Source organism: Asprobacillus argus, assembly GCF_032248395.1.
In the GTDB taxonomy this organism is placed as follows: Bacteria; Bacteroidota; Bacteroidia; order Flavobacteriales; family Flavobacteriaceae; genus Polaribacter; species Polaribacter argus.
Genome location: NZ_JAVTTO010000002.1, coordinates 173,014 through 634,386, shown reverse-complemented (window position 1 = coordinate 634,386; position 461,373 = coordinate 173,014). Strand labels below are relative to the sequence as shown.

Here is a 461,373-nt window from a genome sequence, read left to right as displayed (position 1 = left end):
ATGTTAATTCAACAATGATTGGCATAACTAATCCTCCTGGTTTCTCAAAAGTTACTTCATACATATAGCTAGGAGCTTCTTTTAAGCTTTTTCTGTCCACTTCAGATAAAGAACTTAAATAGTCTGTTAAGTTCTTTGGATTTACAGCATCTTCCTTCTTATCTGTCATAAAGATCATCGGACCTTGTCTTTTAAAATAAGCAGGATACTGTTCCATTAACTTTTTAGTTCTCTCGTTTGGCTTATCTGTAAGGTATAAAGACTTTACTTCTTTTATTCCTATATCGCTGTAATCTGTTGTATAGAACCATCCTCTCCAAAACCAGTCAAGATCCATCGCAGAAGCATCTTCCATTGATCTAAAGAAATCTGCTGGTGTTGGGTGTTTAAACATCCATCTCTGAGAGTATGTTCTAAATGCATAATCAAATAATTCAGGACCCATAATGGTCTGACGTAGCATATATAACCCTGCAGCAGGTTTTGTATAAGCATTAGGGCCAAACTGTTTTACATAATCTCCTTGTGACATGATAGGAGATAAGTTACTTTGACTTCCGCCCATATATCTTACGATATCTTTTGGTAAGTTTCCAGTGAAGAAATTAGGATCGTAGTCTAGCTCAGCTAATGTTTCTACAAATGAATTTAAACCTTCGTCCATCCATGTCCACTGACGCTCATCAGAATTTACAATCATAGGAAAGAAGTTGTGTCCAACCTCGTGCGTAATTACACCAATCATTCCTCTTTTTGTTCTTTCCGAGTATGTTCCATCAGCATTTGGACGACCATAGTTGAAACAAATCATCGGATATTCCATTCCTTGATTCTTAGCATGTACAGAGATTGCTTTGCTATATGGATAGTCGAATGTCAATTTAGAATACTCTTCTAATGTATTTGCTACAACTCTTGTCGAGTGCTCTTCCCATAATGGGTTTCCTTCTTTAGGATATAATGAAACGGCCATTACCGTTCTCCCATTAATATTTACACCCATTGCATCCCAGATATATTTTCTTGAAGATGCCCATGCAAAATCCCGTACATTCTTAGCATTAAAGTGCCACGTCTTTGTCTTAGTAGAACGTCCTTTTTCAGCTATTTCAGCTTCTTCCTGCGTTACAATAAAAACAGGGTCTTTAAAAGATTTAGCAGCTTGTTGATAGCGCTTCATTTGTTTTCTAGTCAATACTTTTTTAGCATTTTGTAGATCACCTGTAGCATCCAGTATATGATCTGCAGGAACTGTGATCTTTACATCATAATCACCAAACTCTAAAGCCCACTCACTACGTCCCCAGAATTGCATATTTTGCCACCCTTCTACATTATCATATACCGCTAACCTTGGAAAGAATTGTGCAATTGTATAATTGTTATTTCCATCAGGAAATGATTCAAAACCAGAACGACCACCATCTTCTACAGAGTTATTTACTAAATAATTCCACTTAATACTAAATTTGAATGTTGCTCCCGGAGCTAATGGCTTCGGTAAGTTGATTCTCATCATGGTTCTATTTATCATATGAGATAAAGGACTACCATTTGAATTTTTAACCGCTTCGATTTGGAAACCAAACCCTGGCTTATCTTGCATGTATCTTCCAGCAAAGTTTTTAGTTGACACAAATGCACTAGCACCTTGAGAACGCGCTAAAGGTGTTTTAGAATCTGGAGCTCTCATGTTTTGATCCAATTGAACCCATAGATATTCTAAGTGATCTTTAGAATTGTTATGATATGTAATGTCTTCATTACCGTATATACGATTGGTTGCTTCGTCTAAACGAATGTTCATTACATAGTCTACCTTTTGTTGCGTATACTCATTACCAGGTGCACCTGATGCAGTTCTTTGACTGTTAGGTGTTGGCAGCACATCTTTCATCTGCCTAAATTTGTTGGTGTCTGTATGACCACCTTCACGCTTTTTCGGAGCTTCCTGTGCAAAGACAGCAGCACTCACAAAGAGCAATGAAAATAAAAAAGAAGTTATTTTCTTCATGTTATAATTGTTTGGATTTTTTAAAATGTGCGTTAAAGTACTAATTAGAGTCTATATACTTAATGAAATGTTAAAATTTTAACAAAGCTTTATCATTTTTTTTGGTCAATAGCTTGCTTCTATTGACTCCGTTGGCTTTAGCCTTAATTAGATTTTGTTGTTTTGGGAAGTGTTCTATTAAAATGCTTGAAGAAATTTCTAGGCTCTCAAGACTTTTAACCCCTTCAATTTCAAGATAGAAAAAAATATTATCTCCTTCATACTCTTTTCCTAAATAATTGAATGTAAGTTCTTTACTTTTAGTTTTTAAGTGTAAGTTCTTTTTCAGGTATTCTTTAAAGTAAGTGTCACTTTCTTTTAACTCTTTTTTAGTATCAAGTTGTAGATCTATATTGTGAATATCATTTAAAGCAGTTTCCATATCATCGATAAAAATATTTAAGATAATCTGAATAGACTCAGTATCACTTTTATATTCTATCTGAGTCAGACTCAAGTAATATTTATGTGCATTAAAAGCGAATAGTGGAATTAAGAATAATAATAGGATATACTTATTTTTCCTCATTAGGTGTTTCTTTACTTTCTTTTAGAATTTTATGGTAAGCTATGCTTTCCCGTTTTAATATTTTAATGACGTCTAGTTTTTTCTGCTGTAAATATAACTTCTCTATTCCTAATGGATTACAGAATTCCAAAAAATGATGATATTTTTCTCTTGGAATTTTTAAGTCTACATAGAAAAAGGAAGCTCCGAATTCTTCCAACAATAATTCAGGAAACTTTTTCTGATAGCTCACTTGTCTGCGAAGTGCCCAGAGTCTTTCAGAATATTTGAATGGCATCACAAATTTGGTGCCAGCACCCATACCAAAGGCTTGGTTAGGATCTGTCTGTACCGTATGTGGCCGTACATTTTTGTCAATATGATCATCAGCTACCGGAGCGGTCATATCGACTTTTGAAAAATCCATGGTATTCTTTAAAGCAGTCTCTTTTTTGTTTTCAGGTGTTTGTTTTGTGTCTGAGGTTAAAGATCCTATAAGGTTATGTTTCTTTAGAACAATCTCATCCAAAATGTAGGTTTTTCTTTTAAGACGGATGGCAAAATGTTTACTCTCTATATTGTATTTTGTTATAATTGAAATTGCCGTTTCATGCTGAACGGATGAAATTCTTAACGAATCACCGAGCGAAACATACATTCTAAACTCTCCTTGATCATTAGAAGAAGTTCCTTTATTTGTGCTTAGATTCAAGATATTCGCATTTTTTATAAGGGATACAGAATCTAGTACCTTTCCATAAATAAACACCTTCTTTTTCTGGGAATATAGGGCAGAAGATAGTAAGAATAAAATAACAAGACTGTGTAGTTTTTTTTTCACTAATTTTTGGGTTGATTCGGATTACTAAGGTAGTAAACCCTAGATAAAAAACTCTTATATATTTGTGAAGACTAGCGTAATCTTATGTTAAAATTATTTCATAAAGCATCTAATTTAACTGAGAATAAGTTTAGTAATTTAGCAACTGATTATAATCAATTAGAAAAACGTTTATGAAGAAACTGATCATAGCAAGCACATCTACCGTTCACAATAGTGGATATTTAGAATATATTTTACCGAGACTTACTTCGTTTTTCGAAGGAGTTAAAACGATCTTATTTATTCCATATGCTAGGCCCGGAGGAATATCATATGATGCGTATACGGCTATAGCATCAAAAGGATTCGAAACTATTGGAATACAGGTATCTGGAATTCATGAATACAACGACGCTCAAGAAGCCATAGCAAATGCAGAAGGCATTTTTACTGGTGGAGGAAATACTTTTGAATTGGTCAATCAATTGTATAAGAACAATATACTTGAATCATTAAGCAAAGCGGTGCTGACAGGAACACTATACCTTGGAACAAGTGCTGGAAGTAATATCTGTGGTGTTACTATGATGAACACGAATGATATGCCCATTGTATACCCTCCAAGTTTTACAACACTGGGTTTTATTCCATTCAATATTAATGCACACTATTTAGACCCAGATCCAACATCGAAACATATGGGAGAAACTCGAGAAACTAGGATCAAGGAGTATCATGTTTTTAATAATACGCCGGTATTAGGGCTTCGCGAAGGGAGTTGGCTTGAAGTGATGGGAGATACAATTACCTTAAAAGGAAATCTTTCAGCGCGTCTTTTTCAACCGGGAAAAGAAGCGAAAGAGCTAGATTCAGAAAGTGTAATTAATCTTTAGTAGGAAACGTAGTCAACAATCTCCAGGCCGTAACCGATCATTCCAACACGCTTGGTCTGCTGCGTGTTCGTTACCAATCTAAGTTTGCTGATATGAATATCATGCAGAATTTGCGCACCAATCCCAAAATCTTTGTTGTCCATTGAGATTTTTGGAGCTTTCAATATTCCTTTTGTCTGATTCTCTTTTAATAAACGTAACCTATTAAGTAGGTTGAGCGCTTCACTCTGCTGATTTATAAATAAAATGGCTCCCTTACCTTCTTGATTGATCAATTTGAACATTTGATCTAACTTTTTATCAGCATCATTGGTTAAGGTTCCAAGAATATCATTATTAACTTGTGTCGAATTAACTCGCGTAAGAATAGGGTCGTCAAGAGACCATTCGCCTTTGGTTAACGCAAAATGAATTTGGTTATTGGTGGTTTGTTGATAGGCGCGTAATCTGAATTCTCCAAATCGTGTTTTGATATTGAAATCTTCTCTCTTTTCGATCAAAGAATCATGCTCCATTCTATAGGCCACAAGGTCTTCTATAGAAACTATTTTAATATCGAATTTCTTCGCGACCTCTAATAGCTGTGGTAACCTTGCCATAGTACCATCTTCATTCATGATCTCAACAATCACACCTGCTGGTTGTAATCCAGCCAATCGTGCAAAATCTATGGCCGCTTCTGTATGCCCTGTTCTTCTAAGTACACCACCTTCTTTAGCTTTGAGCGGAAAGATATGACCCGGTCTAGCCAAATCAAATGGTTTCGTGTCTTCATCAATAAGTGCCTTAATGGTTTTTGCTCTATCTGAAGCAGAAATCCCCGTGGTAACTCCTTTTCCTTTAAGATCTACAGATATGGTAAAAGCCGTTTCCATAGGATCAGTATTATTACTCACCATCATTCCTAATTCTAACTCCTTACACCTTTTTTCGGTTAAGGGTGCACAAATCAGTCCACGTCCATGGGTAGCCATAAAATTAACCATTTCTGGTGTTACCATTTCTGCAGCAGCTACAAAATCTCCTTCGTTCTCTCTATTCTCATCATCTACTACAATAATGACCTTACCATCTTTAATATCTTCAATTGCTTCAGATATTGTGTGTAAATGAATCTTCTCTTCTAAAATTTGCTTTGAGCCCATATGCTATGACGCCTTTTTTGACGAAAATCGTTTAAATAGTTTCGTAATTGGTTGCAAAAATACATCAATATTAAATATTCCCATACCTTTTGATGCTCTTCTCATTAATAAAAATCCAATAGGTGCCATAATAATGGCAGAAATCCAAGAACCTAATTGGACAGTAACACTACTTTCTTCTGCCAAATTCCTCGAAAAAGTGTTGGAGAAGAAGTAAATAACATAAATACTGATCGCTAATATCATAGGTAATCCGAAACCTCCTTTTCTAATGATGGAGCCTAACGGAGCGCCAATGAAAAACAAGATAAGACAGGCAAGAGATAATGCAATCCTATTGTGATATTCTAAATCGTACAGATTTAAGAATTTTCTCTTGTTCTTTAACGCGGGTTTATTTGCTTTCAGATTATTGACAGAACGTCCTGCTTTTGAAATGGCAGTACTTAGTACGTGAATTTTTTGTTGCAAGTTGAAGTTGTCAAGTACTTCAGGAGCAAGATCTGGCCTCTGAATAGTGTCAATCTCACCTAATTTGGCTCCCTCAACATTTTCGTAAATATTCTTGGCACGAATCCGCATAAATTCGTCAAAACCTATTTTCATATTAGGCAGCGTATCTTTTAATTGTTTTAGAGTAAGCATATTATAACTTCTCTTTAAACTCTCAATTTCTAGATCTCCCTCGGTTAGTGAAGATATATCTATGTTAATGGTGTACTCATCAAAAATAGCACTCGATGCAGGCATTTTATCCACAACTCCGTACTTGGTTTTTTTATTTACGTGATTCTCGTAATACTTTCCGTTATACAATACCATGGTCATATATTTACTTCCATCTTCGGAAATAATTTTTCCATTTTCAGCAGTAATAACCTTTTGATTCCCCTTTCTTGACGTGAGGTCATAGATCATTACATTTTTTAGAAGATCTTCATTTTCGCCATATTTTTCATCAAATTTTATCTGATAGTCTGGAATATCTGAATTAAAACTTCCCGGTATTAAGGCTAGAGCAGGCTTCTTCTTTCTAATATTAATGAGCAAATTCTTTTGCTTTAAAACGGCATAGGGAAATATATTATTATAAAGAATGAAATTTAATGCACTTAAAGAGAATGTTAGAATGATGAGAGGTCTTATAAGCCTCATTAATGATATAGAAGCCGACTTTGCCGCAGCAAACTCATAACGCTCTGCTAAGTTCCCCATTACCATGATAGAGGAGAGGAGAACAGCAATAGGTAATGCTTGAGGTGATACAATTAAGCAAGTATAGTATAAGAATTTTAAGATGAAGTAGATACTGATTCCTTTTCCCGCAATATCATCAAAGGCGAGCCATAGGGCTTGCATTACTAAGACAAAAAGTATAATGAAAAAGGTAGCAAAAAAAGGAACTAAAAAGGACTTTACTAAATACTTGTCTAAAATTTTCATTCTAAAATAAAACTAATCAATAATGTAATCTAATTCTAAATACTTCTCTTTATCAAAAACAAACATCTTTTTAGACAATTCTTGATTACTCTTAAAAGCATTTATTTTAAACGTCGTTTTTGATCCATTTGCACCGATTTGAATCAGTTTATAAATGTGATTGGTCTTATTATCAATCCCTAATTGTACTTCTTTTATTTCTGAAGCACTATCAATAGGTATTAATTTTACATATTGAATTTTCCGACCTTTCTCTGTGGCTAAAGTACCCCAAGAAAAATTGTAACCTTCTTTATAAAATGTTAATAATTTAGATGGGTAAATGAATCCATCACCTTCATCCATATCTCCATCATTTGTAGTAACCTCTTTATCTTCCGTATTGATCACATATAATTTTTTACCATCAAAGATGAACTTGTTACCTAAATAATCTAAATTGTATTTTTCTTTTTGAAGCGTAATCTTTCCTAGAATTGGAGGTTCATCATTTTCGCTGATACCTGCTTCTTCATTTACAAGATTAGAGCTAAATTCTATATACATATTGTCATAGCTCCCCATTTTTTCCGATACTGCATCTAGTAAATCTTTTGCTTTTTGATCATCTTGTGAAAACCCAACAAAACATACTAACAATGCTATTCCCATTAAGACGTTCTTCATGCTATCCATTTTTCTCATTTTCTAATAATTGTTCTAGAGCAACAAAATCTGGAACTAATACTTGTCTTGCTTTACTTCCTTCAAAAGGACCGACAACACCAGCTGCCTCTAATTGGTCTATTAATCTACCTGCTCTGTTATACCCTAATTTTAATTTTCGTTGCAATAAAGATGCTGATCCTTGCTGCGCTGTAACAATAATTTCAGCTGCCTCTTTAAACAGTTTATCTCTATCTGCAATGTCAATATCAAGATTTGTGCCACCCTCTTCACCAACATATTCTGGCAGTTGATATGCCTCAGGATATGCTCTTTGAGATCCAATAAAATCTGTGATTTTTTCTACTTCAGGAGTATCTACAAACGCGCATTGAATTCTGGTTATATCATTACCACCAGAGTATAGCATATCACCACGACCTATAAGTTGATCTGCTCCTGGAGCATCTAATATAGTTCTGGAATCGATTTTTGAAGTTACTCTAAAAGCAATTCGAGAAGGGAAGTTTGCTTTAATAATACCTGTAATGACATTAACAGAAGGACGCTGTGTTGCTACAATTAAATGTATTCCGATGGCCCTTGCTAATTGTGCAAGTCGTGCTATTGGAGTTTCTACCTCTTTACCAGCTGTCATAATTAAATCGGCAAATTCATCTATAACCAACACGATATAGGGAAGGAATCGATGTCCATTCTCTGGGTTTAATTTTCTAGCTTTAAATTTTACGTTATACTCTTTGATGTTTCTTACCATGGCAGTTTTCAACAAGTCATAACGTGTATCCATCTCAATACACAAAGAGTTCAAGGTATTTACAACTTTGGTTGTATCTGTGATAATAGCATCTTCGGTATCCGGTAATTTTGCCAAATAATGACGTTCTATCTTATTAAATAGTGTCAATTCCACTTTTTTCGGGTCAACCAGCACGAATTTCACTTCTGCAGGATGTTTTCTATATAATAGAGAAGTCAGCACTGCGTTTAACCCAACGGACTTCCCTTGACCAGTGGCTCCAGCCATTAGTAGGTGCGGCATCTTAGCAAGATCTACAATAAAGGTTTCATTAGAAATGGTTTTTCCTAAGGCTATAGGTAATTCCATTGTTGATTCTTGAAACTTCTTGGATGAGATTACAGAATGCATGGATACGATTGTTGCCTTTTTGTTTGGCACTTCAATACCAATAGTTCCCTTTCCAGGGATAGGAGCAATGATTCGTATTCCTAATGCTGCTAATGATAAAGCGATATCGTCTTCAAGGTTTTTAATTTTTGAAATCCTGATACCTGCATCTGGAACAATTTCATATAAGGTAATGGTAGGTCCAACAGTAGCTTTTATTTGAGCAATCCCAATTTTATAGTTCTTAAGCGTATCAACAATTTTATTTTTGTTTAACTCAAGTTCTTCAGGATCGACAGAAATACTCTCGTTATATTGCTTTAAGAGGTTAAACGTTGGAAATTTATAATTCCCCAATTCTAATTTTGGATCAAATTCACCAAAATCTTTCACTAATTTATCTGATAAGTTTTCAGAAACATGTTTCTCCTCAGCTACTTCCTCAACATCAATTTCAACTTCTAATTCGGGTTCACTTTTTGGTTTAGGCTCTTCCACAACCTCTTCTATAACTTCCGTACCGTCTACCTCAGAATGGTTTTGAATCGTAGGTTGCAAGTTTTCTACAGATAGCTCAAAATCTGATTTCTTTTCAGAAGGTTCTTCTTTTTCTTCTATTTTAGAGTCGTCAAATTCAACGGTAATCGTTTCTTCTTCATGCGATAAGTTTTCTTCCGATAACACTTCTTCCGTTACAGTGCTTTCTTTTTTACGAGCTCTTATCTTATTAATAATAGCTTCAGGCGTTACCTTGAAGCGAATGACTACATAGGCAATAAAAAAGAAAATAAGAATAATAGCTAAGCCCGGAGTACCGGTAAAAGTTTCTAAATAGTCGTTTAGCTCATAGCCAATAACACCAGATAAAACAGTATACTTTTTCGTTACGAAACCAAATGCCAAAGAAATCCAGAGCATACTGACCAATCCCCAATTCCATGAGATTACAACTTTCGAAAGCTTGGTCCTAAACATCCAGAACAATCCAGAAATAAATAGGAGGTAAGGCATTAAAAATGCACCTACTCCAAAGCCTTCATAAATGGCATAATGACTTAGGGTTGCACCTATTTTTCCCAACCAGTTTTTACTCCTAATGTTTCTGTCTGTAAACTGACTAATGATACTATGATCATCTTGCCAGGTAAAAAAGAAGGAAACAAAGGCGACAAACAGAAAAATGGAAAATAGAATAAAGAAGACACCGATAATAGTTTGTGTCTGTCTACTCTTAAAAAACGCACCAATGGTGCGAAATGCAGTATTCTTTTTTTTAGTAGAAGCTTTGGTTTTCTTAGCCATTAACAAATAAATTACAGATAGTAAATATAGGTATTTACTTAGAAAAGTAGTGCAATCTTTGGCAGGTAAATAAAACCAGCCACAATTAATGAAATAACGGCAGCAAAACTAGCAGCTCCAGCAGAAATATCTTTAATGAAACCAATTTTCTTGTGGTAATCTGGATGCACAAAGTCGGAGACTTTTTCGATGGCGGTATTTAACGATTCTGCAACTAATACTAATCCTATAACGACAATCTGAAACATCCATTCTACAGCCGAAATCTCAAAATAGAATCCAGCACCTGTAACTAAAGTAGCTACAAACAATTGTACTTTAATACTATCTTCTGTTTTCATTAATAAAAACATGCCACGCAGTGCAAAACGAATGCTACGAAGACGTCCCTTTATAAAGCCATCCTTTGGGTTTTTCATTTACTGCAAAGCTTTTAAGGCATTTTCGTAATTAGGTTCGTCTACAATTTCTGGTACTTGCTCTGAATAGAGTATTGTTCCATTTTCGTCCAAAACAATCACAACTCTAGAGTGCAAGTTTGCTAAAGGACCATTGCTAATCTCTAATTCATAATCTTGGCCAAAACTTCCATTGGCGAAATCTGATAGCATTTCAACATTATCTATCCCTTCAGCACCACAAAAACGTGCTTGTGCAAACGGAAGATCTCTAGAAACACAAACCACTTTTGTATTCTCTAAACTTGCTGCTGATTTGTTGAAAACTCTAACAGACGTTGCACAAGTTCCTGTATCAATACTAGGGAAAATGTTCAACACCAATTTAGAGCCTTTATAATCTGATAAATTTTTTTTTGATAGATCGGGTGCCACCATAGAAAAGTCAGGAGCAGTAGTACCAACGGCTGGTATATTTCCTAAAGTTTGTATAGCATTTCCTTTTAAAGTAATGTTAGCCATAATGTGATTTTTGTATTCTCAAAAGTACATTTTTTTGGCGAATAATAATTACTACAATTTGTTAATTATTATGAATATCTTCGCATGATTATTACCTCGGATTGAAATTGAGATTAGCTAGATACACATCAGAATTTAAGTACAATTGGAAGTTGGCAGCACCCGTAATGTTGGGAATGTTGGGGCACACTTTTGTCAGTTTTGTTGATAATATTATGGTAGGTCAATTAGGAACAGCAGAGCTAGCAGCTGTTTCGTTAGGAAACAGTTTTATGTTCATTGCCATGTCTTTAGGTATTGGTTTTTCAACGGCTATAACTCCACTGATTGCGGAAGCCGACTCTTCTAATAATTTTGATCAGGCAAAATCAACATTCAAGCATGGACTGTTTTTATGCACAGTATTGGGAGTTTCATTGTTTCTGATGGTGTTTTTTGCCAAACCATTGATGCATTTAATGAATCAACCCGATGAAGTAGTGCAGTTGGCAATACCTTATTTAGATCTGGTTGCCTTTTCGCTGATTCCGTTAATTGTTTTTCAGGCACTAAAACAGTTTAGTGATGGTATGTCCATTACCAAATATCCAATGTATGCTACTATTATAGCTAATTTGGTCAATGTTGGTTTGAATTATGTATTGATTTTCGGTCATTTTGGTTTCCCAGAATTAGGTATTGTAGGGGCAGCCTATGGAACCTTAGCTTCACGTATAATTATGGTGGGCTATCTATGGTGGTTATTGGCTAAAAGAGAACGAACTAGAAAATTGGTAACCAATATCAAAATATTTGTGCTAGATACATTAATGTTGAAAAAAATTCTAGGACTTGGGATGCCAAGTGCCATGCAAATGTTTTTTGAAGTGGCCATTTTTACAGCGGCTATTTGGCTTAGTGGTTTGTTAGGAAAGAATCCGCAAGCAGCGAACCAAATTGCATTGAACCTTTCGTCTATGACCTTTATGGTAGCTATGGGATTGAGCGTTGCAGCAATGGTGCGTGTTGGAAATCAGAAAGGGTTGATGAAGTTTCGAGAATTGCGCAGAATCGCTGTTTCCATATTTTTATTGGGTACATTATTAGCAACATTTTTTGGAACAATATTCTTTTTATTTCATAAGCAGCTACCAACAATCTATGTAGATATGAACGATACCATAAATTACGCTGATAATATGGAGGTAATTAGTATAGCAGCGAAGTTATTATTTGCCGCAGCTATTTTCCAGATCAGTGATAGCATTCAAGTTATTGTTCTAGGCGCATTAAGGGGATTACAAGATGTAAAGATTCCGACACTAATTACCTTTGTTGCCTATTGGGCAGTAGGGTTTCCTATTAGTTATTTTTTAGGAAAAGAGGATATGTATGGAAGTTTTGGAATTTGGCTTGGTTTATTAGCTGGATTGACTACCGCTGCAATCTTATTGTATATTCGATTTAATTATCTAACTTTAAAACTCATCAGAACAAAAGAACATGAACTTACCTAAATATTTGTTAGCAGATAACAGTAATCACCCGGAAGATATTTTTATATTACATACTGAATTCCCACGTTTTTTAATAAACCTAAAAGATGACGAAATAGAATGGTTTGAGGACCTTTCTGGCGAACGGGAGGATGATATTGCTAGCGAAGTTTCAAATCTCATTGAAGAAGCCAGTCAGTTCTACGATGGAGAAATGGCTAAATATGAATAGTACTTTATAATGCAATACTACTCATTAAATAAAAACCGTTTAGGATTGGTTTCTGCCATCAACCAGAACTCATCATCATCGATATAGCCTCTTACATCCATTCCAAATCTTCGTTCGCTATAATCTTTTTGTAACATATAGAAATCGGATCCGAATAATACACGCTCTTTTGCTTTTGGTGTTTTTAAAACATTGCGAAGCACTGGGTAAAGACGGGCATCATAGACGGTAAAAGAAATATCGGCATATACATTGTCATATGTGAGCATCATTTTCCGAATGATAGAATACCAGTTGCGATCTTTTTTAAAGTTTTCGTCCGAAACATCTAAATACTTATCCCATTCTTCATTTCCTCCAAAATGTGCCAAATTTATTTTCAGCTTGGGGAACTTCTTTAGTATGTACTCATAGTTTTTAGGATGATTTAGATATTTTGCAAAATCATAACTACTTCTAGAATCTTTCGTATCATAAAATTCAGAAAACCGCTCTTTGGCTTTGTTCACCATTTCTTTAGTAGGTTTGTATCTGAAGTGGTTTTTGTTTTTCGGAATACAATGTGTTGTAATGGGAATGTGATTAGCTTCCGCATAAGCGTACACCTCATCTAATCGATAATCATCAGGGAAAAAACCTAGTGCAGGATACAACTTGATCCCAGTAAACTTTTCTTCTTCAATATACTTTTTTACCAATTCTAAAATACCATCCCTTCTTGGATCTACACATATAAAAGGTAAAAAAACATCAAAATTCTTATTTTCATAATAACGTTTAAGATCGGCAACGTCCTCTAATTGCTGTAAAAAATTGTACTGAGCTTTACCAGCATTCATATAATCGAAATCTACCGTCAGCGGACAGAACTTTGTATTCTCTGGATAGTACCCTCGTAATTCATTGAAAATATCCTTTTGATCTTTTTTAAAAGCACTATATACAAAACCAGCAATACGAGGCGCTAATTTTTTTACAAGGCGCATTAATAAGTTGGCAACCCATTTCTTTTTTACTAGGGTAGTAGGAAAGTACCAACCAATAAACTTTTTAGGTAAGTACTTAATAGTAAATATATGACAATGGATATTGTGAATTTTATATTCTAGATTGGGTTGCTCATTTGTAGACATAGGGCACGGATTTAGACTCAAAAGGTAGCAATACCTTTAGGTTAAATCATGTACTTTTCCGCAATCTGAAATGTAGATTTCTGTTATTTAATAGTTCGTGCAAATATGCGTTCTAACCATATATCTGGTCATGGGTTTAAGTGGTATGCCATTTATGGGATGTTTACCGGGAGCTGTAAAAACATCTAAGTCATTTTTTCCTCGTTTCCAGTACCAGGTAATAGATTCTCCTTTTTCATTGAAATATCGTACATCACAATCAAGAGTCGTTATTTTTTTAAATGAACTAAACTTGATTTTATCATATGGTTCTATATCATTATTTAAATATCTTGTAATGTCAAACTTAACCTCAGTATAATGATCTTCTTGCCAGAGCATCCAGCGTTCGCTATTCTTAGATAAAATATTGTTCAATATAAAAGTGCCAACAGTAAGCACAATTACTGTATTTATGATGATGATTACCTTTTTATTTATAGTGGTTTTACCAATAGGCCTGAAAGGAGGCGAAACTCCACGACTATCATAATTCTTGTTTTTATTATAATCTTCGCTATTTTTAGATGCATTACTTTTTGCTTCTTTTTCCTCAGAATGTGTTATGATAATTACAGGAGGTTTATCTTCATCTTTCTTCTTTTTTTGTTCAATATTATAATTGATTAAAAACTCTTCATAGTCCTTATAATTTAAATATCTACTTAAACTATTTACTATTGTAATCTGACTAATATTAATATCTTCATTAGTAATTTCTTTTTCTCTCGCTTCATTATAATAGTCTCGAAGGCTTCGTTCACCAATATTATAATCAATTTCTGAAGCGATGTCTTTAGCTAACTTTCTTGTTGAAGGTTGATTATCTCCAATTTTTCTTCTTTCTTTTCTGGCTTTTTTATAAGCCAATAGGATTAAATGTTTATGCATTTTCTTGGTTTTAGTATCACTTTTTCAAGAAGGAAATTTTTTGGAAAAAAATTGGAAAACCGCTTTCAACTAAGTTTCCAAAATCATTCCATTTCATTTCCTACATCTCAATGACTTTCATCATTTCTTTGCTTCAGAATTGTTCTAGATAGCATTTAAAAACATATAAGCATCACGAGCATTCTACTTCAGGAATCTGTTTGCAGATCCGGTTAAGATCCGGGAAATGCTTTACAGATGTGTAATCGGATTCCTCATTTCCCATAGAAGAGATCCTCTTCGAAATTTTCAGGTGTTCCCTGATAGAAAATTTTATTCGAGAAAATCTCGAACAGGGACTACCTATTCTAAAATTATATAAAATGAAGAAAATTTTTCTGAAAGTCTTTACGGCTTTCCTCATTATGGGAATGATGGCATCATGTACACAAAATGATGACCTAGACGAATTACTAATTGAAACAGAAACACAAGGATGCTGTGGAGAAGGACCTATTGATCCACCACCACCTCCGCCACCAACAGGAGAGGGAGGTTAATTCTCGTTTAAGAATTAGTTAGTACTTTAGAGGGATGAAATTGAAAAAAACGTCCCTCTTTTTTTGTACTTTACTTTTTTGGCAGTATAGTATATTTTCACAACAGAAAATAGATAGCCTCCATTACTATGTTGATTTAGTCAAAACATCTAAAGACTTACCCAACTTAACAAAAGCTTTTCTATATATAGAAAATGATAAGGAAAAAAATCTTATAAACAATAAGTCAAGAGCAGTTTACGATTTGATCTATTTAAGTAGAATAGAACAGTTTTTAGGAGTTTATTATGCAAGCGAAGCATCTGCAATAGAAGGTTTAATATTACTTGATAGTCTTCCTTCTCAAGGTTATAATCTTTTATTAAAAGCACCGTTGTTAAACCATTTAGGAATCCTTAAACGAACATTGAAGCAGTACGAAGAATCACTCGATTATTATTCCCAAACTTTAGAATTGGTAACAAATAAAAAAGATAGTGCTACTGCATATAATAATGTAGGTGTTGCATATAATTATTTAAAAGAGTACGAAAAATCAATTATAGAACTCAAGAGGTCGTATGGACTAAGTTTAGAAACTAATGATAGTGTTTTAATTAGCAGGAGTTTAGATAACTTGGGATATGCTAGAGCAATGTTAGGTCAGGTTTCAGGCGTATCGGACATGAAAACAGCTCTTAGGATACGAGAAAAAATTAACGACAGTGATTTATATAATAGTTACGCTCATCTTATCGAATATTACAAAAGCCAGGGAGAAACAAAAAATGCTTTATTGTATGCTAAAGAAGGATATAATATAGCAAAGAAACTTAAAAATTTACCATACAAAGAAGGTGTTTTAAACTACTTAATAGATTTAGGAGATACCAGTTACCTAAAAGAGTACGCCGAGGTATTGAAAGAGAAGAATAAGCTGAGTCAATTTAACAAAACTCTATATACATCTGCTAGATATAATTTTAAAAGGGAACAGAAAAGAAGGTTAATTGCTGAAAGTAATATGTCGGAAGAAAAGTCAAAGAAAATATTATACCAAGTTATCGGAGGAGCGGTAGTATTAATTTCTATCTTATTATTTTTTGCGTTGCGAGCGAGACATAAAAAAGAAAAACTAAAAACTCAATTCAATACAGAACGACACATCTCTAAAAAACTACATGATGAAGTGGCTAATGATATCTTTTCTATGATGTCCCAATTGCAGAATGATCCAACAACCAAAAAAGAACTGATTGATAGTTTAGAAGAAGTTTATTTAAAGACTAGAGATATTTCGAAAGCCAACGCAGCATTGGATGTCTCTAAGAATTTTGATATACTCTTAAAGGATTTGATTGCTACATATAAAACAACCGATGTAAAAATATTTACAAGAAACATTTCGGAAATGCCCTGGGATACTATTGCTGACTTAAAAAAAGAGACGTTGTATCGGGTTATTCAGGAGTTAATGACCAATATGAAAAAACATAGCAGAGCAAATTTAGTGACACTTCAGTTTGACGTTAGAAAGAATGTTGTTTTAGTTACCTATGTGGATAATGGAGTTGGTTGCGAATTGAACTATGGAAACGGATTGCGAAATACGGAAAACCGTATGGAACTTGCCGGAGGGACTATTACTTTTGAGTCGGAAGTCAATAAAGGTTTTCAAGCAAAAATAATTGTGTAATATGTTTAGAAAAGTATTGATTGTCGATGATCATGCTATGATCAATGACGGTGTTTCCAGTAACCTTTCCAAAATAGGAATCACCGATGTACATACAGCTTTGTACTGTGATGATGCCTATTTAAAAATAAAAAGAGCAGCTCTCGATCACATACCTTTTGATTTGGTCATCACAGACCTAGAATTTAAAAAAGACCACAGAGAATGTGCTATTGCTTCGGGGGAGGCTTTGGTAAAAAAATTAAAGACGGATTATCCAAACCTTTCTATTATTGTCTATTCTCAAGAAGATCATTTTCAGAAAGTACGATCCTTAATGAATGATTGTAGCGCTGATGGGTATGTATGGAAGGGTAGAGAAGGAAACAAAGAGTTGTTGAAGGCCTTAAAAATTGTATTTGAGGGAGCAACCTTTTTATCACAGAAGGTAGCACGTGCTTTACAGCAAAAAGAAGATCATGAAATAACAGATTACGATATAGCACTAGTAAAACTACTTTCTTCTGGAATGTCTCAGACACAGATTAGTCATCATTTTAAATCTCAGAGTATATCGCCTAGTAGTGTGAGTTCTGTTGAAAAAAGACTAAACCGTTTAAAAGATGAATTTTTAGCTAATAACGCAACCCACTTGGTGTCTATCTTTAAGGATCAAAAGCTAATTTAACTTTATTTTACTTTTTCTAGTACAATATGGCTTTCCGTAAGGAAAGCTTTTTTATTGGGATTAGTTTTGAGGTAATATTAATTATAAAACTTAAAATTATGGCAACAATTACATTAGAAGGGTGTTCTGGTAAATCATATGAGTTTATCATTCATGCGAAAGGAACAAATTTTAACTCTGTCGGCGGAGTTTATTACATTACCAAAATAAAAAATAACAAGCATACCCGAATATACTTGGGGATTACTAATGATCTATCTACAAGATTTGATAATCATCATAAAGAAGATTGTTTTGAAGAAAATGGAGCTACTCATATAGCCATTCATAAATCTTCATCAGAAAGCGAAAGAGAAAAAATTGAAAAAGATATTCTTTGCAAATACAATTTTCCTTGTAATGAACAAAACAATTAATAAGCTTTGAATTAAAATAAAAGTTATGATTAAATTAATTTGCGAAGCAATCTTTCAGAAAAAAGTAATTCAATTTTATTATGATGGGGAATTGAGAATTGTAGAACCTCATTGTTATGGAATCACTACAGCAGGAAATCAAGGGCTAAGAGCTTACCAAATTGATGGCTATAGTAGCTCAGGAAATTATGGATGGAAAATGTATGACTTAGGAAAAGCAGTAAATATTGAAATGTTGACAAATCACTTCTTTAATATAAGAGATGGATATAAACGAAGTGATAAAGGAATGTCTCGTATTTATTGTGAAATTTAAAATAACAAATATGAAATACAAAGTAGTCCCTTTTTATAGAGCAAAAGAGGTATCAAAAGAATTACAAAGCATTATAAATACTAATGCCGTTGATGGTTTTAAATATGTAAATCATCAATACTCAGATAAGCTAAAACCTGGAAATATTGGTTGTTTTGGAATTGGAGCGAAACCAGATACAATAATTCATGTAGGTTTCGTCATTTTTCAAAAAGAAAGCTAAATGAAAGTTTTTCTGTTAATATCAATTAGAGTTTATTGGTTGCTCATTCCTAAAGTTAAGCGGCGAAGATGCCTTTTTAAAAAATCATGTTCTCAGTATGTTTATGATATTACGAAAAGAGAAGGACTATTGTTAGGAATGAAAGCTTTAAGATTTAGAATTAAAAATTGCAATTCTAAATACAATATAATTGATGTTGGAAAAGAAAAAATTTTGATAACTAAAACCCACAAAATATTTAAGGAAAAAGATATATCACCTTTTCTTTTAGAATAGAAAGTAATTCTTTGGGAATCCATAGGGTTTCATTATAGGAGAAAGATAGTTTATTGTACTAATTATAAAATAAATATTATGGCAAAAAGTGTACCAGTAAAACCGCACAGAAGATCGAAACCTTCTCCGACTCCAAGACCAAATCCTAATAAACCAAAGCCAGGGCCTAAAACAGTTCCAGTAAAACCACATAGAAGGAAGCCTCCAAAATGATTAAAATATCATGATACTAAAAACAAAACCTTACGGATATCCGTAAGGTTTTGTTTTTAAATGGTGTTAGGTTTGAGTAAATAATTTAAAACCAATAGACTATGGGCTTTATATATACTGTTCCGCAAAATCACGTTTTACTTATCAAAAGATTTGGAAAGCATGCTCGGGTGCAACGAGAAGGATTACGCCTTAAAATTCCTTTCATTGAAGGTTTTAAATATGTAGAAGGTTGGAATAGAGTTGCAAATAAGGAGCGTTGCTATATTGAAATGTCAGAACAACAAACTGATACTCCTCCAAGACAATGCCAAACGCAGGATAATGTTACTATAGATGCAAATGCGTCGGTTTATTGGAGAATCATAAACCCAGTAAAAGCAGTTTATGATGTGGACATCTTACCAAAATCCATTGCAGATGTTGCGTTAAATGCACTAAGAACAAATATTGGAAAACTTCGATTGAATCAAGTTTTATCTGAAAGACAAAACATTAATGAAAGAATTGCATTAGATCTTGCCGAAGTTGCTTTGAAATGGGGAGTTGAATTTACTCGTGTAGAGATTCAAGAAATTACCTATTCAGATGAAACTGCCGAAGCAATGATGCAGGAGATGGCCGCTGAACGCAAGAAAATTGCTTTGATAGCTGAAGCTGAAGGTACAGCACAAGCAGAAGTAACTAAAGCAAATGCCAGAGCAGAGGCAATGATGATTAAAGCTAAAGGGCATGCAGAATCATTGAAAATTATAGCAGAAGGAGAGAAAATATATCTAGCTCAATTGATCGAAAAGGTTACTATAGAATCTGCAACTCAGATTATTCTTGCTCAAAAATATATAGATGGGATGAAAACAATCTCCGATACCCCAAGTGCTAAGGTCTTTTTGCCTTCAGATTTCAAAGGAACTTATGATTTAGGATAATTTTAAATAACAGCCTGAAATGAAAAAAACAATCAGCATTACACAAAAATCCATTTCGATCATTTGCGCTTTAATCCTTTTTGTAGCAGTATTTAATTGGCCTATAGAATATTATACACTTCTTAGATTTATTGTTTTTACAGGGGCTGTTTTAACAATGGTGTTTAATTATAAACTCGTTTTTGTACTGGTTACTTTTTGTTTTATAGCAATACTTTTCAACCCAATATTTCCAATGTATCTGTATATAAAATCATATTGGATACCTCTCGATATACTTGTAGGAATTATGTTTTTGTTGATTGGCTTTTTTGAGATAAATACCCAGCGAGAAAATGAGGAAACAATACAAACAAATAAAGGAAAATCATTTAAAAGAGATAAAATATACTAACCTATGGAACAATCTTTAGAAAAAGGAAACATTGAAGTTTCCACAGAATTGAAAAGTCATTTTTTGAGATTATATCAAATTGCATTATCCGACGAGAATTTTAGTCATTTGGAAATGCAGTTGTTATACCAGTTTGCTGCTGAAAGAGGAGTAGATAACAATGAATTGGATAGAATTTTAACTTCGCATACTGGGGAAATACATATTCCAGAAAAGTTAGAAGATCGAATGGTCTATTTGTATGATTTTGCTCAGATGGCCTGGGCAGACCATGTTATTACAGAAGATGAAAGAACGACCTTAAAAAAGTATGTAAAGAAATTTGAATTCCTCGATGAGAATGTTGAGGCTTTAACAACCTATTTGCTAGAATCTGCTCAACAAGAAAAATCACGTGAAGATATTTTAAAGGAACTTCAAGAATAACATTATGACTACACTACTTAAAAAATTAACAAAGCTAAAGCCATCCAATGATTTAAATGGAGCACAAATAGATTCGAAAGAATCTCTTGATAAAGATGAAAAATCATTATCACCCTTTAGAGAGGGGTATGGGATGTCCAAAAAATGTGCAGGAAATCCACAAAACTTAAAGGCATCTCTAGAGAAAACGTATGAAGCCTTTGAAAAGAAATGCAAAGAAGATGTTGCTGAACAGCATAAATTGAAACATGGTTATGTAACTGAACAAAAAGGAAAAAAGACAACCTTGTTAAATGCTGAAGAAAAACTGAAGAATCTAAACCATAAAGCTGAAGAAACTAAAAAAGAAATAGAAGAATTAAATAAAGATTGTAGGAAAGTTCTTACAGAGCCTGAATTATACTTGCCAAATGTAGATAAAAAAGCAAGTGTGAAATTTTGGATTGGGCTGTTCTTTTTAATGCCTTTAGCGGCTTATATTTTTATTTTTTATATCTCCACTTCGTTCTCTGCTTTTTTTAGAGAGTTTGATCCTGGAATAAGCTTATTCCATGGAATATTTGACCCTCAAGCTTTATCTAAAGCATATGAAGCTGGAGGCTTAGAATTGGGGTTTGTTCTTTTTATTCCTTTTGTGTTTTTTGGTTTGGGATATTTGATCCATATGTTTCAAGAAAATAAAGGGTTAAAAAGTGGTTTAAAAATTGGCGTTTTATTTCTTATTACATTTCTATTTGATGCAATTTTAGCCTACCTGATAGATGAGAAATTATATAATCTGACAAAAACTTATGATAGTGAAGTGTTCAATATTAGTATTGCTTTTCAAAGTATTAGTTTTTGGTTAATCATTTTTGCAGGGTTCGTTTCATATATAGTTTGGGGACTAGTATTTGACTTTGTGATGAAAGAATATGCTGATAGAGATAAAATAAAAGCTTTTATCAAAGAGAGAAAAGAAGAGATAGAAGAGAAAAAACAAAAATTACTAAACTTTAAGGAATTGATTAGTTTTCAAAAAGAAATGATATCAACGATCAAAGTAAGAATAAGCGAACTTCAGAATATCATTGATGGTTTTATTCTCCCAGTGATGAACTATAAAGCCTTATCAACTGAGCTGTTAGAGGGCTGGCAAGGCTATATTTCAGCAGAATTACCTTTAGGAAGAGAAGAGAAGGAAAACCTTTTAACCGATTGTAGAAAAGTATATGACAAACATATACAAGATTTGGATATCGACACAGATACCTATCAAAATAAAGTATATACTAAAAAATTGTAGTTATGAATCCGTTAAAAAATATATTCACCCTTACCTTTTTAAGCCTGTTCATAATGGGTTGCGAAAGTGAAAAGAAAGAAGTGAAAGAATTAGAGAAAGTGACTACTAAAATTCCTACTGATTGCCCTAAGTTTATTTTAAAAAACAAGAAAAACAATCTAAATATTAGCGTGCTTTTAGATCTTTCTGATCGTATTGAGAAAAAAAATACAGTTCAAAAAGACTCCGCATACCTATCAAGTTTGGCAAAAGTATTCGTAAATCATGTAAAAGGAAAAAAATTAATTCTGTTAGAAGATAGAATGCAGCTTTTCTTTAATCCTGTACCGAATGATACTAAAATTAACCAAATAGCAGAAAAGTTAAAGGTTCAATTTACTAAAGATACACATAAAGAAGATTTAGATAGAACAATTTCTTTGTATTCAGAATATCCTTCTCAATTGTATGATTTAGCGCAAAAAGATGCACAATTAGATAAGAAATATCCAGGCTCAGATATATGGGGATTCTTCAAATATCATGTAAACGATTATTGTATAGATGCTTGTCACAGAAATATTTTGGTGATTTTAACAGACGGTTTCATGTATCATGAAAACACGATAATGAAAAAAGAAAATCGAACTTCATATATCACATCGAAGAGTTTAAAGAAGATAAAATTAGACCGTGTAGATTGGAAAGAGGAGATACGGAAAAGAAAGTTAGGATTTCTGTCAGTTGAAAAGGAGTTTAAAGATCTTGAAGTCTTGGTAATTGGAATTTCCGATTATGATAAAAGTACTCCTTATGCTAGAGATATTTTAGAAGTGTACTGGAGTGATTGGTTTGAATCAATGAACATAAAAAACTATAAAATTAAAAGCGCCGATATTCCTTCAAGCATTGAAAAAGTCATTTTTGATTTTATTAAAAACAAATAATTATGAAAATCAGATCTATCATTACTACTTTTCTGGTGTTATTCTACAATATTAGTTTTTCACAAGAACCTATAAATGTCGCTAATCTAAACGTAAGCCTTTCTTTTCAAGAAACCAAAGATTACTTTTTTACTTTTGACAAAGGTGATGAGATCGTTTTCAATTTTGTAATGAAAAAAGGAAAACATATTAGGTCAGTTGAGATCGCTTCTTCTTCTAATGTAAAATTAACTGAGTTTAAAGCAAAAGAAATTACCAATAGAAAAATTCAAGTGCTAAAAAAAGAAATATATAGATTCCGATTTTTTAGTTCTTCACTAACTACTAGAGTAGCTAATGTTCAAATTCAAAGAATTCCTTCCAAAAATGGAAGCCCAAGTTTTAATACTGGTTGGAAGTGGTATACAGTAAGAGATACTATTTATGTTCCATACCAAAAGGATAGTCTAATTGGATATCAAATGATTCCATATCAAGAAACTATCAAAGAAATTGTAAACACAAAAAAAGAAGAAATATTACTATTTCAAAAATCACAAAGAGTGCATTCTTATTACAATCGTAATAAGAGTAGGACATATTTACGTGTTGATTTACCTAGGTTAGAAATAACTGATTTAAAAAAAGAAAAAATTCTCGCATGGGCATATTGGATAGGAGTTGGAGAAGAAGGTAAAGCTGCATATGACAAGAACGTTCGAAATTTTTCAAAGTTCATTGGAAAGGCAGCCAATGCTTATTTCCAAACTCCTTTAGCAGGGTTAGCATTAGGTTTCATTACAGAATTGTTCATTCCAAATAATGGGCATGATGTAGCTTATTATTTTATGGATGAGTTTCGAAATGTGCAATCTTTTTTAGACGGTAATCAGTTTTCCTTTTTTGATTCTGGAAAGGGGAGAGCTGCTTTTGGAAGAAACGACTCCAGATTATGGAGTACATTTTATATTGGTCTTTCCAATGATAATCTAACCAAAGGAATAGATGTTGAAGTTAAGGTTATCGCCATCAAAGAAACACAAACTTTCAAATACAACACATATAACAAAGAAAAGAAAGAGGCTCAATACATGAAATTAAACAAAACAAGAATGCAGGTAAAAGAAAAAAAATACAGAGTGCCTGTTGAATAAAAAAACAAAAATTATGAAAACACTAAAAATTATTTTCTTGATCATAGCTATTGGTTTTAGCAGTAGCTTAACTGCCCAAACCAAAGTCTACAGAACAGCAAAAGGAGAGCGATATCACAAAAAAGAATGTAAGATCATTGTCAAAAGAGAAGCTATTGAATTAACAATCAAAAAGGCAAAATTAAGAGGGTATCAGGCTTGTAAAGTTTGCAAACCTGTAGAGAAAACAAAAGGAAAGACCTCTAAAAAACGAGCAATTCAAAAGAAGAAGTCCAACAAAGTAAAACTAAAAAAAAGCACTTCTAAAAAAGTAACAGCATCTAGATGCACCGCAACTACTAAAAAAGGTACTCGATGTAAAAGAAGAACCAAGAATTCTAGCGGTAGGTGTTGGCAGCATTAAAGACTTCTCGACTGCGCTCGAAGTGACATGGGGGATTACTTGCCTTTCTCTACAAACTCTAGCTTACTCACATCCGCTTCAGTGGTAAAGAGTCCGTAGTTTATAAAGGCTTTTTTCTTTTCAATCTTTTCTATGGTACCCACAGCATTACCATCCAATAGACGAACACGATCATTAACTTTAAAAACATACGCCGCCTTTTCTTTGGCGATCCTTTTTGCTACTTTTTTCTTTTCCTTGCGTACCTCAACTACTTTTTGAAGGACTTCTTTTTCCACTTTTTGAATCGCTACTTTTTTCTTCTCTTCTTGTTCTTTAACAACTTTTTTTTGAGCCTTGGTCTTGGGCTTCGGATTCTTTTTTAAATACTTGGTCTTTTCTGCAGTGACCCATTTATTAAAATCGGTAGTAAGCTCTTTCTTATTATTGGTTTGAAAATATTTGTTAAGTAATTCATTAATCTTTCTACCTAAAGATAACATGCGCTGGTTGCTATCATACAACTCCTGAAATCCCATTAATTTCTCCTGGATCTTTTGCTCTTTCTCTTGCAGGTTTTCAATGTGTTCTTGCCCCCTGGATTTCTGTTTTTCTAAACCTTCAGAAGTACGTTGCAATTTATTTCGTTCTTTCTGTAGTTTCGAGATTGTTTTATCTAAACGAATCTTTTCGCTTTCAACTCTTTTTTTAGCTTGGTTGATCAAACTAAAAGGAATACCATTCTTCTGGGCTACTTCAAAGGTAAAGGAACTTCCGGCCTGACCAACATCTAGTTTATATAACGGTTCCAGCGTTCTTTCATTGAATTGCATATTTGCATTCACAACGTTTTCAAGTTCATCTGCAAGCACCTTCAAGTTGGCATAATGCGTGGTAATGATTCCAAAAGCTTTTTTGGTATAAAACTCTTCTAAAAAAATCTCCGCGAGGGCACCTCCAAGTTCAGGATCTGATCCTGTACCGAACTCATCGATAAGAAATAACGTGTTCTTCGTACATTTCCGTAAAAAGTAGCGCATGTTCTTTAAACGATAACTATAGGTACTTAGCTGATTCTCTATGGATTGATTATCTCCAATGTCTGTTAATATATTATCGAAAATAAAGGTTTCACTACGTTCATCAACGGGAATAAGTAAACCACTTTGTAACATGAGTTGCAACAATCCTACTGTTTTTAGCGTAATACTTTTTCCACCTGCATTCGGACCAGAGATTACAATGATTTGTTGTTGTTCATTAAGTTCTAATGTCTGAGGAACAGTGGTAATGTCTTGTTGTTTATTCTTCACCCAAAGAATAGGATGATAAGCATTTTTAAAATAGATCCTCTTTTTATCAGAAATAGCTGGAAGCAATGCCTGTATGGAATGTGCGTATTTAGCTTTTGATGCAACGACATCTAGATGTGTTAGTAAGAATACATATTCTTTTAGCAGCTCTTTGTAAGGACGTAGTTCATTGGATAGGCTTTTAAGGATACGAATGATCTCCTGCTTTTCTTCATATTCAAGGTTCTGTAACTCTCTGCTAAAATTTAAAGTTGACTGTGGAGCTATGTAGACAATATTTCCCGATTTTGAGGACCCTAGTAAGCTACCTTTTACTTTCCTCCGATACATTGCCTGAACTGCCAATACCCGCTGGTTGTCTACGATGGTCTCTTTGATATCTGCTAAGTATCCTGAAGCAATAGCACTACTTAGTGCCTTACTAAAACTTGCACCTATTTTACCTCTAACACCACCGATATCCTTTCGAATTTGCTTTAACACCGACGATGCATTATTGGCTACTTCGCCATATGGAGTAATAATCTTTTTAACTGAATCAACAATGATATATGTGAACTCGACAGATTCGCTTAAGTCGAATAAAGTAGAGTAGTAGACCTTGAATTTTTTAAGAAATTTCTTTTGCTCATTTACCGTTTCGGATATCGTTGCCAGCTTCAAGTAATTTTTAGGTTCTAAAAAACTATTTTCTATCCCTAGTTTATGAATTTCTGTTTCGATGTTTTCAAAGTAATGATTCGGAATGCGATTTTCGTTCTCAAAAGAAGCTAAATATTCATTGACCAATGCAAGTTCTCTTAACAAAACAGTTTTGCTTGAAATAGGAGTGATACTATTTATGGCTATTTTCCCTAAATCAGAAATAGCAAAATCTGCAACCTGTTGGAGAACGGTCGTAAACTCTAAATCTAGTAGTACTTTTTCTGAGATCTTTTGCTTCAAATCTTTATCTTTGATCGAGGACAAAAATAACAAACAATGAAGGTTAATATTGATGAAAGTTGGAAAAAAATTCTACAGCCCGAATTTGAGAAAGGTTATTTCAAAGAATTGATTCCTTTTATCAAGAAAGAATATGCAACACATCGCTGTTATCCCAGAGGGAAAGATATATTTTCTGCCTTCGATCATTGTCCTTTTGATCAAGTAAAAGTTGTCATTATTGGTCAGGATCCATATCATGGACCAGGCCAGGCGAATGGACTCTGTTTTTCTGTGCATGATAATATTTCTCATCCTCCATCACTTATAAATATTTTTAAAGAATTAAATTCGGACATTGGAAAACCATTGTCACAATCAGGCGATTTATCCGTTTGGGCGAAACAAGGTGTTTTACTTTTAAATGCTACACTCACGGTAAGAGCGCATAGAGCAGGAAGTCATCAAGGAAAGGGCTGGGAGCAGTTTACAGATGCTGTGATCGAAAGCATTTCTTCTCAAAAAGAAAATGTTGTTTTTTTATTATGGGGTGGTTTTGCCAAAAAGAAAGGAAGAAAGATCGATGCGCAAAAACATCATATACTTAGTTCTGGTCACCCTTCGCCTTTAAGCGCTAACAGAGGATATTGGTTTGGAAATAAGCATTTTTCTAAAACGAATGATTATCTAAATAGCATTGGAAGAACTACCATTAATTGGTAACTAACTCATATTGATCTCTCCAATATCATGGATTTCTCCTAATTCAAAGACGTGATTTTCAAATATCAAATCGATAATGTCTGCCGTCATATTTGGATATTCGACGGATACCCGATAGTCATTGCGTATCCAGGTTTTTATCTTGGCAAGATGTTTTAAACTCAATTTTTTTATGACCAATACTCCCATTTCTTCTAAAACTTTGGCATTGCATTTTTGTTCAAACTGAGCTTTCATAGGAATGACCAACAATTTTTTCTTTAAAAAGAGTGCTTCGGCGGGTGTCTCAAAACCTGCACCACACAGAACACCTTTTGCAGCTGCCATCTTTTCTATAAATAGTTCGTTGTTAACTGGGTAAAAGATGATATTATTTGCCAAATACACTTCTGTTGTTTCTTTAGAAAAGACGTGCCATTTTTCATCTTTACATTTAGAGAGTACTTTGATGATCTTTTTATCACTGTATGCGGGGAGGTATACCACATAATAGTTCTTATCAGTTACTTCTTGATTTCTAATTTCATTACGAATTACTGGTGTGAAAATATGCTTGTCGTAAGACATAAAGTGAAAGCCATATTGATATTTTGTAGGAGCGTAATACTTTATAAAAAGCCGTTCCACCCATTTGATTTTTTTCGGTTTAGGGACAAGTTTATTGAGAATGGCTGACTGATGACTCAATGAAATTACGGGAATATTATTTAGTTTTCCCGCCCAAGCAGAAACAGGTTCAAAATCATTGATGATAATATCATATTGTTTGATTGGAATAGATTTGATTTCTCTGTAGAATTTTCGGCTATTCATTTTTTTAAATGTTTTCCAGAAATCAATACCTCCTTTTTTACCAAAGGTAAAGCCTAAGCCATGTAGGAAATAGGTTACTTTGAACGGAACCTTCTTTTCTCGAGTGGCACTGCTCAGTAGTACATCCAAATCCCCTTTTTGTTCTAATAGAGGAATGATATCTCTTGCTCTACTGATATGACCATTCCCTGTACCTTGTATTGCGTATAATATTTTCATGCTATTTTAATTTTGTAATATCGAATTCAGCTAATAGATCCTTAAAAAGATCTTTACTCTTATGCTCGGCTTTCACAAGCTCTGGGTCTTTTACAGTATAGTTTAGATGTAAATTCTGAGTAACTTCATCTTTTGAATATTCATAAAGCGACCACGTTTGGTTTTGATATTCCAGAGCTGTTAAGTTTTCTATCCAGTCTCCTGAGTTTAAGTAGAGTACTTGTTGTCCTAACTTATTCTTGACAATTCTTTTTTGAGGTTGATGTATGTGACCACAGATCACATAATCATATTTATTATCCATAGCTATACTTGCCGCGGTATCTTCAAAATTGTTGATGAATTTGACGGCACTTTTAACGCTGTTCTTTATTCTTTTTGATAATGATAGACGCCCAAAGCCCAACGCGTTACTTATAAAATTTATGAATGTGTTGATCATGATCAGTATATCATATCCTACACCTCCTAATTTAGCCAACCATTTGGCATGCTTCATGCTAACATCGAACACATCTCCATGAAATATCCATGCTTTTTTACCATCCAGATCTAAAACTAGTTTGTTTACGATCTCAAAGGAACCTAATCGAAACCCTTTAAATTTGCGAAGCATCTCATCGTGATTTCCCGTTATATAGTAAACCTTTGTGCCTTTGGTTAAAAGTGAAGTAATATATTTTATCACTTTCATATGCGATTTTGGAAAATATCGTTTGTTGAATTGCCAGATATCAATGATATCCCCATTAAGAATCAATATCTTAGGATTTATCGTTTTAAGGTAGTTGAGGAGTTCTTGGGCCCTACAGCCAAAAGTACCTAAGTGAATATCAGACACAACGACAACATCTAGCTTCCGCTTCTTAAATTTTTTCATCAAGTTTTGTTTGGATTAGAGGGGTTAATTCCGTGTTTAAAGCTTTGGACTTTAAATAAGGTAGGTACTTTTCTATGAAAGCTTTGAAATCTTATCGCTTTGTATAGATTGGTTTATCAAAACTAGAGAAGAAATGTTGATTTATGTTAAAGTCTATGTAAACAGATTGTAACTCAATGTTTATAAAATGATGTGCAAAATGTTAATAAAAGTAGTTATGTATAAAAAAGTCCACTTTAATAGTGGACTTATAGAATTTGAAAAAAGAACAGTAACTATACGTGCTCCGTTACAATAACAAAGCTCGTAGGTTGCTGTGTTTGGTCTGTTTGAATAGTTGATTTTTCAGCTAAACCACATCTTTTAGAAGCACTTCTGCAAGATGATAAACTAATAAGTCCGATAACACAAATAACAATGTATACGATTCTTTTCATGGTTTTCATTTTAATGGCCTAAATGTACATATTTTTTATAACATGATGTACATTTTTCTTCTCTTGGATAACGTTAAAGTGTAGCATTTTATTTTGTATACCCTCAATTAATTTAGGATCAATTGGTTGTCCTGAATTCCAGGTGGTCTTAGATAACCATTTTTGTATGTCCTCTAAGCGTTGCTCATATCGAACAGATAATATGGAGTCTATATCAGGGAGTTGTTTAAACCCTTTGGTTTGATCGTTAATGATATTCAATATATGTCTTACTTCTTCAGGATATTTTGATAGGATTTCATCTCGAACGGCAATAACAAAACAGGGCCATGGGGTAGGGCAATCCCCTAATCTTCTAAATGTGCCATTGTCTACTAAAGGTTTTGTGGTAAAATGTTCCCACATAAAATAATCGGCTTCACCTGCATGTAATGCAGCAATACCACCTTTTAGATCTTTAACAACCTTAAATTGTAGCGAATCTAGATCCCATCCTTGATTATAAGCATTCACGATAGCCATTAAATGAGAGCCCGATCCAAACCTACTAATAGCTACAGTAGCATGTTCTAGTTCAGAAAGGTGTTTAAAAGTAGATTGAGCACCCACATGAATACCCCAGATCAAAGGCGTATCTACATACGTTTGTACAATTTTAGAAGGATTTTCTTCTTGAATGTCTTTGATAATCCCTTCGGTTAGCACAATAGCGACATCTACATTGCCCTCTCGCAATGCTTTGGTCATTTGACCGGTGCCGCCATGAAAATCTTTCCAACGAAGGTTAATACCGTGTTGCGTATATTCCTTATTCTTTAAGGTTAGATACCACGGATAATTAAAATGTTCTGGAACACCACCAATTTTAAGGTGTAGCATTTATTCTACTAATTTATTCAGTGTATATTCAATAAGTTCGGCAACTACCTTTCCTGGATCTGCGCTAAATGTACCATTTGCTCTATTCGCAATGATCGCGTTCATAGAACAAGCTTGATGTCCTAATAACTTGGATAACCCATAGATTGCCGACGTTTCCATTTCTAAATTGGTCACACGTATGCCATTATGATTAAAGCTATCAATTTTTGCATTTAGATCATGATCTTCTAAAGGAAGACGTAATATTCTTCCTTGCGGTCCATAGAACCCACCAGCAGTAGCCGTCATTCCTTTATAAACTATTGAAGTAGCTATTTTTTGATCTAGTATCTCACCATTTGAGATCACAATAGGATACGCTTTTTTGGGATTCCAATTTGTATGTGCTACAAAAGCACGTTCAATATCTACATGTGAAATAGTATCCGCTTGATAAAAATGCAGCATACCATTAATATCTAGGGCATGAGAACTCATTAAGAAGCTATCCACGGGAATATCGGTTTGTAAAGATCCAGATGTCCCTATTCGAACTATATTTAAACTGGTATGTGTGTCTTTTACTTTTCGAGTATTTAGGTCAATGTTGACAAGCGCATCTAGCTCATTCAATACAATATCGATATTATCTGGACCAATACCTGTAGAAATTACACTTAAACGTTTTCCTTTATAAGTACCAGTTGTGGTTTTAAACTCTCTTTTTTGAGTCGAAAATTCAATGGAATCGAAGTGTTTTGTTACTTTATCTACGCGATATTGATCTCCAACAAAGATAATATCATTGGCAATATGTTCTGGCCTCAGATTTAAGTGATAAATACTTCCATCTGGGTTTAATATAAGCTCTGAGCTTTTAATAGACATTTAAAATTGTTTTAATTAATTTGTTCTTTTCTGAATTAAATTGATAATTCAGTCTTTGCACGCCGCCATATATCATATTGTTCTTTACTTCGCGTGCAAAATTGTGCTGACCTAATAAGGCTTCATGGCCATTTCTGTTTAGTTCTAGCTTTTCTGTTGAGGACTTAAAAAAGATGGAAAGCTTTTCAATAATTCGTTCCATTTGTAAATCACCAAAGCCGTAATACCCTTGATAATTCAAAATATAACCTAGCAAATGGTGTTTTGATTTCACGTCCCGATCCTTCACAATGGTCAATATATTTTCTTCCAAAACGCTAAGCCCTGTTTTCTGATTAGGGAAACGCTCTATATGTGCTTTTAGGCAATTACTCATATATTTAAAAGATGAGTTTGAAACGATATAAGGTTTGAATAGATTATGATCCATGCCACAATAAATATTCCAGAGATCAACCGCCAATTCCTGATCTTCTTTTGTTAGCTTTATTCTCGCGTGAAAATGCTCTCTTAATTGATCCGGATTAAGCTCAGGCAATCCTTTTAAACTTTTCTCTCCAGAAATAAAACCACTGGTTACTAAGTAAATAGGTTTATCGATCTTCTTTTGATGTAACAGGCTGATTACGCCCAACATATTAATATGACAAAATAGATCATACTCAAACCATAAAATAATAGCATCATAGTTCTCTGTATGCTCTAATTTTATGAGGTCCCGATTAAAATCGAATTTATTTACTTCGATATCATAATATTCTTTAAGAAAACTACTTCTGATATCGAAGAATTTCTTCGAATTGATGTTGGAAATAACGGGTCCTTCACATAACATTTCCTGCCAGGTAAGAAAATCACCTTGGAAGCCTAATTCATTAAGATAATCTGTAAGACTATCTCCATTTGTAATGTGTAAAACCTTGTTCATATCTAGCCACCCACTCTTTTTACGGAAAATCCCTTTTCTTTAAGCATTTCCATGATCTTATCTCTATAATCGCCTTGAATGATAATCTTATCATCCTTAAAACTACCTCCCACACTGAGAGTTGTTTTAATTTCTTTGGCTAGTTTTTTAAAATCAGAAGTTGCGCCGTTATAACCTTCTAAGATGGTTATAGGTTTCCCTTTTCGCTTTTCATATTTGCAAAGGATAGGGGCTTCCTGCAACCAGATGTCACTTTTCTTTTCAGAAACTTTGGGAGTTTCTGGAACGTGGTCAGGAAACAAATTTTTTAATTGATCTTGTAAATCCATTCTTATTTGGTCAGTCCTAACTCCTGTAATCGCTCATCTAAGAACTCTCCAGCAGTAATATCATCAAATTGTTTTGGATTGTTTTTATCAATACAACTATCTAAAACATCCAATTTCATATCACTAATTGGGTGCATGAAAAATGGAATAGAAAAACGTGAAGTTCCCCATAATTCTCTTGGAGGGTTCGTTACTCTATGGATCGTTGATTTTAGTTTATTATTACTATGTCTAGACAACATATCACCTACATTGATCATTAGTTCGTCTGGCTCCGCCATTGCGTCGATCCAATCTCCTTCATGATTTTGTACTTGTAAACCTTTTCCTTGAGCTCCCATCAATAGTGTGATTAGGTTGATATCTCCATGAGCAGCAGCTCGAACCGCATTATCTGGCTCCTCTAAAATAGGAGGATAGTGGATCGGTCTTAAAATACTATTTCCATTCTTGATATATTCATCAAAATAGGTTTCTTCTAAATCAAGGTGAATCGCAAGAGAACGTAATACATATTTTGCCGTCTCTTCTAGCATTTTATATGTTTTCTTTCCAACTTCATTAAATTCAGGAAGTTCTTTAACTTCCACATTATCGGGATATTCAGCTTCTAAAGCAGGATTATTCTCAACGTATTGACCGAAGTGCCAAAACTCTTTTAGATCTCCTTCTTTTTTACCTTTCGCACTTTCTTTTCCAAAAGATACATATCCTCTTTGACCACCAATACCTGGGATCTCATATTTCTGTTTTATTTCAGTAGGAAGTTCAAAAAACTTTCTAATTTCTTCATATAAATTATCAACTAATGCGTCATCTAAGAAATGTCCTTTTAAAGCAACAAATCCTATGTTCTCATATGCATGACCAATTTCGTTGACAAATTTTTGTTTTCGTTGTTCATCTCCAGATAAAAAATCTGCAAGATTTACGCTAGGAATTTTATTCATTTTAGTAAGATTAAAATAAGTTTAGTATAAAGTTAATAAAATAATCACGTATTCAACAAAGAATTACTTCTTATTGAACGGGATTGTATAGGAAATAGTGTAATTAAATCCGAAACCGGCGTTATTAAGAAATATTCGATTAAAGCCAGGAGCAAATAGGGTTTTAAAATTATCTGGCTCTTTGAGACTGATCATTATTTTATAAGACATGCTTGCCGAGAGATAGAGGTTAGGAAGTGTTTCTACCTTAATTCCTAACATCAATTCGGTCCAATGTGCGTTTAAGCCACTTACTGTTTGAGAGCTCGTAATGGTTGTAGAAGGAAAGTAGGTATTACCAACATTAAGTTCATAACTGTTAAGGGTTTGATCAAAAATGCTCAGCCCATAACGAAATCCAAAAAAGATCTCATTGGTCATATCCAACCAGTTTTTATAGAGGTTGAAATTTCCTCCTATTCGAATATAATTTCCTTTTGAAATAGAGTTTGTAAAATCCTCTTGTGTTGTTTCTTCTTCATATCCTATCTCTGCGGCCAGGTAAAAGGTTTTAGTAAGTCTATAATCTCCAACAATTTCGAACCCTTTAAAAGTATCATCAAATACAGCTTTTATAGGTTTGCTAATGTCAATACCAAGTCGCAAACCATATGGTGTTTTATAGACAGTCGTATCTTTCTTTACAGCCTTCGTATCAACAGGCTTTTGTGCATAAATACTTGTACACACAAGTACCATGAAAAAACTAATGAAATATTTGTACATGGGCTGATGATTCATTATTGATTGTTGTAATGGCAGTCGGTGTAAATGACTGTATCCAGCCCCCACCTGAAGTAATCGTTACATTATTGAAAATTGCTTTAAAACCGCACGATCTAGAAACATAAACAGCTTCCACATCGTAACTTATAGTTAACTGATCTGTTTGATTATTGACTATGTTCCCATCTACATTATTCATCTTAAAATTATAAATAGTCTGAGAAGCTTCTGCATTTAGCGGTATAACAATTGAATCTGTAGTAATTGAAGTATACGCGGATAGTGTATCTTTTCCATCTGCCCAAACCGATAATCGCTCGACAGCTTTTATATCAGTTTGACTAGTATTATTGTAAAAACGAAGTATCAAATTTGGCGTAATAGGCTCTATACAAATATCATCTTTTTCACAAGAAGTTACTAAGAGCACTAAAACTAAAAGAAATCCTATTTTCTTCATTAAATTCAGTTTAATTTCTAGAACCTCAAATGTAAGTAAAAGATTCATTAAATTTTGGGCATTATCTGTTAAAAGAACAGAGATAGCAGAACTATATTGTATTACACTTTTTCAAATAGAGTTACAGTTTCTATATGTGAGGTATGAGGGAATTGATCTACCAAACTTATTTTTTTTAGTTGATATCCGTTATTCATAAGTTCTTCGGTATCTCTTGCTTGAGTGGCTGGATTACAGGACACATATACCATCCGATCTGCATTTAAATGAATGATTTTACGTAACGTTTTTGGAGCAATTCCTGCCCTAGCGGGATCAAGAATTATCGTACGGATCTTGTTCTGATATTCCGGATGTACCTGTAGGAATTTCCCCACATCGGCAGCATAGAATTGTAGTCCTTCGATACCATTTCTTTTTGCATTTTTCTTGGCATCTTCAATGGCAGAAGCAACAATATCTACACCAACAATCTTTGCATTCTCACTTTTAGAAGCAAGTATCTGTCCAATCGTTCCTGTTCCACAAAATAGGTCCATGACAACCGAATTATCAACGGCTTCTCTATTTTCTAATGCGTAATCAATAACTTTTGTATACAGTTTTTCTGCGGATTTTGGATTGGTTTGAAAGAAACTTTTCATGCTGATCTCGAAATTTAAACCTAAAAGCTCTTCTACAATTTTATCCTTTCCAGCTATAAGTTCAATACTCCCTGAGGTAGCAATAGTTCTATCTCCAACCTCATCGTTAATTGTATGTAAAAGACCCGCGAAACGTTCTTTGAAAATATCTTGTAACAGCTGAGAGAATGCATTCAAATCAAATTTCGATAATTCGTACGAAGTTGTTACTAAATTGAACAATAGTTCATTGGTTTTGTAAGATTTTCGGACAACAAAATATCTAAAGAAACCTTCTTTTCTTGGTCCATGCCATGGGGCAAGTCCGGTTTTTTCGCAATATGTCCGGATTACTTTAATATGATCTTCTACCTGCTTGTCGAATAGCCCTGAATCTTTTTCTAAATTATCGCCCATCCACCAAACACCTCGTCTTTTAAAGCCTAAAGTGAAAATATCCACATCAGTTTTTAAGGTTCTATCGTATCCGATTGCAGAAAAGCCATATTCCATTTTGTTTCTGTAATGAAAAACATTAGGAGAGCTTATAAACTCATCAAAAAGGTCATGGATATTTTCAACCTTACCAATTCGTTGAAACAAAGACAAAGTACTTTCCTTTTTATATTGATGTTGTAGTTCAATGGGGAGTTGAATGTACGGAGCTCCTGGAATGTCTTGAAACGGTACTTCAACCTCAGTGTCAGCATGCTCTAATACGTCTATAAGTTTACATTCAGCATACTTTTTACTCGATTTTTTAACCTGTGCCTTGACTTTTTGACCTGGTAATGTATTTGGAACAAATACCACAAATTCTCCCTCTTCAGAACGAATTCTACCAATTCCTTTTCCGCCAAAAGCATAATCTTCTATCCTTAGTTCAAGAATCTGACCTCTCTTTACAAACTTATTTCGTTCTCTACGTGGCATCTATTTGATTTAATTGAGCGCACAAACTTAGGAATTATTTCAGTTATCTTTATAAGGTTTCTACATTTCAAATGAACCTTTTGTTTTTTTGTTCGTCTATGGTGTGATTGTATTCATGAAAAAATTAACCAACATAACAGATGCAGATCTGGTAAAAGCGTATCAATCGGGGGATATAAAGGCCTTGTCTGCTTTAGTCAAGAGATGGCATGTGTCATTTTGTAAATTGGCGTATTGGTATGTTAAGGATGCAGATATAGCAAAAGACATCGCTCAGGAGAGCTGGACGATCATCATTCGAAAATTAAATGATCTCAAAGAGCCTAAGAAATTTAAAAGTTGGGCTATAAGTATTGTAAATAGACGAGCCATAGATTGGATTCGTGCTCAGCGTAACGAAGATAAAAAGTTGCATCGCTTTTACCACGAGCGCTCATCAAAGGTTATTTCAGAGACAAATGAAGACTATAAACAAGAATTGCGTAGTAAATTAATACAATCTATATATGAGCTTTCTGATGATCAGCAAATGGTTGTAAAGTTATTTTATACACAGAATTACTCATTAAAAGAAATAAGTTCTTTATTAAAAATATCTGTAGGAACAACGAAATCCAGATTGTTTCATGCAAGAGAGAAATTAAAAACAATTTTAAAAACATAGAAATTATGAAAAATATGGAAGACATTGACAAGTTGATCAGGGAAACACTCACACAAGAAGAGGCTAAATTTTATGATGACCTTCATGAAGAAGGACTGTTTGATATGGTAAGAAGTTTATTTAAAGGAAAACTACAATGGATTATTCGTTTAATGATCGTTATCAACTTTATCATACTAGGGTTTTGTGTCTATGCAATCATTCAATTCTTTGAAGCTACAGAAATTGCTGAGCTTATTAAATGGGCAGCAGCTACCTTTATTGGTATGATGATGATATCCATGTTGAAGTTATTTTCATGGATGCAAATGAATAAAAATACATTGATGAGGGAGATAAAAAGATTGGAATTATTGATCTCTTCGATAACATCAAAATAGTGGTACTTAGATTTTATAGCATAAGTAATATTTACTAAATTGCAGGCTCTAGGGATGATTTCTTTCCCACGCTGAATTTTCGAACCCTTCGAAAGGATAAAGGTAGATAAGGAATGGTTATTTTATAAATTAAAAATTATTAAAAATGGCTGTTTTAGACCAATTAACTTCGCAACAAGCGATCGATTTAGAAAACAAGTACGGAGCGCATAACTATCACCCATTACCAGTGGTATTGAGTAGAGGAGAAGGTGTGTATGTCTGGGATGTAGAAGGAAAAAAATACTACGACTTTCTATCTGCATATTCTGCAGTAAACCAAGGACACTGCCACCCTAAGATTGTAAATGCTATGACCGCGCAGGCGCAAACGTTAAGTTTGACGTCACGAGCATTTTATAACGATATGTTAGGTAGGTATGAAGAATTTGCAACACAATATTTTGGGTTTGACAAGTTACTTCCTATGAATACAGGAGCAGAAGCGGTAGAGACTGCATTAAAATTATGTAGAAAATGGGCCTATGAGGTAAAAGGAATTTCAGAAAATGACGCGCAAATTATTGTTTGTGAGAATAATTTTCATGGTCGAACTACCACGATCATTTCTTTTTCAAATGACCCTGTAGCGCGTAAAAACTTTGGACCATTTACAAATGGATTTATAAAGATTGAATACGATAATTTGGTTGCTTTAGAGCAAGCCTTGGAAAGTACACCTAATGTGGCCGGATTCTTAGTAGAACCAATTCAAGGTGAAGCGGGCGTTTATGTGCCATCTGATGGGTATTTAACTGCTGCTAAAGCATTGTGCGAAAAACATAATGTTTTGTTTATTGCCGATGAAGTGCAAACTGGTATTGCGAGAACAGGAAAGTTGTTAGCGGTTAATCATGAAGATGTAACTCCAGATATTTTAATTTTAGGGAAAGCATTGAGTGGAGGGGCTTATCCGGTATCTGCCGTATTGGCAAATGATCCCATTATGAATGTAATTCGACCTGGAAATCATGGTTCAACATTTGGAGGGAACCCAATAGCTGCTGCTGTAGCGATGGCAGCATTAGAAGTAGTGTTGGAAGAGCACTTAGCAGAAAACGCAGAACGATTAGGACATATATTTAGAGCTGAATTATCTACGTTTGCAGAAGAAAATGAACTTGTTCACCTAGTAAGAGGAAAAGGATTATTGAATGCAATTGTAATCAATGATTCAGAAGATAGTTCTACTGCCTGGGATATTTGTATACAGTTAAGGGATAATGGTTTATTAGCGAAACCAACGCATGGTAATATTATCCGATTTGCACCACCGTTAGTAATGAATGAAGAGCAATTATTAGATTGTGTAGGCATCATTAAAAAAACTATTACTAACTTTAGCAATTAAACTAACTTAACTATTTTATATTATGGCGATAGATGATATCGGGAGTGATACTCCAAAGGGATTAACATTGAATAATCAAACTCTGGCTTTTTTAAGAGAAATTGCAAAATGGACAAACTTCTTGGCAATTGTTGGATTTATAGGTATTGGACTTGTAGTGCTTATGGCACTATTCGGAGGAGCATTTCTAGCTTCTGCTGCGTCTGAATTCGGCGGAGGTACCGAAGCTGTCGGAGGTGCTTTTTTTACCATTATTTATTTATTGGTTGCACTCTTATATTTCTTTCCTGTGTATTACTTGTTCAAGTTTTCAAGAAACATGAAAGCTTCATTGCAATCGAAAGATGAAAGTGCACTTACAAAGGCTTTTGAGTATATGAAATCTCATTACAAGTTTGTAGGTATTTTGACGATTATTATGTTGTCATTTTACGCTTTAATTTTTCTGTTTGGACTTTTGGGCTTTGCAGCATCAGGATTCTAAAAGGAATATACTTTATAAAAAAAGGAGCCATTTGGCTCCTTTTTTTATTGTAATGATTCTAATCTTTCTCTCATTAAATCTGGATCGCCAAGCGCATCCCAACCAATAAGACTTAATGCCCATAATATCATCAGGATCATTATAAGGTTTAATACAATACCTATAATTCCTAAAATTTTTCCTGCAGTACCATTTCCTGCACTAGTATATGTATCGGGATATTTTCTAAATTCTCTTTCGGCACCACGACCCAAAAAGAAAGCAATAATTCCTAAAGGTAGTCCAAGAATACCATAACAAATACACGTTAAAATTGAAAGTATCCCTAATACTAGAGATGCGGTTCCATTAGACGGAGTTTGATTTTCCATTGCTATATCAAATTAAAATAAATAATTCATTTTTATAAAGTAGCTGATGATAATGATCAGCAAATTAACGGTGACTAAAGTAAGTATAATTTTACGACCTTTTTTAAATTTATATTTCAAATGCAGAAGTCCAAATATCGCCAATATCAATAAGGTATATATTGCTGGATACATTTTGAAAGCTGCGACAAACTCACCTCTTAACAATAACCAAAAAGCACGCTGAATCCCGCAGCCTAAACACTCCACTCCAAAGAGTTGCTTGTTCAAACAAGGAAGCATATAATCTTTGGCTTGTATGAAAAAAGAGATAGGCATTAAGAAAATAGATCCATTCCAGGAATATTGGGCATCCCATCTTTCGCTGCAGCAGCCATTTCCTGATCATTAATGGCACTGGCTTTTTGAATCGCGTTATTCATGGCGACTACTAAGTAATCTTCTAATTCTTCTGCATCTTCTAATAATGAAGGATCAATGTGAATTGATTTAATTTCTCTGTTCGCCGTAATTGTAATCTTTAGTTTTTCAGAAACTTCTTCATCGATAAGAACGGTGTTCAATCGTAATTTAGTTTCTTCAACTTTTTGCTGTGCTTGTTTCAGCTTGTCCATCATACCTGATAAATCTCCAAACATGGTTTTGCGTGTTAAATTCGTTATGACAAAATTACTATTTATATTGCAAGCATAAAATCTTCTTAAAATGAAAAGAATCATGCAACTTACCACGGTATTTAGTATTATTTTTGCGTCCGCATGTAAAAATGAATCCATGAAGAATACGGATGCGAAAGCACCAATTGCAGAAAAACAAGCTAAAGAGTTAACGGTACACGGAGACACAAGAATAGATAACTATTTTTGGATGCGCCTCACTGATGAGCAGAAAACAGCCAAGAATAAAGATGAACAGACCAATAAAGTAGAGACCTACTTAGAGGCAGAGAATACCTATTTTGATAAAGTAACGGCGTATACAAAAGATTTTCAAGAAAATTTATTTCAAGAAATGAAAGGAAGGATCAAAGAAGACGATTCTTCTGTTCCTTATAAAAACAACGGTTATTTCTATATCACCAGATTCGAGAAAGGAAAACAATATCCAATTTACTCAAGAAAGAAAGAACATCTAGAAGCTCCAGAAAATATTTTATTTGATGTAAATGAAGAAGCACAAGGGCATGAATACTTTCAGTTAGGTGGGCTTAATATAAGTCCAAATAACAAATTAGCGGCGTTTGCCGTTGATACAGTCAGCAGAAGACAATATGTTATCAGGATTAAAAATTTAGAAACTGGAGAGGTTTATAAAGACGAAATTAAAAATACAACAGGGGGATCTGTATGGGCAAATGATAATAAAACCTTGTATTATACTTTAAAAGATCCAGTTACCTTAAGGAGCGAGAAAATCTTTAAGCACGTGCTAGGGACGGATGCATCGGAAGATGTTGAGATCTTTCATGAAACAGATGAAACTTTTGGGACGTATGTGTACAAAACAAAATCTAAGAAATATATTGTTATAGGTTGTTATAATACGGTTTCATCGGAGTTCAGAGTGCTTTCTGCTGATAACCCCGATGGAGCGTTCAAAATAATTCAACCTAGAGAACGTGATTTAGAATATAGTATTTCTCATTTTGACAATTCATTCTATATTTTAACAAATAAGGATGATGCAACGAATTTTAAGTTGATGAAAACGCCTGTTGAAAAAACGTCTAAAGAACATTGGGTCGATGTAATTCCTCATAGAGAAAATACGCTACTAGAAGATATTTCAATTTTTAAGGAATACTTAGTGCTAGAAGAACGCACAAATGGATTAAGCAAAATCCGAATCAAAAGATGGGATGGGAGCAAGGATGAATACTTGCCTTTTGATGAAGAAACATATTCCGCAAGTGTATACGCAAACCCAGAGTTTGATACAGATATTATTAGATACTCATATAATTCCTTCACAACACCGAATTCTGTGATTGACTATAACATGAGAGAAAGGTCAAAAGAAATTAAAAAAGAGCAGGAGGTGCTAGGAGGCACATTTGATAAATCTAACTATAAAAGCGAACGTGTATGGGCAACAGCCAGAGATGGTGAGAAGGTTGCCATTTCGTTGGTGTATCATAAGGACACTAAACTTAGTAAAGATACTCCTTTGTTGCAATATGCATATGGCTCTTATGGATACACAATTCCAGATGGGTTTTCAACTACACGTTTAAGCTTATTAGATAGAGGTTTTGTGTATGCCTTGGCACATATTAGAGGGAGTCAATATTTAGGAAGAGAATGGTATGAAGATGGAAAAATGCTGCATAAGAAGAATACATTTAATGACTTTGTAGATTGTTCTAAATTTTTAATTGACAATAACTACACATCTGCAGACCACCTATATGCAATGGGAGGGTCAGCCGGAGGATTGTTAATGGGGGCAATTGTAAATATGAATCCAGAGTTGTACAATGGAATTGTAGCAGCCGTACCTTTTGTAGATGTCGTATCTACTATGTTGGATGAATCTATCCCGTTAACTACCGGTGAGTTTGATGAATGGGGAAACCCAAAGAATAAAAAATACTACGATTATATTTTGTCGTATTCTCCTTATGATCAGGTAGAAGCAAAGGAATACCCTAATATGTTAGTAACAACGGGTTATTTTGATAGCCAAGTACAATATTGGGAACCAGCAAAATGGGTAGCGAAATTGCGGGATGTAAAAACTGGAGATAATGTCTTATTAATGCATACCAATATGGATGCTGGGCATGGCGGTGCATCGGGTAGGTTTGATGCGTTAAAGGAAACGGCGAGAGATTACACCTTTTTCTTAGCATTAGAAAATAAGTTAGAAAAATAAATTAGTTTTGCAGTCGTCGACCAAGCCAAGAATGATAAGAAATAAAGGAATAACCAAGAATTTACTGGACCTAATTGGGCAGACGCCCATAGTTCAGTTGCACAAGATTACAAAAGACTATCCAGGGCAATATTTTGCTAAAATAGAAGCATTCAACCCAGGGCAATCCGCTAAGGATAGAATAGCTTTACATATTGTTGAGAATGCAGAGAAAAAAGGGATCTTAACACCTGGAAGCACTATTGTAGAAACTACTTCTGGTAATACTGGATTCAGTTTAGCTATGATTGCCATGGTAAAGGGATATAGCTGTAAACTAGCGGTAAGTAATAAGTCTTCTAAAGATAAAATAGATGGACTAAGAGCCATGGGAGCCGAAGTATATGTATGCCCGGCTGATGTACCAGCTGATGATCCAAGATCTTATTACGAAGTTGCTAAAAGAATTCATAACGAAACACCGAACTCTGTTTATATCAATCAGTATTTTAATGCGCTTAATATTGAAGCGCATTATGAAACAACCGGACCGGAAATCTGGGAACAAACCGAAGGAAAGATTACGCATTTGGTCGTTGCTAGCGGAACGGGAGGTACTATTTCAGGTACTGGAAAATATTTAAAGGAGCAAAATCCAAATATAAAAATATTGGGAGTAGATGCGTATGGATCTATATTGAAGAAATATCATGAAACAGGTAAGTTTGATAAAAATGAGATCTATTCTTACAAAATAGAAGGGTTAGGTAAAAACTTAATCCCTGATGCTACTGATTTTTCCGTAATTGATGTATATGAGAAAGTTACGGATAAGGATGCAGCATATAAGGCGCGAGAAATTGTGACAAAAGAAGGCTTTTTCCCGGGTTATACTTGTGGTGCTGTAATGCAAGCTACAGAGCAGTATGCGGCTAAAGAGATGTTTGACGAAGATAGTTTTGTTGTGCTTATTTTCCCGGACCATGGATCGCGCTATATGAATAAAATATATAGTGATGAATGGATGAAAGAACAAGGTTTTTATGACTCTGAAATGCCACAAAATTCTCCAGCAATATATATAGAGAAGTAGCAATAACAGGAGTTTCTCGTCTTCTAAAAGGAATGACGATATTTGGAAAAACGATTAAAAATCACCAAATTGTTAAAATCTTGTTAAAGACAAATTTTTAAAATTTGATTAACTGGCAAAAAATAGGTTAATTTGCAAGCTGAAAAAATGAACGATAAATAGTATGACGAAAGATTTATTTGAAAGGATTCGAGAAGATAAAGGACCTTTAGGAAATTGGGCTGAAAAAGCGGAAGGATATTATGTATTTCCAAAATTGGAAGGACCTATTTCTAACAGAATGTCTTTTAATGGGAAGAAGGTAGTTACGTGGAGCATTAATGATTATTTAGGATTGGCAAATCATCCAGAAGTTTTAAAAGTGGATGGAGAGGCTGCTATGGAGCATGGAATGGCGTACCCAATGGGTGCTAGAATGATGTCAGGTCATACAGTATTTCATGAGCAATTAGAAAGAGAATGTGCTGAATTTGTAGGAAAAGAAGCTTCATATTTAGTAAATTTTGGATATCAAGGGATGGTATCTGCCATAGATGCTTTAGTAAACAAAAACGATATTATTGTGTACGATGTAGATACACATGCATGTATTATTGATGGTGTTCGTTTACATCCTGGTAAGCGTTTTGTTTATAAGCACAACGACATGGAGAGCTTTGAGAAGAATATGAAGCGTGCTGTAAGAATGGCTGAAAAGACTGGAGGAGGGATATTAGCGATCTCTGAAGGAGTTTTTGGAATGCGAGGAGAGCAAGGACGTTTAAAGGAAATAGCTGCTTTAAAAAAGAAATATAACTTCCGATTGCTAGTAGATGATGCGCATGGTTTTGGAACCCTAGGAGAAGGAGGAAGAGGAACTGGTTATGAGCAAGGAGTCCAAGATGATATTGATGTGTACTTTGCAACTTTTGCAAAATCAATGGCAGGAATTGGCGCTTTTTTTGCTGGTGATAAAGATATAGTTCAGTACTTACAATACAATATGCGATCTCAAATGTTCGCGAAGTCTTTGCCAATGCCTATGGTAAAGGGAGCTTTAAAGCGTTTGGACATGATCCGTACTATGCCAGAGTTAAAAGATAAACTTTGGGAAAACACACGTGCACTACAATCAGGTTTAAGAGCCGCAGGGTTTGACCTAGGAACCACAAAAACATGTATTACTCCTGTATATTTAAAAGGAGATGTACCTGAGGCGATGGCTTTGGTGCAGGATTTACGAGAAAATTATGGAGTATTCTGTTCTATCGTGGTATATCCAGTAATTCCTAAAGGACTAATTATTTTAAGATTAATTCCGACAACTACACATACACAGGACGATATTGATGAAACAATTAATGCATTTTCAGGGATCCGTAGTAAATTGGAAGAAGGTGTTTACAAGCAAATTGCTGCTGCGAATATGGCGGCTGAATAGAACTTGTATAGATAACATAAAAAACCCAAGCATTTCGCTTGGGTTTTTTATGTTACAAGAGTTTCTTATTAGGCCTGGTTATACCAGCATTGATCTCCAGATTGATCATACCATGTTTCGGTAATGCCATTACTATCAAAAGTAAGGATGGCAAAACCATTTTTAACACGCAACTTATTGTTAGGAGCACCATCATTTAAAGGTGTATTCGTAAAATAGTCAATATTACCATTTTTTAACCACCTTCCAGTTCCAATAGGAATTGCGCCATTTCCAAGACATCGAGATAACGTGTTTCCAGAAGCGGCATTGTCATTATAAACAATACCATTATGAATATGACCCCAATACCACATGTAAGGAGGATTATTTAATCCATTGGTATCATTAACATCAGACCATAAGTCATTTAACGAATCGCCTAGAGTATCAATTGGATTGTGATGTGTCATCAGTACTATTTTCTTTCCTTTGTTAGAAGCATCATTCATAAATTGTATCTGATCACTATTTGTAATTCTACCTTGCATATACATTCCTGTAGCGTCATATGCCGAGTCCATACCAAGAATGATATAATCGCCATATTCAATTGAAAAATAACTAGCTCCTGTTTGATATGGATGAAAGATGTCAGATGCCATGGCTACATTATAGTATCCATTGGCGCCGTCATACATTTCATGATTGGAGTTTAGGGTGAAGTTTCCTAAAGGAGCTTTATATTGCCATACATCAATTAAGTTGTGTTGTTCTTCACCATTAAATATCACACCATTGTCCGTTCCGGCGTAGTATACATCTCCCAAGTGTATAACCATATCTGGAGCTAAGTTCTTTATTGCCGACATTACCTGGGTAGAAGGACTATCTGTAGAAGGACCGTCGGGATAATTACCTGAACCCCAATCTCCCATAACCGCAATACTTAAGCTAGGTTGTGAACTGGAATCTACTGTAACCGTATTTGGAGTCGTAATAAATTTGGCTTTTGTTTTCAATCCAATCTGTAGCTCGAGGAAATCAATAACGGCCAAAGACCATCCAATATCCATGACTGCATATAACTGAGTTGCTACTAATGATCCATCTCCCATAAGAACACCAGAAGTCGACCACGTTTTTTTCCAGTCATTCCATTGTGTTGTACTGATGGTTGTGTTGGGCATACCCAAATTATCATGAAGTTTCTGATATAGCCATTTCCCGATAGAGCCAGTACCTGGTAAAGTAACATTTAAGAAGTATAATGCCCAACCGTATTCAATATTGCCAGGATCTGTAGGAGAAGGGTAAGGACCACTAGTTGGAGGTAAAGAATTCATAAGTTTAATCAGCAAAGTTTCATCTTCTTGAAAACCATTCCAAAGGGAAGAAAAGGCATTTAGTTGTGCTTCTGAAGCTTTTTCTAACAAGGTGCCTAAGCGATGACTTTTGCTTTCTAAAATTTCTAATTGTTGAGGGTTCATAAGTTTAAGTTTAGGATTAGAACTTGTAAGTTATTGCAAATTAATAAGTTAAACGGGTGTATTTGCGCAAACTAAATTGCAGTTTTCTGCAATACAAGAACCCAAGCAAAAGCTTGGGCTCTTTGGTTAGTTGAATCTAATATGTATAAACGGGGGGATACATAATATTATATATGCATCTAAGGTAAGGGTGTATTGCTGTTAGTAGATGACAAAACCCGCAATTAAAATTGCGAATTTCTGTGATAATCTATTGATTATTAGTCAAGTTTAAAAAAGGGAAGGCAAACTATAATATTGGTACCAACTCTGAAAACGTATTTTTTAGCGCTTCAAAAATGTTGTTGATCGCATTTTGTACTGCGATTAAGGTAAGTGTTGAAATAGCTACTAAGACACTTTCTGTAGCGACTACTTGCATCTTTAATAAGATTTTTCCCGTATCCGGAGAGTACCCGTCGTTTGAGTCTATAGCGTATTTAGCCACATTTTTAGCAATGTCCTTTAATTGAGTGGACATCTTTTTAAATTCAACAGGAGCATAATTCTTAATAGAATCCCAACCGTCACCAAAAGCATCGCTGGCTTCATCTAAGATGGTTTTATATATGTTGTTTATTGTGAGTTTCATACTTAATCGGTTTTGCGTTTAGAGCTTCGCTTTGTTGTTTCTACGATCCAAGCAGCATTAATAGATTGATTGCTTATATCTAATGCTGTTTTACTAGTAGTTATTCGAATACAGGACAGTTGTTCGCCATTTCTGCTACGACACTTGTCAGCTGTTTGATGAATCTCTTTTACAAAGAGTAGTTGTTTTTTTATCAGTACTAATAAGCGTTCCGTACAACCGTAAGAATTTCCATTTTCAGTTTGATTATTAGGAGCAATTACAACAGGCATCTGATCGCCCATAATGCGTTCTATTTTACTAGAAATATTGGTAACCAACTTACAACTACCTGTAGATTGCATTCTAGCACGATCTATTAACAAGTCTATTTTGGATTCCAATTGATTGTAGGTTCCTTTGCTACTGTCAAAAGTACCTTGCTCAGTTCCACCTGCATCGCTGGCGTTTTTTATAAAAGTATTAAGCAGCTGTTTGTAGTCTCTAAGTCCATGATCTATAACTTGATCATAATCGCTAACGAGCTGTACTTTACAAGAACTTATTCCTAGTACTAAAAGACATACCAGGAATATGTTCCTGAGAGGTTTGGGGTAGGTAGGTATTTTCATCAAAATGGTTTTCACTTGTGTTCAATTACTTCTTTTAAAGCATAAAAACACCCTTAAAGGTATGAAAATAAATGTATTACAGATGCGTTTTACCGTATTTTTAACGATGATTTACCGCAAAAAAAAACCTACGTTACGTAGGTTTTTTAAAGTTATCTGGCTCTTCGTCTTCTACCGAAACCGCCAGTGTTTTTATCTCTAGATCCTCTATCTGGTCTTTCATTACTTCGAGAACGCTTTCCTCCATTTCCACCACTTCTTCTTCCAGATCCTTCAGTACTTCGTCTTCTTCCAAATCCACCGCCGTCTTTATTTCCAAAAGGTTTTTTACCACGTCTTCTTCCGCCACCTCCAGATCGACCTCCGCGTTCTTTCTTGGTAACCTCGACATTTACACCACGACCTTCGAATTCAGGTTGATTAGCCATAAATGCCTCTAATGTTTTGTCCTCAAATGCCTTGTCAACTTCAAAGAAAGAGAAAGTGTCTAATATATCTATTGAGCCTATAGCTATTTTATCACCAATATTTTGATCGTTAATTAAACCGATTAACTTTGCTGGATTCAATCGATCTTTTCTACCAATATTAATAAAGAAACGGGTCATATTCTCATCAGATCCTCGACCACCTCTGGAATTTTCTCTAGAACCCAAATCGTTTAAATCTGGAGCATTCTCATAGTATGATAAGAAAGAGTTAAACTCTAGTGAAACGAACTTCTGAATTAACTCTTCACGTGATAATCCTTCTAATTTTTCATAAATACTAGGTAAGAACCCAGTAATCTCGTTCTCATTAACTTCAATATTTTGAACTTTATCAATTAAGTGCATTAATTGATTTTGACAAATTTCCTTTCCTGAAGGTACCTGCGTGTGTACAAATTTCTTTTTAATGATACGTTCTATAGCACCAATTCTTCCTTTTTCTTTATTGTTTACCAAAACTAAGGAGATTCCAACATTATTGGCTCTACCAGTTCTACCACTTCTATGTGTATAGTTTTCGATCTGGTCTGGTAATTTATGATTGATAACATGAGTTAAGTTGTTAACATCTAGCCCACGAGCTGCTACGTCAGTAGCAACTAACATCTGAATATTTTTCTTACGGAATTTCTCCATAACAGAATCACGTTGACCTTGAGATAGGTCACCATGAAGTGCATCTGCACTATATCCATCCCTAATTAAATTGTCTGCAACCTCTTGTGTTTCTCTACGGGTTCTACAGAATACAATAGCATAGATGTTAGGATTAACATCAGCAATCCTTTTTAAGGCAGGATAACGTGTTCTTTCTGTTACTAGATAGTATTCATGACTTACATTATCTGATCCTTGATTTTTTTGACCGGATGTAACCTCTATAGGCCTGGTCATATAGTTTTTGGCAATTGCCTCGACCTCGCGCGGAAAAGTTGCAGAGAATAATAAGGTCTGTTTGGTTTCTGGGGTAGCATCTAAGACTTTATCTAATTCATCCTTGAATCCCATATTAAGCATTTCATCAGCTTCATCTAAAACCAACCATTGCACATTCCCTAATTTTAAGGCACGTCTATTGATCAAATCAACCGTTCTTCCTGGTGTACCTACAACAATTTGAGCTCCTTTCTTTAACTTTCTGATTTGCTCTTCAATATTAGCACCACCATATACAGTAACCACCTTCATGTTTGGAATGTACTTGGCAAAATCTTGAATGTTCTTCCCAATTTGTACCGCTAACTCTCTAGTAGGTGATAAAATGATTGCTTGAGTATTGTGATTGTTTTCGTCTGCTAATTCTAAAATAGGCAAACTAAAGGCAGCAGTTTTACCTGTACCAGTTTGTGCAAATGCTTTTAAATCGTCTGTAGAAGATATGATTTGCGGAATTGCTTTTTCTTGTATAACGGTAGGGTTTTCATATCCTAAATCCGTCAATGCTTTGTTGATAGGTTCTTTTAAACCTAATTCTAAAAATGTTGACATACTGTGTTTTTGTAGATCCACAGATGCCCACCTGCAAACCTTATTTATATACGACTTCGATTTTTGGGTGACGATACACCGATAAAATCGTGCAAATGTACTCTAAATAAAATAGATAGGTTAAGAAAAGGTAAATTAGTTTTGAGCTAAGGTAGCTACTTGATTGTAAATGTTTTGAGAAGACAAAGAAGCATAAGCATTTACAACAATTCCTTTTTTATTGATCAGAACTGTTCTTGGCAATTTACTTGTTAAAAATGCATTAGCTTTACTATCAGCATCCACATAATATTGAGATTTGATATCTAGTTTTTTAATGTAATCTTTGTTTTTGCCGTCTATTTGAACACCAATAAATTCAACATTAGGATATTTTTTAGCGAAATAGTTCACTTTAGAATATAAATAATCTTTACTGATATACTTTGTATTCCAAAAATATAAAACAACATCTTTCCCTTTAGTAATGCTCTTAATAGAATGCTTAGAGTTATTTAGGTCAGTAATTTGGAAATCTGTTAACTTCTTCCCTTTGTGCAACGTTCTTATATCATTTAGTAAGCGTTTTACAAGTTTTACATCTTCATTATTAGAAGTTAACTTTAGAAAGGTATTAAAAGCATCATTGTTTACGTCACAACTAGATTTTCTATAAAAATGAGAGATAACGGTTTGTCTTAAAAGTGTATTTCTTGTACTTTCTGATTCAAAGTGCTTATCAATAATATTTAATAACTCTGTTGTAAACTTATCAGAATACATCTTATGTCCTGAGTTATTCGTAATATTATATAAATAGCTTACAATGTAATCTCTGTAAGCACTATAGTACATAATACTATCTTTCTTGTAGTCAATGGTACTTCTATGGTCAAAGAAATCGTCATCTATCTTTTCGTTCATCGTTTCACGCATCATTTCATGATGAACTAAAGGATAATTTTCTAACCTTCTGTATACCGGATAGGTCAGAGATATTTCTAAAAGTGTTTTAAAGTCGTTTGATTCATTTTCGAAACGAGATAATAACTCTTTTAATCGTTGCTTTTTCTGTTTCTCCAAAGCTCTTACCTTATTCTTAAACTGCGTAGGAGACAGGCTATATAAGTTACGGAAGAATTTATCATCTTTCTCTGTATCTAAAAAGCAATCGATCAATAAATTATTTCTTTTAGCTCCTTTACCACTAAAAACAAGAGATTCATCAAAATCCCAAGTGTTTAAGCGAATTAAAATACTGTCGTTGGGTTCTAAGTATAGATATTGATGTTCAGGTCCATGTTTAAAAACAAACAGTCCTTCCTTTAAATTGTTTATTTCTCCTAAAAACTTATTGTGATTGTTTAGATAGAACGTATCTATTGCTTTTTCATTTTCAAACAATACAACATACTTTCCTCGAGGATTAATGATCTTCCCTCCAAAATACGTAGTTGTATCTTCATTTTCAGGTTCACATCCCACAAAAGAGAGGGCTACAAATAGGTATGTAAGTAATTTAAATCTCGCTAACATTTTCATTAAACATAATTACAGCTCAAAAATAGGCATCAATTAAGGTCTTGCTTGTTAATACGGTGTTAAAAGAATTTTTTTTAACAACATCTTATAAACAATAGACTTATACTTTTTAAAGCCGAGCTAAAATATAGAACTAAATCGGTATATCAAAATCTCTTTTTTATTCATAAAACGATGTTAATTTAGTACCAGAAAAAATAAATGATTTTCATACTTTTGCACAAAATTTAAAAGCATAGCACATGTTATCAGTTTCTAATTTATCCGTTCAGTTTGGTAAGAGAATATTGTTTGATGAAGTAAATACTAAATTCGTACAAGGGAATTGTTATGGTATTATTGGAGCAAACGGAGCGGGAAAGTCTACTTTTTTAAAAATACTTTCTGGAAAACAGGAGCCTACTTCTGGCCAGATTCATTTAGAGCCAGGAAAACGCATGTCAGTTTTATCTCAGGATCATTATGCTTTTGATGAGTTTCCAGTATTGGAAACAGTTGTAATGGGGAATAAAGATCTGTTTAAGGTTAAGAAGGAGATTGATGCTCTATATGCTGATTATTCAGATGAGAACGCAGAAAAAATAGGAGAACTTCAGGTTGAATTCGAGGAAATGAATGGTTGGAACGCTGATTCTGATGCTGCTTCGATGCTTTCAAATTTAGGAATTAAGGAAGATTTACATTATACCTTAATGAAAGATTTGGATGGAAAACAAAAAGTACGTGTGCTTATAGCACAGGCGTTGTTTGGAAGTCCAGATGTATTGATCATGGATGAGCCTACCAATGATCTAGATTTTGAAACTATTTCATGGCTAGAAAGTTTTTTAGCGAATTATGATAATACAGTCATTGTAGTATCTCACGACAGACACTTTTTAGATGCTGTATGTACACATATTTCTGATATTGATTTTGGAAAGATCAATCATTACTCAGGGAATTATACATTTTGGTATGAATCTAGTCAGTTAGCTGCAAAGCAACGTGCACAACAGAACAAAAAAGCAGAAGACAAAAAGAAGGAATTAGAAGAGTTTATCAGAAGATTTTCTGCAAATGTTGCAAAATCAAAACAAGCGACTAGTAGAAAGAAAATGATAGAAAAGTTAAATATAGATGAGATCAAACCTTCTAGTAGAAGATATCCTGCTATTATTTTTAAAAGTGAACGAGAGGCAGGAGATCAAATTCTAAATGTAGAAGGCTTAAGTAAAACGTTTGAAGATGAAGTGCTATTTAAAGCTGTTGATATCAATTTAAATAGAGGGGATAAGGTTGCCGTAATTTCTAAAAATTCGAGAGCTGTAACAGCTTTTTATCAAATCATTGCAAATAGTGAAAAGGCAGATGCCGGAAAGTATAATTGGGGTGTAACTACTACACAATCTTATTTGCCATTAGATAATTCAGAATTCTTTCAGAATGGAGATTTAAACCTTGTAGATTGGTTACGTCAATATGCGCAAACAGAAGAGGAACGCGAAGAAGTTTTCTTAAGAGGGTTTTTGGGTAAAATGATCTTTTCGGGAGAGGAAGCTCTAAAGAAAAGTAATGTATTGTCTGGAGGAGAGAAAGTGAGATGTATGCTGTCTAGAATGATGATGAAGAGAGCTAATATCTTAATGTTAGATGAGCCAACAAACCACTTGGATCTAGAATCTATTCAGGCGTTGAATAATTCACTAATAAACTTTAAAGGAACGATCTTGTTCTCAACACATGATCATGAATTTGCGCAAACTGTTGCAAATAGAATTATTGAATTGACTCCAAAAGGGGTGATAGATAGATACAACACATTTGACGAGTATCTAGAAGATCCAAAAATAAAGGAGTTAAGAGAAAAAATGTATGCATAAATAAAAAAGGAAGCTGATTAGCTTCCTTTTTTTATGCCCGTTGTAAAGGGCTTATTATTTTTACATCACTAAAAGAAATTGCACCTCTTACCACGCCATCTATGGTCGTTTTTAAAGCTTCTATAAGCTGCATTTTTAATTGTGATTTATGATAGATCAAACTCACTTCCCTTGCTGGAGGTGGAGCTAAAAACTCTCTCAGGTGTTTTTGGTCTTTATCGTTTAAGTCCAATGTATGTAAGTAGGGTAAGAGTGTCATGCCCAATCCTTCTTTGGATAATTTAATGAGGGTATCAAAACTTCCACTCTCTAACTGAAACCCTTTTGCATTGTCATCCTTATACGTTCTACAAAGATTGATAACACTGTCTTTAAAACAGTGACCATCTTCTAACAATAAAATGTCGTCCATTTCCAATTGATCAACATCGATTTTTTTGGCATTGAAGAGGCGATGCCCTTCAGGAATTAGTCCTACAAAAGGTTCATAATATAGCGGACGCTCTTTAATAGCTTCATTTTCTAGAGGAGTTGCGGCTAAACCAGCGTCAATATGGCCGTCCATAAGTTTTCTAATAATCTCCTCCGTTGTTAACTCCTCAATAATAAGTTTCACTTTAGGGTATTTATGCGTAAAGTTATTAAGGAACATGGGTAATAATGTAGGCATTACGGTGGGAATAATTCCTAACTTGAATTCGCCACCAACAAAGCCTTTATGTTGATGTACAATATCTGTAATCCTGTTACTCTCTCCAACAATGATCTTAGCCTGGTCAACTACCTTTTGGCCAATATCGGTCAGTTCAATGGGCTTTTTTGATCTATTGAATATCTGAACATCGAGTTCGTCTTCCAGCTTTTGAATCTGCATACTCAATGTTGGCTGCGTTACAAAACTATGTTCCGCGGCTACCGTAAAATTCTTGTATTCTGCGACAGAAAGGACATATTTTAATTGTGTAATTGTCATGTATAAAAATTTTTGATAAAGATATTAAAACTATCAATTACATCTATAGTTTATCCATAAAAAGTTTAAATAAATTTGAATAAAATTAAAAAACATGGAGAAAAATATCATAGGAATAGACCAAAAAGACATGCAAAGTTTAGCACAAGAGTTAAACGTTCTATTGGCAAATTTTCAAACGTATTATCAGAGCCTTCGAGGGCTTCATTGGAATATTAAAGGGAAAAACTTTTTTGAACTGCATCTAAAATTTGAAGAACTATATACCGATGCTCAGGAAAAGGTAGATATGATCGCGGAACGAATTTTAACCTTGCAAGCTACACCTTTACATACATTCAATGAATACACGAATCTAGCTAAAGTGCCAGTTGCAAATCATATTTCCAATGATGAGAAAGCGGTAGGATTAATCGTAACCTCTTTATCTGAATTGTTGAAAATTGAACGAAGTATATTGAACCTATCTGACGAAGCCAATGATGAAGGAACCAATGCCATGATGAGTGATTTTATCTCAGAACAAGAGAAAACACTTTGGATGATGAATGCTTGGTTAGGGTAAACAGTAGTAATAAAACTGAGAGAATTTTGGAGCTATAGGTTCCAGAATTCTCTTTTCTTGTTTAGTTCAGCTTCTTGTTTAGCGTATTCTTCTGGACTGATTACCTTAAGAAATGAGGGATGTTGTTCAATGGCATACTCAATTTTGGTAACAATATCGGCAACAGATTCATTTTCATAATCAATTTCCAAAGGCTCTTTAATTACCATGGATTGCAATACATTACGCTTTTTTATGCGTAACCCCTTTTTATCAAAAGAACGTCTAAATCCATCAATTACAATTGGAATAACTATTGGATTGTATGTTTTAATGATGTGAGCAGTTCCTCTTCTAATAGGTTTAAATGGAGTAGTGGTACCCTGTGGAAAGGTAATTACCCACCCATCATCTAAGGCTTTACTAATATTTGATATATCGGACATTTTCACCTGTCTCTTTACATCTTGCCCACCACTTCGCCATGTTCTTTCTATCGAGATAGAACCTGTGTACGCAAATATCTTTGGTAGTAACCCCGAACGCATAGTTTCTCCAGCTGCCACATAGTAAATATTTAATTTTGGATTCCAGATATATCCTACATTTTTAATAGTATCATCTCTACCTTTTAATGCAGCATTGAAAACGTGAAGCATTGCGGCTACATCCGCAAAATAGGTTTGATGATTCGAGATGAATAACACATTATTATCCGGAAGCTGCCTTAAAATCTCTGATCCCTCGATCTGTAGATTGTTAAAACTTCTATACCTACCATGAGAAACGACTCCTAAAATTCTTATGAGCCATTTTTTTATAAATAAAATATGTCCGAAAGGATTCCTTTTAAATAAAGGCATTACCTAAAAAATTTAATACTTGGTTGGCTGCTAAAATACAAAAGTATTGCAGACTAGCACTATTTTAGGAGTTCTTTGATTTCACTCAACATCATGGCTGTTGCACCCCAAACGATGTAATTATTTAATTTAAAGCAAGGTACCTCTATTTTTTCCATATAAGAAGTTGTCATTGTTGTTGATGTAATGTTTGCTTCATTCAAGAGATCTTCTACTAAAACCTCAATAAGGGATTCTACTTCGTAGTTTTTTGTAAAGACAGGTCTTTTATTGGTGTAGGCAATAAAAGGCGTTGCCAAGAAATTACTGGGAGGAATATATACATCCGTCGTTTCTCTAACAATATGAACCTCATTTTTTAAAATACCAACCTCTTCAAAAGCTTCTCTGAGAGCGGCTTCTTTAAGATCTTTGTCACGCTGTTCAATTTTCCCTCCAGGAAAGCTTATTTGACTAGAATGTTTTCCATTATAACTTGCTCTTAGTGTCAGTAAAAAAGTTGCTTTGTTTTCTTTATTTGGGTAAAAAAGTGATAATACAGCGGCTTTCTTAGGATTACTGGCTTCTATCTTTTGTTGATTATAGCGAAGCCTTAGTTTAGGCGCTAATTTAAATTGTGCATCTAAACCACCTAGCTCTCTGAACTGTACTTGATTCAATTTAGATAAGAACTCATCGAAATACATATTATTCAGACTTTTTGAATAAAAAACCTAGTCCCAATTTACTTAAAAACTTCTTTTCAAATTCCCAAAAGAATTTAAACTGACCAAAGATATAACCTACAATGGGTAATGTTAATTGGTACACGGGAAATATAATAAGGATACGAAGTGGCCAATAGATTAAACCATTGGTGGTTTCTTTATAAAGACCAATAAGCTCCATAGCTGGTTTTGCTAACCATGCTGATAACGAACCATTAATAGCAAAAACAATGAGAATAAGTATGATCTGTAAATTAGAGGTAATGCCCCAACGCTCCTTGAGTTTTTCCATATTGAAAATTGTATTGCAAATTTACAACATGAACGGGAAATAGAATCCTTATTGCAAAATTAATTTCTTAAGAAGAATAGAGGAAGAATCTAGTTTACCACAATTTTCTTGGATACAATTCCCTTATTTGTACTGACTTTTACAATGTAAATCCCAGTTGCGTATTTTTCGATAGGTAGGGTAACCTCACCAGTTATAGAAGTTGTATTTTGATAATGATCTATTTCTTGACCTAGGATAGAGTACGTTGTTAAAGATTGAATCTCTATTGTATTACTTTTTACAATCAATTGTTTGTCTTTTGCAAATAGTAATAATTGACTTTCTAATAGTGGATCATCAGTCCCTAAGGTATTATCGAAAGTAATAAAGAAACGATCATTATACGTTCCCGCAGGCATTGTAATTTCTTGGCTAGAATTAGTAATATTATAATAGAAGTTTGTTACGGCGTCTTTTATATAAATATCGGTGGTTAATTGCTCCGTTTCATCTACCATAAAAGTAACTGCTCTTTCTTGATCTAGTTGCAACATTAAAGGAATCTCCAATGAATTATCGAAATCTTCTATTCCTGCTATGGTATGAGGTGTGGCTCTATCATTGATTTTCAATGCCAAATCAGAAGATTTATAATCCCACATTTCTGCTTCATAACCACTTTCATGATTTTGTGTGAGCCCTCTAAATCCAACAGATACGCGTCTATGATAAATTTCGCCATTGAGATCAAATTCAAAGCCTAAACGAAGTATTGGGAAGCTTGGAGTTTCGTTTCTCTGAGTACTATTTCTACCAAAATATACAGTGTTGGCGTCTGTAGGGTCAAAAACTCTAAGGCCATTGTCAAAGGTCACATCACCGCCACTGGATGATGCTTCGATAAAAAAGCCTTGCCCAATACCTATATATTGACCTGGTGTTTTTCCACTCATCCCCAATTCGGAAGCGGGATTACCCATACCAACAACTCTATTGGCATAACCACCTGTATATTCAGAAGTGGTGTGTGAAGTATCATTGCCAGCTTCATAAAAATATAGGGTACCTTCAATGCTAGTCGTCGTTACTGCGTTATCTGTAATAAACTGATCTGCATCAATAGGAGAAGGATATGGATTACCCATTAAACTCCATCTACCACTACCAAAAGCTCCAATAGTAAAAATATAATCACCATCATTAGGTCGACCTAAGAATGTATAATTTTGACCAGCTCCGGCCCCTGTACTTTTTTTGGTAAAACCTTCGCCAGGATTTAAAGTTGCCGTTTCTCCAATTTCTTCTGTCCATATGCCACTATTTAAAAAGCTAGCAAACCATCTTCTACTTAAAGTTACAGGAGTAGTATTTCCATCCAAATCATCTGTATAGGTAATAGTTCCAGGAGTGTTCGAAGCGGTTAAGGCAGTTGTACCATCTCTTAGAACACCAGAAATAGTATAGGTAGATCCATTGGTGGTTACCGGTGAGGTCCAATAACCTATTTGATACACATTACTTAAGGTTCCCATTCTATCCTTATATACATTTCCTGTACCTGATACATTTCTAGTACCAGTATGTTCTTGTATCAATTGAGAGGTGCCTAATAATCGAAGATCTCCTTCTAACTCTAAGGCATTAATTACTTTAGCCTGAACGCCAGTTGCAGTAGATAAAGTAAAGCCTGAATCGACATGTAAACAATCACAATCAAAATTTGCAGTGATAGTCACATCCGCTTCGATTCGAATTCCTGAAGCATCGTCAGTTTCATCGGGAGCACCACCGGCTCCACTACCACCAGACCACGATCCATTGTAGACAATCTCATTACTGGGGCATTCTATAAAATCAAACCCCATTACATTGGTGTGCGCCACAGCTAAAGCTACATCGGCAGCGTTAGAACTTGTAAACGCATCATCGGTAAACGTAAACGACATATTTGCCGCAGCTTCATCACTATCTATATGACTGTCTGCGGTACCTGAAAAAGTGAGTGTTGCTACAGTATCTCCTCCAGTTAATGTGAATATTGGCGTAAGTCCAGGAGGTAAATTTGCAATAGTAAATTCTGTTGTAAGGTCTAACAGGTTATCGGCATCTACATCTGCAAAAGTATCTCCTGTTAGCGTAATCACTAAAGGCGTTGTTACATCGATAGTTCCATTATTAGTGGATGTCTCAGGTAGATTTCCTCTAGTTTGGTATTGGTTCATATCATCTCCATTGGTTCCAACTATAAAAAATTTGGAACCATCTCCATTAAAAGCCACATCGGTAATGGTAGATTCTTCTGAGTTTACACTATAGGTTGCCGTACTTGTAATAGTACCAGAAGACAAGTCATATGCATTTGACAAAGTGATCTCATTAATATCATTTCCTTGATTTCCAGCAATATATAATTTGGTGCCATCGTTGTTAAAGATGCCTCCCAGTGGTGCAGAATCAATCACTAGACCAGAGACATTGTTTAATGGAAAGGCTATGTCCAAATTTGCCGCGATAGCATCAGTCATGTCATAGGCAGGAGATAAAGAGTACTGATTGATATCATCTCCAGTATTTCCCATCACATACAACTTCGTACCATCATTATTAAAGAACAGATCACTCGGATTCGTATCTTCTGTAGCAATACTCCAAGGGCTTCCCGTTGTTGTGGTAATGGTTGATGTCAAGTCATAGGCTGCGGAAAGGTCGTACCCATCTATTTCGTCATTCTGATTACCAATAATATACAAGGTAGTTCCTGTATTATTAAAGGCCAATCCTCTAATTTGTGTCTGTTCACTATTTACATACAATCCTGCTGTAAATCTTGCTGTAGTGATATCATATGGAGTAGAGAGTGCAATCTCGGCAATGGCGTTTGCTTGATCACCAGCTACGAACAATTTGGTGCCATCATCATTAAAAACCATACCATGTGGAGTGATTTCCACAGTTGGGAATCCTGCTGCAGATATATGCGTTATCGTAGAGCTAAAATCAAAAGCAGCACTTAACGTATATTCATTGATTTGATCATTCACAGAACCAGCCACATAAAAAGTGGTTCCGTCATCATTTATGAGTAATGCTTGAGGAGTATTATCTTCTGTTAAAGCTACAGATACCGTTGTACCCGTTAAACTAGATAGATCAAAACCTGTTGTAAGTGTATAAGTAGTTACGTCATCTCCCGCATTACCAATGATGTATATTCTTGTGCCATCCGCATTAAAACTTATGGATCTTGGATTTCCTTCTCCAGTAGTGGGTATATTATCGATCACCGCGCTAACGGTAGAAATATCGTAATTTGTAGATAGATCAAACTCGAAAATATCATCACTTCTTCTATCTATAACAAAAACTTTGGAACCGTCGTCGTTAAATGCCATTCCTGTTAAACGATCTCCATTGGTTGCACCTAAAAGGTTTTCAATAGCAGTTCTAGTATCCCAAACGACTGGAGTACTAGCTGTAGAGACGTCCCAGGCGGTACTTAGCGTATATTGAGTGACATCATCACCGGAGCCTCCTAATACATACATTCGAGTTCCTGTATCATTAAAAGTAACATCTTCAGGAGCAGTTTCTTCACCATTCACTCTATAATATGACTGAATAGTACCTCGTGTAGAAACGTCATAGGCAGTACTTAGTGTAAACTGTACAACAGCATCTCCACTGGTTCCTACTAAATATAACTTAGTACCGCTATCTCCAAAAGTCATTCCAGTAGGAGTCCGCTCTAACATAGGAATATTCACAACGTCTAAATGTGTAGAAGAAGATATGTTAAAAGAGTTCGTGCCAGAATAGCTTAGACTTTGCGCATTCACCCCTATACCTAACAACAATGTTAAGCATAAAATTAAATGCCATGCCCCACTTTTTCTTAACATAATTCGAGGGAATTATAGTCTAAATATAGGAACTTATAGTAAGACTAAAAAGTTAAATCCTACAAAGAATATAAGCCACCTATATTTTTCGCTAGGATATTGCATTTTTTTTTTACCTTTCAAACATTAAAACTTAAACACATTTCATGAAGAAATTAGCACTGCATTGGAAAATATTGATAGGAATGATCTTAGGGTTGATCTTTGGGATTATCATGTTACAAATTGGATCTGGAGGAAAATTTGTAACAGACTGGATAAAACCTTTAGGAGACATTTTTGTGAGAATGTTAAAACTAATCGCAGTTCCGCTGATTTTAGCTTCTTTGATTAAGGGAATCTCTGATTTGAAAGATATTTCAAAGTTTAAAAGAATGGGACTCCGAACCATTGGGATTTATATTGTAACAACTGTAATTGCGATTACCATTGGATTGGCTTTGGTGAATACTTTTAAACCAGGTAATGGGATTTCTCAAGATACAGTGGTTAAACTAAAGGAGAAATATTCTTCGAATGAAAAGATTAAAGAACGAATGGCTGAAGCCGGTGATCAGAAACAAAGTGGTCCGCTACAGTTTGTGGTAGATATGGTTCCCGATAATGCTTTTAAAGCAATGAGTGAAAATAAAGCCATGCTTCAGGTTATTTTCTTTACCATATTGCTAGGAATTAGTTTGCTATTGATTCCTGAAGAAAAGGCCAAGCCCTTAAAGAATGTATTTGACTCTCTTAATGATGTCGTCCTTAAAATCGTCGATATTATTATGCTCTCTGCGCCATACGCAGTGTTTGCATTATTAGCAACTGTGGTGGTAACAGCAGAAGATCCTGATATTTTGTTGGCTTTATTAAAATATGCAGGGGTAGTAGTTTTAGGATTATTCTTAATGATCGTATTCTATTCAACCTTAGTAGGAGTATATGTAAAGAAATCTCCATTTTGGTTTTTAACACAGATTGCACCAGCTCAATTGTTGGCGTTCTCAACAAGTTCTAGTGCAGCTACCTTACCAGTAACTATGGAGCGTGTTGAAGAGCATATAGGTGTGGATAAAGAAGTATCTAGTTTTGTGTTACCCGTAGGTGCGACAATTAATATGGATGGAACCAGTTTGTATCAGGCTGTTGCTGCTGTCTTTATTATGCAAGTTTTATGGCCGGAAGGAATGACGTTTTCTAATCAATTGACCATTGTGCTAACTGCGTTATTAGCGTCGATTGGTTCAGCTGCTGTGCCAGGTGCAGGGATGGTGATGTTAGTAATTGTATTGGATAGTATAGGCTTTCCTGCGGATCTATTACCTATTGGATTGGCGTTGATCTTTGCTGTAGATAGACCTCTAGATATGTGTAGAACCACTGTAAATGTAACAGGAGATGCTACGGTATCTATGATTGTTGCAAAATCTTTTGATAAAATACATGATCCACAACCTAAAGAATGGGATGATCATTACGATCAAGTTAAATAACCAACTTAAACCCTATAAATATGAATGTTTGCTTTTTAATGTATCCATGGGAGGATATCAAATCTCCTGAGAATGATACCTCTTTAACATTAATCCACGAATGTGCTAAAAGAGGTCATGGAGTTGTCATTTGTACTCCTTCAAACCTAACGATTCGTAATAGTGTTACGAGCGCATTTTGTACTATTTTGAATAGGCATGAGAAGGTGCCAGCAAGTATAAAATCATTTTATAAAAGAACAACTACAAGAGAAGAGATGCTTCCTTTGGCAGGGTTTGACGTAATCTTTATGAGAGCTGAGCCGCCATTAGATCCTTTAATGCTGAATTTTTTAGATTCTGTAAAGGATGATGTGTTTATTATCAATTCGGTTCGAGGAATGAGAGAAGCGAATAATAAATTGTACACTGCGGCTTTTGAAGACCCTAATAATGATATTATTCCAGTAACACATGTTTCAAAAAATAAGAACTATTTAATTCAGATGATTGAAGAGTCTGATGCTGATAAAATGATTTTAAAACCTTTAGATGGTTTTGGAGGTTCTGGAGTTATTCTTATTGAAAAGTCGGCAATGGGAAATATTAACTCACTATTGGACTTTTACATCCACAAAAAAGATGGAAGTTCTGAATATGTAATTCTGCAAGAATATATTGAAGGTGCGGATCAGGGAGATGTTCGAATTTTGATGTTGAATGGAACGCCCATTGGAGCTATGCGAAGAATACCAGGAGAAAAGGACCACCGTTCTAATGTATCCGCCGGAGGTACTGTTGCTAAGCATAAGTTAAATCCGCAGGAAAAGAAATTATGTCAAACCATTGGAGCCAAGCTTGTAAAAGATGGACTCTATTTTGTAGGATTGGATGTGATAGGAGGCAAGCTGGTTGAGGTGAATGTAATGAGTCCTGGAGGGATTACATATATGAATAAAGTATACAAAACCAGAATTCAAGAAAAAGTGGTAGATTTCATGGAGAGTAAATTCTTAGAAAGAAATGCAGCATTCCTACGAAAAACAGATTTAAAGAAAAGGGTACGAGAAGCTTAACGGTATTACATTGAGTGAATTACTTAAAATACCAAGCTCACTAGTTTCTGCACATTGGTTGCATACCCATATGAATGCTTCCAATTTAATTGTATTAGATGCCACTTTGCCAAAGGTAACGGTTAAAAAAATACATGAAGACCAGGCGAAAAAGCAAATTCCAAACGCGCGATTCTTTGATATAAAAAATGTGTTTTCGGATGAGAAGGGACAATTCCCAAACACCATGTTATCATCCAATGACTTTGAGAAACAGGTACAGAACTTAGGAATTAATAAAGACAGTTGTATTGTCGTATATGATGACCATGGCATCTATTCATCACCAAGAACTTGGTGGTCTTTTAAAGCGATGGGATTTCAAAATATAGGAGTGCTAGATGGTGGATTGCCAGGATGGAAGTCGGAAGGTTTTGAAGTTGAAGATCCTGATGAAAAAATATATTCACAAGGCAATTTCGAAGCTACCAGTCTTAAGAAAATGTTTGTTGATAAAAAAGCTGTTTTACGATCAATATATGATTCCAATAAACTGTTACTGGATGCCAGATCAACAGGAAGGTTTTATGGAACTGCTAAGGAACCGAGAGAAGGTGTTAGAAGCGGTCATATTCCCAACTCAAAAAGTTTTCCGTACGCAGAAGTTTTGTCTTCAGAGGGTTTAAAATCTAAGGAAGAATTACAGATTTTGTATGAGGGAATTAATCCTAACTCTAACGAAATGATCTTTTCTTGTGGTACTGGAATTACAGCTTGCGTTTTAGCACTTGCAGCTGATGTTTCTGGGTATTCAGGTATGACTATATATGACGGATCATGGACGGAATGGGGAAGTATACTAGATTTACCAATAGAAAAATAAGATTATGTTAAAGCTATCTATAGAAGCTATCATTAAAAAAATTGAAGCTGAAGAGCTTTTTGAAGCTGTTTCAGATGATTATTCTTTTACGATTAAAATAGACGATTACGTACCGTACGCATGTGGTGCTGTTCACGACGGACATCAATTCAGGAAAGAACTTTGGGCGAATTGTAAGCATACCGAGTATGAACGTTGGTTTGAAGAGGATCCTGCCACGAAAGAGATGGTTAATATGCATCCAATAGTGATTGCAGGAATGGACTCGCGATTTGAGTATGATCTAAATAGAGGACCTGGAAATGCCATATATGAAGATGCATGGGGAAAGCAACTTTGGTATAAGCCATTACCCGATGCAATGATCTCTAAAAGCTTAGAAAAACACGCAAACTTCTATAAAGTGGTATATGCTCTTATTTCTAAATTAGAAAGTAAGTTTGGCGTATGTATTGTATATGATATGCATAGTTATAACTGGAAACGTTGGGACAGAGAAGTGCCTACCTGGAATTTAGGGACGGCAAATGTAGATCAGGATCGTTTTAAAGAAGATATTGAATCTTGGAGTACTATCCTTGGGAAAATGGATTTACCGAATGGTATCCCATCTACTTCAAAGATCAATGATACCTTTCAAGGGAATGGGTATTTCCTAAAATTCATCACACAAAACTTTGATAATACATTAGTCTTGGCTACTGAAATAGCGAAAGTCTATTGCGATGAACTTTCACAAATAATGTATCCTGAGGTAGTTGATGCCGTAGAGAAATATTTAAGAACTCAATTAAAAAACCACGCAGAAACTTTTTATACACGACATAAAGTGTAAATTTGTGTTTCTTTAGATTTTTGCAGTATGATGAATGACTCTTCGGTGGCCACCAAAGCACTTTTTGAAATCGATAATTATATAGATGAGCTAGTTAAAAAGATTGAACTTTTAAGCTATGTGAACCCTATAAATATTGAAGAAGAAAAGCAAAAATTCTTTGCATCGAAGTATTTGTCGGATCCGAACTTTTTATATCCATCTATCGACTTTGATAAGTTTAATTTGCATAGAGAATTTTTTTCTCAGTCTATTGAACAAATAGAAGATACAAGGCTTAAAGCATTGTATGAGGAAATTATATACTGTTATTCGGGTTTAATACAATGTATTGAAACCATTGGAGAAGGAAAGAAGTTTTACTATAACAGTTTGCGGTCATTCGGTACACCCACTGAGCAAGATGTAGAGAACGCCAAGTTTATCTTGCATTTTGATTCGGAAGATGAAGATGCTGAAATGTTTACACCTAAATATTCTTGTGAGGAAGCAGAAAAAATATTCAGGGGGTATTCTGAACAGTACGATTTTTCATTTGATATTAAGCATTCATCAACGATGGGTGCTATAGCTATGGTGTTAAATAATATAAAAACACTAGTAATTAACAAGAACCATACGTTTTCTGATAATGAAATGAATGTATTGACAAACCATGAGATTGGGGTGCATATGGTTACCACCATGAATGGATTATTACACCCATTAAAGATTTTTTCTCATGGCTTCCCAAACTATGAAGAAACCCAAGAAGGCCTGGCGGTTTTTAGCGAGTATATGTCGGGAAACTTAACAATTAAAAGATTAAAAGAACTAGCTTATAGGGTGATTGCGGTCGATAGTTTGGCAAAAGGATATCCATTTTCTAAGACATTTAGGTTGTTGCATAACAATTATGATTTAAATCGTGAAGATGCATTTTATATTACCGTAAGAGCTCACAGAGGAGGTGGGTTCACTAAAGATTATTTATATCTAACAGGTTTAAAAAAGATATATAACTATTACAAAGAAGGTAAAGATTTAGGAGTATTGCTAACAGGTAAAGTTTCTTTGGAATTTATTGATGACATTCAATATATGATTGATCAAGGTTTTGCTGTAAAACCTAAGCATTATACAGATTCGTATCTCCAAAATAAGAATACCAATAAGATGGTAGATTTTATTTTAGAAAGCTTGAAGTAATTAGAAGTACTTTATAAGTTCTTCGAAATCGGTAATAATCATATCTGCTTTTTCCAACGTTTGATCTGCAGCTAAAGGATTTCTATAGCCGATTACAAAAATACCAGCATCATTAGCAGCTTTTACACCATTATCTGAATCCTCGATCACAATACAGTTCTCTTTTGGTATTTTTCCTAGTATTGCTGCCTTTTCAAAAATTTCAGGATGCGGTTTTGATTCTTTAAGGTCAGCACCACTAATTTTCGCAGTAAAGTATTGGTTCAGATTGAATCTATTAAAAACACGTTCGATATTTACCATGGCTGAAGATGATGCCAGCACTAAGACGAGTCCTTTGTTATAAAAGTATTTAATAATTTCTTCGACTCCTTTTACCAAATGTAAAGTTGGATCATTCTCGAAGAAACTCACATAACGGTCACGCTTATTAAGCACTAAAGCTTCAGGTTTTTCATCCAAATTAAAATGAGCCACCAATTTTTGAAAGGTATTGATCGTAGAAGAACCTGTCAACGTTTTGTACAGCTCATCAGATACATGAACACCAATAGCATCAAAAGTTTCATAATAAGCCTTTTTGTGCAGTTCTTCTGAGTCTATGATCACACCATCCATGTCAAATATTACACATCCTATGTTTTTCATAAGTTTAATCTAGAAATTTAACTTTTAACTCAGGTGTCGGTATCATACAGCTTTCCTTCCTGCCAAACCATTTGTATCTGTTTTTGGCAATAAATGCGTAGAAAATATTATTAAAGCTATTGGGAAGTAGCGCAAATACTTGAAATAATTTCCAAAACCCATTAAAATGATTTAGAATCTTTAAAGCAGCCTCAGATTTTATATAGTATGCTTTTTTAGGATCGTATAATACTATTGAGTCTACTTTTGTAGTATCTATACCTAAGTATTCTATAATTTTTGAACCAGTTTCAGATTGCAAAGAGGTGAATCTAAAAACATCGTTTTTATCATTTTTAATGATCTTTACGACCGAATCATTACATAGGTTACACACTCCATCAAACAGGACGATCAATTTATTTTTTGGTAAATCAAAATCCATAGTACATCATATTTTACAAAAATAATGCTTAAATATTTAAAATTGATGTAACATTTATTTTCTTTAGGCGTCTTAATAGAAGAAAAGAAAGAACAATTAGTTTGTTGTTTAACAAAAAATTATAATTGTAATCTTTAGTTTTCAATAATTTAGCAAAAAATTAACCAACACAAATGATCCGAATAGAAAAGCTTCATAAATCCTACCCAATAGGAAAAGATTCATTACACGTTTTAAAAGGAATAGACTTGCACATTAGAGAAGGCGAGTTTGTTTCAATTATGGGATCTTCAGGTTCTGGTAAATCTACATTGTTAAATATAGTGGGCTTATTAGATGGTCATGACGATGGGAACTATTACTTGAATGGTCAGTTGATTGAAAACTTAAATGAGAAAAAAGCCGCAATCTTAAGAAATAAGTTTTTAGGATTTGTTTTTCAGTCTTTTAACTTGATATCATATAAAACGGCTCTAGAAAATGTTTCGTTACCACTTTACTATAAAGGGGTTAGTAGAAAAGAAAGATTAAAGACGGCAATGGATTACTTGGATAAAGTAGGTCTTAAAGATTGGGCAAATCATTTACCTAATGAACTTTCTGGTGGACAAAAGCAACGTGTGGCTATCGCCAGAGCATTGGTAACAAAACCAAAAGTGGTATTAGCGGATGAGCCAACAGGAGCATTAGACTCTACTACCACTGATTCGGTAATGGAGTTGTTGCAAGAGATCAATGACGAAGGAATGACAGTTTTTGTGATTACACATGAGGAAGAAGTGGCTGCGCAAACTAATAGGATAGTTCGTTTAAAAGACGGAATTATTATCAGCGATGAGAAAACAGTAAAATTACAAAAAGCTTAGACGTATGTTTGATACTGATAGATGGCAAGAAATTTTTCAATCACTAAGTAAAAATAAACTTAGAACCTTTTTAGGTGCTTTTACAGTAGCCTTGGGTATCTTTATTTTCACAGTACTTTTTGGTATGGGGAATGGTCTAAAGAACACATTTAATGCTTTCTTCACTGATGATGCGACTAACATGATGTTTGTAAATGCTGGTAGAACAACCAAAGCTTATAAAGGGTTTAAAGAGGGAAGAAGAATTCAATTTAGGAATGATGATATAGAACTTCTTAAAGCAGAGTTGGGTGATCGATTAGAATATATTACTGCTAGAATATACAAGGGAGTTACCGCAAGATACGAAAGAGAATCAGGAAGTTATACAGTTAGAGCGGTGCATCCATCTCATCAATACCTAGAAAATACGATTATAGATGAGGGTAAATTCATTAATCAGAGGGATATTGAAGAAAAGAATAGAATTGTTGTAATTGGAAGACTAGTAAAAGAAGATTTATTTAAAAACAAACCCGCTTTAGGTAAGTTTTTAGAAATGAATGGAATTGCATATAAGATTGTCGGAATATTTAGTGATGAAGGAGGAGATAATGAAGAGCGTTTGATTTATGCCCCCGTTTCTACCATTCAATTGATTTATAAAAATACGGATGAAGTTGATCAAATAAATGTATCTTTTAATAAGGCAATTGGTTCTTCTGGTGCTAAGCAAATGGTAAGAGATATTACCAGAATCATGAAAGAGAAGCATGTTGTGTCCAAAGATGATAGAGGCGGTGTGCGTGTGCGTTCTATTTTTGAAAACTACGAACAAAATATGCAGTTTGCGAACATGTTGCAATTTATTGTGTTATGGATAGGAATAGGAACATTATTTGCAGGAGCAATTTCTATAGGAAATATTATGGTTTTTGTTGTTAAGGAACGAACAAAAGAATTAGGAATTAGAAAAGCCTTAGGAGCTACACCAGGTTCTATTGTTGGTCTTATTTTACAAGAATCAGTGTTAATTACAGCAATTGCTGGTTATATTGGGTTGTTAATAGCCGTTTTTGCCCTAAGCAGAATGGGAAATAGTTTAGAAGACTATTTCATTACAGACCCACAAGTAAATATGAGTACAATTATCTCAGCTACAGTAATTTTGGTTTTTGTTGGTGCGGTTGCAGGATTCATCCCTGCAAGAAGAGCAGCAAAGATTAAGCCGGTAGTAGCCATGAGAGAAGAATAAAACCACTGAATTATGAGATTTATTTTTGATAAAGATTCTTGGCAAGAAATATTTGGCTCCATAAAAAAGAGTAAACTTAGAACAGCAATTACGATTATTGGTGTTTTATGGGGTATTTTTTTATTTATTACGCTATTAGGAGCTGCGAGAGGAATGGAAAATGGCTTTGATAGAGAGTTTAAAAACTTAGCAACAAATAGCATTTTTATGTGGGCACAGCGTACAGAAAGGCCCAATAAAGGATTCCAGAGAGGTAGAAGGTTACAATTAAAAGTGCAAGATGCCGAAGCTATAAAAAAACAAGTACCCGAAATTGAATTTGTAGTACCGAGAAATGTACAAGGAGTATTTGGAGGACCACCTGCCCAAGTAAAAAGGAAAACAGATTCTAAGACATATAAGCTTTTTGGGGATTATCCGAGTTTAGACAATGTAAATAAGGTAAAATTGTTAGATGGAAGGTTTTTGAACTCGAAAGATATCAATGATTTCAGAAAAGTTTGTGTCATAGGAGAAAAAATTGTGGATGAACTTTTTGAAAAAGATGAGAAACCGGTTGGAGACTTTTTAGAAATCAACGGAAGTTTCTTCCAAATTGTAGGAACCTATAAGGATAATGGTACTAGTTTTGAAGGAGATGATTCTATATATATTCCATTTTCTACCTACCAAAAGATTAACAATACAGGTGACTTTATTGGTTGGATGGTGATTGCGGCTAATAAAAAAGCAGATATAGAAGTAGTAGAAGAAGAAGTAAAATCTATTTTAAAAAGAAGACATAACGTTCACCCAGATGACAAAAGAGCTTTTGGATCTTTTAATTTTGGAGAAATGTTTGCAAAGATTACAGGTTTTGTAACGGGAATAAAGTTTTTAACCTGGTTTGTAGGTATTTCCACCTTAATAGCGGGAGTAATTGCTATTGGAAGTATTCTTTTAATTACGGTGAAAGAACGTACCAAAGAAATAGGGATTAGAAGGGCTATTGGAGCCACTCCAAGTAAGATCAGAGGTCAAATAGTATTAGAATCAGTATTCTTAACATCATTAGCGGGTATTCTCGGAATTATTTTTGCAGGATTTATACTGATGGCTATTAATGCACTTCTAGTTGATCCTAATGGAGGTGGGTTCCCATTTGTAAACCCAACAGTAAATACTGCCATAGCTTTAGGAGCTGTAGGTGCCTTAGTCACCTTTGGTACGCTTATAGGATTAATTCCAGCGCAACGTGCTGTAATGATTAGACCTATTGAAGCATTAAGAGAAGAATAACAATAACCAACATAAATAAAATTTAAACAACTGAAAATCAATCAACAATGAAGAAGGTAATAATATTTGGAGGTATCGCATTAGTTTTTGTCGCAGTATTAATCTGGTTTGGCAAAATGAATAGCAAGGCTCCTGTTCAATTTGACACCGAAAAAGCATTTAAAGCGACTATTGTTAAAAAAACAGTAGCAACTGGTAAAGTTACGCCGTTAGAAGAAATCGAGATTAAGCCACAAATTACTGGTATAATTGATAAGATCTACCTATTAGAAGGAGCAAAAGTTAAAAAGGGGGACCTTATTGCTACAGTGAGAGTAGTGCCAAATGAACAATCCTTGATAAGTGCAAAAGGTAGAGTAGACAATGCTAAGATTCGAGTGAATAATGCAGAAATCTCATATAACAGAAACAAAAAATTATTTGATAAAGGCGTAATTTCTGCTTCTGCTTATGAAGCTGTTGAATTAACGTACAATCAAGCCAAGCAAGATCTTTTAAATGCTAGAAATGATTATCAAATTATTAGAAGTGGATCCTCTGGAACAGGTGGTATGGCGAATACCAACATTAGAGCACAAATGTCAGGAACTATTTTACAGATCCCAGTAAAAGAAGGTGATCAAGTAATTCAAAGTAATAATTTTAACGCAGGTACTACGATCGCATCGATTGCAGATATGAATAAAATGATCTTTGAAGGTAAAGTAGATGAGGCTGAAGTAGGAAAAATAAAAATGAATATCGACTTAGATATTACATTAGGTGCTGTAGATGATAAGAAATTTCCAGCGAAGTTAAACTTTATTGCTCCTAAAGGAACAGAAGAAAGTGGAGCAGTACAATTTACAATCAAAGCAGATGTAACTTTAGATGACAACTATTTCTTAAGAGCAGGATATAGCGCGAATGCTGAAATTGTATTAGAGCAAAAGGATAGTGTATTATCTATTAAAGAATCTATCTTACAGTTTGATAAGAAAACTGATAAGCCATTTGTTGAAATAAAAACTGGTGAAGATACATTTGAAAGAAGAGATGTTGAGCTAGGTATCTCGGATGGAATTAATGTAGAAATATTGTCAGGTGTTACTGCAGACGATGAAATTAAGATCTGGAACAAGAAAGCGAAGAAGAAAGAGGATGACGAAAATAATTAATTGAACAATTAATAATAGCTAACGAAAAAGGTCTTGATGCTTAATCAAGACCTTTTTATTTTAAAGTATATCTGAACCCTATTTCATACCCTATAATATTATAACCATCATTGGGTTGCTTAAATTCAAAATTTGAAACATGACCAATGTTTCCTCCAAAATATACTGATGTGCGCTCAGATGTGTTATAAGAGATTCCTAATGACCCATTCTCGATAAACGTAAACCCTTTAGCTAATCGTTCTGTTTCAGTATCAATAAATGCAAACCCCAATCCAACTGTAAGCTCAGTCGTGAGCTTCTTAGCAATAGCTCTGTGAATAGAAATACCAAATTCCATTGCATAGAGATTAATGCTTTTAAGCGTTGTAAAAACTGCCCTTTTGATCAAATAATCAGGGATTTCAGGGCCTATAAAGGATGGGTTTAATAATTGATGTTTTATTCTTTGGTATTGCGGTTGTACAATCAAGTTAAACTCAAACTTTTTCCATGCAAACAGCGTATATAAAAGTTGCCCCTTAATAGTTGTTGTTTGATAAAAATAATCATTGTCGTCAAAGAGAAAGTTCTTTTCATCTGCCTTATTTAAGAGAAGACCAACCTCCTTCGGTTTTATCCATGATTTGCTTGTATTTTGACCATATGCTCCACATATAACACAAAATAGAAATAGTAAACAAGTATACTTTTTTCCGGGGGGGAAATTAAGATGCACGTTATAAGTTTAAATTATTTTTAGATCATTAAGAAAACTGTTTTGATACATTTTCTGCTTTTCTGCTTTCCGAATAGTCGTAGAATCCTTCGCCAGATTTCACTCCTAATTTACCAGCCATTACCATATTTACAAGTAAAGGGCAAGGCGCATACTTAGGATTTTTAAATCCATCATACATTACATTTAAAATAGAAAGACAAACATCTAACCCAATAAAATCAGCTAATTGCAATGGTCCCATTGGGTGGGCCATTCCTAACTTCATTACAGTGTCAATTTCTTTGACTCCAGCTACTCCGTTGTATAGTGTTTCAATAGATTCATTGATCATGGGCATCAGTATTCTATTAGCAACAAAACCAGGATAATCATTGACTTCAACTGGAATCTTACGAATTTCCTTAGATAATTCGACAGTAAAATTCATTACTTCATCAGACGTATTATAACCTCTTATGATCTCTACCAATTTCATAATGGGTACCGGATTCATAAAGTGCATTCCGATGACCATATCGGGTCTATTTGTTACTGCTGCTATCTCTGTAATAGAAATAGAAGATGTGTTAGTCGCCAAAATTGTATCATCCGGACAAACCTCATCCAGCTCTCTAAAAATATTTAATTTTAACTCAAGATTTTCAGTAGCCGCTTCAACTACTAAACTTGCATATTGAACCCCTTCTTTTATAGAAGTATAGGTGGTTATATTTCCTAAAGTTCTTGCTTTATCTTCTTCTGTTATTTTCTCTTTTATTACCATTCTATCTAAATTTTTAGAGATGGTAGCCATACCTCTATCTAGAGAAGCTTGAGAGATATCTATCAGTTGTACATTATAATTAAATTGGGCAAATGTATGGGCAATTCCATTACCCATTGTACCTGCTCCGATAACAGCTATGTTTTTCATTTTTTAAATTTGTTTAGTATTTATTGATCAAAGCAATCAATGATTTGTTGTGCTACACGTAATGCATTTGTGCCTTGAGATAATGTAACAATTGGGGTAGTATCATTTTCTATGGCATCTGCGAAACTTTCTAATTCATCTAAAATCGCGTTGTTTTCTGTTATTTCAGGGTTGTCAAAATAAATCTGCTTTTTAACACCTTCAGCATTCTGCAGAATCATAGCAAATTCATCTGGCGTTTCAGGAGCATCCTTCATACGAACAACTTCCGCTTTCTTTTCTAGAAAATCAACAGAAATATACGCATCCTTTTGAAAAAATCTAGATTTTCGCATATTCTTCATTGAAATCCTACTCGCAGTTAAGTTTGCAACACATCCGTTCTCAAACTCTATTCTTGCGTTTGCAATATCTGGAGTATCTGAAATAACTGAAACCCCACTAGCATATACGTTTTTTACCCCAGAGTTTACTACACTTAAAATAATATCTATATCATGAATCATGAGGTCCAGAACTACTGGAACATCTGTACCTCTTGGGTTGAATTCCGCAAGTCTATGCGTTTCAATAAACATGGGCGTACCTATAGCTTCTTTTACACTAGTAAATGCAGGATTAAAACGTTCTACATGCCCAACCTGACCTTTTATGTGTTTCTGACTCGCTAGCGTTCTAATTGCCTCTGCTTCTAAAACAGTATTGGTAATAGGCTTCTCAATAAAAATGTGACAACCTTTATCAATAGCCATCTTAGCACACTCAAAATGAGATAGTGTAGGAGTTACAATATCTATGACGTCTACATTGTCGATCAGTTCTTCCACAGAATCAAAAGAGGTATATCCAAACTCAGCAACTACTTTAGCCGCATTTTCTTTAGATGGGTCATAAAAACCTACAAGCTCATATTTTTCAGATAATTGTAATAATTTTAAATGAATTTTACCTAGATGTCCTGCACCTAATACTCCAGCTTTAAGCATAGTTTTTGATTTGTTTAGATGTTGAAATTTCAACGCGAACAAAGATACAATTTTATAGGAATTTATTTAGATTTATTCTACTTTTAGCTCGCTATAATTTTATATTTTTTGAAAGATACTGCCAAACACCAAGGACTTAGAAATCAATTAGCTACTGTGTTAGAAGCTAAGGGAATTACCGATGCTAATGTCTTAAGAGCCATACGTAAAATCCCAAGGCATTTATTTATTGATAGTGGTTTTGAAGATCATGCTTATCAGGATAAAGCGTTTCCAATAGCAGCAGATCAGACAATTTCACAACCGTATACGGTAGCTTTTCAAACACAAACTTTAGAAGTTACATCCAACGATAAAGTATTGGAAATAGGAACAGGTTCAGGCTATCAAACGGCCGTGTTACTTGAAATTGGAGCAGAAGTATATAGTATAGAACGACAACATGAATTGTTTAAAAGAACATCTATGTTTCTACCTAAGTTAGGGTATAAACCGAAGAAATTCATTTTTGGTGATGGATATAAAGGTCTAAAAGAAAAAGCACCTTTTGATAAGATTATTGTCACCGCAGGAGCTCCTTTTGTCCCGAAAGCATTATTAGCTCAGATAAAAGTGGGAGGTATGCTGTTAATCCCTGTCGGAGATAGAACACAGGTGATGACCTTATTTACTCGAAAATCACCAAAAGAGTTTGAAAAGAAAGAACTAGGAAATTTTGCTTTTGTACCTATGCTGGAAAAGAAGAATTAACTATTTAAGAGTCATCCAGCCAATTATATAATGTTTGTCATCAATTGAGTTAAGTCGTATTCTTATAGCTAATGAAGCTTTTTTATTTTTTATTACTAAAATCGCAGTAGCCTTACCATCTCCATAAGGTTTTTTTAGGTCACCTTGTCTTACTTCGAAAGTAGAGTTTTGAGAATTAAAATTTAGATCCTTTATTTTTTGAATAAGTCCATGCCCTACAATTATATATGCTGAATCTGAACTATAATCACCATTAATTAGTTCTTTACCGGTTTGTACAATTTTTTTTTCGTTATATCTTATTTCTTTATAATCGCACGAAGAGATAATCAAAAGAACGATAGTAACTTTTAAAAAACTTTTCATTCTTTTGCACGTTTCCAAATAGCTGTTCTACCAAACATAGAGAAGCCTATATATCCTCTTATTTTTAACGTATTTTTATCTAGCAACTTAATATAGCATTTGTATTCCTTACCGCTTTTGGGGTCTAAGATTTTACCCCCTGACCATTCATCTCCTTTTTTCTTAAGTCCAGACAAAATATCCATTCCTAAAATGGGTTTGTCTTTTTTCTTACCCTTACATTCTGTGCAAATAGCACCCTGTCTTTCTGTATCCGTTATAGAGAAAATTCTAGCATAAGCTTTACCATCTTTCTTATATATTTCAATAACAGATTCTAACTTCTTCGTTTCTTCATCAAAAGAGTTCCACTTCCCAAAGATAGTCTGAGCATTTACAGAAACAACGATAAAACAAAATATAAATGAAACTATAAACGTTCTCATGTTAGTCATACTTAGCATCAAAGTTTGAGTCCCACTTACCTTGTACTCGCATTACCTGTTCTAATACATCACGTACACAACCTTCGCCGCCGCTTTTATTAGAAATATATTTAGAAACTTCTTTAATTTCGGGAGCAGCATCGTTAGGACAACAAGGCATTCCAATTAGTTTCATTACAGGGTAATCGGGAATGTCATCTCCCATATATAATACATTTTCTGATTGTAAATCATACATGTCAACTAACTCATGATATTGCTCGGTTTTATTATGAGCCCCTAAGTATATATCTGTAATACCTAGATTTTTTAACCTAGTTCTTACACCCTCATTAGTGCCGCCAGAAATGATACAGACTCTGTACCCTTTATCTACTGCTGTTTTTAAAGCATAACCATCTTTGATATTCATTTGACGCACCAATTCTCCATCAGGCATGATCGTAACTATTCCGTTGGTCAATACACCATCAACGTCAAAAATAAAGGTATCTATTTGCGGTAAATATTGCTTATAACTTTTTTCCATATACTTGAATAGATTCTGTAAGTTTTATATAAATTTCTTGCTGTTGTTGATTCAGCAAATCTAAATGTTTTTGAATTGTTTTTATGTCATTTCTTTTTGCAGGTCCTGTTTGTGCTTCAATTGGTCTAATAGTTTTGATTTTATTTACCGTTTCCTCAATTAATGGATGAAGAATCTGAAAGGGTACATTGTGTTCTTTGCAAATAGATTCTGCCATGGTATACATATGATTGACAAAATTATTGACAAAAACGGCAGACACGTGAATACTTTTACGTTGCTCCGAGCTTATATGGAATATCCTGTCAGAGATAAAAGCAACTAATTTTTCTAATAATTTTAAATCTTGATCATTTTCCGCTTCTATGCAAATGGGGATACGATCAAAATCAACAATAGTATCCTTTGTAAAGGTCTGTAATGGGTAAAAAACCCCTTTACGACTCTTGTTTTGTAGTTCCGCCATGCCAGCGCTGCCAGAAGTGTGCACAACCAATGGCGTATTCACTTGTTTAGAGACCTCGGTAATAGCATCGTCAGAAACCGCTATAATTGCTATGTCAAAGTCTGAAGTGTCTTTTAAATGTCTAGAATTAAGCTGCGTAACACTGATGTTACTCACTTTTTTAAAAGCGTTATACAGATGTGACCCTACATTACCAAGACCAATAACAGCTATTGAAATCATAGAACGAAGATATTGAAATTATCAATCATGTACGTATGTTAAAATATTTTTTGCATATTTGCAGCTGATGATTGTTTAAGTCCACCATTCGTTCTGTCGTTTTCTTACGACACCCAAAGTATTCATTGAAGCAACTGCTTTAATGAATGGTATATAGTATATAATACATTTATAAAATGTCATCAAACAATCAAAACATTATAAAAAAATCCTTTTCACTTTTTTTAGAGGCAATAACAGGTAAACAAAAAGACTTTACTTCAGGTAGTATTCGTCGAGCAGTATTTATGTTGTCAATTCCAATGATCTTGGAAATGATGATGGAATCTATTTTTGCAATAGTGGATATATGGTACGTATCTCAAGTAAGTGAAAATGCCGTAGCTACTATTGGACTGACCGAATCTGTTTTAACCCTGGTATATGCTGTAGCTATTGGACTCAGTATGGCAGCCACGGCAGTTGTAGCTAGAAGAACAGGAGAGAAAGATGCAGAAGGAGCAAATAAAGCAGCTGCTCAGGTTATCTTTTTAGGCATATTTATCTCGTTAGTGATAAGCGCTATAGGAATTATATATCCAAAAGAAATACTTTCCTTAATGGGAGGAGAGGCAGATCTTATTGAAGAAGGATTTGGATATACTCAAGTCCTATTAGGAGGGAATATGACCGTGATGTTATTATTCTTGATCAACGCGATATTTAGAGGAGCTGGAAATGCGTCTATTGCAATGTGGACATTAATATTATCAAATGGATTGAACATTATATTGGATCCTATGTTCATCTTCGGATTTGGCCCTATTCCGGCTTATGGCGTCGAAGGAGCAGCTATAGCCACAACTATTGGTAGAGGAACTGCAGTAGTAGCTCAATTAATTATTCTGTTTTTTGGAGCAGGAAAAATTAAATTAGCGCTAAAGCATTTAGTAATTCATGTTTCGGTAATGCTTAACTTAATTAAAGTTTCAATAGGAGGAATTTTCCAGTTTTTTATTGCCACAGCGAGTTGGGTCTTTCTAATGAGAATTATGTCAGAATTTGGTAGTGAAGTCTTAGCAGGGTATACGATTGCCATTCGAATTATGATGTTCACACTAATGCCGGCATGGGGGATGAGTAATGCAGCGGCCACTTTGGTTGGTCAAAATTTAGGCGCTCAAAAACCAGATAGAGCAGAGTCCTCGGTTTGGAAGACAGGGAAGTACTGCGCTATTTTTATGGGAGCGGTGTCATTATTTTATATCTTTTTTGCTCCAACGCTTTTAGGAATATTCAGTAGTAATTCAGTGGTTATAGAAAATGGAGCATTATGTTTACAAATTATTGCTGCAGGTTATATTTTCTATGCTTATGGAATGGTGATTATTCAATCCTTTAACGGATCTGGAGATACAAAAACACCAACTTGGATAAACTTTATTTGTTTTTTCTTATTTCAATTGCCTTTTGCATATCTAATGGCTATGACCTTAGATTTTGGACCAGTCGGTGTATTTTGGGCAATAACATTAGCAGAAGTTATGATCGCGATTATTGGTATTATTTGGTTTAAAAAAGGAAAATGGAAAACGGTGCAAGTTTAATGGCTATTTCGTAAATTAGCTTGAAAATAGTCATAGCATGAAGCACTCAAAAAAAATGGGTATAAACACAATTTGTACACATGTCGGAGAAATCAAAGATGAACAATTTAAAGGAGCGGTTTCTCCGATTTACCTTTCATCATCATACGCGTTTGATAGTGTAGACATTAAACGATATCCTAGGTATTTCAATACACCTAATCAAGAAGCATTGTGTAGAAAAATTGCTGCCTTGGAGAAAACTGAGGACGCATTGATTTTTGGATCGGGTATGGCCGCTGTAAGTACAACGTTGCTTGCTTTTTTGCATAAGGGAGACCATATTATTTTACAGAAATCGTTGTATGGAGGGACGTATAATTTCATTATGGAAGAGTGCGATAAATTTGGTATTGAATATTCTTTTACAAAAGGATTAGATGTAAATGATTTTGAATCTCTTATACAGGAAAATACCAAAGTGCTCTATATAGAAACACCTTCGAATCCTTTATTGACCATTACAGATATGCAAGCGATCTCTGACCTAGCAAGATCTAAGGGATTGACTAGCATTATTGATAATACCTTTGCATCACCGATTAACCAAAATCCAGTTGATTTTGGGATAGATATCATGATTCATTCGGCAACTAAATATATGGGTGGTCACTCAGATATTCTTGCGGGAGCAGTAGCAGGATCTAAGCAGGATGTTCTTAGAATATGGAACATTGCCAAGAACTTGGGAGGTAGCTTAAGTGATTTTACGGTTTGGATGTTAGAACGGAGTTTAAAAACATTGAACTTAAGAGTAAAAGAACAGTGTAAAAATGCGTTAATAATGGCAAAATACCTCGAAGCTAATGTGGATATTGAACATGTTTACTATCCTGGATTAGAAGATCACTCTGATCATGAGCTAGCTAAAAAGCAAATGCGAGGATTTGGTGGTGTGGTATCCTTCGAATTGAAAGATGGAATTGACGCTATGGAATTTCAGAATAATTTAGAATTGATTAAACCTTCGATGAGTTTGGCTGGGATAGAAAGCACTATGCTAAGTCCTACTAAAACATCGCATGCATTATTATCTCCAGAAGAAAGAGAGAATCAAGGAATCAAGGACAGTCTTATTCGTTTTTCAGTAGGAATTGAAGAACCTGAAGATTTAATGTATGATATTGAACAGGCAATTAAAAAAACAGTTAAAGCGTTGGTATGAAATTAGACATTTTGGCCTTTGGGGCACATCCGGATGATGTAGAATTAGGTTGCGCGGCAACGATAGCTAAAGAAATATCTTTGGGTAAAAAAGTAGGGATAGTAGATTTAACCCAAGGAGAATTAGGGACACGAGGTTCTGCTGAATTGCGCAAAGAAGAAGCGGCAAAAGCTGCCGAGATATTGGGAGTTGCCGTGCGTGAAAATTTAGGTTTTGCCGATGGTTTTTTTGTAAATGATAAAGAGCATCAACTGGCTGTTATAAGAATGATCAGAAAATACCAACCAGATGTTGTGCTATGCAATGCCACTGAAGATAGACATATAGATCATGGAAAGGGAAGTCAGTTGGTTTCAGATGCATGCTTCTTAAGTGGTTTGCAAAAAATACAGACCGAGTTAGATGGGGAGTCACAAAGTAAATGGAGACCGAAGTTAGTGTACCATTACATTCAATGGAAAAATATAGAACCGGATTTTGTGGTGGATGTTACAGGTTTTATGGATAAAAAGGTCGATGCGGTAATGGCCTATAGTTCTCAATTCTATGATCCGAAAAGTGATGAACCACAAACACCTATTACAAGTAAGAACTTTACGGATAGTATAGAATACAGGGCCAGAGATTTAGGTCGTTTAATTCATGTAGATTATGCAGAAGGATTTACTACTGAACGTTATGTTGCAATAGATTCTTTGGATAAATTAATCTAGTTTTTCTTTTTCTAGATTTAAAAAAAAATTATATTTGCATCCGCAATTATATGGTGGTTGTAGCTCAGTTGGTTAGAGCATCGGTTTGTGGTACCGAGGGTCGTGGGTTCGAGCCCCATCTTCCACCCAAGAAGCCTTTTCTAAAACGAAAAGGCTTTTTTTGTACTCATATTTTAACCTAAATGGTCTTCATTTTATGTGATTATTTCTTTCTATAATCAACTCGGATAGATGAGAATATTAGGTTATTACAAATTTGGTTCGTAATTTGACGTCTTTAAAAGGGCACAAAAAATGACATTACAGCAAAAAATGATGGCTAAGATCGACGAAAGTGGAGGAATCGAAAACTTGGTCGATTTTCTGAATAAGTTTAGATTGACTATTCATGAATCTGATAAGATATACTTCAACAATATGATAGATTACTTTTCTTTGTTATATCAACAAGAAGTTCCTGTAGAACAGCATGCTGTAGAGTATAAAGAGGCTTCTTTAAAAACTATAGAAATCCTTAATAAGTATAATAAAGACGATACCTTGGAGTTGCTTACTTTTTTAAACAATCTGATAGTGTTTAAATTAGAAGCGGTATCTAATATCAAAAACTTAGCTTCCTAACTGATTCTTTCCTTTTCGGAAGGTTGACTTTAAATTAGAATTGTCTTGATCTATTCTTCTGAATAGATTCGTGGCCCTATCTTTATTGATAGTGGTTTCGATATTAGATATCTTTTGAAGCAGCTCTCCTGATAGCTCTTCAAACCGCTTCCTGACTACATTGTTTATATGAAAAACAAGGGGGGTCGGTCTCACATGTTGGGGGACATAGTCGTTAATGCTTTCTCCGTCTCCGGTAAATAACCATAAAGGATCAACTTCACTTAAGTTGTCGATAATAGCAAAAAGAATTTTCTCATTGGGCTTTTTTGAATACGTAACTACGGTACTTACCAATTGTTGTGATACGCCAATAAGTTCGGCAAACTGCCTCTGATTCAATCCAGTACTTTTAAATACCTGAACTATTCTGTCTGCTCTTTCTGTATCTTTTATGTTCATTTTTATACTCAGGAATATTCAAATATAGTGAAATTATACTATAAATCAATATCATTTTTTTAATGATTTTACAGACATCCCTAATAACAGGGAGCTATAAATTTCACTGTTTTCTGGGATTGTGTAGTTTAAAGTTTAGATATACTTTTGAATAGAATGGTAATCCTTTATCATTCACTCTTTTCATAGCAATTTTGATCCGCTCTACCTCTTTTTTCATGTAGAGCGGATTTTTTATAAACGTTTTATTGCGTCAAACACTTCAGGTCTCTTTCTAACAGAAACGGGAATGGAAGAATTATCTTTTAACATCAAATAGCCACCATCAGATTTTATATATTCTTTAATATACTGCGTATTGATTAAGTGACTTTGGTGCACTCTTAAAAAGTGGTATTCTTTAAGCATATCAGCGTAATACTTTAACGTTTTAGTAACTAATAGCTTGGTTCCATTTTCAAAAAAGAACTGGGTATAGTTATTATCGGATTTGCAACGAATAATTTCATTTAGACCAACCACAATAATTTTGTCTAACGTATTTAACGATATCTTTTTTGGTTTTTGACTTGGATATGCAACTGTATTTTTTAAAACTTCTAATTGCTCTTTTCCAGGAGTGATCTGTCTTTTTGCTTTAGAAATAGCCGTTTCTAGATCTTCTTTAGAATACGGTTTCAGGACGTAATCTATAGCAGCAAACTTGAAGGCTTTTATAGCGTACTCATCACTAGCAGTTACAAATATGATTTTTGAATGTAAATTAGGAACGATCTCCAGGATGTCAAAACCTGTACCATCACCGAGCATAATATCCAGAAAAAGAATATCTGGTTTATGGGTTTGCAACAATTTAGCACCTTCTACAACACTTTTTGCAGTGCCAATGATTTCTATTTCTGGAAAATACAAAAGCAAGTCGCTCTTTAACATTTCTAATGCAGAAAGCATATCATCGATAAGAACAGCTGTAAGTTTTGACATATTAAAATTCTGTTTTTAGAGGTATTTTAAACCAAATCTTAGTCCCCAGAACAGCACCGTTTTGTACAATTTCAGAAATGTAAAATGATTGTGCGCCAGACATACCTTTAATTCGTTCTTCTGTTACTTTCAACGCGATAGATTCATGATTCGTATCTCTTGTTTTCTTTTTAGACTGTTTATACCCAATACCGTTATCAGTAATTATACAAACTAAAGAAGTACCTTTTATTTCAAAGGACAATGTGATCTTTCCGTTTGTATTTGTATTCTCAATACCATGTTTTATGGCATTTTCAATAAAAGGTTGAATCAGCATAGGTGGAATTAGTATTTCATCCAAATCGATAGTTACCTTATCGGTATTTACAGCAAATTGAAAAGATGTTGCTGATATTTGCTGCTCTAAAGCAATATATTTTTTTAAAGTGTCAATTTCTTGTAACAAAGAGATTTCCTCTTGCCGCGAGTTTTGAAGGATGCCTCTTAAGAGTAAAGCAAAATTATTAATGGCCACATTCATTTCTTGCATTTTCTCTTGATTTCCTAATGCTTTTATACTGTTTAGGACATTAAAGATAAAGTGTGGATTCATTTGAAGCTGCAAGGCTTTCTGTTCTAATGTAAGAAGATGGTTCTCGAGCGTAAGTTGCTTAACCTTTTTTGCATTCTTTCTTTTAATATTTCTTATAACCAAAACTATAACCAATATTAATATCAATGTTAGAGTGGTTATAACGCTGTAGATAAACCATTTTTTCTTGTAGATAGGAGTATCGATAAAAAATGAGAACTCAATAGGGTTAGTTGTTTGAAGGGGTTTATTTCTCGAAAGAACTTTGAAAGTATATTCCCCAGAATTCAAATTAGGAAAGTCAACAGTACTTTTAGTCGTCCATGGACCTTTATTTTCGTTGAGTGTCCATTGATATTCCATCTTATCACGTGTATTAATGTCTACAGCCTTAAATGAAAAAGAAATAGTGTTCTGACTAGGACTTAAATATAACGTATTGGAATAGGTATTTAAAGAAATACTATCTATAGGTTGGTAGTCAATTTCTATATTTTCAAAGTATATCTTCGTAGTTTTTTTAGGGATATCTGTTTTTAAGAGACTATACGTATACAGTCCATTTCCAAATGTAGCTAACCAACAATTGTCATCATTATCAACAAAAACCTCTCTGATATTGTTAACCTTAAAACCATTGTACTTGCTTATTCTTTTTTCGAAATCAAAATTACTATTGAATATATAGACACCATTGTTGTCTGTGGAGATCCAATATTCATTATCGAAAACATTGATAGAGGTAATATGCTTCACATTCTGAAATCGAAATTGATTTTTATTGGTTTCAAAAACTTGAACGCCTTCAGAGGTTGTTGTGGCAAACATCTTATCGCCAATAACTCTCAAGGATGTATATTCTCCATCATGAATGCGGACTGTTTTTTTAGGGAAGGTAAGTGTATTCACATACCATAATGCTTTCTGCCCAGCTATATAATATCCGTTATTGAAATACGCAATATCGTTTACTGGGTTTAAATCTATCTGATCATTTAGTTTTATTGGAGTTACTGCCTGTTTCTGATAAAGATATAGACCCTGAGCACTGGTTAATAATACCTTATCTCTAATACTCTTTACGTTTGTTATTTCAAGATTAGGGATGGCTATAAACTGATGGAGATTTGTTTTAATGACTAGACCTTTATCTGTTGCAATAAATAAAGAATCGGTCGCGTAGGTAAGAGCATTTATTTTGTTGGAGAGCAAACCTTCTTCTATGGAAAACCTCAAAAACTCTGAACCATCAAAACGAACAATCCCATTATTTTGAGTAGCAATCCATAGGTAACCTATATCATCTTGTATAAGGTCAGTTATGTTTGATGAAGTCAGACCGTTAGAAAGATTGTAGTTTCTAGGCGTGTTACTTTGAGATGAAGCAACCGTGATGTACAAAAAGAAAGTAAAGAATAGATATCTCATCGAAACAAACTTACATAAAAAAGGTAACTGTATCCTACAACAGTTACCTTTTAAACAACAATTTCTATTCCATATTAATTTGATGCATATAAGCGCAGATTATCTGTATCAGGTTTTATATGTTCAAGATCTCCATATGGTTTGATAAGAGGTTTTAGAATGCACACTACTACCGTTTTTCCTTTAATAGTAAGTGTATTTCCTTTTTTAAGAGCTCTCCATCTAAACTTTTCTAATGGAATGTTGTAAGCGTTCATCTCTTTAGATAATAGCTCATCTTCAGCTATCCAATCCATGATCTCTTCTTTCAGTTTAAAGTTGGGCATTGCGTCGTCAGAGTTTGTATAGTCGAACTCCCATTTTACTGCAACATTAAACTTGAAAGTATATGGATCTCCAATATATCTCTCTGCTTTATTGTTTAACGCATCATACCAATCGATGTCCTTTTCTTCAGAATATGTCCGTGCAAACTCTTTAGACAAATCTACATTGCCTGGTGAATGCGCAGTAGGGTAGAAGCCATAGTATGGTTTTGCTAAATAATGATCGGAGAACTCCCCTCCAAATACATTATAATATGGAGAAGCAATTACATTAGGTACAACATCGGTAACAAAGGCGTCTTTTAATGTTTTCATTAACTCTGTATTCTTTCCTAAACCGCAAGAGTGAAATACGATCTTTGTTTTTGTGCTGATTACATTATTTAACCCTGGTAATGTACCTTGTGTCATCACCTTTCGTAAGGATTCTTTGGTCGTTCTATCTCCTTTGATAATCGTCTCTAAAGAAAGCCCTCTCCAAGGATTACTATGACTCACAATATGAATCTCTCCATACTTGTTTCCGTCATGATTTTTGTTCAACCAGGTGATAATTTCCTGTAAAGAAAAAGCATGATCAACTACTTCATATTTTTTGTTTAAAAAATAACTACGTGCGCTTTTATAAAATTTGTTGGTTCCTTCATCAATGCCGGTAATAAAAACAACTGGCTCTCTTAAGATCTCTTCTTTTACGATCACAGTTTCCTTCACTGTCTTCTCAGCTACTTTTGATGTAATTTCTTTTTTTCCACAACTAGTTAGTTGTGCCGTTAACAGAACAATTCCTAGAATCATTCCTGTTTTTTTGATTGTTCTTTTCATTTTTTATCGTGTTAAGGTTATTACTAATTCTTTATTAATCGTAAGATGTGGTGGTAGTTTTTCAAAAACGCTAATCATGCCAGGATCAACAATCCAAAACCCGTTTTTTTCCTTTTCAATTCTAACAACTTCTCCGCTAGCATTAACATATATTCTAAGCCTTTTATAAACTTTCAGATATGCCTCAATTGTTTTAGAATAACTACCTTTTAACCACATTTTAATACTTCTTTTTCTAGTTTTTTCTATACTTGATTTTATGGATATTTTAAACGATCTCTTATAGATAGATCTACCTTCAACTTTAGCTTCTGCACCCACTGCGGAATTATTTACTTTAGCTGGTAACGGTAAGGGCTGTTTTACTTTTTGTAGCTTACCTTTCTTATTGACAACTTCATTATCTACCGCTACAAAAGATGTGTATTGGGTGGCTAGATTATAGGCGAGCCCTAATTCTATTACTTCATCTTTAATATCTTCTCTAAAGTTTTTCTTATAATCATTCAATCGTTGAATGCTTTTTCTTGCCCATAAATATTTTAATGCCTCATGATCTTTGCTCAGCTTCGCATTCGCAACTTGTAAACTCTTTGTGTATTTTCCATTGGACTGATAGCCTTGTATGGAAATTTGCCCAGTTGGTATTCCTTTCCACTTCCCGTATACCATGATTGGCCTACTAGAGAATACATCAGGAATTGTTTTTGGCTCTATATCATATAGTTCAATTCCATTACTTTTCAACGCAATCTGAGTAAGAAGTGGAGCATTTATGTATTCTTTGAAATCTTTAGCTACTTTAAAGGCATCGGTATGATTGGTAGCAATAAATGCTTCGCTTTTGCCAACTCTTGCCATTCCTTCTAGTAAAAATCGATTAACTCCACTTCCTATTCCAAAAGTGACTACATTCGCTTTGTCTAAATTATTTTCTATCAATTGAAATGCATCTTTTTCAACACTTACATATCCATCGGTAATAACAACCATAGTTCTAGCTGTCTCCTTATATTTTCTTGGTAAAGTATAGGCTCTCTTTAATGCATTTATAAGATACGTTCCGCCGCCATATACACCAGAACCGTCTTTAAGAAACTTATAGGCTTTATCAATGTTTTTTTCACTCGCCGATATAGAGTTTGGACTGAAAACTTGGCTACTTGAAGCAAAGAGAAGGATATTAAAAGAGTCCTTTTCAGTAAGATTGCTAAGCAGGTTTTTCATCAAAGATTTAGTAACCTCTATTGGATATCCCATCATCGAACCGGATACATCAACTACAAAAAGATATTCTCTCGGAGGAATTATTCCTGTATTTATTTTCTTTGGAGGTTCAATCATGAACGAAAAGAAATTTTCATTCTGTCCTTTATATAGTAATAACCCAGTTTGAATATCATCACCACGTAAGGCATAGTTTAGTATGAAATCTCTATTGCCAGGGTTTTTGTTTGAGCTTGACAGTCCAATTTCTGCAGAAGTTAGGTCAGGGTGTCTTACTAATATTTCATGAGAATTTGAATATACCTTTTGTAAGCTAATGCCGCTGTTGATGCACACATTAAGGTCAAAGTCAAATGTACTGTCAACACCTTTTTTTGTATAAGGTAAATTAAATGTTTGCTCACCAGAGTTATTCTCACCAGTAAATCTTGGACCAACAACACCTGGAAATACAAATTGATATTCACTGTTAATAGGGGTGATCATTTCCGTATAGAAAACCTCAATGATCACTTCATCTCCTTGCATAATATTTCCGACCTTCATTTCAAATACATTAGGTCTTTTTTGATCTAACTTAGCAGCTCTTTTTCCTTGTTTAATAGCTTTGTCATATATCTTTTTAGCCTTTTTCTTTTCATATACTTTTGCTCGAATGCTTCGATCTCCAATCTTCATGTGCATATTATGCACTGCAGCTTTTGTAGACAAGGGAAAGATATAAGTTGCTTCTATGGGATTTGATCCTAAGTTTTGATAAACTTGTGTCAATTTAACGTGTGCAATAGTTCCCGTTATTTGAACATCCGCTTTTGTGCTTTTTAAAGGAATAATAGCTTTTGATGAATTAACAAGTAAATAAGGACTTTCTGTTTTTTGAGAGAATCCAAAAAAGGATATACCTAGAAAGAGAAGGATGCAAAAGTTTTTCATGACTACATTGTTTTATGATTATATATCAAATGTAGTTTGTGAAGTACCTGTAATTATGTGCTAATTAGAATTCGTAAGAACCCAATTAGAATTCGTTTAATTTTTAGTTTTTTCTTGGTTATAAACTACCAAAGTTGTCAGGTTTTTTTGAATGGGATCATCAGCAAATGAACGTAAGTAGTCATCAAGAGATTGTATGATCCGATCTTCAGGATAAAACAATACCTTATTAACGTCACCTGCCCATTCATTAACATTTATATAGACCATTTCTTCATGGACTCTATAATATGCCTGAACATGTTTAGGAAGCTTTTCCTCGAGGTCTTCAGATATAAAAACGTTATAATACTTTAGATCAGCAGTAAAGAAATGAAAGGAGAGCAACTTATCATAAAAACCAAATAGATTATTTCCTAAAGGTAATAGACAGGTTATGAACAGTACAATGGCTTTTTGTTTATCAAAAAAGGCAAAGAAGAAATCGTAGAATTTTGTTGTTTTCAAACCCCAAAACAAAACAACAACACTGATCATATTCTGAATGTTCCAGGGGACTACATTATATCCATAGCCCAAAAAGAATAGGAGAAAAGTGATAGTTCCATGCATGATTAGAATAAATGCGATTCCAAACTTTCTAGTTTTATTGAATAATAGTAATACCCCCATAGATGCTTCTAGCCAAGGAACTGCGTAGGTAAATACTTCTAAGAACCATTGTGGTAAAAAACTAAAGTGTTTTTCCAATGCACTTAACCATTGAATATAAAAGGCATCATTTAGTTTTTGAATACCACTCCAGAAATACGTGGCAAAAAATACAAGAATGATAGCGTACAAAATCTTTTTAGGAGCCGTATTCTTTGGAAAAAGTACAATGGCCAGAATCGTTAAAAAAGATTGATAGAAATAGGGTTGAAGCCTATTTTGATCTATAAACGCCAAGTAGATGTATAGAATTAATACAAACGCTCCAATCCATCTTTTGGGTTTGAATATATAGACAATCTGAATTAAGAAAAAACCAATCCCCAGAATATAATCGAAAGGATAGGATGGAATGGGTATCCAGTCAAATAATGGAATGACGGGGAAATCTTTAGTAGTAACCCAAAGTTTTGGTCCGTACAACATCAAAATCAATACGGCTAGGATAGAAATAATCCGAACCCAATTAATTTTCTGTGAATCTGTAAGACGGTTGATCATTACCCTAAAATACTAACTTCTCTTTTAAATATTCTGCCGTGTATGAATTTTTATTTCTTGCTAATTCTTCTGGAGTACCTTGAAAGATTAATTCACCTCCATTTTTGCCGCCCTCTAAACCAAGATCTATAATATAGTCAGCACATTTTATCAATTCAATATTATGTTCGATAACAATAATTGAATGCCCTTTTTCTATCAAAGCATTAAATGAATCTATTAATTTTTTAATATCGTGGAAATGTAACCCAGTAGTTGGTTCATCAAATATAAAAAGTGCTTTATCCTTTGTATTTCCTTTAACTAGAAATGATGCAAGTTTGATCCGTTGTGCTTCTCCGCCTGAAAGCGTAGAAGAAGATTGCCCTAACTGTACATAGCCTAATCCAACATCTTGTAAAGGTTTTAGTTTTTGAGAAATTTTCTTCTCCATATGTTCAGTAAAAAAGGATACAGCATCATCTATGGTAAGGTTTAAAATATCGTCAATTGTTTTATTATGAAAAGCCACTTCTAATACTTCCTTTTTAAAACGCTTACCACTACAGGTTTCACATTCTAAATGAACGTCGGCCATAAACTGCATCTCAATAGTAACTTCTCCTTCTCCCTTACAAACTTCACATCTACCACCTTCTACATTAAATGAGAAATGTTTAGGCTTATAATTTCTAACCTTGGATAATTTTTGATTCGAAAACAATGCTCTAATATCATCATATGCCTTGATGTATGTAACAGGATTAGATCTAGATGACCTTCCAATAGGGTTTTGATCAATAAACTCGACATGTTTAAGTGTGTCAAAACTCCCTGTAACTTCAGTATGTTGTCCTATTTTATCGCCATATCCTATAAGTTTTTTTTGCATGGCAGGATACAATATCTTTTTTACCAATGTACTTTTTCCACTTCCCGAAACACCCGTAATGACACTTAAAGCATTTAAAGGAAATGTGACATCAATATTTTTAAGATTATGCTCTCTAGCTCCTTTTACCTCAATCTTGTTTTTTGATTGTCTCCTAGTGGTAGGGATCTCAATTTTTAGCTCTGAAGAAAGGTATTTAGCCGTTAAGGAATCTGAAGAAATGATATCATCAAAACTACCTTCTGCTACAATATTACCTCCGTAAGTTCCAGCTTCTGGTCCGATGTCGATAATATAATCTGCTTCTTTCATGATATCTTCATCATGTTCTACCACAATCACTGTGTTTCCTAAATCTCGTAAATTTTTTAAAACGTTGATCAACCTTTCAGTATCTTTTGGATGTAAGCCAATACTAGGCTCATCTAAAATATACATGGACCCCACTAAACTACTTCCAAGTGAGGTAGCCAAATTAATTCGCTGACTTTCTCCTCCAGACAATGTATTTGAAGTTCTGTTCAGCGTTAGATAACTTAAACCAACATTACTCAAAAATTCCAATCGACTGTTAATCTCTTTCAGCAGACGCTTCCCAATCTGTTGCTCGTGTGTACCTAAATTGATCTTTTTAAAAAATGATGCTAATTCATCCAGCGGCATAGTAACTAGTTGAGATATGGTCTTACCATCAATTTTTACATAGTCCGTTTCTTTACGAAGACGATTACCATTACATGCTCCACATAAAGTTTTTCCTCTATACCTGGAAAGCATTACCCTGTTTTGGATCTTATAACTTTTTTCTTCTAACGCTTCGAAGAAATGGTTAATTCCCAAGAAACTTTTATTACCAGACCAAACTAATTTTTTCTGTTTCTTACTTAGCTCAAACCACGGCTTATGTATGGGGATATCAAATTGGTAGGCAGCATGTACGAGTTCTTCCTTATAGTGTTTATAGGAATCAGATCTAAAAGGAAAAATAGCATCCTCATAAATAGAAAGTCCTGTATTAGGAATTACAAGGTCTTCGTCAATACCGATCACATTTCCGTAACCTTCGCAATTAGGACATGCTCCATATGGATTGTTGAAACTAAACAAATGTGTATTAGGTTCTAAAAATGTGATCCCATCCAATTCAAATTTGTTGGAAAATTCTGTAATTTTATTTGTACTTAAGTCTTCTATCTGACAAGTCCCCTTTCCCTCAAAGAAAGCTGTTTGGACGGCATCTCCTAATCTATTTAAAAAATTTTCATTGTACTGAACCACAACTCTATCTACAACTAGATAAATAGCATCTTCATTTTTATAGTTTTCAATAGGAAATTCATCAATTCTGTAAATGGTATCTTCATATTTAACTCTTGCATACCCTTGCTGCGCCAGTACTTGTAACGAAGTTTTTAATGGCCTCTTTTCGTCAATAGCAATAGGTGCAAGGAGTAGTAATTTTGTGCGCTCCTCAAACGTTTTTACAAAAGTAACAACGTCAGTTACTGTCTTTTTCTCAACTGGTTTCCCAGAAATAGGAGAGTATGTCTTACCAATTCTCGCATATAATAATTTTATATAATCATAAATCTCTGTGGAAGTACCCACTGTGGACCTCGGATTTGTAGAATTTACTTTTTGCTCTATGGCAATTGCAGGAGCAATTCCTTTAATGTAATCCACTTTTGGTTTATGTAACTTTCCTAAAAACTGTCGTGCATAGGAAGAAAGACTCTCTACATATCGTCTTTGTCCTTCTGCATATAAGGTATCAAACGCTAACGATGATTTTCCAGAGCCTGATAAACCAGTAATAACCACCAATTTATTTCTTGGGATAATAACATCAATATCTTTTAGATTGTGGAGTTTAGCTCCTTTTATCAGTATGTTTTTTTTGGGATCTGCTAGAGCAATATTCTGAGCCATAGTTACATTAAAATCAAGCTATAAAATTACCACTTTTTAGCCTATTTTTATAAGATATCTTAATGAAAGTTGTTAAAAAGTTTGTAATTACAAAAATTATTCTTCATATTTGACACTCTATAAATCAACAGATTAAACGCGTATAGAAAAAAACTACTTTTAAAATTATTGAGTAATAACAGAAAAGTCCCTGATACTTTTCCTAAAAGTAGATTATAATGCGTAAGAATCTAAACCCCGATGGCACATTAGTTAGTGAGTATATAAATGGTAGTGAACATGCTTTAGAAGTTCTTATCAAAAGACATCAACAACGTCTATATAGCTTTATTTACAGTAAAGTACAAGATCGAGATATTACAGAAGATATTTTTCAAGATACTTTTATTAAGGTGATAAGAACCTTAAAAAAAGGTAATTACAACGAGGAAGGTAAATTTCTTCCTTGGGTAATGCGTATTTCTCAAAATTTGATCATAGATCATTTTAGAAAATCCAACAGAATGCCTTCTTTTAAAAATACAGATGAATTTGATATTTTTTCTGTATTGAGTGATGGTAATTTAAATGCAGAGAAGAAACTTATAAAAGAACAAATTTATTCAGATGTAAAGTTACTTGTAGAGGAATTACCAGAAGATCAAAAAGAGGTGTTGATCATGCGAATGTATAAAGACATGAGTTTCAAAGAAATTAGCGAAAATACAGGCGTTAGTATTAATACTGCATTAGGTAGAATGCGATATGCGCTAATTAATTTAAGAAAGATTATAGAAAAAAATAAAATTATTTTAGTGAATTAACAATAAAAAGGTTTTTGCTCCGTTACTTTATTGAAACACAACCTTTAAAACGAATATATGGGGCAACTTTACTTTAAAAAGTCATCCGATTTTCGGATGCAACCTAGAAAAGAAACAGTTCAATTTTTGATTAATTTTTCCAAATCGCTAACAATTGTTAAAACCAAATCAAACAATCTCATTGAATTGAATTTGAATTAAGAGTGGAAAAAGTCTTGACAGGAGTCAAGGCTTTTTTTAATGTCCTTATTTTCCCTTTTTATGATATTCGTCTAATACAGATTTTCTTCCTACGGTTTTAGTGATCTCATCATTTTCTAACTTCCAACCTCTGGCAGGACAATATTCGCGACCATAGTATATGATTTGCAGGTGCAACTTATTCCAAATCTCTTTTGGAAATAATCGTTTGGCATCCCTTTCTGTTTGTGCAACGTTTTTCCCATTGCTTAGATTCCAACGATACATCAACCTATGGATATGTGTATCTACAGGAAATGCTGGTACGCCAAAAGCTTGACTCATAACTACACTAGCCGTTTTATGACCGACAGCGGGAAGTTCTTCTAAGGCTTCAAAACTCTGAGGTACTTTTCCTCCATATTTATCAATTAATATATGTGAGAGTCCATATATACCTTTAGATTTCATAGGTGATAGGCCTACTGGCTTAATGATTTCTCGAATTTCCTCTACCGATAACTTAATCATATCGTATGGGTTATCTGCCTTTGCAAATAGGAGAGGAGTGATGATGTTTACCCTGGCATCCGTACTTTGCGCCGACATTAGAACAGCAATTAAAAGCGTGTACGGATCTTTATGGTCTAATGGAATAGGAGTTTCAGGGTATAATTTTTCTAATGTGTCAATTACGAATTGAACCTTTTCAGATTTGGTCATTTATCAATATCTTTACAAAACAAAAATACAAAATATGACTACACTAAAAGTAGGCGATAAAGCCCCTAATTTCGAAGCAAAAGATAATCAAGGAAATACCATCAAATTAAATGATTATTCAGGAAAAAAACTGGTAGTTTTCTTTTACCCGAAAGCAAGTACACCAGGATGCACCGTAGAAGCTTGTAATCTTCGAGACAATTATCATACATTCTTGGCTAAAGGATATGATATTTTAGGGGTGAGTGCAGATTCTGCTAGAAGACAACAGAATTTTATCAATAAATACGAATTACCATTTCCATTATTAGCAGATGAAGATAAAGCAGTAATCAATGCTTTTGGTGTTTGGGGGCCTAAGAAGTTTATGGGGCGAGAGTTCGATGGTATCCATAGAACTACATTTGTGATTGATGAAAATGGAATTATTGAAGATGTGATCTTAAAGGTAAAAACGAAGGATCATACTGCGCAAATATTGTAAGTAACAAATTTATTGATTCAAAACAGCAATAATCCGTAAAGGACTCCCTGTACCATCTTTGATTTTCATAGGTAACGCGATGATCTGAAAACCTTTTGTAGGTAATTGAGCAACATTAGCGACATTCTCAAATGCAGGAATGTTTTTAGACAGTAGAATTACATGACTTTTAAAGTATTCTGACTGCCCATAATCGATACTTGGTGTATCTATGCCTATAGCGTGAATATTTCTATTATCCACTAACCATTGGGCTGCCTCGGGAGATAAACCAGGAAAATGAAGTTCCTTAACGGCATGCTCTCCTCGTTTATCCGTACCCATATACTTTACCTTATCGGGATAGTATCTGGAGAAGCCTGTTTCCAAAATAACAATGGACCCGTCTGGAATTTTTCCTTCTTTAGCCTCCCAATCTTCAAAGTCTTTAATACTGACTAAATAATCAGGATTATTTAAGGCATTTGTACTCACATCTACTTTAATGGCATTTCCCATTAAACGATTCAAAGGAATTTCCTCAACAGTCTGACCTGTTTTTGAAAAGTGAATAGGAGCATCTATATGTGTTCCCCCATGTTCCGCAGTCGCAAAATTGTTAGCTGCATAAAAATATCCTTTATCTGTATCACCTTTGTAGACTACATCTAGTTCAAATTCTCTGGCAGTTACCCAGTAAATCGTTTCTTTAGAGAAGGTATAGGTAAGGTCTATAATCTTGCTTTTAGAGAGATTATTTTCTTTAGGTTGTTCTTTTACCTTTGGAGTATTACATCCTATAAGTATTAATAATCCAAATACTATAGATACTATTTTTTTCATGGCTTGTAACTCTTAGATTAAAATTGCATACTTACTTTAAGGTTCAAAACCCTACCCGTCATAAAATTTGGAATACCAAATTGCCTTTTGGAATATACATCTCTTACCCATGTATTGGTAATGGAGTTTTGAATATCGAACATATTAAAAAGCTCTAAACCAGCAGTCAACTCTTTAAATCTAGACAGCCAACCGTTAGTATAACTGTTCTTTTTGTTAGCATCAACAAATACGTATGATACACCAAGATCAGCTCTTTTATAGTCACGTAAACGTTCTTGAAAGTTGTAAGGATCGGCATATGCTGGAGCACCACCAGGAACACCTGTATTATAAACCAAATTCAAATAGGCTTTTAAATCTGGAATGTTTGGAACATAGTCTTGAAACAAGATCCCAAACTTTATACGTTGATCTGTAGGCCTGGCAATATATCCTCTTCCTGCAATGTTCTCTTCTGTTTTCAAATATCCTAAACTGATCCAACTCTCGTTACCAGGCACAAACTCACCATTTAAACGAACATCCAAACCATAGGCATATGCTTTAGTATCGTTATTGGCTAAATAACGGATTCTAACATTATCTACCACATATGAATTTACATCAGTTAGATTCTTATAATACAATTCTGTAGTAAGCTTAAAAGGCCTGTCCCACATTTCAAAACTGTAATCATTCCCAAGCACTAGATGAATAGACTTTTGTGCTTTCACGTTTTTATTAATAGTGCCATCAAACCCTCTCAATTCTTTGTAAAAAGGAGGTTGAGAATACCATCCTCCAGATACCCTAAACAACATGTCACTATCCCAATTCGGTTTAATAGCGAATTGAGCTCTTGGGCTTATGATAAATTGACTTTTGGTTGACTGACCTTGTGGTGTAACTGCCCACGTTTGACCTCTAATTCCAACGTTATACCATACATCATGATCTCCCCAAGATGTTTTTTGACTGAATTGGACAAAACCAGAAAGCCTATTGATCTTTATATCATTCTCTGCTCTAACAGCTTGAAACGGTGTTATAGGTCCTTCAAAAGGTTCGTATGGCTCCTCATTACTGACTATATGATCTAATGGACGTACAGAAAATCCCAAAGAATCAATAATTTCCCATTCTCTGATGCGATCTCTAATATCTTCTCGTTGATATTTAACACCGAAATCGATTTGATCACCATCCTTTTTATGTGTCCCTCTGATTTCTGCATTCACAATTAATGCATCCAGGTCATTTCTAGCATGATTTAGCTGTGATCCTATACCTTCAGAAAATTGTACATCACCAAAGGTTTCTGACCCTAAATTAGAATCTACTTGACCTAAATTGTAAGAAGCAGCTATGTCGAAATACTCTTCTTCCTGAGTATTGTATGCTGATAGTGTACCTGTTAATTTTAAATGGTCATTCACCTTATAATCGGCACTAACTGCTCCGAATGAGGTAAGAAACTTATCAATCTCTTGACCTTGATAAAATACAATTAACTCTAAAGGTTCTGCTACGGTTCCGAAACGAGTTTTTCGAGTTAATGGCTTGTAGTTGTAATCATTCAGCGAGAAGTTACCCAGAAAATTCAATGTTAACTTTTCATCGACGCTATACGATAAAAAGGTTTGAACATCTGTAAAACTAGGCCTGAAGTTTGTTTCGACCTGTTTACTATTTACAAATAAGCTATTGTCTCTGTATCGCACTCCTAAAATAGCAGATAGCTTATTGTCTAGTAACGTTCCTTCAATTGTTGCACTGGCACCTAACAAGCTTGCATCTACTTTTACAGCAAATTCTTTAGGAGTTCTATATGTGATATCGAGAACGGATGAAAGTTTATCGCCGTATTTGGCTTGAAATCCTCCTGCAGAGAATTTAATGTTTTGAATCATATGAGTATTCAGAAAACTCAAACCTTCTTGTTGTCCAGATCTTATTAAAAAAGGTCTGTAAATTTGAATTCCGTTAACATATACTAGATTTTCATCAAAATTCCCACCTCGTACATTATACTGTGTACTTAACTCATTGTTATTATTGACACCAGCGAAGGTCATAAGAATGTTTTCTACTGAACCTCCAGGGATCTTATCTAAGAGTGTTTTATCTATGGTCTTTACTCCTTTTGCATCTCCAGTTCTATCTTTAATAATAACTTCGTCTAATTTCTCTGTTTTTAGAGTCATTACAAGTGAAAGGCGATAAGTTGTAACTCTTTTGGCAGTGTACGTTCTTATAAGTGTATGATGAGAAATATGACTAAAAGTGATAGAAACCTCTTCATTTATAGGAATCCGTATTTGATATTTTCCGTTTGTATCCGTGTTGGTTCCTGTTGTACCGAATTTGATATTAACTCCTTGAATAGGCTTATTATTCTTATCTTTTATAGTTCCTTTTAAAATAGCTGTCTTCTGAGCTAGAAGCACCACAGGAAATAAAAGAAAAATGAATATGATTTTTTTCACGTAGTATGTTGTAAATTTAGATGGGCTTTACTTCTTGTAAAACGTTGCAGATAAAGTATTCGTATTTCCTACATTATCTGATACTACAATTTTAAAGGAATGTTTGCTACCAACCAACTTTTTGTCACTAAAGTTGTAAACTAATTTTTTCTTTTTGAGGTCATATTCCATTAAGATCCATTCATCATCTAAAGTAGCTCTATAAGATTTAATACCAGAACCCTTATCAGAAATATAAACTCTAATTTGATCTTTATTCGTAATCCATTGATTATTTCTGAAATTCAAATTATATATTTTAGGTTTTTGATTATCAGAAGCTAAAGTGTATCTACCTAAAGTTTTTGTTGTAGTATAAAACTTATTTTTCTTCTTCTTGGTATTTTGATAATTAACATACTTTTTGTTCACGATCTTAGCTATAAACATACGTTCTTTTTCGGCTTCTGAGTACTTGGTAACGTCGAAAGTTAATGTGAATTTTTTGTCAAGAGGAATCGAAGGTTCATGGATTGTAGCAATACTATCCTTAACATCGAAATCTAAATATACATCTTCATAGAGTGTGTTTTTTGGAAAGGCTATAGTGATACCATCTTTTTGGAATTTATGAAATTGAGTTGCAACGATTTTATACGCTGTGGTATCTTTGGGACGTTTAAAAATACTATTTGAAGATGTTCCTTTTATAGGAATTTTAACGGTAGATCTATTTCCGGTAATATCTGTAGCTATAATTTTTACAGTATAGTTCATGCCATCATCTACGGTTATAGCCCCTTTATCTATGAGATTTTCGTATATACTAAGGTCATTTCCTTTTACAACATGTGTCTTTTGCACTCTATTTTTAAATTTGTAATAGTGCGGATAATCAATAAGTAAATTAATGTACTTACTTTCTCTAAAAGAAAAAGTTTCCACATCGTGATAATAAACTCTTTTATCATTTACCAGCATTTCAATGCTATATACTCCATTCTTATTGTGTGCATTATTCAGCTTGTCATATACGTTAATACCAAAGCCTATTCGTCCACTAGCCAAAATTCTATTGGTTATGTATTCTCCATCTCGTACCCTCTTTATTGCCAATACCTGATTCTTATCGGATTGATTGATTCTTGCAGTATTATCCAATGTATAGGCCATAAGTTTTTGAATTCTAGGCTTGATGGTGTCTTTTACTTTTATACCAAATAATAAAGGGTTAATAATGTGTTCCGTTTTAGAATCTCTTAACTCGTAGTGCAGGTGAGGAGCAACAAAGCCTCCAGTGCTGCCGCTATAAGCAATTATCTGTCCTTTAGTAACATTAATTTCTCCTGGCTTTAAATAAATGTTACCCGTTTCATATTGTTCTTTCTTGTACTGAACAGATTTTACGAACTCTTGTATTCCTTTCCCAAATTTACTTAGGTGAGCATAAACACTTGTATACCCATTATCATGTGTAACATAGATTACTTTGCCATATCCCCAAAGTGCTACTCGTATTCTAGACACATAACCATCTGCAACAGCATATACTTTTAAACCGTTACGTTGTTTTGTTTTAATATCTATACCAGAATGAAAATGATTATTTCTGAGCTCTCCAAATGTTCCAGAAAGCACTAAAGGAATATCTAACGGGCTTCTAAAATAATTTTGCGGATACTTTTGACTAAACGCTTGAAAGCTAGTAATAACAACAAAAAATAAGATTATTTTTTTCAAAAACTCAATTTTAAGCTAAAATAAAAAAAAATGATTTTAATACTGTTAAAGCAAACAAAATATTATGTACTTCGCAATTATGGTGTAGAAAAAATGAGGATTTCATTTTAATATATCAAACCAGAATGCTAACTTTGTAGATATAGTTTATTCTTAAAAAAGTTAATGAGTAATACAATAGAAGCAATTCATTTACTGGAAGATAAGTTAAAAAGCTTGTTATCTAATTATGAATTTTTAATTAAGGAAAATGAAATTTTGCTTCAAAACAACAATAAATTACAGCATCAACTTATCGAGAATCAGCAAATCTTGGAAGAGCAGCAAAAGAAATATGATCTTTTAAAGATTGCAAAAACTATAGAAGGCAGTAGTGATAGTACAAAAAATACAAAATTAAAAATAAACGCTTTAATTCGAGAAATCGATAAATGCATTGTTCAGTTGCATGAATAATAAAGTTCTTTAAAGATATTGGCCAAGTTAAAAATTAATATAGTAATAGCAGGCAGAACGTACCCTTTGAGTGTGAATACCACGCAAGAAGAAGAAGGAATGCGTAAAGCAGCTGCTGTTATTAATCAGTTAATTTCTAAATATGAGCAAAGTTATGCCGTAAGTGATAAACAAGATGTTTTAGCTATGTGTGCATTGCAATTTGCATCTAAATTAGAAATATCCAAACTTAGTGACCAGTCAGAGAATTCAGAAGCGTTAGATAAAATAAATGAATTAACGAAGTTAGTTAATACTCATTTAGAATAAGTTCTTTAAAATATAATAATACACTGCCTACATTAGTAACTGTTTGATAAACTCAACACTAATCTGTTATGAAGGATGAGTCGTAGTTGTTAAAGCAAGCCATTTTAGATGGATCCTTGATCAGCTAGTTAGTCCTATAAATGTCATAATGGAGTTTATATAAGCCAAACTGATGTAGGCTTTTTTTATACACTAAATCAAAATTATGGAAGATATGATACTACCCATTGCAATGGGAGTTATAGGAGGTTTGGCAATTGGATTGTTAATTGCAAAATTTCTTGAGAAATCTAAATCAAATAAATTATTAAATAGTACAAAAAAAGAGGCAAATGCGCTAATTAAAGAAGCAAGGGTAGAAGCAGAGGCTTTAAAAAAAGATAAAATATTACAAGCAAAAGAAAAATTTATTGAATTAAAATCTGAACATGAGAAGGTAATTCTTTCTAGAGAGAAGAAAATCGCTGATGTTGAGAAAAAGGCACGAGATAAAGAATCTCAAGCACATTCAGAGTTAGAAAAAACCAAAAAACTTAACAGATCTTTAGAGCAAAAAGAAGCAGATTATAATTACAAACTGGAGTTCTTAGAAAAAAAAGAAGATGACGTTGATAAATTGCATAAAAGGCATGTAGACATGCTAGAGCAGATATCTGGTCTTTCTGTAGACGAAGCAAAAAAAGAATTAGTGACTTCGTTAAAAGAAGAAGCAAAAACCGATGCGATGGGGTTTGTACAAGAAACCTTAGAAGAAGCCAAACTAACGGCACAGCAAGAAGCAAGAAAGGTGATTTTGAATACCATTCAGAGAGTTGGAGTAGAACAAGCAGTTGAGAATTGTGTCTCTGTTTTTAATCTTGAATCGGATGATGTAAAAGGAAGAATCATTGGTAGAGAAGGGAGAAATATTAGAGCATTAGAGGCTGCTACAGGTGTAGAGATTATTGTTGATGATACACCAGAAGCAATTATACTATCCTGCTTTGATCCAGTTAGAAGAGAAATTGCCAGATTATCTATGCATAAGTTAGTGACTGACGGAAGAATCCATCCAGCACGTATTGAAGAAATTGTTAAAAAGACCGAAAAGCAAATTGAACAAGAGATCATTGAAGTAGGTAAAAGAACTGTTATTGATCTCGGTATTCATGGATTACACCCAGAACTTATTAAAACAGTTGGAAGAATGAAATACCGTTCTTCATATGGGCAAAATTTGTTACAGCACTCAAGAGAAGTAGCAAACCTTTGCGGAATAATGGCATCCGAGCTAGGTTTAAATGCAAAACTTGCTAAGAGGGCAGGATTGTTACATGATATTGGTAAAGTTCCCGAAACGGAGAGTGAACTACCGCATGCACTATTGGGAATGCAATGGGCAGAAAAATATGGTGAGAAAAAAGATGTTTGCAACGCTATTGGAGCGCACCATGATGAAATTGAAATGAAAAGCTTGATTGCACCTATAGTGCAAGTTTGTGATGCAATTTCAGGTGCTAGACCAGGAGCAAGAAGACAAGTCCTAGATTCTTACATTCAACGACTAAAAGACTTGGAAGATATTGCTTTTGGATTCACAGGGGTTCAGAAGGCATATGCTATTCAAGCCGGAAGAGAACTAAGAGTAATGGTAGAAAGCACAAAGGTGAACGATACTAAAGCTGCAGAGTTATCTTTTAGTATCTCACAGAAGATACAGAATGATATGACGTATCCAGGTCAGGTAAAAGTCACGGTTATTAGAGAAACCAGAGCTGTCAACGTAGCGAAATAATTAAAAACGTACATAAATATAAAACCTCGAGGATTAATCTTTGAGGTTTTTTCTTGGATGAAAGTTTTCTACAACATCCTTTAAATAACTTCTGTCTAAGTGGACATATACTTCTGTTGTGGTAATACTTTCGTGCCCTAGCATTTGCTGTATGGCTCTAAGATCAGCTCCATGCTTTAATAATTCAGTAGCAAAAGAATGGCGAAGTGTATGAGGGCTTACTTTCTTATCCAGATTTATCTTTATAGCTAGATTTTTTAGGATGATAAAGACCATTTGACGTGTTAAACCTTTTCCTCGTCGGTTTAAAAATAACGTATCTTCATAACCTTTCTGAGGCTCTATATGAGGTCTTATTTGGTCGATGTAAAAATCTATATACTTCTGTGCCTTCCTATATATTGGAACGTAGCGTTGTTTATTTCCCTTCCCCAATACTCTAATAAATCCTTCATTAAAAAATAAATCCGATAACTTTAAGTTAATTACTTCACTTACTCGTAATCCACAAGCATACATGGTTTCTATAATGGTCCTATTTCGTTCGCCTTGCGGATGACTTAGATCAATAGCAGCGATTAATTTTCCGATTTTTTTATCGGATAAAGTATCAGGTAATTTCCGACCGATTTTAGGTATTTCTAAAAGATCAGTGGGGTTTGTTTTTCTGTAATCTTCAAAAACCATGTAGTCAAAAAAACTTCTAAGCCCTGATATTACTCTTGCTTGACTTCTTGAGCTAATTTTTTTTGCAATTTCATAGACAAACTCCTGAATCGTTGTTTCGCTAATTTTTACCGGACTGATATTTATCTCCTTCTCATCTAAATAAAGTATTAACTTTTTAAGATCTCTACCATAACTATCAATGGTGTTTTTTGACAGTCCTCTTTCTATATTTAAAAATGTAAGATATTCTTTAAGGATAGACTGCCAATTCATATGCCGAAATATACAAAATAATAAGCCATATGGACTTTTAGTTTTAACACTATACTGTTAATTTTTTTGTCTAATATATTCTGATTTCCTAGATGTTACGTCACTTCTTATAAGTCAAAAAAAATTAAAATAAAAATAGAATTTAAAAGAATATAGAAGTAATTTAGCCTCGTTTAATTTAAAAAATTGTATAAAATGAAAAAATTACTTTTTATTGCTATGATGGCATTTGCAAGTATTACCACTGTAAATGCTCAAAAAGAATCAGGACTTGAACTCGGTGGAAGTATTGGTGTTAGTACATCTGTTATTGCAACTTCCGACAGTCAAATTACTTCTGATAATCTAACATCTTTTAACTTGGCAGCGAGTGCTGAATATTACTTCTCAGATCGCTGGGGGTTAAAAGCAAAATTGATTTTAGATAATAAAGGATGGGGAAATGGATTTGTTCAAGGACAAGGGAGCTTTACTACAACAGATATTAAGCTAACCTATTTAACGTTGCCTGTGACAGCGAATTGGCATTTTGGATCAACAAGAAAATGGTACTTACACTTTGGATTGTATGCAGGATTTCTATTGAATGCAGAAGCTAAGGCAACAGGTATGGATGTGTCTGATGCTATTGAAAGTGTTGATATAGGTCTAGCTGCTGGAATTGGGTATAAATTCCCAATAGCGGAAAATACAAATATGTTTATTGAGTATGATGGCCAAGGTGGATTCACCGACGTATTTGCAAATAACACTGGAACTTCTGTAAGAAACTCACGCGCTAGCTTTAACGTAGGAGTTTTGTTTGATTTAGACTAAATGAAACCGAAATAATATAAGTAAAGAAGAGGAGGTGTAGGCTTCCTCTTTTTTTTATTGAATAAGTTGTATTTTCGCTCAATGAAATTGATTATTATAAATGGTCCGAACCTTAATCTACTAGGTAAAAGAGAGCCAGAGGTATATGGAGCTGATTCATTTGATATGTGTTTTGAATCTTTAAAGAATAAGTTTCCGGCTATTGAGTTAGAATACTTTCAATCTAATATTGAAGGAGAACTTATTGACAAGTTACATGAGGTAGGTTTTTCTTATGACGGAATTATCCTTAACGCTGCGGCTTATACACATACATCGATAGGAATTGGTGATGCTGTAAAGGCTATTGAAGCTCCAGTTATAGAAGTGCATATTTCGAACGTGCACTCTAGAGAAGACTTTAGACATACCAGTTATATAGCAGCAAATGCAAAAGGGGTTATTTTTGGGTTTGGATTAAAAAGTTATGAGCTAGCAGTTCAAAGTTTCCTATAACTCTAATATCATTTTAATATCGGCTCTTTCGTAAAGTGCCTCGTTTTCTACAGGCACTTCATAAAACCCAACTTTTCTGTATAAATTGATAGCTGGAGTTAATGATCTGTTAGAATAGAGCATAATTTTTTCCCATCCTTGTTGTTTGGAAAACTCAATGCACTTATCCATAAGCTGCTGCCCAATTTTCATTCCTCTATATTTAGGTGAAACTGCCATCTTACTTAGTTCGTAGCACTCGTCTTCATTGATAAGAGCAACGGTGCCTACAATTTCGTTGTTAAATCGAGCAAAGAAAATATACCCTTTATTGTCTAGAATGTATGATTGAGGGTTTTCCAATACCTCTGTATCATGTGGCTCTACGTAAAAGTAGGTCTCCAGCCACTCTAAGTTTAACTCTAGAAAATCTTTGGCATATTCCGAATCATAATCTATAATTTCTATGGAATTGCGTATACGCTGCATGATTCTTTGGTAGAGCGGTTTATCTCTTTGGTTCTGCTCGGTTAGACGGATATGATTCATCAAAGAAGTATCTGGTCTCTTGATAAATGCCGTTAATTCTTCTTCCATTATCTTCCAAATAGGGTCTAGCTTTAAAACAAGGGCAGACCCTTTTTCGGAGAGAGAAATGTTCTTCTTTCGTTTATCGTTTATATCTGGTGTAATAATAACGAGCTCTCTCTTCATTAGTGAGTTAATGAATTGTGTAACGGCTGGTTGCGTAATTTGTAAATATTCGGATATCTCACCGGTGCTTATTGATTTCTCGTCACTAATAGTCTTAAAAACAGGGAATAGAGTAGGGTCAAAGTCCAGATAGAGACTTTTATATACTTGTTTTACATCTCTCATTAATGTTTCACTAAGTCTTTTCATTCTTGAACCAAAAGCAAGTTCTCTAAATTCTAAAAGTTTATCCATTATAAATTATATAAGTACTTATGCAAATATATGAAACTTGGCATAATAATCAAGTTTTCCCAAAATTTAAATTTTTGAATCTATTAGTTGGATCATTTCCTCCTCAAGAGCTAATGTATCTTTATAGATCTTTTCAGACCTAGAAAGAATGTCGTTAGCAAATGATTTATCCTTAATATCCTTAGCGTTAATTCGAACGTTAAAGTACGCACCTATAACTGCTGTTCTTGCACACAAAGCTCCAACACCTGCATCTGAAAGTGAATTTTGCAAGCCTTCTTTTGCCATAGCCATCATTACTTCCATAGAGTGGTAAGCAGTTTCCATAACCTTAAAAGGGATTTCTGTTGCATATTTCGTTGCTTCTTCAATAGCTGTTTTACGTGCTTCTTTTTCCTCTTCTGTAGATTTAGACATTCTAAACCCGTCAATAATTTTATTAAAAGCATTGGTGTCCTCGTCGACTAAAAACAACAATTCGTTTTTGTATTGTTGTCCTTTTACGGCCCATTTAGAATAGAATTCCCATTTATCATCCCATCCAGCTTTGTGCGCAGAAAGATTTGCTACCATAGTTCCTAGCGAAACACCAAGTGCACCAACATAGGCAGAAATACTTCCACCTCCTGGGGCCATCGACTCTGAAGCTGTTTCTTCTGCAAAGCCTTTTACGGTAAAATCTACAAGCTTCTTATCACTTTTAGCGTTCATTACATACTCTATAATTCTTTCATTATGGTTAAAAGGTTTAAGATCATCTAACCCCAACGACTTTACGGCAATCTTGATTTTTTCAGATTCACTAATACCTACCGAACGTTGCTGCTTTACTAGAAAGAAATCTGCCGCATCTAACATTGCCTGTAAAGGCACCAAACCAACTAGTTCAGAACCTGTTACTCGTAAACCTCTTGCAGTTGCAGCTTTTACTGTTTCATCAAATGCTTCATGCATAGAGGTGATGCTAATATTGGTCAGGTTATACGAAATTTGAGCAATTCCATATTCTTCAATATACCAGCCGATACCTTTCACTGCTTTTAATTTTCCAGGAACCCTAACTGGTTCTCCATGCTCATCTAAAACTTTCTTTCCGGTAATTGGATTCCCTTCTCTTTTAACTCTACCCGCTTCACGAATATCAAACGCAATTGCATTTGCACGACGTGTGGAAGTAGTATTTAAATTGATATTATAAGCAATTAGAAAATCACGAGCCGATATCGCAGTCACTCCATAACTAGCTACACGGTCACTGTATTGAGACGGCCCGAAGTCCGTTTTCCATTCAGGGTTAGATAGTTTTTCCTTTAAACCTTCATATTCTCCGGATCTTATAGTTGCTAGGTTTCTTCTTTCTTCACTGGTAGCAGCATTCTCATAAAAATAACCACTGATCCCTAATTCATCTCCAACCCTTTTACCCAACTTATGCGCAAAAGATGCCGTTTCTTCCATACTAATGTTTGCTATTGGAATTAAAGGACATACGTCTACAGCTCCAAATCTCGGATGCTCTCCAGAATGTTTGCTCATATCTATTAATTCCGATGCTTTCTTAATTAACAAATAAGCAGCCTCTATCACTTTTTCTGGCTCCCCGACGAATGTAATCACGGTTCTGTTTGTTGCTTTTCCTGGATCTATATCTAAAAGCTGTACACCATCCACGGTGGTAACAGTATTTGCTATTGTATTGATTTTCGTAATGTCTCTTCCTTCACTAATATTAGGGACGCATTCGATAAGTTTTGTATTCATGGTTTTTGTTATTGAAAGGTGTAAATGTAACGGATATAAAACTTGATTCAAAATGTTAATTTTTCTTAAAAAAAAGTATATTTGTTACTCAATGATTTATAAATGAAGAGTGAAAAATGGCTTTTCGAGATTACCCCCAAATCCGGATTACTTGATCTAAAACTAAAAGAGGTGTGGCGTTATCGCGACCTCTTAATGCTATTTGTCAAAAGGGATGTTATCACTTTGTACAAACAAACTGTATTAGGACCGCTTTGGTATGTAATCCAACCATTGTTTACAGCTGTTATATTTACACTTGTGTTTAATAAGATTGCAGGAATAGAAACAGAGGGAATACCTCCTTTTCTCTTCAATTTAGCTGGAATCACCATCTGGAATTATTTTAAGGAATGCTTAACCGCTACATCGGATACGTTTAAAAAAAATGAAGCCATTTTTGGAAAAGTATACTTTCCAAGAATAATCATACCCTTGTCCATAGTCATTTCAAATTTATTGAAGTTCGGAATTCAGTTAGTGATCTTCATAGCGTTTTATATATATTACGTTCTAAAAGGCTCCGTAATTACTCCAAATAGCTATTTAATTCTGTATCCACTTATTATTATTTGTATGGGAATTATCGGACTTGGGTTAGGGATGATCATATCTTCTATGGTAACAAAGTACAGGGACCTTACATTTTTGGTTGCTTTTGGTATCCAATTACTGATGTACATGTCTGCTGTCATGTATCCAATTGCCATTATTAAAGAAAATTTGGCAGATTATGCATGGGTTGTAACATATAACCCGTTGGCATACTTAATAGAGTCAAGTCGTTTAGTACTATTAGATTCTGGGGATGTGAGTATACAAGGACTTATTTACACAGGTGTTGTATCTGTGAGTATTTTATTTTTAGGAATTATAGTATTTAATAGAACGGAGAAGACATTTATTGATACGATTTAGATGAAGAACGAGGTTATTTTAAAAGTTGATAACGTTTCCAAGCAATATAGATTGGGACTTAGAGGAACAGGTACCTTGAGTCATGATATCAACAGGTGGTGGGCCTCGATAAGAGGAAAGGAAGATCCGTATCTAAAAATTGGTGATCAAAACACCAGAGATTCAAAAGGGGAGTCTGAATATGTTTGGGCACTAAAAGATGTTTCTTTTGAAGTAAAACAAGGGGAAGTATTAGGAATTATAGGAAAAAACGGTGCGGGTAAGTCTACACTTTTAAAAATACTATCTCAGATTACGAGTCCATCTTTAGGTATTATTAAATCAAAAGGGAGGATTGCTTCGTTATTGGAGGTTGGTACCGGTTTTCATCCTGAAATGACAGGGAGAGAAAACATCTATTTGAATGGAGCTATACTTGGAATGACCAAGAAAGAGATTACATCAAAATTGACAGAAATCATTTCATTCTCTGGTTGTGAACGATATATAGATACTCCTGTTAAGCGTTATTCGAGCGGAATGAAGGTGCGATTAGCATTTGCCGTAGCTGCACATTTGGAACCAGATATTTTAGTGGTTGATGAAGTGCTGGCTGTTGGTGATGCTGAATTTCAGAAGAAAGCGATTGGAAAAATGAAGTCTATTTCAAAAGGAGAGGGAAGAACTGTGCTTTTTGTAAGTCATGATATGAATGCTATTTCTACCATTACGGAAAAGGTATGCATTTTAAAAGATGGAATGCTCCAATATTACGGGGAAACGGATTTAGGAATTAAAACCTATTTATCCGATGCTTCCAATATAAATGATTATAAAGTAGAAGTTCATAATGAAAGACCCCAGATTATCAGAGCTGGCGTAACGACGAGTTTGCCGAATTTTATTCATGAGTTTGGAAAACCATTAGAAATTTCATTTGACGTTAATATTCCAGAAGAAATTGAAAATTTAGCCATATCTTTTCAAATACTGGATGAATTCCTAAATCCGATAACGCACATATGGAATTTTGATGCAGACGCAAATACGACGAGACCTTCGGGTATTTTTACATTTAATTGTCATATGGAAAACCCGTTGTTGTATATGGGGAATTATTCTGTAAGAACGTATCTTTCAGATTCAAAATCTAAAGAACGTTTTGACTATATTGATAGTTCTTGTAGCTTTAGAGTTGAGATGATGAAAAAGGCAAGAAATGACTATCAGTGGTCTTCAGGAGCAGCAAAATACCTGGAGAAATATAAATGGAGTATTAACAAGAGTTAATAAAATACATGTTCAAAAAAGTTAAAAAGAAGATTAAATCTTTAGTAAAAGAAGAAAATAGTAAGCCGCAAATAAAGAATAATGCGGACTTTACAAAAGAAGAACATGTCATTGTTGGAGAAGTTACTCCCTATACATCAACTGGGCCTGATAGAATAGTTAGCCTAATTAACGCAACTAAACATATTGTTGAGCACAATATCGAAGGAGTGATCATAGAATGTGGTGTTTGGAGAGGAGGAAGTATGATGGCTGTATTAAGAACACTAAAGAATTTAGGAGTTGAAGATAGAGAGGTATACCTATATGACACCTTTGAAGGAATGTCTGAACCAACGGAAGAGGACAAATCGATTAGAGGAGAATCCGCTTTAAATGCGTATGCCGAAAAGAAGGAGGGGTGGGATAAAATAATCTATTATTCTTCATTAGATGAAGTGAAAGAGAATATTAGTTCTATTGGTTACGCCGCTGAGAATATTCATTATGTAAAAGGAAAAGTAGAGGACACGATCTCAAACGACTCTATTCCAGATAAGATTGCGCTACTGAGACTTGATACAGATTGGTACGAATCTACCAAACACGAATTGGAATTCCTATTTCCAAGATTGGTTTCTGGGGGCATCTTAATTATTGATGACTACGGCCATTGGGAAGGCTGTAAAAAGGCGGTAGACGAGTATTTTAGTAAAAATAAGATCAACATATTTTTAGCACGTATTGATTATACGGGAAGAATAGGAGTAAAGATGTAACAATGGACGAAAACTTTATCACAAATAAGTTAACCAAAGATAACTTAGATAATTATTTTATCCGCACTTCTATTTTTAAGTGCATACAAAACAATACGCATTTGTTTTCTGGAAAATTATTGGATTCCGGATGTGGCAAAATGCCCTATAAAAGTTATATCCTTACTAATAGTGAAGTCGAAGAGTATATAGGGTTAGATATAGAAAACTCATTAGAGTATGATGCTAAAATAAAACCTGATGCTACTTGGGATGGAATTACTATGCCTTTTGAAGATAACTCATTCGATTGCATTTTATCTACAGAAGTACTAGAGCACTGTTTTGATTTCAAGCATTATATTAAAGAAAACGTAAGAGTATTAAAACCAGGGGGGTATTTCTTTTTCACAGTGCCTTATCTATGGCCACTTCATGAAACCCCTCATGATAATTTTAGATATACTCCATTTGCGTTACGCACCGCTTTTAAAGAATTCAATAAAAGAGAAGTTGAAATATTTGCCTTGGGTGGTTGGAATGCAAGCCTTGCAACAATGTTGGGATTGTGGGTAAGCAGGTATGTTTCCAAAAAAAAATCTAGATATCTAAAACCTTTGTTCTTACATATCATTAAGAAATTGATTAAGAAAGATAAGCCACCAAAAGAATTTAACGATAATACGATGATAACCGGTTTGTATGGTTATGTAAAAAAGGATTTGTGATTGCTCAAAAGAACATAGCGCTCATCTCTCCAAGTAAAGAAGCTTATTCTGAAACCTTTATTCAAATGCATAGAAAAGGAATCTATGGGAATGTGGTTTATTATTTTGGCGGAGAATTACCTATATATAATGATATAAGAGGTAAGCTAGCTACTTTACTTTTGAAAATACGATATAGGTTTTCTAACACAAAAATGCTCTATAAAGAGTATGTTCTTCTAAAGTCACTTAAAAAGGAAAAGATTGATGTTATTGTTGCTGAGTATGGAACAACAGCGACAAGTGTATTAAATGTTTGTAAGAAAGCAAAATTGTCCTTGATTCCTATTTTTCACGGATATGATATCCATATTAATGATGTCGTGGAAAGAAATAAGGATCAATACAAAGCATTGTTCTTATATAGTAAGAAAGTTATTGCCGTTTCGCATTCTATGAAACAGAAACTGGTGTCCTTGGGTTGTGAAGGAGATAAGGTAATGGTTACTCCATGTGCGCCGGATGATTATTTTTTTGAATTGCAGCCTGATTTTTTATTAAAGAACGTAATATCTGTCGGAAGATTTGTTGAAAAGAAAGCTCCACATATTACGATCAAAGCATTTTCTAGAGTGATAGAAAAACATCCTTATTCTAAGTTAATGATGGTAGGTCAAGGACCAATGTTTGATAGATGCAAACGACTTATAAATGAGTTAAATATGGAAGGTAGCGTTTTTCTGCTAGGTGTAAAGAGTAGAGAGGAGATACGCAGGCTGTTTTTGAAATCCTCCATATATGTTCAACATTCAGTAGTTGCCAAAAACGGTGATTCAGAAGGAACACCTGTAAGCATTCTAGAAGCACAAGCAGTAGGATTACCAGTTGTTTCAACTATGCATGAAGGAATTAAAGATGTGATTGTCCATGGTGAAACAGGCTTTCTGGTTGATGAACATGATGAAATTGAAATGGCAGAGAAAATAAATACGTTACTCGATAATCTTTCTATAGCCAAATTAATGGGAAGTAATGGGCGAAAAAAAACATTAGAGAAGTATACTAAAAAAGTGCATTTAGATATTATTAACTCTATTATTTATTCAGAATGAAAGAGGCCGTTGTTTCCATAATCATTCCGCTGTATAATAGAGAAAAACTTATTATTGAAACCATTGAGTCTATTTTAGCACAAACCTTTGAAGAATGGGAATGTATTATTGTTGATGATCATTCTACAGATAATAGCTATGAAGTAGTAGAAATTTATGCTAAGAAAGATCGAAGAATTCAAGTATTTAAAAGACCAGATCGCTTAAAAAAAGGTGCGAACTCTTGTCGTAATTATGGTTTTTCAAAATCCAAAGGAGCTTACATTCAATGGTTTGACAGCGATGATCTAATGTTGCCAGAGATGTTGACGTTGAAATTAAATGCTTTTCAGAGCCATTATGATTTTGTAGCTTGCAAGTTCAGCACTTTTGAACAAGGTACTGATAACATGAGTGTGCCGAATTTCGAACTTAATAAAGGGCTCATTCCGGATTATCTTTGTGGAGATATTCCTATAAATACTCCAATGGTTCTTTGGAAAAGATCAATAGTAGAAAAGGAGAAATTTAATGAAAATCTTACAAGAGCACAGGAACTAGATTTTATATCCAGGGTATTCATATTTAAGAATCCTAATGGAATATTATTGGATAAAAATTTAATAAAGGTTAGAGAACATGATGCTTCCATTACAGGAGAATATAATGCCGGAGGAAAGATACAGATCAGAGATGAGGTGAATGTTAGATTCAACATTCATTATTTATATGAAGGATATAAGAAAGCAACATTGTATGGTTATTATAAAGCTCTTAAGAAGGCATTACAAAACAGATTCTATAGGTTATCTATAGCGCATTTGCTTAAAACATTGTTTAAGATCGAGTACAGATTTAGTAGTATTCAATTGAAGTTATTATTTGTTGCTATATCTTTAGCTATATTTGGAAAAGGTCTGGAAAGATATAAATCTATAATTAAGAAGTATGAGTAAATTGAAGCAAGACACCCCTTTAATATCTGTAATTATTCCTTGCTATAATACGGCAGAATATGTGGAGGATACAATTGCTTCATTATTAGAACAGTCCTATGCAAACTGGGAGGCCATTTTAGTAAACGATGCCTCCCCAGACAATATACTTGCTATTATAGAACCCTATGAAAAAAAAGATAAACGGTTTACCATTATAAATAGTAAAGTCAATTTAGGACTATCCGGCGCTAGAATTGAAGGAATCGCTAGTAGCAATGGGAAGTATATTTTTCCTTTAGACTCCGACGACTATGTTGATGCTAACTATTTTGAGAAAGCTATAAAGATTCTTGAGAATGATGAGTCTATCGAGGTTTTGTACTCAGATACTATGAAATTTGGAGCAGTGAATAAAGTGTTTGAATTAGAAGAATATTCACTTCCTTATTTGTTAAGAAAAAACTGTATCGTCGCTTCTGCTTTTTTTAGAAAGAGCACGTATGATAGGGTCGGTGGCTACTGTGATAAATTGGAGTTTCTTGAAGATTGGGACCTCTGGATATCTATCTTAAAAAATGGTGGAAAAGTGCATAAAATTAATGAACCATTGTTTTTTTATAGAGTTAGAGAAACTGAATCGTTGGTAAATACCATGTTTAATGATATGGAAAAGTACCGTGAGCATCATGATATTATTTTTAAAAGACACACTGAAGCGTATTTAACACATGTTGGTAACCCCATTTTAATCGCTAGAGAGTTAGACAATCTAAAAAGGCAGAATAGCACAAAATCAGTATCTTTTGTTAAGAAGATATATAAAAAATTCTTTAGAAAATAAATGTTGTTATCTGTTGTCATCTTATCAAAAACCAGTTCTGAACACCTGTTTAATACAACGATGAATTGTATTAATTCTTTAATGAGCTCTGAAGATTTCAATAAAAAATACCAACTAGAAATAATTGTAGTTGAAAGTAATAACGAATATGATATATCCTATACGTTTCCTGAAAATGTAAAAGTAATTGTTCCAAAAGAGCCTTTTGGTTTTCATAGGTATTTAAACATTGGAATTCAAAACGCTTCAGGAGACTTTCTAGCACTTTGTAATAATGATCTAATATTTCACCAGTCTTGGTTTTCTGAAATAGTTAAAGTCAGTACGGAAAGACGGGATATTCTTTCTTTTAGTCCAATTGACCCAACCAAGGAACTACATAAGTTTTCGAGTGATTATGTCTTAGGATACAAGGTAACACAGCATATAAAAGGCTGGTGTTTAATTTGTAAAAAAGAAGTATTCCAAAAGATAAAAAGGCTAGACAATCGATTTACATTCTACTATTCGGATAATGACTTTGCGCTAACACTTTTGTATCATGGTATCAAGAACGCTGTAGTTTCAGCCTCTCATGTAGAGCATCTGCATAAAATAGCAACAAAAGAATCTAGTACAGAAAAAGATAGATTTCTAGAACCTGATAGTGCAGGAAAGAAAATACCTAAGTACTTATATCATGATTCTTTAAAATGGATATTACAAGACAAAAGAGTTTTGCATGATCACCTTATCTATTATAATAAATGGGGAAATCCAAACTCAATGTATAGGATAGCCAAATATGCCGAATCCTTAAATAATTTAAATTTGAATGTGCTAACGAGAATTCTTTTAGGAGTTAAAAGAGCTTTCAAAATCTAGTACATAAAGATAATATACTATGTCTGGCAAAAGAAGTAAATTTATTTACAAATCCATAAAAGCTAACCTTAAAATTTGGGTCAAATTTTTATTGGGAAAAAAAGAACATGTTGCTGGTAATAGGTATATAAATGCTACTGAAGAAGACGTATTACAGACCTTGGATAAAGTATTTGAGGGATATAAGAAATATGGAGCGATTAACGAGACAGATATTAAAGGTAAACGAATACTAGAAATAGGACCAGGAGACAGTTTTGGTATTGGCCTTAAGTTTTTGTTTTTGGGAGCTAAATCAGTTGTTTTTTTTGACAAGTTCTATGCAAGGCGTGATGAGGTTCTACTGAAAGAAGTATATCGTAGAATGCTTTTAAGTCAAAACAAATATACATTTGATCACCTTTTTGACAATGCTTTATTACCTAAGAATCATTGGAAATATATTTACGGAAAAGGGATTGAACAAATTAGTGCCACAAAAGACCCATATTTGTACCAAGAACCTTTTGATTATATAATTTCCAATCAGGTAATTCAAGAAGTATATGCCTTAAAACCTGCATTTAAAAGAATGATAGATCTATTGGCAATAGGTGGGAAAATGGTACATCATATAGATTTTGAACCCTATAATTATTTCAGGTATCATTTGGATCAAGAATATGACTTTCTAACCTTTAGTGAGATTACATATAAATGGATGGTAAACAAAAGAGGGATGTCTAATAGGAAGAGAATTAATGAATACATTAGGATTTTAGACAGTTTTAAAAATATTAAGTATCAGTTTTTTGTGTATTCTTGTTTTTTGGACAAGAAAAAAATGGATGAGGAGTATATTATTTATCCTAACTTCCCAAAAAATATAAAAGATTATTACGAGCCAATTATTTCTAAGCAGAAGCCAAATTTCGCAAATAAATACAAAAAATTACCTATTGAGAATTTTATGGTTGGGAATACATATTTGGTGATTGAAAAAATGGATAATTAGTGAAAGTTGTTTATATCATATTTGTATGTATAGTCCTATGGAGCTTTGCCATATTGGTATTAAGATATAGAACAAGAACGCACTCCAATAAATTTATCCTTAAGTTCTTGCAAATACTTCCAAGTTTCTTTGGATTTACTTCCAAGGTAAGGGGCTGGAGCATCGCTACTTTCAGAATCAATAAAGGTATAAGTGAAATTACCATGTTAGATGTTCCTAAACAACGTCAATGGTTTCAGGTAAAAAATAAAGAGTGTGGAGGAGTGGCAGACCCTTTTCTAATCAAACATAATAATCGGTACTACATGTTTTTTGAATATGAATATAAAAAGCCTCTTTATAAGGATGCAGATATCGCTTACGCAACTAGTAAAGATGGTATCAATTGGACATATAAAGAAAAGATATTAGAAGAGTCATTCCACCAATCATTCCCATATGTTTTTAAGATGAAAGGTGATTTTTATATGTTGCCGGAGTCCTATCAATCTAATCAAGTTAGATTATATAAGGCTATAGATTTTCCAAAAAAATGGATTTTGGATACCGTGCTATTTGAAGGCAAGAAGTTGGTAGATACGATCTTTTTAATTAAAGATTCTGTATACTATTGGTTCACAACAAACCTAAATACCAGTGAGCTTTTATTGTTTTATTCTGATTCCTTTAAAGGAACATGGGTACAACACCCATGTTCTCCTATTTCGAAAGACATAAGCAATAACAGAAATGCAGGAGCGATAATTGAAGAAGAAAATCACTATTATAGATTAGCTCAAGATGCTACAGAGGGATATGGATCTGGAGTCAACTTGTTTGGAATAGAGAAAATATCTAAACAAGAATATCAGGAAAAACTGATAAAAAAGCCTTTTCTTTATAAAAATAAAGGAATGATAAAAGATGCCTTGCATCATGTTTCTTTTTTGGAGGAAGATGAACATATTGTGGCTATTGATGGGGCTAATTTTGCTATAAGAGGTATTGAGATAAAATAATAGTATGAGCACGATAAAAACAGTTTTGATGTCTACTGCCTGGTTACCGTTTAATGCTGTTGGTAGTTGGACTACAGAAATGGATTATTTACTGAAGAGAGAGAATCAATTAGATTATGTTATTGGGCCTAGATCTGCAGAGCATATGGAGAAACCCAAGCAGATTTTTATAGACGAGGTTTCCTTCTTTGATAAGATACGATCAAAAAAAGAACCATTGAATAGGTTCAACCCCTATATCAGAGCATTACGACGTGTTGTGAGTAAAGAGGATAGAATCCTCTTACAAGTAAAGGACAATTTTGGAATGCTTAAAGCAGTATTAGCATATATACAGAAAAATGACTTAAGAAAGAAAATCTATGTGCAATACCATTTTCATAGCTTTTATCCATTTACTTCCGACGAACATATTTTATCACAAATAGATGAATTGGTATTACTTACCAAGAGCTCATACCAAAGCTTCCAGCGAGTGTTAAACACTTTTCCTATGAAAGTAACAATATGCCCGGACGGTGTAGATTCTGATACTTTCAAACCCGTTATACCCAAGGAAAAAGAAGCGTTAAGAATAAAACATGGAATAGATAAAGAAGCATTGGTTTTTGTTTGGTGTTCTCAAGATAGGAAAAAGAAAGGATTAGATCTTACATTAGAATTGTGGTCTAAACTTACCAAAGTTCATAGTAATATTCATCTTTGTGTTATTGGTTTAACTCGTGATGTACAACTTAAAAATGTTACTTTTTTTGGAGAATTGCTCAATAACGAATTGATAGAATATTATCAATTGTCAGACTTCTACTTGTTTCCAACACTTTGTCAGGAAGGATTTGGTTTAAGCCTATTAGAAGCACTTAAGTCGGGAGCATACTGTATTGCCGCAAACAATGGAAGTGTGTCAGAGCTTTTAAACGAAGGAGAATATGGAAAGCTTATCGAAAATCCAAATATGATTGATGATTGGATTGAGGGTGTCAATGATGCCATTTCTATATATGAAGAAAACGATCGGATAAATCCACATATAGAAAAAATTCCGAAAAATCTATATGATATTCACGATTGGTATGTGGCGTATAATGATTTAATACAAAGAGCTAAAGAGTCATTTAATTTTAGATTTTACATATAAACTCTATGAAAATCTTATTTGTTTGCCAACAATATATTCATTCGGCCAGATGGATTAATCAACTTAAAGATTCTGGGCACGAAATTTTTGTATTTGATGCTTTGGACAAACCAATACATGAAACATTAAAATGGACCCATTTTTTTACTGATTGGTCAAAAAGAAAAGTAAAGCCAATACGTGGTGAATATACTGTGTATAAAAAGTTTCCAGGAATTTATGATTATATCAGCCCGTTATTAAAAGTAACTGCTAGTGAAAAATTGATAGAAGTTATAAACGAAATACAACCAGATCTTGTACATTCCTTGGAAATGCAATCACAGTCGTATCATCTATTAAAGGCAAAAAAGAAAATTGATTTTAAATGGGCATATTCATCTTGGGGGAGCGATCTTTTCTTGTACAAGGATCACCCATATCATGCAAAGAAGATAAAAAGGGTGTTGAATAGGATAGATTATGCATATGTAGATAATTCAAGAGATGAAGATTATTTAAAAAAATTAGACCTTAGTATGAAGGTCATGCCAATTTTGCCAGGAGGAGGAGGGTATCCTATTGAAACTTATAGACATTATATGCAGCCTGTTTCGAAAAGAAAACTTATTCTAATAAAGGGTTATGATCATTGGGCAGGTAGAGCTTTAAAAATATTAAGCGCTGTAGAAAGTATAGTAGATCAGTTAAGAACGTATCCAATTTATGTGTACTCTGCACACGATAAAGTTATAGATAGAATAGCCTATTTAAACAGAAAGTTTAATCTTCAAATCGAGTACTCCTCACGTTTTGACCAAATATCTCAGGAAGAATTACTGCAAAAATTCGGAAATGCTAAAGTTTCGATAGGTAATAGTATTTCTGATGGTATTCCAAACACGCTTCTCGAGGCTATGCTATTAGGGGCTTTTCCAATTCAATCTAATCCAGGAGGTGTTACAGAAGATTATATTGAAAATGGCGTTAATGGATTATTGATTGATAATCCAGAAAATATCGAAGAAATTGCTGAAATAATACTATTGGCTCTAAAAAATGAAGAACTCATTAAAAAAGCTTTTGAAACAAATCAAGAGAAAGTCAAAGTATTGGAATATACTGATATCCAAAAGAAAGTTTTAGAAACATATACTAAAATTGAGAAAGATGTCGGATAAGAAAGTATTCTTTATGGTAAACGCAGGAGAAATATCTCCTGATAAAAGTGGCGGAGCTTCTGTATATTATAGCCATATACAACTTCTTCATGCAATCGGATATCAAGTTCATTTAATTGTATGCATATGGGATAATATCACGAAATACAACCCGAAAGATTATCAAAAAGTACAAGACCATATTAAGGAAATAACTCCGTTTTACACCGTAGAAACCCCAGGTAATAAAGGATTTAAAAGGCTGTATTATGCATTGGTCGATCCTTTAAGGTTCGAATATGCTTTCTTAAATCGAAAAAATTTGAACAACTTAAGGCAGCTATTACATGCTCAAAAATATGATCTGGTTTGGTGCGAATGGCGTTGGACGGCAATTCTCTATGCTCGATTAAAGGAAAAAGTGAAAGCCATTTATTCGCATCATGATTGGGAATATAAATTAGCAAAACATAAAAACAGAGACACGATAAAGCAAAAGTTTCATCAGTTTCAAAAGAAAAGAGGAGAGTTTTCTTTGGTAAAAAGTTTTACAGCCTCTGTATCCGGATCGTATACAGAATCGATAGAAATTGAAAAAATAACAAAGAAAAAAGCATTGTACTTACCTACTACATATGTCACAAAGAAAACTGTTAAGGAAATAGGTGAGACTTCATTAGTTCATTTGGGCGGGATGAACACCACTGCTAATAGAATAGGTCTAGAGCGATTCTTAGATGTTTGCTGGAAAAGAATAAAGCAATCACACCCAACTATAAAGTTAAAGGTAGTAGGGAGCATGTCTCACGCAACTCCGAGTTTGTTAGAAAAAGTTAAGGACCACGCTATCAAGGTTGAAGGATTTGTTGAAGACTTGAATACTGTAATGTATTCTAGTGATATTCATATCATTCCTTGGGAATATAATACAGGAACACGCACCAGGTTACCGGTAGCTTTGAATTTTGAGCAGGCAGTTGTGGCAACAAAAGCTTCAATAAAAGCATTTCCAGAAATGATAAATGATAAAAATGTGTTACTTTGTGATACGTTGGAGGATATGACGGTCAAAATAAAGTCTTTGTTGGAAAACCCAGAAAAGAGAGCATATTTAGGTAAAGCAGGAAAAGAGACTTTTTTGGACACTTTTACATTAAATGGCCAATTAAAGAAATTCGAAACTTTTATAGAATCAATATAAATGACATTTATAATAGCGGAAATAGCTCAAGCACATAATGGTAGTTTAGGTATGGCACACGCATATGTGGATGCCGTGGCTAAAACAGGTTGTGATGCTATAAAATTTCAAACCCACATTGCTGAAGCGGAAAGTAGTATTCATGAACCTTTCAGAGTTCAATTTTCTACACAAGATAGTACGAGAATGGCCTATTGGAAACGAATGGAATTCTCATTAGATCAATGGAAAGAAATAAAAGCGCATTGCGATGATGTAGGCCTTGAATTTATGAGTTCTCCATTTAGTAATGCAGCAGTAGATTTACTAGAAGAAGTAGGAGTAAAGAGATATAAAGTAGGTTCCGGAGAAGTTAGTAATTTTGTGTTATTAGAAAGAATTGCTCAAACCAAAAAACCAATCATCATCTCTTCAGGAATGAGTTCTCTTTCCGAACTAGATGCCACTATAGATTTTTTGAAAAAAAGGAAAGTTCAATATTCAATATTGCAATGCACAACTGCATATCCTACCATTCCTGAGCAATATGGTCTCAATATGATATCTGAATTAAAGCATAGATACGAAACAACAATTGGTTTTTCAGATCATTCTTCAGAAGTAGCTACATGTATAGCAGCCAGGACATTAGGAGCAGAAATACTAGAATTTCATACTGTTTTTGATAAAGAGATGTTTGGTCCTGATGTTACTTCTTCTTTAACCATGAAGCAAACAAAAGAGCTGGTGCAAAGTATACGGAATTTAGATATTGCCTTTCAGCATCCTGTAAAGAAAGATAATACAGAGAATTTTGACCATTTAAAAGCTATTTTTGAAAAGTCTTTGGCGATAAATAAAGACCTTAAAAAAGGACATATTATTAATTTTTCTGATCTTGAAACAAAAAAACCAAAAGGATATGGTATTTCGGCAAATCAATATGAAACTATTCTTGGCAAAAGATTAAATAAAGACTTGGATAAATGGAGTTTTTTAAATGAAAATGATATAACTAAAGAATAATGAAAGAAAGAAAAATATGTGTTGTAGTAACTGCCAGACCTTCATATAGTAGAGTAAAGACATTGCTTTCTGCAATAGAAGAGCATTCAAATCTAGCATTACAATTAGTTATAGCGGGTTCTGCACTATTGGATCGATATGGAAGTATAGTTGATTTTATAGAAAGAGATGGTTTCGAGATTACAGAAAGAGTTTTTATGGTCTTAGAAGGTGAAAATCCAACTTCCATGGCTAAAACTACAGGTTTAGGAGTTATGGAACTAGCCAACGTATTTCATAAGCTTCAACCAGATGCAGTAGTAACCATAGCCGATAGATTTGAAACCATTGCTACCAGTATAGCGGCTTCTTATCAAAATATACCTCTGATTCATATACAAGGAGGGGAGGTTACAGGTAATATTGATGAAAAGGTACGACATGCGAATACCAAATTGGCGGACTTACATTTTGTCTCTACCGAAGATGCATTGGAGAGGGTGGTACATATGGGGGAGGATCCAGATAAGGTATTTAATACTGGATGTCCATCTATAGATATCGCGGCAAAAATTAGTCAAGAGCCCTTAGGTTTTGACCCTATTGAAAAGTATGGAGGTGTGGGAGAAACCATTAACTGGGAAAAAGGGTATGTTGTTGTAATGCAACATCCTGTAACAACAGAATATGAATCGGCTAGAGAAGATGTTCTCAAGACTTTAGAAGCGGTTCATGAACTTGGTATTCCAACATTTTGGTTTTGGCCTAATGTAGATGCCGGATCAGATGGTACTTCAAACGGAATAAGAACGTTTAGAGAATTGTCAAAACCAAAAAACATTCACTTTTTTAAAAACATGGAATCTGATGATTTCTTAAAATTACTAGTACATAGTAAATGTTTAATAGGAAATTCAAGTGCAGGAATTCGAGAATGTTCTTTTTTAGGTGTTCCCGTGGTTAATATTGGCACAAGACAACATAGACGACAAAGAGGTGGTAATGTTGTAGATGTTTCCTACAATAAAGAAAAAATTAAACAAGCAATACAGGAAAGAATGACCTTGGGTAGATTATCTTCCGAATCCATTTATGGAGACGGCCTTTCTGGAAAAAGGATAGCGGATATTATTGCGAAGACACCACTTACTTTTTATAAAACCATACGATACTAAATGAATATTTTAGGGATCATACCAGCAAGAGGTGGTTCTAAGGGAGTACCAAATAAGAACATTAAACTGCTCGATGGTAGACCTTTACTTGCTTATACTTCAGAAATAGCATTGGCATCTAAACAATTGTCAAAAGTAATTTTAAGTTCCGAAGATCAGCGAATCATAGATGTCGCTAAAGACCTACAAATCGAAGTTCCTTTTGTTCGACCAAAGCATTTAGCTGAAGATAATACGCCAACACTACCAGTATTGCTACATGTCTTAGATTTTTATGAAGCGCAAGACATTCATTTTGATGCTGTTTGTATATTGCAGGTTACTACGCCTTTTAGAACAGTAGCATTTTTAGATCAAGCCCTTAAAAAATTTAAAGAAACATCTATAGATTCATTAGTATCGGTGCTCGAAATTCCGCATGAATATAATCCGCATTGGGCATTTATACATAATGATGATAATATGCTTAAAATAGCAACCGGAGATGAACAAATTATTAGTAGAAGACAGGAATTACCTAAGGCTTTTCATAGAGATGGCAGTATCTATATTACAAGAACAAATATCTTAAAAGAAAGAAAATCCTTGTTTGGCGATACTATCGGGTACATAGAGTCTTCAAAAGATACATATGTAAATATTGATACACTATCAGATTGGGAAAAAGCTGAAGAACTAGCAATACAATTAAATAAGTAGCCTATGTGTGGGATTGCCGGTATTTTAGGAGAAAAAGCCTCAAGAGCTTCGTTAGAAGCAATGCTGGATAAGCAAATGCATCGAGGTCCAGATGATACAGGAATCTATATTGATGATAAAATAGCTTTAGGTCATAATAGACTTTCAATAATAGACCTTTCCCCTGAAGCAAATCAGCCTTTTCATGATGTAACCAAAAGATATTACGTAATATTCAATGGAGAAATCTATAATTATTTAGAGCTACGGAAAGATTTGGAGTATCCTTTTTCTACTTCTTCAGATACTGAGGTTTTACTGGCCGCCTATATAAAATGGGGGAGTGAATGTCTTCATAAACTGAACGGAATGTTTTCGTTTGCTATATGGGATAGTGAGCATAAAAAACTTTTTGCAGCTAGAGATCGTTTCGGTGTAAAACCTTTTTATTACCATCAAGATCGAAATAACTTTGTTTTTGCCTCTGAAATAAAGACTTTACACGCATTAGGTATAAATAAAGAACCTAATAGATCAGTTTGGGCAAATTACTTTTGCTATGGTAGTTATGGAATGCCTACAGAAACTTTTTGGAAAAATATACATCAATTACAAGGTGGGCATTATCTAGAAATAGATAGAGATGAAATTTCCATCAACAGATGGTATTGTTTCGAAGATATTATAAAAGAAAAACAAGCTGTCTTTAAGGATCAGGATGTAAGAAATCAATATGTTGAGCTTTTAAAGGACAGTATCAGGTTACGATTTAGAGCCGACGTAACCGTTGGTTTTAACATAAGTGGAGGCTTAGACAGTTCTACACTATTATCTTTTGTTAATCAGACTCAAGATTCAGAAAGAATTAATGCCTATACATTTTATACAAATAATGAAATGTATGATGAATTACCATGGGCGAGAGAAATGATCGAATATACTGAGCATCCGCTTCACGAGGTGTTATTGTCTGTAAAGGAGGTCAAATCTTTGGCTTTAAAAATACATGATTACCAAGAGGAACCCTATGGTGGAATTCCTACCATAGCATACGCCAAGATATTCGAAAAAGCTCGAAAAGATAATGTTCTTGTGTTGTTAGATGGTCAGGGAATGGATGAGCAATGGGCAGGATATGATTACTACTTCAATACTGATAACCAACAAGTCATTCAAGGAGTTAAAACATCTCCATTTAGAAAAAATGTATTGTCCGATGAACTTTTGACGCGTGCTCAAAAACCGGAATACCCTGAATATTTTGAAGATGAACTTTTAAACAAGCAATATAGAGACCTTTTTTACACAAAAATACCGAGAGCGTTGAGGTTTAATGATCGAATTTCCATGGCATATAGTACGGAGTTAAGGGAGCCTTTTTTAGATCATAGATTGGTTGAATTTGCTTTTGCTTTGCCAAAGAAATATAAGATCAGAGAAGGAGTTCAAAAGTATTTACTTAGGGAGATCGTCTCAGAAACTCTAAGTAGTCATATTTCATATGCTCCTAAGAGACCATTACAAACACCTCAAAGAGAATGGCTTTCTAAAGAATTGAGTAGTTTGGTGGGCGATTCGTTAGAAAGGATCAAAAACTCTGTTTATAGCGATTGGTTCAAGACGGAGGCATTAGAAAAAGAATGGATTTTATACAAACAAGGAAATAACGATTCAAGTTTTCATATATGGCAATGGTTGAGCCTAGCTTTTATAATAGATGGAAATTAAGATGCATATGAAAAGAAAGCTAGTTGTCATATTACCAAGAGGAGAGGCCATCAAGAACTTTGTGTATTCAGGGATATCAGATGCACTTAAGGAAGAATATGAGCTTGTTTTTTTCTCAGTAATTCCAAATGCAGAAATTAAAACATATTTAAAAGGTAAATGCGATTATTTATATGAGCTTGACTCTGAGAGTAAAGATAAAAAGTACGCATCAGAAGTAAAAAAGTGTATACAAATCGCACATGCAAAGAACTTAAATTCTGTTACAGGAAATTTAAAATTGCTAAAAGACGATGTCGATAGCAAAAAGAACTTTTTATCATCTCTATTAAGAAAAATAAGAAAAAAAATTGCGTACAATTATGCATCCGATAAAAAGCTAAAAAACCTTACTTCCTATTATGTGAGGTTACAGTACAAGAAGAATAAGGTAAAGTACTTTGAAAAATTGCTCAATGAAATACAACCTAACCTAGTATTTAATGGATCTCATATTCATAATTACTTTTCTTTGGATCTTTTATACGCGTGCAAAAAATTAAACATTAAAACGGCTGCTTTTTTATTTTCATGGGATAATCTTACTTCCCAAGGAAGAATTATACCAACTTATGATTATTATTTTACCTGGAATGAAAAAATAAAAGGGGACCTTTTAAAATATTATCCATTTCTTAGTAACGATGTAGTTTTTGTTACTGGTAGTCCTCAATTTGACTTTCATTTTATTGATGACTTTATCTATACTAAAGAAGAGCTATACGATTTACTTGAAATAAAGTACGATAAGAAGATCATCTTGTATTCAACAGGGATGGCTTATTACACACCTAAAGAAGACATTATTGTATCAGAATTACATGAAAGGCTTAAAAAGATAGATCCAAACTTACAACTGGTTGTTCGTATATATGCAAAAGATGATAATAGCGTATACTATGCCTTACGAGATCAGGATAGTTCTCTCAAAATTCCTGATCATTATTGGGAGCTGAACCATTTAACCCCTACACTAAAGGATATTAAATTATTTACAAGTTTAGTGAAGTACTCTAGTATTGGAATTAATGTAGCTTCTACTGTAAGTCTAGATCTAGCGATACATAATATACCTGTGCTTAACATTGCATTTAACCCTCCAAATGTGGATGTTTATCCAAATGATTATAGAAAGATCTATGATTTTGACCACTATAAACCTATTGTAGCTAGTGGAGCTGTTTCTTTAGTATATGATCTTGATGATTTCGAAGAACAAGTAAAGGCGTATATGAAAGATCCTCATAAAGATGAGGAGGCCCGGAAAAAATTGATACACGATTTCTTTGGACAAAGCCTTGAAAAGGACAAGAAAACTGTTTTCTTGGAGGTTTTTAATACTATTTTTAGAAAATGAAAGCAATAGGGTTAGTATTATTTAATGGAGATGAGCGTGTCACATGGAGTCATGGACCTGTCTATTCTATAGAATATACTACCAAAGCACTTTTAGAGGTGAGAACCTCTATTCTTAATGAAAATATAGATTATATTTTATTTTGGGACTTTAAGAATAAGTTACCGTCCAACAAAGAATTAGAAGATGTCATAAAAGAGAAAGGAACTTTTTGGCATATAGGCTCCATTTTAGGGTTAAAAGATAAGCCTAGTCTAATAGAAATTGTTCAACCTACAAATATGAACAATGTGAGAGTGGATGCATCTATAAGTCACTCTTCATGGAAAGTTACATTTAAAGGATGTTTACTTGAGAGAAATATATTTGAGTCCGTTGTACTTCAAAATTACAGTAACTCTCTAGACATTATAGGGTTGGATTTTGGGTATAATGCTATGATTCTCGGAGCAATGCCTAGATTTAGTAAAAATCTGGCTATGAATGTGAAACATGAAATAAATACGAAGATAAGGCCTAAAGATGAGTTGGCATTTATAAAGAAAAACTTGGATAAAAAGGCCTTTATATGGTGCTATATGATAAAGGTTTTCAGCATAAGTCCGTATACATTTGTAAGATTGATGTCTTTGAAAAGAAATAAAAAGAACAGTGCTATTAAGAGAAGGTATAATGATAATAACCTTACCACAATAAGTGAAGTACAGGTTTCAGTTGTTATTGCCACATTAAATAGATATAAGGTATTACAAGAAGAGCTTAGAGAACTTAGAGAACTTGTTCCATCGCCTAAAGAAATCGTGATTGTAGATCAAACGCCAGTCAAAGAAAGAAATTCTACGTTTCTCGAAGAGTTTTCAGATCTTTCTATACAATATATTACTACAGAAAAGATAGGTCAATGCTCGGCAAGAAATACAGGAATTAAGGCTGCCGAAGGAAACTATATTTGGTTTTTAGATGATGACATGAAAGAATTTCCTAAAGACTATTTATCAAGACATTTGAAAACATTACAAGAATATAATGCAGATGTATCTTGTGGTATTCCAGATGAAGTAGGAACTGATTTTATGGATAGATCGACCAAACACGTGTTTCTTTCCGATGGATTTCCAACAAACGATGTGGTGGTAAGAAAAGATTTGTTAGAAAATGTAGATGGATTTGACGAAGCTATGGACCAATTGCAGAGTGAAGATCAAGAAATAGGCCTTAGATTGGTTAAGAATGGCGCCTTAAGCGTAAAAAACAATCAGCTACGCCTATTACACTTACGAGCACCTATAGGAGGATTAAGAACACATAAAGTAAGGAAGAGTACGTTTTCCGCTTCTAGAAAGAGTGTGTTTAAAAGAAGACTATTGCACTATTCAGAGATATATTTAAGTAAAAAGCATTTTCCAAGAAAGAATGTTTTTTATCTTTTACTTTTAAACCTCCGAGGAACTTTTATAGTACGAGGCAATGTCTTTAAAAAAATTATAAAAATAATTATAGGCATAATTTTATTGGTACCTACTATATTTGTATTGAGTCGAAAGAATTACTTAGCCAACCAAATGATTAAAAAATGAGACGAATATATCCAGATATTAGCGCACCTAGTTTTAGATCACTTTTCTTCTTTGAATTAAATGGTAAACTCGGTAAAGTTTTTTTCAAGCATAAGAGCAATATTAATAAGAAAAAGAATGTAAGTCCGCTTTTTCTGGATATAGGTGCTGGAAGGCATTATACCGATGGCTGGGTACATGTTGATTTTTACAAAACGAGAATTAGAAAGTTTTGGAAAAAATACCAGGGAAACATTCCTGATATAGAAACTGATCTTAGAGATCCATTAAATTGTGATAGTAATATTGTTGACGGTATTTACTCAGGACATACGCTTGAGCATCTTTTTCCGAATCATGCAAATCAATTATTAGAAGAATGTTTCAGGGTGCTAAAACCTGGTGCTTGGTTGAGAATTAATGTTCCAGATTTGAAAAGGGTTATCGATTTCTATAATAATAAAATAGAGTTACCACATTTTAAATATAAAGCAGAAGCAATTGGTCACCTGACGCAAAACCACGGACATTATTCTGTATGGGATGAAGAATTATTGGTAAATACATTAAAAGAAATAGGTTTCGTTGATGTGAAAGAAGTAGCTTTTGGAGAAGAAGGAACAGATCCTAGATTAATAAAAGAAGAGCCATATAGAAAAGACGAAACATTAGTCGTCGAGGCAAGGAAGCCCAATTCGTAATAACATATTTTGAAAATATTACAAATTATAGATATTCTTGATGTAGGTGGGGCAGAAAGAGTTTTTGTTAACATGTGCAACTTGTTGCATTCTAACAAAATAGATGTTTCTGCTTTGGTGTTTGGGCGTAAAGGAAAGCTAGAAGGTACACTCTCGAAGAAGATTCCAAGAATCGATTTTAAAAGGAAAGCAAAATATGGTATTGGTGAATGGTATGCACTCTCCAAAATACTAAGACAATATGATATTCTGCATGTACATATGCGACACAATTTTGTCTATATAAAGTTAATTGCCACCATATTTAGAGTAAATGTAAAAATAATATTACATGATCATTCTAGTAATTTTGACCATGTAAGCATACCGTTAAAGAGCTTTCTTAGGCCAAACTATTTTATTGGAGTTTCAAAACAGTTAGTAGAATGGTCAAAGAACACATTGGGCGTTCAAAAAAATAAAACATTCTTATTATATAATACCGTACTTAAAGAGCGAATAGATGTATTGGCTAAAGATAAAGAAGGCATTGTTGTTGTAGGTAATATAAAACCTGGAAAGAATCAATTGTTCGTAATAAACCTGATGCCTTCTATACATGAGGATGTTACCTTTATAGGAAAAGTACAGGATTTGTCCTATTTTCAACAATTGAAAGATCGTATCAATACATTGAACTTAGGTAACAGAGTCACATTTATGACAGAGATTGATAATGTTCAATATCAATTACCCAAATTTAAACTAGCATTAATGTCTTCAACTAAAGAAAGCGGTCCATTAGTGCTTATAGAATATTTGGCTCAAGATTTACCATTTGTCTCTTATAAAACAGGAGAGGTTAGTAATCTTTTAGAAAAAGAAATTCCTGAATTTTTCTTATCAAGTTTTGAAGAATCGTTATGGATTAAGAAGATAAAAGAAATATCAAATTATAAAGGATTGGAGTTGAGCACTATTTATGAAAAGCTTTTTTCTCCTTCCAAATACATTCAATTATGTACAGACATATATCAAAAGGTAGTCAGCTCTTAGTGATCTCGGATACAGGTATGCTAATGCATAATGGAAGAAAATATGCATTTGGGCCAGTTGTTCGCGAGTTTGAATACTTGTTAGATATCTTTGATAAGATTATATGGATTGGATATCTAGATGAGAATCCAGATACCCTAAATATCTTTGACGAAATTAGTAGCGCTCGTATAGAAATTGTACCGCTTAAAAAAATAGGAGGTAAGCGGTTTATTGACAAATTGAAAGTGATTCTTAGGTATCCGTACATGTTTTTCTCAATATACAAATACATTAGACGATCAAAATATATACATACTAGATCTCCATCGCACCCGGCATTTGTGTCTATGATTTTTTCGTTTTTTTTCAAAAGAAAAAGATTTTGGCATAAGTATGCCGGAAGCTGGATTGACGATGCTCCTTGGTTCTACAGAGCTCAAAGAAATCTGTTAAAAAAATTAGGGAATAACAGCAAAGTTACCATCAACGGTAATTGGGAATCTAAGGATACCATTTTATCTTTCGAAAACCCTTGTTTAACCGCTAAAGATCGAATACTAGGAAATACATTTTTAAAAGAAAAGGATATAAAGCATAAGATCAACTTTTGCTTTGTAGGTGCGTTAAATGGTCAGAAGGGAGTAGATAAGATTTTAGATGCGTTTTCTTCTTTTTATGATGAAAGAATTGGGGAGATAAACGTTGTTGGAGATGGTGTAAAAAAAGAAGATTATGCAACAAAAGCGAGGAGCTTAAAAAACAAATTTAACTTTTATGGTTTTTTGAACAAAAGTGAATTGATAAAGGTGTATGAAAAATCACATTTCTTATTGTTGCCGTCAAAAAGTGAAGGTTTCCCAAAGGTTATAGGAGAAGCTATGAATTTTTGTTGTATCCCAATTAGTTCTAATGTTTCTTGTATAGATCAATACATTGAACATCGTAAAAATGGCTTTTTAATTGAACCAAATACTGCAGAGAGATTAAAAAGTATTGCAGAAGTATCTACATCCATGACAAATGATGTATTTTTAGGAATAATAAAGGATAATTATAAAGATTCTAATGTTTTTACATATGATAATTATGTGAAGAGAATCCAAACAGAAATCTTTGAATTAGATCAATAACTATTGAGGTTTTTTCTTTTAAATAACAGACTTAATTTAATAGTGCTACATGCGCTTATTGGCGCGGTAGTTGCATTTGTTCCAATATCCAAACTTCTTAGTACAATATTAGTAGTAATAAGTGTTCTTTGGATCATTAAAGCTAGAAGTAGTGAAAAAGCGGCAATCTATGCAGCGGCATATTTAACTGGTGCTGAAGTCTTTTTTAGGATGACTAAAGGTTTCATCTTCTATGAAACAGGTAAGTATGGTGTTTTTCTTTTTTTGCTTCTTGGTAGTATTTATGGTAGAAACACCAATAAACCCAACGCTTTGTTTATCTTATATATACTACTACTGTTATTAGGCGTGGTTTTTTCCAGTGTTCCGGCAGGTGACTCTATAAGGAATTCGATTGTATTTAATTTAAGTGGCCCAGTTATTTTAGGTTTTTGTGCGTTTCATTTTTACGGAAGGAAAATAAGTAAGAAAACGTTGTTCCATGCGATGTTTTTTATGCTTATGCCTATTATTTCAATGACTTCATTTTTATACTTTAGGACTCCAAGCATTGAAGAAATCGTTTTTGGAACTGTTGCAAATTTTGGAACCTCAGGAGGTTTTGGACCAAACCAAGTTGCTACCATTTTAGGCCTAGGAATATTTATTATTGGCGCTTTTTTAATTACAAAAAGAAAGTTAACGGGATATATGCTCTTGGATGGGATATTATTGGTTTATTTGATTTACAGAGGATTATTAACGTTCTCTAGAGGAGGAGTTATTGCAGCAGCCATTTGCTCTGCGTTCTTTTTAATTTTTTATGTATTATCTCAGCAGCAAAGCATCAAACTAACGTTAAAAATATTAGGAGCTTCGTTCTTCGTTTTAGCTGGAGTTTGGCTATATACTTCAAATATTACTGGAGGCATGTTAAATAACAGATATGCAGGAAAAAATGCCCTAGGAGTAGCTAAAAAAGACATTACATCGGGAAGGTTGGATATATTAAAGGAACAGCTTAATAGTTTTTATGAATCACCCATATTTGGTATCGGTGTGGGTAATGGTAAATATAAAAGAATAGAAGGTATCAAGAAAGTAACGGCCGCATCTCATAATGAAATCGGTCGACTTATTGAAGAGCATGGTCTAGTTGGATTGGCAAGTTTATTTTTACTAATTGGTATTCCTGGAATTATGTTTTTTAGGTCTAATAATTATCAAAAAGCTTTTTTGCTTGCGTTCTTCTTGTTTTGGTTTTTAACCATAGGGCATTCCGCCATGCGGATAGCATTTCCTAGTTTTATTTATGGCCTTTGTCTTATTGATATTTATGATGATGAATAAAAAGGTCATTGTATATATAGGAAATGATTTTTCAAAAAGATCAAATTATAATTCGACAATGAATACATTGAGTGGTCTTTTTGAAACAGAAGGGTATCAAGTCGTAAAATCATCCGGGAAAAAGAATAAGTTCTTGAGAATATTAGCTATGTGTAGCACTGTGCTGAAATATTCAAGAACTGCGGATTACATTCTTATTGACACTTTCAGCACACTTAACTTTTATTATGCTTTGGTGGTATCCCAATTAGCCAGAGCCTTAAAAATAAGATATATTCCTATATTGCATGGAGGGAATTTACCCAAACGACTAGATAACAACCGGGCGTTGTGTAAAGCAATTTTTAAAAATTCATATAAGAATATTGCTCCTTCTATGTATTTGAAAACACATTTTGAAAAGAAGCATTATAAAACCGAGTATGTTCCTAATGTAATTACAATAAAGGATTATTTCTATAAAGAAAGAAAAGTAATCACTCCAAACTTATTGTGGGTTAGAGCTTTTGATAAGATATACAATCCACAAATGGCGATTGAAGTACTCTATCATGTGAAGAAACTATACCCTGAGGCCAAACTTTGTATGGTTGGACCAGAAAAGGATCAATCACGAAAACTTTGCGAAAACCTGATATCTATGTACGAGCTGATAGACGCCGTTACGTTCACTGGACTTCTGAGAAAAGAAGAATGGCATCATTTGTCAGAAAACTACGATGTTTTTATTAACACTACGAACATTGATAATACTCCTGTAAGCGTTATTGAAGCAATGGCGCTAGGTTTACCTGTTATTAGTACGAATATAGGAGGGTTGCCTTTTTTAATAGAGGATGGAGTCGATGGTATCTTGGTGAACTGTAATGATGCAGAACAAATGTCTCAAGAAATTTCTAAATTGATAGAAGAAACATCCATTAACATGGCTAGAAAAGCTAGAAAAAAGGTAGAACACTTTGATTGGACATATGTCGCAGAAAAATGGAAATCAATTTTAAGTTAAAAATGATGAACTCATTATACTATAAATCTCCCATTTTTGTTCAGAATATACTGATCACACTTTATGGTTACTACTGGAAGAATAGGCGTTTTGGAAAAGGATTTCAAAAAGAACTTACGTATTGGAAAGAAAGAGAGAGTTATTCGCATGATGAGTGGATAAATTATCAAACAAAAGAACTACAAAAATTACTTATTCATGCTTTTGATACTGTACCTTATTATCATAAGCTATACATAAAAGAAGGTTTCAAAAGAGAGGATTTTGTAAACTTTAGCTTAAAGGACTTAAAATCATTGCCGTATTTAGAGAAAGATGACTTTAGGAAATTTGGAAAAACAGAATTACTATCTCGCTCAAGAAAAAGAGGTCAGTTTTATGCTTCTAGTGGAAGTACAGGAAAGCCTATAAGTGTATTTATGTCTAAAGAGTTTCAAAGAAAATGGAATGCCGCTTATGAAAGTAGAGTCCGTAATTGGGCGGGTGTAGATTATAAGATGTCAAGAGGAATGATTGGCGGAAGAAAAATTTTAAAGGATTCTAGTGCGAAGCCACCTTATCATAGATATAATCATGCAGAAAGACAAACCTATTTTTCGGCTTATCATATTTCTGAGGAGAACGTATTGGCTTATGCAAAAGCGTTTAATGAGCATAAGATCGATTATATGGTTGGATATGCCATGAGCAATTATTTTTTAGCGGATCTATTGGTTAAAAAAGGAATTACTGTGCCAAAACTTAAAGCGATCTTGACCTCCAGTGAAAAGTTGACAAAAGAAATGAGAGATACATTCCAAAAAGCATATGGTTGTCAAACATTTGATGCTTATAGTGGGGTTGAGGCCTGCGGATTGATTTCCCAAGATATTTACGGAGATTTTTTATTTAGTCCAGACTCTGGTATTATGGAAGTTGTAAATGAAAATGGAGTTGATGTTAAAAATGGCGAAATAGGAGAAATTGTCGCAACAGGACTGTTGAACTATGATCAGCCATTGATAAGATATAAAATTGGAGATAAAGTGGAAATCTCTAAAGATCAAACAACTAAAAGTGGAAAGCAAATGTTGAAGATTGATCAAATATGGGGGAGAGTTGAAGATATCTTACAATCGTCGGATGGAAAAAAAATTGTGAGATTCCATTCAATATTTTTAGATATAAATGGATTGATTGCTGGACAAATTGTTCAAGAATCTTTACTTAAAATTAGGTTAAACCTGGTTGTTGATAATGCATATGAAAAATCTTCAGAATTAGTTTTTAGAGAAAGAGTCCAGAATTTACTTGGAGATTCAGTACAAGTAAATATTTGCTACTTAGAAAGTATCCCTAAGAATAATAATGGTAAATTTCAGAGCGTAATTTCCAATCTTAGATGAAAAAAACTATTTGGATTATAAATCAAACAGCTGGTACGCTGAACTCAGGATGGGGAGAGCGACATTTGTTTTTGGCTGCTGAGTGGAAAAAGAAAGGGTATCAGACCTATATTTTTTCTGGCAGTTATAATCATCTATTTAAAGAGCAACCCACAACAAACGGTAAAAGACTTACTATAGAAAAAGTAGATAACGATATTACCTTTTGTTGGGTAAAATGTTCAAAATATAATGATGGAGGATATAGAAAGTTTCTAAGTAATATTGTGTTTACGATAAGATTATTCTTTTTAAACATCAAATCTATTCCAAAGCCTGATATAATTATTGTGTCATCGATGCCAATTTTCCCTATTATAGTAGGTAACTATTTCAAGAAAAAACTGGGTGCTAAAAAATTGATTGTTGAGATTAGAGATCTTTGGCCCCTAACTCCAATATTGTTAAAAGGAATGTCAAAATATAACCCTTTAATAATGATAGTTTCATGGTTTGAAAAATATGCGTATCGTAAATCTGATAACATTGTGAGTCTGCTTCCGAACGCCTATAAATATGTAGACAAAATATCGAAAGACCCTAATAAGTTTGTATATATTCCTAATGGCATTGATCAAAATTTGTTAAAAAAAGAAGGATTATCTAAAGGAATCATAGAGAAGGTAAAACAAAAAAAATTCATCATTGGTTATACCGGAACACTTGGTTTTGCAAATGCCATGAGTTATTTTATTGAAGCAAGCAAGTTGCTAAAAGATGACGATAGGTTTCATTTCGTAATCGTTGGAGATGGTCCGCTAAAACCAACCTTAAAACAAATGATTTCTGATGATCAAAATAATATTACATTTATAGATAAAGTCAAAAAAAGCCAGGTACAAGAGGTTATTTCATACTTCTCTGTTTGTTACTTAAGTCGATATAGTTCCAAACTGTATACCTATGGAGTATCCTACAATAAGTATTTTGATTATATGCTGGCAAAGAAGCCAATTCTAGAATCTTCTGAACATATTAATGATCAAGTAGAACAAGCTAATTGTGGCTTAATAGTGCCTCCAGAAAATTCTGTCGAAATTGTAAATGGAATAAAAAAAATGCATTCTATGGATAAAAACGAAATAGAAAAACTGGGGGCAAATGGCTATGAGTTTTTGCTGAAGCATCATACTTATGAAAAGTTAAGTCGTGATTATTTGAAATTATTTATTGAATGAGTCGACCATTCAGTATTTAAATTTATATTTTTGAATGCTTCTAAGTGTTATAAGGAGGGAACTATGGGGGATAAATCAATACATTTTGCAATATCTGAAAGAAAAGTTTTATTAAGACTTTTTGACGTTGTATTTAGTGTTCTGAGCCTTGGCTTAACTTCATATTTCTTTAGTTTTGACTACTTTAATTATCAGAACCCAAATATTATTATTTGGTTGATGACATTTACCTTTTACTTTATTTTGTTCGGTGAAGTGTTTCAGTTATATAATCTTCAAGTCTCTAGCAATCGTTTTTCTGTAACTAAAAGCCTTTTCTTAACAACTATAGTTACAACACTTTTCTATTTCTTAACGCCCTATATATCACCGTCCTTGCCAGAGAATAGGATACAAATTGTTTACTTTTTTTTAGCAATAACCGTTCCTGTTTTATTGTGGAGATTTTTATACATGACCTTATTATATACACCAAAATATTTTAAGAATATCTTGTTGATCTCTCATTCTTCCAAGATTGAAAACATTGTTGATTTGATCGATAGTAATGGACATTATAATATTTCGGCGTATCTATCCGATAAAGAAATCGAAACTCTTAGTAATTTGCATTGTGTTTCAGAAGCAGAAATATATGATGTTGTTATCAGCAAGAAGATTACAGAAATAATCATATCGCCGATAGGATTTACAAAAGAAGAGATTGTTAATATTAATAAAAAAATGGTTTTACTTTTTGAAGAAGGAGTAACTATTAAAAGTTATGAATCATTCTATGAGGAAATAACTGACAGAATTCCAAAAGAGTATTTGAATTTTGACTTTTACAATAATATCAACTTGATTCGAAATAATGATAATAAATTTTATGTCTTGTTTCATAGATTACTTGACATGATAGTTTCATTTATTGGGATAGTGATCCTTATTGTTTTACTTCCTTTAATCTTTCTTGTTAACTTATTTTTTAACAAGGGACCGTTATTCTATATTCAGGAAAGAGTAGGAGAAAAGGGTAAAACATTTAAGATATATAAACTTCGAACCATGATTGTTAATGCTGAATCAAATGGAGCAGTATGGGCCATAAAAAATGATAAGCGAATTACTCCATTCGGGAAGTTGTTAAGAAATACCCGATTAGATGAATCTCCTCAGTTCTTTAATATTTTAAAAGGAGATATGAGTATTATTGGCCCAAGACCGGAGCGCCCTGAATTTGTTAGAAAATTGGAAGAAGAAATCCCTTATTATGGATTACGGCACGTAATAAAACCTGGAATTACAGGGTGGGCCCAAGTAAAATATCCGTATGCAGGAAGTGTAGAAGAACAAGAGAAAAAACTGCGATACGACCTTTATTATATTAAAGAACAAAGTTTGTTCATTGACTTTAAGATATTGATTAAGACAATAACAACCGTCTTATTCTTTAGAGGTCAATAAATAGTAATACCGTATTCCTAAAAGGAGCAATAGAGGAATCAAAGATATTGCGAATAACTGAACTCCTGTTAGCCAAATAACTACTAGTACTGCTAAAAATATTTGCACTATCCAAATGTATTTTTTAACTAAGCTATTTGGATTTCTTTTCAATAAATAAAAAGCAATTATACTATTAGGGGCGAAAGCCCAAAGAACATTGAAATTATTTGGGGTAATTTTGTGGTCTGTAAAGAACCACAAAAAAACAATTCCTATTCCAATAACACCGGTAATAAAAAACAATGTAAAGTCAAACCACTTTGATCGTCGCTTTCTTTTTAAATCTCTATAGGTAATCAAAATCCCAATAAATAAAAATAAGAAGAGTACTCCTAAAGGACTAAGGAAGGTAAATGAAGATTCGGTCTCTTCAAAAACAAGGATATCGTTTTCTTTTTTTACAATAGGAATCTCTACACCATCCCTGACTATGGTTCCTTTCTTAAAAGCTTCAAAGACATAGTCTGGTAAATATAAGTACTGATCGGCCGTAGCTTTTTTGTCTAAAATCGTTCCTAAAGCAATATTAATGCCTAGGCTTCCCCATGTGTTCCAGTATAATTCATTATTCATTAATTGACGAAGCGTAGTATCATCTCCAGATACATATTCATCTCCTAGTTGAATACTATCCTTTAAAATGATTCTAGAAATATCTCTAAGTTTTGTCGCACAATTATTAAAATAGGGATCATACAAATAATAGGCATTTTCTAGCTTTGCATTATGCTCTAAAAATTCGAAGAACTGTTGTTTCTGCTCTTGTGTAAGGTCTAGAACTTGTTCCTTCACCCAACGCTTATCCTGTTGGTTGCTTCTTATAAAATTGTGGAAAGGATATCTGGCTAATAAGTATTCCAATTTACCCTTTGCAAAATTACTATAGAAACCAGGCTTGCTAAAATCAAAAACGCCGTAGTTATACGCAAGATCAAAATTGAGTACAGGATCTTTAATTCTGACGGTACTATGCCCAAAAACTTCGTATAGGTTTTCACCAGGTCCAACAGTAACAATACTAACTTCTGAATATACAGATAACTTAAGATATTGAGCAAATGTTAGGTGGGCGGAAAAAATAAATAATAAAGTAAGTAAAACTCTTTTCATACTTAACGTCTAAAGAAACTATAGTCAATTTTAACAGAAAAAATATTTGAGAACAATGCATTTCCAACACTACCTATGTTCGTAAGAGCGTAGTCTACTTGAATTCCATTATAGGTAAACCCCACACCAAAATTTGGTTGCAATGAAAGTGATTTGCTACCGTCGAATTCTGTAGTATTTTGAAAATTACCCACGCCGGCTCTTAAAAAGACAAAATTCTCATAATCTAATTGAAAACCAATTGCCGGGTCAATACTTGCAAAACTAGTAGAAATAAGATCATTGGTCTGAGCAAAACGTACGTTCAAATCAACTTCTGATAGTAAGTTGAAATAACGACCAATTTTAAATTTCTTTGCTACACCAAATTGGACTTTAGGCTTTGTAATTTCTGTTGTTTCCGGTAATTCTTGGTTTTGTCCTGGAATAGCATTCTGAATCTTGGCAAATTCGTCTTCATTAATATTCCAAACGTTATAGGTAGTGGTAATATCTCGAATCATTAAACCAACTCTCCAATCATTGCGCTCGAATTGAATTCCGGCATCAAGACCCACACCCCATGAAGAGGCAAAATCTCCAATAATACGTCGTACAATTTTTGCATTCACTCCAAAGTATATGTCTTTAAAAATGAGGTTCCTTGCATAGGCTATGTTGAATGCATAATCTACTGCAGAAAATAGGCTAATTCGATTAAAGTCTATATTTCCTTGACTATCTATTAATTCGGTAGTATTTAATATATCATCTACACCAAAGCGAATAATAGAAAACCCTAAAGCACTTTCACCATCCAATGGCATAGCAAAAGCCGCATAGTTATAATTTGCAATTCCAGCAAAGTAGGAGGCATGCATCAATGAGCCTTGATAATCTTTAATGTTTACCAACCCTGCAGGATTCCAATAGATGGCATTCACATCATTAGAAGTTGCAACCACAGATTTACTCATTCCTAGTGCTGCAGCATCTACACCAATGTTCAAAAATTCATTCGAATAATTTCTAAAAGCCTGTGCACAAATAAGCGCTGGAATTATTATAAAAAGTAGTGTTAATTTATTTCTGATCATACCACAAGAATCAAAACAAATATCTGAATATATATTTGAATAAACTTCTGTTTCCTATAGATATTGCCTTTTTTATACATTCTCTTCTATAAAATCTAACATCCGTTGTTCTAACCACCGATTGTCTTTTTGTTTGAATGAAGAAATATACCCCACATGACCGCCATATCTAGTTGCCTCTAAAAAGAAATACTCGGAAGAATCAGCTTCTTCATAAGGGTAACATTCTTTAGATAAAAAAGGGTCATCCAAAGAAGTTATTAATATCGTTGGCTTCTTGATGAAAGATAAATAAGGCTTAGAACTTGCCTTTTCCCAATAATCTTCTGGACTACTAAACCCGAAAACCGGAGCAGTATATAGCGCATCGAAATCTTTAAATATCTTCGCTTTAAACAACGCTGATTTATCTAATTTATATTCAGGGAACTTATGGGCCTTTTCTAATACCTTTAATCGAAGTGTTTTTAAAAACTCTTCCATGTAAATTTTATTTTTCAAAGTACTCATTTCTCTGCCAGAGGATGCAAGATCAATGGGTACAGAGACCGCAATTGCCGCCTTAACCTTTGCAGGAACCCTGTCTGCATATTCTCCCATATATTTCAACGTTAGATTGCCTCCTAAGCTGTAACCCACAATAACCAATTTCTTATAGGTATAATGGTGTAATAAATGCTTTACCACAAAATCCACATCTTCTGTTTTTCCACTATGATATGTAGAAAGCAATAAGTTGTCTTCTCCACTACAACCTCTTAGATTAAAACAAACAGTATCTAAACCTGCTTTATTAAGTTCAGAAGTCGCAGAAACCATATACTTAGATTCTGAACTTCCTTCTAATCCATGAATTAATAGAACTAACGTATCAGATCCTACAAAAGAAAAGTCAAGATCAATAAAATCTTTATCCCAGGTAGTGATTCTCTGACGTTCATAATCGTGCTTCTCCTTCATAAACAAAGGTCTATATACGGTATTAAAGTGCCCGTTTCTAAAAGGTAATGAAGGATAAAAGTCAGATGTGAGTATTGGCATTTTCTTTAAAATTCAAGCAATTAACAAACAAATATGATTAAAAAATAATGAATTTAAAAGCCTCCTAAAAGGATTTCTTATTTTAGCGATATCAAATCTACCAAATGAATCTTAAAAAACACATTCCCAATCTATTTACATTAGGAAATCTATTTTGCGGTACATTGGCTACAATGGCCGCTGTTGAGCGTAACTATAAGGCAGCAGCTTTACTCGTGGTAATTGGAATTATTTTTGATTTTTTTGATGGATTTTTAGCAAGAATTCTTAAAGTGCAAGGAGAACTGGGAAAACAATTAGACTCTTTAGCGGATATGGTGACTAGTGGAGTGGTTCCTGGAATTCTTATGTTTAGATTTTATGAAGAGACAATCCAGCATGGAGATACAGACTTATCTGCTATGGGAATATTAATGGCTTTTTCATGTTTTCTATTAACGCTTGCCGCTGGTTATCGATTGGCAAAATTTAATATTGATACTAGGCAGTCAGAGTCCTTTATTGGTCTGCCAACGCCGGCAATGAGTTTGTTTGTAATTTCCTTACCAATTATTTATGAATACACGACTATCGAGTTCGTAAAGAATTTGGTATTCAATAATTACTTCTTAATTAGTGTCTCTATAATCCTAAGTGTTTTAATGAATGTAAATATTCGCTTGTTCTCCTTAAAGTTTAAAAAATTTGGGTTCAGGGAAAATATCATGAAGTATATACTTCTTTTTACTTCATTAATACTTATTATTACATTACAATATCTAGCTGTACCTTTGATCATTGTATTATATGTATTGCTTTCAATACTTCAGAATACCTCAAATAAATCCTCCTCATGAAACCGGCAACCCCTCCTAAAAGCGAAGAAAAAAGACTAGAAGCCTTATATAGTTATAATATTTTAGATACAATTCCTGAAGAAGAGTATGATACCATTACCAAGATAGCTTCAGAAATTTGTGATACTCCTATAGCGTTGGTCTCTTTAATCGACCCTACCAGACAATGGTTTAAATCTCACCATGGTTTAGGCGCTTCAGAAACACCTAGAGATTATGCATTTTGTGCGCACAGTATTTTAGAGCCAGATGAACTTTTTATTGTTCCGGATGCAACAAAAGATGAACGCTTCCATGACAATCCCTTAACCACAGGAGAACCTCATGTTATTTTTTATGCTGGGGCTCCTCTAAATACGCCTGAAGGGTACTCTTTGGGAACGTTGTGTGTTATTGATACTAAACCGAGAGAATCCTTAACGGAAGGGCAGAAAACGTCGCTAAAAGCATTGGCACAACAAGTAATGAGCCAACTAGAGTTGAGAAGGAAGAACATTCGGCTTGAAAGGGCTAATAAAGAGATATCCCGTTTAAATGAACAGTTGAATCATTTCGCCTATAGATTGACACATGATTTGAAAACTCCGATAAGGGGAATCAACTCTTTAGTGGATTTCATCAAGCAAGACCATTATGAATTATTTAAGAATACAGAGGTACAGGAATGGATAGATTTAATTTCTTCTAGGGCAGTATATATGGACACATTAATCGAAGAGATATTGGAGTATACAAAAGCTACAAATTCAAGCATTCATTTTGAAGAGTTCAACCTTAAATCTTTACTTAATAACGTACTTAAGAACTGCGATGTCGAGAAATTGATTGCGATGAATTTTAACAATACCGACACGAATATGGCGCACTCTAAAATTGCTTTTGTTCAAATATTTCAAAATCTATTGACGAACTCTAAAAAGTTTAATGATAAAGAGAAGTGCGAAGTGATTGTTTCTTTCAATGAAACTAAAGATGAATATCAATTTATTTATGAAGACAATGGCCCTGGAATATCAAAAAAATACTGGGATAAAGTATTTATCATGTTCGAAACATTGGATGATAGCAGTATTAAAAACACAGGTATTGGTTTGGCAACTGTAAAGTCTATCATTAATCGGTTTGGAGGCGAAATACATTTAAATAAAAGAAGTAATGGGGAAGAGGGAGTGTGTTTCGAATTTTCTTTACCTAAAACCAACATTCACGACATGAATGACTAGAATGTTCTTTTCTCTTTTAATTCAAAATCTTTTCCTAAATAGACTTTTCTAACGAGTTCATCATCTGCTAATTCTCTCGGAGTTCCTTCTTTTAGAATACCTCCTTCAAACATCAAATAAGTTCGGTCGGTAATAGCCAAAGTGGCCTGTACATCATGATCGGTAATAAGAATTCCAATATTTCTATCTTTTAAATGCGCAACAATGCTTTGAATGTCTTCAACGGCAATGGGATCTACACCTGCAAAGGGCTCGTCTAGTAATATAAAATTAGGATCAGAAGCAAGACATCGTGCAATTTCTGTTCTTCTTCGTTCACCTCCCGATAACAAATCTCCTCTATTTTTACGAACATGACCAATATTGAATTCTTCAATTAAAGATTCCAGTTTGATCTTTTGTTCTTTTTTAGACAGTCCTGTAAATTGTAGCACCGACATAATATTGTCTTCTACTGATAATTTTCTAAAAACGGATGCTTCTTGTGCCAAATAACCAATCCCTTTTTTTGCACGTTTGTACATTGGGTATCCAGTAATTTCTTCATCATTCAAATAGATATTACCACCATTTGGTTTGATCATTCCAACGATCATGTAAAACGAAGTAGTCTTTCCAGCTCCGTTAGGACCTAATAGTCCAATGATTTCTCCTTGCTGAACTTCTAAAGAAATGCCTTTTACAACTTTTCTGCTTCCATAAATCTTTTGAATATTATCTGCTCTTAAAATCATAGGTCAAATATAATGATTGATAACTATCAGCTTCTTAAAAAACTTATAAATCGTTTTCTTCTAGAGCCTCCCAGTATTCAACTGCTCTTCTTAAATGTGGTATAACAATGGTTCCACCCACTAAAGTAGCAATGGATAATGTTTCCATCATTTCTTCTTTAGTGACCCCATTTTTATAGGAGGTTTCTAAATGGTAAGCAATACAATCATCACAACGTAAAACAGCCGAAGCTACCAAACCTAACAATTCCTTTGTCTTAACAGGTAAGTGACCTTCTTTAAAAGCGTTTGTATCAAGGTTAAAAATCCTTTTTAGGACCTTGTTATCATCACCTAAAATCTTCTCATTCATCTTTTGACGATAGGCATTGAATTCCTCTACTTTATTTGCCATACTTCTTTTCTTGATTTTTAATTACTCGTTTAGATACTTTAATACTTATTTCGTACAATATCAATATAGGAATAGATACTATTACTTGGCTTGCTACATCGGGTGGAGTTATAATGGCAGCTAATATTAATACCAATACCAATGCATGCTTTCTATATCTTTTCAAAAACGCGGGAGTTACCAATCCTATTTTAGATAAAAAATAAATGATAACAGGAAGTTCAAACATAATTGCTACTCCCAAAAGCGTATTGGTTACTAATCCAATATGTGAATCCATTGTAAATTGATTCTGGATCATATCTGTAATCTCATAGTTATAAAAGAAATACACAGACATTGGTAAGATGACAAAGAAGCTGAATAGCACTCCGACAAAGAATAATAAGGAAGCGATTAGAATAAATCCTCTAGATTTTTTCACCTCTTGTTCATGAAGGCCAGGAGCAATAAATCGCCAAATCTCCCATAAAACATATGGAAATGCAACAATTAGACCCAATATTAAAGAGGTCCAAATAGAATTCATAAATTGTTGTGTAACTTTTAAACTCTGGAGCTCACCACTAAACTCAACATTACAAAAACCACTTTCAACACCAAAAGCAGAAAAGAAATTACAAAACGCTCTATAGGTAAGGAAATTAGGGTCTCTATGTGCCAATAGAAAGTTTTCGTAAATATCCTTTTGAAAAATAAAAACTGCAACGGCCACAAGTACTATTGCAATAAAACTTCGCACTAAATGCCATCGTAGCTCTTCTAAATGTGCCAGAAACGACATTTCTTTTCCTTCACTCTCTGCCATTAAAATATACCTTCTTTAATAAGATCATGTAAATGTACAACACCTACATAGTCCTTGTTACTATTTGTAACTAAAATTTGTGAAATATTATTATTTTCCAATGTTTCTAAAGCTTCAATGGCCATAGCATCAGACGAGATTAATTTCGGATTCTTACCCATAATATCTCTAGCTGCTAACTTAGATATATCAGATTGTGCTGTTAACATTCTTCGTATATCACCATCTGTAATAATTCCTGAGATGTTATTGTCCTCAGATAGAACCGCCGTAACACCAAGTCTCTTTTCTGTCATCTCTACGATTACTTCGGCAATGGTACTATCTTCAGTCACTTTGGGTAATTGATTGTCCTTGATCAAATCAGAAACCCTTAAGTACAAACGTTTTCCTAAGGCTCCTCCTGGATGATATTTTGCAAAATCTGTACTAGAAAACCCTCTTAACTCTAACAGACAAACAGCTAGGGCATCACCTAAAACTAACTGTGCCGTTGTGCTTGTAGTAGGGGCCAGGTTATTAGGGCAAGCTTCCTTTTCTACATAAGAGTTTAAGGTGAAGTCGGCATTTTTACCTAAAAAAGAATCTGCATTTCCAGTAATCGCAATAATTTTATTCTTAGAATTTTTAATCAAAGGAACTAATACCTTTATCTCTGGTGTATTTCCACTTTTAGAAATACAAATCACAACGTCATCTTTTTGTATGATTCCTAAATCTCCATGGATTGCATCAGCAGCATGCATAAATATAGAAGGTGTACCTGTTGAGTTAAAGGTAGCCACAATTTTAGCAGCTATATTAGCACTTTTACCAATACCTGTAACTACTAGTCTACCTTTAGAATTTAAAACACATTCAATAGCATTTTCAAAATCTTCATTAATAAGATTTGTGAGATTGGCAATCGCATTGCTTTCCATTAAAATGGTCTCCTTAGCAATAGCGATACTATTTTTTAAATTTTTCAATAGTTGATTTTTTAGCAGTAAAAAAAAAGTTATATCTTTAATTAATCAAACAAAGCAAAATTACTACAAAAATACTTGACCCCAAACATTTGCCTTTCGTTTGTGTTGTTTCATTTTAATTATCTAAGGATAAAAAAATATATAGATGTAGAATGGATTTACACAGTCCTTTAAAGAAGTTCTTTGGCTTTAATCAATTCAAAGGTCTTCAAGAAGATGTTGTTAAGAGTGTTATAGATAATCATAATACTTTTGTGATCATGCCAACAGGAGGTGGGAAATCTCTTTGTTATCAGTTGCCCGCCTTGATGAAAGAGGGCACAGCAATCGTTATTTCGCCGTTAATCGCTTTGATGAAGAATCAAGTTGATGCTATTCGTGGTATTTCAGAAAATAGAGGAATCGCTCATGTGTTAAACTCTTCTTTAAATAAAACGGAGGTAGCTCAGGTGAAAAGTGATATCGAAGAAGGAATTACTAAATTATTATATGTAGCTCCCGAATCTTTGATAAAAGAAGAATATGTAACTTTTCTGCAATCTCAAAAAATTTCTTTCGTGGCCATAGATGAAGCCCATTGCATTTCAGAATGGGGACACGATTTCAGACCTGAGTACAGAAATCTACGTCACATTATAAAAAAGATAGATAATGTACCTGTTATTGGTTTGACTGCTACCGCTACAGAAAAGGTGCAAGAAGATATTTTAAAGACCTTAGGTATTACAGATGCTAATACGTTTAAAGCGTCATTTAATAGAGCTAATTTGTTTTACGAGGTACGGCCTAAAACCAAAGACGTTGAAAAAGACATTATCCGCTTTGTAAAGCAACGTATAGGGAAATCTGGAATTATTTATTGCCTGAGTAGAAAAAAAGTAGAGGAGATTGCTCAAATTTTACAAGTGAATGGAATAAAAGCAGTTCCGTATCATGCAGGATTGGATGCAAAGACGAGAGTAAAACATCAAGATATGTTCTTAATGGAAGATTGTGATGTTGTTGTAGCTACTATTGCATTCGGGATGGGGATAGATAAGCCAGATGTTCGATATGTTATCCATCATGACATTCCGAAAAGTTTAGAAAGTTACTATCAGGAAACCGGAAGAGCTGGTAGAGATGATGGAGAAGGTTATTGCTTAGCATTTTATGCTTATAAGGATATAGAGAAACTTGAAAAATTTATGGCTAGTAAACCTGTGGCAGAGCAGGAGATAGGTCATGCTTTATTGCAAGAAGTTGTTGGGTACGCAGAAACTTCCATGAATAGGCGTAAGTATTTGTTACACTATTTTGGTGAGGAGTTTGACGAAGTCAATGGTGAAGGGGCTGATATGGATGATAATAGTAGAAATCCAAAGAGTCAGCATGAAGCTAAAGATAATGTTGTAAAACTATTGTCCATTGTAAGAGACACCAAAGAGAAATACAAACCAAAAGAAGTAGTGAACACATTGATTGGGAAAGAAAATGCTATGCTCAACTCCCATAAAACACATTTGCAACCTTTCTTTGGTATAGGAAAAGATAAAACAGGCCCTTACTGGATGGCTTTACTACGGCAAATATTAGTGGTAGATTTCATCAAAAAAGAAATTGAACAGTACGGCGTTGTAAAATTAACACCATTAGGAAGGGAATTTATAGAGAACCCTAAGTCATTTATGATGACGGAAGATCATGTCTATTCGCAAGAAGATAGCTCAGATATTATTACAAATACAAAAGGAGCTAGTATTAGTGCAGATGAGAAATTGATCAAAATGCTAAAGGAGCTTCGAAAGAAAATTGCTGTAAGACAAGGAGTTCCTCCATTTGCAGTTTTTCAGGACCCATCCTTAGATGATATGGCGTTAAAGTACCCAATCACATTAGAAGAACTCTCAACGGTTCATGGAGTAGGAGAAGGGAAGGCTAGAAAATTCGGAAAGGAGTTTATCGGGCTTATTGCGAACTATGTAGATGAGAATGATATCATGCGTCCGGATGATCTTATCGTAAAAAGTACTGGAGTTAATTCTGGTTTAAAGCTATACATCATTCAAAATACGGATAGGAAGCTTCCATTAATGGATATTGCCAAATCTAAAGGCTTAGAAATGAGTGAACTCATTAAAGAAATGGAAGCCATTGTCTATTCTGGAACCAAGCTAAATATTGACTATGCTGTAGAGGATTTGGTTGATGAAGATCAACAAGAAGAGATCTATGATTATTTTATGGAGGCTGAAACTGACAAGATCCAAGAAGCGATGGACGAGTTTGATGGAGATTACGATGATGAGGAATTACGCTTAATGCGTATTAAATTTATTAGCGAGGTTGCGAACTAAAACTGATACTTCTTATCAATTGCATACTTTACCAATTCATTTCCGTTAGTTAGTTGCAATTTTCGAATCATATTTTTGCGATGCGTATCTACCGTAGTTTTGGCGATAAATAAGCTTTCAGAAATTTCTTTGGAGGTTTTACCATTGGCTATTAATTGCAATATTTCTTTCTCTCTATTTGACAACACAACCTTTTCTGTTTTCCCAACATTTACGTTACCCTCTATGTAATCGTTCATAAAGTTGAAGGCTACATTTGGGTCGAAGAATGTTTCGCCTTCGGCAACAACTTGTATGGCTTTAGAAAGCATTTTAATCCCTGAATTCTTCAAAATATACCCTGTTGCTCCAGCATCTAGCATTTGTTTAATCGCTTCTGGTTGATCAAACATCGTCATAGCCAATATCTTTATATGAGGATACTTTTCTTTGATCTTTCGGGTAGCCTGAATACCATCCATAATGGGCATTCGTATATCAGTAATAACTAGTTTAGGTTGTTTTAATAAAGTCAACTTAACTAATTCCTCACCATTATTAACAGTACCAATGATGTTAATATCTTCATCATATTCGAAGAAAGACGTAACTCCATCAATCAGCATTTGATGATCCTCAGCTATTATAATTGTAATCATACTTTTCTTTTAACCAAAGGTATGACCAAAATAAACATTGGGAATACCTTTATATAGGTATTATTCAATTGGAATATTAATGATAATAGTTGTTCCTTTATTTTGCGTAGAATCTATGATCAATTCTCCTTTGATATGTTCTATTCTGGTCCGTATCGAATGTAATCCCATACCAGTTTTAAGATCTATTTCGTTTACATTAAAGCCAATACCATTGTCCTCTACAATAATAGTTAACATAGCATCATGACGCGATACGTTAATAGTAGCATTAGCAGCCTGACCATGTTTTAATATGTTAGTCGTCAACTCTTGAATGATTCTAAAAACAGCGATCTCCAGGCTATTTTCTAAAGGAGTATCCAAACCAAAATGCACTACTTCGATCGAAATCTTATTTGCCGAAGAAATCTTGTCTGCCATCATTTGAACTGCTACTAACAACCCTTCATTCGCAATAACGCCTGAATTCTTGGCATGGGCAATACTTCGTACTTTTAAATAGGCTTCATCAATGAGATTCTCGGTTTTATCAAATAGCAGATCTTGATCTACCTTTTGTCTTTTCTTATTAATTCGTAAGTTTTCAAAATGTAGTTTTAAGGTAGCTAAAACACTTCCCAAATTATCGTGCAGATCTTCAGCAACTCGTTTCCGTTCTTTTTCTTGCCCTTCTACCATGGCATTAATAGTACTAATCTCTTGTTCTTTTAAAAGAGTTAGGTTTTTTTGAGTTTCCAGTTCTTTACCTTGTTCTGCTATTAGCCTTTTTCTTTTGGAGTTTTTCAGCATCAAAAAAGTAATGAAACCACCTAGAACTATAAAGCCCACTGCGCCAATAAACAAGTTTCTGTTTTGCCTTTTCTTTTGTTGTTCTACCAAAATTTGCTTTTCTTTTTCAGCAGTTTGATATTTTACATCTAATTCCGCGATAGCAATATTCTGTGCAGTATTATTAATACTGTCTTTAACTTCATTATACTTATTTGTATAAAAGTAAGCCTGTTTATAGTTGCCAATCTCTTTATAACATTCAGCGAATTTTAAGAAAAGTACTTTGTTTAGATTTAATCGAAATCTATCAGGTGTTATTTTTTCAGCCTTTTTAAGCTGAACAATCGCCTCATTATGCCGCCCTTTTTTCTGAAAAAAATTAGCATAATTTATGTAAGACGAGAATAATTCGTTTGGGTTCTTTTCCGTGTATAGTTGTAGTATTTCTTTGAAGAAGTAGCTTGCCGAATCGGGAGCCGTTTCTGTGTATAGTAAAGCTAAATTTGCATAAACACCAGCTATAGTTTGTTTCCTTCCAATCTTTTTACCTAAAGAAAGTGTTTTATGATAGTAGGCAGCTGATAATTCAGGATCCTTATTAAAATAAAGGCTTGCATAATTATAATTTGCAAAGATTAACCATAGCGTGTCTTTTTTTTCTTTTGCTCTTTTATTATAGGCATCTAAAAAAGACTTACAGTCATATTCTAAATCATTTTGCCCGTCACATTGCCTAAAAAGACGCAAATTACAAATTGCTACACTATCCTTATCATCATAAATACGATAGATATTTTTTGCTTTTATGAAAAGATTGAAAGCTTCCGAATGCTTGTTCAGGTCATTGAGTGCTTCAGCTTTTTTAAAATAAAAACCAGCTGAATCTTTTGGGGCCTTTGTTATTTGTTGTGTAAGCGTATTGCATATCATGTTTGTCGTAAAAAATAACAAACAGATATGCAATAAAATAGTGTTCTTTTTCAATGTATTTCTCATTTGCTTTTATGGTCCTCCAATAATAACTCCTCCTCCAGATTCTTTTGGCTCTTCTTCAAAATTGAAATTGTCCTTATCAAAATGCGTATTTTCTTTTGCTAATTTATCATAGTGCGCTTTTCTGTCTTCGGTATCCATGAATATGGTCATGTCATCATGTATAATTACGACATCTAACTTCTGAGCAACATCATCAATTATTAATGGGTTATGTTCACTGTTTAAAAGGTCATCAAAACCAAAATCAAACTCAAGCATAAATTTTTTTGCTGCACCTGGAACTCTATACCTGTTGGGTGTACCGTCATTTATGATAATGGTAATTTGTTTCCCGTGTGATCCAGATGTATTTAAAGCTGAAAAAACCTTAAATCGTTTATTTGGCATAGGTATTTCCAAATGAATTTCTTTTTTAGAGATATTGTGATAACTCTCTACGGTAATAATGTCGAAATTTTTTGGGTACTTATTTGCTTCACCAGGTTTAAAATTCCGAAACAATGTTTGTCTCATAGTTAATATTGATTTAAAGATTAATAGTTTTCCAAAAGTCAAAAGAAAATTGGGGGTTAGGTATACCTACAAGTAGGTAAATGTTAGTACCTAAATATAAGTAGAAAAAACTATACTAAGAAGATCGTCAGCAAAATACCAGCTAGAATAGCAATAAACTTTTGTAGATTGAATTTGTGATTCTCTGTACTTTCAAAAAGAATAATGGTAGAGATATGCAAAAAGACACCAATAATAACGGCAGTAATCTCCATAATGTATTGTTCGAACAATTGCATATGTTCAGAAAGATATACTCCTAAGGGGCTCATTAAAGCAAAAACGGTAATAAATAAGATGGTGGTTTTAGTCGAGAACTTTGCAGAGATCAAGAAACTTGTCAGTACAATAGCAATAGGTACTTTATGTACAACAATAGCCCACAACAGATTGTCTCCTGCATGATGAATAGGTAAACCTTCAGAGAAGGCATGAATACATAAACTTATAAATAAAAGTTTAGGGAACTTCTTACCGTCACCATGATAATGAATATGTCCATGCTCTGCACCTTTAGAAAAGGACTCTAAAATAGACTGTAATACAATACCTAAGATAATACAAATACCGATCATTTTGGTATTTGTCGTATGTTGATATACTTCAGGAAGTAAATGTAGCACAGTAACCGATAACAGATATGCACCACTAAAGGCCAAGAGAATTCTGGTAATCTTTTCGTTTGGTTTTGCAATTAAAACAAATACGGCACCAACAGCTACCGATAAGATTAGATACAATATCGTCATGAGGCTACTAAAATTAATCTGTTAGAAGTGGTTCCGTCAAATGGGTTTAAGTCATAATCTCCAAAAACATGATCGATCTGCAGTCCAGCTTCACTAAAGTATATTTTCATTTTTTCCAGATCAATGTATTTGACATGTTCTGTATAGGCATGCGATTCTCCATCAACTTCAAAGGAGATGTGTTTTTTAATAAAACCGTTGACAATTTCTCGTTGAATGCTAAAAATGATTCCGTCTACAATTTTCACTTCATTGGTTACGATGGTTTTACGAACTTTTTCAACATTTAAAAAATCCAACACTAACACACCATCTTTTTTTAATCCGTTTTTTAGATTCTTTAAGATCAAAATATCTTCTGCATCATCCTCAATATAACCAAAACTTGTAAATAAGTTAAAGATCGCATCATATTTGTTCTTAAGAGGTTCACGCATATCTTTTACAGCAAAGCGTAATGTCTCATTTTCATATTGTTTGGCATATGCAATACTATTTTCAGAAAGATCTCCTCCTGTAACATTATAGCCTAAAGAATTTAAGTATACTGAATGACGACCCTTACCACAAGGAATGTCTGCAATATGACTTCCCTTTGGCAATTGTAGGAATGAAGTAATATTGCGCATAAATACCTGTGCATCCTTATCATTCCTGTCTTTATACAAAATGTGATAATAAGGAGTGTTAAACCAAGAAGTAAACCAATCTGTTTCTTTCATACTTGTAAGTAGGCAAAAATACGTTTTTCTTACAGATGTTAAAATGATATTGTAAGATACTAGACTACCTCAAATTAAAATGTAATTTTGCATCACAATAGCAAAGGGATGAATAAAGACTTTAAAATGGTGGCTACAACACTCTTCGGACTAGAAGAGGTGTTAGCTGATGAACTTAGAAAACTAGGCGCTAAAGAAGTAAAAGTGGGTATACGAAGTGTTTCCTTTAGAGGAGATAAAGGGTTTATGTATAAAGCCAACATTGCTTTGCGTACCGCAGTTAGGATCTTAAAACCCATAAAAACCTGTAAAGTATACGATGAAGAAGATCTATATGAAGCTATTCAAAAGATAAAATGGGAAAAATATCTAGAGGTAGATGGAACTTTTGCCATTGGAGCGGTTGTGAATTCGAAGAACTTTACCACAAATTCACATTATATTTCTTTAAAATCTAAAGATGCTATTGCAGATTATTTTAGACATAAGTACAGTAAAAGGCCTAATGTAGATCTAAAGTACCCAGATGTAAAAGTACATGTACATATTCAGAAAGATTGGTGTACAATTTCACTGGATTCTTCTGGAGATTCTTTACATAAACGTGGATATAGAAGTGCAACTAATATTGCACCTATTAATGAAGTGTTGGCTGCGGGAATGGTTTTATTATCTGGATATACAGGTGATGAAAATTTTATTGACCCTATGTGTGGTTCTGGTACTATTTTGATTGAAGCAGCGATGATTGCAAATCGTATTCCTGCCAATATTAACCGTAAACATTTTGCTTTTGAAAACTGGAAGGACTATGACGAAGATCTTTATTTTATCATTCAAGACGCTTTATTAAAGAAAATTCAGAGTTCTCATTTTAAAATCATGGGATTTGATAAGGCACCATCAGCCGTTTCAAAAGCAAAACAAAATATTATCAATGCTAATTTAGATGAGTTTGTTGGTGTACATCATGTGAACTTTTTTAACTCTACGAAAGAAGTATTTGGAAATACTACTATCTTATTTAATCCACCGTATGGTGAACGTTTAAATATTGATACTGACGAGTTCTACAAAAAGATAGGAGATACCTTAAAACACAATTATCCTAATTCTACCGCATGGTTGATCACTTCCGATATTCAAGCATTAAAACATGTGGGCCTGCGCACGTCTAAACGTATTCCATTGAAGAATGCAGATCTAGAATGTCGCTTTGTAAAGTACGAATTGTACGAAGGTTCTAGAAAGTTGAAAAAAAACAAGGAAGAAGCGGAGGACTAATCGTTTGCTCTTTTCACTAAAGACAGCATCACACCACTAAAAATCAATAAACTGCCAATAATCTTATTTTGAAGATGTACTTTCTTTGTGTCTTCTAAGTATTGTTTCAGCTTAGATGCAAATTTTACATATATGAATAAGCAAATTCCATCGATGGCTAAATAGGTGCCGCCTAAAATTACAACTTGAGGAACGAAGGCGAATTGTTCATTAATAAATAAAGGGAATAGTGCCGCAAAGAATACAATAGCTTTCGGATTAGAAGCAGACATAAAGAACCCTTCTTGATACAGCTTAAGAAAACTGCGTGATTTCTTTTTTTGTTGAAAATCTCCTGCAACTGGTTTCGAAATAATTTTAGATATCCCCATATAGATCAAATACCCAACCCCAATCCATTTGATAATTCCAAAGACCTCTCCCGATGAAATAACTAGAGAAGCTAACCCTAAAGAGGATAAGATGATCTGCAAGCTATTTGCTGTTAGATCTCCTAAAATGGTTCCTACTGTTTTTTTAGAGCCGTAACTCATACTGTTAGCTGTAGCTAATAACACGCTAGGTCCAGGTGTAATTCCTATAATTAACACAGTTCCTACAAAGGAAAGCCAAAGTTCTAAGCTCATAATTCACAAGTTTTTATAAAAATAATCTATTTATCTAAAATATACCTTTTCCATTCTTCAGGATTCTCCAACATAGGAAAATGCCCTGTATCTTCTATCCAGTGTAAGGCATTATTTGGAATTTCTGTAGCTAATAATGAGGCAATAGCAGCAACCGCTACAGGATCATTCCTTGCCCACACAATTTTTGTAGGTATTTGGGATTCTTTTAATGCTCCAATCCAACGATGCCAGAAATAATAACGTTCGTTAATATAGTTACTCAATAAATGGATTACTTTTCGGCCATTATTATATTCCAGTTGGAACCACATATCTTGCAATTCTACTTCTGAAACTTTCCGCTTGTCAAAAAACACGTTTCGTAGATTCCTTCTGAAAATAGGGTAGTTGGTTAATTTGGCAACCCATTTACCAGTCCATTTATTCTTTAATAATATTTGAATGGTTCTTAATTGAGATAATTCAATATGCATACTGCCATTGCAAAGGATCAGCTGTTTTATTTTTATGGTTAGTTCTTCCATGTTATCCCTTGCTAAAATTTCAGTAGCAACGCTGGTACCGTAATCATGAGCACATAAGGTTACTTTCTTTAAGCCCAACTGTTTCCATAACTGCAAGGCAATATCTGCCTGCTCTATTAACGAATAAGAATAGTCTAAAGGCTTCTCTGAAAAGCCAAAACCTAAGTGATCATGCATGATTACACGGTACTGTTGCGCTAGGTCAGGTAATACTTTATAATAGTCATAGCTCGAAGTTGGATAGCCATGAAGAAGCACTAGAACATCTTTAGTATTATTGGAAGTGTTAGATAGTGTATTTGAATCGATCACAAAAATAGAATGCCCAAAAACATTGATAAACTCTCCTTTTTTCTTCCAATTTAATACAGACATTTTTGTTTATAAATTCTGAATACAATGTACTAAAAATTCTGTAGTTTTGGTGTAATAAAGAGATGGTCAGTTCGAGTGAAATTGCAAAGCAATTTTATATCGAGAACCAATTAACAAAGACTTCTCGATACAATTTTGCAAATAAATTTACAAAATCACTCGAAGTGACAGACTTCATAGACGTCATATTACCCATTCCTATTCAGAAAACCTTTCGTTATAGTGTAACGAAAGCAGAGGCTGATTTTTTACAAGCAGGATGTAGGGTAGCAGTTCCTTTTGGAAGTGCAAAAATATATACGGCGTTGGTTTTGAAAATTCATCAAGATCCACCTACGCTATATGAAGCTAAAGAAATTCATCAAATATTAGATGATGCACCTATTGTAAACGAGGTTCAATTGCAGCATTGGCAATGGATATCCAATTATTATATGTGTCCTTTGGGTGATGTATACAGAGCCGCTTTACCTTCCGCTTTTTTACTAGAGAGTGAAACCATCATATATAAGAATGCAACCTTTACTGAGGAAGCATTGTTGAACGATGATGAATTTTTAATCTTTGAAGCTTTACAGCACCAATCACAACTTACAATTCATCAGATCGCAGATATTCTCGGTAAGAAAAAAGTACTACCTATTATCAATGAATTGATCAATAAATCGGCTGTATATATAAAGGAAGAAATTTACGAGCAATACAAACCAAAATTGGTCAAATATGTTCGATTGCATCCTAATTATGCGAACGAGAATTCTTTAGAATATTTGTTAGAAGTTGTATCACGGGCAAAAAAACAACGAGAAGTATTATTATGTTTCTTTCAGATGAATGCTGCTAAGAAGCCTATTAAGTCAAAAGAACTGGAATTACAATCTGGTGTTTCTTCTGCTATTATCAAGGCTTTAGTGGATAAAAATATTTTGGAGTTTTATCATGTTCAAACGGATAGAGTTTCCTATCAAGGAGAAACCAACCAACTTAAAGAACCTAATGAATTTCAAGAAAAAGCTTTAGAGGAAATTCGGGAATCGTTCGAAGAAAAAGAGATTACGCTTCTGCATGGAATTACAAGTTCTGGAAAAACAGAAGTATATACAAAACTGATCAAAGAAGTATTAGCACAAGGAAAACAAGCATTGTTTCTCTTACCAGAGATTGCGTTAACTACACAAATCATTTCTCGCTTACAAAATTACTTTGGTAATTTTATCACAGTGTTTCATTCAAAATATTCCATGAATGAGCGCGTGGAGGCCTGGAACAATGTTCTAGAAAACAAACCGAAGGCACAGATAGTATTAGGAGCTCGTTCTTCCATATTTTTACCTTTTTCTAATCTAGGCCTTATTGTGGTTGATGAAGAGCATGAAACTTCTTATAAGCAATTTGAGCCATCGCCTCGATATAATGCAAGAGATGCTGCCATTGTTTTGAGTAAAATGCATCAAGCAAAAATACTATTAGGCTCTGCAACTCCATCACTTGAAAGTTACTTTAATGCACAGGAAGGTAAATATGGTTTCGTTGAGTTGAATAGAAGATATGGAGAAGTACAGCTGCCAAAAATAGAATTAATCGATATCAAGGAAAAACATCGAAAGAGGGAAATGAATGGTCATTTTTCGGATAGGCTACTAAAAATGATTTCGGAAGCATTAGAAGAAAAAGAACAAGTTATTTTGTTTCAAAATAGACGTGGTTTTTCACCTGTAGTAGAATGTAAAACCTGTGGTACCTCACCACAATGCCCTAATTGTGATGTAAGCTTAACCTATCACAAGTACAAGCACGAATTAAAATGTCATTACTGCAACTACCAGAGAGCGATGCCTAATAGTTGTGGTGCCTGTGGTAGTGCAGCTCTTGATACCAAAGGTTTTGGTACAGAACAAATAGAATTAGAATTGAAGGAGCTATTTCCTCAGTATACTATTGGACGAATGGATCTAGATACTACTAGAGGGAAATATGGATATCAAAAGATTATAGGTGCTTTTGAGGCTAGAGAAATTGATGTTTTAGTAGGAACTCAAATGTTGTCTAAGGGATTGGATTTTGATAATGTCTCATTGGTTGGAATTCTCAATGCCGACATGATGTTAAACTTTCCAGATTTTAGAGCACATGAAAGGGCTTTCCAATTGATGGTGCAAGTATCGGGTAGGGCAGGGCGTTCAAAAAAACAAGGCAGTGTAGCCATTCAGACCTATAACCCATATCATCAAATATTGCAGCAAGTGTCGATCACAAATTATACTGAAATGTATAAGGAGCAGTTGCAAGACCGTTGGCAGTATCACTACCCTCCTTATTATCGTTTGATTAAAATCACACTAAAACACAAAGATTACCAGAAAGTAGATGCTGGAATTATCTGGTTAGCTAAAGCATTGCAGAATGTTTTTGGAGAACACGTCTTGGGTCCATCCTCTCCTGCAGTTTCTCGAATTCGAAATCAGTACATAAAAAATGTAATGATTAAGATTCCTCCAAAACAATCGTTAGGAAAAACAAAAGGGCATGTTGAAAAGATAAAGAATACTTTCCAAGCTGTCAGTGACTTTAGGCCTATTCGTTTTATTATTGATGTAGATAATTATTAGTTATGAATGCATGGATTATCATATTATCGTTGTTTTCTTTACTAGGGTTTGTACTGTCAACAATATTCTTTTTTAAGAAAGAGGAATTCAATAAGCTGTTTGCTATTTTGATCTTCATGTTCGCTTTTAATGTGTTTTTCAACATCTTATTTTGGTCACAACTAGAAACGAGACTTTATGCATTCTTCCATATGTCTTATTTCGTGCCATTAAGTTTATATGGAGGTCTGTTTTATCTATACCTTAGATCGATCGTAAGTAAAAAACCATTGACTAAAAAAGATGCTGTACATTTTATTCCGTTTCTCTTTGTCATGGTATTACATAGTGGTTTTTACTTTTTAAAGCCATCGATAAAATATCAGGTGTTTTCGGAACGAAGATCTTTAGACTACATCATTCAGGTACCCTATTTAGAACAAGTATTGGTATTACTATTACTAATCTATACTATAGTTATTTACCAAAAATTTAAAGGAGCCTTTAAAAATGATAAAGAATTAAATCTCTGGGTGCATTGGACGATTATCGGTTTTATTGGATTTACCCTCTCATTTATTGTCTATGAAATATTGATGCTAACGGGTATTCTAAAGGTAGAGCATGACTATATGATTACCATATGTTCCGCTATATTTATCGGTATCATTTCTTATTTAGTAAATATATATCCAGCTGTCTTTAATGGTAAATCTATTAAAGACACATTACCTTTTGTTAAGTATAAAAAAACAGGTTTGCGTAAAGAAGAGTCTTCTATTCTAAAAGAAAAACTTGAAGAGATTATAGCTACTGAACGACCTTACTTAAATTGTGATTTACGATTAATGCATCTTGCACAAATGTTGGAAATACCGAGGCATCATGCATCTCAGGTGATTAATGAGCATTATAATACCAATTTCTTTGATTTTATTAATCATTATCGAGTTAAAGAATCTGAAAAGTTACTCAAAACCGAGGTGCAACATTATACCATGGAGAGTATTGCCTATCAATCTGGATTCAACAATAAAGTATCTTTTTACAAAGCGTTTAAGAGATTTAATGGTGTTACTCCGACCGTATATAGAGATCAAAATGCATAGCTGCTTTCGTGTTAAAGGTTGTTAAAACCCGTTAATGCTTATAAAGATTAACAGTTTCATGATGCTGTTTTACGTTATTTGAATACAATTAATAATCAACGAAAAACATATATGAGAACTACTATTTTAATGATACTATTATTAGTATCTACTTCATCAATTAAAGCACAAACTCAAAAAACTAAATGTAACTGCTGTACAGAGAATCACACTAAATTCGATTTCTGGGTAGGCGATTGGGTCGTGAAAGATACTTTAGGGAATACAGTAGGTGAAAATAAGATCTATAAGATTCAGGATAAATGTGCTATCAAAGAAAATTGGACATCTGCCACGGGATCTACGGGAACAAGCTTCAATTATTACGATCGAAAAGATGAAACATGGAATCAATTATGGGTAGATAATCAAGGATCGCAATTAGTTTTAAAAGGTAAGCCTGAAAAAAATAAGATGATTTTAAAGAGTACCTTACAAAAAGGGCAAAAGATTCCTTTTTTCTACCATCAAATTACGTGGACATTAAGAAAAGATGGCACGGTATTGCAGCATTGGGAGATCTATGACAAGGATCATAAAAAGTTAAGATCTCTATTTAAAGGAGTTTATCATAAAAAATAATTGGTTTTAAGACCAGGTTTGGATTGCCCATGCTACACAAGATCAAAGTTGTAAATTTAGATTGGTTATGGTGTTAGTATGGGCTATTTAGTTCTTTGTTAGAGCTTTCCATTTATTCAAGATTTCTTCTTCTCTTGCCAAAACAGTATTGGGATTACCTTCAAATCGCTCACGAATTTCGTCTGTTAAAGCATCAGAGTACCACCAATCATGAGTCTCTTTAATAGATTTTTTTAGGTTTCTATAGGTCAACCCGTTTTTCTTTGCTTTTTCGGTACTTACTCGTGCAGAGCCATAACTATAGGCATCCTGCATAATCCAGGGAACTATATAGTGCACCTTATTTTTCTTCAAAAAGTCATAATCATCTATATATATAAGATGGTTGTTAACATCGAATGTAGATGCTGCCTTTTTAACGAAGTTTTGCATTGTCATAGGCTCAGATGGACCAACAGCGTTAAAAGTTCCGTGAGTCTTATTTTCAGCAAGTCGAATACACCATTCGGCAACATCTCTCACATCAATATATTGTACGGGGTCGTCTTCTTTTCCTGGCACCAAGATGTTGCCTCCTTTAGACAATCGAATTGGCCAATGTATAAATCGATTTGTCAAATCTCCGGGGCCAAACATATATGTAGGCCGCACCACAATCGTTCTGTCGACTCCAAAAGCTTTTTCAGCTTCTAATTCAGAATTTGCTTTCATCACACCATAATCATAGCTCATTTTCAAAACATCATCCGTAACTCCTTTAGGAGTATTTAATAAGACCTTTGCGTCTTCTTTTATACCACCCGATGTATATGGGAAATAGACACCAGTTGATGATATATATAGATAAATCCCTGATTTTTCTTTCAATAAGTTCGCTGTCTTTCTGGTCCAATCAGTTTTTCGTCCAGAATTATCAATTACCACATCCCAATGTCTATTTTCCAAGGCTGAAAGGTCATTCTCTCTATCTCCAATCAATTGTTCAACCTTATCAAAGACATCTCTATGAATTGTTGGTTTTGTCTTACCTCTAGTAAATGTACTTACAGAATGCCCTTTAGAAATGGCATATGCTATTTGATGAGGGCCTAAAAAACTAGTACCACCGAGAATCAAAATACTCAGTTTTTCTGATGTTTTGTTGGCTGTGCAAGCATACAATGACTCACCCAGTAGTGAGATTCCAACTCCTAACAAGACCCCTTTTTTAATAAATGTTCTTCTCGATTTAGATCTACTCATTAGATTGGTATTAAGTTTGTTAGTAATATACATAGCTAAGCTAAACAAAAAATAATTATTGTTTAAGCAACCATTTTTACAAGTATGTAGTCTATATATTTGTAAGGCAATAAAACCAAAAGATCTAGATTGAAAATTATTCCATTACATACTTCTCAAGCTTCCTTATTAAAGAAAGCAAGCAGACAAAGTAGGGACGCTCAACAACAATTGTTCGAGCAGTATGCTCCTAAAATGTTGGGTGTTTGTAGACAGTATGTAAAAGATAATCATCATGCTGAAGATTTGATGCTTACTGGATTTTTAAAGGTTTTTACAAACTTACATAAGTTTAAGAACGAAGGGAGTTTTGAAGGTTGGATTCGAAGAATAATGATTAATACATGTATATCCTACCTACGTAAGAAAAACCCTATACAATTAACGGATGAAGATTTCATGTTTAATGATGAAGCTACAGAAAGTTTAGAAAACACATCTGTAGAAGATATTCAAAAGTTGATTGATGCGTTACCCGAAGGCTATAAAATTGTATTTAACCTTTTTGCAATAGAAGGTTTTAAACATGCAGAAATAGCTGAAAAATTAGGGATAACAGTGAGTACGTCGAAGTCACAATTATTTAAAGCCAGAAAATGGTTACAAGAGAATTATATTAAAATGAACGCGATTAGTAATGGGGATAGATAAGGACATAAAAGATAAATTTGAAGAGAGAGCTATTCAACCTTCAGTATCAGCATGGGAACGATTGTCAGATCAATTAGACATGCATGCTAGAAGAAAAAGAAGAAGGCGGTTTTTTTATATAAGCTCAGCGGCTTCCATTTTATTACTAGTTTCAGTTTTTTTACTATCGACAAAAACGGATACGATTGAAGAACCAATCATACCTGAGAAGATGATTGTAGATAAACCTGTAAAGTTGCCAGAACTTAAAAAGGAATTGAATAATGTTCTGGAAGAAAATGACGCTATTGTGGCTGCAAAAAATATTTCAAAAGAAGAAATTACTCCGCAAAAAGTGTCAATAAAAAAAGGAAACTATCGAAATAAAAAAGTGGTTCCTGCAAAAACAACAAAGACTATTGCACCTCCTAAAGAGGTAATTGCGATAATAAAAAATCCAGTAGCTAAGGAGAATAAAATCAAGACAGATTTAGGCATAGCAGCTAGCAATAAGAAAAGCACCTCTCGAATTTCTGTAAATAGTGATGCACTATTGTATTCCGTTACACATACCGAAAAAGAAGTGATCGCTTATTATAGAGCGCATAAATTGGATAGAGAGGATGTATTAAAATCGATTAAATTACAATTAAAAAAATCGAATTTAAAGATAGATGCAAGAGCTATACTAGCGGATGTAGAGCGAGATATTGATGATGCCAGTTTTAAAGAGAACTTTATGAAAATTATCAAAAAGCGTGTGTCAGATCTAGCAACGGCTATCGCTTCAAGAAACGATTAACATTACAAAAAATTAAAACGAATACCATGAAAAGAATACTACTTATACTAGTGTTGTTAAGTACAACTATGGCTTTTTCTCAGCGCGGAAGCTTTGAGGAAGAAGTAAAAAAAATATCAAAAAGGATTGATAGAATTACAAAACAACAAAAGGATTCTCTTAAAGATAGAGTTCGAGATATAAATCGTAAGGTTGATAGAGGAGACATCACCAGAGAAGAAGGGAAAAAATTAAAAAAAGAAGCCGCTGAGTATCACGCAAAGAATATCGAACGATTGGTGAGTGTGGAGGAGTTAAAACTTCAACAATTAGTCCAGGATAAAATAGACGGAAAGATCTTTTATGATGACGACTATTATGAAGAAAACATTCTGACCATTGGTAAAAACACTTTTAAACTTAGAATAAGCAACGATACCAAAAGAGATATAGAAGATCGATGGCGAAATAGGCGACAACGTAGGTGGAATCGAAGAACAACAACTCAATTCATTTTCGCCATGGGAGCGAATAATGTGCTTCAAGATCATAAAATCTCTTCTTTAAATAATTCTCCATACATGTTCTGGAAATCTAGATTTTATGAAGTTGGTTTAACAGCTAAGTATAGGTTAAGCAGACAAGCTTCTCAGACTTATTTAAAATACGGAATCTCATTTCTGTGGAATAATTTAAGAGCAGAGAACAATCAATATCATGTGGTTAATGGTGATGTTACTGAATTGCAAACCTTTGCAGGAAGTTTATCCGAAAGTAGGTTAAGACATGTGCAAATGATCTTTCCAGTACATTTAGAATTTGATTTTTCTAAAAATAGGGTATATGATGATGGAAGAATACGAGATCGACGAAACAATTCATTTAGAATAGGAATTGGTGGATTTGCAGGGTTTAAGTTAGGCACAAGACAATACTTAGAATATACCGATCTTTCGGGCACTAGAGTAGAAGAGTTGCAGCGTGGGACATTTAATACAAATATTATAAATTATGGTATCAGTACATACTTTGCCTATAGAAGTACAGGATTATATGTGAAATATGATTTGAATCCATTCTTTAAAAATACAGAAACACGGAATATTTCTATCGGAGTCAGATTCGATTTGGATTAATTATGAAAGCCAGCTTTATGCTGGCTTTTTTTACATCTTCTCTTTCCATTTTTTCCTTAAGTCACTAGATAATATACCTGTACCATCATGTTTCCAACCAGGGGGCTTTAAAAGGTATTTAAGCTTGTTAGTAATATTTGTCTTAGATCTAAATAGATCTTTCAATAAGAAATACCATTCATTAAATGCCACTTTTATAGGATTATAAGTATCAATATTTTTAGTAAGCCCATATATTGGTTCTTCCACTTCGGGTTCAAAAGTACCAAACATTCGATCCCAAATAATAAAAATACCTGCATGGTTGCGATCCAAATATTGTGGATTTGTAGCATGATGCACTCGATGATGAGAAGGTGTATTAAAAATAAACTCAAACCACCTTGGCATTTTACCAATCAATTCTGTATGAATCCAATATTGATAAATCAAACTGATAGACATTTGCATCAAAATCATCGCTGGATGAAAGCCCAACAAAGGCAACCATAGATAAAAAATAAATGAGGTGAAACTTCCTGTCCAAGTCTGACGTAATGCTGTACTCAAATTATATTTTTGTGAAGAGTGGTGTACAATATGGCTTGCCCAAAAAAACCGGACGGTATGACCAATTCTATGATTCCAATAGTAGGTAAGATCATCGGCAAATAGAATTAATACCCATGCCCACCAGCTAAATGGAATTGTAAACATTCGTAAATAGTTGTAAACCAGCAATAAAAAGAAAAACACCATTCCTTTTGAGAGCAACCCTATACCTACATTACCCAACCCCATTATAATCGAGGTGATCGCATCTTTATATTCATAATCCTTAGATTTTATACGTACTGTAGCGATTATTTCGATAATCACTGTTAATGCAAAAAAAGGAATAGCATAATGAATTAAATTGGGCATTTCCGGTATATCCATGTATTTGATGGTTTTAGAACACAAAGATGACAATTTTTATATGCAAAAGATGCATGGTTAAAACAAAAAAAGTCACTATATTTGCAGCCTTAAAATAAATTTTAAACAAACATTATGAATCATTACGAAACTGTTTTCATTTTGAATCCCGTTTTATCTGACACTCAGATAAAGGAAACAGTACAAAAGTTTGAGGACTATTTGGTTTCTAAAGGTGCCGAAATGATTTCGAAAGAGGACTGGGGCTTAAAAAAATTAGCATACCCTATCCAAAAGAAAAAAAGTGGTTTTTATCACTTACTAGACTACAAAGTAGCAGGAGAAGCTATTTCTGCTTTTGAATTAGAGTTCAGAAGAGATGATAGCGTTATGCGTTATTTAACTGTAAAGTTAGATACACATGCTGCAGCTTGGGCTGAAAAAAGAAGAGAACGTGTTAAATCTGCAAAAAAATAAGACATGGCATCATCAATAGAACAACAAGCAAAAGGAAACAAGCAAGGTGAAGTACGTTACTTAACCCCGCTTGACATAGACACAAAAAAGGAAGCTAAATACTGTCGTTTTAAAAAGAGTGGTATTAAGTACATCGATTATAAAGATGCAGACTTCTTAATGTATTTAGTAAACGAACAAGGTAAAATCTTACCAAGACGTTTAACAGGAACATCATTAAAATATCAACGTAAAGTTGCACAAGCTATTAAAAGAGCTCGTCATTTAGCATTAATGCCTTACGTTGGAGATATGTTAAAATAATTAAAGAAGTAGAATCATGGAATTGATATTAAAACAAGACGTAGAAAATTTAGGATTTAAAGATGATATCGTAACTGTTAAGAATGGATATGGTAGAAATTTCTTAATTCCTCAAGGTCAAGCAATTTTAGCTACTTCTTCTGCAAAGAAAGTATTAGCTGAAAACGTAAAGCAACGTGCATTTAAAGAAGCTAAATTAATTGAAGATGCTAACAAGTTAGCAGAAGCTATTAAAGGTTTAGAGATTAAAATCGCTTCTAAAGTAGGTACAGGAGACAAATTATTTGGTTCTGTAAACAATATTAATGTTGCCGAAGCTATTGCTAAATCTGGAACAGAAGTTGACAAGAAATACATTAAAGTTATTGGAGGTTCTGTAAAAAGATTAGGTAAGTACAACGCTTCTGTAAGATTACACAGAGAAGTAGTTGCTGACATTACTTTTGAAGTAGTTGCAGAAAAATAAATTACTGTTAACTATCTGTTAATAAATAGTATAACCCATACATAATGTATGGGTTTTTTTATGCTTATATTTAAGGGAATAACTTTTAAATCAAACAAAATGATAAAAAAACTACTTCCTTTTTTGTTGTTATTTGGTGGTATGAGTTTCATAGCTCACGCTCAGGTAACCACATCTAAGATTAAAGGAACCGTAACAGATAGTAAAGGCGAAGTGCTTTTTGGAGCAACCGTAGCCGTACTACACATTCCTACTGGTACCGTATCTGGAACCATTACCCAGGAAAATGGAAAATACACTATCCCTAACCTACGAGTAGGAGGACCATACAAAGTTACGTTTAGCTATGTTGGTTTTACTTCTCAGGATGTAACAGCTATTTTTTTAACCTTAGGTAAAACAACCACTGTAAATGGTACACTTACCGAAGAAGGTACTAAGTTAGATGAAATAGTAATAAAGGCTTCTAGTAGTAAGGTCTTTGGCAAAGACAGAACCGGAGCTCAAACTAATGTAAGCGCTCAACAATTAAAAACCTTGCCAACAATTTCACGTTCGGCTACTGACTTCACAAGGTTAGAGCCTACCGCAAGCGGAAATTCATTCGGCGGGAGAAATGATCAGTTTAATAACTTTTCTTTAGATGGATCTATTTTTAATAATCCATTTGGTTTAGATGCACCAACGCCTGGTGGCCAAACAGATGCACAACCTATTTCGTTAGATGCAATTGAGCAAATTTCTGTTTCTATTGCTCCATACGATGTGACACTTTCAGGTTTTACTGGCGCTTCAGTAAATGCAGTAACAAAGAGTGGTACCAATGAGTTTAAAGGAACGGCCTATAGCTTTTTTAGAGATGAAAGTTTAACCGGCGGGACTATTAAAGGAGATAATGTTACCAAACCCGATTTGAGTCAAACGCAATTCGGTTTCAGTATTGGAGGTCCCATTGTAAAAAATAAAGTATTCTTTTTTGCTAATTTTGAAAAGGATGATCGATCTGACCTTGGAACTAACGGGTGGGTTCCTAATACCGGTTCAGGTGCTATTAATGAATCGAGTGTAGCCCAAGCTGATTTAATTACTGTACAAAATGCGCTAGCTGGCCTAGGTTATAATACTGGAAGATATGATGATTTTACCTATGGTGCAGAATCTACCAAAGGAATTATTAAATTAGACTGGAATCTAAATGAAAAGAACAGGTTAGCCTTAATTTATAATTTTCTGAATGCTTCTAAAGAAAAACCGGCACACCCAACAGCTCTTGGTCTTAGAGGTCCCAGTTTTCAAACGTTACAATTTGAAAATTCAGGATATGAGATCAACAATAATATCAATTCTTTCCAACTAGAATTAAATTCTACCATCACAGATAAGATTACGAATAAATTACAAGTAGGGTATACGCATTTCGATGATTTTAGAGATCCATTATCTACACCTGCACCAGCTATTACCATTAAAGATGGTAATGGAAATAATTACATTATTGCAGGTCACGAACCTTTTTCTATCCACAATAGATTAGATCAAAAAGTATTTCAAGTGACCAATAATGCCAATTTCTTTTCTGGAGATCATACTATAACTGCAGGATTTTCTTTTGAAAAATTCCAATTCGACAATTCTTTTAATTTAGGAGCATATGGATATGATGAAAACGGAGATTTTGTGCAAGAAGTAGGAGCCTTTGCTTCTTATCCTAGCCTTGCAGCCTTCCTTACAGATGTAAACGATGGAACTATGGCAGCCGCATTGGCGAATGCACAAAGTGTTGCAGATGCAAACAACGCGTTACCAGACGGTCAAGGTTGGTCTTTAGCAGAGACCAATGTAGGACAATTATCATTTTATGTCCAGGATGAATGGAATATCAACGATGATTTTAAATTGACCTATGGTATTCGTTTTGACAAACCACTATATTTTGACACGCAAGACAAAATTGATGAGAATATTGCTCGAAAGCCTTTTACATTTCAACCTAATAATGATTATTTTAACCCTAATACCAATCAAATTACGAAACTAGATTCAAGACAGCTTCCAAGTAATAGCTTTTTGATATCTCCAAGAGTCGGATTTAATTGGGATGTAGATGGGGAAGGAGTTACACAAGTACGAGGTGGATCTGGAGTATTTACAGGTCGTTTTCCTTTTGTATGGTTAGGTAATCAAGTTCAAGGGCTGGATTTCTTTTTCTATCAAGTAGTAGATCCTGATTTTAAATGGCCACAAGTTTGGCGAACAAATGTAGGAGTAGACCATCGATTTGAGAGTGGTTTAGTAGCTTCTGCCGATGTTTCTTATACAAAAGACATCAATGGAGCACATGTGCAGAATTGGGGTTTAAGAAACCCTTCAGGAAGACTAAATGCTCCAGGAGATAATAGACCTATTTATTTACCAGGAGATTTTATTAGCAATAATGCCTATGTTTTCACAAACTCTGATAAAGGGAGAATATGGAATACAACGTTCAAACTTCAAAGAACCTATGAGAATGGTTTGTACACGAGTATTGCATATAACTATTTGAATGCCAAAGATGTGAACTCGATTGAAGCTGAAATTACTGGAGATGCATTTGATTTTAACCCAAATACAGGGAATGCAAACAATGATGTACTTTCTTTCTCTAAATACGGAGATACACATAGGTTTGTAGGTGTGTTATCTAAAAAGTTTACATTCTTTGGAGGTAATTCTCCAACAACAATTACGGCTTTCTTTGAATATGCACAGGGTGGTCGATTCAATTATACCTATGCAGGTAATATTAATGGCGATTCTTCTTTTCAGAATAATGACCTGTTATATATACCTACGATCTCAGAAGTAAATTTAATGACATTTTCTGCCTCAGGGCCTAACGGTGAAACTGCTCAACAACAAGCGCAAGCTTTTGAAGCCTATATTCAACAAGATGATTATCTAAGTAATAATCGTGGTAAGTATATGGAACGTTACGGAGCTATAGCACCTTGGAGAAGTAGATGGGATATTAAAATTTTACAGGATTTTAACTTTACAATAAAAGGAGATAAAACAAATACGATTCAGTTAAGTCTAGACATCCTAAATTTTGGAAACTTATTGAGTTCTAACTGGGGAGTGGTAGAAGTTCCTAACAACCTTTCTCCAATATCTGTCGATTTTCCAAGAGACATTAACGGAAACATTACAAACCCAAGTACTCCGATCTATTCTTTTGATGCTACATTAACGGAAACATTCGGAACAGACAGTAGTCTGTTATCTCGTTGGCAAATGCAATTTGGATTACGATATATTTTCTAATTAGCTTAGAAATGATGATCTTTGAACCGCCTTAATACAGGCGGTTTTTTTATTAAAATTTTATGAAGTACAGGCAACTTACCAAAGAACAATTAGAGTCATTACATCATGAGTTTGCTCAATTTTTGGGGACCCAAAAAATTGATGTACAAGAATGGGGTGAGATCAAGAAGAATAAGCCAGAATTAGCCGAAGAAGAATTGAACTTGTTTAGTGATATGGTATGGGAGGATGTTTTAAACAAAGTGAACTACCTGGAACACTTTTCAAAGAATTCTATCAATCTTTTTAAATGTGATGAACATGTGATACAGAGAATTGTGATTACCATTCATAATGATATTGATCTATTTTCAGAAGATGGATACAAGTGGTTATTACAAAATCCCAAAGATGACGCCATAGAGTATTTAACCGGAACAAAAAAGTATGCCTTAGAAAGAAACCATGAATTATTTGATCTCATAGAGAAGGGGAGTAGTATCTCAAAAGGTGAGTTATACGAGTACTTTAACCAATTAACTTCTTAAGGAGTTTACTTGTTCCACCAACAGCAGTATCTTCAATAATGGTAAGGTTTCTATAAGAACCTTCATAGATACTCGGTTTCGGGTCTATAAAATAAATGGGGGTATTTGGTTTACAAAAATCAATTAACCCAGCGGCAGGGTACACCTGCATAGAAGTCCCTATAATGACCAAAACATCTGCCTGTTCGACAATTTCGACTGCTTTTGGAATCTTGGGAACATCCTCGCCGAACCAAACAATATGAGGGCGTAGTTGAGAACCTTTTTCGCATTTGTCTCCTAACACCAAATCTTTTTCCCAATGGTAAATGAGATTAGGATCATAAGTACTTCTCACTTTTCTTAATTGACCATGCAAATGCAATACATTAGAACTTCCTGCTCTTTCATGTAGGTCATCTACATTTTGAGTTACGATAGCTACCTCATAGTGTTTTTCGAGACTAGCTAGATTTTTATGTCCTTCATTAGACGACACCTCATTTAATTGCCTTCTTCGCTGGTTATAAAAATCTAATACTAATTCTGGGTTTCTACGATAACCTTCTGGACTCGCTACTTCCATTACATCATGCCCTTCCCATAAACCATCGGCATCTCTAAAAGTTTTGATACCACTTTCGGCGCTCATTCCTGCGCCCGTTAATACAACTAATTTCTTCATCGTAGTAAAAGTATGAATTTTATTATGTTTGTAAGAGAAGTTCACTTCTATGATGGATGAAAATTTATTGACATATTTAGAGGGGTATCTCACAGAAAAACGCAAAGCACTGTTTAAAAAAGTATTGGACGAGCGAACTCGTCATTTTACAGTTGTGTTAGAAGATATTTACCAGCAGCATAACGCTAGTGCCGTAGTCAGAACGTGTGATATATTTGGGATTCAAGATCTTCATGTTATCGAGAATAAGTATGTAAACAAAGTTTCGCGACATGTGGCAAAAGGTGCACAAAAATGGTTGACGTTTCATAGATATAGGCAAGACATGAACAATACAGATCCATGTTTACAAAATTTAAGAAACCAAGGATATCAGATCATTGCGACCACACCGCATAACGATTCTTGCCTGTTACAAGATTTTGATGTTACTAAGAAATCGGCATTTGTTTTCGGAGTAGAGAAGGAGGGGGTTTCAGACAAAATCATGGAGGAAGCAGATGGTTATTTGAAAATTCCAATGGTCGGTTTTACAGAAAGTCTAAATATTTCTGTAGCTGCTGCAATTATACTACAAGATCTAACCACAAGATTACGCACAAGTACTAGTAACTGGAAACTTTCTCAACATGAACAGGAACATCTATATGTAGAATGGGTGGAAAAGACCATAAAGAACGTTGAAAAAATAAAAGCCCATTATTTTGAAAATATTGCTGAGAAATAAATAACTTTAAACCATTAACCAAAAAAAATAAATTATGAAATGTGATGTATACCTAAACTTTGATGGTAATTGTGAGGAAGCTCTAGATTTTTATAAAAATGTATTTGATGGTGCCTACGAGGTAGTTATGCGCTATTCAGATGGGCCTCCAGAGTATATCGTAAAAGGAAATGAAGATAAGATCATGCATGCAACGCTAAGTATAGGCAATGACTGTGAAATAAAAGCGTCTGATAATTTTCATATGCCTGTGCACAAAGGGAATGCCTATCATGTATCTATTTTAACTGATGATGATGAACAAGGGGCTGATTTCTTTAAAGGGCTTTCTGAAGATGGAGAAGTAACTATGCCCTATAATGATGTTTTCTGGGGCGGTAAGTTTGGAAGCCTAATTGATCAATTTGGAGTTCAATGGATGATTAGTAGTCCACACTAAAACATGTCGTTCATGGAATCAAAAGTTACCGCATATATAGCCAAGCAAACCAACTGGAAGAAAGAATTGGAAAAGCTTCGAAGTATTCTATTAGATCTTCCTTTAGTGGAAACAGTAAAATGGGGAGCTCCATATTACACGGATAAAGGAAAGAATATAGTAGGAATGGCGGCATTTAAGCATCATTTTGGATTGTGGTTTACACAAGGTGCATTGCTACAAGATAAACATGGAAAGCTGATGAATGCGCAAGAAGGAAAGACAAATGCATTACGTCAATGGCGTTGTGTATCCATGGATGATATTGATGAAGAACTTATAAGAGTGTATGTGTTGGAAGCTATTGATAATCAACGTAACGGGAAAGCTATAAAACCGCAAAGAAAGCCATTGGTAATTCCTGACCTACTACAGAATGCTCTTGATAGTAATTCAGAGTTAAAGGAAAAGTATGAAAACTTCTCTTTAAGTCATAAAAGAGAATATGCTGATTACATCTCAGAAGCCAAAAGAGAAGCTACAAAATTGTCTAGATTAGAAAAGATCGTACCTATGATTTTAGAAAGTGTAGGGTTACATGATAAGTACAGGAATTGTTAACCTATTTTAACCAAACCTTATCTATGGTTGAAATAGAATCACAACGGATTACCCAAAAATCTATGTTGCTTTCATTATACTTTCCAGAAATATAATACTCACCACAAGGTTTCTTGCGTTGATCACTCTTACTAAAATTAACATCTCCGTTCAGAAGAATGGACTGTATTGCGGTAGAGTCAAGACTGTTTTTTGAAAGTGTGTTTAACGCATCATTTGAATAAATCATCTTTTTAACACGAATAGATTTAAGCGTTCTAGCATCTGGACCATAATCAAATGACACATCCTTTCCTTTCCATATAAAGAATACAACCACGGAGCCCAAAGACAGTCCTATTAAGTAATATCCAATTCGTTTAATCCAATGCATAAAATCTATTTAAATCGACCATGCAAAAATAATTGAATTAAATAGATTACAATAGTATTAGAACTATTTTCTTTGTAAGGCAAAATAGGAAACATATGTTCTTTGTACTCCCTCGAAAGTATACTCAACTCTAAACCAATAACTACTTGATGGAAGAAGGTTTCCGCTATTAGATAGACCATTCCAACCTTCACCTCCAGGAGTAATTTCCTTTACCAATTTCCCATATCTATCGAAAATTTTTATCGTAGCATCCGTAATATTACTTAGATGCGGAATATTCCATGTATCATTAACCCCATCTCCATTTGGTGTAAAAAACTTTGGATATCCAATAGCTCTAAATGGTATTGTTATATCTCCACAGAAGTTAGAAGTATCTCGAATCGTAATTGTATGATCTCCTGAGGGAATTCCTAAAAAGATATTGCTTGCTTGAAAAGCACCAGTGTTTAAGCGATATTCAAATGCGCCAAGACCAGGATCAATAAAGTCAATTCTAATATTTGCTTCTGGATCAAAAGGTTCTGTTAAAAAAGTAATTTCGGCACGTGGGCTAGAAGCCATAACTTCCACTTGGGTAGGCGCATAATTACAATCACTACCCACATCTGGAATTAATTTAATCGTCTCAACGGTATAAGTTCCAGCTTCAGTAGCTTCATAATTAGTACCTGTGCCCATCAAGGTAGCATTCAAGTACCAATTTACGGTATAAATTGACGGATCTAATCCAGATACTAAGATTGTAGATTGCGTGGTTAAACCAGATTCTGAATCAACACAAATGACTCCATCTTCTATGAGTAATTCTTGTAATGGATACACAGTTACACTAAACACCTCATCTCTAAAACAATCAGGAGCATTATCATTTACCAACCTAACATGTATCGTATATATTCCAGGCTCTGTTAAAGTAAAATCCGCAGGGGCAATTTCATTTACTGCATTGGGTTGTCTATAATAGGTTACTGTAACATCTGGAATATTAAATGTCTCTAAGGTAAAACTTTCACAAACTTCCTGATTTTGAAAGTTCTGAGAACTAGGAAGATTTATAATAGTAACTGTAAACTCATGATTATCAAAGCAAGTAACACGATCTCCACCTTCAGCATAAATAAAAAGGGTTTGTGTACTTGTAATAATATCCCCTGGAAACAATTGAGTTCCCTGACCAAAAGCTTCAGTAAAATACTCACCAACAGTAAGTGGTGGTAATGTATAATTATTGCAAATGCTTACATCTTCTAATTGGTCTACAGTGATCCCTACAATGTTAACGGTAAACACATTTTCTGAACTGCAGGTTGTTAAATCTGGATATTCATTATAAACATAGAGGGTTTGAGTGGTTGATATTATATCACCAGCATTTAACTGAGTCCCTTGGCCATTTGGTGCTGTAAAATAATTCCCATTAGTAAGTACGGGCAAGGTATATGGATCACATACGAAAATATCAGTAAAAGCATCTATCTGAGGTAAAGGCCGAATCTCTACATCAAAACTGTGCTCACTTGAGCAAACTCCATTAGTATCATATACATAAATGGTTTGGCTTGTAGAAATAATATCACCTGCGTTTAATTGTATTCCTTGACCATTGGGCTGTGTATAATAACTGCCAAACTGAATTGTTTCTAATTCATAGGGTTCATCAACACATCTTACGATGTCCGTAAAATGGTCTGAAATTGGAGGTGCTGGCAGAATGGTAACTTCAAAGGATAGGTTTGTTGTACAGTTATTACCATTTGTAGTCTCAACATAATAGTATACTGTTTGAGATGTACTTAAGATAGTGCCAACTGGTAGCTCCATTCCATTACCACCAGGCGCTGTAAAATATCCTCCTTGACCCGTTAATATTTGGGGTAATGTATAACTTCCACATGTAGTAACATCGGGGAAATCTGCTATATCTAAAATAGTAACACGGAATACAGATTGACTTGTACATCTGCCATCATCATTATATATAAAAATAAAGTCAAATATGCTGGTCAATTCATCGCCCGGGAAAAGTGCTAAACCTGTACCATTTTGTCCAGTAAAATAATTCCCATCTGTCAATGGTGGCAATACATAATTATTACAGCTTATTATATTTGGTGAGGTATCGACAGGTGGAGGTGTGTGTATGGTTATATCAAAGGGGATATCTGCACAGGGTACTCCGTTGAACTCAGAAAAATAATAAATTCTTTGATTAGAAGTAATTGTAGTACCTGGAGGTAATTCGATACCCGATCCATTAGGTCCTGTAAAAAAACTCCCTATTGGAGGTGTAGGAAGAACAAATTGCGCACAATGATCTGTTTCTATAGTATAACTTTGAGATACCTGTACATTAAATGAAGTTTCATTTGAACAACCATCAGCGTTAGTGTTATAGATATAAATTAATGAAGAACTGCTGATCACATCTCCTGAGTTATAGGAGGTACCATTTCCTCCTGATTGAGAAAAATAACCTCCATTCGTTAAACTTGGTAACGTGTAGTTATCACATACTGTAACATCTGGTAATGCATCCACAGGAGCAACTGCTGCTATATTGATCATAAAATCTACAATATCATAACAATCTGAGTTTGCATTGCTAACAAGTCTGGCCCAAAGAGGAGTATTAACAGCTGGAACTGGATAATTCGTTTCATTTATAATGGCGTTCATATTACTTGCAGCATCAGCCATACTTTCATAATAAACAATAGAATATTCCGCCATATTTAATCCATTTAAAATTTGGTTTTGAACATTGTTTGGAATATGGATACTTCCAGCATTTTCACAAACATTAAAATCATTTGGGTCCGTCGCGACAACATTTAAAGCGATCAATTCGAATTCAGCTCTTGAAGAACAAACTACATTCGTCAACCTATTTCTAGCCCTAACATAAATGATTTGTCCACCAGAACTTTGATAATTGTTTAAATCGCTATTCGGAATAGGAACGTTATTAATTGCATTTGTCAATGAACTGTAATACATCAATTCAAAAATTGTACTATCAAGGTTTACAGATGCTTCATTGTTTATCGTAAGATCGAAAAATGTATTAGCTCCATTATCACAGGCGGTTAAATTTTGGGGTGTTGTCAACTGTAAATTACTAATAGTTACTTGATCTGTAAGTACACAACCATTCGTAGTAACCGTGACATCGTATATACCAGGTTGATCAGTAATCAATGTTGGATTATTTTCCCCAGTAAGAATAGCCCCATCTCTCCGCCATACAAACAAATAATTTATGGTGTCGTTAATTTCAGTATCTAAAGTAATATTTTCCGAATTACAAATAGTAACATCATCTCCTAGGTTTACTGATGTTTCCAGACTACCTGCTGCTATGAAAATTGCTGAATCAAAATCAGAATCATTATAATCTCCAATCGCTAATTTTATCCTGTAATTGTTTCCAGGTATTACTCCTGTCGAAGCATTCATTAAGATCGTATACCCTCTCATATTCAGAGAAGATGATGTTGGATCATCTACATTGTAGGTGCTAAACAAATCACTATTAACAGAATTACAAGATGAATTATATGTATTGTCTCTAATATCTCGGACAGAAGATATTGAGTTTGTTGTTCCGGGTACAACAGCTAAATTTGTTGTTTCTCCTGTGTCTAAATTCGTTAAGATAAAAGCAAAGACATCACTAAATCCACATTGCCATTCTCCATATTCATTGGAAGCAAACAAAAAATCGAAACCAAAATGATTTCCACTAGGCACAAAATCAAACTCTAAATAGCCCACATCAACAATGGTAGACACTTGTCCTAAATTATTAGAAATTGTTTGTAGATCAGAATCGCTGGCTGTGGTAACTTGACTGCTTAAACCCAGCCCCGTATATGCTCCTTGGGATAAAAGCGCATTTCCATTTCGAATAATAACACCTTCATTAATTGGAAAATTAGAGCTATTATTATTAAAATACCCAACAGATTGGGAAGAAGACACTCTTTGATTGGATCTAGCGTCACATGACGCGTCCATCAATATATCAACGAGCTGGTTAGGAGTATTCGAAATATCCACACTAACTGTCTGAGAATTGACAGAAGAAACAATAAAAAGAAATACAGTTAAAAATGAATACATGACAACATTCATGCAAGTCCATTTATAACTGTTTACAACAGTAAATATAGCCCCCATTTAACTACGCCCAATTAAGTTTTCTTTTTCGATTGTCTAAATATAACAAACCATTGGTTAAAATAAACCTTATACGTTCAATAATTTTAAGTTACTTTGAATTACAAATTATTTGAACGTATATTTCTTTACTTTATGACACTAAAACTTCAATAAAGTCACTATTTATAAAATCATAATTGTTGTCAACAACAATATTGAAGTGCATAAAATGTTATCCTCTTTTTAATGCGAAATAAGAAGCATACGTTTTTTGCACACCTTCAAATACAAAATCTACTTTGAACCAATAGCTATTTGATGGCAACTCATCTCCGCTATTAGACATACCATTCCAACCTTCTCCAGAAGGTGTTATTTCTTTTATGAATTTACCGTAACGATCAAAAATTTTAATAGTAACATCCGACATATTGCTTAAATCAGGAATATTCCATGTGTCATTAATGCCATCTCCATTAGGTGTAAAGAAAGAGGGGTGAGATATCGAGGTAAATGTTAATTGCATATCTCCACACAAATTTGATAGATCTCTAATCGTAACTATATGATCTCCAAATGGGATGTTTAAAAAAATATTACTTGTTTGAAATGGTCCGTTATTTAATTGATATTCATAGTTTCCTAATCCAGGATCAATAAAATCTACACGAATATTCGTTTGTGGATCAAAAGGCTCTGTAAGGAAAGTGATTTTCGCTTGAGGGCTAGATGCTCTAACTTCCACTTGCGTAGGTCCATAATTACAATCACTACCAACATCAGGGACCAACTTTGTTGTTTCAACAGTGTATGTTCCAACTTCTGTTGCATCATAACTCGACCCCGTTCCCATTAAGGTACTGTTTAGATACCAATTGACCTCATAAATTGATGGATCTAAATTTGATTCTAACGTAGCAGATTGTATGGTTAAACCAGAATCTGCATCAACACAAATAATTGCATCTTCAATACGAAGTTCTTGCAATGGATGCACCGTAACACTAAATACTTCATCTACATAACAAGCCCCATTATTAGGGTCTTGCGATCTAGCATGTATTGTATAAATTCCTGGTTCTGTTAGCGTGTAATCAGCAGGATTAATTAAGTTCACACCATCGGGTTGTCTATAATAAGTAACCATCAAATTTGATGTATTTATAGTAGGTAAGGTATAGGTCCCACAACTCTCTTGATTTTGAAAATTTTGTATTAGTGGTGTGCTAGAAACGGTAACGGTAAATTCATGATTATCAAAACACGTAAAACGATCTCCATTCTCTGCATAAATATATAGTGTTTGTGTTGCAGTAATTACATCGCCTTGTACTAATTGTGTTCCTTGCCCAAATGGTTCTGTATAGTAATCCCCAACAGTTAATGTTGGCAACACATAGCTATCACATACATTCACATCCTCTAAGGGATCTACAGTAATTCCTAAAACATTAACGGTAAAGACATTTTCAGATGCGCATGTTGTTAAATCTGAATATTCTTCATAGATATAGATAGTTTGCGTAGTAGTTATAACATCCCCCGAATTTAACTGTGTGCCCTGTGCATTTGGTTCTGTATAATAGCTTCCAACAGATAACTCAGGAAGAATATAAGGCTCACACACAAATATATCGGTAAAGTTATCAATTGGTGGTAATGGACGTATTTCTACTTCAAAACTATGTTCACTTGAACAAAATCCATTACTATTATAAATATAAATAGTTTGGCTGGTTGAAATAGTATCACCAGCATGCAATAAAGTCCCTTGACCGTTAGGTTCCGTGAAATATCTTCCACTTTGAATCGATGGCAACTGATAAGGAGTATTAATACACGTAACAACATCCGTCAGGTTATCTGAAATGGGAGGAATTGGATTAATAGTTACATTAAACGATAAATCCGTGGTGCAATTGTTTGCATCGGTTGTCTCGACATAATAATATATTTCTTGTGATGTATTTAAGATAGTGCCTACGGATAGTTCTGTACCATTCCCTCCTGGTTCGGTAAAGTATCCTCCAACACCACTTGCAATTTGAGGTATTGTATAAGTTCCACATGCATTAACATCAGGAAAATCTGACGGGTCAATAATAACAGTTAAAAAACGTGTTTCACTAGAACACATGCCATCATTATTATAGATATAAACATAACTAAACGAAGAATCTAGCATATCTCCGGCAAAAAGTGCCAACCCAGTACCATTTTGTCCTGTATAATAATTACCGTGTGTCAATGGTGGTAATGTATAGTTGGTACAAGAGGTAATATCAGGGTGTGTATCTACTGGAGGAGGAGTGTGAATAACAATATCAAATGGTTTATCAGTACAAAAATTCCCTGCAAATTCAGCGTAATAATATATTCTCTGATCGGTTGTCAATATGGTCCCTACATCAAGAATTGTACCCGTCCCGTTCGGTCCATTAGAAGCTGTGTAAAAATTCCCAAAAGGTGCTGCAGGCACTACAAATTCTGAACAATAATCAGTTTCTATGGAGTAAGACTGAAGTACTGAAATTCTGAAAGATGATTCAACAGAACACCCATTTGCATTCGTATTATAAATATACATTCTTATAGAACCAGAGATCACATCTCCTGCATTAAAAGATGTTCCAGTTCCTTCCGGTCCTGAAAAATAGTTCCCTTCAGTAAGTGCTGGTAATGCAAAACTGTCGCAAACAGTAATGTCTGGCAAAATATCTATATTAGGTAAAATATTTATATCTACATTAAAATCAACAATATCAAAGCATCCAAGAGCATTGTTAGACATTCTAGCCCAAAATGTTGAATTAATAGATGGGACACTAAAGTTCGAAGGTGATTGAATTTCATTCTCTGCATTAGTAGCATCAACAAGACTATTATAATAAGATACCGTAAACTCAGCAGGATCTAGTCCATTGAGAATTTGGTTTTCAACGGTATTTGGAATATCAATTGTGGCTATATTTTCACAGATTGAAAAATCGTTAGGTTCTCCCACGTCAAAACTTGTAACTCTTAAATTAAAATCCAGTAGAGTAGGGCAAAACACATTAGAATCTCTATCTCGGAATCTAAGGTAAATAGTTTGATTTCCTGAACTTTGATAATTTGATAATTCATCTATTGGAATCGAAATATTATTTGTTACGTTTGATTGCGAGCTGTAAAAAACAGCTTCATACTGATCTCTATTTACTCCTAATGCTCCTTCGTCATTAACCGTTAGGTCAAAAAAAGTGTCTGCTCCATTATCGCATTCATTTAAATCAATAGGAGTCCCTATTTGTAAATCGCTTATAATAATTTCATCCGATAAGACACAACCATTATTTGTGGTAACAAGGACACCATAAACACCTGTTCCATTAACCGTGATTGAAGGATCACTTTCTCCAACAATAGGAGCGCCATCTTTAGACCAAGCGAATGAGTAATTTATCATATCTGAAATGCCAGTGTCTAAGGTAACAGCATCATTTCCACATATAGTTTGATCCTCTCCTAAAGAAACAAACGAACTAAAACTTCCGGCCTCAATAAATACCGCGGAATCAAAATCGGAATCATTATAATCTCCTATTGCTAGTTTAATTCGGTAAGAGTTCCCTGGTGTTACTGCTGCTGAAGCATTCATAACCACAGTATAACCTCTCATATTTAAAACAGATGAAGAAGGATTAGCGGCGTTATAGGTACTAAATAAGTCTTCATTTACTGAATTACAAGAAGAATTGTAGGCACTATCTCTAATATCTTTGACAGATATTGGCGTTTCGGTACCTGGAACTACAGCTAAATTGATAGTTTCTCCGGTAGTAAGATCTGTTAGCAAAAAAGCGAATACATCACTAAAACCACATTGCCATTCTCCATATTCATTAGATGCAAATAAAAAATTGAAGCTAAAATTATTTCCATTTGCCGTAAAATCGAATTCTAAAAATCCTACATCGACAATGGTAGATATTTGTCCCGAATTATTACTGATTTCCTGTAAGTCAGAATCTCCATTATTACTTAATTCACTACTTAATCCCTGACCCGTATAAGGTCCTTGAGACAACAATACGTTTCCATTTCGGATAATAATACCTTCTTGTATAGGGAAATTTGAATTATTACTAGTAAAGTAACCAACAGATTGAGGTGATGATATACGTTGATTGGATCTTATAGAACATGAGCCATCCATAAGCCTATCTACAAGCTGTTCAGGCGTATTAGAGACATCAACGCTCACAGTCTGTGCAAATAAATCATCATGTGTCAATGATAATAGAATCATTGAAATAAGTATCATAAAACTCTTAACACTGGGGGCTTTACTGAAACTTTTAATAATAGGGGGGATAAATTTCATTCTTATAATGTTAAACTAATATTTACTCTTATATATTTTCTATATGCAATTCTTTTAAATAATTAATAAATTAATATCTCTATATGGCAGATCAAACCAATCTGCCACTGTTCTATTCGTTAGTATTCCATGATAAAAATACATACCATTTCGTAAACTTTTATCAAACCTTGCAGCATTTTCAAAACCTCCTTCGTTGGCAATATCCAATAGGTAAGGGGTAAAAATATTGCTTATAGAAAAAGATGCTGTTCTAGCATATCTAGAAGGAATGTTTGGGACACAATAATGTGTTACACCATGTTTCTTGAATGTTGGTTTACTATGGGACGTAACACTTGACGTTTCAAAACATCCGCCTCTATCTATACTTACATCAACAATAATAGCACCTTCTTTCATTTGCTCTACCATGATCTCTGTAACTATGACAGGCGACCTGTTATTTCCCCTAATGGCTCCTATAACAATGTCGCATCTTCTTAACGCCTTTGCTAATGTTTTAGGTTGTACCGTTGACGTGTAAATAGGTGAGTTTAAGCAATGTTGAAGCTTTCTAAGTTTTGTAATGGAATTATCAAACACTTTTATTCTAGCGCCAAAACCTAATGCTGTTCTTGCCGCAAATTCACCAACGGTTCCAGCACCCAATATCACAACATCAGTAGGAGGGACACCTCCTATATTTCCAAGCAATAATCCATTTCCATTATGAACACCGCTCATAAGCTCTCCTGCTATTAATACAGAAGCTGTTCCTGCTATTTCACTTAAAGATTTCACTATTGGGTATACACCATGCTCATCCTTTATGTAATCAAAGGCAACCGCTGTAATTCTTTTTTTAGCAAGTGTTTCAAAAAATATTTTCTTTTGAGTCTTTAATTGTAATGCAGATATTAATACACTTTGTGGATTAATGAGTTCAATTTCTTCTAGCGAAGGTGGAGCTACTTTTAAAATAATAGTACAGGCAAAAGCTTCCTTTACATCATATGATACTTTCGCACCTGCATCCGAATATTCTCGATCACTATAATTAGATCCTTCTCCTGCACCAGTCTCAATAACAATCTTATGACCTTGAGCAGACAAAGCGGCCACTGCATCGGGAGTCAAGCATACCCTCTTTTCTTCAAAATGAGTTTCCTTAGGAAGACCAATAAGAAGTTCTCCTTTTTGTTTTTTAATCTCAAGCATTTCTGCTTGAGGCAAGAGCTCTTCTTTACTGAAAGGGGAATATAAACTCATACGTTATTCTTTAGCTGAATGTTTCTTTTACCACCTTCTAGAAGCGATAAATATACTTCAGTTGACTCTAAAGGTAGTAAATTTTTAATATTTTCCGGCCATTCTATAAAACACCAATTGTCAGAATACAGATAATCCTCTACACCAATATCATACGCTTCTTCCTCTTTTGTGAGTCTGTAAAAATCAAAATGATATACCGCATCACCTGAACTGACATATTCGTTTACGATTGAAAAGGTAGGAGAGTGGGTAATATCTTTAACTCCTAAATGCTTACATATTTCTTTTATTAATGTAGTCTTTCCAACACCCATATCACCATAAAACAAAACTACTTTATGGGTTGCTTCGGTTAAAATTTGTTTTGCGATCTCAGGTATTTCTTTTAGAGCATACTCTTTTTCCATATAATAAAATTATGAAAATATAACTTATCTCGGATTATAGACACCACAAGGAATAATCATTTCCTCTAACGAAACACCACCATGCTGGTAGGTATTTCTATAATATTTTACAAAATGATTAAAGTTATTTGGATATGCAAAGAAAAGATCTTCTTTTGCAAATATAAAAGGACTATTAATAGTAAGACTTGGCAAGAAAATATCTTTTGGATTTCTTACGGCGTATACGTCCTTCTCCTCATATGACAAGCTTTTTCCGGTTTTATATCTTAAATTAGAACTAATATTTTTATCTCCGATGACCTTAGAAGGATGTTTACAGTTAATGGTACCATGATCCGTTGTAATAATTAGTTTTTGCCCCAATTGTTGTGCCTTCTGAATAATTTCGTATAAAGGAGAATTCTTAAACCAGCTCACAGTAAGCGAACGATATGCTTTGTCATCACCAGCTAATTCTTTTATAACTTCCATTTCAGTTTTGGAATGTGATAGCATGTCTACAAAATTATATACAACGACCGTTAGATCATTCTGCTTTGTTCCATTATAATTATCTGCCAGTTCCTTTCCTTTTCTAAGGTTTGATATTTTAAAGTATTGATGCTCAATTTGTAATCCAGACCTTTTTATTTGTTCCGTTAAAAATTCATTTTCAAATAAGTTCATCCCACCTTCATCTGTATCATTCTTCCAATATTGAGGATATCTCTTTTCCATTTCAGAAGGCATCAATCCTGAGAAGAGTGCGTTTCTCGCATATTGGGTTGCCGTAGGTAAAATACTAAAGTAAGCCTGTTCTTCTTCCTTTTTATAATGGTTATTCAATATAGGCTCCAATACTCTGTATTGGTCCAATCTTAAATTATCAATAACTACCCAAAGTAGCCCTTGTTTCTTACTTAAATTGGGTACAACATAATCTTTGAAAAAAGTATGCGAAAATGTAGGTTTATCATCGGAGGTTAACCAATCCTGATAATTCTTCTTAATAAACTTATAAAACAAGTTGTTCGCTTCTGCTTTTTGACTTTCCAAAATACCAAGCATGCCGGTATCATTAATATCTTCTAATTCTAGTTCCCAATGTACCAGTTTGTTATATAACTCTATCCATTCTTCATATGAATTAACCATTGCAAGGTCCATAGATATCTTTCGGAATTCTTGTTGATAGTTTGAGGTAGTCTTCTCTGAAATTAATCTTGAATGATCCAAATTCTTTTTAAGACTTAAGAGTATTTGATTAGGGTTGACAGGCTTTATCAAATAGTCTGCAATTTTAGAACCTATAGCTTCTTCCATAATGTATTCTTCTTCACTCTTAGTAATCATCACTATAGGAAGAGTAGCTTGCTTTTGTTTAATCGCACTCAATGTTTCCAATCCAGAAATCCCAGGCATATTCTCATCTAAAAACACAATGTCAAAACGTTCTTCTGATGCAAGATCAATGGCATCTGCACCATTCGTGCAAGTGGTCACGTTATAGCCTTTGTTTTCTAAAAAAAGAATGTGAGGCTTCAATAAATCAATTTCATCATCTACCCAGAGTATTCGAATATCTATCATTAATATAGTTTTATCTTAAAACGATAAAAGTATTCAATTGTTATCATTTATTTTCAAATAATTTGGAATTATAGAGTAGCATTATTTGGTAGTGTAGCTAATTTGCTTTTAGTTTGTGGTTTATCTATACAAAAAATGCATCCTTGAAAACGCATACCCATAATAAATTGAAAATATTAAATGATCCTATTTATGGTTTTATAAGAATTCCGAATAGCTTGATATTTGACATTATTGAACATCCATATTTTCAACGATTGAGAAGGATCTCACAAATGGGGTTATCTAATCTGGTATATCCTGGAGCAAACCACACAAGGTTTCATCATGCCGTTGGCTGCATGGATTTAATGCAAAAAACAGTACGCGTTTTACGAGTTAAAGGTATTGCAATTTCTGAAGAAGAAGAGGAGGCTTTATGTATAGCAATTCTGTTGCATGATATAGGTCATGGACCGTTCTCTCATGCTCTGGAGCATAGTATTGTTAACGAAATTTCTCACGAAGAGATTTCTTTACTCTTCATGATTAATTTGAATAAAGAATTTGGCGGCAAGTTAAGTTTAGCAATAGAAATTTTTACCAACAAACATTCAAGAAAGTTCTTACATCAATTGATCTCTAGTCAATTAGATATTGACAGACTTGATTATTTAAAGAGAGATAGTTTTTATACAGGAGTTACAGAAGGTAATATTAGTTCGGATAGATTAATTGCGATGATGAATGTTGTTAATGACGAATTAGTGATTGAGAAAAAAGGAATTTATTCTGTTGAGAAATTTTTAATCGCTAGAAGGCTTATGTACTGGCAAGTATATTTACATAAAACGGGATTAGTTGCAGAAAACATGATGGTCAAATTACTACAAAGAGCCAAAGAACTTACAAATAAAAGGTACGATCTTCAGTTGAATGGGACTTTAAACTTTTTTCTAAATACAAAAGTATCGGCTAGTGATTTTTCTGAGAGTATTTTGCATGAGTTTTCCAAACTAGATGATATAGATGTATTGGCAGCAGTAAAGACCTGGATGCATCATTCAGACAAAGTATTATCAACACTATCAAAAATGATTTTCTATAGAAAGTTGTTTAAAATAGAGTTAACGGATAGTCCTGTTGATGATAATGATAAAAAGGATCGAATTAAATCCCTAAGAGAAAAATATCATCTAAGTGAAAATGAGGCGAATTACTTTGTTTTTTCAGGTACTATTTCAAATCAGGCATATGCTAAGGAACAGCCGATCAAAATTTTAAATAAAAAAGGGAAACTAAAAGATATAGCGGAAGCATCAGACCAGTTAAACCTTCAAGCCCTCTCGGAACCTGTGGTGAAACATTTTATATGTTATCCTAAGAAAATGTTACTAGCCTAATCTTAAGTTTTTTCATACTTTTGCTGAACATGAAATTTACAGCTCAACAGATAGCAAATATTTTAGAAGGAGATGTGGTAGGTAATCCTGAGGAAGAAGTCTCAAAACTTTCTAAAATTGAAGAAGGAGAAAAAGGATCGCTAACCTTTTTATCCAACCCAAAATACAACTCTTATTTATATACGACAGAAGCTTCTGTTACAATAGTTAATAAATCATTAGAATTAGAAAAAGATGTTTCTACAACTTTAATAAAAGTTGAGAATGCGTATGAGTCCTTTTCAAAGTTGTTAGCGTTCTATAATGAGGTTAAGAACAATAAAACTGGTAGAGAAAATCCACATTTTGTTTCTGATTCTGCTCAAGTTGGGGAAGACGAATACATAGGAGCCTTTGCATATATTGGAAATAATGTAAAAATAGGTGACCGGGTAAAAATTTACCCCAATGCGTATATAGGGGATAATGTGACTATTGGTAATAATGTGACTATTTTTTCTGGAGCAAAAATATATTCAGAAACTCAAATAGGTAATGATTGTACTATTCATGCGAACTCGGTGATAGGGTCTGATGGTTTTGGTTTTGTTCCAAATGAGCAAGGAGAACTTAATAAAGTTCCTCAAACGGGTAACGTAATCATCGAAGATAATGTTGATATTGGGTCTGGATGTTCAATTGATAGAGCAACGCTGGGATCTACAATTATTAGAAAAGGAGTAAAACTTGATAACCAAATACAGATCGCTCATAATGTAGAGATTGGTAAAAACACTGTTATTGCGGCTCAAACGGGAATCGCGGGGTCTACCAAAGTAGGAGAATACTGTATGATTGGAGGTCAGGTCGGAATTTCAGGACACCTTACTCTTGGTAACAATTTAAAAATACAAGCACAATCTGGTATCTCAAAGAGTTTAAAAGACAACGAAGTTGTTCAGGGCTCTCCTGCATTTGGGTATTCAGATTTTAATAAATCATATGTATACTTTAGGAATTTACCTAAAATTGCATCAGTAGTAAATAAGTTAGAAAAAGAATTTAATGCTCAAAATGAGAAGTTATGAGTAAGCAACAGAAAACAATACAAAAAGAGGTAAGCTTATCTGGTGTAGGATTACACACAGGAAATGAAGTCAAACTAACTTTTAAGCCTGCTCCTGAAAACCATGGTTTTGCTTTTGTAAGAGTGGACTTAGAAGGTGCGCCAACAATAGAAGCAAGAGCAGAATATGTGGTAAATACGCAAAGAGGAACTAATTTGGAAAAGAATGGAGTTCTAATCCAAACCTCAGAACATGTACTTGCAGCTGCTGTAGGATTAGATATAGACAATTTAGTAATTGAAATCAATGCATCCGAACCACCAATTATGGACGGTTCCTCTAAATACTTTGTAGAAGCTTTAGAAAAAGCAGGTATCGATGAGCAAGAAGCAGCTATTGAAGAATACATTGTAAAGGATATTATCTCTTATAGAGATGATGTTACTGGAAGTGAGATTATTTTAATGCCCTCAGATGAGTATAAAGTAACAACCATGGTAGACTTTGGTACAAAAATATTAGGTACACAAAATGCTACTTTGGAAAGAATCTCTGATTTTAAAGAAGAGATAGCTGATGCACGTACGTTTAGTTTTTTGCATGAAATTGAAATGTTGTTAGAAAATGACCTTATTAAAGGAGGAGACCTTAATAATGCTATTGTATATGTAGACAAGGAACTTTCTGAAGGGACAATGCAAAAACTCAAGAAAGCCTTTAAAAAAGAAGATATATCCGTTAAATCAAATGGAATCTTAGATAATTTAAACTTGCATTGGGCTAATGAAGCAGCAAGGCATAAGCTCTTAGATGTTATTGGTGATTTGGCATTGACAGGCATAAGGATACGAGGTAAAGTAATTGCGAACAAACCAGGGCATTTAGTAAATACTCAATTTGCTAAGAAATTAGCGAAGGTTATCAAAGCTGAAAAAAGAAATAAAGTTCCTCAATTTGACTTAAGTGTAGAACCTTTAATGGATATTCATAAGATAATGGATATTCTACCACATAGACCACCTTTCTTATTAGTAGACCGTATTTTAGAGTTATCTGAAAAACATGTGGTTGGGATGAAAAATGTTACTATGAATGAAGATTTCTTTGTAGGTCATTTCCCAGGAGCTCCGGTAATGCCAGGTGTATTGCAGGTAGAAGCAATGGCTCAATGTGGAGGAATACTAGTATTGAGTACAGTTCCCGATCCAGAGAACTACTTAACATACTTTATGAAAATAGATAACGTTAAGTTTAAACAAAAAGTTTTACCTGGTGATACATTAATCTTTAAATGTGAATTATTAACACCTATTAGAAGAGGTATTGCACAAATGCAGTCTTACGGATATGCAAATAACAAATTAGTTGTAGAAGCAGAGTTAATGGCGCAAATCTCTAAAAGAAAGTAATATGAATCAACCTTTAGCATACGTACATCCTCAAGCGAAGATTGCTCGAAATGTTGTTATTGAGCCCTTTACAACAATCCATGCCAATGTACAAATTGGTTCGGGTACTTGGATTGGATCGAATGTAACGATTATGGAAGGGGCACGAATAGGTAAGAATTGTAGAATTTTCCCAGGTGCTGTTATTTCCGCTATTCCTCAAGATTTGAAATTTGAAGGAGAAGATTCTTTGACTGTTATCGGTGACAATACCACAGTTAGAGAATGTGTAACAATAAACAGAGGTACCAATGCCTCTGGAAAAACTAAAATTGGTAAAAATTGCTTGATTATGGCTACTGCCCATATTGCACATGATTGCCTTATAGGAGACAATGCAATTGTCGTAAATGGAGTTGCTTTAGCAGGTCATGTTACTATTGGAGATTATGCCATTATTGGTGGATTGGCTGCTGTGCATCAGTTCATTCATATTGGAGATCATGCCATGGTATCTGGTGGTTCGCTAGTCAGAAAAGATGTGCCTCCATTTACTAAAGCGGCTAAAGAGCCATTGTCTTATGTAGGAATCAATTCTATTGGTTTAAGAAGAAGAGGTTTCAGTACAGAAAAAATTAGAGAAATTCAAAACATTTACAGAATCCTTTATCAAAGGAATTATAATAACTCTCAGGCGGTAGAAAAAATTGAAGCTGAAATGGAAGCTACACCAGAGCGAGACGAAATAATTCTGTTTATCCGTAATTCTCAAAGAGGAATTATGAAGGGATATTCTGGAGGATAACATTAAAATTAAAATATGGCAACAACATCAGATATTAGAAATGGTTTATGTATTCGTTATAACAACGATATTTATAAAATTATAGAGTTTTTACATGTGAAACCAGGAAAGGGTCCTGCATTTGTTAGAACTAAGCTAAAAAGTGTAACAAACGGAAAGGTAGTAGATAATACGTTTCCTGCGGGAAGAAAAATTGAAGATGTACGAGTGGAAACTCACAAATTCCAGTATTTATATAAGGAAGGTGAAACGTATCACTTCATGAATAATCAAGATTATTCTCAAATATCATTGGAAAAAAGTGTATTGGATTCTCCGGAACTTATGAAAGAAGGCGAAGTAGTTACTGTTATCATTAATTCGGAAGATGAAATGCCTTTGTCTGTTGAAATGCCAGCAAGCGTTATTTTAGAAGTTACACATACGGAACCAGGAGTAAAAGGTAATACGGCGACAAATGCTACCAAACCAGCAACCGTAGAAACCGGAGCGAGGATCAATGTACCTTTGTTTATTAATGAAGGAGATAAGATAAAAGTAGAAACAACTAAGGGAACCTATCAAGAACGTATTAAAGAATAAATAGCATAGGGCTTTTTATTGTAAAAAGAACAACTCTCAATGAAATTCAAGTCACCACAAACTCTTTATGAAATTGCTACATTGATTGGTGCAAAATCTGTAGGTGATGACAATTTTAGCATCACAGGTATTAACGAAATTCATGTTGTAGAAAAAGGTGATATTGTTTTTGTTGATCATCCAAAATATTATTCAAAAGCATTAAACTCAGCGGCAACTACAATCTTAATTAACAAAAAAGTGGATTGCCCTGAGGGGAAAGCATTATTAATATCAAACGATCCATTTAGAGACTTTAATAAAATCACAAAACATTTTAATCCGTTTATCCAATCTAAGGATAGTATTTCAAATTCTGCCAAAATAGGAAAAGGAACGGTAATACAACCGAATGTTTTTATTGGCAATCATGTCGAAATAGGTGCAAATTGTCTTATCCATCCAAACGTCACAATATATGATCACTGTATTATAGGTAACGACGTTACGATACATGCCAATACAGTATTAGGAGCTGATGCTTTTTATTACAAAAACAGACCCTCAGGTTTCGATCAACTTATTTCAGGCGGTAGAGTGGTTTTAGAAGATGATGTCGATCTAGGCGCTTCCTGTACAATCGATAAGGGCGTTACAGGTGATACCACTATAAAAGAAGGAACAAAAATTGACAATCAGGTTCATGTTGGCCACGATACAGTAATTGGAAAAAAATGCTTAATTGCTTCACAAACGGGAATCGCTGGTTGTGTGGTTATTGAAGATGAAGTTACTATTTGGGGTCAGGTTGGAACAAATAGTGGAATCACTATTGGAAAAGGAGCTGTAATCCTAGGGCAAACAGGAGTTACTAAATCAATTGAAGGCGGTAAGACCTATTTTGGAACACCAATTTCGGAGTCAAGAGAAAAATTAAAAGAATTAGCAGAAATTAAAAGATTTTTAAAGGATCGAAAGAATGCTTAAAATTCTTTTTTTAAATCATTCAATCAACTATTTTTGCAACATCAAAAAACAATAAATTAATGAGTGTTTTAGTAAATAAAGATTCGAAAATAATCGTACAAGGTTTTACAGGTAGTGAAGGTACTTTTCACGCAGGTCAAATGATTGATTACGGAACGAACGTTGTAGGTGGTGTTACTCCAGGAAAAGGAGGGCAGGAACACCTTGGGAAACCAGTTTTTAATACCGTAAAAGAATCTGTAGATGCTGCAGGCGCTAATACATCTATTATTTTTGTACCACCAGCCTTTGCTGCTGATGCTATTATGGAATCTGCTGATGCCGGTATAGAAGTAATCATTTGTATTACTGAAGGAATTCCAACAGCTGATATGGTAAAAGTAAAAGCCTATATAGAAGATAAGAACTGTACTTTGGTAGGGCCTAATTGTCCAGGAGTTATTACTCCAGATGAGGCTAAAGTTGGAATTATGCCTGGTTTTATTTTCAAAAAAGGAAATGTAGGAATTGTTTCCAAGTCTGGAACTTTAACATATGAAGCTGCTGATCAGGTTGTAAAACAAGGTTTTGGTATTACAACGGCTATTGGAATTGGAGGAGATCCTATTATTGGAACTACGACAAAACAAGCGGTTGAATTGTTAATGAACGATGATGAAACTGAAGCTATCGTAATGATTGGTGAGATTGGTGGTAACCTTGAGGCTGAGGCTGCACAATGGATCAAAGCTGATGGGAATAGAAAACCTGTTGTAGGGTTTATAGCTGGTCAAACAGCTCCTGCAGGAAGAACGATGGGTCATGCTGGAGCTATTGTTGGAGGTGCAGATGACACAGCTCAAGCGAAAATGAAAATCTTAGCTCAAAACGGAATACATGTAGTCGATTCTCCTGCAAAAATTGGAGAAATGGTCGCTAGTGTATTAAACTAATAACTGAACATATTTAAGAACAATTCCCGTCTAGTGCGGGAATTTTCATTTAAAAAAGAAAAATTATATTTGACAAACAACTAACAAACGAATTATGAAATTATTGGAAAATAAAACTGCTATTATTACCGGAGCTACCAGAGGAATTGGTAGAGGAATCGCTTTAGAATATGCAAAGCAAGGAGCTAACGTAGCATTTACCTATAGTTCTTCTGTTGATGCTGCCAAATCTTTGGAAAGTGAACTAGCTGCACTAGGAGTCAAAGCAAAAGGATATCAATCCAATGCTGCAGAGTTTGATGCAGCTCAGGATCTGGCAAAATCTGTATTGGAAGAATTTGGAACCATAGATGTTCTGATTAATAATGCCGGAATTACTAAGGACAATCTATTAATGAGAATCTCTGAAGAAGATTTTGATAAAGTAATTGAAGTTAACTTAAAATCTGTGTTTAACTTAACTAAAGCGATTATTAGACCTATGATGAAGCAAAGAGGAGGATCTATTATAAATATGAGTTCGGTAGTTGGTCTAAAGGGAAATGCTGGTCAAGCTAATTATGCAGCATCGAAAGCTGGTATTGTTGGATTTTCTAAGTCTGTTGCTTTAGAATTAGGATCAAGAAATATTAGAAGTAATGTGATTGCTCCAGGTTTTATAGAAACCGAAATGACGGGAAAATTAGATGAAGCCGTTGTTCAAAGTTGGAGAGATGCCATTCCATTAAAAAGAGGGGGAAGTCCTGAAGATATAGCACATGCATGTGTGTTTCTCGGGTCAGATATGAGCTCATATATAACAGGTCAAACACTAAGTGTAGACGGAGGAATGCTTACTTAAGAAAACATTAACACCATATTTAGAAAACCTGCATCGATTTGAGATGTAGGTTTTTCTTTTTTACAGGAGTTATTTATATCTTTCATTTTTAAATAAACAGGTTGAATTCAAGTAGTTTCTTTTTTGTCATTATTGCTTTAGTACTGGCACTATGTATTGCATACTTTCAGTATTTCTATAAGTCTAAAGATAGACGACCCCTCATTTTTGCATTATTTGGATTACGAAGCGCCTCTATATTTCTGATTCTACTGCTTTTTTTTAATCCAACGATCAAAAAAACTGAATTACAAACGAACAAACCTGTACTGGCTGTTCTTGTAGATAACTCTCAGTCCAGTGAATATTTTAATGAGCAACAAGAAATTTCAAGACTTGTAGGGAAATTCAAATCTGATCAATTATTGAATGATAAGTTTACCCTTTCTTTTTTTTCGTTTGGTAATTCATTTCAAACATTAGATTCTCTAACGTTTCTAGAGCCTCAAACCAATATCAACCAAGCAATAGAGTCTGTAAATACAGTCTATAAAGAAGCTATTTCTCCTATAGTATTAATTACAGATGGAAATCAAACACTAGGGAATGACTATGAGTACTCTTCTACGTCGAAGCAGATCTATCCTCTTATTATTGGAGATACAGTTAAACACAAAGATCTTAGGGTTAGTCAACTTAACGTGAATAAATACAGCTACTTAGGTAATAGTTTCCCTGTTGAGGCTTTATTATATTATGAGGGAAACCAGTCGATTTCCAGTGAATTTGTGATTCATAAAAATGGAAAACGTGTTTTCTCGAAGAAGATCTCTTTCTCAAATGATAAAAGATCGATTACTGTGGAGACATCACTTCCCTCATCGCAAAAAGGAAAGAACTACTATACCGCTTCCATAAAACCGATATCTGACGAAAAAAATATAGCTAACAACACAAAAAATTTTAGTGTTGAAGTTATAGACGAACAGACTAAAATAGGTATTATCACCTCAGTATTACATCCAGATATTGGAGCGATAAAAAAATCCATAGAAACAAACAAACAACGAAAGGTAGCTATAAAAGTAATCAACAATGATATTTTTAAAACAACTGATTATCAATTAGTTATAATGTATCAGCCAAACTCATTGTTTAATAAGTTGATTGCAGAAATAAAAAAGGAAAAAAGCAATTATCTTATAATCACTGGGTCCAAAACAGATTGGAGTTTTGTCAATAGTCTGCAACTAGGAATCTCTAAAAATGCTATTTCAAAAGATGAAAACTACCTAGCTAATTTCAATCAGAACTTTTTGACTTTTGGTCAGAGTGATATCGGGTTTGAGCAATTTTCACCCTTGCAAGACAAGTTTGGAGAAATAACTGTCTCAAAACCCTTTGAGCCCATATTATATCAAAATATTAATGGTATCTCTTTAAATGTTCCTCTGCTTGCTATGTTGGAAGAGAACAATCAGAAATCTGCTTTTCTTTTAGGAGAAGGCATATGGAAATGGAGAGCAACGAGTTATCTGAATTCTAATTCTTTTACTGATTTTGATAGCTTCGTTTCAAATGTAGTTCAATATTTGGCCTCTACAAAAGCGAGAAAAAGGCTAGATGTAACTATGGATCCTATATTTCCCTCGAATGCAACTATAGATATCACTGCTTTTTATGTGGATAGTAATTATAAATTTGATGATCGGGCGACTATTACCATGGAGCTCTCAAGTACCGAAAATACCATTAAAAGAGAACTTCCTTTTTCGGTTATTGGGAACGCCTATCAACTAAATATAGAGGACCTACCGGCTGGAGATTATACGTATAAAGTTTCTGTTAAAGACCAGAATATTTCGTCCAACGGCACCTTTAGAGTTACAACATTTAATGTAGAAGAGCAGTTTACAAGCACCAATACAGAGAAGTTGAACAGGCTGGCAGATAGAACAGGAGGAGAGTCCTTTTACAAAACAAAGTTTCAAGATTTGAAAAAAAGCTTACTCGAGAACACAGATTATTTTACTACTCAAAAAACAATTACAAAGGATAAAAACATCATTGATTGGTATTGGGTATTATTAATAGCCTTATTTTTACTAACAGTAGAGTGGTTTATTAGAAAATATTACGGAAAAATTTAATTATGAATTTTCATACAAGAAAATGGGTAAAGCCAGAAGATCTAAATCCAAATGGAACTTTATTTGGCGGTCGACTTTTACAATGGATAGATGAAGAAGTAGCTTTATATGCTATTATACAATTAGAAATCCCGAGAACTGTAACCAAATTTATGTCTGAAATCGATTTTGTAAGCTCGGCAAAACAAGGAGATATTATTGAAATTGGTATGGAAGTAGTGAGTTTTGGAAATTCTTCTATAACACTTAAATCCGAAGTTCGAAATAAAATTACCCGAAAAACCATTATCTGTATAGACAAAATTGTAATGGTTAGTTTAGACGAATACGGTAAACCATTTAAGCACGGTAAAACTCAAGTAGAATATGTAAAAGATCGGTTAAAGGAGGATTAAGACATCTTTTACGTTAGTGTAACTACTCTATATGATGAACATCCTTTAGAACATATCCATAAAGATTGTACTTATAAAGACTGTAACTAATAAAGTTTAGTTGTAAATTTGATAAAATTTAAAATATAATAAAATGGCAAATCAACAAGTAGAATTTAAATTCCCAAAAGGTGGAATTTTCACTATAATTATCATTGTCCTTGGAATTATTTTCATTTCTAAGTCAGCTGTTACTATTGGACCTGGTGAAGGAGGAGTAATCTTTGAGCGTTTTGGTGATGGTATAAATACAGAAACAACATACGGGGAAGGATTTCACATTGTGGCTCCATGGAATAAAATGATAGTAAGAAAAGTACGTCAACAGTCTATTTCTGACGAGATGAATGTTCTTTCAGTCAACGGATTAGAAGTAAAGGTAAGTGGTACAATTTGGTATGAGCCTGAATTCAGTAATTTAGGAAAACTGATAAAGACCAAAGGAGAGGATTATGAAAGAGAGTTATTAGACCCTGCAATCAATGCAGCCGCTAGAAGTGTGGTAGGACGTTATACACCAGAGCAATTATACTCTAGTAAAAGAGATGTAATTGAGCAAGAGATTTTGGATGAAGTAAGTACCGTTCTAAAAGATCAGTACTTAATAGTAAAAAGGGTTTTGGTAGAGGACGTGAAACTTCCTCCAACTATTAGAACAGCAATTGAAACAAAACTAAAGCAAGAGCAAGAATCTTTAGAATATGAATTTAGATTAGCTAAAGCGAAAAAAGAGGCAGAACGTCAGAAAATTGATGCGGAAGGTAAGGCGACTGCAAATAGAATTTTAAGTGCATCTTTAACAGATAAGATCTTACAGGAAAAAGGAATTGAAGCTACATTAAAATTAGCAGAATCCAATAATAGTAAGGTAGTTGTTATTGGTTCTGGAAAGAATGGAATGCCTATTATTTTAGGGAATCAATAATTCCTAAAACATACTCTATAATATAGAAAGTCAACCATTTGGTTGGCTTTTTTGTTTTTCTTAAATATCTGTTAAACTATCTTAATAATGTAACACAAGCTATTTAATCCAGTCTTATAAGTGTAAGCAAATTAAGAAATTAAAAAATATTTAAGATGATAAATAATAATAAAAAAACAAGAAGATTCCAGGCTGAGACCTTGAATGCAAAAAGGCTAGTTTGGAACACAAGAAGAAATTATGACTATAAGTTTAGAACAGCATACTTTAGTTAAGGAAAGAAATAGTTAGTTAGTTTTTAATAGTGGGAAAGGGTTGAAAAATTGTATAATTTTTTAGCCCTTTTCCTTTTTTCTTTCTGGTAATCTACTACGTTCTATTTTTCCTTTCTTTAGGGCTTTATAGTTTTCATAACAATCTAAAATAGCTTCAATCATCTGAAGATCACTAGCTTTTTTAGTAAAGTAATCGGAATAATTACAATCAGCGATCAACTCCATCAATTCTTGTCTGTCCATTTCTAAATATTCCATCATCACTTCACGATCGAACTTACCTGCCATTATCTTACGAAGATTGTCCTCTTTTTTGATCTTTTGTAGTTTTTTAAGCTGTTTAGGTTTTTTACCAAAATGACTGTACAAAAAATCGACAGGTTGAAACAAGGCGGCTATAGGTGACCTGAAATTCCTTCCCTTAGGTTTTCCAACTTCATACGTCTGTGGCAATCCATTAATTCTAATACGTGTAAATCGGTCTTTAGGAACTTGCTTAACATCAATTTCTAAAACACCAATTAATTTTGTCGATTTAATAATCACCTCTTTTACTTCTTCTGCTTTCTCGTACAATTCGATTAGCAATTCATTCCCTTTTAATAAGTCGTTCGTTATCTTAATCTTAATGGAGGAGTACCCTAAATATGAAACAATTATAGTGTCATTTGCTTTCGCGCTAATATCAAACAAACCAGTATCGTTGGTAATTGTACCCACAACAGAGTTTAAATTTAAAATATGAGCAGCACTCAGCGCTTTTTTGCTTAACGCATCAACAACTTGACCCTTAACTGTTTTTACTTTTAATGAATCAGTTTGGGAAAATACACCTACTGAAAAAAGTATGAATGAATAAATTAGAAGTTTTCGCATACGCAAATGTAACAATTAAGGGTATAAAATAGGTTAATTAAGTGTGAAAAGAGGTTGCTTTTAAAAAGTTCTCGATTTACTTAAGGCCGTTTTGTCAAACTCATCTATGTCTATACTGTAAAGATCATTTGATGGTGTTAAGCGATCATATCTGTTAGAAAACCCTCCCAATATATAGAGCTTATTATTGGCACAGTATAGGTTGGCATCTTCTATAGATAAATCTATGAGATATTGATTTAATTCTTTAGTGGCTATATCAAACGTCATTACTCTTCCCTTCGCGTATATGTAGATAACACCATTATGATTGGTAATGGCTGGTTTTTCTACTGCAGAAAAAAGCTCGCCTTCAATTTTCCAACGCCCATCTTTAATATTAAAAGATTCAATATTTTTTAATTTTTCTCCGTTATATCCTCCAAACAAATAGATGGTGTTTTCTACCAGAACACCTGTTGTTTCTTTCGGTACTGGCATATACGATACGTGGTACCACTTTCCTGTTTTAAGATTGTACACATGTATCTTATTTTCATAATTCTTTTTTCCGTTTTGTTTCTTCTTAATAGAACCACCAAGTACAATTAAATGGTCTCCTGTTAAAAATGAAGCAAAATTTACTGCCTTATGCGGGTTTGCTTCATCAATAGCAATTCTATTTTTAGTGATATTAAACTCTTCTATCTTATTCTCTAAGTACTCAAATCTTCTATTCTTGGACAAAGTTTTTCCTCCAAGAACCATCAATTTTCCATTGTAATAATGCAAATTATGATGTGCCCTTTTAATGAATTTTAAAGCTGATTTCTCCCAAACTCCTGTTATGAGGTTATATGCATATAACTGGTCATTATAATGCTCCCAAGTACTTGCTGTTCCAGCTTCTTGTAAAATTTGACTAAATGGAGTCAATGGTCTGGAGTTATATTTATCCAGGTTCAGTGCATTTAATACAGCATCAAACTTGGCAGATAAATTACCTCCTGATACGTATATTTTATTGTTTGCTAACACAGAGCCAAAAGAGAATAGTCCCTTTTCCATAGGAGCGAGTTTGCTATAATCTAAATATGTCTTAAGTTTTTTTTTGCTTGAACGTATGGAAACTTCATCCAGAGTAAGCAATTTAGATTCTAAAGTAACCACGTAGTTCAGTGCCTCTAGATCCTTTAAAGAAATTCTTCGTGCCTTGAAGCCTACATATGAAAATACAAGAGTATCATTCGCTTGTACCTTATTTTTAATCTTGATCTTAAATTCTCCTTTACTATTAGTAGTTACTCCTTTTTGAAGTTTCTTAATATAAATACTTGCCTTGGATAAAGGGGCCTTCTTTTCATTAAAAACCTTGCCTTTAATACTTTGCGCATAAGACCCAACAAAAAATAACGAAGAACATAGTACGAGTAGAAATCTTTTTTTTGACATAGAGCAGTATAGATTAGTTTATGAAGATACATCAAATTTTATACCAAAATAAAAGCGCACAATTCTATAATTTTAACCGTTAATCTCAAGCTTATCAGCAGTTTGAAATAATTTTTGTATATTTCTATGACTAAGAAAATCTATGAAATCGCTAACTACCCTAAATATACTTTTTTTATTTATTGTTCAAGTTACTTTTGGACAAAAAGACATTTCCGAAATACGCACTGCGTACGCTAACTATTTTCAAGATACTCGAGAAATACCTTTTCTTCACATAAACAAAACATCGTTCTTAAATGGAGAAGAAATCTGGTTTAAAGCCTATGTTGTAGAGCAAAACTCTATGAAATTACATCCTGCAACCACTAACCTCTATGTTTCAGTCTTTGATGAATCTGGTGTATTAAAACAACAACAACTTGTGCATATACAGCAAGGGAAAGGACGTGGAAGTATATTGATCGATTCTACATTCACTCAAAGAAATTATTACTTGAAAGCTTCTACTAAATGGATGAAAAACTTCAAAGAAGATCAATCTTTCTCACAGAAGATCAACATAGTATCATCTCAGGAGGAGGCAAGAAGTGCTCTTAAGTTCGAAAATGATTTTTTTAAACTCAATGTATTTCCTGAAGGAGGTCAGTTAGTTGCTAATTCGATAAACAACGTAGGCATTCTAGTGAAAGATAGTAATAATGAAAGGCAGAAAATTGTAAAGGGATTGATAAAGGATAGAAAAGGAATACTGGTCAAAAGGTTTTTAACCAATGACCTTGGATTAGGAAGCGTACGACTTTTCTTTAAAGAGCAAGAGCAATATACATTTGAAGCAGAATTAGAAAATGGATCCGTCATTACGGAGAAAATAGCTGCAATACCTTCATCAAGAATTGCCCTTAGGGTAGAAAATAAAAAGAAGTACTTGGTTGTGCATTTGCATACTAATAGAACGTATTTAGAGAAGAATACTGATAAACAGTTCAAAGTTTGGGTTCACAACACTAAACAGTTTCTTGAGTATGATCTTACCCTAAATTCGGATATGCAAAATTATGCCCTAATTATAAAAAAGAATGGACTACCATCTGGAATAAATATAGTTACAGTCTTCGATGATGAAAATGCTCCAATAGCGGAACGACTTGTTTTTATTAATCGTGGAAATTTATACAGTTCTGTTGCCATTAAAGCAAAAAAGCAAAGTGATTCTATATCTTTTACCTTTACTAATTCAACCAATGAAAAGCTTTTTTTAAGTGCTTCGTTTTTACCTACGGGCACGAGAGCCTATAACCCTAAGAATTCAATTATCTCATCGGTGCTTCTGAAGCCCTTTGTGATTAGTCAGATAGATCATGAGGTACACTCTTATCTCGGAAAAGATGATTTAAATAATCAAAGCTTAGATCTATCGTTAATTTCAAAAGGATGGAGCAAATATAACTGGAATACTATTTTGACCAATTCACCTGAGCTGAACCATGACTTTGAGCAAGGTATTGACATGACCATTCGTTTAAACAAAAACCTGGCGAAAAAGCAAAAGCTGTTAATTTTCTCCGCAGATAATAACCTGCTGCATGAAGTCACTCAAAAGAGCATTCCTTTCATTATTAGAAACACATCAATTAAAAAAAATACAGAAATCAACTTTGGTATAAAAAGGGGGGATCGAATGTCTGAAATAACACCTCCTATTACTTATTCCAATCACCAATTATATGATTCATTTAAAGATTTTGAAAAATCTGATATTTTGAACGAAATGGAGGTGTCTATTTTTCCAACGCTTACATCAGATGTGGAAAGGTTAGATGAAGTGGTTGTAAAAGCAGAAAAATCTGAAGTGCCCTGGATGTCAAGACGCATGAGAAGAATTGACCCTAAAGACATTACCATACAATCAGGAACACTTTTAGATTATTTAAAACTGAAAATACCACCAAATAGACCCTATTCTTTATTTGTTGATGGCGAGCTACAACGGGGAATTTTTCGTTATGACGCATTAACTTCCACGAATATTGACGAAATTAAAGAAATCTATATGGGTACTTCTTTAGTATTTAGTCCAGATCCATTTGCAATAGATATTCATGTCTATACATTTTCACCACTAGAAATAATGAGGAAAAGAAATAAATATTCTACCCTAAAAATACCTGTTGGATTCTCTTTGGAGAAAGAATATTACTACCTTAAATATCCAAGATCTAATAATAGATATTTCAAGTATTATGCAGCTTTGTTTTGGGAACCTGATATCATTATTGAACCCAATGCGTCGGTAACTTTAACCATGTTATCATGTCTTCAAGACAATATGAATATATGTGTAGAAGGTATTTCAGAATCTGGAAAGTTAGTATCTCAGCGAAAAACGATAAAAATTTTACCTTAAAGAGCTACTTTTATATGTAAGTAGGAATTCGGTGTTAAAAAAAGTGCGTACAACAGGAGTCGAACCTGCACATCCTATTGGACACAAGCCCCTCAAGCTTGCGCGTCTACCAATTCCGCCATGTACGCATTAGAGTCCGCAAATATAATAGCATTGTTTAGGATAATCACCATTTTTGGGGATGATTTTGCGATATTTGTAAAAATTATTTCGATGAAGGTTATTCTTTTAGGTTATATGACAAGTGGAAAAACGGCAGTAGGGAAGAGCTTGTCCAAAAAACTATTTCTACCCTTTATCGATCTTGACAAATATATCTCTGAAAAAGAACAACTTTCTATTTCTGAAATTTTCAAAACAAAGGGTGAAATCTATTTTAGAAAGATTGAGCATATTTACTTAAAAGAATTGCTGAACTCTGATGAGAAATTTGTTTTGTCCTTGGGCGGTGGTACCCCATGCTATGCCGGAAACATGGACCTGATCAAGAATCATCCAAAAACGATCTCCATATACCTAGAAGCCACTATTCCTACATTAGTAGAAAGGTTGCAAAAAGGGAAGGTGAGAAGACCATTAGTTTCCCAGCTTTCTGATGAAAAATTAGTTGAGTTTGTAGCAAAACATTTATTCGAACGAAGGAATTATTATCAACAAGCAACGCATAAAGTTCAGGTAAATGATAAACCTATTTCAACCGTTGTAACCGAAGTTAGAATCCTATTACATTAAATAGGCTTTTGCGCCACCTTTTTCGAATTCAACCGAGATATGTTCTTGAATCGATGTTGATAGCGACAATCCTTTAAAATCAGCCTTTACGGGATACTTCTTATGGTTTCTATTTACCAAAACAGCCGTTTTAAATTGCTTTAAAGGGACTTCTAAAAAATGCTTAATTCCATGTATTAAGGTACTCCCAGAGTTGAGAACATCATCAACCAATACTAGAGATCTATTTTTGTAAGCATTCGGTGCAATACTAGTAGAGATCTCATTCAGTGGGTTTTTCTTATCTATATATACTTCACAAAGCACAAGTTCTACCGAAGAAATTTCTTTCAAAATTGCAGCTAATTTGTTGGCAAACACAAATCCGTTTCCATTAATTCCTGCAATAACCATCTCTTTTTCTTTACTATTACTTTCTAAGATTTGATACGCGATTCTTCTCGTTTTTTGCTCTATTTGTAATGATGATAAGATTACATTCTTTTTTGTAGTCATATTAACTTTCGGATTCGTTAAAGTTATCTATATCTCTTCTGTCTTTTTTGGTAGGTCGACCGGTTCCTTTTTTCCGATAATAATCCTTAGAATACTTTAACAACTCAGTTTTGTTAAATTCTTCTATGGGTGTTTTATCCTTCCTGTACAAATCTACTAATTTAGCGCCAACTCTGCTATCAGGAATATCTAAAACTTCCAGGACATAGTTGATTTGATTTTTTCTTAACACAATTTCCTCATGACCGAATACATCTTTAGACGGTTTTACAATGGCATTGTTTATTCGCACTTGCCCTTTCTTGCAGGCTTCAGTAGCCATATTTCTTGTTTTATAGTAACGAACACACCATAAGTATTTATCTATTCTCATAGAAAAAGTTAAAAATTTAAAAATCCTTTCAAACAAAGGTATAAAAATGGTAAATTGCGCCCTCTAATTTTTGTATTAAATGATAAAATTAAAACATATACTGATCGTTGCTATTTTAGCATTAGTAACATATTCTTGTAATAGAACAGGTACTGGAATTGTCGATAACTTCGATCATGCTGGTCAATCAATTATCGATAACGATTCCTTGGTTAAGTTTTTAACCAATCATTATTTCGATGATGCAATAGATTCTATTAAGCCTATTACTGGGGGTGAGACTGCTCTTATTAACGACAGCAGATTAAGTAGTCAGCAGGTAACTGAAGAAGATGTAGATTATACGTTATATGTTTTTACGAATAGAGTAGGTACCCCTGATCCTGTTAAGGGATTTCCAACGGTTATGGACTCAGTGTTGACTAAATATAAAGGATATTACCTTTCTAGTTCTGCAACGCAAGTATTCTTTGAAGAAAGAAATTCAGTAATCTGGTTTACATTGAACGGTGTTATTAGAGGTTGGACACATGGTTTTACCAATTTTAAAGGAGGTAAGAACATTACTAATAACGGACCTATTACCTATGAAAATGATGGGAAAGGTATTCTTATCATGCCGTCAGGATTAGCCTATAGAAATACTGGAAATTCAGCCATTCCAGCAAATACACCTCTTGTATTTTACATTCGATTATTAGACCTTATAGAAAATACAGATCACGATAATGATGGTATAGCTTCAATTTTAGAAGATCCCGATGGTGATGGCGATCCAAGAAACGATGATACGGATAGCGACGGTATACCAAACTATTTTGATACAGATGATGATGGAGATGGAAGGTTAACTAAAGATGAAGACACTAACGGTAATGGAGATCTTACAGATGATGACACGGATGGAGATGGAACTCCCAATTATTTAGACGAAGATAATTAACAAATAAAAAAGCTCTTGAAAATTTCAAGAGCTTTTTTATTTATAGTTATTTCCGATTACAATCGATAGGAGACTCCCACAATAATCTGATTGACTCTAGTATCAAAATTAACGGAACCACTAGTAATCGTTGAATCCAAAAATGTGGTTTCTATTCCAGACAAACTACGTTCCCAACGAACATCTACTCCTAATCTACCTATATCAACACCTGCTCCAAACTGCAATCCCATAGAGAAATCGGCTATTTGAACGTTTGTAATATCACTTAAGGAGAATTTAGAAGACAATACATATTGAAATGAGGGTCCGATAAAGACATTTGCAAAACCTAATACTTTCTTTCCAAAAAGAACAGGTACATCGATCTTCTTAAAGGTATATGCCGTGGATTTTTGAAGGCTCAGATTCCCAGTATATACCACATCATTCTTTAATTGAGTATATACAAGCTCAGGACGTATATAAATCCCTAATAATTTAGCTTTTGCCCACATTCCAACATGATATCCTGTTTTACTTTTTGCTCCTGAAAAGACATCATCGGTTACATTGGTAAATGAATTAGAATTGTAATTAATTCCTCCTTTAACCCCAAATTGGATCTGTGCACTTGACAATTGACTGCATAACAATACTGCCAGTACGAATAGTGATTTTTTCATAATTATACTGTTTTTTCTATAGACGCTTTAGAAAGAGAAAAGGTTATTTTCTTTTTAAAACTTTTTCTACAGCAGCAACGACAGCAGCATCATTAATATTGTATTTCTCCATCAATTGAGCAGGAGTAGCAGATTCTCCAAAAGAATCATTGACTGCTACAAATTCTTGTGGAGTTGGATTGTTTTGAGTTAAACATCTTGCAACACTTTCCCCTAAACCACCAAACTTATTATGCTCTTCCGCAGTAACAACACAACCTGTCTTTGCTACGGATTGCAAAATAAGGGCTTCATCTAATGGCTTAATCGTATGAATATTAATAACTTCAGCACTAATCCCTTTCGCTTCTAATTGCTCAGCTGCTAATAAAGATTCCCAAACCAAATGCCCCGTAGCCACAATAGTCACATCAGAACCTTCAGATAACAAAATCCCTTTTCCAATCTCGAAAGGTTGATCTGTTGGCATAAATACAGGAACTTTTGGTCTACCAAATCGTAAATAAACAGGTCCATCGTGATCCGCAATAGCAATGGTTGCTGCCTTTGTTTGATTATAATCACATGTATTGATTACAGTCATACCTGGAAGCATTTTCATAAGACCTATATCTTCTAATATTTGGTGTGTAGCTCCATCTTCGCCAAGGGTTAATCCTGCATGAGAAGCACAAATTTTCACATTCTTTCCAGAATATGCTATAGATTGTCTTATTTGATCGTACACTCTACCAGTAGAGAAATTAGCGAATGTTCCCGTAAATGGTATTTTACCACCAATGGTCATTCCGGCTGCAATTCCCATCATATTAGCCTCGGCAATTCCAACTTGAAAGAAACGTTCTGGGTGGTTATTCTCAAAAGCATTCATCTTTAAAGAACCCGTTAAATCTGCACATAGAGCTACAACATTTGGGTTAGTTTTCCCTAATTCAGTTAGTCCATCTCCAAAACCAGATCTAGTATCCTTCTTTTCTGTATACGTGTATTTTTTCATTATATGTTTGTTGTGTTGAATTTGCCTGTAAAAATAAACTTTTCTTCAAGCTTTTTATTTATAATTTCATCAATTCTTTATACAATTTATGAACAGGTAATCCCATAACATTAAAGTAGCTTCCTTCAATCTTATCAATTCCTATTAAACCTATCCAATCCTGTATCCCATAGCTTCCAGCTTTATCAAAAGGTTTGTATTCTTTTAAGTAATAATGTATTTCTTTATCAGATAATTCCTTAAAATAGACCTTTGTGCAGTCGCTTATGACCTTTTCATTATTCTTGGTTTTAATGCAAATAGATGTGTACACATCATGACTCCGACCAGATAAGGATTGTAGCATCAAAAAAGCGTCATTATAATTTTTTGGTTTCCCAAGTGCTCTTTCATTTAACCAAACAATCGTATCTGATGTAATAACAACTTCGTTATCTTGAATCTCTGTAAATTGTTGAGACTTTAATCGAGCTAAGTAATCCGTAATCTCTTCAGCCATCAAATCTTCTGGGTATATTTCTTCTACTTCCTTTAATTGAATTGAAAAGGGAATATCCAAATCTTTAAAGAACTGTTGTCTTCTTGGCGAACCTGAAGCTAGTATTATAGAATATTCTGAAAGTTTTTCTCGTAACATGGTTTAAAATTTAAATATCAGCATCGATAGAATACCAAATAACATGATCCATTTCATATAATTGCTCAGAAACGAAAACTGTTTAGGCGTTTTAGCATTCCATAATACATACATAAAATAGAGCAGAGGTAATACTAAAAACACATAATTATAAATACCTAAGACAAAGAAATCAGTATTACCAACAAAAACTTGACTGATAAGTATAAGACTCATAATAAAGGTAATAGACAAGGTGATGGTTAGATTTCGTGCTCTTCTTATGCCAAAGACAATAGGTAACGTTTTCATTTTCATTTGATGATCCCCATTTATATCCTCTATGTCCTTGATCAATTCCCGTATTAACGTGCTTAAAAAAGAAAAGAACATATAGTAAAGTACAGTAACATACATCCCTATAGAGCTGAATATTCCGCCTAGAAGCTCAAAAAAATTGGCATACTGCGGAGTTTCAATGGTCTCAAAAATGTACATCATAAAAATAGGAAGACTTACCAATACACTTATAAGTATATTCCCTAGTAATAGTATTCTTTTAAAAAATCGAGTATACAAGAATAATAGCATCGCAGTGATACTAAAGAAAAGTGACAATACCACATTCCCAACCATAAATGATAAATACGTTCCGAATGCCATGCCTAATCCAGTTAAAAGAATGTAGTACAATTTTGCACGTTTTTGTGAAACAGAACGTTCAATATAAACCTTGTTTGGTTTATTGATCTTATCGGCTTCAACATCGAGTATATCGTTAATGACATATCCGCCTGCTGTTATACAGATAACGGCAAGTATTAAGTACACAAACCAGGTAATTGATAATTCTGTTTCTTTAAGAAAAAAAGGGAGTACGGCGTAACGTATCAAACACATCGTTAACAAGATCATTAACAGGTTTTGATACCGTATAAGCTTAAAAAAAGATGGCATTAATTATAATTCTTTTTAATCCTTGCGAGATCTCTTTTCGTATCTCTATCTTTCATTGTTTCTCTCTTATCGTGAAGTTTTTTTCCTTTCGCCAGTGCAATTTCTAGTTTTGCATATCCCTTTTCATTAATGAATAAACGAAGAGGAACTATCGTATTTCCTTTAGCTTCCACATCCTTCTTCAAACTTTTGAGTTCTCTTTTATTTAGTAATAATCTTCGCTCACTGGTAGGTTTATGGTTGAACTGATGCCCATACATATATTCTTCTATATACATGTTAATAACAAATAACTCGCCTCTTTCATTGAACTCACAAAAACTCTCAGTTATTCTAGCTTTGCTTAAACGTATCGATTTAATCTCCGTTCCGGTTAACTGAATTCCTGCCACTAATTTGTCGATTATCTCATATTCAAAACGAGCTTTCTTATTCTGTATGTTTATATTTTTCTGCATATGACATGCAAATATAATGATATTTACCCCCCTTTTTATCGAATCAAGTATCCTTAGAATTATTAACAAACAATTATAAGAAAATATACTCCTTTCTTGTAATTTTATACACTTAAAACGACATATGTCAATAAACGAGATGAGGAATCTATATATCCTTCTAAGTATCATCATTATTAGCAGTTGTACGACTCCTAAAAAGGACCTAACCGCGCAAGAAATCATAGATAGATCTATAGTTGCTTCAAACGCCAATTTAATCTCCAATGCTAAAGTTTCTTTCAATTTTAGAGAAAGAACCTATATAGCCAATAGACATCATGGTCTTTTTTCATTAGAAAGAATTACTAGAAAAGGAGATAGTGTTACTAAAGATGTCTTATCTAACGATGGTTTTAAACGTTCTATAAATAATAAGCCTGTTCAAGTCTCAGATTCCATGGCACTAAAGTATAGCGAATCAATAAATTCAGTGCATTATTTTGCCGTATTGCCATATGGTTTAAATGATAAGGCGGTTCAGAAAAAACTGCTCAAAGAGGTAAACATAAAAGGGAAGACATATTATAAAATTGAAATTACATTTAGACAAGAAGGCGGTGGAATAGATTATGAAGATGTATTTGTTTATTGGGTTGAAAAAAAGGATTTTAACATAGACTATATGGCGTATGAGTTTCATGTAAATGGAGGTGGAGTGCGATTTAGAGAGGTAATTAAAGAAACAACAGTTACGGGTATTCGTTTTGTGAACCATGCAAATTACAAATCAAAAAATAGCGCACTTAAGGTTTCAGAGTTAGATCAAGAATTTATTAATGGAGACCTTATTAAGTTATCAGAAATCAATTTAGAGAATATAAATGTTACGTTAAAAAAATAGATTTTATCCTATAAATATTTAGATTTGTAGTTGACTATAACACCCTGGATCAAATGATAAGAAGATTATTCCTGATTTCATTATTTGTTTCAGCTACTATTTTTGGACAAAATACAGTTGGAACAATCTCTGTAACTAATGAGGCTTACGACGGCTTTACATTATTTTCAATACATACAAAATCGTATTTAATAGATAACTGCGGACAAGTGGTTCATGAATGGACAAGTGCCTTTACACCGGGAAATGCAGTCTATTTATTACCAAATGGAAACTTATTAAGAGCAGGAAAGAGAGATGGCCAAAGTCAAATAAATTTTGGGGGAACAGGTGGTATTATAGAACTGTTCGATTGGGATGGTAATTTACTATGGCAATACGAATATAACACGGATCAATATAGGCAACATCATGATGTCTATCCAATGCCGAATGGAAATGTACTAATATTAGCCGCCACAGTGATGTCGCAATCAGAAGCAATTCAAGCAGGACGCGACACCTCCTTACTTCCAGATAATGAAGTGTACAACGAACGTATTTTCGAAGTTGAACCAGTAGGAAGTAATCAGGTAAACGTGGTTTGGGAGTGGAATGCTAAAGATCATTTAATTCAGGACTTTGACAATACTAAAGATAATTATGGAGTGGTGGCTGACCATCCAGAGAAATTAGATTTTAACTTTCTTAATGGAGGAACAGGAGGTGCAAATTGGCTACATGTAAACTCAATTCAATATGATGAAACTTTAGACCAAATTGTTATTAGTTCCAGAAACTTAAGCGAAGTATGGATTATAGATCACTCAACCACAACTGCAGAAGCAGCAACAGGTTCTGGTGGAATCTATGGAAAAGGTGGCGATTTTCTGTATCGATGGGGAAATCCACAGTCATACGATCAAGGGGTTGAAGCTGATAGGCAGTTATTCGGTCAACATTATCCACACTATATTGAAAATGGATTGGTCGATGCAGGAAAGATGATGATATTCAATAATGGAAATGGGCGTATGCCGTTATTTTCGGAAGTATTTATTATCGATCCACCTACTAGCGCACCAGGAGTCTATAGTTATACGACTAACACGGCGTACGGACCTGCTGCACCCGATTATATTTACGCAGATATGACCAATGATCCTTCCGATTTCTACTCAGGGATCGTGAGTGGTGCACAACGGTTACCTAATGGAAATATCTTGATTTGTGAAGGTAGGGAAGGTCACTTCTTTGAAATTAATGCTAGTGAAGAAGTTGTATGGGATTACATTAACCCTGTAGATAACAACTCCGGAATTACGGCAAATCAAACACAAAGTGCTTCTCCAAGTAATATTGTTTTTCGTGCTTTAAAGTATTCAAAATCATATGCTGCTTTTTCTGGCAAAGATGTAAGTCCTGGACAGCCTATAGAAGGTAATCCCGATCTGACTCCTTGTAATGCACTTAGTACAGATCAACATGTATTAAACACTGCTCGTGTATATCCTAATCCATCAGATGATGTTGTTACCATAGAAACTACTCAAAACATTCAAAAAGTAGAAATCTATACGCTTTTAGGTGAAAATGTACTTACCTTTAAGAATTCGAAACAAGTCGATGTCTCTTCTTTAAAGCATGGCATCTATCTGTTAAAAATATTTTCTGATGAAGTAGCTGTCATGAAGAAAATTATTGTTTCGCCGAATTGATTACATTATATCGATAAATAAAACATATGATAAAAAAATTACTCCTGATTTCGTTATTCATTTCGTCAACGGTTTTTGCCCAGAATACAGTTGGAATTATTTCTGCAACTAACGAAGTATATGATGGTTTTACCTTGTTTTCTGTTCATAAAAAATCATTTTTGATCAATAACTGTGGAGAGAAAATTAATGAATGGACCAGTGAATTTCCTCCAGGTAATGCTGTGTATTTGCTTCCAAATGGCAATTTATTGAGAGCAGGTAGGAAAGATGGCCAAAGTACCATCAGCTTTGGAGGTTCTGGAGGAGTTGTTGAATTATTTGATTGGGATGGTAATCTGTTATGGCAATTTGAGTATAATGATAATCAGATGCGACAACATCATGATGTATTTCCAATGCCAAATGGGAATGTATTAATACTAGCGGCTACGGTAATGACCGAAGCAGAAGCATTACAAGCAGGTAGAGACCCAAGTCTATTAACAGATAATGAGCTGTATAACGAGCAGATTATTGAGGTAGAGCCTGTTGGTTCAGATCAAGGAAATATCGTTTGGGAATGGAATATCAAAGACCATTTAATTCAAGATTTTGATAATACAAAGGATAATTTTGGTGTAATTGCCGATCATCCTGAGAAGCTCGATATAAACTTCGTGAATGATGGAGGTGGTGGAGCCAACTGGCTACATATCAATTCCATACAATACAATGATAATCTCAATCAAATTGTATTAAGCTCAAGAAATTTAAGTGAAATGTGGATTATTGATCATTCCACAACAACGGCAGAATCAGCTACAGGTTCTGGAGGAACCTATGGTAAAGGAGGAGATCTTTTATATAGATGGGGGAATCCACAATCTTATGGTCAGGGAACAGAAACAGATAGAAAATTATTTGGTCAGCACTTTCCTCATTTTATTGAAGATGGATTGGTCGATGCTGGTAAAATTATGGTATTCAATAATGGTAATGGTAGAACACCCGTGTTTTCTGAAGTCTTGATCTTTAATCCTCCAACAACAAGTCCTGGAGTATATGAATATTTTGCGAATACAGCTTATGGTCCTATTGCTGAGGATTATTCATATTCTGATCAAACAAATGATCCATCAGATTTTTATTCGCCTATTGTAAGTGGAGCGCAAAGATTACCTAATGGAAATATCCTCGTATGTCAAGGTATTAACGGTCGATTTTTTGAATTAAATGCAACTGATCAAATTGTTTGGGAATATGTAAACCCTATGAGCAATAATACAGGAACTATTTTTAATCAGACGGAAACTGCATCTACAAATCTCACATTTAGAGCAACAAAATATGCGAAGACCTATGGTGCTTTTTCAGGAAGAGATGTTTCTCCAGGGTTACCTATAGAAGGGAACCCGGATCTTACTCCTTGTAGTACGTTAAGCACAGAGACTGTAAGCAACGATTTCGATGTACAAATCTATCCAAATCCCGCAACAGATTTAATCAATATAAAGACTGGAAAAGAGATTCAGCGAACAGAAATTTATTCGCTTTTAGGTAAAAAGTTATCTGTGTATCAACATACAAAACAACTTGATATTGCCAATTTATCATCTGGAATTTACCTCTTAAAGATATTTTCTAATGGAGCAATACTGACAAAAAAAATAGTTATTACCAATGGGTAATAACTATTTTGTATTCTGATCTGACTTAAAGAAATCAGTCAATCTTTAATAACGAATGCGTTTTCTTATCCTTTGTGACAGTAACGATATATAAATTGGAATTGTTGGAATCATCAATTTGCTTGTACACGGCATTACCGATCACCATATTGGCAAAGAAAGGAGTTGTATTGCTATGTCCTACGACTAATACCGTCTTTCCTTTAGTATTTGCTTGAAAAGCCTCATCATACATCTTTCTTGGATTGTATAATAAAACAGGTAAGCCATTAGCATCAGCGGTAGGCTTGGCGGTTTGTTTTGTTCGATTATAATCTGTTGAGTAGACTGCATTGAATTTCACATTAGTAAATACTTCGCTCCATTTTTTTGCTCTTTTTAATCCTTTAATGTTCAAGTCAGGGTTTCTATTAGCCTTGTCAGTTCTCACTTTTTCGGCATGACGAATGAAGTAATACGTCGTTACTTCTTCTTGTGCAAAGGTTGATAAAGAGCTAAGAATAATAATAGCTAAGCATACGATTTTTTTCATAATAAATATATTTAGAGCACTAAGATATATAAAAGAAAGCGATCATAAATACGATCGCTTTCAAAAGAACAAAAATGTAAGTAGTTAACAAGTCAATTTATAGTATGATACATTTTAGCCTTTATATCCTTAATGCGTTCTTCAAATATATTCGTGTTTAATGGAGTGTTTACATTTTCAAATAACTCCATAAGAGTAGCGTTATGATAATCTCTTTTCTGTTTCAATAAGTTGAAATGAACAAAACTTGACCATATGACTGATTTTAATTCTGTCTTGTTTTCATTGTACATTCTCATCTCCACATATAGCTCTGAATCTGTATATCGAATCAATTGAGATTCAATATATACAATTTCCATTGTTAGGGCAGGGCGGAGGTAAGCTATTTGGTTACTTCCGGAAACCCAACTTTTACCTTGTTCCTTAGCCATTTTATATACATCTATTTTATAATCATCTACTAACTTATCTTCTCGATGATTCATAAAATAGTTGATATAGTTCCCATTATTTAAGTGGTTAAAAGGGTCGCAATCCTGAAATCGTATTACTGCTTTGCTCGATAGTGTTTTTGGTAGTTTCATAATATTTATTATACCAATCGGTATATTCTAAGTTAAAAAAATTATTGTATTAATTCATTTGTGATCATTATCGCTATCTGATCCATTGTGTTTTTCATATAAACTTCATTATCCATGGTATAGGTGATGAACGTTGCTCCCTGAATCATAGTGTCAATTCTAACGGCCCAGGCTTTAGGATCTGTAGTAGCTTTAAACTCACCTTTCTGAACTCCTTTCTCTATGATTTTCTCAACATATCCTTGAAGCGTTTTAATTGTTTTCCTAACATTTTCCAACAACAACGTATTTTGATTATTCGCATCTACACCCACATTCAGGACAGGGCAACCACCAAATTTCTTACTGTAACTATAATAATCACGGTAGAAATCTACGATAGCATTCAGTCGTTCTAAAGCAGTACTAGATTGGTTTGTTCTTCTTCGAATTGCACCAATAAGCAACGCCACATTATAATCGAATGCTTTAATTGCTAGCTCTTCTTTATTTTTGAAATTTCCATAAATAGCACCTTTAGTCAACTTTGTAGCTTTGGTAAGTTGACTCATAGTTGTCGCCGCATACCCATGTTTATTAAAAATAGGAGCTGCTACCTCTATAATATATCTTTTTGTGTCTTCTGCCTTGGACATAGTTATACAAATATATAAAAATATACCGATTGGTATAATAACTTTTCAAAAAAAAACCCATCGTACTAACAATGGGCATTTACTTTATACTAACTCGGTTTGATTTCTAAATACTAGTTCCTCATCAAAACAATCTAATAATATAATACTATCCGTAGTAATTTTACCAGAAAGAATCTCTTTAGAAAGAGTATTGAGCACCTCTTTTTGTATTACTCTTTTCACAGGTCTTGCACCATATTCTGGTTGATACCCTTTACGTGCTAAGTACATAATAGCTTCTGACGTAGCATCTAAAGTGATGTCTTGCTCCGCAATCATACGTTTTACATTTCCTAATTGAATCTCAACAACCTTCTCAATGTCATCTTGTGTCAAAGGTGTAAACATGATCACATCGTCAATTCTGTTCAAAAATTCAGGTCGTACAGATTGTTTTAATAAACCTAATACCTCAGATTTGGCCAACTCCATACTTGTAGCGATGTCTCCTTTAAGGTTATCAAATTTTTCTTGAATAATGTGACTTCCCATATTAGAAGTCATTATGATAATTGAATTTCTAAAATCTGCCACTCTTCCTTTATTATCGGTAAGTCTTCCTTCATCCAACACTTGAAGTAATACATTAAACGTATCGGGGTGAGCTTTTTCAATTTCATCTAGAAGTACAACAGAGTAAGGTTTTCTTCTAACTGCTTCAGTTAATTGACCACCTTCATCATAACCCACATAGCCTGGAGGTGCACCAACCAATCTACTCACGGAATGACGTTCTTGATATTCGCTCATGTCGATTCTTGTCATGGCGCTCTCATCATCAAATAAATATGCTGCCAATGTTTTAGCCAATTCTGTTTTACCCACACCGGTGGTACCTAAAAAGAGGAATGATCCAATTGGTTTTTCAGAATTCTGTAAACCAGACTTAGAACGTCTTACAGCATCTGCAACGGCTTCGATAGCCTCGTTTTGTCCAATCACTCTTTTATGCAATTGATCTTCTAAATGCAACAATTTCTCTCGTTCTGACTGCACCATTTTAGTGACAGGGATACCTGTCCATTTGGCAACTACTTCTGCAATATCCTCAAAAGTAACTTCTTCTTTAATCAACGCATTTTCTTGTTGATTTTCTAATTGTTTCTGCTCTTTCTCTAATTGTTCTTGAGCATCTTTAATCTTTCCATAGCGCAACTCCGCTACTTTACCATAATCCCCATCACGTTCCGCTTGATCCGCTTCTCGTTTATAATTTTCTATAGCTGTTTTCAGGTTTTGAATAGCATCAACAATGGTTTTCTCCGATTGCCACTTCGCATTGATTTCGTTTCGTTCTTCTTTAAAATCAGCGAGATCTGCATTCAATGATTTCAGCTTATTTGCATCATTTTCTCTTTTAATTGCTTCTATTTCAATCTCCAGCTGCATGATCTTTCTGTCTAAAACATCTAATTCTTCTGGTTTGGAATTGATTTCCATTCTTAGTTTAGAAGCCGCTTCATCCATTAGATCAATAGCCTTGTCTGGTAAAAATCTATTGGTAATATATCGCTGTGATAATTCAACCGCACCTATAATCGCATTGTCCTTAATGCGAACCTTGTGATGTGTTTCGTATTTTTCTTTTATACCTCTTAAGATAGAAATAGCACTTTCCGTATCGGGTTCATCTACCAATACCTTTTGAAAACGTCTTTCCAATGCTTTATCTTTTTCAAAATATTTCTGATATTCATCTAGGGTAGTGGCTCCAATTGCTCTAAGCTCACCACGAGCAAGTGCTGGTTTTAGAATGTTCGCGGCGTCCATTGCTCCCTGACCTCCTCCAGCACCAACTAGCGTATGTATTTCATCAATAAAGAGAACAATATCTCCGTCAGAAGTGGTCACTTCTTTAATGACAGATTTTAAACGTTCTTCAAATTCACCTTTATACTTCGCTCCTGCAATTAATGCCCCCATATCTAACGAGAAAACTTGTTTTTCTTTTAAATTCTCAGGAACGTCTCCACGTATTATACGATGCGCTAGTCCTTCTGCAATAGCCGTTTTACCAGTTCCTGGCTCACCCACTAGAATAGGATTGTTCTTAGTACGTCTGGACAGTATTTGTAATAACCTACGTATTTCTTCATCTCTACCAATTACGGGATCTAATTTTCCTTCTTTTGCGAGATTGTTCAGATCATTTGCATACTTACTTAAAGCATTGTATGTTTCTTCAGCACTTTGAGAGGTTACATTGTTTCCTTTTCTCAATTCTTGGATTGCATTTTCCAATTCTTTTAATTGGATTCCTTGATCCTTTAAGATTTGTGAAATAGCGCTTTTAGATTTAAAAATGGCAATGATCAAATGCTCAATAGAAACATACTCATCATTCATCTTTTTTGCAATGATAGAAGCTTCATTCAATGTTTTTCCTGCCTCTCTAGAGATCATTAATTCTGAACCTGATACTTTAGAAAAGCTTTCCAATTGCTTATCTAAAAGCTGTTGAACCAATTCAATGCTAATACCTAGTTTCTTTAATAGGAAAGGTAACACGTTCTCATCTACAATAGTAATTGCTTTAAAGATATGCTCATTTTCTATTTGATTATGTCCGAACCCTTGGGCAAGCTGTTGTGCTTGCTGAATGGTCTCTTGTGATTTTGTTGTATAGTTATTAAAATTCATAATTCAATTTATTTACAACCATATACAGTCAAAAGGAATACCATTTGTAATTCAATGACCAAAACCGTCAAAATGTCTGTAAAACCCTTATTAATACTGACTTTATGACTTGTTTTATCAAAGTTCCTGTAAAGACGAGTACCAAAAAGAGAAACTAATTGTCTAAAATAAGAATGTTACCTAGCGCTACTTGTAAATACATTTACACAAACCTTAATTAACAAAAAATATCATGAAAAAATACTACATTCTTATCATCATGGGATTGACAGCATTGACTGTTCTTTCTCAAAATGTCAATATCCCTGATGCCAACTTTAAGGCAGCTTTGGTTGGCGATTCAAATATTAATACGAATAGTGATAGTGAAATACAGGTATCTGAAGCAGCAGCATTTACTGGTACAATCGATGTTATGTCTCAAAGTATATCAAATTACACAGGAATAGAGGCCTTCATAAATATTACTGGCTTTGATGGTAGGTTTAATGATGTAAGCTCTATTGATGTTTCGGCCCTTACTAAATTGGTTACGCTTAATTTAGGCGCAAACACAATCTTAACTTCTTTAGATGTCTCAACGAATGTTTTATTGGAAACGTTATCGTTATCAGAATGTTTTGCCTTAACTACATTGACTTTTGGGAACAATACAGCATTAAAAGTACTTAGTGTTCGTGAGGCCGGATTAAATAGCCTTTCGTTATCAACTTTAATCGCTCTTGAAGATTTGGATGCCAATAGTGTCGGAGTTTCAAATTCAACTCCACTCACAACATTAGATTTTTCTAATAATACAAATCTAAAAGAAGTAGTTGTAAGACATTCAAACGTAACCATACTAGACTTTTCTAATAATGCCAAACTTACTTTTGTAGAAGTCGACTTTAATAGTATGATGACATCCTTAAACATTAAAAATGGAGCAAACACCATCTTAACCACACTTATAGCCACAAATAATACCAACTTAGGTTCTGTTTGTGTTGATGACGTCAATTATGCTCAAAATCAAGCAGGCTGGAATGCTAATGGAACATACACGACATCATGTACCTTATCTGTTAAGGATCATGATTTTGAATCTCAAGTAGTGCTATATCCAAATCCCGTTAAAAACCAGCTTAACTTACAATTAAGTGCACATACGTCTATTAAGAGCATGACCATTTTTAGCTCGACAGGTAAAAGGATCGCTATCACAAAAAATAATATGACTGATGTAAGATCATTGGCCAGTGGACTTTACTTCCTACATATAAAATCCGATTTGGGAGAAATAGCTATAAAGAAATTTATCAAAGAGTAATATATGTTGGGGGGCACTTCATAGTACATTCTATAGTGCAGAATGCATCAAACAAGTTTGGTGCATTTTTTTATTCTTTATCAATAAACTCACTAGGTTTAACTCCAAACCGTTGTTTGAATTTTGAGTTAAAATACGGGGTAGAAGAAATCCCTATATTATATTTTACTTCAGCCAACGTTTTATGCGTTTTATCTTTTAGAAGTTGATATGCCTTTTGAAGTCTTATTTCTAGAATAAATTTGACTGGAGACATTCCAGTATACTGTTTTAATAAGCGAGAAAGCTGTCGTTGACTATAGCCAATCTCTTTAGCTATGACGTCAACTTTAAAATCTTCATTCATAATATTACTTGCCACAATTTTTTGAACTTTTTCTAGTAGCTTAACATCAAAAGAAGCATCTTTTTCAAATAGATCTTGATGCTTAGCATGCCATTCTTTTTTAACTTTATTGTTTTCTATCAAGTTTCGCACTCTAGCCAAGAGTTCATTTTTGTTAAAAGGCTTAATAATGTAATCATTGATACCTAGTTGAAATCCTTTTAGTTTATCGACCTCTAAACTTTTTGCTGTAATTAAAATAAAAGGAATGTCCTTTTTTTCGGGAATTTGATTTAGGAGTTCCCTCAGTTCAAAACCATCAACTCGAGGCATCATCACATCAGAAGTTATCAAATCAAAATCTTCCTTTAAAATTCTGTCATAGGCTTCTTTTCCATCAAAAGCTACTGAGCAATCATACATGTCTTTGAAAATATCCTTCAGAAAATTATTCATTTCAACGTTATCTTCAACAATGAGTATTTTAGCTGCTTTTATAGTTCGATCAACATCTTGCTTGCTTGGATGCGTGATCACGGTAGACTCTTGAGGGTTTGCTTTTGAAGTTGTTTGGATATAAGGCAGCTTGAGAGTGAAGGAACTTCCCTTGTTCAAAGTGCTAGAAACTGTAATATCTCCATTCATAAGTTCAGCAAACTCTTTGCTTAACGCAAGTCCAATACCGATACCTCCCACAGATTTAGAAGTTTTCGACTGATAAAATCGTTCAAACACCTTATTTTTTTCTTCGATAGATATACCAATACCAAAATCTTGTATTGATATTTCCAATTGATCATCAGTTAAGGCTAATGAACAAATGATGCTACTAGTACTTGAACTAAACTTAATAGCATTCGTAATAAGATTGTTTAAAATACGCTCTACCTTATCGGAATCAATTTGCACTTCAACTTCCGATGTTACATTAGTTTTATATTCTAAAGTAATCTCTTTTGCCTTTGCTGCTGATTCAAAGGATAAAAAAATGCGTTTACTAAATTTTACGATGCTCACAGAACGATAATAAACCTCTTGTTTACTTTTGTCGAACTTCAAAATATGTAGGATCTCATTGGCATCATCAATGACCTTTTTACTATTCAAAAGTGCATTATCAAGGTGTTCTTTAAGTTTCTTATTTTCTCCAATTTCTTCAAGAGCCATTTGGATATTTCCTGAGATTAGCGTTAATGGAGTTCGAATTTCGTGAGATATGTTTCCTAAAAACTTAGCACGCATTACATTAATTTCCTGCTCTTTTTCCAGGCTATTTTCTATGATTAGTTTCTGTCTTTTTTGTTTATTAAACCGTTTTTGCAAGTAAATAAATACAACAATGAAAATAATCAAACTGATTATTATATAAAGATTTCGAGTATTCTTCTGTTGCTCAATTTCAAGTTCTTGTTGAGCAATTTCTTTGTCTTTTTGCTCTACCTGATATTTTGATTCAGCTTCTGCAAATTTTGAATCAATGACCTTATTCATATGGGATTCCAAACTATCGCCATATGTTTTATAAAATGTAGCTGCTTTCTTGAAATTTCTTAGCTCTTCATTTTTTTCAGCAATATTTCGAGCTGATTTTGAGATTTCAATAGCTGGCTGGATTCGCAAGGCGATTTCATGGGATTTTTCATAAAATTCTAGTGCTCTTCTAGTTTCTTTCTTTTTAGTAAATACATTTCCTATATTATTATAAACAGAAGCTAAATACCCTTCGTCATTTACGTTTTTAAATACATCAACAGCTTGATTGCAAAAAGAGGTAGCCTCACTTGCTTTTCCTAGCATTACCATAGAATTGCATTTGTGCATGTACGATTCTCCCAGCATTTTATTGTTATTTGCCAATAAGGAGTATTTAATACACTCATTTGCTAAAAAATCTAAGGTTTTCTCATAGCCTTTTACATCATATAGACAGTAGTACTTTATAGAATAGGCCCTTTGTTTGATTCCTGGGCTATTTGTTCTCAAAGCAATGGTAATTGTTGAGTCGGCATATTTTAAACTCAACTCTTGATTTTTCCATAGATAAAGGTTTGTTAAGTTCCAATAGTTTTTTGACAATAAAATATCGGTACTATCAGCATAAATATCTCTGTTTTCTCTTAAGTAGTCTATAAGTTTATACGTAAGGTTACTCCCTTTTTCTAAGTTCTCTTTTCTAATAAAGCCAACGGCTTCTTTGTACTTTTCCTTGTAATTGTCCTGTGAAATTTCTTGAGCAAATAAAGAAGAAGTCATTAAAAAAAAGGAAAGCAACAAGAATAAAGCTGACTTATAAAATGGCTTAGTTTTCATATGGAAGAGTTAAAGGCTTTCTCAAATGTACTAAAATGATTGCATTATCAACTTATTATCAGGAGAATAGCATTTTAACTATTATCATAAAGAAAACCAATAATAGTTTGCTGTACAGATCTTAAGTTTTTACTTTTGAAAGGTGTCATATAGTTTACGACTGAAACAATAAAAACATGGGTATTCTCAAATCATTATTTGGCGGAAATGAACAAAAAGAAGTGAAGAGCAATGTCAATTGGATTTCTTTGAATTCCATGGACCAAATAGATTCCATTAAAGAGCAGTCGAAATCCGAAACTATATTGATCTTCAAGCATTCCACCAGATGTGGTATAAGCAGAATGGTTATCAAACAATTTGAGAAAAAGTTTACGGACGATTTGAAAGACCTAAAAGTATATTACTTAGATCTTTTGAATTATAGAAGTATCTCTGATGAAGTAGGGTATGCGTTTCAAGTACGACATGAATCTCCACAACTTTTGATTATTAAAAATGGAATAGCGGTTGCAAATGCTTCGCATTACGATATTACCACCATCGATTTAATGTAAAAACTCTATTACTTAGCATCTTTGTGATTGATATCACTTAGCGTTCTATTTAAACTGCGTAAAGTAATACCGAGGTAGCTAGCGATGTCTTTTTTTGTGATTACCTTTTCAATCTCAGGGTACATCTCTTTAAGCTTTACTATGTTATCTTCTATAGGGTAGGAATGCTGATAGGAATGCCTTGGAGCTTTATAACTAATCTTTTTCGCCATTCCTTTAAGAACCAACCTATTGAAATGCTTATCTGTTTCTAACAGTCTATTAAAATGGGTGTACGATATCTTGTATATGATTACATTGGTGATAGATTCAATACGGCAGAAACTCGGCTTACCACTAAAAACTTCGAGCTCCCCAAACTCCATTCCTTCACTTAAGAATTCTTGAATAAAGTCTTTTCCGTTTTCATCAGATAGGTACACTTTTGTAATTCCTTTTTTTATAATATATACATAGGAATATCTCTTATTTTCCTCAATGATCACTTGCTTAGGTTCAAAAGTTTCTTCTTTAAAATAATCAAGCCCTTTAGCATTCAATGCTTCTATATATTCCAACAATTCTATATGTGTTCTGATCATTTTTTATGAATTGGGACAAATGTCCTTTTCAACAACTAAAATAAATAAGTCCTTTGTGTTGGTAAAGCTAAAAAATTAATCACAATCGCACTAGAAATGGAAAAACTCTTGAAACAGATCGAGTTCATTAAAGAAATAGATAAACTAAAATACATTCAGCGAAAATCAAAATTATTTAATAGTGACAGAAACGAAAATGATGCAGAACACAGTTGGCATTTAGCAATGATGGTATTAGTTTTAGGAGATCATTCAAATAACAATATCGATATGTTGAAAGTGTTAAAAATGGTATTGATCCATGACATTGTAGAAATAGACGCTGGTGATGTTTTTATTTTTGATACCACAAAAGATCATACTAATACTCTAGAGGAGTTAAAGGCCGCCAAGAGAATCTTTGGTCTGCTTCCAGAAGAACAAGCTCAAGAATTTATAGAAGTTTGGTTGGAGTTCGAAGAAGGTAAGACAAATGAAGCTAGATTCGCTAAAGCAATGGATCGTTTTGAACCCGTTTTACAGAATATTTCTAACAGCGGAGGTACTTGGGCAGAACATCAAGTTAAGCATGAAAAAGTAATAAACAAAACAAAAATAATAGAACAAGGTTCTTCAGTAGTTTGGGAGTATTCCAAAAACCAGATCAACCAGTTCTTTAATGTTTCATAAATGAACCGAAAAAAGTCAATATACACTACAGGTTTCATTTTGGTGTGCATTAGCTCATTACTATTCTCCGCAAGTTATAATATGTTAATTCCCGAACTACCTAACTACTTAAGTAGCCTAGGAGGAGCAGAGTATAAGGGGCTTATCATTTCTTTATTTACATTAACAGCTGGGCTTTCCAGACCTTTTAGCGGGAAACTATCGGATACGATTGGCAGAAAACCAGTAATGATTATTGGAGCCGTTGTTTGCGTTATCTCTGGGATCTTTTATCCCATACTCACTAGTGTTTCTGGTTTTTTATTCATACGACTTGTTCATGGGTTTTCGACAGGTTTTAGCCCGACAGCGATCGCAGCATATGTTTCTGACGTCATTCCGAAAAGTAGACTTGGAGAGGCTATGGGTATTCAAGGAATTTGTTTTAGTACTGGATTAGCTTTAGGCCCGGCTTTAGGGAGTTATATAAAGCTATTTGCATCATATGACGTGCTGTTTTATTGCTCTTCAGCAATGGCATTAATTTCCATTATTCTAGTACTTAGAATACAAGAGACACTAAGTAACCAGGCTTCTTTTAAATGGTCCATTCTCAGAATATCAAAGAATGAAGTGATTGCTAAAGAGGCTATTCCGGCTGCAATCATTACTTTTCTTAGTTATTTAGGGTTTGGAATTATTCTAACATTAATCCCAGATTGGAGTGAACATCTAGGATTCGTAAATAAGGGCACCTTTTTTATAGCATTTACTATTTCTTCAGTATTTATAAGAGTTATAGCTGGAAAAGCTTCTGATATTTACGGTCGAAAAGTAGTGATTAACATAGGGTTACTCATCTTAATTTTTTCTCTACTACTCATTGGTGTTTTCGATACTATGAATGGGTTTTTAGTGGGTGCTGTTTTTTATGGATTTGCTATGGGAATTCTATCACCAACTATTAATGCATGGACCATAGATTTGAGCAATCCTAATACAAAGGGTAAATCGATTGCCACCATGTATATTGCTTTGGAAGCTGGTATTGGCTTAGGGGCTTTATTTTCAGGTTGGTACTATATGAATATTATGTCTCGAATTCCAACAATACTATTTGCTTGTTCCTTATTAGTCCTTATTGGATTGGCATATATGATATTTTGGAAAAGAGCATAAAAAAACCTCGTTATCATAATAACGAGGTTTTAAGCTTTTTGCATACTATTATTTTGCCGGTAAAATTTTGCCAGTACATTCTCCAAACCCTATTCGAATCTCATTGTTTTCACAATAAGCTCTCATGACTACCGTATCATTATCATTGATAAATTTTCTTTCGGTTCCGTCGTTTAACTTTAACGGGTTTTGCCCTCTCCATGTTAGCTCCAACATAGAACCATAGCTATCTTTGGTAGGACCAGAGATGGTTCCACTTCCCATCATATCACCAGAATTCACAGGACAGCCATTCACCGTATGATGTGCCAACTGTTGTGCCATTGTCCAATACATATATTTAAAATTTGAATTGGCTACTACTGTTTCTTTTTCACCTTCTGGTTGTATTCCCACTTGTAAATTAATATCAAAACTACCTTTTCCTTCATATTGCAAGTAGGGTAGTGGTTTAGGATCTTGTTCTGGGTTATCCACTCTAAAAGGCTCCAATGCATCTAATGTAACGATCCATGGCGATATCGTAGAAGCAAAACTTTTTCCTAAAAATGGCCCCAAAGGAACATACTCCCATGCCTGGATGTCTCTAGCCGACCAATCATTAAACTGCACTAATCCGAAAATATACTCTTCCGCCTCTTCAACAGGGATACGTTCTCCTAAGTTATTTGAAGCAGTGGTTATAAATGCCATCTCCAATTCAAAATCTAACAATTTAGAAGGTCCAAAACCTGGCGTATTAGAACCTTCAGCAGGTTTTGTCTGACCAAAAGGTCTTCTTATAGGTGTTCCCGACGGTATAATAGAAGAGCTTCTTCCATGATAACCAATAGGAATATGTACCCAATTTGGCATCAATGCATTCTCAGGGTCTCTAAATAAACTTCCAACATTAGTAGCATGTTCCTTACTCGCATAGAAATCAGTATAGTCACCAACACTAACTGGTAGTAACATTTCAACTTCATCCATTCTAAAAATCACCTTATCCTTATGCTCTGCATTATCTCTTAACTTTCCGTTCTTTACATCAAATATATCTGCAATACGATTTCTAACCAATCGCCATGTTTTTCGACCATCAGCAATAAAATCATTCAAATTATCCTGTAGAAAAATATCATCTGTTAAAGGGATTCCATCAAAATATCCTAATTGATGTAGTGCCCCCAAATCAATGGCGTAATCTCCAATCCTACTTCCAATAGTAATAATATCATCTTTGGTAATAAATACTCCAAAGGGTATGTTTTGAATAGGAAAGTCAGAATCTACATCGGTTTTTAACCATGATTTTCTTTTGGGGTTATTGGCAGTTATTTTCATTGAGAAGTATGTCTTTAATTTTTATCAAATATAGTAGAAAGATATAATTATAAAAATGATTTTTCACTACTTTTGGGTTTCTTAATTAAACTTTAACAATGCAACGAGATTCTCAAATTTTTGATTTAATACAAGACGAAAAAGAAAGACAAACAAATGGGCTTGAGCTAATTGCTTCAGAGAACTATGTAAGTGATCAGGTAATGGAAGCTGCAGGTTCTGTTCTAACCAACAAATATGCTGAAGGCTACCCCAATAAACGTTATTATGGAGGTTGTGAAGTAGTGGATATTGTTGAACAAATTGCCATTGATCGTGCTAAAGAACTATATGGTGCAGCTTATGTAAATGTACAACCTCATTCAGGCTCGCAAGCAAATACTGCTGTCTTTGCTGCTTGTTTGGAACCAGGAGATAAAATTTTAGGTTTCGATCTTTCTCATGGAGGGCATTTAACACATGGATCACCAGTGAATTTTTCTGGTAAATTATATACCCCTAGTTTTTATGGTGTAGAAAAAGAGACAGGTGTATTAAATTATGATAAAATTCAGGAGATCGCAGAAAAGGAACAACCCAAAATGATTATTGCCGGTGCATCTGCTTACTCTAGAGATATCGACTTTAAACGCTTTAGAGCAATAGCAGATAGTGTAAACGCATTATTATTAGCAGATATATCGCACCCATCGGGAATGATTGCTAAAGGTATTTTAAATGATCCTCTACCACATTGCCATATTGTTACGACTACCACACATAAAACATTGAGAGGTCCACGAGGAGGATTGATTATGATGGGGAAAGATTTTGAAAACCCTTTCGGTCAAAAATTGAAGAGTGGAAAGTTAAAGAAAATGTCCACTATTTTAAATGGTGCAGTATTCCCAGGAAACCAGGGTGGACCATTAGAACATATTATTGCAGCAAAAGCAATTGCTTTTGGAGAAGCATTAACCGATGAGTTTTTACATTATCAAGTACAGGTTAAAAAGAATGCTGCAGCCATGGCCGAAGCTTTTGTAGAGAGAGGATATGAATTGATTTCTGGAGGAACTGATAATCATATGATGCTTATTGATCTTAGAAATAAGAACATTACAGGTAAAGAAGCTGAAGCAGCTTTAGGTAAGGCAGAAATCACCGTAAACAAGAATATGGTTCCTTTTGATGATAAATCACCTTTTATTACGTCTGGAATTAGAGTAGGTACTCCCGCCGTTACCACAAGGGGTTTACAAGAAAAGGATATGGTCACTGTAGTAGAATTTATAGATGAAGTGATTCAAAATTTTGAAAATGAAGAAATTTTGTCTAAAATTGCAACAAAGGTTCACGACTTTATGAGTCATCGACCTTTATTCCTGGAATAAAAACTGCTCTGAAAATGTAATTCTAACTAACTAATTACATATTATGAAGAGAGCCTTGTTTGTTTTAGCACTTACCATGTCTACTATTTCATGGGCTCAACTTTCTTTTCTTGATCAGGCCAGTACAATAGGTGTTGGCTATAGTTTTGGCATTAATAGTTTTCACGGCGGAGGCGTTTCTTTTGTTGATTTCGATCAAGATGGCAAAGATGACCTTACTTTTGCAACGGAATCGACCGAAAAAATACATTTTTTCAGGAATGATGGTGTAGTGTTTACCAAAATATCACTTCCAGGTATAGATCAATCTACAGAGTCAAAGCAATTATTATGGGTAGATTATGACAACGATGGGGATCTAGATTTCTTTGTGACTAGTACCAATGGCCCTAACAAACTCTATCAAAACGACGGGAGTCTTAGTTTCACCGATGTTACAAGTAGTAGTGGTCTTTTTACAGAGGATTTGAACACATTCGGGGCATGTTTTGGTGATATCGATAAAGATGGAGATTTAGATCTATTCATTACAAATAGGGGCATTACGGTAGAACAACGGAATTACCTGTATAGAAATGATAACGGAACATTTGTCGATATTACAGTGGCCGCAGGAATCAACATTAGTCCAGAACAATCTTTTTGTGCTGCTTTCTTTGACTATGATAATGATGGTGATCAAGACATTTATGTTGCAAATGACAAATTCACCAATCAAAACAGGTTCTATAAGAACAATAATGATGGAACTTTTGATGACGTTTCCACTGCCAGTGGTACCGACATTAGTATTGATGCCATGTCTACTACAATAGGCGATTATAACAATGATGGGTGGTTCGATATGTATATTACCAATACTCCAAATGGTAATGTGCTTTTTAAAAATAATGGAGACGGTACCTTTACTGATGTGGCTACTTCTTCAGGTACCATTTTTAGTAGCACCGCATGGGGAGCTGTTTTCTTAGATGCGGATCTAGATAGTAGTCTAGACCTGTATGTAAGCGGAAGCATGGACGGGTCTAATATGAGCTTTTTATCTTCTGCTTTTTACCATAACAATGGGAGTAATGTATTTAGTATACCAACAGGTATAGGTTTTGATAGTGAAGGGAATTCTAGTTATAGCAATGCTATTGGTGACTTCAATAATGATGGAGCTCCTGATATTGCGGTTATGAATGAAAACGCTAATTACTATGTTTGGGAGAATCAATCTGTTCATAATAATAATTGGATCAAGATAAAATTGGAAGGTATTACGGGCAACAAAGATGGCGTAGGAAATAGAATTGAAATTACGGCAAACGGAAAGACTCAATATAGATATACATTATGCGGTGAAGGATATTTAGGACAGAATTCAATGTCGGAATTTGTTGGGGTGGGAACAGCCACAATTATTGATGAGATTAAAATAATTTGGAATCACTCAGGACAGACAGAAACTATTACCAATATTCCTGTAAACCAAGGCATTACGATTCAGGAAGGAAATGGGGTATTACGTACTTCAGAAGAACATAAAGTAGATTTCAATGTATATCCTAACCCTAGTAGTACAGGTGTTTTCAACATTAGAATGAATGAAAGTGCTATTATAAAACAGTTAAGAGTGTACGATGTTTCAGGAAGATTATTGCTATCCGAAGACAAGGTAACTGAAATGAATACGATAGATTTAAATAGATTACGTTCAGGAGTTTACTTTGCTAAAATAACAGTTGGAACTGCATCTTCGACTATCAAATTGATTCGAAATTAATCGTCGGAAGCCCTTTCAACAATACTCTCTGGTAAGGATTTCTTGGCTTTAGCTCCCATCTTTTTAAGTTTTTCTATGCTTATAATTAAATTACCTTTTCCATCAACCAATTTATTCATGGCTGCTGAATAATCTTTCTTGGCATCATCCATTTTTTTACCTACCCGCATTAAGTCAGAAATAAATCCTTCAAATTTATCGTATAAAGCACCAGCTTGTCTAGCAATTTCAATCGCATTTTTTTGCTGCTTTTCGTTATTCCACATGGTGTCTATTGTTCGCAGCGTAGCAAGCAATGTTGTTGGAGTTACAATTACTATATTTTTTTCAAAAGCTTTACTGTATAAATTCTCATCTGTATTCAACGCAAGTGCAAATGCAGGTTCTATAGGGACAAATAACAGTACAAAATCTGGAGAATCAATTTCATAGATATCCTCATACTTTTTATCACTCAGGTCCTCTACATGCCTCTTTAATGAAGTTACGTGTTCTTTTATAAATTGGGTCTTTTCAGTTTCATCATCCGAATTAACGTACCTCTCATAAGCTGTTAATGACACCTTAGAATCTACGATCATTTTTTTGTTATCGGGAAGATGAATCACAACATCTGGCAAAATTCTCTTACCTTCTTCATTGGTAAAGCTTTGCTGTACAAAATACTCTCTATCTTTCTCCAAGCCAGACTTTTCTAATACACGTTCCAAAACTAGCTCGCCCCAGTTTCCTTGCGCTTTACTGTCTCCTTTTAACGCCTTTGTTAGGTTTAACGTTTCTTTACTCATTTGAGCATTGATCTCTTTTAATCCTAAGATTTGCTGACGTAAAGCGGCATGATAATCGATACTTTCCTTGTGCGTCGTCTCTACTTTTTTCTCGAACCCTTCGATCTTTTCTTTTAAAGGATTTAAAATAGAAGCCAAGTTCTCTTTATTCTTTTCGGTAAACTTGGTTGATTTCTCTTCTAAGATCTTATTTGCCAGATTTTCGAACTCCTTCGTGAATTTTTCCTGTAGTTTTTCAACGTCTTTTTGATTCTCTTCATATTTCAATCGTAAATTCTGCAACTGGCCATCCTGGCGTGTATTCTCAATAACCAACTCTTCTTTAATCGATTGTATTCCTTTAATCTCATCTTGCAATTCATTAATGGTCCTTTCCGACTTTTCATTGACTTCCTGCAAGGTTCTATTACGTTCTTCTAGTCCTTCAGATTTCACCTTAGAAAGTAAACCACCTATAAATATTCCTAATAAAATGGCTATTACCGTGATTAATAAGTATATGATCAGTTCATTCATCATTAAAAAATAAGTCCTTAAATTTAGAGCTTTTAATATTGACAATGAAAGGAATTTCCAAATTTATCTTTACCACGATTCTAGGCTGGAAAATAGCAAACGATTTCCCTAGAGGTTTAAAGAAATATGTGATCATTGCGGCCCCACATACAAGCTGGAAAGATTTTCCCATTGCCATACTGGCCAGGAACGTAAGTGGAGAAAAAATAAACTTTATAGGGAAGGATTCGCTGTTCAAGCCTCCTTTCGGTTTTTTCTTTAGAGCATTAGGAGGTGCTCCTGTTGACCGTAGTAAAAACAATAATTTGGTAGATGCTATTGTAGATATCTTTAACTCAAAAGAAGAGTTTAGATTAGGACTTTCTCCAGAAGGTACCAGAAAAAAAGTAAACCAGTGGAAAACAGGTTTTTATTATATTGCTAAAGGCGCAAAGGTTCCTATTGTAATGGCTACACTAGACTTTGGTAAAAAACAGGTAGCGATATCCGAACCCTATTATATCACAGATGATATGGAAAAAGACTTTAAACATTTTCACTCCTTTTATGAAGGAGTAGAAGGGAAGCACCCTGAATTATTTTAGTCTTATTTAAATTTTTCTGCTACTTTTTCCGCAATTCCTACAATTACTTCAGTTGCCTTTATCATAGACTCCACCGGCACATATTCATAGCGTCCGTGAAAGTTATGGCCTCCCGCAAAGATATTAGGACAAGGTAATCCTTTATATGATAGCTGAGAACCATCAGTACCTCCACGAATTGGTTTGATCAAAGGTGTAATACCCAAATCGTGCATCACCTCTTCAGCAATATCTACAATATGCATTACAGGCACTACTTTTTCCTTCATATTGTAATATTGATCTGTAATATCTAACTTAATCAGTTCTTGGCCTAGAGAAGCATTCATATCAGCAACGATATTTTTCATTTGCTCTTTTCTCCCCAAAAACAAATCCATATCATGATCCCGAATGATGTATTGCAATATTGTTTGCTCTACCTTACCATCCATCTGATATAAATGGAAGAAACCTTCATATCCTTCTGTCAATTCAGGAACTTCATTCGTTGGTAGCTTATTTATAAACTCACCAGCAATCAACATAGAGTTGATCATTTTTCCTTTCGCATATCCTGGATGTACTATTTTACCAGTAATGGTCACCTTGGCCCCTGCAGCATTAAAATTTTCGTATTCTAATTCTCCTATTTGCGAACCGTCCATGGTATATGCCCAATCGGCTCCAAACTTTTCTACATCAAATAAATGAGCACCTTTTCCTACCTCTTCATCTGGAGTAAAGCAGATTCTGATTTTTCCATGTTTTATTTCGGGATGTTGAATTAGGTACTCCATCGCAGAAACAATCTCTGTAATTCCTGCTTTGTCGTCAGCACCTAATAGGGTAGTACCATCTGTTGTTATAATGGTTTGTCCTTTGTATTGCAAGAGGTCTTCAAAATAATCAGGTGAAAGCACAATATTCTCAGCCGCGTTCAACACAATATCCTTACCGTCGTAATTCTCATGTATCTGAGGATTCACGTTGGCTCCTGTAAAATCTGGGCTTGTATCAATATGAGATACAAAGCCAATTGTTGGTACTTCGTAATCTAAATTACTAGGTAACGTAGCCATAACATAGCAGTTGTCATCGAGATCTACATCTTCCATACCAATTGCTTTTAATTCCTGTACCAAAAGCTTTGCAAGATTCCATTGTGTTTCTGTTGATGGAAATGCTGGGTTATTTGGATCAGATTCTGTATCAATGGTACTATAACTAACAAATCTATTAATGATGTGATCTTTTTGCATGAATATAAAATTGAAATTCAAAAATAATGCTTTCCGTATTATTTAAATCGTATTTTTTCGACTAAGTCTATGCCTTTACATAAACGTTGTTCGACCAGTGAATCGCCATATACCTCGAGCTTTGCATGGATAAAGGTACCATCTCCCATTGTATTGATAAATACATTGCATATGGTATAGGGAAAATTGTTTCGAATCCCTTTAGCGACAGTATAGTAAGATGGATAGTCATTTAGAGAAAACGTCTTGTTCTTTTCTTCCTTCAATGCAGCATTTACATAATTTGTTTGCACATTACTTAAGAAAGCAGCGTCAAAATTTGTTTTCTGTTTGATGAAGGTCACATCGACAATAGTGGTTTCAGTAAGTTGTTTGGTCGTATCCGCAAAATAAATAGAGGATTGTGCACTATCGTAATACAGGTTCACCTTCCAATCTTTAGGAATTGGCATAGAAAACTTGTTTTCAAAATCTGCTACATCTTCCAAATTAGATATAGATCCGCCACATTGAAAATCTAAGCTTAGTTCCGAGCTTCCCTGGCAAGACATGAGTATTACCAAGCTACAAGAAACTATAAGTGCATATCGTTTAAATAGTTTATTCATGGGGCAGCACTAATTTTCCTAATTTTCCATTTCCTGATAACCATGCTGCAGTTCTATCTACAAATTGTATAGTGTAAAACGCCTCTTCGCTGATCTTATTCCAGTTTTTGCCTCCATCCTTAGAATAGGATATACCTGTTTTTCCTACAGCAAAAACCTCTTTTCCTTCAGTATTTGGTACATATTGCACACAACTTTTATACGTTGGTTCCTGACCATCTGCCACTGTTATCCAGGTAACACCACCATCTACGGTAATTGCTTTATTACGTTCGTTTGCTTCAGACTTTAAATAATCACCTCCTATAATAATGCCATGTAATTCATCTGCAAAATCAACAGAATAGATTCCTTGTGGTCCATCACCTTGCACTATAGGTGTATCGTAAACATTCCAACTCAGTCCTTTGTCTGTTGACTTAAACACTCGAGCTTTGGCACCACCAGTTACGATCCATACCGTATCTCCTAAAACCTTAATGTTTGTATTGCTTGCCGCAAAAGCAGCCTCACCAGCTACGATCTTAGGTAGATTATCACATGATATTTTGTTCCAGGTTTTTCCTCCATCATTCGTTAACAAAACAGACAAGCAATCATCCGTTGGGTCTCCCATGGCGATACCATCCAACTCATTAAAGAATTTCATAGAATCATAAAACACTTTTTCATGCTCTTCTTTATATACTAATTCGTGAGCTACGATAGATGTCTTATACAACAGCGCAGGATTTGAAACGCTTAGTATGAAAAAATCTGATCCATTCGTAGCGGCACTCCTAAAACCTGGAGTAAGTGTATCCTTATATCGTACCGTTTTGATTACCGTCTTTTTCCCTTCTACATGATATCCTAATTTTCCATTCGAACCTGCAAACATAACCGTATTACTATCTATAGCAACAATGGTTCTAATGCTAGTACTATCAATTTTAATGCTTTTAATTTCTAAATTTTCAATATTTCTAGGTTGATATTCTCTTGTACATGACGTAATTACAAAAGCACATAAAAAGAGTAGAATGAGTGGTTTCATTTTGATATATTTATAAAACGAAAATACATAAATCATTCGTTCAATAATGAAGAAAGCATTAGTAATTTCTGGAGGTGGAAGCAAAGGCGCATTTGCAGGTGGTGTGGCACAATACCTACTACAAGAAAAAAAGAAGGAATATGATCTTTTTTTAGGAACTTCCACAGGCAGTTTACTAATCTCTCATCTTGCTTTAGGCGAGATAGAGGCACTTCATAAAATATACACTTCTGTAGGTCAGCATTCTATTTTTAACGTAAACCCTTTTAAGATTAAGAGTGTAAACGGTGTTCATGTCGTAAGTATTCGTCATCGTAGTACGTTGTTTAATTTTCTTAATGGTAGCAAAACCTTTGGAGAAAGTAAAAATTTGAGAAAGTTGATTCGGAAAAGTATTACCAAAGATATGTATAAACAATTGTATGATAGTACGAAAGATGTTGTTGTTACTGTCTCTAATCTTACAGCCAACAGAATAGAATACAAATCTCTAAAAGAGTACGCATATGATGATTTCTGCGATTGGGTTTGGAGTTCTTGTAATTATGTGCCTTTTATGAGCTTGTTTGAAAAAGAAGGCCATCAATATGCCGATGGCGGTTTTGGATGCTTAATTCCGATTAGAGAGGCTATAGTACGAGGAGCCAAAGAAATAGATGCGATCATTTTAGAAACAGAAGTAACCCAGATAAATAGACTACCTGCAAAAAACCCATTCTCTTTATTATTCGCTGTGCAAGAGTTCATGATGGAGCATGTAGAAAAACACAATGTTACTATTGGCAAATTATCTGCAAAAAGCAATGATGTAAAGTTAAACCTGTACTATACACCAACCGTATTAACTACCAATTCCTTAGTGTTTGATAAAAAACAAATGAAACAATGGTGGCAATCTGGTTTTTCATATGCTAAAAAAAGAAATGAAGAAAACAGTAGTGAATTTAGACCTAATTTATAATACCTATGAAATTCGGAAAAGTAGACCATCCTGAATTGGTAGATTTCACACTACCGCCAACACATAAAGATACTATTGAGGTACTCTCAAAAGCAGAAAAGAAAGAGAAGCCCTCTATTTACGTGGGATGTGCAAAGTGGAATAGGGCGGACCTAAAAGGTTTTTACCCTAGAGGCACTAAGGATGAATTAGAATATTACTCCAGGCAGTTTAATTGTATTGAATTAAATGCGACTTTCTACAGGCAGTTTCCGGCAACTCAATTTGAAAAATGGTATCACAAAACTCCAGATAATTTTAAATTCTTTCCAAAGTTAGGGCAAGAGATTAGTCATTGGAAACGTTTAGCAGGTGTAGAGGAAGTTGTCAATACATATCTATACAATGCAAGTAATTTACAAGAGAAATTAGGAACTATCTTCTTACAACTACATGCGAACTTTGGCCCTAAAAACTTTGACAGACTGCACAACTTTGTGGAAAGTTGGCCAAAAGAAGTCCCATTGGCTGTTGAGTGTAGGCATCCAGAGTGGTTTGCTGATGAAGTTATCTCTAATGACTTCTATCAGTTATTAGAAAGTAAAGCTATTGCAAATGTGTTAGTGGATACCGCTGGAAGGCGGGATATGATGCATATGAGGTTGACTAATGATGAAGCCTTTGTTAGGTATGTAGGAGCAAATCATCCTTCGGATTATGAACGGTTAGATGCTTGGGTTACACGATTAGAAGAATGGATAGCACTAGGACTTTCTAACATTCATTTTTTTATTCATCAAAATTTGGAAAAAGAATCTCCTTTATTGGCAGCACATTTTATAAAACAGCTAAATACTAAATTAGGCACCCGATTAAAAGTACCTAATGATGATGAAAATTCTCAAATGAGTTTATTGTAAGGTTATTGCTCCAACTCTGTGTACATATTATTACGGGTTGGCGTAAATAGCTTGGATGATGAAATTTCTTCCATTCTTGGTACAAACATTCGGTCACCACTAAATCTGTTTCCCGTTAAAATATAGGTGATCGTTCTATCTAACATAGGTTCGTTCCTGTCGCCAAGAACGCCTAAATTTCCATAATCTTCTTGGAAAGGAACTTCAGGAGTAAATCCTGCGGGTACGGTAACATTATCTCTATTCCTAACTTCAAAGGTAATAGGTTGCATTGCCCAGGTGTGATTCGGGTTTGCGCCAGCTCTACCATAGTTCGCGGAATCATATAAAGTAATAGACCCTACATTCTTTCCTTCCGTTACTGTTCCCACTAAACTTACATCTATATATGGATTTAAGCTATTGATCAATAGTTCGGAAGCAGAAGCAGAACTTCCAGTCACGATAAAATATACTCTTGTCAGGTTTAAGCTGTTTATGTTTTGTGAGATGATGCCATTATTGATTTGAGTACTGAAATTAGTAATAAAGTTACTTTCATTAATATTGGCCTGTACTTTTGTATTCCAAACTTGTCTACTAAATAATTCTCCTGAGAATTGACCCGTAATCATGCTTCCTAAGTAGGATGCCGTTCTTACTGATCCTCCAGGGTTGTATCGCAGATCTATAATTAAATCTGTAATACCTTCCGTCTGTAATGTTGCAAATGCCGTATTTAATTCACCGTCATAATTCGCTACAAACTGATTGTACATAATATATCCGATCTTATTTGCTCCTTCTGTAAATGTCGTTACAATCTTCACTGGGTTTTCTTGTAGTTGACTTTTTAAAAGCGTTATAGTAGTTGCAGTTGCAGTTGGATCTCCAGCATTATAATTAGCCAATGTAATGGTGTACGACGTCACGGTAGAGGCTAATAACGTATTAAAATTGGTTGTGGTTAATTGTACTCCATCAACTTCATTAAAGATCATTCCTCGAATAATTCCTTTTCCTTCAGCATCCGAACCAGGAAGGACGTACCGAACATACCCAAATAGGTTGGTTGGGTTACTAGCATACTGCACCAGTCCAAATTCCATTCCATTCGTCTCATTTATTCCAGCGAAAGAATTTTCCAAAGCCACATAATCGCTTACAATCCAAGAATACTTATCTGTATTCGGATAATCATTTAACAAACTGTAAAACAAATTGTCTGGGGTATCATAGCCTCTTAAAAAATTATTTAGCTGACTTTGAGAAGAGAATTTGGTATCAGAAAGATCAGGGATCTCATTTTGCCAAAAGTAATAGGCATTTAACCCTTTCCAAACAAAGTTATTGATCTCTACATCTCCAGGAATACTTTCCGATTTAGAGCAACCAGAAAAAGATACCATTATACATAGAACTAAAATAGAAGCTAAGGATTTTAAGGATTTCATATATATTGAGATTTGTAATACTTTAACGCAATGTAATCAATAATAGTATTATCTTTTATTCTTGTGTAACAAAATTGTTATAACGTCGTCGTAAAGATGTAATACCGATAAATAAGACGAAAAAAGAATCGGAATTTTACAAAATAATTAAGACTAATGAACCAATCGGACTTTTTAAAAGTTGTTTTACCATTTAAAGACAAGGTCTTTCGTTTAGCCAAAAGACTATTAGTGTCTACTGAAGAAGCAGAAGATGCAACACAAGAATTGTTGTTTAAACTATGGAAGAATAATGAAAAACTGTCTGATTATAAAAATGTTGAGGCCTTTGCCATGACCATGACCAAAAACTATTGTTATGATAGATTAAAGTCTAAACAAGCAAGCAACTTAACATTGGTACATAGTAATTATAAAGAAAAGGATACAAGCTTAGATAAAAGAGTAGAGTATCGAGATAGTGTAAACCAAGTACATCAGCTCATTGAAAATTTACCTGAACAGCAAAAATTGATTATTCAATTAAGAGATGTCGAACAATATGATTTTGATGAAATATGCAAAATGTTAGACATGAAACCAACAGCAGTGAGAGTAGCATTATCAAGAGCGAGAAAAACAATAAGACAAGAACTAATAAAAAAACACAACTATGGAGTTAGCTAGCATAGAAAAATTAGTCGAAAAATACCTAAACGCAGAAACATCTGTACAAGAAGAAACAAGTTTAAGAGACTACTTCTTATCAGACAATGTAGCCCCTCATTTAGAAGAGTACAAATTGATGTTTAGTTATTTTCAATTGAACAAGGACGAAACCTATACCAAAACCATTCAGTTAAAACCTGAGAACACAAAACGTAAGAACTTGAAATGGTTATCAGTAGCAGCGTCAGTAGCCCTATTAGTAAGTGTATATGTAGGTAAAGTTGAGTATGACAAATACGTTATCAAACAAAAGTATGCCCAAGTCGAAAATGCCTTAAAAATGTTATCGACAAACCTTAATAAAGGAAAGAGTGCATTTAACAACCTGTATGCTTACGAGAACACAGTGAATAAAATATTTAAAGCCAAGTAAATTTAAAACCAAGTAAATTTTAAGAATCATGAAAAAAATAATTCTATTAATAGCCCTAGTAGTATCGCCATTGGTAAGCTACGGACAGTCAATGTTTGACACCTTAGAGAATATGGATGGAGTAGATGCGATCATTGTAAACAAAGATATGTTTGAGATCTTATCAAAATTTAAAGTAGACGATAAAGAAGGTAGTGAAGCGATGGAGATCTTTAGTATGATCAAAGATCTAAATGAACTAAAGGTATTCTCAACAGACGATAAATCGATTGCAACAAAAATGGATGCAATGGTTTCTAAAGCAGTAAAAAGCTCAAAATTAACAGAGCTAATGAGAATGAAAGAAGGAAACTCAAGGATTAAGATCTATGTGAAGTCTAGTAGCAATAAAGACTTTGTAAGTGAAGTATTGATGTTTGTGAAGGGAATAGACAAGAAAACAAACGGAGTTTCAGAATCTGTAATTGTATCGTTAACAGGTAATATAGATATCAATAAGCTATCTAAGATTGCGGATACTTTTACCAAAGATGCTAAAATAAAAGTAAGTAAAGACTAAATCAACAACAAGTGCTGCACATGTGGCACTTGTTTAAAAAACATAATAATGAAAAGATTAACAACCGTATTATCACTAGTAATTGTAGCCGTATTAATGACATCGTGTAAAAACAACTCATTACAAGGATACCTAGTAGAAAGTCAGGAAAAACAAGGATTCATCACAGTAGATCTTCCTGTTAGTTTTCTAGAATTAAAAGATCAAGATGTTTCTGATGATGTTAAGGCAACTGTAAAGAGCATTAAGAAGATCAACGTAGTAGCGCTTCCTTATAAAAACAACGAAGATGCCTACGAAGTAGAAAAAGAAAAATTGACCAAGATCTTGGGAGGAGAAGACTATAAAACCTTGATGAAGATGAACGCTAAAGGAATGAAGGTAAGTCTATATTATACTGGAAATAGTGACGCTATAGATGAAGTTATTGCATTCGGATACAGCAAAGAGGCTGGTGTAGGAATTGCAAGATTGTTAGGTGACGACATGAACCCAGCAATGATTATAGAAATGATGCAGAATATTAAGATAGACCCAAGTAATGTGAGTCTGGGCAGTTTAAATGCTGTATTTAAATAGCACATCAATCAACACCAAATATATGGCCGCTTGTACTGAACTTGTTTCAGTATCAAAGCGGCTTTTTCTTTTTAACTAGGCATTAACAACCTGCATATTTTTATTTAGTACTTTTGAAATTCTAGAACAGATATAAAATGAAGTACTCTAAAATTGTTACCCTTATATGTTTCCTATTTGTTGGCGTTAGTTTTTCTCAAACTATAGATCCTTTATCTATTTATAGAGCAGAGAAAGAGAAGAAATTTGATCTGGTACACACAAAATTGAAAGTTGATTTCAATTTTAATAACAAAACGTTAAACGGAGAAGAATGGGTAACAGCAAAACCACATTTCTACGCTTCTAGTGTGTTTGAACTGGATGCGAAAGCCATGATCATTCATGCGATTACGCTAAATAACAAAGATCTGACCTATACATACGACGATTATACATTAAAGATCAATCTTCCTAAAGTGTATAAGAAGAATGAAACCTTCACAATATATATAAGGTACACTGCACAGCCAGAAAAAGTTCGTCAACAAGGTAGTGCTGCGATTACAGATGCTAAAGGTTTATACTTTATTAATGCTGATGGATCTGATAAAAATAAACCAACGCAAATATGGACGCAAGGAGAGACAGAATCTAGCAGTTGTTGGTTTCCTACCATAGACAGTCCAAATCAGAAAACAACGCAAGAAATTTACATCACAGTTCCAAACAAGTATAAAACATTATCGAACGGTACCTTGATGAGTCAGGAGAATAAAGGAAACCAACGTACAGATTATTGGAAGTTAGATCAAAAGCATGCACCATACCTATTCTTTATGGGTGTTGGTGAATATGAGATCGTTAAAGATTCTTATAAGAATATTCCTGTGAACTATTATGTTGAACCAGCCTATAAAGAGGTAGCCAAAGATATCTTTGGTCTCACACCCGAAATGATTGGTTTCTTTGCTAAAATAACTGGAGTAGAGTACCCTTGGAGTAAGTATAGTCAGATTGTAGGAAGAGATTATGTGAGTGGAGCCATGGAAAATACAACTGCCGTAATTCATGGTGAGCGAGCCTACCAAATGCCTGGTCAATTAATTGATGATAATGTACAGGAAAATACCATAGCACACGAAATCTTCCATCATTGGTTCGGAAATCTAGTCACTACAGAAAGCTGGAGTAATCTTACCTTAAATGAATCTTTTGCGAACTACAGTGAGTATTTATGGAGAGAATATAAATATGGGAAAGATAATGCCGATGCGCATTTATTTGAAGACATTACGGGTTATAAGAACAGTCAAAGTGAAGATAAAAAATTAGTGCGTTTTCAGTATGCAGATAAAGAGGATATGTTTGATGCAGTAAGCTACAATAAAGGTGGAGCTATCCTACATATGTTACGAAAGTACCTGGGAGATGAAGCATTCTTTGAAGGCTTGAACGTATATCTTACAGAAAACAAATACAAAGCTGCAGAAGTACACCAACTTAGATTAGCTTTTGAAAAAGTAAGCGGAAAAGACTTGAATTGGTTCTTTAACCAATGGTATTTTGGAAGCGGACATCCAAAAGTGCAAGTTTCTTACGATTATAACACCTTAGAAAAAACGGTTACCATTAATATCTATCAAACGCAACAAAACGAGTTTAAATTTCCACTAGCTATAGATATGTTTCAAGGAGATAAGAGAACGCGTTATAACGTATTCGTAGATGGTAACGACGCATCGTTTACCTTTGGTTTTCAAGGAAAGTCACCTACATTACTATTGGTCAATGCTGACGGTGTGGTCCTGGGAGATTTCCAAGAGAACAAGGTATTAAGCGATTATGTCAATCAATTAAAGTATGCACAGAACTATGTGCACAAAAGAGAAGCGTTGTTAGAAGTTGCAAAGAGTCAGGAAAACAAGGATGCATTTGAAGCTATTGCCAACGCAATGAATGACGATTTTTATAAAATACGTCTATTGGCATTGGAGAACATCAACCTGGTCAATAAGTTTTCTAAGCGAAATGTGATCAATAAAATAAAAAGGATTGCTACTAATGACAAGAAGACATTGGTACAGGCCGCGGCTATAGAAACCTTAGGAAAATTAACCGATCCCGAGTTACGACCTATATTCCTAAAAGCGCTTGAAAGTAAATCCTACACGGTTTTAGGAAAGGCCTTGGTAGCGATGTATTATATTGATAAAGCCTACGCTATTAAAAAATCGAAAGAGATTCCTTCTGAAGTAAAAGAGATCATTAAAACACCTTTAACTCGTATTTATTTAGATGAAAAAGATGAAACTGAAATGGTCTTTATTGCTAAAGATGTGCTGTCAGGAATGTTTTTAAGCAATGATAAGAAGGTGCAAGCGCTTTACAAAAGAGCTTATGATCAAATATCAATAAGCAATAATACCATGGCTATTCAGAATTTAGTAAATGATATTGTAGCCAAAGGGGTAGAGTTCAAACAGTTCAATTTTGATAAAATAGGAATCAACCTAATGCGAGAAATGGTTCAGAAACAAAACAAGGCCAATACAGCTAACAAAATAAAGAATGTAGCTATTATCAAGGAAGCTATAGGTAAATTAGCTAAGTAACGGTCTATTTATTGAACTCTTCGAAAGTACCGTCCTCATAAAAGACCACAATTTTTGTGATTCTCCTTGAACCCGATTCAGAATGAACTACTTTATTCTTATCCACTAAGGGTAGAGGAGAGGTGTTATTTGAAGTCTCTTCAACAATTTTAGGAAAAACTCCCTTCCCATTTAGTAACCAATAAATATCTACCTCAGGGAATTCACTGGTAATTTTTAGAATAAAATCTAAACTCGGCTTATTTCTACCCGATAGAATATGAGATATACTAGAGCGCTGTACACCAATTTTATCAGCAAATAATGACGCCGTTAATTGGTGGTGTTCAAGAATTTTTTTAATCCTTTCCGTAAAATCCTTATTGTTTACCATTGTAAAATCCCTATCGTGTTACAAATGTAAATCAAGGTTTTTTCTAATCCAAACTTTGAGTGTTAAAAAATAATAATACATTTAAATAATTAAACCAAAGCTTCAAGTAATAACTATATAATATTGATTTATAAATACTTATACACAGTAATTAAGATGCAATTATTTTTCATTATGCTACAAATGTAAACAGGTTTACCAAAGTAATAAACGTCAGTTTTAATGTTATTATTGTAATATTTAAGAGTTTACATCTGTAATAAATTAATCATTCACCATCCTAAAAGAATTTCTATTTTTGTGGGTAGCTAAAATGATCATACTTCCACATGCATATATTGGATAAAAAAACAATCGCACAATTTTTTCTTGATTCTAAAGAGTCCAAGCTAAATGGAAGATGGATTAGATTGAATGATATAGCTCCACTACTTCAAGATATTCCGAAAATCATAAAGAATCATATTGGAGACTCTGAAGAAGAACGACCTATTTACAGCTTGGAACTAGGTAATGGTGATAAAAAGGTGCTTATTTGGACGCAAATGCATGGTAATGAAAGTACCGGAACCAAGGCTGTGTTTGATCTCATCAATTTTTTATCCCTGAATAACTCAGTTGCGAAAAGTATCTTATCACAATGTACAGTACGCATTATTCCTATGCTTAATCCAGACGGAGCGCAGAAATATACCAGAGTAAATGCTAATGAAATTGATCTTAATCGCGATGCAGTAGATAGGTTAGCCATGGAAAGTAAGGTATTACGGAGTCAATTAGAGGAGTTCAATCCTGACTTTTGCTTTAATCTACATGATCAGCGAACGATATTTGGCGTTGAAGGGACACAAAACCCTGCAACTCTTTCGTTTCTGGCTCCTTCAGAGGAGGAAACAAGAGCCATTACACCAGGAAGAATCAAAACAATGAACGTAATTGTTGCTATGAATAAGCTCTTGCAACAGATCATACCGGGTCATATAGGTAGGTATACAGATGAATTCTACCCAACAGCGACTGGTGACAACTTTCAAAAATTAGGCTTCAGCACAATCCTTATTGAGTCTGGACATTACTATAATGATTATGATCGAGAAGAAAGTAGAAAATTCACGTTTTTTGCACTATTACAAGGGGTATATCATATAAGTACTGCAAGTGATTTTTCAGAATATCAACCATATTTAGGTATTCCAAACAACAATAAAGGCTTCTTGGATATAGTACAACGAAATGAAAATCAGGAAGATGAAGCATATCAATATGAAGAGAAAATTATAAATGGACAATTTTCCTTAATTCCTCAAAAAGTTCAGCATATCGATTTAAAAACGAAATTATTTCACAATGAAAACGATTTCGTAAGCTAATTTCATTGAATTTTCATCACCTTTTCGCGATTTATTTTGAATTTTTTTTATAATTTTGTATTGTTATTTGAATAATTATCAAAAGAATGAAGAAATTTATACTAGATGAAATAGATCATCAGATTTTAGACATCTTGATTGAAAATGCGAGAACTCCATTTACCGATATTGCAAAAAAATTATTGGTTTCTGCTGGGACAATACATGTTAGAGTAAAGAAAATGGAAGATGAAGGCATCATACAAGGATCTACATTAACATTAAACTATGAAAAAATGGGCTATTCTTTTATTGCTCATGTTGGTGTTTTCTTAGAAAAAACATCGATGACACAAAGTGTTATTACCGACCTAAGAAAGATACCGAACGTTACCGTAGCCTATGTGACTGCAGGAAAATATAATATTTTCTGTAAGGTACGAGCAAAGGGGACCAACGATGCAAAGGAGATTATTTATATGATCGATGAAATTCCTGGTGTAAATAGAACGGAAACTATGATTGCTTTGGAAGAGAGTATCAATGATAAAAAACGAATGATGCACGCTATCTTTAAAGAGCTATAAAATCTACCAATTATATTGCAAGCCTCATCTTAAAAGATGAGGTTTTTTTATACCTGAAAGTAAGTGTCATTTGAAAATTCGAATTACTCTTTTATCAATTGTTTAGAATTTATATACTCAGAAGGAGTTACGTTCATAATTTCCTTAAATCTTCTCGTAAAAGCCGATGCATTTTTATATCCTACTTCTTTACCAATAGCAGCAATGGAGTACTTAGAAAACGATGTGTCTTTTTCCAATTTTCTAATTACGTATTCGATTCTTAGATGGGATAAATATTCACTAAACGTTTGATGCTTATGCTTGTTTATTACTTTAGAAACATAAGTAGTATTTATATTTAAATGTTTAGCCAATACATCAATTGTAAATTGATGTGATAAATATAGCTCCGTATTTTCAAAGTCTTTTAATTTATTTAAAATAGTATTGACCAGCTTCTCATCAATTTCTTTTTTATATATTTTCTTTTTAGATATTTTTCTTTTCAAATTTCTTTTTTTAATGAAGATAATTACAACTAATAAGATTAGGATATTTATTGCATAAATAAGGTTTAAAAAAAAGTTGTTATTTCTTTCAAAGTTAAGGTCTTCATTTATTTTTTCTAAAGCTTCTAATTCTATAGTATATAAATTCTCTGATACCATTTTTTTACTATCCTCTAACTCTTTATATTTTGCAAATGCTAGGTTAGAATAATGTAGAGCACTACCTTTTTGATTTAAAAATGAAAAACTATAGGTTAAATTACTATAAACATGTAAAAGGTTTTGTTGATTGTATGATGGGTTTTCTTTAAATATTTTCAAATATTTTTTCCCATAAGCAATAACGGAATCATGCTTTTTTATCTCTTTATAAACAATTGTTTTATAATAAAATACTTCATGAAGATATTGAGGGAATTTTTTCTTTAACTTATCAAAATCATTTAAGTATAATAATGCAAATTTATACTCTTTTCTTAAGATACTTAACTTTGCTCTTCTAATAAGATATTGAGGTTCTGTGTGGCTATTAGGTAAAACTTTAATACTACTATATGATCTGTTATAATAGACTTCTGCAGAATCTAATAAAGATTCATTTTGTTGATGCTTATATTTCGAGATAAATGTTTTTCCAAGTAGATTAAACATATGAGCTTCAAAAAAAATAATAGAGCGAGCATCTTCTTTGCTTAGTTTTTTCCCTTTTACCCTATATAGCATACTTTTACAGGTTCTTAAAATCTCAAGAGCTTGTTCAAAAAAACCTAAACCTTCCTTTAAACTTGCTAAACTTAAATTAATTTGCAGCTCATTTTTATAAAAATAATAATCTTTAACAGCTAAGTTTTCGATAATTTTTTTCTGCTTCAATAAATATTCTAATGCCTTACCATAATCCTCTCGATTTTTATAAATGTAAAACAATCTCCGATAGGCACTCACTAATCTTTTTTGTAGGCATATTTCTGATGAATCTTCAAAAAATAAAATGGCCAGATGTATGATCCTTTTTGCCTCTTTAAAACTACCTCTTTGATAAAACCCTCTAGCTTCATTTATATAACCATCTGCTTTATAACATTTATTAGTAGATTTTTGCAATTCTTTTCCATAAAAAATAAGGCTGTCATTATTTTTATGGGAAAATTCTAATATTTTTTCATAGTGCAATGAATCAAGATGGGAAGCATCATTTTGTGCAGTAAGCTGCATAACACAGAACAAAATCACAAACAAGCATGTTTTCCTCCTTATATTTTTCATCATAATTTTTCTTAACCACTATGCTATTTACGAATGAGCTACACATTAAACATAGGTAACTTTCTTATTTTTAAGCTTTTACAGAATACAAAGTATGCTATTCCCAAACTGCACATATAGTTAGTTGCACTAACTAACTATCCTACTGTAACTTGCGTAACAATTATAAAGATTAAGATTGAATTCTGGAATAGGTGTAAATACTATATATGTACTTATGGAAATATCACTATTGGAGGGGTTCAAAAAATATTTAACAAATATATAAGAGTATGCACATTTAAAATAAAATTATGAAAACAACAAAATTATTTAGCTTTTTAGTAACAGTATTATTAACGGTTAGTTGTAGTGTAGACGATGAATTAGAATTTGAAAAAGATATTACAGCAAACAGTATTAATGAATGTATTCAAGATTGTGATATTGATGATGGTAACTCAGGAGGAGGATTAGGAGGAGGAACAGGGTCTTCAATATGGCCTAAGTACTTCTATACGCATAAAGGTGAAACAAATAATAATGTCTATTATGCAGAATCTAATAATGGTACAACTTGGTCTGCAAACCAGTTAGGATTAGGAGCACAAACTAGTCAAGGATCTGCATCTGTAATCTTTAACAACAGACAATTTTTGTTTTACAAAGGAAACAATTCTGCTAACATTTTCTATGCTTATAAAACATCACCAACAAGTTCATGGCAAGGAAATGCTTGGATAAATAATAATCGGAATGACTCCAAAACTGATAAATCCTTATCTGTTACAGTTTTTAATAATAAAGTTTTTGTAGCGCATCGAGGCCAAACGAATAAAGCACTTTATTTAAGTTATTCAACGACATCTTCAGGGATAGGAAACTACACACAGGTTCAAGCATTGTCTACAGGAAATAATGTAAGAGATTTTTCTATGGTTGCTAATGGAAACACTATGTATATTTTTTGGACTAAAACAAGTGATAATAATAATGAAGATAGAAGGATATATTACAAAACAAGCACCAATCCAACAAATCCTGGTAGCTGGAGTAGTACAATTAGGTTACAAGATAGTAACAATGCTGCATTTACCACTAGTGCAGAAAACGGATTGTCCGCTGTTGCATTAAATGGGAAAATATTTATTGCTTTCGGTCTTGAATGGAGACATAGAACTTATTGGATTCAAGGAACCATTAGAAGTTTATTTTTAGGTGTTCTACATGAAGACGATAGATGGTCTCATTTTTATTATCCATATGAAACTCAAAGAAGGCCAGGAATCATGGTTACTGAAGATTCTAAGCTTTTAATAAGTTTTGCTGGTAAAAGTACAGATCGAATCAACACTATGAAAGTGGATACGAATGGGAGTATATTAATTCCTCCTTCAGAAACAGCAGGAGAAGCAAAAGTTGGAGGCGTGTTTTCTTACAGTAATTATTAAGCTACTCGGTTTTAAGTACAACAATTAGGCGGAAACGGAAAAGCCTTAAGATCGAGTAGGTGTATTTTTAATTTTTTTATATTATGAAAAACTAATTTTAGTAATGTTAGTAGGTGTTGGATTATCACTAACGGGATGTAATGAACCAGATGAAGAGTATACAGGAACAGGGCAGGTAGGTGATTGTAGAGTATATAATAGCCAAGGAGAACTTATACTCAGGGCGATGTGATATCAGGCAGTAGTCAACCAGTAGCTTTCAAAAAACTTTAATCTAAAAAATAAATTAAAGTTGAAAATCTTCTTAAAATTATTTTAAGAAGATTTTTAATGATTTTAAATTATCGATATTAGCCTGGCTAGTAGTACCAAAATAACCTCATCGATTTGACGAGGTTTTTTATACCTTACCAACATGAATATTATATCAAAACTTCCTAGAGTAGGCACAACTATATTTACCACTATGAGTACGTTAGCAAATGAGCATAATGCCATTAATTTATCGCAAGGGTTTCCAAATTTTCCTAGTGATCCAAAACTAACTGAGTTAGTCTCAAATGCCATGAACAATGGCTATAACCAATATGCTCCAATGTTAGGAGTGTTGCAGTTACGAGAAGCTATCGCTGTAAAGTTTCACAAGCTATACGCTACTTCTTACCTTCCCGAAAGTGAAATTGTCGTCACTTCTGGGGCCACACAGGCCATTTATACGGCTATTTCCGCCTTTATCGGTCCTGATGATGAAGTTATTGTATTTGATCCTGCATATGATTGCTATAAACCTGCAGTTACCGTGAACGGGGGAAAAGCTATTTCTATACAGTTGACACATCCAGATTATCATGTGAACTGGAATGAAGTACAAAATGCTATCAACGAGCGTACAAAAATGATCATTATCAATACGCCTCAAAATCCAAGTGGAAGCACATTCTCTAAAGAAGATATGCAGCAGTTAGAGCGATTGGTTAAAGATTCAAATATCATCGTATTAAGTGATGAGGTCTACGAACATATGGTATATGATGGCGCAACGCATCAAAGCGCATGTCTATTTCCTGGATTAAAAGAGAGAACTCTCATCACAGCTTCATTTGGAAAAACATTTCATAATACAGGTTGGAAAGTAGGCTATTGTTGCGGACCTCAAGAGTTGATGAAGGAATTTATTAAAGTACACCAATTTACCGTCTTTTGTGTGAACCACCCAGTTCAGATTGCACTAGCACAGTATCTAGAGGATGATACGCACTATCTTTATTTACCTGAATTCTTTCAAAAGAAAAGAGATCTGTTTCTAGACGCTATTTCCGGATCAAGGTTTACATTTAAACCAACCAAGGCAACCTATTTTCAAAGTGTATCATACGATGCCATTTCTCAGGATGGAGATCAAGACTTTGCTAAAGAACTAACCACTAAATATGGTGTAGTGTCTATTCCGTTATCTGTGTTCAATGCAAATCAACTTGATTTCAAGGCATTACGTTTCTGCTTTGCTAAAACTGATGAAACCTTATTGAAAGCGGCAGAGATTTTGAATAAAATATAATGCGATGTTCATTTAATATAGTACTTTAGTTTTTCAAATCTGATATTTATTTCATAGAAATGAACACTCAAATAGACTACGGTCAAAGCACAGTTGAAAAAGACCAATTGATCAACTTGTATACAAAAATGCTGAAGCCACGGCTGATCGAAGAGAAAATGTTGGTCTTGTTACGACAAGGAAAGATCTCAAAATGGTTTTCAGGTATTGGTCAAGAAGCCATTGCTGTTGGCGTTACTTCCGCATTAACTAAGGAAGAGTATATTTTACCCATGCACCGAAATCTAGGGGTGTTTACTACTCGAGAAATCCCATTATATAGGTTATTTACACAATGGCAGGGAAAAATGAGTGGTTTCACCAAAGGTAGAGATCGAAGTTTTCATTTTGGAACGCAAGAATTTAATATCGTTGGAATGATCTCCCATCTAGGACCTCAATTAGGTGTCGCAGACGGAATTGCCTTAGCTAATAGACTAAAAGACAACAATCAGGTTTGTGCTGTGTTTACAGGTGAAGGAGGAACTAGTGAAGGTGATTTTCATGAGGCCTTGAATGTCGCTTCCGTATGGAGTTTACCAGTATTATTTTGTATTGAAAATAATGGCTATGGATTATCCACTCCTACAGCCGAACAATATAATTGCGAGCATATTGCAGATCGTGGACTAGGATATGGTATGGAATCGCATATCATTGACGGAAATAATATTGTAGAAGTATTTACAAAAGTATCTGAACTAGCACAAAGCGTTAGAGAAAATCCACGCCCGATCTTATTGGAATTCAAAACCTTTAGAATGCGCGGTCATGAAGAGGCTAGTGGTACCAAATATGTTCCAAAAGAATTAATGGATACCTGGGCTAAAAAGGACCCCGTAAACAATTTTGAAAACTATCTTCTTTCCATTGGTAGTATTGACGAAGCTTTTATTGCTGAAACTAAAAAAGTGATCAAAGGTGAGATTGATGCCCATTTAAAAATGGCTTATGATGAAGAAGCAATTGTTCCAGACCTAAAAACTGAGTTGCAAGATGTGTATGCTCAATATCAACCAGAAATTATAGTACCCTCTCAAAATAAAAAGAAAATACGGCTAATAGATGCCATTTCGGAAGGACTAGAGCAGTCTATGGACAAACATGACGATCTGATCATTATGGGTCAGGATATTGCCGAATACGGCGGTGTTTTTAAGATTACTGACGGATTTGTAAAGAAATTTGGTAACCAACGGGTACGCAATACACCTATTTGTGAATCGGCCATCGTATCTGCAGCCTATGGATTATCTGTGAATGGTATGAAAGCGGTTATGGAAATGCAATTTGCAGATTTTGTAAGTTCTGGATTCAACCCTATTGTGAATTTATTAGCAAAATCTCATTATCGCTGGAATCAAATAGCGGATGTCGTGGTGCGAATGCCATGTGGAGCAGGAGTAGGCGCAGGACCCTTTCATTCACAAACTAATGAAGCCTGGTTTACAAAAACGCCTGGATTAAAAGTAGTGTATCCAGCTTTTCCACAAGATGCGAAAGGTTTATTGGCCGCAGCTATTAACGATCCAAATCCTGTGTTATTCTTTGAACATAAAGCATTATACAGATCTGTATATCAAGAAGTTTCAGAAGAATATTTCACGATTGAACTAGGAAAAGCGAACGTACTGCAGGAAGGAAATAATGTTACCATTATAGCATATGGAGCTTCGGTCCACTGGGCATTGGAAACCTTAGAAAAGAATCCGAACATTCATGCCGATCTTATCGATTTAAGGTCCTTACAACCTTTAGATACTGATACCATTTACAATTCAGTAAAAAAGACTGGTAAAGTGATCATTGTGCAGGAAGATTCTCTATTTGGAGGAATTGCAAGTGACTTGTCAGCAACGATTACCGAAAACTGTTTTGAGCAATTAGATGCTCCCGTAAAAAGGGTGGGTAGTCTGGAAACACCGATCCCATTTCAAGCGGCGTTAGAAAAGCAATATCTGGCAAAGAATATTTTTGAAGAGGAATTGATCAAATTACATCAGTTTTAACTTTTATTTAGAATCATTCTAATATATTTGCGGCTATCAAATTTTTACAAATGAAAGTCACAAATAGAAGTCTTCATAGAGACATCGCCTATTTCTATGTAGGGTTACTCATCGCATTTTCCTTTTCTGGAATCATCTTAAACCATAGACAAGATTGGTATCCAATGAATTACACTTATGACAGTAAAGAGGTTTCATTAACATTACCTGCCACCGAGGTGGAAATAACCAAAGAGTATTTGGTAGATGCCACTAAGGATTTTGAAGCTACATATGATGGCCATAGAATCCGAAACGGCTCGTTGCGTGTATATTTCAAGGGAAATGGAATCTTAGACATGAAATTAGATGAGGATAAAGGGATCTTAGAATTTAAAAGAAAAGTCCCATTTATTGGTCAAACTATGTATTTACATAAGACTACCAACAATTTTTGGATTTGGTATTCCGATATCTTTGGAGCGGCTATGATCGTGATTGCAGTCACAGGAATGTTAATTCCTGCCGGGAAAAAAGGTTTCAAAAAAAGAGGATGGAAATTGGCGCTATTAGGTTTACTATTCCCGCTTTTATTTTTAATCCTTTTCCCATAAAATTTCGATATCTTTAGGTTCATTTTTAAAATTATACAGATCAATGAACAAGCAGCTTATCTTTAAGAAGAGACCTATTGGGTTTCCGGACGAACAAACATGGAATCTAGAAACGACTGAAATACCAATACTTAAAGAAGGGGAGGTGCTTATTCAGCATCATTATATTTCTCTGGATCCGGCAATGCGCGGTTGGATGAATGACAACAAATCGTATATTCCGCCAGTGGGGATCGATGAAGTAATGCGTGCAGGTTCTATTGGAAAGGTAGTTAAAGTAAATAACCACCCTCATTACAAAGTAGGCGACTGCTTAACCGGTTGGGGAGGTGTGCAGCAATATGTGGCTACAGATGGAACTGGTTGGCATAAAGTGGATGACACTATCGCTCCAATGCCTTTATTTATAAGTACATTGGGAATGCCAGGCATGACTGCCTATTTTGGAATCTTAGAGGTTGGAAAATTAAAGGAAGGCGATATCGTATTAGTGTCTGGTGCTGCTGGAGCTGTTGGCTCTGTTGTAGGACAAATAGCCAAAATAAAAGGTTGTACAGTAATTGGAATTGCTGGAGGAAAAGAAAAATGTGATTATTTGGTAAATGAACTTGGCTTTGATGCTGCTATTGATTATAAATCAGAAGATATCTATACTGCCTTAAAAGAAAAGTGCCCGAAAGGGATTGATGTCTATTTTGACAATGTGGGTGGTGAGATCTTAAATGCGGCATTGACCAAACTGAGAATGCATGCTCGAATTGTCATTTGCGGAGCCATATCACAATACAATAATAAGGTAAAGGTACAGGGCCCATCTAACTATTTATCTCTTCTAGTAAAGAGAGCTTCCATGCAAGGTATGGTCGTAATGGATTATGCCAAAGATTACGGAAAAGCAGCTCAAGAAATGGGTATGTGGATTGCGCAGGGAAAATTAAAATCTAAAGAAGCTATTTTCGAAGGCATTGAAAATTTTTATGAGACCTACGGCCGCTTATTTTCAGGCGATAAAAAAGGAAAGCTCATTCTGAAAGTACTAGAAGATTAATGGAGCATTTTTTTCAGTGTCCGTATTGTTGGGAAGAGATCTCAATGATTCTGGATACGAGTATCCCTATACAAACTTATATTGAAGATTGTGAGGTTTGTTGTAATCCTATTGAATTAACTCCAAATTTTCAAGGAAGTGAATTGGTTTCTTTTTCCTGCTCATCCATTGAGCAATAACACTTCAAATTCTAGATGTAAAAAGCAATCTGTCATTCCGCACGAAGGGTATTAACGATAAGGAAGAATCTCAATTCTCAGTACATATTTAGATTGAGATTTCTCAATCGCTTTTAGAAGCTCATGTCGAAATGACCATACTTGTTAATGCGAACTTACACTGTTAAATATTAGTTAATTGGAGTTAATTTTTTGAATCAATGTATAAGAAACCTCTAATTTTATAGAAAACCTAACTATCTAATTATCATGAAAAAAATCATTTCCGGAGTAGCATTTATCGCTACAGTACTTTTAATGATTGCTGCGACGAAAGATAAAAAATCAGAATTAACGAAGAATTTTACCACAGGAGACACGGAGATTGCTTCTATCAATAGTATGAGCTTTGGCCCAGAAGGCATTTTATTTATTGGCGATTCTAAGAATGCCATGATCTATGCCCTAGACACTAAAGACAATACCTTACAAGAAAAGGCAGCGTCTATTGGTATGAATAAATTTGATGAAACTGTTGCTGCTTCTTTAGGAACGACCGCCGACAATATTCGAATTACGGATATGGCTGTAAATCCTGTTTCTAAAGCAGTGTATTTTTCTGTACATACAAAAGATGGTACTCCAGTACTATTAAAATTAGTTGGCAAGAAGCTAGAAAACGTTTCATTGAAAAACATCAGTTATTCCAAAACAAGTTTAAAAGATGCCGTTGCTGCTGATGCCAAAGATCAACGAGGGAGAGCGCTTCGTCATTGGGCTGTAGCTGATCTAAAGTATCATAATGGAAAAATAATGGTTTCAGGACTATCAAACAAAGAATTTGCCTCTACCTTTAGAAGTATTCCTTTTCCTTTTACAAACAAACAAGAGTACGCATCGTTAGAGATCTATCATGCCGCTCATGGTCGTTACGAGACGTATGCGCCTATTAAGGCTTTTGACGTTATTACGATGAATAATGAAGAATACTTGTTAGCGAGCTATACCTGTACGCCATTAGTGTTGTTTCCTATGAAGGATATGCAAAATGGTAAACATTTAAAAGGTAGAACTATTGCCGAATTAGGAGGAGGAAACTCGCCTATAGACATTCTTCATTTCGAAAAAGATGGAAAAATGAAGTTTTACCTATCCAATACCAATAGACCAGTAATGCGTATCTATCTAGATGATATAGTCAATACAAATGCATCATTAACAACACCCGTTACGGAATTTGGAGAAGCTGCAGGAATGACCTATGACAATCTACCTTTTGTAAATGTGATCCAAATGAGCGATCTTGACGAAAGCAATGCTTTATTGTTAAGAAGAAGAAGAAACGGAGATCTATACTTACATAGTAGAAATAAAAAATGGATGTAATTCCAACACACATATCAACAAAAAGGATCAAGGCACTCTTGATCTTTTTTTGTGCAACACTCTTTTTGCTTTCTTGTGGCCAAGAAGCAAAAGTCAGTGATATTTCGGTTCATTACGAGGGCAACAAAGGGCTTAGTGTTCATTTTAAAGGATTTGAAAGCCCAGATTATCAAATTGTGACCAAAGAAAATGATACTGTTCCTATTTTGGGTGAACTGAATACAGAAGATACCGCCATCATCTTTACTCCGGTCATTCCCTTTAACAATGGAGGGCACTATCAGATTTTGAAAGAGCGTGAGGTAGTAGGGGAGTTTCATATAAAAGAAAGTGTTCCCAGTATACCTCCAAAAGTAGTAGCTATATACCCTAAATTGGACACGGTCCCTGAGAATCTCCTAAAAATGTATATTGTTTTTTCCAAGCCAATGCAGGAAGTACGTAGCTCTTTAGAATATATAAAAGTTATCAACTTACATACTCAAAAGGAAGAAGCTATTTTCTTGCCATTGGAGACAGAATTGTGGAATGCAGATCATACTGAGCTCACGCTATGGTTAGACCCAGGGCGTATAAAGAAAGATTTGATCCCTAATAAAAAGCTGGGAATCCCTATAAAAAATGGAAATAGTTATGAGGTTATTCTTAGTAAGGAATGGAATGATGCAGAAGGAAGTGAATTAGCAAAAGAGTATAGAAAAAAGATAGTTGTTGTTGCTAGAGATGCCAAGATGCCTTCCGTAAAACAATGGAAACTGACCGTTCCAAATGCTGACAGTAAAGAAGCTTTGGGTATTGCCTTTGATGAGCTTATGGATGCCATGCTCATCGAGAAGAGTATCGTCATAATGGATGCACAAGATCAATCAGTAGCTGGTGGTTTTTTAACCATGGGTAGTCCAAATAGCACTTTGTTCATTCCAAAAGAGCGTTGGAAAAAAGGAACTTATACAATGGTTGTACAAAGTAGCATGGAAGATCTAGCGGGAAACAATCTGAATCGTTTATTTGATACCGATCTTCAGCAGGAAAAAAAGACAAAAGATTCTAAGACGAAAACAATAACTTTTACGATCCAATAGGGTTTCTCCAACCGAATTTTAGAAAGAGTGCATTCCAATCCTCCGAAAATGGTGCATTGATATGCAATACTTCTTGAGAAAAAGGGTGTGTAAACGATAACGAGCCAGCGTGCAAAAAGAGGTTTTTCCATCCGAATTGCTCAACATACATGGCATCATGACGGTGATCTCCATACTTCCCATCTCCAATAATAGGATGTGAGATCTTTTTCATGTGGATTCGTAATTGGTGCATTCTACCGGTTTTAGGCGCTAGTTTTACCAGACTATATCTAGAGGTATCATACCGTCCTACAGGGATATCTAAGCTTATCGTTTTTAACAAGGTTAATTCCGTGATAGCATCTTTATAGGCCTTGGCATCCTTTCCTTTTACGGGTGAATCAATATATTGCTGTTCGGGAGCGAATCCACGAACAACGGCATAATAGGTCTTCTGAATCTCCTGATCTGTAAACAATTTCTGAAAAGTAGCAACATCCGTTGTTTGTCTCGCTAGTAAAATAACACCCGAAGTTCTTCGGTCTAACCGATGCACAGGATAATATTTCTCTCCGAATTGTTGTTCTAATAATTGTAATAATGAGTTTTCATCTGCATTATTCCTTGAAAATTTTCCGTGGTGCACCAATACATCGTGTGGTTTATTTACACAGATACAATAGTCGTCTTCGTATAGAATATCTATTTTCATTTATGCTCTTTTCACGAATAACAGTAGCACTATGGAGCAAATTCCAGCGATCAGGAAACCAACAAAAAGTGGGAGGGAAGTAGTTAGTACAAAGCTTCCAATAAAAGTAGCTATAGGCACTGCCATTACCGTAGAAACAAATCCATTGATCGCGGCACCAATACCCGCAATATGTCCCAAAGGTTGCATCGCTAATGATCTGAGGTTTCCAAATAGGAATCCAATACAGAAAAATTGTACCGTAAAGAACAATACCAAAACATAAATACTAGGGTTTCCAACACCATAGAATAACACTACATATAGCAGAGATACGAGTGCAAATAACACAGAGAAAATATCCACTAATTTACGCATGCCAAAACGCATAACCAGTGTACCATTAAAAAAAGTAGCTAAGCCTACAGAAAAAGCGAGTCCGCCAAAAATATATGGAAACTCTTCTTTGAGTTGATATTGTTCTTGAAAGATATGTTGTGAGGTACTTAAGAATACCATAAATGCTCCCGTAATTAAGCCAGAGATCAAGGTAAATACAATAGCAGCTCTATGCTTTACAAATTCTTTGGATCCCTCTACAAATAAACTCAATGTAAAGGCTTTTTTATATTCAGGCTTTAATGTTTCAGGTTGTCGTCTCCAAAGCCATATGAGGACTATAACTCCAAATACTAACTGACTGTAAAAAATGGATTCCCAACCAAAGCTATCTAAAAAGAGTTTCCCTAGCGTTGGAGCCACAATAGGCACCAATATAAAAATAGCCACTACAAAAGACATGATCTTGGCCATATAATCGCCACTATACGTATCTCGGATCATCGCAATAGCCAATGTTCTTGGTGCAGAGAGTCCGATTCCTTGTAATATTCTACCTAAGACCATGATCTCTAAACTTTCGGCATACACACAGAGTATACTAGCCGCTACGAAAATGAGAAATCCAACATACACTACAGGCTTTCTTCCTAAACTATCGGAAATAGGACCGAATATCAACTGACCGACACCCAAACCTAAAAAGATCATGGTGATCAGCATCTGGTTTTCGCTAGAATGGTTCGTTCCGATGGAGATACCAATCTGGTCCAATGCCGGTAAAATAGCATCAATAGATAAGGCCACTATAGACATCAAAGATGCCATTAATGCAACAAATTCGAGTTTAGAAGGTTGGGTGTTAGATTGCATCGTGCAAAAGTAAACTATTTGCCACACAACCTTATCGTTTTACAAATGAAATAAAGTGTATAAAAATTATAATTTTAATAAAATACAGCGCTTGGGAAGTGTATCATTGCTATTGAAATTTAAAACACATCGCATCATGAAAAAATTAGTCGCTTGCATTATACTTGTCTTAGTAGCACTGCCTGCTGTATCACAAAACAAAAAAGAGCAGGAAAAAATAGCACAGGAGGTCAATACTCAATTGTGGAAACCTTTTAAACATTCTTTAGAAAATAGAGATGCAAAAACATACAACGATCTGCATACGGATGATATATTAAGGGTGAACAAATGGGGGATCCGTATTGGCAAAGCTTTTAAAGATAGAAATACAGCCAATTATGCCAAGAAGGATGATAGAAAACGAACGATAGACTTTTGGCTAGAGCATCGCATCTATGCTGGAAATACTGGTTATGAAGTAGGATATTATCGTATTACCACAACCTCTCCAGACGGAACGACTCGAGAATCCTATGCTCGTTTTCATATTGTTCTAAAAAAAGTAAAAGGCTCCTGGAAAATTGCACAAGACTGGGACACTGGCGATATTAATGGAGTCAAAATTACTGCTAAAGACTTTGCCAAAGGCACTCCCTTAGATCTGGATTAACTACTATTTTTTGAAACGATTGCGATACTGGGAAGGTGTTTCTTTATACACTTTCTTAAACAAGGTATTGAACGTAGGCTGAGAATTAAACCCTGAATCATAGGCTAAAGAAGAAATCTTTAGTGGCATGTATTTAGGGTCTTTTAATTTTTTGGCAGCTTCTTCCAAACGAAAGGCATTGATATAATCGGCATAACTCTTATGAAACTCTTGGTTAATCACCTGAGATAGGTGATGGGGTTGCACCTGGAGCATCTCTGCCAGTGTTTGTAAGGTTAGTTCCGGGTTTAGGAAAGGTTTCTCTGTCATCATAAGCTCTTCTAGTTGTGACTTATACAGGGAAGCTTTTTTACTTTTTAGGGAAGACGTTTCATATTTGGTGCTAAATAACACGCCATTATTCAATAGAATATATCCCATCGAAATCACGATGACCGTATAGAGAATTGCACCTCCGATATATCCCATGTAGTGAAAAAGGGCAGGGGAATAGGCGAGTAGCATCAGGCTCGTAATGATCAAGATTCCACCTAACCACTTTTTTGTTTTGACTTCTAACATGTTTCTTTTGCTATAAAAGCGTTGAAAAGCGATGATAAAATAGAGGAGTATCGATATATAGGATGCTAATAAACCTCCGTTAGCCCAAAAGTTCCAACGAATAAAAGGGCTAGTCGCGATAATTACAGCATAGGGCAAAAAGTGCCATAGATAGCGGTTTTGAAAGGCAAATTTTTCTTTTATTCTAGATGAAAAATAGAGCATATACAAAGGGCCAATAGCAAATTGATGGGCCAAACCGATATAGATCAACAATCTCCAAATCAAATCGTTAGAGAACAGTTCTGGATTTAGATCTCTAAAATGTACAAAGATATTCTTGGCAATACGAATACTCGTTACAAACAAGAGCAGGGCAAACAGTTTATTAGAAAAGTGCTTGTTCTTTACCCAAAAGACAACAGCAAAGAAAATGCCTTGAAAGGCGCCGAAAAATGCTAATAATGTTAAAATGTCTATGCTAAACATACGTGATGGTCCTTTTCGTAAATATATATGTTATCCGTTCAAATGCGAAAAAATTTACCATATCCGCCTCATTTTTAACACTATATTGGTAGAACGGTACAAATTTTGATGTATATTTATAGTATCTAAATTCATTGAAAATGAGAGTATTAGTTGTTGTATTATGTGGTGTTTTGTTGCTAGGCTGTAAAACATCGAAAGATCTGGAGACTTCAGCGGCCCAAAAAAAGGCCCTGGCTGAAATGATGGAAGATAAGTCTTATGAGATTACATCGAAGTTGGCATTTCCAACGGAGGGTGTTATTACCTTAGCCAATACTGGTTTATTACCAAGAGATAGTAATCCAAGTAGTATCAATCTATTGAATACGTCGAACTATATCAAAAAAAGTGGCGATAGTATTCGTTTAGATTTACCTTATTTTGGTACGCGTAGAATGGGTGGTGCTGGTTACGGAGATGATAACAGTATTATGTTGGAAGGTATTCCAAGTACCTATAAAACTACTTATAACGAAAAAAAGCAGCGTTATAAGATCTTCTTTAGAATGCGTAAAAAGCAAGAAATCTTTAATGTAACAGTGTATTTGTTCTCAAATCTAACGTCAGATGTCCGTGTGGTAAGCACACATCGATCACCGATTAGCTATAGAGGCTCTATAAAGGAGATATAAAAGTTGAATGTTACATACTAACTATATAGAGGGGCCTAAAGGCTCCTTTTTTTGTGAAAATCTATTTATTCTTGTTCTTATGACGTATATAGCGATAAAAATTCCTAAAATTAGTACGGATGAAAAATAACCGTTTAAACGGTTAAAGAACTCTAATTTGTCATAATAGCCGCCAATAGAAGACTTAAGTAGGACAATGCCTGAATTAAACGTTTTGGAAGTTTGATCATATGATTTTAGTACCAATATAAATTCGATACGAAGAAACTCGAAAGATAATTCTTGAGGGTTATAGAATATGTACCTCAAGGGATTGTTTGTTGGAATGGAGTAGTTATTCAAATTTACTATTTAACATAATATAAATTATAATACAAATGTTTATTATTATTGATTATTACTAGTGGTTTCATTTGTAGTTATAATTCTATACTATGCTAAATACCCAAAGCCTGTATAAATTCTTAACGATATTTAAGAACTTGGGTCATGAAACTTTCAAATATTCGATTCTCGCGGATTAGAAACATTCTAACTCATTTGTACTATAATTTGCCGTTATGTAAAATTGCCGCTACCAATCGCTCGATTGTTTTGTAAAACAAAATGCTCAACGCATTTTCTTGTACACACAATTATCCAACGCTTGCCAACACCAAAAAAAAGCTAAACCTTTTGGTTAGTTATAATCACGTATTTGAAAATAGTTCTCGTTTCAAAAATTTCACGAGCTTCTCGCTAGATTCTCACAAGAGTATAAAATTTCTCTGCGAGCAAATTCTATACACTTGTTCACTTGAAAGTTATTATTGAACTGTACATGAGTTTCTTCTCTATCTTTTGTCTTGAAACAAAAGAAACAAAAATTCAAGACTGCATAATCTTTTGGAAACAATCACGGATTACTCGCTATGTTTTAAGAAGCTTTTATATTATGTTAAGTAACTTTTAGTTAAGGAGCTTAAAACACGAACGCTCATTGCTCCTATTGTTTTACCCAAAAGTTTATGATGTCGAAGTTTTTACATAGAACATATCATCATCAATTTCTTTAACAGATGAGTGTTTAAGGACATCATCTATATCTTCTACTTTACCTCCAGCTCTTAAAATAATTTGTTTTATAAAGTCTTTATTAATTGTTTCAATTTGTTCGACCAACATCTCATGCCTGATAAGCATTAAAAAAGTATTTGTTTTTTCGTTTTCCATACTCCTATTGTTTTTATGATATCAACTTATAATGTTGTTTTTTCTAAAATGAAAGGACGACTATACAGCCTTAAAATAGGCCACTCTAAAATATTTTCATAATTAAATTGAGCCATACAATCCTTTATCATTTGCTGTGTAGCAGACCCAAGTAAAAGATTACAACATAAAACAAAAGATGCTGAATCTTTATTCCTTCTTAAAACATCTTTTATATCGTTTATCGCTTCTTCAGAAAAAGACCTTCCTCTATGTCTGGCAATTTGATAAAAATTAACTTTAGCCACATCTTTATTCTCTCCTTCACTTAATTCATGATAATACCTTTCAGCTAGTTCTTTTATTGGTTCCCATTCTGTTTTACCTTCTATGCCCAAATGAATTAAATCTAGTAGTTCTTTATTATTTGAAGAGAATGTACCTATTCCATTTTCCAGTATTTTATTGGTTTCTCTTAATAAAATTCCATCAATTCTTTCTCCATTGCCGAACGACTTAGTTTTTAAGTTCAAACTATCTGAAAGTCCACTTTTCTTAAAACTATTTATATCTCTCTTTAATTGCTGACACCATTCAAAAAAATTATTTACTAACTCTGACTCCATATTCCATCGGTCGGCAAAATTTTCTCTCTCATCTTCAGGCCTTCCATAGTCAACAGGATTTGGAATTAACCATTTACCGTCTATATAATCTAATATGTCATCTCTATTTAAATAGCCATTTTGTATTAAGAATTCATTTCTATTAAGAGCATAATTTACAAACTCATCAATTATCTGAATTATATTACTTTCTCTATTATATACTTGTGTAGTAATGGTTGTAATGATTATTGATATCGGTTTAAAATCTCTATTAACAAAATGTACATCTCTATGCCTCTTCATTATTTGAATTGCTCTTTGTAAGGGAGTTCTAAATAACTGTTTAGGAACATCTTCTTTTCTTTCATATAATTCTCTATTGGCATTGAAAATAGTATCTCTTTGTGTTTCAATAAAGTTAGTTGAAAAAGTGTTTTTTGACTTAAACCACAAATAGTAGCCTTTAGGATTACTTGTAGACCAGCTATAAACATTATTTTCTTTATGTGTAATATCTATGTTATGTAATGTTCCTTCATCGGATTTTAAAGCTGGTAATATATCTATGTGAAATCCTGGTCTACTATTTTCAGTAGCGTATTCTATTGTCCAACACCTTTTACCTTCTTCGTCTAGCATTCTTTCATAATCATTACTCTCTTTTAATCTATCACCAATATCATTTTTTAGAACTTTCGAAGATTTAAACTCATCGTATTTTGTCAATTCACATACCTGGTCAATGTCGAAATTTCCATCTTTATCTTTATGATATGGTCTGACTACAGTTCCAAGCCTGAAAGAACCTTGAAGATAGACATCAGGTAAATAACCAGACCTATATATTCCATTATCTAACCAGTTTTTTACAGCACTAAAACGCTCTTGTGCTATTTTATAATCAGTAGGAGATATATCCAGATACTGCGCTACTTGTAATAATATTTGATTACTCATTAATTCTTTTTTTTATTAATAAAAATGTCTATTTAAAATATCGGTACGTTTATATTGATATTCAATGGCTGCTAATTCAGCAAAATTTGAGATTAACTTTTTATCATACTCGTCCATTTCCATTTGACTATCCTCTGTTAATTCAACATCTACTCTATCGTAGATAAAATTCTCATTTTCTCTTCTATCAATTCCTTTATGTAATAAGCTTATATAATTAGCTACTAATTGTGATTGGCTTTGCATGAATAATTCTATTAGTCTTTTCCTTTTATTCTTTCTCATCCAATAATACAAGCCCCAATTTTTTCTAGAATTAATGTCTGTAAAATTCTTATGACCTGTACCAATAGAAAAAATTTCCAAATTAGAAATATCAACTTCAAATGCTTTTATTGCTTCTAAAAAAGCTATTAGCGTAGGATTATTAGCCATTACACCTCCATCTACTTTATTAATAAACGATTTATTTATATCGTTTAAATCAACATATTTACTCGAATAAGGATTAAAATAAGTAGGTGCAGCAGCAGTTGCCATTGCAGCTTGATATGCGGGTATGTGAAAATCCCTGATAAATGCTTTATGGTAAGGTGTTTTCAAAACACTAGGATTACCTCTGACTAGGTCATAAATTGGAATACAAACATCAGTTTTACAGTCTTTAAGTCTAGGGTCAACACCGTTATTGTATTCCTTAAATTTGTTTCTTATTAGATTCTCTAAAAAATCACTCTCGTGTGAGGAAAAAAATAATTGCTTGAAGAAACTTTTTTTACTGCCAAAGATGCTTTTAGCATTATCTAGGTATAACTCATATATTTCCTTTGCAGGTATACCAAATGAAAGAGCTAAAGCAATTATCCCACCAGTTGATGTTCCAGTTAATAAATCAAAATGTTGGTATATTTTAGTCTTTCCATCTTTTCTTTTTTCCAGCTCAGATTCAATTAACATTAGTAAATATGCAGGAAAAATTCCTTTAATTCCTCCTCCATCAATAGACAAAATCTTGAACTTCTCTTTTTCTTTTTCCATGTGTAAATATTTGCAAGAATACGTCAAGAGTTATACCAATAAATATTTTTCAACAAGAATTGATTTTAATTGACATACTTTCAGTTTTTATATAATTGAATTGTCAATATGACATATTTTAATATGAAACAATATCAATTTGTCATTCCACACACATTGCAACTTCCCTCCTGTTCTACTATTTGATTTAAAGAACGTCGGCAACTCCAAAGAGTGTTCCATTAACTGTAGCAAGAAAAGCTTTTTAGAAAAGAAATTTTTGTGGAAACCCGTAATATTATTTCGCTTTTACCAAAGCAAAATAACATAACGCGAGAACATTATAGTACATTTATAGCAAATTACTGTATACGCAGTATTTTACATAATTACAGTTCTAGAGCTTTAGCTATATAACGCTAGTAATTATGTAAAAAGTAATTTGCGCCAATGCAAAATCCAGCTGTAGCTATAATGATACTATGTAAAATAGAGCTTCTAGTAAACTTGAATATTCTGTACAATGATCAAGAAATTATTTTTTAAACGATTCTCAGCGATTAGCATTTGTAGAAACAATTTCATCTTCTTATTCTATAGTACTATTTTGTTAATCTAATACTGCTGGTAATATATAATCAACGATCATTTTATCTGCATTTGCATGAGCCCCAGGTTTATTATATGCTGAAGATGTAATGACAATAACAAAAGGGATATCTTTAAAAATTAAAATTTTATTACCACCATTTCCTGTGGCAAAAGACACTTCATAATCTTTATCATTGACCGTATATACGCTATTCCAGAAAAGGTAACCGTAATAGCCATCTTTTATACCAGCATAGGCTTGCGATACTTGTTTGGCTAAGCTTTTTTCTACCCATGCTTTCGTGAGAATTTGCTTACCATTCCAAAGTCCGTTGTTTTTATATAATTGTCCATATTTTGCAAAATCGATAGCTCTTAGTTCTATACCACCACCTGTATATGCAATATTTTGAGGAGTGTAAAACCATTTATAATCAGTAATACCCAAGGGTGCAAATAATTTTTTATCGGCATAAGAAACCAATCCATCAGGAACAGATTTATGAATAATATCACCCAGCAAATTAGACCCAGCCGTAAAATAATTATAATCCTTGCCTATTATTTTGTCCTTATGCATCGGTAAATCTAAAGTGAATTTTACCCAGTCATCAGAAGATTGCATCTTATCTTCAGTTCCTGGACTTTCATAGTCTTGATCATCACCTAAAAAACCAGAACTCATGGTCAAAAGTGATTTCAGGGTTACAGCATCTTTTTTGGCACTATAATTTTGATAGGTTTTTAAATTATAAAAATCTTTTAGTAAAGCATTTTCGTCTTTTATGAGTTTTTCTTTAATGGCAATGCCCAGTATTGTAGAGGCAAATGATTTTCCTACAGATCGTGTATTATGTAAACTACCTCTTGATGCACCGTTAAAATATTCTTCTAGTAGGAGTTTACCATCTTTTATGACTACAATTCCGTTAATATCATTAAATCTACCTTCAGCTATTTTTCTATTTAACGCTTTAATTTTAGATTCATTAAAATGATCTTTAGAAACCTCCAGACCACTATTAATTTCTATTTTTTGAATGGCAACCAGACTTTCGTCAATAATTATTTTTGGAACTTCTACAGTAATATTTCCTTTTGCCAAAAGAGAGCCAACTTTTAATCCATTTTCCTTTAAATAAGGTCTTACTTCAATACTAAAAGTATGATTTCCTTCTGTAAATGCATCTTGCCCACCATTAACTTTCATAAATCGTTGCCACATATACCAACCCCAAAAATTTATTCGCTCAGGTGTTACTAATGGTATTACTTGTCTAAGCTTCTCTGTTTTGCGCGTTTTTGGTCCTGCTCCTGTGTTTAAGTTCTCTACATACATTGTTTTTCCATCTATTAAATAAGAAAATTGAAAATTTCCTTTGCTTAATAATTCTTCTTCGGATAGGCTTGGTGCTAATTCTTGAAGACTTTGTATTAATGGTTTATTTAAGGTGAAAACAATACTTAGATAGGCATCGTTATGTAGGTTGAATTTTTTCGAATAATTCTTTGATGTGATTTTAGCTTTTGTAAAGTCAGTTTTTGAAAAATACAAATTCTCCATTTCGTTTGAAGATGTATTATTTGATTTTGATTGACCACTATTTTTACATGATATTAATAGACATATAATAAGGATACATAAATAATTAGATTTCATAATTGTAATTTGATTTCTTGTAAAGAAAACTTTTTTTTGTCACCAAATGTAACTATTGTCGTTACAAGATGTCCTAAACTATAGTATCAGACTATTTTTTAATCTATGCATACGTAAAGATTACATTCTAGCTAAATGAAAGGATAAAAAATAGTAAACTTGTTTTTAAGTTAGATTAAAATACAACAATGTTAAAATTTTAAGTGGATGAGTATATCGCTATACGAGCTTTTTCTGGTATTGGTTATTGGTCAGTGCATTTTTTTGATCTTTGCCATTCAGTATATTCCTAAAAAGCATACAGGAGCAAACAGGATTATACAGTATTTATTGGTGATTTATAGCCTTTTTTTATTCGAAAGAGCTTTGGGTCATCAATTTGAAAGAGCTTTTTTGAGGCAATATGGTAATATCATTAATACTTTTTACCTTTTTATTGGACCTTTCGTTTATACGTATATTAGGCGGTTGCTTTTTTATAAAAATGGAAATTATCAGTTAGCATACTATCATTATTTGCCGGCACTATTGTATTTTTTATACTGCCTTTTTCATGTATATTTTTATAATTCCATAAAAGATCTTAGCAGCTATTTCAACACTTTATTGTTTTGGAATGACGTCATGTTTTTTGTCTTTATTTCTGCTTATTTATTCCAATCTAATAGACTGTTGAATTACTATAAGAAAAATGAAGAACAAGAGCTATCCTTTAATCAAACCATTATAAAGTATATAAAAGTTATGCTCATTTGTTTGTGGGTTTATATGATTTTTTGGTTGCTAGGCATTGTTGAACGCTTTGTTGTTAAATTGCCAGTCGATATTAGAATGATCTGGGATATATCATGTTTAATCTTTGGTATACAAATTTATATAGTCGGTTTTTATAATTTAAAACATCCCGAAATCTTTAAAATCCGTTTCCCTTCTAAGAATGAAAACATTCCTAAAAGAAAGAATAAACTTGATGATGCAGAAATAAGTAAGATTCAAAATCTAGTTAATACCTTTTTAGATGAAGAGAAAGGATATTGTCGACCAGAATTGAGTTTATCAATTCTAGCTAATGAAATTAATACGACAACCAATAAATTATCATGGGTTCTAAACAATGTCTATAAAAAAACTTTTTACGAACTGGTTAACGAATATAGAGTTCAGGATTTTTTACAAAAAATAAACAAAAATCAACATAAAGAGTTTACAGTGGTATCTATAGCGTTCGATGTCGGATTTAATTCTAAATCTACCTTTTACAAGGCGTTTAAAGAAATAACAAACTATACTCCTACAGAGTATATTAAAAAGGTTGAGGATTCGCAAAAACAATGAGTATAGCCCTATATTTTGCGATTGTGCAAAAGCGATTCGTAATGATTAGACTGAAGTAACTTATTGTTTCGGCCTAAGGTTTTCAATTACTTTCGCATCCACCCAGAAAATATCCACATTCTCATAGTTGTCTGAACCCATATTCCTGTTGAAGAACAGGTATTTTCCATCTGGTGTTACCCGGGCACCTGCTTCCCATGCACTTGTGTTTATCTTGTCTCCTAAGTTGATGGCAGCACCCCAAGAACCATCTTGCTGTTTAAAACTAATATAAATATCGGAATTACCATATCCGCTGGCTCTTCTGCCATCCCAAAGAATATAAGACTCATCAGGCGCAATAAAAGGATGGGCATTGAATTTACCTGTGTTGATCTCTTTACCAAATGCTTTTGGCTCTTCTCTTTTTCCATCCACCAAACGTGAATACCGAATAATCCCGTCACCATCTGGCATACCAGCCTCATCAAAAACATAGGTTCCTTTTGATGATACTGTAAGGCGCATAATCTGTATTTCCTGAAAAGAAGGACTTAACTTTTTTATCTCTGACCATTCTCCAGTCTCTGTACGTTCTTTATATCGTTTCCCTAAATGCATAATAGTACCATCTGGTGAGATAAAAGGTTGTCCTACCCTACCCGATATCACCGACTCGTGCCATTCATTATTTTTACGCTGAAAAAGAACAAACTCTTGTTTGAAATTTTCCTTATCGGTAGCAGCTTCTCTGATGAAATAAAACTCTTTTAAATCGGGTGTAAAAACACCACTTACCTCCCAGCCTTTTGTTGAAACCATCCCTGGAGCAAACACTTCAGGCAATAGCCCCGGAGGTTTTTGTCCGAGGTACGGGCTTTTAGTTGATACATCGCTGTCTTTTGATCTTTGTTTAGTCCTGCAGGCATTTAAAAATAATGCCAGTGCAAGTGTTGAAAATAAAAAGGAAATTTTCTTCATTATTTAGGTTTCTATACTGTTTGCTATTGTTTAATAAAAGCTGGTAAAATCTGCTCTGCGGTCATTCTCAGAGTACTAGGGTAGCGATTATTATGACCCGTAGTCACAATAACCAGATCAAGCTCTTCAATTAAAATGATAAACTGTCCTCCTCCTCCTTGTGCATTGGCGGTGAAGTAATTTTTGTTTTCATATTCCAGTTCTGCGTTCCACATTAAATAGCCATATCCTTCATTTGAGACATTTATAGCGCCTCCGAAGTAAATAGCATTCTCACCACTACTAACAACCTTGCTAGTTGCCCTAGCAATAAACGCCTCAGGAATTAGTTGTTCTCCCTTCCACGTCCCTTTGTTCAAGGCCATGATTCCAATTTTGATCATATCCCGTGATGTGATGCTTATCCTCCAGCCTGATTGCGGTAATCCACTAGGTGCTGTCGGCCAATCATAGTTCGTGATACCCATTTTGTCAAGGAATTCATTTTTTATAAAATCTTTAGCCGTCCCTGGTACAACAGCATCGATTACTTGCATCACTAATGCAGGTCCTGCACTATAACGAAACAATTTTGACTCTGGAGTAATAGGATCGCTATACTCAAAAAGTGCTTGAACTTCTCCCTGACCTTTTAATCTTTCTGGATTTTTTCGCATTTTTTCTCGATTCTCCTCGCTAACACGAATACCTGTGGTCATGGTCAATGCCTGATGTAGCGTTGTTTTCCCTACATTTTCAATAAATTTTGACGGATCCAGGTCTTTCAAAAAACTGGTCAAAGGTTTGTCCAAATCGGCCATAGTTAAATACCCTAGCTGAATTGCACGGCCCAGTAATAGACCTGTATACGTTTTTGTTGCTGAGGCTTGGGGATGTGCTAAATTGATGCGACCACGTGTATAATACGATTCAAAAAGAAGCCTTCCTTTATGAGCAATTAAAAAGCTATCGTAAATACCATACTGATTGCCTGCAATACGCCGAGCGAGAGTAAGAATCATCTCTTTATTTCCTCCATCGACGCCTAATTCTCCCACAGAGATACCATCTTTTCTATCCATAGGTGCTGCCTCGATATAGGCTTTTTTGAGTTTAGGAATATCCCTGAATGAGCCTTTAACTTCTACAGTAGTAGCCTCAGGTGCTTCGATATAATTTTGTTGAGTACGAATTTTTAACCATGCTGGACTTGTAGCGTTCGGTATAATTTTTCTTACTGAAGAGCCATCTTTGTTCATCCTATAAATACTTTTTTCTCCATTTCTAAGTGATGAAAAAATGATTTGAGAACCGTCTGGAGACCATGATGGATACCAATCATCAAAACTGTTATTTGTTAATCGTTTTTGATTAGAGCCATCGATGTTCATCACATAAATTTCATGATTTCCATCTCGGTTAGACATAAAAGCAATTTGCTTGCCATCTGGTGAAACTTCTGGGTGCCAGTCTTCAGCCTCATTATGGGTCAATTGAATCTGGTTACTGCCATCCATATTGGTGATGAAAATTTCACTCGGAGTAGGCTGTGAATGAAAAATAATTCTATCATCTGAAGTGAAATAGGGTCCTCCTCCTTCTAGACCCTCGATTTGTTTCTGATTTGTACCATCAGAATTCATAATCCAAATTTCATGCTGCCAATTATTATCCGTGTCTTTATAGGCTCTTGCAAAAACAATTTTTGTTCCATCAGGTGACCAAGCTGGTGAATTATCCCATTTGTATTTTTCATGCGTTAATCGTTTCCTATTAGAACCATCACTATTCATTGTATGAATAGACCATGTCTTTTTTTCATCATATTTATGATAAAAAGCAAACTGTTTTCCGTCTGGAGACCAAGCTAAGTATCCCCCCTTCTTGTTTGTACTTTTAATAGCTGATTTGCCGTCAGTATTTCTTTGATAAATTCCTACATCACCTGATTCGGTTGATGAAAAAGCAATTGTATAGGATGTTGACTCTTTACTACTTTGACAATACCCATTGATAGTTAGTAAAGTCAAAAAAAATGAGACGATTTTTATGTATTTCATATTCTTGTTTTTCATTTTTGTCAGTTTCAATGTGTTTTTTATCATACAAAAGATGTATTTTTCTATCATTAATTCAATCTAAATTTTGTCAACTGCTCTATACGCTAATAAACTGCTCTAAGAAGCCATTTAATAATGGTTAGTTTGTATCTGGAAACCTAACATACATGAAGTTAAGACCTTTGTATTATTTTCTACTCATTTGCCTCATGCAATTGATATCCTCTTGCTCCAAAGAGCCTGCTGTTTTTAAGAAGCACGAGACGGTATTCAAAATAGGTGATCAACAAGAATGGGCAAACAGCGATTTTAATGATCAGAACTGGCAAAGAAGGCTTTGGTTGGTTCCAGATGCTCAAGTTTTCTGGTCCAGAACTAATATTGAGCTTCTAAAATCTTCAGATTCATTGCGTCCGTATGGCATTTATTTACATGCATATGGTGAATATGAAGCTTTTTGGGATGGAGTTTTGATTGGGAAGAATGGAAACCCCGGACAAGAAGCAATACTAGGTCCTGAAGGCAAAACCTGGGTCTACTTTAGCATTCCAACAGGTCTGACGAAAAAAGGAGAACACCTATTAGCCATACGATCGAGTCTTCTTTATTTTCCAGATCATACACGAATCTTTGAACTGAAGATAGATTATTATGACGATTTATTGACCAACCGACTTATTGAGTCTTCCTATATGCATCTTTTTGCAGGAGCTTTCCTTATTGCTTTTTTCTACTTTTTGTTTCTATTTCTAAGTAACAAAAAGGAGTATACAACGCTTATTTTTAGTATTAGCTGTTTTCTATTTTTTGCCTTGATATTGGCGGAGTTCATGAAAGCCTATGCTCCTATCCATTACAGTATGCATGTAGTGCGTTTACAGATTATAGGCGCTTTAATGTTTGGTATTTCTTTTCTCATTCCGTTCTATTTTTCGATGCAATTTCCTTTCCCGAAACGAAAAGTACTACTGACTATTTACGCAGGTGTTTTACTGTACATTTTTCTATCTAGACATGTCTTCGAATTAACAGGTAATAATATGGCCTTAAGCATGTCGATATTTTCATTTGGAGTTGTGATATTTGGAGTTTATAAAAAAAGGAAAGGTGCTCGACTCGTACTATTAACACTCCTATTATCTATACCTATAAGTTATGCCGCTCCTTTTAATAAAAGTCTATTCGCAAGCTTTAGTCTTATTCTTTTGGGGATGTTTTATTTACTTTCGCTTAGGATAAAAGAACAACGATTGGCTTATGAAAACTCTTTAATCCAATCCACGCGCTTACGCCTAGAATTGCTCAAAAAAAATATTCAACCTCATTTTTTAATGAACACCTTAACTTCATTAATAGATTGGGTAGAAGAAACTCCCAAAAAAGGTGTTTTGTTTATAGAAGCCTTAGCCAAAGAATTTGACCTTTTTAATCAGATAGAAAATAAAACATTGATCTCAATTGCTCAAGAAATAGCACTTTGTCGTGCACATCTTGAGATTATGGAATATCGAAAAGAAATAAACTATTCATGGCAAGAAGAAGGCATAGATCCTGAACAGAAAGTACCTCCTGGAATTTTTCATACCTTATTAGAAAATGGAATTACTCATAGCTTGCCTCTGGAAGATAACGGCATTCGATTTAAGCTAGTTTATGAATCGAATAGTGCTTATAGATGTTATACTTTTTTAACCTTTGCTGCTCCTGTAAGACAAGAAAGTAATGATGAAAAAGAAGGTACGGGAATTAAATATATAAAAGCACGACTCACAGAAAGTTATCAAAAGCAATGGGAGTTTACCTCAGAACCCGTAAGTCACGGTTGGAAAAACACTATAAAAATATATTCATAGGAAAATGAACATTTTAATCGTAGAAGATGAATCTAGAATCGCCAAAAGAATCGAGCGGATGCTCCGTGATATTTTTGGAAATTCCTTACAGTCACTTAAGCACATTAATACACTTCATGAGGCGTTGAGATATATTGAATGCAATTCATTAGACATTGTTTTTCTAGATTTAAACCTTAACGGAGAAAGCGGTTTTGACTTACTTAAAACAGCAGTTTCTGAATCTTTCCACACTGTAGTTATTTCAGCTTACAAAGATCAGGCAATCACTGCCTTTGAATATGGAGTTTTAGATTTTGTCCCTAAGCCTTTTAATAGAGATCGATTGAAGCAAGCTATTAATAGAACAGTCACAAAAGAAAAAGAAGTAACTCCTCAAATCAAATTTTTAGCTGTAAAAAAGAGACAAAAGATCCAATTAATACCCATCGAAGATGTTCTTTATATAAAAGGAGCTGGTACCTATACTGAGCTTTTTCTTGCAGATGGCAAAAAGGAGTTACATGATAAATCTCTAGAAAAATTAGAACATTTACTGTCATTCTCTTTTGAACGTATCCACAAATCATATCTAGTGAAGATGTCGGAAGTATCCAAGATTATAGTAGCGTCAGGCAGCAAATATATGGCAGAACTAAAAAATGGAGAATTAATACCTATTGGCAGAACAAGGTATAAAGACATCAAAGCGAAGTGGTTTTAACACAAGTTTAGGTAAGTAATACTATCACTTTTCCAAAAACAGAACAGCTTCATAGTACTAATTATTTTTGCGAACCATTACGAATATTATCTCATTCATAACCTATTGCAATTGATTTAGCCTGCTTTAACGACCATTTTGTCCACTTGGTAATTACTACTTAGAACATATATAGTTATATATGTTAATTTGGCCCTTAAAACAAAACGATGAAAACTATTATTCATATAACTTTTCTATTATTTTCAGCAGTGTTAATTGGACAAACCAAAACCATATTCAGAACCGTTTGTAATGGTACCCAAAAAGAATTGGACTCGCTACTTATAAAACAAAGCGTTCATGTACAGAGCAAGAATAAATCCAATTTACTGCACTTTGCCACCTATTGTAACAAGGAAGGTATATTTAATTTCCTTCTTAAAAAGAACGTAGACATTAACGCTATAAATAACTATGGAGATACACCACTCATGTACGCAGTACTGAGAAGAAATATAGCCATGACAAAGTCCCTCATTGCAAAAGGTGCTAAAGTAAATACAGTTAACAAAGATAGTCTGACACCATTATATAATGCCGTACAATCAGATAATAAAGAGCTCATAGATCTTCTAATAAAGGCCAAGGCCGATGTAAATCTTGGAACCACCCTACTTCATAAAGCAGTGCTCAACAATAGTTTATATGCCTTAAAAAAGATCATAAGTAAAAAAACCGACATTGATCCTGTAAATGATTATGGAAATACGCCATTGGCACTTGCTATTCGAGAAAATAACCCAGAAATTGCAGAATATCTTATCACAAAAGGAGCGGATCTAAAAAAGGTTCCTAAATACACATTTAAGGGTAATTATTTAGGCCAAAAAAGACCAGATAGTATCCCATTGATATTTGCGAAAAGCTTTGTTTCTACAGAAAATTTTGTACATAGTCCTACTTTTTCGTCAGATGGAACTGAACTATACTATACGGTTGAATCCTGGCGCTATCACGGAGGCACCATATTTGTAACCAAACAACAGAATGGCGTTTGGACTACGCCAAAACCGGTAGAAATTGATGGAGATTACCGAGAAATTGACCCTTTCTTATCGCCGGATAACAATACCCTTTATTATTGTACAGATAGACCGTTAACTAAGAGCGATTCTACTCGTAATAATTGCGATATGTGGATGTTAAAAAGAAAGGCGAGTACATGGGGTAAGCCCATACACCTTGGCACGTCTATTAACAATTCCGAACACCATGATTGGTTTCCAACACTCTCTAATGATGGAACTTTATTTTATTCAACAGGACCCAATCGCACAAGTAACATTGTTCTTTCACAAAGTAAAAATGGCACATATCAAAAACCCATAGATTTAGGTCCAAATGTAAATTCGGAAAGCAGAGACTATGATCCTGCCATTGCTCCTGATAAAAGCTTTCTTATTTTTTCTTCAAATAGACCTGGTGGATTTGGCTCTGTAGATCTGTACATCAGTTTTAAAGACAAAAATGGTCATTGGACAAAAGCCCAAAATATGGGGCCACTAATCAATACAAAAACTATTGAATTTGCACCTCGATTATCACCAGATGGAGCCTATTTATTCTTTAATCGCGAAGGGAGTATCTTTTGGGTATCCATCAAAGATATTCAGAAACTAAAACACTAAAATAAATTGTTTAAATTACCGAGTGAAACTCTTGTTTTGTGAATAAAAAGACGAACTACATTTGGCTTATAGTAATTTCAGCAATTATTATTACCCTATTGGCCAATGTTGGGCTGTTCAATCACTTTCATAAACTGTATACGATAAAAGACCCAACACCGGCTAATCAAGAAGAGTATTACTATCTGATTCGTATTGGTTTTGTGGGTGTAGCAACGGAATTATTAATGCTGGTCATTTTTGCCTTCTTTAACTATTCCTGGAAAGAAAAGTTGTTTCATAAAAATAATATTCCTCTAATTGTATTGAGCAACTTGTTACTCGTATTCGCTTTTATTGGAATGGACATGTATATTTTTAAATATGTTACAAAAACACATCCCGATCTGGTGCTCTCCTGGCGCTACTTAAAAGATTATCTTATAAATCATTCGCTGGTATTGACCATTGCCATAGTGGCGCCCTATATGCTATTACGTATGGAGAAGGCAAGAGAAATGGAAATGAATTTAATTAAGATTAAAGAAGAAAAGTCCATTGCCGAATTATCTGCTTTAAAGGAACAAATTAGCCCGCATTTTTTCTTTAATACACTGAGTACCTTAAGTTCAATCGTTAGAAATGACACGAAAACTGCTAGTCTGGAATTTATTGATGATATTTCTAAAACATATCGATATTCATTATCTTCTCGTAAAAATGATCTGGTAAGGCTCAAAGAGGAACTAGATTTTATAGAAGCCTACAGGGATGTGCTACAAAAACGTTTTGGCAAAAAGTTAAAAATTGCCATTAACGTTTCTGAGAGTATTCTTCTCAGCCATATTCCTCCAATGTCTTTACAATTGCTAATCGAGAATGCCATACAACATAATATTATAACGTCAAAAAAACCACTCAGCATAAGCATATCTAACTCAGAAGATTCTATTACGGTAAAAAATAATTTAGAAGAAAGAGATAATGTTGAAAGTTTTGGAATTGGTCTTATGAATTTAAACAATCGCTATAAATTGATTGCGAATACAGAAATTCATATTGAAAAAACGACAAGCGAGTTTATTGTAAAACTTCCAGTACTTATATGAACATTGTAATTATTGAAGACGAAACAAGTGTAGCTCAAAACCTAAGTGATCTGCTATATGAAATAAACCCCGAGATACGTATTTTGGTGGTCTTAGAAACCGTTAAGGCTAGTATTAAATGGTTTGAGCAAAACCAGGCACCAGATATCGCACTATTCGACATTAAGATCGCAGATGGCAGCTCGTTTGAAATACTTGAAAAAGTACCTCTTAATTTTCCTATTATTTTCACCACTGCTTATGATGAATATGCATTAAAGGCATTTAAATATAATAGTATTGATTACTTACTAAAACCTATTAATAAATCTGATTTAGAGAAAGCTATTTCTAAATTCAAAAATTTATACACGAGAGATAAAGCAATCCTGCATAATAATAGTAAGCTTTTAAAAGCTATAACTGAGATTAATTGCTCTGATCAAATAAAGAAATATAAAAAATCGTTTTTGGTAAACTATAGGGATCAATTAATTCCTTTGGAAACATCTGAAATTGCATATTTCTACTTAGAGAACCATATAACCTATTGTGTTACTCTTTATCATAAAATGTATCAAGTATCGAGCTCATTAGAAAAAATTCAAAGTCAATTAGATCCTTCATTTTTCTTTAGAGTTAATAGACAGTTTATAGTATCTAAGCCCGCCATAAAGTCCGTTCAAGTGTGCACCAATAGAAAATTAAAATTGGCTGTTATTCCAGAGCACAGTTCAAACATTACCATCAGTAAATTAAAAGGGTCCACTTTTAAAAAGTGGATGAAACTTTAATCATTCAATTGTTAGAAAAAGAGCCTACACCCTTCTTTAATATTTGAGACTTTGTTAAGCAGTTTTATTTAGATGTACAATGATTCTTTATATTACTCTAGCAATTTTGGCGCTGATTAGATTCGGAGTAACAACGATCATTCTAATAACTCCATAATCGAAGTCCTGTAAACCCGATATCCCATAAGTAGATGGATAAGGTTATCGCTGAAATTGACGTGATCATATAAAGGTATGGCCTGTACATTCTCAAACAAAAAAGGAAAATTAACGCTTAATTTATCGGATGTCTTTGATACACTAGAGGAAAGAACGATGCTGTTAAACGACAGATTACAAACAAGCGCGCGCCAAAAACTGAATTCATAACGTATATACCTTGCGTTTCGTTATACTTTTTGATTCTTACTTCTTTTTTTTAGAAAGAAAAGCCTTGGCTTTTTTAACAAATTCGTCCTTGGTTTCTCCTTCATGCGCGCCATGAGATACATTGGGTAAAATCCAAAGATCTGAATCTTTTAGATTTTTTCGTGCTCTCGCTACTTCTTCTATAGCGATACCATCATCATTGTCCCCCACCATGATCAATACTTCGGGTTGTATACTTTGTAGTTCTTCATTGCTCACGTGTACCGTATAATGCTTAAACTGCTCCATTAATGCCTTGATCTTTTTGTCGGTTTTATGATACTTCTTCAACCAAGAAAAGTTGTCTTTTTTCTCAAAAGTAAAAGCTTCTTGATATTTCTTAAAGTTGTTGACATCCCAACTTCCTACAGCACCAATGGTGATCATAGACTCGATCAGTGTTGGATTCAACAATGCTAGTTGATATAGAATATCACCTCCAAAACTAAATCCGACTGCTTTGATCTTATCTAATTGTAAATACTGGATCAATGCATTCAGGTCTTTTGCCACTTCTTTTATGGATAGCTTTTTTGAAAAGGCGTCGGACTTTCCATGACCATTCAGATCTACCAAATACACTTCGTACTCCTCATAAAAATCTTTTACATATGGTTTCCAGGCCTGAGCAGATAAGGTATAACCATGCAGAAAGAATAACGGTTTCCCTTTTCCATGCTTTTCGTAGTAGATTTTCTTTCCGTTAATCGTTACTAATTCTGATTTCTCTGATATTTGTGCAAGCAAAACACTTGAAAGCATGCATAGCAGTAGCGTCACTATTTTTTTATTCATAAGTTGAATTCTTTCTTTCTAGTTTTTAGTAAAAAATGAATACCAAGCCATAATCCAGTGAGGCTTAAGATACTACCTCCAATACCTATCTGATAATTGATATGGTATTCACTCAATGGTTTCATACTGACATTAACGATCGCTAATAATAACCGAACCAATGCCCAAATGATCAGCAATATAGACCAAATTTTCATAGTAACTCTAAAACTTTTAACCGCTTTTTTACGAACTGCATAAACCAGCAGTATAGTAAAAAAAGTGCTCAGCAATAATGGTAAATAGCTACCAATTAAGGCATACTGAATGCCTTTTCGTACAAAGAATAACAGGCTTACGATCAAAGGAATTAATAGTTTTTTGTGTAGTGGTATTTCTGTATGCATCATTTAGTAGTTACTAGTTCTTGGAGTACTTTATAGGCCAGTTGTGTCGTAGATTGTAAATAATCAAAATTCACAATGTCATAGGTGTCTTCGGGAGTATCTTTCTTTCCTGAGTTGTCGCGCTTGGCATAGGCCTGGCTCACGCCTACTGCGTCAAATCCTTTTTTGATAAAGGCATAATGATCCGTTGAGGTGATTTGAGTGGTATATATTGGAATTCCTAATTGCTGTGCATGCTTTGCATAGATCTTTTCTAAAAATGGAGCGGGCATCTCCAGTTCTACCTCTTTATTATGATCTCCATCCCAGCCCACCATATCAAAGGTATGCACAGAATGCACGTTATAGTCCTTTCTCAATAGCAATCGAGCAAATGCAGAACTCCCGATCAGTTCTTCTTCTTCCTGGTCAAAGAATACTAATATCACATGCTTATTCCGATGTTTCATTTTTGACAATTCTCTGGTAACTGTATAGATCAAGGTCATTCCAGTAGCATTATCAATGGCTCCCGGAACGTTTCTGTTTCCGGTATCGTAATGTGCCCCCAACACAATATATTCGTCACTTTCTACAGTTGCGGGAAGAACGGTATAAATGTTTACACCCTTGTAAGGTTCAAAGACCAAGTCTACACCTGGATTTAGATTAGGCATGTTATAATGCTGATTCTCGGGTATTAAAGTTAACTGTGAAATAATATTGTTTAAATACTTGCAAGTCAATATCTTATCCTCTTTAGACCATCGACTTGCTATTCGATGACCTTGCGGAAATTCTATAGCTCCGGACAAGTGCCCTACCATACTTTTTTGAAGCGATCGTACGCCTTTTGGTAATTCTGTAACTGCTAAGGGTTCAACACAACTGATGCAAATGGTAAACAACAAAAGCACGTAATATTTTATTTTTTGTATTTCCATTGTGCCCAGGTTTTTAAAGTGTTTTGCAATACACGTTTTCCTTCATCTCCATTGGTCATCATAATCATACCGCTCTTTGTTTTAAAATCGATAAAGAAGGCAGATTGCCAACCGGTATTGGAACCAGCATGCCCAATAAATTTCAATCCTCCAAACTTCAGGATACTAAACCCAAGCCCATAATGTCCTTGCGAGACAGCGGTTGGCTGGATCATTTCCTGAATCGTAGCTTCCGACAGAACCTTATGACCATTCAATAGTTCATTCGCAAAGAGAATAAAATCGTCCAATGTGGTATGCAGTCCCGCAGCTCCTTGTGCTGTAAAGAACTCAAAAGGTAATCGTTTTGCCTCTGCATCGTATGGAATGGCGGAATTTTTTAGTATTTTCTGATTGATCTTAAACGAGGTATTTTGCATGCCTAAGGGTTTGAAAATAGTCTTCTTCGCATATTTGTGAAATGGCATCTTAGTTACTTCTTCAACAACTAACTGTAGTAACGTATATCCACCTCCTGAATATCTAAATTTGGTATTGGGCTCTATAATGATCTTCACGGGCTCATTGGCACGTACCGGACCATTTTCACCATTCAATGAAGCTTCTAGGCTAGGAAGGGTGCGCTTCACCTTAAACCCTGGATAACCATGTACCGAGATTCCGCCTGTATGATTTAGCAACCTTCTGATTGTTACTTTGTTCTTGTCGAATTGAGAATTGGGTAACTTCCATCGGGTAAGATAATGCTCTACAGGAGTGTCCAAGGCTATTTTCCCCTCTTCTACTAATTTCATAATCGCTACGGCTGTAAACAGTTTAGAGACAGAACCAATATTAAAACCGGTTTGACCCGTAACTTTTTTATGAGTCCCTACATTAGCCCATCCATACCCCTGTTGAAATATGGCTTCGCCATTATTAAAAACGGCCACGGCCATCCCTGGTACGTTTTTCTGTTTCATAAACTTAGGCACCTTGGTATCTAGTGTTTTGATCAGACTGGTATGGTCATTATCTTGACCGCATAATGTGCTAGTCCATAATAGAAGTAAACTGTATATCCATAATTTTCTCATGATAGTATGTGTTTTTTGCCAAACCTAGCATATATCGATCCCTCTAGAAAATTATCTTGACGAACAGGCCTAAAACCTACATGACTATAGTTATATAGAGGATAACTACTGTTTATCCCTCAAAAGTTGTGTTTATCAATAATCTGAGGGTGTTCGTCAAAAAAAACTGAGTAGTAACGCATATTTACTATTTTTGAGTCATGCTTAGGTTTATACGAACATATGGGGTCCATTTGATAGTGTCTGTTTCCTTGCTCTCTTCCATTTTGGGAATGATAGCCACCAAACAAACCTTAGAATCTACTAAAGGAACGGTAGATGAAAACGAACTATTCTTTTTTCTCTTTCAAATCTGGTTTATTGGCACACTGGTATATATGGTCGGAAGCTGGTTGTTCTATCGTTGGAAAGAATACCAGGAACTAAAGAATGAAAAGTTAAAAGCCGAACTGGTGAATTTAAAGAATCAAGTGAGTCCGCATTTCTTTTTTAATACACTTAACAACTTATACGGACTCATTAAAAAGGATTCCGACAAGGCGCAAGAGTTTGTATTACAGCTCTCAGAATTGATGCGTTATGCAATTTATAGTGGCGATACTGAACAAGTACTCTTAAAAGAAGAGATCACCTATGTACAGAACTTTATCAGTCTGCACCAGATCCGTCATTATAAGAATGTGGATATCCGGTTCGAACAAGAGGTCGAGAATGAAACTGTCCTCCTCTACCCGCTCCTACTGATCATTCTCGTAGAAAATGCCTTTAAACACGGCGTAGAGCAACTGGTAGACAATGCTTATGTGTATTGCAAGTTGGCTGCCAATGACCAGAAACTGGTCTTTACGGTAGAGAATAATTTTGATGTATCGAACCTGGTAGCTACGAATGGTGTGGGATTGGTCAATTTAAAACAACGTTTGACCTTATTGTATCCGGAAAGTCATATCTTAGAAACTGAACAAGCAAAAAATATCTTTACCGCACGTTTAGAACTGACCTTATGATCCGATATATCATTGTAGATGACGAACCTATTGCACACGAGATCATTACCGACTATGCCAGCAACTTTCCGCAGTTAGAGTTTGCGCAGAGTTGCTATAACGCGTTTCAGGCTATGGATTATCTGAATGAGTATGCAGTAGATCTCATCTTCCTAGATATCAATATGCCCAAGATCAGTGGGTTTGAGTTTTTACGATCACTTCGAAATCCACCGAAGATCATTGTGACTACAGCTTATAAGGAGCATGCCATAGAGGGCTATGAATTGAATGTAATAGATTATTTACTAAAACCCTTTAGTCTCCAACGTTTTTTACAGGCGGTATATAAAGTAGCAGATACGAAAACAGAAAACACCAAAGAAGCCCTCTTATCCGAAAAGGTCGTTTTAAAGGATGGGAAAAAATTACACCAGATTGCGTTGGCAGACATTCTTTATATAGAAGCTTATGGAAACTATACCAAGGTTATGACTCCTCAAAAAACTATTCTGACCTTAGAAACCCTGTCTTCCTATCTTAAGAAGTTACCTGACACCGCTTTTATACAGGTCCATCGTTCGTTTATTGTACAGATCGCTAAACTGGAAACGGTGTCGAACAACACCATTAGCATTCACAACAAACAGATCCCCATTGGGCAGACGTTTAAAGGAAAGGTAAAGGCCGTTCTAGAAAACGGCTAAGAGCACTGCTCACTTCCAACCTTTTCAATATCATAAATAACTTGAAGAACGCTCTCTATTAGTAAATGAGAGTTTACAAACCTGTTCTCAACAAAAATTGAATTCACAACGTGTATATCTCGCGTTTCGTTATACTTTTTAGGTTTTAGAGTAATCATTACATTACCTTGGTCATTTGTAATTAATTGGTTTTATTTGATATATGGAACTAAAGTAGCTATTGCATGGATAAAGATTATTTAAAAAGTGTCGGCAAGGTTTGGACTCAAAAAGGGCTTACATCTGATATCATTACAACAGATCAACTACAAGAGCATATAGATTCAATATGCTCACTTTTAACAAAACCCAATCCTAGATCAATATTAGTGACTGGTGATAAGGGAGTTGGTAAATCTACCATGATACAAGCTGTTGCAAAAAAATTATCCTCTGAGAAGTGGTTCATATTTTCCGCGACTGCTGCCAATCTGATGGCCGGTCAGCGATATATAGGAGACCTTGAACTGAGTGTTCAAAGAGTGGTAACTGAATTGACCAGTAAGAAAAAAGTACTTTGGATAGTTCCTAGATTTCATGAATTATACTATGGCGGTAGGCATGAATTTTCGCCTGTAAGTATTCTAGATCACCTTCTTCCCTATCTGGAGCGTGGGGAATTAAAGATGGTCAGCGAAGCAGATCCATTAAGTTTGGAAAAAATTACTCAAAAACGACCACAGGTTCTGAGTGTTTTTGAAACAGTTAGGTTGGAAAATCTTGACCAACAGAACACGTTGAAACTTGCACAAGGTTGGATCGATGTACAAAACAATGCTATTTGGTCGAGTTTTAAAACTAAGAGTCTTCTAGAAACATATGCACTAGCTAATCAATATTTATCATTCAAAGAAAACCCAGGTCAAATGATAGATTTGTTAAAGCAAACACAAATATTCGTTGAAGCAGATCAAAAGAACCTAAGAACTATTGGTATTGGTGATGTTTACGGCACCATCTCTAATATAACTGGTTTGCCCAGTACCATTTTAGATGATAAAGAAAAGTTAGACCTGGATCATGTTAAAGAACATTTTGCTAATAAAGTAATTGGTCAAAAGGATGCTGTTGATACTATTATTGAGCGTATAGCCATGATCAAAGCAGGGCTTACCGATCCTAATAAACCTGCCGGTGTTTTTCTTTTTGTGGGTCCTACGGGTACCGGAAAAACCGAAATTGCCAAAGCTTTTGCCGAATATCTTTTTGGAAGCCCAGAAAGACTGATTCGTCTAGATATGAGTGAGTTTCAAACCTATGAATCGTCATTTAAGATCTTTGGAGATGCCTCGGACACTTCTGAAAACTCTGCGCTTGTAAACGTCATAAGAAGAAAGCCTTTTTCTGTGGTGTTACTGGATGAATTTGAGAAAGCCCATCCGAACATTTGGGATATTTTCTTGCAGGTTTTTGACGATGGTAGGTTGACAGATCAAAAAGGCGCTTTAGCCAATTTTAGGCATTCTATTATCATTCTAACATCTAATATCGGTGCAAGTGTCCCGAGTAGTAAAAATGTTGGGTATAAGGCGTTGATCAATGACGATCTAGATATAGATTCTAATGTAAGTAAATCTATTCACCAAACGTTCAGACCCGAATTCATCAATCGATTGGATAAAATAGTCGTCTTTAATCCATTGACAAAATCTGTGGCTAAAACCATCTTAAAAAAAGAATTAAAAAAGGTGTTAGAACGTCGAGGTTTACGACAACGTGAATGGGAATTAGATTTCGAAGAAAGTGCCATTGAATTTTTATTGGAAAAAGGATTTTCTAGTGCATTTGGTGCACGTCCCCTAAAAAGAGCTATCGAAAAGTATCTACTTGCTCCTTTAGCGATCACTATTGTAAATCATAATTTTCCAAATGGAAATCAGTTCTTATTGGTAAGCGCCAGTAAAGATAAGTTGAAAGTGCAGTTTATAGATCCTGATGAGCCAGATTATGATTGGGAACAGAAAAAAGAGATCCTCAAAAAAGAAGGTAGCAGATCTGAGAATTTGGAGCTTACCAATATACTAATCCTATGCAAGGGCTTATTATCTGAATTTAAGGTGATTCAACGTGAACTGGAAGCATTACAACTTCTAATTTCTCAAGAAGAACTCTCCTCTAAAAAGGATAGATTACTTTCAGAAATGTCTAAGAATGAATTTTGGTCAAGACCGGATCGTTACGAGATTTTAGCCGAAATTGAGTATTTAGATAGGTTTGATAGCGTTTTGGAAAGTGTGAACAAGTTGTTTGAACGACTACATAATCCGGAAAAAGAAAGACTGTCTTACGATGCTAAACTTATAAAGAAGCTTACTCAAAAAGTCTATCTATTAAAAAACTCTCTGGGTTCCTATATAGCTAATGAAACTCAAGACGCTGTACTCTGTGTAAGATACGATAAGGAACATACAGCAATTGGAAAAAAGATTGAAAACATGTATGTAACCTGGGCAAAATCTCGAGGTATGTATATGAACAAATTACATGAACATGGAGATAATAATGAGAAGGAATCTATGTATACATTTAGTGGTTTTGCCGCGTATAAGCTATTGACACCAGAAAGTGGATATCATGTGTTTGAAGAAATAAGGGAAGGTAAGAAAACACCTGTTAAAACAAAGATCAAAGTGCAAGTAGTTCCTATGGAGCTTGATGACCATCGCTCGGAAGACCATGACAAAATCATGACTAAGTTGGATAATGAAACCAATCTGAGCATTATTCGTAGGTACAAACTAGGGAAATCTCCCGTAGTAAAAGATCTTGTAAAAGGTTGGCAAACAGGAAAACTGGATCAAGTGTTATCCGGGGATTTTGATTTGTTTTAACCTCAGATTACCCTTGGTGTTAATGGCGTTGTCTATACGATCTTGTATTTTTTAAACATAACATCAATTTTAAAAGATGCTACGAAATACCGACTTCTAAATTAGAAAACCTATCGAAATGATCATTTCGTTAGTGGGAATGGTGATTTGAATAGGAAAAATTATGCTGTTTGTCCAAAACAGATTCCGATTGGGTTAAAGTTTAAGGAGGAAGGTGTAGGAGATATTTAGGAACTAATCAATCAGATTCTACTTACTTACCTCAAAAAGTCTAACAACTTTTTCTTAGTATCTGCTAATAATCTAACGTCGAATTTAGATTTTATCATTCTTAAAACTTCTAAATGCTTTTGATCTTTCCCTATAGAATTTATATACTTCTCATTTATTAAATTAAGCTGGATAGGGTTTAGCTTTGATGACAAAGTTTCATAAAATGAAAAATTACCTGTGCTAACTAAAAAGTTATGAATTCCATTTAAAATTTGCTGATTATCTTTCACCAAATTACTCATAAAAATAGTAGTAATACCTAATTTACCATTAATGATATTAACAATCTGTATATTATAAGAGTTTAAATTATTAATACGGCTTTTAATAAAATCTTCAGCTCTAGATTTGAGGCTTTTAGTGTCAATATATGATCTTCTATTTTGCAATTGCCTGACTCCGAATTGATGCAAACTAATATTATTATTAAAAATTAAACTTGCAATATGATTGGTGTATTTAGTTGAACGTATCTCTTCTTTGCTAAGGTTAAGTGTGAAAAATATATCTAAGAACTCTTCTTTTTCATTTAAATTACTATTTAGGTTGTTAGCTCTGTCAATTATTCCATTTGCAAGCTTTACCTGGTCTGGAATTTCACTGACGACCGAATTTACAATTTGCTTAGCATAACTTGACCTCTTTAGTATACTAGATTCAACAATAGTTTGTTTTTTATTTACATCAAAAAAAGAATAAAACTCATCTATAAACTCTCTAGAATCTAAACATTTATGGTAGAGTCCATTCAAAAAATCATTAGACAGATTTATAAAATCAATAACTGGAACAGAATTTTCAATAATTCGTTTCAACGCTTTAGAGTCATTGCTCCTTCCTATAAATACCGAAACGTTTGAGATTATATTACTAGAAATGTTATTTTGGAGCTCTGTTTTACCATAAAAGTAAAAATAAAACTTGAACCAGATAGCCGCATTTTTATAATCGTTTGAACGAAACAACTGTAGTAGTTTATTTACCAAATTTTGAAATTTACCCTGGTCATTCATTATTGAATCAATTTTATCTAATGTTCTTTCAAACAAAAAATATATTTGATTTAATTGATCTTTAGCATTTATAATTTCATCTTCAGTCGTTATTTCTTTTTCGATAATTGAGAATACAGAAATCCAAAAAGCCAAAGAGCTTTTGATTACAGGCCTGCTAAAAAACCTATCCTCAAATAAGTTAATCTGTCTTAAAACAAAAAAAATATCGTCTGTCTTTTTATCCAATTTATATTCAAAAGTTTCGGTAGAAATTTCTGTCATTATTTTAAGTAAAAGTTTAGGAGAACTCAATAAAGACCTAGACTCTATAGAGGAATTAATCTTCTCTAATATTTCATAATTGTTGTGATAATAGTCAACAATGACCTCTCTTACGTCCTTAAAATCAGAGCTTTTGTAAAACTTTGGGTTTTCAATAAAGTTGAACAACAATTCTTTTTTTCTTTCCTCTGTTATTACTATCGCCATTGTACTATATATTTTTATGGTGACCTACAAAATCGTCCACATGTCTTTCATTTACTGATTCTCTTAACCCTTTTTTATAAATGTTGTTAGTCAATTTATTATAACATTGGGTAATTAATAGTTTAGGTGTTATATCACTTATATTGCTCCCGCTTTGTTTTAGTTTATCACAAATCATTCTGTAAATTTTAGCCTCCAAATCAATCTCTTTAAATTCAAGTAGATGTAAAAGTCCATCAATAAATTTTGCCAGCAAAATGGGGTTTGTCATTGTTCTCATCTTTTCAATCAAAATTTCACCAAATTCATATTCCTTATCTTTTAGCTGAAAATCATTTATGAATTCCAAATCATTGTTAAATTGTTTATCAGATTCGGTATTAATAATTGGCTTCTCTTTTCCAACAAGCTCTTTAATCCTATTGGTCTCGATTAATTTAATCAGCCTTGAGCCATTTTCAAATTTATTTTCGAAGTCACTTCTTCTTAGCTTAAAAAACAGATCAAGAGAGTCAATCTTTACATGTTCGGTTAGTCTTAAAAAACGATAAAATTCAGATACTACTTTACCGGAAAACTTTCTTACTCCGTTTTTTTCTTCGTTTAAATCATCTGGTAACGCATCCAAATCATAACTCATTGTATTTTTATAAACATTCATAATCTCTGGAAATTTTTGAATCAGCAATAGATACTTTGCCAATTTTGCAATATCGTCTTGCAATGAAAAACCTTCTATACGTCTTTCTTTAATCAATATATAATTTGAAATTAAGATGTTAATAAATTGAATTATTTGTCTAGGGTTTTTATCAAATACCAAAACAATTAGTGCAGATAACTCATCATTTTTAAAATCGATAATTCCAGATTCTTCAAGTTTTTCAATAGCCAATTTTTCCAACTCATTGATATAAAATTCTGGTATCCAAATTATTGTATTGAAAAATTTTCTTAAAAATTCATCAGCATATTGAGTGTCATTTACAGAAAAAGTACTCGCTAGATGTTTTTTAATTGCTATCGAATCACAAGGTATGATAAATACAATATTCCTTACGTTTTTTTTATCAATTGGCTCAAGAAATGTCTTAATTGTTGAAATTATTTCCACAGCTTTCTTTCCATTTACTCTATCCAAATTATCAAAAACTACAACTATCTTATTCACATTACTAGTCAAATTCTCTAGAATATTATGGAATGAATTTTCAAATTCCAACGGGTCTTGAATGCGTGATTTTTTTACCGTGGTTTTTTTTTCTAAAATGAAAGAATTTGAAAATTTTAACCAAAAAACAACAGGAATTGTAAGGCCTCCAATTATTTGAAGAATTTTTTCGGTTAAGTTATCAAATGAGAACTCTTGAATACTAAGAACTTTACCAATACCTAAAAGCCCCGTAAACACAAGAATTAAAGGCACAACCGCAAAAAGTGCAATAACTAAAAAATTCTTAACCAGTTTTTTTCCTTTAAAATCGTAACCATCTTTAGTTTCAATGTTAATATCGCTCTCTAAATTCTTTTCTAATTCGAATCCTTCTTTATAAAACTCTTTACCGAAAGATTTACCAGACAGTTTTTTATCCAGATCTTTTAAAAAAGTTCTCCTTAAAGCATCACCTTCATGTTTCCATACATCAAAAATGACAAGCGGAATATTTCGCTTTTTTAGATTACTCTGTAATGTCTCAGCAATAGAACTTTTTCCTGAGCCCCAATCACCATAGAGTCCAATTGTAAATGATTCTGGGCTTTTAAGAACAATTTTTTCTAAAGCTAATACTATTTCCTTATGCCCAAAAAGTAAGTCTCCACCTTTCGGTTTTTCAGAAATGAAATGAAAATCATCTTTGTAAACCGTTTCGGGTTTTCTCATTTTTTGTAAGCATTTTTTGAACTTCTTCTTTAGTTCCATATAAAGAATACATTTTTAAAGTATTTAAAGAGCGTCAATTTTATTCGAAATAGAATGTTGGTAACACATAAATATATAAACTTAACACTATATATCACTGCGGAACCCCGCATTATAAAATTCGGTTTCCATCCAAAAAAGAGCCTCAGGTTCATTCTACAGCCACCCTCTTCAACTTCCGCACATCTTTTTTATCCTCCAAAGCATGCATCTTTCGATGGCAATTTGGGCATAAGGCAGCTACATTATCAATAGTATCGGTTCCTCCTTTGGATAAATACTGGATATGATGTACTTCTAAAAACGGAGCTCCATTCTTACCTTTGCGGTTGAAAGGCGCCTGCTTATCACATAGTTGGCAATACCCTTTGGCTCTCCGTAAAGCATATTCTACCACCTTTACATCTCGCACGTAACTAGTTGAAACTGTTTGTTTTTTATTGGATTTTCCTCTATTCTCGGTATTCTCTATAGCTTCTTTTAGTTCTTCGTCAGATAACTTTCTAACCTCTTTTAGTTTTTGAGTTTGCACATTCTGAATATCAGTTTCTTTAAAACGAAACGGAGTTCCAGAAAGTAAGGTCACAGGAAACATCCAAGCTAGACGCGGTTTGTTTTCCTTGTCCAATTGGCGTTTTTGATATGGTTCTCCCGACAATATAACTTCACCCTGGTAGACATAATTATTTTGCTTATAGACCTCAAAAAGATGCACACTTATGCCATTGCTCTTTTGTTCGAGCAAAGTTCTATTCTGTTTATAATATTTAGACTGGTTTCCCTTGGGGCCCATTCCTGTATAATGCATCACATTGTCATGCCATACGTCATCGTATAATCCTTTGGTATGATCGGAAACAATAACAAGCGTATTAGTTTTATGGCTACGGCGCATTCCTCCTGTATTTCCACATCCAAATTGTTCTACAATATCGTCATTAGATAAGATGTCGCCTTGGCTGAGTTTTGGGGGGTTCATATGTCAATATTTTTATAAATGGTAGATCCGCAGGTGCGAATACATAGTTCTTAAATTCGGAAGGAAACACCCATTCCACGGCATCATGGTCTGTCAAATACATTTCTCCAGAAAGATATTGAGCCACATAGCCTTTCAATAGGATTTGCTTTTCATCATAGTCAAACTGGGAGTCTCCCATATGCTCATGCACTTCAATGGTAATGCCCAGTTCCTCTTCAATCTCTCGTATCAAAGAAGCTTCAGGGGTTTCACCAGCTTCTATCTTTCCTCCTGGAAATTCCCAATACCCAGCTAAATGCTTTCCTTCTTTGCGTTTGGCAATAAGAATCTTGTCTTCTTTATAAATGATTCCTGCAACGACTTCAATCATGGATAGTCCTTCTTTTTCTCTCTTCCTACAAGGTAGTATATTTTTTTAAAAGGATGTGACCAACCAAAAAATTCCGTGTCAAACTACCAGAAGCCCATCCAAATGGGCGTATAATTAACAAATAAAAAGTTCAAAAATGATTTTAGGAGTATCAGATTGGTTAAGTGGTAAAATAGGTATGGACCCAAAACATATCCGTATTGCATTTGTGGTATTGGTATTGTTAGCAGGAACCGGAATTGGGTTATACCTTATTCTATGGTTGGTAAAGCTATTGTCTAACTAATAGTAGTAAAACCCCTCAGTGATATTGAGGGGTTTGTTGACAACCACCATTAACGGCAACCGCAGCTGTGGTTCTTATAGGCTCTTTTATGACTCTTTACACGGTTACGGCAAGACTTATAATCTTTATAGCGTTGTGAAGTGACTACGCAAGCCGAGTTTCGCAGGGTTCTATGGGATTTATGCATACAGCAAAAGGTCCATGATCGTTTTTCTTCTTTGGTCTTGGTTTTTGTTGTTTCAGAGGGAGCTAATGCCATCAATAGTACACCCAATACGACCAATAGTCCGGTAATCTTTAATGTTTTCATGTTGATTTACGATTTAAAGTTATACCGCTAAACTATAAGACACAGGTTATCAACGCCATACCTAGGAATAGGTATTCTAACTTTTATTGTGAATCTTTATTGAGTATACGCTCTACCAGCATGGTCTCCAAGGCTTTGAATTCCGCTTGGCTGTGATTCCAATCCAAGGGGAAACGGGTATATAAACGTTTGGCCGTATCCATACCTCCAGAAGCACATAATCGATAGTAGGTATCTAGCCAATTCGGAGAAGTCTTAAATCTTAGGCTCGTTTGTAATGCCAAATCCTGGTTTTGAAAATAATCCGCTGCGGTATTGCTCACCGGAATATCAGGTGGTGTCCATTCCTTTTTTTCATTGGGGCTAGCATCTCGCCAATAAATGGATGAAATACGAACCGTCAAGTTAGAATGCGTTAATTGCGTCTTTTTAGAATCTCCATAATGGCTGGGAGAAGCACCTGTAGGTTCTCCTACAAAGATTACATTGGTCCAGGTACTTAGATCATTCACCAAACTCTGAGCCGCAGAGAAGGTTTTACGTCCGATCAAGGTATAAAAACTCCCAACGGTATTGATCCTAGGATTGTTGGTAATTATACGTACGATAGGTACGGTATTGGTATTATCCCCTCCAAAATTATGACGTAGGTCTAGTACTACTCGAGCTACTTTTTTCTTTTTGATCACCCCGTCTATCTGACCTAAAAACTTTACCAGTGAAGGCCCTGTTGGAACATCATTCATTCGATTGATCTGTACATACAAAGCATTCTCATCCGCCAGGTATTCATAACTATAATAGGCTTTTGCTGCTATGGTTGTTGATTTCGCGTGCAATTTTTCTTTGGTAAAACGCCCCAAGGCTGCCACTTCTATTTGCTCGGTTATCGAATCATTTTCAATGGTCAATACTATGGTATTTGCATCCTTTTTAGCAATGTTCAATCCTTGCAAGGTTTCCAATTGACACAACCTAAAAGGGGCAATGAGTTTGTATCCGGATTCATTATCAAAATGGGCAAGTTTTCGAGCATCGGCTAAAGCTGTTGCTATGGGTGTTTTGTTGATAGCCGTTACTTTCTTTCCAATAAGACGTTCGTATCGTTGAGTAGCTTTGGTAATATACAATCCGTCATCAAACCAATAGAATGCTATAGGTAAGGATCTAAACACCAAGCGTTCATTAGATGGATCTGGTGTATTGGAATGTGCCTGACCCAATCCGAAACCTTCCTGTAATGGTAGCGTCAATCGTGTGTGTCCATCACGAGCCAGCGCTACAAAACGGGTAAACTGCACGATCACTTCATGATCGCTTAGCTTTGGGATCTTATGCTTGATCTCTAGAAACAATTGTTCAAATTGCTCCGGTGTTGTTTTATGATAGAGCTCTCGGTGGGTTGTTTTTAACTGGGTATAGAGTTGTTCCAGGTCTTCTGTCCACTGTTGATCTGATAAGATTCGCGCTGCTTGAACGGGAGAGTTCGCATTGAGTTTCTTGTTAGATCTGCCATTATAGCAACTCATCAGGAAAAATAGACTCCCCCAGAACAGGATGTTGGTTAGTTTGGAATTCATCATGATCTCGGGCTATTTTTTAGCTCCTTTTTTTAATAAGTACTTGATTACCTCTTGATGATTTCCTCTTCGTGCCATGCTTAATGGGCTTCGGATCTCAGAGTTTAAAAAGTAACCATCACGAACCGATTTATTCACGTCAGCGCCTTTACCCACCAGGTATTTTACCATGGCTAGACGTCCATGACGCGCTGCATTGATCAGTGGTGTTTCATCACCCTGAATATGTTTGTTCACATCTGCACCTTTGCTTACCAGGTACTTAGCCATGTCCATATTTCCCGCTGCAGCTGCCCAGATCAAGGCATTTCCATCGCCTTTGACTCCTTTATTGACATCAGCACCATTCTCTACCAGGATCTTGATCATCTCTAAATTCCCAGATCGTGCTGCCTGAATCATTGCAGAACCGTCACCTTCTACTCCTTTATTAACATCAGCCTTGTATTGAATCAATAAGCGCATCATTTTTGTATTTCTAGATTTCATGGCATGGATCATAGGGTTTCCGTCACCGTCAGAACCTAAATTAGGATCGGCACCATTCTCTAGTAAGATCTTTGCGACCTCATAATGATCACCCGCTGAAGCCACGATCAAAGCAGTTCCATCTCCTTCTACTTTGGCGTCTACGTTGGCTCCTTTTTTGATCAAATAGGCCACTATTTTGGCATGTCCTCTTCCCGCTGCTTTTAACAACGCTGTTCCGTCTCCATGAAGTTTACGATTGACCTTTGCACCATTTTCGACCAGAAACTTGACCATCTCTAAATGTCCAGCGCTCGATGCGATCATTAAGGCACTGGCATCTCCACGTCCTTTATAGGTGACTTCTGCTCCAGCGTTGAGCAAGAGTTTTGCAACAGCAATGTTTCCTTTGGAAGCCGCTACGCCCATAGGTGAGCGAGGCTCCTCCTCTCCTCTAAAGTAGCAATTGGTATTTTGCTTTTTGACGATCGTCTTAATGCGTTCTACATTATTACTTCGTATAGCATCCAATAATGCCTCGCAGTTTGTTCTTTGTCCAAATGCACATGCACAGGATAGGATTGTGATAAGTATAAATGCGCTAATTTTCATGAGTATTGATTTTAATTCGTTTTTGTTCTGGTCAAAACTACTGGTTATCTCCAAGCGGAAATCAAAAAAGCGACAAACGACCAATACCGACGTATATAGGGTATATCTATCCTTCATTTTCATTTATCATTCGAAAAGATCTTTTTATACGTAAGAAATGAGATTTGGGCGATAGTCTGCCTAAATACTTTGAATTATATGTAATTTAGGGCTGCGAATATGAAGACATCCACCACATTTTTAGATAAAATATTACAAAACAGAAGCATCAGTCATACCCTATTTTGGCTAACACTACTGGGGACTACGACTTTTTTAACCAGTCTCAACTTAGGATTGTTTCGTCATCATCTAATTAATAATCTGGCACTTTTACCCGCGCAGATGGCGGCTGCTTATTTTTTATGTTATTACCAACTACCGAGACAGATCTTTAAAAAGAAATACCTCTCGTTTGTAGCATCTTTACTGGTCAGCGCTTTTGTGTTCTCGGTATTGGCGCGTTTAGCCATCATCTATATTGCAGAACCTTTTATCCGAACTGATTTTGAAGAGGAAACAGTATTGGAGGTATTGAGTGACCCCTATTACTTGCTCACCGTCTATGTTCCTGTAGTCTATTCATTTCCGCTGATTATGTTCGTGATAAAGATCGTCAAAGGACGTCAGAAGGAAAAAAATGAACTCACTGTCTTGCAAAAAGAGAAAGCCACGACGGAACTAAATTTTTTAAAGGCTCAAATTCACCCGCACTTCTTATTCAATACGCTCAACAATCTTTATTCGTTGACGATTGATAAATCCGATTTAGCGCCTGAAGTGGTTATCAAACTCTCGGAGATACTAGATTATATGATCTACGAATGTGCCGACCCTAAAGTGTCTGTAAGTAAAGTACAGACCTTGATTCAGCATTATATCGACCTTGAAAAGTTACGTTATGGTGAACAGTTGGATCTGGTTTTTGATTGTGATATTGATGATCCCACTACGGAAATCGCTCCTTTAATATTGTTACCTCTGGTGGAAAATGCTTTTAAGCATGGCGCTAGTAAGGACTTAGATGCGCCTAAAGTACATATCTCTTTAGAAGTGCAAAAGGAAGCCCTTCATTTTACTATATTTAATACAAAGTCGGTACTAGTTGCACAAAAAGAAACGGATAAAAAGGGTATTGGGTCTTCGAATATCAAACGTCGACTGGATCTTATTTATCCGAATGCACATACATTGAAAATTGATGACAAGGTTGATTCCTATTTCGTAGCTTTAGACATTCATTTATGATAGATACACATACATCCAATCCGTCTGTAAAATGCATCATTATTGATGATGAGCCTTTGGCGATCAAACTGATCAAAGGACATATTGAACAGGTCCCTGGGTTGGAATTGGTGGCGACCTATCAGAATGCAGTAACTGCATTAGATCTGTTGAAAAAAGAGTCGATTGACCTTATCTTTTTAGATATTGAAATGCCAGTGCTTACTGGGATTGATTTTGTAAAATCACTACAAAAACCTCCGGGAATCATTTTTACCACAGCCTACAGAAATTATGCAGCTGAAAGCTATGAGTTGAATGTGATTGATTATTTAATCAAACCGATCACATTTACACGCTTTTTTAAAGCAGTGAACAAGTTCTTTAATCAGCACAATCAGGCACAAACGATTTCTCAAGAACCATCTTCCGTTCCAACTCCTCAGAATTATATCTATGTCAACTCCAATAAAAAGCATATAAAGATTGAGTTTGATCAGATGTTATACATCGAAAGTATAAAGGATTACGTACGTATTCATACTGCGGATAAAAGCATCGTTACCAAAGATAAGATCAGTGATTTTGAACAAAAGGTTCCTTCGCATTTTTTACGGGTACATCGTTCTTTTATTGTGAACACTCATAAGATTACAGCCTTTACGAAGCAAGATATCGAAATTAACGAACGAGAGATCCCAATTGGAAGAAACTACAAGAGCTTGGTACTAAAATTGTTAGAATAGATTTTATTTCCTTAAGAATTGGTTTTCACAAACTTTAGATACGATATGGTATCATCGTGTCTAGAGAAGCCGATCATCTCTCCTGCCTTGTTCGCGATAAATTTCACATAGCCAAAATGTGCTGCTCTAAAGATGCTTTTTGAAACCGGTGTTAACCGTACTAACTCCTGCCCTTCAATAGAAATATGTAATGAATTTTCATCGGATGTTATTTGGTACGTAACCTCTAGTTCGTCATTGTAATAATTCCCCTCGAAAACTTTCAATTGTCGTTCTGTAAATTGCTGAGGACTATATTTAGCAAAGGGAATTGGACTTCCATTCCCAATCGTTAACTTGGCTGATTTAGAAATAGCATTAAATTCGACAACCACCTGTGGTGCTCCTAAAAACACAAAGGAATGGTTTGTTATAGGTACTAGTTTTGTTCCTCGTCCATTGGATCTTTTATATACCAACGTGTCATTTTCAATGATCACCTCGCGCAATTCTCCGTTTATGGCATTTAAATAATTACCTGTGAACTTTTGGAGTTCTTTTGTTGCCAATTGAATGGTTTTTACATCCGAGTTGCTCCTGTTTCTTAGCATATTCCTTCTAGCTTTCGCAATGTCATCTTGTATAAATAAAGAAGTAACCTCGTCTAGCAAACCCCAAACATCAGTACGTGCATTATTACTCAAAATAACCACAGTGAAATCTTGCTTTAAAAATCGACAGTACACCGATCTAAATCCTGCCCAATTACCACTATGTCTTAGTGTTGGTACTCCTGTGATATCATAGTAATCTCCTACAAAAAAACCTCTTCCATAATTCGTTTGGTTTCCGTTTTTTAAGCGTCCCACCATGCGCATTTTATCAACAAAATCTTTTCCTCCTACTGTTCCTTTTTTTAGGTTTTCATTCCATTTAAAAAAATCTTGTATGGTTATATATACGCCGCCATCGCCTGTAGTCGTGCTATTTACATAATGTTCTCTTTTAAAACTATTCCCATCATATTCATAACCAACGGCCTTGTTTTTAATCACCTTACTATGATCTTCATAATAAAAGGTATGTTTCATCCCTAAAGGATTAAAGAATCGTTCTTTGGCAAAGGTTCCAATAGTTTTACCGGTCACTTTTTGAACAATAACCGCCAATAGCATATAATTAGTATTACTATACGCGAATTGTGCAGCAGGGTCAAAATTCAATCCTTTTTGCTTGGAAAGTATCTTTAGTGCTTTGCTATTATTCACGTTGGAGTTCCATGAAATTCCTTTACCATATAACAATGCTAAATAATCACGAAGTCCACTTGTTTGATACAGTAAGTTACCTACAGTAATCGTCTTCCCTTTAAGTTTTGGTATTTCTGGGACATACTTCTGAATGACATCTTCAAGGTTTACCTTCCCTTCATTTTCTAATAAAGTGATACAAGCTGCTGTAAATTGTTTGGAAACAGAGGCCGCTTCAAAGACGGTCTTGTCCGTAACAAGAATATCATATGATAAGTTGGCTAAGCCATATCCCTTTGAAAAGAGTATTTCTCCATTTTGAAAAATTCCAACAGCACAACCAGGTATATTCTTGTAAGATGCAAACAAGCTATCAATAGCACCTGCCTTTTCTGCTGTTGTTAAATTTTGAGATCGTGTTTCTTTTGAATACAAAAGAATACCGAATAGTAAAATGATTATAAGACGCATATCTGTTTTTACACATAAAATTGAAGTTTTTAGTGCAAACAACAGCGAATGAAATGACGTAATTTATTCGGTTTTATAAATTCAAAGGACTTCTAAGGTGCCTTGAAAAGACTACTTCTTTAACGTAACATTTACGGCATCCATACCCCTCATTCCTTTTTTCAATTCGAAGGTAACCTTGTCGTTTTCAGAAATTGTATCCACTAAACCACTGACATGTGTAAAGTATTTCTCCTGGTTTTCGGTATCAATGATAAACCCAAAGCCTTTTGAATGATCAAAAAAGGAAACTTTTCCATTTCTAATAGGATCTGGTTCATCGCCTTCTTCCTTCTTTGGAATTCCCAAAACAATGCTTTCCAATTCAACCTCTACTTTAAGTGAAGGGTCTGGTGGAGTATCTGTTAACTGACCATTATGATCTACATAGGCAAACTCAATTCCTTTTTTTCCACTTTCTTCCTTTTCAAGCTTACGCGCTTCCATTTTTTTTCTCTTCTCTTCACGCTTTTTTAAACGTTTCTTCTCTTTCTCACTTTTGTTAAATGTCTGCTGCGATTTTGCCATATGTTATATAAAGTATATTAGTAATAGTCTGCTACAAAGGTATGTATTAGTTTAGACAAATAAGAATTTATTTGTTAAAGCATTATCGCTCAATTAGTTTATTTCCAATAATAGCCTCATATACATCGTTTCTAAGGGTTCTACTGATGGTTATCCGTTGGTTATTTATATAGAGTAGATTGCCTTCCAATTTGTCAATATGTTTAAAGGCCACCAGATAGTATCGATGTACTCGAATAAATTGTTCTTTTGGGAGTTCTTGTTCTATTTGTTTTAGTGATACCAGCGTTAAGTAGGTATTATCAACAGTATGTATCTTTACATAATCTTTTGCCGTTTCGATATAAGTGATCTCTGCAATTAAGATCTTCACAATCATTCCATCACATTTGATAAAAACATGTTCTCTTGAAGCATTCTTTGCTGCAGGACTAGATTCTTTGGTTTTATAGACCGCTTTCAGAAACCTGCTATAAGAGAATGGTTTTAACAAGAAGTCAGCAACATCTAGCTCAAACCCATCTAGGGCAAACTCCCGATGCGCTGTAGTAAAGATCACTTTTGGAGGATCTGAAAGTACTTGCATCAATTCTATTCCCGTCATATCTGGCATCTGAATATCTAAAAACAAAATATCTACTGAGTATTCTTTTAAGAAAGTTAAGGCCTCTATGGCAGATGAAAATGATTGTACATGCATCAAAAAGGGTGTCTGAGTAATAAAATCCTCTAAACCCTTTCTTGCTAATGGTTCATCATCAATAACAATGCATTTAGTTTTCATCTAACTGAATGTTTAAGTTTACTATAAATGTAGCGTTTTTAGCCACTACCTGAAACAAATGTAGATTTGGATAGATCAATGCCAATCTTCGTTTTACATTGGTAAGCCCTATACCTTGCTCTTTCTTTGAAGTATTTCTAGTTTTTTCTGACACTGAGTTTTCAATGTTAAAATTCAACGTACCTAATGTAACTGAAGCATTTATTCTTACGTGATAGCCTTTGGTGCTTTGGCCATGTTTAAAAGCATTCTCTACTAATGGAAGCAGCAACATTGGTGCGATATTTAGGTTTTCATTGTCTTTTGGAAAATTACACATAACAGTTACAAGATCTTCATGACGAATACGTTCAATATCAATATAATTCTGCAGGTTTTCAAACTCTCGTTCCAATGGAATCTTCTTCTTACTGGTTTCATACAACTGATGGCTCAAGATCTCAGAGAATTGTAACAATAAGTTCTTTCCTTGTTCTAAGTTTTTTCCTAACATCACATAAATACTATTCAATGAATTGAATAAAAAATGAGGGTTGATCTGGTTCTTTAAGAGGTTTAATTCCGTTTCCAATTGTTTTTGTTCTATTTCCTGTATAGAACGCTCTTTTTGGTACCATGCATCAATTAAAAATAGGGTCATAGATAAACATAACGACAAAATTACTTCCGTAACAATAGCTATTTTACCTGGCAGACTGGCAAAGAACCTGGCGGTGGGTAGGTATACATTGATATACTCGAAGTAATAAGCTAAATAGTACGATGAAAAGAGTGTAATAAGAACAATACTCAATAGCAATAATGCCACATAGGAAGCTATTTTCTTTTGCAAGAGATACCTAGGCATTAAAACATATAGGTTGATGTACACAATAATAGCATAAGGAATAAAGGCAAATATATTCGTCTCTATGTTCTCTAAAATATTAGTGTGATAGTTCAAATCATGCACGCTCCACAGGAGCAAAAATAATATCCAAAAAACAACATGTGTAACCCACTTACGAGTTTGCATACCTATACTTTTTGTTTAAAGTTACATTAATTTAACCAATGATCATTTCAGAAGAACTCCTTGTTTTATGAGCATAGTAATGTGCTTGTTGATCTGTTTTATCTCCAAGAGAGGATTCTTATTCAACACCAAAAAACTTGCTTCATATCCTTCTTTGAGTTCCCCAACCTTACGACGAGGAAAAACAGCTTTTGTGGCGTTTCTAGTCCACATATTTAATAATTGCGTGTTGGTAAAAACATCTAAGCCATATAAAAACTGAAACTCTCCCACAGAATTCCCATTGTATTGATCCGAACCAATTGCAATCTCTACTCCTTCTTCTTGAAGTAATTTTAAGTTGAACACTATATTAGCAACTAACTGTTGATAATTGGGTTGTTTTTGTCGTTTCAGTACCAATGAGGCGGTAGTTACCACTCGAATTCCTTTCTTACTGGCTAATGCCGCATCCTTTCTATTTATAGGCTGACCATGTGAGATCTCAGGTAAGTGAGCAACTTCATCTACTCCAGCGGTTACAGCAACATGAAAATCATACGCTGTTTCCACATGAGCACTGACTTTTAAATTTGCAGCATGGGCTTTCTCTACAATTTTTGAAACAAATTTAGGATTCAGGCCCTTTCTCCCAAAGTAAATACTATCATCTTTTCGTTTTTCATATTCTTCGGAATACAACAGATTGATCTTTATAAAGTCGGGTTTAGACTCCAGTACCCGTTCCCATTTTTGCTCTAGATCTTGTTCAGTATCTATACGTACATATCCATGAAATTCGAGTTCTTCCAACGTATTGAACATTCCCCGGTAATATCCACGATATAAATAGCGTTTTCGAACACCGATCGGATGTCCATCTTTTGCTGTTAATGGTGCATGAGTCATGCGTACATCCAGTTTTGAAGGTTCGTTGTAGTTATGCAATACAGGAGTAATTCGTCTTTTTATAGTAGAAAGTAACTTGACATAGAACACACCATTGTCCAAATATGCCGCAATACGTTCTTGCAACTCATACTTGCTTTCGAGATTATGGTTGTGTGCATCCGCAAAAGGTGGAATCACAAATTTTCCGGAGAGATCAATAACCGTATCCGCTTCACCTATGGTATTGAAATGCAACAGCCCTTCTTTCACCCAAACCGTTTTCTTCTCAAATATTTTACCATTAAACCAATGCCCGTTGTTTAATTGTATACGCTTGCTATTTTTGTTTTTTCGTGCATAATTTTGCCCATTGCAAGAAAACGCAAATAGTATAATTACTGTAATAATCAGGTATCTACACATGTTTTATCAGATTTATTTCTGATAAAGTACAGGTATGTAACAGTTATATCAAAACTTAATAGCTGGTTGGTATCTGGTGGTAGCTAGAACGTAATCCTCGGTAGATAAGTATATCTATTTACCAGCAGTTCTTACATAACGCTGACTATAGGCTATAGAGCGCTTCCCTCCTGCCCAACTTCCATAGGGTCTGTACGCTGTTGGGCTATGTGGGTTGTAATCTGTTGCTTTCTTACCATGGGAGTAATAACCACCTCCACGATATCCGTAACCTCCTTCTTCTCGAATTCCTTTGGGCCAATCGATATTAGTTGCTGTACCTTCCTTAGAAATCAGGCCATCCCCATGGGTTCCTGTATAATTTCTTCCTATAGGATGTCCTATGGTGACACATTTCTCCCATAAACTTCCAGCTAAATCCATAACCCAATAGTATGAAGCTCCATACAGGTGTCTATTGTTTTCATTAAGATCCTTCTCTACTACACCATCTGTCAATATCAATTCGTCATTCAGTTCCACTTTACGTTTTAGGTCTTTGGTACTTGCCGTTCCCCATGGGAATTCATGAACCATAGGTTTTCCCGCACCTCTTGCAGCCTTGGTAAACTCAAACTCTGTCATAGGTCGTAATCCTGCCCAATCCGCCAAAGTTGCACCATCGTCCCATGTGATAAAATTGGCAGGTCTATTATATGTATCCGCTTTATAACGATTGTTTGCGAAGCGAATCCCTCCTTTTTCCTTATAATAATTATTTACTGTATGTGGCGATAATGTACTTGCTAAAGCCGGAGAAAGTGCATTAAGAAAATCGGAATAGAATCCCTGTGTGGTTTCATACTTCATCATATAGAAGGCATCATGTCCTTTCGGAAAGGTAGCAGGAATACTTCCTTTACTATCGCCTCTATAAGGTGACCTTCCTATTTTGTAATATAAGTTTCCTTCAGTAGGACTTACATTTATCACTTGATCTTCAGATGAGATCAAAAATGGTTTTACGGGTTCTCCCGTAACGTCAGACTCATAAAACGAAGCATAGTTTACAGCTTCAGGTTCTGTAGCTCCCACATAGAAATCTCCTTTAGGAATATATACCATTTCCAGTGCAAAAACATGTATTTTATAGTTGTTAGATAAACGTTTTGAAGTAGCATCATCTATCTTTAAGTCAACATTCCAAGCAACATCTCCCCGATATGCGTCCGCTAAATGAACAAACACACCTACTCGATCTGAAGGCAGTTCAAAAACGCCTTTTTGAGCTCCTTTTAGGCGGTGTTTCTTTGTGGCTAATTTCCCATGAATGTAATCTCCTTTTGAGTCTATGAACTTTACAAACACCCAAGCTGCATCGAAATTTTTCTGATTCTTCCAGCTATTTTTCCACGATAAGTTGAAGCTTACTTTTTTAGTTTTCTGATTGAAGGATATATTCTTTACTTCAATATCGTTCGCGAAGTTTAATGACGGAGTAACCAGTATGATCACAACGAGCATCTTTTTTAACAAGTTCATAATATGGTCTTTAACTGTTGATATTATAAATGTATGTCAAAAAAATACAGTATGCACGTTCAATACAGTACCACGGTGTTAAAATAGCGTTAAATAGGTATTAACGTACGTAATGATATTTTACATCTTCTTTCATATAGCTTAGTAAAGCTCCTTTGTTATGTAATTGATCCAAAATTCTGTACAAAACTAATAGTAAAGAGATTCCCTCTACTTGCTGTAAAATCTCAAAGCTTGTTTTAGGCCTTTCTTGTAAAACATTAATTACAGATTGTTCTTTTAATGTAAATTCTTCCTGTTTCATTTCGTTTGCTTTTTAGTTACAAATTCTAAATGTTTTCATCGTTTCCAAGCATGAATTTATCAGATTCATCGGTCTTGGGTATATATTTTAGGAGAGTAATGGAGTGCGAAATCACACCCTTCAAAATTATACATATCTCTACATTTTAACGACGGAAATCCGCAGCAGAGATTGCAAAAAACCGCAACGATTCCTTTTTAGTTTCTATGCTCGCGCTTAACCCTTCTATTTTTGGGTATTTACTAGCTCTAATTCTAAAAAGTAGAAGTGTCCTAAGAAAAAAGATCGCAAATACTCCTGAGCAGAGAATAAGCGACCTTTAAATGGATTTCTATCTATAAGAAGAAACTCAGTATCTAACAAATATCTTCTTTGTTCTTCTTTAGCAGTTTTACATATTACTATTTGTTCTCATTCATCTTTAATCCGACATAAGCTGCTGAACTAACTCCCATTAGACCTAGTTCTACATTGCTAAAATTGATAAAAGTTGAGCGATCCGAGGCAAATTCTACGATAAACATCAGCCCAAATATGATATTAAATACCAATGCTTGAAATCGATGCATACTGACACCATTTTCATCCGATAGGATATTGTACAAAAATCCTTTCCCTTTTTTATCCGGTTCATTTTGGTATCTAACAACCTTACTGTTTATCTCGTTATTATCAATAATTCTTGCAGTAGTTGTTGTTCCCAGACTAATTCCTAGTAATACTAGACAAGATGCACTTAGCTCTGGCATTTCTCCTGTAGATCCATAAGAAATAGAAAAACAGCAGATAATGATCAAGGTCCACCAAAATAATTGGGAACGTGCAAAGCTATATGGTTTAGGCGTTAGGTTACTAACATCCTTTAATAGGTTTGTTTTTGCTGCCATATACAGGCCGACAAGGACGATGAGAATGGGTAATAAATATTGAAAGGTTATTTCCCTTAAAGTTTCTATCATGGTGTTGATTTTTGAGGTTACTTACTGAATACAATAACACTAACTTACTAAATTTTAAGAATTTAGCATACATAAATCAACATTTCATTTTTCGGAAAACCGGAAAAAAGCGACCTCGAACGAGACCGCTTTTCTTATTTCTATCAAAGTTTGACAAAATCGTTGGGGTTCTTTGCACCTTCAAATAACTCTTTAATTGTGTATTGTAAAGAATCACAAGACGAAGATCATTAAGCTTCTCAAATACCCTTGTTTACAGTATGTAGATTATTTCTTTTTGGTATTTCTTTTCTTTATGAGTTTCATCCATTTTTCACGATAGCGAATAGCAGCATCTTGGATTGCTTTACGCATTCTTTATGCTGCTATGATGTGTTCTTTATTATTCACGAATATTTTAGCTATTATTTCATGTTATTTAGCTCAAATGAACCACTTAGCAATTTTATCATATGAGGAATGTGTGTGAATCGGGCTCTTTCAGGTAGTGTATGTTCTCTTTTAAAGTGGTTCAATGCCTTATCATAATACCCTCCGATTACATAGGCATCACCCATTCTTAACAATGATGGCAGATGTTTCGGGTTTCTCTTCAGAGCCATTTTGTAGAACTCCAAACCTTCATCCGCATAACCATCTACCATCAATATCCAACCTAAATTTGCTAACACGCTCATCCAATTTGCCTTGGCATACGAAGGGTCTTTTACCAAACTTTCTAGTTTCTTTTTACCACTTTTTAATCCATTAGTCTTTATTTCGGTATAGACAATACCGACCGGATGACCATGTCCTGGAGAAACTTCTTTGACATAACTTGCCTTTAAATAATCAATTGTATAGTTCGAGCATAAGAAGTGAAATTCAATTTTAATCTCATCACCTAATTTTTGTCCCATTGGAGAGTTCGTCCCAAGACTAAAGTCTTTACGGTTCAACTTTAACCAACCTTTCATCATCATTAAATCACGTAAACCCATAGCTTTACGCATCACGGTTGGCTTTTCAATATGTACCGTTACCTCCTTGTTAATATTCTTTATAGACATCTTCCCTGTAAGATCAAAGCCTTTATCCGTTGTAGTAACTTTTGTTCCTTGAAACCACATACCAGGAAAATTACCTGTATCTAAAAATGAGGTTCCATGTAATTGCTTATCTCTCTTATCATGAGCTGTTGTAACAGTTTCAGCTCCAAATCTAATTGTTGCTGATGTTTTATCGATATGTTCTGGGTCATAGAAAATGGTAGCTTGATATGATTTTATAGCTCCCCTGATTAGAGGGAACCCAAAATAACTGGTTTCAAAAGTTACATAAGAGCCATCTTTGTTAATTTGAAATCGATCTTTCATATCGATCTTCTTGCTTTGTGAATGTCCCACGGTTACAATAAATAAACACAGTGTAGCCCAGATAAACAATCTCTTTTTTCTGTCAATGAATGTTATAGTCTTCATGATTTTTCTTTTTAATGGTTTGAATACAGATCCAAACTAGAAAAACCATGTACTAATTATTGCATTTTTTTGTGATGTTTTTATGAAGATTTTCCCCGGTAAGCTACAAAAGGTTTTTAAGTCCTTACTTTTTTTCAAGTAACATAATGTCAGCATCTATATCATCTACCTGAGCGTATAACAACTCTTGTTTCATAGTATTATAGTGTAAGGTAATTCCAAACGACGGTATACGTTTTGGGCGAAACAAAGAGGTGTTCTCTTGAGAAAAAAAGTCTAAATAATCTATGGTACGTGTTTTAGAGTTCAAGTAATAAACACCTTTAGACGATAATGTAAAAGCACCATATTTTTTGGAATCAAAATCTATGGTCACCAGTTGTTCTTTTTTTGTATCTAATTTCATACTCCAAAGTCCTTTCTCTTCTTTTTTTACATAAAACAATGTGGTCATATCCAACAATAATTGCGGAGCATATCCGCCTGCATTTGTTATTTGAGTTCTATCACCTCCTGCTGCGGTCATTCGCCAAACGTTCCATATTCCATTTGTAGAAACACTATAATAAATGTAAGTACCATCACTACTAAAAAAAGGTGTATGTGTATCCTCAGAAGAGTTTGTCAGGTTTTTCGGAATTCCCCCCAGCGCGTCAATACTATAGATATCGGATTTTCCATTTTGATACCCTTGAAATAGAATAGTTTGTCCATCTGATGACCATCTTGGAGTATTGATATACTGTCCTTTAAACGTTGAAATAGAAATAGCTTCACCCCCATCCATGTTGCTTGTCCAAAGCTGAAACGACCCCGACTGATTTGTTGTAAAAACGACCTTATTTCCATTAGGAGAATACGACGGATTAAGATCCAAGACATTGCTAGCTCTCCAAACTTTTCCTTCTTTAGTCTTTAGAGAGTATCTCCAGATATTTACATTATCTTGAAGTTTTGCGTAAACCATTTGGCCGTTACCTCCTACTCTTGGCATCACCATCTGATAATCTGCAACAGGCATTAATGTGCTTTTTAAGTCCTTTAAATTAACTTTCCACAACTTATAGATTCCGGTCTTGTCTGTTCCATATATCAAAGAATTTCCATCGGAAGACCAATCAAACCCGTTAATAGATAGATGCTCTGTTGTTATTTGTTGTGTATCTCCTGTAATTAGGTCCAACACATATAAATACATGCTTACACTATTCTTTTCTCTTATAAATCCAATTTTAGTACCATCTGGCGAATATGTGGGGTGTAAATCACCATTAAAATTAGCAGGCGGGCTTGTCATTATTTTTTTAACTCCTGAATCTAAGTCGGTCAACTCGACTTGCAATGGGCTATTTTTATGGGGTCGGCTATTAAATGCCAGTTCTGTATTATCAGGAGATATATCGAAATTTCCTTTTGTATACTTCGGAGTTGTTAAAATCCTCGTTTCTTTCCCTCCAGTCATTGGTGCTCTATATATTGTAGCTCCAGAAGGTTCATAACGCATAAAATATATATTTGCCCCATCTGCGGACCAGACAGGTCTCATTTCTACGGACGCGTCATTTGTTAATCTAATTTGATTTTCTGTTCCAATTCTCTTAACATAAACATCCCAATTTTTCTCAGGTGATCTATATGTGTACGCCACAAAATTTCCATCTCTTGAAATTGCAGGGTAATATTCGGTCATATCACTATTTGCCAATGCTTTTGGATGATAAACTGCGACTTCTGGTGGAGAAAATACATCTAGTATAGAAAAAGCACCAAATACTATGAGTACTATCAAAGAAATGCCTATGACCAGCGGTCTTCTTCTAATCGTTAGGTGAACCTTATCTTCAGAAACACTATCTTTTGAGGATTCCTTTACTTTGGCTATCAACCTATACCCCGTTTTACTAATTGTTTCTATAAATGTTGGATTTCTAGGGTCATCTCCCAAAACTTTCCTTAGAGAAGAAATAGCTCGTGTCAATACATTATCAGTCACAACAACATCTTTCCAAACTTCCTCCATTAACTCTTCTTTAGAAACTAATTCGCCTTCATTTTTTGCCAAGTAAACCAGCACAGCCATTAATTGGGGTTCGACTCTTCTAATGGTGCCATTCGAATGGATTATTCTATGTAAAGTAATATCTACTTTCCAGTCTTTTATATAAAAAACCTTAGTGCTCATATCTATCTACTTAATTGAGGAGGTTTAAGGTATATATAATATATGGGCAATACAAATTTCTTGATTTCATAAAAAAACATCTAATCAGTAATTACTGATTAGATGTTTTAAATTCTTAAAGGTTACAGAATACAAGAGTTATTTCATAGTTCTGTATGTAAAGGACTTATGAATGATCTTCCATTTCCCTTTTACTTTTAGCAGCATAAGATAATCTGTATATATTCTTTTTATCCCTGGCATCTTAATTTCTATCTTGGCCATAGCTGCATCGTTTTCCATATCTATAGACAGTATTTTACCAATACGATTGCTCTTTTTTCCAGGTTTAATATTATTCGTATACCCTTTTCCTGACCAAACCACAAGTTCTCCTTTTTTTATATGATACAGATTTAGATCTTCGTGAAAAGCATCTTTCACTCTATCTGGCTCTCCGTTGGCCGTTCCTTCGATGTAGTTTAATAACGTTTCTCGGATACTTGCTTTGTCGGATTGCGCTTGCGCTTGCTGTAACCCTATAAAGAGGATTACCATTACCATAAGTTTTTTCATGAGTTTAATGTTTGAATAACACGAATGTATTTTCAAATATTAGTAATTGAAAGAAAACAGCGGTGAAAGAACTACAGATTTATAAATCCGAAGAAAAAACTATAAAGACTTTTTATACTGTGCAGGGGTAACTCCCTTTATTTTTTTAAACGCAGCGTAGAAAGAAGAGTTAGATCTAAAACCACATTCATTCCCAATGGCTGCCAACGTAAGTACATTATTAGATTTGAGCATTTCCTCAGCCGCAGCAATTCTATATTGATTTATAAAGTTTGAAAAACTCATCCCCACATTATCATTCAAATATTGTGACAAGGAATGTGAAGGAACTTCCAATGCATTTGCCACGTCTAATAACTTTAGATCAGGGTTTACATAGATCGCTTCTTGTTCAAAAAGTACTGCTAAGCTTTCTTTCATAGAATGTACTTTGTCATCAGAAATTTTCCGATTCCCATATTTTGTCGGTAAAGAAAGAAAAGACAATGCTTCTTTTCTACGTTTTAAAAACCAAATAATGACCGTTATATAGAATGTGAATGAAAACGAAAGTGCTCCTACTATATAGGAAGTATACATTGTAGTATTATAAGCTAACCAAATTAAAAATCCTCCTGCGACTATATTTAACAACCAAAAATCTAGCGTACTCAATTTCTCAGTTTTAGAAAACAACTTCTTTAAAGTGCCTCTTATCTGGTAGATTGCTGCAACTACGTATGCAGTCCATTGTATCAAAAGAATAGTTCCAAAAATCCTGGGAGGCAATCGCCACCATAAATGCGAATACTGGCGATATGGATAGTAATACCCAATAATGATCATAAAAATTACTATTGGGATTATATGAATCAACCATATCCATTTCCCCATCTTTTCAGGCCTTGTGGTAACTCTTGTATATATGTATAAGAATGGCCCGATTAAAAAGCATGCTGTTAATCCAATATGCACAAATGTTGACGATGTACCTGGGTAAAATGTTAAAAACACGGACTTTGTTACACGAACACTAATTACAAACAACAACCCCGCTAAAAAGTAGGTAGCTCTGCTCTTATTCTTTACAAAAAAGGCAAAATACAAGCTTAGAAAAAGTCCATTAAAAGCACCTAGGGCGCTAAAGAAAAATAAAATTTGAGTATTCAAGATGTAGCTTTGGGAAACTAAAATACTAAAAAAACAAAAGGTTTTGAAGGTATCAGTAGATTATTAGATCAATCGATTCTTTTGAAGTTGCACTCTGAATTCTTTCGGAGAGATTCCACAATATTTTTTAAAGACTCGACTAAAGTAAAGCGGGTCGTTATAACCCTCTTCATATGCAATAACTTTTATTGGAAGATTTGTGCAATACATGGATTATTCAATCAATAAAAAACACTCAACAAAGATTGTTGAGTGTAGTGGCATGTATAAACATCTTATATTTATTCATCAAAATCTACCCTGCTTAACCAAATTAACCCCAGTACATCATCTTCTGCTGCAATAACTCTAGTATGAAAATTAGCAGGTCTCGGTGTTGCTTTTGAATCAAAATATTTCATAAGATCTATCTCTCCAGCAGGTGCATACGTTGAACCTCCATCTGCAACCAGTAAAGGCGTTTGTGTTAACAATGTGGAGCTTCCTTTATGCGTATATGAATAGTTAGGGCTGGCAAACGCCGATAAGATCTCATGACCTATTTCATGAGCAGCAGTAACTAAAAACTCCTTATCTGCATAGGACGGTGGAATATAGGCCCAAAATTTCTTTCCTTTTTTATTTACAAATTGGTTCCATTCAACATTATATGTGATTTCCTCTGGAACAACATTTGCAAAGAAAGAAACTATATCCCTAACACTTCCTGGGTTAGAAGATCTAGAAACACTATCGTTGGTGTTATAATTGACATCTAAATCATCCATATGTTTAGAGGTTGTTTGAATAGCCTTGGTTGTAACTTTATATTTTCCTTTTGGTGTTGTTACATCTCTACTCCAATACTTGCTAACACCTTGTAACACCATTTCTTTTAACTTGTTAAAACTCCTGAGTTGGCTGGGTTTGGTCCCACTCGCTGGAGCACCAGGTACAACAGGTAATCCTGCAGGTAAAGGGTCATCAAGTTCTTCTGCATCACCATTATCTAAATTTAATCGCAACTCGACATCGATAGTCATTGCTTTTCGGTTTACTTTTACATCTACCCAATCTACTTCTTCCTCTTCATTATCAAGATCTGCAGTATCAGAGGCTGAATCATATTTGTTAACCACACTAACAATAACCTTCAATTCAGGGCTCTTAAGGATTTTAGTGTCTAGAATACCATTAGAATCATAGCCATCCCAAATCCAATTATGCTTCCCTAAGGCTACATATTTAGTTGTATGTATTTCTTTATATAAAGTTGTACTACCATTTTTTACTTCAATAGTAGTTTTTTCAGAAGCTGAATCTTCAATTTCAATCTCAAAATGAGCATTCTCTTTTTCTGTATCTGATTTCTTCTTATTATCAATAGCTAATGGAGTTAACAAATCTAAATTTCCTTTTTCCAATAAAGAAATGGAAACATCAATTTCCTTTTCAACCTCATCACTAATCTCGATGGAATCAATTGGTTCCTCCTCTAATTCAATAGGTATTATTGGGGTATCTAATCCGAAAGTTTCTCCAGATTCAAATAGGTCTAAAAAAACGCTTTTAAAATCACGACTCATAATATATTTGTTTAAGGTTAGTAACTACAACTTAACGGGTAGAAATTTAACTTAGGAAAGACATGACGCACAAAAAGTAATTAGTTAAATTTCAATACTTTATATATGCAATTTTACCAAAAAAAGAACAAAATTTGGTGCGGTAACTCGAATTCCACAGTGTGGAAACCCGTAAAAAAAACACCCAATAAACTAATTTACTGAGTGTTATCAACTTTAATCCAAATAATGAACGTTATCTCGCTCCTTTAGATTTTAAATATTTTGTAGTAATGGAGTATTGATTGTTCTCAGCAGCAGAAAGTGCAGTTCTACCATTTACCTCGATATTGACATCAGCTCCTTTAGAAATCAAATACCTTACGGTACTTGTATACCCATTGTTCGCAGCTCCAATTAATGCAGTTCCATGATTTCTAGATACAACATTTACATCCGCTCCTTTGTGTAATAATAGCTTTACCGTTTCTGTATGTCCGTTATTCGCGGCAACAAATAATGCCGTACCACGATTTCTTGAAACTCTATCAATCTTTGCTCCTTCGGATAATAGTAGCGAAATTGTTTCTGCATGTCCGTTATTAGCTGCGACAATCAATGCCGTCCCTCTATTTGCTGCTTCAAAGTCGATTTCCGCTCCTTTAGAGAGTAAAAACCGTACCGTCTCGTCTTGCCCATTATTTGCAGCTGTGATCAAAGCTGTTCCCTGGTTCGGTGAATATTGATCTACATCAACTCCTTGTGAGAGTATATATTTTACCGTTTCTGTGAATCCGTTATTTGCAGCTACAATAAGTGCTGTGCCTCTATTTGCTGATCTACCATTTATATCTGCACCTTTAGATACTAAAAAAGAAACAGTGTCTGTGAATCCATTATTTGCAGCTGCTATTAACGCCGTTCCTTGATTCGGCGTCTTTAGATCGATCTCAGCGCCATTCTCTAAAAGTAACTCAACCGTTTTGGTATGTCCATTGTTAGCCGCCATAATTAGAGCGGTACCTTGATTTGGGAACCTACGATTCACTTTTAACCCTTTCTTCAACAAAAATGAAACTATTTGAGTTCTTCCTTTTCGTGCTGCCGCAATTAATACATCTCCGTGATTGGAATATCCCTTATGAATATCCGCTCCTTTTTCAATAAGGTATTTTACAAGATCCAAATGTCCACATTTGGCAGCTGTCAATAGAGCCGTTCCATCTCCTTCAACATACAAATCAACCGTTGCTCCTGATTCAAAAAGTAACTTCGCTATCTCAACGTTCCCTTTTCTAGCAGCTGCTAACAACGGAGCCACAGCTTTTTCTTTCATAAACGTGTAGTGCTCTACAACGATTTTCTCATATTCGGGGTTATCATCAATACAATTAGGGCTAGTAGTTTTTAACAACTCTTTGACTAAAGAAATGTTCTCGTTTCTAATAGCTTCTAATAAAGCTTTGCAATCGTTTTTTGGTGTTGTATTGTTTGCTAAAGTGCTGAATGGCAATAGTAAACCAACTACTAATAAGAATATATATTTTTTCATGGTAAAAAGATTATAAAGGTTTGTCTTACACCATTGAAGACCAAAACTTTTTAATATGGTTACATTTTCAGAATCTATTTACCTCCTTCAACTAAAAAAAGCGCTGCCAGCATTAAAACTGAACAGCGCCTACTCACGTATTAAGAGCTTGTTTATTATTTGATTCCTGCAATAACTTTATCTAAGTATGAATGTTGATTTTGCGGAGCTTTAGTCCTAGCTTCTTTATAATGTTTTAGTGCTTTCTTCTTATCGCCACTTTTTAAATATGCCTCGCCTAGGCTATCTAAAAATCCCCAAATGAACTGATGATTCTTGTTCTTTTCGACGTTGTAACTAAATACTTCAATTGCTTTTTTAGTTTTTCCCATATTCAAGAGTACATACCCATATTGATTTAGTTGATATGGATTCCCTGTAGGAATGGCTTCTTCCATAATTTTTTCTGCTTCTGTAATTTTACCCTTCTTGGCAAGTAATCCAGCTTTTACCTGAAGGTTACTAAACCCTTTGCTACTTGCTATAGACTTATCAATCCAAACCATAGCTTCCTCTAAGTTTATATTATTCTGTAAACAGAAGTTTGCTGCTTGCATGTGGCCTCTCCATCCAAACCCTGGTATTCCTTTAAGCTCTGCTCTCATATTATCAACAACGATAGCAGTGATGTCAAACTCAATTGTAAAAGGCACTCTTGTTTTTTCCCAGGATAATGCGGCCATTATGTTTTTATTACCTTTATTAATAAAATCATAACTCAACCATTCCTGAAAAGGGATCGCTTCGCTTTTTACAGTTACCTCTAATGCAATATCATTAGGTCCAGGATAAATAGTTCCCCAAGATTTTGAGTATTTAGAGAAAATAATGTCTACTGAATTCTGATTCGGTTTCATAAAAAGTCCATAAGTACCTGCAGCAATTTTCTTACCTTCCACTTTGGCATCATGCGTAAATTGAATGGTAGTGTTTTCATTGGCCCCTGCTCTCCACATTTTATTGTATCTTACAATTCCTCCAAAGACTTTTCTTCCTTTCACTCCGGGACTGTGATACGTTATTGTAACATCTGATAGCCCTGAGCGTTGCGATATTGTAGATAATTGACTTGCTCTTGGCGTAGTCACGTTTTGAGCAACGTTTGTATGGGTCAATAGCATAGTGAATATGCATAATACAAGATTAATTTTTATTGTTTTCATTTTTTAAGTTTTAAATACAGAACAAAATTAAATGCTGCTTTTCATGTATACATTGCATTTGTGTTGACTAGTTAATTTTGTGATAATTGGTTACACCCTTTTTCTTTTAATTTCAAACAGTAGTATGAAATATGTTTAAAATGATTATTTGGCTTTGAATCCCATTAAAAAGCACTTAATTTTGTTGTGCACAGTACTCTTAAAAGCATGGAACTATTATCTACACAACATTTATTGAAAGAAGCCTATGATCCACAAAATTTCAGGGACATAGGACATCAGTTAATCGATTTACTTGCCGATCATTTAGAAGATGCTCAAACTGCTTCTAAAAACGTCGTACTACCATATAAGGCACCAGAAGATGAGTTACTTTTCTGGCAACAACATTTACAATCTAGTGCATCTCCAATAGATACCTTTAAAACCGTTTTAGAGCATTCCATTCACATACAGGATCCTAGGTATATGGGGCATCAAACAGCTACGGTTGCTCCTATTGCTAGTTTGGCTGGCTTGATGTCTGATCTGCTTAACAATGGTACAGGTGTCTTTGAAATGGGGCCTGCTTCTAATGCTTTAGAAAAACTCGTTACAGACCTGTTATCCTCTCATGTTGGATATGATGCGAATGCTTCGGGCATATTAACATCTGGAGGAACATTGGCCAATCTAACGGCTTTATTGGCTGCAAGGAAAGCAAAAAGTAAACATGATGTTTGGCAAGATGGACATAAAAATAAGTTAGCTGTCATTGTTTCAGAAGAATCGCATTACTGTATTGATAGAGCAACAAGAATTATGGGATTTGGAGATGACGGAATCATTAAAGTTCCTGTGGATAAAAACTTTAGAATAAAAACAACGGAGCTAGAGAATCATTATAGAAAAGCTGTTGAGAATGGTCTGGAAGTGATTGCCGTGGTAGGCTGCGCATGCTCTACAGCCACTGGATCGTATGATGATCTTGAAGCATTAGCCGCTTTTAGCAAGAAGCATGATCTATGGTTTCATGTAGATGGAGCACATGGAGGTGCCGCTGTGTTCTCGGAAAAACATCGACATTTGGTCAAAGGAATTGAGCTTGCCGACTCCGTAGTAATTGATTTTCACAAGATGCTGATGACACCAGCCTTAACAACTGCTTTGTTGTTTAAAGAAGGGAAAGACGTGTACAAGACCTTTGCTCAGAAAGCCCAATACCTATGGGATTCACCTCAGTCTGAAGATTGGTTCAATTCTGGAAAGAGGACTTTTGAATGCACAAAATTGATGATGTCTATAAAAGTTTATATCATTCTAAAAACATATGGTATTGAGGTCTTTGAACAGAATGTCAATCAATTATATGATGTTACTAAAGATTTTGCCAATATGATTTCGGAACGTTCCAATTTTGAATTGCTAACGCTTCCTGAAGCCAATATTTTAAATTTCAGATACGTGGATTGCAAATTGGAACAAGACATCAATGAAATAAATACAGCCATTAGACAACAGTTGATTGAGGCTGGTGAGTTTTATATTGTGCAAACTACAGTTGGTGGTCAAAAATATTTAAGGTGTACCGTTATGAACCCTTTTACGAATAAAGATCATTTCAAAGCATTGTTGAATGAAATTGAAAACATTGGGAATCTCTTATAACCCATTTTAACTAGAATTTAACGAGAGATTATATCTTATAAATTAAGTTTGTTTATCTAGTTAATATCTATGTATTTTCAAAAGTACGATCCTAATCCTTTATTCTCAGACTTCATTGACTGTTATTTTGCTATAGACACCAGGCAATTGGAAGGCACTATTGAAGATTTGATTATTCCAGATGGCACTTTTGGATTGATTTTCACAGACGATCACAAAGCTTTAAGTAGAACCTTAAATACAACAAGCTCTTTCGTACCATTAAAAAGAACTTCCATTTTTGGTCAGAAAACACATGCCGTTCAATATACCATGAATCCTTCTAACTCGATCATTTTTGGATTGAAAGTAAAACCTGGAGGTATTTCTTTATTTACCAAAGAAACTTCATATATCAAAAATATCTTTGAAGATATAGATACACTTAATATTGCTGATTTAAAAGAAGTTGAATCGCAAATATTAGAAGCTTCTACAGTACTAAAGAAAATTGAAATCATTGAGCATTACATGATCCAAAAATTAAAAAACGTAGGTCGTAATGCCGATCTGGAGTTATTCCAACTTATGACGAGCTTTGTTTTTTTACATAAGGGAAATGTCCGATTAGATCTATTAACAACCCATTTTAATACTAATTACAAAAGGATAGAGCGCTTATTTCATAAATATGTTGGAATGTCTCCTAAATCGTATTTACGAATTATACGAATCAATGCCTGTATTGACGTTGACAAATTTAAAGATCGATTTAATCTATCAGCTCTCGCGGTAGACAATGGATTCTTTGATCAATCACATCTAACTAAGGAGTTTAAACGAGTAACATCGCTGACTCCCAAACAATTTTTCGGGAGAGACCGAAGTTTTTCAGAAGTTGAAAACCTGCATATTATTCACCGTAGATGGCAGGATAAGCAAGCTGTCTAAAATTTACAATCATTCTTCTTTTTCATTTTTTAAGTTTGATCTTATAAAACAGAAACATGAAGAATAATTTTATAGTACTTATAGCATTTATATCAACTTTAGCGGTTTGTAAAGGACAAAGCAAACATCCCGAAAATAATATTACTGACGCTGCTATTTCTGCTCACATAAAAAAACTAGCTTCCGACGAATTTGTTGGAAGAAAACCCGGTACAAAAGGCGAAGAACTCACTACAAAATATATTGCAAAACATCTTGGTAAGTCAAATATTGACCCTGCTAATGGCAGCAGCTACTTTCAAAATTTTACCATTAAAGAAATAGAATTTCTAAGTAGTAGTAACCTTCAAATATATTCTGATAACGGTAAAAGATCTTATAAGTATGGGAAGGATTTTCACGCCAAAACTACTATGGAGGTCAACCAGAAAGTTACCACTTCCAAAGCCGAGTTAATATTTGTTGGGTTCGGGATCACATCTTCGGGTTATAAATGGGATGACTATAAAAATGTCGATGTGAAAGGTAAGATTGTCGTTGTTTTAAAAGGCGATCCCGGAATGCATACTAAAAACCCCAAATTATTTAACGGAGAACGTCCGAGCTACTATGGAGGCATTAAATATAAAAAGAAAGAAGCCTTAAAAAGGGGTGCAGTGGGGTTGCTAGTTATACAAGGTAAAGATCAAGATTGGACAACCATTAATCAACAAAAGAACCCATTATTTCCTGGAAATCTATCTGACCTAGCTTCTGATGGTTTACATTTCTCTGGCTTTATTTCAAAGACTCTTATGAAGCAGTTAATCATAAATTCAGGTAGTAACTTTGACCCTACTGAAAAAGGACTGAAAAAGGAGTTTACACCTATATCTTTAAAATCTAAAGCGTCTATAACCTTAAAATCTACCGTCAAAAACAAAATCAATACGAAAAATGTTGTAGGTATTTTAAAGGGCTCCAAAAGACCAAATGAATATATTATATATACTGCACACTGGGACCATATTGGAACACGATCTGGTCATCTAGGTAAAGATTCAATTTTTAATGGTGCAATAGATAATGCTTCAGGAACAGCTATGCAATTGGAAGTAGCAAAAGCATTTAGCAAAATGAATAAGAAGCCTGAAAGGTCTATTATATTCCTATTTACCTCTGCTGAAGAAATGGGCTTATTTGGTGCAGAATATTATGCTAACAATCCACTATACCCGTTAAATAAAACGGCTTGTGTTATTAATGCTGATGCCAGCTTTGCAGTAGAAAAAATGCGCATGGTGATCAATGTAGCCAATGGATTTACGGAAATGGATACACTTGTTAGTATCGCAGCGAAAAAAATTGGGAGAGGTATTTACAAAGGTGATCCCAATACACCTCCTCCAGGAAATGTTTTTAAACGATCAGATCATTTTCCTTTTGTAAAGAAAGGAGTGCCAGCTGTGTGGAATGTTGGGAATTTTGATCCTATTAATGGAGATAAATCACAAGAGGCTAAAATTGGTGAGTTTATAAGAAAACACTATCATAAAGTTACGGATGAATATTACGATGGGTTCATTGCATCCAACATTACCTATGATGCACAATTAAACTTTCTTACAGGATTGGAGATAGCAAACTCTAGTTCCTGGCCAAATTGGAAGGAAAACACGTACTTTTCTGAATATAAGGCGGTAAGAGATAAAAGTATGTCTTCAAGAAAATAGCTACTTCCCGTAACTATTTCTTTGGCAAATACTTTTTTGGGATCTTATATTTTTGATTTTCCGCTGCCCAAAACATAGATAATATCCAATAGCGATCACCATCATAGAATATGTCATAACTCGTTATTCCTTGTCCATCTGGTATACTTTTATCCTCTACTCTAAAACGATAAGTGCTAAAAACTTGTGTAACTGAGCTAAAAGAATGCGTAATATTTGATACTTCATGTTCATAGAATCCTTTCTTGTCCAAATATCCGAGCTTAGAAATAAATTCTTCTACGGTTTTAAAAACTAATAAATAGGCTTTATCTGTCTCGTTGCTCCAATTACTATAGATCAATCGTGCCTCAGGATGAAATAAGTTTTTTAATCGTTCAAAATCACGCTTTTCACCTATAGGTCCAGAGATACAATCATAATAGGCATCCAAAATATTCTGAACACTTTTGGTATCGTTTACCAGTGTTTTCAAAGGTTCTTTTTCAGTTTTCTTGGTACCGTTAGTAGCTGACACAAACAATACAATACAAAAAATGGCGATTAGTTTCTTCATAATTTAAGTTTTGATTCTTTAAAAATACTAGTTATTTATGTAGATTCATAATTAGCAGAGGAGCGTGCCATTCGTTTTTTTGACGAACAGCACATATCCCTGAAAATCAACTTGAATATACTCCTTCTGTTTTTAATTCTCTATAATTCGAACGCCCTCTTTATTTGCAAATTTTCCAGTGATCAACCAACCGCCGAAATCCTCTGAAACTGCCATGAGCAATGTGTTCTTTCCTTTTTTCAAATTCAAATAAATACCATCAAAGAGACCTACAGTTCCTAGATAGCGATAATCACGAGACCTCCATCTATTAGATCCTTTGTAAATAGGTGTGCCGTTTAGTATCGCCACTACCCTGTCACTATATCCAAATTGAAATAATTTTGTTTGTCTTTTATCAGAATGGACAACAACTTTAGCAAACACTGTATTTCCAGGTTTACCATTTCGCAATAGTTGAACTCTAGAAATGTTCGCTGCAGTTCCTTCTTCAACCACAATCTTTCTACCCCATTTTCTATTTCTAATAACCGATGCTACTTTATGAGGGTCTGCCAATAACTTTTCTTCAAACATATCAGACACTTCCCATTTCGAAACTAATCCAGGGATTGCTTTTCGCTCTATGGGTTTAAAATTCATAAGTGTCTTGGCATTTTCATCAATTTTGACATTGGCGATATGCATTGCTTTTAATCCACCTCCACGAATAATAACCTCTCCAGGTTTGGTTTCATGGAAAAGGTTCCAGGATAAATTAGGCGTTTCTGAATGATTCAAAAATACTTGTGCTTTGTTTCCATTAACTACGACTTTAACATGCGTCCAATCGTCGTACGTATAGTCATAAGGGAAAGAATATCTAGGACCAAAATATAATTGCCAAGGTGTAATTCCATTTACCGCAGGAGCTGCTTGATTGGCATCTGGCTTACCGGATAAATGAGGTCTTAAAAACCATTGTTCTCCATCTTTATTATCTCGTACTCTAAAATAAAGACCTGGGAAGGCTTGTGTTTCCTTCAGGTATATATCAAACTCTATTGTACCATTTAAAAATGTCTTATTCTTTAGCCTCATAGCTCCAGCTTGAATATAAATGGCATCTTTACCTTTATAGTTCTCAAACACATAAGATCTTGCATTTATTTGCCAGTTTATAGTATCTAAAGGAATCGTATTTTGTGAATTTCCAACAAATGATGCTAAGCCTGTTAGTATGAGACTTATGGTAAGTAGTATTTTTGATTTCATGATTTTGATTTTTATGTCTGATAAATTTCAGAGAAAGGTTTCATCTATAAAAAACAAGTTCGTGCAAAACGATTCAATGTTGTACACGTCATATTTTTTAGGGACTTTTGTTTCTATATGACCGATACAGCAACACATAAATTAATTCAAAAGTGCCTTTTACTTATTGAAAAGAAATTAGATTGGGGGCATTCAGAAAATTGGCATAACGATGTATTTATAGAGCTCAGTGAAAAAATACAGGTTGAAACTACTGTATTGCTGAGCCCTACTACTTTAAAGCGTGTCTGGGGTAAAGTCAACTATAAGAGTGCGCCTAGTATTAGTACTTTGAATACGCTTTCTCAATTTGCTGGTTATGATAATTGGAGAGATTTTAAAACGAAATCAGCTGTTAAAGATCCCAATTGGTTTGAACGAAAGATTCACCCCAATCTTGGTATTATTATTCCGGCTGCGGCAATAATGACGTTAGTTTTTATTTCTATTTATTCCATGACAGGAAATGTTGTCAAGAAAGAATACGATTTTTCTAAAGTTCAATTTAGCAGTCATCCTATTTCAAATGGGCTTCCAAATTCAGTAGTTTTCGATATAGATTTAGACCAGATAACATCAGATAGTATTCATATCCAACAATTTTGGGACGAAACAAAGACTATTCGATTAAAGCCAGGGCAAAAACAAGCTACCGGAATCTATTATTTCCCTGGTTATTTTCGATCGAAATTATTAGTTGATGGTCAGATCATTCGAGAACATGATCTTTTTATTACATCAGATGGTTGGACAGCAACTGTGGATTATGAACCTGTTCCAAAATATGTGATGCAAAGTAATTTTTTAAGAAACGAACTCTCTTTTTCTAATGAAATTCTGAATGAGATACAGCAGTTAAAAGAGCCTTTAGAATCTTCTTTTCATTATATAAAAGATTTTAAGGGTGTATCAGGAGATCATATTACGCTTCAATCATCAATTAAAAGTGTACTTAAAGAAAAATGGGCTGTTTGTCAAAGTATACGTATTGTTATTCTAGGTACTGAAGGGGCTATTCTTATTCCCTTATCACAGTTAGGGTGTGTTTCGGATCTTAATCTGATATTGAATGATGTTTTTCTTAATGGAAAAGAACACGATCTTTCGGCTTTTGGTGTTGATTTGAGTACCGAAAAAGAAGTTATCATTAAAAATGATAATAAGAAAGTTACGTTGTTCATTGATGGTAAGGAGATGTATTCTAACTCATATACCCAGTCTATTGGACGGTTTGTAGGTTTTAGATATCGTTTTATGGGTGCCGGAACAGTAAAAAACATTGTCATTTCTGAAACAACTGACCAAAGCACCATTTTAAAAGCCTTCAATGAGTGATCATTTTTGGTTTTGTAATTTTAAAAAAAGTGCCTGTGATCGTACATCAAAAAAGTTGAGATCCAGCGCAGTTTTTAAATGGGATTCTGCTTTTCCAGAGTCTTCTGTCAGCAAATAAGCCTCGGCTAAACTCCTATGTATTACAGAGCTTTTTGGAAATTTTGCTATTACAAATTTCAAAATTGTTATAGCATCTTTATACCTGTTAGCCTCTTCTAGTCGATGATATAGTTGCGTAAAAGAGTTTTCACTAAAGTCAAATAGATAGTCATTCTTGGCAATATGTTCTGCAGATAATGAATTATACAAATCCATTCCCGCTGTTACTCCATGTAAATTAATTTCTTTGTATATGGTATCAGACATTGAATACATATACGGAACCGGTGGTCTAAATGCAATCTTCCTTTTTATACGAACATCTTCGGTTAATGAATCCTTTAAAAAATCAATGACTCCAGTCATTATCGCATTAGATAGAAGTCCATTATGACCTGTATTTTGGACTGTTATCTTTTTATTGTTTGGAAATCTGGTAGCGATGGTATCAGCAAGTCTCTGAGGAGTCCTTCCATCCAACTCACCATTAATGAATAAAACCTCCGTATTTCCATATACCGGTGCATTCAATCCATCAATTTTGGATGCTTTAAATGTAGTATAGATCTCGGGGTATCTGCCATAAGAGATGCCGAAATGCGAAAAGATCGTAGATGTTTCTTGTTCAAAAGATTCCTTCCATAATTTATCTGTATATCCCGAAGCTCCGTTTGCTGTAAAAAACAAAGCATTTGGCAAACGTCTCCGTTTAAAATTTCGCAAACTGTTCCCTATTTCTCTGTAATTTCCTTGGGACATTTTATAGTATAAACTTGGTAATCTCTCCATAGCATGATCTTGGCCCACTCTATCCGATATCATCATTTGAAGATGGGTTTCTGTTAACGTCATATTAATGGTAGGGCGAAAGATGGAAATAACACTTGCCAAAGCATTTTCTGCTCCAGAAGGATTGTTTCCAAAGGCATCCTTGATAGGTATTTTTACATCTACAGGGCTTTCCTTTATTTGTTCATGCGTTTCCTTTACTAGATCTAAAAAATTCGGAATATACTTAGACAATTTTTTATCCAGTCGCATCAGCGAGTCCATTTTCACATATTGAGATTGTACATCAGATGGTAATTTCAAGCCATGATCTGGAGCTAATGCTCCAACCAATATGGCTTTATGAACAACACCTTCAAAGTACTTTATATAGATTTGTGCTAATTCTGTTCCGTAACTATATCCGTACAACGTAATCTCCTCGTATCCTAGTGCCCTGCGTATAGCATCAATATCCAGAACACTTTCATAGGAGTTATAAGTGCTGAGATCTATACCCATATACGTAAATTCATCTGCACATTCTCTACATTTATCTAATAGATCTTTCATAATCTCTTCTTGCACATTTTCTGTAATATCAACAGGTAGATCAAGAGAGTTTCTACACTCCAAATTTGGAATAGAATTTCCTGTCCCTCTTTGATCTAAAAGCACAACATCTGCGTACTTTGACAACTCCTTAAACAAGAAAAAATAGGATGTTTTACCCACACGAGTTGAGGATGAACCAGGTCCACCAGCGAGAAAGAAGATTGGTGGAAATGGTTTCACAGCAGTTGTTTTAAATCTTTCAAAATACAACTCTATAAGATTTGAATTGACCTTTTCTCTATTCTCTTTGACAACTAGCCTTCCGGTTTCTATAATACCCAAACTATTATTCAAATGGTCATGTAAGGTATCCTTAGAGATTTCTAAGCTATTTAAAGGCTTATGATTTACGTTTGGTTGAGTCTTTGGTATATCCGAAACAAAAACTACCATATACATGGCGATCCCTCCCAGTACTAAAGTTAACACTGTAATTAGGTAAATAATTCTTCTTTTCTTGGATAGTTTCTTCTTAGCGTTCATCTGTATAAAGTCTTTTGTTCAACTTTGTGACGAGCAAATTAACTTTCTGTTTCTTTCGAATCAGCTGAAAGAACACACAATTTATAAATTGAACGATAATTTTTAATTCTTCTCTAGCGCTTTTTTATACTGAGATGGAGTTTGTCCTGTATGTTGTTTAAAGACTCTTGTAAACGCGTTAGCTGAATTAAAACCAGTATATTCGGCTATTCCCGAAAAATTTAAGTGATTTAACTCACCACTTTTTAAGATCTTTTTTGCATGATCAACTCTATAGGAATTAATTAAATGAGAAATATTACAATTGAATTCTTTATTTACAATTTGTGATAAGTAAAGTGAATTTATTTCCAAGCGCTCACAGAAATACTTAGATGAAAGATCATTGTTTAGATAGCACTGTTCATCTTTTAGTAACTCCACTATTTTAATTTTTATATCCAATGCATCGTCTTTTGATTGGAACGTCAATGCCTTCCCCTCCACTCGGATCGTATTCGTTATTCTAGATTGTTTAATTGCCCAATACGCAATAAAATGTATTAATATGGATGACATAAAAACGGTGAACAACATGACATAAAACTGATAGAAATCAGTAAAAATAAAAATGAGCTGCGCAATAGCGAAACACACTAAAAAGAATAGAAAAACCCTTGTATACTTTTCTAACCACAATGACTTAGTCTGCTCTTGTTTAGAGCTTCGTTTATCTAAAAATTTTGCACTCTCTTTAATCAACTGCAATGACCTCCAGTAATAAAAAATAGCCAATAAAAGTATTGGAATATAATAGAGGAGCATTTCACCAGAAATATTAAAGTTGCTAGGAGCGGGTGCGCTATGTAATGTCAACTTTTCTGCACCAGACTTTATATAAAAAGGAAGTAAACTCAATAAACAAATAATAAAAGGAATAAGGTGTTTGGTATCTCTTATTTGTAGTTTTTTTCGCGTGCCTAATGTAAATTTTACATAATAATAAAATAAAGGTCCTAATAAAAAATGTAAAGGTAGAAATAGCTTAATGGAATGTGGAAAAGAAGTATAGTATCCTTCTAACACAATTACGGCCTTCATTTGATATCCTGTTATAATCAGCAATAATGGAATCAAAAAATAATTTGCATTGATCTTCCTTGAGCTATTAAAGAATAATATAAGTCCAAGAAAAATCCCATGAATTACATTCAGCAAAAAAATAATGGACAGTAATCTCATCTTATTTTAACTATAGAGTTCTAATATACAGATGAAATTAAAATTGACCTCAAAAAGAAATCTTAATCTTCTGGTGGATATCCATGAATTTGTTCAAATACTTCGTCAAAATTCTTACGTAGATATGCGTTTAGTTTCTTTTGGTAGTCTTCCTTTAACCAGGTTAAGAAGTTATGTGTACTCTTGCTTATGCATTTTGCATACTTATGTATCCTATGATCAATATCATCGTTCAACAGCTTTGCCAATGCAAGAGCATCATATACATCTTCACTATTTTCTACACAGATCTTTCCATGATGAATCATAGATCTCTCTAATACTACTTTAGAAGATTCTCCTTTTGCTATCGCTTCTTTATAGGTTGCAATAATGTCGAAATATACTTCCTCGGATTTTCCAAATTGACTCCTTATAGCTTCTGGCATCTTATACCTAAAGTTACTTTCCAATTCATCATCATCCAGCAAACGATCCATGTAGAAGTTCGGAGATCTAAAAATGGTTTGCCAATCCAAATTCGCACCCCAAGGTCCAAATCTATGCGTATTGTTTCCTAGATCAATAACTGTAAATTTCGATTTATTCTGTAAAATTCTAGAACCACGCCCTATCATTTGATAGTATAGTGTCAGTGATTTTGTTGCTCTATTTAAAATAATAGCATCAATAGTAGGTTCATCAAAACCAGTAGTTAAAATACTTACAGAAGTTAGTATTGCATCTGGTGTTTCTCTAAACCAATCTAAAATTTGCTTTCGCTGTTTTTTAGTAGCTGTATTATCTAAATGTGCAATCGGATATCCAGCTGCCTTAAATGTGTAATATACCTGAATAGAAGTATTAATTCCGTTATTGAATATTAACGTTTTTTTTCCTTTGGCAATACTTCTGTATGTATTTAAAAGTTGATCCAACATACTATTGGTAGTATAAAGATCTTCAGAAGATTTTACCGTATAATCCCCGTTAGAACCAACTTCCAGTGAAGTTAAGCTCATGTCATATTGGAAAATCTCAGCCTGTGATAAAAATTTATTCTTTATTAAGTCTTCTATTGACTCACCTGTAATCAATTCGTCATAATTATCTTTCATCGGTAAGTTCTTGTTCGAACTTAACGGAGTAGCCGTAACTCCCAAAATAAATGACTTCTCGAAGAATTTAAATAATTTTGTAAATGAATTATAATGTGCCTCATCAATAATAACCAATCCGATATCGGAAATATCTAATTTATCATCATTAAGTCGGTTATTTAATGTCTCCACCATCGCCACAAAACAACTATACTCGGCCTGATCGTCCAAGTTCGCCGTACTGTTTACTACCTTATTACGTACATTAAAACTTGTAAGCATTTCAGAAGTTTGTCTGCATAACTCAACACGATGCGTCATTACCAAAACCTTTTTCGAATGATTCTTTAAGTACTGTCTTACAATCTCAGAAAAGATCACAGTTTTTCCACCACCTGTAGGTAATTGATATAGTAAATGGTAATCGTTAGGTGCGGTTTCAAACTTTTCAAATATCTGATCTATAGCTCCTTTTTGATAACTATAAAGCTCCTTCCCTATCTTTTCGTCTTGCAATTCTAACGTGATTTCAGCCATGAAATTCATTTTTGATGAGTTGCAAAAATACTGCCTTTTTATAGTTTAAAAATCTTTTTTGCCAAGAAATATTAAAAACTCTTCCATAATGATTCGGATTTAATGTTAAAAAAACATTAAATAATACTATTATTCTCTTTTTTAATAGTAATACTATTATATTTGCGATATAAAATTAATGATAATGGAGAGATTACTATCAAATTTTAAAATACAGGTAAATGCAAATACCTATGTTAAAGACCCAGAGACCTCTAATCTGGGCAAGCGGATTATAGAAAACAGTATTCTATTAATAGATGAGATCGGCTTCGAAAGTTTTACTTTTAAAAAGCTTGGCGCCAAAATAGGCTCCAACGAAAGCTCTGTATACAGATATTTTGACAATAAGCATAAACTCCTATTATACTTAACATCTTGGTATTGGAGTTGGGTTGAATATCAATTGGTATTTAGCACCCTAAATATTTCAGATTCAAACGCTAAGCTTATACGTGCAATAGAAATCATCACAAAGCCTATTCGGTTAGATAGCAAATATGCTCACATTAATGAGGTAGTCTTGAACAGGATTATAATAAATGAGTTTTCCAAGTCATATCTGACAAAAGAAGTAGATGAAGAAAATAAAGAAGGCTATTTCGAAGTATATAAAAGACTGAGTTCAAGAATTAAAGATATGATCATCGAATGTGCGCCAAACTATAGCTATCCGTCAAGTCTGGCAAGCACACTTATGGAAGGGTCTTTATATCAACACTTCTTAAAAGATCATTTTAAGTCTATCACGGATTGTACATCAGATACAAAACACACCGATTTTTTTATAAACCTCATCTTCAACTCTATTAAAAACAGTTAGCATGACTAAAAAGTTTATGAGTTCCTGGCAACGCTTTGTGGGTCTTTTAAGGCTAGATAAACGAGACGTGTTGCAGATATTATACTATGCCGTTTTTGCAGGAGTGGTAAGCCTTACTTTACCATTGGGAATACAAGCTATCATCAACCTAATACAGGGCGCTCAAATGAGTACCTCGTGGATATTACTTGTAATTTTAGTGACGCTCGGTGTTGCTTTTTCTGGCCTGCTTCAATTAGCACAAATGCGGATTATCGAAAACGTACAGCAAAAAATATTTACTAGAGCTTCTTTTGAGTTTGCTTACCGATTTCCAAAGATACGTATGAGCGAACTTAGAAATTATTATCCGCCAGAGTTAGCAAATCGATTTTTCGATACCTTAACTATTCAGAAAGGTATTTCAAAGATCTTGATCGATTTTCCAGCGGCATTTTTACAAATAATCTTAGGGTTGCTGCTATTATCGTTCTACCACCCTTTCTTCATTATTTATGGCATCCTATTAATGCTTTTGGTGTATATCGTGTTTAAGTTCACTGCACAAAAAGGATTAGAGACCAGTCTTGAGGAATCCAAGAATAAATATAAAGTAGCACATTGGCTACAAGAAATAGCTAGAACTATCATTAGTTTTAAAATGGCAGGAAAGACCAAACATGCTTTGAATAAAAATGATGAACTGGTTAGTGACTACTTAATTGCAAGAGAAGGTCATTTTAGAATATTGGTCCTTCAATTCATTCAGATGATTGGATTTAAAGTCTTAGTTACCGCTGGCTTGTTAATTATTGGAGGTATTCTTGTAATCAATCAGCAAATGAACATCGGGCAATTTGTAGCCGCAGAGATCATTATTCTTTTGGTCATCAGTTCTGTAGAAAAACTCATCTTAGGTTTAGAGTCCTTTTATGATGTATTGACATCCCTAGAAAAAATGGGGCAAGTAGTAGATAAAGAACTAGAATCTCAAGAAGGGGAAAATCCAGCTTTTAATCATATGAATATAGAACTCTCCAATGTGAGTTATAATCCTGAGGGAGTGAATGAGCATATTCTAAAAGATATTGATTTGCATATCTCTGATAAGGAATCACTATTGATTCAAGGCGAAAATGGTTCTGGGAAAACATCTCTTTTAAAGTTAATTGCCGGCGTTTTGGAACCAACACATGGAAGCATCTATGTAAATGATAAGTCATTAACAGCCATCAATCTAAACCATTATAGATTCAATATTGGTCAGTCACTAACCGAGGATACTCCTTTTGAGGGTACCATTATCGACAATATTACATTTGGAGATTCAGACTTCACCTCCGAAGAGATCGATTGGGCTATTCGGCATACTGGTTTGAATGAATTTATCAAGCAACAACCAAAGGGAATGAAAACCATCTTATATCCCGAAGGAAAGCAAATATCTTACACGATTTCTAAAAAGATCATTCTGGCAAGGAACATCATAAGAAAGCCCAAATTACTGATATTAAAAGAACCTCTAGAATACTTTGACCCTAAAGAAGCGAAGACCATCATGTCCTTCTTAACTTCGAAGGAACGACCCTGGACACTAGTTGTAGTAAGTCATAACAAGGATTGGGCTGTAAAATGTAGCAGGGTAATCACATTGAAAAAAGGAAAACTAAAAGCTTAAAAAGAACTATTATGCTGAACATTTCTCATAATAAACTAAATACAAAAGTAGATATCTCAGGTTTTAAGTCTGGTAAAAAGGTATTCTTCAAAAGGAACTATGTCTATTTCAATAGATTCCTAGTCGTATTTGCATTGATCATATTTATTGTTTTGTTCTTGCCATGGACGCAGAACGTAACTAGTACAGGAAATGTAACTACATTAAAACCAAGTCAAAGGCCACAAACCATCCAATCTCCAATTCCAGGAAAAATAGAAAAGTGGTTTGTGAATGAAGGAGATTTCGTAAAAAAAGGAGATACCATACTCTTTATTTCAGAAGTAAAGAACGACTACTTCGATCCAAAATTAAGGGAGAGAACGCAACAACAAATCGATGCTAAAAGTAGATCTGTTCGTTCCTATGAAGGAAAAGTACAATCATTAGAGAATCAGATTAATGCCTTAAAAAAAGAACGTGTTCTAAAAATGGAACAATCAAGAAATAAATTGGCACAATCCAAATTAAAAGTAGTTAGCGATAGTATTGATTTTGAAGCAGCTAAGATCAACTTTAATATTGCGACAAAGCAATACGACCGTACAGTGTCATTAGAAAAAGAAGGTTTAAAAGCAGTACGCGATGTTGAGAACAAAAAACTAAAGCTTCAAGAAACGGCTGTCAAAAAGGTATCTGCAGAAAACAAACTGCTGGCTAGTAAAAATGAAGTCTTAAATGCTAGGATTGAACTTAATCGTGTTAACGTGTCATATAACGAAAAGATCTCCAAAGTCGAAAGCAATAAGTTTACCGCACAATCCGGTCAGTTTGATACGGAAGCTCAGGTAACTAAACTAGAAAACTCCTATTCTAACTACACGATGCGTAGTGATCTTTATTATATAAGGGCACCGCAAAGTGGCTATATAAACAAGGCGCTTAGAGCGGGAATTGGAGAAACATTTAAAGAAGGTGAGCGTTTGGTAGGCATTATGCCGGCAAATTACGAAGTGGCTGTTGAAACTTTTATTATGCCAATAGATCTTCCATTAATACATGTTGGAGAAAAAGTACAAATCCAATTTGATGGTTGGCCAGCAATCGTATTTAGTGGATGGCCCAATGCCTCATACGGAACATTTACTGGTGTAATTGTAGCTGTGGAGAACTTTATAAGTGATAATGGTAAATATCGGGTATTGATAGCTCCTGATAAACAGAGCACAGCATGGCCCGAGGCTGTTCGGGTAGGATCAGGTGCCAGAACGATGGCATTGCTAAAAGACGTGCCTATTTGGTTTGAACTTTGGAGGAAATTAAATGGCTTCCCTCCTAACTATTATGAATCGAAAAAAACTGCTAAAAATGACACTAAAAAATAAAGCATTCTTAACAACCTGTTTTGTAATCCTTTCATTTTTTGGTACCGCTGTAGGTCAGAACGCAGACACAACGGTATTGAGCTTTAGTGAATACATAGGGTATGTAAAGAAATTTCATCCCATCGTAAAACAGGCAAATTTGATCCTTAATGAAGGAGAAGCAAAATTAATGAAAGCTAGAGGGATGTTTGATCCTAAGCTAGCCATTGATACTGAAAAAAAAGTATTTAAGAATACCGAGTATTATAATAAACTAAATACAACCTTTAAAATACCAACATGGTACGGTGTAGAGCTTAAAGCAAACTTTGAGCAAAATGACGGCTCTTTCCTGAATTCTGAGGCTAATGTCCCAAACGATGGACTCTATAGTGCAGGTATTTCTGTATCACTTGCACAAGGGTTGCTCATTAATAAAAGAATGGCTGCTGTTAAGCAAGCAAAGTTATTTAAAAAACAAGTCAAAGCAGACAGAGATATTCTAGTAAGCTCCATTCTTTCTGAAGCTGCAAAGAGCTATTTAAGCTGGCTAAAAAGATATAATCAAGTAAAGATATACGAGAACTTCCTAAAAAATGCTGAGTTTAGATTTAATAGTATTAAACGCAGTGTTGTAAACGGTGATATGGCGGCTATTGATAGTACAGAAGCAAGGATTACAAAAAATATAAGGAAATTAGATCTGATAAAATCCAGAGTACAATTTACACAAGCAACATTAGAACTTTCCAATTTTTTATGGCTAGATGATCGCACTCCATTAGAGTTACAAGCGGGAGTTACTCCACAAGTGAATATGCAGGATGAAATAGATATTACTTTAGGGACAAGTACACTTAATAGTAATTTATTGAATCTGGACAATCATCCTAAAATACGATCATTAGATTACAAATACCAAATTCTGAAAGTAGATAGAAATCTGAAGATGAATCAATTGTTACCTCAAGTAGACTTTCAATATAACTTTCTTACAGAAAGTCCAAATCTCATTTCCTCCTATTCAACCACTGCATATAAAAGTGGGTTGTTAGTTCGGTTTCCTTTGTTCTTGCGGAAAGAACGCGGTGCATTGCAATTTGCTAAAATTAAATTACAGAACACAAAGTATGAGATAGATGCAACAAGGTTGAGTATTAAAAATAAGCTCTCAGGAATTCAATCAGAATTAGCATCATTTACGGAGCAGAATACTGTGAATAAAACCATTGTAGAAGATTACGAAAAAATGTTGTCTGCTGAAGAGCGTAAATTTAGTATTGGCGAAAGCTCCCTATTCCTGGTTAATTCAAGAGAATCTAAACTAATGGAAGCACGTTTAAAAGCAATATCTTTGGAGAATCAATTTTTCAATACCAAGGTGAAGTTGTTTGTAACACTTTCGAACCCTAATAATTAATTATTTTCTGATTCTATTTTCAGCATTTTTAGTAAGTTTACACCAACTAACTGAACATAATGAAGAAATTTGGACTTATACTGATCCTAGGTTTCCTATTATTCCCTATGAGCGGGAACGCTCAACATAGTGTAGCAAGGGAATGGAACGAAGAGTTACTACAAGCAATTAGAAAAGATTTTGCACGACCTACGGTACATGCAAGGAACTTATTTCATAGCTCCATATTAATGTATGATGCATGGGCAGTTTTTAATAATACTGCCGAAACTTTATTCCTTGGAAAGAACTTTGGAGGGTATGCTGTAAATTTTAACAGTATTGCTACCCCTAGTAACCCAGATGCGGCAACACATGAGATCATGAGTTATGCATTATACAGATTGCTAACACATCGATTTACTAATTCTCCGAATGCAACAACGACATTAGCCTCTTTTACTGCACTATTTGAGTCTTACGGATATGATGTAAATTTCACTTCTACCGATTACTCAAGCGGCTCTTACGCAGCCTTAGGAAATTACTTTGCTGAAAAAATGATTGCTTTCGGAATGCAAGATGGCGCGAATGAAATAGATGAATATGAGAATTTGTACTACAATCCATCCAATGATCCTCTTATTTTAGATTTATATCAGGACAATACAGCTATAGACCCAAATAAATGGCAACCACTGGCTTTTGATGTATACATAGATCAAGCAGGAAATATCATCCCTCAAAATACTCCGGACTTTTTAAGTCCTGAATGGGGTCAGGTAACTCCTTTCTGTTTAGAGTCTAACGACTTAGAAATTATTAATAACGGTTTTGACTGTTATGTTTATAATAACCCGGGCGCTCCTGTGTATATAGAAAACTCAGTTGAAAATGGTATTGACGATCCTTATAAATGGCATTTTGCTTTGGTGGTAGCATGGTCTGCACATTTAGACCCTGCAGATAATACCCTGATTGATATTTCACCTGGAGCAATCGGTAATGTAGATTTTGCGAATTTTCCTGAAACTTTTGAAGAGTATAAATCATTTTACAATTTTACAGCTGGTGGTGATGCTGGAACAGGACATTCGTTAAACCCTTTTACGAATGCTCCTTATGCACCACAGATGATTAAAAGAGCAGATTATTCTAGGGTTTTAGCAGAATTTTGGGCGGATGGTCCAGATTCTGAAACACCTCCTGGGCACTGGTTCACTATCATGAATTACGTAAGTGATCATGCAGAAACTATTAAGAAATTTGGTGGTCAAGGTCCTGTACTAAGCGATTTGGAATGGGATGTGAAAAGCTACTTAACTTTAGGTGGAGCTATGCATGATGCAGCTGTTAATACCTGGGGAATTAAAGGATACTATGACTACATTAGACCAATTTCAGCTATCAGATATATGGCAGGTAAAGGACAAAGTACAAATCCTGATGTCTCCAGTTTTGATCCACATGGACTTCCTTTAGTTCCTGGGTTGATTGAAATTATTAAATCTGGAGATCCTTTAGAAGGTGTCAACGGTGAGAATTTGGGTAAAATTAAAGTTATGTCCTGGAAAGGACCTGATTACATATCGAATCCAGATACTGATATTGCTGGAGTAGATTGGATCTTGGGTACGCAATGGTGGCCGTATCAAAGACCTACATTTGTTACACCTCCTTTTGCGGGATATGTTTCCGGACACTCTACATTTTCGAGAGCTGCTGCTGAAGTGTTGACCTTACTTACAGGGGATGCATTTTTCCCTGGTGGAATGGGAACTTTTGAAGTAACTCAAAATGAATTTTTAGTCTTTGAAGAAGGCCCTTCAGAAAGCTTTACACTGCAATGGGCAACCTACAGAGATGCATCAGATCAAACAAGTCTATCTCGAATTTGGGGTGGTATCCACCCTCCTATTGATGATATTCGCGGAAGGATTATTGGAGATAAGATTGGAAAAGAGGCATTTTCTTTAGCGGAGCAATATTTTACAGGAACTTTAAGTACCGAGGATATTAGTTTAAATGATGCTACACAAGTATATCCTGTTCCTACAGAAAGTATGCTGAACATCAAAACTGTATATCAGGAAAAAATTACACTACAGCTATTTTCACTAACCGGAAAGATGCTGCGTAAAAAACAAGTTTCTAATCACAATGGTCTGTTAGAAATGGATATCCGAAACCTGACAAATGGTATCTACATTTTGAAAGGTATTTCCGAAAACGGTCAAGAAGTATTTCAGAAGAAAATTATCAGATAATTATCAATTGCTTTTTTTGATAATACTATAGAAATAATGTCCATAGATAGATGATGATCATCTGACTTAGAAAGAATAGTACTTTAATCATCGTTTTCTAGTTCAAAAAATTCGTTTACGGATATTTCAAAGACCGCCGAAAGCTTTAACGCTAATACTGTAGACGGAACATATCTATTCTTTTCAATGGAATTAATTGTTTGTCGTGACACACCAATCTTCTTGGCGAGATCATCTTGTGTTAAATCTTTAATTGCTCGCTGAACTTTTAATGTGTTTTTCATTACTTATTATATCTTTTAAGTTGAAAGAAAAACAATAATTGCACCAACAGCATAAAGAACAATACCTGAAAATAACTAAAGCCTTCTAACTTTTCGTTTGCATCAAATAAGATTCCAACTCCATAGTTTATAAATGGTTGTACTAATGAGTACACCACCGCCATAATAAATGCCAGTCTGTATGATTGAGAGCGCAGACTATCAATATATTCATCTTCAATCTTATCCTTAGCTAATGAAATAACAAGCATCCCTATTAGAAGCATCCAACGTAATGCTGGTTTTACCCACTCAGGCTCTTCAAAGAACTTTTTGGCAATCATTAGTCCAAATGTTCCAAAAGCAATATAGTAGCCAATTTTTTTAAATTGATTAGGCAATTGAAATTTATTCATTCGTTCCAATTGACTTCTTTCTCTCTCGCATAATGATTCTTTACTCATAATTAATATTTTACAAATTGTCAAATTTACTTTAATTAATGACAAATATACTTTACATTTTGTAAAGAACAAAATTATTTTTAAAATATTTTACTAACTTGAAATCATTAACCAAAACTTATTATTTAATTATGACAACAGATTCTAACAAACCAGGAGCAGCATTTTGGGTCATTGGTGCAATAGCACTTATATGGAATGGCTTCGGAGTTCTCAATTATATCGGTCAAGCCTATATGACTGATGAAATGAAAGATGCGCTACCAGAATTTCAACGAGAATTAATTGAAAATAGACCAGCTTGGGCAACAGCTGCCTTTGCTATCGCCGTGTTCGGCGGAGCCTTAGGCTCACTATTATTATTAATGAGGAAAAAGCTTTCTTACACTCTGTTTGTACTATCCTTTCTTGGTGTACTTATTCAAATGGTCAACGATGTATTCATGAGTAATTCAATTGGAAATTATGGCCCAGGTGGAGTTGTAATGGTTCTTTTAATACCATCCTTTTGCATATTTCTTATATTCTATGCTAAAAAGGCCAGGTCGAAGGGTTGGCTATCTTAGTCAAAACAACATAAAAAAAGCATCTCTATCGAGGTGCTTTTTTTATTCAAACATTATCCCTAAGAATTCCGCAACACAAGCTGGCTTTTCAACACCTTCTATCACCACTGTACACTGAAAGGTAATTTTAACACCTTGCTGCTGATCTTCTACATTCTTTATGGAAGATTGTATTTGCAACCTGCTGTTTACAGGAACCGGATGTGGAAACCGAACATAGTTCAATCCATAATTCAATCCCATCTTCACACTATCAATAGTAATGAGGTCTTCTAACATTTTAGAAAGTAAGGCCAATGACATAAAACCGTGTGCTATTGTACTTTTGAATGGTGACTCTTTAGCCGCTCTAACTTCATCAACGTGCACCCATTGTTTGTCCAAGGTAGCATTTGCAAAATCATTGATCATTTCTTGAGTTACTGTAAGCCAATTCGAGTGCGGCAACTCCTTGCCTATCATGGTTTTAAACTCCGTAAGATTTTTAAAGTGTACTACTTCCATATTGTATTCGTTTAGGTAGTTTTTCCGAATATATCGTCTTTAATCTTTGGCAATTGTAAATGGAATCTCACTGCTAATAATCGTATAATGATCACGGTAAGTACTGTTGCAAAAAATTGAAGCCACTCTGACAGTCCAAAGTGATTTGTTACTAAATATACGATTCCACCCATTAAACAAGCCGAAGCATAGATCTCTTTTTTGAATATCAGCGGAACTTCATTGGTCAACACATCTCTAACGACACCACCCATAACTGCGGATACCATTCCCATAACCAAAGCTACGAAAGGATGTAATTCAAACGCCAGACCTTTCTGAATTCCTAGCAAGGTAAACACGGCAATTCCTATGGTATCAAAAAGAAACATGGTCTTACTTAATGGTGCTATTTTACTCTTAAATAAAAAAGTAAACACCACAGCCGCTAAGATGGTCCATATATAGTTTAGATCTCCTATCCAGTTAATGGGATGTGCATTGATCAACACATCTCTGAGCATTCCTCCTCCAACAGCAGTTACAAATGCAATGATAATCACTCCAAATAGATCGAATTCTTTTTTAGAAGCTACCAATGCACCACTAATTGCAAATGCAAAGGTTCCGATGATATCTAATGCATAAATGATCGTCATTTAGACAGTGATTTCGTTGAACTTAATATTCAATTCGCGTTGAATTTCATGAATACGCTGTAATTCATTTGGTAAGATAAAAGCCACCGAAGCTCCGGTTTTACCTGCTCTGGCTGTTCTACCACTTCTGTGTGTATAGTAATCTAACTTCTCTGGTAATTGATGATGGATTACAAATTCTAATCCTTTGACATCAATACCACGTGCAGATACATCTGTAGATACCAGGTATTGTAAACTTTGATTTTTAAAAGCCCTCATCACCTTATCTCGCTCCTTCTGCTGCATATCTCCCTCTAAGGCTGCTACCGAAAATCCTTCTTCTGATAACTGTTTTGACAGATTTTGAGCACCAGCTTTTGTTCTACAGAAGATAATACCACGATCGGAAGATCTCTTATCTAAATAACTGATAATGTTCTCTGTCTTTTCCTTAAGCGTTGTTCTTACATACTGATGTCTAATATTTGCATTTACCAGAGACTCTCTATTGATCTCTACACGGGGTGCATTGACATTCATATATGTTTTGATAATTCTTTTGATCTCTTCTGGCATAGTAGCTGAGAACAACCAAGTATTTCGATCTCCAGAAGTATATTTCAAGATTCTGTTTAAATCTTGTTTAAATCCCATACTTAGCATTTCATCGGCTTCATCCAATACTAAGGTTTTAATATTCTTCAGGTTAACATCTCCTCGTTCAATCAAATCAATTAACCTTCCTGGAGTTGCAACTACAATATGTGTAGTTCTTTTCAAGTTGTTAATTTGACGTTCAATTTTTTCACCACCATATACACCTTCTGTAAAAATCTTTTCGTCATGATATTTGGTAAACTTGAACAACTGCTTTTTTATCTGCTGCACCAATTCTCTTGTTGGTGACAAAATTAAGGCTTGGATTGCATCTTTTTTGGAGTCAATTTTTTGCAAAATAGGCAATCCGAAAGCTGCTGTTTTTCCAGTTCCTGTCTGAGCTAACCCAATAAAATCCGTATGCGAATTCAATAAGATTGGAATCGATTTTTCTTGTACCTCAGTTGGTTCCGTGATTCCTAATTCTTTAATAGATTTCACAAACGATTTTTGGATTCCTAAAGATGAAAAGTTTGACATGTCACACGTTTAATTTATGACCGCAAAGATAGGTTATTTAGGTTCTAAAACAGCTAAAATAGTATCTGTTATTCTTGTTGGTCTAAAGGTTTTAGCATCTAATAAACAAAAGGTAGTCTGAGCTTTTACCAATAGCCTACCTTCCTTAAATATTTCGACATGGCGTACCGATTTTACACCTGCTGTTTTTCCCACCCACGTACGAATATCAACCACATCTCCCAATACTGCTTGACGCATATAATCGATTTCATGACGTACAACAACCCAAACATATCCATCTGTATCATGGCCTTGTTTCAATGCTGTCCAATGATCGTTTGCAATATCCTGTATCCAAGATAAGTATACCACATTATTCACATGTTGTAACTCATCAATCTCGCTAGCAATTACTATATGCTTTTTAGAAAAAACTGGATTCATACATTCAATTTATACAAACTTAGGTAAAATGCCTGATATGTTAAGATTCCCCTAAATGTTTTAAATGGCATTCTAAAAACCGATTTAAACATTCATATTTGCACCATCTAGGATGACAGAACTCGCAAATAATTTAGGGACAGAAAAAATCAGTAAGTTATTAATCAAACAAGCTGTTCCAGCCTCCATTGGTATTTTGGTCATGTCTTTAAACATGATCGTGGATACTATTTTTGTAGGTAGATGGATCGGTGTATTGGCTATTGCTGCTATTACGGTGGTGCTACCTATTGTTTTTTTGATTTCTTCTATTGGAATGGGTATTGGAATTGGTGGAAGTTCTATTATCTCAAGAGCTTTAGGTGCCAACAAACCTGGTAAAGCTTTTCGAACTTTTGGAAATCAGATCAGTATGACATTAGGCCTATCAATCTTCTTTGTATTGATTGGTATCTTTATGTGTAATTCTCTATTAGAGTTGTTTGGTGCAAATGGTGAGATATTACTTCCGGCTACAGAGTATTTTCACGTAGTATTATACGGTGTTCCTTTTTTGGCTTTTGCGATGATGGGAAATCCAGTGATTCGTGCAGAAGGAAAACCTAAATATGCTATGTACGCCATGATTCTTCCAGCCATATCTAATATATTATTGGATATCCTTTTTATTAAGGTCATGAATATGGGAATGTATGGTGCTGGGTTAGCAACCTCTATTTCATATGCGGTTTGCGGACTCTTTATCTTTGGATTCTTCTTATCAAAAAAGAGCGAACTGATCATCAATTTGAAACATTTTGCCTTAGATTTTAATATTGTAAAAGAAATCGTCCAGCTCGGAGGTGTTACCATCATTAGGCAGGGAACCATCAGTTTATTAATTATAATATTGAATTATACACTATTTAAATATGGCGGAGAAATATCCATTGCGATCTATGGGATTATTAATAGAGTGATGATGTTTGCCCTCTTCCCTGTATTGGGAGTTACTCAAGGTTTCTTGCCAATTGCAGGGTTTAATTATGGTGCTAATGACGCCAAACGCGTCAAGGAAACCATTAAAACAGCTATTATTTATGGAACATCTGTGGCTACGATTATCTTCCTATTTATAGTAACATTCCCAGAAACTGTTTCTAGTATCTTTACTAAAGATCCCGATCTGATCGCTAAGACACCGCATGCATTATGGATTGCTTTTTTAGCGACACCCGTTATTACCACTCAACTCATTGGCTCTGCATATTTTCAGGCAGCTGGCAAAGCGTTACCTGCATTAATATTAACGTTGTTGAAGCAAGGTATTTTCTTAATTCCATTGGTATATATCATGCCTAAGTTCTTTGGAATTGATGGGGTTTGGTATTCTTTCCCTATTGCAGATGTACTCGCTACTTTAATTACATATATCTACTTACGTAGAGAGATGAAATTACACTTACAATAAATTTTAACAAACTTTTTTATTTCAGTATTAATATTTTAGTTAATTTTGAAACGTTCATTTCAAATAAAATGCCAAAAGTAGAAACCTTTAATAGAGACCTTGTATTAGAAAATGTCATTAAACTTTTCCATGAGAAAGGATACAATGCTACCTCTATGCAAGATTTAGTAGATGCTACCGGTCTTAACCGCTCCAGCATCTATAATTCTTTTGGTAGCAAAAAAGAGTTGTATCAAGAAAGTTTGCGTACATATCGTGCTTCTGCACAAAAATCTATTCAAAAAGTATTGATACATTCAAGCAACCCTAAAGAATCTATTCGTAAGATTTTTGGATCTGGGCCTGAAATTAAAGCAAATGGATGTTTTTTAAGTAACTGCACCTCTGAAATGGCCAATCAAGATCTAGAGATCAGAAGTTTCTTACTAAACAACTTTGAGCATATGCAAGGTCTTTTTGAAGAGTTAATTACCAAAGGACAATCCGAAGGAAGTATAAATAAAGATAGATCTTCAACGGAATATGCGATATATTTATTTACATCGCTACAGGGGTTAAGAATTACTGGTATTTTACTAAGTGAACAAAAAGACTTTGAAAGCATTGTAGAAACAACGCTTTCAGTGTTAGATTAATTTTTTTTAAACAAATATGAAACGAACGTTTCAAATAAAAACAACATGAGTACATTAAAGAACAAAGTCGCAATTATTACAGGCGCAAATAGCGGTATCGGATTAGCTACTGCTAAATTATTTCTAGAACAAGGAGCCAAAGTAGTGGTCACAGGAAGACGGGCTGACGCACTCGCCGAGGCTACGAAAGAGTTTACTGGAGAATACACTTCTTTTGTGGGTGATGTATCCAATAATGAAGATAATATTCGGCTGATTCAAGAAGCTACAGCAAAATACGGGAAGATTGATATTTTGTTTTTAAATGCTGGAATAGCGCCTCCTACCCCAACTGCTGATATTACTGCTGAACATTATCAACACATATTTGATATTAATGTGAAAGCACCCATTTTAACAGTAACGGAAGCATTGCCACATATTAATGATGGCGGAACAATTTTATTTACCAATTCCATTGTACATCAAAAAGGTTTTGATGGATTGGCTATTTATTCGGCAAGTAAAGGCGCATTACGAGCGTATGCTCGCGTATTAACTAGTGAGGTAAAAGATAGAGGTATTCGTGTAAATTCCTTAGCTCCAGGCCCAATCACGACACCTATATATAGTAAAATGGGATTGCCAGAAGAAGTGGTCGAAGAAATGGGGAAAGGTTTTGCTACAGCAAATCCTTTAGGGAGATTTGGTACGCCAGATGAAGTTGCCAATGCAGCCTTATTCTTAGCTTCTGACAAGGCATCTTATATTAACGGAATTGAGCTCGAGATAGATGGCGGTATGAGCCAAATTTAGTAATGGAGCAAGAAATAGATTAAAAGAGCCTTTTGGCTCTTTTTTTATACATCTTATAAAACATTTCTAGTTTTCCTAGTTTGTTTTCTATTATTAATTTCGAGTTTACTGATACACAGTGCAACAAACACTTATGGAATAAAAAACAACTATGAAGATTTTCAGGAAGATTAGATTAATACATTAACAAAAAAGAGCAATCGGATCAGAGGCTATATAATGCTCTCCCCATTCAAATTGGTCGTCAATACATCACTCATATAATCAAAGAAAGGACGCAAGGCTTTGTAAGTCTTGTCTAGCTCCTTCAAAAAGTTTGGGTCGAGTACTTCTGCATCTGTAAAATTACGTACGGCAATGAATCCTTTCTTACGCAATAAATCTACATCTGGGTGTTCCTTATCAAATCCACGAGGTGCAGATTTTAATTCAGCGCCGTCGAAGGTTCCGCCAAAGTATTTTTTATAGTTCTTATCAGCTAAAATGGCGCGCATTTCTGAAGCATCCATTTCTATTTCTTTACGAATTCTTAGTAAATCTTCTTTATTTGGTTCCCAAAAACCGCCTGCTAAGAAGCTTTCCTCTGGACGGATCCGTAAATAATATCCTCCGCGTAGTGCTTTTCCCGATCTTGAAAAGGAACCGGCAAAATGAGGTTGATATGGTGTTTTATCTTTTGAGAAACGAACATCTCTATATATTCGGAACAATTTGAACTTATCAATCTCATCATGTGTTTCTAAATTCTCACGAATTGATGCATACAGTTCCTTAGCATTGTCCTGGGCTTTTTTAAAAGTAGGCTTATGCTCTGCAAACCATTCTCGGTTGTTATTTTTCTTTAAGTCTTTTAGGAATTGTAAACTAGATTTCTCGAATTGCATGACGTTATTTTTTTGGATGTTCAATGTACGAAAAGTATTCGAAAAGATAATTGTATTTTCGACATCAGATGCATCAAAAATCAAAGGACATTCAACTTCATTACGAAGGTTTTTTACAAACACCATGCTTATGGGTGTCTAATTCAATTTATAAACTTCATCAATTCAATATTGAACAAAAAGCCCACTCCTTTGACCAAAGCATTGATATACGGTTACGATTAGGAAAATATGTAGAACGTTTAATATCGTATCAGTTTATGAAAGATACAGGAATAGATATCATTGCAGAGAATATTCAAATCCAAAAAGACAAACGAACTTTAGGTGAGTTAGACTTTATAATATCTCAAAATAACAAGCCTATCCACTTAGAGGTTATTTATAAGTTTTACTTATATGATTCAAAGGAGGGAAATGACGAACTGCTATGCTGGATAGGACCCAATAGAAAAGATAGTCTCATTGAAAAACTAGAGAAATTAAAACAAAAACAGCTTCCATTGCTTTATAGTGAGGAATGCCAGAACTATTTAAAAAGCATATCTCTTGATTCTGTTGCTATAGAGCAACAGATCTATTTTAAAGCGCAACTTTTTATTCCTTTGGATAATGAGGCTATAACATGTACTAAGATCAACAAGGATTGTATTGCTGGATTTTATATACATCGTAATGATTTACATCAATTTAGGAAAAACAAGTTCTACATACCTACCAAAAAAGATTGGTTAACAGTTCCGCATACACATGTAGATTGGATTTCCCATGAATACTTTCTTAAAGAGAGTGATCAATACCTCGAAAGAAAGTTCTCTCCCATGTGTTGGATGAAATCTGACAATGGCGAATTGCAAAAGTTTTTTTTAGTTTGGTGGTATTAATATTTAAAACCCTGCAACAGCAGTTACAGGGTTTAGGGTGATTCACCATCCAATCAACAAAACAAATTTGTTAACTTTCCTTCTCTTTTTCATGATTCTTAATAAATTCTGTATCTCTTGTATTTTTTTGCACAGTGATAGCTCCAAACATGCTTAATACAAAGGCTAACCCATAAAAACCTTTCTCACTAAGTTCTAAATCGGCATTCCACAAACCAATCACTAATAGTACTATGGACGCGACTGTTGTAAACCAACTAATACCGTAATACATTTCTGTAACTTGTATGTTCTCGAGCTTATCTCGTACTGCTTTTTGAACGGAGATTACTGAGAATAGACCAAATAATAGTATAGTAAAATAGTATCCTTTTTCATTCAGTAGCATATCTGCATTCCACAAACCAACACAATAAGATACCATCCCAATAAAAAGCACAGACCATGAGGCGCCAATAAATGCATTTGTCGGTTTCTGATCAAAGACTTCATTTTTTTTCTTTTTTGATTTTGACTTCAGTTCTTCTTTTGTTGAAACTGTTGTTTGATAATTCATAATTTTTGTTTTAATGATTACAGGACAAAAGTGCATACTAACTACAACATCACAAATACAATTTCAATTAAAAACTGACGATATATTTTATATTATTATATATTTAATCTCTATATTTATTAATTTTTTTACATAAAAACAAACGATATAATGACTGAGTTAAATGATATAATTCGCACACTCTCTTCAGATGAGCAGAAACAATTCGTTCTGTTTTTAGAAAAAAAGAACAAGAGGAAAGACACTAAAAACATTCAATTGTTCCAACTAATCTTGCAGGAAGAACTATCTATAAATGAGATGTCACAAAAGATTTATAAGACAACTAACAAAGATGCTTTATACGCCTTAAGAAAGCGTCTGTATCAGTCTGTGATTGATTTTACCGCTAATCATAGCCTCGAAGATGAGGGTTCAATAGATATGCAGATCATAAAGTACTTGTTAGCCGCTAGAAACTACCTAACAAAAGGTCATTATAGAATGGGGTACAGAGTTTTAGATAAGGCAGAGCCTATTGCTAAAGAACATCAACTATATCCACTATTAAATGAAATCTATCATACGAAAATTCAATACGCCTATAAGAGTACCGATTTGGATATTGAAGCACTTATTGATAAGTTTAAAAGAAACCAAGAGCTACATAATCTAGACGAAGAGCTAAACATTGCCTATGCCAAGATTCGAAGAAAAATAAAAGAAATTCTTCACAATGGGGTTATTGTTGATTTTCAGCATTTAGTAGAAAACACCTTCAAAGAGCATCAAATTAATCTGGAAGAAGCACTTTCTTTTAAATCTTTGTACCAATTAATAACAATAAACAGTCTCTCCGCATTTGCAACCAAGGACTATCTTAAAATCGAAAACTTTTTATTAAGCAAATATGAAATAGTAAAAGACCATAAATCAAAAGAAAAACAGCTGTACTATCATATTTATGTATTATATCACATTGCAAATACACTCTTCAGAAATAAAAAATTTTCTGAATCCTCTAAATACCTAGCAGTGATGCATGAGCATATGCTTTTAAAAAAAGGAAAATATTATTCATCCTTTAAGGTAAAGTATTATCTACTATTAGGGCTTAACAAAAATTACAGCAACCAATCCTCAGAGGCTATAAAAATATTTGAGCCTTTTGTCTCAAAAAAACATCCAGATCTTTCAAGTCTTCTTGACATTTATCTTAGTTTGACTATGTGCTACTTTCAACAAGGTGAATTCAAAAAGGCAATGCGTTTGTTTTCAAAATTTTACCATACCGATAAATGGTATATAGAAAAAACTGGAAAGGAATGGACTATGAAAAAGAATCTAATAGAGATTCTTCTTCATCTTGAATTAGAAAACTTAGAGCTGCTCGAGTCTAGGTTATTAAGTTTTAAAAGGTCCTATTATCAACATCTAAAAGCTATTGGTCAGGAACGTGCTATCATCTATTTGTCTTTTATTGAAGCATATTACAAAGACCCTTCAAATGTAACCTCTACACAATTTAAATCCAAAGTAGAGAGTTCCTTTGAATGGATCACCTCTAAAGAGGAAGATATTTTTGTGATGAGTTTTTATGCTTGGCTAAAAAGCAAAATGGAGAAAGCACCGCTTTACGAAACCACACTAAATCTAATTCAGCAATAGTATACTATTTCTCCCTCTCTTTCAACACGGATACAACATGGTTTAAACCATATCCCTTTGCTCTAAGCAACAATAGATAGTGGAATAACAAATCCGCACTTTCTTCTAAAAACAAAATATCATTGGTATCCTTTGCCTCAATAACAACTTCTACCGCCTCCTCTCCTACTTTTTGCGCAATCTTATTGATTCCTTTTTTAAACAAAGAAGCGATATACGAATTAGAAGCGTTTGCATTTTCAACTCTTTCAGAAATCGTACTTTCTAATGTAGAAAGAAACCCATATGACTGCTCATTAGTCCCATTCCAACAGGTATTTGTTCCTTTGTGACAGGTTGGTCCATTTGGGCGTGCCTGTATAAGTAATGTGTCATTATCACAATCAAGTTCAATAGTTTCTAATTGAAGGAAATTTCCACTCTCTTCTCCCTTGGTCCATAAACGATTCTTAGATCGACTAAAAAAAGTAACCTTTCCTATTTCCATGGTTTTTAAGTAAGCTGCTTCATTCATATAGCCAAGCATTAATACATTTTTGGTCATCGCATCCTGAATAATTGCAGGTACCAATCCATCTGAGTTCTTATTAAAATCTATATTCATAATCGTATTTCAATATTGTTCTTTTTGAGTTCTTTCTTTAATTCTGAAATTTCTATTTCTCCAAAATGGAAAATACTAGCTGCCAATGCAGCATCTGATTTTCCTTTGGTAAACGTGTCTACAAAATGATCTTTGGTACCGGCGCCTCCCGAAGCTATAACGGGTATATTGACCAATTCAGATAGCTTGGCTAATGCCTTATTTGCAAATCCTGATTTAGTACCATCATGATCCATCGATGTGAATAAGATCTCTCCTGCCCCTCGTTCTGCAACTTCCTTTGCCCAATCAAATAAATCCAGTTCTGTGGGAATAGTTCCACCAGCTAAATGCACATACCACTTTTCTCCCACCTTCTTAGCATCAATAGCTACCACAATGCATTGACTTCCAAACTTACTTGCCAATTCATTGATCAATTCTGGTCTTTTTATTGCAGCTGAATTCACAGCAATCTTGTCGGCTCCACATCGTAATAATGCATCCACATCTTCGACAGAAGAAACGCCTCCGCCAACGGTAAACGGGATGTTGACCTCCGCTGCGACTTTCAACACCATATCTCTCATTGTTTTTCTTCCTTCTAATGTGGCTGAAATATCAAGAAAAATCAGCTCATCTGCTCCTACAGCTGCGTACTGCTTTGCCAGTACTACTGGATCACCGGCATCTCTTAAATTGACAAAATTGACACCTTTTACTGTGCGTCCATTTTTAATATCTAAACAAGGTATTATTCGTTTTGTTAACATCTTAATTTTGTATTATAAATTGCTCCAGTTCTTTCAAGCGAATTCTATTCTCATAAATGGCCTTTCCAATAATAACGCCTTCACATCCTAAAGAATTTAACTTGGGAAGTTCGTTAAAAGAGGAGATTCCTCCAGAGGCGATCAATCGCATTTTCGGAGTTTCTTTTACTATTCTTTCGTACAATTCAAACGAAGGTCCTTCTAACATACCATCTTTAGCAATATCCGTACAGATCACATAAGAGATTCCTTTATTTTGATACCCTTTGATAAAAGGTATTACTTTTAACCTACTTTCTTCTTGCCAACCATTAATAGCAATATTTTCATTGTGGCAATCTGCTCCTAAAATGATCTTATCGCTACCATATTTTGAAATCCATTTTTCAAAAACGCTTGGATTTTTTACTGCGATACTACCTCCTGTGATTTGATTAGCTCCCGATTCGAATGCAATTCGCAAGTCTTCATCAGATTTTAATCCACCACCAAAATCAATCTTTAATTCCGTCTTTGAAGCTATCTGCTCCAATACCTTGTAATTAACAATGTGACTCGCTTTTGCGCCATCTAAATCGACAACGTGCAAATACTGAATGCCAGCGCCCTGAAACTCTTTTGCTACTTCTAAAGGGCTTTCATTGTATATTTTCTTTGTGTTGTAATCTCCTTTCGTTAATCGCACACATTTTCCCTCTATAATATCTATGGCAGGTATAATTCTCATACTTATAAATTCAAAAAGTTTTGTAATATTCTAGCTCCTGCTTTTCCGCTTTTCTCTGGGTGAAACTGAACTCCATAGAAGTTATCTTTCTTTAGTGCTGAAGCATATGTTGTTATATAATTTGTACTAGCTATGGAAGCAATAGTATTTTCTGCATAATAGCTGTGAACTGAATACATGTATTCATTTTCAGCAACTCCCTTAAACAGTTCGGATTTTAAATTCATAATTCGATTCCATCCCATTTGCGGTACTTTTCTTTCATTAGAAAACCGTTTAACGGTAGTATTAAAAATATTTAGTCCTTGTGTTTTTCCTTCTTCGGTAGCAGTACACATTAATTGCATCCCTAAACAGATGCCTAAAACCGGTTGTGCTAATGTCGGAATTACTTTATCTAGACCAGATTCTTTCAATTTAGCCATGGCTGAACTAGCCTCACCTACTCCAGGAAAAATAACTTTATCTGCACCTCTTATTTCTTCTGGATTACAGGATAATATAGCGTTCACTCCCAGTCTTTTAAAGGCAAACTGAATACTTTTAATATTTCCTGCTCCATAATCTATGATTACTAATTTCATTTCTATTCTTTTTAGTATGCTGTCATTTCGAAATGAGTCTGAAAAACGATTGAGAAATCTTCTTTATGAGATTCCTCGTCGCCTTGCTTTGTCGGAATGACTGTGTGTTTATAACATTCCTTTAGTTGATGGTAAAATCATCTTCTCAACATCACGTTTTACGGCCATCTTAATAGCTTTTGCAAACGCTTTAAAAATAGCTTCGATCTTGTGATGTTCATTAGTTCCCTCTGCTTTGATATTCAAATTACATTTGGCGCCATCTGTAAACGATTTGAAAAAATGCATAAACATTTCTGTAGGCATTTTACCAATCATTTCTCGTTTGAAATCCGCTTCCCAAACGAGCCAGTTTCTTCCTCCAAAGTCAATAGCTACTTGTGCCAGGCAATCATCCATTGGTAAACAAAAGCCATAGCGTTCGATACCTAATTTATTCCCTAAAGTCTGTGCAAACACTTCACCCAAAGCTATGGAGGTATCTTCTATTGTGTGGTGTTCATCCACTTCCAAATCTCCATTCACCTGAATATTTAGATCTAGTTGACCGTGACGTGCTATTTGATCTAACATATGATCGAAAAAAGCAATCCCTGTATTTATCTCGCTTTTCCCAGTTCCATCCAGGTTCAGGTCTATTTTAATTTTTGTTTCATTGGTATCTCTGGCAATATTCCCTGTCCTGTCCTCAGCTTTTAAAAATTGATAAATAGTTTCCCAATCTGTACTTTCTAGGGCAATATAACTTTCCAATGTCTCGCGTCTTACTGTAATTTCTTCATCTCCAACACCTCGTTCTTCATTCATAAAGATTCCTCTAGCTCCTAAGTTCTTTGCTAATTCAATATCCGTAAGACGATCTCCAATCACAAACGAATTAGTTAAATCGTACTCTTCAGAAAAATAATTGGTCAATAACCCTGTATTAGGTTTACGGGTTGGAGCATTTTCTTTAGCAAAAGTCTTGTCAATAATCTGTTCTCTAAAGACAATACTTTCTTGCTCAAAAGCTTTAATAATGAAATTATGTACAGGCCAAAACGTATCCTCAGGAAAACTATCCGTTCCCAAACCATCTTGGTTGGTTACCATCACTAGTTCATAATCTAGTTCTTTAGCAATCTTACTTAGATATTGAAATACTTTCGGATAGAATACCAATTTTTCAAAACTATCTAGTTGATAATCTATAGGTGGTTCTATCACTAATGTCCCATCTCTGTCAATAAATAATACTTTTTTACTCATGATTGTTTTATTGTTGTCACATCGAGCGCAGTCGAGATGTCTTAGTTCTCGACTACGCTCGAACTGACATTATTTTAATTCATTTAACACTTTTATCAATCTGTTATTCTCCTGTTCCGATCCTATTGTTAAGCGCAAGCAATTGGAGCACATTATTTGTTTTGTTCTGTTTCTTACCACAATTCCTTTTTCAAGTAATTCTTGATATCTTTTGTCCGCATCATCGACTTTAACCAATAAAAAATTAGCATCCGATGGATAACTCTTTTCTATCACCTTAACCAAACTTAAGTTGTTTATCATTTTGTTTCTTTCAGAAATAATACGTTGAATTTCAAGATTGGTTTTTTCTTGATTCTTCAATGCGCTCAAAGCAACGTCTTGTGTAAGCTGATTTACATTGTAAGGCGGCTTCACCTTATCTAAGATTGAGATAATTTCTAGAGATGCATAACATATTCCCAATCGAATTCCAGCCAGACCATACGCTTTGGAAAGCGTTTGCGTCACTATTAAATTAGGAAACTCTGCCAGTCGTCCTATCCAACTTTCTTGATCCGAAAAATCAATATAAGCCTCATCAATAACCACAATTCCCTTAAATTCTCTAATCAATTTCTCAACCTTGACCACTTCAAAACTATTGGCTGTTGGATTGTTTGGCGAGCATAATAATAACAACTTTGTACGTTCATCTTGTGCCCTCAAGATCTCATTTACATTGGGTTGAAAGCTTTCTGACAACGGAACTTCCACCGTAGCAACATCATTGGTATTCGCTAACACTTTGTACATTCCATACGTGGGAGGCAATGTAATTACGGCGTCCTGTTTAGGTTCGCAAAACACTCGAAATATTAAATCCAGTACTTCATCACTTCCATTACCTAGCAATATCTGCGAGGAAGGCATTCCTTTCAACTCGGACAACGCTTTTTTTACTAAGCTTTGCTTAGGGTCTGGATACCTGTTTAAACCTGAATCAAAAGGGTTTTCATTTGCATCCATAAATATAGTATCCGAAGAAGCCTCTTTAAACTCATCTCTGGCAGATGAGTAGGGACTCAAGCTCTTAATATTTTCTCTTACTAAATTATTTATATTCATTTCTTATTTTTTTGTCATTTCGAGCCTCTCGAGAAATCTTAGAGATTCCTCCACTTCGGTCGGAATGACACTTCATTTACCTTTTTTTAAACTTTCTAATCGTATGGAAACTGCTTTTTTGTGTGCCTCTAACCCTTCGGCTTCCGCCATTAATTCAATCGACTTTCCGATATTTTTAATCCCTTGTTTGGATATTTTTTGGAAGGTGATACTTTTAGTAAAACTATCCAGGTTTACTCCTGAATAAGCTTTAGAAAAACCGTTTGTTGGTAAGGTGTGATTCGTTCCAGATGCATAATCTCCTGCACTTTCTGGTGTGTAGTTTCCTATAAACACAGAACCTGCATTTGCTATATTGTCTGTGAAATACGCTGTGTTCTTTGTACAAACAATAAAGTGCTCGGGTCCATATTCATTGATCAAATCTAATGCTTCACTAGTACTCTTGACCAAAATAGATGTTGAATTCTCTATCGCTTTGGTAGCAATTACAATACGAGGTAAGGCTTTTACTTGTCTTTTAATTTCTTTGTTAACTGCTTCAACAAGTTTTTTTGACGTAGATACTAGGATGACTTGACTATCAACTCCGTGTTCCGCCTGACTTAGTAAATCGGAAGCAACATAAGCTGGAATTGCCGTATCATCTGCCATCACTAATAATTCACTAGGTCCTGCAGGCATATCAATAGCAACACTATATTTGGTGGCTAATTGTTTGGCCACTGTGACAAATTGATTTCCTGGTCCAAAAATTTTATATACCTCAGGAATAGTAGCCGTTCCAAAAGTTAATCCAGCAATGGCTTGTATACCTCCTACTTTAAAAATCTTTGTAACACCACAAAGCTGAGCTGCGTATAAAATTTCATTTGCTATTTTTCCATTTGCACTGGGTGGCGTGCACAATACAATTTCAGAACAACCTGCAATGTTCGCCGGAATAGCTAACATTAAGACCGTCGAAAATAAAGGTGCGGTTCCTCCTGGAATATATAGCCCCACTTTTTGAATGGGTCTTTTTTCTTGCCAACATGTTACTCCAGACATAGTCTCCACATAAACACGATCGGTTTGTTGCGCTTTGTGGAAGCATGTAATATTTGACTTAGCTACTTCAATGGCTTTTTTTAAGTCTTCAGAAATAGTCTTTATAGCTTCTTCTATCTCTTCAGAACTTACTCGTATTGAATCGAGTACTACTCCATCAAACATTGAGGTATACTTTTGAATAGCCTTGTCTCCATTTCGCTGAACGTCTTCAAATATCTGGTTCACGGTAGTTTCTATATCTTTTACCGTCTTTGTGGGACGTGCTAAGATAGTAGACCAGTCTTCTCTTTTAGGGTATTTTATAACTTTCATTGTTTTAGTATCCTTTTGTCTTTTCGAACTTGCCGAGAAACCTCTTAGATTCCTCCGCTACGGTCGGAATGACATGTTATTTTATAGTACCATTTTTTCGATTGGACATACCAAAATTCCTTCTGCTCCTTTTGCTTTCAATTCGTCAATGATCTCCCAAAACTGATTTTTACTGATCACGGAGTGTACAGAACTCCAACCTTCTTGCGCTAATGGCAATACCGTTGGACTCCGCATTCCTGGAAGTACCGCCAAAATGCTCTCAAGTTTATCATTCGGTGCGTTTAGCAATACGTATTTAGAGTTACGCCCTTTTAAAACAGATTGAATTCGAAATTGCAGCTTGTCTAGTACCTTTTGTGTTTCTACAGATATTCTTGGAGATACAGCCAATACTGCTTCGGATTTTAATAAAACTTCAACTTCTTTTAAATTGTTCTTGAATAAAGTACTCCCGGAAGAAACAATATCGCAAATACCATCAGCCAAACCGATGTTTGGTGCAATCTCTACCGACCCGTTAATAAGGTGAACATTGGTACTGACACTCGCAGCATTTAGATATTTTTGTACTGTATTTGGATAAGAGGTTGCAATTTTTTTCCCTTCAAAGTAGGACATGTCTGTATAGATCTCATTCTTGGGAACCGCCAGAGAGACTTTACATTTTGAAAACCCCAATCGTTCTACAAAGTCGATATCCTGCCCTTTTTCTATTAATACGTTCTCTCCAATGATTGCAACATCCACTACACCATCTCTTAGGTATTGTGGAATGTCTCCATTGCGTAAATAGAATACCTCTAAAGGGAAATTACTTGCTGATGCTTTTAACTGATCCTTTCCATTGTCTATGGAAATGCCGCAATCTTTAATGATTTTAAGAGAGTCTTGATTTAACCTCCCTGATTTTTGAATCGCCATTTTTAATGTACTCATGTTTGTGCCCGATAAAGCGGGTGTCTTATTTGGTTTGAGTACATCTTAAGGAAAACTCCTTGCTTTAAGAGCAAAGAAAAACCCGTTTGATATACTCAAACGGGTTTTTAAATATGTTGATTTTATTCAATACACTTTCACTTCGCTTGAGTCGAAATATGAAAATGATGATGATGGTTTTGAATAAAATTCATGTCTTGTTTTTGTCTGAACAAAGGTTGCGAATAAATTTTTAGTTACGCAAGTACTTCTCCTAAAAAATTATTAGCGATTGGAAATTTTATCATTTTTGATGGATTTGTTTGAAATTATAACAAGTGATCTCATTGTTTATAGGAAAATAAATTGGTAAGTTTGAATACAATACTGTTAGATATTGTTATGCATTGGGAAATAATTAAAGAAAATAAGAGGGAATACGCGGACACTTCATATTATTTAAAAGCTGAAAGAAATTGTTCTGAAGGAAAATTAGTACTAGAAGTTTGTTGGGCTCAAATTATGTATGTTATATCTGTTGAAATTTTCTCAAAAAACACCAGTCATACACGCTTCTTTAAGAAAACAAATCGTCAACTCCTATACGGTGTTTTCGTTTTCTATAATGACAGAATAGAAAAATACGGTCATCAAATAATGAGAATAACCAATGACTCTCCTATAAGTAAACTAGAAAGAATGAATTCTATGCAAAAAGATGGGGTTTTAAACCATGTTATAAGTGAAAAATGCGATATGAGTTTTACAACTGACTTACCTGAAGAAAAAACAGCTAGTCTCAATAACTGTAAAAACCAATTAACAATTGCTCAAAATTCTAAAGTATCAAAATGAAAGGAATCAATAATCAAGCTATACTAGACATCAAAACTTTCAATATCAATGAAAATTATATGGAGTTCAGTGATGAAAAAGGGTATGCTATTGATGGTGGCATCGAATTTCATTTTGTAGAAAAAGTTATTACTATAGGGTGGAATTTCGAAAAGGAATCTTATGAATACGCCGAAATGCCGTACACCGCATCATTTGACTATTACGAGCTTAATTTGGAAAAACTTAATGAATTTATAGGAAAAAGAATTATATCTTTAGAATTGATTGAGACTGAATTTGAAGTTATTGTTGATTACACCATGAAAACTGAGAAGACAAAAGTCATTAGCGGCGTCCAAATCGACTTTGACAATGACCTTGTACTAAGGGTTACTACTTCATTTTTTGAAATCGATATTGAAAACAAACTACCCGTTAATATTTCTCCAGACATTCAAGGAAATTTGTTAATTGATATAGGTAACTCATTTAAGTATAATACTTAAACGCATTAACAGTAAACAAAAAACTGTCACAATTATTAAATTACTGCATCTTTAGAGTTGAATACGTAAACTAACCATCATGAGAAAACTAACGATCATTGTCTTTGTCTTTTTTCAACTAGGTTCCATAAAGGGGCAAACTTCCTTAAAAGAAATAGAGCTACAGTACGGTAAGTATGCGGTAGGTTATACTCATTATACAAAGACTGATAGCACCAGAATGTATCAAATCAAAAATGAGTTTAATAATCAGCGTATCTATCGCCCCATCCCCATTAGTGTTTGGTATCCAGCTGATATTAAAAAAAGTAATGCTCAGCAATTAACTGTTTTAAATTATCTGGAGATTTTAAAGGAAGAAGAAGAATGGAAACACTTGCCCAATGCGTTCTTATTAGATTGGTTTTCCTACTTGTGGAATACACCCCAAAATAAAGCACATCTTTCCGAAAAAGTTGCTGCTTTTGCTAACGCTTCTATGTTAAAAGGCAAATTCCCAGTTATTGTATATGCCCCCAGCTATCAAGCTTCATCTATGGAGAATTTTGCGCTATTTGAATATTTAGCAAGTAATGGTTTTGTCGTGATCTCAAGCCCTTCGCGAGGAACAAATACAAAATGGTTGGAAGGAGGCACAGCAAAAGATATGGAAACACAATCTAGAGATGTAGCATTCCTACTAAAAGAAATTTACACCTATAAAAATATTGACAATACTAAGATAGCATTGATGGGGTTTAGCTTTGGTGGAATATCAAATGCTCTAACAGCTATGAAAAATAAGAACATTAGTGCCATCGTAAGTTTAGATGGAACGGAAAGGTACAACTATAAAGTACTGTCAAAATCACCTTACTTTAACCTAAACAAGTTTACGGTTCCCTACATCCATTTTGCCCAAAAAGATATTCCTGAGGAAGTCCTTACAAAGGATAAAATTCCTGCTGAGTTGAATTATCAATTCCAACTGTACGATTCTTTAAAATATAGCAACGCATATAGCTATAAATTTCACGACCTCACACATTCTTATTTTAGTTCTTTTGGCGTCCTATTTGCCAATCGAGACAAAAGACAAGACAAAAGTGATGATAAGATCATGGCTTCGTATAAGTTACTCTCTGAACACGCATTGCAATTTTTAAATGCCACTTTGAAGGGTGATAAGAAAGCAAAATCATTCATTGAAAACAGTTCTAGTAAAAATGGTTTTTCTGAAAGTTTGATTTCAAAAAAAATGAAAAAAGGGCTAGTGACCGCCTTTAATTACAAAGATTTTAATGATCTAGCTCTGCAACAGGGATATAAAGATTTGATTTCACTATACAAAACAACCAAAGTAAAATATCCAAAACTGCAACTTCAAGAAGGCATGCTAAATACACTAGGCTTGTATTTATCATTTAACCCTTCAAGAATGGAACAAGGTATTAACGTGTTTCAATTGGCGTTGCATATATATCCGAAATCCGCAAATTTATACGATAGCTTAGCTGAAGCGTATCTTTATCAAAAGGATACCAAAAATGCCATTCTTAATTTCAAGAAGTCCTTGGAGCTAAACCCTCAAAATCAGAATGCTATCGATAAGTTGAAGCAATTAGAATAATATATAACAAGTGTCATTATAGACATATAATACAAAAAAGCTCAAGTATAAACTTGAGCCTTTTTTATATATGAGATTCCTCCCCTTCGGTCGGAATGACAAATCATTATGGTCTAAACGAAATTTTACGCATACGCAAGCTTTCTGGAGTAACTTCTAAGTACTCATCTACTTTAATGTATTCCATACACTCTTCTAATGAGAAATCAATCTTTGGAGCAATCTTCACACTATCATCCGTTCCTGAAGAACGAACATTGGTTAGTTTTTTTCCTTTGATTAGATTCACTCCCAAATCGGTATCCTTACTGTTTTCTCCAACCACTTGTCCAATATAGATATCCTGGTTAGGATCTATAAAGAAACGTCCTCTATCTTGCAAACGATCAATTGCATAGGCAGTTGCTTTACCTGCAGCAGAAGAAACGATCGCTCCTTTAATATCTTCCGTGAACTCTCCTTTAAAAGGTCCATATTCACTAAATCTATGGTTGATAATTGCAGTTCCAGCCGTTGCCGTTAAAATCTTATTACGTAAACCAATCAATCCTCTAGAAGGGATGGTAAACTCTAAATGCTGTAAATCTCCTTTTGGTTCCATCACTAGCAAATCTCCTTTTCTTAAGGATACTAAGTTAATTGCTTTAGAAGCAACATCTTCAGGAACATCAATAGACAATGTCTCGTATGGTTCAGATTTTACACCATCAATATCTTTAATAATTACTTGTGGTCTTCCCACTTGTAACTCATACCCTTCTCTTCGCATGGTTTCAATCAGTACCGATAAGTGTAATACTCCACGTCCGAAAACGTTGAATTTATCTTCTGTATCTGTTTCATCAACACGTAAAGCAAGGTTCTTTTCCATTTCTTTGAACAAACGATCACGTAAGTGACGAGACGTTACAAACTTTCCTTCTTTTCCAAAGAATGGTGAATTATTAATCGTAAACAACATACTCATCGTAGGCTGATCTACTTCAATTCTTGGCAATGCTTCTGGGTGTTCCATATCTGCAATCGTATCTCCGATCTCAAATCCTTCAATTCCCGTGATTGCACAGATGTCTCCACTTCTTACTTTAGAAACCTTTGCTTTACCCATTCCTTCAAATACGTGTAATTCTTTGATTCTTACCTTTTTGGTAGAACCATCTCTCTTACACAGCATGTAGTCTTTATTCTCTTCTAAATCACCTCTATAGACACGTCCAATAGCAATTCTTCCTGTAAAAGAAGAAAAATCTAAAGATGTGATCTGCATTTGAGGAGATCCTTCTCTATACGGTGCTTCAGGAATAGATTCGATTACTGCATCTAGTAATGGAATAATATCTGTAGTTGGTTCTTGCCAATCTGTACTCATCCATCCATTCTTAGCAGAACCATAAATAGTCGTAAAATCTAATTGCTCTTCCGTAGCTTCTAAGGCAAACATCAAATCGAACACTTTCTCGTGAACCAAATCAGGAGTACAGTTTTCTTTATCCACTTTATTGACAACTACAATAGGAGTCAATCCTAATTCAATTGCTTTTCCTAATACAAAACGTGTTTGTGGCATCGGTCCTTCAAAAGCATCCACCAACAGTAACACACCATCCGCCATTTTTAATACACGCTCTACTTCTCCTCCGAAATCGGCGTGACCAGGAGTATCAATTACATTGATCTTTACATCTTTGTAATTAACAGATACATTTTTAGAAAGAATCGTAATTCCTCTTTCACGCTCTAAGTCGTTATTATCCAACAATAAATCTGTACGTTCTTTACGATCGTCCAAAATTTTAGCTTGATCAATAATCTTATCTACCAAGGTAGTTTTCCCGTGATCTACGTGGGCGATAATAGCGATGTTTCTTATAGACTGCATACTTGCTTTTTTTGAAGTTGCAAAAGTACTACTTTCTTGTCTATTAATCGAGTATTATGAATGATGAATTTGTAAAAATAAAAAGTTAACCTCGAACATGGCTATTTTGCAGATGCTCTGGATGTTATTTTTCCAGCAATTCTTGAGACTCTTCATCATCTTCACGGAAGGCACTTGGAAGAATATCAGGGATCAATTTCATCAATAAAGGTAGTAGTAAGGCTCCGCCAGGTAGCATAAAAACCGCAAAGGCAGGTACAGCTTTGCAGATATCTAGCAACTGTACTTTTACCTTGTCTTTTTCTTCATCATTTAGACTGGTAGACATCGATTTTTTGATCAATGCTACTGCCTCTTTGCTTTGATCTAGCTCCTTAGCCAAACGCTTTTTGTTCTTTTTTAGGAGTTCTTTTATTTCGTCTACGGAAGTCATTTACAATTTTCGTCTTTTTCTTTCTTGTTTAATCAAGTTTAATTCTCTACTAGTCTGCCCTGCTACTGAAGTGTTTTCTTCAGCTCTTCGTATTAAATAGGGCATCACATCTCTCACGGGACCAAAGGGCAAGTATTTGGCTGAATTATACCCTTCTTTAGCTAAGTTGAAACTCATATGATCGCTCATACCGTATAACTGTCCAAACCACAATCGATGATCATTATTGGAAATCTTATGCTGTTTTGCCAAATCCATCAGCAAATAAGAGCTTTCTTCATTATGCGTTCCTGCAAACAAGGCCATCTTAGCGTGTTCCATCATATAACGGATGGCTTTATTATAATTATCATCTGTAGCTTGTTTATCCTTGCAAATTGGTGAAGGATACCCTTTTTCTGCTGCTCTTTCTCGTTCTTTCTCCATATAAGCGCCTCTTACTACTTTCATTCCAATGTAGTACCCTTTTTGATGTGCCCTTTGATGTAATCCCTTTAGATATTCCATTCTATCATGACGATACATTTGCAGGGTATTAAATACAATTACTTTGTCTTTATTGTATTTCTCCATCATAGCTTCGATTAAATTGTCTGCAGCGTCTTGCATCCAGCTTTCCTCAGCGTCTATTAAAATTGGAACATCACATGCTACTGCCTTCTTACAGATCTGATCAAAACGATCCATGACCAATACCCATTCACTCTTCTCTTCATTGGTCAATGCTTCCTTTTCAGTAATCTTCTGATATAGTCCAAAACGACCCACGCCAGTAGGTTTGAATACAGCAAAAGGCACTGCTTTCTTCTCTTTGGCGAACTCTATACTATCCAGTGTTTTCTTTAATGCATATTCGAACTGCTCTTCCGTTTCTTTTCCTTCAACAGAATAGTCTAGTACTGAAAATACACCTCTACCATGCATTCTCTCTATGTTTGGAATACAATCTTCTTCCGTAACTCCGCCACAAAAATGATCGAATACCGTGGATCGAATTAATCCCTCTACCGGCAAGTGCGCTTTCAAAGCAAAATTAGTAACGGCTGTTCCTATACGCACCATGGGTTGGCTCTGTATCATTTTAAACAAAAAATAAGCACGTTCTAATTCAGAATCAGATTTCAGAGAAAAAGCAATCTCCGTATTGTCAAAAAGTTTCATTCTTTGATTTTAGTCTTATGACAAAGATAATTAGCTAGCGCAAATTATTCAATAATTTCTACTTAATTTGCACTCATATTTCAAAACATATGCAGACTATTCAGGCAAGCACATATCCTGTTCATTTTCAAAAAGATAGCTACAAAGAACTATCGAGTCTTATCAAAGAAAAAGCGTATTCGTCTCTATTTATTTTAGTCGATGAAAACACGATGACCCATTGTTATTCGAAATTTATTCCATTTTTGGATACAGATACTCGTATTGAGGTCATTGAAATTGAGCCTGGTGAAGAATTTAAAAATTTACAAACATCGGCTGGAGTTTGGAATGCATTGAGTGAATTAGATGCTGATAGAAAAAGTTTACTAATTACCTTAGGAGGTGGTGTAATTACAGATCTTGGTGGGTTTATTGCATCCACCTTTAAAAGAGGTATTGACTTTGTGAATATTCCAACGACACTATTAAGTATGGTAGATGCTTCGGTGGGTGGAAAAACGGGTATTGATCTTGGTGTTTTAAAAAACCAAATCGGACTATTTTCCAACCCTAAAATGGTGATTGTAGATACGGATTATTTAACCACATTAAGTGATAGAGAAGTACGGTCTGGCATGGCGGAAATTATAAAATATGGTTTAACATACGATATTAAACTTTTACAAGAGGTAAAAGAATCTAAAAATCATAATTTCAATGACTTAGTGTTTAAATCTATTCAAATTAAGAATACCGTTGTCTTAGAAGACCCTAAGGAAAATGGACTTCGTAAGATTTTGAATTTTGGGCATACTATCGGACATGCAATTGAGTCTTATTTTTTAGAGAATCCAAACAAAGAAAAGCTCACACACGGAGAGGCTATTTCCATAGGTATGATTTGTGAATGTTATATATCGTATCAGCTCTTAAATCTGCAAAACAAAAAGGTAGATAGTGCTAAAGAATTAATACTATCCATCTTTGATAAAGTTCAAATTTTAGCGGAAGATTTTGATCCGATCATAGCTCTTTTAAAGCACGATAAGAAAAACGTAGCTGGACAGGTGAATTTTGTTTTATTAAATGATTTTGAAGATTGTCAGCTGGATTGTAAAGTACCCAACGATCTAATCATTGAGAGCCTAGAGTATTACAATTCTTAAACTTTTACAGCACAAGACTTATAAATATCTTCATATACTGGTAAGATATTTTTTAAAGAGAACTGTTTTGTGTGTTCTTTAGCGTTTGCTTTAAAAGTAGCTAAAGTTTCATCATCTTTTAGAATGGTCAAAGCATTCTTCGCCATATCTTCTACATCACCAATATTACTTAAGAATCCTGTTTTACCTTGCGTATTAACTTCAGGTAACCCTCCGGTATTTGTGGAAATTACAGCTGTATCTGCCGCCATTGCCTCCAAAGCAGCTAATCCGAAGCTCTCGCTTACAGAGGGTAATAAGAAAACGTCTGAATAGCATAAGATCTTTGCAACCTCATTACTATTTCCTAAAAAAATCACTTTATCTGAAATTCCTAGGTCATTAACCAAACCTTCTGCTTTCACTCGGTCTGGTCCATCTCCTACCATTAACAGTTTTGCTGGCATTTCTTTTTGAACAAGGTTAAATACCTTGACCACATCAGAAGTTCTTTTTACAGGTCGGAAATTACTAACATGCGTCAATATTCTTTCATGTGGTTCGGCTAAGGCGATGCGCTTACACTCTTTTTGATGCTCCTTGTCGTATTTATCTGTATCAATAAAGTTGTATACCACCTCAATATCATTTTTGATATTGAACAAACGTTGTGTGTCTCGTTTTAAACTATTGGAAACTGCGGTAACCACATCTGAATTATTGATGCTAAATTCTACTGCCGTTTTATAAGTTGGGTGACTTCCAACAAGCGTGATATCCGTTCCATGCAAGGTAGTAACTACCTTTACATTCATTCCTTTTTCCTTTAACATTTGCTTTGCCATATACGCCGCATATGCATGTGGAATGGCATAATGTACATGTAATACCTCTAATTGATGTTTTTCGACAACCTCAACCATTTTGCTAGATAAAGCTAATTCGTACGGTTGATATTCGAATAATGGATATTCTTCCAGTAGCACTTCATGAAAGTGCAGTTTGTGAGTAATAAAATCTAATCGAACTGGTTGATTGTATGTGATAAAATGTACTTCATGACCTTTATCTGCCAAGGCCATTCCTAACTCGGTAGCCAGTACTCCACTCCCACCAAATGTAGGGTAACAAACGATTCCTATATTCATCTTAGATTTTGGTTTAACTGACGTAAAGATACTTCTTTACTTACATCAATATGTGAAGAAAAGTATAAAAAAAACCTATGGATATAGTAGTTATCTCTATATCAATAGGTTTGTTATGTGTGTTCTTTTGAGATTCCTCCGCGTTGGTCGGAATGACATATGACTACCCTTCATGTCATTTCGAGCACAGTCGAGAAATCTCTCCATACTAGGTTAAATGTTTAAATCATATTGCATAAGTCCTTCCATTCTGGATTCATTTGATTAATAAGATATTCCTTTTTAACTCTCTTCCATTTCTTTAATTGCTTTTCTCTTAAAATAGCAACATTAATATTTTGAAAGTGTTCAAAATAGATTAAATTATTGCACTTATACTTATGTGTAAAGTGCTTTGAATTTGCTTCTGGATTGCGATGATAATACAATCGTGTTTTCAGATCATTTGTTACACCTATGTACAGAACAGTTTTCCTTTTATTAGTTAAAATGTATACAAAGTAATTATGGGTACCTAAAGTTTTGTTCATAGCAAATACAATATACAATCTTTTTGAGATTCCTCCGCGTTGGTCGGAATGACAACCTGTAAACCTTCATGTCATTTCGAGTGGAATCGAGAAATCTGGCTCAATTATTTTCATCCTTAAATTACTTAATGTCGCTGGAACGCCAACCATTAAACTCTTTGTCATTTCGAGCATTAACGAATTCAAAACATATTTTGATGAAGTTAGCTTACGAAGTAAGTCGAGAAATCTCAGGAAGCACCTTTTCGAATAGCAATAAAAAACCCTGCAATAATTGCAGGGTTTTTATAGGTTTTTATATTTAAAAAGACCTCTCGACTCCGCTCGAGGTGACATACTATTAATAATCTCCTAAGGTTTCAGGGTTTTGTGCTAACGCACTTTCTAACTGCTCATCATTAGGTGCTTTTCCATGCCAGGCATGTGTATGCATCATAAAATCTACACCATTCCCCATTTCTGTATATAATAAGATACATACAGGTTTTCCTTTTCCTGACCTTGATTTTGCTTCCGCTAAACCAGCTTTTATAGCGTCAATATCGTTCCCTTCTTTTACTTCTAACACATCCCAACCAAAAGCTTCAAATTTTGCTTTGATACTTCCCATTGGCAATACATCATCTGTAGATCCATCAATTTGTTTTCCGTTCAAGTCTATGGTAGAAATCAAGTTATCAATCTTCTTACCAGAAGCATACATGGCTGATTCCCAAACTTGACCTTCTTGTAACTCACCATCTCCATGTAAGGTATATACAATCTTATCATCTCCATTTAACTTCTTTGCTTCTGCAGCTCCTATAGCAACTGACATTCCTTGTCCTAAAGATCCTGAAGCAATTCTAATCCCAGGTAATCCTTCATGCGTTGTTGGATGCCCTTGCAAGCGAGAATGTAGCTTTCTGAATGTTGCCAATTCTGATACAGAGAAAAATCCGCTATGCGCTAACACACTATAATACACTGGAGAGATATGTCCGTTTGATAAGAAGAATAAGTCTTCATTTTTACCATCCATTGAAAAATCAGTGGAATAGTCCATTACCTCCTGATATAGTACTGTAAAGAACTCTGCACATCCTAGAGAGCCTCCTGGATGTCCTGAGTTTACTGCATGCACCATGCGTAAAATATCTCTTCGTACTTGTTGTGTAAAGTCTTGTAGTTGTTGTGTTGTTGCCATGTATATAATTGTTTGAGCAAAAGTAATTTTTTTAAGAGCAACCCACAAGATTATTTATCAGCAAAAATTGAGGTTATTAACAATTTTATCCATCACAAAAGTCAAGTTGAAATTATATCTTTACATCAATCGCATTAACTACCCTTAAGACCGCACTATGCTAGAAAAAAATAAAGAAACCGTCCGCAGATACTTTACAGAGCTATGGGAAAAACAAAACTTTGATATCATTGACCAGGTATTTACCAAAGACTTTACAGGGCATTTGGTAAATCCATCTAAAGGAAAAGAAGGCATTCAAAAAAACGTACTGATCATGAAAAAGGCCTTTCCAAATGGTCGATTAGAAATTGATGATCTATTTGGTGAAGCCGACAATATCTGTATTCGCTGGCGATATGTAGGCAAGCACGAAGGAGAATTTATGGGCATCTCGCCTACCGGTAAAGATATTGTACTTAAGGGGATTACTATAGAACGGTTTGAAAATGGTAAAATAGCTGAGCTATGGGCGGAAATGGACATTTACGACCTTCTTAAACAGTTAGGCGTAATTAACATGTAATTCTATTACATCCCTATTATTTCGAAACCTGCTTGCAGCAGGCAAGTGAGATTTACAGAATTGGTTGAGAAATATCAGATTTCTCGTTAGCACTCGAAATGACAAATAACGAACCTAAACGAATTAGGTTTTCTGTTTCTTCTTTTTAGCTGCTGGAAATAATACATTGTTTAGGATCAAACGATACCCTGGTGAATTCGGATGCAAATCTAATTCCGTTTTAGGGTCTCCTACTCGATGTGAATAGTCTTCCGGATCATGTCCTCCATAAAACGTAAACATTCCTTTTCCTTTCGTACCATGAATATATCGTGCCTCTCTATTCGTTTTGTTTTCTGCCATTACCAGGACATTAGACTTTACTGTATTTCTATCAAACGAAGTCGTTTGCCCCATAAACCCTTTGACCAATTGCGTGTGATTCTGACATAACATCGTTGGCACCTGATCCCATTTTGCCGAGAACTCGGTTAATGTAAAATAATCCGATGTTTTCGGAATTCTTCGTTTACGGGTCATATCGATAGATGAAAACTCATAGATCACAGGGTTTCGCACCAAATTAAAATCTTTAAAAGCAAAGGTCTTGCTAAAATCTATTTTGGATTGATAATTAGGTTCTGAGGCATCTCCATCAAACATAGATTCCGCAATATCCACTCCTTCGGCGGCTAGCGCAATATCAAAACTATCGGTAGCAGAGCACATGGCAAACATAAAACCACCACCAATAACATAGTCACGAATCTTTTTGCTGACGGCCAATTTAGCTTGAGACACTTTTGCATAGCCTAATTCTTTTGCTAGTTTTTCAGCATCTCTTTTTCCTTCGATGTACCAAGGTGCTGTTCTGAATGCTCCATAGAACCGTCCAAACTGACCGGTAAAATCCTCATGGTGCAGATGCAGCCATTCGTATAACAATAACTTATCGTTTAGTACATCTTTATCGTAGATCACATCAAAAGGAATTTCAGCATAGGTTAATACCATGGTTACAGCATCATCCCAGGGCATTTTATCTTTAGGAGAATATACCGCTATTTTAGGGGCTTTCTCTAAAGTTACTGCTTCCTGGTTTTTAGATGGTGAAGAAATTTCTTGTAAGATCAACTGAGATTTGGCATCTGAAACAACTTGATATGAAACACCTCGAATCTTACATTCATTTTCAATAATCGTATTGTTCTCAATCAAAAAAGCACCGCCATCATAGTTCAATAACCATTTTGATTTTAACCCATTCTCCAATGCAAAATAGACAATACCATAAGCCTTTAAATGATTCTTTTGATTGTCATGACTCATGGGGATATAGATAAATGATGCCCATATAGAGTTAGAGGCAAACAAAAAGGCCAGTAGTAAAAATAGTTTCTTCATATTCAAAAACTAAAATACACAATTACCAGAAAGCAATTGTGTATTTGTTACTTTTTATGATTTGTTTAAGAATTAATGTGTTTGATGTTTTCTTACAAAGTATTGGGAACCTTCATAAATAATTTGTCATTCCGAATGAGGTACGAAAAGCAATCTCTTTATTACAAGATTTCTCGTCACTCGTTTCTCGCTCTGTCGAAATGACAACAAAATCGTAATCTTTAATTTATACAGTAAATTTTGAATTACACTAAGAAGCACTCAATCCATTTTCTAAAACGGCACATCGTCTTCACCCATTCCAAAGGCATCTTTCGGTTCGATACGCTGGTCTGGCGAGAAGTCATCTCCAAAATTAGCATTCATACTTGAGTGGAACTCACTACTAAAGCCTTCTTCTAGATCCGAGAATTTTGCTAAATGTCCAGTAAATTTCAATCGAATATTGTCCAATCCACCATTTCTATGTTTTGCTACAATAAATTCTCCTTGTCCTTCACATGGCGAATGATCATCATCATCCCATTCTGTCATTCCATAATACTCAGGACGATAGATAAAGGATACAATATCTGCATCCTGCTCAATCGCTCCAGATTCACGAAGGTCAGATAGTAATGGACGCTTACTTCCTCCACGTGTTTCCACCGCACGTGATAACTGCGATAATGCAATCACCGGAATACTTAATTCTTTTGCCAAAGCTTTTAAGTTCCTAGAGATCGTTGATATTTCCTGCTCACGATTTCCTCCTTTACCAGTATTTCCTGCAGTCATTAACTGTAAATAGTCAATCACAATAATCTTTACACCATGTTGCGATACCAAACGTCTTGCTTTTGCCCTTAGGTCAAAAATAGAAAGCGAAGGAGTATCATCAATAAATATTGGCGCATCTGACAGTTTTTTCACCTTTACGTTTAACTGTTCCCATTCATGTGGTTCCAGATTTCCTTTACGTAATTTCTCGGATGTTAAACCCGTTTCAGAAGAGATCATCCTTGTGATCAACTGTACAGAAGACATCTCTAATGAGAATACTGCAACAGGGTGATCGAAATCAATGGCCATATTCTTTGCCATCGAGATTACAAAGGCGGTTTTACCCATACCCGGACGTGCAGCAATAATTACTAAATCTGAAGGTTGCCAACCAGAAGTTAACGCATCTAGCTTGGTAAATCCTGTAGCCAAACCACTCATCCCTTCTTGATTAGAAATATCTTGAATTTTCTTTAAGGCCTGCTTTACAAGATCTCCAGCTCCTTCCGAACTCTTTTTCAAGTTTCCTTGTGTTACTTCGAACAGCTTGGCTTCTGCATTATCTAATAGGTCAAATACATCTGAAGTTTCGTCGTATGCATTTTCAATAATATCGCTCGAAATAGAGATCAATTTTCTCTGAATATACTTTTGAAGAATAATACGAGCGTGGAATTCGATATGTGCAGAAGAGGCTACTTTTTGCGTTAAGCGTATTAAATAGAAATCGCCTCCAACAATATCTAACTTTCCATTTTTCTTGAGTTGATTGGATACCGTTAACAGATCAATAGGTTTTGATTCTTGAAACAATTCAAAGATCACACGATACACCTCTTGATGTTTTACCTCGTAAAAAGCATCGGGATGTAAGATATCAATGACATCATCAATCCCTTTTTTATCAATCATCATTGCACCCAACACAGCTTCCTCTAAATCTACAGCTTGGGGTGGAATCTTCCCTTTTTCAAGGCTTATGATTCGTGATTTATCAATCTTTTTTCCAGTTATCGGGCTCGGTTTATCCATATAAGACAAAAGTAATTTTTTAGTTTGATTTGATAGAACAGAACTTCATTTTTATTTGTACACAACTTTTGTTGACCAAATTGTTATTATCATGTTAACAAGATGTAAAGATGTGATTTCTTTAGTACATTTACTACCGTGAAGAACAAAAAAACGAACATCTATTTAACCCTTTTTTTAGTCGTTCAAGTACTGCTAATGAAATGGATTGCTACTGCTCCTGGATTTGTAGAAACTTATTATTCCAAAGGGCTGTATCCACTTATTAGCTCCTTTTTCAGAATTGTTTTAGGGTGGATTCCTTTCTCGGTTGGCGACCTGTTGATCTTCTATTTTATCTACAGAGCATTTCGATTTGTATATCGATTATTTAAAACACGATTTCGAAATTTTGTTTCCAAATTATTGCAGGTAACCGCTTTTTGTTCGCTCATTTATTTTTTCTTCTACCTCTTTTGGGGATTGAATTATTATCGCGAGCCGTTAGCAAAGAATTTAAATTTGGAGCAATCACCGTACACTTCAGAACAGTTACTATCATTATCTGAGCAAATGATTTTAAAACTGAATGAAGCCCATCTAAAGATCACCAATAATGATTCAATAAAAGTTATCGTTCCCTACACACAAAGAGAAATGTATGCGATGGCTCCTAATGGCTATGAACATTTATCAAATACATATCCGCAGCTGTCCTACTCATTTCGCTCTGTGAAGAGTTCATTAATGAGTTTGGTACAAACGTACAACGGAACATCTGGATATTTGAACCCACTTACTGGAGAAGCTCAGGTAAATAGTAGAATTCCAAAAACTGGATACCCTACGACTACCTGTCATGAAATGGCTCATCAAATTGGTTTTGCCGCAGAGAATGAGGCGAACTTTATAGGGTTTCTAGCTGCTATTCATAATGAAGACGATTATTTTAAATATGCTGGGTATAGAATGGCCGTGCGTTATGTGATCTTTGAGGTCTATAAAAGAGATAAAGAACAGTATAAAGAAATTTTAAAGACCATTCATAAAGGAGTCCGTATCGATTTTCAGGAAAGTTCTGATTTTTGGAATTCGTATAAAAACCCTCTTGAACCCTTAATAAAAAAAGGGTACAATGCCTATTTAAAAGCCAATAAACAAGCGAAAGGTATTCAATCTTACAACTATGTAGTAGACCTTTTAATGAGCTATTATAAGGTAGTTTAGGTCTTTTATTTTTCTTAAAATTATGTTAAAATCCAATGGAAACCCTATTTCCAGTTTGGTTCTCAATAAATTTATAAACTATTCAAATAATCACACTAATGAGAAAACTAATCCTAGTACTCTTGTTATTTGCTATACCAATTATGGCAAATGCTCAAGATTACTTCCCCACAAACACCGGTGTTAAAACTTCAGACAACACTACGGTAGCATTTACAAATGCAAAAATTTACGTCTCTCCTACCGAGGTTATCAAAAAAGGCACCTTGTTAATTAGAGATGGAAAAGTGATCAACGTTGGCAAGTCTGTTCGTATTCCGAGTGGAACTAAAGTTGTTGATCTTTCTGGAAAAACCATTTATCCTTCTTTTATTGAAGTATATACGGACTTTGGAGTAAAAACACCTCCTAGGCCTAGAAACAATAGTAGGAGGCCACAGTATGACGCTGGTAGAAAAGGATATTATTGGAATGATCATATTAGACCAGAGACCAATGCAGCTACTTCTTTTAAATTCGACTCAAAAAAGGCAAAACAATTGGTAAATGCTGGATTCGGTGTTGTAAATACACATATGAATGACGGTATCATACGAGGAAATGGGATGCTTGTTGCATTGAATGCAAGTTCTAGCGATGCCTATCGGATTTTAGATAATAGTTCGGCCCAATACCTCTCTTTTAGAAAAAGTAGACAATCAAGACAGTCCTACCCTACTTCTAGGATGGGTGCAATGGCTTTATTGCGCCAAACCTATTTGGATGCAGATTGGTACGCATCTGGAAATGCGAAGAATAAAGACATGTCTTTGGAAGCATTAAACAAGAATAAAGGATTAACGCAAATTTTTGATGCAGGTGGCTATTTAGATGCTTTACGAGCAGATAAGGTTGGTGACGAGTTCGGGATCCAGTATACCATTGTAGGTGCTGGAGATGAGTATCAAAGAGTAAATGATGTAAAAGCCACGAATGCTACGTTTATCATTCCAATCAATTTTAGAAAGGCATATGACGTGAGCGATCCATTACTTGCTAATAGAATTGCATTGAGCGATATGCGTAAGTGGAATCAAGAACCATCAAATCCTGCTGTATTAAGCAAGAATGGTGTGAACTTCGCTTTAACTACGCATGACCTAAAATCGGTAGCGAGTTTTCATAAAAACTTGAGAAAAGCCATCAAACATGGTTACGATAAGCAAAAAGCATTAGCAGCTTTAACCACAGTACCTGCTCAAATCTTAGGAAATGGTCGGATTGGGAATTTAAAAAACGGTTCATATGCAAACTTCCTAATTACCTCAGGAGATGTATTTGATGCAAAAACATCCATTTATGAAAACTGGGTGCAAGGAAATCAGAATGTGATCAAACCAATGAACATACAAAATATCTCAGGCGAGTATGCTTTAAATATTGGAAACAAAACATTTGATCTAAATATTAAAGGTTCAGGAGCAAAACAAAGTGGTAGCCTTAAGATGGGTGATAAAAAAGTAAAATCTAAATTTTCTTTTAAAGATCATTGGATCCAATTAACCATTAACGATAATGGAAACTTCACTAGGCTGATTGGTAATGTTGCAAACAACAACAATCTTCAAGGAACGTATTACGATAATGATGGTAACGAAGCAACTTGGACTGCTACCAAAAAAGGCGTGGCTAAAAAAGACGATAAGAAAAAGAAAAAAGATAGCAAAATGGTTCCACCTACTGTGTTACCGGTTAGCTATCCTAATATAGGTTTAGGAAACTTTACGCAGCCTGAACAAGAGACCATCCTAATTAAAAATGCTACTGTTTGGACCAGTGAAAAAGAGGGTGTTTTAGAAAACACAGATGTCTTACTTAAAGATGGTAAGATTGCCAAAATTGGTAAAGGGTTAAAAGACCGTAGAGCAAAAGTAATTGATGCGAAAGGGAAACATTTAACAGCTGGAATTGTAGACGAGCATTCTCATATCGCTGCTTCTGCTATTAACGAATCGGGGCATAATTCTTCTGCTGAAGTTACTATTGAAGATGTAGTAAATCCAGATGACATTAATATTTATAGAAACTTAGCTGGAGGTGTTACTTCTATTCAGATATTACATGGTTCTGCAAATCCAATTGGAGGTCGCTCGGCTGTTTTAAAACTGAAATGGGGAGAAAATGCAGGTGCATTGATCTATCAAAACACACCAAAGTTTATCAAGTTTGCTTTAGGTGAAAATGTAAAGCAATCGAATTGGGGTGATAATCAAACCGTGCGTTTCCCACAAACTAGAATGGGAACGGAACAGGTTTTTGTCGATTATTTCCAAAGAGCTAAAGAGTACGATGCGGCTAAGAAAAGTGGTAAGCCTTATAGAAAGGACATCGAATTAGAAACATTGGCCGAGATTATCAATAAGCAACGTTTTATCTCATGTCACTCGTATGTACAAAGTGAGATTAACATGTTGATGAAAGTCGCTGAGCAGTTTAATTTCAATGTCAATACTTTTACCCACATCCTTGAAGGATATAAAGTAGCTGATAAAATGAAGAAGCACGGTGTTGGTGGTTCTACCTTCTCGGACTGGTGGGCCTATAAATATGAGGTAAACGATGCCATTCCATACAATGCAGCAATCATGCATAACGCGGGTGTTACCGTAGCAATTAATTCTGATGACAGAGAGATGTCAAGAAGATTAAATCAAGAAGCTGCCAAAACCATTAAATATGGTGGAATGACTGAATTAGACGCCTGGAATATGGTTACCATAAATCCTGCAAAACTATTGCATATAGATGATAGAACAGGAAGTATTAAGGTAGGAAAAGATGCAGATGTAGTATTGTGGAGCGATCATCCTTTGTCTGTATACGCTAAAGCTGAAAAGACAATTATTGATGGCACCGTATATTTCGATATCGAAAAAGATATGGAAAAACGTAAAGCTATTAAAGCTGAAAAAGCGAAGCTTATCAGCATGATGCTTAATGAGAAAATGAATGGTGGAAAAGTACAAGCTCCAAGAAAAAAGGTGGCTAGAAATTTTCATTGTGACACTGAAGAACTACAAAACTAATGATCATGAAAAAACAATATATATATAGTTTGCTATTTTTCTTCTTAACAGGAAACATTTTAGCACAACAGACACCGGCAGCAAAACAGACGACTGCCTATTCTATTGAAGGAGCAACCGCTCACTTAGGAAACGGAAGTGTTATTGACAACGCTTTGATCATGTTCGAAAACGGCAAGCTTACTTTTGTGGGATCAGCCAATTCGAAGATCGCAAGAAAAGGAACTGTAATTAATGCCAAAGGAAAGCATGTATATCCAGGGTTTATAGCTGCCAACGCTTCTATAGGATTGGCAGAGGTAGATGCGGTAAGAGCAACAAGAGATTTTGACGAGACTGGAACCATGTTACCACATATCCGAAGTTTAATCGCCTATAATGCAGAGAGTAAAGTTATTGAATCTATGCGCCCAAATGGCGTGTTAATGGCACAGGTTGCTCCTAGAGGTGGTACTATTTCAGGAACTTCTTCTATTATGCAATTAGATGCATGGAACTGGGAAGATGCTGCGATAAAAGTAGATAATGGTATTCATATGAACTTCCCAGGAAGTTTAGCTCGAGGAAGATGGTGGCTAGGAGAAGATCCAGCTTTAAAACCAGATAAGAACTACACAAAAAACAAGCAATCCATTAAAGATTACTTCAACAAAGCTAAATTGTATTTAGCAGGTGATCAAAAGGAAAAAAACCTGCCATATGCGGCAATGAAAGGATTGTTTGATGGAAGTCAGATATTTTTTATTCACGTTAGCGGACAACGTGAAATTACGGATGCTGTAAACATGTTTAAAGAACTAGGTGTCCAAAAGATGGTTGTTGTACACGGTGGTCAAGCGCATAAAGTAGCAGATCTATTGATAAAGAACAATATTCCGGTAATCATTGATAGAGCGCATCGAGTACCTAATAATGAAGATGATGATTACGATCTTCCATTTAGAAATGCGAAGATGTTGGTTGACAAGGGAATTACTGTGGCTATTGGTATGGAAGGACAAATGGAAAGAATGAATACCAGAAACCTTCCTTTCTATGCGGGAACATATGCCGCTTATGGTTTAGGAAAGGAAGAAGCTATACAACTTATCACCGGAAACGCTGCCAAGATCCTTGGTATAGATAACGTTGCGGGTACTTTGGAAGTAGGTAAAGATGCTACCTTATTTATTTCAGAAGGAGATGCTCTTGATATGAGAACGAATATCATCAATGATGCATGGATACAAGGAAGAAAAATTAGTTTAGAAACGCATCAGACCAAACTCTGGAAGCGTTACGACACTAAAATAAACAAGAAATAATGCAAAAGCGCCGATAGAGATATCGGCGCTTTTTTTGGCACTACATTCAACCGTTGGGGGGCTATCAATTGCTACTTATCACAATTATAATAACCTGTACCATAATCTTTAGGCCCTATTCGTACCCTGTTTACATATACATAAATAGAATTACTGGATTTTACAAGGTAGTAGCTTCCTCTTGTTCCATAGTTCCCATTCACATGTAATCTATCAGTAGTCTTTCCTGAGCGTCGAATATCATATTTCTCGCTTGGAGCAACTGCCTTATATGAAAAATGGATTTTGTTTTTGTATCGGTTTCTAAACTGAATAGACCATCTGTATTTTTTTGCGTACTTATTGTACCCCCCATTTTTAACTCTGAAATCTAATCCACGTAGGCAATCGGTTGTGTTCCAGGAACCCCATCCTTGGGTATCTACTTCAGATGGGAGGTCTATTTTTAATAATAGTTCTGCTCCTTCATTAATTTTCTCATTGTTGGTCGGTGTTGAAGTAAAGGACATCGCCATTACTCCTAATACTAGCAATACTAGTACGAAATTGAATTTTTTCATTCTTCTTGTTTTAAAATTACATCACAAATATTTATAAAACCAAGATGTTGAAGTATCCCTAAGAATAGGTATTTTTGTCATATATGAAACATATTAGTAGTCTTCAGAATAAGGTTATCAAAGACATATTAAAGTTACAGGAGAAGTCTCGCGAACGCAGAAAACAAGGTCTTTTTGTTATAGAAGGTAAAAGAGAGATAAATCTCGCTATAAAAGGCAGTTATGAAATTACTTCTCTCCTATTTGTTGCTGATAAGGTTTCTGATGATTTTATATCTCAGTTTGAAAACGCCGATGTTATTGAAGTAACAAATGACGTATATCAAAAAATTGCGTACCGAGAATCTACCGAAGGTGTTATGGCCTTGGCTAAAACAAAGAACCTCGATTTACAAAACTTAGTTTTCAACAATAGTAGTCCTCTAATATTAGTGGCTGAAGCTATTGAAAAACCAGGAAATATAGGTGCAATGCTTAGAACAGCCGATGCAGCTAATATTGATGCCGTTATTTTAGCCGATTCTAAAACCGACATATACAATCCAAATGTCATTCGTTCTAGTGTAGGATGTCTTTTTACCAATCAGATTGCAACAGGTAGTTCGGAAGAAATCATAACCTTTTTAAAAAAACAGGATATACATATATATAGTGCAACACTTCAGAATTCTAATGCATATATTGATGAAGATTACTCATCAGCTTCCGCATTAGTAGTTGGAACCGAAGCTACTGGGCTCACTGATATTTGGAGAGATCAAGCTACTCAGAATATCAATATTCCCATGGAAGGTGTTATAGATTCTATGAATGTCTCCGTAGCTGCTGCCATTTTACTATTTGAAGCTAAAAGACAACGAAATAAATAAATACTTGAGTTATGGACAAATTTCTACATGAAGCAATTAAAGAAGCACAACAAGGTCTAGATGAAGGAGGCATTCCTATTGGGTCCGTTTTAGTCTACGAAGGAAAAGTCATTGGTCGTGGTCATAATCGCAGAGTACAACAAGGAAGTGCTATTTTACATGGAGAAATGGATGCATTGGAAAATGCGGGTCGACTTCCGGCTAAAATTTATAAAAACGCTGTTTTGTACACCACACTCTCTCCTTGCCCTATGTGTTCTGGAACTATTTTACTGTATGGTATACCTAAGGTGATCATTGGAGAAAACAAAACTTTTATGGGTGAAGAAGCGCTTTTAAAAAGCAGAGGGGTTAATGTAGAAGTTATAAATGATACTACTTGCATAGAAATGATGGAATCATTTATAGCTAACAAACCAGAATTATGGAATGAAGATATTGGTGAAGAATAATTGGTACTAATGAAACTTAACTTTAAAGAAGATATCATATTGGAAAACGATAGAGTTCGCCTAGAGCCATTAACTATAGAACATGTTGAACTCTTGACTCCCATAGCTATTGATAACCCAACGCTATTAAAATACTCACCTCCAAAATTTGGTACAGTTGATTATTTAAAGGAGTATATAATCCGCTATGTAAAAATGAGAACCCAGCATTTGATCTATGCTTTTGCCATTTATGACAAGCAAAAAAGTACCTATGCAGGTTCTACAAGTTTTATGAATATTTCTCAAGTGGATGAACGATTGGAAATTGGGTCTACCTGGATAGGAAAAACATTCCAAAGAACTGGACTTAATAGACATTGTAAATATCTTTTAATGCAATACGTCTTTGAAACATTGCAATTCGAACGATTGGAATTACGAACTGACGAGCGAAATATTCAGTCACAAACTGCTATCAAGGCCATTGGCGGTCAATACGAAGGGACGCTCAGAGGTCATTTATTGATGTCTGATGGTTTTCGAAGAAATACTGTTTGTTATAGTATTCTCAAAGATGAGTGGAAAGACATTAAATCGACCATTTTCAAGACAGTAACCGAATAGAAACAACTTATTATGATAACACAAAAAGCAGCATATAAAATAACACTAGTAATTCTTACCCTATTGGTAACCTCATGTAAAAATGAACCATTTTCCATAGAGGAAGAACAAAACAAGATCCTGGCACAGCACAATGCCCAACGTGTGTATCATTTTGAGAAAGACTCCATTGCATTTGCAAATCAGTTGTCAGATAATTTTATCTCTGTAAATAGAGGAGTTATTTCAAAACCGGAAAAAGAGGCAACTATATCTAGATATCACGGATATTTCTCTTCCGTTAAATTTATAAAGTGGGATGATGTAACGCCGCCTATTATTAAATTTTCTGATGATGGCAGCTTAGCGTATACCATTGTAGATAAGATCGTTACTGTTTCATACGAAGACAAAGACGGAAATATAAAAACAGGAGAAACTCATTTCGCTTGGACCGCCATTTACAAAAAATATGGTGATGATTGGAAAGTTGAAGCCGTTACATCGACAAATAAATAGTAAACAAACCTATGACACCGACCATTCTATTTTATATCATCATAGGAATCTTACTCCTCAATTTTATTATTGATAAGATCCTTTCTTCATTGAACGCCAAACATTTTAATGACCCTATTCCTGAGGAACTGAAAGATGTGTACGATCAGGATGAATACAATACCTCGCAATCCTATAAAAAGACGAATTATAGATTTTCTATAATGACTTCATTTTTCTCATTAGCCCTCACAATGGCATTTTTCTTTTTGGATGGCTTTGCCTTTATTGATGCGATAGCTGCGTCATACTCAGAGAATATGATTGTCATAGCCTTAATCTTTTTTGGGATCATTATGATTGGTAGTGATATTATAACTACTCCTTTTGCTTATTATAAAACGTTCGTTATAGAAGAACGATTCGGCTTTAATAAAACTTCGAGAAAAACCTTCATTTTAGATAAGATCAAAGGTTGGATTATGACCGCAATTATTGGAGGGGGGATTCTATCATTAATTATATGGTTTTATCAATTGACTGGAAATCATTTTTGGATCTATGCCTGGATCCTAGTAGCCGTTTTCTCTTTATTTATGAATATGTTCTACGCAAAATTGATCGTGCCAATATTTAACAAACAAACACCTCTTGCAGAAGGAGATTTAAAAGATGCTATTTCAAAGTATGCCAACAAAGTAGACTTCACTATCAATAATATATTTGTTATTGACGGTTCCAAAAGGTCTACGAAAGCAAATGCCTATTTTTCTGGATTTGGAAAAGAAAAAAGGATCACGCTATTTGATACTTTGATCAATGATCTGGAAACTGAAGAAATAGTAGCCGTTTTAGCACACGAAGTCGGTCATTATAAAAAAAAGCACATCATTTTTAATTTGATTACCTCTATCCTACTGACTGGAATCACATTATTCATACTATCATTATTCATCAATTCACCAATACTTTCGCAAGCTTTGGGAGTGGAGCAACAGCGTTTTCATATTGGGTTAATTGCCTTTGGTATCTTGTATTCTCCTATTTCCGAAATTACCGGATTGGTCATGAACTACTTTTCGCGCAAGTTTGAATATCAAGCCGATGATTATGCAAAGAATACATTTGCAGCAGAACCTTTAATCAATTCACTTAAAAAACTTTCAAGAAAAAATTTAAGCAATCTTACGCCTCATCGCTGGTATGTAACGATGCATTACTCTCATCCAACGCTATTGCAGAGAGTTAAAAATTTGCAACTTTAAAAAACAGAAAACTTGCTCATTACAATTCTTTATGCTACTTTCATTTATGAAAGAGAATTCTATACTATATGGCATATACAGCAACGATAGAAGATGAAAAAAAAGAGATTGCAAAGCGCTACAAAGATCTCTTAAAAGGTACGTATCAGGTCTTATCTAAAGAAGATAAAGCGCTCATACGTAAAGCTTTCGATATTGCCGTGGAAGCGCATAGTGAACAGCGCAGAAAAAGTGGCGAACCGTATATTTACCATCCCATTGCAGTAGCAAAGATCGTTGCCTACGAAATTGGATTGGGAGCTACTTCTATTGCAGCTGCATTATTGCACGATGTGGTTGAAGACACACAATATACCGTTGCCGATATGGAGCAGCTTTTTGGTGAAACTATTGCCAGAATTGTAAGCGGTTTAACCAAGATTTCTAGTTTAAAAAAAGATAAGGATTTTTCTATTCAAGCAGAGAACTTTAGGAAGATGCTTTTGACCTTGCATGATGATGTAAGAGTTATTTTGATCAAGGTTGCCGATAGATTGCACAATATGCAAACCATGGACGCGATGCCAGCACATAAGCAAGTCAAGATTGCTTCCGAAACCTTGTACATATATGCTCCATTGGCGCACAGACTTGGTTTGTACAATATTAAAACAGAACTGGAAGATTTAGGGTTAAAGTATACAGAACCTGAAGTCTATAACGATATAAAGAACAATATCAGTGAGAGTAAGGAGGATCAAGAAAAATATATAAGAGAGTTTGCCAATACTTTAAAAAAAGGGTTCGATAAAGAAAATTTTGATTATGATATTAAAGGACGTTTTAAATCGATCTTTTCTATACGTAGAAAGATGCGTAAACAAAATGTTTCTTTTGATGAGGTATACGACAAGTTCGCCATTAGGATTATATACACTCCTTCTTCCGATGATGAGAAATTTGATGCCTGGAAGATCTACTCTATTGTAACTGACTATTTTAAGCCAAACCCTTCACGTCTTAGAGATTGGATCTCTCAACCTAAATCTACAGGATATGAAGCATTGCATATTACCGTTATAGGCCCTGAAGCAAAGTGGGTGGAAGTTCAAATACGTTCTAACCGAATGAATGAGATTGCCGAAAAAGGATATGCGGCTCATTTTAAATACAAGCAAGGAGCTATTGGAGAGAATGGTTTAGAGGGTTGGCTAAATAAGTTGAAAGAGACCTTGGAAAATCAAAGTTTAAACGCAGTTGATTTTGTAGAGGATTTCAAATTAAATCTATATGCTAAAGAGATTTATGTATTTACTCCTAAGGGTGATCTTAAATCACTGCCCAAAGATGCTTCTGCCTTAGACTTTGCCTTTTCTATTCATACTGATGTTGGGCTGAAATGCCGGGGAGCGAAAGTAAATGGAAAACTTGTCCCATTAAGTCATGTGCTTAAAAGTGGTGATCAAATAGAAGTACTCACAGCATCTAACAACAAACCAAATGTACGCTGGTTAGATTTTGTGATTACAGCAAGAGCGCGAACAAAAATCAAAACCGCCCTTAAGGAAGAAGAAAAGAAAATAGCCGAAGAAGGAAAAGCTATTTTAGCTAGGAAATTACGTCATTTAAAAATCAACTTTGACGAAAAAGTAATCAATGAGCTTGTACTCTTCTTTAAGCTAAAGACTAGTTTCGATCTTTTCTTCAGAATTGGCAATGGTGCTATTGACAACACCCAACTAAAAAGCTTCGTAAGTCAGCGTAATAATGCGTTTATTAGTTTCTTTAAAAATAGGTTGAAGAGGGCTCCCTCAAAAGAAGTTATTGAGAAAGAGGAAGTCACCAGTAAGTATGATTCGTTAGTTTTTGGTGTTGATGAAGAACGTTTGGATTACAAACTATCCAAATGTTGTAATGCCATTCCAGGAGATAATGTTTTTGGTTTTTTAACGATTAATGAAGGAATAAAGGTTCATAAAAAGAATTGCCCAAATGCAATCTCCTTGCAATCCAATTATGCATATCGCATCATGCCTGCAAAATGGATTGATTCATCCAAAGAACAGTTTAAGGCTATTTTACATATTAGTGGTGTCGATAATCAAGGGATTGTCAATAATTTAACTCGAATCATTTCCAATAGTATGAATGTATTTATTCACAGCATTAACATTGCAGGAAATGAGGGTGTTTTTGATGGTAAATTATCTTTGAGTGTTAAAAACAAAACGCAGTTAAACAAACTTATAGAGAATATAAAAAAGGTAGATGGTGTTCAAAAAGTTGAACGAGTTAATGCCATGTAAATATAGCCTGGCAAAAGTCCAAAATCTAAATAAATAACATTAAATTTGTGTTCTCGTAAACATCATTTCGTATGAATTCTGTAAGCAATCAAGAAGTAGTAAAAAGGGTATTTACCAGCTACTTAGAAGAAAATAAACACAGAAAAACTCCTGAAAGATACGCTATTCTTCAAGAGATCTATGAGGTAGACGAACATTTTGATATCGAATCTTTGTATATCAAAATGAAGAATAAAAACTACCGTGTAAGTAGAGCAACTTTATACAACACTATTGATTTACTGTTAGATTGCGGGCTGGTAAGAAAACATCAATTTGATGGTCATACCATGGCTCGATATGAAAAAAGCTATTTTGACAAACAGCATGATCATGTGATTATTACGGATACTGGTGAAGTTAAAGAGTTCTGTGATCCTAGAATTCAGATTATTAAAAAGACTATCGAAGATGTGTTCGATATCGATATTCACAATCATTCACTTTATTTTTACGGAACAAAAAAACAAACAAACAACTAAAACTAATTAACGAAAAATTTAAATGGCGGTAGATTTATTACTCGGACTACAATGGGGAGATGAAGGAAAAGGGAAAATTGTAGATGTTCTTACTCAAAACTACGATATAATAGCAAGATTTCAAGGAGGACCTAATGCTGGGCACACTTTAATTTTTGATGGATTCAAGCATGTATTACATACGATTCCTTCTGGAATTTTCCATAAAACTGCATTGAATGTAGTAGGAAATGGAGTCGTAATCGATCCAGTGATCTTTAAAAAAGAACTAGAAAATTTAGATCAACACAACATTGACTATACTTCTAAATTATTGATCTCCAGAAAGGCTCACCTTATTCTACCTACGCATAGATTGCTAGATGCCGCTTCTGAAACTTCGAAAGGGAAAGCCAAAATAGGCTCAACCTTGAAAGGGATTGGACCTACGTATATGGACAAAACAGGCAGAAATGGAATGCGCGTTGGTGATTTAGAATTAGATAACTGGAAAGACAAATACAAATCACTTACAAAGAAGCACATCAAAATGTTGGAATTCTTTGATGTAGATATCCAATATGATTTAGATGAGTTAGAAGCTGAATTTTGTTTAGGTATTGATAAATTAAAAACCTTACAGTTTATTGATAGCGAAGAATTTTTAAATAATGCAATGAAAGAGAAAAAATCGATTCTGGCAGAAGGTGCTCAAGGCTCTTTGTTAGATATTGATTTTGGAACCTATCCTTTTGTTACATCTTCTAATACTACTGCGGCAGGTGCTTGTACTGGTTTGGGTGTAGCTCCAAATAAAATTGGAGATGTATTCGGAATCTTTAAAGCGTACACTACAAGAGTAGGATCTGGTCCGTTCCCTACTGAACTATTTGATGAAGATGGTGCTACAATGGCTAAAGTTGGGCATGAATTTGGTGCTACTACTGGGAGACCTAGAAGGTGTGGGTGGTTAGATTTAGTTGCTTTAAAATACGCAAATCAAGTAAATGGAGTTACTCAATTGATGATGATGAAAGGCGATGTTTTATCTGGCTTCAAAACATTGAAAGTGTGTACCTCGTATAAATATAAAGGAAAAGAAGTTACACATCTTCCGTATAACATTGAACCAGAAAATGTAACTCCTGTATATACTGAATTTAAAGGATGGAGCGATGATCTAACGGGTATGACATCTGAAGATCAACTCCCTCAAAATCTACTTGATTATATTGCCTTTATAGAAAAAGAAACTGAAGTTCCTGTAAAAATCGTTTCTGTTGGACCCGACAGAAAGCAAACAATTACAAGACAGTAAGGCATAATAATTGTTAGATTAGTTTAAAAAATACATCACTTGAAAAAAATTTTCATTTTTACTTTTCTAATGATTACCGCTTTTGGTCATTCACAAAGCAAAAAAATCAAGATTCTTCAGGCTAAGATTAGCGAAGCCGATGAAGATAGGTTTCCAGGTGCAATTATCCTAAAGGGTAATGTAAAAATGGAGCACGAAGGTGCTATTCTTGACTGTAATCAAGCATTGTTTTATAAAAAGCGGAATTTTTTTAAGGCTATTGGAAATGTTGTCATTAATCAAGGAGATACTATCATACAAACAAGTGATTATGTAGATTACGATGCCGAAATTAAACACTCTGTGTCATGGGGGAACGTCATCCTTAGAGATCCAACAATGACCTTGACTACTGACACATTGAATTTTGATAGGCTCAAGCAAAAATTGTATTATGACGACTTTGCTACAATTAGAGACCAGACAAATACGCTTAAAAGTAAGAATGGTACTTACTATTTAGAAAACAATAAGTTTACGGCAACTAGCAAAGTCACTGTCATTAACCCTGAAAACAACATTGATTCTAATCATCTAGATTATTATACAAATTCAGGACATGCCTATTTATATGGACCTTCTAACATCATCAGTAAAAAGGATGGTAATCGTATTTATTGCGAAAAAGGGTTTTACAATACGAAAACAGATATTTCTCATTTTGTAAAAAACGCAAAACTTTTCTTAAAAGATAGGACTATTGAAGGTGATAGTTTATACTACAATAAACCCATTGGATTTGCTTCTGCTACGAACAACATAAAAGTAATCGACACGGTTCAGAAATTTGTGGCTAGAGGAAATTATGCCGAACTTTTTGAAAAGAAAGATTCCTTGTTCATGATAAAAAGAGCTGTGGCAATCTCTATTGTAGAAAAGGATTCTATGTATGTTCATGGCGATACTTTGCTGGTAACAGGAAAACAAAAAGAGCGTATCATCAGAACCTATAACAATGTCAAGATCTTTAAATCCGATCTACAAGGAAAGTGTGATTCATTGCATACTAATGAAGCACTTGGGATTACTAAAATGTACTATAGTCCTGTTTTGTGGTCTGAAAAAAATCAGATTACTGGCGATAGTATTTTATTGCTGACGAATAAAGAAACTGAAAAGTTAGATTCTCTAAAGGTTTTAGGAAGACCGTTTATCGCACAGAAAGACTCCATAGATCCCAAAAACTTTAATCAGATTAAAGGCCGAGATATGTTTGGTAAGTTTGTAGAAAATAAACTGAGGCGATTTTTAGTAAATGGTAATGGAGAAGCTGTTAATTTTAATCGAAACGAGCAAGGTGTTTTAGAAACGATTACCAAACAGTATTGTAGTTCTATAGAGTTTGAAATTGAAGACAGTGAGATGACAGCGATTAAATGTATCAAGCAATCTGACGGTAAGACATATCCTCCTTCTCAGTTTCCTGAAACAGATAAAAAGCTACGTGGATTTATCTGGAGAGAAGATGAACAACCTTTAAGAGTAGAAGATATTTTTGTAAAAGGCAAAAAGATTCCCCGAATACCACTAGCGAAAAAGACCTTTATAAATAACGCTGAAGTACCCAAAATACCGAAAGAGAAGAAAAAAAGTAAAGACAAAGGAAAATAACTATGAAAGCTGATTTTTTAAAATATCAAGCTCAAACGAGTCCTTATCCCCTTTCTCTTGAAATTTCCCATGCCCAAGGTTCATATATTTATGATACTTCGAAGAATCCATATTTGGATTTTGTAGCGGGAGTTTCTGCTAATAGTCTAGGGCACAATCACCCCAAAGTTTCAGAGGCTATTAAAAAACAAGTAGACCTGTACACACATGTTATGGTGTACGGAGAATTCATTCAAAAACCGCAATTGGCACTTTGTAAAGCTTTAGTAAATACCCTACCTGCTTCACTTTCCTCAGTATATCTTACAAATTCTGGAACAGAAGCTACAGAAGGCGCGTTAAAGCTTGCTAAGCGATACACTAACAGATCAGAAATCATTGCAGCCAAGAATTCCTATCACGGAAACACACAGGGAGCGATGAGCGTTTCTGGTGCTGAACAACAAAACAGGGCCTATAGACCTTTGCTACCGGGAGTTCGTTTTATAACGTATAACGATCTTACTGATATTGACAAAATCACTCAGAAGACTGCGGCAGTAATACTAGAAACTATCCAAGGCGGTGCGGGTTTTATCGTTCCAGAACATACTTATTTACAACAAGTAAAGAAAAAATGTGAAGAAGTCGGAGCTCTACTCATTCTAGATGAAATACAAACCGGAATTGGTCGGACAGGTACTTTCTGGGGTTTTGAAAATTATAATGTCGTTCCCGATATTATCATTACTGGTAAAGGATTGGGTGGCGGAATGCCTATAGGTGCATTTATAGCCAACCATGAAATGATGAGTGTCCTTTCCACAAACCCAACCCTAGGTCATATCACTACTTTTGGTGGTCATCCTGTAATTGCAGCCGCGGGGTTAGCTACAGTGCACGAAATAACTCAATCCAATCTTCTTGCTGAAGCTAAGAGAAAGGAGGAACTCATTAGATCATTATTAAAACATCCTGGAATTGAAGAAATAAGAGGAACTGGTCTTATGTTAGCCTTGATTATGAAGTCTGAGGAATTAGCCTCAAGACTTATTCATACTTGTCTAGAGGAAGGGCTTATTCTATTTTTCCTATTGTTTGAAAAAAGAGCAGCTAGAATTACCCCTCCCCTTACTATTTCCGATGAAGAGATCGTTAAAGGGTGTTCGATCATACTAAAGGTATTAAATACCATATAATCTTATTCGTAAGCAAACTGAGAATTCAAAAACGATCATTCGATCACAAAAATGGGTTTGCTTGTCTTAGGAATGGTGGCAATATATATGTTTTGATCCCCTGAAAAAAATGTACCTCCAATAAGTAAGCTATCAATTTTTATTTCGATTTTATCCCTAAATTCCGTTACATTTTCAATCCATACCTTACAAGATGTGCAATCCCATTCAGCCGTTAGAAATATTACTGTATAAGCATTAAGGTCAATAAATTCTGGAGGGAAAACAGCGGGATGTAAAATCCCATTATTAGTGATAAAGTCATAAAGGGTATTCCACTCCGATTGAGAATTAATTATTTGATAGTTGACACCGAAGAAGTTTCCATGTATTGGCCCCGGTAAATGCTGATATGCATCTGTCTTAAATACAACTTCAAAGTCTATTTGTTTAGGAGTAACAATATACTCTTGCCGCGCTGACTCCGTTATACCAGAATCATCGTCTATGGAGCAACCAACATACAACGCGAATACGATAATAATTAAAGATATCTTTTTCATTTTCAAATATTTAGAGATGACTAAATGTACAAAAAATAAGGCAAAAAGAGAAGTATTCCAACAAACCTATGAGTCTTAACATACCTTAACAGTAATTGTAAAATACTGTAAATCAGAAGCAACACGATTTTACAAGGTTTTAGAGGCCTGAATGAACTGTAATTATTTACGGTGTAAATGGTCAAGACAACTAAGTAGCATAAATTATCCTTCTTTCCTAAAAACATGTTAAATAATTAAAAAAACATGTTTTCTTACCAACAATTCTGTAACATTTCGTCGTAAGAATAGTCTTAGAATATGTAGACCAGTTACAAAGTAAAACCAAAATACAAGTACAACGGTTGGTTAGTTGGGTGCCTGATTGCAACATTAATTTGTTGCTTCAGGCATTTTTTCTAACAATCCATCTAACGTTTTGCGAACGCGTTCACTATTCCAGTTTGCTGTTCCTATTTTTTTGATCGCAATTTTTTGATCTGCGCCTATGATGTAGGTGGCCGGAATAGATTGACTAAAGATCTCGCTCGGCATTCCGTTGTTCGAATTATAAGCTGGAAAATCGTAGTTGCTTTTTTTATAAAAAGTAGCCACGGTTTGCCAATTCTCTCTTGTTATAAATAGAAATACCACCTTATCCTTATAGTCTTCGTATAATTTTTTCATGGTTGGCATTTCGGCGATACACGGTCCACACCAGGTTGCCCATAAACTAACAAACAACACTTTGTCTTCTAATTCATTTACCCCAACGGAAGGTGTATTCAATCCCGTTAAAAACCAGTTATTATAATCCACCCCTTCCCTATCTTCCACATTTTCTACAGAAGGTGCAAAAGAAATGAGTCGTATAAAGTATGCTCGAGAATCTGGATAGATTAGTAACCCTATCAGGATCACAAAGGCGATATTTGTTATTGCTTTTTTAGTAATCTTCATTTTACAAAAATAAAAAAAGTGTAGCCAATTCTGGCTACACTCGAAATTAAATCAAACCATTAACATCTTAAAATAGTTGACTTTATTTTCTTTTTATTATCTCGTTACTGTACCTGTTGGTAAAGAACCAAGGTTTTGTCCAAAGTTGTGAGTATTTGGAGCAGTGTCCTGTCCTGCTGTCCCTACCAATGGTTTCATTGCAAATGGTGCAGCTGAATCATCCGGAACTGGCTCTACAGAAATTACCACAGTTCTTCCTCTTATATCCAATGGGAATGTTTCTCCTGTTGGTGCGTTTAAGAAGAAATCTTCTCCTGGAATTGGAGGACCTGCATTATTTTGCGTTCCACTAAATCCGTTACTACTATCCATAGTATTGAAAGTTGTAAAAGTTCCAGTACTAATAGGACCGTTATCTCCAACTACCCATCCTTCATAAGCCCATCCTGCTGGTAATGTTGGTAGTACAAAATTTGGCGTTGGTGGTGCTCCAGGAGTACCAAACCATACACCATATTGATCGTTTCCATTATTAGTTCCTGTTTCATCCGTTGGAGTTCTTAAAAAGAATGCTCCTGCTGCGGCACTAAAATCACCTACAATTCCTGTTGTAACATTCGCTGAACTTCCAGAAAAATCTCCCGCTAAAACTTTTGTAGCTGCTGGAGTCGGATCTGGATCTACAGCTGGCTCTATAGATAGCACAAAAGTAGTTGCAGATGCTAATTGCGTTGCGTCTACCACAAATGATTGCGGAAAGCTTACACTTGTAAATGTTCCTGTACTTACAGGAGATCCATTTACAATGATCCATCCTTCATAGACATAACTCGCGCCAAGCGCTTCTAGTCCTGATAAGTTTAATGTTAAAGTAGCTGTTGTCGGAGTATCATCACTATCGTTACACGAAGCAAAAAATAGGGATACTGCTAATAGTAAAAGGGTTCCAATTTTTTTCATCATAATATATTTTATATGTTAATGTTATGACAAAGGTATTTTGTAAAAACCCCATGAAATGTTAGCTAGCTTACATTTGCGAAATTATCTCGTAAAATTCTTATTTCTTTTCGGTTAAAACTGATAATATTATCTTCTTTTAACTCATTTAAGATCGTATTTAATGTAGGTCTTGAAGTACCAATAAGTGAAGCAATATCCTTTTGAGTATAAGGGTGCTCTATAACAGAGTCTCCCGTTTTTGGACAATCATGACCGTAATCTTCACATAATTCATCCAAGAATTCTAGTAATCTTGTTTTCGCATCTTTAAACAGTAATAACTGAAGGCGTCTTTCTAATTTTTTGAAACGAAGCCCTAAGAATTTATAAATTCGTAGACTAAATGTTTTATGATCTCTCATCAAATCTAGCATAGCTTCTACACTAATTGGACAAATGGAAGTTTTACTATCTATAGATTGGGCAAACTCATTTCTCTTTTCTTCCCCCAGAATGGCTTTTTCACCGAACAGTTCTCCTTTTCGTAAGATTGCATGTATTACCTCAGTTCCGTCTTCGTTATAATAACCAATCTTTACCTTTCCCGATTCTATCAAAAACACTTTGTTTGCAGCATCAGCTTCAAAATAGACGTAGTCATTTTTTCCATACTTGTCAAAGGTGTGACAGGATCTGTATTCTTTAAATTTATGCGGGCAAAGAAGGTTAAAAAGGTTGACGTCGTCGAAAAACCACAGTGATTTCATAAGATGTTGTAAGATGTTAATTTCTTACTCAGTCATTTTATATCGAAAAAACTTACAAAACAGTTAGGATAGTTTGAGTAACAAATTCGGGTCTGGGCAATTTCCTTGATAGAAGTTAAGTTCTTTTTTTGATGTTACCCCAGGATAGTCTCCTTTATAATCTGCTATGTCAAGAATGATTTGAAAATGCAAGTGAGGAGCATAATCTCCATTTACAGTAGCATCTCCTAAATAACCAATAATAGCTCCTTTTTGAATTTGTTTCCCTTTTTGCAGTGTAGCAATAGAGTTTTCACTTAAATGACCATAAAGTGTATAGAATGTAATCTTTCCTATGCTATGTTCTAAGATAATGGTAGGTCCATAATCACCATAATTGGTATTGTTTTGAAAACTGTGAACGGTTCCTTCCAGTGGAGCCAATACGGCAGTCCCAGATGCTGTCCATAGATCTATTCCCAAATGAATATTTCTTTCCTCATCCATAGTGTTATTAAAATGAGAACTTCTATTGTAGATATCTCGTACTTCTAAATATCCACCGTAGGCTATTTTCGCCTGATGATCTTTCACATACGAATTGATATACTTCTCCCATTCTTTGGAGGAACTCACATCGAAAGTATCTAATGTCTTATTTGAACTAGAAATATCTATTGAAACATAGTCTTTTGCAGGAGCATCTAGCACTGTACCGGGTGGTAACTTCAAAAGTATCTCTTTAAGTACATTCATACTGCAATAAACAAAAAACTCCTGAATTTCTTCAGGAGTTTTTTAATCTAATATCGCCTATTATGCGTTATTTTGTTTTTTAATTAAGTTCAAGGCGGAACCTTCATTATACCATTCTATCTGACCAGCATTATACGTATGATTCGCCATAATGATATCCTTACTACCGTCTGCATGCACTGCTTCAATGGTTAATGGTTTACCTGGAGCAAAAGCATCTAAGTCTAAGAAGTTGAACGTATCATCTTCTTGAATTAGATCATAATCGCTTTCATTAACAAAAGTTAATCCAAGCATTCCTTGTTTCTTTAGATTCGTTTCGTGAATTCTTGCAAAAGATTTTACCAATACGGCAACCACTCCTAAATGACGTGGCTCCATAGCTGCATGTTCTCTAGAAGAACCTTCACCATAGTTGTGATCTCCAACTACGATCGATTTAATTCCCGCTGCTTTATATGCTCGTTGTGTTTTAGGTACAGCGTCATACTCACCATCAATCTGACTCTTCACAAAATTGGTCTTCATATTATAGGCATTCACAGCTCCAATTAAACAGTTGTTAGAGATATTATCTAAATGACCTCTGTATCGTAACCATGGTCCTGCCATAGAAATATGATCTGTTGTACATTTACCATGTGCCTTAATCAACAATTTTGCTCCTTTAATTTCACTACCAATAGGCGTAAAAGGTGTCAACAACTCAAGTCTCTCAGAAGATGGATCTACTGTAACCACTACACCACTTCCATCTGCTTCTGGAGCTAAATATCCATCATCCTTCACCTCGAAGCCATTAGGTGGTAATTCCCAACCTGTTGGTTCATCCAACATAACTTCTTCTCCGTTGTTATTAACTAAGGTGTCTGTCATTGGATTAAAGTCTAATCTACCTGCAATCGTAATCGCCGCAACTAGTTCTGGCGATGCCACAAAGGCATGTGTATTCGGGTTTCCATCCGCTCTCTTTGCAAAATTTCTATTAAAAGAATGAATAATACTATTCTTTGGTGCATTCTTAGGATCTTCATAACGAGCCCACTGACCAATACATGGTCCACAAGCATTCGTAAAAATCTTAGCGTCTAATTTTTCAAATACATTCAAGATTCCATCTCGATCTGCTGTATAACGTACTTTTTCTGAACCTGGATTGATTCCAAACTCAGCCTTCGCAGCAAGTCCTTTATCCAATGCTTGTTGTGCAATAGACGATGCTCTAGACAAATCTTCATATGATGAGTTTGTACATGACCCAATTAATCCCCACTCTACTTGTAATGGCCAATCGTTAGCATTTGCTTTTTCTGTCATTTCCTTTCCTGCCGAAGTTGACAAGTCTGGTGTAAATGGACCGTTTAATAATGGATTTAATTCTGATAGATTTATTTCAATAACTTGATCAAAGTACTGTTCTGGGTTAGCATATACTTCAGGATCTGCGGTAAGATAATCTTTAACTGCGTTTGCTGCATCTGCTACATCTGCTCTATCAGTCGCTCTTAAATAACGTTCCATAGATGCATCATATCCAAAAGTAGAAGTTGTAGCTCCTATTTCTGCACCCATATTACAAATGGTTCCTTTACCTGTACATGACATTGCCGTTGCACCAGGTCCAAAGTATTCTACAATAGCTCCAGTTCCTCCCTTTACAGTTAAGATCTCAGCAACTTTTAAAATAACATCTTTAGGAGCTGTCCATCCAGATAGTTTACCTGTTAATTTTACTCCGATTAGTTTAGGGAATTTCAACTCCCAAGGCATTCCAGCCATTACATCTACTGCATCCGCTCCTCCTACTCCAATTGCCACCATACCGAGCCCTCCAGCATTAACAGTATGTGAATCAGTTCCGATCATCATTCCTCCAGGAAATGCATAATTTTCTAAAACTACTTGGTGAATAATACCAGCACCTGGCTTCCAAAAACCAATTCCATACTTATTGGATACTGACTCCAAAAAGTTAAATACCTCATTACTCGTATTTAACGCACTTTGTAAATCCTGAGATGCTCCTACTTTTGCCTGAATTAAATGATCGCAATGTACAGTAGTTGGTACGGCTACTTTTTCTTTACCAGCTTGCATAAATTGCAGTAATGCCATTTGTGCTGTTGCATCCTGACAAGCAATTCTGTCTGGTGCAAAATCTACATAGTCTGCTCCTCTAGTAAACGTTTTAGCAGGGGTTCCATCCCATAAATGCGAGTATAAGATTTTCTCGGCAAGAGTTAAATGTTTACCTGTCAACGATTTGGCAGCATCTACGCGCTCTACAACGTTTTCGTAAACCTTCTTTATCATCTCAATATCAAAAGCCATATCAATAAATTTTAGTGATTTTTCGTGGCACAAAATTAGTCATTTAGATTGAATTTTAAAAAATAAACAGTGAATTGATTGAATTAATAAACAATTATTATTTAAACTTTAAAATATTGATTATTCAATAAAAAAAGAATATTAGAAAGAGGTTTTTTTATCAAATTGACAAAATAAAAAAGCAAGTCAATAAGCCGGATTCTGTTTTTCTTTAGTAAGAATCCCTATCATTTCTCTAGTTTTAAAATTGCTTTTAAAATCTATCTGTCTACCCCTTAGAATCGAACGAGAAGTTCTCAATCTCTAATATACGTGACATTGCACCGCATAGAGTTTACCTGGTTTCACTACAGCCTAACTGTACATTCTTTCTGTTGCACTGGTCCTCGATTTACATCGGATGGATGTTATCCATTATGCTTCTCTATGGTGTCCGGACTTTCCTCTTTATATACATAAAGCGATAAGGCTGACTTGCTTAATTATCCAGCAAAAGTACAACTTTATCCCATAAAAAAACCCACTCAAAGATTGAGTGGGAAAAATTGCTATGAAAAAGAAAAAGTGTTGCTGATAAATCAACAACGATACAAATATATTAATCTTTTCTTTACGTACAACAATATTTTGTAAAACATTAACAGAATTTTAATGTTTTTTTTGAATTAAATTCAATTTTATTTTATAACGAATTAGTTTACAAGTATTTATATCTAATAAAAAACTCAATAAGCCTAAGGTTTATTGAGTTTTATTAACATAGTTTAATACGTTCTCTGTTAAAACAATTGGTATTTATTCAACATTAAGAGAACATGTCTTTTACCTTCTCAAAAAATGACTTGTCAGATTTCTTTGGATCCGGAACAAAGTTCTCGTCATCTTTCATTTTATCGAAAAATTGTTTTTGTTCTTTTGTCAATTCTTGAGGTGTCCAAACGTTAATATGGATCAAGAAATCACCTTTTCCATAACGTTCAATACTAGGAAGACCTTTTCCTTTTAATCGTAGTATTTTACCTGATTGAGTTCCAGCATCAATCTTGATCTTTACTTTACCTGTAACAGTGTCAATTTCTCTACTTGTTCCAAGTACTGCTTCAGAAAAATTAACATACAGGTCGTAATGAATATTGGTACCCTCTCTTTTCAATGTATCATGCGGAATTTCTTCAATCAACACTAAAAGGTCTCCTGAAATAGAATTCTTACCAGGAGCTTCGTTTCCTTTTCCTCCTACTTTTAACTGCACTCCTTCTGTAACACCAGCAGGGATTTGAATAGAAACTGTTTCTTCTTCTACGACTAACCCTTGTGCATCAGATCCGTTAGGCTTACTATTAATGATTTCTCCTGTACCACTACAAACACCACATGTTGTAGCTGTTTGCATTCTTCCCAAAATGGTATTGGTTACACGCATTTGCTGACCAGAACCATTACAGGTGGTACACGTTTTATAGGAAACTCCGTCCGCTTGTACTTTTCTTCTAACTTTAACTTTTTTCTCTACACCAGTAGCAATTTCTTCTAATGTAAGTTTTACACGAATACGCATGTTTCCACCTTTCACTCTAGCCTGTCGTTGACCGCCGCCTCCGAAACCACCAAAACCGCCAAAGCCGCCACCAAAAATATCTCCAAACTGACTGAAAATATCTTCCATATTCATTCCGCCTCCGCCAAAACCACCTTGACCGCCTTCAAATGCAGCATGGCCGTACTGATCGTATCGTGCTTTTTTATTCTCATCACTTAGGATCTCATATGCTTCAGCAGCTTGCTTAAATTTTTCCTCAGCTCCTTTATCATCAGGGTTTTTATCCGGATGGTATTTGATCGCCATCTTTCGATACGCTTTCTTGATCTCTGCTGCAGATGCTGATTTAGAAATTCCTAATACTTCGTAATAATCTTGTTTTGCCATAACTTTATTGTCCTATCACAACTTTTGGGTAGCGAATAATTTTATCTCCTAGTTTATATCCCTTCTCAACAGCATCTATGATCTTTCCTTTCAATTTATCTGAAGGAGCAGGAATTTGCGTGATAGCCTCATGTATCTCTGCATCAAATGCATCTCCTTGCTTTACTTTGATCTCAGTTAAGCCCTTCTGAGTTAATGTACTCTTGAACTTATCATTGATCAATTGCATTCCTTTTAATAATTCTTTATCCTTCGCTTTTTTAATCTCAAGTAAACCTCTGTCAAAATCATCCATAATTGGCAGTAAAGATGTCATAAGTTCTTGACTTGCCGTTTTGAACAATTCTACTCGCTCTTTTGTAGTTCTTTTTTTATAGTTTTCAAATTCAGCAAATAGTCTTAAGTATTTATCTTTTTCTGCCTGAATTAATTCTTCTACAGTAGGCTCCTCATTCGTAACCTCTTGATTTTCTTCAATTTGCGGCTCTTCAGCTGCGTTTTTTATGTTTTCTTCTTGAATATCTTCTTTGGTACTCATTTTTTGTTGTCGTTAAATTGTAAACAATTTATAGGCAATAATGTTGCCAATAAAAAAATAGTGCCAAACTGGCACTATTATAAGTTGTTATTTTATTTTTTGTTAATCTTCTAGTCGTTCGATCTTAGCTCCAATAGACTTTAATCGGGCTTCAATGTTTTCGTACCCTCTATCAATTTGCTCAATATTATTTATAATACTGGTTCCTTTTGCAGATAATGCGGCGATTAGTAATGAGATCCCTGCACGTATGTCTGGAGATGTCATCTTCGTTGCCTTGAGCTGTGACTGACGATTATGCCCAATAACTGTAGCTCTATGCGGATCACATAAAATTACCTTAGCACCCATATCAATCAGTTTATCAACAAAGAATAAACGGCTTTCAAACATTTTTTGGTGCACTAATACCGTCCCTTTTGCCTGAGTGGCCACTACCAAAACTATACTCAATAAATCTGGTGTAAATCCAGGCCAAGGAGCATCCGCTACCGTCAATACAGAACCATCAATATAACTCTGAATTTCATAACTATCTTGCTCTGGTATATAGATATCGTCCCCTCTTTTTTCTAGCTGAATTCCTAGTTTTCTAAAAACATTTGGTATTTGACCAAGGTCCTTCCAACTTACATCTTTGATGGTTAATTCAGATTGCGTCATAGCTGCCATACCGACCCAACTTCCAATCTCTATCATATCTGGGAGTACTCTGTGCTCACAACCTCCCAACGATTCAACGCCATTAATGGTTAATAAATTAGAGCCAATACCTTCAATCTTCGCCCCCATACTATTCAACATTTTCGAAAGCTGTTGAATATAGGGTTCACAAGCAGCATTGTAGATCGTAGTAGTTCCTTTCGCTAGAACCGCAGCCATTAAAATATTAGCCGTTCCTGTAACAGAAGCCTCATCCAATAACATTTCAACACCATGTAACTCCTCGGCCTCTACTCCATAAAAATATTCTTCTCGATTGTATCTAAATGTAGCACCTAATCGAATAAACCCTTCAAAATGTGTATCCAATCTTCTTCGTCCTATTTTATCTCCTCCGGGCCTAGGAATATAACCTCTACCAAAACGAGCCAATAAAGGTCCAACGATCATGATAGATCCTCTTAATGAACTTCCATCACGCTTGAATTCTGCCGATTCTAAATAATCTAGATCGATTTCATCCGCCTGAAAACTATACGAATTTGCGCCTAACTTCTCAATTTTTACACCTAGTTCACCTAGTATAAAAATGAGTTTATTCACATCAACAATATCGGGTATATTATCTATACGTACTTTACCAGCCGTTAGCAACACAGCACAAATAACCTGAAGTGCTTCATTTTTTGCCCCTTGCGGAATGATTGTACCTTTTAGTTTATGTCCACCCTCTATTTTAAATGAAGCCATTTATCTTTTTCTATTTTTATTCTGATGATGATTTTTTCCTTTAGCCTTTCCTTTTCCTTGCCCCTGAGTGCTCCTCTTCTTTAACAAACTCTTCGATTCTGCCAATTTTTCCTCCGTAGCTCTGATGTCAATCTTTCCATGAGATAGTTCAAATAAATGATTAAAAATAACATCATCATCTACGGTGTCCTTGTTCCAGTTTAGGAAGCATTTCTTCATATGGTTGGCAATGGTAAAAACCAAAGCTTCTTTCATGTCTCCGTCTTCCCAGCTTAACGCCGTATCGATCATGGTTTGAATATTATTTCCATAGAAACGATATTTAGACGCAGACTTAGGATATGCTAATGGTTCTGGTTTTCCTTGTAATTCTTCCTTAGATGGTTTTTCGTAAGGTGCATCTGCTTCCAAACGAAAGTCAGACATAATGAATAACTGATCCCAAAGTTTATGTTTAAAATCAGGAACATCTCGTAAATGTGGTTGTAAATTACCCATAACATCCACTATTGCTTTCGCCATTGTGTTACGTTCTTCCTGGGTTTCTAAAGCAACACAATGATCAACTAATTTTTGAATATGTCTTCCATATTCTGGTATGATTAAATGTGGTCTTTCTGAATTATACTCTATATCAAATGTCATTATATCTTTTTTTATCTCTTTTTTGTAGTGGTTGCAAATTAACCATTTATTTTTTGTTTGCTACCTATAAAACTATCCTATTACTTTAAGGTTCGCAAATTTTAATAGTAAATTTTTCTTCCCGGCAGTCCCAAATTGGATCTCGGCTTTTTTATTGGCTCCAGCTCCTTCTAACTTAATAACTTCTCCTTTACCAAATCTATTGTGTTCTACAATATTTCCGACCGTAATTTTATCATCAAATAGATTACCACCTGAAGATGTCTGTGAAACTTTCTTTAAGTTTTTGGGAGGCGTAAATGTAGTTTTTTTTGCTTGCTCCTTTTCTGCTCGCTTACGTTGAATCGGTTTCTGAAATCGTATTTTTTTTGGTGCATCGTCAAATAGACCTGCATCTATAAATCGATTCGTAGCGCCTATTGGTGCTTTAGGAGTCATGTATTCTAAAAACCTTTCATCGATTTCTTCCAGAAATCGACTCGGTTCGCAATCAATCAACTTTCCCCAACGATATCTTGTTTTTGTATAGGTAAGATATGCTACTTTCTCTGCTCGAGTCAAGGCTACGTAAAACAGTCTTCGTTCCTCTTCCAACTCACTTCTTGTATTCATACTCATGGCAGAAGGAAATAAATTTTCTTCCAGACCCACAATATATACATATGGGTATTCTAAACCTTTTGACTGATGAATACTCATTAAAGATACTTTTGGTTTATCATCTTTTTTATCGGCATCAAGATCAGTATACAAAGCAACCTCTTCTAGATATGCAGTTAAAGAGGCATCATTTCCTTCTTCCGTTTTATCCGTAATAAAATCCTTTATTCCGTTTAACAACTCCTGAACATTTTCAACTTTACTTACAGCTTCTGGAGTCCCATCACTTTCTAAGTCTTTGACCAGTCTTGTTTCTTTAATAACCGTATCTGCAATATCAAACGCGTTTTTGGTTTGTGCTTCTATCTGTAGACGAAGTATCATATTTAAGAAATTCTGCAATTTGGTTCTCGTACCTGCATTAATTTTAAGATCAACCTTATCTAGATGCTTTAAAATTTCGAATATAGATTTCTTATAATGATTTGCTGCAATCGTTAATTTATCAATAGTAGTAGCACCAATACCTCTTGCTGGATAGTTAATAACTCTTTTTAAGGCCTCTTCATCGTTTGGGTTGATCAATAATCGTAAATAAGATAAAATATCCTTAATCTCCTTTCTTTGATAAAAAGAAATGCCTCCATAAATTTTGTAATCTATACTCTTTTTACGCAACGCATCTTCCATCGCCCTGGATTGAGAATTTGTTCGGTATAAGACTGCAAATTGATCATTCTTCAGTTGCATATTCATTTTATTATCAAAAATGGATTGCGCAACAAAACGTCCTTCTTCTCCATCTGAAACAGTACACATCACCTTAATAGATTCACCATCATCATTAGAGGTCCATACTTCTTTATCTAATTTTGTTTTATTTTTTTCAATGACTGAATTCGCAGCGTTAACAATATTCTTCGTAGAACGATAGTTTTGCTCTAGCTTAAATGTTTTTACATCCGGATAATCCTTTTGGAAGCTTAAAATATTTTGAATATTCGCACCTCTGAAGCTATAAATACTCTGTGAATCATCTCCAACTACACAGATATTCTGAAAACGATCGGCCAAAGCTCTTACAATTAAATATTGTGAATGGTTCGTATCTTGATACTCATCTACCAATATATATCTAAATCGATCTTGATACTTCGCCAATACATCTGGGAATTTTGCCAATACCTCATTTGTTCTAAGTAGCAGGTCATCAAAATCCATTGCCCCTGACTTAAAACATCGATCTACATACTCCCTATATATATCACCTACCTTCGGTCTACTTGCCATGAGGTCAGCTTCCTGAAGATCTGAGTTATTAAAGTATGCGCGTACTGTAATCAAGGAGTTTTTAAAGGATGAGATTCTACTTAACACTTGTTTCGGCTTGTATCGATCTTTATCGAGTCCCATCTCTTTGATAATAGCAGTGATCAAACGTACAGAATCTTGTGTATCGTAGATGGTAAAGTTTGATGGAAACCCTAACTTATCTGCCTCTGCTCTTAATATTCTTGCAAACACTGAGTGAAATGTTCCCATCCACAAGTTCTTAGCTTCACTCGCACCCACTACTGCCGCAATTCGTTCTTTCATCTCACGAGCCGCTTTATTGGTAAAAGTCAAGGACAAAATATTAAACGCATCTACTCCACTGTTCATTAAATGCGCAATCCTATACGTTAGTACACGTGTTTTCCCCGAGCCTGCTCCAGCGATAATGATCATAGGTCCATCTTTCTGCAAAACAGCCTGCTTTTGAGCGGGATTTAAAGAATCTAAGTAATTAGCCAATCGAAAAATATTAAGAGCTTCAAAAATACCATTCTTGGAGGATAGCAACAAGTAAAGTTATTGACAATTTGATAGATAAGGTAACAATTATACTCTTCAATAGTCTTAATGATAGCACAACACCTGAATATGACAGATACACGCGTTACATTTGGATATGTTTTTACTGCGCTACTTGCAGTAGTAACAACTTGGATATTACATGAATTTGCCCATTGGGTAACGAGCGAATCATTAGGTTATGACACCATGATGACTTTAAATACCGCTTCTCCTGTAAAGGGTCAGGATGTTTCTGAATGGCATCGATTTCTTATTTCGGCTTCGGGTCCATTGATTACTATTTTTCAGGCAATCATTGTTTTTATATTCCTACAAAAAACATGGAGTAAGCATTTATACCTTTTCTTGTTTATTGCCTTTTATATGCGATCCTTAGCGGGTGTAATGAATATAATTAGTCCAAATGATGAAGGTAGAATTAGTGAATACCTTGGAATTGGGCTGTACACACTTCCTTTTATTATTAGCGCTTTCTTGTTTTATTTGGTGTATCAAACCTCTAAAAGATATCGCTTAGATCGGAAATTTCAACTGACTACCTTATTTGCTACATTGATTTTCACTTCGGCACTGATACTCATCGATCAATTTATGAGTGTACGTATATTGTAACTGACACTTATTCAAAACTCACAATGTTTCTTTTAAATAAGTATGATGATACTAGTGTCATTCCCAATCCAATCCCAAGAAGGATTAACATTTTCGGAACGATCTCAAGTAAAGGTAGCTGCCTCCAAAATATATCAAAGAAACCTTGTATTCCCCAATAATTGACACTAATTCCCGCGATATCTTGCATAAAGCCAGGCATCATAGAAATGGGAATCATACTACCACCTATAGCCGACATTAAAATAATAATTATGGTACTCATTCCATTCAATTGTTGACGTGTTTTTACAGTAGACACCAGGAATACGCCAAAACTCGATACGGCAAATGAAATACATAGAATCAACAACACTAAAGATAGCGTGTCCATAAAAATGGGGAGCCCAAAAGCAAGCCATGCAAAAATGAACATAGCTGTCAATTGAATCACAGAAACGACCATGGCCGCTCCCATTTTACCCAAGAGGATATGCATCGGTTTTACTGGAGAGGTCAACAAACGTTTTAAGGTTCCAGATTCTTTTTCATCCAATATACCTCCTCCTATTGCAGCCACGCTAAACAGCAGCATCATAACTGCAGTTCCAGCTACTGCCTGCACCAAACCTGGATTGGGTTTATTGCTGGTTTCTTTAATCACTGATGTCATTCGAACATTCACTTTATTTAGTGCTTTTAAATCACCAAAATTATGCATCAATCTCCCTCTAACTACCGCCAAAACCATTTGAGCTTGTATCTCTCTCGCTGCATCATACTTTACCTCAATGGGTAATCTGCTATCGTTTTGAACAGCTTTTTCGAATCCTTTTCCAAACACCATCGCTGCTGTATTTCTTCCTTTTTGAATACGCTCTATGGCAGCCTCTTCCTCTAGAGAAACCACTCTTAGTGTTGACATAGCGTCCAACTTCGCAATAAAATCTTTTGATGTTTTGGTAGAATCTTTATCTATGACTAATAATGTACTAGGCCTTGGTGCACTCTTTTTTCTACCTACTCCTCCAAAAGAAAAGGCAAATAATGTGATTAGAATAATCGGTAATAGAAAAGTTAGTAATATGCCTCTTTTGTCAGCAAAGTCAACTTTTAGGTCTTTTTTTAATATTTTAAGTATCATCGTTGGTTATTGTTTCGTTAGTATCTTAATCTCTTAGTTGTTTACCAGTAAGCGAAAGAAAAATGGTTTCTAGATTCACTTTTTGTAATTGAATATCATTGATTGCCAATCCTAATTGATTACTTGCAGTAATAATGTTAGACAGTTCTTTAATACTACTTTCTATAATTAATTGATTTTCCTTTTGAATCATATTGCGTGAAAGTAGTTCGGACAGTTTAGCTACTTGATCTGTAGAAAGAAAATCAAATTCCAACTGAATATTTTCTTTAGTGTCAACTAATTCTTGCAATTCCTTTTGTGTTCCTTGTGCAACAATTTTTCCTGAATCTATAATGGCAATTCTATCACATAATCGTTCCACTTCTTCCATATAATGTGTAGTATATACAATGGTCATTCCTTGTTTATTCAAAGTTTCTACCACTTCAAAAATGCGGTTTCTACTTTGTGGATCAATTCCAACCGTAGGCTCATCCATTAGTAAAATCTTCGGTTCATGCAATAATGAGGCTGCAATATTGATTCTTCGCTTCATCCCTCCTGAATACGTTTTTATCAAGTCTTTTTTACGATCCAATAGACCTATCAATTCCAACGTATGATCAATACGTCCTTTTAATTCCTTTGAAGGAATTCCGTACAGGTTTCCCCAAAACAGTAGGTTTTCATATGCGGATAACTCGTCGTAGAGTGAAATTTCTTGTGGCACTACTCCGATTAATCGTTTACTCGCTTCTGAATTGGGTTTTATTTCTTCTCCTTCAATAAGAATGCGCCCAACATCGCTTTTCAACAAAGTGCTCATTATATTTAATGTGGTCGACTTTCCAGCTCCATTTGGCCCTAGAAGACCAAATATTTCGCCTTTAGCAATGGTAAAACTAATATCATCTACGGCTTTTACAGACTGGAATGATTTGGAAAGGTGGTGTACTTGTATCATGGTTAGTTATTAATTTCTGGTCAAAATTGAGCAAAGAATTCTATCGAGCATAAAGGAAATGACCGAAACGTACTTTTTAGCGGACGAACTGTAAATCTCTCCTAGAAATTAAAAAATAACTTTTTTTTAAGTGCCTATCTTTTGACTAAACCATTCTAAAAAGATATTTTTGAAATATGGAAGACAAGATTATAGAAGGATTATTGTATACACTGCCAGCGATTGTGACAGGTGGCGTGGCATTTTATATTTTCAATGGCTTTTTAAAACAAAATAACAAAGAGAAGAAGTTAGAACTTTTGGCTAGTAAGAAAAAAGATTCACTCCCTATTAAACTGCAAGCCTATGAACGTATGTTGTTGTTTTGCGAGCGCATCAATCCTGTAAAAATGTTATTAAGAGTAAAACCTATTGGAGATAATACTGATAGTTATTTACAGCTTCTTATTGGAAACATTGAACAAGAGTTTGAGCACAATATGGTGCAGCAAATATATATATCTGATCAATGCTGGAGTGTTATTATTACTTCTAAAACTGCAATTATAAATAAATTAAAGCAAGTAGCTGAGAACTCAAATTCTTCTAACGATCTTAGAGAAAATGTATTATTAGATTATTCCAAAACACTTCCTCCTACGGATACAGCGATTGCATTTATTAAAAGTGAAGTGAAAAAAATTCTATAATTAAAAACCTCTCCATTTCTGAAGAGGTTTTCATTGTATAAACTGCAAGCAGTTTACGGGTCTGGGGGGCTATAATTGTAATCTCATACCTAGTTTGTAATTTCTACCTCTAGTTGAGTATCCTATAATATCCTCGTAGTCCTCGTTGAAAAGATTTGTTACTGCACCGAACAATGTTATGGTACCGTCTAACACTTTATAATTAACGTTAAAATCTAACAGTTGATAGCTAGGCAGGTTTTGCGAAACCGTCATAAACGTAGTTGAATCAAAATATCTCGCTAATCTTTCCCCTGTATTGCGATACACTAAAGATACGAATGTATTTTTAATTACACTAACCTCTGCTGTTGCAACTATCTTGTTTTCAGGAATATAATCAACATCCTGATCCTTGTTCGTATAGGTATATCCAATCAATAATCTTACATTATCTATAGGTCTAATTGTAATTTCAGACTCTATTCCATTTACCTTGATCTCGCTGGTTGAGTTCATATAGATTCCAAAAGGAGGTACACTCAAGCCTTGAAAAACAAATGCATCTTCTTCAGTTCTATCAAAATACACCACATTAAAATCTAGCCAGTCCTTATAGGATGAATTAAATCCAAATTCTACTGTTTTACTTGTTTCAGGTTTTAGATCTGTATTTCCGAATGCCGAGAACAACTGATATGTACTAGGCGCTATAAAAGCACTACTATAAGAACTTAACAATCGAAGGTTATAATCCTTGTCCTCAAATACGTTGTAAGAAACATTTGCATCGTATACTAAATGGTTTCCATATTCGCTATGCATGTTATATCGAGCCCCTGCTGTGGCACTTAAACCAAAATCAGAAATATACACCATAGAGGCATATGGGTCATTAGTTTTAAAATTCGCTACATCTTTATCGATATTTCCGAAAGGTGAAACCGTATTATTACTATGTTCCTGATAATTAAATCCAGTAATCAATTGAAATTGGTCTTCAGCGAAACTAAACTTGTTTACCAAATCTACATTCACACTTCTACCTTCCGATAAAAAAGTAGATGTATTTACATTTACTCGCTCTATCTTATTTACCGTAGCCAGTGCATAAAACTCTCCATTATCGTATTTCAATCGAGGTCTTATTCCGAATCTAATTTGCTTATTTTCACCATTATTAACGGTAGCATCTGCATAGTTTCCTGCATCGTAGTCAAAATCGAACGTATCATAGTTTAAAAATGCCTCAACAGAAATATCTTCGTTCACTTCATATCCTAATTTGAACATAGCATTGGTGCTACTAAATGGATCGTTTTCAAAAACGGTTGCCGTATTGCTTCTTGCGGAAGACATGCCATTTACACCAGTTACGTTTACCGATGCTAAGTAGTTTACCTTATCAGATGTTCCACTGATATAAAGGTTTCCACTCTTATCAGATAATGCGTTGTTCGAAGATTCGGCCGTATTGTTTGTACCTAAGCTCACTTCATACCCTACTTTAAAGGATTTCTTAGAAGATTTCTTAAGGGTGATATTGATCACACCTGTTGCTGCTCCTGTACCATATAAGGTTGAAGATGCTCCTTTTAAGACTTCAATACTTTCAATTTGATTCAACGATAATAATCGAAGATCGTACTCTTGATTGATTCCAGATGGATCCGATACAGGTACTCCATCAATCAATACCAATACTTGTCTACTTCTTCCTCCTCGTACATATGTACTTCTGGGTTCAGAAGGGTTCGTATTTAGCCCTTTGATTTCAATACCCGGCACATTGTTTAACAGGTCCAATACTGTTTTTCCAGTATTGTTCAAAATGTCTTTTTGGGTGATCTTGTAAATTACCTTACCGGTATTCTCTTTTTTAGACTCAAACTTCGTTGCACTTACAACAACCTCATCTAAGACTTCTCTTTTTTCTTTTTTGTCTTGCTTTTTTTCTTGTGCAGACAAATTTGTGCATAGTAAGCATGCCGCTACCACACCAACAATCACATGTTGTTTTTTCATTAATAATGATTTAATTCTTACAAATAAATCAGGTAAATTCTTTTGCGTAATGTTAGTACACAAACCTTTATCCCGAAAGTTTTTTACTCATGATTGAGGCAGGTCTCCTGACTTGCGTCTTGTAACTAACCTTCCCATCTTTATCTGAATAATATCAGTCTTAGACAGTGGTAAAAAGTTGCAGTTACAAGCTTTACAGCTTACAGTTGCGGGAACAGCTTCGGATTCTCACCGAATTCCCTTTTAATTCATTACCAGCGAAAGCCGATAATGAAACCAAAATCACTGCAAATGTATAGATAATCTTATCAACAAACCAAAGAAATGAAAGGAAGATTTAATATCTTCGAAGCGTAAATTCTACTAAAATGAGAATAGAAAATGAGTTACGCTTAGGTTTTAAGGATGTCATGATCCGACCTAAGAGATCTACGTTAAAATCTCGATCTCAGGTAAGTCTAGAACGCGAGTTCTCCTTTTTGCATGGCAATAACTCTTGGAGAGGAGTGCCCATTATGGCTGCAAATATGGATACAGTTGGAACATTTGAAATGGCAACAGCTCTGGCAAAGCACCATATGTTTACTGCCATTCATAAACACTATTCTTTAGAAGAATGGTCAACATTCGCTACAAATGCAAGCGACGAGGTACTTAAAAACATTGCTGTAAGTACCGGAACAAGTAAGAATGATGAGAAAAAAGTAGCGACCATATTAAAATCGTTTCCTACAATTAATTTTATCTGTATTGATGTTGCCAATGGATACTCTGAGCATTTTGTTGATTTTGTAAAAAGGATGCGAGAGCAACACCCTAACAAAGTTATTCTAGCTGGAAATGTAGTCACGGGAGAAATGGTAGAAGAGCTATTACTTGCAGGAGCTGATATCATAAAAGTAGGGATTGGCCCTGGCTCTGTTTGTACAACACGTATTAAAACTGGTGTTGGGTACCCACAACTATCAGCCATTATAGAATGTGCAGACGCGGCACACGGATTAGGTGGACAAATTATCTCGGACGGTGGATGTAAAATTCCTGGAGATGTAGCAAAAGCGTTTGGTGGCGGTGCTGATTTTGTAATGTTAGGAGGTATGCTGGCTGGTCATGAACAAAGTGGTGGTGAAATGATTGAGAGAAATGGTGAGCAATTCAAGATCTTTTATGGCATGAGTTCTGAGACCGCTATGAATAAGCATGTTGGTGGTGTAGCAGAATATAGAGCTTCGGAAGGTAAGACCGTTGAAGTACCTTTTCGCGGTGATGTACACAACACGGTAACGGATATTCTTGGAGGTGTTCGTTCTACATGTACCTATGTTGGTGCAAGTAGATTAAAAGAGTTAACAAAAAGAACCACATTTATTAGAGTTCAAGAACAAGCAAACGAAATTTTTTCATGAGAAAACACATCCAATTTCTAATTATTTTTACGCTGATTTTCACAGCATGTAAGGAAGAAAAGGCTAAAAAAGAAGATCAATCAAATATTAAACCTATAATTGAATTAAAGTATGCTAAAGGGTTTGAAATTCAGTATTTTAAAAAATATAAAAAACTACACATCATCTCTCCTTTTCTAAATTCAAAGGATACGATTACTTATACGATCTTCACAAAACGTAAAGACGCTGTTCTTTTTGATAACATGCCGAACGAACTGTTGGTTCCTATAGAGAAAATGGTAGCCACTTCTACGACACATATTCCCATGATTGAACTACTAAATGGAGAACAAAACCTTATAGGTTTTCCTCATACAAAATATGTGTCTTCTAAAAAAACAAGAGCTTTAATTGACGCTGGAAAAATACAAGAACTCGGTAGAGAAGCAGAATTAAACACAGAGGTTCTAATTGATTTAAAGCCTGAATTGATCGTTGGTTTTTCGATGTATGGAAAAGACAAGTCGTATGACATTGTAAAAAATGCCGGAATTCCTGTTGTCTTAAATGGCGATTGGTTAGAAGAAACGCCTTTAGGAAGAGCAGAATGGATCAAATTCTTTGGAATACTCCTCAACAAAGAGAAAGAAGCGGATAGTATTTTTAAAACCATTGAGCAAGATTATCTAGAAGCCATTAAGATTGCTAAAAAGGCTAATAATAAAGCCACTATACTTTCTGGAGCGGTTATGAGCAAGGATATTTGGAATTTACCTGCTGGAGAGAGCTTTGTAGCGCAATACTTGAAAGACGCAAATTTGGACTATCCATGGAAAGACTCTAAAGGAAAAGGAAGTTTATCCTTAAGTTTTGAAAGCGTATTTGACAAAGGACAATCGGCACAATACTGGATCGCGCCAGGTTATTTCACTACCAAAGAGCAATTACTAAAAAACAACAAGCTATATGCTAAGTTTGATGCGTTTAAAAATGATCAGATCTATACACCCTCTACAAAGAAAGGGGCTACTGGTGGTGTTATCTATTACGAACTGGCTCCTTCCCGACCAGATCTGGTGCTAAAAGATATTATCAAGATAACAAATCCTGAATTACTCCCAAACTACGAGTTTACTTTCTTTGAGAAGATGCAGTAACAAAGTCAAAACCTGCTTTTGCATGAATTGCGGTCGTATCAAAGGCCGGTACGTTCACATCTGTTTGTGAAACCAACATCGGAATTTCTGTACACCCTAGAATGATACCTTCAGCCCCTTGTGAGATCAATCGATCAATAATGTCAAGATACAATGCTTTCGACACTGGATTTATCGTTCCTTTTGCCAACTCGCCATATATAATGTCATGAATGACGTCTCTATCTTCTTGATTAGGAATAATAGTTTCAATATGTTCTCTAGTCAGTACATCCGTATAGAACGTTTTTTCCATGGTATACTTGGTTCCTAGCAAAGCTACTTTAGTCAATCCTTTTTGATGAATGGCTGCTGCAGTTGCTTCAGCAATATGGATTACAGGCACATTCACCGCTTTTTTAACGGCTTCTATACACAGATGCATCGTATTTGCTGTAATCAGAATACAACTTACTCCAGCAGACTCTAATCTTTTACCTTCTTCCGCCATCATTTCATCCAACAAATCCCATCTTCCTTTTGATTGCAACTCAGAGAGTTCGCCAAAATTAACAGAACTGATTACTACTTTACAGCTATGTTTTTCTCCAAACAATTCTGTAGCAAGATCATTTAAGGTTTGATAATACAATACCGTAGATTGTGGAGTCATTCCTCCTATAAGTCCAATGGTCTTCATTTTAAAATAATGTTGTTTGGCCGTCATCAGAAGTCGATTCATTTTCAGGAGAATCCTTGTCTTCTTTCTTTACTTCAGGCTTCTTCTTAACTGGAGCTTCTTTGCTTTCAATTACCTCTTCCTCGATGACTTCTACATCTTCTATGGTAGGCTCTTCTGGCTCTTCATAAGGCAACGATTCCAACAAATTAACCTGTTTTATCTTATCTGTAGTGAGCTGATTTCCTAAAGCCTTAATTCCCTTTATTGCGATAAAATCCTCAAAATTCACCTCAGTATTATCCAAAGAGCGTTTGGAAAAAATCACTTCTGCTATAGGTCTATGATCTGTTGCAATAATTTCTAATTGCGATTTTGGATGTTCTGAGATAAACATCTCTTCTTTGTCGGTAGATTCTATTAAGAAGCGTTTTACGTAGTAACGTTCCTTATCACCGTCGAAATAAATAGCCGAGATTGGTTTTTTAGGGCGCCATTTCTCCAACACGATCATATCATCTTCAAAATGCATGGCTAGATCTGGTGTTACCGCCTTGATCTTTCCACTTTGTCGTGCTATTAAAATCTTATCTTCTGCTCTGAACTCACCCAACAACTCACCTCTTCCGTCAACATTCAATCGCTGTACTGCATCATCAAACCAGATTTTACGAGGCTTTAAGGTGGATACTCCGGCTGATTTAAATTCAACCTTTCGAATAGCATATTTGGTAATGGTATTTCCTCTGACACCTCTTCCTTTTACAGCAAGATCTGCAAAATCTATATCCCATTTCAACTTCTTTATGGTTCCAACAGCTCTCAATAAAATCGTAACTACTTCTGCTTCACCATTTGGATTGGCCGAAAAATAATGAACTACAGAACCTTTATTTCCAGGTGTTAGGTCATACTCTTTATCACGCGTTACTCCAGTTACATTAAATCGTTTCATATAACTTGCACCAGATGATTTCCCATCTCGATACATCATGTTGTACACGGTACGCTTGTCCTTCTTCTTAAAGACAGCAATATGAATAATGTCTTTACCAACAAAGGTCTTAGAAGCCACTTTGGTCACCATCATCTTACCATCTTTCCTAAAGACAATAATATCGTCAATATCGGCACAATCTGCCACATACTCATCCTTACGCAACGAAGTACCTACAAACCCTTCTGTTCTATTCACATAAAGTTTGGTATTACGCATTACCACTTTGGTGGCTACAATATCATCGAAAATTCTGATCTCCGTTTTACGCTCCTTCCCTTTTCCGTACTTCGATTTCAGGTTCTTAAAATAATCTACCGCATAATCAATTAGTTTTGCCAAGTGATTCTTTACTTCCGCGATCTTATCTTCTAATCCTTCAATAAATTGCTTTGCTTTATCAATATCGAACTTAGAGATCTTTTTAATTCGGATCTCTGTTAATCGCACAATATCTTCTTCAGTTACGGGTCTTTTTAAATGTTTGATATGAGGCTGCAATCCTTTATCAATTGCCGCGATCACTCCTTCCCACGTCTCTTCTTCCTCAATATCACGATAGATCCTGTTCTCAATGAAGATACGCTCTAAAGAAGCAAAATGCCATTGCTCTTCCAGCTCATGTAGCTGAATTTCAAGTTCTCTTTTTAATAGTTCCACCGTATAATCCGTAGATGATTTTAACATCTCGGTGACACCAATAAATCGAGGTTTATTCTCTTCAATAATACAGCACAAAGGAGAAATTGAGCTCTCACAATTGGTAAATGCATATAGAGCATCTATCGTTTTATCTGGAGATATACCTGCTGGTAAGTGTATTAATATTTCTACTTCGGCGGCTGTATTATCTTCAATCTTTTTGATCTTGATCTTACCTTTTTCATTGGCCTTAATGATACTATCAATCAATGAAGATGTGGTAGTGCCATATGGAATCTCAGAAACCACTAAGGTCTTTTTATCTAATTGCGAGATCTTAGCACGCACACGTACCTTCCCTCCTCGTTTTCCATCATTATAATTCGTAAAATCCGCAATTCCGCCAGTAAGGAAATCAGGTAATATTTTGAAGCTTCGACCTTTTAAGTATTTTACTGAAGCATCAATCAACTCGTTAAAGTTGTGCGGTAATATTTTAGTGGATAGTCCTACTGCAATTCCTTCTGCTCCTTGTGCCAATAGTAACGGGAACTTTACAGGAAGGTTTACAGGTTCTTTTTTACGCCCATCATAAGACGCTTGCCATTCGGTAGTTTTTGGATTGAACACTACATCCAATGCAAACTTTGATAGACGTGCTTCAATATATCTGGATGCTGCTGCCCGGTCACCTGTTAGGATATTCCCCCAGTTCCCCTGCATATCTATCAGCAACTCCTTTTGTCCCATCTGTACCATGGCATCTGCAATCGACGCATCACCATGTGGGTGATACTGCATGGTATGCCCTACAATATTTGCCACCTTGTTATAACGTCCGTCATCCAAATCCTTCATAGAATGCATAATACGACGTTGTACTGGTTTAAACCCGTCATTAATTCCGGGAACGGCTCTTTCTAAAATTACATACGAAGCATAGTCCAAAAACCATTCCTTGTACATTCCTGTAACTTTGGTAATAGTCTCCTCTTGATGTGACTCACCCTGAGGCATCATCTCTTCTTCGTGTTCGTTTTCGTTTATTTCTTCACTCATATGTAAAACGTTTCTTTAACGCTTATTGATCTCATTAATTGAAATTAATTTCATTGGTTGCAAAACTTAATATCGCTCCTGAATCTAGCAAGGCGCTCACCTTAAAAATAGCTCGACTTGGAATATTTTGAACGCTACTCACCCTAAAGGTAAACGTTTGATCAAATTCATTTTGATTTTGCACATACTCTTCAAGTGTATAAAATTGACCTGAAAAATTAGTCGCCATAAAATCATTTGATATATCAACCTCTTGACTGTTCGTTATATCTTCAACTACTATTTTAATGGATGCTACATTGGTTTTAAATATCAGATCATCATCGGGGCATGTTGTTGCCATAGCGCTCTCAAAGCCAAAACCTTTAATTTTCTTAAACACCGATGCTATCTTTGTCCGCTCCGTATCAAACGAGCCAGAAATAGCTAAATCTTCTTTATTAATGGTAGTTCCTCCAACGATATTCTCATAACCTTGACTTGTAAACATTAAGGCATTCCCTTGCATTCCAATATGTGTCACTTCATAGGTCCCTGGATCAGGGCAACAAGATATTATTAGTTGAATTGCATACAAACAGCAAAGCACTAAAATTCCTTTCCTTTTCATACTTCTTCTACGATGTCTAGTTCTACTTTTAAATTTTCAATGATAAACTTCTGTCTATCTGGCGTGTTTTTACCCATATAGAATTGCAACATCTGTTCAATAGACATCTCCTTGTCTAACATCACGGGATCCAGGCGGATATCATCTCCAATAAAGTGTACAAATTCATTCGGTGAAATTTCACCCAATCCTTTAAATCGTGTGATCTCCGGTTTTCCTCGTAATTTTTCTATAGCTGCTCGTTTTTCTTCTTCAGAATAGCAGTAATGTGTTTCTTTTTTATTTCGAACCCTAAACAATGGCGTTTCTAAAATATATAAATGCCCTTCTTTGATCAGTTCTGGGAAGAACTGTAAGAAAAAGGTAATCAATAACAATCGAATATGCATTCCATCGACATCGGCATCCGTTGCGATCACAATATTGTTATATCGTAGTGTTTCCAATCCATCTTCAATATCTAATGCGGATTGCAATAGGTTGAACTCCTCATTCTCATACACGATCTTCTTCGATAGCCCAAAGGAGTTTAATGGTTTTCCTTTTAAGCTAAATACAGCTTGTGTATTTACATTTCTAGATTTAGTGATCGATCCAGAAGCCGAATCTCCCTCCGTAATAAACAAGGTGGTTTCTAAATGAGCTTCTTTCTTAGTATCGCCTAAATGAATACGGCAATCACGTAATTTCTTATTATGTAAGCTTGCTTTTTTAGCACGTTCTCTAGCCAATTTTCGAATACCTGATAACTCCTTACGCTCCTTCTCTGCTTGTAGTATCTTCTTTTGCAACTTTTCGGCCACCACTACATTCTTATGCAGGTAGTTGTCCAACTGTGTTTTTACAAAATCGTTGATATAGGTTCTTACCGTTGGTAGACCACCTCCCATTTCGGTTGATCCTAATTTGGTTTTGGTCTGACTTTCAAAAACAGGTTCCATTACCTTGATCGCAATGGCTGATATGATCGATTTACGGACATCTGAGGCCTCAAAGTTCTTTCCGTAGAACTCACGTACCGTTTTTACAATGGATTCTCTAAACGCTGCCTGATGCGTTCCTCCTTGTGTGGTATGCTGTCCGTTTACAAACGAATGGTATTCTTCTGAGTATTGAGTTTTACTATGCGTAATGGCTACCTCGATATCATTTCCTTTCAGGTGAATGATCGGATAGAGCATATCTTCTTGATTGTTATTATCTTCCAGGAGATCCTTCAAACCATTTTCTGAGAAAAACTTTTCGCCATTAAAAACAATCGTCAATCCAGGATTTAGATAGACATAGTTCTTCAGCATCTTTGCTACATACTCATTTCGAAACTTATATTTTTTAAAGATGGTTTCATCCGGAATAAAGGAAACCTTGGTTCCTTTTCTTCTGGTGGTCTCGTCTAAATTTTCCTGATTCATCAGGTTTCCTTGCTCAAATTCAGCTGCAGCGGACTTTCCATCACGATTCGATTCTACTCTAAAATAGGCAGATAGTGCATTTACCGCTTTGGTACCAACTCCATTCAACCCTACAGATTTTTTAAAAGCTTTCGAATCGTACTTTCCCCCGGTGTTCATTTTAGAAACTACATCCACTACTTTTCCTAAAGGAATTCCACGACCGTAATCACGTACGGTTACTTTGTTTCCCTGAATAGAAATTTCAATAGTTTTTCCGGCACCCATCACATATTCATCAATAGAGTTGTCCAGTACTTCTTTTACTAAAATATAAATACCATCATCCGCAGAAGAACCGTCCCCTAGTTTTCCGATATACATACCAGGACGCATCCTGATATGCTCTTTCCAATCGAGCGAGCGTATATTATCTTCTGTATACTTTGTTTCTTGAGCCATAAATCTGTCCGCATTTTGCAATAGATGCTAAAATAGCATATCCCATGAAAAAATAAAATGCCTTGTTTGATTAGTTATTAACAGACTTTCAACCTTTTTTAGAACGTTACACTCCATGTAAAAATATAACGCAATAAAACAATTTGTTATATTCTTAAACATTTTGTTTTTCGCAAGCATTATTAGCTACTTTTGAGATTTAAACTAGGAACATTGAACAGAGAACATCTTTTAGAATTGGCTGAAAAATATGGCAGCCCATTGTATGTGTATGATACTGCGATCATCGCACGTCAGTACGAACGCATCATGAACGCGTTTGCTGATGTACCGCACATACAACTGAACTATGCAGTAAAGGCATTGTCGAATATCAATATCCTACGATTTTTTAAACAGTTGAATTCTGGCTTGGATACCGTATCCATTCAGGAGGTACAATTGGGACTCACCGCAGGATTCGATCCTTCTCAGATCATTTATACGCCCAACGGTGTTTCATTAGATGAAATTGAAGCTGTGGCTGCAAAAGGCGTTCAGATCAATATTGACAACTTATCTATTTTGGAATTATTCGGACAAAAGCATCCAGATATTCCGGTATGTATCCGTATCAATCCGCATATCATGGCGGGTGGAAACAGCAAAATTTCCGTTGGACATATTGATTCTAAATTTGGTATCTCCATTCATCAGGTACCACATATTCACCGCGTGGTTGAAAATACAGGCATGAATATCAACGGAATCCATATGCATACAGGTTCTGATATTTTAGATATAGACACGTTTATTCGTGCTACGGAGATCTTGTTTGATGTTGCCCATCAATTCAAAAATATTAACTTTATCGATTTTGGAAGTGGCTTTAAAGTACCCTATAAGGAAGGCGATATTTGTACCGACATTGAACAATTAGGTGTGCAATTATCAGAACGCTTTAATACCTTTTGCAAAAAGTACGGGAAGGACATTGCGCTGATGTTTGAACCCGGTAAATTCCTGGTTTCTGAAGCAGGATATTTCTTGTCGAAAGTAAATGTGGTAAAGCAAACCACTTCTACTGTATTTGCTGGAGTGGATAGTGGCTTTAATCATTTGATCCGACCAATGATGTACAATTCCTATCACCATATTAGTAACCTCTCGAATCCAGAAGGTAGAGACCGCTATTATTCTGTGGTGGGTTATATCTGCGAGACGGATACGTTTGGCAGTAACCGACGGATTGCAGAGATCTCTGAGGGTGATGTTTTATGTTTTAAAAATGCTGGAGCTTATTGTTTTTCGATGGCGTCCAATTATAATTCTCGCTACCGCCCTGCGGAAGTGATGATACACGATACGAAAGACTTCTTAATTCGGAGACGGGAGACCTTTGAGGATCTCCTACAACACCAGGATTTGGTTGATTTGTAATGAAAAGAGAAGCTTGGCTTCTCTTTTTTATTTGACAAAAGCTGTCATTACGAGATTTTTTTAGTTACAGCTTTTCGATAACCGTAATCCATACTTCTTACCTATTTCCACTTATAAAAAAAGCGAACTTTTAAAAAGCTCGCTTGAAGTTTGAATTTGACTTATGAAATATTGTCGAAATTGAACAATGTTTAACAAGAACCATAGATAACTCCAGACCAGATGGCACTACCCTGGAAATATACAGTTGCTTTTATTCCATCAAAAGGAGGTACCCCAAATCTGAAACCACAAGTTTCCATACATACCTTAACAGTAGCATCAACTGGAATACTTAGTGGAACGCTAAAACAAATATCACCAACAATTGGGAAATTAACACAAATTTGACCATTATCATATTTTGCGCTAACACATGCCGAAATTTGTGCGGCTAAGGTACTTGAGTGAAATTGAAAGGCTTGTACATTAGAAGCATGAGCTTCTCCTTGCCCCTTGGTTAAATCACGAACGATATTTTTATTATTATCTTGACACATAATCTTACATATTAAGTTATAGTTCCTACTCTATTTGAATTGGCTTTTCGGATTCCGCCTTTTGTAATGAACATTTACCGTAGCTACTTAATCGAATAATTTGTTTTGATTACGATATAAAATTGAAGAATTAATGACCTGAATTATGAAAGAATGTCATTAGTCCTGGATATTTATGCATGATAGCTCTAATTCCAGGTATAAGAAAGGACCTCGGAATTGCATATTAAGCATTTACAAATCTGTTGACAAAATAAATTGTACTAAATCCTGTTTTTGATTAACATTTATTTGACAATCAATAGATTTTACAACAAAAAGCCTAATCCATTCCTGTAAATAGACCAACACAATACATCTACTTTTAAATTAAATAGTATGTTTACAAGATGAACTATCTCATAGCTTTTTCCCTGGTAGGTATTTCAGCAAGCTTATTTTTAGGCGTATTACTACTTTCTAAAAAGCAAGACAAAGGACAAGCCCATTTGTTTTTGGGAATATTCTTCCTTTTAGTAGCTATCCGTTTAGGAAAACTAGTCATTCAGGAGTATGCCCCAGAAGCTGTGGTGCATGTTTATTTTAATATAATGCATGCGGCTTTTCTAGCCATGGGTCCGGTTATCTGGTTGTACATCAAAAATTATATGACTGCCAAGTCAGTAGCTAGACCTCATTACTGGGTTCATTTTATTCCTTCGTTTATCTTATTAGTAGGTGGTTATCCATTACGTCAGGTAGTTGATCCTTCCTTTTGGTTGACTATTTACTGGTTGATACAAGTGCATCCAATCGTGTATTTGGTGCGTGCATTGCAACATACCATAGATTCCAGAGAATCTAAAAAATGGAGTTATAGTTTGATTACTGCTACCTTTTCAATCGTACTGATGAACGTATTGTATTTTATGGTTGATTTTCCTTTTTATCTAGTCACGGCATTGTTGTTAATTGTTACGGTCTATCTATTTGCTTATCTCGCCTTTAACGGTCAGCTATCCGCATTATTAGGAAAAAAGGCGATCAAATACCAAAACCTACAACTCAACTCAGAAAAAACCGAACAGGTACAACAAAAAATTGAACAACTCTTACTCCATCAGAAATGGTATTTAAAAGACGGTTTAAAGCTTTCTGATATTTCAGAGGTTTTACAAGTTTCCAATCATTTGGTCTCGGGAGTGATCAATCAAAGCTATGGAATGAGCTTTCCGCAGTATGTCAATTCTCTACGGATACAACAAGCCCAGCGACAACTACTGGAAGAACCTTCTAAGAAGATCATTAGTATTGCCTTAGAAAGTGGATTCTCTTCCCTATCAGCCTTTAATCATGCCTTTAAAAGGATTACCCAAGTAACTCCTTCTGGGTATCGCGCACAATTTTTAGCGAAAAAGAGTTCCTGATTTATAAAACAGGGAGATTTTGTGTAGAAATAGTTTTCTTTTTGAGGAGTAAAACTTAAAAACTCTCTTATGAAGACTTTCAAAAACATTGTATGTTGTATCTGTTTTATCTCAACAACTATGCTGCTTGCTCAAAAAACCAACGCTACAGACAAATCTTATTATAAAGATTGGGTGGGAGAATGGTATAAAGAAGTGAATGACACCTTAGAAAAACTCCCCAGTTTTATAGTTACCCAAGGTTTATATAAAGAATCTTTTGAGGAAGTGTGGATCGGTGCTGGAGGTAGCTTTTCAAAAGCGTGGCGAGCTTGGGACGGTCGTACTCAGCAATGGGGTTTTGCATGGATATCTGTAGACGGTTTGTTTCAAACCTGGGAAGGTAAAAAAGTAAATGAGATTTGGTATATGTATAAAACCTTTGTGTTAGACAATGGAAAGAAAGTATTGTCGCGGCAAGCTTTTATTCCCAGTGGAAAAGGAGTCTTGATTCGTACTAGCGAACATTCTACCGACCAAGGAAAAACCTGGACACTTCGTTTTAAGGAGAAGTATGTGAAACGTAGGTGATTTTGTTATCAAAAAATTCCGATAGAATGGTTATCTTTAGATCAACTTAGTTGACTATCACTATGGATCTTATTTATAAATGAAACTCGAATTGATATGAAAATAAAAATAGGCATATTAAGTATCTTAATGTTAACACTATTTGGATTGTCGAATGAAAAGATTTTAGATTCTGAAAGGTATGAATGTACGATTAAGGCGACCAAAAAAGTATATAGCATAGGAGAAACTCCTCAAATAGCTGTGTCAATCACAAACAATTCAGGAGAAGACGTTTATTTAATAGGAAGCTTAGATGCTTCGGAAGTAAAATGGAGGAGTCCATACTGTTACTATAAAATTGACAAACCAAAAAATGTTCCTTCCCCGATGGTTGGACGTTGTGGAAACATGAATTCATTAAGAGTTGGTGACTTTAAATTAGTAAAGCCAGGCGAATCATTCAACCCTTATCAGTCAACTAAAGGTTATAGTTTCTTTGGTTCGTACGAAATTCAAAGAAAAGAAAATTTTAAATCTCCGGGTACATACAAGATAACTTTTCATTATTCAACAAAATCGACAAAACTAGATAACTACCTTGGCGATGGCGAGGAAAATACTAAACTAAAAAAACTATTTAGCAAGGTTCCTAATATTGAATTGAAGAGTAATACCATAGAAATTGAAATAAAAGAATGAAAAACTTTTTTTTAGAATATGAAAATGCATCCGAATACTTACTAAAAAGTCAAAATATCATTTGGAATTTCTATAGCAAACGTGCTCGAATTATTCCAAGTTTTTTCGGAATTATAGGCATCATAATACTTTATGCGGGGATAAAAAGTGGTTACGATATTGCAAATATAACTTCCGTAGGTGAATATAAAGATGTAACTATGTATAACTACGGCATTACTATTGGAATAGGAGCAGCCCTACTTTTTATTTCTCTTTTTTTATTTAATACATATTATCAACAAAAAAGAAAAACTAAAGAACTGTTTTCCTTTAGGATAAGAAGTTACCAGAAACAAGGCGATAAACTTATTTATATTATCAATGAAGATGGTATTTCTGTTGAAAATCACGATACCAAAAGACATCATAATTGGCAGTACTATTCTAGCTTTAAAAGCAAAGGTGATTATATATTTATTTTCTCAAAGTTTCAAGACTACCGTTTACCCTACGAAGTTATTCATCTTAACCCTTTGGATGAAAATCTAGTTCTAGGTTTGAGGGCATTACTAAAGGAAAAAATACAAGAAAATGTTTAATTAGAAAGATTGATAATGACACGAGCTAAGAAAAAAATTTTATTGATAACGGCAGTCTTTATCGTCATTACTTTGTTCTATAATTCATTCTTTCCAAAATTCCTGATAGTAGGAACTTATAAAAGCAGCATAAAAGATCCCTTTGCTACAAATGGAATTGAACATGGTCAAACATTGATCTTAAAAGAAGACAATACTTTTATAAGTGAGACCTGGGGACAGGGAACCTATACTTTACATGGATCACGAATAGATTTTTCTTTTGATAATGAAGGGTTTGGTACTCGTTTTTACAGACCTTATTTCTATGGAAAACCAAGAATTGTGATCTTTAGAGATTTAAATTCTGAATACATAAAGATTAAATGAGCCAATTATGAACGTATTTTTCTATGGATTATTTATGGATACAGCGATACTAGCAAGGAGCGGAATCTATCCATCCAGTCTCCAAAAAGGATATTTGCAAGATTATGCTTTGAAAATTGGCAATCGTGCTTCATTGATTCCAAGTACAAATGAACGATCCTATGGAGTGGTTATAACAGCGGATCAAGAATCTCTTGCCAAACTCTATGCAGCACCGAGTGTGGCGGATTATATTCCAGAGGAAGTTATGGTCCATGTAGCATCTGGTGGTGTAATAAAAGCACTGTGTTATAATTTACCTGAAGCGTCCTTAAGTGGTACAAATCCAGTGTATGCAGCCTCCTTATATAAATTAGCAAAAAAGCTAGGTTTTCCTGAAAGTTATCTAGAGAAGATAAAAAAGAATATTGAATAATATATTCCATATCTTAGATACAACAAACGACTACTAAACACTATGGATATCTTACGCTTTTTTTATGGATTTGCACTAATTTCTAGTGTGTTAAATATATATAGTCATGCCACTAGTTTAACTTCAATAACAGTTCTGGTGGGAGTTTTAGGAATTATTAGTGCAATCTTATTCTTCTCTAAGCAATATAAATTCTATTATTTAGGTATAATTTGGATAGTTCTTCAAATACCTTATGTAGTTTTTGAAAACAACGTTTATGATTTTTCTCAATTCATTAATGCACATTTCTCTTGGCAATTTGGCGCTATCCATTTTGGTTTTAATTTTCACATAGTTTTACTTCTAACAGTAAAATATTTGATTTTAACGAAGTATTTAAATCAAAGGATTGTTGTAAAACCTTTTACTGAAAGCGCCAAAGAAACCATCAAAGATTCCATTGAATTTAAACCAAAAGGAATTTTGTACAGTAAACGATTATCTGCAAAAGTTGACCTCGAAATTAAAAACACACACTATTCAAAGTTACTTTTTCAGCCGACGAAATCAGATCGAATTCAAAAAGCAGGAATAACATTAGTTCCATCTGAATCGGGTATTCCTTTAAAAGCTACAGTTTCATTCGAAGTAAAAGAATGAATAAAATATGCTTACCTTAGATACAACAAACAACTACTAAACAATCTACTATGCTTACCAACTTGATCTTATTCTCAGGTTTTGCAGGAATTACTGTATTTATCGGTGGAATCCTTGCCAATGTTTTTAATCACCATGTGAAAGAAAGTCCGGTGAAATACGAAATCGTCCATACACTGATGTCTTTTGGTGCTGGCATTATTTTATCGGCCATTGCACTGGTTTTAATACCCAAAGGGATGGAAGAATTAGAATTGATTCCGATGGCTTCTTCTTTTTTAATTGGAGCTGGATTGTTTATGTGTATCGATCAATACTTGGCTAAAAAAGGTGGACAAACTGCTACCCTACTCGCCATGATGATGGACTTTGTCCCCGAATCTATAGCTCTGGGAGCTGTATTCGCTATTGAACCTGAAATGGCTACTTTATTAGCAGTGTTCATAGGTTTACAAAATCTACCCGAAGCATTTAATGCCTTTCGAGATTTAGCACAAAGTGGATTCAAAGCGAAAAAAATATTGATCATCTTTTTCTTTTTAAGTTTTCTAGGAATTATTGGTGCCTTGATCGGACACTATTTCTTGAGCAAACATCCAGATCTTACCGCACATTTAATGGTATTTGCAAGTGGTGGAATTTTATACTTGCTGATTCAGGATATCATTCCGGAAAGTAAATTAGAGAAGAACTACCTAACTTCTTTGGGAGCTTCTTTAGGTTTCTTAGTTGGGATCATCGGAGAAAAATTAGTGTAATGCATTTTATTGGTTTTTGCTATCTTCGTTGATATACACACATCTATCATGAAAAAAGCAATTCTCCCTATTATTTTCTTCTTCAGTGCACTGACTATTTCTGCACAAACAGCAAAAGAGACAAAACGTTTAGCAGAGCTTGATGCCTATTGGACTCAGCTCTCCAAAACGGTAAAAGAGGGAGATTATAAGGGCTATGGAGCCATGTATCATCCAGATGCGGTAGTGATCTTTGCTTCTGGTGACAATAAACGATCTATGCCTATTGCCGATGCTTTGTCTGGTTGGAAAAAAGGCTTTGACGAGACTAAAGCAGGAAATAGAAATGATACTGCCGAATTTCGATTTTCACAGCGTATCGGAAATGGAACTACGGCGCACGAAACCGGAATGTTTAATTTTACCACCCGAGATGCCGATCATAAAGTAACAGGAACCTATATTGTACATTTTGAAATGCTTTTAGTGAAGAAAGAAGGCAAATGGTTCGGTGTCATGGAATATCAGAAAACAAATGGTACCAAGGCCGAATGGGATGCTCTAAAATAAAAATCTGGTGAAACTCCCATTATATCAAATAGATGCTTTTACCGATACTATATTTGAGGGAAACCCTGCCTGTGTTGTTCCTTTAACCGAATGGCTCCCTGACGAAACCTTATTACAGATTGCTAAAGAAAATGCGGTTGCTGAAACTGCCTTCTTTATTGATCTTGGAGCACATATACACCTCCGTTGGTTTACTCCAGAGATTGAAATGGATCTCTGTGGACATGCGACATTAGCTACTGCACATTGTTTACATACGCTATTAGAATATCCATCAAACACGATCAAATTTGAGACAGTAAGCGGTCCTTTACAAGTGACGATAAACAATAACATGTATACACTTGATTTTCCATCTAGAATCCCTGAAGCTGCCATATTACCAGGAAACATTTCTAAAGCACTAAGTATTCAACCTAAGGAGATTTATGCCTCTAGAGATTATGTATTGGTTTACGATTCGGAAGAAGATATCAAAAATATACAGATAGATAGACAATACCTGGATCGGATCAATTTAGATCCTGGTGGAGTCGTTGTAACGGCCAAAGGGACACAAAGTGATTTCGTATCTCGCTTTTTTACACCTCAGGCTTCTATTCTGGAGGATCCAGTTACGGGATCTGCACATTGCTCTCTGATTCCTTTTTGGTCAGAACGACTGCAAAAGAAACAACTTACTGCTTTTCAACTTTCTGAAAGAGGAGGCACCCTGTATTGTGAAAACAAGGGCACTCGAGTTCTTATAACTGGTCAAGCCAAAACCTACGCCATTGGATCTTGCTGGATATCCTGATTTTTTTTCGATGAATGGTATTCAACTTGTCATCTAAGTCACTCATATAAAGAACATTTCTTTCCATCTAATTTTCATGTATAAACCTCTTCTTCTGGATAATTTTAGGGTATCCATTTAAAACTATATACCATGAAACAGGCGAATTTTACCAATAGAGAATTATCAGTGTTGTCAGCATTGAATAAAGAACACTTAACTACGTTTCAACTTTTAAAGAGAATGGACTCCGTTCCGATGATCTTAAAATTATACACCATTCTAGATGAGCTAAAAGAAAAAGGCGTTGTAAAAAGTTATATGAAAAAAGATACAAAATACCATTACGCTGCCTAAAAATTTACACTTTGCATTGCTCAAAAGTTATGTACAATGTTGTTGAGAGTACATTGTACATAACTTGTTTTCAAAAAACGCCGTGCATTTCATTACAATTAGAACCCCGTTTGTTACAAAAAACAAATATCAGAATACATAAGATCTTTTATTTCTCAAAAATCGCTGGATTAGCCGAACCTTAGTATGGTCAATAGTTTGATTTATTCAAGTGCAACCCGTACAAAAAATGGCAAAAAAAAACACAAACGTTACAACAGAAAATGCGCTTCCCAAAGAAAATTCTATCAATATATTATGGTTATCTAGGCTTGGATTAGGATTGATCATACTATTTGCAATTTTCTTGCGCTATGAAGATTTCTCTGTTTGGAAAAAGAATAAGACCGCTTTTCAGTTTCAAGGAGAATATCAAATGGGGAATTTTGATAGTTATTATTACCTAGAAATTGCCAAAGAGGTGCAGAACGGAGACTATGACAATCTACAAGAAAAGAGTCGAGTTCCTAATGGCAAAGAGGTTCCTATAATTCCTCCGCTGCTCTCTGTTCTAGCAGCATCTATAAGTAGTATCATGAATACCCCAATCGCTACAGTAGCTATTTTTCTTCCTATCTTTTTAGCTTCGTTATTAGCTCCTTTGGTCTTCTTTTTCTGTCGACGGTTGAACTTTAATCGCGTGGCATCGTTAACAGCTGCTGTATTTTCCATCATATCTTTAACCTATGTTGTTAGAACCCGTATTGGTGTATTTGACACAGATTGTATGAATGTGATCTTTGTGCTATTAAACAGCTACCTGTTTTATCAATTCGCCATGTTGGAAACAAAAAAACGATATACCTACCTCATCTTAGGGATTCTCAGTTCTTTCTTATTCTATACATGGTGGAACACAGCTACCAGTGTTGTCGTGTTATCTGCCATCGTTCCGTTGGCCGTAGCTTTAGTATTCTTTTATAAAACAAGAAAGGTACTTTTAAAATACAGTGTCCTTGCATTGATCATTTTAGTAGGTATCTATTTTACTGGAGATCAAATTGCATCTTATTTTACACTATTATCAGGAACTACAACAACAGTATTTCCCAATAATATGTCGGTAGCTGAACTAGATGCTACCAGTTTCACATACTTCATAGAACAGACATCAAATAGCACATTTTTATTTATATCCATGCTTATTGGAATTGTAGCATTATGCTGGAAGTTAAAATTAAGAGCGTTATTTTTAAGTATCCCTTTATTATTGGCAATAGCACCATTATTTGCAGGAAATAGATTCATGTTGTTTTCTGCTCCAATCCTGGCTATTGGAATTGGATATTGTATTCAAATCCTATACAATTTACACAAAAGAGTTCCGATAAAGGTTACATATGGACTCACATTATTGGTGCTCATCATTGGTATTTCAAGTACCTATAAAAAGATCACACATAACTTTGTAAAGCCTGCCGCTGCAGATAATGTACATCTGTTAAGTGCATTAGATAATTTTACGCCAACAGATGCTAACATATGGACAGAATGGGATCTAGGATATCAAATTCAATATTATCTAGACCGGGGAACCTATGCTGATGGAGAGTTCAGCGATGGTGAGCTCTATTTTTATAACGCTTTTCCTTTTGCTGCTAATAATTTAGCGGTGTCAGCCAATTTTATTCGATTTTATAATAAACATGGTATAAAAGGAATGAAGACACTCTATACTACTTTTTCTGGTGTAGAGAACACATTCAACATACTGAATTCGTTATTTGCGCTAGATCCTGCTGATGCAGAAAAATGGCTGATAGCAAAGCAACAACAAGGTACTTCTCTTACATCTGACAAACTAAAAACACCACAACAATGGATCGCTTTCTTATTTCCAAAAGATGCGAAAGATGTCTATTTGTTTATTCATTACAAGATGACACAAACGGCGGCCTGGTTTAAACAAGGTAATTCAGATCTTAAAACAGGAAAAACAAAAGGGTTGCCACTATTTCTGACTTTTAATGCCTTAAAAGAGCAGGGTAACTTGATTAAGAATCATCAATCGAGTGTAGATCAAACTACGGGTATTATGAAGTACTTCAATCAAAAGAGATACTTTCGATCCTTAGCCACTTTTACAGGTGATACCATTAAACGAAGGTCGTTTGCTATGCCCAGAGAATTAAATAATGGTGGAAAAGACAATCGGTTTGTCTTTCAATGGGATCAAAGAGTAGGTTTTGGTGCTGCCATGTCTAAAGAAATGGCTCAAACCACCTTAGCGCGACTATACTTGCTCCAAGAAAAATCGCCTCATTTTAAGCCAGTGATGTTAAATACTCCTCAATATCAAATATGGAAAGTAACAGGAAACGCGTATGATATCGATAACAAATAATACTGAACTCATGAATGAAATCTATACCTCTTCAAAAAAGAAGTTCAAAACCGTATTTGAAATGCTTGTAAAAACCAATGACAGTTACGAACTTGGAGAAGCTGCATTACCTGCCTATGCCCATAAAAACCCGATGATCGATTGGCTTTTTTGGAAACGCATACAAATTGCTTATAACCATGCCAACAATACTAAAAAAGCGAAGAACAAAATTCTTGACTTTGGCTGTGGCTCTGGGGTATTGAGTTATATGCTTGCACAGAATAATCATGATGTTATAGCATGTGATATAGAATTTTCGCCATTGAATCTTGTAAAAAAGTCAATTAAGTTTCCATCTAATATTCATTTTGTGGAAGGAAATATTCTTCACAAAAACTTAGAGAGCAACTCTTTTGATATTATTTATGCTCTAGATGTTTTGGAGCATATTGATGATCTTGAACCCTACATAAAATTATTTGATCAATTATTAACTCCCGATGGCCTCATCCTTGTTTCGGGTCCAACAGAGAACTCCTTATATAAATTAGGAAGGAAGCTGGCAGGTAATCGCTTCACAGGAGATTACCATGTTACCAATATTACTAAGATCAAAAAAGCGTTTTCGCCTTATTTAGAAGTAAGCTCTTTACGAAAATTATTATTTCCTGTGGTGTTATTTGAACTATTTGAAGCACAAAAGAAAACAACAACGCCTGTATGATATCAACAAAAAAAATAGCGGTTGTAATTCCTAGCTACAAAGTATCTAAGCAACTAAAAAATGTATTGCTATCTATACCCGAATTTGTAGATGATATCATTGTCGTAGATGATGCGTGCCCTGAAAAATCAGGCACTATCGCTAAAAACGTAAGCAAATATAACATACATGTCATTGAGCATGACCAAAATCAAGGTGTTGGAGGTGCTATGATTAGCGGGTATAAGAAAGCAATGTCCTTACAGAGCAATATTATTGTAAAACTAGATGGTGATGGGCAAATGGACCCCAAGCATATCGCTACACTAATTCAACCTATCCTAGACGACAAAGCTGATTATACAAAAGGCAATAGATTTCATGATTTTGAAGCATTAAAAGCAATGCCAAAGACAAGGCTCTTTGGGAACAGTTCATTGTCTTTTATTATTAAAGCAGCATCTGGTTATTGGCATATGATGGATCCAACAAATGGTTTCTGTGCCATTTCTCGTAAAGCCTTGCAAAGTATTAATTTAGAAAAGATAGAAAAAAGGTACTTTTTTGAAACCGATATGTTGATCCATTTAAATCTGGCTAACAAAGTAGTCGAGGATGTTCCGATTTCTGCCATATATAATGACGAGAAAAGTAATCTAAGTATTCGAAAGGTACTGTTCAGTTTTCCATTTAAGATAGTCAAGCGGTTTATCAAAAGAGTCTTTTTTAAGTACTACATCTACAATTTTAATATGGCATCCATCTATATGCTCATTGCCATACCTCTTTTACTCTTTGGTTTTACTTTTGGTATGTATAGATGGACCATTGGAATTCTGGAGAATACAGAAAACACCGCAGGGACCATCATGCTGGTAGCCTTACCCATAATCTTAGGCGTTCAGTTTCTATTACAAGCTGTGAGCATTGATATTCACAGTGTTCCAAAAAAGCGTTAGCACATTTTCTTAGTAAGACATTCTAAGTCTAAATTTGCCATAGGAATTAGCAAATAATTTACTAATTTCCGCAATCCAAATCCTAAACATGAAAGTTTGCATTGCTGAAAAACCTAGCGTAGCTAAAGAGATTGCTACTATTCTGGGAGCCAACACAAAACGTGATGGCTACTATGAAGGAAATGGTTATGCAGTGACCTATACTTTCGGGCATTTATGCACATTATTAGAGCCTAAGGATTACAAACCGCATTGGAAAAGTTGGGATTTAAATAATCTACCCATGCTTCCTGAGAAGTTTTCTACCAAGATTACAGATGATGCGGGAATCCAAAAGCAATTTAATATTGTTAAAGGCTTATTTGAAAAAGCAGAAGTTATCATCAATTGCGGGGATGCCGGCCAGGAAGGAGAATTGATTCAGCGTTGGGTAATCAATCAGGCTAATTATAAAGGTGTGGTCAAACGATTATGGATCTCTTCGCTAACCGAAGAAGCGATTAAAGAAGGGTTTGCCAATTTGCACACTTCAGAAAAATATGACAATCTGTACTACGCTGGTTTTTCCAGAGCCATTGGTGATTGGTTATTAGGATTGAACGCTACTCGTTTGTATACGGTCAAGTTTGGTGGTTATAAGCAAGTATTGTCTGTAGGACGAGTACAGACTCCTACTCTAGCTATGTTAGTGCATCGCTATAAAGAAATTCAAGATTTTAAACCTCAACCCTATTGGGAATTGCAGACTACCTATAGAGACACGCTCTTCAATTATGAAGAGGGTCGTTTTACCAAAAAAGAAGATGGTGAGACCTTAGCTAAAAAAGTAAAGGAATCCGACTTTGAGATTGTATCTGTAACTAAAAAGAAAGGGAAAGATTACGCTCCTAAATTATTTGATCTAACGGGTTTACAAGTATATTGTAATAATAAGTTCGGGTTTTCTGCGGATGAAACACTAAAGATCGTTCAGCGCTTGTACGAGATGAAAGTAGTGACCTACCCCAGAGTAGACACTACCTTTTTACCGAATGATCTATATCCGAAAGTTCCTGGAATTTTATCTAAATTATTGAGGTACCAAGCATTGACAGAACCATTATTGGGTAAAAAGATTCGCAAAACTAAAAAGGTATTTGATGATGCTAAGGTAACGGATCATCACGCGATTATTCCCACAGGAATTGAAGCTAGTCTTCAAGACAGTCAACAAAAAGTCTATGATATTATTACGCGACGATTTATTGCAGTGTTCTATGAAGATAGCGAGGTTTCAAATTCTACCATTCTTGGGCAGGCTGCTGATGTTCCTTTTAAAACTACTGGTAAAGAGATCTTGACACCAGGATGGCGTGTGGTATTTGAAGTTGCACCTCTCGACTCCGCTCGAGATGACAACAATGCAAGCAAAGACAAAAAATCGACTTCTGAAAAATCCATCTTACCAAACTTTGTAAAAGGTGAAAGGGGATCGCATGAACCTTCTTTCTTAGAAAAAGAGACGAAACCTCCGCGTAATTATACGGAAGCGAGTTTACTACGTGCCATGGAAACCGCAGGAAAGCAAGTAGATGATGATGAAATGCGTGAATTGATGAAGGAGAATGGTATTGGTAGACCTTCTACCAGAGCCAGTATTATTGAAACGCTGTTCAGACGTAAATATATTGAGCGCAAGAAGAAATTAGTAATCCCGACTCAGACAGGCATTCAATTGATTGACCTGATTGATAATGAGTTATTGAAATCGGCAGAACTTACAGGTCGTTGGGAAAAACGACTAAAGGAAATAGAGCGTGGTGAATTTAATGCAGGAACCTTTATCAAGAACATGAAAAAGATGGTGGACGATCTTGTCTACGAAGTCCGTTCTAGTAAAAAAACTGCACGTATTTCTCACACCAATACTGTCATTTCGACTGATAAGGAGAAATCTCAAAAAAAGAAACCTAAAAAACAGGTAGCGGGCAAAACCTGCCCTAAATGTTCTAGAGGCCATTTATTAAAGGGAAAAGCAGCCTTTGGTTGTTCTGAATATAAAAGTGGTTGTAATATGACCATTCCGTTTAAAGTGTGTGAAAAAAAGATCTCAGAAAATCAGATCATTCGTTTACTGGATAAGGGCTCCACCACTAACTTAAAAGGTTTTAAAACCGAATCAGGTGCTATTGAGGGATTACTTCGTTTTGATGAAAACTTTAATATTAAACTAGAATCAAAAGAAACGGCTATTGCAAATGAAATAAAGCAAACTCCAAATAATAGTGAGATTACTTCGTCGAATACTCCTCGTAATGACTATGAAAAAATTCCATGTCCGAAATGTAAACAGGGCACAGTGATCAAAGGAAAATCTGCCTACGGGTGCTCTGCCTATAAAGAGGGTTGTGATTTTGTCTTCTCTTTTGAAAACATCAAAAAGATTGCAAATGGAAGATCGTTAACAAAAGAGCTCGTTTTGGAGATTTTAAAGTCTCATAAATGATAAGATTTCTCAATCGTTCTTTAAACTCATTTCGAAATGACCCCTCCGGGCAGTCATTCCTGCAGAACCTCTAGTATCGGATTGACGAGGAATTTCAACATCCTGTCATTGTGAACAAAGTGAAGGAATCTCATCAATAGAAGCAGAACGATTTGTAACAAGTAGATTTCTCAATCGCCCCGAGTACTTTCGGGGCTCATATCGAAATGACAGCTACTATTTAATCATCGTTTTTAAATACAACTTCTCTACTTTTTCCCTAGCCCAAGGCGTCTTTCTTAAAAATTTGAGACTAGATTTATAGGTGGGATTGTTTCTAAAACAATTTATATTTAAAATTTCACCTAACTCTTCCCAACCGTATTCTAGATATAATTGTTCCAACATGGTGGCCAATTTTATTCCATGTAACGGGTTATTAGGCTGTTCTAAACTCATTATAAAATATAATCTGTATTGATGAAATTTGAAGTTTTCTTATCTAACAACTCTTCCAAAATTGCATTGTTATACTCATTATCCTTAGAAGCTACAAAAGTTCTAATAGAGAATGATCGTAAAGCATCATGTACGCTTAAGGTACTAACCGCAGAATCTTTTCTCCCTGTGAATGGGTATACGTCAGGTCCTCGCTGACACGAACTGTTCAGGTTTACTCTACAAACCAGATTCACCAAACTATCGATCAGTGGCGAGAGTGTATGTATATTTTTTCCAAAAAGACTCACTTGTTGCCCATAATTCGAATCTGCAATATCATCTAAAGGTTCCTCTATATCTTTAAACGGAACAATAGGAACTACAGGCCCAAATTGTTCTTCTTCAAAGACACGCATCTCTTTATTAACAGGATACAGTACTGCTGGAAAAATATAATTATCCGTAGTCTCTCCTCCTCTATTATTAATGATTTGTGCTCCCTTAGCCTTCGCATCGTCGATCAACTCCTGAATATAGGCTGGTTTTCCAGGTTCTGGTAATGGCGTTAACTTAACTCCTGCATCCCATGGGTTTCCGAACAATAAATTATCTACTTTCTCAGCATATTTTTTATTGAATTCTTCAGCAATGTCTTCATGCACATATACTACCTTAAGTGCTGTGCAACGCTGACCGTTAAACGATAAGGTTCCGGCTAAACATTCATTAATCGTCAGATCCAAATCGGCATCAGGTAATACAATGGCAGGATTTTTTGCTTCTAACCCTAATACTAATCGCAATCGATTACTTTTTGGGTGTTGACTTTGTAATGCTTTGGCAGACGTACTATTTCCAATTAAGGCCAGTACATCTATTTTACCCGATTGCATAATGGGTGTCGCCAAGGTTCTTCCTCTACCGTAAATCACATTGATAACTCCAGCTGGGAAACTATTTTGAAAAGCTTCTAATAATGGCGACATCAATAGCACTCCAAACTTAGCTGGTTTAAAAATGGCCGTGTTTCCCATGATTAACGCAGGAATCAGCAAGCAAAAAGTTTCATTTAACGGATAGTTATAGGGTGCTAAACACAATACCACACCTAATGGACCTCTTCTTATATGTGCAAATACACCATCTTGTTTTTCAAATTTTGCACTATCACGATCCATTTGCTTATAATCTTCGATAGTATCGTTAATATAGTCGATGGTTCTATCAAATTCTTTTTCTGAATCTGGAAGTGTTTTTCCAATCTCCCACATCAACAATTTTACTACTTCCTCACGTCTAGTCTTAATTTGCTCAACAAATTTTTCCATACATGCGATACGATCAGAAACCTTCATGGTAGGCCATAATCCTTTCCCTTTATTATAGGCATTACTAGCCGCATCTAAGGCTTCTAATGCTTCTTTTTCTGTTAATTGTGGAATAGATCCTAATAAAGTAGGCGCATATTCATCTGTTGAAGAAATAGTAGAATACACATTGACCATTTGTCCGTTCCATGGTTTTAATTCACCATTTACCAAATAGCTATCCTGTGTTACTACTGTATTGATCTTATATAGTTCAGGGATCTCAACCCTAGGTGTTATTGTTGACATTATATGAGTATTGGAACTGTAAATTTACGAATTCTATACGCCAAAATAGCCCATATTCGCCTTTAATAATCTTATGACAGCATTGATATTATTTATCTCTTACTACTGATAAGATCATACATATCTGAATCTCAAAAGAATGATTCTAAAAATGTAAATGGTTTATTCTTTATCTAAATCTGGTAATACAAACTCATCCAAGACACTTTTCTTTGCCATCATTTTTTCAATCTCATTAGATTTTCTTGGTGCTTCAGCAGATAAGTTGATAGGCCCTTTTTCTGTAATTAGAATATCATCTTCAATACGAACTGCAATCCCCCACCACTTCTTATCGCAAGGGCTTCCTTCAGGAATATAGATACCAGGCTCAACCGTAATGATTGAATTTGCTCTGAAATTTCCATAGGTACCTGGATCATGGACATCCAGTCCTATATAATGCGATACACCGTGAGGCAGATAGTTGTGTCTTTCATTAATTGTTTTAATGATTCCTAATTTCAATAACCCTTCGTTAATCACCTTTCTACAAGCAGCATTCGGTGCTCCAAAAGAAGCTCCAACTACACTAGCTTTGATTCCTGCTTCTTGCGAATTGTATACGATATCATAAATCGCTTTTTGCTCTGGAGTAAACTTTCCGTTTGCTGGAATTGTACGGGTAACATCAGCAGTATAGCCTCTATACTCCGCACCTAGATCCATTAATACCAGATCATTACCGACTTTCGTCTTGTTATTTTCAATATAATGTAAGATACAACCGTTGTTTCCTGCTCCAACAATGGACGGATACCCTTCATATTCTGCTCCATATTTCTTATATACAAACTCGTGAATTCCTTGTAATTCTGTCTCGGACATATGCGGCTTCATTGCTTTCATGACCTCAATTTGCCCTATTGCTGAAATGCGAATAGCTTTCGTCAACAATTTGATCTCCTCTGGTGATTTAATCTCACGCATATCAGATAAAGTAGTTGACAAAAAGTCGATATCAATATTTGTTTTAGGTGTTAGTTTTAAAGTGATCTTTTCTTTTAAGTCACCTTTTAGTTTTGCATCAGTAGCTGTTTTATATTTCATTAAAAGATCATCCTCCTTGATATCTGGAAAACGATTTTCAATTCTACCAATCACCTGTGCAACATTTGCACTGTTCTCTATAGGAGTTGATTTTACTAACTCATATACATACTTCTTTGCTCTGGAAAGATAAATGTTTGGATCATAACCAGCTTTTGTTTTAAAGCTTTTTACCAGATCAAATACTTCGGCACTATTTCCTGTATTTCTGTAATCATCTTTAAATTTTTCAATAAATATTTTATCAAACTTTTTAAAGTCAATATTCGCATTTAAAAAATCAATAGCATTGTAAGCGCTTGCAAAACCCAATTCTTTTTTTGCACCTTCTGTTCCTAATCTTCTTCCATTCCACATTTCCGCATTTGGATTTCTTTCCTGTACATATATCACTTCATTGTAGGTAGTTCCATCTCCATTTTTCTGATCACTCGCATAGATAACCAATACTGCATTTGGCTCTCTATATCCGGTTAAATAGTAAAAGTTAGGGTCTTGGTGATACACATAGTCCACATCATTGGCTCTATTTCTTACTGGGTTCGCAAAAATAACTGCGATAGAATTCGCTGGCATTTTAGCTCTAAAAGTAGCTCTTCTTTTCTTATGAAAATCTTTTGATAAATAGTCTGTTGGAGTCTGACCGAAAGTATGCACAGTTACTAATAATAATAGTAGAGATACTAACTTCACTAATTTCATTTGTTCTTTTTTGAGTTGATTCGTTTCAAATGTAATACTTATAACTATCTAAGTAAAAATATTAACAGAATTTTTGCTTTCAAAAACGGTGTATCTTTCTATGAATTTTCAATACATTTGCTTTCACAAAACAAATCAAAAACTATCATGAAAAATACCGCATTATCTCATGTACATGAAGCTCTAGGAGCAAAAATGGTTCCTTTTGCAGGATACAATATGCCCGTTCAATATGAAGGCGTTACGGCAGAACATCTAACGGTTAGATCCGGTGTAGGGGTTTTTGATGTGAGTCATATGGGTGAGTTTCTGGTGGAAGGAGAACAGGCATTAACATTGATCCAAAGAGTAACTTCTAATGATGCCTCTAAATTAGAAATCGGTGATGCACAGTATAGTTGTTTTCCAAATGATCAAAATGGTATTGTAGATGATCTTATTTGTTATAGAGTAAAAGAACACACCTATTTACTAGTCGTAAATGCTTCCAATATTGAAAAGGATTGGAACTGGATCAGCAAACACAATGAAGGTATTGGAGCAGAACTAAAAGATGTTTCTGATAATTATTCTTTATTGGCTATTCAAGGCCCAAAAGCTATTGAAGCAATGCAATCGTTGACTTCTATCGATTTGGCTGAAATCCCTTTTTATAAATTTAAAGTAGCTGACTTTGCTGGATGTGAACATGCTATTATCTCTGCAACCGGTTATACAGGTTCTGGTGGATTTGAGATTTATGTACGTAATGAGCAAGCCGAACAAGTTTGGAATAAGGTTTTTGAAGCCGGTGCTGATTGGGGCATTAAGCCGATTGGCTTAGCTGCTCGTGATACTTTGAGATTAGAAATGGGTTACTGTTTATATGGAAATGATATTAATGATACTACTTCTCCTATTGAAGCAGGTTTAGGCTGGATCACAAAATTTACGAAGGATTTTGTAAACTCAGATAGTTTAAAAGCGCAGAAAGAAGAAGGTATTACTAGAAGATTAGTGGCTTTTGAATTCAACGAACGTGGGATTCCAAGACAAGGATATGATATTGTTGATGCTGAAGGAACAAAGATTGGTGAAGTAACATCCGGAACTATGAGTCCGTCTTTAGGAAAAGGTATTGGAATGGGTTATGTAAATCGACCACATACGAAAAGAGATACAGAAATCTTTATTCAAGTCCGTAAGAAACAAATTTCGGCAACGATTATAAAGTTGCCTTTTTATAAGGGATAGAAAACATAAAAAAGGAGCCTGCATAGAACTGCAGGCTTTTTTATTGCTTCTCCATTTTATACGAAAACCCTTTATCTCCTGCTCCCAAAACAGAAACTTGCAAACTGTTTTTGGTCAAAATTTTATATTGAATTTTTTTAGGAAAATCATGAGCTGGGTTTTCAAAGGAATATAAATCGTCCTTTACTTCTTGCAGCGTAAAAGGTATTCCTTGACCATTATTTTGGTTTTTCACAGTAGCAATGTACACCCATTTGCCACCTTCTTTCTTAATCTCTAGTGTTTCCGTGACATACTTTTGCTCCCCTCTTTTCTTAAAGGATTCTCCCACCAATTTATCGTTTTCTATTGCCCATGCTTCATAGGTCTCTTTTCCTTCTATTTTCCATGTTCCTACTAGGAAATCTACTTTCTGAGTTTGAGAAGTATTACAAAAAGATAACAATAGTATTGCCACTGAGAGAGCTACACCAAATTTTATAATTTTCATATATCCGCTTTTAGATGATTAATGCAACTCAAAATAAAAGATGTTTATAGTAGTACGATAGTACAAAACCGACATTAGGGCTTTAAAAGAAAATTTGCCATGTTTTTTTCGGAAAAACCATATTTACTTGGGTCTTCCCCTGTAAACTCCTGAAAGTTCTTAATAAAATGCGATTGATCGTAATAACCCGCTCGGTATACGATATCCGACCAATCTATTTCTTTCTCCTGTACTAATTGGAAAATGTATGAAAAGCGTATAATCCTTGCGTAAAATTTAGGAGGCAAACCTATATAGGTTTTAAAGTAACGTTCCAAAGAACGTTCACCTATATGATATTCTTCCTGTAACTGCTTTAACGATATACTTCCTTTCTCACCTATCATCTTTTGCACTACCCAGTACTTCATAGAAAGATCTTTATCTAAAACAAAACGATCGAACCAATCTTCGATCTGACTCACTTTATCATTGAACGAAATAGAACTTACGGCAATATTCTGAACAACTTTTAAAGTAGCTAACATCGCACCTTGAACAGGAATTACCTGATCGGTAATAGTCGGCATTTCTGCACCAAATAATTCTTTTGGGATCCAAGGTTGAAGTTTAATTGCGAACATTTTTGATTCACCCGTATTTTCCAAGAAAAAATAATTGCGTATTTGGCCAGCAAGAATGGACTTTTCTTGTAATTCCCAAGAACCATTAATGTTTATTCTGTAAGGGTCTCCATAATGAAATATCAATTCGGGATAGCCATCAGGAATGATCTTTTCCTGTCTTATTGTACCATCTCCTTCACTATCAATTAGCCAAAAGCTTTTAATAATATGTGCTAGTTCCTTTTTAGGCGAAACCTGTTCGTAAATCATATCTACAAGAAACAAAAAAGCCCGTTGCAATGCAACAGGCTTTTAGTTATATTTTTTTGTATTCTTAATTTACTAAATTGATCGTCTCCAATTGATATGGCCATGGATATCCGTCCGTTGTTGGATTCTGATTCTGTCCCGACCATACAATATAAAAAGGTGCTGGGTCATTATTATTTTCCGGAGCAACTCCCTCCCAATTAGCCTCTCCAGCAACATCAAGATCTTCAAAGGCTAAAAAACCTCCAACTTCTGTAGCTCGATTTACAGAAGCAGAAGCCATGAAACCATCAAGCGCGGAAAATTGAACTGTTCCATTGGTAGGTAAAAAATTGGTTTCGAACAAGTAAAACAGGGCATCGGCCAATGGAAAAGCTCTGTAGTTCTTTTGTTTTCCATGTACAGGGTCAAAAATTGAAATACTCTGAGCAGTCAGATTTGCCTTTAACTGACTCAAATTAAACATTCCTTTATTTTGTCCATCAACTTGAATAGTCAATGTAGGGTTGTGTGGTACAGCATCGTCTTTGCTACATGATATAGCAAATACAGTCAGCATTAATACAAATATTCCTTTTTTAATCATCTCAATTATTAATTATCTGTTATACATTAAATCGGAAATGCATTACATCTCCATCCTTCACAACATAGTCCTTCCCTTCTACTCTCATTTTCCCAGCCTCTTTAACCTTTGCCTCGGTTTCATACGTTACATAATCCTCATAGCTAATTACTTCTGCTCGAATAAATCCTTTCTCGAAATCGGTATGAATAACTCCTGCTGCCTGAGGTGCAGTAGCCCCAACTGAAACGGTCCACGCTCTCACTTCTTTAACACCAGCTGTAAAATACGTTTGCAAGTTCAATAATTTATATGCCGAACGAATCAATCTTGAAACACCTGGCTCTTCTAAACCTATATCTTCTAAAAACATCTGACGTTCTTCATAATCTTCCAATTCTGTAATATCTGCCTCTGTTCCCACCGCTAATACTATGATCTCGGCTCCTTCATCCTTTACAGCTTCTTTTACTGCATCTACATAGGCATTACCTGATACAGCTGAGTTTTCATCTACGTTACAAACATACAATACTGGTTTGGAGGTGATGAACTGCAAAGGCTTTACAAACTCTTCTTCCTTCTCTGCAAACTCTAAGGCTCTAACAGAAACTCCGGATAATAACGTTTCTTCTACCTTAAGCAAAACTTCTAATTCGGCTTGCGCTTCTTTATTTCCAGTTTTAGCAGTTCTCTTTACACGCTCTAAGCGTTTTTGAACTGTTTCTAAATCCTTTAGTTGCAACTCTATATCTATAGTTTCTTTATCCCTTACTGGGTCTACAGAAACATCTACGTGTATAATATTATCATTATCAAAACAACGTAACACATGTAAAATGGCATCTGTCTCTCTAATATTTGCCAAAAATTGATTTCCTAACCCTTCGCCTTTACTTGCTCCTTTTACCAAACCTGCAATATCTACAATCTCTACTGTAGCTGGCATCACTTTTTCTGGGTTTACTAACTCTTCCAGTTTCTCCATTCGATGATCTGGTACATTCACAACACCTAAGTTAGGCTCTATTGTACAAAATGGAAAATTTGCACTTTGTGCCTTTGCATTAGACAAACAATTAAACAATGTTGATTTACCCACATTTGGAAGTCCTACAATTCCGGCTTTCATATAATCTAGTTTTGAGGGTGCAAATATAGCACTTTAATACTCTAATCCTATTAAAAGAAACGGTCCATAATTTTGAATCTATTCATTCCTGCAGAAGAGTGTTTCATTCCCAAAAAATAGACATTAACGTCAATTTATTTTTAGTCGCAGCAGAGATTTGTACATTGTCATACACATGAAAAATATTCCAAAATTGAATAGTATCTATAAGTACTAACACGTAGTAAACGGCATTAAACTATCGATACATTTGACCTTAGCTTTAAACTCTTACCAAACATGAAAAAAATTCTTTACCTATCTATATTTTTAATGAGTATAGTAGCTTCATCTCAAATAAAAATTACGGGAGTCATAAAAGATGAAGCGAACAATTCTTTACCTGGAGCTAGTATTATGGAGAAAGGTACATCTAATGGAACATCATCCGATCTGGATGGTAAATTTACGTTAGAAGTTCGTTCGTCAAACTCGATAATAGTTATCAGCTTTATTGGGTTTGAATCTCAAGAAATTACGGTGGCAAACACCATAAATTTTTCAATCATTTTAAAGGAAACTAATGTGTTGGATGAAATTGTTCTGGTAGGAAGTAGAACTCCAGCCAGAAGTAACACGAAAACGCCACTCCCTATTGATATTCTACCCTCTAAAGATATTACAAATACAGGACAGTCATCATTTGATCAAGTATTACAATACAAGGTACCATCATTTAATGTTGTGAATATTCCGGTTTCTGATGCTACCTCCCTATTCGATCCATATGAAATAAGAAATCTAGGACCCAGTAGAACATTGATCTTAATAAATGGAAAACGAAAGAATCTAAGTGCCTTAGCCTATACCTATGGTATTGCGGGAAGAGGAGAAACTGGTGCAGATATCTCGGCTATCCCCATAGATGCTATTAAGCGCGTAGAGATTTTAAGAGATGGGGCTTCAGCTCATTACGGTTCTGACGCCATAGCTGGTGTAGTCAATATTATTTTAAAAGACAATTATAACAAAGGCAGTGTGACTACTCGAACAGGAGTCACATCTGAAGGGGACGGAGAGCTATTAGGTTTTAGTCTTAATAATGGAGAAAGCATAAATAATGGAAAAGGGTTTCTAAATTATACAGTAGATTTCTCCAAATCAAACCGAGCAAACAGACCAGGTCTTGTAAATGCTCTAGGGGAGGCCACAGATTTTGGGGCTAATATTACGGATGTTCAGGAGTTTTTGAGTCGACACCCTGATGCAGGGAACGTGAATGCAACACCCAAAACAATCAGTACCAAGTTTTTATTGAACGGAGGTTACGAACTCAGCGAAAAAGGATCTTTGTATTTTAATGCTGCCTATGTTTATAAAGCCGCAAATAGTTTCGCAAACTATAGAACACCTTATTGGAGAACCTTAGCCGATTATCCCTATTTAGGAGACTTTTTTCCTGCTCCAGGAACTCCTAACAACTATGATGGTTATATTCCAACTTTTGATGGCATTTTAAATGATTATAATGCAAGCATTGGTTTTAAAGGACAAAAAAATGAATGGAACTATGATGTAAGCTATACCATTGGAGGAAACCTTCAAAAATATACAGTAAGAAACTCACATAATGGGAATTCAGTCTTATCGCCATCAACTTGGGTAGATGCGAATAATAACGGTATTGTAGATGCTGGAGAACTTACGCAAGGTTTTGAACTATATAGAGAAAATAGCCCCATTACATTCGATGTTGGAGGAACAAAATTTACACATGGGGTAGGAAATATTGATGTTTCTAGAATTGTTTCTGATAAACTAAGTATTGCCTTTGGAACCGAATTTAGGTTTGAAAATTTTGAAGTAATTGCAGGGGAATTGGCTTCCTATGATGGTGGTGGATCAGATTCTTTTGCCGGTAGTAGACCAGAAAATTCTAAAACTTTTAACCGTTATAATTGGGGAGGATATTTAGATGTTAGCTATAATGCCACGGAGAATTTTCTATTAAATGGAACTATCAGAACAGAAACCTATTCTGATTTTGGTAATGCCTTTGTGTGGAAACTAAGTTCTCGATACAATTTTACAGATAATTTTACCTTAAGGGGATCGGTATCAACAGGTTTTAGAGCACCTACACTACATCAAATCTATTCTCAAAAATTGCAGTATAGTTTTGTTGCAGGTCAAGGAATTCAAGTAACAGGGCTAATCAATAATATTTCTCCGGAAGCCAAATTACTAGAGATTCCACAGTTAAGCGCAGAAAAATCGACCAATTTCACTTTAGGTATTGGTGCTAAGCTAAATAAGGACTTTCAGTTTACAATAGACTATTATAACATTGGTATTAAAGACAGAGTCATCCTTAGTTATGAAATTTCAGGAACTGCTTTCGACGCTAATGGAGCAAACATTGGAACTACCGATTTGGATGCTTTTTTAAGAGATCAGAATCTACAAGGAATCAGTTTCTTTATTAATGGTTTAGATACAAGAACTTCTGGATTAGATGTCGTTTTCAACTATAAGAATATTGCTATACATAATGGTACTTTGGCGTTAAATCTTTCTGGAAACTATGTTTTAGAAAACAAACAAGTAGGTGCAACAAAAACGCCTCAACTTATCGCAGATGCAGGTCAGACGGTAGTTAATAAAACGCAAGAATCAGTGCTTTTCACCTCAAGACCAGAAACAAAATGGATCTTAGGAGCCAACTATACTTTAGGAAAGTTTGGCGCGACATTGAATAATACTTATTTCGGGAAGGCTACATTTCATCAGCAAGGTTTGAGCAATGATATCAGAACAGAGTTTATTCCAAAGATCATTACCGATCTGGGAATAAATTACAAATTCACAGATAAAATAGTGGTAAGTCTAAATATTAATAATCTGTTGAACATTACACCTGAATGGAACTTTAAAGCTGAAAATGCTGCAGGACAGGCACTATTAAATGATCCTGTTCAGACATTAACACAATCCAACCTCATCACGTTTAATCAACGATATAGTACAACAACTTATGACGGTTTTCATTTCAGTCAGTTTGGTACCATGTATAATTTGTCTTTGAATTATCAGTTTTAAACCTACAAATAACTAGTTTTAAAACAAAAACGCTCTTAAACTTTTGTTTAAGAGCGTTTCATTTTCTAGTTTTTAGCTATTATTCGCTATGCATAAATCGTTGTTTGCCTAATAACTCTTCTTCTGTCTCTACGTTGTCCTCATCGGGTACACAACAATCTACAGGGCATACTGCTGCACATTGAGGTTCCTCATGGAATCCTTTACATTCAGTACACTTGTCGGCTACGATATAATAGATCTCATCCGAAATGGGTTCTTGATCTTCATCCGCATCTGCTGACACTCCATTCGGTAAAACTATATTTCCAGATAAATCAGTTCCGTCTGCATATTTCCAATCATCTGCACCCTCATAAATAGCCGTATTTGGACATTCAGGTTCACAAGCTCCACAATTAATGCATTCGTCAGTTATAATTATTGCCATTTCTTCTATTTCAGTTTTGTACCTTTGCGACTGCAAAAATAACGCCAAAAAAACGGATTACCAAAAGAAATGATCAGTATTAAAAATAGGCTAACTGCTTTCGAAAAATTAGGGAATTTCCTAAGACAGTTTTCAACAAAAGGTATTGAAGAAAAACCTGACGTTCCATTTAACGAAGTGTTCTTTGAAGGATTTAAGCATCAAATAAAACTTGCTGAGGAAAATAACAGCTGGTTTACCAAAGCGAATATTTTATTTGCCACAGAAAACTGGGCAAGCGCGTTGACCGCAGAGAATCTAAATATGTGGATACAGGACGAAGATTTATCTGAAAGTACTCCGAAGAAAGTGGCGATTATTATGGCTGGTAATATTCCTATGGTGGGCTTCCATGATTTTTTATCTGTTTTAGTGTGTGGACATTCCGTATTGGTAAAACAATCTTCGAACGATAAGCATTTGGTCCCATTCCTTGCAAAGTATTTGGAATACATAGAGCCTTCATTTAAAGGAATGATCTCTTTTACAGAAGATAAATTATCTGGTTTTGATGCGGTTATTGCAACAGGAAGCAATAATACTGCTCGATATTTTGAGTATTATTTTAAAGATAAACCTAGTATAATTAGGAAAAATAGAAACTCAGTTGCCGTTATACAAGGCAATGAGTCCGAAGAAGATTATGAAAATTTAAGTGAAGACGTCTTTCGTTATTTTGGTTTAGGCTGTAGAAGTGTATCTAAATTATTTGTACCTAAGAATTATGATTTCGATGCTTTTTTCAAAGGAATGTATAAACAACGTGAGATCGTTAATAATACCAAGTACACGAATAATTACGATTATAATAAAGCCGTGTATTTGATGAGTGAATTTGATATTTTAGAAAACGGTTTTTTGATGATCAAAGAAGATCAAAGTTACGCCTCTCCTATTGCAAGTGTTTTTTACGAATATTATGAAAACCCTATCGATCTAAAGATTAAACTACATCAAGAAAAAGAAAGTATTCAGTGCATTGTTTCTAATGGGTTTATAGAAAATGAAGTTTCATTTGGTAATACGCAGCATCCTAAACTTTGGGATTACGCAGATGGTGTAAACACACTCCAGTTCTTAACTCGAATTTAATCTATTAAATAATATGAGTTCTAATAGAAAATTAGCAACTTTGCAAGCCTATAAAACAACCAAATAATATGAAAAAACATAACTTTAGCGCAGGCCCTTGTATTTTACCTGAAGAAGTTCTGCAAAAAGCAGCCGAAGCCGTTATCAATTTTAATAATGATGATTTATCATTAATTGAAATATCTCATAGAAGCAAGTCATTCGTTGCCGTAATGGAGAAAGCAAGAAGTCTAGTTTTAGAACTATTAGATCTTGAAGGTAAAGGATATAAAGTGTTGTTTTTACAAGGTGGTGCCAGTACACAATTTTTAATGACTGCCTATAATCTTTTACATAAAAAGGCAGCCTACTTAAATACTGGAACATGGTCTGGCAAAGCTATAAAAGAAGCTAAATTGTTTGGAGAATTAGTTGAAGTAGCTTCCTCTAAGGATCAAAATTTTAATTATATTCCGAAAGATTACAGTATTCCTGAAGATGTAGATTACTTCCATTGTACTAGTAACAATACCATTTTTGGTACACAAATGAAATCATTTCCGCAAACGGAAAGTCCTTTGGTGTGTGATATGAGTTCTGACATATTTTCTAGGCGATTGGATTTTTCAAAGTTCGACTTGATCTATGCAGGTGCCCAAAAGAATATGGGACCAGCAGGAACTACGTTGATTGTTGTAAAAGAAGATATCCTTGGAAAAATAGACAGAGTAATTCCGTCAATGTTAGATTATCAAGTTCATATTGGTAAAGACAGTATGTTTAACACTCCTTCTGTGTTTGCAGTCTATGTTTCAATGCTTACACTAGAGTGGTTAAAAGATTTAGGTGGAATTCCTTTTATAGAAAAAGTAAATCAAAAAAAGGCCGACCTTCTCTATACTGAAATAGACAGAAATCCATTATTCAAAGGTGTAGTAGCTGTGGAGGATCGAAGTGTAATGAATGCAACATTTGTACTTACAAATGAAAGCTTAAAAGATACTTTCGACACGATGCTAAAAGATGCAGGTATCAATGGATTAAATGGTCATAGAAGTGTTGGAGGATATAGAGCAAGTATGTATAACGCATTACCTTTGCACAGTGTCCAGGCATTGGTAGATGTAATGCAAGAATTAGAAAGAAAATCATAATGAAAGTATTAGCAAACGACGGAATTTCTCAAAGCGGAATTGATGCTTTAGAAAAAGGTGGATTTGAAGTTATCACAACAAAAGTTGCGCAAGAACAATTAGAAGACTTTATCAACGAACATGGTATCGATGCTATCCTAGTAAGAAGCGCTACTCAAGTTCGTCAAGAACTAATTGATGCTTGTCCAAGTATTAAGCTTATTGGACGCGGAGGTGTAGGTATGGATAATATTGATGTACAATATGCTAAAGATCAAGGATTACATGTTATTAATACTCCTGCAGCTTCTTCAAGCTCGGTAGCAGAATTGGTATTTGCGCATTTGTTTGGAATGGCAAGATTCTTACATCAATCTAATAGAGAAATGCCATTAGAGGGAGATACTCGCTTTAAGCAATTGAAAAAAGCATACGCTGGAGGAACTGAGTTACGTGGAAAAACAATTGGTATTATTGGGTTTGGAAGGATCGGGCAGGAAGTAGCAAAAATAGGACTAGGTCTTGGTATGAAAGTGATTGCTGCGGATGCTTACCTAGAAAATGCTTCTATCAATGTTGAATTTTTTACAGGTCAGTCTATTTCAATATCAATCGATACCGTTCCTTTAGATACCATTTTAAAAGACAGTGACTTTATCACATTGCACGTTCCAGCGCAAGACAATTATATTATTGGTTCTAATGAAATTGAAAAAATGCGAGACGGTGTTGGTATTGTGAATGCCGCACGTGGTGGTGTGTTAGATGAAGTGGCACTTGTAAAGGCTATAGAAAGTGATAAAGTCAAATTTGCTGCTTTAGATGTATTTGAAAGTGAGCCTACTCCAGAGATTCAATTATTAATGAACCCTGAGCTGTCTTTAACACCACATATTGGAGCTGCTACCATGGAAGCACAGGATAGAATTGGAACTGAATTAGCTTCGCAAATTATAAGCCTATTGAGTTAATATGGCCATTGTAAAACCTTTTAAAGCTATACGGCCAAGCAGAGATAAAGTTGCGTTGGTTTCTTCTAAATCATATGAAGCTTATTCTCCTGCTGAATTAGGAGCAAAATTAGACTTTAATCCTTTTACATTTTTACATATTATTAACCCTGGATATAAGTATCATCAGGAAATTACAGGAGAGCAACGATTTGAAATGGTTCACAATCGTTATGAAGAGTTTAAAGAGAATGACATCTTTATTCAAGATAGTCTTCCGTCCTTTTACCTATATGAAAGTTCTGATGTAAACAATACATTTTGCGGTATTATCGCTGCAACATCCGTTGATGATTACAATAAAGGCATTATCAAAAAACACGAAGGTACTATGCAACACAGAGAAGAGTTGTTTGAGAATTACCTTAAAGTTACAGGATTTAATGCAGAGCCCGTGCTACTTACTCATAAAGACAATTCAGATCTTGACGCAATTATTGCTAAAAAGAAATTGGATCGTCCTGAATATGAGTTTTCTACAACGGATAAGAAACTTCATAAGCTATGGGTAATTTTTGAAGAATCTATCATTGCCTCTATCATTGACGTATTTAAAGATACCAGTTCTTTGTATATTGCTGATGGTCATCACAGGTCTGCTTCCTCTGCCCTTTTAGCTAAACATTTAACAGACGATAACGAGCATAATACAGGCGATGAACCGTATCATTTCTTTATGAGTTATTTAATTCCTGAATCGCATTTAAAGATTTCAGAATTCAATCGATTTGTAAAAGACCTCAATGGTTATTCAGCCGATGAGTTCCTAGTTCAATTGGATGCACATTTTAGAATTGAGAATAGAGGCCAACAAATGTATAAACCATCCAAGAAACACCATTTTAGTATGTATTTGAATGGAGAGTTCTATTCTTTATATTTACGAAAAGGCAGTTATCATTTTACGGATGCTTTAAGTACCTTAGATGCAGAAATATTGTTTCAGACCATCTTAAAACCAATATTAGGCATTCATGATCTAAACAATAACAATCGTTTAGGTTATACGAATAACACATTGGATTCATTGTCTTTAAAAACAAATGTAGATAATGGGACTTTTAAAGTAGGTTTTGGATTGATTCCTATTACTGTACAAGAAATGAAGGAAATTGCGGATGCTGAATTAAAAATGCCTCCAAAAACAAGCTATATAGAACCTAAACTACGAAGTGGCTTAACCATGTATGAATTTTAATATATGAGTACTATACAAAACAATCTGGATACGATAAAGGCATCCATTCCTGGTGGAGTGACCCTTGTTGCTGTTTCAAAAACAAAACCTATTTCTGATATACAAGAAGCCTATAATGCCGGTCAACGGGTTTTTGGTGAGAATAAGATTCAGGAAATGGTTTCTAAATATGATGAACTTCCTAAGGACATTCAATGGCATATGATTGGTCATTTGCAACGAAACAAGGTAAAGTACATGGCTCACTTTGTAGATCTCATTCATGGTGTTGACAGTCTAAAAACGCTGAAAGAGATTAATAAGCAAGCGCAAAAACATAATCGAATCATTAAGTGTTTATTGCAGGCTAAAATTGCAATGGAAGATTCAAAATTTGGTCTTTCATTTTCTGAGATAGAAACAATTCTTTCTTCTGATATAGTTGAGTTACCAAATATAAAAATTGTGGGGTGCATGGGAATGGCAACATTTACTTCAGACACTTCACAGTTGCAAAAAGAGTTTTCATCTTTACAACGATTCTTTGACACTCTTAAAGAAAAAAATCCTCAAATGACCATTCTTTCAATGGGGATGAGTGGAGATTATCCATTGGCTATAGAAAATGGCAGTACTATGATACGTGTAGGAAGCTCTATATTTGGTGCTCGAAATTATAATCCTTAATTTGCCAAACAAAAAGAGATTTGTACGCAATATTAGATATTGAAACTACCGGCGGAAAATACAATGAAGAAGGAATTACCGAAATTGCTATTTATAAATATGACGGACATACAGTTGTAGATCAATTTATTACGCTTATTAATCCTGAAAAACCCATTCAGGAGTTTGTTGTTAAATTAACTGGAATTAACAACAAAATGTTGCGCAATGCACCTAAGTTTTATGAAATTGCTAAACGCATTATAGAGATTACAGAAGGTTGCATTTTGGTTGCACATAATTCAAGTTTTGATTATAGAATTCTAAAGACTGAATTTTCTAGGTTAGAATATGATTTCTATAGAAATACAATATGTACGGTTGAACTGAGTAGGAAATTAATTCCAGATCTCGAATCCTATAGTTTAGGGAAACTATGTAAATCGCTAGGTATTCCTATGAGCGGTAGACACAGAGCATCGGGAGATGCCTTAGCAACAGTTCAATTGTTTAAATTACTTTTAGAAAAGGATGTAAGTAAAACCATCTTAGAGGCGTCTATTGAATATTTTGATAATAGGACCGAAAAACAACGATTCAATGCCATTTTAGAAACATTACCAGAATCTCTTGGAGTGTTTTATATTCATGATGTGAATGGAAAAGTGATCTACGTCGGACGTAGTAAAAATATAAAATCTGAAGTCAGTAAAGTGTTTCTTAAAAATACGAAACGTGCACTTAAAATTCAAAACAGAGTCCATTCTATAAGTTATGAAGAAACTGGAAATTTACTTTTTAATAGATTACGTTATTACTTAGAATTAGAGACACTAAATCCGAAATTCAATTTTAGGAGCAAGCGAAAAATAACTCAGGATAACTTTGCTCATGACAATTTCTTAATCGTTCATAAAGGAAGAACAATAGACGAGCATGCCATATTGTTAATCGAGAATAATCAAGTTTTCGGGTATGGCTACACAAACTTAGCTTTTCAGGAATCTCATTTAGATATTTTAAAAACTCTACTGACTCCTATTGAACAAAAAGCGTTGGCTAAAACAATCATAAAAAACTATTTAAAAAACAATGCTGTGACCAAGATAATTCGCTATTAAAAAAAATCAATGAAAAAGATATGCTTCGTGTTCTTTCTGGTTTGCTCAGTTAGCTACACTCAAATAAAAGGTGATTACTCGCTCGGAAAAGTAACTATGGATGAGTTAAAAATGACTCACTACGCTAAAGATCTGGATGCTGGAGCGGTTGTTCTAGATGAAAAAGGAGAAACGGAGACCGTCGAAAAAAGTTTGAACTATATCTTTCGTCAGACCTATTATGCACGAATAAAGATTCTTAAAAAAACGGATCTATATCTTGCGAATCGTAGAATATTTCATAATAAAGATTTTCCCATTAAAAACTTAAAAGCAACAAGTTATAACTTAGATGCACAAGGAAATATTCTAAAGACCATCATGCCTTCAAATCAGATTTTTCGGAATAAGGTTTTTAAAAATGCGAACAGTACGTCCTTTGCAGTACCAAACGCTAAGGTTGGTTCCGTAATAGAGTTTAGCTATACCATTACGAGTTATGGGTATAAAACATATGATTGGGAATTTCAATCATATATTCCAAAAATTCGTTCAACATATGATGCCTACATTCCAGATAAGATTGATTTCAACATTAGACTCATTGGCTATCTAAAATTGAAAGACACTTCTCGGGTAAGGGATAAATGCAGATCTATCTACAAAAATTGTTATAAAATGACACATGTAATGGACAGTATTCCGGCTTTTAAGAAAGATGTATATATGACGTCTTCTCGTAATTTTAGCTCAAAACTGGCATTTGAAAGAGCCTATTATAACAGTATTCTAAGAAAAGACGGAAATGAGCATTGGAATACAATTAACAGAATTGTAAGAGTAGATTTCAATTCAAAAACTCGTTATAAAAAATATTTTAAGGAAAAACTCCCAAGTCAAATCCTAAAAGACACCGATGTACTTTCCAGAGCCAAGAAAGCTTATACCTTCATTAAAGATCACTATACTTGGAATGGTAGTAATGATCGAATTCGTAATCTTGATCTAAAAAAAGCATTTTACGAAAGAAAAGGAAGTCTCGGAGAGATTAATATGGCGCTTTTAAATGCTTTGGAAGCTGTGGACATTGACGCCAAAATAGTACTATTATCCACTAGAGATAATATAAAGATCATCGATATACAACCCATTCTTACAGATTTTAATTACTTGGTTATTCGAGTGCATATTAACGACCAAACTTATTATTTGGACGCAACCAATAAACATCTAGAGTTTGGACTCCTCCCGTTTAAATGCTTAAATGGTAGAGCCAGGGTTTTTAATATTCCTGGATATAGCTTTTGGGAAGAAATTACTGCAAAAATACTGACAAAGAAAAACACTACAACTCGAATTGTTTTTGACAAAAAAGCTCAAATTTTCAAAGGAATATCTAGAATACGGAAGTATGGTTATACTGCTTTAGCTCTAAGGGATCGCTTGGATAAAGTTTCTAAAAGAGAGTATATTAGAAATCAATCTTTAAATAGATCTGATATTGAAATAGATAGCTATAAAATCAAGGATCTTGATAAAGTAACAAAGCCAACATTGGAAGTTGCTTCCTTTTCTATAGAGCCTTCTTCACTGTCTAAACATTCTTTTAGCATTAATCCCTATATATTTGATCAGCTAGTAAAAAACCCTTTTACATTAAAAGAACGGAAGTATCCCATAGATTATGGAACTTCTAAGAAACATACGAATCTAGTTCAGATAAATATTCCTGAAGGATACGAAATACGATTTCTGCCAAAAAATGTGGCTTTCAGCATAAGGGATAAAGAATTGTTCTATTACTTTCAAATAGTTCAAGAATCAAATATCATACAAGTAAAAAGTGTCTTCGAAATAAATAAGTCCATTTTTAGCGCCGCCAACTATGAAGCTTTAAAGGCCTTTTACGATAAGGTTATAGCATCACAAAAAGACCAAATTATTATTCAAAAAAAACAACCATGAAAAAGATTACCTTAATTTTCACTCTTATAACTTCCATGGTAACGGCACAAAAATTTGAAATTTCAAATATGAATGAAGTTACCATGGAAGAGCTACAAATGACGCATTACGAAAAAGATTCTTCCGCCTATGCCGTAATACTAGAAGAACGTGGTCATGTATACTTCAGAACAAAAAGTGGTCCAGATTATCGCAAGGAACTGTATATACGGATGAAAATCCTGAGTAATTTCACGAAAGATCTTGGTACCATAGAACTGTACATTATTCATAGCCCTGGTCTAGATAGACAACCAGATGTAGAAGGTATTACCTATAATCTAGAAGGTGGCCAAATTGTGAAAAGCTTTTTATCAAACTCGGATATTCAAATTAGGAAGCATACTAAATATATGGATATTATGACATTGAGTTTACCTAATGTTCGTGTAGGTTCAGTTATTGAATACAAAATATCCTCAATGGCTAGTAGCTATGGCATTTACGATTGGGATTTTCAATCTCATCTACCCAAGGTAAAGTCTAGCTATACCGCTAAGTTGCCTCTTAAACCCAAATACAACATTAAGCAGATTGGTACTTTGAAGCCCACAACTCAAAGCTCTGAGCTAGTAAAAAATTGCGTAGGAATAGAAAAATGCATTGAAATTAAACAAGAAATGCATGCTATTCCTGCATTTATAGAAGAAGATTATATGTTAAGTAAACGAAATTATGTTTCAGGTTTGCAATTTGAATATGACTACTTTGATCGATTTGTTAAAAAGGGAAAAGATCATAATTGGAAATCTGCAGATCAACTTGTGAAGGATTTGTTCGTGTTTAAATTAGATGAAGCCAAACTGATAAAATCTAGAATTCCAAAGGACATTTTTTCTGAGAACAATGCTCTCGTTAAAGCAAATAGAATATATGATTTTGTAAAAGATTACTTCACATGGAATGGAAATACACGCTTGTTTAAAGGAAGAACTACAAAGAAAGCGATCTCAGAAAAAAGAGGAAGCCTTGCAGATATTAACCTGACTTTATATAATGCCTTAAAAGCAGTAGATTTTAAACCTAAGGTTGTATTACTTTCAAATAGAGAAGAACGAAAGTTGAATAAGCTTTTTCCCGCCATATCAGAATTCAACTATCTTATTGTACTTCTTAAAATTGACGGGAAGGATTATTTCCTAGACGCCAGTGATAAACTATTACCTTTTGGGTTAGTTCCTTTCGACTGTCTAAATGGAGAAGCAAGAATATTTGATTTTGACGCAAAGGAGTTTTATTGGAAACAGGTCAAAGCTACCTTGGCGACTTCAGTAAAATCTTCTATTAGTTGTACTTTAAATGATGATGAAACCTTAACAGGGAAATTGTCTATTACCCGCAAAGGTTATGAAGCTCTGGAGTCAAGAGAAGTATTATCACAAATAAGAGAGGATCAATATTTAGAAGATTTTGAATCTGAAAATGTAGATTTTGAGATATCTTCCTATAAAAATGTGAACGAGAAGAATCTAGACAAGCCTTTAAAAGAAATCTATGAATTCGATCTTGATACAGAGGCTTCTAGTTCTAAAACTATTTTGATTAACCCTTTTATCTATGGCAGGCTAACAAAGAACCCTTTCAAATTAGAGGATAGACAATATGCGGTTGACTATGGGTATAAACGCAAGTATATCACCACAATTAGTATTAAAGTTCCCGATACGTATACCATAAAAAAAACGCCTCAAAAGCAAGCTATATATATGCCTAACAAATCGGCATCACTAATTGTTAATTCTTATTTACAAGGAAATACTATCAATATCTACCTAAAGATTTCTATTAATAAAATAACCTTTTACAAAGAGGAATATTTATATTTAAAAGAATTTTACAATGCTATTATCAAAGCAGAAAGTTCATTTATCGAATTAGAAAAAAAATAATAACATGAAAAAGATCACACTCATCATTTTGATACTGTTTGCTCACCTGAGTAGCTTTAGTCAAAAGTCAAAATCTACGAAAACAGGAAAAGCAACATTGGCAGAACTTAACATGAAAAGTTATGATAAAGATACCACAGCTAATGCATTGGTCCTCTACGAGCATGCTAACGTCTATTTAGATGCTGAAAAAGTGGATTTTAGAACTGACTACTATTTTCGAAAAAAAATATTTACCAAAGAAGGCGTTGACCAAGCAACTGTAAAAATACGAACCTATGGTAAAGAAAAGGTAAAAAACATCGTTGCTATTACATATAATATTAGTGGAAATGGAGGGATGCAAAAGAACTTTCTTCTTCCTTCAAAAATTTTCAAAAATCAATTGAATAAAGATTGGACCGAAACTAGTTTTACACTATCCAATGTAAAGCCAGGGTCTGTTATAGAATATTCGTATACCAAAACTTCGCCATATCCCGGTATTGATGATTGGTATTTTCAATCTAGTATTCCAAAATTACAAAGTGATTATGATTCGGCCATTATAGGTAATTATAAATACAACGTCAGAATCATAGGTAATTTATCATTGACTAAAGACAACCCATCTATTGATAATAACTGTCTTTATATTGAAGGTTTGGGGCAAGCTTCCTGCGCTGTTAGATCCTTCGGGATGTCCAATATTCCGGCGTTTAAAGGAGAAGATTATATGTTAAGTAGTAGGAATTATATTTCTAGGCTTTCTTTTGATTATGTTTCTTTTACCAGTACTAAAGGGGTGGTGAAAAAATTCTTAGAAGACTGGAAATCAGCGGATCGTACGTTAAAATTTACGTTCCTTAATAATCAGGCCAATAAAAAGAGTTTTTTCAAAAAGAGGTTACCAGAAACCATTTTTGGTATTGCAGATCCATTAGAAAAAGCAAAAGCCATTTATGACTATATCCAAAATAAGTATACTTGGAATGGCAAAAATTGGTCAAGAGACACCAAACTAAAGAATACATTCGAAGAAAAAACGGGTAGTGTTTATGACATCAACTTGTCTTTATATAACAGCTTACAAGCCGCCGATATAGAAAGTTATGTAGTAATGATTTCTACCAGAGAAAATGGAATACCCACAAAACTATATCCGATAATAACCGATTTCAACTATTTGGTAGTTAAAGTAATGGTGGATGGTAATGCTTATTTTTTAGATGCCACGGATAAATTTTTACCCTTTGGTTTAGTTCCCTTTAAGTGTTTAAATGGAGAAGCTCGAGTTATGGACTTTGAAAATGGAAGTTTCTGGCAGAAAATTTATCCCGCGAAAAGATCCTTTGTCAATACTCGAGTAAAATTTGTTTTAAATGAAGATGAGGAACTAGAAGGAAATATTATAATCAGAAAAGGTGGCTATGATGGGCTAAAACAGCGAAAAAGATTGCACAACGTAAAGGAGGACGCTATTCTTGAAGACTTTGAATCGCGAAATGCATATTTAGAAGTGGATGCCTATCAACAATATGATTTCGAAGATCTATCATCTCCATCTAAAGAAGAATATGAGGTGGTCTTAGATGCCGATTCAAAAAATCAGAATACCTTAACCATTAATCCTTTTTTAATTGATCGAATGGAATCCAATCCTTTTAAGTTAGACGAAAGGTTATATCCTGTAGACTTCGGCTATGAAAGAAAATTCACATACAGTTTTTCATTTGAAGTTCCAGAAGGATACAAGGTTGCCAAGGTTCCTCAAAGCGCGAAGTTTAAACTTGCAAATGATGGTGGTGAGTTAACTTTACGATCAAGGTCTTCATCATACAAAGTGGATCTATACTTTACGTACGACATTAAAAAAATTATATTTTCTAATTTTGAATACTACGGGCTTAAAGATTTCTATAATGAAATTGTAAAGATCCAAAACGCTATAATCGAGATTAAAAAAGAATAACATATTCATTTACAGCACACATACTTTAAAAATACGTCAAATGACGTATTTTTTTTTATATATTTAGAGAGGATATTTGCTAGCAGTAACTCTTAAAAACATCTCAATGAAGAAAATTACCTTCCTTGTTGCATTATTTAGTATCCCCTACATCTTATTAGCACAAGAATACCCAACCGGGTTAGAATTCAGCAAAGAAAAATATGAAGAAGTCGTAGAATCTGCTCCCATACTTATGAGGAGTTATACTTCACTTCCTTCTAGCTACAGTTTAAAAGCCTATGCCCCTACTCCAGGAAATCAGGGAGCACAACCTTCTTGTGTTGGATGGGCAAGCGGATATGGCGCAAGGACTATCGCGTACGCTATTAAAAATAATTGGAAGTACAATAAAACAAAAATCAATCAACATACATTCTCCCCATCGTTTGTATATAATCAGATCAAATTTAAAGGAGATTATAATTGTAAAAGAGGTTCATACATCGCAGATGCCATGAAATTGATCAAAAATAATGGTATCCTACGATTGAACGAATTTGGGTACAATCAAAAAAGCTGTACCTCTAAACCTACTTCATACAGCATGCAAAATGCTAAGAGGAATACCATATTTAGTTTTGAAAGACTCTCTAAATGGGGTGATAACTCCAATTCTTTTATCAGGAAAGTAAAAAAAGCTATTTCTGAAAAGAATCCAGTAGTTATTGGTATGAATATTAAAAAATCATTCTACAGAGCTAAAGGCTATTGGAATGCCTTTGGTTCTCAATCTATTGGCGGACATGCTATGGTAGTGGTGGGATACGATGATAATAAGTACGGAGGTGCCTTCGAGATCTTAAACTCCTGGGGAACATTTTGGGGAAATAGCGGATATATATGGGTTAAATACAGTGATTTTAAAACATATACAAACTCTACTTTTGTAATGGTAGATAATGTAACTAAGCCTGTTATAAAAGATACCACGAAAGATGATATTGTAACAAAATCTTCCATAAGTGGAGAAATTACGCTTCGTCTAGGCAATGGAACCGACATGACTCCTACGCTTTCAAATGAAGCCAAAAGAGGGTTCGGTATTGTAAAATCTACAAAAACTACCTACAGCATTAATAAGGTATACACATCAGGAACCCAGTTCAGAATCTATTTAAAAAGTAAACAACGAGGTTATGTGTATTTAATCGGTTATGGCTCGGCGGATAAATCTGTAAGCAAATTATATCCATTTGAGAACTATAGTGATTTCTTTAATTATACCAATAGCGAAATTGCAATCCCAAGTGAAGATTATTTTATCGAATTCGATAATAAGCCAGGCAGAGATATTCTTTGTGTTTTGTATAGTAAAGAAAAACTAAACATCAATAGTATTATTAGTAAGGCTAAATATGGTTCAGGAGATTTTGTGCAGCGAATAAAAAAAGCGCTACAGTACAAAATGTTTAAAGGAGATGATCTTACATTTAGCCAAAATAAAATTGCATTTACTGCAGCATCTAATAGCTCTTACGCTAAGGTAGTCCCCATATTTATTCAAATGAATCACCAATAAAAATTATGTCATGAGATTTAAATTAGCCCTCGTAATTTTAACCCTGTGCTGCATTTTTAACAGCAATGCGCAATCATCCTCATATGTATTCCAACAAGAATTTAATTCAAAAGGGAATTTTATCACCGGTAATAACAGTAACCGAGAAGTAAAAGTGGCGAATGGTCGTTATTACTTTACACATAAGAACAAAGAAAGTAGCTATTATGTAACTTCTGGCAGTATTTATTTTAATAAGGATAAGGATTTCGAATTAGAGACCTCTATTCAAAAAATATCAGGAGAACAAAACTATGGGATCGGATTTATCTATGATTATAAAGATGGTGATAACTATTCAGAATTTAACTTTTCTCCCAATGGGTATATTAGAGTAGCAGAGACCAGAAATGATCAATTTACGGCGATCAAAAAATGGACAAAAAATGATAAAGTAAAAACGGGTAATTACGCTGTAAATAAGCTACGTGTTAAGAAAAAAGGAAACTGGATTACGTTCTATATTAACGATTCTTATGTATATAGCACTTCTTATAAACGATTTATTGGAAATAAAATTGGTATTATTATTCACAGAAAACAAAAGGTGTCTGTGGACTATTTTCGGATCAAGTACCTGAATAACACTACCACCACTACAACGACAACAACCGGAAAAAAATCCATTCTATTTGATGGTTTTACCGATAATAAAAGCGACTGGAGCACCAGCAATACTGAAAAAGCATCACTAAAAATAGAAAATGGCGACTATATTTTTGACCATAAAAGAGATATTAATGGTTGGTCTAGTTCTAAAGAAATAAAGATAGATACCAAACGAGATTTCTACATTATTGCCAGTTTTAAGAAGATTTCTGGAATTCAAAATAACGGGTTTGGATTGGCTTTTGGTAGAAAGGACAACAACTATGAATATAACTATGTTATTACTGCTGGTGGTTCTTATGGAATATGGGATTGGAACGATGGTAAGAGCAGTTATATGAATAGTGCAAACAAAACATGGTCTAGCTCGGATGCAATAAAAACGGGTAATGGAGCATATAACACGTTAAAGATTGAAAAAAGAGGCAATACATTGAATTTTTACATCAATAATACACTTGTAGATAGCCCACGCTTTAGAGAATTCTATGGAGATCGTATTGGTTTTGTAGTTTACAAAAGACAGAAAGTAGCTGTAAACTACCTAAGTATCATGTATTTAGACAACAAGAAAACAGACACATATGTAGACACTACAAAAGATAATATTAGCAACTATACCTATTCAGATTCTGGTTTCCATTTTAGCGATCAGTTTACCAATAATTCAAACTCTTGGGATCAAACTAACGATGACAAGATTAGCTATAAGGTTACCAATGGTAAGTACTACTTAGAGCATAAAAGAACCTCTAAAGGGTATTCTACTTACGATGATGTATATGTAGATACAGGTAAGGATTTCGAAATAGAAACGAAGTTGGATAAAATAAGCGGTGTTACCAATTACTCATACGGATTAATGTGGGGTAAAAGCGGTGGTAATAGTTTTCGGTTTTATATCTCATCTGGCGGGTACTACAAGATTGTTAGGAATGTAGATAGCAAAGAACAGGTCATTAAAAAATGGACAAAATCCTCCTATTTAAAAAAGGGTAATGGGACTTCGAACACCTTAAAAGTTAAAAAAGAGAATGATAAATATAAGTTCTATGCAAATGGATATTATTTAACAGAATCCGATTACGAGCCTTTTTATGGTACCGATATGGGATTCGTGCTCTTTAACAAGCAAAAAATAGCGGTAGATTATTTGAGAGTTAAATATTTGAATACTACAAGTCCAGTCGTAACCAATAAGATCTTACAATTGCCATTACGAGATAATTTTTATAGCAATACAAATTCCTGGTACATAAGTAGTTCTGATAAACAAACCACTACGTTATCTGGTGGCAAACTAAAAATTCACAGAAAGCAAAAAGGAGGAACCTTTGTGAGTAGGCATGCGAATATAGATACTACTAGAGACTTTATTATAGAAACTTCTATTGCTAAAGAGATAGAAAGTGCTACAGGAATGTATGGCTTCACCTTTGGGCGTAAAAACTCTTCCAATGAATATTCATTTCTACTTTCCGATGTCGGCAGCTATAAGTTTAGAAAATTCGACAATGATAAATATGCTTCTATCATTCCGTTTACATCTTCTAGTTATATCAAATCAGGAGCGTACCAATATAATAAGATCAAGATCGTAAAATCTGGTGGACTCTTACGTTTTTATATCAACGATAAATATGTAAACGAAACCAAGTTTGAAGGTTTTTATGGAGATTACTTAGGGTTTACGGCCTATCACAATCAAAAGATTTCGGTAGATTATTTAGATATTCGATACAAAACCAGCACCTATAATGATCCTCCAGTTGTGGTTATTACAGAGCCCGATGTGAAGTTAAAACGAGGGTTTAAAGTGGTAAAAACCAAACGTATTATGGTCCGAGGTAAAGCTACGGATCCAGATGGTATTTTTGAAGTATTGATCAACGGTGTGGATGCCACTGTAAGTGCCAATGGTAATTTCTATGCCAATGTTCCTTTGAAGTTTGGTGAAAATGACTTGATCGTAAAAGCCACAGATATCAAACAGGCTTCTTCTACAAAAACATTTACAATCACAAGGAAATCACCCGATGTTAAAGACGATGATATTATCGTTGTAGATAATGACGACAAACCAAATATTGGCTTCGGAAAGTACTATGCCCTAATCATTGGAGTAAGCGATTACGGTAATAGTGACCTACAAGATTTAGCTGGTCATCCAACAAAAGATGCAACCGATTTGGCCAATATTTTAAAAACTAAATACAGCTTTAGACAAGAACATATTACACTTTTGAACAATAGTCCAACAGCGAATCAGATTAAAAGAGGCTTTGCAAACCTCAGAAAAAAGGTTACTGAAAAAGACAATGTTCTAATTTTTTATGCAGGACATGGAGATTACGACCAGGATAGCGAAACAGGAAACTGGTTACCCTCGGATGCTAATCCAGAGTTCTTTGAAAATGTAATTACCAATGCAGAGTTAAAAGTCTATATCAAGCAGATAAAGTCTAAACACACATTGCTCATTGCAGATGCCTGTTTTAGTGGTAGTATCTTGAAAAAGACGCGAGCTGGAAACTTGAATACGGCGCCTAAGTCAATCAAAAAGAATTATGAGCTAATGAGTAGAAAAGCCATGACCAGCGGAACACTAAAACAAGTTCCTAACAAAAGTGTTTTTCTTAAATACTTGATCAAGCGTTTATCTGATAATAAAAACAAGTACATCACCTCTATGCAATTGTTTAACAGTCTAAGCACACCGGTAGCAAATAACAGTGAGAATTTACCACAATTTGGGACCGTATTTGGTGTTGGTGATGAAGGAGGAGATTTTATTTTTGTAAAAAATTAACATCTTTTTAAGTGACTTTACTACGCATATTGCGTCTTATATATAGTTTCATAGTGTAGTTTTTGACAAGACTACTCCAAGTGTAGGCCTTCCTTCGGGAAGGCTTTTTTAATTCATGACTACTTGGTTCGATGCTTATATTTGAAGCATATGGTAATATTTAATACATAAAACTGTCTACACATTCATTTGCTCATTATTGGATTACGATTACTAAATATAACGGAACGCTTACTCATTCATGGGTCGGTAATCCATACGTAAAGGATAGATTTGAAGCATCATTAAACTAATCAACATATGAAGACTAAAAAATTCCTTTCAAAAATACTACTATGTTTCTCTTCATTGGTAATTACCTTATTTTTTATTCCAAACGCGTTAGATAAAATTGTACATCCAGATCAAACAGGCAAGGTTATCGAAAACAGTGCCATCATGGTAGGTACCGGAGTATTTCTATTAGTAGCAACCGGGTTATTCTTATATCACAAAACCGTTCTTCTTGGAACTATGCTCCTATCGCTTTATATGACATTGATCGTATGTATTCACATGTATAAAGGAAAACCTTATGAGGTTGCTATGTTGATCGTGATGGCAACCCTATTTGCGGCGTACATTAGAAAGCCAAATTTTACTAGTTAAAGAAGTTTTTGTGAAAATTGTCCAAAGAGTTGTGTTGAATTCGTCATATCTTAGTAATTACAAAACCAATCGTATGAAAAATTTCTACACAGGGTTATTGCTTCTTTTTTTGACAAGCAATATGACCGCGCAAAATAACTCAGAAGACACTAGGCAAACTTTACTCAAAGAAATACTAGGTCGTTGGGAAGGAAAGGGAACCTTGATGGGAAATCAAGCTACTTTTCAGATGCAATGGAACACTGCATTAAACAACAAGTTTGTACAACTCACCTTTTCCAATACGTTTACAGACAAACAGGGAATTACCAGAACACTAGCTTCCAAAGCTTACTATAATTTGAATACTAAAAAAGGCGTTTGGATTGACTCTCGGGGTATGATTCTTCCTCTTGCATTGGATTTTACTACAGATACACTTACTGTTTTGTGGGGAGATGCCCATACCGAGCAAGGTAAAACCATATATAAAGTGGCAGATAATGATATACAAACAGAAGATTATGTACTCAAAAATGAACAGTATTTTTTATTTGGAAGGGCTAGCTATGTCCGAAAGTAATTTTTAAAAAAATCCATCAACTAGCCTGAGAAAACTTCGAGTTAATAAACTCATTAATGAATTTATTAAATATAAAAAGAATTTAAGTTGTTCAAAGAGTATCTATTGATGCTTTCAAAACAATTCTAAAAAATATCGTAGTATTGTATAAGTATTAAACGACCGAATTCTTGAATACAAAGACAACATCAAAACCTTCCTGGAAACATAGACTTCATGAGATCATTTATGAGGCTGATACGCCTGCGGGTAAACTTTTTGATGTCGTTTTGTTAATTGCCATTCTTGCCAGTATTGTATTTGTAATGCTAGAAAGTGTAGAGAGTATCCAAAAAAAACACGGAGATCTTTTAAATATTGCCGAGTGGATCATTACTATTTTGTTTTCAATTGAATACGTATTACGAATCATATCCATTAAAAAACCGCTAAAGTATGTTTTCAGTTTTTATGGAGTTATTGATTTTCTTTCTACAATTCCAAAATACGTATCCATATTCTTAGTTGGGTCTCACAATTTGGCGGCCTTAAGGGCGCTACGTCTGCTTAGAGTTTTTAGAATTTTAAAACTGGCCAGATACATCGGTGAGTCTAACAGATTATTAGTAGCACTACGCGCCAGTAGAGCTAAAATTGCAGTTTTCTTATTCTTTGTAGTGATCATCTGTATTATTTTAGGAACCGTTATGTATATGATAGAAGGCTCTGAAAATGGATTTACCAGCATTCCTCGCAGTGTATATTGGGCTATTGTGACCTTAACTACCGTTGGATATGGAGACATTGCTCCAGGTACTCCGTTAGGACAGTTGATTGCAAGTGTCATTATGATATTAGGTTATGCTATTATTGCAATTCCTACCGGTATTGTAAGTGCAGAGATGAGCAGAACCAAGGTTCATACCAATACACAGGCTTGCCCTAGTTGTTTAAAAGAAAATCATCAAGATGGCGCTGATTTTTGCTATCATTGTGGTACTAAATTAAATGAATAAATGGCTACATTGATAACTGTTGTAGGACCCACTGCAATTGGTAAAACTACTTTAAGCATTAAGCTCGCAAACCATTTCGATGCGCCCATTATTTCTTGTGACTCACGACAATTCTATACCGAAATGACCATTGGGACTGCTGTTCCAAACGCAGAAGAGTTAGCGGCCGCCCCACATCATTTTATACAGAACAGAAGTATCTCAGAAGACTATAATGTAGGTCAGTTTGAAAAAGATGCTTTGGAATTACTATCTGAGCTTTTCAAAGAAAATGCTGTTGTTATTATGGTTGGAGGTAGTGGTTTATATGTCGATGCAGTGCTAAAAGGATTGGATCATTTTCCAGATGTAGATGAAAAAATTAGAACACAATTAACGGCTGATCTAGATCAGTTTGGAATTGAGCATTTACAAAAACAATTACAAGAACTCGATCCTATATCATATAACACTATTGCCATTGAAAACCCGCAACGTTTAATTCGTGCACTAGAAATATCAATCGGAACCAATATCCCCTTCTCTACTTTTAAAAACAAACCAAAAACACCGAGATCATTTCATTCCATTAAAGTTGGTATTAATGCTGATAGAGTCATTATCTATGACAGGATCAATAAGCGTGTTGATCGTATGATGTCTGAAGGGTTATTAGATGAAGTAAAAGGATTACTTCCATACAAAAATCTAAATGCCTTGCAAACGGTTGGCTACAGGGAACTCTTTCTGTACTTAGAAAATAAATCAACTTTAGAAGAAGCTGTTCAGGAAATTAAGAAGAATACACGTCGATTTGCAAAACGACAACTCACTTGGTTTAAAAAAGATCCAGAAATCCTATGGTTTGATCATTTAACAAAATTTAAGGCCATAATTAAGGAAATTGAAACAAAATTTTAACGCTTTTTGTGACCCTTAAATTTCTGTAAGCCAATCCCTTTTTTATCTTTGTCTCCCAAAATATAACGACCATGAGATCAAAGTTAATTCTTGTAGCTATCTGTTTATTTAGTTTAGCTACAACTGCACAGACAAAAGTAGGAACCATCGATAGTGAACTTATTATTGGTTTGATGCCAGAGACTAAAAAAGTCCTCTCACTTATAGAAAGTTATGGAAAAAGATTAGATTCTTCTTACCAAATAAAGTTTAAGGATTATGAGGCTAAGGTTACTGATTTTAGGCAAAAGCAAAAAGATTATCCAGAGAATTTAAAATCATTAAAGCTACAAGAACTTGCTAAAGCTGAACAAGAACTTCAACAAAGTAGATCTAATGGGAACAAACTTATACAAATTAAGCGAGACGAAGTTATGAGGCCGTTATATACGAAACTTAAAAAAGTTATTGCGGACATATGTAAGGCAGAAGGATATGCTCAAATATTAACTATATCTGGTAATGAATTCGCATATATTGATGAGAAATTTGATATTACTCAAAAAGTAATGGATAAACTAGGCATTAAGATCCCAGAACAAAAGAACTAATTAAAAAGAGAAGCCTTTGCTTCTCTTTTTTTTTGCTACATGTTTTGTGTGTAGTAGTTATAATCTTTTAAGACAATATCGATAAAGATTGTATCGCTTTCTTCTTTGGATTTGATCTCTGTCACCTCTTCAATTTTCTTTCTTAACTTTATCAAAGTGGCATGGTCATTTCTTTTTGATGCGCTCGAAAATGTATCTTTAATAATGCGCGCATCATTGTCAGAAAGCCTAACAACATTAGGGTATTTTGGAACATAATTATCTTGTAAATCTTCAGAAATGGTTTGCGAAAACTTAGCTTCATCTTTTAAATATATAACCACAGTATTTGCAGAAATATCCCCAATACGTTGACTTTTATCTGTAATAATAACACTGATAAACCCCACAAATTTCCCTCCGAAAAATGCAATTGCAGCCAGAGCAAAAAGGACATCGTCCGTTATATTTAAAGAATAAATATAGACAGCAAGTAGGAAGAAAATATTAAAATCTACCAATCTTAAAAACCATCGCATTAGGTAATCAGAAATCGTAGGTTTAAACCCATCAATATTAATCACGCGAATCCGCAATGCTTTTTTACCAATGGTCTGCCCATTCATCAAAATTTCTGATACTAGTGAATACAATAGGATAGGTGACATTACTATTACGAAAATTGCAGATCTAGACCAATAATCTGAACTGCTTCTACCCAATACACCAGCAAAATCAAATACGTAAAATGCCGTGTACCAATATGCAATTTTCAAAATATTGTCTAATGTGAACGCCAGAACCCTTTGTCCCAGATTCGCCAACTTAAAGTTGATCTTCACATTTTGTGTAGTATTTATTTGGAGCCTTTTCATACAATTATTACATTAGCTCTCATATGAGAGAGGTCGCTTTTATAAAGCAAAATAAAGAAAAATGGCTAGAATTTGAAGAAGTTATTTCAAATAATCAGAAAAAAGATCCTGATCTTTTAGCAGAGCTACATATTCAGATTATGAATGACTTGGCGTACGCCCAGTCTTTCTATCCAAAAAGTAAGGTTGTCCCCTACTTGAATAAGCTTGCCAAGACTAGTTATACCAACGTTTATCATACGAAAAGAACCAATGAAAATGCCTTTGTATCTTTCTTTTTAGATTCGGTTCCTTTGTTGGCTTATACGTATAGAAAATATATTTACCTCGCCTTTGCTTTCTTCTTTTTCTGTTTTTTTATTGGGCTTTTGTCAACATTAAACGACCATACATTTGCGAGGCAAATACTCGGTAATCATTATGTAGATACTACTCTGGAAAATATTGAAAGTGGCGATACGCTTGCCGTCTATAAAGGAGGGAGTGATTGGGGTGCATTTATAGGCATCTATTTTAACAATCAAAGAGTTGGATTATTAATGTTTCTCTCAGGGCTATTTGCCGGCATAGGCTCTGGTTTCTATATTGTGTATAACGGGATCATGGTTGCTGTGTTTCAGGCATTATTTTACCAATACAATAGTTTTTGGGATAGTGTAAAAGGAATTTGGATCCATGGAACATACGAAATCTTTGGAATGATTATAGAATCTGCTGCGGGTTATATTATTGGTGCCAGTATATTATTTCCAGGTACTCTTAAAAGATTTGAATCTTTTAAAAGAGGTATGAGAGATGCTTTCTATATTTTTCTAAGCACCATTCCTTTTACCATTATCGCTGCCTTTTTAGAAGGCTACGTGACGCGGTATTCTAATGTGATGCCTGCGTTCTTATGCTACAGCATTATATTATTTTGCCTTGTTACCATATCCTACTATTATTTAATATATCCATTTAAGGTGGCTAGAAAACATCAATTACGCTAATGCAGAAAGTTCTAGTCATATGTCTTTTATTGATCACAACTATAGGATATTGTCAAGATAGTCTAGATGACATCCTTGCCGACAGTCTTGCGGTTGAACTTGAAGCTCAAGAGAAAGCCGTTAGTTATTTTTCAGATTCAACCTATGTTAAAGACTTAAATTATGATGAAAGAAGATCACTTCCCAAGGATCTGGATGAAAAATATTCGGGTGCCGAATTCACCTATATTGACAACTTAAAGAAACCTGAACCACCAAAAGAAGAAACTAAAAAACAGAAGAAAACGAACCAGAAATTTGCCAATGGATTCGTCTATTTCATGTCTAATATATTCCCATTCCTTCTCGCCATAGTTGTTATTCTTATCTTGCTAAGATCCTTTCTAGATATTAGCTTCAATTTTGGCGGTGCACGAAAGCTTCAAAGGAATAAGGTCTCAAAGTTGGTTTCAGAAGATGAGGACATCCATGTAACGGATATTAATACATTGCTTTCCAAAGCGGTTAAGGATAAGGATTACAGGCTAGCTACACGTTATTATTATTTGTCTCTTTTAAAATTACTTTCAGATCATGAATTGATCAACTACGATAAGGATAAAACAAATTCAGAATATTTGTTCGAGTTAAAAGATACCAAGATGCGTTCCCATTTTTCATACCTATCGTATATATACAATTATGTGTGGTATGGAGAATTTGCAGTAGATGAGCTCAAGTTTTCGACTATAGAAAACAAGTATAAATCATTTTTAAAGTCGATTAAATGATTTGTAAAAAGCACATATATATTCTCTTTCTTATTGCTATTACCAGCATATTTAGCGGATGCAAAGAAACGGATTGGTATGAAAACTATAAGGTAAAAAACAAGTCTCCATTTGGAACCTATATTGTCTATAACGAGCTTAGTGAGCTTTTTTACAGATATGAGGTTAAGTATTTAGAAAAGAACATTGTTGATTATTTAAGGGAAGATTATATAAGTGCCTATGACGAAGCAAACTATGTTTGCATCAACAATCACGCTCCAAAGATAAATGGCGGAGGAATTGCTGAGATTTTGGAATTTGTAAAAGAAGGTAATGACGCTTTCTTTTCTTTAAATTATTATAATGAATACCTAAAAGAAGCGCTAGAAATTGACACGGAAAATTTAGATTTTTCAGCCTATAATATTCCAGCGAAGCTCAAATTATTAGAAGGTGATTTGTATTTAAAAAACAACGATTTTCTAAATCAACCTTATTCATTCGACCGGAATCTTAGACGAAACTATTTCACATCTTACAATTCAAAAAATACCATAGTTCTCGGCACTCAAGAGATTAATGGCACAGAAGAACCGATCTTTTTGAAAATATACCATGGTAAAGGTGCTATATACCTTCATACGCAGCCTATTGTATTCACCAATTATTACATGTTAAGTGGTAGGGAAAAATATGCCGAGGATCTTTTGTCCTATTTACCAAACAGAGAAACTATATGGGATCCACAAATAAGATCAAGTACAGACTCCGACGGTCCGAATAGGTCGGAATCTGTATTTTCTTTTTTCTGGAGAAATAGTTCATTAAAGTGGTTTTTATATGTATCCTTTTTCGGTTTACTCTTATTCATGATCTTTAATGCCAGAAGAAAGCAACGGCCAATACCCATCATTTCGGCATCTAAAAATTCTACAGTAGAGTTTACACATACCATTTCCAATCTATATCTTAAGAATGATAATCATAAGAGCCTTGTAGATAAAAAAATACAATTCTTCTTAGAAAAAGTAAGAACTAAATACCTTATTGATACGAACAACCTAAATAACGATTTTATGGAAAGGTTGGCATTAAAATCTGGAAATAAACTGAGACAAACAAAGTATTTAATCAATACTATAATTGCCTTAAATAAAAAACAATCATGTTCCGAGGAAGATCTAATCGGACTACATAAAATGATAGAAAACTTTTTGAAACGAAAATAATATGGAAGAAATTAATGAAAATAAACCTGAGGAAGGTTTAGCGTTTGTGAATAGAATTGACGTACAGGAATTACAGGAAAGCGTCTTTAAAATAAAAGAACAATTACAAAAAGTAATTGTAGGTCAGCAAAATATGATCGATCTACTCTTAGTGGCAATGTTAGCTAACGGACATGCCTTGATAGAAGGTGTGCCTGGTGTAGCAAAAACGATTACTGCAAAGTTATTGTCTAAGACATTATCAGTAGGTTTTAGTAGAATACAGTTTACACCCGACCTGATGCCTTCAGATATCCTGGGAACTTCTGTTTATAACCAAAAAGTTGCAGACTTTGAGTTTAAAAAAGGACCTATATTTTCAAATATGATATTAATCGATGAGATTAATAGAGCACCAGCCAAAACACAAGCTGCATTATTTGAAGTAATGGAGGAAAAACAAGTAACCATCGATGGTCACACCTATATTATGGATACTCCATTTATTGTGTTAGCGACGCAGAATCCTATAGAACAAGAAGGTACCTATAGGCTACCAGAAGCACAATTAGATCGATTCTTATTTAAGATTAATGTTCCGTATCCAAATGCTGAGGAAGAAATGGAGATTATTTCTAGAGAACAGGCGCTGGAGAATACCAAAAAACTACAGAAGATAGATACTATTATTTCGGGTGAGGATATCGAAAAGTATCGCGCAATTGTGAATCAAGTAAAAATTGAGAAGAATCTTTTAAAATACATCGCGGATGTGGTGGTCAATACCAGAACAAACTCTTTATTATTTTTAGGAGCCTCGCCAAGAGCGAGTATTGCAATCCTAAATGCCGCTAAAGCTTTTGCTGCTATAAATGGTAGAGATTTCGTTACACCAGAAGATATTAAAAGTGCTACGATTCCTGTATTACAACATAGAGTTATCGTAACACCAGAGAGAGAAATGGAAGGTTTGACCAGTATTCAGATCATTGAGCAAATTATCGAAGCAGTCGAAATTCCAAGATAAAAGTACTACATGAAAAAACTCTATCACTCTTTATATTTAAACAATAGATTATTCTACTGCCTTGGCATTATTTCAATTTTCTTTGTGATAGGTTTCTTCATTCCTTTATTTTTCAAAGTAGCTCAGGTATGTTTGTTTACGATAAGTGCATTAACAATTATAGATGTTTTCATTGTGTACTCAGAGTCTCATGGAGTTGAAGTAGTAAGATCTTTGCCAGAAAGATTGTCTAACGGAGATGAAAACAAAATAACTTTAGAGATCACCAATAACTATAAGTTTAGTGCGCATATAAAAATCATTGAAGAACTCCCTCATCAGTTTCAAAAGCGGGGTTTTTATTTTAAACCCTTTGTTAAATCTAAAGAAGTTGAACATATACAATATGCGTTAACACCTAATGAAAGAGGGATCTACAATTTCGGGCATGTTAACACCTATGTTAGTTCTCCATTACAATTAGCCACCAAAAAATACATTTTAGGTGAAGAAAAAGAAGTCCAATGTTATCCATCTTTTTTACGCTTGAGAGAATTCAAGATCAAAGCTTTTGCAGATACGAATACGTATGGTACAAAGAAGACCAGAAGAATAGGACACTCTTTGGAATTTGAACAGATCAAAGAATATGTCTCTGGTGATGATATTAGAACATTAAACTGGAAAGCTACTGCCAAGAGAAACCAACTAATGGTGAATCAGTATATTGAAGAAAAATCGCAACCCGTATATACAATTATTGATAAAGGACGTTCAATGCAAATGCCATTTAACGGATTAACTCTTCTTGACTACGCTATTAATGCCACATTAGCTGTAAGCAATGCTGTGTTAAGAAAACAAGATAAAGCTGGTATGCTAAGCTTCTCTAATAAAATTGAGGATCTAATTGTGGCTGAGCAACGTAACTCTCAAATGAATTTGATCTCTGAGGCTTTATATACTATTAAAACGAATTTCTTCGAATCTGATTTTAGTCAATTATATGCTGTTGTCAAAAGAAAGATTACCCATCGTAGTTTGTTAATTCTATATACAAATTTTGAGACCATGGACGCTTTGAAACGACAACTTCCTTATTTAAGAGGTCTCGCAAAAAACCATTTATTATTGGTTGTTTTCTTTAAGAATACAGAATTAAACGCACTTATAGATACAACTCCGTCTACAATACAAGATGTATATGACAGTATTATTGCGGAAAAATTCATGTATGAGAAAAGACAGATCGTTAATGAGCTCAAAAAGTACGGAATTCAGTCCGTTTTAACCAAACCTGAAAACCTAACCAGTGATACGATAAACCGATACTTGGATTTTAAAGCACGAGGGCTTGCCTAGATCTTAACGTCTACTATAATTTGGAGCTTCTTTTGTAATTGCCACATCATGTGGGTGGCTCTCATTAATTCCAGAAGACGTAATTCTTACAAATTTTCCAGATTCTTTAAGTGTATCAATATCCTTCGATCCACAATACCCCATTCCAGCTCTTAAACCGCCAATAAACTGGTGAATACTTTCAAACAATTCTCCTTTATAAGGCACCCTACCAACTATTCCTTCTGGTACCAGTTTCTTAATATCATCTTCAACATCCTGAAAGTATCTATCTTTTGATCCTTGTTTCATGGCTTCAACAGATCCCATTCCACGATACGACTTAAATTTTCTTCCGTCATAAATAATCGTCTCTCCTGGGCTTTCTTTTGTTCCAGCTAATAACGAGCCTAGCATTACGCTATCTGCTCCTGCCGCAATTGCTTTTGGAATATCTCCGGTATATCGAATGCCCCCGTCTGCAATAACAGGAACACCGCTTCCTTTAATTGCTGCAGCTACTTCTAATACTGCTGAGAATTGAGGAAATCCAACTCCCGCAACGACTCTTGTGGTACAAATAGATCCTGGTCCTATTCCTACCTTTACGGCATCGGCTCCAGCCTCTACTAGGTATTTAGCGGCTTCAGGTGTAGCAATATTTCCTACCACCACATCCAACTCTTTATGCGTTGCTTTAATGTCCTTTAAAACGGCAACTACTCCTTTGGTATGTCCATGTGCTGTATCAATAATAACGGCATCTACTCCTGCTTTAACCAATGCTCCTGCCCTCTCCACTGCATCTGCTGTTACTCCTAAGGCAGCAGCAACACGCAATCTACCATAAGAATCTTTATTTGCAATAGGTTTTTGAGTCACCTTAGTTATATCTCTAAAAGTGATTAGCCCAATTAATTTATAATCGTCGCCTACAATCAAAAGTTTCTCAATTTTGTTTTTCTGTAATATGGACTCGGCATCTTTTAATGACGTTCCTTCTGGAGCAGTTATCAGGTTTTCACTAGTCATCACCTCTACAATAGGTCTATCATTGTTGTGCTCAAAACGTAAATCACGATTGGTAACAATTCCCTTTAACATGCCACTATTATCTACCACAGGAATTCCTCCAATCTTATGCTCCTTCATATTCTGTTTTGCATCTAAAACAACAGCATCTAAAGGCAGTGTAACAGGGTCCTGGATCATTCCACTCTCTGCACGTTTCACTTTCCTTACCTCCTGAGCTTGTTGCTCAATGGTCATATTCTTATGCAACACGCCAATTCCTCCCTCTCTCGCCATAGCAATCGCCATAGCAGATTCAGTTACTGTATCCATTGCCGCAGAGACAATAGGTACATTAATTGTAATGTTTCGAGTAAATTTTGTTTGAATATTAACCTCTCTTGGAAGAACTTCTGAAAAGGCAGGAACTAATAGAACATCGTCATATGTTAAACCTTCTCCGACAAACTTAGAATTGTGAGCAATCATAGTGCAATCAACTTAAAAATTAATTGCAAGCAAATTTACAACTTATTATTGATTTGAAGACATTAATTTTTTCTTAATAAAATCCTATTGAAGTATTAATCCATTGAGAACAAATACACTAAGAATTTTATTTTTATTTATTCTAAATAAACTTTGATTTTAATGTTTTCAATATTACATTTGCACCGAAATTAAAACATTATTTAAATTTAATCTAAATAAAATGAAAAGGCTTTACACCCTATTGTTACTAACCTCAGCATTTGCTCTTAGCGCTCAGAATACTAAGAAAAATGAAAACACTTCATTAGATTCCATTCAAAGACTAGATGAAGTAATTCTTCCAACCAACGTAATTTTTGGAAATAAGTTTGTTGCTCACAACAGAACAGGATCCTCTTATTATATATCGCCAAAAGAGCTTCAAAAATTTGGATTTACGAATATTAATAGAGTTTTAAGTACTGTTCCAGGAGTCAATATTTATGAAGAAGATGGTTTTGGACTTAGGCCAAATATAAGTCTAAGAGGAACGTCACCAGAACGTAGTGCCAAGATCTCCATTATGGAAGATGGAGTTCTTATTGCACCTGCTCCATACAGTGCTCCAGCGGCATATTATTTTCCTACCATAGCAAGGATGCAGGCGGTTGAAGTGCTTAAAGGTAGTAGTCAGGTTCAATATGGCCCTTTTACCACAGGAGGAGCTATTAACATGGTCTCAAATCAGATTCCAACAAAGTTTGGAGGAAGGGTTCGTGCTTCATATGGAAGTTTTAATTCTAGTCAATTTCATGGAATTGTTGGAGACGAGAATAAAAATTTTGGATATATGGTAGAATATTTGAACTACAACTCCGATGGATTTAAAGATCTTTCAAATGGGGGCAATACCGGATTTGATAAAAATGATTTGGTGGCGAAGTTTAGATACAATATCAATTCCAATGGAACTATAAAACAAGCTATCGAAGCTAAGATTCAATATTCCGATGAGGTATCTAACGAGACGTACCTTGGGTTGACCGATAGCGATTTTGATGCAAGCCCTTTCAGAAGGTATGCTGGATCACAAAGAGATGTGATGAAGGCAGATCACTTTCAGGTTATGCTTACGCACACTCTTGATTTGTCAAAAGATTTTAGAATAACTACTAATTTATATAACAACAATTTTGGAAGAAATTGGTACAAATTGGATAAGGTTTCATCCAATGGGACTACTGAAGGAATCGCGGATATTCTAGAGGACCCAAGTGCTTTTGCAAGTTACTATGACATTGTTACTGGAAATGTAAATTCAGCCGTTGGCGCATTATATGTAAAAGCAAATAATAGAACATATAACTCAAAAGGAATCCAAACGAAGTTAGACTATCATTGGTATGGCAAAGAAACATTTCACGACATAGAAGTTGGACTTAGATATCACTACGATGAAGAGGATCGTTTTCAATGGGTGGATGAATACAACATGATCGATGGAGTTATGAATCTTACCGCAGC

Annotated in this window: 426 protein-coding genes, 2 tRNA genes, 2 other RNA genes and 1 riboswitch (2 of these 431 cut by a window edge); of the genes, 229 read left to right on the top strand and 201 right to left on the bottom strand. The window is 34.6% G+C overall.

The genetic code is table 11. From position 1 onward, the window contains the following. From RQM59_RS06650 to RQM59_RS06640, 3 genes are all read right to left on the bottom strand, one after another. On the bottom strand, nucleotides 1-2,014 hold the 5' portion of the coding sequence (locus tag RQM59_RS06650; RefSeq protein WP_349241303.1) for a M1 family metallopeptidase. It extends 215 nt beyond the left edge of the window; the window shows 2,014 of its 2,229 coding nt (coding positions 1-2,014); the start codon lies at nucleotides 2,012-2,014; its stop codon lies beyond the left edge, outside the window. 70 nt (nucleotides 2,015-2,084) lie between these two features. Then, nucleotides 2,085-2,582: a DUF6702 family protein gene (locus RQM59_RS06645; RefSeq protein WP_349241302.1), complete on the bottom strand. Its 498-nt coding sequence runs from the start codon at nucleotides 2,580-2,582 to the stop codon at nucleotides 2,085-2,087. Beyond that, on the bottom strand, nucleotides 2,569-3,402 hold the full coding sequence (locus RQM59_RS06640; protein ID WP_349241301.1) for a carboxypeptidase-like regulatory domain-containing protein: 834 nt from the start codon (nucleotides 3,400-3,402) through the stop codon (nucleotides 2,569-2,571). Before RQM59_RS06640 ends, RQM59_RS06645 begins: the two co-directional genes overlap by 14 nt. Nucleotides 3,403-3,575: 173 nt before the next feature. Between RQM59_RS06640 and pepE the strand changes: the two genes are divergently transcribed. Next, nucleotides 3,576-4,277 (top strand): dipeptidase PepE, encoded by a 702-nt coding sequence (gene pepE / locus RQM59_RS06635; protein WP_349241300.1) that lies wholly within the window; start codon nucleotides 3,576-3,578, stop codon nucleotides 4,275-4,277. Here the strand turns inward: pepE and ribB are convergent. From ribB to tpx, 6 genes are read right to left on the bottom strand one after another with little or no spacing between them, the layout of a single operon-like run. After that, complete coding sequence (gene ribB / locus RQM59_RS06630; RefSeq protein ID WP_349241299.1) at nucleotides 4,274-5,422, bottom strand: 3,4-dihydroxy-2-butanone-4-phosphate synthase; 1,149 nt, start codon at nucleotides 5,420-5,422, stop codon at nucleotides 4,274-4,276. The two genes, pepE and ribB, sit on opposite strands and share 4 nt — an antisense overlap. Nucleotides 5,423-5,425: 3 nt before the next feature. Then, nucleotides 5,426-6,865 carry an LptF/LptG family permease gene (locus RQM59_RS06625; RefSeq protein WP_349241298.1) on the bottom strand — a complete coding sequence of 480 codons (1,440 nt, stop codon included), beginning with the start codon at nucleotides 6,863-6,865 and terminating at the stop codon, nucleotides 5,426-5,428. Between the two features lie 12 nt (nucleotides 6,866-6,877). Further along, a complete protein-coding gene (lolA1, locus tag RQM59_RS06620) occupies nucleotides 6,878-7,531 on the bottom strand; it encodes an outer membrane lipoprotein periplasmic chaperone LolA1 (RefSeq protein WP_349241297.1) in 654 nt (217 codons plus the stop codon). A 1-nt stretch (nucleotide 7,532) separates the two neighbouring features. Then, complete coding sequence (locus tag RQM59_RS06615) at nucleotides 7,533-9,962, bottom strand: FtsK/SpoIIIE family DNA translocase (RefSeq protein WP_349241296.1); 2,430 nt, start codon at nucleotides 9,960-9,962, stop codon at nucleotides 7,533-7,535. Between the two features lie 38 nt (nucleotides 9,963-10,000). Further along, on the bottom strand, nucleotides 10,001-10,381 hold the full coding sequence (locus RQM59_RS06610; RefSeq protein ID WP_349241295.1) for a diacylglycerol kinase family protein: 381 nt from the start codon (nucleotides 10,379-10,381) through the stop codon (nucleotides 10,001-10,003). Continuing rightward, nucleotides 10,382-10,882 carry a thiol peroxidase gene (tpx, locus tag RQM59_RS06605; protein ID WP_349241294.1) on the bottom strand — a complete coding sequence of 167 codons (501 nt, stop codon included), beginning with the start codon at nucleotides 10,880-10,882 and terminating at the stop codon, nucleotides 10,382-10,384. 107 nt (nucleotides 10,883-10,989) lie between these two features. Between tpx and RQM59_RS06600 the strand changes: the two genes are divergently transcribed. Beyond that, nucleotides 10,990-12,378, top strand: coding sequence for an MATE family efflux transporter (locus tag RQM59_RS06600; protein WP_349241464.1), 1,389 nt, complete (start codon nucleotides 10,990-10,992; stop codon nucleotides 12,376-12,378). Beyond that, nucleotides 12,365-12,589 (top strand): DUF8828 family protein, encoded by a 225-nt coding sequence (locus RQM59_RS06595; protein WP_349241293.1) that lies wholly within the window; start codon nucleotides 12,365-12,367, stop codon nucleotides 12,587-12,589. Before RQM59_RS06600 ends, RQM59_RS06595 begins: the two co-directional genes overlap by 14 nt. A 17-nt stretch (nucleotides 12,590-12,606) precedes the next feature. On the opposite strand, the gene RQM59_RS06590 is transcribed toward RQM59_RS06595, so the two are convergent. After that, nucleotides 12,607-13,722 carry an amidohydrolase family protein gene (locus RQM59_RS06590; protein ID WP_349241292.1) on the bottom strand — a complete coding sequence of 372 codons (1,116 nt, stop codon included), beginning with the start codon at nucleotides 13,720-13,722 and terminating at the stop codon, nucleotides 12,607-12,609. Between the two features lie 87 nt (nucleotides 13,723-13,809). Beyond that, nucleotides 13,810-14,652, bottom strand: coding sequence for a hypothetical protein (locus RQM59_RS06585; protein ID WP_349241291.1), 843 nt, complete (start codon nucleotides 14,650-14,652; stop codon nucleotides 13,810-13,812). 362 nt (nucleotides 14,653-15,014) lie between these two features. Here RQM59_RS06585 and RQM59_RS06580 point away from each other — a divergent pair, with 362 nt between their 5' ends. The 15 genes from RQM59_RS06580 to RQM59_RS06515 all read left to right on the top strand — a co-directional run bounded on the left by RQM59_RS06580 (nucleotide 15,015) and on the right by RQM59_RS06515 (nucleotide 24,473). Continuing rightward, nucleotides 15,015-15,191 (top strand): hypothetical protein, encoded by a 177-nt coding sequence (locus RQM59_RS06580; protein WP_349241290.1) that lies wholly within the window; start codon nucleotides 15,015-15,017, stop codon nucleotides 15,189-15,191. 34 nt (nucleotides 15,192-15,225) lie between these two features. Continuing rightward, on the top strand, nucleotides 15,226-16,866 hold the full coding sequence (locus tag RQM59_RS06575; protein ID WP_349241289.1) for a tetratricopeptide repeat-containing sensor histidine kinase: 1,641 nt from the start codon (nucleotides 15,226-15,228) through the stop codon (nucleotides 16,864-16,866). Nucleotide 16,867: 1 nt separating this feature from the next. After that, nucleotides 16,868-17,533, top strand: a complete 666-nt coding sequence (locus RQM59_RS06570; RefSeq protein WP_349241288.1) for a response regulator — start codon at nucleotides 16,868-16,870, stop codon at nucleotides 17,531-17,533. 98 nt (nucleotides 17,534-17,631) lie between these two features. Next, nucleotides 17,632-17,949, top strand: coding sequence for a GIY-YIG nuclease family protein (locus RQM59_RS06565; protein WP_349241287.1), 318 nt, complete (start codon nucleotides 17,632-17,634; stop codon nucleotides 17,947-17,949). Between the two features lie 25 nt (nucleotides 17,950-17,974). After that, a complete protein-coding gene (locus RQM59_RS06560; protein ID WP_349241286.1) occupies nucleotides 17,975-18,265 on the top strand; it encodes a WYL domain-containing protein in 291 nt (96 codons plus the stop codon). Between the two features lie 10 nt (nucleotides 18,266-18,275). Then, nucleotides 18,276-18,488: a hypothetical protein gene (locus tag RQM59_RS06555; RefSeq protein WP_349241285.1), complete on the top strand. Its 213-nt coding sequence runs from the start codon at nucleotides 18,276-18,278 to the stop codon at nucleotides 18,486-18,488. Further along, a complete protein-coding gene (yidD, locus tag RQM59_RS14425; RefSeq protein WP_432208133.1) occupies nucleotides 18,489-18,764 on the top strand; it encodes a membrane protein insertion efficiency factor YidD in 276 nt (91 codons plus the stop codon). Nucleotides 18,765-18,842: 78 nt separating this feature from the next. Further along, nucleotides 18,843-18,977, top strand: coding sequence for a hypothetical protein (locus RQM59_RS06550; RefSeq protein WP_349241284.1), 135 nt, complete (start codon nucleotides 18,843-18,845; stop codon nucleotides 18,975-18,977). A gap of 101 nt (nucleotides 18,978-19,078) precedes the next feature. After that, a complete protein-coding gene (locus RQM59_RS06545; protein ID WP_349241283.1) occupies nucleotides 19,079-19,906 on the top strand; it encodes an SPFH domain-containing protein in 828 nt (275 codons plus the stop codon). 19 nt (nucleotides 19,907-19,925) lie between these two features. Further along, nucleotides 19,926-20,300 (top strand): DUF6804 family protein, encoded by a 375-nt coding sequence (locus tag RQM59_RS06540; protein ID WP_349241282.1) that lies wholly within the window; start codon nucleotides 19,926-19,928, stop codon nucleotides 20,298-20,300. Nucleotides 20,301-20,303: 3 nt separating this feature from the next. Further along, a complete protein-coding gene (locus RQM59_RS06535; RefSeq protein ID WP_349241281.1) occupies nucleotides 20,304-20,726 on the top strand; it encodes a hypothetical protein in 423 nt (140 codons plus the stop codon). Between the two features lie 4 nt (nucleotides 20,727-20,730). Continuing rightward, nucleotides 20,731-22,011, top strand: coding sequence for a hypothetical protein (locus RQM59_RS06530; protein WP_349241280.1), 1,281 nt, complete (start codon nucleotides 20,731-20,733; stop codon nucleotides 22,009-22,011). A 2-nt stretch (nucleotides 22,012-22,013) separates the two neighbouring features. Next, nucleotides 22,014-22,937 carry a hypothetical protein gene (locus RQM59_RS06525; protein WP_349241279.1) on the top strand — a complete coding sequence of 308 codons (924 nt, stop codon included), beginning with the start codon at nucleotides 22,014-22,016 and terminating at the stop codon, nucleotides 22,935-22,937. Nucleotides 22,938-22,939: 2 nt separating this feature from the next. Further along, on the top strand, nucleotides 22,940-24,070 hold the full coding sequence (locus RQM59_RS06520; RefSeq protein ID WP_349241278.1) for a hypothetical protein: 1,131 nt from the start codon (nucleotides 22,940-22,942) through the stop codon (nucleotides 24,068-24,070). Nucleotides 24,071-24,083: 13 nt separating this feature from the next. Beyond that, nucleotides 24,084-24,473, top strand: coding sequence for a hypothetical protein (locus RQM59_RS06515; RefSeq protein ID WP_349241277.1), 390 nt, complete (start codon nucleotides 24,084-24,086; stop codon nucleotides 24,471-24,473). Nucleotides 24,474-24,508: 35 nt separating this feature from the next. Here the strand turns inward: RQM59_RS06515 and RQM59_RS06510 are convergent, their stop codons facing one another. Further along, nucleotides 24,509-26,710 carry an endonuclease MutS2 gene (locus RQM59_RS06510; RefSeq protein ID WP_349241276.1) on the bottom strand — a complete coding sequence of 734 codons (2,202 nt, stop codon included), beginning with the start codon at nucleotides 26,708-26,710 and terminating at the stop codon, nucleotides 24,509-24,511. Between the two features lie 36 nt (nucleotides 26,711-26,746). Here RQM59_RS06510 and RQM59_RS06505 point away from each other — a divergent pair, with 36 nt between their 5' ends. Next, nucleotides 26,747-27,412 carry a uracil-DNA glycosylase gene (locus tag RQM59_RS06505; protein ID WP_349241275.1) on the top strand — a complete coding sequence of 222 codons (666 nt, stop codon included), beginning with the start codon at nucleotides 26,747-26,749 and terminating at the stop codon, nucleotides 27,410-27,412. On the opposite strand, the gene RQM59_RS06500 is transcribed toward RQM59_RS06505, so the two are convergent. The 11 genes from RQM59_RS06500 to rlmD form a co-directional block, all read right to left on the bottom strand. Further along, entirely contained in the window at nucleotides 27,413-28,444 is a 1,032-nt protein-coding gene (locus RQM59_RS06500; protein WP_349241274.1) for a glycosyltransferase family protein, read from the bottom strand. It lies immediately after the preceding gene. Nucleotide 28,445: 1 nt separating this feature from the next. Beyond that, entirely contained in the window at nucleotides 28,446-29,324 is an 879-nt protein-coding gene (locus RQM59_RS06495; protein WP_349241273.1) for a UDP-2,3-diacylglucosamine diphosphatase, read from the bottom strand. Between the two features lie 275 nt (nucleotides 29,325-29,599). Beyond that, the gene (locus RQM59_RS06490; RefSeq protein ID WP_349241272.1) at nucleotides 29,600-29,761 is read right to left on the bottom strand and encodes a hypothetical protein; all 162 of its coding nucleotides are present in this window, start codon (nucleotides 29,759-29,761) and stop codon (nucleotides 29,600-29,602) included. A gap of 18 nt (nucleotides 29,762-29,779) precedes the next feature. Then, nucleotides 29,780-30,640, bottom strand: a complete 861-nt coding sequence (locus RQM59_RS06485; RefSeq protein ID WP_349241271.1) for a substrate-binding domain-containing protein — start codon at nucleotides 30,638-30,640, stop codon at nucleotides 29,780-29,782. After that, the gene (locus tag RQM59_RS06480; RefSeq protein ID WP_349241270.1) at nucleotides 30,641-31,510 is read right to left on the bottom strand and encodes a nucleoside phosphorylase; all 870 of its coding nucleotides are present in this window, start codon (nucleotides 31,508-31,510) and stop codon (nucleotides 30,641-30,643) included. It lies immediately after the preceding gene. Beyond that, nucleotides 31,500-32,438, bottom strand: coding sequence for a DUF1835 domain-containing protein (locus RQM59_RS06475; protein WP_349241269.1), 939 nt, complete (start codon nucleotides 32,436-32,438; stop codon nucleotides 31,500-31,502). Before RQM59_RS06475 ends, RQM59_RS06480 begins: the two co-directional genes overlap by 11 nt. 2 nt (nucleotides 32,439-32,440) lie before the next feature. After that, on the bottom strand, nucleotides 32,441-32,767 hold the full coding sequence (locus RQM59_RS06470; RefSeq protein ID WP_349241268.1) for a translation initiation factor: 327 nt from the start codon (nucleotides 32,765-32,767) through the stop codon (nucleotides 32,441-32,443). Nucleotides 32,768-32,769: 2 nt separating this feature from the next. Continuing rightward, complete coding sequence (locus RQM59_RS06465; protein WP_349241267.1) at nucleotides 32,770-33,717, bottom strand: isopenicillin N synthase family dioxygenase; 948 nt, start codon at nucleotides 33,715-33,717, stop codon at nucleotides 32,770-32,772. A 63-nt stretch (nucleotides 33,718-33,780) separates the two neighbouring features. Then, on the bottom strand, nucleotides 33,781-34,455 hold the full coding sequence (locus tag RQM59_RS06460) for a DUF6048 family protein (protein WP_349241266.1): 675 nt from the start codon (nucleotides 34,453-34,455) through the stop codon (nucleotides 33,781-33,783). A 7-nt stretch (nucleotides 34,456-34,462) separates the two neighbouring features. Further along, the gene (locus RQM59_RS06455) at nucleotides 34,463-34,942 is read right to left on the bottom strand and encodes a DUF6452 family protein (RefSeq protein ID WP_349241265.1); all 480 of its coding nucleotides are present in this window, start codon (nucleotides 34,940-34,942) and stop codon (nucleotides 34,463-34,465) included. A 101-nt stretch (nucleotides 34,943-35,043) separates the two neighbouring features. Continuing rightward, on the bottom strand, nucleotides 35,044-36,498 hold the full coding sequence (gene rlmD, locus RQM59_RS06450) for a 23S rRNA (uracil(1939)-C(5))-methyltransferase RlmD (protein WP_349241264.1): 1,455 nt from the start codon (nucleotides 36,496-36,498) through the stop codon (nucleotides 35,044-35,046). A 115-nt stretch (nucleotides 36,499-36,613) separates the two neighbouring features. Between rlmD and RQM59_RS06445 the strand changes: the two genes are divergently transcribed. From RQM59_RS06445 to RQM59_RS06430, 4 genes are all read left to right on the top strand, one after another. Beyond that, complete coding sequence (locus RQM59_RS06445; protein WP_349241263.1) at nucleotides 36,614-37,162, top strand: RNA polymerase sigma factor; 549 nt, start codon at nucleotides 36,614-36,616, stop codon at nucleotides 37,160-37,162. A gap of 5 nt (nucleotides 37,163-37,167) precedes the next feature. Further along, a complete protein-coding gene (locus RQM59_RS06440; RefSeq protein ID WP_349241262.1) occupies nucleotides 37,168-37,542 on the top strand; it encodes a DUF6768 family protein in 375 nt (124 codons plus the stop codon). A 145-nt stretch (nucleotides 37,543-37,687) separates the two neighbouring features. Beyond that, complete coding sequence (rocD, locus tag RQM59_RS06435; RefSeq protein WP_349241261.1) at nucleotides 37,688-38,932, top strand: ornithine--oxo-acid transaminase; 1,245 nt, start codon at nucleotides 37,688-37,690, stop codon at nucleotides 38,930-38,932. Nucleotides 38,933-38,954: 22 nt separating this feature from the next. After that, nucleotides 38,955-39,416, top strand: coding sequence for a DUF5362 family protein (locus RQM59_RS06430; RefSeq protein ID WP_349241260.1), 462 nt, complete (start codon nucleotides 38,955-38,957; stop codon nucleotides 39,414-39,416). A 44-nt stretch (nucleotides 39,417-39,460) separates the two neighbouring features. Here the strand turns inward: RQM59_RS06430 and RQM59_RS06425 are convergent, their stop codons facing one another. Genes RQM59_RS06425 through RQM59_RS06415 form a run of 3 tightly spaced genes read right to left on the bottom strand, consistent with a single transcriptional unit; the run spans nucleotide 39,461 to nucleotide 40,425 of the window. After that, on the bottom strand, nucleotides 39,461-39,787 hold the full coding sequence (locus RQM59_RS06425; RefSeq protein ID WP_349241259.1) for a CCC motif membrane protein: 327 nt from the start codon (nucleotides 39,785-39,787) through the stop codon (nucleotides 39,461-39,463). Between the two features lie 12 nt (nucleotides 39,788-39,799). Beyond that, the gene (locus RQM59_RS06420; RefSeq protein ID WP_349241463.1) at nucleotides 39,800-40,069 is read right to left on the bottom strand and encodes a DUF2752 domain-containing protein; all 270 of its coding nucleotides are present in this window, start codon (nucleotides 40,067-40,069) and stop codon (nucleotides 39,800-39,802) included. A 35-nt stretch (nucleotides 40,070-40,104) separates the two neighbouring features. Further along, on the bottom strand, nucleotides 40,105-40,425 hold the full coding sequence (locus tag RQM59_RS06415) for a YbaB/EbfC family nucleoid-associated protein (RefSeq protein ID WP_349241258.1): 321 nt from the start codon (nucleotides 40,423-40,425) through the stop codon (nucleotides 40,105-40,107). 136 nt (nucleotides 40,426-40,561) lie between these two features. Between RQM59_RS06415 and RQM59_RS06410 the strand changes: the two genes are divergently transcribed. The 3 genes from RQM59_RS06410 to capB all read left to right on the top strand — a co-directional run bounded on the left by RQM59_RS06410 (nucleotide 40,562) and on the right by capB (nucleotide 45,153). After that, the gene (locus tag RQM59_RS06410) at nucleotides 40,562-42,661 is read left to right on the top strand and encodes a S9 family peptidase (RefSeq protein ID WP_432208135.1); all 2,100 of its coding nucleotides are present in this window, start codon (nucleotides 40,562-40,564) and stop codon (nucleotides 42,659-42,661) included. Nucleotides 42,662-42,692: 31 nt separating this feature from the next. Then, nucleotides 42,693-43,733: a cysteate synthase gene (capA, locus tag RQM59_RS06405; RefSeq protein ID WP_349241256.1), complete on the top strand. Its 1,041-nt coding sequence runs from the start codon at nucleotides 42,693-42,695 to the stop codon at nucleotides 43,731-43,733. A gap of 163 nt (nucleotides 43,734-43,896) precedes the next feature. Next, the gene (capB, locus tag RQM59_RS06400) at nucleotides 43,897-45,153 is read left to right on the top strand and encodes a cysteate-C-fatty acyltransferase (protein ID WP_349241255.1); all 1,257 of its coding nucleotides are present in this window, start codon (nucleotides 43,897-43,899) and stop codon (nucleotides 45,151-45,153) included. A 68-nt stretch (nucleotides 45,154-45,221) separates the two neighbouring features. Here the strand turns inward: capB and RQM59_RS06395 are convergent, their stop codons facing one another. The 5 genes from RQM59_RS06395 to RQM59_RS06375 form a co-directional block, all read right to left on the bottom strand. Next, the gene (locus tag RQM59_RS06395) at nucleotides 45,222-46,622 is read right to left on the bottom strand and encodes a metallophosphoesterase family protein (protein ID WP_349241254.1); all 1,401 of its coding nucleotides are present in this window, start codon (nucleotides 46,620-46,622) and stop codon (nucleotides 45,222-45,224) included. A 289-nt stretch (nucleotides 46,623-46,911) separates the two neighbouring features. Beyond that, on the bottom strand, nucleotides 46,912-47,253 hold the full coding sequence (locus tag RQM59_RS06390; RefSeq protein WP_349241253.1) for a hypothetical protein: 342 nt from the start codon (nucleotides 47,251-47,253) through the stop codon (nucleotides 46,912-46,914). 2 nt (nucleotides 47,254-47,255) lie between these two features. Further along, nucleotides 47,256-47,864: a hypothetical protein gene (locus RQM59_RS06385; RefSeq protein WP_349241252.1), complete on the bottom strand. Its 609-nt coding sequence runs from the start codon at nucleotides 47,862-47,864 to the stop codon at nucleotides 47,256-47,258. A gap of 152 nt (nucleotides 47,865-48,016) precedes the next feature. Then, complete coding sequence (locus tag RQM59_RS06380) at nucleotides 48,017-49,843, bottom strand: DEAD/DEAH box helicase (protein ID WP_349241251.1); 1,827 nt, start codon at nucleotides 49,841-49,843, stop codon at nucleotides 48,017-48,019. A 135-nt stretch (nucleotides 49,844-49,978) separates the two neighbouring features. Beyond that, nucleotides 49,979-51,364: a TlpA family protein disulfide reductase gene (locus RQM59_RS06375; RefSeq protein ID WP_349241250.1), complete on the bottom strand. Its 1,386-nt coding sequence runs from the start codon at nucleotides 51,362-51,364 to the stop codon at nucleotides 49,979-49,981. Nucleotides 51,365-51,606: 242 nt separating this feature from the next. On the opposite strand from RQM59_RS06375, the gene RQM59_RS06370 reads away from it, so the two are divergent. After that, nucleotides 51,607-53,226 carry an ABC-F family ATP-binding cassette domain-containing protein gene (locus tag RQM59_RS06370; protein ID WP_349241249.1) on the top strand — a complete coding sequence of 540 codons (1,620 nt, stop codon included), beginning with the start codon at nucleotides 51,607-51,609 and terminating at the stop codon, nucleotides 53,224-53,226. 31 nt (nucleotides 53,227-53,257) lie between these two features. Here RQM59_RS06370 and RQM59_RS06365 read toward each other — a convergent pair whose 3' ends face one another. Beyond that, the gene (locus RQM59_RS06365) at nucleotides 53,258-54,199 is read right to left on the bottom strand and encodes a hydrogen peroxide-inducible genes activator (RefSeq protein ID WP_349241248.1); all 942 of its coding nucleotides are present in this window, start codon (nucleotides 54,197-54,199) and stop codon (nucleotides 53,258-53,260) included. Between the two features lie 94 nt (nucleotides 54,200-54,293). On the opposite strand from RQM59_RS06365, the gene RQM59_RS06360 reads away from it, so the two are divergent. Then, the gene (locus RQM59_RS06360) at nucleotides 54,294-54,764 is read left to right on the top strand and encodes a Dps family protein (protein ID WP_349241247.1); all 471 of its coding nucleotides are present in this window, start codon (nucleotides 54,294-54,296) and stop codon (nucleotides 54,762-54,764) included. Nucleotides 54,765-54,796: 32 nt separating this feature from the next. Here the strand turns inward: RQM59_RS06360 and RQM59_RS06355 are convergent, their stop codons facing one another. From RQM59_RS06355 to RQM59_RS06340, 4 genes are all read right to left on the bottom strand, one after another. Further along, nucleotides 54,797-55,606 carry a lysophospholipid acyltransferase family protein gene (locus RQM59_RS06355; RefSeq protein ID WP_349241246.1) on the bottom strand — a complete coding sequence of 270 codons (810 nt, stop codon included), beginning with the start codon at nucleotides 55,604-55,606 and terminating at the stop codon, nucleotides 54,797-54,799. A gap of 59 nt (nucleotides 55,607-55,665) precedes the next feature. After that, nucleotides 55,666-56,292, bottom strand: a complete 627-nt coding sequence (locus RQM59_RS06350) for an NUDIX hydrolase (RefSeq protein WP_349241245.1) — start codon at nucleotides 56,290-56,292, stop codon at nucleotides 55,666-55,668. Between the two features lies 1 nt (nucleotide 56,293). Then, a complete protein-coding gene (locus RQM59_RS06345; protein WP_349241244.1) occupies nucleotides 56,294-56,605 on the bottom strand; it encodes a DUF6787 family protein in 312 nt (103 codons plus the stop codon). A gap of 89 nt (nucleotides 56,606-56,694) precedes the next feature. Continuing rightward, nucleotides 56,695-60,486 carry a DUF8693 domain-containing protein gene (locus tag RQM59_RS06340; RefSeq protein WP_349241243.1) on the bottom strand — a complete coding sequence of 1,264 codons (3,792 nt, stop codon included), beginning with the start codon at nucleotides 60,484-60,486 and terminating at the stop codon, nucleotides 56,695-56,697. Between the two features lie 146 nt (nucleotides 60,487-60,632). Here RQM59_RS06340 and RQM59_RS06335 point away from each other — a divergent pair, with 146 nt between their 5' ends. From RQM59_RS06335 to RQM59_RS06315, 5 genes are read left to right on the top strand one after another with little or no spacing between them, the layout of a single operon-like run. Then, nucleotides 60,633-61,961 carry a dicarboxylate/amino acid:cation symporter gene (locus RQM59_RS06335; RefSeq protein ID WP_349241242.1) on the top strand — a complete coding sequence of 443 codons (1,329 nt, stop codon included), beginning with the start codon at nucleotides 60,633-60,635 and terminating at the stop codon, nucleotides 61,959-61,961. Between the two features lie 20 nt (nucleotides 61,962-61,981). After that, entirely contained in the window at nucleotides 61,982-63,016 is a 1,035-nt protein-coding gene (gene gshB, locus RQM59_RS06330; protein ID WP_349241241.1) for a glutathione synthase, read from the top strand. Between the two features lie 10 nt (nucleotides 63,017-63,026). After that, nucleotides 63,027-63,878 carry a sulfurtransferase gene (locus RQM59_RS06325; RefSeq protein ID WP_349241240.1) on the top strand — a complete coding sequence of 284 codons (852 nt, stop codon included), beginning with the start codon at nucleotides 63,027-63,029 and terminating at the stop codon, nucleotides 63,876-63,878. A 4-nt stretch (nucleotides 63,879-63,882) separates the two neighbouring features. Further along, a complete protein-coding gene (locus RQM59_RS06320; protein ID WP_349241239.1) occupies nucleotides 63,883-64,713 on the top strand; it encodes an N-formylglutamate amidohydrolase in 831 nt (276 codons plus the stop codon). A 30-nt stretch (nucleotides 64,714-64,743) separates the two neighbouring features. Beyond that, nucleotides 64,744-65,901, top strand: coding sequence for a peptidase MATCAP family protein (locus RQM59_RS06315; protein ID WP_432208134.1), 1,158 nt, complete (start codon nucleotides 64,744-64,746; stop codon nucleotides 65,899-65,901). On the opposite strand, the gene RQM59_RS06310 is transcribed toward RQM59_RS06315, so the two are convergent. Further along, entirely contained in the window at nucleotides 65,902-66,549 is a 648-nt protein-coding gene (locus tag RQM59_RS06310) for an HAD family hydrolase (RefSeq protein ID WP_432208132.1), read from the bottom strand. A gap of 4 nt (nucleotides 66,550-66,553) precedes the next feature. After that, nucleotides 66,554-66,973, bottom strand: coding sequence for a thiol-disulfide oxidoreductase DCC family protein (locus RQM59_RS06305; protein WP_349241237.1), 420 nt, complete (start codon nucleotides 66,971-66,973; stop codon nucleotides 66,554-66,556). A 173-nt stretch (nucleotides 66,974-67,146) separates the two neighbouring features. Between RQM59_RS06305 and RQM59_RS06300 the strand changes: the two genes are divergently transcribed. Genes RQM59_RS06300 through RQM59_RS06285 form a run of 4 tightly spaced genes read left to right on the top strand, consistent with a single transcriptional unit; the run spans nucleotide 67,147 to nucleotide 71,508 of the window. Continuing rightward, nucleotides 67,147-67,839: an ABC transporter ATP-binding protein gene (locus tag RQM59_RS06300; RefSeq protein WP_349241236.1), complete on the top strand. Its 693-nt coding sequence runs from the start codon at nucleotides 67,147-67,149 to the stop codon at nucleotides 67,837-67,839. Nucleotides 67,840-67,843: 4 nt separating this feature from the next. Beyond that, entirely contained in the window at nucleotides 67,844-69,073 is a 1,230-nt protein-coding gene (locus RQM59_RS06295) for an ABC transporter permease (protein ID WP_349241235.1), read from the top strand. A 12-nt stretch (nucleotides 69,074-69,085) separates the two neighbouring features. Next, nucleotides 69,086-70,351: an ABC transporter permease gene (locus tag RQM59_RS06290; RefSeq protein ID WP_349241234.1), complete on the top strand. Its 1,266-nt coding sequence runs from the start codon at nucleotides 69,086-69,088 to the stop codon at nucleotides 70,349-70,351. Nucleotides 70,352-70,398: 47 nt separating this feature from the next. Further along, a complete protein-coding gene (locus tag RQM59_RS06285) occupies nucleotides 70,399-71,508 on the top strand; it encodes an efflux RND transporter periplasmic adaptor subunit (protein ID WP_349241233.1) in 1,110 nt (369 codons plus the stop codon). Between the two features lie 55 nt (nucleotides 71,509-71,563). On the opposite strand, the gene RQM59_RS06280 is transcribed toward RQM59_RS06285, so the two are convergent. From RQM59_RS06280 to RQM59_RS06270, 3 genes are read right to left on the bottom strand one after another with little or no spacing between them, the layout of a single operon-like run. Beyond that, nucleotides 71,564-72,226, bottom strand: coding sequence for an acyloxyacyl hydrolase (locus RQM59_RS06280; protein WP_349241232.1), 663 nt, complete (start codon nucleotides 72,224-72,226; stop codon nucleotides 71,564-71,566). Between the two features lie 28 nt (nucleotides 72,227-72,254). Next, nucleotides 72,255-73,142, bottom strand: coding sequence for a 3-hydroxyacyl-CoA dehydrogenase family protein (locus RQM59_RS06275; protein WP_349241231.1), 888 nt, complete (start codon nucleotides 73,140-73,142; stop codon nucleotides 72,255-72,257). Nucleotides 73,143-73,162: 20 nt separating this feature from the next. Beyond that, the gene (locus tag RQM59_RS06270) at nucleotides 73,163-74,128 is read right to left on the bottom strand and encodes a Gfo/Idh/MocA family protein (protein ID WP_349241230.1); all 966 of its coding nucleotides are present in this window, start codon (nucleotides 74,126-74,128) and stop codon (nucleotides 73,163-73,165) included. Between the two features lie 108 nt (nucleotides 74,129-74,236). On the opposite strand from RQM59_RS06270, the gene RQM59_RS06265 reads away from it, so the two are divergent. After that, complete coding sequence (locus tag RQM59_RS06265; RefSeq protein ID WP_349241229.1) at nucleotides 74,237-74,878, top strand: protein-L-isoaspartate(D-aspartate) O-methyltransferase; 642 nt, start codon at nucleotides 74,237-74,239, stop codon at nucleotides 74,876-74,878. Here the strand turns inward: RQM59_RS06265 and RQM59_RS06260 are convergent, their stop codons facing one another. Genes RQM59_RS06260 through RQM59_RS06245 form a run of 4 tightly spaced genes read right to left on the bottom strand, consistent with a single transcriptional unit; the run spans nucleotide 74,879 to nucleotide 76,886 of the window. Beyond that, nucleotides 74,879-75,244 (bottom strand): hypothetical protein, encoded by a 366-nt coding sequence (locus RQM59_RS06260; protein WP_349241228.1) that lies wholly within the window; start codon nucleotides 75,242-75,244, stop codon nucleotides 74,879-74,881. Next, on the bottom strand, nucleotides 75,241-75,669 hold the full coding sequence (locus tag RQM59_RS06255) for a DUF2147 domain-containing protein (protein ID WP_349241227.1): 429 nt from the start codon (nucleotides 75,667-75,669) through the stop codon (nucleotides 75,241-75,243). Before RQM59_RS06255 ends, RQM59_RS06260 begins: the two co-directional genes overlap by 4 nt. Nucleotide 75,670: 1 nt before the next feature. Further along, complete coding sequence (locus tag RQM59_RS06250; protein ID WP_349241226.1) at nucleotides 75,671-76,198, bottom strand: KdsC family phosphatase; 528 nt, start codon at nucleotides 76,196-76,198, stop codon at nucleotides 75,671-75,673. Then, nucleotides 76,182-76,886: a Rossmann-like and DUF2520 domain-containing protein gene (locus RQM59_RS06245; RefSeq protein WP_349241225.1), complete on the bottom strand. Its 705-nt coding sequence runs from the start codon at nucleotides 76,884-76,886 to the stop codon at nucleotides 76,182-76,184. The genes RQM59_RS06250 and RQM59_RS06245 overlap by 17 nt, the downstream gene beginning before the upstream one ends. A gap of 176 nt (nucleotides 76,887-77,062) precedes the next feature. Between RQM59_RS06245 and RQM59_RS06240 the strand changes: the two genes are divergently transcribed. The 5 genes from RQM59_RS06240 (at nucleotide 77,063) to RQM59_RS06220 (ending at nucleotide 81,010) form a co-directional block, all read left to right on the top strand. Beyond that, nucleotides 77,063-78,472: an MATE family efflux transporter gene (locus RQM59_RS06240; protein WP_349241224.1), complete on the top strand. Its 1,410-nt coding sequence runs from the start codon at nucleotides 77,063-77,065 to the stop codon at nucleotides 78,470-78,472. Between the two features lie 37 nt (nucleotides 78,473-78,509). Then, nucleotides 78,510-79,676, top strand: coding sequence for a trans-sulfuration enzyme family protein (locus tag RQM59_RS06235; RefSeq protein WP_349241223.1), 1,167 nt, complete (start codon nucleotides 78,510-78,512; stop codon nucleotides 79,674-79,676). Next, nucleotides 79,673-80,389, top strand: a complete 717-nt coding sequence (gene bshB1, locus RQM59_RS06230) for a bacillithiol biosynthesis deacetylase BshB1 (protein WP_349241222.1) — start codon at nucleotides 79,673-79,675, stop codon at nucleotides 80,387-80,389. Before RQM59_RS06235 ends, bshB1 begins: the two co-directional genes overlap by 4 nt. 52 nt (nucleotides 80,390-80,441) lie before the next feature. Next, a tRNA-His gene (locus RQM59_RS06225) sits at nucleotides 80,442-80,517 on the top strand. Between the two features lie 166 nt (nucleotides 80,518-80,683). Continuing rightward, nucleotides 80,684-81,010: a hypothetical protein gene (locus RQM59_RS06220; RefSeq protein WP_349241221.1), complete on the top strand. Its 327-nt coding sequence runs from the start codon at nucleotides 80,684-80,686 to the stop codon at nucleotides 81,008-81,010. Here RQM59_RS06220 and RQM59_RS06215 read toward each other — a convergent pair. From RQM59_RS06215 to uvrA, 7 genes are all read right to left on the bottom strand, one after another. After that, a complete protein-coding gene (locus RQM59_RS06215; RefSeq protein WP_349241220.1) occupies nucleotides 80,999-81,451 on the bottom strand; it encodes a helix-turn-helix domain-containing protein in 453 nt (150 codons plus the stop codon). The two genes, RQM59_RS06220 and RQM59_RS06215, sit on opposite strands and share 12 nt — an antisense overlap. Nucleotides 81,452-81,685: 234 nt before the next feature. Next, complete coding sequence (locus RQM59_RS06210) at nucleotides 81,686-82,435, bottom strand: LytR/AlgR family response regulator transcription factor (RefSeq protein ID WP_349241219.1); 750 nt, start codon at nucleotides 82,433-82,435, stop codon at nucleotides 81,686-81,688. A gap of 1 nt (nucleotide 82,436) precedes the next feature. Then, complete coding sequence (locus RQM59_RS06205) at nucleotides 82,437-84,437, bottom strand: sensor histidine kinase (protein WP_349241218.1); 2,001 nt, start codon at nucleotides 84,435-84,437, stop codon at nucleotides 82,437-82,439. 74 nt (nucleotides 84,438-84,511) lie between these two features. After that, complete coding sequence (locus RQM59_RS06200) at nucleotides 84,512-85,588, bottom strand: hypothetical protein (protein ID WP_349241217.1); 1,077 nt, start codon at nucleotides 85,586-85,588, stop codon at nucleotides 84,512-84,514. A 3-nt stretch (nucleotides 85,589-85,591) separates the two neighbouring features. After that, nucleotides 85,592-87,748, bottom strand: coding sequence for a VIT domain-containing protein (locus RQM59_RS06195; protein ID WP_349241216.1), 2,157 nt, complete (start codon nucleotides 87,746-87,748; stop codon nucleotides 85,592-85,594). 96 nt (nucleotides 87,749-87,844) lie between these two features. Continuing rightward, nucleotides 87,845-88,960 carry a MauE/DoxX family redox-associated membrane protein gene (locus tag RQM59_RS06190; RefSeq protein WP_349241215.1) on the bottom strand — a complete coding sequence of 372 codons (1,116 nt, stop codon included), beginning with the start codon at nucleotides 88,958-88,960 and terminating at the stop codon, nucleotides 87,845-87,847. Between the two features lie 4 nt (nucleotides 88,961-88,964). After that, nucleotides 88,965-91,760 (bottom strand): excinuclease ABC subunit UvrA, encoded by a 2,796-nt coding sequence (gene uvrA / locus RQM59_RS06185; RefSeq protein ID WP_349241214.1) that lies wholly within the window; start codon nucleotides 91,758-91,760, stop codon nucleotides 88,965-88,967. A gap of 218 nt (nucleotides 91,761-91,978) precedes the next feature. On the opposite strand from uvrA, the gene RQM59_RS06180 reads away from it, so the two are divergent. Next, nucleotides 91,979-92,563, top strand: coding sequence for an RNA polymerase sigma factor (locus tag RQM59_RS06180; RefSeq protein WP_349241213.1), 585 nt, complete (start codon nucleotides 91,979-91,981; stop codon nucleotides 92,561-92,563). 246 nt (nucleotides 92,564-92,809) lie between these two features. Here the strand turns inward: RQM59_RS06180 and RQM59_RS06175 are convergent, their stop codons facing one another. Then, on the bottom strand, nucleotides 92,810-93,466 hold the full coding sequence (locus tag RQM59_RS06175; protein WP_349241212.1) for an endonuclease III domain-containing protein: 657 nt from the start codon (nucleotides 93,464-93,466) through the stop codon (nucleotides 92,810-92,812). 34 nt (nucleotides 93,467-93,500) lie between these two features. Here RQM59_RS06175 and bcp point away from each other — a divergent pair, with 34 nt between their 5' ends. Continuing rightward, nucleotides 93,501-93,950, top strand: a complete 450-nt coding sequence (bcp, locus tag RQM59_RS06170; RefSeq protein ID WP_349241211.1) for a thioredoxin-dependent thiol peroxidase — start codon at nucleotides 93,501-93,503, stop codon at nucleotides 93,948-93,950. A 9-nt stretch (nucleotides 93,951-93,959) separates the two neighbouring features. Here bcp and RQM59_RS06165 read toward each other — a convergent pair whose 3' ends face one another. Genes RQM59_RS06165 through RQM59_RS06155 form a run of 3 tightly spaced genes read right to left on the bottom strand, consistent with a single transcriptional unit; the run spans nucleotide 93,960 to nucleotide 98,959 of the window. Continuing rightward, the gene (locus RQM59_RS06165) at nucleotides 93,960-94,772 is read right to left on the bottom strand and encodes a cyclase family protein (RefSeq protein WP_349241210.1); all 813 of its coding nucleotides are present in this window, start codon (nucleotides 94,770-94,772) and stop codon (nucleotides 93,960-93,962) included. Between the two features lie 17 nt (nucleotides 94,773-94,789). Beyond that, nucleotides 94,790-97,240: a TonB-dependent receptor gene (locus RQM59_RS06160; protein WP_349241209.1), complete on the bottom strand. Its 2,451-nt coding sequence runs from the start codon at nucleotides 97,238-97,240 to the stop codon at nucleotides 94,790-94,792. A gap of 27 nt (nucleotides 97,241-97,267) precedes the next feature. After that, nucleotides 97,268-98,959 (bottom strand): M23 family metallopeptidase, encoded by a 1,692-nt coding sequence (locus tag RQM59_RS06155; protein WP_349241208.1) that lies wholly within the window; start codon nucleotides 98,957-98,959, stop codon nucleotides 97,268-97,270. 165 nt (nucleotides 98,960-99,124) lie between these two features. On the opposite strand from RQM59_RS06155, the gene RQM59_RS06150 reads away from it, so the two are divergent. From RQM59_RS06150 to rny, 4 genes are all read left to right on the top strand, one after another. Further along, nucleotides 99,125-99,415: a hypothetical protein gene (locus tag RQM59_RS06150; RefSeq protein WP_349241207.1), complete on the top strand. Its 291-nt coding sequence runs from the start codon at nucleotides 99,125-99,127 to the stop codon at nucleotides 99,413-99,415. An 18-nt stretch (nucleotides 99,416-99,433) separates the two neighbouring features. Beyond that, nucleotides 99,434-99,724, top strand: coding sequence for a cell division protein ZapA (locus tag RQM59_RS06145; protein WP_349241206.1), 291 nt, complete (start codon nucleotides 99,434-99,436; stop codon nucleotides 99,722-99,724). Between the two features lie 50 nt (nucleotides 99,725-99,774). Continuing rightward, nucleotides 99,775-99,881: non-coding RNA, 6S RNA (gene ssrS / locus RQM59_RS06140), on the top strand. Between the two features lie 48 nt (nucleotides 99,882-99,929). After that, complete coding sequence (rny, locus tag RQM59_RS06135; RefSeq protein WP_349241205.1) at nucleotides 99,930-101,498, top strand: ribonuclease Y; 1,569 nt, start codon at nucleotides 99,930-99,932, stop codon at nucleotides 101,496-101,498. Between the two features lie 33 nt (nucleotides 101,499-101,531). On the opposite strand, the gene xerD is transcribed toward rny, so the two are convergent. Then, nucleotides 101,532-102,440: a site-specific tyrosine recombinase XerD gene (gene xerD / locus RQM59_RS06130; RefSeq protein ID WP_349241204.1), complete on the bottom strand. Its 909-nt coding sequence runs from the start codon at nucleotides 102,438-102,440 to the stop codon at nucleotides 101,532-101,534. 195 nt (nucleotides 102,441-102,635) lie between these two features. Here xerD and RQM59_RS06125 point away from each other — a divergent pair, with 195 nt between their 5' ends. Further along, entirely contained in the window at nucleotides 102,636-103,256 is a 621-nt protein-coding gene (locus RQM59_RS06125) for a porin family protein (protein ID WP_349241203.1), read from the top strand. A gap of 81 nt (nucleotides 103,257-103,337) precedes the next feature. Next, a complete protein-coding gene (gene aroQ / locus RQM59_RS06120; RefSeq protein WP_349241202.1) occupies nucleotides 103,338-103,751 on the top strand; it encodes a type II 3-dehydroquinate dehydratase in 414 nt (137 codons plus the stop codon). Here the strand turns inward: aroQ and RQM59_RS06115 are convergent. Then, a complete protein-coding gene (locus tag RQM59_RS06115) occupies nucleotides 103,746-104,678 on the bottom strand; it encodes a bifunctional helix-turn-helix transcriptional regulator/GNAT family N-acetyltransferase (RefSeq protein ID WP_349241201.1) in 933 nt (310 codons plus the stop codon). The two genes, aroQ and RQM59_RS06115, sit on opposite strands and share 6 nt — an antisense overlap. Nucleotides 104,679-104,744: 66 nt before the next feature. After that, nucleotides 104,745-106,439, bottom strand: coding sequence for a glutamate formimidoyltransferase (ftcD, locus tag RQM59_RS06110; protein ID WP_349241200.1), 1,695 nt, complete (start codon nucleotides 106,437-106,439; stop codon nucleotides 104,745-104,747). 102 nt (nucleotides 106,440-106,541) lie between these two features. On the opposite strand from ftcD, the gene RQM59_RS06105 reads away from it, so the two are divergent. The 27 genes from RQM59_RS06105 (at nucleotide 106,542) to RQM59_RS05975 (ending at nucleotide 136,061) form a co-directional block, all read left to right on the top strand. Then, nucleotides 106,542-107,396, top strand: a complete 855-nt coding sequence (locus RQM59_RS06105) for an ABC transporter permease (protein WP_349241199.1) — start codon at nucleotides 106,542-106,544, stop codon at nucleotides 107,394-107,396. Continuing rightward, nucleotides 107,397-108,665, top strand: coding sequence for an ABC transporter ATP-binding protein (locus tag RQM59_RS06100; RefSeq protein WP_349241198.1), 1,269 nt, complete (start codon nucleotides 107,397-107,399; stop codon nucleotides 108,663-108,665). Between the two features lie 8 nt (nucleotides 108,666-108,673). After that, nucleotides 108,674-109,423: a TylF/MycF/NovP-related O-methyltransferase gene (locus tag RQM59_RS06095; RefSeq protein ID WP_349241197.1), complete on the top strand. Its 750-nt coding sequence runs from the start codon at nucleotides 108,674-108,676 to the stop codon at nucleotides 109,421-109,423. Nucleotides 109,424-109,425: 2 nt separating this feature from the next. After that, entirely contained in the window at nucleotides 109,426-110,130 is a 705-nt protein-coding gene (locus tag RQM59_RS06090) for a class I SAM-dependent methyltransferase (RefSeq protein WP_349241196.1), read from the top strand. Further along, nucleotides 110,127-111,221, top strand: coding sequence for a glycosyltransferase (locus RQM59_RS06085; RefSeq protein WP_349241195.1), 1,095 nt, complete (start codon nucleotides 110,127-110,129; stop codon nucleotides 111,219-111,221). Before RQM59_RS06090 ends, RQM59_RS06085 begins: the two co-directional genes overlap by 4 nt. Continuing rightward, nucleotides 111,218-112,156 (top strand): glycosyltransferase family 2 protein, encoded by a 939-nt coding sequence (locus RQM59_RS06080; RefSeq protein WP_349241194.1) that lies wholly within the window; start codon nucleotides 111,218-111,220, stop codon nucleotides 112,154-112,156. The genes RQM59_RS06085 and RQM59_RS06080 overlap by 4 nt, the downstream gene beginning before the upstream one ends. Beyond that, nucleotides 112,149-112,979 (top strand): glycosyltransferase family 2 protein, encoded by an 831-nt coding sequence (locus RQM59_RS06075; RefSeq protein ID WP_349241193.1) that lies wholly within the window; start codon nucleotides 112,149-112,151, stop codon nucleotides 112,977-112,979. The genes RQM59_RS06080 and RQM59_RS06075 overlap by 8 nt, the downstream gene beginning before the upstream one ends. 60 nt (nucleotides 112,980-113,039) lie before the next feature. Further along, on the top strand, nucleotides 113,040-113,843 hold the full coding sequence (locus tag RQM59_RS06070; protein ID WP_349241192.1) for a glycosyltransferase family 2 protein: 804 nt from the start codon (nucleotides 113,040-113,042) through the stop codon (nucleotides 113,841-113,843). Between the two features lie 91 nt (nucleotides 113,844-113,934). Further along, nucleotides 113,935-114,837: a hypothetical protein gene (locus tag RQM59_RS06065; protein WP_349241191.1), complete on the top strand. Its 903-nt coding sequence runs from the start codon at nucleotides 113,935-113,937 to the stop codon at nucleotides 114,835-114,837. Continuing rightward, nucleotides 114,837-115,835, top strand: coding sequence for a glucosamine inositolphosphorylceramide transferase family protein (locus RQM59_RS06060; protein WP_349241190.1), 999 nt, complete (start codon nucleotides 114,837-114,839; stop codon nucleotides 115,833-115,835). Before RQM59_RS06065 ends, RQM59_RS06060 begins: the two co-directional genes overlap by 1 nt. Nucleotides 115,836-115,839: 4 nt before the next feature. Next, entirely contained in the window at nucleotides 115,840-116,973 is a 1,134-nt protein-coding gene (locus tag RQM59_RS06055; RefSeq protein WP_349241189.1) for a glycosyltransferase family 4 protein, read from the top strand. A gap of 5 nt (nucleotides 116,974-116,978) precedes the next feature. Further along, nucleotides 116,979-118,133 carry a glycosyltransferase gene (locus RQM59_RS06050; protein ID WP_349241188.1) on the top strand — a complete coding sequence of 385 codons (1,155 nt, stop codon included), beginning with the start codon at nucleotides 116,979-116,981 and terminating at the stop codon, nucleotides 118,131-118,133. Further along, complete coding sequence (locus tag RQM59_RS06045) at nucleotides 118,123-119,313, top strand: glycosyltransferase (protein ID WP_349241187.1); 1,191 nt, start codon at nucleotides 118,123-118,125, stop codon at nucleotides 119,311-119,313. Before RQM59_RS06050 ends, RQM59_RS06045 begins: the two co-directional genes overlap by 11 nt. Continuing rightward, nucleotides 119,314-120,318 (top strand): N-acetylneuraminate synthase family protein, encoded by a 1,005-nt coding sequence (locus tag RQM59_RS06040; protein WP_349241186.1) that lies wholly within the window; start codon nucleotides 119,314-119,316, stop codon nucleotides 120,316-120,318. It begins immediately after the preceding gene. Beyond that, nucleotides 120,318-121,472 carry a UDP-N-acetylglucosamine 2-epimerase gene (gene neuC / locus RQM59_RS06035; protein ID WP_349241185.1) on the top strand — a complete coding sequence of 385 codons (1,155 nt, stop codon included), beginning with the start codon at nucleotides 120,318-120,320 and terminating at the stop codon, nucleotides 121,470-121,472. The genes RQM59_RS06040 and neuC overlap by 1 nt, the downstream gene beginning before the upstream one ends. Then, nucleotides 121,473-122,171: an acylneuraminate cytidylyltransferase family protein gene (locus tag RQM59_RS06030; protein ID WP_349241184.1), complete on the top strand. Its 699-nt coding sequence runs from the start codon at nucleotides 121,473-121,475 to the stop codon at nucleotides 122,169-122,171. A 3-nt stretch (nucleotides 122,172-122,174) separates the two neighbouring features. Then, nucleotides 122,175-123,878, top strand: a complete 1,704-nt coding sequence (asnB, locus tag RQM59_RS06025; RefSeq protein ID WP_349241183.1) for an asparagine synthase (glutamine-hydrolyzing) — start codon at nucleotides 122,175-122,177, stop codon at nucleotides 123,876-123,878. 7 nt (nucleotides 123,879-123,885) lie between these two features. Beyond that, complete coding sequence (locus RQM59_RS06020) at nucleotides 123,886-125,274, top strand: hypothetical protein (RefSeq protein WP_349241182.1); 1,389 nt, start codon at nucleotides 123,886-123,888, stop codon at nucleotides 125,272-125,274. Next, on the top strand, nucleotides 125,271-126,851 hold the full coding sequence (locus tag RQM59_RS06015; RefSeq protein WP_349241181.1) for a glycosyltransferase family 2 protein: 1,581 nt from the start codon (nucleotides 125,271-125,273) through the stop codon (nucleotides 126,849-126,851). The genes RQM59_RS06020 and RQM59_RS06015 overlap by 4 nt, the downstream gene beginning before the upstream one ends. Continuing rightward, on the top strand, nucleotides 126,848-127,531 hold the full coding sequence (locus RQM59_RS06010; RefSeq protein ID WP_349241180.1) for a class I SAM-dependent methyltransferase: 684 nt from the start codon (nucleotides 126,848-126,850) through the stop codon (nucleotides 127,529-127,531). The genes RQM59_RS06015 and RQM59_RS06010 overlap by 4 nt, the downstream gene beginning before the upstream one ends. Nucleotides 127,532-127,540: 9 nt before the next feature. Continuing rightward, nucleotides 127,541-128,566 (top strand): glycosyltransferase, encoded by a 1,026-nt coding sequence (locus RQM59_RS06005; protein ID WP_349241179.1) that lies wholly within the window; start codon nucleotides 127,541-127,543, stop codon nucleotides 128,564-128,566. After that, on the top strand, nucleotides 128,530-129,678 hold the full coding sequence (locus tag RQM59_RS06000; protein ID WP_349241178.1) for a glycosyltransferase: 1,149 nt from the start codon (nucleotides 128,530-128,532) through the stop codon (nucleotides 129,676-129,678). Before RQM59_RS06005 ends, RQM59_RS06000 begins: the two co-directional genes overlap by 37 nt. 3 nt (nucleotides 129,679-129,681) lie before the next feature. Beyond that, nucleotides 129,682-131,007: an O-antigen ligase family protein gene (locus RQM59_RS05995; RefSeq protein ID WP_349241177.1), complete on the top strand. Its 1,326-nt coding sequence runs from the start codon at nucleotides 129,682-129,684 to the stop codon at nucleotides 131,005-131,007. Further along, nucleotides 130,994-132,013 carry a glycosyltransferase family 4 protein gene (locus RQM59_RS05990; protein ID WP_349241176.1) on the top strand — a complete coding sequence of 340 codons (1,020 nt, stop codon included), beginning with the start codon at nucleotides 130,994-130,996 and terminating at the stop codon, nucleotides 132,011-132,013. The genes RQM59_RS05995 and RQM59_RS05990 overlap by 14 nt, the downstream gene beginning before the upstream one ends. 2 nt (nucleotides 132,014-132,015) lie before the next feature. Beyond that, nucleotides 132,016-133,398, top strand: coding sequence for a phenylacetate--CoA ligase family protein (locus RQM59_RS05985; protein ID WP_349241175.1), 1,383 nt, complete (start codon nucleotides 132,016-132,018; stop codon nucleotides 133,396-133,398). Continuing rightward, nucleotides 133,395-134,615 carry a glycosyltransferase family 4 protein gene (locus tag RQM59_RS05980; protein ID WP_349241174.1) on the top strand — a complete coding sequence of 407 codons (1,221 nt, stop codon included), beginning with the start codon at nucleotides 133,395-133,397 and terminating at the stop codon, nucleotides 134,613-134,615. The genes RQM59_RS05985 and RQM59_RS05980 overlap by 4 nt, the downstream gene beginning before the upstream one ends. 63 nt (nucleotides 134,616-134,678) lie before the next feature. Continuing rightward, nucleotides 134,679-136,061 (top strand): sugar transferase, encoded by a 1,383-nt coding sequence (locus RQM59_RS05975; RefSeq protein ID WP_349241173.1) that lies wholly within the window; start codon nucleotides 134,679-134,681, stop codon nucleotides 136,059-136,061. On the opposite strand, the gene RQM59_RS05970 is transcribed toward RQM59_RS05975, so the two are convergent. The 3 genes from RQM59_RS05970 to RQM59_RS05960 all read right to left on the bottom strand — a co-directional run bounded on the left by RQM59_RS05970 (nucleotide 136,041) and on the right by RQM59_RS05960 (nucleotide 139,330). Further along, complete coding sequence (locus tag RQM59_RS05970) at nucleotides 136,041-137,213, bottom strand: lipoprotein N-acyltransferase Lnb domain-containing protein (RefSeq protein ID WP_349241172.1); 1,173 nt, start codon at nucleotides 137,211-137,213, stop codon at nucleotides 136,041-136,043. The genes RQM59_RS05975 and RQM59_RS05970 overlap by 21 nt on opposite strands. 2 nt (nucleotides 137,214-137,215) lie before the next feature. Then, nucleotides 137,216-138,289: a putative type IX sorting system protein PorV2 gene (locus RQM59_RS05965; RefSeq protein ID WP_349241171.1), complete on the bottom strand. Its 1,074-nt coding sequence runs from the start codon at nucleotides 138,287-138,289 to the stop codon at nucleotides 137,216-137,218. A 72-nt stretch (nucleotides 138,290-138,361) separates the two neighbouring features. Then, nucleotides 138,362-139,330: a YheT family hydrolase gene (locus RQM59_RS05960; RefSeq protein ID WP_349241170.1), complete on the bottom strand. Its 969-nt coding sequence runs from the start codon at nucleotides 139,328-139,330 to the stop codon at nucleotides 138,362-138,364. Nucleotides 139,331-139,434: 104 nt separating this feature from the next. Between RQM59_RS05960 and RQM59_RS05955 the strand changes: the two genes are divergently transcribed. Together RQM59_RS05955 and RQM59_RS05950 are read left to right on the top strand one after the other, a co-directional pair. Next, nucleotides 139,435-140,166: a CDP-alcohol phosphatidyltransferase family protein gene (locus RQM59_RS05955; RefSeq protein WP_349241169.1), complete on the top strand. Its 732-nt coding sequence runs from the start codon at nucleotides 139,435-139,437 to the stop codon at nucleotides 140,164-140,166. Continuing rightward, on the top strand, nucleotides 140,163-141,389 hold the full coding sequence (locus RQM59_RS05950) for a sensor histidine kinase (protein WP_349241168.1): 1,227 nt from the start codon (nucleotides 140,163-140,165) through the stop codon (nucleotides 141,387-141,389). Before RQM59_RS05955 ends, RQM59_RS05950 begins: the two co-directional genes overlap by 4 nt. Here RQM59_RS05950 and lptB read toward each other — a convergent pair. From lptB to RQM59_RS05930, 4 genes are read right to left on the bottom strand one after another with little or no spacing between them, the layout of a single operon-like run. Further along, the gene (gene lptB / locus RQM59_RS05945) at nucleotides 141,386-142,123 is read right to left on the bottom strand and encodes an LPS export ABC transporter ATP-binding protein (protein WP_349241167.1); all 738 of its coding nucleotides are present in this window, start codon (nucleotides 142,121-142,123) and stop codon (nucleotides 141,386-141,388) included. The genes RQM59_RS05950 and lptB overlap by 4 nt on opposite strands. A 43-nt stretch (nucleotides 142,124-142,166) precedes the next feature. Further along, a complete protein-coding gene (locus tag RQM59_RS05940; protein ID WP_349241166.1) occupies nucleotides 142,167-142,517 on the bottom strand; it encodes a carboxymuconolactone decarboxylase family protein in 351 nt (116 codons plus the stop codon). Then, nucleotides 142,507-143,325 (bottom strand): twin-arginine translocase subunit TatC, encoded by an 819-nt coding sequence (tatC, locus tag RQM59_RS05935; protein WP_349241165.1) that lies wholly within the window; start codon nucleotides 143,323-143,325, stop codon nucleotides 142,507-142,509. The genes RQM59_RS05940 and tatC overlap by 11 nt, the downstream gene beginning before the upstream one ends. Continuing rightward, entirely contained in the window at nucleotides 143,325-144,296 is a 972-nt protein-coding gene (locus tag RQM59_RS05930) for a KpsF/GutQ family sugar-phosphate isomerase (RefSeq protein WP_432208131.1), read from the bottom strand. The genes tatC and RQM59_RS05930 overlap by 1 nt, the downstream gene beginning before the upstream one ends. Before the next feature lie 152 nt (nucleotides 144,297-144,448). On the opposite strand from RQM59_RS05930, the gene RQM59_RS05925 reads away from it, so the two are divergent. Beyond that, entirely contained in the window at nucleotides 144,449-146,632 is a 2,184-nt protein-coding gene (locus tag RQM59_RS05925) for a RecQ family ATP-dependent DNA helicase (RefSeq protein WP_349241164.1), read from the top strand. Here the strand turns inward: RQM59_RS05925 and RQM59_RS05920 are convergent. From RQM59_RS05920 to RQM59_RS05900, 5 genes are all read right to left on the bottom strand, one after another. Beyond that, nucleotides 146,629-147,270 carry a response regulator gene (locus RQM59_RS05920; RefSeq protein ID WP_349241163.1) on the bottom strand — a complete coding sequence of 214 codons (642 nt, stop codon included), beginning with the start codon at nucleotides 147,268-147,270 and terminating at the stop codon, nucleotides 146,629-146,631. The genes RQM59_RS05925 and RQM59_RS05920 overlap by 4 nt on opposite strands. 60 nt (nucleotides 147,271-147,330) lie before the next feature. Next, nucleotides 147,331-148,974, bottom strand: a complete 1,644-nt coding sequence (locus RQM59_RS05915; RefSeq protein WP_349241162.1) for a sensor histidine kinase — start codon at nucleotides 148,972-148,974, stop codon at nucleotides 147,331-147,333. A 72-nt stretch (nucleotides 148,975-149,046) separates the two neighbouring features. Further along, nucleotides 149,047-149,553, bottom strand: a complete 507-nt coding sequence (locus RQM59_RS05910) for a hypothetical protein (protein ID WP_349241161.1) — start codon at nucleotides 149,551-149,553, stop codon at nucleotides 149,047-149,049. A gap of 110 nt (nucleotides 149,554-149,663) precedes the next feature. Next, nucleotides 149,664-150,341: a ZIP family metal transporter gene (locus RQM59_RS05905; RefSeq protein ID WP_349241160.1), complete on the bottom strand. Its 678-nt coding sequence runs from the start codon at nucleotides 150,339-150,341 to the stop codon at nucleotides 149,664-149,666. Then, on the bottom strand, nucleotides 150,338-151,063 hold the full coding sequence (locus tag RQM59_RS05900) for a class I SAM-dependent methyltransferase (protein ID WP_349241159.1): 726 nt from the start codon (nucleotides 151,061-151,063) through the stop codon (nucleotides 150,338-150,340). The genes RQM59_RS05905 and RQM59_RS05900 overlap by 4 nt, the downstream gene beginning before the upstream one ends. Before the next feature lie 108 nt (nucleotides 151,064-151,171). Between RQM59_RS05900 and RQM59_RS05895 the strand changes: the two genes are divergently transcribed. Further along, nucleotides 151,172-152,347, top strand: a complete 1,176-nt coding sequence (locus RQM59_RS05895; protein ID WP_349241158.1) for a THUMP domain-containing class I SAM-dependent RNA methyltransferase — start codon at nucleotides 151,172-151,174, stop codon at nucleotides 152,345-152,347. Here the strand turns inward: RQM59_RS05895 and RQM59_RS05890 are convergent. Both RQM59_RS05890 and RQM59_RS05885 read right to left on the bottom strand, forming a co-directional pair. Next, on the bottom strand, nucleotides 152,344-152,973 hold the full coding sequence (locus tag RQM59_RS05890; protein ID WP_349241157.1) for a LysE family translocator: 630 nt from the start codon (nucleotides 152,971-152,973) through the stop codon (nucleotides 152,344-152,346). The two genes, RQM59_RS05895 and RQM59_RS05890, sit on opposite strands and share 4 nt — an antisense overlap. 26 nt (nucleotides 152,974-152,999) lie before the next feature. After that, nucleotides 153,000-153,875 carry an alpha/beta fold hydrolase gene (locus RQM59_RS05885; RefSeq protein WP_349241156.1) on the bottom strand — a complete coding sequence of 292 codons (876 nt, stop codon included), beginning with the start codon at nucleotides 153,873-153,875 and terminating at the stop codon, nucleotides 153,000-153,002. A 164-nt stretch (nucleotides 153,876-154,039) separates the two neighbouring features. Between RQM59_RS05885 and priA the strand changes: the two genes are divergently transcribed. The 3 genes from priA to RQM59_RS05870 all read left to right on the top strand — a co-directional run bounded on the left by priA (nucleotide 154,040) and on the right by RQM59_RS05870 (nucleotide 158,193). Next, nucleotides 154,040-156,484 (top strand): replication restart helicase PriA, encoded by a 2,445-nt coding sequence (priA, locus tag RQM59_RS05880; protein WP_349241155.1) that lies wholly within the window; start codon nucleotides 154,040-154,042, stop codon nucleotides 156,482-156,484. 2 nt (nucleotides 156,485-156,486) lie between these two features. Further along, nucleotides 156,487-157,572, top strand: coding sequence for an AraC family transcriptional regulator (locus RQM59_RS05875; protein WP_349241154.1), 1,086 nt, complete (start codon nucleotides 156,487-156,489; stop codon nucleotides 157,570-157,572). Nucleotides 157,573-157,683: 111 nt separating this feature from the next. After that, complete coding sequence (locus tag RQM59_RS05870) at nucleotides 157,684-158,193, top strand: hypothetical protein (RefSeq protein WP_349241153.1); 510 nt, start codon at nucleotides 157,684-157,686, stop codon at nucleotides 158,191-158,193. An 87-nt stretch (nucleotides 158,194-158,280) separates the two neighbouring features. Here the strand turns inward: RQM59_RS05870 and RQM59_RS05865 are convergent, their stop codons facing one another. Then, a complete protein-coding gene (locus RQM59_RS05865) occupies nucleotides 158,281-159,435 on the bottom strand; it encodes an NAD-dependent epimerase/dehydratase family protein (protein ID WP_349241152.1) in 1,155 nt (384 codons plus the stop codon). A 129-nt stretch (nucleotides 159,436-159,564) separates the two neighbouring features. Here RQM59_RS05865 and RQM59_RS05860 point away from each other — a divergent pair, with 129 nt between their 5' ends. From RQM59_RS05860 to RQM59_RS05850, 3 genes are read left to right on the top strand one after another with little or no spacing between them, the layout of a single operon-like run. Then, a complete protein-coding gene (locus RQM59_RS05860) occupies nucleotides 159,565-160,125 on the top strand; it encodes an RNA polymerase sigma factor (RefSeq protein ID WP_349241151.1) in 561 nt (186 codons plus the stop codon). Beyond that, nucleotides 160,112-160,906, top strand: coding sequence for a hypothetical protein (locus RQM59_RS05855; protein ID WP_349241150.1), 795 nt, complete (start codon nucleotides 160,112-160,114; stop codon nucleotides 160,904-160,906). Before RQM59_RS05860 ends, RQM59_RS05855 begins: the two co-directional genes overlap by 14 nt. A gap of 26 nt (nucleotides 160,907-160,932) precedes the next feature. Then, nucleotides 160,933-162,021 (top strand): hypothetical protein, encoded by a 1,089-nt coding sequence (locus RQM59_RS05850; RefSeq protein WP_349241149.1) that lies wholly within the window; start codon nucleotides 160,933-160,935, stop codon nucleotides 162,019-162,021. Between the two features lie 30 nt (nucleotides 162,022-162,051). Here RQM59_RS05850 and RQM59_RS05845 read toward each other — a convergent pair whose 3' ends face one another. Beyond that, nucleotides 162,052-162,939 carry a sterol desaturase family protein gene (locus RQM59_RS05845; RefSeq protein ID WP_349241148.1) on the bottom strand — a complete coding sequence of 296 codons (888 nt, stop codon included), beginning with the start codon at nucleotides 162,937-162,939 and terminating at the stop codon, nucleotides 162,052-162,054. Nucleotides 162,940-163,053: 114 nt separating this feature from the next. Here RQM59_RS05845 and rpsF point away from each other — a divergent pair, with 114 nt between their 5' ends. The 5 genes from rpsF to RQM59_RS05820 all read left to right on the top strand — a co-directional run bounded on the left by rpsF (nucleotide 163,054) and on the right by RQM59_RS05820 (nucleotide 168,000). After that, complete coding sequence (gene rpsF / locus RQM59_RS05840) at nucleotides 163,054-163,395, top strand: 30S ribosomal protein S6 (RefSeq protein ID WP_349241147.1); 342 nt, start codon at nucleotides 163,054-163,056, stop codon at nucleotides 163,393-163,395. 3 nt (nucleotides 163,396-163,398) lie between these two features. Continuing rightward, entirely contained in the window at nucleotides 163,399-163,698 is a 300-nt protein-coding gene (rpsR, locus tag RQM59_RS05835; RefSeq protein ID WP_349241146.1) for a 30S ribosomal protein S18, read from the top strand. A 16-nt stretch (nucleotides 163,699-163,714) separates the two neighbouring features. Continuing rightward, nucleotides 163,715-164,164 carry a 50S ribosomal protein L9 gene (gene rplI, locus RQM59_RS05830; protein WP_349241145.1) on the top strand — a complete coding sequence of 150 codons (450 nt, stop codon included), beginning with the start codon at nucleotides 163,715-163,717 and terminating at the stop codon, nucleotides 164,162-164,164. Nucleotides 164,165-164,263: 99 nt separating this feature from the next. Beyond that, nucleotides 164,264-167,470, top strand: coding sequence for a TonB-dependent receptor (locus tag RQM59_RS05825; RefSeq protein WP_349241144.1), 3,207 nt, complete (start codon nucleotides 164,264-164,266; stop codon nucleotides 167,468-167,470). Between the two features lie 62 nt (nucleotides 167,471-167,532). After that, a complete protein-coding gene (locus RQM59_RS05820) occupies nucleotides 167,533-168,000 on the top strand; it encodes a DUF6495 family protein (protein ID WP_349241143.1) in 468 nt (155 codons plus the stop codon). Here RQM59_RS05820 and RQM59_RS05815 read toward each other — a convergent pair. After that, nucleotides 167,981-168,664, bottom strand: coding sequence for an SIR2 family NAD-dependent protein deacylase (locus RQM59_RS05815; RefSeq protein ID WP_349241142.1), 684 nt, complete (start codon nucleotides 168,662-168,664; stop codon nucleotides 167,981-167,983). The genes RQM59_RS05820 and RQM59_RS05815 overlap by 20 nt on opposite strands. Nucleotides 168,665-168,713: 49 nt before the next feature. Between RQM59_RS05815 and RQM59_RS05810 the strand changes: the two genes are divergently transcribed. The 3 genes from RQM59_RS05810 to RQM59_RS05800 are packed head-to-tail and all read left to right on the top strand — an operon-like array spanning nucleotide 168,714 to nucleotide 170,430. Continuing rightward, nucleotides 168,714-169,391, top strand: coding sequence for a TrmH family RNA methyltransferase (locus RQM59_RS05810; RefSeq protein ID WP_349241141.1), 678 nt, complete (start codon nucleotides 168,714-168,716; stop codon nucleotides 169,389-169,391). A 34-nt stretch (nucleotides 169,392-169,425) separates the two neighbouring features. Then, the gene (locus tag RQM59_RS05805; protein ID WP_349241140.1) at nucleotides 169,426-169,830 is read left to right on the top strand and encodes a VOC family protein; all 405 of its coding nucleotides are present in this window, start codon (nucleotides 169,426-169,428) and stop codon (nucleotides 169,828-169,830) included. 12 nt (nucleotides 169,831-169,842) lie between these two features. Further along, entirely contained in the window at nucleotides 169,843-170,430 is a 588-nt protein-coding gene (locus tag RQM59_RS05800; protein ID WP_349241139.1) for a YdeI/OmpD-associated family protein, read from the top strand. Between the two features lies 1 nt (nucleotide 170,431). Here RQM59_RS05800 and RQM59_RS05795 read toward each other — a convergent pair whose 3' ends face one another. The 6 genes from RQM59_RS05795 to porX all read right to left on the bottom strand — a co-directional run bounded on the left by RQM59_RS05795 (nucleotide 170,432) and on the right by porX (nucleotide 182,569). Next, entirely contained in the window at nucleotides 170,432-170,803 is a 372-nt protein-coding gene (locus RQM59_RS05795; RefSeq protein WP_349241138.1) for a DUF4258 domain-containing protein, read from the bottom strand. A gap of 63 nt (nucleotides 170,804-170,866) precedes the next feature. Beyond that, nucleotides 170,867-174,943, bottom strand: a complete 4,077-nt coding sequence (locus RQM59_RS05790) for a T9SS type B sorting domain-containing protein (protein ID WP_349241137.1) — start codon at nucleotides 174,941-174,943, stop codon at nucleotides 170,867-170,869. 259 nt (nucleotides 174,944-175,202) lie between these two features. Continuing rightward, a complete protein-coding gene (locus tag RQM59_RS05785) occupies nucleotides 175,203-179,336 on the bottom strand; it encodes a T9SS type B sorting domain-containing protein (protein ID WP_349241136.1) in 4,134 nt (1,377 codons plus the stop codon). Nucleotides 179,337-179,390: 54 nt separating this feature from the next. Then, the gene (locus RQM59_RS05780) at nucleotides 179,391-180,587 is read right to left on the bottom strand and encodes an alanine dehydrogenase (protein WP_349241135.1); all 1,197 of its coding nucleotides are present in this window, start codon (nucleotides 180,585-180,587) and stop codon (nucleotides 179,391-179,393) included. Then, complete coding sequence (gene tsaE / locus RQM59_RS05775; RefSeq protein ID WP_349241134.1) at nucleotides 180,584-180,997, bottom strand: tRNA (adenosine(37)-N6)-threonylcarbamoyltransferase complex ATPase subunit type 1 TsaE; 414 nt, start codon at nucleotides 180,995-180,997, stop codon at nucleotides 180,584-180,586. The genes RQM59_RS05780 and tsaE overlap by 4 nt, the downstream gene beginning before the upstream one ends. A gap of 24 nt (nucleotides 180,998-181,021) precedes the next feature. Then, nucleotides 181,022-182,569 carry a T9SS response regulator signal transducer PorX gene (gene porX / locus RQM59_RS05770; RefSeq protein ID WP_349241133.1) on the bottom strand — a complete coding sequence of 516 codons (1,548 nt, stop codon included), beginning with the start codon at nucleotides 182,567-182,569 and terminating at the stop codon, nucleotides 181,022-181,024. 143 nt (nucleotides 182,570-182,712) lie between these two features. On the opposite strand from porX, the gene RQM59_RS05765 reads away from it, so the two are divergent. From RQM59_RS05765 to RQM59_RS05715, 11 genes are all read left to right on the top strand, one after another. Beyond that, nucleotides 182,713-183,951, top strand: a complete 1,239-nt coding sequence (locus tag RQM59_RS05765; RefSeq protein ID WP_349241132.1) for an HD domain-containing protein — start codon at nucleotides 182,713-182,715, stop codon at nucleotides 183,949-183,951. A gap of 29 nt (nucleotides 183,952-183,980) precedes the next feature. After that, nucleotides 183,981-185,018, top strand: coding sequence for a UDP-3-O-(3-hydroxymyristoyl)glucosamine N-acyltransferase (gene lpxD / locus RQM59_RS05760; RefSeq protein ID WP_349241131.1), 1,038 nt, complete (start codon nucleotides 183,981-183,983; stop codon nucleotides 185,016-185,018). Beyond that, nucleotides 185,015-186,406 carry a bifunctional UDP-3-O-[3-hydroxymyristoyl] N-acetylglucosamine deacetylase/3-hydroxyacyl-ACP dehydratase gene (locus RQM59_RS05755; protein ID WP_349241130.1) on the top strand — a complete coding sequence of 464 codons (1,392 nt, stop codon included), beginning with the start codon at nucleotides 185,015-185,017 and terminating at the stop codon, nucleotides 186,404-186,406. Before lpxD ends, RQM59_RS05755 begins: the two co-directional genes overlap by 4 nt. 1 nt (nucleotide 186,407) lies before the next feature. Next, nucleotides 186,408-187,190, top strand: a complete 783-nt coding sequence (gene lpxA / locus RQM59_RS05750) for an acyl-ACP--UDP-N-acetylglucosamine O-acyltransferase (RefSeq protein ID WP_349241129.1) — start codon at nucleotides 186,408-186,410, stop codon at nucleotides 187,188-187,190. Nucleotides 187,191-187,205: 15 nt separating this feature from the next. Continuing rightward, the gene (gene efp / locus RQM59_RS05745) at nucleotides 187,206-187,772 is read left to right on the top strand and encodes an elongation factor P (protein ID WP_349241128.1); all 567 of its coding nucleotides are present in this window, start codon (nucleotides 187,206-187,208) and stop codon (nucleotides 187,770-187,772) included. A gap of 39 nt (nucleotides 187,773-187,811) precedes the next feature. Continuing rightward, on the top strand, nucleotides 187,812-188,738 hold the full coding sequence (locus RQM59_RS05740) for a UDP-3-O-(3-hydroxymyristoyl)glucosamine N-acyltransferase (protein ID WP_349241127.1): 927 nt from the start codon (nucleotides 187,812-187,814) through the stop codon (nucleotides 188,736-188,738). A 59-nt stretch (nucleotides 188,739-188,797) separates the two neighbouring features. Continuing rightward, on the top strand, nucleotides 188,798-189,670 hold the full coding sequence (sucD, locus tag RQM59_RS05735) for a succinate--CoA ligase subunit alpha (RefSeq protein ID WP_349241126.1): 873 nt from the start codon (nucleotides 188,798-188,800) through the stop codon (nucleotides 189,668-189,670). Nucleotides 189,671-189,764: 94 nt separating this feature from the next. Beyond that, nucleotides 189,765-190,511, top strand: coding sequence for a 3-oxoacyl-[acyl-carrier-protein] reductase (gene fabG / locus RQM59_RS05730; RefSeq protein WP_349241125.1), 747 nt, complete (start codon nucleotides 189,765-189,767; stop codon nucleotides 190,509-190,511). A 101-nt stretch (nucleotides 190,512-190,612) separates the two neighbouring features. Next, complete coding sequence (locus RQM59_RS05725; protein ID WP_349241124.1) at nucleotides 190,613-192,640, top strand: VWA domain-containing protein; 2,028 nt, start codon at nucleotides 190,613-190,615, stop codon at nucleotides 192,638-192,640. 2 nt (nucleotides 192,641-192,642) lie between these two features. Next, complete coding sequence (locus RQM59_RS05720; protein ID WP_349241123.1) at nucleotides 192,643-193,035, top strand: acyl-CoA thioesterase; 393 nt, start codon at nucleotides 192,643-192,645, stop codon at nucleotides 193,033-193,035. A gap of 133 nt (nucleotides 193,036-193,168) precedes the next feature. Beyond that, on the top strand, nucleotides 193,169-193,999 hold the full coding sequence (locus tag RQM59_RS05715; RefSeq protein WP_349241122.1) for a prohibitin family protein: 831 nt from the start codon (nucleotides 193,169-193,171) through the stop codon (nucleotides 193,997-193,999). A gap of 335 nt (nucleotides 194,000-194,334) precedes the next feature. Here the strand turns inward: RQM59_RS05715 and RQM59_RS05710 are convergent, their stop codons facing one another. Next, the gene (locus tag RQM59_RS05710; RefSeq protein WP_349241121.1) at nucleotides 194,335-195,150 is read right to left on the bottom strand and encodes a carboxypeptidase-like regulatory domain-containing protein; all 816 of its coding nucleotides are present in this window, start codon (nucleotides 195,148-195,150) and stop codon (nucleotides 194,335-194,337) included. Between the two features lie 60 nt (nucleotides 195,151-195,210). Beyond that, nucleotides 195,211-196,581: a Kelch repeat-containing protein gene (locus tag RQM59_RS05705; RefSeq protein ID WP_349241120.1), complete on the bottom strand. Its 1,371-nt coding sequence runs from the start codon at nucleotides 196,579-196,581 to the stop codon at nucleotides 195,211-195,213. A gap of 142 nt (nucleotides 196,582-196,723) precedes the next feature. Between RQM59_RS05705 and RQM59_RS05700 the strand changes: the two genes are divergently transcribed. Then, nucleotides 196,724-198,988, top strand: a complete 2,265-nt coding sequence (locus RQM59_RS05700) for a hypothetical protein (protein WP_349241119.1) — start codon at nucleotides 196,724-196,726, stop codon at nucleotides 198,986-198,988. 44 nt (nucleotides 198,989-199,032) lie between these two features. Here the strand turns inward: RQM59_RS05700 and RQM59_RS05695 are convergent. After that, nucleotides 199,033-199,116: transfer RNA gene (locus RQM59_RS05695), tRNA-Leu, on the bottom strand. An 85-nt stretch (nucleotides 199,117-199,201) separates the two neighbouring features. On the opposite strand from RQM59_RS05695, the gene RQM59_RS05690 reads away from it, so the two are divergent. After that, entirely contained in the window at nucleotides 199,202-199,720 is a 519-nt protein-coding gene (locus RQM59_RS05690) for a shikimate kinase (RefSeq protein WP_349241118.1), read from the top strand. On the opposite strand, the gene RQM59_RS05685 is transcribed toward RQM59_RS05690, so the two are convergent. Further along, nucleotides 199,712-200,215 (bottom strand): phosphoribosyltransferase family protein, encoded by a 504-nt coding sequence (locus tag RQM59_RS05685; protein WP_349241117.1) that lies wholly within the window; start codon nucleotides 200,213-200,215, stop codon nucleotides 199,712-199,714. The two genes, RQM59_RS05690 and RQM59_RS05685, sit on opposite strands and share 9 nt — an antisense overlap. Nucleotide 200,216: 1 nt before the next feature. Then, entirely contained in the window at nucleotides 200,217-200,588 is a 372-nt protein-coding gene (locus tag RQM59_RS05680) for an RNA-binding S4 domain-containing protein (protein ID WP_349241116.1), read from the bottom strand. A gap of 79 nt (nucleotides 200,589-200,667) precedes the next feature. On the opposite strand from RQM59_RS05680, the gene RQM59_RS05675 reads away from it, so the two are divergent. After that, nucleotides 200,668-201,531 (top strand): FKBP-type peptidyl-prolyl cis-trans isomerase, encoded by an 864-nt coding sequence (locus RQM59_RS05675; RefSeq protein ID WP_349241115.1) that lies wholly within the window; start codon nucleotides 200,668-200,670, stop codon nucleotides 201,529-201,531. 56 nt (nucleotides 201,532-201,587) lie between these two features. On the opposite strand, the gene RQM59_RS05670 is transcribed toward RQM59_RS05675, so the two are convergent. From RQM59_RS05670 to smpB, 5 genes are read right to left on the bottom strand one after another with little or no spacing between them, the layout of a single operon-like run. Next, on the bottom strand, nucleotides 201,588-202,196 hold the full coding sequence (locus RQM59_RS05670) for a porin family protein (RefSeq protein WP_349241114.1): 609 nt from the start codon (nucleotides 202,194-202,196) through the stop codon (nucleotides 201,588-201,590). A 43-nt stretch (nucleotides 202,197-202,239) separates the two neighbouring features. Beyond that, entirely contained in the window at nucleotides 202,240-203,193 is a 954-nt protein-coding gene (locus RQM59_RS05665) for a transketolase family protein (RefSeq protein WP_349241113.1), read from the bottom strand. A 58-nt stretch (nucleotides 203,194-203,251) separates the two neighbouring features. Next, the gene (locus RQM59_RS05660) at nucleotides 203,252-203,830 is read right to left on the bottom strand and encodes a Maf family nucleotide pyrophosphatase (protein WP_349241112.1); all 579 of its coding nucleotides are present in this window, start codon (nucleotides 203,828-203,830) and stop codon (nucleotides 203,252-203,254) included. Between the two features lie 3 nt (nucleotides 203,831-203,833). After that, nucleotides 203,834-204,724 (bottom strand): geranylgeranylglycerol-phosphate geranylgeranyltransferase, encoded by an 891-nt coding sequence (locus RQM59_RS05655; RefSeq protein ID WP_349241111.1) that lies wholly within the window; start codon nucleotides 204,722-204,724, stop codon nucleotides 203,834-203,836. A 41-nt stretch (nucleotides 204,725-204,765) separates the two neighbouring features. After that, nucleotides 204,766-205,224 carry an SsrA-binding protein SmpB gene (gene smpB, locus RQM59_RS05650; RefSeq protein ID WP_349241110.1) on the bottom strand — a complete coding sequence of 153 codons (459 nt, stop codon included), beginning with the start codon at nucleotides 205,222-205,224 and terminating at the stop codon, nucleotides 204,766-204,768. A 124-nt stretch (nucleotides 205,225-205,348) separates the two neighbouring features. Here smpB and RQM59_RS05645 point away from each other — a divergent pair, with 124 nt between their 5' ends. Genes RQM59_RS05645 through RQM59_RS05635 form a run of 3 tightly spaced genes read left to right on the top strand, consistent with a single transcriptional unit; the run spans nucleotide 205,349 to nucleotide 209,474 of the window. After that, nucleotides 205,349-206,107: a DUF6503 family protein gene (locus tag RQM59_RS05645; RefSeq protein ID WP_349241109.1), complete on the top strand. Its 759-nt coding sequence runs from the start codon at nucleotides 205,349-205,351 to the stop codon at nucleotides 206,105-206,107. Nucleotides 206,108-206,160: 53 nt separating this feature from the next. Then, complete coding sequence (locus RQM59_RS05640; RefSeq protein ID WP_349241108.1) at nucleotides 206,161-207,804, top strand: aryl-sulfate sulfotransferase; 1,644 nt, start codon at nucleotides 206,161-206,163, stop codon at nucleotides 207,802-207,804. 26 nt (nucleotides 207,805-207,830) lie between these two features. Further along, a complete protein-coding gene (locus RQM59_RS05635) occupies nucleotides 207,831-209,474 on the top strand; it encodes an aryl-sulfate sulfotransferase (RefSeq protein ID WP_349241107.1) in 1,644 nt (547 codons plus the stop codon). 34 nt (nucleotides 209,475-209,508) lie between these two features. Here RQM59_RS05635 and RQM59_RS05630 read toward each other — a convergent pair whose 3' ends face one another. From RQM59_RS05630 to clpB, 4 genes are all read right to left on the bottom strand, one after another. Next, nucleotides 209,509-210,006 (bottom strand): SixA phosphatase family protein, encoded by a 498-nt coding sequence (locus tag RQM59_RS05630; protein ID WP_349241106.1) that lies wholly within the window; start codon nucleotides 210,004-210,006, stop codon nucleotides 209,509-209,511. Nucleotides 210,007-210,098: 92 nt separating this feature from the next. Beyond that, the gene (locus RQM59_RS05625; RefSeq protein WP_349241105.1) at nucleotides 210,099-210,593 is read right to left on the bottom strand and encodes an acyl-CoA thioesterase; all 495 of its coding nucleotides are present in this window, start codon (nucleotides 210,591-210,593) and stop codon (nucleotides 210,099-210,101) included. A gap of 41 nt (nucleotides 210,594-210,634) precedes the next feature. Further along, complete coding sequence (locus RQM59_RS05620) at nucleotides 210,635-211,228, bottom strand: TetR/AcrR family transcriptional regulator (RefSeq protein ID WP_349241104.1); 594 nt, start codon at nucleotides 211,226-211,228, stop codon at nucleotides 210,635-210,637. Nucleotides 211,229-211,312: 84 nt separating this feature from the next. Further along, complete coding sequence (gene clpB, locus RQM59_RS05615; protein WP_349241103.1) at nucleotides 211,313-213,910, bottom strand: ATP-dependent chaperone ClpB; 2,598 nt, start codon at nucleotides 213,908-213,910, stop codon at nucleotides 211,313-211,315. Nucleotides 213,911-214,142: 232 nt separating this feature from the next. Between clpB and RQM59_RS05610 the strand changes: the two genes are divergently transcribed. After that, nucleotides 214,143-215,219 (top strand): T9SS type A sorting domain-containing protein, encoded by a 1,077-nt coding sequence (locus RQM59_RS05610; RefSeq protein WP_349241102.1) that lies wholly within the window; start codon nucleotides 214,143-214,145, stop codon nucleotides 215,217-215,219. A 70-nt stretch (nucleotides 215,220-215,289) separates the two neighbouring features. On the opposite strand, the gene RQM59_RS05605 is transcribed toward RQM59_RS05610, so the two are convergent. Beyond that, nucleotides 215,290-217,854 carry an ATP-binding protein gene (locus tag RQM59_RS05605; RefSeq protein ID WP_349241101.1) on the bottom strand — a complete coding sequence of 855 codons (2,565 nt, stop codon included), beginning with the start codon at nucleotides 217,852-217,854 and terminating at the stop codon, nucleotides 215,290-215,292. 176 nt (nucleotides 217,855-218,030) lie between these two features. On the opposite strand from RQM59_RS05605, the gene ytxJ reads away from it, so the two are divergent. Then, nucleotides 218,031-218,411: a bacillithiol system redox-active protein YtxJ gene (ytxJ, locus tag RQM59_RS05600; RefSeq protein ID WP_349241100.1), complete on the top strand. Its 381-nt coding sequence runs from the start codon at nucleotides 218,031-218,033 to the stop codon at nucleotides 218,409-218,411. An 8-nt stretch (nucleotides 218,412-218,419) separates the two neighbouring features. On the opposite strand, the gene RQM59_RS05595 is transcribed toward ytxJ, so the two are convergent. Beyond that, nucleotides 218,420-218,992: a Crp/Fnr family transcriptional regulator gene (locus RQM59_RS05595; protein WP_349241099.1), complete on the bottom strand. Its 573-nt coding sequence runs from the start codon at nucleotides 218,990-218,992 to the stop codon at nucleotides 218,420-218,422. A gap of 96 nt (nucleotides 218,993-219,088) precedes the next feature. On the opposite strand from RQM59_RS05595, the gene RQM59_RS05590 reads away from it, so the two are divergent. Continuing rightward, nucleotides 219,089-219,661 (top strand): HD domain-containing protein, encoded by a 573-nt coding sequence (locus RQM59_RS05590; RefSeq protein WP_349241098.1) that lies wholly within the window; start codon nucleotides 219,089-219,091, stop codon nucleotides 219,659-219,661. Next, a complete protein-coding gene (locus RQM59_RS05585; protein WP_349241097.1) occupies nucleotides 219,662-220,819 on the top strand; it encodes an MFS transporter in 1,158 nt (385 codons plus the stop codon). It begins immediately after the preceding gene. A 48-nt stretch (nucleotides 220,820-220,867) separates the two neighbouring features. Here RQM59_RS05585 and fahA read toward each other — a convergent pair whose 3' ends face one another. After that, entirely contained in the window at nucleotides 220,868-222,145 is a 1,278-nt protein-coding gene (fahA, locus tag RQM59_RS05580; RefSeq protein WP_349241096.1) for a fumarylacetoacetase, read from the bottom strand. Between the two features lie 98 nt (nucleotides 222,146-222,243). Here fahA and glyA point away from each other — a divergent pair, with 98 nt between their 5' ends. Continuing rightward, complete coding sequence (gene glyA, locus RQM59_RS05575; RefSeq protein WP_349241095.1) at nucleotides 222,244-223,518, top strand: serine hydroxymethyltransferase; 1,275 nt, start codon at nucleotides 222,244-222,246, stop codon at nucleotides 223,516-223,518. Nucleotides 223,519-223,561: 43 nt separating this feature from the next. After that, entirely contained in the window at nucleotides 223,562-225,286 is a 1,725-nt protein-coding gene (locus tag RQM59_RS05570; RefSeq protein WP_349241094.1) for an FG-GAP-like repeat-containing protein, read from the top strand. Here the strand turns inward: RQM59_RS05570 and RQM59_RS05565 are convergent. Further along, nucleotides 225,283-226,590: a DNA recombination protein RmuC gene (locus RQM59_RS05565; protein ID WP_349241460.1), complete on the bottom strand. Its 1,308-nt coding sequence runs from the start codon at nucleotides 226,588-226,590 to the stop codon at nucleotides 225,283-225,285. The two genes, RQM59_RS05570 and RQM59_RS05565, sit on opposite strands and share 4 nt — an antisense overlap. A 44-nt stretch (nucleotides 226,591-226,634) precedes the next feature. Here RQM59_RS05565 and RQM59_RS05560 point away from each other — a divergent pair, with 44 nt between their 5' ends. After that, nucleotides 226,635-227,174 carry a 1-acyl-sn-glycerol-3-phosphate acyltransferase gene (locus RQM59_RS05560; RefSeq protein ID WP_349241093.1) on the top strand — a complete coding sequence of 180 codons (540 nt, stop codon included), beginning with the start codon at nucleotides 226,635-226,637 and terminating at the stop codon, nucleotides 227,172-227,174. Nucleotides 227,175-227,176: 2 nt separating this feature from the next. Here the strand turns inward: RQM59_RS05560 and pepT are convergent, their stop codons facing one another. From pepT to RQM59_RS05545, 3 genes are read right to left on the bottom strand one after another with little or no spacing between them, the layout of a single operon-like run. Next, a complete protein-coding gene (gene pepT, locus RQM59_RS05555; protein ID WP_349241092.1) occupies nucleotides 227,177-228,415 on the bottom strand; it encodes a peptidase T in 1,239 nt (412 codons plus the stop codon). Nucleotides 228,416-228,453: 38 nt separating this feature from the next. Then, on the bottom strand, nucleotides 228,454-229,023 hold the full coding sequence (locus tag RQM59_RS05550) for a hypothetical protein (protein ID WP_349241091.1): 570 nt from the start codon (nucleotides 229,021-229,023) through the stop codon (nucleotides 228,454-228,456). Continuing rightward, complete coding sequence (locus RQM59_RS05545; protein WP_349241090.1) at nucleotides 229,016-230,059, bottom strand: WD40/YVTN/BNR-like repeat-containing protein; 1,044 nt, start codon at nucleotides 230,057-230,059, stop codon at nucleotides 229,016-229,018. Before RQM59_RS05545 ends, RQM59_RS05550 begins: the two co-directional genes overlap by 8 nt. Before the next feature lie 46 nt (nucleotides 230,060-230,105). Between RQM59_RS05545 and RQM59_RS05540 the strand changes: the two genes are divergently transcribed. Both RQM59_RS05540 and RQM59_RS05535 read left to right on the top strand, forming a co-directional pair. Continuing rightward, complete coding sequence (locus RQM59_RS05540; protein WP_349241089.1) at nucleotides 230,106-231,020, top strand: patatin-like phospholipase family protein; 915 nt, start codon at nucleotides 230,106-230,108, stop codon at nucleotides 231,018-231,020. Between the two features lie 5 nt (nucleotides 231,021-231,025). Continuing rightward, entirely contained in the window at nucleotides 231,026-231,919 is an 894-nt protein-coding gene (locus RQM59_RS05535; RefSeq protein WP_349241088.1) for a DUF72 domain-containing protein, read from the top strand. Nucleotides 231,920-231,921: 2 nt separating this feature from the next. Here the strand turns inward: RQM59_RS05535 and RQM59_RS05530 are convergent, their stop codons facing one another. After that, on the bottom strand, nucleotides 231,922-233,352 hold the full coding sequence (locus tag RQM59_RS05530) for a GFO_1087 family putative carboxy terminal peptidase (RefSeq protein ID WP_349241087.1): 1,431 nt from the start codon (nucleotides 233,350-233,352) through the stop codon (nucleotides 231,922-231,924). 156 nt (nucleotides 233,353-233,508) lie between these two features. Here RQM59_RS05530 and RQM59_RS05525 point away from each other — a divergent pair, with 156 nt between their 5' ends. The 5 genes from RQM59_RS05525 (at nucleotide 233,509) to RQM59_RS05505 (ending at nucleotide 238,165) form a co-directional block, all read left to right on the top strand. Next, on the top strand, nucleotides 233,509-234,018 hold the full coding sequence (locus RQM59_RS05525; protein WP_349241086.1) for an RNA polymerase sigma factor: 510 nt from the start codon (nucleotides 233,509-233,511) through the stop codon (nucleotides 234,016-234,018). After that, nucleotides 234,005-234,433 (top strand): PG0215 family putative anti-sigma factor, encoded by a 429-nt coding sequence (locus tag RQM59_RS05520; protein ID WP_349241085.1) that lies wholly within the window; start codon nucleotides 234,005-234,007, stop codon nucleotides 234,431-234,433. Before RQM59_RS05525 ends, RQM59_RS05520 begins: the two co-directional genes overlap by 14 nt. A gap of 28 nt (nucleotides 234,434-234,461) precedes the next feature. Further along, on the top strand, nucleotides 234,462-234,992 hold the full coding sequence (locus RQM59_RS05515) for a DUF4252 domain-containing protein (protein ID WP_349241084.1): 531 nt from the start codon (nucleotides 234,462-234,464) through the stop codon (nucleotides 234,990-234,992). A 48-nt stretch (nucleotides 234,993-235,040) separates the two neighbouring features. After that, on the top strand, nucleotides 235,041-235,571 hold the full coding sequence (locus RQM59_RS05510) for a GFO_1091 family lipoprotein (protein WP_349241083.1): 531 nt from the start codon (nucleotides 235,041-235,043) through the stop codon (nucleotides 235,569-235,571). 137 nt (nucleotides 235,572-235,708) lie between these two features. Beyond that, nucleotides 235,709-238,165 (top strand): M1 family aminopeptidase, encoded by a 2,457-nt coding sequence (locus tag RQM59_RS05505; protein WP_349241082.1) that lies wholly within the window; start codon nucleotides 235,709-235,711, stop codon nucleotides 238,163-238,165. A gap of 4 nt (nucleotides 238,166-238,169) precedes the next feature. On the opposite strand, the gene RQM59_RS05500 is transcribed toward RQM59_RS05505, so the two are convergent. Next, nucleotides 238,170-238,538 carry a helix-turn-helix domain-containing protein gene (locus RQM59_RS05500; RefSeq protein WP_349241081.1) on the bottom strand — a complete coding sequence of 123 codons (369 nt, stop codon included), beginning with the start codon at nucleotides 238,536-238,538 and terminating at the stop codon, nucleotides 238,170-238,172. A 329-nt stretch (nucleotides 238,539-238,867) separates the two neighbouring features. On the opposite strand from RQM59_RS05500, the gene RQM59_RS05495 reads away from it, so the two are divergent. After that, entirely contained in the window at nucleotides 238,868-239,908 is a 1,041-nt protein-coding gene (locus RQM59_RS05495; protein ID WP_349241080.1) for a M14 family metallopeptidase, read from the top strand. 86 nt (nucleotides 239,909-239,994) lie between these two features. Further along, complete coding sequence (locus tag RQM59_RS05490) at nucleotides 239,995-240,474, top strand: Lrp/AsnC family transcriptional regulator (RefSeq protein ID WP_349241079.1); 480 nt, start codon at nucleotides 239,995-239,997, stop codon at nucleotides 240,472-240,474. An 83-nt stretch (nucleotides 240,475-240,557) separates the two neighbouring features. Here the strand turns inward: RQM59_RS05490 and RQM59_RS05485 are convergent, their stop codons facing one another. Then, nucleotides 240,558-242,234, bottom strand: a complete 1,677-nt coding sequence (locus tag RQM59_RS05485) for a helix-turn-helix domain-containing protein (RefSeq protein WP_349241078.1) — start codon at nucleotides 242,232-242,234, stop codon at nucleotides 240,558-240,560. 290 nt (nucleotides 242,235-242,524) lie between these two features. On the opposite strand from RQM59_RS05485, the gene RQM59_RS05480 reads away from it, so the two are divergent. The 9 genes from RQM59_RS05480 to RQM59_RS05440 all read left to right on the top strand — a co-directional run bounded on the left by RQM59_RS05480 (nucleotide 242,525) and on the right by RQM59_RS05440 (nucleotide 251,534). Further along, nucleotides 242,525-243,661 carry a hypothetical protein gene (locus RQM59_RS05480; RefSeq protein ID WP_349241077.1) on the top strand — a complete coding sequence of 379 codons (1,137 nt, stop codon included), beginning with the start codon at nucleotides 242,525-242,527 and terminating at the stop codon, nucleotides 243,659-243,661. Between the two features lie 103 nt (nucleotides 243,662-243,764). Further along, nucleotides 243,765-243,893: a hypothetical protein gene (locus RQM59_RS05475; RefSeq protein ID WP_349241076.1), complete on the top strand. Its 129-nt coding sequence runs from the start codon at nucleotides 243,765-243,767 to the stop codon at nucleotides 243,891-243,893. Between the two features lie 183 nt (nucleotides 243,894-244,076). Further along, entirely contained in the window at nucleotides 244,077-245,219 is a 1,143-nt protein-coding gene (locus RQM59_RS05470; RefSeq protein WP_349241075.1) for a methionine aminotransferase, read from the top strand. Between the two features lie 59 nt (nucleotides 245,220-245,278). Then, complete coding sequence (locus RQM59_RS05465; protein WP_349241074.1) at nucleotides 245,279-247,267, top strand: alpha-ketoacid dehydrogenase subunit alpha/beta; 1,989 nt, start codon at nucleotides 245,279-245,281, stop codon at nucleotides 247,265-247,267. Between the two features lie 50 nt (nucleotides 247,268-247,317). Further along, nucleotides 247,318-247,860 carry a PepSY-associated TM helix domain-containing protein gene (locus RQM59_RS05460; protein WP_349241073.1) on the top strand — a complete coding sequence of 181 codons (543 nt, stop codon included), beginning with the start codon at nucleotides 247,318-247,320 and terminating at the stop codon, nucleotides 247,858-247,860. Nucleotides 247,861-247,903: 43 nt separating this feature from the next. Next, on the top strand, nucleotides 247,904-248,908 hold the full coding sequence (locus tag RQM59_RS05455) for an NADP-dependent oxidoreductase (RefSeq protein WP_349241072.1): 1,005 nt from the start codon (nucleotides 247,904-247,906) through the stop codon (nucleotides 248,906-248,908). Then, entirely contained in the window at nucleotides 248,908-249,087 is a 180-nt protein-coding gene (locus tag RQM59_RS05450; RefSeq protein WP_349241071.1) for a CPXCG motif-containing cysteine-rich protein, read from the top strand. Before RQM59_RS05455 ends, RQM59_RS05450 begins: the two co-directional genes overlap by 1 nt. A gap of 249 nt (nucleotides 249,088-249,336) precedes the next feature. Next, complete coding sequence (locus RQM59_RS05445; protein ID WP_349241070.1) at nucleotides 249,337-250,452, top strand: hypothetical protein; 1,116 nt, start codon at nucleotides 249,337-249,339, stop codon at nucleotides 250,450-250,452. After that, nucleotides 250,443-251,534, top strand: a complete 1,092-nt coding sequence (locus tag RQM59_RS05440; RefSeq protein ID WP_349241069.1) for an Ig-like domain-containing domain — start codon at nucleotides 250,443-250,445, stop codon at nucleotides 251,532-251,534. The genes RQM59_RS05445 and RQM59_RS05440 overlap by 10 nt, the downstream gene beginning before the upstream one ends. On the opposite strand, the gene RQM59_RS05435 is transcribed toward RQM59_RS05440, so the two are convergent. Further along, entirely contained in the window at nucleotides 251,521-252,228 is a 708-nt protein-coding gene (locus RQM59_RS05435; protein ID WP_349241068.1) for a pseudouridine synthase, read from the bottom strand. The two genes, RQM59_RS05440 and RQM59_RS05435, sit on opposite strands and share 14 nt — an antisense overlap. Further along, nucleotides 252,229-253,419, bottom strand: a complete 1,191-nt coding sequence (locus RQM59_RS05430; RefSeq protein WP_349241067.1) for a multidrug effflux MFS transporter — start codon at nucleotides 253,417-253,419, stop codon at nucleotides 252,229-252,231. Nucleotides 253,420-253,555: 136 nt separating this feature from the next. Between RQM59_RS05430 and RQM59_RS05425 the strand changes: the two genes are divergently transcribed. Next, on the top strand, nucleotides 253,556-254,071 hold the full coding sequence (locus tag RQM59_RS05425) for a YybH family protein (protein WP_349241066.1): 516 nt from the start codon (nucleotides 253,556-253,558) through the stop codon (nucleotides 254,069-254,071). A gap of 3 nt (nucleotides 254,072-254,074) precedes the next feature. Here the strand turns inward: RQM59_RS05425 and RQM59_RS05420 are convergent, their stop codons facing one another. Beyond that, complete coding sequence (locus RQM59_RS05420) at nucleotides 254,075-255,100, bottom strand: helix-turn-helix domain-containing protein (RefSeq protein ID WP_349241065.1); 1,026 nt, start codon at nucleotides 255,098-255,100, stop codon at nucleotides 254,075-254,077. A 140-nt stretch (nucleotides 255,101-255,240) separates the two neighbouring features. Here RQM59_RS05420 and RQM59_RS05415 point away from each other — a divergent pair, with 140 nt between their 5' ends. After that, a complete protein-coding gene (locus tag RQM59_RS05415; RefSeq protein ID WP_349241064.1) occupies nucleotides 255,241-255,774 on the top strand; it encodes a DUF4251 domain-containing protein in 534 nt (177 codons plus the stop codon). Between the two features lie 1,005 nt (nucleotides 255,775-256,779). Here RQM59_RS05415 and RQM59_RS05410 read toward each other — a convergent pair. The 4 genes from RQM59_RS05410 to RQM59_RS05395 form a co-directional block, all read right to left on the bottom strand. Continuing rightward, nucleotides 256,780-256,986 carry a hypothetical protein gene (locus RQM59_RS05410; RefSeq protein ID WP_349241063.1) on the bottom strand — a complete coding sequence of 69 codons (207 nt, stop codon included), beginning with the start codon at nucleotides 256,984-256,986 and terminating at the stop codon, nucleotides 256,780-256,782. A gap of 26 nt (nucleotides 256,987-257,012) precedes the next feature. Next, a complete protein-coding gene (locus tag RQM59_RS05405) occupies nucleotides 257,013-258,530 on the bottom strand; it encodes a nucleotidyltransferase domain-containing protein (protein ID WP_349241062.1) in 1,518 nt (505 codons plus the stop codon). Nucleotides 258,531-258,545: 15 nt separating this feature from the next. Continuing rightward, nucleotides 258,546-259,568, bottom strand: a complete 1,023-nt coding sequence (locus tag RQM59_RS05400; protein WP_349241061.1) for a CBASS cGAMP-activated phospholipase — start codon at nucleotides 259,566-259,568, stop codon at nucleotides 258,546-258,548. Between the two features lie 589 nt (nucleotides 259,569-260,157). Continuing rightward, entirely contained in the window at nucleotides 260,158-261,798 is a 1,641-nt protein-coding gene (locus RQM59_RS05395; protein WP_349241060.1) for a serine hydrolase domain-containing protein, read from the bottom strand. A 207-nt stretch (nucleotides 261,799-262,005) separates the two neighbouring features. Here RQM59_RS05395 and RQM59_RS05390 point away from each other — a divergent pair, with 207 nt between their 5' ends. Beyond that, nucleotides 262,006-263,133 (top strand): helix-turn-helix domain-containing protein, encoded by a 1,128-nt coding sequence (locus RQM59_RS05390; protein WP_349241059.1) that lies wholly within the window; start codon nucleotides 262,006-262,008, stop codon nucleotides 263,131-263,133. Nucleotides 263,134-263,193: 60 nt separating this feature from the next. Here RQM59_RS05390 and RQM59_RS05385 read toward each other — a convergent pair whose 3' ends face one another. Both RQM59_RS05385 and RQM59_RS05380 read right to left on the bottom strand, forming a co-directional pair. After that, nucleotides 263,194-264,093 (bottom strand): TolB-like translocation protein, encoded by a 900-nt coding sequence (locus RQM59_RS05385; RefSeq protein ID WP_349241058.1) that lies wholly within the window; start codon nucleotides 264,091-264,093, stop codon nucleotides 263,194-263,196. 23 nt (nucleotides 264,094-264,116) lie between these two features. Further along, a complete protein-coding gene (locus tag RQM59_RS05380) occupies nucleotides 264,117-266,132 on the bottom strand; it encodes a DUF5050 domain-containing protein (protein WP_489752641.1) in 2,016 nt (671 codons plus the stop codon). Between the two features lie 209 nt (nucleotides 266,133-266,341). Here RQM59_RS05380 and RQM59_RS05375 point away from each other — a divergent pair, with 209 nt between their 5' ends. From RQM59_RS05375 to RQM59_RS05355, 5 genes are all read left to right on the top strand, one after another. Continuing rightward, on the top strand, nucleotides 266,342-267,985 hold the full coding sequence (locus tag RQM59_RS05375; RefSeq protein WP_349241056.1) for a histidine kinase: 1,644 nt from the start codon (nucleotides 266,342-266,344) through the stop codon (nucleotides 267,983-267,985). 4 nt (nucleotides 267,986-267,989) lie between these two features. Next, complete coding sequence (locus RQM59_RS05370) at nucleotides 267,990-268,688, top strand: LytR/AlgR family response regulator transcription factor (protein ID WP_349241055.1); 699 nt, start codon at nucleotides 267,990-267,992, stop codon at nucleotides 268,686-268,688. Between the two features lie 209 nt (nucleotides 268,689-268,897). After that, on the top strand, nucleotides 268,898-270,358 hold the full coding sequence (locus RQM59_RS05365) for an ankyrin repeat domain-containing protein (protein ID WP_349241054.1): 1,461 nt from the start codon (nucleotides 268,898-268,900) through the stop codon (nucleotides 270,356-270,358). A gap of 38 nt (nucleotides 270,359-270,396) precedes the next feature. Continuing rightward, on the top strand, nucleotides 270,397-271,446 hold the full coding sequence (locus RQM59_RS05360) for a sensor histidine kinase (RefSeq protein ID WP_349241053.1): 1,050 nt from the start codon (nucleotides 270,397-270,399) through the stop codon (nucleotides 271,444-271,446). Then, complete coding sequence (locus tag RQM59_RS05355; protein WP_349241052.1) at nucleotides 271,443-272,219, top strand: LytR/AlgR family response regulator transcription factor; 777 nt, start codon at nucleotides 271,443-271,445, stop codon at nucleotides 272,217-272,219. The genes RQM59_RS05360 and RQM59_RS05355 overlap by 4 nt, the downstream gene beginning before the upstream one ends. A 405-nt stretch (nucleotides 272,220-272,624) precedes the next feature. Here RQM59_RS05355 and RQM59_RS05350 read toward each other — a convergent pair whose 3' ends face one another. Genes RQM59_RS05350 through RQM59_RS05335 form a run of 4 tightly spaced genes read right to left on the bottom strand, consistent with a single transcriptional unit; the run spans nucleotide 272,625 to nucleotide 275,807 of the window. Further along, nucleotides 272,625-273,422 (bottom strand): alpha/beta fold hydrolase, encoded by a 798-nt coding sequence (locus tag RQM59_RS05350; RefSeq protein ID WP_349241051.1) that lies wholly within the window; start codon nucleotides 273,420-273,422, stop codon nucleotides 272,625-272,627. Then, nucleotides 273,419-273,811, bottom strand: a complete 393-nt coding sequence (locus RQM59_RS05345; RefSeq protein WP_349241050.1) for a hypothetical protein — start codon at nucleotides 273,809-273,811, stop codon at nucleotides 273,419-273,421. Before RQM59_RS05345 ends, RQM59_RS05350 begins: the two co-directional genes overlap by 4 nt. After that, nucleotides 273,808-274,731 (bottom strand): M28 family metallopeptidase, encoded by a 924-nt coding sequence (locus RQM59_RS05340; RefSeq protein ID WP_349241049.1) that lies wholly within the window; start codon nucleotides 274,729-274,731, stop codon nucleotides 273,808-273,810. Before RQM59_RS05340 ends, RQM59_RS05345 begins: the two co-directional genes overlap by 4 nt. Beyond that, nucleotides 274,713-275,807, bottom strand: a complete 1,095-nt coding sequence (locus RQM59_RS05335) for a serine hydrolase domain-containing protein (protein WP_349241048.1) — start codon at nucleotides 275,805-275,807, stop codon at nucleotides 274,713-274,715. Before RQM59_RS05335 ends, RQM59_RS05340 begins: the two co-directional genes overlap by 19 nt. Nucleotides 275,808-276,079: 272 nt before the next feature. On the opposite strand from RQM59_RS05335, the gene RQM59_RS05330 reads away from it, so the two are divergent. The 3 genes from RQM59_RS05330 (at nucleotide 276,080) to RQM59_RS05320 (ending at nucleotide 280,370) form a co-directional block, all read left to right on the top strand. After that, nucleotides 276,080-276,814 carry a sensor histidine kinase gene (locus tag RQM59_RS05330; RefSeq protein WP_349241047.1) on the top strand — a complete coding sequence of 245 codons (735 nt, stop codon included), beginning with the start codon at nucleotides 276,080-276,082 and terminating at the stop codon, nucleotides 276,812-276,814. Next, a complete protein-coding gene (locus RQM59_RS05325; RefSeq protein ID WP_349241046.1) occupies nucleotides 276,811-277,500 on the top strand; it encodes a LytR/AlgR family response regulator transcription factor in 690 nt (229 codons plus the stop codon). The genes RQM59_RS05330 and RQM59_RS05325 overlap by 4 nt, the downstream gene beginning before the upstream one ends. 224 nt (nucleotides 277,501-277,724) lie before the next feature. Next, nucleotides 277,725-280,370 (top strand): AAA family ATPase, encoded by a 2,646-nt coding sequence (locus RQM59_RS05320; RefSeq protein ID WP_349241045.1) that lies wholly within the window; start codon nucleotides 277,725-277,727, stop codon nucleotides 280,368-280,370. 257 nt (nucleotides 280,371-280,627) lie between these two features. Here the strand turns inward: RQM59_RS05320 and RQM59_RS05315 are convergent, their stop codons facing one another. From RQM59_RS05315 to mutT, 4 genes are all read right to left on the bottom strand, one after another. After that, entirely contained in the window at nucleotides 280,628-282,127 is a 1,500-nt protein-coding gene (locus RQM59_RS05315; protein WP_349241044.1) for a hypothetical protein, read from the bottom strand. A 4-nt stretch (nucleotides 282,128-282,131) separates the two neighbouring features. Continuing rightward, the gene (locus tag RQM59_RS05310) at nucleotides 282,132-284,048 is read right to left on the bottom strand and encodes a P-loop NTPase fold protein (RefSeq protein WP_349241043.1); all 1,917 of its coding nucleotides are present in this window, start codon (nucleotides 284,046-284,048) and stop codon (nucleotides 282,132-282,134) included. A gap of 151 nt (nucleotides 284,049-284,199) precedes the next feature. After that, complete coding sequence (locus RQM59_RS05305) at nucleotides 284,200-285,027, bottom strand: HNH endonuclease (protein ID WP_349241042.1); 828 nt, start codon at nucleotides 285,025-285,027, stop codon at nucleotides 284,200-284,202. Next, nucleotides 284,987-285,400 (bottom strand): 8-oxo-dGTP diphosphatase MutT, encoded by a 414-nt coding sequence (gene mutT, locus RQM59_RS05300; protein WP_349241041.1) that lies wholly within the window; start codon nucleotides 285,398-285,400, stop codon nucleotides 284,987-284,989. The genes RQM59_RS05305 and mutT overlap by 41 nt, the downstream gene beginning before the upstream one ends. Before the next feature lie 136 nt (nucleotides 285,401-285,536). Here mutT and RQM59_RS05295 point away from each other — a divergent pair, with 136 nt between their 5' ends. Next, nucleotides 285,537-285,686 (top strand): PspC domain-containing protein, encoded by a 150-nt coding sequence (locus tag RQM59_RS05295; protein ID WP_349241040.1) that lies wholly within the window; start codon nucleotides 285,537-285,539, stop codon nucleotides 285,684-285,686. 393 nt (nucleotides 285,687-286,079) lie between these two features. On the opposite strand, the gene RQM59_RS05290 is transcribed toward RQM59_RS05295, so the two are convergent. Both RQM59_RS05290 and RQM59_RS05285 read right to left on the bottom strand, forming a co-directional pair. Further along, nucleotides 286,080-287,579 (bottom strand): S41 family peptidase, encoded by a 1,500-nt coding sequence (locus RQM59_RS05290; protein WP_349241039.1) that lies wholly within the window; start codon nucleotides 287,577-287,579, stop codon nucleotides 286,080-286,082. 9 nt (nucleotides 287,580-287,588) lie between these two features. Then, entirely contained in the window at nucleotides 287,589-288,656 is a 1,068-nt protein-coding gene (locus tag RQM59_RS05285) for an ankyrin repeat domain-containing protein (protein WP_349241038.1), read from the bottom strand. Between the two features lie 219 nt (nucleotides 288,657-288,875). On the opposite strand from RQM59_RS05285, the gene RQM59_RS05280 reads away from it, so the two are divergent. Both RQM59_RS05280 and RQM59_RS05275 read left to right on the top strand, forming a co-directional pair. Then, nucleotides 288,876-289,943, top strand: a complete 1,068-nt coding sequence (locus RQM59_RS05280; protein ID WP_349241037.1) for a sensor histidine kinase — start codon at nucleotides 288,876-288,878, stop codon at nucleotides 289,941-289,943. Then, nucleotides 289,940-290,668 (top strand): LytR/AlgR family response regulator transcription factor, encoded by a 729-nt coding sequence (locus RQM59_RS05275; RefSeq protein ID WP_349241036.1) that lies wholly within the window; start codon nucleotides 289,940-289,942, stop codon nucleotides 290,666-290,668. The genes RQM59_RS05280 and RQM59_RS05275 overlap by 4 nt, the downstream gene beginning before the upstream one ends. An 11-nt stretch (nucleotides 290,669-290,679) precedes the next feature. Here the strand turns inward: RQM59_RS05275 and RQM59_RS05270 are convergent, their stop codons facing one another. The 16 genes from RQM59_RS05270 to RQM59_RS05195 all read right to left on the bottom strand — a co-directional run bounded on the left by RQM59_RS05270 (nucleotide 290,680) and on the right by RQM59_RS05195 (nucleotide 308,455). After that, complete coding sequence (locus RQM59_RS05270) at nucleotides 290,680-292,368, bottom strand: serine hydrolase domain-containing protein (protein WP_349241035.1); 1,689 nt, start codon at nucleotides 292,366-292,368, stop codon at nucleotides 290,680-290,682. A 111-nt stretch (nucleotides 292,369-292,479) separates the two neighbouring features. Then, nucleotides 292,480-292,935 (bottom strand): cold-shock protein, encoded by a 456-nt coding sequence (locus tag RQM59_RS05265; RefSeq protein ID WP_349241034.1) that lies wholly within the window; start codon nucleotides 292,933-292,935, stop codon nucleotides 292,480-292,482. An 82-nt stretch (nucleotides 292,936-293,017) separates the two neighbouring features. Beyond that, nucleotides 293,018-293,719 (bottom strand): LytR/AlgR family response regulator transcription factor, encoded by a 702-nt coding sequence (locus tag RQM59_RS05260; RefSeq protein ID WP_349241033.1) that lies wholly within the window; start codon nucleotides 293,717-293,719, stop codon nucleotides 293,018-293,020. Then, nucleotides 293,709-294,734 (bottom strand): sensor histidine kinase, encoded by a 1,026-nt coding sequence (locus RQM59_RS05255; RefSeq protein ID WP_349241032.1) that lies wholly within the window; start codon nucleotides 294,732-294,734, stop codon nucleotides 293,709-293,711. Before RQM59_RS05255 ends, RQM59_RS05260 begins: the two co-directional genes overlap by 11 nt. A gap of 42 nt (nucleotides 294,735-294,776) precedes the next feature. Next, the gene (locus tag RQM59_RS05250) at nucleotides 294,777-296,027 is read right to left on the bottom strand and encodes an amidohydrolase family protein (protein WP_349241031.1); all 1,251 of its coding nucleotides are present in this window, start codon (nucleotides 296,025-296,027) and stop codon (nucleotides 294,777-294,779) included. 114 nt (nucleotides 296,028-296,141) lie between these two features. Beyond that, the gene (locus RQM59_RS05245; protein WP_349241030.1) at nucleotides 296,142-297,548 is read right to left on the bottom strand and encodes an SUMF1/EgtB/PvdO family nonheme iron enzyme; all 1,407 of its coding nucleotides are present in this window, start codon (nucleotides 297,546-297,548) and stop codon (nucleotides 296,142-296,144) included. A 100-nt stretch (nucleotides 297,549-297,648) separates the two neighbouring features. Further along, nucleotides 297,649-297,852, bottom strand: a complete 204-nt coding sequence (locus RQM59_RS05240) for a hypothetical protein (RefSeq protein ID WP_349241029.1) — start codon at nucleotides 297,850-297,852, stop codon at nucleotides 297,649-297,651. Between the two features lie 401 nt (nucleotides 297,853-298,253). Next, entirely contained in the window at nucleotides 298,254-298,811 is a 558-nt protein-coding gene (locus tag RQM59_RS05235) for a hypothetical protein (protein ID WP_349241028.1), read from the bottom strand. A gap of 404 nt (nucleotides 298,812-299,215) precedes the next feature. Then, entirely contained in the window at nucleotides 299,216-300,271 is a 1,056-nt protein-coding gene (locus tag RQM59_RS05230) for a YceI family protein (RefSeq protein WP_349241027.1), read from the bottom strand. 124 nt (nucleotides 300,272-300,395) lie between these two features. Next, nucleotides 300,396-302,453: a winged helix-turn-helix domain-containing protein gene (locus tag RQM59_RS05225; protein ID WP_349241026.1), complete on the bottom strand. Its 2,058-nt coding sequence runs from the start codon at nucleotides 302,451-302,453 to the stop codon at nucleotides 300,396-300,398. Between the two features lie 138 nt (nucleotides 302,454-302,591). Next, nucleotides 302,592-303,008, bottom strand: coding sequence for a nuclear transport factor 2 family protein (locus tag RQM59_RS05220; protein WP_349241025.1), 417 nt, complete (start codon nucleotides 303,006-303,008; stop codon nucleotides 302,592-302,594). Between the two features lie 99 nt (nucleotides 303,009-303,107). Next, complete coding sequence (locus tag RQM59_RS05215; protein WP_349241024.1) at nucleotides 303,108-304,157, bottom strand: helix-turn-helix domain-containing protein; 1,050 nt, start codon at nucleotides 304,155-304,157, stop codon at nucleotides 303,108-303,110. A 63-nt stretch (nucleotides 304,158-304,220) separates the two neighbouring features. After that, nucleotides 304,221-304,367 carry an AraC family transcriptional regulator gene (locus RQM59_RS05210; protein WP_349241023.1) on the bottom strand — a complete coding sequence of 49 codons (147 nt, stop codon included), beginning with the start codon at nucleotides 304,365-304,367 and terminating at the stop codon, nucleotides 304,221-304,223. A gap of 71 nt (nucleotides 304,368-304,438) precedes the next feature. After that, a complete protein-coding gene (locus RQM59_RS05205; protein ID WP_349241022.1) occupies nucleotides 304,439-305,722 on the bottom strand; it encodes a hypothetical protein in 1,284 nt (427 codons plus the stop codon). Between the two features lie 235 nt (nucleotides 305,723-305,957). Beyond that, entirely contained in the window at nucleotides 305,958-307,253 is a 1,296-nt protein-coding gene (locus RQM59_RS05200) for an ankyrin repeat domain-containing protein (protein ID WP_349241021.1), read from the bottom strand. Between the two features lie 155 nt (nucleotides 307,254-307,408). Beyond that, entirely contained in the window at nucleotides 307,409-308,455 is a 1,047-nt protein-coding gene (locus RQM59_RS05195; protein ID WP_349241020.1) for a DUF2911 domain-containing protein, read from the bottom strand. Between the two features lie 207 nt (nucleotides 308,456-308,662). Here RQM59_RS05195 and RQM59_RS05190 point away from each other — a divergent pair, with 207 nt between their 5' ends. From RQM59_RS05190 to RQM59_RS05180, 3 genes are all read left to right on the top strand, one after another. After that, complete coding sequence (locus RQM59_RS05190; RefSeq protein ID WP_349241019.1) at nucleotides 308,663-310,102, top strand: pyridoxal phosphate-dependent decarboxylase family protein; 1,440 nt, start codon at nucleotides 308,663-308,665, stop codon at nucleotides 310,100-310,102. A 69-nt stretch (nucleotides 310,103-310,171) separates the two neighbouring features. Continuing rightward, on the top strand, nucleotides 310,172-311,032 hold the full coding sequence (locus RQM59_RS05185) for a helix-turn-helix domain-containing protein (RefSeq protein WP_349241018.1): 861 nt from the start codon (nucleotides 310,172-310,174) through the stop codon (nucleotides 311,030-311,032). Nucleotides 311,033-311,088: 56 nt separating this feature from the next. Further along, the gene (locus tag RQM59_RS05180) at nucleotides 311,089-312,744 is read left to right on the top strand and encodes a M20/M25/M40 family metallo-hydrolase (RefSeq protein WP_349241017.1); all 1,656 of its coding nucleotides are present in this window, start codon (nucleotides 311,089-311,091) and stop codon (nucleotides 312,742-312,744) included. Nucleotides 312,745-312,757: 13 nt separating this feature from the next. On the opposite strand, the gene RQM59_RS05175 is transcribed toward RQM59_RS05180, so the two are convergent. Both RQM59_RS05175 and RQM59_RS05170 read right to left on the bottom strand, forming a co-directional pair. Beyond that, the gene (locus tag RQM59_RS05175; RefSeq protein ID WP_349241016.1) at nucleotides 312,758-313,300 is read right to left on the bottom strand and encodes a hypothetical protein; all 543 of its coding nucleotides are present in this window, start codon (nucleotides 313,298-313,300) and stop codon (nucleotides 312,758-312,760) included. A 132-nt stretch (nucleotides 313,301-313,432) separates the two neighbouring features. After that, a complete protein-coding gene (locus RQM59_RS05170; RefSeq protein ID WP_349241015.1) occupies nucleotides 313,433-314,554 on the bottom strand; it encodes a hypothetical protein in 1,122 nt (373 codons plus the stop codon). Between the two features lie 117 nt (nucleotides 314,555-314,671). On the opposite strand from RQM59_RS05170, the gene RQM59_RS05165 reads away from it, so the two are divergent. Continuing rightward, complete coding sequence (locus RQM59_RS05165) at nucleotides 314,672-315,928, top strand: hypothetical protein (RefSeq protein ID WP_349241014.1); 1,257 nt, start codon at nucleotides 314,672-314,674, stop codon at nucleotides 315,926-315,928. Here the strand turns inward: RQM59_RS05165 and RQM59_RS05160 are convergent, their stop codons facing one another. The 3 genes from RQM59_RS05160 to RQM59_RS05150 all read right to left on the bottom strand — a co-directional run bounded on the left by RQM59_RS05160 (nucleotide 315,929) and on the right by RQM59_RS05150 (nucleotide 320,730). Then, a complete protein-coding gene (locus RQM59_RS05160; protein WP_349241013.1) occupies nucleotides 315,929-317,893 on the bottom strand; it encodes an alpha/beta fold hydrolase in 1,965 nt (654 codons plus the stop codon). It lies immediately after the preceding gene. 102 nt (nucleotides 317,894-317,995) lie between these two features. Continuing rightward, on the bottom strand, nucleotides 317,996-319,114 hold the full coding sequence (locus tag RQM59_RS05155; RefSeq protein ID WP_349241012.1) for a helix-turn-helix domain-containing protein: 1,119 nt from the start codon (nucleotides 319,112-319,114) through the stop codon (nucleotides 317,996-317,998). A 62-nt stretch (nucleotides 319,115-319,176) separates the two neighbouring features. After that, nucleotides 319,177-320,730 (bottom strand): DEAD/DEAH box helicase, encoded by a 1,554-nt coding sequence (locus tag RQM59_RS05150; RefSeq protein WP_349241011.1) that lies wholly within the window; start codon nucleotides 320,728-320,730, stop codon nucleotides 319,177-319,179. Between the two features lie 184 nt (nucleotides 320,731-320,914). On the opposite strand from RQM59_RS05150, the gene RQM59_RS05145 reads away from it, so the two are divergent. Genes RQM59_RS05145 through RQM59_RS05125 form a run of 5 tightly spaced genes read left to right on the top strand, consistent with a single transcriptional unit; the run spans nucleotide 320,915 to nucleotide 328,258 of the window. Next, nucleotides 320,915-321,592: a TetR/AcrR family transcriptional regulator gene (locus RQM59_RS05145; RefSeq protein WP_349241010.1), complete on the top strand. Its 678-nt coding sequence runs from the start codon at nucleotides 320,915-320,917 to the stop codon at nucleotides 321,590-321,592. A 1-nt stretch (nucleotide 321,593) separates the two neighbouring features. Further along, nucleotides 321,594-323,249: a peptidase domain-containing ABC transporter gene (locus RQM59_RS05140; RefSeq protein ID WP_349241009.1), complete on the top strand. Its 1,656-nt coding sequence runs from the start codon at nucleotides 321,594-321,596 to the stop codon at nucleotides 323,247-323,249. Nucleotides 323,250-323,260: 11 nt separating this feature from the next. Beyond that, nucleotides 323,261-324,613: an HlyD family secretion protein gene (locus RQM59_RS05135; RefSeq protein WP_349241008.1), complete on the top strand. Its 1,353-nt coding sequence runs from the start codon at nucleotides 323,261-323,263 to the stop codon at nucleotides 324,611-324,613. Continuing rightward, the gene (locus tag RQM59_RS05130) at nucleotides 324,597-326,012 is read left to right on the top strand and encodes a TolC family protein (protein WP_349241007.1); all 1,416 of its coding nucleotides are present in this window, start codon (nucleotides 324,597-324,599) and stop codon (nucleotides 326,010-326,012) included. The genes RQM59_RS05135 and RQM59_RS05130 overlap by 17 nt, the downstream gene beginning before the upstream one ends. A 59-nt stretch (nucleotides 326,013-326,071) precedes the next feature. Then, the gene (locus tag RQM59_RS05125; RefSeq protein ID WP_349241006.1) at nucleotides 326,072-328,258 is read left to right on the top strand and encodes a T9SS type A sorting domain-containing protein; all 2,187 of its coding nucleotides are present in this window, start codon (nucleotides 326,072-326,074) and stop codon (nucleotides 328,256-328,258) included. An 83-nt stretch (nucleotides 328,259-328,341) separates the two neighbouring features. Here RQM59_RS05125 and RQM59_RS05120 read toward each other — a convergent pair whose 3' ends face one another. Beyond that, nucleotides 328,342-328,542 carry a helix-turn-helix transcriptional regulator gene (locus RQM59_RS05120; RefSeq protein WP_349241005.1) on the bottom strand — a complete coding sequence of 67 codons (201 nt, stop codon included), beginning with the start codon at nucleotides 328,540-328,542 and terminating at the stop codon, nucleotides 328,342-328,344. Beyond that, nucleotides 328,542-328,985, bottom strand: a complete 444-nt coding sequence (locus RQM59_RS05115; RefSeq protein WP_349241004.1) for a hypothetical protein — start codon at nucleotides 328,983-328,985, stop codon at nucleotides 328,542-328,544. The genes RQM59_RS05120 and RQM59_RS05115 overlap by 1 nt, the downstream gene beginning before the upstream one ends. A 131-nt stretch (nucleotides 328,986-329,116) precedes the next feature. On the opposite strand from RQM59_RS05115, the gene RQM59_RS05110 reads away from it, so the two are divergent. Beyond that, on the top strand, nucleotides 329,117-329,551 hold the full coding sequence (locus RQM59_RS05110) for a hypothetical protein (RefSeq protein ID WP_349241003.1): 435 nt from the start codon (nucleotides 329,117-329,119) through the stop codon (nucleotides 329,549-329,551). Between the two features lie 42 nt (nucleotides 329,552-329,593). Here the strand turns inward: RQM59_RS05110 and RQM59_RS05105 are convergent, their stop codons facing one another. Genes RQM59_RS05105 through RQM59_RS05090 form a run of 4 tightly spaced genes read right to left on the bottom strand, consistent with a single transcriptional unit; the run spans nucleotide 329,594 to nucleotide 332,238 of the window. Next, nucleotides 329,594-330,055, bottom strand: coding sequence for a MaoC family dehydratase (locus tag RQM59_RS05105; RefSeq protein ID WP_349241002.1), 462 nt, complete (start codon nucleotides 330,053-330,055; stop codon nucleotides 329,594-329,596). Nucleotides 330,056-330,066: 11 nt separating this feature from the next. Further along, nucleotides 330,067-330,693, bottom strand: coding sequence for a trimeric intracellular cation channel family protein (locus RQM59_RS05100; RefSeq protein ID WP_349241001.1), 627 nt, complete (start codon nucleotides 330,691-330,693; stop codon nucleotides 330,067-330,069). Further along, nucleotides 330,694-331,812, bottom strand: a complete 1,119-nt coding sequence (locus RQM59_RS05095) for a DEAD/DEAH box helicase (protein ID WP_349241000.1) — start codon at nucleotides 331,810-331,812, stop codon at nucleotides 330,694-330,696. It abuts the gene before it with no gap. Nucleotides 331,813-331,845: 33 nt separating this feature from the next. Then, nucleotides 331,846-332,238 carry an acyl-CoA thioesterase gene (locus RQM59_RS05090; protein ID WP_349240999.1) on the bottom strand — a complete coding sequence of 131 codons (393 nt, stop codon included), beginning with the start codon at nucleotides 332,236-332,238 and terminating at the stop codon, nucleotides 331,846-331,848. 112 nt (nucleotides 332,239-332,350) lie between these two features. On the opposite strand from RQM59_RS05090, the gene RQM59_RS05085 reads away from it, so the two are divergent. The 3 genes from RQM59_RS05085 (at nucleotide 332,351) to RQM59_RS05075 (ending at nucleotide 335,118) form a co-directional block, all read left to right on the top strand. Further along, nucleotides 332,351-333,688 carry an MATE family efflux transporter gene (locus RQM59_RS05085; protein WP_349240998.1) on the top strand — a complete coding sequence of 446 codons (1,338 nt, stop codon included), beginning with the start codon at nucleotides 332,351-332,353 and terminating at the stop codon, nucleotides 333,686-333,688. A 68-nt stretch (nucleotides 333,689-333,756) separates the two neighbouring features. Further along, nucleotides 333,757-334,323: a TetR/AcrR family transcriptional regulator gene (locus RQM59_RS05080; RefSeq protein WP_349240997.1), complete on the top strand. Its 567-nt coding sequence runs from the start codon at nucleotides 333,757-333,759 to the stop codon at nucleotides 334,321-334,323. A gap of 45 nt (nucleotides 334,324-334,368) precedes the next feature. After that, nucleotides 334,369-335,118, top strand: coding sequence for an SDR family NAD(P)-dependent oxidoreductase (locus RQM59_RS05075; RefSeq protein WP_349240996.1), 750 nt, complete (start codon nucleotides 334,369-334,371; stop codon nucleotides 335,116-335,118). Between the two features lie 212 nt (nucleotides 335,119-335,330). Here RQM59_RS05075 and RQM59_RS05070 read toward each other — a convergent pair whose 3' ends face one another. Then, nucleotides 335,331-336,002 (bottom strand): DUF2461 domain-containing protein, encoded by a 672-nt coding sequence (locus RQM59_RS05070; protein ID WP_349240995.1) that lies wholly within the window; start codon nucleotides 336,000-336,002, stop codon nucleotides 335,331-335,333. A 68-nt stretch (nucleotides 336,003-336,070) separates the two neighbouring features. On the opposite strand from RQM59_RS05070, the gene RQM59_RS05065 reads away from it, so the two are divergent. After that, a complete protein-coding gene (locus RQM59_RS05065; RefSeq protein WP_349240994.1) occupies nucleotides 336,071-336,886 on the top strand; it encodes a DUF1853 family protein in 816 nt (271 codons plus the stop codon). Nucleotides 336,887-336,956: 70 nt separating this feature from the next. Here RQM59_RS05065 and yiaA read toward each other — a convergent pair whose 3' ends face one another. Next, the gene (gene yiaA, locus RQM59_RS05060) at nucleotides 336,957-337,442 is read right to left on the bottom strand and encodes an inner membrane protein YiaA (RefSeq protein WP_349240993.1); all 486 of its coding nucleotides are present in this window, start codon (nucleotides 337,440-337,442) and stop codon (nucleotides 336,957-336,959) included. A 150-nt stretch (nucleotides 337,443-337,592) separates the two neighbouring features. Here yiaA and RQM59_RS05055 point away from each other — a divergent pair, with 150 nt between their 5' ends. After that, complete coding sequence (locus RQM59_RS05055) at nucleotides 337,593-339,089, top strand: hypothetical protein (RefSeq protein WP_349240992.1); 1,497 nt, start codon at nucleotides 337,593-337,595, stop codon at nucleotides 339,087-339,089. Between the two features lie 4 nt (nucleotides 339,090-339,093). Here RQM59_RS05055 and hisIE read toward each other — a convergent pair whose 3' ends face one another. From hisIE to hisG, 8 genes are all read right to left on the bottom strand, one after another. Further along, nucleotides 339,094-339,693 (bottom strand): bifunctional phosphoribosyl-AMP cyclohydrolase/phosphoribosyl-ATP diphosphatase HisIE, encoded by a 600-nt coding sequence (gene hisIE / locus RQM59_RS05050; protein WP_349240991.1) that lies wholly within the window; start codon nucleotides 339,691-339,693, stop codon nucleotides 339,094-339,096. Continuing rightward, complete coding sequence (hisF, locus tag RQM59_RS05045; RefSeq protein WP_349240990.1) at nucleotides 339,690-340,445, bottom strand: imidazole glycerol phosphate synthase subunit HisF; 756 nt, start codon at nucleotides 340,443-340,445, stop codon at nucleotides 339,690-339,692. The genes hisIE and hisF overlap by 4 nt, the downstream gene beginning before the upstream one ends. Nucleotide 340,446: 1 nt before the next feature. Beyond that, on the bottom strand, nucleotides 340,447-341,172 hold the full coding sequence (gene hisA / locus RQM59_RS05040; protein ID WP_349240989.1) for a 1-(5-phosphoribosyl)-5-[(5-phosphoribosylamino)methylideneamino]imidazole-4-carboxamide isomerase: 726 nt from the start codon (nucleotides 341,170-341,172) through the stop codon (nucleotides 340,447-340,449). A 2-nt stretch (nucleotides 341,173-341,174) separates the two neighbouring features. Further along, nucleotides 341,175-341,756: an imidazole glycerol phosphate synthase subunit HisH gene (gene hisH / locus RQM59_RS05035; protein ID WP_349240988.1), complete on the bottom strand. Its 582-nt coding sequence runs from the start codon at nucleotides 341,754-341,756 to the stop codon at nucleotides 341,175-341,177. 108 nt (nucleotides 341,757-341,864) lie between these two features. Then, nucleotides 341,865-343,004 (bottom strand): bifunctional histidinol-phosphatase/imidazoleglycerol-phosphate dehydratase HisB, encoded by a 1,140-nt coding sequence (gene hisB / locus RQM59_RS05030; protein ID WP_349240987.1) that lies wholly within the window; start codon nucleotides 343,002-343,004, stop codon nucleotides 341,865-341,867. A 69-nt stretch (nucleotides 343,005-343,073) separates the two neighbouring features. Continuing rightward, nucleotides 343,074-344,111 carry a histidinol-phosphate transaminase gene (hisC, locus tag RQM59_RS05025; RefSeq protein WP_349240986.1) on the bottom strand — a complete coding sequence of 346 codons (1,038 nt, stop codon included), beginning with the start codon at nucleotides 344,109-344,111 and terminating at the stop codon, nucleotides 343,074-343,076. A gap of 72 nt (nucleotides 344,112-344,183) precedes the next feature. Then, on the bottom strand, nucleotides 344,184-345,476 hold the full coding sequence (hisD, locus tag RQM59_RS05020) for a histidinol dehydrogenase (RefSeq protein WP_349240985.1): 1,293 nt from the start codon (nucleotides 345,474-345,476) through the stop codon (nucleotides 344,184-344,186). Between the two features lie 81 nt (nucleotides 345,477-345,557). Beyond that, on the bottom strand, nucleotides 345,558-346,415 hold the full coding sequence (hisG, locus tag RQM59_RS05015; RefSeq protein ID WP_349240984.1) for an ATP phosphoribosyltransferase: 858 nt from the start codon (nucleotides 346,413-346,415) through the stop codon (nucleotides 345,558-345,560). 354 nt (nucleotides 346,416-346,769) lie between these two features. On the opposite strand from hisG, the gene RQM59_RS05010 reads away from it, so the two are divergent. The 3 genes from RQM59_RS05010 (at nucleotide 346,770) to RQM59_RS05000 (ending at nucleotide 349,346) form a co-directional block, all read left to right on the top strand. Continuing rightward, nucleotides 346,770-347,249 carry a hypothetical protein gene (locus tag RQM59_RS05010; protein WP_349240983.1) on the top strand — a complete coding sequence of 160 codons (480 nt, stop codon included), beginning with the start codon at nucleotides 346,770-346,772 and terminating at the stop codon, nucleotides 347,247-347,249. After that, nucleotides 347,246-347,737, top strand: a complete 492-nt coding sequence (locus RQM59_RS05005; RefSeq protein ID WP_349240982.1) for a hypothetical protein — start codon at nucleotides 347,246-347,248, stop codon at nucleotides 347,735-347,737. Before RQM59_RS05010 ends, RQM59_RS05005 begins: the two co-directional genes overlap by 4 nt. A 79-nt stretch (nucleotides 347,738-347,816) precedes the next feature. Then, on the top strand, nucleotides 347,817-349,346 hold the full coding sequence (locus RQM59_RS05000; RefSeq protein ID WP_349240981.1) for a prolyl oligopeptidase family serine peptidase: 1,530 nt from the start codon (nucleotides 347,817-347,819) through the stop codon (nucleotides 349,344-349,346). A gap of 106 nt (nucleotides 349,347-349,452) precedes the next feature. Here RQM59_RS05000 and typA read toward each other — a convergent pair whose 3' ends face one another. From typA to RQM59_RS04985, 3 genes are all read right to left on the bottom strand, one after another. Continuing rightward, entirely contained in the window at nucleotides 349,453-351,225 is a 1,773-nt protein-coding gene (gene typA, locus RQM59_RS04995; protein ID WP_349240980.1) for a translational GTPase TypA, read from the bottom strand. A 124-nt stretch (nucleotides 351,226-351,349) separates the two neighbouring features. Then, complete coding sequence (locus RQM59_RS04990) at nucleotides 351,350-351,658, bottom strand: LETM1 domain-containing protein (RefSeq protein ID WP_349240979.1); 309 nt, start codon at nucleotides 351,656-351,658, stop codon at nucleotides 351,350-351,352. Then, nucleotides 351,659-352,819 (bottom strand): proline dehydrogenase family protein, encoded by a 1,161-nt coding sequence (locus tag RQM59_RS04985; protein ID WP_349240978.1) that lies wholly within the window; start codon nucleotides 352,817-352,819, stop codon nucleotides 351,659-351,661. 89 nt (nucleotides 352,820-352,908) lie between these two features. Here RQM59_RS04985 and aroB point away from each other — a divergent pair, with 89 nt between their 5' ends. Beyond that, nucleotides 352,909-353,967, top strand: coding sequence for a 3-dehydroquinate synthase (gene aroB / locus RQM59_RS04980; protein WP_349240977.1), 1,059 nt, complete (start codon nucleotides 352,909-352,911; stop codon nucleotides 353,965-353,967). On the opposite strand, the gene bshA is transcribed toward aroB, so the two are convergent. The 3 genes from bshA to RQM59_RS04965 all read right to left on the bottom strand — a co-directional run bounded on the left by bshA (nucleotide 353,964) and on the right by RQM59_RS04965 (nucleotide 356,837). Beyond that, nucleotides 353,964-355,094, bottom strand: coding sequence for an N-acetyl-alpha-D-glucosaminyl L-malate synthase BshA (bshA, locus tag RQM59_RS04975; RefSeq protein WP_349240976.1), 1,131 nt, complete (start codon nucleotides 355,092-355,094; stop codon nucleotides 353,964-353,966). The two genes, aroB and bshA, sit on opposite strands and share 4 nt — an antisense overlap. Nucleotides 355,095-355,315: 221 nt before the next feature. Further along, on the bottom strand, nucleotides 355,316-355,624 hold the full coding sequence (locus tag RQM59_RS04970; protein WP_349240975.1) for a GIY-YIG nuclease family protein: 309 nt from the start codon (nucleotides 355,622-355,624) through the stop codon (nucleotides 355,316-355,318). A 340-nt stretch (nucleotides 355,625-355,964) separates the two neighbouring features. Then, entirely contained in the window at nucleotides 355,965-356,837 is an 873-nt protein-coding gene (locus RQM59_RS04965) for a transketolase (protein ID WP_349241459.1), read from the bottom strand. 130 nt (nucleotides 356,838-356,967) lie between these two features. Here RQM59_RS04965 and RQM59_RS04960 point away from each other — a divergent pair, with 130 nt between their 5' ends. Beyond that, nucleotides 356,968-357,375, top strand: a complete 408-nt coding sequence (locus tag RQM59_RS04960) for an ester cyclase (RefSeq protein WP_349240974.1) — start codon at nucleotides 356,968-356,970, stop codon at nucleotides 357,373-357,375. Between the two features lie 123 nt (nucleotides 357,376-357,498). Here RQM59_RS04960 and RQM59_RS04955 read toward each other — a convergent pair whose 3' ends face one another. Both RQM59_RS04955 and dnaB read right to left on the bottom strand, forming a co-directional pair. Continuing rightward, nucleotides 357,499-358,683: an asparagine synthetase B gene (locus RQM59_RS04955; protein WP_349241458.1), complete on the bottom strand. Its 1,185-nt coding sequence runs from the start codon at nucleotides 358,681-358,683 to the stop codon at nucleotides 357,499-357,501. Between the two features lie 348 nt (nucleotides 358,684-359,031). After that, nucleotides 359,032-360,552 carry a replicative DNA helicase gene (gene dnaB / locus RQM59_RS04950; RefSeq protein ID WP_349240973.1) on the bottom strand — a complete coding sequence of 507 codons (1,521 nt, stop codon included), beginning with the start codon at nucleotides 360,550-360,552 and terminating at the stop codon, nucleotides 359,032-359,034. A gap of 138 nt (nucleotides 360,553-360,690) precedes the next feature. On the opposite strand from dnaB, the gene RQM59_RS04945 reads away from it, so the two are divergent. From RQM59_RS04945 to RQM59_RS04935, 3 genes are all read left to right on the top strand, one after another. Further along, complete coding sequence (locus RQM59_RS04945) at nucleotides 360,691-361,758, top strand: DUF3810 domain-containing protein (protein WP_349240972.1); 1,068 nt, start codon at nucleotides 360,691-360,693, stop codon at nucleotides 361,756-361,758. Between the two features lie 98 nt (nucleotides 361,759-361,856). Next, nucleotides 361,857-364,823, top strand: coding sequence for an amidohydrolase family protein (locus tag RQM59_RS04940; protein ID WP_349240971.1), 2,967 nt, complete (start codon nucleotides 361,857-361,859; stop codon nucleotides 364,821-364,823). 5 nt (nucleotides 364,824-364,828) lie between these two features. After that, nucleotides 364,829-366,127 carry an amidohydrolase family protein gene (locus tag RQM59_RS04935; protein ID WP_349240970.1) on the top strand — a complete coding sequence of 433 codons (1,299 nt, stop codon included), beginning with the start codon at nucleotides 364,829-364,831 and terminating at the stop codon, nucleotides 366,125-366,127. Between the two features lie 71 nt (nucleotides 366,128-366,198). On the opposite strand, the gene RQM59_RS04930 is transcribed toward RQM59_RS04935, so the two are convergent. Continuing rightward, nucleotides 366,199-366,687: a hypothetical protein gene (locus RQM59_RS04930; RefSeq protein WP_349240969.1), complete on the bottom strand. Its 489-nt coding sequence runs from the start codon at nucleotides 366,685-366,687 to the stop codon at nucleotides 366,199-366,201. A gap of 83 nt (nucleotides 366,688-366,770) precedes the next feature. Between RQM59_RS04930 and RQM59_RS04925 the strand changes: the two genes are divergently transcribed. From RQM59_RS04925 to RQM59_RS04880, 10 genes are all read left to right on the top strand, one after another. After that, complete coding sequence (locus RQM59_RS04925; RefSeq protein WP_349240968.1) at nucleotides 366,771-367,556, top strand: TrmH family RNA methyltransferase; 786 nt, start codon at nucleotides 366,771-366,773, stop codon at nucleotides 367,554-367,556. Between the two features lie 11 nt (nucleotides 367,557-367,567). Next, nucleotides 367,568-368,008 (top strand): nucleoside deaminase, encoded by a 441-nt coding sequence (locus tag RQM59_RS04920; protein WP_349240967.1) that lies wholly within the window; start codon nucleotides 367,568-367,570, stop codon nucleotides 368,006-368,008. 9 nt (nucleotides 368,009-368,017) lie between these two features. Further along, entirely contained in the window at nucleotides 368,018-368,614 is a 597-nt protein-coding gene (locus RQM59_RS04915; protein WP_349240966.1) for a GNAT family N-acetyltransferase, read from the top strand. Between the two features lie 12 nt (nucleotides 368,615-368,626). Further along, nucleotides 368,627-369,112 carry a nuclear transport factor 2 family protein gene (locus tag RQM59_RS04910; RefSeq protein ID WP_349240965.1) on the top strand — a complete coding sequence of 162 codons (486 nt, stop codon included), beginning with the start codon at nucleotides 368,627-368,629 and terminating at the stop codon, nucleotides 369,110-369,112. Nucleotides 369,113-369,123: 11 nt separating this feature from the next. After that, the gene (locus RQM59_RS04905; RefSeq protein ID WP_349240964.1) at nucleotides 369,124-370,356 is read left to right on the top strand and encodes a M48 family metallopeptidase; all 1,233 of its coding nucleotides are present in this window, start codon (nucleotides 369,124-369,126) and stop codon (nucleotides 370,354-370,356) included. A 68-nt stretch (nucleotides 370,357-370,424) separates the two neighbouring features. Continuing rightward, complete coding sequence (locus RQM59_RS04900) at nucleotides 370,425-372,641, top strand: RelA/SpoT family protein (RefSeq protein WP_349240963.1); 2,217 nt, start codon at nucleotides 370,425-370,427, stop codon at nucleotides 372,639-372,641. A gap of 71 nt (nucleotides 372,642-372,712) precedes the next feature. Further along, nucleotides 372,713-373,162: a Fur family transcriptional regulator gene (locus tag RQM59_RS04895; RefSeq protein ID WP_349240962.1), complete on the top strand. Its 450-nt coding sequence runs from the start codon at nucleotides 372,713-372,715 to the stop codon at nucleotides 373,160-373,162. Nucleotides 373,163-373,184: 22 nt separating this feature from the next. After that, the gene (locus tag RQM59_RS04890; RefSeq protein WP_349240961.1) at nucleotides 373,185-374,459 is read left to right on the top strand and encodes an adenylosuccinate synthase; all 1,275 of its coding nucleotides are present in this window, start codon (nucleotides 373,185-373,187) and stop codon (nucleotides 374,457-374,459) included. 39 nt (nucleotides 374,460-374,498) lie between these two features. Beyond that, nucleotides 374,499-376,109, top strand: coding sequence for an OstA-like protein (locus RQM59_RS04885; protein WP_349240960.1), 1,611 nt, complete (start codon nucleotides 374,499-374,501; stop codon nucleotides 376,107-376,109). 2 nt (nucleotides 376,110-376,111) lie between these two features. Next, nucleotides 376,112-377,287, top strand: a complete 1,176-nt coding sequence (locus tag RQM59_RS04880; protein ID WP_349240959.1) for an aspartate aminotransferase family protein — start codon at nucleotides 376,112-376,114, stop codon at nucleotides 377,285-377,287. Between the two features lie 35 nt (nucleotides 377,288-377,322). Here the strand turns inward: RQM59_RS04880 and RQM59_RS04875 are convergent, their stop codons facing one another. From RQM59_RS04875 to RQM59_RS04820, 12 genes are all read right to left on the bottom strand, one after another. Further along, nucleotides 377,323-377,829 carry a hypothetical protein gene (locus RQM59_RS04875; RefSeq protein ID WP_349240958.1) on the bottom strand — a complete coding sequence of 169 codons (507 nt, stop codon included), beginning with the start codon at nucleotides 377,827-377,829 and terminating at the stop codon, nucleotides 377,323-377,325. Nucleotides 377,830-378,201: 372 nt separating this feature from the next. Further along, a complete protein-coding gene (locus RQM59_RS04870) occupies nucleotides 378,202-378,768 on the bottom strand; it encodes a TlpA family protein disulfide reductase (protein WP_349240957.1) in 567 nt (188 codons plus the stop codon). A 96-nt stretch (nucleotides 378,769-378,864) separates the two neighbouring features. Further along, nucleotides 378,865-379,731 (bottom strand): anti-sigma factor, encoded by an 867-nt coding sequence (locus tag RQM59_RS04865; protein WP_349240956.1) that lies wholly within the window; start codon nucleotides 379,729-379,731, stop codon nucleotides 378,865-378,867. A 62-nt stretch (nucleotides 379,732-379,793) separates the two neighbouring features. After that, nucleotides 379,794-380,477 (bottom strand): Crp/Fnr family transcriptional regulator, encoded by a 684-nt coding sequence (locus RQM59_RS04860; RefSeq protein ID WP_349240955.1) that lies wholly within the window; start codon nucleotides 380,475-380,477, stop codon nucleotides 379,794-379,796. A 63-nt stretch (nucleotides 380,478-380,540) separates the two neighbouring features. Beyond that, entirely contained in the window at nucleotides 380,541-381,212 is a 672-nt protein-coding gene (locus RQM59_RS04855; protein WP_432208130.1) for a peptidoglycan DD-metalloendopeptidase family protein, read from the bottom strand. Nucleotides 381,213-381,272: 60 nt separating this feature from the next. Beyond that, on the bottom strand, nucleotides 381,273-383,543 hold the full coding sequence (locus RQM59_RS04850) for an aconitate hydratase (RefSeq protein ID WP_349240953.1): 2,271 nt from the start codon (nucleotides 383,541-383,543) through the stop codon (nucleotides 381,273-381,275). Nucleotides 383,544-383,717: 174 nt separating this feature from the next. Continuing rightward, nucleotides 383,718-384,024: RNase P RNA component class A (rnpB, locus tag RQM59_RS04845), an RNA gene on the bottom strand. Nucleotides 384,025-384,348: 324 nt separating this feature from the next. Then, on the bottom strand, nucleotides 384,349-385,470 hold the full coding sequence (gene dnaJ / locus RQM59_RS04840) for a molecular chaperone DnaJ (protein ID WP_349240952.1): 1,122 nt from the start codon (nucleotides 385,468-385,470) through the stop codon (nucleotides 384,349-384,351). A 4-nt stretch (nucleotides 385,471-385,474) separates the two neighbouring features. After that, nucleotides 385,475-386,008 carry a nucleotide exchange factor GrpE gene (locus RQM59_RS04835; protein ID WP_349240951.1) on the bottom strand — a complete coding sequence of 178 codons (534 nt, stop codon included), beginning with the start codon at nucleotides 386,006-386,008 and terminating at the stop codon, nucleotides 385,475-385,477. 102 nt (nucleotides 386,009-386,110) lie between these two features. Next, nucleotides 386,111-387,421: a UDP-N-acetylglucosamine 1-carboxyvinyltransferase gene (murA, locus tag RQM59_RS04830; protein ID WP_349240950.1), complete on the bottom strand. Its 1,311-nt coding sequence runs from the start codon at nucleotides 387,419-387,421 to the stop codon at nucleotides 386,111-386,113. Continuing rightward, a complete protein-coding gene (locus tag RQM59_RS04825; protein WP_349240949.1) occupies nucleotides 387,422-388,066 on the bottom strand; it encodes a DUF4290 domain-containing protein in 645 nt (214 codons plus the stop codon). Between the two features lie 72 nt (nucleotides 388,067-388,138). After that, the gene (locus RQM59_RS04820; protein WP_349240948.1) at nucleotides 388,139-390,460 is read right to left on the bottom strand and encodes an ATP-dependent helicase; all 2,322 of its coding nucleotides are present in this window, start codon (nucleotides 390,458-390,460) and stop codon (nucleotides 388,139-388,141) included. 108 nt (nucleotides 390,461-390,568) lie between these two features. Between RQM59_RS04820 and RQM59_RS04815 the strand changes: the two genes are divergently transcribed. After that, entirely contained in the window at nucleotides 390,569-391,135 is a 567-nt protein-coding gene (locus RQM59_RS04815) for a hypothetical protein (protein ID WP_349240947.1), read from the top strand. Nucleotides 391,136-391,142: 7 nt separating this feature from the next. On the opposite strand, the gene RQM59_RS04810 is transcribed toward RQM59_RS04815, so the two are convergent. Then, nucleotides 391,143-392,258 carry an ABC transporter permease gene (locus RQM59_RS04810; RefSeq protein ID WP_349240946.1) on the bottom strand — a complete coding sequence of 372 codons (1,116 nt, stop codon included), beginning with the start codon at nucleotides 392,256-392,258 and terminating at the stop codon, nucleotides 391,143-391,145. Nucleotides 392,259-392,283: 25 nt separating this feature from the next. Beyond that, on the bottom strand, nucleotides 392,284-393,204 hold the full coding sequence (locus RQM59_RS04805) for an ABC transporter ATP-binding protein (RefSeq protein ID WP_349240945.1): 921 nt from the start codon (nucleotides 393,202-393,204) through the stop codon (nucleotides 392,284-392,286). 176 nt (nucleotides 393,205-393,380) lie between these two features. Here RQM59_RS04805 and RQM59_RS04800 point away from each other — a divergent pair, with 176 nt between their 5' ends. After that, nucleotides 393,381-393,893, top strand: a complete 513-nt coding sequence (locus RQM59_RS04800) for a DUF7935 family protein (RefSeq protein WP_349240944.1) — start codon at nucleotides 393,381-393,383, stop codon at nucleotides 393,891-393,893. Nucleotides 393,894-393,962: 69 nt separating this feature from the next. Here the strand turns inward: RQM59_RS04800 and RQM59_RS04795 are convergent, their stop codons facing one another. Beyond that, entirely contained in the window at nucleotides 393,963-395,897 is a 1,935-nt protein-coding gene (locus tag RQM59_RS04795) for a TonB-dependent receptor plug domain-containing protein (RefSeq protein WP_349240943.1), read from the bottom strand. 80 nt (nucleotides 395,898-395,977) lie between these two features. Beyond that, nucleotides 395,978-396,193: riboswitch (cobalamin riboswitch) on the bottom strand. Between the two features lie 72 nt (nucleotides 396,194-396,265). On the opposite strand from RQM59_RS04795, the gene guaC reads away from it, so the two are divergent. Further along, nucleotides 396,266-397,303 (top strand): GMP reductase, encoded by a 1,038-nt coding sequence (gene guaC, locus RQM59_RS04790; RefSeq protein ID WP_349240942.1) that lies wholly within the window; start codon nucleotides 396,266-396,268, stop codon nucleotides 397,301-397,303. After that, nucleotides 397,300-398,442 (top strand): ABC transporter substrate-binding protein, encoded by a 1,143-nt coding sequence (locus RQM59_RS04785; RefSeq protein ID WP_349240941.1) that lies wholly within the window; start codon nucleotides 397,300-397,302, stop codon nucleotides 398,440-398,442. The genes guaC and RQM59_RS04785 overlap by 4 nt, the downstream gene beginning before the upstream one ends. Here the strand turns inward: RQM59_RS04785 and RQM59_RS04780 are convergent. From RQM59_RS04780 to RQM59_RS04765, 4 genes are read right to left on the bottom strand one after another with little or no spacing between them, the layout of a single operon-like run. Beyond that, on the bottom strand, nucleotides 398,417-399,121 hold the full coding sequence (locus RQM59_RS04780) for an aspartate/glutamate racemase family protein (protein ID WP_349240940.1): 705 nt from the start codon (nucleotides 399,119-399,121) through the stop codon (nucleotides 398,417-398,419). The two genes, RQM59_RS04785 and RQM59_RS04780, sit on opposite strands and share 26 nt — an antisense overlap. Nucleotide 399,122: 1 nt before the next feature. Next, complete coding sequence (locus RQM59_RS04775) at nucleotides 399,123-401,798, bottom strand: DNA gyrase/topoisomerase IV subunit A (RefSeq protein WP_349240939.1); 2,676 nt, start codon at nucleotides 401,796-401,798, stop codon at nucleotides 399,123-399,125. A gap of 34 nt (nucleotides 401,799-401,832) precedes the next feature. Further along, nucleotides 401,833-402,408 (bottom strand): hypothetical protein, encoded by a 576-nt coding sequence (locus RQM59_RS04770; RefSeq protein WP_349240938.1) that lies wholly within the window; start codon nucleotides 402,406-402,408, stop codon nucleotides 401,833-401,835. Further along, nucleotides 402,405-404,261: a DNA topoisomerase IV subunit B gene (locus RQM59_RS04765; RefSeq protein WP_349240937.1), complete on the bottom strand. Its 1,857-nt coding sequence runs from the start codon at nucleotides 404,259-404,261 to the stop codon at nucleotides 402,405-402,407. Before RQM59_RS04765 ends, RQM59_RS04770 begins: the two co-directional genes overlap by 4 nt. A 213-nt stretch (nucleotides 404,262-404,474) precedes the next feature. Here RQM59_RS04765 and lysA point away from each other — a divergent pair, with 213 nt between their 5' ends. Then, a complete protein-coding gene (gene lysA, locus RQM59_RS04760) occupies nucleotides 404,475-405,680 on the top strand; it encodes a diaminopimelate decarboxylase (protein ID WP_349241457.1) in 1,206 nt (401 codons plus the stop codon). A 191-nt stretch (nucleotides 405,681-405,871) separates the two neighbouring features. Here the strand turns inward: lysA and RQM59_RS04755 are convergent, their stop codons facing one another. Continuing rightward, complete coding sequence (locus tag RQM59_RS04755) at nucleotides 405,872-406,219, bottom strand: hypothetical protein (RefSeq protein WP_349240936.1); 348 nt, start codon at nucleotides 406,217-406,219, stop codon at nucleotides 405,872-405,874. A 389-nt stretch (nucleotides 406,220-406,608) separates the two neighbouring features. Between RQM59_RS04755 and RQM59_RS04750 the strand changes: the two genes are divergently transcribed. The 15 genes from RQM59_RS04750 (at nucleotide 406,609) to RQM59_RS04680 (ending at nucleotide 419,834) form a co-directional block, all read left to right on the top strand. Beyond that, on the top strand, nucleotides 406,609-407,625 hold the full coding sequence (locus RQM59_RS04750) for a helix-turn-helix domain-containing protein (RefSeq protein ID WP_349240935.1): 1,017 nt from the start codon (nucleotides 406,609-406,611) through the stop codon (nucleotides 407,623-407,625). A 69-nt stretch (nucleotides 407,626-407,694) separates the two neighbouring features. Beyond that, nucleotides 407,695-408,195 carry a hypothetical protein gene (locus RQM59_RS04745; RefSeq protein WP_349240934.1) on the top strand — a complete coding sequence of 167 codons (501 nt, stop codon included), beginning with the start codon at nucleotides 407,695-407,697 and terminating at the stop codon, nucleotides 408,193-408,195. Between the two features lie 96 nt (nucleotides 408,196-408,291). Further along, nucleotides 408,292-408,876, top strand: a complete 585-nt coding sequence (locus tag RQM59_RS04740; RefSeq protein WP_349240933.1) for a hypothetical protein — start codon at nucleotides 408,292-408,294, stop codon at nucleotides 408,874-408,876. After that, nucleotides 408,873-409,457, top strand: coding sequence for a hypothetical protein (locus RQM59_RS04735; RefSeq protein WP_349240932.1), 585 nt, complete (start codon nucleotides 408,873-408,875; stop codon nucleotides 409,455-409,457). Before RQM59_RS04740 ends, RQM59_RS04735 begins: the two co-directional genes overlap by 4 nt. Before the next feature lie 15 nt (nucleotides 409,458-409,472). Continuing rightward, a complete protein-coding gene (locus RQM59_RS04730) occupies nucleotides 409,473-409,826 on the top strand; it encodes a hypothetical protein (RefSeq protein WP_349240931.1) in 354 nt (117 codons plus the stop codon). Nucleotides 409,827-409,833: 7 nt separating this feature from the next. After that, nucleotides 409,834-410,241, top strand: a complete 408-nt coding sequence (locus tag RQM59_RS04725; protein ID WP_349240930.1) for a gamma-glutamylcyclotransferase family protein — start codon at nucleotides 409,834-409,836, stop codon at nucleotides 410,239-410,241. 42 nt (nucleotides 410,242-410,283) lie between these two features. Then, nucleotides 410,284-410,883 carry a hypothetical protein gene (locus tag RQM59_RS04720; protein WP_349240929.1) on the top strand — a complete coding sequence of 200 codons (600 nt, stop codon included), beginning with the start codon at nucleotides 410,284-410,286 and terminating at the stop codon, nucleotides 410,881-410,883. 50 nt (nucleotides 410,884-410,933) lie between these two features. Continuing rightward, on the top strand, nucleotides 410,934-411,641 hold the full coding sequence (locus RQM59_RS04715; RefSeq protein ID WP_349240928.1) for a ZIP family metal transporter: 708 nt from the start codon (nucleotides 410,934-410,936) through the stop codon (nucleotides 411,639-411,641). Between the two features lie 48 nt (nucleotides 411,642-411,689). Continuing rightward, nucleotides 411,690-412,190, top strand: a complete 501-nt coding sequence (locus RQM59_RS04710; protein WP_349240927.1) for a nuclear transport factor 2 family protein — start codon at nucleotides 411,690-411,692, stop codon at nucleotides 412,188-412,190. A 7-nt stretch (nucleotides 412,191-412,197) separates the two neighbouring features. Then, the gene (locus RQM59_RS04705; RefSeq protein ID WP_349240926.1) at nucleotides 412,198-412,986 is read left to right on the top strand and encodes a PhzF family phenazine biosynthesis protein; all 789 of its coding nucleotides are present in this window, start codon (nucleotides 412,198-412,200) and stop codon (nucleotides 412,984-412,986) included. Between the two features lie 132 nt (nucleotides 412,987-413,118). Then, a complete protein-coding gene (locus tag RQM59_RS04700; RefSeq protein ID WP_349240925.1) occupies nucleotides 413,119-413,322 on the top strand; it encodes a hypothetical protein in 204 nt (67 codons plus the stop codon). 229 nt (nucleotides 413,323-413,551) lie between these two features. Beyond that, nucleotides 413,552-415,705 carry an STT3 domain-containing protein gene (locus tag RQM59_RS04695; RefSeq protein ID WP_349240924.1) on the top strand — a complete coding sequence of 718 codons (2,154 nt, stop codon included), beginning with the start codon at nucleotides 413,552-413,554 and terminating at the stop codon, nucleotides 415,703-415,705. 10 nt (nucleotides 415,706-415,715) lie between these two features. After that, nucleotides 415,716-416,411, top strand: a complete 696-nt coding sequence (locus tag RQM59_RS04690; RefSeq protein WP_349240923.1) for a class I SAM-dependent methyltransferase — start codon at nucleotides 415,716-415,718, stop codon at nucleotides 416,409-416,411. Beyond that, nucleotides 416,408-417,349: a glycosyltransferase family 2 protein gene (locus tag RQM59_RS04685; RefSeq protein ID WP_349240922.1), complete on the top strand. Its 942-nt coding sequence runs from the start codon at nucleotides 416,408-416,410 to the stop codon at nucleotides 417,347-417,349. Before RQM59_RS04690 ends, RQM59_RS04685 begins: the two co-directional genes overlap by 4 nt. 88 nt (nucleotides 417,350-417,437) lie before the next feature. Then, nucleotides 417,438-419,834 (top strand): type IA DNA topoisomerase, encoded by a 2,397-nt coding sequence (locus RQM59_RS04680; protein ID WP_349240921.1) that lies wholly within the window; start codon nucleotides 417,438-417,440, stop codon nucleotides 419,832-419,834. A 216-nt stretch (nucleotides 419,835-420,050) separates the two neighbouring features. Here RQM59_RS04680 and RQM59_RS04675 read toward each other — a convergent pair whose 3' ends face one another. From RQM59_RS04675 to RQM59_RS04665, 3 genes are all read right to left on the bottom strand, one after another. Beyond that, a complete protein-coding gene (locus RQM59_RS04675; RefSeq protein ID WP_349240920.1) occupies nucleotides 420,051-420,272 on the bottom strand; it encodes a VF530 family protein in 222 nt (73 codons plus the stop codon). Further along, a complete protein-coding gene (locus RQM59_RS04670) occupies nucleotides 420,272-421,870 on the bottom strand; it encodes an NADP-dependent glyceraldehyde-3-phosphate dehydrogenase (RefSeq protein WP_349240919.1) in 1,599 nt (532 codons plus the stop codon). The genes RQM59_RS04675 and RQM59_RS04670 overlap by 1 nt, the downstream gene beginning before the upstream one ends. Nucleotides 421,871-422,032: 162 nt before the next feature. Next, nucleotides 422,033-423,661 carry an aminopeptidase P N-terminal domain-containing protein gene (locus RQM59_RS04665; RefSeq protein WP_349240918.1) on the bottom strand — a complete coding sequence of 543 codons (1,629 nt, stop codon included), beginning with the start codon at nucleotides 423,659-423,661 and terminating at the stop codon, nucleotides 422,033-422,035. 147 nt (nucleotides 423,662-423,808) lie between these two features. Between RQM59_RS04665 and gcvT the strand changes: the two genes are divergently transcribed. Beyond that, nucleotides 423,809-424,894 (top strand): glycine cleavage system aminomethyltransferase GcvT, encoded by a 1,086-nt coding sequence (gene gcvT / locus RQM59_RS04660; protein ID WP_349240917.1) that lies wholly within the window; start codon nucleotides 423,809-423,811, stop codon nucleotides 424,892-424,894. A gap of 40 nt (nucleotides 424,895-424,934) precedes the next feature. On the opposite strand, the gene RQM59_RS04655 is transcribed toward gcvT, so the two are convergent. From RQM59_RS04655 to ychF, 4 genes are all read right to left on the bottom strand, one after another. Beyond that, complete coding sequence (locus tag RQM59_RS04655) at nucleotides 424,935-425,384, bottom strand: DUF6265 family protein (protein WP_349240916.1); 450 nt, start codon at nucleotides 425,382-425,384, stop codon at nucleotides 424,935-424,937. A gap of 74 nt (nucleotides 425,385-425,458) precedes the next feature. After that, nucleotides 425,459-426,259, bottom strand: coding sequence for a DUF6597 domain-containing transcriptional factor (locus RQM59_RS04650; RefSeq protein ID WP_349240915.1), 801 nt, complete (start codon nucleotides 426,257-426,259; stop codon nucleotides 425,459-425,461). A gap of 64 nt (nucleotides 426,260-426,323) precedes the next feature. Continuing rightward, nucleotides 426,324-426,845, bottom strand: coding sequence for a hypothetical protein (locus RQM59_RS04645; RefSeq protein WP_349240914.1), 522 nt, complete (start codon nucleotides 426,843-426,845; stop codon nucleotides 426,324-426,326). A 19-nt stretch (nucleotides 426,846-426,864) separates the two neighbouring features. Then, complete coding sequence (gene ychF, locus RQM59_RS04640; RefSeq protein WP_349240913.1) at nucleotides 426,865-427,956, bottom strand: redox-regulated ATPase YchF; 1,092 nt, start codon at nucleotides 427,954-427,956, stop codon at nucleotides 426,865-426,867. A 279-nt stretch (nucleotides 427,957-428,235) separates the two neighbouring features. Here ychF and RQM59_RS04635 point away from each other — a divergent pair, with 279 nt between their 5' ends. Continuing rightward, nucleotides 428,236-431,034: a TonB-dependent receptor gene (locus tag RQM59_RS04635; protein ID WP_349240912.1), complete on the top strand. Its 2,799-nt coding sequence runs from the start codon at nucleotides 428,236-428,238 to the stop codon at nucleotides 431,032-431,034. Nucleotides 431,035-431,113: 79 nt separating this feature from the next. On the opposite strand, the gene RQM59_RS04630 is transcribed toward RQM59_RS04635, so the two are convergent. Further along, nucleotides 431,114-431,464, bottom strand: a complete 351-nt coding sequence (locus RQM59_RS04630) for a 4Fe-4S dicluster domain-containing protein (protein WP_349240911.1) — start codon at nucleotides 431,462-431,464, stop codon at nucleotides 431,114-431,116. Between the two features lie 69 nt (nucleotides 431,465-431,533). Here RQM59_RS04630 and RQM59_RS04625 point away from each other — a divergent pair, with 69 nt between their 5' ends. From RQM59_RS04625 to RQM59_RS04550, 16 genes are all read left to right on the top strand, one after another. Then, complete coding sequence (locus RQM59_RS04625; RefSeq protein ID WP_349240910.1) at nucleotides 431,534-432,595, top strand: acyl-CoA reductase; 1,062 nt, start codon at nucleotides 431,534-431,536, stop codon at nucleotides 432,593-432,595. A 68-nt stretch (nucleotides 432,596-432,663) separates the two neighbouring features. After that, entirely contained in the window at nucleotides 432,664-433,728 is a 1,065-nt protein-coding gene (serC, locus tag RQM59_RS04620) for a 3-phosphoserine/phosphohydroxythreonine transaminase (protein ID WP_349240909.1), read from the top strand. Continuing rightward, nucleotides 433,728-434,678, top strand: coding sequence for a D-2-hydroxyacid dehydrogenase (locus tag RQM59_RS04615; RefSeq protein ID WP_349240908.1), 951 nt, complete (start codon nucleotides 433,728-433,730; stop codon nucleotides 434,676-434,678). Before serC ends, RQM59_RS04615 begins: the two co-directional genes overlap by 1 nt. 1 nt (nucleotide 434,679) lies before the next feature. After that, complete coding sequence (locus RQM59_RS04610) at nucleotides 434,680-435,915, top strand: DUF1015 domain-containing protein (protein ID WP_349240907.1); 1,236 nt, start codon at nucleotides 434,680-434,682, stop codon at nucleotides 435,913-435,915. A 3-nt stretch (nucleotides 435,916-435,918) separates the two neighbouring features. Beyond that, nucleotides 435,919-436,581: a YggS family pyridoxal phosphate-dependent enzyme gene (locus RQM59_RS04605; protein WP_349240906.1), complete on the top strand. Its 663-nt coding sequence runs from the start codon at nucleotides 435,919-435,921 to the stop codon at nucleotides 436,579-436,581. Nucleotides 436,582-436,601: 20 nt separating this feature from the next. Continuing rightward, a complete protein-coding gene (locus tag RQM59_RS04600) occupies nucleotides 436,602-437,681 on the top strand; it encodes an exonuclease domain-containing protein (protein ID WP_349240905.1) in 1,080 nt (359 codons plus the stop codon). A 9-nt stretch (nucleotides 437,682-437,690) separates the two neighbouring features. Further along, nucleotides 437,691-439,625, top strand: a complete 1,935-nt coding sequence (locus RQM59_RS04595; protein WP_349240904.1) for a DUF3858 domain-containing protein — start codon at nucleotides 437,691-437,693, stop codon at nucleotides 439,623-439,625. Next, nucleotides 439,622-441,553 (top strand): DUF3858 domain-containing protein, encoded by a 1,932-nt coding sequence (locus tag RQM59_RS04590; protein ID WP_349240903.1) that lies wholly within the window; start codon nucleotides 439,622-439,624, stop codon nucleotides 441,551-441,553. The genes RQM59_RS04595 and RQM59_RS04590 overlap by 4 nt, the downstream gene beginning before the upstream one ends. A gap of 4 nt (nucleotides 441,554-441,557) precedes the next feature. Then, nucleotides 441,558-443,504 (top strand): DUF3858 domain-containing protein, encoded by a 1,947-nt coding sequence (locus RQM59_RS04585; protein WP_349240902.1) that lies wholly within the window; start codon nucleotides 441,558-441,560, stop codon nucleotides 443,502-443,504. Between the two features lie 106 nt (nucleotides 443,505-443,610). Then, nucleotides 443,611-445,065 (top strand): C1 family peptidase, encoded by a 1,455-nt coding sequence (locus RQM59_RS04580; RefSeq protein ID WP_349240901.1) that lies wholly within the window; start codon nucleotides 443,611-443,613, stop codon nucleotides 445,063-445,065. Nucleotides 445,066-445,075: 10 nt separating this feature from the next. Continuing rightward, entirely contained in the window at nucleotides 445,076-448,522 is a 3,447-nt protein-coding gene (locus RQM59_RS04575; protein WP_349240900.1) for a hypothetical protein, read from the top strand. 300 nt (nucleotides 448,523-448,822) lie between these two features. Next, nucleotides 448,823-449,170 carry a hypothetical protein gene (locus tag RQM59_RS04570; protein WP_349240899.1) on the top strand — a complete coding sequence of 116 codons (348 nt, stop codon included), beginning with the start codon at nucleotides 448,823-448,825 and terminating at the stop codon, nucleotides 449,168-449,170. 73 nt (nucleotides 449,171-449,243) lie between these two features. Next, a complete protein-coding gene (locus tag RQM59_RS04565; protein ID WP_349240898.1) occupies nucleotides 449,244-449,732 on the top strand; it encodes a hypothetical protein in 489 nt (162 codons plus the stop codon). 170 nt (nucleotides 449,733-449,902) lie between these two features. Then, nucleotides 449,903-450,727: an ion transporter gene (locus tag RQM59_RS04560; RefSeq protein WP_349240897.1), complete on the top strand. Its 825-nt coding sequence runs from the start codon at nucleotides 449,903-449,905 to the stop codon at nucleotides 450,725-450,727. Beyond that, a complete protein-coding gene (miaA, locus tag RQM59_RS04555) occupies nucleotides 450,728-451,627 on the top strand; it encodes a tRNA (adenosine(37)-N6)-dimethylallyltransferase MiaA (protein WP_349240896.1) in 900 nt (299 codons plus the stop codon). Between the two features lie 71 nt (nucleotides 451,628-451,698). Continuing rightward, entirely contained in the window at nucleotides 451,699-452,217 is a 519-nt protein-coding gene (locus tag RQM59_RS04550) for an OmpH/Skp family outer membrane protein (RefSeq protein WP_349240895.1), read from the top strand. 35 nt (nucleotides 452,218-452,252) lie between these two features. Here RQM59_RS04550 and RQM59_RS04545 read toward each other — a convergent pair whose 3' ends face one another. Further along, nucleotides 452,253-453,071, bottom strand: a complete 819-nt coding sequence (locus RQM59_RS04545; RefSeq protein WP_349240894.1) for an RDD family protein — start codon at nucleotides 453,069-453,071, stop codon at nucleotides 452,253-452,255. Nucleotides 453,072-453,094: 23 nt separating this feature from the next. On the opposite strand from RQM59_RS04545, the gene RQM59_RS04540 reads away from it, so the two are divergent. Genes RQM59_RS04540 through RQM59_RS04520 form a run of 5 tightly spaced genes read left to right on the top strand, consistent with a single transcriptional unit; the run spans nucleotide 453,095 to nucleotide 458,388 of the window. After that, nucleotides 453,095-454,060: a stage II sporulation protein M gene (locus RQM59_RS04540; RefSeq protein WP_349240893.1), complete on the top strand. Its 966-nt coding sequence runs from the start codon at nucleotides 453,095-453,097 to the stop codon at nucleotides 454,058-454,060. Next, a complete protein-coding gene (locus tag RQM59_RS04535) occupies nucleotides 454,060-454,830 on the top strand; it encodes a hypothetical protein (RefSeq protein WP_349240892.1) in 771 nt (256 codons plus the stop codon). The genes RQM59_RS04540 and RQM59_RS04535 overlap by 1 nt, the downstream gene beginning before the upstream one ends. Continuing rightward, nucleotides 454,827-456,041: a DUF4350 family protein gene (locus RQM59_RS04530; RefSeq protein WP_349240891.1), complete on the top strand. Its 1,215-nt coding sequence runs from the start codon at nucleotides 454,827-454,829 to the stop codon at nucleotides 456,039-456,041. The genes RQM59_RS04535 and RQM59_RS04530 overlap by 4 nt, the downstream gene beginning before the upstream one ends. A gap of 1 nt (nucleotide 456,042) precedes the next feature. Next, the gene (locus RQM59_RS04525; RefSeq protein WP_349240890.1) at nucleotides 456,043-457,047 is read left to right on the top strand and encodes an AAA family ATPase; all 1,005 of its coding nucleotides are present in this window, start codon (nucleotides 456,043-456,045) and stop codon (nucleotides 457,045-457,047) included. Nucleotides 457,048-457,056: 9 nt separating this feature from the next. Further along, nucleotides 457,057-458,388: a DUF58 domain-containing protein gene (locus RQM59_RS04520; RefSeq protein ID WP_349240889.1), complete on the top strand. Its 1,332-nt coding sequence runs from the start codon at nucleotides 457,057-457,059 to the stop codon at nucleotides 458,386-458,388. 3 nt (nucleotides 458,389-458,391) lie between these two features. On the opposite strand, the gene guaB is transcribed toward RQM59_RS04520, so the two are convergent. Further along, nucleotides 458,392-459,867, bottom strand: a complete 1,476-nt coding sequence (gene guaB, locus RQM59_RS04515) for an IMP dehydrogenase (protein ID WP_349240888.1) — start codon at nucleotides 459,865-459,867, stop codon at nucleotides 458,392-458,394. Nucleotides 459,868-460,090: 223 nt separating this feature from the next. Between guaB and RQM59_RS04510 the strand changes: the two genes are divergently transcribed. Continuing rightward, nucleotides 460,091-461,373, top strand: the 5' portion of a protein-coding gene (locus RQM59_RS04510; protein ID WP_349240887.1) for a TonB-dependent receptor family protein. The gene runs 949 nt beyond the window's last position; 1,283 of the gene's 2,232 nt are visible here — the first part of the coding sequence; its start codon is at nucleotides 460,091-460,093; its stop codon lies off the right edge, out of view.

Coding starts and splice junctions, on each gene's coding strand:
- RQM59_RS04745 (WP_349240934.1), top strand. CDS start 407,695: ATGAAGACTTTCAAAAACATTGTATGTTGTATCTGTTTTATCTCAACA.
- ftcD (WP_349241200.1), bottom strand. CDS start 106,439: ATGAATACAAAACTTATCGAATGCGTCCCTAATATTAGTGAAGGAAGA.
- bshB1 (WP_349241222.1), top strand. CDS start 79,673: ATGAAATTAGACATTTTGGCCTTTGGGGCACATCCGGATGATGTAGAA.
- RQM59_RS05195 (WP_349241020.1), bottom strand. CDS start 308,455: ATGAAAACAATAAAAATTAATCTTGTATTATGCATATTCACTATGCTA.
- RQM59_RS05345 (WP_349241050.1), bottom strand. CDS start 273,811: ATGATGCATACAGAAATACCACTACACAAAAAACTATTAATTCCTTTG.
- RQM59_RS05595 (WP_349241099.1), bottom strand. CDS start 218,992: ATGATCAGAACACATATAGAATTGTTGGAATATATAGAAGCATTGAAT.
- RQM59_RS05090 (WP_349240999.1), bottom strand. CDS start 332,238: ATGAATCCAGTTTTTTCTAAAAAGCATATAGTAATTGCTAGCGAGATT.
- RQM59_RS05155 (WP_349241012.1), bottom strand. CDS start 319,114: ATGAGATTACTGTCCATTATTTTTTTGCTGAATGTAATTCATGGGATT.
- RQM59_RS04910 (WP_349240965.1), top strand. CDS start 368,627: ATGATAACACAAAAAGCAGCATATAAAATAACACTAGTAATTCTTACC.
- RQM59_RS06430 (WP_349241260.1), top strand. CDS start 38,955: ATGGCGATAGATGATATCGGGAGTGATACTCCAAAGGGATTAACATTG.
- ychF (WP_349240913.1), bottom strand. CDS start 427,956: ATGAAAGCCGGAATTGTAGGACTTCCAAATGTGGGTAAATCAACATTG.
- RQM59_RS05825 (WP_349241144.1), top strand. CDS start 164,264: ATGATAAAAAAACTACTTCCTTTTTTGTTGTTATTTGGTGGTATGAGT.
- RQM59_RS06305 (WP_349241237.1), bottom strand. CDS start 66,973: ATGGATTTTGATTTACCAAAAAATAAATTGATCGTCCTGTTTGATGGA.
- RQM59_RS04630 (WP_349240911.1), bottom strand. CDS start 431,464: ATGGCAATAATTATAACTGACGAATGCATTAATTGTGGAGCTTGTGAA.
- RQM59_RS05130 (WP_349241007.1), top strand. CDS start 324,597: ATGACACTAAAAAATAAAGCATTCTTAACAACCTGTTTTGTAATCCTT.
- hisB (WP_349240987.1), bottom strand. CDS start 343,004: ATGAGTAAAAAAGTATTATTTATTGACAGAGATGGGACATTAGTGATA.
- RQM59_RS05230 (WP_349241027.1), bottom strand. CDS start 300,271: ATGAAGACTATAACATTCATTGACAGAAAAAAGAGATTGTTTATCTGG.
- RQM59_RS06295 (WP_349241235.1), top strand. CDS start 67,844: ATGTTTGATACTGATAGATGGCAAGAAATTTTTCAATCACTAAGTAAA.
- bcp (WP_349241211.1), top strand. CDS start 93,501: ATGACTACACTAAAAGTAGGCGATAAAGCCCCTAATTTCGAAGCAAAA.
- hisF (WP_349240990.1), bottom strand. CDS start 340,445: ATGTTAACAAAACGAATAATACCTTGTTTAGATATTAAAAATGGACGC.
- RQM59_RS05800 (WP_349241139.1), top strand. CDS start 169,843: ATGGAATCAAAAGTTACCGCATATATAGCCAAGCAAACCAACTGGAAG.
- RQM59_RS05665 (WP_349241113.1), bottom strand. CDS start 203,193: ATGAAAAAATACACGTATACAGAAAAGAAGGATACTAGATCTGGTTTT.
- RQM59_RS06075 (WP_349241193.1), top strand. CDS start 112,149: ATGAGTAAATTGAAGCAAGACACCCCTTTAATATCTGTAATTATTCCT.
- RQM59_RS04905 (WP_349240964.1), top strand. CDS start 369,124: ATGACACCGACCATTCTATTTTATATCATCATAGGAATCTTACTCCTC.
- RQM59_RS04670 (WP_349240919.1), bottom strand. CDS start 421,870: ATGTCAACAATAACACCTAGGGTTGAGATCCCTGAACTATATAAGATC.
- rpsR (WP_349241146.1), top strand. CDS start 163,399: ATGGCATCATCAATAGAACAACAAGCAAAAGGAAACAAGCAAGGTGAA.
- RQM59_RS05870 (WP_349241153.1), top strand. CDS start 157,684: ATGAGAACTACTATTTTAATGATACTATTATTAGTATCTACTTCATCA.
- tatC (WP_349241165.1), bottom strand. CDS start 143,325: ATGGCAGAGAGTGAAGGAAAAGAAATGTCGTTTCTGGCACATTTAGAA.
- RQM59_RS04740 (WP_349240933.1), top strand. CDS start 408,292: ATGAAAATAAAAATAGGCATATTAAGTATCTTAATGTTAACACTATTT.
- RQM59_RS06625 (WP_349241298.1), bottom strand. CDS start 6,865: ATGAAAATTTTAGACAAGTATTTAGTAAAGTCCTTTTTAGTTCCTTTT.
- RQM59_RS05265 (WP_349241034.1), bottom strand. CDS start 292,935: ATGGCAAAATCGCAGCAGACATTTAACAAAAGTGAGAAAGAGAAGAAA.
- RQM59_RS05005 (WP_349240982.1), top strand. CDS start 347,246: ATGAAAGGAATCAATAATCAAGCTATACTAGACATCAAAACTTTCAAT.
- RQM59_RS05950 (WP_349241168.1), top strand. CDS start 140,163: ATGAAACCGGCAACCCCTCCTAAAAGCGAAGAAAAAAGACTAGAAGCC.
- RQM59_RS05205 (WP_349241022.1), bottom strand. CDS start 305,722: ATGAGTCGTGATTTTAAAAGCGTTTTTTTAGACCTATTTGAATCTGGA.
- RQM59_RS04825 (WP_349240949.1), bottom strand. CDS start 388,066: ATGACATTTGATATAGAGTATAATTCAGAAAGACCACATTTAATCATA.
- lpxA (WP_349241129.1), top strand. CDS start 186,408: ATGAATCAACCTTTAGCATACGTACATCCTCAAGCGAAGATTGCTCGA.
- RQM59_RS05625 (WP_349241105.1), bottom strand. CDS start 210,593: ATGAAACTACCAAAAACACTATCGAGCAAAGCAGTAATACGATTTCAG.
- RQM59_RS06520 (WP_349241278.1), top strand. CDS start 22,940: ATGAAAATCAGATCTATCATTACTACTTTTCTGGTGTTATTCTACAAT.
- RQM59_RS06100 (WP_349241198.1), top strand. CDS start 107,397: ATGAAGAACGAGGTTATTTTAAAAGTTGATAACGTTTCCAAGCAATAT.
- RQM59_RS06445 (WP_349241263.1), top strand. CDS start 36,614: ATGAAAAAATTAACCAACATAACAGATGCAGATCTGGTAAAAGCGTAT.
- RQM59_RS04990 (WP_349240979.1), bottom strand. CDS start 351,658: ATGACTTCCGTAGACGAAATAAAAGAACTCCTAAAAAAGAACAAAAAG.
- RQM59_RS04615 (WP_349240908.1), top strand. CDS start 433,728: ATGAAAGTATTAGCAAACGACGGAATTTCTCAAAGCGGAATTGATGCT.
- RQM59_RS06240 (WP_349241224.1), top strand. CDS start 77,063: ATGTCATCAAACAATCAAAACATTATAAAAAAATCCTTTTCACTTTTT.
- RQM59_RS06285 (WP_349241233.1), top strand. CDS start 70,399: ATGAAGAAGGTAATAATATTTGGAGGTATCGCATTAGTTTTTGTCGCA.
- RQM59_RS05560 (WP_349241093.1), top strand. CDS start 226,635: ATGAAAGGAATTTCCAAATTTATCTTTACCACGATTCTAGGCTGGAAA.
- RQM59_RS06465 (WP_349241267.1), bottom strand. CDS start 33,717: ATGAATAAAATTCCTAGCGTAAATCTTGCAGATTTTTTATCTGGAGAT.
- RQM59_RS05145 (WP_349241010.1), top strand. CDS start 320,915: ATGGAGAGATTACTATCAAATTTTAAAATACAGGTAAATGCAAATACC.
- RQM59_RS06010 (WP_349241180.1), top strand. CDS start 126,848: ATGAGACGAATATATCCAGATATTAGCGCACCTAGTTTTAGATCACTT.
- RQM59_RS05100 (WP_349241001.1), bottom strand. CDS start 330,693: ATGACGATCATTTATGCATTAGATATCATCGGAACCTTTGCATTTGCA.
- RQM59_RS06580 (WP_349241290.1), top strand. CDS start 15,015: ATGAAGAAAATTTTTCTGAAAGTCTTTACGGCTTTCCTCATTATGGGA.
- RQM59_RS06125 (WP_349241203.1), top strand. CDS start 102,636: ATGAAAAAATTACTTTTTATTGCTATGATGGCATTTGCAAGTATTACC.
- RQM59_RS06530 (WP_349241280.1), top strand. CDS start 20,731: ATGACTACACTACTTAAAAAATTAACAAAGCTAAAGCCATCCAATGAT.
- RQM59_RS05170 (WP_349241015.1), bottom strand. CDS start 314,554: ATGAAATCAAAAATACTACTTACCATAAGTCTCATACTAACAGGCTTA.
- RQM59_RS06495 (WP_349241273.1), bottom strand. CDS start 29,324: ATGAAAAAATTTAAGAAGCGGAAGCTAGATGTTGTCGTTGTGTCTGAT.
- RQM59_RS06645 (WP_349241302.1), bottom strand. CDS start 2,582: ATGAGGAAAAATAAGTATATCCTATTATTATTCTTAATTCCACTATTC.
- RQM59_RS06340 (WP_349241243.1), bottom strand. CDS start 60,486: ATGTTAAGAAAAAGTGGGGCATGGCATTTAATTTTATGCTTAACATTG.
- RQM59_RS04625 (WP_349240910.1), top strand. CDS start 431,534: ATGATCAGTATTAAAAATAGGCTAACTGCTTTCGAAAAATTAGGGAAT.
- pepE (WP_349241300.1), top strand. CDS start 3,576: ATGAAGAAACTGATCATAGCAAGCACATCTACCGTTCACAATAGTGGA.
- RQM59_RS06245 (WP_349241225.1), bottom strand. CDS start 76,886: ATGATTTCAATAGCTGTTATTGGTCTTGGTAATGTAGGGTCACATCTG.
- RQM59_RS05720 (WP_349241123.1), top strand. CDS start 192,643: ATGAATTTTCATACAAGAAAATGGGTAAAGCCAGAAGATCTAAATCCA.
- RQM59_RS05940 (WP_349241166.1), bottom strand. CDS start 142,517: ATGGCAAATAAAGTAGAGGAATTCAATGCCTATCGTCAAAAGATGAAT.
- RQM59_RS06190 (WP_349241215.1), bottom strand. CDS start 88,960: ATGATCAACCGTCTTACAGATTCACAGAAAATTAATTGGGTTCGGATT.
- RQM59_RS04855 (WP_432208130.1), bottom strand. CDS start 381,212: ATGAATGTACTTAAAGAGATACTTTTGAAGTTACCACCCGGTACAGTG.
- RQM59_RS05515 (WP_349241084.1), top strand. CDS start 234,462: ATGAAAAAAATAATTCTATTAATAGCCCTAGTAGTATCGCCATTGGTA.
- RQM59_RS05570 (WP_349241094.1), top strand. CDS start 223,562: ATGAAGAGAGCCTTGTTTGTTTTAGCACTTACCATGTCTACTATTTCA.
- RQM59_RS05690 (WP_349241118.1), top strand. CDS start 199,202: ATGAAGGTTATTCTTTTAGGTTATATGACAAGTGGAAAAACGGCAGTA.
- RQM59_RS06425 (WP_349241259.1), bottom strand. CDS start 39,787: ATGGAAAATCAAACTCCGTCTAATGGAACCGCATCTCTAGTATTAGGG.
- RQM59_RS05740 (WP_349241127.1), top strand. CDS start 187,812: ATGAAATTCAAGTCACCACAAACTCTTTATGAAATTGCTACATTGATT.
- RQM59_RS06335 (WP_349241242.1), top strand. CDS start 60,633: ATGAAGAAATTAGCACTGCATTGGAAAATATTGATAGGAATGATCTTA.
- RQM59_RS05400 (WP_349241061.1), bottom strand. CDS start 259,568: ATGGAAAAAGAAAAAGAGAAGTTCAAGATTTTGTCTATTGATGGAGGA.
- RQM59_RS06385 (WP_349241252.1), bottom strand. CDS start 47,864: ATGAAAATACCTACCTACCCCAAACCTCTCAGGAACATATTCCTGGTA.
- RQM59_RS05120 (WP_349241005.1), bottom strand. CDS start 328,542: ATGAAAAACACATTAAAAGTTCAGCGAGCAATTAAAGATTTAACACAA.
- guaC (WP_349240942.1), top strand. CDS start 396,266: ATGAGAATAGAAAATGAGTTACGCTTAGGTTTTAAGGATGTCATGATC.
- typA (WP_349240980.1), bottom strand. CDS start 351,225: ATGCAGTCTATAAGAAACATCGCTATTATCGCCCACGTAGATCACGGG.
- RQM59_RS06610 (WP_349241295.1), bottom strand. CDS start 10,381: ATGAAAAACCCAAAGGATGGCTTTATAAAGGGACGTCTTCGTAGCATT.
- RQM59_RS06205 (WP_349241218.1), bottom strand. CDS start 84,437: ATGAGATATCTATTCTTTACTTTCTTTTTGTACATCACGGTTGCTTCA.
- RQM59_RS04755 (WP_349240936.1), bottom strand. CDS start 406,219: ATGTGTCAAGATAATAATAAAAATATCGTTCGTGATTTAACCAAGGGG.
- RQM59_RS05320 (WP_349241045.1), top strand. CDS start 277,725: ATGGATAAAGATTATTTAAAAAGTGTCGGCAAGGTTTGGACTCAAAAA.
- RQM59_RS05260 (WP_349241033.1), bottom strand. CDS start 293,719: ATGAAAACTAAATGCATTGTTATTGATGATGAACCATTAGCAAGAAAG.
- RQM59_RS05540 (WP_349241089.1), top strand. CDS start 230,106: ATGAAGAAAGCATTAGTAATTTCTGGAGGTGGAAGCAAAGGCGCATTT.
- serC (WP_349240909.1), top strand. CDS start 432,664: ATGAAAAAACATAACTTTAGCGCAGGCCCTTGTATTTTACCTGAAGAA.
- RQM59_RS05810 (WP_349241141.1), top strand. CDS start 168,714: ATGATGGATGAAAATTTATTGACATATTTAGAGGGGTATCTCACAGAA.
- RQM59_RS05450 (WP_349241071.1), top strand. CDS start 248,908: ATGGAGCATTTTTTTCAGTGTCCGTATTGTTGGGAAGAGATCTCAATG.
- RQM59_RS05105 (WP_349241002.1), bottom strand. CDS start 330,055: ATGGAAGTAGTACACTTTAAAAATCTTACGGAGTTTAAAACCATGATA.
- RQM59_RS06210 (WP_349241219.1), bottom strand. CDS start 82,435: ATGTCAAAACTTACAGCTGTTCTTATCGATGATATGCTTTCTGCATTA.
- lolA1 (WP_349241297.1), bottom strand. CDS start 7,531: ATGAAGAACGTCTTAATGGGAATAGCATTGTTAGTATGTTTTGTTGGG.
- RQM59_RS05910 (WP_349241161.1), bottom strand. CDS start 149,553: ATGAGACAAACATTGTTTCGGAATTTTAAACCTGGTGAAGCAAATAAG.
- mutT (WP_349241041.1), bottom strand. CDS start 285,400: ATGATTGAAGTCGTTGCAGGAATCATTTATAAAGAAGACAAGATTCTT.
- RQM59_RS04695 (WP_349240924.1), top strand. CDS start 413,552: ATGGCAAAAAAAAACACAAACGTTACAACAGAAAATGCGCTTCCCAAA.
- RQM59_RS05955 (WP_349241169.1), top strand. CDS start 139,435: ATGAATCTTAAAAAACACATTCCCAATCTATTTACATTAGGAAATCTA.
- RQM59_RS06215 (WP_349241220.1), bottom strand. CDS start 81,451: ATGAACATAAAAGATACAGAAAGAGCAGACAGAATAGTTCAGGTATTT.
- smpB (WP_349241110.1), bottom strand. CDS start 205,224: ATGCAGAAAAATATAAACATACAGAATAAGAAAGCTCGTTTTGAATAT.
- RQM59_RS05295 (WP_349241040.1), top strand. CDS start 285,537: ATGATTTTAGGAGTATCAGATTGGTTAAGTGGTAAAATAGGTATGGAC.
- RQM59_RS05610 (WP_349241102.1), top strand. CDS start 214,143: ATGAAAAAATACTACATTCTTATCATCATGGGATTGACAGCATTGACT.
- RQM59_RS06095 (WP_349241197.1), top strand. CDS start 108,674: ATGTTCAAAAAAGTTAAAAAGAAGATTAAATCTTTAGTAAAAGAAGAA.
- RQM59_RS05235 (WP_349241028.1), bottom strand. CDS start 298,811: ATGATAGAAACTTTAAGGGAAATAACCTTTCAATATTTATTACCCATT.
- RQM59_RS05795 (WP_349241138.1), bottom strand. CDS start 170,803: ATGCATTGGATTAAACGAATTGGATATTACTTAATAGGACTGTCTTTG.
- RQM59_RS06290 (WP_349241234.1), top strand. CDS start 69,086: ATGAGATTTATTTTTGATAAAGATTCTTGGCAAGAAATATTTGGCTCC.
- RQM59_RS06320 (WP_349241239.1), top strand. CDS start 63,883: ATGTTAAAGCTATCTATAGAAGCTATCATTAAAAAAATTGAAGCTGAA.
- RQM59_RS05470 (WP_349241075.1), top strand. CDS start 244,077: ATGAATATTATATCAAAACTTCCTAGAGTAGGCACAACTATATTTACC.
- RQM59_RS04675 (WP_349240920.1), bottom strand. CDS start 420,272: ATGAGTTTAGAACAGCCTAATAACCCGTTACATGGAATAAAATTGGCC.
- RQM59_RS05550 (WP_349241091.1), bottom strand. CDS start 229,023: ATGAATAAACTATTTAAACGATATGCACTTATAGTTTCTTGTAGCTTG.
- efp (WP_349241128.1), top strand. CDS start 187,206: ATGGCAACAACATCAGATATTAGAAATGGTTTATGTATTCGTTATAAC.
- RQM59_RS05250 (WP_349241031.1), bottom strand. CDS start 296,027: ATGTGTAGATACCTGATTATTACAGTAATTATACTATTTGCGTTTTCT.
- RQM59_RS04895 (WP_349240962.1), top strand. CDS start 372,713: ATGAATTCTGTAAGCAATCAAGAAGTAGTAAAAAGGGTATTTACCAGC.
- RQM59_RS04770 (WP_349240938.1), bottom strand. CDS start 402,408: ATGAAAAGGAAAGGAATTTTAGTGCTTTGCTGTTTGTATGCAATTCAA.
- RQM59_RS05965 (WP_349241171.1), bottom strand. CDS start 138,289: ATGATCAGAAATAAATTAACACTACTTTTTATAATAATTCCAGCGCTT.
- RQM59_RS05465 (WP_349241074.1), top strand. CDS start 245,279: ATGAACACTCAAATAGACTACGGTCAAAGCACAGTTGAAAAAGACCAA.
- RQM59_RS05125 (WP_349241006.1), top strand. CDS start 326,072: ATGAAGAAATTTGGACTTATACTGATCCTAGGTTTCCTATTATTCCCT.
- RQM59_RS05220 (WP_349241025.1), bottom strand. CDS start 303,008: ATGAAAAAACTTATGGTAATGGTAATCCTCTTTATAGGGTTACAGCAA.
- RQM59_RS06395 (WP_349241254.1), bottom strand. CDS start 46,622: ATGAACCCTCAACAATTAGAAATTTTAGAAAGCAAAAGTCATCGCTTA.
- RQM59_RS06560 (WP_349241286.1), top strand. CDS start 17,975: ATGATTAAATTAATTTGCGAAGCAATCTTTCAGAAAAAAGTAATTCAA.
- RQM59_RS06260 (WP_349241228.1), bottom strand. CDS start 75,244: ATGAAAAGTTTTTTAAAAGTTACTATCGTTCTTTTGATTATCTCTTCG.
- RQM59_RS06575 (WP_349241289.1), top strand. CDS start 15,226: ATGAAATTGAAAAAAACGTCCCTCTTTTTTTGTACTTTACTTTTTTGG.
- RQM59_RS04725 (WP_349240930.1), top strand. CDS start 409,834: ATGAACGTATTTTTCTATGGATTATTTATGGATACAGCGATACTAGCA.
- rpsF (WP_349241147.1), top strand. CDS start 163,054: ATGAATCATTACGAAACTGTTTTCATTTTGAATCCCGTTTTATCTGAC.
- RQM59_RS05920 (WP_349241163.1), bottom strand. CDS start 147,270: ATGATTACAATTATAATAGCTGAGGATCATCAAATGCTGATTGATGGA.
- RQM59_RS05350 (WP_349241051.1), bottom strand. CDS start 273,422: ATGAATAAAAAAATAGTGACGCTACTGCTATGCATGCTTTCAAGTGTT.
- RQM59_RS05475 (WP_349241076.1), top strand. CDS start 243,765: ATGTTAGTAGGTGTTGGATTATCACTAACGGGATGTAATGAACCAGAT.
- RQM59_RS04960 (WP_349240974.1), top strand. CDS start 356,968: ATGCTAGAAAAAAATAAAGAAACCGTCCGCAGATACTTTACAGAGCTA.
- RQM59_RS05670 (WP_349241114.1), bottom strand. CDS start 202,196: ATGAAAAAATCACTATTCGTACTGGCAGTATTGTTATGCAGTCAATTG.
- RQM59_RS05305 (WP_349241042.1), bottom strand. CDS start 285,027: ATGAACCCCCCAAAACTCAGCCAAGGCGACATCTTATCTAATGACGAT.
- RQM59_RS04685 (WP_349240922.1), top strand. CDS start 416,408: ATGATATCAACAAAAAAAATAGCGGTTGTAATTCCTAGCTACAAAGTA.
- RQM59_RS05525 (WP_349241086.1), top strand. CDS start 233,509: ATGAACCAATCGGACTTTTTAAAAGTTGTTTTACCATTTAAAGACAAG.
- RQM59_RS06050 (WP_349241188.1), top strand. CDS start 116,979: ATGAAAATCTTATTTGTTTGCCAACAATATATTCATTCGGCCAGATGG.
- RQM59_RS06565 (WP_349241287.1), top strand. CDS start 17,632: ATGGCAACAATTACATTAGAAGGGTGTTCTGGTAAATCATATGAGTTT.
- RQM59_RS06380 (WP_349241251.1), bottom strand. CDS start 49,843: ATGTCAACATTTTTAGAATTAGGTTTAAAAGAACCTATCAACAAAGCA.
- RQM59_RS05805 (WP_349241140.1), top strand. CDS start 169,426: ATGAAATGTGATGTATACCTAAACTTTGATGGTAATTGTGAGGAAGCT.
- asnB (WP_349241183.1), top strand. CDS start 122,175: ATGTGTGGGATTGCCGGTATTTTAGGAGAAAAAGCCTCAAGAGCTTCG.
- RQM59_RS04520 (WP_349240889.1), top strand. CDS start 457,057: ATGAAAAAACTCTATCACTCTTTATATTTAAACAATAGATTATTCTAC.
- RQM59_RS05630 (WP_349241106.1), bottom strand. CDS start 210,006: ATGAAAAAAATCGTATGCTTAGCTATTATTATTCTTAGCTCTTTATCA.
- gshB (WP_349241241.1), top strand. CDS start 61,982: ATGAATGTTTGCTTTTTAATGTATCCATGGGAGGATATCAAATCTCCT.
- RQM59_RS06090 (WP_349241196.1), top strand. CDS start 109,426: ATGGACGAAAACTTTATCACAAATAAGTTAACCAAAGATAACTTAGAT.
- RQM59_RS04800 (WP_349240944.1), top strand. CDS start 393,381: ATGGAAGACAAGATTATAGAAGGATTATTGTATACACTGCCAGCGATT.
- fahA (WP_349241096.1), bottom strand. CDS start 222,145: ATGAAAATAACTGCCAATAACCCCAAAAGAAAATCATGGTTAAAAACC.
- lpxD (WP_349241131.1), top strand. CDS start 183,981: ATGAAATTTACAGCTCAACAGATAGCAAATATTTTAGAAGGAGATGTG.
- RQM59_RS06370 (WP_349241249.1), top strand. CDS start 51,607: ATGTTATCAGTTTCTAATTTATCCGTTCAGTTTGGTAAGAGAATATTG.
- RQM59_RS05495 (WP_349241080.1), top strand. CDS start 238,868: ATGCATATATTGGATAAAAAAACAATCGCACAATTTTTTCTTGATTCT.
- RQM59_RS04650 (WP_349240915.1), bottom strand. CDS start 426,259: ATGATTTACGAACAGGTTTCGCCTAAAAAGGAACTAGCACATATTATT.
- RQM59_RS06555 (WP_349241285.1), top strand. CDS start 18,276: ATGAAATACAAAGTAGTCCCTTTTTATAGAGCAAAAGAGGTATCAAAA.
- RQM59_RS04920 (WP_349240967.1), top strand. CDS start 367,568: ATGGACAAATTTCTACATGAAGCAATTAAAGAAGCACAACAAGGTCTA.
- RQM59_RS04565 (WP_349240898.1), top strand. CDS start 449,244: ATGAAAAATTTCTACACAGGGTTATTGCTTCTTTTTTTGACAAGCAAT.
- RQM59_RS06235 (WP_349241223.1), top strand. CDS start 78,510: ATGAAGCACTCAAAAAAAATGGGTATAAACACAATTTGTACACATGTC.
- RQM59_RS06410 (WP_432208135.1), top strand. CDS start 40,562: ATGAAGAATACGGATGCGAAAGCACCAATTGCAGAAAAACAAGCTAAA.
- RQM59_RS05150 (WP_349241011.1), bottom strand. CDS start 320,730: ATGGCTGAAATCACGTTAGAATTGCAAGACGAAAAGATAGGGAAGGAG.
- RQM59_RS05190 (WP_349241019.1), top strand. CDS start 308,663: ATGGAACTATTATCTACACAACATTTATTGAAAGAAGCCTATGATCCA.
- RQM59_RS05585 (WP_349241097.1), top strand. CDS start 219,662: ATGAACCGAAAAAAGTCAATATACACTACAGGTTTCATTTTGGTGTGC.
- RQM59_RS05545 (WP_349241090.1), bottom strand. CDS start 230,059: ATGAAACCACTCATTCTACTCTTTTTATGTGCTTTTGTAATTACGTCA.
- RQM59_RS06310 (WP_432208132.1), bottom strand. CDS start 66,549: ATGAAAAACATAGGATGTGTAATATTTGACATGGATGGTGTGATCATA.
- RQM59_RS04880 (WP_349240959.1), top strand. CDS start 376,112: ATGAAAGCTGATTTTTTAAAATATCAAGCTCAAACGAGTCCTTATCCC.
- RQM59_RS05530 (WP_349241087.1), bottom strand. CDS start 233,352: ATGAAATCCTTAAAATCCTTAGCTTCTATTTTAGTTCTATGTATAATG.
- RQM59_RS05715 (WP_349241122.1), top strand. CDS start 193,169: ATGGCAAATCAACAAGTAGAATTTAAATTCCCAAAAGGTGGAATTTTC.
- RQM59_RS05435 (WP_349241068.1), bottom strand. CDS start 252,228: ATGAAAATAGATATTCTATACGAAGACGACTATTGTATCTGTGTAAAT.
- RQM59_RS04815 (WP_349240947.1), top strand. CDS start 390,569: ATGATAGCACAACACCTGAATATGACAGATACACGCGTTACATTTGGA.
- RQM59_RS05915 (WP_349241162.1), bottom strand. CDS start 148,974: ATGATATGCAATACGCTTACACAACAAATAACAAAGGCCCCAAAAGAT.
- yidD (WP_432208133.1), top strand. CDS start 18,489: ATGAAAGTTTTTCTGTTAATATCAATTAGAGTTTATTGGTTGCTCATT.
- RQM59_RS06375 (WP_349241250.1), bottom strand. CDS start 51,364: ATGAAAATGTTAGCGAGATTTAAATTACTTACATACCTATTTGTAGCC.
- RQM59_RS06015 (WP_349241181.1), top strand. CDS start 125,271: ATGAAAGCAATAGGGTTAGTATTATTTAATGGAGATGAGCGTGTCACA.
- RQM59_RS04715 (WP_349240928.1), top strand. CDS start 410,934: ATGCTTACCAACTTGATCTTATTCTCAGGTTTTGCAGGAATTACTGTA.
- miaA (WP_349240896.1), top strand. CDS start 450,728: ATGGCTACATTGATAACTGTTGTAGGACCCACTGCAATTGGTAAAACT.
- RQM59_RS05365 (WP_349241054.1), top strand. CDS start 268,898: ATGAAAACTATTATTCATATAACTTTTCTATTATTTTCAGCAGTGTTA.
- RQM59_RS05390 (WP_349241059.1), top strand. CDS start 262,006: ATGAGTATATCGCTATACGAGCTTTTTCTGGTATTGGTTATTGGTCAG.
- RQM59_RS05485 (WP_349241078.1), bottom strand. CDS start 242,234: ATGATGAAAAATATAAGGAGGAAAACATGCTTGTTTGTGATTTTGTTC.
- RQM59_RS06250 (WP_349241226.1), bottom strand. CDS start 76,198: ATGGAAAAAAGTTATAAGCAATATTTACCGCAAATAGATACCTTTATT.
- RQM59_RS04530 (WP_349240891.1), top strand. CDS start 454,827: ATGATTTGTAAAAAGCACATATATATTCTCTTTCTTATTGCTATTACC.
- RQM59_RS05900 (WP_349241159.1), bottom strand. CDS start 151,063: ATGAAAGAAACAGATTGGTTTACTTCTTGGTTTAACACTCCTTATTAT.
- RQM59_RS04550 (WP_349240895.1), top strand. CDS start 451,699: ATGAGATCAAAGTTAATTCTTGTAGCTATCTGTTTATTTAGTTTAGCT.
- RQM59_RS05075 (WP_349240996.1), top strand. CDS start 334,369: ATGAGTACATTAAAGAACAAAGTCGCAATTATTACAGGCGCAAATAGC.
- RQM59_RS04655 (WP_349240916.1), bottom strand. CDS start 425,384: ATGAAAATTATAAAATTTGGTGTAGCTCTCTCAGTGGCAATACTATTG.
- RQM59_RS04535 (WP_349240892.1), top strand. CDS start 454,060: ATGCAGAAAGTTCTAGTCATATGTCTTTTATTGATCACAACTATAGGA.
- RQM59_RS06455 (WP_349241265.1), bottom strand. CDS start 34,942: ATGAAGAAAATAGGATTTCTTTTAGTTTTAGTGCTCTTAGTAACTTCT.
- RQM59_RS06115 (WP_349241201.1), bottom strand. CDS start 104,678: ATGGATAAACTTTTAGAATTTAGAGAACTTGCTTTTGGTTCAAGAATG.
- RQM59_RS06150 (WP_349241207.1), top strand. CDS start 99,125: ATGAGTAATACAATAGAAGCAATTCATTTACTGGAAGATAAGTTAAAA.
- RQM59_RS04915 (WP_349240966.1), top strand. CDS start 368,018: ATGAAACTTAACTTTAAAGAAGATATCATATTGGAAAACGATAGAGTT.
- RQM59_RS04540 (WP_349240893.1), top strand. CDS start 453,095: ATGAGAGAGGTCGCTTTTATAAAGCAAAATAAAGAAAAATGGCTAGAA.
- hisD (WP_349240985.1), bottom strand. CDS start 345,476: ATGAAAGTTATAAAATACCCTAAAAGAGAAGACTGGTCTACTATCTTA.
- RQM59_RS05455 (WP_349241072.1), top strand. CDS start 247,904: ATGAACAAGCAGCTTATCTTTAAGAAGAGACCTATTGGGTTTCCGGAC.
- aroB (WP_349240977.1), top strand. CDS start 352,909: ATGCAGACTATTCAGGCAAGCACATATCCTGTTCATTTTCAAAAAGAT.
- RQM59_RS06300 (WP_349241236.1), top strand. CDS start 67,147: ATGATCCGAATAGAAAAGCTTCATAAATCCTACCCAATAGGAAAAGAT.
- RQM59_RS05290 (WP_349241039.1), bottom strand. CDS start 287,579: ATGATGAATTCCAAACTAACCAACATCCTGTTCTGGGGGAGTCTATTT.
- RQM59_RS05385 (WP_349241058.1), bottom strand. CDS start 264,093: ATGAAGAAAATTTCCTTTTTATTTTCAACACTTGCACTGGCATTATTT.
- RQM59_RS05210 (WP_349241023.1), bottom strand. CDS start 304,367: ATGTATTGCACAAATCTTCCAATAAAAGTTATTGCATATGAAGAGGGT.
- RQM59_RS05785 (WP_349241136.1), bottom strand. CDS start 179,336: ATGAAATTTATCCCCCCTATTATTAAAAGTTTCAGTAAAGCCCCCAGT.
- RQM59_RS04985 (WP_349240978.1), bottom strand. CDS start 352,819: ATGAAACTTTTTGACAATACGGAGATTGCTTTTTCTCTGAAATCTGAT.
- RQM59_RS04545 (WP_349240894.1), bottom strand. CDS start 453,071: ATGAAAAGGCTCCAAATAAATACTACACAAAATGTGAAGATCAACTTT.
- RQM59_RS06615 (WP_349241296.1), bottom strand. CDS start 9,962: ATGGCTAAGAAAACCAAAGCTTCTACTAAAAAAAAGAATACTGCATTT.
- RQM59_RS04935 (WP_349240970.1), top strand. CDS start 364,829: ATGAAAAAACAATATATATATAGTTTGCTATTTTTCTTCTTAACAGGA.
- RQM59_RS05710 (WP_349241121.1), bottom strand. CDS start 195,150: ATGCGAAAACTTCTAATTTATTCATTCATACTTTTTTCAGTAGGTGTA.
- RQM59_RS06595 (WP_349241293.1), top strand. CDS start 12,365: ATGAACTTACCTAAATATTTGTTAGCAGATAACAGTAATCACCCGGAA.
- RQM59_RS06540 (WP_349241282.1), top strand. CDS start 19,926: ATGAAAAAAACAATCAGCATTACACAAAAATCCATTTCGATCATTTGC.
- RQM59_RS04795 (WP_349240943.1), bottom strand. CDS start 395,897: ATGAAAAAACAACATGTGATTGTTGGTGTGGTAGCGGCATGCTTACTA.
- RQM59_RS06415 (WP_349241258.1), bottom strand. CDS start 40,425: ATGTTTGGAGATTTATCAGGTATGATGGACAAGCTGAAACAAGCACAG.
- clpB (WP_349241103.1), bottom strand. CDS start 213,910: ATGAATTTTAATAACTATACAACAAAATCACAAGAGACCATTCAGCAA.
- RQM59_RS05285 (WP_349241038.1), bottom strand. CDS start 288,656: ATGAAAATTAGCGCATTTATACTTATCACAATCCTATCCTGTGCATGT.
- RQM59_RS04525 (WP_349240890.1), top strand. CDS start 456,043: ATGGAAGAAATTAATGAAAATAAACCTGAGGAAGGTTTAGCGTTTGTG.
- RQM59_RS05675 (WP_349241115.1), top strand. CDS start 200,668: ATGATAAAATTAAAACATATACTGATCGTTGCTATTTTAGCATTAGTA.
- RQM59_RS05980 (WP_349241174.1), top strand. CDS start 133,395: ATGAAAAAAACTATTTGGATTATAAATCAAACAGCTGGTACGCTGAAC.
- RQM59_RS04865 (WP_349240956.1), bottom strand. CDS start 379,731: ATGATGAAAAAAATTGGAACCCTTTTACTATTAGCAGTATCCCTATTT.
- RQM59_RS05960 (WP_349241170.1), bottom strand. CDS start 139,330: ATGCCAATACTCACATCTGACTTTTATCCTTCATTACCTTTTAGAAAC.
- RQM59_RS06585 (WP_349241291.1), bottom strand. CDS start 14,652: ATGCATAAACATTTAATCCTATTGGCTTATAAAAAAGCCAGAAAAGAA.
- RQM59_RS04810 (WP_349240946.1), bottom strand. CDS start 392,258: ATGATACTTAAAATATTAAAAAAAGACCTAAAAGTTGACTTTGCTGAC.
- RQM59_RS05680 (WP_349241116.1), bottom strand. CDS start 200,588: ATGAGAATAGATAAATACTTATGGTGTGTTCGTTACTATAAAACAAGA.
- RQM59_RS05140 (WP_349241009.1), top strand. CDS start 321,594: ATGACTAAAAAGTTTATGAGTTCCTGGCAACGCTTTGTGGGTCTTTTA.
- fabG (WP_349241125.1), top strand. CDS start 189,765: ATGAAATTATTGGAAAATAAAACTGCTATTATTACCGGAGCTACCAGA.
- RQM59_RS05175 (WP_349241016.1), bottom strand. CDS start 313,300: ATGAAGAAACTAATCGCCATTTTTTGTATTGTATTGTTTGTGTCAGCT.
- guaB (WP_349240888.1), bottom strand. CDS start 459,867: ATGATTGCTCACAATTCTAAGTTTGTCGGAGAAGGTTTAACATATGAC.
- lptB (WP_349241167.1), bottom strand. CDS start 142,123: ATGATTTTAAGAGCAGATAATATTCAAAAGATTTATGGAAGCAGAAAA.
- RQM59_RS06070 (WP_349241192.1), top strand. CDS start 113,040: ATGAATTGTATTAATTCTTTAATGAGCTCTGAAGATTTCAATAAAAAA.
- RQM59_RS05975 (WP_349241173.1), top strand. CDS start 134,679: ATGGGGGATAAATCAATACATTTTGCAATATCTGAAAGAAAAGTTTTA.
- RQM59_RS06525 (WP_349241279.1), top strand. CDS start 22,014: ATGAATCCGTTAAAAAATATATTCACCCTTACCTTTTTAAGCCTGTTC.
- RQM59_RS06105 (WP_349241199.1), top strand. CDS start 106,542: ATGAAGAGTGAAAAATGGCTTTTCGAGATTACCCCCAAATCCGGATTA.
- RQM59_RS05490 (WP_349241079.1), top strand. CDS start 239,995: ATGAAGAAATTTATACTAGATGAAATAGATCATCAGATTTTAGACATC.
- RQM59_RS06355 (WP_349241246.1), bottom strand. CDS start 55,606: ATGCCTTTATTTAAAAGGAATCCTTTCGGACATATTTTATTTATAAAA.
- RQM59_RS05180 (WP_349241017.1), top strand. CDS start 311,089: ATGAAGAATAATTTTATAGTACTTATAGCATTTATATCAACTTTAGCG.
- murA (WP_349240950.1), bottom strand. CDS start 387,421: ATGGCTTCATTTAAAATAGAGGGTGGACATAAACTAAAAGGTACAATC.
- bshA (WP_349240976.1), bottom strand. CDS start 355,094: ATGAATATAGGAATCGTTTGTTACCCTACATTTGGTGGGAGTGGAGTA.
- RQM59_RS05565 (WP_349241460.1), bottom strand. CDS start 226,590: ATGAATGAACTGATCATATACTTATTAATCACGGTAATAGCCATTTTA.
- rlmD (WP_349241264.1), bottom strand. CDS start 36,498: ATGCCACGTAGAGAACGAAATAAGTTTGTAAAGAGAGGTCAGATTCTT.
- RQM59_RS04585 (WP_349240902.1), top strand. CDS start 441,558: ATGAAAAAGATCACACTCATCATTTTGATACTGTTTGCTCACCTGAGT.
- RQM59_RS06505 (WP_349241275.1), top strand. CDS start 26,747: ATGAAGGTTAATATTGATGAAAGTTGGAAAAAAATTCTACAGCCCGAA.
- RQM59_RS04610 (WP_349240907.1), top strand. CDS start 434,680: ATGGCCATTGTAAAACCTTTTAAAGCTATACGGCCAAGCAGAGATAAA.
- RQM59_RS04925 (WP_349240968.1), top strand. CDS start 366,771: ATGAAACATATTAGTAGTCTTCAGAATAAGGTTATCAAAGACATATTA.
- RQM59_RS05635 (WP_349241107.1), top strand. CDS start 207,831: ATGATAAAAAAATTACTCCTGATTTCGTTATTCATTTCGTCAACGGTT.
- RQM59_RS05315 (WP_349241044.1), bottom strand. CDS start 282,127: ATGGCGATAGTAATAACAGAGGAAAGAAAAAAAGAATTGTTGTTCAAC.
- RQM59_RS05460 (WP_349241073.1), top strand. CDS start 247,318: ATGAAAGTCACAAATAGAAGTCTTCATAGAGACATCGCCTATTTCTAT.
- pepT (WP_349241092.1), bottom strand. CDS start 228,415: ATGCAAAAAGATCACATCATTAATAGATTTGTTAGTTATAGTACCATT.
- RQM59_RS04805 (WP_349240945.1), bottom strand. CDS start 393,204: ATGATACAAGTACACCACCTTTCCAAATCATTCCAGTCTGTAAAAGCC.
- xerD (WP_349241204.1), bottom strand. CDS start 102,440: ATGAATTGGCAGTCTATCCTTAAAGAATATCTTACATTTTTAAATATA.
- RQM59_RS05645 (WP_349241109.1), top strand. CDS start 205,349: ATGTCAATAAACGAGATGAGGAATCTATATATCCTTCTAAGTATCATC.
- RQM59_RS04890 (WP_349240961.1), top strand. CDS start 373,185: ATGGCGGTAGATTTATTACTCGGACTACAATGGGGAGATGAAGGAAAA.
- RQM59_RS05685 (WP_349241117.1), bottom strand. CDS start 200,215: ATGACTACAAAAAAGAATGTAATCTTATCATCATTACAAATAGAGCAA.
- RQM59_RS06545 (WP_349241283.1), top strand. CDS start 19,079: ATGGGCTTTATATATACTGTTCCGCAAAATCACGTTTTACTTATCAAA.
- RQM59_RS04730 (WP_349240931.1), top strand. CDS start 409,473: ATGACACGAGCTAAGAAAAAAATTTTATTGATAACGGCAGTCTTTATC.
- porX (WP_349241133.1), bottom strand. CDS start 182,569: ATGATAGATATTCGAATACTCTGGGTAGATGATGAAATTGATTTATTG.
- RQM59_RS04875 (WP_349240958.1), bottom strand. CDS start 377,829: ATGAAAAAGATATCTTTAATTATTATCGTATTCGCGTTGTATGTTGGT.
- RQM59_RS04955 (WP_349241458.1), bottom strand. CDS start 358,683: ATGAGTCATGACAATCAAAAGAATCATTTAAAGGCTTATGGTATTGTC.
- RQM59_RS06000 (WP_349241178.1), top strand. CDS start 128,530: ATGTACAGACATATATCAAAAGGTAGTCAGCTCTTAGTGATCTCGGAT.
- RQM59_RS05660 (WP_349241112.1), bottom strand. CDS start 203,830: ATGTTACGAGAAAAACTTTCAGAATATTCTATAATACTAGCTTCAGGT.
- RQM59_RS06350 (WP_349241245.1), bottom strand. CDS start 56,292: ATGTATTTCGATGAGTTCTTATCTAAATTGAATCAAGTACAGTTCAGA.
- RQM59_RS06475 (WP_349241269.1), bottom strand. CDS start 32,438: ATGAACAAGGTTTTACACATTACAAATGGAGATAGTCTTACAGATTAT.
- RQM59_RS04870 (WP_349240957.1), bottom strand. CDS start 378,768: ATGAAGATTACTAAAAAAGCAATAACAAATATCGCCTTTGTGATCCTG.
- RQM59_RS05185 (WP_349241018.1), top strand. CDS start 310,172: ATGTATTTTCAAAAGTACGATCCTAATCCTTTATTCTCAGACTTCATT.
- RQM59_RS06360 (WP_349241247.1), top strand. CDS start 54,294: ATGGAGAAAAATATCATAGGAATAGACCAAAAAGACATGCAAAGTTTA.
- RQM59_RS04575 (WP_349240900.1), top strand. CDS start 445,076: ATGAGATTTAAATTAGCCCTCGTAATTTTAACCCTGTGCTGCATTTTT.
- RQM59_RS05325 (WP_349241046.1), top strand. CDS start 276,811: ATGATCCGATATATCATTGTAGATGACGAACCTATTGCACACGAGATC.
- RQM59_RS05590 (WP_349241098.1), top strand. CDS start 219,089: ATGGAAAAACTCTTGAAACAGATCGAGTTCATTAAAGAAATAGATAAA.
- RQM59_RS05780 (WP_349241135.1), bottom strand. CDS start 180,587: ATGAGTTTATATTCCCCTTTCAGTAAAGAAGAGCTCTTGCCTCAAGCA.
- RQM59_RS04570 (WP_349240899.1), top strand. CDS start 448,823: ATGAAGACTAAAAAATTCCTTTCAAAAATACTACTATGTTTCTCTTCA.
- RQM59_RS06045 (WP_349241187.1), top strand. CDS start 118,123: ATGTCGGATAAGAAAGTATTCTTTATGGTAAACGCAGGAGAAATATCT.
- RQM59_RS05535 (WP_349241088.1), top strand. CDS start 231,026: ATGAAATTCGGAAAAGTAGACCATCCTGAATTGGTAGATTTCACACTA.
- RQM59_RS05165 (WP_349241014.1), top strand. CDS start 314,672: ATGACCGATACAGCAACACATAAATTAATTCAAAAGTGCCTTTTACTT.
- RQM59_RS04580 (WP_349240901.1), top strand. CDS start 443,611: ATGAAGAAAATTACCTTCCTTGTTGCATTATTTAGTATCCCCTACATC.
- RQM59_RS05420 (WP_349241065.1), bottom strand. CDS start 255,100: ATGTTTAGCATAGACATTTTAACATTATTAGCATTTTTCGGCGCCTTT.
- RQM59_RS06470 (WP_349241268.1), bottom strand. CDS start 32,767: ATGGATTTACAAGATCAATTAAAAAATTTGTTTCCTGACCACGTTCCA.
- RQM59_RS05655 (WP_349241111.1), bottom strand. CDS start 204,724: ATGATCTTGTTAACGATGTGTTTGATACGTTACGCCGTACTCCCTTTT.
- RQM59_RS06460 (WP_349241266.1), bottom strand. CDS start 34,455: ATGGTACTTGTGTGTACAAGTATTTATGCACAAAAGCCTGTTGATACG.
- RQM59_RS05505 (WP_349241082.1), top strand. CDS start 235,709: ATGAAGTACTCTAAAATTGTTACCCTTATATGTTTCCTATTTGTTGGC.
- RQM59_RS04785 (WP_349240941.1), top strand. CDS start 397,300: ATGAGAAAACACATCCAATTTCTAATTATTTTTACGCTGATTTTCACA.
- RQM59_RS06195 (WP_349241216.1), bottom strand. CDS start 87,748: ATGAAAAACTTTTGCATCCTTCTCTTTCTAGGTATATCCTTTTTTGGA.
- glyA (WP_349241095.1), top strand. CDS start 222,244: ATGCAACGAGATTCTCAAATTTTTGATTTAATACAAGACGAAAAAGAA.
- RQM59_RS04690 (WP_349240923.1), top strand. CDS start 415,716: ATGAATGAAATCTATACCTCTTCAAAAAAGAAGTTCAAAACCGTATTT.
- RQM59_RS05845 (WP_349241148.1), bottom strand. CDS start 162,939: ATGGATATACCGGAAATGCCCAATTTAATTCATTATGCTATTCCTTTT.
- RQM59_RS05855 (WP_349241150.1), top strand. CDS start 160,112: ATGGGGATAGATAAGGACATAAAAGATAAATTTGAAGAGAGAGCTATT.
- RQM59_RS05355 (WP_349241052.1), top strand. CDS start 271,443: ATGAACATTGTAATTATTGAAGACGAAACAAGTGTAGCTCAAAACCTA.
- RQM59_RS06175 (WP_349241212.1), bottom strand. CDS start 93,466: ATGACCAAATCTGAAAAGGTTCAATTCGTAATTGACACATTAGAAAAA.
- RQM59_RS04750 (WP_349240935.1), top strand. CDS start 406,609: ATGAACTATCTCATAGCTTTTTCCCTGGTAGGTATTTCAGCAAGCTTA.
- RQM59_RS05890 (WP_349241157.1), bottom strand. CDS start 152,973: ATGAGCTTAGAACTTTGGCTTTCCTTTGTAGGAACTGTGTTAATTATA.
- RQM59_RS05790 (WP_349241137.1), bottom strand. CDS start 174,943: ATGAATGTTGTCATGTATTCATTTTTAACTGTATTTCTTTTTATTGTT.
- hisH (WP_349240988.1), bottom strand. CDS start 341,756: ATGAAATTAGTAATCATAGATTATGGAGCAGGAAATATTAAAAGTATT.
- RQM59_RS05275 (WP_349241036.1), top strand. CDS start 289,940: ATGATAGATACACATACATCCAATCCGTCTGTAAAATGCATCATTATT.
- rocD (WP_349241261.1), top strand. CDS start 37,688: ATGGCTGTTTTAGACCAATTAACTTCGCAACAAGCGATCGATTTAGAA.
- ribB (WP_349241299.1), bottom strand. CDS start 5,422: ATGGGCTCAAAGCAAATTTTAGAAGAGAAGATTCATTTACACACAATA.
- dnaB (WP_349240973.1), bottom strand. CDS start 360,552: ATGGATAAACCGAGCCCGATAACTGGAAAAAAGATTGATAAATCACGA.
- RQM59_RS05255 (WP_349241032.1), bottom strand. CDS start 294,734: ATGCAAACTCGTAAGTGGGTTACACATGTTGTTTTTTGGATATTATTT.
- RQM59_RS06365 (WP_349241248.1), bottom strand. CDS start 54,199: ATGACAATTACACAATTAAAATATGTCCTTTCTGTCGCAGAATACAAG.
- RQM59_RS06020 (WP_349241182.1), top strand. CDS start 123,886: ATGAAAAGAAAGCTAGTTGTCATATTACCAAGAGGAGAGGCCATCAAG.
- RQM59_RS04635 (WP_349240912.1), top strand. CDS start 428,236: ATGAAAAAAATTCTTTACCTATCTATATTTTTAATGAGTATAGTAGCT.
- RQM59_RS05070 (WP_349240995.1), bottom strand. CDS start 336,002: ATGCAATTCGAGAAATCTAGTTTACAATTCCTAAAAGACTTAAAGAAA.
- RQM59_RS05110 (WP_349241003.1), top strand. CDS start 329,117: ATGACAACAGATTCTAACAAACCAGGAGCAGCATTTTGGGTCATTGGT.
- dnaJ (WP_349240952.1), bottom strand. CDS start 385,470: ATGGCAAAACAAGATTATTACGAAGTATTAGGAATTTCTAAATCAGCA.
- RQM59_RS04930 (WP_349240969.1), bottom strand. CDS start 366,687: ATGAAAAAATTCAATTTCGTACTAGTATTGCTAGTATTAGGAGTAATG.
- uvrA (WP_349241214.1), bottom strand. CDS start 91,760: ATGGCTCAGAATATTGCTCTAGCAGATCCCAAAAAAAACATACTGATA.
- RQM59_RS05330 (WP_349241047.1), top strand. CDS start 276,080: ATGATAGCCACCAAACAAACCTTAGAATCTACTAAAGGAACGGTAGAT.
- RQM59_RS06080 (WP_349241194.1), top strand. CDS start 111,218: ATGAAAGAGGCCGTTGTTTCCATAATCATTCCGCTGTATAATAGAGAA.
- RQM59_RS06420 (WP_349241463.1), bottom strand. CDS start 40,069: ATGCTTCCTTGTTTGAACAAGCAACTCTTTGGAGTGGAGTGTTTAGGC.
- RQM59_RS06490 (WP_349241272.1), bottom strand. CDS start 29,761: ATGAAAAGAATCGTATACATTGTTATTTGTGTTATCGGACTTATTAGT.
- RQM59_RS06570 (WP_349241288.1), top strand. CDS start 16,868: ATGTTTAGAAAAGTATTGATTGTCGATGATCATGCTATGATCAATGAC.
- RQM59_RS05510 (WP_349241083.1), top strand. CDS start 235,041: ATGAAAAGATTAACAACCGTATTATCACTAGTAATTGTAGCCGTATTA.
- RQM59_RS06040 (WP_349241186.1), top strand. CDS start 119,314: ATGACATTTATAATAGCGGAAATAGCTCAAGCACATAATGGTAGTTTA.
- RQM59_RS05990 (WP_349241176.1), top strand. CDS start 130,994: ATGATGATGAATAAAAAGGTCATTGTATATATAGGAAATGATTTTTCA.
- RQM59_RS04595 (WP_349240904.1), top strand. CDS start 437,691: ATGAAAAAGATATGCTTCGTGTTCTTTCTGGTTTGCTCAGTTAGCTAC.
- RQM59_RS05080 (WP_349240997.1), top strand. CDS start 333,757: ATGCCAAAAGTAGAAACCTTTAATAGAGACCTTGTATTAGAAAATGTC.
- RQM59_RS05135 (WP_349241008.1), top strand. CDS start 323,261: ATGCTGAACATTTCTCATAATAAACTAAATACAAAAGTAGATATCTCA.
- RQM59_RS04605 (WP_349240906.1), top strand. CDS start 435,919: ATGAGTACTATACAAAACAATCTGGATACGATAAAGGCATCCATTCCT.
- RQM59_RS05500 (WP_349241081.1), bottom strand. CDS start 238,538: ATGGTAAACAATAAGGATTTTACGGAAAGGATTAAAAAAATTCTTGAA.
- RQM59_RS04590 (WP_349240903.1), top strand. CDS start 439,622: ATGAAAAAGATTACCTTAATTTTCACTCTTATAACTTCCATGGTAACG.
- RQM59_RS05405 (WP_349241062.1), bottom strand. CDS start 258,530: ATGAGTAATCAAATATTATTACAAGTAGCGCAGTATCTGGATATATCT.
- RQM59_RS05410 (WP_349241063.1), bottom strand. CDS start 256,986: ATGGAAAACGAAAAAACAAATACTTTTTTAATGCTTATCAGGCATGAG.
- RQM59_RS04700 (WP_349240925.1), top strand. CDS start 413,119: ATGAAACAGGCGAATTTTACCAATAGAGAATTATCAGTGTTGTCAGCA.
- RQM59_RS05620 (WP_349241104.1), bottom strand. CDS start 211,228: ATGTCCAAGGCAGAAGACACAAAAAGATATATTATAGAGGTAGCAGCT.
- RQM59_RS05905 (WP_349241160.1), bottom strand. CDS start 150,341: ATGACGATATTGTATCTAATCTTATCGGTAGCTGTTGGTGCCGTATTT.
- sucD (WP_349241126.1), top strand. CDS start 188,798: ATGAGTGTTTTAGTAAATAAAGATTCGAAAATAATCGTACAAGGTTTT.
- RQM59_RS05340 (WP_349241049.1), bottom strand. CDS start 274,731: ATGGAAATACAAAAAATAAAATATTACGTGCTTTTGTTGTTTACCATT.
- ytxJ (WP_349241100.1), top strand. CDS start 218,031: ATGGGTATTCTCAAATCATTATTTGGCGGAAATGAACAAAAAGAAGTG.
- RQM59_RS05445 (WP_349241070.1), top strand. CDS start 249,337: ATGAAAAAAATCATTTCCGGAGTAGCATTTATCGCTACAGTACTTTTA.
- RQM59_RS05755 (WP_349241130.1), top strand. CDS start 185,015: ATGAGTAAGCAACAGAAAACAATACAAAAAGAGGTAAGCTTATCTGGT.
- RQM59_RS04765 (WP_349240937.1), bottom strand. CDS start 404,261: ATGGCTCAAGAAACAAAGTATACAGAAGATAATATACGCTCGCTCGAT.
- RQM59_RS06165 (WP_349241210.1), bottom strand. CDS start 94,772: ATGAAAAAAATAGTATCTATAGTATTTGGATTATTAATACTTATAGGA.
- neuC (WP_349241185.1), top strand. CDS start 120,318: ATGAAAGAAAGAAAAATATGTGTTGTAGTAACTGCCAGACCTTCATAT.
- RQM59_RS05895 (WP_349241158.1), top strand. CDS start 151,172: ATGAATAAAGACTTTAAAATGGTGGCTACAACACTCTTCGGACTAGAA.
- RQM59_RS05395 (WP_349241060.1), bottom strand. CDS start 261,798: ATGAAATCTAATTATTTATGTATCCTTATTATATGTCTATTAATATCA.
- hisIE (WP_349240991.1), bottom strand. CDS start 339,693: ATGAATATAGATTTTAATAAGAACTCAGATGGATTGGTACCTGCAATT.
- RQM59_RS05425 (WP_349241066.1), top strand. CDS start 253,556: ATGAAAAAATTAGTCGCTTGCATTATACTTGTCTTAGTAGCACTGCCT.
- RQM59_RS06535 (WP_349241281.1), top strand. CDS start 20,304: ATGGAACAATCTTTAGAAAAAGGAAACATTGAAGTTTCCACAGAATTG.
- RQM59_RS06180 (WP_349241213.1), top strand. CDS start 91,979: ATGCGTAAGAATCTAAACCCCGATGGCACATTAGTTAGTGAGTATATA.
- RQM59_RS05970 (WP_349241172.1), bottom strand. CDS start 137,213: ATGAAAAGAGTTTTACTTACTTTATTATTTATTTTTTCCGCCCACCTA.
- RQM59_RS06485 (WP_349241271.1), bottom strand. CDS start 30,640: ATGCTACACCTTAAAATTGGTGGTGTTCCAGAACATTTTAATTATCCG.
- RQM59_RS05375 (WP_349241056.1), top strand. CDS start 266,342: ATGCAATTGATATCCTCTTGCTCCAAAGAGCCTGCTGTTTTTAAGAAG.
- RQM59_RS05820 (WP_349241143.1), top strand. CDS start 167,533: ATGAAGTACAGGCAACTTACCAAAGAACAATTAGAGTCATTACATCAT.
- RQM59_RS04860 (WP_349240955.1), bottom strand. CDS start 380,477: ATGAAATCACTGTGGTTTTTCGACGACGTCAACCTTTTTAACCTTCTT.
- RQM59_RS05875 (WP_349241154.1), top strand. CDS start 156,487: ATGAATGCATGGATTATCATATTATCGTTGTTTTCTTTACTAGGGTTT.
- RQM59_RS05705 (WP_349241120.1), bottom strand. CDS start 196,581: ATGTCAAAAAAAAGATTTCTACTCGTACTATGTTCTTCGTTATTTTTT.
- RQM59_RS05055 (WP_349240992.1), top strand. CDS start 337,593: ATGACTGAGTTAAATGATATAATTCGCACACTCTCTTCAGATGAGCAG.
- hisC (WP_349240986.1), bottom strand. CDS start 344,111: ATGAATATAAATAATTTAGTAAGAGAAAATATTAAGAGCTTGAGTCCC.
- RQM59_RS06515 (WP_349241277.1), top strand. CDS start 24,084: ATGAAAACACTAAAAATTATTTTCTTGATCATAGCTATTGGTTTTAGC.
- RQM59_RS06315 (WP_432208134.1), top strand. CDS start 64,744: ATGAATGACTCTTCGGTGGCCACCAAAGCACTTTTTGAAATCGATAAT.
- rny (WP_349241205.1), top strand. CDS start 99,930: ATGGAAGATATGATACTACCCATTGCAATGGGAGTTATAGGAGGTTTG.
- RQM59_RS05925 (WP_349241164.1), top strand. CDS start 144,449: ATGGATTTACACAGTCCTTTAAAGAAGTTCTTTGGCTTTAATCAATTC.
- RQM59_RS04720 (WP_349240929.1), top strand. CDS start 410,284: ATGGATATCTTACGCTTTTTTTATGGATTTGCACTAATTTCTAGTGTG.
- RQM59_RS05985 (WP_349241175.1), top strand. CDS start 132,016: ATGATGAACTCATTATACTATAAATCTCCCATTTTTGTTCAGAATATA.
- RQM59_RS06390 (WP_349241253.1), bottom strand. CDS start 47,253: ATGAAACTCACAATAAACAACATATATAAAACCATCTTAGATGAAGCC.
- RQM59_RS04680 (WP_349240921.1), top strand. CDS start 417,438: ATGAAAGTTTGCATTGCTGAAAAACCTAGCGTAGCTAAAGAGATTGCT.
- RQM59_RS05240 (WP_349241029.1), bottom strand. CDS start 297,852: ATGAAACAGGAAGAATTTACATTAAAAGAACAATCTGTAATTAATGTT.
- RQM59_RS05850 (WP_349241149.1), top strand. CDS start 160,933: ATGAAAAGAATACTACTTATACTAGTGTTGTTAAGTACAACTATGGCT.
- RQM59_RS06220 (WP_349241221.1), top strand. CDS start 80,684: ATGACATTACAGCAAAAAATGATGGCTAAGATCGACGAAAGTGGAGGA.
- RQM59_RS06055 (WP_349241189.1), top strand. CDS start 115,840: ATGAGCACGATAAAAACAGTTTTGATGTCTACTGCCTGGTTACCGTTT.
- RQM59_RS05640 (WP_349241108.1), top strand. CDS start 206,161: ATGATAAGAAGATTATTCCTGATTTCATTATTTGTTTCAGCTACTATT.
- RQM59_RS04710 (WP_349240927.1), top strand. CDS start 411,690: ATGAAAAAAGCAATTCTCCCTATTATTTTCTTCTTCAGTGCACTGACT.
- capB (WP_349241255.1), top strand. CDS start 43,897: ATGACGAAAGATTTATTTGAAAGGATTCGAGAAGATAAAGGACCTTTA.
- RQM59_RS06440 (WP_349241262.1), top strand. CDS start 37,168: ATGAAAAATATGGAAGACATTGACAAGTTGATCAGGGAAACACTCACA.
- RQM59_RS04735 (WP_349240932.1), top strand. CDS start 408,873: ATGAAAAACTTTTTTTTAGAATATGAAAATGCATCCGAATACTTACTA.
- RQM59_RS06345 (WP_349241244.1), bottom strand. CDS start 56,605: ATGGAAAAACTCAAGGAGCGTTGGGGCATTACCTCTAATTTACAGATC.
- capA (WP_349241256.1), top strand. CDS start 42,693: ATGATAAGAAATAAAGGAATAACCAAGAATTTACTGGACCTAATTGGG.
- RQM59_RS06200 (WP_349241217.1), bottom strand. CDS start 85,588: ATGAAAAGAACAATCAAAAAAACAGGAATGATTCTAGGAATTGTTCTG.
- RQM59_RS06480 (WP_349241270.1), bottom strand. CDS start 31,510: ATGTCTATTAAAAGCTCAGAGCTTATATTAAACCCAGATGGAAGTATT.
- RQM59_RS05270 (WP_349241035.1), bottom strand. CDS start 292,368: ATGCGTCTTATAATCATTTTACTATTCGGTATTCTTTTGTATTCAAAA.
- RQM59_RS05160 (WP_349241013.1), bottom strand. CDS start 317,893: ATGAACGCTAAGAAGAAACTATCCAAGAAAAGAAGAATTATTTACCTA.
- RQM59_RS06275 (WP_349241231.1), bottom strand. CDS start 73,142: ATGAAAAACATAGCTGTTATCGGAGCAGGTACAATGGGTAATGGAATT.
- RQM59_RS06500 (WP_349241274.1), bottom strand. CDS start 28,444: ATGAAAATATTATACGCAATACAAGGTACAGGGAATGGTCATATCAGT.
- RQM59_RS04900 (WP_349240963.1), top strand. CDS start 370,425: ATGGCATATACAGCAACGATAGAAGATGAAAAAAAAGAGATTGCAAAG.
- RQM59_RS04775 (WP_349240939.1), bottom strand. CDS start 401,798: ATGAGTGAAGAAATAAACGAAAACGAACACGAAGAAGAGATGATGCCT.
- RQM59_RS05480 (WP_349241077.1), top strand. CDS start 242,525: ATGAAAACAACAAAATTATTTAGCTTTTTAGTAACAGTATTATTAACG.
- RQM59_RS05605 (WP_349241101.1), bottom strand. CDS start 217,854: ATGAAAACTAAGCCATTTTATAAGTCAGCTTTATTCTTGTTGCTTTCC.
- RQM59_RS05700 (WP_349241119.1), top strand. CDS start 196,724: ATGAAATCGCTAACTACCCTAAATATACTTTTTTTATTTATTGTTCAA.
- RQM59_RS05200 (WP_349241021.1), bottom strand. CDS start 307,253: ATGAAAAAATATATATTCTTATTAGTAGTTGGTTTACTATTGCCATTC.
- RQM59_RS05380 (WP_489752641.1), bottom strand. CDS start 266,132: ATGAAATACATAAAAATCGTCTCATTTTTTTTGACTTTACTAACTATC.
- RQM59_RS06255 (WP_349241227.1), bottom strand. CDS start 75,669: ATGAGAACGTTTATAGTTTCATTTATATTTTGTTTTATCGTTGTTTCT.
- RQM59_RS04780 (WP_349240940.1), bottom strand. CDS start 399,121: ATGAAGACCATTGGACTTATAGGAGGAATGACTCCACAATCTACGGTA.
- hisA (WP_349240989.1), bottom strand. CDS start 341,172: ATGAGAATTATACCTGCCATAGATATTATAGAGGGAAAATGTGTGCGA.
- RQM59_RS04940 (WP_349240971.1), top strand. CDS start 361,857: ATGAGAAAACTAATCCTAGTACTCTTGTTATTTGCTATACCAATTATG.
- RQM59_RS05225 (WP_349241026.1), bottom strand. CDS start 302,453: ATGAGCACTAAGGTTTTTTATATAAAAGACTGGAAAGTAGATATTACT.
- RQM59_RS05865 (WP_349241152.1), bottom strand. CDS start 159,435: ATGAGTAGATCTAAATCGAGAAGAACATTTATTAAAAAAGGGGTCTTG.
- RQM59_RS05245 (WP_349241030.1), bottom strand. CDS start 297,548: ATGAACTTGTTAAAAAAGATGCTCGTTGTGATCATACTGGTTACTCCG.
- tpx (WP_349241294.1), bottom strand. CDS start 10,882: ATGGCTAACATTACTTTAAAAGGAAATGCTATACAAACTTTAGGAAAT.
- RQM59_RS06030 (WP_349241184.1), top strand. CDS start 121,473: ATGAATATTTTAGGGATCATACCAGCAAGAGGTGGTTCTAAGGGAGTA.
- RQM59_RS05085 (WP_349240998.1), top strand. CDS start 332,351: ATGACAGAACTCGCAAATAATTTAGGGACAGAAAAAATCAGTAAGTTA.
- aroQ (WP_349241202.1), top strand. CDS start 103,338: ATGAAATTGATTATTATAAATGGTCCGAACCTTAATCTACTAGGTAAA.
- RQM59_RS05115 (WP_349241004.1), bottom strand. CDS start 328,985: ATGAGTAAAGAATCATTATGCGAGAGAGAAAGAAGTCAATTGGAACGA.
- RQM59_RS05095 (WP_349241000.1), bottom strand. CDS start 331,812: ATGTCAAACTTTTCATCTTTAGGAATCCAAAAATCGTTTGTGAAATCT.
- RQM59_RS05310 (WP_349241043.1), bottom strand. CDS start 284,048: ATGGAACTAAAGAAGAAGTTCAAAAAATGCTTACAAAAAATGAGAAAA.
- hisG (WP_349240984.1), bottom strand. CDS start 346,415: ATGAGTACATTAAAAATGGCGATTCAAAAATCAGGGAGGTTAAATCAA.
- RQM59_RS04645 (WP_349240914.1), bottom strand. CDS start 426,845: ATGATTAAAAAAGGAATATTTGTATTAATGCTGACTGTATTTGCTATA.
- RQM59_RS05335 (WP_349241048.1), bottom strand. CDS start 275,807: ATGAGAAAATTATGGATATACAGTTTACTTCTATTATGGACTAGCACA.
- yiaA (WP_349240993.1), bottom strand. CDS start 337,442: ATGAATTATCAAACAACAGTTTCAACAAAAGAAGAACTGAAGTCAAAA.
- RQM59_RS06270 (WP_349241230.1), bottom strand. CDS start 74,128: ATGCTTAAAGCTGGAGTATTAGGTGCAGGACATCTAGGTAAAATTCAT.
- RQM59_RS05885 (WP_349241156.1), bottom strand. CDS start 153,875: ATGTCTGTATTAAATTGGAAGAAAAAAGGAGAGTTTATCAATGTTTTT.
- gcvT (WP_349240917.1), top strand. CDS start 423,809: ATGAAAAATACCGCATTATCTCATGTACATGAAGCTCTAGGAGCAAAA.
- rplI (WP_349241145.1), top strand. CDS start 163,715: ATGGAATTGATATTAAAACAAGACGTAGAAAATTTAGGATTTAAAGAT.
- RQM59_RS05370 (WP_349241055.1), top strand. CDS start 267,990: ATGAACATTTTAATCGTAGAAGATGAATCTAGAATCGCCAAAAGAATC.
- RQM59_RS04665 (WP_349240918.1), bottom strand. CDS start 423,661: ATGAAATTAGTGAAGTTAGTATCTCTACTATTATTATTAGTAACTGTG.
- RQM59_RS05065 (WP_349240994.1), top strand. CDS start 336,071: ATGCATCAAAAATCAAAGGACATTCAACTTCATTACGAAGGTTTTTTA.
- RQM59_RS04850 (WP_349240953.1), bottom strand. CDS start 383,543: ATGGCTTTTGATATTGAGATGATAAAGAAGGTTTACGAAAACGTTGTA.
- RQM59_RS06590 (WP_349241292.1), bottom strand. CDS start 13,722: ATGTCTACAAATGAGCAACCCAATCTAGAATATAAAATTCACAATATC.
- RQM59_RS05430 (WP_349241067.1), bottom strand. CDS start 253,419: ATGCAATCTAACACCCAACCTTCTAAACTCGAATTTGTTGCATTAATG.
- RQM59_RS05815 (WP_349241142.1), bottom strand. CDS start 168,664: ATGAAGAAATTAGTTGTATTAACGGGCGCAGGAATGAGCGCCGAAAGT.
- RQM59_RS05520 (WP_349241085.1), top strand. CDS start 234,005: ATGGAGTTAGCTAGCATAGAAAAATTAGTCGAAAAATACCTAAACGCA.
- tsaE (WP_349241134.1), bottom strand. CDS start 180,997: ATGGAAAAAGAGTATGCTCTAAAAGAAATACCTGAGATCGCAAAACAA.
- RQM59_RS05280 (WP_349241037.1), top strand. CDS start 288,876: ATGAAGACATCCACCACATTTTTAGATAAAATATTACAAAACAGAAGC.
- RQM59_RS05000 (WP_349240981.1), top strand. CDS start 347,817: ATGAGAAAACTAACGATCATTGTCTTTGTCTTTTTTCAACTAGGTTCC.
- RQM59_RS06550 (WP_349241284.1), top strand. CDS start 18,843: ATGGCAAAAAGTGTACCAGTAAAACCGCACAGAAGATCGAAACCTTCT.
- RQM59_RS04970 (WP_349240975.1), bottom strand. CDS start 355,624: ATGAACAAAACTTTAGGTACCCATAATTACTTTGTATACATTTTAACT.
- RQM59_RS05415 (WP_349241064.1), top strand. CDS start 255,241: ATGAGAGTATTAGTTGTTGTATTATGTGGTGTTTTGTTGCTAGGCTGT.
- RQM59_RS05440 (WP_349241069.1), top strand. CDS start 250,443: ATGGATGTAATTCCAACACACATATCAACAAAAAGGATCAAGGCACTC.
- RQM59_RS04835 (WP_349240951.1), bottom strand. CDS start 386,008: ATGAGTACCAAAGAAGATATTCAAGAAGAAAACATAAAAAACGCAGCT.